Annotated in this window: 437 protein-coding genes, 9 tRNA genes and 1 other RNA gene (2 of these 447 cut by a window edge); 272 read left to right on the top strand and 175 right to left on the bottom strand. The window is 70.7% G+C overall.

Annotation, left to right across the window (positions count from 1 at the left end):
* The 5 genes in view from QNO21_RS13190 to QNO21_RS13170 are tightly spaced (at most 2 nt apart) and all read left to right on the top strand, a layout consistent with a single transcriptional unit that may run on beyond the window.
* A protein-coding gene (locus tag QNO21_RS13190) for a Gfo/Idh/MocA family protein (RefSeq protein WP_257518398.1) crosses the window boundary here: on the top strand, window positions 1–2 show a 2-nt sliver of it. Its footprint begins 1,126 nt before the window's first position; only 2 of the gene's 1,128 nt are visible here; its start codon lies off the left edge, out of view; the stop codon is cut by the window's left edge — 2 of its three bases fall inside, at window positions 1–2.
* Between the two features lie 2 nt (window positions 3–4).
* Window positions 5–1,204 carry a dihydrodipicolinate synthase family protein gene (locus QNO21_RS13185; protein ID WP_257518281.1) on the top strand — a complete coding sequence of 400 codons (1,200 nt, stop codon included), beginning with the start codon at window positions 5–7 and terminating at the stop codon, window positions 1,202–1,204.
* The gene (locus QNO21_RS13180; protein WP_257518280.1) at window positions 1,201–2,088 is read left to right on the top strand and encodes a sugar phosphate isomerase/epimerase family protein; all 888 of its coding nucleotides are present in this window, start codon (window positions 1,201–1,203) and stop codon (window positions 2,086–2,088) included. The genes QNO21_RS13185 and QNO21_RS13180 overlap by 4 nt, the downstream gene beginning before the upstream one ends.
* Complete coding sequence (locus QNO21_RS13175; protein WP_257518279.1) at window positions 2,085–3,116, top strand: LacI family DNA-binding transcriptional regulator; 1,032 nt, start codon at window positions 2,085–2,087, stop codon at window positions 3,114–3,116. The genes QNO21_RS13180 and QNO21_RS13175 overlap by 4 nt, the downstream gene beginning before the upstream one ends.
* Complete coding sequence (locus QNO21_RS13170; RefSeq protein ID WP_257518278.1) at window positions 3,113–4,264, top strand: glycerate kinase; 1,152 nt, start codon at window positions 3,113–3,115, stop codon at window positions 4,262–4,264. Before QNO21_RS13175 ends, QNO21_RS13170 begins: the two co-directional genes overlap by 4 nt.
* Window positions 4,265–4,304: 40 nt before the next feature.
* On the opposite strand, the gene QNO21_RS13165 is transcribed toward QNO21_RS13170, so the two are convergent.
* Together QNO21_RS13165 and pgm are read right to left on the bottom strand one after the other, a co-directional pair.
* Window positions 4,305–5,303 carry a magnesium and cobalt transport protein CorA gene (locus tag QNO21_RS13165; protein ID WP_257518277.1) on the bottom strand — a complete coding sequence of 333 codons (999 nt, stop codon included), beginning with the start codon at window positions 5,301–5,303 and terminating at the stop codon, window positions 4,305–4,307.
* A 204-nt stretch (window positions 5,304–5,507) separates the two neighbouring features.
* Window positions 5,508–7,148, bottom strand: a complete 1,641-nt coding sequence (pgm, locus tag QNO21_RS13160) for a phosphoglucomutase (alpha-D-glucose-1,6-bisphosphate-dependent) (protein ID WP_257518276.1) — start codon at window positions 7,146–7,148, stop codon at window positions 5,508–5,510.
* 119 nt (window positions 7,149–7,267) lie between these two features.
* Between pgm and pheA the strand changes: the two genes are divergently transcribed.
* The gene (gene pheA / locus QNO21_RS13155) at window positions 7,268–8,227 is read left to right on the top strand and encodes a prephenate dehydratase (protein WP_257518273.1); all 960 of its coding nucleotides are present in this window, start codon (window positions 7,268–7,270) and stop codon (window positions 8,225–8,227) included.
* Between the two features lie 21 nt (window positions 8,228–8,248).
* On the opposite strand, the gene QNO21_RS13150 is transcribed toward pheA, so the two are convergent.
* The 3 genes from QNO21_RS13150 to QNO21_RS13140 all read right to left on the bottom strand — a co-directional run bounded on the left by QNO21_RS13150 (window position 8,249) and on the right by QNO21_RS13140 (window position 13,024).
* Window positions 8,249–9,307 carry an LLM class flavin-dependent oxidoreductase gene (locus QNO21_RS13150; protein WP_257518272.1) on the bottom strand — a complete coding sequence of 353 codons (1,059 nt, stop codon included), beginning with the start codon at window positions 9,305–9,307 and terminating at the stop codon, window positions 8,249–8,251.
* 56 nt (window positions 9,308–9,363) lie between these two features.
* Window positions 9,364–11,865 carry an OmpL47-type beta-barrel domain-containing protein gene (locus QNO21_RS13145; RefSeq protein WP_257518271.1) on the bottom strand — a complete coding sequence of 834 codons (2,502 nt, stop codon included), beginning with the start codon at window positions 11,863–11,865 and terminating at the stop codon, window positions 9,364–9,366.
* A 142-nt stretch (window positions 11,866–12,007) separates the two neighbouring features.
* Entirely contained in the window at window positions 12,008–13,024 is a 1,017-nt protein-coding gene (locus QNO21_RS13140; RefSeq protein WP_257518270.1) for a LacI family DNA-binding transcriptional regulator, read from the bottom strand.
* A gap of 144 nt (window positions 13,025–13,168) precedes the next feature.
* Between QNO21_RS13140 and QNO21_RS13135 the strand changes: the two genes are divergently transcribed.
* The 4 genes from QNO21_RS13135 to QNO21_RS13120 are packed head-to-tail and all read left to right on the top strand — an operon-like array spanning window position 13,169 to window position 18,415.
* Window positions 13,169–15,187: a beta-galactosidase gene (locus QNO21_RS13135; RefSeq protein ID WP_257518269.1), complete on the top strand. Its 2,019-nt coding sequence runs from the start codon at window positions 13,169–13,171 to the stop codon at window positions 15,185–15,187.
* A complete protein-coding gene (locus QNO21_RS13130) occupies window positions 15,184–16,122 on the top strand; it encodes a carbohydrate ABC transporter permease (RefSeq protein ID WP_257518268.1) in 939 nt (312 codons plus the stop codon). Before QNO21_RS13135 ends, QNO21_RS13130 begins: the two co-directional genes overlap by 4 nt.
* The gene (locus QNO21_RS13125) at window positions 16,119–17,024 is read left to right on the top strand and encodes a carbohydrate ABC transporter permease (RefSeq protein WP_257518267.1); all 906 of its coding nucleotides are present in this window, start codon (window positions 16,119–16,121) and stop codon (window positions 17,022–17,024) included. The genes QNO21_RS13130 and QNO21_RS13125 overlap by 4 nt, the downstream gene beginning before the upstream one ends.
* 59 nt (window positions 17,025–17,083) lie before the next feature.
* The gene (locus QNO21_RS13120) at window positions 17,084–18,415 is read left to right on the top strand and encodes an ABC transporter substrate-binding protein (RefSeq protein ID WP_257518266.1); all 1,332 of its coding nucleotides are present in this window, start codon (window positions 17,084–17,086) and stop codon (window positions 18,413–18,415) included.
* A gap of 49 nt (window positions 18,416–18,464) precedes the next feature.
* Here the strand turns inward: QNO21_RS13120 and QNO21_RS13115 are convergent, their stop codons facing one another.
* Window positions 18,465–19,802 carry a cryptochrome/photolyase family protein gene (locus tag QNO21_RS13115; protein WP_257518265.1) on the bottom strand — a complete coding sequence of 446 codons (1,338 nt, stop codon included), beginning with the start codon at window positions 19,800–19,802 and terminating at the stop codon, window positions 18,465–18,467.
* 31 nt (window positions 19,803–19,833) lie between these two features.
* Complete coding sequence (locus QNO21_RS13110) at window positions 19,834–20,871, bottom strand: diacylglycerol/lipid kinase family protein (RefSeq protein ID WP_257518264.1); 1,038 nt, start codon at window positions 20,869–20,871, stop codon at window positions 19,834–19,836.
* Window positions 20,872–20,921: 50 nt separating this feature from the next.
* Here QNO21_RS13110 and serS point away from each other — a divergent pair, with 50 nt between their 5' ends.
* The 9 genes from serS (at window position 20,922) to QNO21_RS13065 (ending at window position 28,418) form a co-directional block, all read left to right on the top strand.
* Complete coding sequence (serS, locus tag QNO21_RS13105) at window positions 20,922–22,187, top strand: serine--tRNA ligase (protein WP_257518263.1); 1,266 nt, start codon at window positions 20,922–20,924, stop codon at window positions 22,185–22,187.
* Window positions 22,184–23,092, top strand: coding sequence for an HAD family hydrolase (locus QNO21_RS13100; RefSeq protein WP_257518262.1), 909 nt, complete (start codon window positions 22,184–22,186; stop codon window positions 23,090–23,092). Before serS ends, QNO21_RS13100 begins: the two co-directional genes overlap by 4 nt.
* A gap of 133 nt (window positions 23,093–23,225) precedes the next feature.
* A tRNA-Ser gene (locus QNO21_RS13095) sits at window positions 23,226–23,313 on the top strand.
* Between the two features lie 49 nt (window positions 23,314–23,362).
* Window positions 23,363–24,661: an LCP family protein gene (locus QNO21_RS13090; RefSeq protein ID WP_257518261.1), complete on the top strand. Its 1,299-nt coding sequence runs from the start codon at window positions 23,363–23,365 to the stop codon at window positions 24,659–24,661.
* Window positions 24,658–25,944 carry an LCP family protein gene (locus QNO21_RS13085; protein ID WP_257518260.1) on the top strand — a complete coding sequence of 429 codons (1,287 nt, stop codon included), beginning with the start codon at window positions 24,658–24,660 and terminating at the stop codon, window positions 25,942–25,944. Before QNO21_RS13090 ends, QNO21_RS13085 begins: the two co-directional genes overlap by 4 nt.
* A 71-nt stretch (window positions 25,945–26,015) precedes the next feature.
* Window positions 26,016–26,107: transfer RNA gene (locus tag QNO21_RS13080), tRNA-Ser, on the top strand.
* A 330-nt stretch (window positions 26,108–26,437) separates the two neighbouring features.
* Complete coding sequence (locus QNO21_RS13075; protein ID WP_257518259.1) at window positions 26,438–27,199, top strand: SDR family NAD(P)-dependent oxidoreductase; 762 nt, start codon at window positions 26,438–26,440, stop codon at window positions 27,197–27,199.
* A gap of 173 nt (window positions 27,200–27,372) precedes the next feature.
* The gene (locus QNO21_RS13070; protein ID WP_257518258.1) at window positions 27,373–28,215 is read left to right on the top strand and encodes an alpha/beta fold hydrolase; all 843 of its coding nucleotides are present in this window, start codon (window positions 27,373–27,375) and stop codon (window positions 28,213–28,215) included.
* Between the two features lie 35 nt (window positions 28,216–28,250).
* Window positions 28,251–28,418, top strand: coding sequence for a KOW domain-containing RNA-binding protein (locus QNO21_RS13065; protein ID WP_257518257.1), 168 nt, complete (start codon window positions 28,251–28,253; stop codon window positions 28,416–28,418).
* 111 nt (window positions 28,419–28,529) lie between these two features.
* Here the strand turns inward: QNO21_RS13065 and QNO21_RS13060 are convergent, their stop codons facing one another.
* The gene (locus QNO21_RS13060; RefSeq protein ID WP_257518256.1) at window positions 28,530–29,288 is read right to left on the bottom strand and encodes a hypothetical protein; all 759 of its coding nucleotides are present in this window, start codon (window positions 29,286–29,288) and stop codon (window positions 28,530–28,532) included.
* A 110-nt stretch (window positions 29,289–29,398) separates the two neighbouring features.
* Entirely contained in the window at window positions 29,399–30,157 is a 759-nt protein-coding gene (locus QNO21_RS13055; protein ID WP_257518255.1) for an EI24 domain-containing protein, read from the bottom strand.
* A 387-nt stretch (window positions 30,158–30,544) separates the two neighbouring features.
* Between QNO21_RS13055 and QNO21_RS13050 the strand changes: the two genes are divergently transcribed.
* Window positions 30,545–31,600 (top strand): helix-turn-helix domain-containing protein, encoded by a 1,056-nt coding sequence (locus tag QNO21_RS13050; RefSeq protein ID WP_257518254.1) that lies wholly within the window; start codon window positions 30,545–30,547, stop codon window positions 31,598–31,600.
* A gap of 8 nt (window positions 31,601–31,608) precedes the next feature.
* Here the strand turns inward: QNO21_RS13050 and QNO21_RS13045 are convergent, their stop codons facing one another.
* Window positions 31,609–32,814, bottom strand: a complete 1,206-nt coding sequence (locus QNO21_RS13045) for an NAD(P)/FAD-dependent oxidoreductase (RefSeq protein WP_257518253.1) — start codon at window positions 32,812–32,814, stop codon at window positions 31,609–31,611.
* A 232-nt stretch (window positions 32,815–33,046) separates the two neighbouring features.
* Here QNO21_RS13045 and QNO21_RS13040 point away from each other — a divergent pair, with 232 nt between their 5' ends.
* Window positions 33,047–34,096, top strand: a complete 1,050-nt coding sequence (locus tag QNO21_RS13040) for a YihY/virulence factor BrkB family protein (RefSeq protein WP_257515466.1) — start codon at window positions 33,047–33,049, stop codon at window positions 34,094–34,096.
* A 243-nt stretch (window positions 34,097–34,339) separates the two neighbouring features.
* Window positions 34,340–34,738, top strand: coding sequence for a DUF7882 family protein (locus QNO21_RS13035; RefSeq protein ID WP_257515465.1), 399 nt, complete (start codon window positions 34,340–34,342; stop codon window positions 34,736–34,738).
* On the opposite strand, the gene QNO21_RS13030 is transcribed toward QNO21_RS13035, so the two are convergent.
* Window positions 34,735–36,261, bottom strand: coding sequence for a beta-N-acetylhexosaminidase (locus tag QNO21_RS13030; protein WP_257518252.1), 1,527 nt, complete (start codon window positions 36,259–36,261; stop codon window positions 34,735–34,737). The two genes, QNO21_RS13035 and QNO21_RS13030, sit on opposite strands and share 4 nt — an antisense overlap.
* Window positions 36,262–36,468: 207 nt before the next feature.
* Between QNO21_RS13030 and QNO21_RS13025 the strand changes: the two genes are divergently transcribed.
* The 3 genes from QNO21_RS13025 to QNO21_RS13015 all read left to right on the top strand — a co-directional run bounded on the left by QNO21_RS13025 (window position 36,469) and on the right by QNO21_RS13015 (window position 39,759).
* Complete coding sequence (locus QNO21_RS13025) at window positions 36,469–37,791, top strand: ABC transporter substrate-binding protein (RefSeq protein WP_285178396.1); 1,323 nt, start codon at window positions 36,469–36,471, stop codon at window positions 37,789–37,791.
* A gap of 85 nt (window positions 37,792–37,876) precedes the next feature.
* Entirely contained in the window at window positions 37,877–38,863 is a 987-nt protein-coding gene (locus tag QNO21_RS13020) for a carbohydrate ABC transporter permease (protein WP_257518250.1), read from the top strand.
* Window positions 38,860–39,759: a carbohydrate ABC transporter permease gene (locus QNO21_RS13015; protein ID WP_257514446.1), complete on the top strand. Its 900-nt coding sequence runs from the start codon at window positions 38,860–38,862 to the stop codon at window positions 39,757–39,759. The genes QNO21_RS13020 and QNO21_RS13015 overlap by 4 nt, the downstream gene beginning before the upstream one ends.
* Window positions 39,760–39,822: 63 nt before the next feature.
* On the opposite strand, the gene QNO21_RS13010 is transcribed toward QNO21_RS13015, so the two are convergent.
* Complete coding sequence (locus QNO21_RS13010; protein ID WP_285178395.1) at window positions 39,823–41,559, bottom strand: glycoside hydrolase family 35 protein; 1,737 nt, start codon at window positions 41,557–41,559, stop codon at window positions 39,823–39,825.
* A 169-nt stretch (window positions 41,560–41,728) separates the two neighbouring features.
* Here QNO21_RS13010 and QNO21_RS13005 point away from each other — a divergent pair, with 169 nt between their 5' ends.
* The 6 genes from QNO21_RS13005 to QNO21_RS12980 all read left to right on the top strand — a co-directional run bounded on the left by QNO21_RS13005 (window position 41,729) and on the right by QNO21_RS12980 (window position 47,311).
* Window positions 41,729–42,754, top strand: a complete 1,026-nt coding sequence (locus QNO21_RS13005; RefSeq protein ID WP_257518248.1) for a LacI family DNA-binding transcriptional regulator — start codon at window positions 41,729–41,731, stop codon at window positions 42,752–42,754.
* A gap of 136 nt (window positions 42,755–42,890) precedes the next feature.
* A complete protein-coding gene (locus QNO21_RS13000; protein WP_257518247.1) occupies window positions 42,891–43,778 on the top strand; it encodes an SIS domain-containing protein in 888 nt (295 codons plus the stop codon).
* Window positions 43,775–44,719: an ROK family protein gene (locus QNO21_RS12995; RefSeq protein ID WP_257518246.1), complete on the top strand. Its 945-nt coding sequence runs from the start codon at window positions 43,775–43,777 to the stop codon at window positions 44,717–44,719. Before QNO21_RS13000 ends, QNO21_RS12995 begins: the two co-directional genes overlap by 4 nt.
* Window positions 44,716–45,678, top strand: coding sequence for a 1-phosphofructokinase family hexose kinase (locus QNO21_RS12990; RefSeq protein WP_257518245.1), 963 nt, complete (start codon window positions 44,716–44,718; stop codon window positions 45,676–45,678). Before QNO21_RS12995 ends, QNO21_RS12990 begins: the two co-directional genes overlap by 4 nt.
* Window positions 45,675–46,523, top strand: a complete 849-nt coding sequence (locus tag QNO21_RS12985) for a class II fructose-bisphosphate aldolase (protein ID WP_257514452.1) — start codon at window positions 45,675–45,677, stop codon at window positions 46,521–46,523. Before QNO21_RS12990 ends, QNO21_RS12985 begins: the two co-directional genes overlap by 4 nt.
* A complete protein-coding gene (locus QNO21_RS12980) occupies window positions 46,520–47,311 on the top strand; it encodes a DeoR/GlpR family DNA-binding transcription regulator (RefSeq protein ID WP_257518244.1) in 792 nt (263 codons plus the stop codon). The genes QNO21_RS12985 and QNO21_RS12980 overlap by 4 nt, the downstream gene beginning before the upstream one ends.
* A gap of 17 nt (window positions 47,312–47,328) precedes the next feature.
* Here the strand turns inward: QNO21_RS12980 and QNO21_RS12975 are convergent, their stop codons facing one another.
* Window positions 47,329–47,676 carry a DUF7882 family protein gene (locus tag QNO21_RS12975; protein ID WP_257518243.1) on the bottom strand — a complete coding sequence of 116 codons (348 nt, stop codon included), beginning with the start codon at window positions 47,674–47,676 and terminating at the stop codon, window positions 47,329–47,331.
* Between the two features lie 168 nt (window positions 47,677–47,844).
* On the opposite strand from QNO21_RS12975, the gene QNO21_RS12970 reads away from it, so the two are divergent.
* Both QNO21_RS12970 and QNO21_RS12965 read left to right on the top strand, forming a co-directional pair.
* Window positions 47,845–48,066, top strand: coding sequence for a hypothetical protein (locus QNO21_RS12970; protein ID WP_257518242.1), 222 nt, complete (start codon window positions 47,845–47,847; stop codon window positions 48,064–48,066).
* A gap of 19 nt (window positions 48,067–48,085) precedes the next feature.
* Window positions 48,086–48,619 carry a MarR family winged helix-turn-helix transcriptional regulator gene (locus QNO21_RS12965; protein ID WP_257518241.1) on the top strand — a complete coding sequence of 178 codons (534 nt, stop codon included), beginning with the start codon at window positions 48,086–48,088 and terminating at the stop codon, window positions 48,617–48,619.
* Between the two features lie 2 nt (window positions 48,620–48,621).
* Here QNO21_RS12965 and surE read toward each other — a convergent pair whose 3' ends face one another.
* From surE to QNO21_RS12945, 4 genes are all read right to left on the bottom strand, one after another.
* On the bottom strand, window positions 48,622–49,362 hold the full coding sequence (surE, locus tag QNO21_RS12960) for a 5'/3'-nucleotidase SurE (RefSeq protein ID WP_257518240.1): 741 nt from the start codon (window positions 49,360–49,362) through the stop codon (window positions 48,622–48,624).
* Window positions 49,359–50,366: a 1-phosphofructokinase family hexose kinase gene (locus QNO21_RS12955; RefSeq protein ID WP_257518239.1), complete on the bottom strand. Its 1,008-nt coding sequence runs from the start codon at window positions 50,364–50,366 to the stop codon at window positions 49,359–49,361. The genes surE and QNO21_RS12955 overlap by 4 nt, the downstream gene beginning before the upstream one ends.
* A gap of 58 nt (window positions 50,367–50,424) precedes the next feature.
* Entirely contained in the window at window positions 50,425–51,522 is a 1,098-nt protein-coding gene (locus tag QNO21_RS12950; protein ID WP_257518397.1) for a fatty acid desaturase family protein, read from the bottom strand.
* A 209-nt stretch (window positions 51,523–51,731) separates the two neighbouring features.
* Window positions 51,732–51,935 (bottom strand): cold-shock protein, encoded by a 204-nt coding sequence (locus QNO21_RS12945; RefSeq protein ID WP_191718937.1) that lies wholly within the window; start codon window positions 51,933–51,935, stop codon window positions 51,732–51,734.
* A 159-nt stretch (window positions 51,936–52,094) separates the two neighbouring features.
* Between QNO21_RS12945 and QNO21_RS12940 the strand changes: the two genes are divergently transcribed.
* Window positions 52,095–52,262: a hypothetical protein gene (locus tag QNO21_RS12940; RefSeq protein WP_257516773.1), complete on the top strand. Its 168-nt coding sequence runs from the start codon at window positions 52,095–52,097 to the stop codon at window positions 52,260–52,262.
* Window positions 52,263–52,381: 119 nt separating this feature from the next.
* On the opposite strand, the gene QNO21_RS12935 is transcribed toward QNO21_RS12940, so the two are convergent.
* The 4 genes from QNO21_RS12935 to QNO21_RS12920 all read right to left on the bottom strand — a co-directional run bounded on the left by QNO21_RS12935 (window position 52,382) and on the right by QNO21_RS12920 (window position 54,253).
* On the bottom strand, window positions 52,382–52,576 hold the full coding sequence (locus tag QNO21_RS12935) for a hypothetical protein (RefSeq protein ID WP_257518238.1): 195 nt from the start codon (window positions 52,574–52,576) through the stop codon (window positions 52,382–52,384).
* A gap of 87 nt (window positions 52,577–52,663) precedes the next feature.
* Window positions 52,664–52,984, bottom strand: coding sequence for a DUF7882 family protein (locus QNO21_RS12930; protein ID WP_257516771.1), 321 nt, complete (start codon window positions 52,982–52,984; stop codon window positions 52,664–52,666).
* 60 nt (window positions 52,985–53,044) lie between these two features.
* Window positions 53,045–53,338: a hypothetical protein gene (locus QNO21_RS12925; RefSeq protein WP_257516770.1), complete on the bottom strand. Its 294-nt coding sequence runs from the start codon at window positions 53,336–53,338 to the stop codon at window positions 53,045–53,047.
* A gap of 180 nt (window positions 53,339–53,518) precedes the next feature.
* The gene (locus QNO21_RS12920) at window positions 53,519–54,253 is read right to left on the bottom strand and encodes an L-ribulose-5-phosphate 4-epimerase (protein WP_374211397.1); all 735 of its coding nucleotides are present in this window, start codon (window positions 54,251–54,253) and stop codon (window positions 53,519–53,521) included.
* A 220-nt stretch (window positions 54,254–54,473) separates the two neighbouring features.
* On the opposite strand from QNO21_RS12920, the gene QNO21_RS12915 reads away from it, so the two are divergent.
* The 7 genes from QNO21_RS12915 to QNO21_RS12885 are packed head-to-tail and all read left to right on the top strand — an operon-like array spanning window position 54,474 to window position 61,880.
* On the top strand, window positions 54,474–56,129 hold the full coding sequence (locus QNO21_RS12915; RefSeq protein WP_257518237.1) for a TIGR04028 family ABC transporter substrate-binding protein: 1,656 nt from the start codon (window positions 54,474–54,476) through the stop codon (window positions 56,127–56,129).
* Window positions 56,129–57,076, top strand: coding sequence for an ABC transporter permease (locus QNO21_RS12910; protein WP_257518236.1), 948 nt, complete (start codon window positions 56,129–56,131; stop codon window positions 57,074–57,076). Before QNO21_RS12915 ends, QNO21_RS12910 begins: the two co-directional genes overlap by 1 nt.
* Entirely contained in the window at window positions 57,073–57,987 is a 915-nt protein-coding gene (locus tag QNO21_RS12905; protein WP_257518235.1) for an ABC transporter permease, read from the top strand. Before QNO21_RS12910 ends, QNO21_RS12905 begins: the two co-directional genes overlap by 4 nt.
* Window positions 57,987–59,654 (top strand): dipeptide ABC transporter ATP-binding protein, encoded by a 1,668-nt coding sequence (locus QNO21_RS12900; RefSeq protein ID WP_257518234.1) that lies wholly within the window; start codon window positions 57,987–57,989, stop codon window positions 59,652–59,654. Before QNO21_RS12905 ends, QNO21_RS12900 begins: the two co-directional genes overlap by 1 nt.
* Window positions 59,651–60,691 carry a putative FMN-dependent luciferase-like monooxygenase gene (locus QNO21_RS12895; protein ID WP_257518233.1) on the top strand — a complete coding sequence of 347 codons (1,041 nt, stop codon included), beginning with the start codon at window positions 59,651–59,653 and terminating at the stop codon, window positions 60,689–60,691. Before QNO21_RS12900 ends, QNO21_RS12895 begins: the two co-directional genes overlap by 4 nt.
* Window positions 60,688–61,290 (top strand): CMD domain protein, encoded by a 603-nt coding sequence (locus QNO21_RS12890; protein WP_257518232.1) that lies wholly within the window; start codon window positions 60,688–60,690, stop codon window positions 61,288–61,290. Before QNO21_RS12895 ends, QNO21_RS12890 begins: the two co-directional genes overlap by 4 nt.
* Entirely contained in the window at window positions 61,287–61,880 is a 594-nt protein-coding gene (locus QNO21_RS12885; protein WP_257518231.1) for an alkylhydroperoxidase domain protein, read from the top strand. The genes QNO21_RS12890 and QNO21_RS12885 overlap by 4 nt, the downstream gene beginning before the upstream one ends.
* A gap of 104 nt (window positions 61,881–61,984) precedes the next feature.
* On the opposite strand, the gene QNO21_RS12880 is transcribed toward QNO21_RS12885, so the two are convergent.
* Window positions 61,985–64,234, bottom strand: a complete 2,250-nt coding sequence (locus QNO21_RS12880; RefSeq protein ID WP_257518230.1) for an LLM class flavin-dependent oxidoreductase — start codon at window positions 64,232–64,234, stop codon at window positions 61,985–61,987.
* A 150-nt stretch (window positions 64,235–64,384) separates the two neighbouring features.
* Between QNO21_RS12880 and QNO21_RS12875 the strand changes: the two genes are divergently transcribed.
* The 3 genes from QNO21_RS12875 to msuE are packed head-to-tail and all read left to right on the top strand — an operon-like array spanning window position 64,385 to window position 66,812.
* A complete protein-coding gene (locus QNO21_RS12875) occupies window positions 64,385–65,233 on the top strand; it encodes a sulfurtransferase (RefSeq protein WP_257514669.1) in 849 nt (282 codons plus the stop codon).
* The gene (locus QNO21_RS12870) at window positions 65,230–66,225 is read left to right on the top strand and encodes a ketopantoate reductase family protein (RefSeq protein WP_257514670.1); all 996 of its coding nucleotides are present in this window, start codon (window positions 65,230–65,232) and stop codon (window positions 66,223–66,225) included. Before QNO21_RS12875 ends, QNO21_RS12870 begins: the two co-directional genes overlap by 4 nt.
* A complete protein-coding gene (gene msuE / locus QNO21_RS12865; RefSeq protein WP_257518229.1) occupies window positions 66,222–66,812 on the top strand; it encodes an FMN reductase in 591 nt (196 codons plus the stop codon). The genes QNO21_RS12870 and msuE overlap by 4 nt, the downstream gene beginning before the upstream one ends.
* A gap of 28 nt (window positions 66,813–66,840) precedes the next feature.
* On the opposite strand, the gene QNO21_RS12860 is transcribed toward msuE, so the two are convergent.
* Both QNO21_RS12860 and QNO21_RS12855 read right to left on the bottom strand, forming a co-directional pair.
* Window positions 66,841–67,383 carry a ribonuclease H family protein gene (locus QNO21_RS12860; protein ID WP_257514672.1) on the bottom strand — a complete coding sequence of 181 codons (543 nt, stop codon included), beginning with the start codon at window positions 67,381–67,383 and terminating at the stop codon, window positions 66,841–66,843.
* Window positions 67,384–67,549: 166 nt separating this feature from the next.
* The gene (locus QNO21_RS12855) at window positions 67,550–68,164 is read right to left on the bottom strand and encodes a DnaJ family domain-containing protein (RefSeq protein ID WP_257518228.1); all 615 of its coding nucleotides are present in this window, start codon (window positions 68,162–68,164) and stop codon (window positions 67,550–67,552) included.
* 109 nt (window positions 68,165–68,273) lie between these two features.
* Here QNO21_RS12855 and QNO21_RS12850 point away from each other — a divergent pair, with 109 nt between their 5' ends.
* From QNO21_RS12850 to QNO21_RS12840, 3 genes are read left to right on the top strand one after another with little or no spacing between them, the layout of a single operon-like run.
* Complete coding sequence (locus QNO21_RS12850; protein ID WP_257514674.1) at window positions 68,274–68,888, top strand: PadR family transcriptional regulator; 615 nt, start codon at window positions 68,274–68,276, stop codon at window positions 68,886–68,888.
* The gene (locus QNO21_RS12845; protein ID WP_257518227.1) at window positions 68,885–69,616 is read left to right on the top strand and encodes an ABC transporter ATP-binding protein; all 732 of its coding nucleotides are present in this window, start codon (window positions 68,885–68,887) and stop codon (window positions 69,614–69,616) included. The genes QNO21_RS12850 and QNO21_RS12845 overlap by 4 nt, the downstream gene beginning before the upstream one ends.
* Window positions 69,613–72,480 carry an ABC transporter permease gene (locus tag QNO21_RS12840; protein ID WP_257518226.1) on the top strand — a complete coding sequence of 956 codons (2,868 nt, stop codon included), beginning with the start codon at window positions 69,613–69,615 and terminating at the stop codon, window positions 72,478–72,480. Before QNO21_RS12845 ends, QNO21_RS12840 begins: the two co-directional genes overlap by 4 nt.
* Window positions 72,481–72,551: 71 nt before the next feature.
* On the opposite strand, the gene QNO21_RS12835 is transcribed toward QNO21_RS12840, so the two are convergent.
* Window positions 72,552–73,901, bottom strand: coding sequence for an HNH endonuclease signature motif containing protein (locus QNO21_RS12835; RefSeq protein WP_257518225.1), 1,350 nt, complete (start codon window positions 73,899–73,901; stop codon window positions 72,552–72,554).
* 152 nt (window positions 73,902–74,053) lie between these two features.
* Between QNO21_RS12835 and QNO21_RS12830 the strand changes: the two genes are divergently transcribed.
* From QNO21_RS12830 to QNO21_RS12795, 8 genes are all read left to right on the top strand, one after another.
* Entirely contained in the window at window positions 74,054–75,214 is a 1,161-nt protein-coding gene (locus QNO21_RS12830; protein ID WP_257518224.1) for a LacI family DNA-binding transcriptional regulator, read from the top strand.
* Between the two features lie 175 nt (window positions 75,215–75,389).
* Window positions 75,390–76,391: an ABC transporter substrate-binding protein gene (locus QNO21_RS12825; protein WP_257518223.1), complete on the top strand. Its 1,002-nt coding sequence runs from the start codon at window positions 75,390–75,392 to the stop codon at window positions 76,389–76,391.
* A gap of 120 nt (window positions 76,392–76,511) precedes the next feature.
* Window positions 76,512–78,131, top strand: a complete 1,620-nt coding sequence (locus tag QNO21_RS12820) for a sugar ABC transporter ATP-binding protein (RefSeq protein ID WP_257518222.1) — start codon at window positions 76,512–76,514, stop codon at window positions 78,129–78,131.
* Window positions 78,128–79,207, top strand: a complete 1,080-nt coding sequence (locus QNO21_RS12815) for an ABC transporter permease (protein ID WP_257518221.1) — start codon at window positions 78,128–78,130, stop codon at window positions 79,205–79,207. The genes QNO21_RS12820 and QNO21_RS12815 overlap by 4 nt, the downstream gene beginning before the upstream one ends.
* A complete protein-coding gene (locus QNO21_RS12810; protein ID WP_257518220.1) occupies window positions 79,204–80,256 on the top strand; it encodes an ABC transporter permease in 1,053 nt (350 codons plus the stop codon). The genes QNO21_RS12815 and QNO21_RS12810 overlap by 4 nt, the downstream gene beginning before the upstream one ends.
* Window positions 80,257–80,355: 99 nt before the next feature.
* Entirely contained in the window at window positions 80,356–81,939 is a 1,584-nt protein-coding gene (locus tag QNO21_RS12805) for a xylulokinase (RefSeq protein ID WP_257518395.1), read from the top strand.
* Between the two features lie 20 nt (window positions 81,940–81,959).
* Complete coding sequence (gene araA / locus QNO21_RS12800) at window positions 81,960–83,462, top strand: L-arabinose isomerase (protein ID WP_257518219.1); 1,503 nt, start codon at window positions 81,960–81,962, stop codon at window positions 83,460–83,462.
* A 2-nt stretch (window positions 83,463–83,464) separates the two neighbouring features.
* Window positions 83,465–84,403 carry an aldose 1-epimerase family protein gene (locus QNO21_RS12795; RefSeq protein ID WP_257518218.1) on the top strand — a complete coding sequence of 313 codons (939 nt, stop codon included), beginning with the start codon at window positions 83,465–83,467 and terminating at the stop codon, window positions 84,401–84,403.
* Window positions 84,404–84,468: 65 nt separating this feature from the next.
* On the opposite strand, the gene QNO21_RS12790 is transcribed toward QNO21_RS12795, so the two are convergent.
* Window positions 84,469–84,666 carry a hypothetical protein gene (locus QNO21_RS12790; protein WP_257518217.1) on the bottom strand — a complete coding sequence of 66 codons (198 nt, stop codon included), beginning with the start codon at window positions 84,664–84,666 and terminating at the stop codon, window positions 84,469–84,471.
* 241 nt (window positions 84,667–84,907) lie between these two features.
* Between QNO21_RS12790 and QNO21_RS12785 the strand changes: the two genes are divergently transcribed.
* Together QNO21_RS12785 and QNO21_RS12780 are read left to right on the top strand one after the other, a co-directional pair.
* Window positions 84,908–85,534: an asparagine synthase gene (locus QNO21_RS12785; RefSeq protein WP_257518216.1), complete on the top strand. Its 627-nt coding sequence runs from the start codon at window positions 84,908–84,910 to the stop codon at window positions 85,532–85,534.
* Window positions 85,535–85,613: 79 nt separating this feature from the next.
* Window positions 85,614–85,686, top strand: a tRNA-Arg gene (locus tag QNO21_RS12780).
* Window positions 85,687–85,838: 152 nt separating this feature from the next.
* Here the strand turns inward: QNO21_RS12780 and QNO21_RS12775 are convergent.
* Window positions 85,839–86,894 carry a putative endonuclease domain-containing protein gene (locus tag QNO21_RS12775; protein ID WP_257518215.1) on the bottom strand — a complete coding sequence of 352 codons (1,056 nt, stop codon included), beginning with the start codon at window positions 86,892–86,894 and terminating at the stop codon, window positions 85,839–85,841.
* Window positions 86,895–87,153: 259 nt separating this feature from the next.
* Between QNO21_RS12775 and QNO21_RS12770 the strand changes: the two genes are divergently transcribed.
* The 7 genes from QNO21_RS12770 to QNO21_RS12740 all read left to right on the top strand — a co-directional run bounded on the left by QNO21_RS12770 (window position 87,154) and on the right by QNO21_RS12740 (window position 94,957).
* Complete coding sequence (locus QNO21_RS12770) at window positions 87,154–87,597, top strand: Hsp20/alpha crystallin family protein (RefSeq protein ID WP_257514112.1); 444 nt, start codon at window positions 87,154–87,156, stop codon at window positions 87,595–87,597.
* A gap of 76 nt (window positions 87,598–87,673) precedes the next feature.
* On the top strand, window positions 87,674–89,173 hold the full coding sequence (locus QNO21_RS12765) for an L-serine ammonia-lyase, iron-sulfur-dependent, subunit alpha (RefSeq protein WP_257518214.1): 1,500 nt from the start codon (window positions 87,674–87,676) through the stop codon (window positions 89,171–89,173).
* Window positions 89,174–89,247: 74 nt separating this feature from the next.
* Entirely contained in the window at window positions 89,248–90,567 is a 1,320-nt protein-coding gene (locus QNO21_RS12760) for an MFS transporter (protein WP_257518213.1), read from the top strand.
* On the top strand, window positions 90,564–92,387 hold the full coding sequence (locus QNO21_RS12755; protein ID WP_257518212.1) for a glycoside hydrolase family 2 protein: 1,824 nt from the start codon (window positions 90,564–90,566) through the stop codon (window positions 92,385–92,387). The genes QNO21_RS12760 and QNO21_RS12755 overlap by 4 nt, the downstream gene beginning before the upstream one ends.
* Window positions 92,384–93,388 carry a DUF2804 domain-containing protein gene (locus QNO21_RS12750; RefSeq protein WP_257518211.1) on the top strand — a complete coding sequence of 335 codons (1,005 nt, stop codon included), beginning with the start codon at window positions 92,384–92,386 and terminating at the stop codon, window positions 93,386–93,388. Before QNO21_RS12755 ends, QNO21_RS12750 begins: the two co-directional genes overlap by 4 nt.
* 52 nt (window positions 93,389–93,440) lie before the next feature.
* A complete protein-coding gene (locus tag QNO21_RS12745) occupies window positions 93,441–94,226 on the top strand; it encodes an ABC transporter ATP-binding protein (RefSeq protein ID WP_257518210.1) in 786 nt (261 codons plus the stop codon).
* On the top strand, window positions 94,223–94,957 hold the full coding sequence (locus tag QNO21_RS12740; protein ID WP_257518209.1) for an ABC transporter permease: 735 nt from the start codon (window positions 94,223–94,225) through the stop codon (window positions 94,955–94,957). Before QNO21_RS12745 ends, QNO21_RS12740 begins: the two co-directional genes overlap by 4 nt.
* 14 nt (window positions 94,958–94,971) lie before the next feature.
* Here the strand turns inward: QNO21_RS12740 and QNO21_RS12735 are convergent, their stop codons facing one another.
* Window positions 94,972–95,397 (bottom strand): MarR family winged helix-turn-helix transcriptional regulator, encoded by a 426-nt coding sequence (locus tag QNO21_RS12735; RefSeq protein WP_257518208.1) that lies wholly within the window; start codon window positions 95,395–95,397, stop codon window positions 94,972–94,974.
* Window positions 95,398–95,477: 80 nt separating this feature from the next.
* Here QNO21_RS12735 and QNO21_RS12730 point away from each other — a divergent pair, with 80 nt between their 5' ends.
* Window positions 95,478–97,271, top strand: coding sequence for a DUF2207 domain-containing protein (locus QNO21_RS12730; protein ID WP_257518207.1), 1,794 nt, complete (start codon window positions 95,478–95,480; stop codon window positions 97,269–97,271).
* 19 nt (window positions 97,272–97,290) lie between these two features.
* On the opposite strand, the gene QNO21_RS12725 is transcribed toward QNO21_RS12730, so the two are convergent.
* Together QNO21_RS12725 and QNO21_RS12720 are read right to left on the bottom strand one after the other, a co-directional pair.
* The gene (locus tag QNO21_RS12725; RefSeq protein WP_257518206.1) at window positions 97,291–98,082 is read right to left on the bottom strand and encodes an ABC transporter permease; all 792 of its coding nucleotides are present in this window, start codon (window positions 98,080–98,082) and stop codon (window positions 97,291–97,293) included.
* A complete protein-coding gene (locus QNO21_RS12720; protein WP_257518205.1) occupies window positions 98,079–99,119 on the bottom strand; it encodes an ATP-binding cassette domain-containing protein in 1,041 nt (346 codons plus the stop codon). The genes QNO21_RS12725 and QNO21_RS12720 overlap by 4 nt, the downstream gene beginning before the upstream one ends.
* Before the next feature lie 62 nt (window positions 99,120–99,181).
* Between QNO21_RS12720 and QNO21_RS12715 the strand changes: the two genes are divergently transcribed.
* Complete coding sequence (locus QNO21_RS12715) at window positions 99,182–100,168, top strand: helix-turn-helix transcriptional regulator (protein ID WP_257514325.1); 987 nt, start codon at window positions 99,182–99,184, stop codon at window positions 100,166–100,168.
* 98 nt (window positions 100,169–100,266) lie between these two features.
* Here the strand turns inward: QNO21_RS12715 and QNO21_RS12710 are convergent, their stop codons facing one another.
* Complete coding sequence (locus tag QNO21_RS12710) at window positions 100,267–101,577, bottom strand: HNH endonuclease signature motif containing protein (RefSeq protein WP_257518204.1); 1,311 nt, start codon at window positions 101,575–101,577, stop codon at window positions 100,267–100,269.
* Between the two features lie 445 nt (window positions 101,578–102,022).
* On the opposite strand from QNO21_RS12710, the gene QNO21_RS12705 reads away from it, so the two are divergent.
* The gene (locus tag QNO21_RS12705; RefSeq protein WP_257518203.1) at window positions 102,023–102,412 is read left to right on the top strand and encodes a nuclear transport factor 2 family protein; all 390 of its coding nucleotides are present in this window, start codon (window positions 102,023–102,025) and stop codon (window positions 102,410–102,412) included.
* A gap of 109 nt (window positions 102,413–102,521) precedes the next feature.
* On the opposite strand, the gene QNO21_RS12700 is transcribed toward QNO21_RS12705, so the two are convergent.
* Window positions 102,522–103,742 carry an MFS transporter gene (locus QNO21_RS12700; RefSeq protein WP_257518202.1) on the bottom strand — a complete coding sequence of 407 codons (1,221 nt, stop codon included), beginning with the start codon at window positions 103,740–103,742 and terminating at the stop codon, window positions 102,522–102,524.
* A gap of 184 nt (window positions 103,743–103,926) precedes the next feature.
* On the opposite strand from QNO21_RS12700, the gene QNO21_RS12695 reads away from it, so the two are divergent.
* The 5 genes from QNO21_RS12695 (at window position 103,927) to QNO21_RS12675 (ending at window position 107,544) form a co-directional block, all read left to right on the top strand.
* Complete coding sequence (locus tag QNO21_RS12695) at window positions 103,927–104,730, top strand: MerR family transcriptional regulator (RefSeq protein WP_257518201.1); 804 nt, start codon at window positions 103,927–103,929, stop codon at window positions 104,728–104,730.
* Window positions 104,731–104,992: 262 nt separating this feature from the next.
* Window positions 104,993–105,685 carry a spermidine synthase gene (locus tag QNO21_RS12690; RefSeq protein ID WP_308211293.1) on the top strand — a complete coding sequence of 231 codons (693 nt, stop codon included), beginning with the start codon at window positions 104,993–104,995 and terminating at the stop codon, window positions 105,683–105,685.
* Window positions 105,686–105,929: 244 nt separating this feature from the next.
* Window positions 105,930–106,394, top strand: coding sequence for a MarR family winged helix-turn-helix transcriptional regulator (locus QNO21_RS12685; RefSeq protein WP_257514331.1), 465 nt, complete (start codon window positions 105,930–105,932; stop codon window positions 106,392–106,394).
* 56 nt (window positions 106,395–106,450) lie between these two features.
* Window positions 106,451–106,873 (top strand): organic hydroperoxide resistance protein, encoded by a 423-nt coding sequence (locus tag QNO21_RS12680; protein WP_257514332.1) that lies wholly within the window; start codon window positions 106,451–106,453, stop codon window positions 106,871–106,873.
* Window positions 106,874–106,953: 80 nt separating this feature from the next.
* Window positions 106,954–107,544 (top strand): P-loop NTPase family protein, encoded by a 591-nt coding sequence (locus QNO21_RS12675; protein WP_257518200.1) that lies wholly within the window; start codon window positions 106,954–106,956, stop codon window positions 107,542–107,544.
* Between the two features lie 12 nt (window positions 107,545–107,556).
* Here the strand turns inward: QNO21_RS12675 and QNO21_RS12670 are convergent, their stop codons facing one another.
* A complete protein-coding gene (locus QNO21_RS12670) occupies window positions 107,557–108,126 on the bottom strand; it encodes a dihydrofolate reductase family protein (RefSeq protein WP_257518199.1) in 570 nt (189 codons plus the stop codon).
* Window positions 108,127–108,277: 151 nt separating this feature from the next.
* On the opposite strand from QNO21_RS12670, the gene QNO21_RS12665 reads away from it, so the two are divergent.
* A complete protein-coding gene (locus QNO21_RS12665; RefSeq protein ID WP_257518198.1) occupies window positions 108,278–109,507 on the top strand; it encodes an MFS transporter in 1,230 nt (409 codons plus the stop codon).
* 12 nt (window positions 109,508–109,519) lie between these two features.
* On the opposite strand, the gene QNO21_RS12660 is transcribed toward QNO21_RS12665, so the two are convergent.
* Entirely contained in the window at window positions 109,520–111,241 is a 1,722-nt protein-coding gene (locus QNO21_RS12660; protein ID WP_257518197.1) for an acyl-CoA dehydrogenase family protein, read from the bottom strand.
* 74 nt (window positions 111,242–111,315) lie between these two features.
* Entirely contained in the window at window positions 111,316–111,987 is a 672-nt protein-coding gene (locus QNO21_RS12655) for a response regulator transcription factor (RefSeq protein WP_257518196.1), read from the bottom strand.
* A 141-nt stretch (window positions 111,988–112,128) separates the two neighbouring features.
* Here QNO21_RS12655 and QNO21_RS12650 point away from each other — a divergent pair, with 141 nt between their 5' ends.
* On the top strand, window positions 112,129–112,413 hold the full coding sequence (locus QNO21_RS12650; protein ID WP_257514339.1) for a GlsB/YeaQ/YmgE family stress response membrane protein: 285 nt from the start codon (window positions 112,129–112,131) through the stop codon (window positions 112,411–112,413).
* Window positions 112,414–112,536: 123 nt separating this feature from the next.
* Window positions 112,537–113,388, top strand: coding sequence for a DUF72 domain-containing protein (locus tag QNO21_RS12645; protein WP_257518394.1), 852 nt, complete (start codon window positions 112,537–112,539; stop codon window positions 113,386–113,388).
* A 187-nt stretch (window positions 113,389–113,575) separates the two neighbouring features.
* Here QNO21_RS12645 and QNO21_RS12640 read toward each other — a convergent pair whose 3' ends face one another.
* Window positions 113,576–115,060 (bottom strand): lipase maturation factor family protein, encoded by a 1,485-nt coding sequence (locus QNO21_RS12640; RefSeq protein WP_257518195.1) that lies wholly within the window; start codon window positions 115,058–115,060, stop codon window positions 113,576–113,578.
* A 179-nt stretch (window positions 115,061–115,239) separates the two neighbouring features.
* Here QNO21_RS12640 and QNO21_RS12635 point away from each other — a divergent pair, with 179 nt between their 5' ends.
* Window positions 115,240–115,587, top strand: a complete 348-nt coding sequence (locus QNO21_RS12635; RefSeq protein ID WP_257518194.1) for a hypothetical protein — start codon at window positions 115,240–115,242, stop codon at window positions 115,585–115,587.
* Window positions 115,588–115,654: 67 nt separating this feature from the next.
* On the opposite strand, the gene QNO21_RS12630 is transcribed toward QNO21_RS12635, so the two are convergent.
* The 3 genes from QNO21_RS12630 to QNO21_RS12620 are packed head-to-tail and all read right to left on the bottom strand — an operon-like array spanning window position 115,655 to window position 118,116.
* The gene (locus QNO21_RS12630; RefSeq protein ID WP_257518193.1) at window positions 115,655–115,966 is read right to left on the bottom strand and encodes a hypothetical protein; all 312 of its coding nucleotides are present in this window, start codon (window positions 115,964–115,966) and stop codon (window positions 115,655–115,657) included.
* A 30-nt stretch (window positions 115,967–115,996) separates the two neighbouring features.
* The gene (locus QNO21_RS12625) at window positions 115,997–117,379 is read right to left on the bottom strand and encodes an FtsX-like permease family protein (RefSeq protein ID WP_257518192.1); all 1,383 of its coding nucleotides are present in this window, start codon (window positions 117,377–117,379) and stop codon (window positions 115,997–115,999) included.
* On the bottom strand, window positions 117,376–118,116 hold the full coding sequence (locus QNO21_RS12620) for an ABC transporter ATP-binding protein (RefSeq protein ID WP_257518191.1): 741 nt from the start codon (window positions 118,114–118,116) through the stop codon (window positions 117,376–117,378). Before QNO21_RS12620 ends, QNO21_RS12625 begins: the two co-directional genes overlap by 4 nt.
* A gap of 190 nt (window positions 118,117–118,306) precedes the next feature.
* Here QNO21_RS12620 and QNO21_RS12615 point away from each other — a divergent pair, with 190 nt between their 5' ends.
* Window positions 118,307–120,325, top strand: coding sequence for a glucose PTS transporter subunit IIA (locus QNO21_RS12615; RefSeq protein ID WP_257518190.1), 2,019 nt, complete (start codon window positions 118,307–118,309; stop codon window positions 120,323–120,325).
* Between the two features lie 35 nt (window positions 120,326–120,360).
* On the opposite strand, the gene QNO21_RS12610 is transcribed toward QNO21_RS12615, so the two are convergent.
* Complete coding sequence (locus QNO21_RS12610; RefSeq protein ID WP_257518189.1) at window positions 120,361–121,683, bottom strand: MFS transporter; 1,323 nt, start codon at window positions 121,681–121,683, stop codon at window positions 120,361–120,363.
* Window positions 121,684–121,768: 85 nt separating this feature from the next.
* On the opposite strand from QNO21_RS12610, the gene QNO21_RS12605 reads away from it, so the two are divergent.
* Complete coding sequence (locus QNO21_RS12605) at window positions 121,769–122,350, top strand: winged helix-turn-helix domain-containing protein (protein WP_257516820.1); 582 nt, start codon at window positions 121,769–121,771, stop codon at window positions 122,348–122,350.
* Window positions 122,351–122,377: 27 nt separating this feature from the next.
* Here QNO21_RS12605 and QNO21_RS12600 read toward each other — a convergent pair whose 3' ends face one another.
* Window positions 122,378–123,076, bottom strand: a complete 699-nt coding sequence (locus QNO21_RS12600) for a DsbA family protein (protein WP_257518188.1) — start codon at window positions 123,074–123,076, stop codon at window positions 122,378–122,380.
* 149 nt (window positions 123,077–123,225) lie between these two features.
* Here QNO21_RS12600 and QNO21_RS12595 point away from each other — a divergent pair, with 149 nt between their 5' ends.
* Window positions 123,226–125,340, top strand: coding sequence for a S9 family peptidase (locus QNO21_RS12595; protein ID WP_257518187.1), 2,115 nt, complete (start codon window positions 123,226–123,228; stop codon window positions 125,338–125,340).
* Window positions 125,341–125,404: 64 nt separating this feature from the next.
* Here QNO21_RS12595 and pgi read toward each other — a convergent pair whose 3' ends face one another.
* The 4 genes from pgi to QNO21_RS12575 all read right to left on the bottom strand — a co-directional run bounded on the left by pgi (window position 125,405) and on the right by QNO21_RS12575 (window position 130,000).
* Entirely contained in the window at window positions 125,405–127,087 is a 1,683-nt protein-coding gene (pgi, locus tag QNO21_RS12590; protein WP_257518186.1) for a glucose-6-phosphate isomerase, read from the bottom strand.
* A 99-nt stretch (window positions 127,088–127,186) separates the two neighbouring features.
* Window positions 127,187–127,960: a DUF4097 family beta strand repeat-containing protein gene (locus QNO21_RS12585; RefSeq protein ID WP_257518185.1), complete on the bottom strand. Its 774-nt coding sequence runs from the start codon at window positions 127,958–127,960 to the stop codon at window positions 127,187–127,189.
* Window positions 127,961–128,054: 94 nt separating this feature from the next.
* Window positions 128,055–128,732, bottom strand: a complete 678-nt coding sequence (locus QNO21_RS12580) for a response regulator transcription factor (RefSeq protein WP_257515929.1) — start codon at window positions 128,730–128,732, stop codon at window positions 128,055–128,057.
* Window positions 128,720–130,000 carry a sensor histidine kinase gene (locus QNO21_RS12575; RefSeq protein WP_257515928.1) on the bottom strand — a complete coding sequence of 427 codons (1,281 nt, stop codon included), beginning with the start codon at window positions 129,998–130,000 and terminating at the stop codon, window positions 128,720–128,722. The genes QNO21_RS12580 and QNO21_RS12575 overlap by 13 nt, the downstream gene beginning before the upstream one ends.
* Window positions 130,001–130,110: 110 nt before the next feature.
* Here QNO21_RS12575 and QNO21_RS12570 point away from each other — a divergent pair, with 110 nt between their 5' ends.
* From QNO21_RS12570 to QNO21_RS12560, 3 genes are all read left to right on the top strand, one after another.
* Window positions 130,111–130,920: a Cof-type HAD-IIB family hydrolase gene (locus tag QNO21_RS12570; protein WP_257518184.1), complete on the top strand. Its 810-nt coding sequence runs from the start codon at window positions 130,111–130,113 to the stop codon at window positions 130,918–130,920.
* Window positions 130,921–130,963: 43 nt separating this feature from the next.
* Window positions 130,964–131,794, top strand: coding sequence for an aldo/keto reductase (locus QNO21_RS12565; protein ID WP_257518183.1), 831 nt, complete (start codon window positions 130,964–130,966; stop codon window positions 131,792–131,794).
* Between the two features lie 167 nt (window positions 131,795–131,961).
* Entirely contained in the window at window positions 131,962–132,825 is an 864-nt protein-coding gene (locus QNO21_RS12560) for an aggregation-promoting factor C-terminal-like domain-containing protein (protein ID WP_257518182.1), read from the top strand.
* Between the two features lie 7 nt (window positions 132,826–132,832).
* Here QNO21_RS12560 and QNO21_RS12555 read toward each other — a convergent pair whose 3' ends face one another.
* A complete protein-coding gene (locus QNO21_RS12555) occupies window positions 132,833–133,618 on the bottom strand; it encodes a siderophore-interacting protein (RefSeq protein WP_257518181.1) in 786 nt (261 codons plus the stop codon).
* A gap of 141 nt (window positions 133,619–133,759) precedes the next feature.
* Between QNO21_RS12555 and QNO21_RS12550 the strand changes: the two genes are divergently transcribed.
* The 4 genes from QNO21_RS12550 to QNO21_RS12535 are packed head-to-tail and all read left to right on the top strand — an operon-like array spanning window position 133,760 to window position 137,601.
* A complete protein-coding gene (locus QNO21_RS12550; RefSeq protein WP_257518180.1) occupies window positions 133,760–134,779 on the top strand; it encodes a siderophore ABC transporter substrate-binding protein in 1,020 nt (339 codons plus the stop codon).
* Window positions 134,780–134,805: 26 nt separating this feature from the next.
* Window positions 134,806–135,822 carry an ABC transporter permease gene (locus QNO21_RS12545; protein ID WP_257518179.1) on the top strand — a complete coding sequence of 339 codons (1,017 nt, stop codon included), beginning with the start codon at window positions 134,806–134,808 and terminating at the stop codon, window positions 135,820–135,822.
* Window positions 135,812–136,846, top strand: coding sequence for an iron chelate uptake ABC transporter family permease subunit (locus tag QNO21_RS12540; RefSeq protein ID WP_257518178.1), 1,035 nt, complete (start codon window positions 135,812–135,814; stop codon window positions 136,844–136,846). The genes QNO21_RS12545 and QNO21_RS12540 overlap by 11 nt, the downstream gene beginning before the upstream one ends.
* Window positions 136,843–137,601: an iron ABC transporter ATP-binding protein gene (locus QNO21_RS12535; protein ID WP_257518177.1), complete on the top strand. Its 759-nt coding sequence runs from the start codon at window positions 136,843–136,845 to the stop codon at window positions 137,599–137,601. Before QNO21_RS12540 ends, QNO21_RS12535 begins: the two co-directional genes overlap by 4 nt.
* A gap of 19 nt (window positions 137,602–137,620) precedes the next feature.
* Here QNO21_RS12535 and QNO21_RS12530 read toward each other — a convergent pair whose 3' ends face one another.
* The 6 genes from QNO21_RS12530 to QNO21_RS12505 form a co-directional block, all read right to left on the bottom strand.
* Window positions 137,621–137,851: a hypothetical protein gene (locus QNO21_RS12530; RefSeq protein WP_257518176.1), complete on the bottom strand. Its 231-nt coding sequence runs from the start codon at window positions 137,849–137,851 to the stop codon at window positions 137,621–137,623.
* 39 nt (window positions 137,852–137,890) lie between these two features.
* Window positions 137,891–138,304, bottom strand: coding sequence for a VOC family protein (locus QNO21_RS12525; RefSeq protein ID WP_257518175.1), 414 nt, complete (start codon window positions 138,302–138,304; stop codon window positions 137,891–137,893).
* A 90-nt stretch (window positions 138,305–138,394) separates the two neighbouring features.
* Window positions 138,395–139,411 carry a DNA-3-methyladenine glycosylase family protein gene (locus tag QNO21_RS12520; protein ID WP_306813162.1) on the bottom strand — a complete coding sequence of 339 codons (1,017 nt, stop codon included), beginning with the start codon at window positions 139,409–139,411 and terminating at the stop codon, window positions 138,395–138,397.
* 80 nt (window positions 139,412–139,491) lie between these two features.
* On the bottom strand, window positions 139,492–139,698 hold the full coding sequence (locus QNO21_RS12515; protein ID WP_257517532.1) for a helix-turn-helix transcriptional regulator: 207 nt from the start codon (window positions 139,696–139,698) through the stop codon (window positions 139,492–139,494).
* Window positions 139,698–140,162: a hypothetical protein gene (locus QNO21_RS12510; RefSeq protein WP_257518174.1), complete on the bottom strand. Its 465-nt coding sequence runs from the start codon at window positions 140,160–140,162 to the stop codon at window positions 139,698–139,700. Before QNO21_RS12510 ends, QNO21_RS12515 begins: the two co-directional genes overlap by 1 nt.
* Before the next feature lie 193 nt (window positions 140,163–140,355).
* Window positions 140,356–141,090 carry a winged helix-turn-helix domain-containing protein gene (locus QNO21_RS12505; RefSeq protein WP_257516620.1) on the bottom strand — a complete coding sequence of 245 codons (735 nt, stop codon included), beginning with the start codon at window positions 141,088–141,090 and terminating at the stop codon, window positions 140,356–140,358.
* Between the two features lie 488 nt (window positions 141,091–141,578).
* Between QNO21_RS12505 and QNO21_RS12500 the strand changes: the two genes are divergently transcribed.
* From QNO21_RS12500 to QNO21_RS12490, 3 genes are all read left to right on the top strand, one after another.
* A complete protein-coding gene (locus tag QNO21_RS12500; RefSeq protein WP_257516621.1) occupies window positions 141,579–141,878 on the top strand; it encodes a GNAT family N-acetyltransferase in 300 nt (99 codons plus the stop codon).
* 95 nt (window positions 141,879–141,973) lie between these two features.
* The gene (locus QNO21_RS12495; RefSeq protein ID WP_257516622.1) at window positions 141,974–142,189 is read left to right on the top strand and encodes a hypothetical protein; all 216 of its coding nucleotides are present in this window, start codon (window positions 141,974–141,976) and stop codon (window positions 142,187–142,189) included.
* Entirely contained in the window at window positions 142,186–142,701 is a 516-nt protein-coding gene (locus QNO21_RS12490) for a hypothetical protein (protein WP_257518173.1), read from the top strand. The genes QNO21_RS12495 and QNO21_RS12490 overlap by 4 nt, the downstream gene beginning before the upstream one ends.
* Here QNO21_RS12490 and QNO21_RS12485 read toward each other — a convergent pair.
* Window positions 142,683–143,459, bottom strand: coding sequence for an alpha/beta fold hydrolase (locus QNO21_RS12485; protein ID WP_257518172.1), 777 nt, complete (start codon window positions 143,457–143,459; stop codon window positions 142,683–142,685). The genes QNO21_RS12490 and QNO21_RS12485 overlap by 19 nt on opposite strands.
* A gap of 52 nt (window positions 143,460–143,511) precedes the next feature.
* Here QNO21_RS12485 and QNO21_RS12480 point away from each other — a divergent pair, with 52 nt between their 5' ends.
* Window positions 143,512–143,796 carry a DUF2277 domain-containing protein gene (locus tag QNO21_RS12480; RefSeq protein ID WP_257516388.1) on the top strand — a complete coding sequence of 95 codons (285 nt, stop codon included), beginning with the start codon at window positions 143,512–143,514 and terminating at the stop codon, window positions 143,794–143,796.
* Here the strand turns inward: QNO21_RS12480 and QNO21_RS12475 are convergent.
* Complete coding sequence (locus QNO21_RS12475; protein WP_257518171.1) at window positions 143,775–145,127, bottom strand: MFS transporter; 1,353 nt, start codon at window positions 145,125–145,127, stop codon at window positions 143,775–143,777. The genes QNO21_RS12480 and QNO21_RS12475 overlap by 22 nt on opposite strands.
* 65 nt (window positions 145,128–145,192) lie before the next feature.
* Here QNO21_RS12475 and QNO21_RS12470 point away from each other — a divergent pair, with 65 nt between their 5' ends.
* The 5 genes from QNO21_RS12470 to QNO21_RS12450 all read left to right on the top strand — a co-directional run bounded on the left by QNO21_RS12470 (window position 145,193) and on the right by QNO21_RS12450 (window position 150,355).
* Window positions 145,193–146,344, top strand: a complete 1,152-nt coding sequence (locus QNO21_RS12470; RefSeq protein WP_257518170.1) for an exonuclease SbcCD subunit D — start codon at window positions 145,193–145,195, stop codon at window positions 146,342–146,344.
* Window positions 146,341–149,334 carry an AAA family ATPase gene (locus tag QNO21_RS12465; protein ID WP_257518169.1) on the top strand — a complete coding sequence of 998 codons (2,994 nt, stop codon included), beginning with the start codon at window positions 146,341–146,343 and terminating at the stop codon, window positions 149,332–149,334. The genes QNO21_RS12470 and QNO21_RS12465 overlap by 4 nt, the downstream gene beginning before the upstream one ends.
* Before the next feature lie 9 nt (window positions 149,335–149,343).
* Entirely contained in the window at window positions 149,344–149,529 is a 186-nt protein-coding gene (locus tag QNO21_RS12460) for a hypothetical protein (protein ID WP_257517319.1), read from the top strand.
* Between the two features lie 10 nt (window positions 149,530–149,539).
* Entirely contained in the window at window positions 149,540–149,668 is a 129-nt protein-coding gene (locus QNO21_RS12455; protein ID WP_257517320.1) for a hypothetical protein, read from the top strand.
* Window positions 149,669–149,776: 108 nt separating this feature from the next.
* Window positions 149,777–150,355 carry a hypothetical protein gene (locus QNO21_RS12450; protein ID WP_257518168.1) on the top strand — a complete coding sequence of 193 codons (579 nt, stop codon included), beginning with the start codon at window positions 149,777–149,779 and terminating at the stop codon, window positions 150,353–150,355.
* Between the two features lie 567 nt (window positions 150,356–150,922).
* Here QNO21_RS12450 and QNO21_RS12445 read toward each other — a convergent pair.
* On the bottom strand, window positions 150,923–153,001 hold the full coding sequence (locus tag QNO21_RS12445) for an NAD(+) synthase (protein ID WP_257518167.1): 2,079 nt from the start codon (window positions 152,999–153,001) through the stop codon (window positions 150,923–150,925).
* A gap of 76 nt (window positions 153,002–153,077) precedes the next feature.
* Here QNO21_RS12445 and QNO21_RS12440 point away from each other — a divergent pair, with 76 nt between their 5' ends.
* The 3 genes from QNO21_RS12440 to QNO21_RS12430 all read left to right on the top strand — a co-directional run bounded on the left by QNO21_RS12440 (window position 153,078) and on the right by QNO21_RS12430 (window position 157,830).
* Window positions 153,078–153,920: a hypothetical protein gene (locus QNO21_RS12440; protein WP_257518166.1), complete on the top strand. Its 843-nt coding sequence runs from the start codon at window positions 153,078–153,080 to the stop codon at window positions 153,918–153,920.
* Window positions 153,920–154,222, top strand: coding sequence for a transcriptional regulator (locus QNO21_RS12435; RefSeq protein WP_257518165.1), 303 nt, complete (start codon window positions 153,920–153,922; stop codon window positions 154,220–154,222). The genes QNO21_RS12440 and QNO21_RS12435 overlap by 1 nt, the downstream gene beginning before the upstream one ends.
* Before the next feature lie 68 nt (window positions 154,223–154,290).
* On the top strand, window positions 154,291–157,830 hold the full coding sequence (locus tag QNO21_RS12430; RefSeq protein WP_257518164.1) for a TM0106 family RecB-like putative nuclease: 3,540 nt from the start codon (window positions 154,291–154,293) through the stop codon (window positions 157,828–157,830).
* Between the two features lie 254 nt (window positions 157,831–158,084).
* Here the strand turns inward: QNO21_RS12430 and upp are convergent, their stop codons facing one another.
* From upp to QNO21_RS12405, 5 genes are read right to left on the bottom strand one after another with little or no spacing between them, the layout of a single operon-like run.
* A complete protein-coding gene (gene upp, locus QNO21_RS12425; protein WP_257514392.1) occupies window positions 158,085–158,717 on the bottom strand; it encodes a uracil phosphoribosyltransferase in 633 nt (210 codons plus the stop codon).
* 9 nt (window positions 158,718–158,726) lie between these two features.
* The gene (locus tag QNO21_RS12420; RefSeq protein WP_257518163.1) at window positions 158,727–159,815 is read right to left on the bottom strand and encodes a hypothetical protein; all 1,089 of its coding nucleotides are present in this window, start codon (window positions 159,813–159,815) and stop codon (window positions 158,727–158,729) included.
* 22 nt (window positions 159,816–159,837) lie between these two features.
* Window positions 159,838–160,494: a hypothetical protein gene (locus QNO21_RS12415; protein ID WP_257518162.1), complete on the bottom strand. Its 657-nt coding sequence runs from the start codon at window positions 160,492–160,494 to the stop codon at window positions 159,838–159,840.
* Window positions 160,494–161,849: a putative T7SS-secreted protein gene (locus tag QNO21_RS12410; protein WP_257518161.1), complete on the bottom strand. Its 1,356-nt coding sequence runs from the start codon at window positions 161,847–161,849 to the stop codon at window positions 160,494–160,496. Before QNO21_RS12410 ends, QNO21_RS12415 begins: the two co-directional genes overlap by 1 nt.
* Window positions 161,846–162,184, bottom strand: a complete 339-nt coding sequence (locus tag QNO21_RS12405; RefSeq protein WP_257514396.1) for a hypothetical protein — start codon at window positions 162,182–162,184, stop codon at window positions 161,846–161,848. The genes QNO21_RS12410 and QNO21_RS12405 overlap by 4 nt, the downstream gene beginning before the upstream one ends.
* Before the next feature lie 137 nt (window positions 162,185–162,321).
* Between QNO21_RS12405 and QNO21_RS12400 the strand changes: the two genes are divergently transcribed.
* On the top strand, window positions 162,322–162,759 hold the full coding sequence (locus tag QNO21_RS12400) for a nucleoside deaminase (protein ID WP_257514406.1): 438 nt from the start codon (window positions 162,322–162,324) through the stop codon (window positions 162,757–162,759).
* A gap of 110 nt (window positions 162,760–162,869) precedes the next feature.
* Here the strand turns inward: QNO21_RS12400 and QNO21_RS12395 are convergent, their stop codons facing one another.
* The gene (locus QNO21_RS12395; protein WP_257518392.1) at window positions 162,870–163,985 is read right to left on the bottom strand and encodes an alpha/beta fold hydrolase; all 1,116 of its coding nucleotides are present in this window, start codon (window positions 163,983–163,985) and stop codon (window positions 162,870–162,872) included.
* Window positions 163,986–164,131: 146 nt separating this feature from the next.
* Between QNO21_RS12395 and proC the strand changes: the two genes are divergently transcribed.
* Window positions 164,132–164,965 (top strand): pyrroline-5-carboxylate reductase, encoded by an 834-nt coding sequence (proC, locus tag QNO21_RS12390; protein ID WP_257518160.1) that lies wholly within the window; start codon window positions 164,132–164,134, stop codon window positions 164,963–164,965.
* 18 nt (window positions 164,966–164,983) lie between these two features.
* Here proC and QNO21_RS12385 read toward each other — a convergent pair whose 3' ends face one another.
* Window positions 164,984–165,655 carry a potassium channel family protein gene (locus QNO21_RS12385; protein WP_257514398.1) on the bottom strand — a complete coding sequence of 224 codons (672 nt, stop codon included), beginning with the start codon at window positions 165,653–165,655 and terminating at the stop codon, window positions 164,984–164,986.
* Window positions 165,648–167,039, bottom strand: coding sequence for a TrkH family potassium uptake protein (locus QNO21_RS12380; RefSeq protein WP_257518391.1), 1,392 nt, complete (start codon window positions 167,037–167,039; stop codon window positions 165,648–165,650). The genes QNO21_RS12385 and QNO21_RS12380 overlap by 8 nt, the downstream gene beginning before the upstream one ends.
* Window positions 167,040–167,157: 118 nt before the next feature.
* Between QNO21_RS12380 and QNO21_RS12375 the strand changes: the two genes are divergently transcribed.
* From QNO21_RS12375 to QNO21_RS12350, 6 genes are all read left to right on the top strand, one after another.
* Window positions 167,158–167,559 (top strand): ArsR/SmtB family transcription factor, encoded by a 402-nt coding sequence (locus tag QNO21_RS12375; RefSeq protein ID WP_257514399.1) that lies wholly within the window; start codon window positions 167,158–167,160, stop codon window positions 167,557–167,559.
* 136 nt (window positions 167,560–167,695) lie between these two features.
* Complete coding sequence (locus QNO21_RS12370; RefSeq protein ID WP_257514400.1) at window positions 167,696–167,887, top strand: helix-turn-helix domain-containing protein; 192 nt, start codon at window positions 167,696–167,698, stop codon at window positions 167,885–167,887.
* 83 nt (window positions 167,888–167,970) lie between these two features.
* Window positions 167,971–168,069: a 30S ribosomal protein bS22 gene (locus tag QNO21_RS12365; protein WP_003792170.1), complete on the top strand. Its 99-nt coding sequence runs from the start codon at window positions 167,971–167,973 to the stop codon at window positions 168,067–168,069.
* Window positions 168,070–168,140: 71 nt separating this feature from the next.
* On the top strand, window positions 168,141–168,434 hold the full coding sequence (locus QNO21_RS12360) for a rhodanese-like domain-containing protein (protein ID WP_257518159.1): 294 nt from the start codon (window positions 168,141–168,143) through the stop codon (window positions 168,432–168,434).
* A 1-nt stretch (window position 168,435) separates the two neighbouring features.
* On the top strand, window positions 168,436–168,693 hold the full coding sequence (locus QNO21_RS12355) for a glutaredoxin family protein (RefSeq protein ID WP_257518158.1): 258 nt from the start codon (window positions 168,436–168,438) through the stop codon (window positions 168,691–168,693).
* Window positions 168,690–168,989, top strand: coding sequence for a Dabb family protein (locus tag QNO21_RS12350; protein WP_257514403.1), 300 nt, complete (start codon window positions 168,690–168,692; stop codon window positions 168,987–168,989). The genes QNO21_RS12355 and QNO21_RS12350 overlap by 4 nt, the downstream gene beginning before the upstream one ends.
* A gap of 6 nt (window positions 168,990–168,995) precedes the next feature.
* On the opposite strand, the gene QNO21_RS12345 is transcribed toward QNO21_RS12350, so the two are convergent.
* On the bottom strand, window positions 168,996–169,796 hold the full coding sequence (locus tag QNO21_RS12345) for a tyrosine-protein phosphatase (RefSeq protein WP_257518157.1): 801 nt from the start codon (window positions 169,794–169,796) through the stop codon (window positions 168,996–168,998).
* Window positions 169,797–169,869: 73 nt separating this feature from the next.
* Window positions 169,870–171,303, bottom strand: a complete 1,434-nt coding sequence (locus QNO21_RS12340; protein WP_257518156.1) for an MFS transporter — start codon at window positions 171,301–171,303, stop codon at window positions 169,870–169,872.
* Between the two features lie 183 nt (window positions 171,304–171,486).
* On the opposite strand from QNO21_RS12340, the gene QNO21_RS12335 reads away from it, so the two are divergent.
* The 4 genes from QNO21_RS12335 to QNO21_RS12320 are packed head-to-tail and all read left to right on the top strand — an operon-like array spanning window position 171,487 to window position 176,629.
* Window positions 171,487–171,966, top strand: coding sequence for a fluoride efflux transporter FluC (locus QNO21_RS12335; RefSeq protein WP_257517363.1), 480 nt, complete (start codon window positions 171,487–171,489; stop codon window positions 171,964–171,966).
* A complete protein-coding gene (locus QNO21_RS12330; RefSeq protein ID WP_257518155.1) occupies window positions 171,963–172,340 on the top strand; it encodes a fluoride efflux transporter FluC in 378 nt (125 codons plus the stop codon). The genes QNO21_RS12335 and QNO21_RS12330 overlap by 4 nt, the downstream gene beginning before the upstream one ends.
* 24 nt (window positions 172,341–172,364) lie before the next feature.
* Window positions 172,365–173,090, top strand: coding sequence for a YoaK family protein (locus QNO21_RS12325; protein ID WP_257518154.1), 726 nt, complete (start codon window positions 172,365–172,367; stop codon window positions 173,088–173,090).
* Window positions 173,090–176,629: an FUSC family protein gene (locus QNO21_RS12320; protein ID WP_257518153.1), complete on the top strand. Its 3,540-nt coding sequence runs from the start codon at window positions 173,090–173,092 to the stop codon at window positions 176,627–176,629. Before QNO21_RS12325 ends, QNO21_RS12320 begins: the two co-directional genes overlap by 1 nt.
* A 6-nt stretch (window positions 176,630–176,635) precedes the next feature.
* Here QNO21_RS12320 and QNO21_RS12315 read toward each other — a convergent pair whose 3' ends face one another.
* On the bottom strand, window positions 176,636–178,039 hold the full coding sequence (locus QNO21_RS12315) for an MFS transporter (RefSeq protein ID WP_257517080.1): 1,404 nt from the start codon (window positions 178,037–178,039) through the stop codon (window positions 176,636–176,638).
* 200 nt (window positions 178,040–178,239) lie between these two features.
* Here QNO21_RS12315 and QNO21_RS12310 point away from each other — a divergent pair, with 200 nt between their 5' ends.
* The 9 genes from QNO21_RS12310 to QNO21_RS12270 all read left to right on the top strand — a co-directional run bounded on the left by QNO21_RS12310 (window position 178,240) and on the right by QNO21_RS12270 (window position 185,617).
* The gene (locus tag QNO21_RS12310) at window positions 178,240–178,545 is read left to right on the top strand and encodes an urease subunit gamma (protein ID WP_257516827.1); all 306 of its coding nucleotides are present in this window, start codon (window positions 178,240–178,242) and stop codon (window positions 178,543–178,545) included.
* 4 nt (window positions 178,546–178,549) lie between these two features.
* Window positions 178,550–179,437, top strand: a complete 888-nt coding sequence (locus QNO21_RS12305) for a hypothetical protein (protein ID WP_257518152.1) — start codon at window positions 178,550–178,552, stop codon at window positions 179,435–179,437.
* Between the two features lie 21 nt (window positions 179,438–179,458).
* Window positions 179,459–179,935, top strand: a complete 477-nt coding sequence (locus QNO21_RS12300; protein ID WP_257518151.1) for an urease subunit beta — start codon at window positions 179,459–179,461, stop codon at window positions 179,933–179,935.
* A gap of 2 nt (window positions 179,936–179,937) precedes the next feature.
* Entirely contained in the window at window positions 179,938–181,662 is a 1,725-nt protein-coding gene (ureC, locus tag QNO21_RS12295) for an urease subunit alpha (RefSeq protein ID WP_257518150.1), read from the top strand.
* A gap of 10 nt (window positions 181,663–181,672) precedes the next feature.
* The gene (locus QNO21_RS12290; RefSeq protein WP_257518149.1) at window positions 181,673–182,398 is read left to right on the top strand and encodes an urease accessory protein UreF; all 726 of its coding nucleotides are present in this window, start codon (window positions 181,673–181,675) and stop codon (window positions 182,396–182,398) included.
* Between the two features lie 31 nt (window positions 182,399–182,429).
* Window positions 182,430–183,065: an urease accessory protein UreG gene (gene ureG / locus QNO21_RS12285; protein WP_257493787.1), complete on the top strand. Its 636-nt coding sequence runs from the start codon at window positions 182,430–182,432 to the stop codon at window positions 183,063–183,065.
* The gene (locus QNO21_RS12280) at window positions 183,062–184,102 is read left to right on the top strand and encodes an urease accessory protein UreD (RefSeq protein WP_285178394.1); all 1,041 of its coding nucleotides are present in this window, start codon (window positions 183,062–183,064) and stop codon (window positions 184,100–184,102) included. Before ureG ends, QNO21_RS12280 begins: the two co-directional genes overlap by 4 nt.
* A 22-nt stretch (window positions 184,103–184,124) precedes the next feature.
* Window positions 184,125–185,048 carry an urea transporter gene (locus tag QNO21_RS12275; RefSeq protein ID WP_257514849.1) on the top strand — a complete coding sequence of 308 codons (924 nt, stop codon included), beginning with the start codon at window positions 184,125–184,127 and terminating at the stop codon, window positions 185,046–185,048.
* Between the two features lie 68 nt (window positions 185,049–185,116).
* A complete protein-coding gene (locus QNO21_RS12270) occupies window positions 185,117–185,617 on the top strand; it encodes a Fur family transcriptional regulator (RefSeq protein WP_257518147.1) in 501 nt (166 codons plus the stop codon).
* Between the two features lie 10 nt (window positions 185,618–185,627).
* Here QNO21_RS12270 and aspS read toward each other — a convergent pair whose 3' ends face one another.
* Complete coding sequence (gene aspS / locus QNO21_RS12265; protein WP_257518146.1) at window positions 185,628–186,980, bottom strand: aspartate--tRNA(Asn) ligase; 1,353 nt, start codon at window positions 186,978–186,980, stop codon at window positions 185,628–185,630.
* A 95-nt stretch (window positions 186,981–187,075) separates the two neighbouring features.
* On the opposite strand from aspS, the gene QNO21_RS12260 reads away from it, so the two are divergent.
* The 5 genes from QNO21_RS12260 to resB are packed head-to-tail and all read left to right on the top strand — an operon-like array spanning window position 187,076 to window position 191,533.
* Window positions 187,076–187,771, top strand: coding sequence for a DedA family protein (locus tag QNO21_RS12260; RefSeq protein ID WP_257518145.1), 696 nt, complete (start codon window positions 187,076–187,078; stop codon window positions 187,769–187,771).
* 49 nt (window positions 187,772–187,820) lie between these two features.
* Window positions 187,821–188,453: a histidine phosphatase family protein gene (locus QNO21_RS12255; protein WP_257514845.1), complete on the top strand. Its 633-nt coding sequence runs from the start codon at window positions 187,821–187,823 to the stop codon at window positions 188,451–188,453.
* Entirely contained in the window at window positions 188,453–189,082 is a 630-nt protein-coding gene (locus tag QNO21_RS12250; RefSeq protein WP_257518144.1) for a TlpA family protein disulfide reductase, read from the top strand. Before QNO21_RS12255 ends, QNO21_RS12250 begins: the two co-directional genes overlap by 1 nt.
* Entirely contained in the window at window positions 189,079–189,828 is a 750-nt protein-coding gene (locus QNO21_RS12245; protein WP_257514842.1) for a cytochrome c biogenesis CcdA family protein, read from the top strand. The genes QNO21_RS12250 and QNO21_RS12245 overlap by 4 nt, the downstream gene beginning before the upstream one ends.
* Window positions 189,809–191,533 carry a cytochrome c biogenesis protein ResB gene (gene resB / locus QNO21_RS12240; RefSeq protein ID WP_257518143.1) on the top strand — a complete coding sequence of 575 codons (1,725 nt, stop codon included), beginning with the start codon at window positions 189,809–189,811 and terminating at the stop codon, window positions 191,531–191,533. Before QNO21_RS12245 ends, resB begins: the two co-directional genes overlap by 20 nt.
* Here the strand turns inward: resB and QNO21_RS12235 are convergent.
* The 4 genes from QNO21_RS12235 to QNO21_RS12220 form a co-directional block, all read right to left on the bottom strand.
* A complete protein-coding gene (locus QNO21_RS12235) occupies window positions 191,521–191,859 on the bottom strand; it encodes a hypothetical protein (protein ID WP_257514839.1) in 339 nt (112 codons plus the stop codon). The genes resB and QNO21_RS12235 overlap by 13 nt on opposite strands.
* Before the next feature lie 93 nt (window positions 191,860–191,952).
* Window positions 191,953–192,165, bottom strand: a complete 213-nt coding sequence (locus QNO21_RS12230) for a hypothetical protein (protein WP_257514838.1) — start codon at window positions 192,163–192,165, stop codon at window positions 191,953–191,955.
* Entirely contained in the window at window positions 192,162–192,491 is a 330-nt protein-coding gene (locus tag QNO21_RS12225; protein WP_257514837.1) for a DUF7882 family protein, read from the bottom strand. Before QNO21_RS12225 ends, QNO21_RS12230 begins: the two co-directional genes overlap by 4 nt.
* A 9-nt stretch (window positions 192,492–192,500) precedes the next feature.
* Window positions 192,501–192,815, bottom strand: a complete 315-nt coding sequence (locus QNO21_RS12220) for a DUF7882 family protein (RefSeq protein WP_257514836.1) — start codon at window positions 192,813–192,815, stop codon at window positions 192,501–192,503.
* A 162-nt stretch (window positions 192,816–192,977) separates the two neighbouring features.
* Here QNO21_RS12220 and ccsB point away from each other — a divergent pair, with 162 nt between their 5' ends.
* Window positions 192,978–194,027: a c-type cytochrome biogenesis protein CcsB gene (ccsB, locus tag QNO21_RS12215; RefSeq protein WP_257518142.1), complete on the top strand. Its 1,050-nt coding sequence runs from the start codon at window positions 192,978–192,980 to the stop codon at window positions 194,025–194,027.
* A gap of 36 nt (window positions 194,028–194,063) precedes the next feature.
* On the opposite strand, the gene QNO21_RS12210 is transcribed toward ccsB, so the two are convergent.
* On the bottom strand, window positions 194,064–196,115 hold the full coding sequence (locus QNO21_RS12210; RefSeq protein WP_257518141.1) for a YhgE/Pip domain-containing protein: 2,052 nt from the start codon (window positions 196,113–196,115) through the stop codon (window positions 194,064–194,066).
* On the bottom strand, window positions 196,112–198,970 hold the full coding sequence (locus tag QNO21_RS12205) for an MMPL family transporter (RefSeq protein WP_257518140.1): 2,859 nt from the start codon (window positions 198,968–198,970) through the stop codon (window positions 196,112–196,114). Before QNO21_RS12205 ends, QNO21_RS12210 begins: the two co-directional genes overlap by 4 nt.
* Window positions 198,971–199,086: 116 nt before the next feature.
* On the opposite strand from QNO21_RS12205, the gene QNO21_RS12200 reads away from it, so the two are divergent.
* Window positions 199,087–199,716 (top strand): TetR/AcrR family transcriptional regulator, encoded by a 630-nt coding sequence (locus QNO21_RS12200; protein WP_257515203.1) that lies wholly within the window; start codon window positions 199,087–199,089, stop codon window positions 199,714–199,716.
* On the opposite strand, the gene QNO21_RS12195 is transcribed toward QNO21_RS12200, so the two are convergent.
* A complete protein-coding gene (locus QNO21_RS12195) occupies window positions 199,709–200,701 on the bottom strand; it encodes an o-succinylbenzoate synthase (protein ID WP_257518139.1) in 993 nt (330 codons plus the stop codon). The genes QNO21_RS12200 and QNO21_RS12195 overlap by 8 nt on opposite strands.
* A gap of 252 nt (window positions 200,702–200,953) precedes the next feature.
* Here QNO21_RS12195 and QNO21_RS12190 point away from each other — a divergent pair, with 252 nt between their 5' ends.
* Genes QNO21_RS12190 through QNO21_RS12175 form a run of 4 tightly spaced genes read left to right on the top strand, consistent with a single transcriptional unit; the run spans window position 200,954 to window position 204,093 of the window.
* Window positions 200,954–201,289 (top strand): PadR family transcriptional regulator, encoded by a 336-nt coding sequence (locus tag QNO21_RS12190; protein ID WP_257518138.1) that lies wholly within the window; start codon window positions 200,954–200,956, stop codon window positions 201,287–201,289.
* Window position 201,290: 1 nt separating this feature from the next.
* Window positions 201,291–202,259, top strand: a complete 969-nt coding sequence (locus tag QNO21_RS12185; RefSeq protein ID WP_257518137.1) for a permease prefix domain 1-containing protein — start codon at window positions 201,291–201,293, stop codon at window positions 202,257–202,259.
* A 28-nt stretch (window positions 202,260–202,287) separates the two neighbouring features.
* The gene (locus QNO21_RS12180) at window positions 202,288–203,238 is read left to right on the top strand and encodes a hypothetical protein (RefSeq protein ID WP_257515207.1); all 951 of its coding nucleotides are present in this window, start codon (window positions 202,288–202,290) and stop codon (window positions 203,236–203,238) included.
* Window positions 203,239–203,295: 57 nt separating this feature from the next.
* The gene (locus QNO21_RS12175; RefSeq protein WP_257518136.1) at window positions 203,296–204,093 is read left to right on the top strand and encodes an LLM class F420-dependent oxidoreductase; all 798 of its coding nucleotides are present in this window, start codon (window positions 203,296–203,298) and stop codon (window positions 204,091–204,093) included.
* 36 nt (window positions 204,094–204,129) lie between these two features.
* On the opposite strand, the gene QNO21_RS12170 is transcribed toward QNO21_RS12175, so the two are convergent.
* Window positions 204,130–204,591 carry a hypothetical protein gene (locus QNO21_RS12170; protein WP_257518135.1) on the bottom strand — a complete coding sequence of 154 codons (462 nt, stop codon included), beginning with the start codon at window positions 204,589–204,591 and terminating at the stop codon, window positions 204,130–204,132.
* 115 nt (window positions 204,592–204,706) lie between these two features.
* Here QNO21_RS12170 and QNO21_RS12165 point away from each other — a divergent pair, with 115 nt between their 5' ends.
* Genes QNO21_RS12165 through QNO21_RS12155 form a run of 3 tightly spaced genes read left to right on the top strand, consistent with a single transcriptional unit; the run spans window position 204,707 to window position 207,794 of the window.
* Window positions 204,707–205,609: a 1,4-dihydroxy-2-naphthoyl-CoA synthase gene (locus QNO21_RS12165; protein ID WP_257518134.1), complete on the top strand. Its 903-nt coding sequence runs from the start codon at window positions 204,707–204,709 to the stop codon at window positions 205,607–205,609.
* Window positions 205,610–205,616: 7 nt separating this feature from the next.
* Window positions 205,617–206,810, top strand: coding sequence for an AMP-binding protein (locus QNO21_RS12160; RefSeq protein WP_257518133.1), 1,194 nt, complete (start codon window positions 205,617–205,619; stop codon window positions 206,808–206,810).
* Between the two features lie 6 nt (window positions 206,811–206,816).
* Window positions 206,817–207,794 carry a 1,4-dihydroxy-2-naphthoate polyprenyltransferase gene (locus QNO21_RS12155; RefSeq protein WP_257518132.1) on the top strand — a complete coding sequence of 326 codons (978 nt, stop codon included), beginning with the start codon at window positions 206,817–206,819 and terminating at the stop codon, window positions 207,792–207,794.
* Between the two features lie 30 nt (window positions 207,795–207,824).
* Here the strand turns inward: QNO21_RS12155 and QNO21_RS12150 are convergent, their stop codons facing one another.
* Complete coding sequence (locus tag QNO21_RS12150) at window positions 207,825–208,112, bottom strand: DUF4229 domain-containing protein (RefSeq protein WP_257515212.1); 288 nt, start codon at window positions 208,110–208,112, stop codon at window positions 207,825–207,827.
* An 85-nt stretch (window positions 208,113–208,197) separates the two neighbouring features.
* Between QNO21_RS12150 and QNO21_RS12145 the strand changes: the two genes are divergently transcribed.
* The 3 genes from QNO21_RS12145 to QNO21_RS12135 are packed head-to-tail and all read left to right on the top strand — an operon-like array spanning window position 208,198 to window position 211,299.
* Complete coding sequence (locus QNO21_RS12145; protein ID WP_257515213.1) at window positions 208,198–208,575, top strand: PLD nuclease N-terminal domain-containing protein; 378 nt, start codon at window positions 208,198–208,200, stop codon at window positions 208,573–208,575.
* A complete protein-coding gene (gene menD / locus QNO21_RS12140; RefSeq protein WP_257518131.1) occupies window positions 208,572–210,389 on the top strand; it encodes a 2-succinyl-5-enolpyruvyl-6-hydroxy-3-cyclohexene-1-carboxylic-acid synthase in 1,818 nt (605 codons plus the stop codon). Before QNO21_RS12145 ends, menD begins: the two co-directional genes overlap by 4 nt.
* A 46-nt stretch (window positions 210,390–210,435) precedes the next feature.
* Window positions 210,436–211,299 (top strand): PPK2 family polyphosphate kinase, encoded by an 864-nt coding sequence (locus QNO21_RS12135; protein WP_257518130.1) that lies wholly within the window; start codon window positions 210,436–210,438, stop codon window positions 211,297–211,299.
* 149 nt (window positions 211,300–211,448) lie between these two features.
* On the opposite strand, the gene QNO21_RS12130 is transcribed toward QNO21_RS12135, so the two are convergent.
* Window positions 211,449–212,735: an isochorismate synthase gene (locus tag QNO21_RS12130; protein ID WP_306813265.1), complete on the bottom strand. Its 1,287-nt coding sequence runs from the start codon at window positions 212,733–212,735 to the stop codon at window positions 211,449–211,451.
* A 28-nt stretch (window positions 212,736–212,763) separates the two neighbouring features.
* Here QNO21_RS12130 and QNO21_RS12125 point away from each other — a divergent pair, with 28 nt between their 5' ends.
* The 14 genes from QNO21_RS12125 to QNO21_RS12060 all read left to right on the top strand — a co-directional run bounded on the left by QNO21_RS12125 (window position 212,764) and on the right by QNO21_RS12060 (window position 226,675).
* Window positions 212,764–213,330, top strand: a complete 567-nt coding sequence (locus QNO21_RS12125; protein WP_257518128.1) for a DUF402 domain-containing protein — start codon at window positions 212,764–212,766, stop codon at window positions 213,328–213,330.
* 9 nt (window positions 213,331–213,339) lie between these two features.
* Window positions 213,340–214,065, top strand: coding sequence for a demethylmenaquinone methyltransferase (locus tag QNO21_RS12120; RefSeq protein ID WP_257518127.1), 726 nt, complete (start codon window positions 213,340–213,342; stop codon window positions 214,063–214,065).
* Between the two features lie 42 nt (window positions 214,066–214,107).
* Complete coding sequence (locus tag QNO21_RS12115) at window positions 214,108–215,169, top strand: polyprenyl synthetase family protein (RefSeq protein WP_257515524.1); 1,062 nt, start codon at window positions 214,108–214,110, stop codon at window positions 215,167–215,169.
* A 61-nt stretch (window positions 215,170–215,230) separates the two neighbouring features.
* Window positions 215,231–216,604: an FAD-dependent oxidoreductase gene (locus QNO21_RS12110; RefSeq protein ID WP_257515525.1), complete on the top strand. Its 1,374-nt coding sequence runs from the start codon at window positions 215,231–215,233 to the stop codon at window positions 216,602–216,604.
* Between the two features lie 159 nt (window positions 216,605–216,763).
* The gene (locus tag QNO21_RS12105; protein WP_257518126.1) at window positions 216,764–217,750 is read left to right on the top strand and encodes an alpha/beta hydrolase; all 987 of its coding nucleotides are present in this window, start codon (window positions 216,764–216,766) and stop codon (window positions 217,748–217,750) included.
* Window positions 217,751–217,815: 65 nt separating this feature from the next.
* Window positions 217,816–219,126, top strand: a complete 1,311-nt coding sequence (locus QNO21_RS12100) for a hemolysin family protein (protein ID WP_257518125.1) — start codon at window positions 217,816–217,818, stop codon at window positions 219,124–219,126.
* Window positions 219,127–219,176: 50 nt separating this feature from the next.
* Window positions 219,177–219,530, top strand: coding sequence for a hypothetical protein (locus QNO21_RS12095; RefSeq protein WP_257518124.1), 354 nt, complete (start codon window positions 219,177–219,179; stop codon window positions 219,528–219,530).
* A 189-nt stretch (window positions 219,531–219,719) separates the two neighbouring features.
* Window positions 219,720–220,862, top strand: a complete 1,143-nt coding sequence (locus QNO21_RS12090; RefSeq protein ID WP_257518123.1) for an ABC transporter permease — start codon at window positions 219,720–219,722, stop codon at window positions 220,860–220,862.
* A complete protein-coding gene (locus QNO21_RS12085) occupies window positions 220,859–221,545 on the top strand; it encodes an ABC transporter ATP-binding protein (RefSeq protein ID WP_257518122.1) in 687 nt (228 codons plus the stop codon). The genes QNO21_RS12090 and QNO21_RS12085 overlap by 4 nt, the downstream gene beginning before the upstream one ends.
* A 123-nt stretch (window positions 221,546–221,668) precedes the next feature.
* Complete coding sequence (locus tag QNO21_RS12080; protein WP_257518121.1) at window positions 221,669–222,247, top strand: TetR/AcrR family transcriptional regulator; 579 nt, start codon at window positions 221,669–221,671, stop codon at window positions 222,245–222,247.
* Window positions 222,248–222,321: 74 nt separating this feature from the next.
* Window positions 222,322–223,785: a protein adenylyltransferase SelO gene (locus QNO21_RS12075; RefSeq protein WP_257518120.1), complete on the top strand. Its 1,464-nt coding sequence runs from the start codon at window positions 222,322–222,324 to the stop codon at window positions 223,783–223,785.
* 35 nt (window positions 223,786–223,820) lie between these two features.
* On the top strand, window positions 223,821–224,423 hold the full coding sequence (locus QNO21_RS12070; RefSeq protein ID WP_257515896.1) for a dihydrofolate reductase family protein: 603 nt from the start codon (window positions 223,821–223,823) through the stop codon (window positions 224,421–224,423).
* A gap of 182 nt (window positions 224,424–224,605) precedes the next feature.
* Window positions 224,606–225,694, top strand: a complete 1,089-nt coding sequence (locus QNO21_RS12065; RefSeq protein WP_257518119.1) for an alpha/beta fold hydrolase — start codon at window positions 224,606–224,608, stop codon at window positions 225,692–225,694.
* A 75-nt stretch (window positions 225,695–225,769) separates the two neighbouring features.
* Window positions 225,770–226,675, top strand: a complete 906-nt coding sequence (locus QNO21_RS12060) for a class I SAM-dependent methyltransferase (RefSeq protein WP_306813160.1) — start codon at window positions 225,770–225,772, stop codon at window positions 226,673–226,675.
* Window positions 226,676–226,771: 96 nt separating this feature from the next.
* On the opposite strand, the gene QNO21_RS12055 is transcribed toward QNO21_RS12060, so the two are convergent.
* Entirely contained in the window at window positions 226,772–227,260 is a 489-nt protein-coding gene (locus QNO21_RS12055) for a YajQ family cyclic di-GMP-binding protein (RefSeq protein ID WP_257494105.1), read from the bottom strand.
* 42 nt (window positions 227,261–227,302) lie between these two features.
* Between QNO21_RS12055 and QNO21_RS12050 the strand changes: the two genes are divergently transcribed.
* The 4 genes from QNO21_RS12050 (at window position 227,303) to QNO21_RS12035 (ending at window position 229,410) form a co-directional block, all read left to right on the top strand.
* Entirely contained in the window at window positions 227,303–228,205 is a 903-nt protein-coding gene (locus tag QNO21_RS12050; RefSeq protein ID WP_257518118.1) for a bile acid:sodium symporter family protein, read from the top strand.
* A gap of 10 nt (window positions 228,206–228,215) precedes the next feature.
* Entirely contained in the window at window positions 228,216–228,707 is a 492-nt protein-coding gene (locus tag QNO21_RS12045) for an FBP domain-containing protein (RefSeq protein WP_257518117.1), read from the top strand.
* An 83-nt stretch (window positions 228,708–228,790) separates the two neighbouring features.
* A tRNA-Tyr gene (locus tag QNO21_RS12040) sits at window positions 228,791–228,872 on the top strand.
* A gap of 160 nt (window positions 228,873–229,032) precedes the next feature.
* A complete protein-coding gene (locus QNO21_RS12035) occupies window positions 229,033–229,410 on the top strand; it encodes a hypothetical protein (RefSeq protein WP_257518116.1) in 378 nt (125 codons plus the stop codon).
* Between the two features lie 19 nt (window positions 229,411–229,429).
* Here QNO21_RS12035 and QNO21_RS12030 read toward each other — a convergent pair whose 3' ends face one another.
* The 4 genes from QNO21_RS12030 to QNO21_RS12015 all read right to left on the bottom strand — a co-directional run bounded on the left by QNO21_RS12030 (window position 229,430) and on the right by QNO21_RS12015 (window position 233,035).
* Window positions 229,430–229,651: a hypothetical protein gene (locus QNO21_RS12030; RefSeq protein ID WP_257518115.1), complete on the bottom strand. Its 222-nt coding sequence runs from the start codon at window positions 229,649–229,651 to the stop codon at window positions 229,430–229,432.
* Window positions 229,652–229,845: 194 nt separating this feature from the next.
* Complete coding sequence (locus tag QNO21_RS12025; protein WP_257518114.1) at window positions 229,846–231,027, bottom strand: Dyp-type peroxidase; 1,182 nt, start codon at window positions 231,025–231,027, stop codon at window positions 229,846–229,848.
* Complete coding sequence (locus QNO21_RS12020) at window positions 231,024–231,737, bottom strand: hypothetical protein (protein WP_257518113.1); 714 nt, start codon at window positions 231,735–231,737, stop codon at window positions 231,024–231,026. Before QNO21_RS12020 ends, QNO21_RS12025 begins: the two co-directional genes overlap by 4 nt.
* Window positions 231,734–233,035 (bottom strand): right-handed parallel beta-helix repeat-containing protein, encoded by a 1,302-nt coding sequence (locus QNO21_RS12015; protein ID WP_257518112.1) that lies wholly within the window; start codon window positions 233,033–233,035, stop codon window positions 231,734–231,736. The genes QNO21_RS12020 and QNO21_RS12015 overlap by 4 nt, the downstream gene beginning before the upstream one ends.
* Window positions 233,036–233,274: 239 nt before the next feature.
* On the opposite strand from QNO21_RS12015, the gene QNO21_RS12010 reads away from it, so the two are divergent.
* The 3 genes from QNO21_RS12010 to QNO21_RS12000 are packed head-to-tail and all read left to right on the top strand — an operon-like array spanning window position 233,275 to window position 239,980.
* On the top strand, window positions 233,275–237,450 hold the full coding sequence (locus tag QNO21_RS12010; protein WP_257518111.1) for an SdrD B-like domain-containing protein: 4,176 nt from the start codon (window positions 233,275–233,277) through the stop codon (window positions 237,448–237,450).
* 55 nt (window positions 237,451–237,505) lie between these two features.
* Window positions 237,506–239,089: a SpaH/EbpB family LPXTG-anchored major pilin gene (locus tag QNO21_RS12005; protein ID WP_257518110.1), complete on the top strand. Its 1,584-nt coding sequence runs from the start codon at window positions 237,506–237,508 to the stop codon at window positions 239,087–239,089.
* Window positions 239,090–239,134: 45 nt separating this feature from the next.
* Window positions 239,135–239,980, top strand: coding sequence for a class C sortase (locus QNO21_RS12000; RefSeq protein WP_257518109.1), 846 nt, complete (start codon window positions 239,135–239,137; stop codon window positions 239,978–239,980).
* Between the two features lie 9 nt (window positions 239,981–239,989).
* On the opposite strand, the gene QNO21_RS11995 is transcribed toward QNO21_RS12000, so the two are convergent.
* On the bottom strand, window positions 239,990–241,441 hold the full coding sequence (locus tag QNO21_RS11995; protein ID WP_257518108.1) for a helix-turn-helix transcriptional regulator: 1,452 nt from the start codon (window positions 241,439–241,441) through the stop codon (window positions 239,990–239,992).
* Window positions 241,442–241,663: 222 nt separating this feature from the next.
* A complete protein-coding gene (locus tag QNO21_RS11990; protein ID WP_257518107.1) occupies window positions 241,664–242,656 on the bottom strand; it encodes an NAD-dependent epimerase/dehydratase family protein in 993 nt (330 codons plus the stop codon).
* Between the two features lie 234 nt (window positions 242,657–242,890).
* Between QNO21_RS11990 and QNO21_RS11985 the strand changes: the two genes are divergently transcribed.
* The 5 genes from QNO21_RS11985 to QNO21_RS11965 all read left to right on the top strand — a co-directional run bounded on the left by QNO21_RS11985 (window position 242,891) and on the right by QNO21_RS11965 (window position 246,637).
* Complete coding sequence (locus QNO21_RS11985) at window positions 242,891–244,009, top strand: chromosomal replication initiator protein DnaA (RefSeq protein WP_257518106.1); 1,119 nt, start codon at window positions 242,891–242,893, stop codon at window positions 244,007–244,009.
* 78 nt (window positions 244,010–244,087) lie between these two features.
* Window positions 244,088–244,912, top strand: coding sequence for an inositol monophosphatase family protein (locus QNO21_RS11980; protein ID WP_257518105.1), 825 nt, complete (start codon window positions 244,088–244,090; stop codon window positions 244,910–244,912).
* 150 nt (window positions 244,913–245,062) lie between these two features.
* Window positions 245,063–246,403 carry a M23 family metallopeptidase gene (locus QNO21_RS11975; protein WP_257518104.1) on the top strand — a complete coding sequence of 447 codons (1,341 nt, stop codon included), beginning with the start codon at window positions 245,063–245,065 and terminating at the stop codon, window positions 246,401–246,403.
* Between the two features lie 65 nt (window positions 246,404–246,468).
* Window positions 246,469–246,540, top strand: a tRNA-Thr gene (locus QNO21_RS11970).
* Window positions 246,541–246,563: 23 nt separating this feature from the next.
* Window positions 246,564–246,637, top strand: a tRNA-Met gene (locus tag QNO21_RS11965).
* Window positions 246,638–246,733: 96 nt separating this feature from the next.
* Here the strand turns inward: QNO21_RS11965 and QNO21_RS11960 are convergent.
* Window positions 246,734–247,789 carry a zinc-dependent alcohol dehydrogenase family protein gene (locus QNO21_RS11960; RefSeq protein ID WP_257518103.1) on the bottom strand — a complete coding sequence of 352 codons (1,056 nt, stop codon included), beginning with the start codon at window positions 247,787–247,789 and terminating at the stop codon, window positions 246,734–246,736.
* 193 nt (window positions 247,790–247,982) lie between these two features.
* Here QNO21_RS11960 and QNO21_RS11955 point away from each other — a divergent pair, with 193 nt between their 5' ends.
* The 7 genes from QNO21_RS11955 to QNO21_RS11925 all read left to right on the top strand — a co-directional run bounded on the left by QNO21_RS11955 (window position 247,983) and on the right by QNO21_RS11925 (window position 254,602).
* Window positions 247,983–248,510 (top strand): DUF1269 domain-containing protein, encoded by a 528-nt coding sequence (locus tag QNO21_RS11955; RefSeq protein ID WP_257514492.1) that lies wholly within the window; start codon window positions 247,983–247,985, stop codon window positions 248,508–248,510.
* Window positions 248,511–248,595: 85 nt separating this feature from the next.
* Entirely contained in the window at window positions 248,596–249,348 is a 753-nt protein-coding gene (locus tag QNO21_RS11950) for a histidine phosphatase family protein (RefSeq protein ID WP_257514491.1), read from the top strand.
* Window positions 249,345–250,205, top strand: coding sequence for an NAD(P)H-hydrate dehydratase (locus QNO21_RS11945; RefSeq protein WP_257514490.1), 861 nt, complete (start codon window positions 249,345–249,347; stop codon window positions 250,203–250,205). The genes QNO21_RS11950 and QNO21_RS11945 overlap by 4 nt, the downstream gene beginning before the upstream one ends.
* 53 nt (window positions 250,206–250,258) lie before the next feature.
* Window positions 250,259–251,788 carry a NosD domain-containing protein gene (locus tag QNO21_RS11940; protein ID WP_257518102.1) on the top strand — a complete coding sequence of 510 codons (1,530 nt, stop codon included), beginning with the start codon at window positions 250,259–250,261 and terminating at the stop codon, window positions 251,786–251,788.
* 121 nt (window positions 251,789–251,909) lie between these two features.
* Entirely contained in the window at window positions 251,910–253,142 is a 1,233-nt protein-coding gene (locus tag QNO21_RS11935) for a lipopolysaccharide biosynthesis protein (protein ID WP_257518101.1), read from the top strand.
* A gap of 43 nt (window positions 253,143–253,185) precedes the next feature.
* A complete protein-coding gene (locus tag QNO21_RS11930) occupies window positions 253,186–253,572 on the top strand; it encodes a MerR family transcriptional regulator (protein WP_257514487.1) in 387 nt (128 codons plus the stop codon).
* Between the two features lie 79 nt (window positions 253,573–253,651).
* Entirely contained in the window at window positions 253,652–254,602 is a 951-nt protein-coding gene (locus tag QNO21_RS11925; protein ID WP_257518100.1) for an acyltransferase family protein, read from the top strand.
* Window positions 254,603–254,678: 76 nt separating this feature from the next.
* Here the strand turns inward: QNO21_RS11925 and QNO21_RS11920 are convergent, their stop codons facing one another.
* Window positions 254,679–255,029: a DUF7882 family protein gene (locus QNO21_RS11920; protein WP_257514485.1), complete on the bottom strand. Its 351-nt coding sequence runs from the start codon at window positions 255,027–255,029 to the stop codon at window positions 254,679–254,681.
* A gap of 137 nt (window positions 255,030–255,166) precedes the next feature.
* On the opposite strand from QNO21_RS11920, the gene QNO21_RS11915 reads away from it, so the two are divergent.
* From QNO21_RS11915 to QNO21_RS11885, 7 genes are all read left to right on the top strand, one after another.
* A complete protein-coding gene (locus tag QNO21_RS11915) occupies window positions 255,167–255,328 on the top strand; it encodes a hypothetical protein (protein WP_257514484.1) in 162 nt (53 codons plus the stop codon).
* Window positions 255,329–255,377: 49 nt separating this feature from the next.
* On the top strand, window positions 255,378–256,208 hold the full coding sequence (locus tag QNO21_RS11910) for an aldo/keto reductase (RefSeq protein WP_257518099.1): 831 nt from the start codon (window positions 255,378–255,380) through the stop codon (window positions 256,206–256,208).
* Between the two features lie 79 nt (window positions 256,209–256,287).
* A complete protein-coding gene (locus tag QNO21_RS11905; protein ID WP_257518098.1) occupies window positions 256,288–257,145 on the top strand; it encodes a DUF2510 domain-containing protein in 858 nt (285 codons plus the stop codon).
* A 2-nt stretch (window positions 257,146–257,147) separates the two neighbouring features.
* Window positions 257,148–257,945, top strand: coding sequence for a sulfite exporter TauE/SafE family protein (locus tag QNO21_RS11900; RefSeq protein ID WP_257518097.1), 798 nt, complete (start codon window positions 257,148–257,150; stop codon window positions 257,943–257,945).
* Window positions 257,946–257,984: 39 nt separating this feature from the next.
* Complete coding sequence (locus tag QNO21_RS11895; RefSeq protein WP_257514480.1) at window positions 257,985–258,434, top strand: FAS1-like dehydratase domain-containing protein; 450 nt, start codon at window positions 257,985–257,987, stop codon at window positions 258,432–258,434.
* The gene (locus QNO21_RS11890) at window positions 258,431–258,832 is read left to right on the top strand and encodes a MaoC/PaaZ C-terminal domain-containing protein (protein WP_257518096.1); all 402 of its coding nucleotides are present in this window, start codon (window positions 258,431–258,433) and stop codon (window positions 258,830–258,832) included. The genes QNO21_RS11895 and QNO21_RS11890 overlap by 4 nt, the downstream gene beginning before the upstream one ends.
* Before the next feature lies 1 nt (window position 258,833).
* On the top strand, window positions 258,834–259,973 hold the full coding sequence (locus QNO21_RS11885; protein WP_257518095.1) for a UDP-N-acetylmuramate dehydrogenase: 1,140 nt from the start codon (window positions 258,834–258,836) through the stop codon (window positions 259,971–259,973).
* A gap of 48 nt (window positions 259,974–260,021) precedes the next feature.
* Here QNO21_RS11885 and QNO21_RS11880 read toward each other — a convergent pair whose 3' ends face one another.
* On the bottom strand, window positions 260,022–261,221 hold the full coding sequence (locus QNO21_RS11880; RefSeq protein ID WP_257518094.1) for a pyridoxal phosphate-dependent aminotransferase: 1,200 nt from the start codon (window positions 261,219–261,221) through the stop codon (window positions 260,022–260,024).
* A 130-nt stretch (window positions 261,222–261,351) separates the two neighbouring features.
* On the opposite strand from QNO21_RS11880, the gene QNO21_RS11875 reads away from it, so the two are divergent.
* The 9 genes from QNO21_RS11875 to QNO21_RS11835 all read left to right on the top strand — a co-directional run bounded on the left by QNO21_RS11875 (window position 261,352) and on the right by QNO21_RS11835 (window position 270,881).
* Window positions 261,352–262,260 carry an ABC transporter ATP-binding protein gene (locus tag QNO21_RS11875; protein ID WP_257517134.1) on the top strand — a complete coding sequence of 303 codons (909 nt, stop codon included), beginning with the start codon at window positions 261,352–261,354 and terminating at the stop codon, window positions 262,258–262,260.
* Window positions 262,257–263,066 (top strand): ABC transporter permease, encoded by an 810-nt coding sequence (locus QNO21_RS11870; RefSeq protein ID WP_257517131.1) that lies wholly within the window; start codon window positions 262,257–262,259, stop codon window positions 263,064–263,066. The genes QNO21_RS11875 and QNO21_RS11870 overlap by 4 nt, the downstream gene beginning before the upstream one ends.
* A 41-nt stretch (window positions 263,067–263,107) precedes the next feature.
* A complete protein-coding gene (gene pnuC, locus QNO21_RS11865) occupies window positions 263,108–263,725 on the top strand; it encodes a nicotinamide riboside transporter PnuC (protein ID WP_257518093.1) in 618 nt (205 codons plus the stop codon).
* Window positions 263,656–264,789 (top strand): AAA family ATPase, encoded by a 1,134-nt coding sequence (locus QNO21_RS11860; protein WP_257518092.1) that lies wholly within the window; start codon window positions 263,656–263,658, stop codon window positions 264,787–264,789. Before pnuC ends, QNO21_RS11860 begins: the two co-directional genes overlap by 70 nt.
* A 69-nt stretch (window positions 264,790–264,858) precedes the next feature.
* Entirely contained in the window at window positions 264,859–266,370 is a 1,512-nt protein-coding gene (locus tag QNO21_RS11855; RefSeq protein WP_257518091.1) for an AAA family ATPase, read from the top strand.
* Window positions 266,367–267,038, top strand: a complete 672-nt coding sequence (locus QNO21_RS11850) for a potassium transporter Kef (protein WP_257515822.1) — start codon at window positions 266,367–266,369, stop codon at window positions 267,036–267,038. Before QNO21_RS11855 ends, QNO21_RS11850 begins: the two co-directional genes overlap by 4 nt.
* On the top strand, window positions 267,035–268,909 hold the full coding sequence (locus QNO21_RS11845; RefSeq protein ID WP_257518090.1) for a vWA domain-containing protein: 1,875 nt from the start codon (window positions 267,035–267,037) through the stop codon (window positions 268,907–268,909). The genes QNO21_RS11850 and QNO21_RS11845 overlap by 4 nt, the downstream gene beginning before the upstream one ends.
* The gene (locus QNO21_RS11840) at window positions 268,902–269,510 is read left to right on the top strand and encodes a phosphohydrolase (protein ID WP_257518089.1); all 609 of its coding nucleotides are present in this window, start codon (window positions 268,902–268,904) and stop codon (window positions 269,508–269,510) included. The genes QNO21_RS11845 and QNO21_RS11840 overlap by 8 nt, the downstream gene beginning before the upstream one ends.
* A 9-nt stretch (window positions 269,511–269,519) precedes the next feature.
* A complete protein-coding gene (locus QNO21_RS11835) occupies window positions 269,520–270,881 on the top strand; it encodes a phenylacetate--CoA ligase family protein (protein ID WP_257518088.1) in 1,362 nt (453 codons plus the stop codon).
* A 12-nt stretch (window positions 270,882–270,893) separates the two neighbouring features.
* On the opposite strand, the gene QNO21_RS11830 is transcribed toward QNO21_RS11835, so the two are convergent.
* The 3 genes from QNO21_RS11830 to aceB form a co-directional block, all read right to left on the bottom strand.
* Window positions 270,894–271,229 (bottom strand): YciI family protein, encoded by a 336-nt coding sequence (locus tag QNO21_RS11830; RefSeq protein ID WP_257518087.1) that lies wholly within the window; start codon window positions 271,227–271,229, stop codon window positions 270,894–270,896.
* A gap of 137 nt (window positions 271,230–271,366) precedes the next feature.
* Window positions 271,367–272,962: an isocitrate lyase gene (locus QNO21_RS11825; protein ID WP_257518086.1), complete on the bottom strand. Its 1,596-nt coding sequence runs from the start codon at window positions 272,960–272,962 to the stop codon at window positions 271,367–271,369.
* A gap of 58 nt (window positions 272,963–273,020) precedes the next feature.
* Window positions 273,021–274,685, bottom strand: coding sequence for a malate synthase A (gene aceB, locus QNO21_RS11820; RefSeq protein ID WP_374211395.1), 1,665 nt, complete (start codon window positions 274,683–274,685; stop codon window positions 273,021–273,023).
* 205 nt (window positions 274,686–274,890) lie between these two features.
* Here aceB and QNO21_RS11815 point away from each other — a divergent pair, with 205 nt between their 5' ends.
* From QNO21_RS11815 to rplA, 9 genes are all read left to right on the top strand, one after another.
* A complete protein-coding gene (locus tag QNO21_RS11815; RefSeq protein WP_257518085.1) occupies window positions 274,891–276,369 on the top strand; it encodes a helix-turn-helix transcriptional regulator in 1,479 nt (492 codons plus the stop codon).
* A gap of 164 nt (window positions 276,370–276,533) precedes the next feature.
* Complete coding sequence (gene gabT / locus QNO21_RS11810; protein ID WP_257518084.1) at window positions 276,534–277,892, top strand: 4-aminobutyrate--2-oxoglutarate transaminase; 1,359 nt, start codon at window positions 276,534–276,536, stop codon at window positions 277,890–277,892.
* 128 nt (window positions 277,893–278,020) lie between these two features.
* Window positions 278,021–279,394 carry an NAD-dependent succinate-semialdehyde dehydrogenase gene (locus tag QNO21_RS11805; protein ID WP_257518083.1) on the top strand — a complete coding sequence of 458 codons (1,374 nt, stop codon included), beginning with the start codon at window positions 278,021–278,023 and terminating at the stop codon, window positions 279,392–279,394.
* A gap of 39 nt (window positions 279,395–279,433) precedes the next feature.
* Window positions 279,434–279,871 carry a pyridoxamine 5'-phosphate oxidase family protein gene (locus tag QNO21_RS11800; RefSeq protein ID WP_257518082.1) on the top strand — a complete coding sequence of 146 codons (438 nt, stop codon included), beginning with the start codon at window positions 279,434–279,436 and terminating at the stop codon, window positions 279,869–279,871.
* 173 nt (window positions 279,872–280,044) lie between these two features.
* Window positions 280,045–280,117: transfer RNA gene (locus QNO21_RS11795), tRNA-Trp, on the top strand.
* A 46-nt stretch (window positions 280,118–280,163) separates the two neighbouring features.
* Window positions 280,164–280,424: a preprotein translocase subunit SecE gene (secE, locus tag QNO21_RS11790; RefSeq protein WP_257494151.1), complete on the top strand. Its 261-nt coding sequence runs from the start codon at window positions 280,164–280,166 to the stop codon at window positions 280,422–280,424.
* 69 nt (window positions 280,425–280,493) lie between these two features.
* A complete protein-coding gene (gene nusG / locus QNO21_RS11785) occupies window positions 280,494–281,600 on the top strand; it encodes a transcription termination/antitermination protein NusG (RefSeq protein ID WP_257518081.1) in 1,107 nt (368 codons plus the stop codon).
* Between the two features lie 350 nt (window positions 281,601–281,950).
* On the top strand, window positions 281,951–282,382 hold the full coding sequence (rplK, locus tag QNO21_RS11780; RefSeq protein WP_257494154.1) for a 50S ribosomal protein L11: 432 nt from the start codon (window positions 281,951–281,953) through the stop codon (window positions 282,380–282,382).
* A 14-nt stretch (window positions 282,383–282,396) separates the two neighbouring features.
* Window positions 282,397–283,083, top strand: coding sequence for a 50S ribosomal protein L1 (rplA, locus tag QNO21_RS11775; RefSeq protein WP_257518080.1), 687 nt, complete (start codon window positions 282,397–282,399; stop codon window positions 283,081–283,083).
* Window positions 283,084–283,298: 215 nt separating this feature from the next.
* On the opposite strand, the gene QNO21_RS11770 is transcribed toward rplA, so the two are convergent.
* Together QNO21_RS11770 and QNO21_RS11765 are read right to left on the bottom strand one after the other, a co-directional pair.
* The gene (locus QNO21_RS11770) at window positions 283,299–283,574 is read right to left on the bottom strand and encodes an acylphosphatase (RefSeq protein ID WP_257514302.1); all 276 of its coding nucleotides are present in this window, start codon (window positions 283,572–283,574) and stop codon (window positions 283,299–283,301) included.
* A gap of 41 nt (window positions 283,575–283,615) precedes the next feature.
* Complete coding sequence (locus QNO21_RS11765; RefSeq protein ID WP_257518079.1) at window positions 283,616–284,278, bottom strand: LysE/ArgO family amino acid transporter; 663 nt, start codon at window positions 284,276–284,278, stop codon at window positions 283,616–283,618.
* Between the two features lie 68 nt (window positions 284,279–284,346).
* On the opposite strand from QNO21_RS11765, the gene QNO21_RS11760 reads away from it, so the two are divergent.
* Window positions 284,347–285,237, top strand: coding sequence for a LysR family transcriptional regulator ArgP (locus QNO21_RS11760; RefSeq protein ID WP_257518078.1), 891 nt, complete (start codon window positions 284,347–284,349; stop codon window positions 285,235–285,237).
* A 45-nt stretch (window positions 285,238–285,282) separates the two neighbouring features.
* Here QNO21_RS11760 and QNO21_RS11755 read toward each other — a convergent pair whose 3' ends face one another.
* Both QNO21_RS11755 and QNO21_RS11750 read right to left on the bottom strand, forming a co-directional pair.
* Window positions 285,283–285,777, bottom strand: a complete 495-nt coding sequence (locus QNO21_RS11755; protein ID WP_257518077.1) for a DUF222 domain-containing protein — start codon at window positions 285,775–285,777, stop codon at window positions 285,283–285,285.
* A gap of 248 nt (window positions 285,778–286,025) precedes the next feature.
* Window positions 286,026–286,610, bottom strand: coding sequence for a dihydrofolate reductase family protein (locus tag QNO21_RS11750; RefSeq protein WP_257518076.1), 585 nt, complete (start codon window positions 286,608–286,610; stop codon window positions 286,026–286,028).
* Between the two features lie 71 nt (window positions 286,611–286,681).
* Between QNO21_RS11750 and QNO21_RS11745 the strand changes: the two genes are divergently transcribed.
* Window positions 286,682–287,260, top strand: coding sequence for a TetR/AcrR family transcriptional regulator (locus tag QNO21_RS11745; protein WP_257518075.1), 579 nt, complete (start codon window positions 286,682–286,684; stop codon window positions 287,258–287,260).
* Window positions 287,261–287,272: 12 nt separating this feature from the next.
* Here the strand turns inward: QNO21_RS11745 and QNO21_RS11740 are convergent, their stop codons facing one another.
* Together QNO21_RS11740 and QNO21_RS11735 are read right to left on the bottom strand one after the other, a co-directional pair.
* Window positions 287,273–288,304 carry an NADP-dependent oxidoreductase gene (locus QNO21_RS11740; protein ID WP_257514298.1) on the bottom strand — a complete coding sequence of 344 codons (1,032 nt, stop codon included), beginning with the start codon at window positions 288,302–288,304 and terminating at the stop codon, window positions 287,273–287,275.
* 171 nt (window positions 288,305–288,475) lie between these two features.
* The gene (locus tag QNO21_RS11735) at window positions 288,476–289,666 is read right to left on the bottom strand and encodes an ROK family transcriptional regulator (protein ID WP_257514297.1); all 1,191 of its coding nucleotides are present in this window, start codon (window positions 289,664–289,666) and stop codon (window positions 288,476–288,478) included.
* 116 nt (window positions 289,667–289,782) lie between these two features.
* On the opposite strand from QNO21_RS11735, the gene QNO21_RS11730 reads away from it, so the two are divergent.
* The 7 genes from QNO21_RS11730 to QNO21_RS11700 are packed head-to-tail and all read left to right on the top strand — an operon-like array spanning window position 289,783 to window position 297,763.
* Window positions 289,783–290,889: a Gfo/Idh/MocA family protein gene (locus tag QNO21_RS11730; protein WP_257518074.1), complete on the top strand. Its 1,107-nt coding sequence runs from the start codon at window positions 289,783–289,785 to the stop codon at window positions 290,887–290,889.
* Entirely contained in the window at window positions 290,886–292,448 is a 1,563-nt protein-coding gene (locus QNO21_RS11725) for a sugar ABC transporter ATP-binding protein (protein WP_257518073.1), read from the top strand. The genes QNO21_RS11730 and QNO21_RS11725 overlap by 4 nt, the downstream gene beginning before the upstream one ends.
* Window positions 292,445–293,554, top strand: a complete 1,110-nt coding sequence (locus QNO21_RS11720) for an ABC transporter permease (RefSeq protein ID WP_257518072.1) — start codon at window positions 292,445–292,447, stop codon at window positions 293,552–293,554. The genes QNO21_RS11725 and QNO21_RS11720 overlap by 4 nt, the downstream gene beginning before the upstream one ends.
* Entirely contained in the window at window positions 293,551–294,630 is a 1,080-nt protein-coding gene (locus QNO21_RS11715; protein ID WP_257518071.1) for an ABC transporter permease, read from the top strand. The genes QNO21_RS11720 and QNO21_RS11715 overlap by 4 nt, the downstream gene beginning before the upstream one ends.
* A gap of 3 nt (window positions 294,631–294,633) precedes the next feature.
* Window positions 294,634–295,848: a substrate-binding domain-containing protein gene (locus QNO21_RS11710; RefSeq protein WP_257518070.1), complete on the top strand. Its 1,215-nt coding sequence runs from the start codon at window positions 294,634–294,636 to the stop codon at window positions 295,846–295,848.
* A gap of 4 nt (window positions 295,849–295,852) precedes the next feature.
* Entirely contained in the window at window positions 295,853–296,710 is an 858-nt protein-coding gene (locus tag QNO21_RS11705) for a sugar phosphate isomerase/epimerase family protein (protein WP_257518069.1), read from the top strand.
* A 45-nt stretch (window positions 296,711–296,755) separates the two neighbouring features.
* The gene (locus QNO21_RS11700; protein ID WP_257518068.1) at window positions 296,756–297,763 is read left to right on the top strand and encodes a sugar phosphate isomerase/epimerase family protein; all 1,008 of its coding nucleotides are present in this window, start codon (window positions 296,756–296,758) and stop codon (window positions 297,761–297,763) included.
* 172 nt (window positions 297,764–297,935) lie between these two features.
* On the opposite strand, the gene QNO21_RS11695 is transcribed toward QNO21_RS11700, so the two are convergent.
* From QNO21_RS11695 to QNO21_RS11665, 7 genes are all read right to left on the bottom strand, one after another.
* The gene (locus tag QNO21_RS11695; protein ID WP_257518067.1) at window positions 297,936–298,397 is read right to left on the bottom strand and encodes a MarR family winged helix-turn-helix transcriptional regulator; all 462 of its coding nucleotides are present in this window, start codon (window positions 298,395–298,397) and stop codon (window positions 297,936–297,938) included.
* A gap of 10 nt (window positions 298,398–298,407) precedes the next feature.
* Window positions 298,408–300,216 carry an MDR family MFS transporter gene (locus QNO21_RS11690; RefSeq protein ID WP_374211394.1) on the bottom strand — a complete coding sequence of 603 codons (1,809 nt, stop codon included), beginning with the start codon at window positions 300,214–300,216 and terminating at the stop codon, window positions 298,408–298,410.
* 149 nt (window positions 300,217–300,365) lie between these two features.
* On the bottom strand, window positions 300,366–301,016 hold the full coding sequence (locus tag QNO21_RS11685; protein WP_257514287.1) for a YqaJ viral recombinase family protein: 651 nt from the start codon (window positions 301,014–301,016) through the stop codon (window positions 300,366–300,368).
* Between the two features lie 92 nt (window positions 301,017–301,108).
* Window positions 301,109–301,816, bottom strand: a complete 708-nt coding sequence (locus QNO21_RS11680; RefSeq protein ID WP_257518065.1) for a hypothetical protein — start codon at window positions 301,814–301,816, stop codon at window positions 301,109–301,111.
* A 1-nt stretch (window position 301,817) separates the two neighbouring features.
* Window positions 301,818–302,462 (bottom strand): hypothetical protein, encoded by a 645-nt coding sequence (locus QNO21_RS11675; RefSeq protein ID WP_257518064.1) that lies wholly within the window; start codon window positions 302,460–302,462, stop codon window positions 301,818–301,820.
* Complete coding sequence (locus tag QNO21_RS11670) at window positions 302,449–303,645, bottom strand: putative T7SS-secreted protein (RefSeq protein WP_257518063.1); 1,197 nt, start codon at window positions 303,643–303,645, stop codon at window positions 302,449–302,451. Before QNO21_RS11670 ends, QNO21_RS11675 begins: the two co-directional genes overlap by 14 nt.
* Entirely contained in the window at window positions 303,642–303,968 is a 327-nt protein-coding gene (locus QNO21_RS11665) for a hypothetical protein (protein ID WP_257514283.1), read from the bottom strand. Before QNO21_RS11665 ends, QNO21_RS11670 begins: the two co-directional genes overlap by 4 nt.
* A 331-nt stretch (window positions 303,969–304,299) precedes the next feature.
* Between QNO21_RS11665 and rplJ the strand changes: the two genes are divergently transcribed.
* Window positions 304,300–304,788: a 50S ribosomal protein L10 gene (rplJ, locus tag QNO21_RS11660; RefSeq protein WP_257517444.1), complete on the top strand. Its 489-nt coding sequence runs from the start codon at window positions 304,300–304,302 to the stop codon at window positions 304,786–304,788.
* A 50-nt stretch (window positions 304,789–304,838) separates the two neighbouring features.
* Window positions 304,839–305,219: a 50S ribosomal protein L7/L12 gene (gene rplL / locus QNO21_RS11655; protein WP_257494172.1), complete on the top strand. Its 381-nt coding sequence runs from the start codon at window positions 304,839–304,841 to the stop codon at window positions 305,217–305,219.
* A 50-nt stretch (window positions 305,220–305,269) separates the two neighbouring features.
* On the opposite strand, the gene QNO21_RS11650 is transcribed toward rplL, so the two are convergent.
* A complete protein-coding gene (locus QNO21_RS11650; protein ID WP_257518062.1) occupies window positions 305,270–306,310 on the bottom strand; it encodes a LacI family DNA-binding transcriptional regulator in 1,041 nt (346 codons plus the stop codon).
* Between the two features lie 296 nt (window positions 306,311–306,606).
* Here QNO21_RS11650 and QNO21_RS11645 point away from each other — a divergent pair, with 296 nt between their 5' ends.
* From QNO21_RS11645 to QNO21_RS11635, 3 genes are all read left to right on the top strand, one after another.
* On the top strand, window positions 306,607–307,938 hold the full coding sequence (locus tag QNO21_RS11645; protein WP_257518061.1) for an ABC transporter substrate-binding protein: 1,332 nt from the start codon (window positions 306,607–306,609) through the stop codon (window positions 307,936–307,938).
* 86 nt (window positions 307,939–308,024) lie between these two features.
* On the top strand, window positions 308,025–309,158 hold the full coding sequence (locus QNO21_RS11640) for a carbohydrate ABC transporter permease (protein WP_257518060.1): 1,134 nt from the start codon (window positions 308,025–308,027) through the stop codon (window positions 309,156–309,158).
* Window positions 309,155–310,126 (top strand): carbohydrate ABC transporter permease, encoded by a 972-nt coding sequence (locus tag QNO21_RS11635; protein WP_257518059.1) that lies wholly within the window; start codon window positions 309,155–309,157, stop codon window positions 310,124–310,126. Before QNO21_RS11640 ends, QNO21_RS11635 begins: the two co-directional genes overlap by 4 nt.
* Window positions 310,127–310,259: 133 nt before the next feature.
* Here QNO21_RS11635 and QNO21_RS11630 read toward each other — a convergent pair whose 3' ends face one another.
* On the bottom strand, window positions 310,260–310,919 hold the full coding sequence (locus tag QNO21_RS11630; RefSeq protein ID WP_257518058.1) for a DUF305 domain-containing protein: 660 nt from the start codon (window positions 310,917–310,919) through the stop codon (window positions 310,260–310,262).
* Window positions 310,916–311,545 carry a thioredoxin-like domain-containing protein gene (locus tag QNO21_RS11625; protein ID WP_257518057.1) on the bottom strand — a complete coding sequence of 210 codons (630 nt, stop codon included), beginning with the start codon at window positions 311,543–311,545 and terminating at the stop codon, window positions 310,916–310,918. The genes QNO21_RS11630 and QNO21_RS11625 overlap by 4 nt, the downstream gene beginning before the upstream one ends.
* A 245-nt stretch (window positions 311,546–311,790) precedes the next feature.
* On the opposite strand from QNO21_RS11625, the gene QNO21_RS11620 reads away from it, so the two are divergent.
* Both QNO21_RS11620 and QNO21_RS11615 read left to right on the top strand, forming a co-directional pair.
* Window positions 311,791–313,170, top strand: a complete 1,380-nt coding sequence (locus QNO21_RS11620) for a multidrug effflux MFS transporter (protein ID WP_374113665.1) — start codon at window positions 311,791–311,793, stop codon at window positions 313,168–313,170.
* Between the two features lie 115 nt (window positions 313,171–313,285).
* Complete coding sequence (locus QNO21_RS11615) at window positions 313,286–313,954, top strand: phosphatase PAP2 family protein (RefSeq protein WP_257518056.1); 669 nt, start codon at window positions 313,286–313,288, stop codon at window positions 313,952–313,954.
* Window positions 313,955–313,958: 4 nt separating this feature from the next.
* Here the strand turns inward: QNO21_RS11615 and QNO21_RS11610 are convergent, their stop codons facing one another.
* A complete protein-coding gene (locus tag QNO21_RS11610; protein WP_257516144.1) occupies window positions 313,959–315,443 on the bottom strand; it encodes an MFS transporter in 1,485 nt (494 codons plus the stop codon).
* Between the two features lie 195 nt (window positions 315,444–315,638).
* Here QNO21_RS11610 and QNO21_RS11605 point away from each other — a divergent pair, with 195 nt between their 5' ends.
* Window positions 315,639–317,189 carry an SDR family oxidoreductase gene (locus tag QNO21_RS11605; RefSeq protein WP_257518055.1) on the top strand — a complete coding sequence of 517 codons (1,551 nt, stop codon included), beginning with the start codon at window positions 315,639–315,641 and terminating at the stop codon, window positions 317,187–317,189.
* Window positions 317,190–317,243: 54 nt separating this feature from the next.
* On the opposite strand, the gene QNO21_RS11600 is transcribed toward QNO21_RS11605, so the two are convergent.
* Window positions 317,244–317,519 (bottom strand): DUF6457 domain-containing protein, encoded by a 276-nt coding sequence (locus QNO21_RS11600; protein ID WP_257516311.1) that lies wholly within the window; start codon window positions 317,517–317,519, stop codon window positions 317,244–317,246.
* Window positions 317,520–317,627: 108 nt separating this feature from the next.
* Between QNO21_RS11600 and QNO21_RS11595 the strand changes: the two genes are divergently transcribed.
* Complete coding sequence (locus tag QNO21_RS11595; protein ID WP_257518054.1) at window positions 317,628–318,224, top strand: GNAT family N-acetyltransferase; 597 nt, start codon at window positions 317,628–317,630, stop codon at window positions 318,222–318,224.
* Between the two features lie 95 nt (window positions 318,225–318,319).
* Complete coding sequence (locus QNO21_RS11590) at window positions 318,320–319,174, top strand: DUF4190 domain-containing protein (protein ID WP_257518053.1); 855 nt, start codon at window positions 318,320–318,322, stop codon at window positions 319,172–319,174.
* Window positions 319,175–319,180: 6 nt separating this feature from the next.
* Here the strand turns inward: QNO21_RS11590 and cydC are convergent, their stop codons facing one another.
* From cydC to QNO21_RS11565, 5 genes are all read right to left on the bottom strand, one after another.
* Entirely contained in the window at window positions 319,181–320,869 is a 1,689-nt protein-coding gene (gene cydC, locus QNO21_RS11585) for a thiol reductant ABC exporter subunit CydC (protein WP_257518052.1), read from the bottom strand.
* Complete coding sequence (gene cydD, locus QNO21_RS11580) at window positions 320,866–322,569, bottom strand: thiol reductant ABC exporter subunit CydD (protein WP_257518051.1); 1,704 nt, start codon at window positions 322,567–322,569, stop codon at window positions 320,866–320,868. Before cydD ends, cydC begins: the two co-directional genes overlap by 4 nt.
* 105 nt (window positions 322,570–322,674) lie before the next feature.
* A complete protein-coding gene (gene cydB, locus QNO21_RS11575) occupies window positions 322,675–323,706 on the bottom strand; it encodes a cytochrome d ubiquinol oxidase subunit II (RefSeq protein WP_257518050.1) in 1,032 nt (343 codons plus the stop codon).
* A gap of 9 nt (window positions 323,707–323,715) precedes the next feature.
* The gene (locus QNO21_RS11570; RefSeq protein ID WP_257515785.1) at window positions 323,716–325,143 is read right to left on the bottom strand and encodes a cytochrome ubiquinol oxidase subunit I; all 1,428 of its coding nucleotides are present in this window, start codon (window positions 325,141–325,143) and stop codon (window positions 323,716–323,718) included.
* A 234-nt stretch (window positions 325,144–325,377) separates the two neighbouring features.
* Window positions 325,378–325,992, bottom strand: a complete 615-nt coding sequence (locus QNO21_RS11565; RefSeq protein WP_257515786.1) for a helix-turn-helix transcriptional regulator — start codon at window positions 325,990–325,992, stop codon at window positions 325,378–325,380.
* A 133-nt stretch (window positions 325,993–326,125) separates the two neighbouring features.
* On the opposite strand from QNO21_RS11565, the gene QNO21_RS11560 reads away from it, so the two are divergent.
* Both QNO21_RS11560 and QNO21_RS11555 read left to right on the top strand, forming a co-directional pair.
* Window positions 326,126–327,046, top strand: coding sequence for a diacylglycerol/lipid kinase family protein (locus tag QNO21_RS11560; RefSeq protein WP_257515787.1), 921 nt, complete (start codon window positions 326,126–326,128; stop codon window positions 327,044–327,046).
* A gap of 15 nt (window positions 327,047–327,061) precedes the next feature.
* On the top strand, window positions 327,062–327,523 hold the full coding sequence (locus QNO21_RS11555; protein WP_257515616.1) for an ASCH domain-containing protein: 462 nt from the start codon (window positions 327,062–327,064) through the stop codon (window positions 327,521–327,523).
* Window positions 327,524–327,633: 110 nt separating this feature from the next.
* On the opposite strand, the gene QNO21_RS11550 is transcribed toward QNO21_RS11555, so the two are convergent.
* The 6 genes from QNO21_RS11550 to QNO21_RS11525 form a co-directional block, all read right to left on the bottom strand.
* A complete protein-coding gene (locus tag QNO21_RS11550) occupies window positions 327,634–328,176 on the bottom strand; it encodes a GNAT family N-acetyltransferase (RefSeq protein ID WP_257518049.1) in 543 nt (180 codons plus the stop codon).
* Window positions 328,173–329,000: an alpha/beta fold hydrolase gene (locus tag QNO21_RS11545; RefSeq protein WP_257515789.1), complete on the bottom strand. Its 828-nt coding sequence runs from the start codon at window positions 328,998–329,000 to the stop codon at window positions 328,173–328,175. The genes QNO21_RS11550 and QNO21_RS11545 overlap by 4 nt, the downstream gene beginning before the upstream one ends.
* 6 nt (window positions 329,001–329,006) lie before the next feature.
* Entirely contained in the window at window positions 329,007–329,318 is a 312-nt protein-coding gene (locus QNO21_RS11540; protein WP_257518048.1) for a hypothetical protein, read from the bottom strand.
* Window positions 329,319–329,341: 23 nt separating this feature from the next.
* Window positions 329,342–330,394 carry an LLM class flavin-dependent oxidoreductase gene (locus tag QNO21_RS11535; RefSeq protein ID WP_257518388.1) on the bottom strand — a complete coding sequence of 351 codons (1,053 nt, stop codon included), beginning with the start codon at window positions 330,392–330,394 and terminating at the stop codon, window positions 329,342–329,344.
* Window positions 330,395–330,551: 157 nt separating this feature from the next.
* Window positions 330,552–330,971 carry a DUF3054 domain-containing protein gene (locus QNO21_RS11530; protein WP_257518047.1) on the bottom strand — a complete coding sequence of 140 codons (420 nt, stop codon included), beginning with the start codon at window positions 330,969–330,971 and terminating at the stop codon, window positions 330,552–330,554.
* Window positions 330,972–330,998: 27 nt separating this feature from the next.
* The gene (locus tag QNO21_RS11525; RefSeq protein ID WP_257518046.1) at window positions 330,999–331,424 is read right to left on the bottom strand and encodes an HNH endonuclease; all 426 of its coding nucleotides are present in this window, start codon (window positions 331,422–331,424) and stop codon (window positions 330,999–331,001) included.
* A 137-nt stretch (window positions 331,425–331,561) separates the two neighbouring features.
* Here QNO21_RS11525 and QNO21_RS11520 point away from each other — a divergent pair, with 137 nt between their 5' ends.
* From QNO21_RS11520 to QNO21_RS11505, 4 genes are all read left to right on the top strand, one after another.
* Window positions 331,562–332,341, top strand: coding sequence for an isocitrate lyase/PEP mutase family protein (locus tag QNO21_RS11520; protein ID WP_257518045.1), 780 nt, complete (start codon window positions 331,562–331,564; stop codon window positions 332,339–332,341).
* 77 nt (window positions 332,342–332,418) lie between these two features.
* Entirely contained in the window at window positions 332,419–332,973 is a 555-nt protein-coding gene (locus QNO21_RS11515) for an NYN domain-containing protein (RefSeq protein WP_257515903.1), read from the top strand.
* Window positions 332,974–333,091: 118 nt separating this feature from the next.
* Window positions 333,092–334,885 (top strand): glycoside hydrolase family 15 protein, encoded by a 1,794-nt coding sequence (locus tag QNO21_RS11510; protein WP_257515904.1) that lies wholly within the window; start codon window positions 333,092–333,094, stop codon window positions 334,883–334,885.
* Window positions 334,886–334,907: 22 nt separating this feature from the next.
* On the top strand, window positions 334,908–335,804 hold the full coding sequence (locus QNO21_RS11505; RefSeq protein ID WP_257515905.1) for an SDR family oxidoreductase: 897 nt from the start codon (window positions 334,908–334,910) through the stop codon (window positions 335,802–335,804).
* A gap of 69 nt (window positions 335,805–335,873) precedes the next feature.
* Here QNO21_RS11505 and QNO21_RS11500 read toward each other — a convergent pair whose 3' ends face one another.
* On the bottom strand, window positions 335,874–336,455 hold the full coding sequence (locus QNO21_RS11500; protein ID WP_257515906.1) for a Dps family protein: 582 nt from the start codon (window positions 336,453–336,455) through the stop codon (window positions 335,874–335,876).
* Window positions 336,456–336,575: 120 nt separating this feature from the next.
* On the opposite strand from QNO21_RS11500, the gene QNO21_RS11495 reads away from it, so the two are divergent.
* Window positions 336,576–337,469, top strand: coding sequence for a hypothetical protein (locus QNO21_RS11495; protein ID WP_257518044.1), 894 nt, complete (start codon window positions 336,576–336,578; stop codon window positions 337,467–337,469).
* On the opposite strand, the gene QNO21_RS11490 is transcribed toward QNO21_RS11495, so the two are convergent.
* On the bottom strand, window positions 337,441–338,928 hold the full coding sequence (locus QNO21_RS11490) for a SulP family inorganic anion transporter (protein ID WP_257518043.1): 1,488 nt from the start codon (window positions 338,926–338,928) through the stop codon (window positions 337,441–337,443). The genes QNO21_RS11495 and QNO21_RS11490 overlap by 29 nt on opposite strands.
* A gap of 41 nt (window positions 338,929–338,969) precedes the next feature.
* Window positions 338,970–339,989: a serine hydrolase domain-containing protein gene (locus QNO21_RS11485; protein WP_257518042.1), complete on the bottom strand. Its 1,020-nt coding sequence runs from the start codon at window positions 339,987–339,989 to the stop codon at window positions 338,970–338,972.
* A gap of 141 nt (window positions 339,990–340,130) precedes the next feature.
* Here QNO21_RS11485 and QNO21_RS11480 point away from each other — a divergent pair, with 141 nt between their 5' ends.
* The 4 genes from QNO21_RS11480 (at window position 340,131) to QNO21_RS11465 (ending at window position 343,101) form a co-directional block, all read left to right on the top strand.
* Entirely contained in the window at window positions 340,131–340,709 is a 579-nt protein-coding gene (locus tag QNO21_RS11480; protein WP_257518387.1) for a GNAT family N-acetyltransferase, read from the top strand.
* A gap of 90 nt (window positions 340,710–340,799) precedes the next feature.
* Entirely contained in the window at window positions 340,800–341,252 is a 453-nt protein-coding gene (locus QNO21_RS11475; protein WP_257518041.1) for an SRPBCC family protein, read from the top strand.
* A gap of 370 nt (window positions 341,253–341,622) precedes the next feature.
* Complete coding sequence (locus QNO21_RS11470) at window positions 341,623–342,351, top strand: sulfurtransferase (RefSeq protein WP_257518040.1); 729 nt, start codon at window positions 341,623–341,625, stop codon at window positions 342,349–342,351.
* 45 nt (window positions 342,352–342,396) lie between these two features.
* Complete coding sequence (locus QNO21_RS11465) at window positions 342,397–343,101, top strand: NAD-dependent deacylase (protein WP_257518039.1); 705 nt, start codon at window positions 342,397–342,399, stop codon at window positions 343,099–343,101.
* Window positions 343,102–343,137: 36 nt separating this feature from the next.
* Here QNO21_RS11465 and QNO21_RS11460 read toward each other — a convergent pair whose 3' ends face one another.
* The 5 genes from QNO21_RS11460 to QNO21_RS11440 form a co-directional block, all read right to left on the bottom strand.
* Complete coding sequence (locus tag QNO21_RS11460) at window positions 343,138–346,170, bottom strand: alpha-mannosidase (protein WP_257518038.1); 3,033 nt, start codon at window positions 346,168–346,170, stop codon at window positions 343,138–343,140.
* A 38-nt stretch (window positions 346,171–346,208) separates the two neighbouring features.
* Window positions 346,209–347,060: a carbohydrate ABC transporter permease gene (locus tag QNO21_RS11455; protein WP_257518037.1), complete on the bottom strand. Its 852-nt coding sequence runs from the start codon at window positions 347,058–347,060 to the stop codon at window positions 346,209–346,211.
* Window positions 347,057–347,986 carry a carbohydrate ABC transporter permease gene (locus tag QNO21_RS11450; protein ID WP_257515254.1) on the bottom strand — a complete coding sequence of 310 codons (930 nt, stop codon included), beginning with the start codon at window positions 347,984–347,986 and terminating at the stop codon, window positions 347,057–347,059. Before QNO21_RS11450 ends, QNO21_RS11455 begins: the two co-directional genes overlap by 4 nt.
* An 8-nt stretch (window positions 347,987–347,994) precedes the next feature.
* A complete protein-coding gene (locus QNO21_RS11445) occupies window positions 347,995–349,359 on the bottom strand; it encodes an extracellular solute-binding protein (protein WP_257518036.1) in 1,365 nt (454 codons plus the stop codon).
* A gap of 102 nt (window positions 349,360–349,461) precedes the next feature.
* Entirely contained in the window at window positions 349,462–350,691 is a 1,230-nt protein-coding gene (locus QNO21_RS11440; RefSeq protein ID WP_257518035.1) for an ROK family transcriptional regulator, read from the bottom strand.
* Window positions 350,692–350,860: 169 nt separating this feature from the next.
* On the opposite strand from QNO21_RS11440, the gene QNO21_RS11435 reads away from it, so the two are divergent.
* Entirely contained in the window at window positions 350,861–352,198 is a 1,338-nt protein-coding gene (locus QNO21_RS11435; protein WP_257518034.1) for an MFS transporter, read from the top strand.
* Between the two features lie 18 nt (window positions 352,199–352,216).
* On the opposite strand, the gene QNO21_RS11430 is transcribed toward QNO21_RS11435, so the two are convergent.
* The 6 genes from QNO21_RS11430 to QNO21_RS11405 form a co-directional block, all read right to left on the bottom strand.
* Window positions 352,217–352,825, bottom strand: coding sequence for a flavodoxin family protein (locus tag QNO21_RS11430; RefSeq protein WP_257518033.1), 609 nt, complete (start codon window positions 352,823–352,825; stop codon window positions 352,217–352,219).
* A gap of 84 nt (window positions 352,826–352,909) precedes the next feature.
* Entirely contained in the window at window positions 352,910–353,791 is an 882-nt protein-coding gene (locus tag QNO21_RS11425; protein ID WP_257518032.1) for a metallophosphoesterase, read from the bottom strand.
* 82 nt (window positions 353,792–353,873) lie between these two features.
* On the bottom strand, window positions 353,874–354,896 hold the full coding sequence (locus tag QNO21_RS11420) for a LacI family DNA-binding transcriptional regulator (RefSeq protein ID WP_257518031.1): 1,023 nt from the start codon (window positions 354,894–354,896) through the stop codon (window positions 353,874–353,876).
* Window positions 354,893–356,824, bottom strand: a complete 1,932-nt coding sequence (locus QNO21_RS11415; RefSeq protein ID WP_306813156.1) for an ABC transporter permease — start codon at window positions 356,822–356,824, stop codon at window positions 354,893–354,895. The genes QNO21_RS11420 and QNO21_RS11415 overlap by 4 nt, the downstream gene beginning before the upstream one ends.
* A 1-nt stretch (window position 356,825) precedes the next feature.
* Window positions 356,826–357,887: an ABC transporter ATP-binding protein gene (locus tag QNO21_RS11410; protein WP_257518030.1), complete on the bottom strand. Its 1,062-nt coding sequence runs from the start codon at window positions 357,885–357,887 to the stop codon at window positions 356,826–356,828.
* Window positions 357,888–357,907: 20 nt separating this feature from the next.
* Window positions 357,908–358,987 carry an extracellular solute-binding protein gene (locus QNO21_RS11405; protein ID WP_257518029.1) on the bottom strand — a complete coding sequence of 360 codons (1,080 nt, stop codon included), beginning with the start codon at window positions 358,985–358,987 and terminating at the stop codon, window positions 357,908–357,910.
* A 278-nt stretch (window positions 358,988–359,265) separates the two neighbouring features.
* Here QNO21_RS11405 and QNO21_RS11400 point away from each other — a divergent pair, with 278 nt between their 5' ends.
* The 3 genes from QNO21_RS11400 (at window position 359,266) to QNO21_RS11390 (ending at window position 361,603) form a co-directional block, all read left to right on the top strand.
* Window positions 359,266–359,760, top strand: a complete 495-nt coding sequence (locus QNO21_RS11400; RefSeq protein WP_257518028.1) for a metallophosphoesterase family protein — start codon at window positions 359,266–359,268, stop codon at window positions 359,758–359,760.
* Between the two features lie 95 nt (window positions 359,761–359,855).
* The gene (locus tag QNO21_RS11395) at window positions 359,856–360,998 is read left to right on the top strand and encodes a zinc-dependent alcohol dehydrogenase (RefSeq protein ID WP_257516038.1); all 1,143 of its coding nucleotides are present in this window, start codon (window positions 359,856–359,858) and stop codon (window positions 360,996–360,998) included.
* A 23-nt stretch (window positions 360,999–361,021) separates the two neighbouring features.
* Window positions 361,022–361,603 carry a hypothetical protein gene (locus QNO21_RS11390; RefSeq protein ID WP_257518027.1) on the top strand — a complete coding sequence of 194 codons (582 nt, stop codon included), beginning with the start codon at window positions 361,022–361,024 and terminating at the stop codon, window positions 361,601–361,603.
* Here the strand turns inward: QNO21_RS11390 and QNO21_RS11385 are convergent.
* From QNO21_RS11385 to QNO21_RS11345, 9 genes are all read right to left on the bottom strand, one after another.
* Complete coding sequence (locus tag QNO21_RS11385) at window positions 361,554–362,360, bottom strand: cytochrome c oxidase assembly protein (RefSeq protein WP_257518026.1); 807 nt, start codon at window positions 362,358–362,360, stop codon at window positions 361,554–361,556. The genes QNO21_RS11390 and QNO21_RS11385 overlap by 50 nt on opposite strands.
* 12 nt (window positions 362,361–362,372) lie before the next feature.
* The gene (locus QNO21_RS11380) at window positions 362,373–362,855 is read right to left on the bottom strand and encodes a DUF2243 domain-containing protein (protein ID WP_257518025.1); all 483 of its coding nucleotides are present in this window, start codon (window positions 362,853–362,855) and stop codon (window positions 362,373–362,375) included.
* Complete coding sequence (locus QNO21_RS11375; protein WP_257516042.1) at window positions 362,852–362,989, bottom strand: hypothetical protein; 138 nt, start codon at window positions 362,987–362,989, stop codon at window positions 362,852–362,854. The genes QNO21_RS11380 and QNO21_RS11375 overlap by 4 nt, the downstream gene beginning before the upstream one ends.
* A 112-nt stretch (window positions 362,990–363,101) precedes the next feature.
* Window positions 363,102–363,680, bottom strand: a complete 579-nt coding sequence (locus tag QNO21_RS11370; RefSeq protein WP_257518024.1) for a DUF2238 domain-containing protein — start codon at window positions 363,678–363,680, stop codon at window positions 363,102–363,104.
* Complete coding sequence (locus tag QNO21_RS11365) at window positions 363,677–364,522, bottom strand: endonuclease/exonuclease/phosphatase family protein (protein ID WP_257518023.1); 846 nt, start codon at window positions 364,520–364,522, stop codon at window positions 363,677–363,679. The genes QNO21_RS11370 and QNO21_RS11365 overlap by 4 nt, the downstream gene beginning before the upstream one ends.
* Window positions 364,519–365,319: a glycosyltransferase family 2 protein gene (locus QNO21_RS11360; RefSeq protein WP_257516045.1), complete on the bottom strand. Its 801-nt coding sequence runs from the start codon at window positions 365,317–365,319 to the stop codon at window positions 364,519–364,521. The genes QNO21_RS11365 and QNO21_RS11360 overlap by 4 nt, the downstream gene beginning before the upstream one ends.
* Before the next feature lie 179 nt (window positions 365,320–365,498).
* On the bottom strand, window positions 365,499–366,161 hold the full coding sequence (locus QNO21_RS11355; protein WP_257518022.1) for a hypothetical protein: 663 nt from the start codon (window positions 366,159–366,161) through the stop codon (window positions 365,499–365,501).
* Between the two features lie 84 nt (window positions 366,162–366,245).
* Window positions 366,246–367,262: a sensor histidine kinase gene (locus QNO21_RS11350; protein ID WP_257518021.1), complete on the bottom strand. Its 1,017-nt coding sequence runs from the start codon at window positions 367,260–367,262 to the stop codon at window positions 366,246–366,248.
* Window positions 367,259–367,960 (bottom strand): response regulator transcription factor, encoded by a 702-nt coding sequence (locus QNO21_RS11345; protein ID WP_257518020.1) that lies wholly within the window; start codon window positions 367,958–367,960, stop codon window positions 367,259–367,261. Before QNO21_RS11345 ends, QNO21_RS11350 begins: the two co-directional genes overlap by 4 nt.
* A 105-nt stretch (window positions 367,961–368,065) precedes the next feature.
* On the opposite strand from QNO21_RS11345, the gene QNO21_RS11340 reads away from it, so the two are divergent.
* The 3 genes from QNO21_RS11340 to QNO21_RS11330 all read left to right on the top strand — a co-directional run bounded on the left by QNO21_RS11340 (window position 368,066) and on the right by QNO21_RS11330 (window position 369,889).
* A complete protein-coding gene (locus QNO21_RS11340; RefSeq protein WP_257518019.1) occupies window positions 368,066–368,455 on the top strand; it encodes a nuclear transport factor 2 family protein in 390 nt (129 codons plus the stop codon).
* A 110-nt stretch (window positions 368,456–368,565) separates the two neighbouring features.
* Complete coding sequence (locus QNO21_RS11335) at window positions 368,566–369,045, top strand: pyridoxamine 5'-phosphate oxidase family protein (RefSeq protein ID WP_257518018.1); 480 nt, start codon at window positions 368,566–368,568, stop codon at window positions 369,043–369,045.
* Window positions 369,038–369,889: an SDR family NAD(P)-dependent oxidoreductase gene (locus tag QNO21_RS11330; protein WP_257518386.1), complete on the top strand. Its 852-nt coding sequence runs from the start codon at window positions 369,038–369,040 to the stop codon at window positions 369,887–369,889. The genes QNO21_RS11335 and QNO21_RS11330 overlap by 8 nt, the downstream gene beginning before the upstream one ends.
* 58 nt (window positions 369,890–369,947) lie before the next feature.
* Here QNO21_RS11330 and QNO21_RS11325 read toward each other — a convergent pair whose 3' ends face one another.
* Window positions 369,948–370,280 carry a hypothetical protein gene (locus tag QNO21_RS11325; protein WP_257518017.1) on the bottom strand — a complete coding sequence of 111 codons (333 nt, stop codon included), beginning with the start codon at window positions 370,278–370,280 and terminating at the stop codon, window positions 369,948–369,950.
* A 76-nt stretch (window positions 370,281–370,356) separates the two neighbouring features.
* Between QNO21_RS11325 and QNO21_RS11320 the strand changes: the two genes are divergently transcribed.
* A complete protein-coding gene (locus QNO21_RS11320) occupies window positions 370,357–370,674 on the top strand; it encodes a hypothetical protein (protein ID WP_257518016.1) in 318 nt (105 codons plus the stop codon).
* 33 nt (window positions 370,675–370,707) lie between these two features.
* On the opposite strand, the gene msrA is transcribed toward QNO21_RS11320, so the two are convergent.
* Window positions 370,708–371,262, bottom strand: a complete 555-nt coding sequence (gene msrA / locus QNO21_RS11315; protein WP_257518015.1) for a peptide-methionine (S)-S-oxide reductase MsrA — start codon at window positions 371,260–371,262, stop codon at window positions 370,708–370,710.
* Between the two features lie 35 nt (window positions 371,263–371,297).
* On the bottom strand, window positions 371,298–372,536 hold the full coding sequence (locus QNO21_RS11310) for a response regulator transcription factor (protein WP_257518014.1): 1,239 nt from the start codon (window positions 372,534–372,536) through the stop codon (window positions 371,298–371,300).
* Between the two features lie 143 nt (window positions 372,537–372,679).
* Between QNO21_RS11310 and QNO21_RS11305 the strand changes: the two genes are divergently transcribed.
* From QNO21_RS11305 to QNO21_RS11295, 3 genes are all read left to right on the top strand, one after another.
* Window positions 372,680–374,053, top strand: a complete 1,374-nt coding sequence (locus QNO21_RS11305) for an FAD-binding oxidoreductase (RefSeq protein WP_257518013.1) — start codon at window positions 372,680–372,682, stop codon at window positions 374,051–374,053.
* Window positions 374,054–374,152: 99 nt separating this feature from the next.
* Complete coding sequence (locus QNO21_RS11300) at window positions 374,153–374,536, top strand: PPOX class F420-dependent oxidoreductase (protein ID WP_257518012.1); 384 nt, start codon at window positions 374,153–374,155, stop codon at window positions 374,534–374,536.
* A 93-nt stretch (window positions 374,537–374,629) separates the two neighbouring features.
* Window positions 374,630–375,916, top strand: coding sequence for a M18 family aminopeptidase (locus QNO21_RS11295; protein WP_257518011.1), 1,287 nt, complete (start codon window positions 374,630–374,632; stop codon window positions 375,914–375,916).
* A 42-nt stretch (window positions 375,917–375,958) separates the two neighbouring features.
* Here QNO21_RS11295 and QNO21_RS11290 read toward each other — a convergent pair whose 3' ends face one another.
* From QNO21_RS11290 to QNO21_RS11280, 3 genes are read right to left on the bottom strand one after another with little or no spacing between them, the layout of a single operon-like run.
* Window positions 375,959–376,492, bottom strand: a complete 534-nt coding sequence (locus tag QNO21_RS11290; RefSeq protein WP_257518010.1) for a GNAT family N-acetyltransferase — start codon at window positions 376,490–376,492, stop codon at window positions 375,959–375,961.
* 30 nt (window positions 376,493–376,522) lie between these two features.
* Window positions 376,523–377,008, bottom strand: coding sequence for a tetratricopeptide repeat protein (locus tag QNO21_RS11285; protein WP_257518009.1), 486 nt, complete (start codon window positions 377,006–377,008; stop codon window positions 376,523–376,525).
* Window positions 377,009–377,049: 41 nt separating this feature from the next.
* On the bottom strand, window positions 377,050–377,658 hold the full coding sequence (locus tag QNO21_RS11280) for a putative glycolipid-binding domain-containing protein (protein WP_257518008.1): 609 nt from the start codon (window positions 377,656–377,658) through the stop codon (window positions 377,050–377,052).
* Window positions 377,659–377,825: 167 nt separating this feature from the next.
* Here QNO21_RS11280 and QNO21_RS11275 point away from each other — a divergent pair, with 167 nt between their 5' ends.
* Together QNO21_RS11275 and QNO21_RS11270 are read left to right on the top strand one after the other, a co-directional pair.
* Window positions 377,826–378,458, top strand: coding sequence for a PadR family transcriptional regulator (locus tag QNO21_RS11275; protein WP_257518007.1), 633 nt, complete (start codon window positions 377,826–377,828; stop codon window positions 378,456–378,458).
* A 26-nt stretch (window positions 378,459–378,484) separates the two neighbouring features.
* Window positions 378,485–380,218 carry an ABC1 kinase family protein gene (locus tag QNO21_RS11270; RefSeq protein WP_257518006.1) on the top strand — a complete coding sequence of 578 codons (1,734 nt, stop codon included), beginning with the start codon at window positions 378,485–378,487 and terminating at the stop codon, window positions 380,216–380,218.
* Between the two features lies 1 nt (window position 380,219).
* Here the strand turns inward: QNO21_RS11270 and QNO21_RS11265 are convergent, their stop codons facing one another.
* The 5 genes from QNO21_RS11265 to QNO21_RS11245 form a co-directional block, all read right to left on the bottom strand.
* Complete coding sequence (locus tag QNO21_RS11265) at window positions 380,220–380,579, bottom strand: nuclear transport factor 2 family protein (RefSeq protein WP_257518005.1); 360 nt, start codon at window positions 380,577–380,579, stop codon at window positions 380,220–380,222.
* Window positions 380,580–380,713: 134 nt separating this feature from the next.
* Entirely contained in the window at window positions 380,714–382,066 is a 1,353-nt protein-coding gene (locus tag QNO21_RS11260; RefSeq protein ID WP_257518004.1) for an HNH endonuclease, read from the bottom strand.
* A 114-nt stretch (window positions 382,067–382,180) separates the two neighbouring features.
* The gene (locus tag QNO21_RS11255) at window positions 382,181–383,107 is read right to left on the bottom strand and encodes a hypothetical protein (protein ID WP_257518003.1); all 927 of its coding nucleotides are present in this window, start codon (window positions 383,105–383,107) and stop codon (window positions 382,181–382,183) included.
* 63 nt (window positions 383,108–383,170) lie between these two features.
* Window positions 383,171–383,824 carry a GntR family transcriptional regulator gene (locus QNO21_RS11250; protein ID WP_257514784.1) on the bottom strand — a complete coding sequence of 218 codons (654 nt, stop codon included), beginning with the start codon at window positions 383,822–383,824 and terminating at the stop codon, window positions 383,171–383,173.
* Window positions 383,825–383,938: 114 nt separating this feature from the next.
* A complete protein-coding gene (locus QNO21_RS11245; RefSeq protein WP_257518002.1) occupies window positions 383,939–385,279 on the bottom strand; it encodes an MFS transporter in 1,341 nt (446 codons plus the stop codon).
* A gap of 159 nt (window positions 385,280–385,438) precedes the next feature.
* Here QNO21_RS11245 and QNO21_RS11240 point away from each other — a divergent pair, with 159 nt between their 5' ends.
* From QNO21_RS11240 to QNO21_RS11230, 3 genes are read left to right on the top strand one after another with little or no spacing between them, the layout of a single operon-like run.
* The gene (locus QNO21_RS11240) at window positions 385,439–386,209 is read left to right on the top strand and encodes an SDR family NAD(P)-dependent oxidoreductase (protein ID WP_257518001.1); all 771 of its coding nucleotides are present in this window, start codon (window positions 385,439–385,441) and stop codon (window positions 386,207–386,209) included.
* 31 nt (window positions 386,210–386,240) lie between these two features.
* Entirely contained in the window at window positions 386,241–387,116 is an 876-nt protein-coding gene (locus QNO21_RS11235; protein ID WP_257518000.1) for a transketolase, read from the top strand.
* Window positions 387,113–388,111: a transketolase family protein gene (locus tag QNO21_RS11230; RefSeq protein ID WP_257517999.1), complete on the top strand. Its 999-nt coding sequence runs from the start codon at window positions 387,113–387,115 to the stop codon at window positions 388,109–388,111. Before QNO21_RS11235 ends, QNO21_RS11230 begins: the two co-directional genes overlap by 4 nt.
* Before the next feature lie 21 nt (window positions 388,112–388,132).
* Here the strand turns inward: QNO21_RS11230 and QNO21_RS11225 are convergent, their stop codons facing one another.
* The 4 genes from QNO21_RS11225 to QNO21_RS11210 form a co-directional block, all read right to left on the bottom strand.
* On the bottom strand, window positions 388,133–389,053 hold the full coding sequence (locus tag QNO21_RS11225) for an aggregation-promoting factor C-terminal-like domain-containing protein (RefSeq protein WP_257517998.1): 921 nt from the start codon (window positions 389,051–389,053) through the stop codon (window positions 388,133–388,135).
* Between the two features lie 269 nt (window positions 389,054–389,322).
* On the bottom strand, window positions 389,323–390,369 hold the full coding sequence (locus QNO21_RS11220; protein WP_257517997.1) for a lactonase family protein: 1,047 nt from the start codon (window positions 390,367–390,369) through the stop codon (window positions 389,323–389,325).
* Between the two features lie 94 nt (window positions 390,370–390,463).
* Complete coding sequence (locus QNO21_RS11215) at window positions 390,464–391,345, bottom strand: MurR/RpiR family transcriptional regulator (RefSeq protein WP_257517996.1); 882 nt, start codon at window positions 391,343–391,345, stop codon at window positions 390,464–390,466.
* Window positions 391,342–392,409, bottom strand: a complete 1,068-nt coding sequence (locus QNO21_RS11210; RefSeq protein WP_257517995.1) for a serine hydrolase domain-containing protein — start codon at window positions 392,407–392,409, stop codon at window positions 391,342–391,344. The genes QNO21_RS11215 and QNO21_RS11210 overlap by 4 nt, the downstream gene beginning before the upstream one ends.
* A gap of 94 nt (window positions 392,410–392,503) precedes the next feature.
* Between QNO21_RS11210 and QNO21_RS11205 the strand changes: the two genes are divergently transcribed.
* From QNO21_RS11205 to QNO21_RS11175, 7 genes are all read left to right on the top strand, one after another.
* Complete coding sequence (locus QNO21_RS11205) at window positions 392,504–393,433, top strand: N-acetylmuramic acid 6-phosphate etherase (RefSeq protein ID WP_257517994.1); 930 nt, start codon at window positions 392,504–392,506, stop codon at window positions 393,431–393,433.
* Between the two features lie 24 nt (window positions 393,434–393,457).
* Window positions 393,458–394,750, top strand: a complete 1,293-nt coding sequence (locus tag QNO21_RS11200; protein ID WP_257517993.1) for an ABC transporter substrate-binding protein — start codon at window positions 393,458–393,460, stop codon at window positions 394,748–394,750.
* Between the two features lie 58 nt (window positions 394,751–394,808).
* On the top strand, window positions 394,809–395,762 hold the full coding sequence (locus QNO21_RS11195) for a carbohydrate ABC transporter permease (RefSeq protein ID WP_257517992.1): 954 nt from the start codon (window positions 394,809–394,811) through the stop codon (window positions 395,760–395,762).
* Window positions 395,762–396,658, top strand: a complete 897-nt coding sequence (locus tag QNO21_RS11190) for a carbohydrate ABC transporter permease (RefSeq protein WP_257517991.1) — start codon at window positions 395,762–395,764, stop codon at window positions 396,656–396,658. Before QNO21_RS11195 ends, QNO21_RS11190 begins: the two co-directional genes overlap by 1 nt.
* Window positions 396,655–397,632: a BadF/BadG/BcrA/BcrD ATPase family protein gene (locus tag QNO21_RS11185; RefSeq protein ID WP_257517990.1), complete on the top strand. Its 978-nt coding sequence runs from the start codon at window positions 396,655–396,657 to the stop codon at window positions 397,630–397,632. Before QNO21_RS11190 ends, QNO21_RS11185 begins: the two co-directional genes overlap by 4 nt.
* Before the next feature lie 130 nt (window positions 397,633–397,762).
* The gene (locus tag QNO21_RS11180; RefSeq protein WP_257517989.1) at window positions 397,763–398,503 is read left to right on the top strand and encodes an NUDIX hydrolase; all 741 of its coding nucleotides are present in this window, start codon (window positions 397,763–397,765) and stop codon (window positions 398,501–398,503) included.
* A gap of 105 nt (window positions 398,504–398,608) precedes the next feature.
* On the top strand, window positions 398,609–400,192 hold the full coding sequence (locus QNO21_RS11175; RefSeq protein WP_257517988.1) for an HNH endonuclease signature motif containing protein: 1,584 nt from the start codon (window positions 398,609–398,611) through the stop codon (window positions 400,190–400,192).
* On the opposite strand, the gene QNO21_RS11170 is transcribed toward QNO21_RS11175, so the two are convergent.
* A complete protein-coding gene (locus QNO21_RS11170) occupies window positions 400,097–400,720 on the bottom strand; it encodes an LON peptidase substrate-binding domain-containing protein (protein WP_257515832.1) in 624 nt (207 codons plus the stop codon). The genes QNO21_RS11175 and QNO21_RS11170 overlap by 96 nt on opposite strands.
* A 73-nt stretch (window positions 400,721–400,793) precedes the next feature.
* Here QNO21_RS11170 and QNO21_RS11165 point away from each other — a divergent pair, with 73 nt between their 5' ends.
* Both QNO21_RS11165 and QNO21_RS11160 read left to right on the top strand, forming a co-directional pair.
* Complete coding sequence (locus tag QNO21_RS11165; protein ID WP_257517987.1) at window positions 400,794–401,291, top strand: DUF427 domain-containing protein; 498 nt, start codon at window positions 400,794–400,796, stop codon at window positions 401,289–401,291.
* A gap of 137 nt (window positions 401,292–401,428) precedes the next feature.
* Complete coding sequence (locus tag QNO21_RS11160; RefSeq protein WP_257517986.1) at window positions 401,429–401,827, top strand: PIN domain-containing protein; 399 nt, start codon at window positions 401,429–401,431, stop codon at window positions 401,825–401,827.
* A 43-nt stretch (window positions 401,828–401,870) separates the two neighbouring features.
* On the opposite strand, the gene QNO21_RS11155 is transcribed toward QNO21_RS11160, so the two are convergent.
* The gene (locus QNO21_RS11155) at window positions 401,871–402,401 is read right to left on the bottom strand and encodes a DUF1697 domain-containing protein (protein ID WP_257517985.1); all 531 of its coding nucleotides are present in this window, start codon (window positions 402,399–402,401) and stop codon (window positions 401,871–401,873) included.
* A gap of 62 nt (window positions 402,402–402,463) precedes the next feature.
* Window positions 402,464–402,976 carry an O-acetyl-ADP-ribose deacetylase gene (locus tag QNO21_RS11150; RefSeq protein ID WP_257515915.1) on the bottom strand — a complete coding sequence of 171 codons (513 nt, stop codon included), beginning with the start codon at window positions 402,974–402,976 and terminating at the stop codon, window positions 402,464–402,466.
* A gap of 100 nt (window positions 402,977–403,076) precedes the next feature.
* Between QNO21_RS11150 and QNO21_RS11145 the strand changes: the two genes are divergently transcribed.
* Window positions 403,077–404,012 carry an SDR family oxidoreductase gene (locus QNO21_RS11145; RefSeq protein ID WP_257517984.1) on the top strand — a complete coding sequence of 312 codons (936 nt, stop codon included), beginning with the start codon at window positions 403,077–403,079 and terminating at the stop codon, window positions 404,010–404,012.
* Window positions 404,013–404,022: 10 nt separating this feature from the next.
* Complete coding sequence (locus tag QNO21_RS11140; protein WP_257517983.1) at window positions 404,023–405,105, top strand: DNA glycosylase AlkZ-like family protein; 1,083 nt, start codon at window positions 404,023–404,025, stop codon at window positions 405,103–405,105.
* Window positions 405,106–405,151: 46 nt separating this feature from the next.
* Here the strand turns inward: QNO21_RS11140 and ligD are convergent, their stop codons facing one another.
* The gene (gene ligD / locus QNO21_RS11135; RefSeq protein ID WP_257517982.1) at window positions 405,152–406,375 is read right to left on the bottom strand and encodes a non-homologous end-joining DNA ligase; all 1,224 of its coding nucleotides are present in this window, start codon (window positions 406,373–406,375) and stop codon (window positions 405,152–405,154) included.
* A 142-nt stretch (window positions 406,376–406,517) separates the two neighbouring features.
* Here ligD and QNO21_RS11130 point away from each other — a divergent pair, with 142 nt between their 5' ends.
* Both QNO21_RS11130 and QNO21_RS11125 read left to right on the top strand, forming a co-directional pair.
* Entirely contained in the window at window positions 406,518–407,009 is a 492-nt protein-coding gene (locus QNO21_RS11130; RefSeq protein WP_257516839.1) for a bifunctional nuclease family protein, read from the top strand.
* A 40-nt stretch (window positions 407,010–407,049) separates the two neighbouring features.
* Window positions 407,050–407,352, top strand: coding sequence for a putative quinol monooxygenase (locus tag QNO21_RS11125; protein ID WP_257516840.1), 303 nt, complete (start codon window positions 407,050–407,052; stop codon window positions 407,350–407,352).
* 18 nt (window positions 407,353–407,370) lie between these two features.
* On the opposite strand, the gene QNO21_RS11120 is transcribed toward QNO21_RS11125, so the two are convergent.
* The 4 genes from QNO21_RS11120 to QNO21_RS11105 form a co-directional block, all read right to left on the bottom strand.
* Window positions 407,371–407,458 (bottom strand) — tRNA-Ser (locus QNO21_RS11120).
* Between the two features lie 84 nt (window positions 407,459–407,542).
* Window positions 407,543–409,891: a transglutaminase TgpA family protein gene (locus QNO21_RS11115; RefSeq protein ID WP_257517981.1), complete on the bottom strand. Its 2,349-nt coding sequence runs from the start codon at window positions 409,889–409,891 to the stop codon at window positions 407,543–407,545.
* Window positions 409,878–411,170 (bottom strand): DUF58 domain-containing protein, encoded by a 1,293-nt coding sequence (locus tag QNO21_RS11110; protein WP_257517980.1) that lies wholly within the window; start codon window positions 411,168–411,170, stop codon window positions 409,878–409,880. The genes QNO21_RS11115 and QNO21_RS11110 overlap by 14 nt, the downstream gene beginning before the upstream one ends.
* 7 nt (window positions 411,171–411,177) lie before the next feature.
* Window positions 411,178–412,170, bottom strand: coding sequence for an AAA family ATPase (locus QNO21_RS11105; RefSeq protein ID WP_257517979.1), 993 nt, complete (start codon window positions 412,168–412,170; stop codon window positions 411,178–411,180).
* 101 nt (window positions 412,171–412,271) lie between these two features.
* Here QNO21_RS11105 and ffs point away from each other — a divergent pair.
* From ffs to QNO21_RS11080, 5 genes are all read left to right on the top strand, one after another.
* An RNA gene (gene ffs, locus QNO21_RS11100) (signal recognition particle sRNA small type) lies at window positions 412,272–412,368 on the top strand.
* A 97-nt stretch (window positions 412,369–412,465) separates the two neighbouring features.
* On the top strand, window positions 412,466–414,598 hold the full coding sequence (gene pta / locus QNO21_RS11095; RefSeq protein WP_257517978.1) for a phosphate acetyltransferase: 2,133 nt from the start codon (window positions 412,466–412,468) through the stop codon (window positions 414,596–414,598).
* Entirely contained in the window at window positions 414,595–415,824 is a 1,230-nt protein-coding gene (locus QNO21_RS11090) for an acetate/propionate family kinase (RefSeq protein ID WP_257517977.1), read from the top strand. Before pta ends, QNO21_RS11090 begins: the two co-directional genes overlap by 4 nt.
* Window positions 415,825–415,906: 82 nt before the next feature.
* Complete coding sequence (locus QNO21_RS11085; protein WP_257517976.1) at window positions 415,907–416,638, top strand: HAD family hydrolase; 732 nt, start codon at window positions 415,907–415,909, stop codon at window positions 416,636–416,638.
* 48 nt (window positions 416,639–416,686) lie between these two features.
* On the top strand, window positions 416,687–419,245 hold the full coding sequence (locus QNO21_RS11080; RefSeq protein ID WP_257517975.1) for a glycoside hydrolase family 65 protein: 2,559 nt from the start codon (window positions 416,687–416,689) through the stop codon (window positions 419,243–419,245).
* A 9-nt stretch (window positions 419,246–419,254) separates the two neighbouring features.
* Here QNO21_RS11080 and QNO21_RS11075 read toward each other — a convergent pair whose 3' ends face one another.
* Window positions 419,255–420,040 (bottom strand): hypothetical protein, encoded by a 786-nt coding sequence (locus QNO21_RS11075; RefSeq protein WP_257517974.1) that lies wholly within the window; start codon window positions 420,038–420,040, stop codon window positions 419,255–419,257.
* Window positions 420,041–420,149: 109 nt separating this feature from the next.
* On the opposite strand from QNO21_RS11075, the gene QNO21_RS11070 reads away from it, so the two are divergent.
* On the top strand, window positions 420,150–422,423 hold the full coding sequence (locus QNO21_RS11070; RefSeq protein ID WP_257517973.1) for a DNA polymerase III subunit gamma and tau: 2,274 nt from the start codon (window positions 420,150–420,152) through the stop codon (window positions 422,421–422,423).
* A gap of 3 nt (window positions 422,424–422,426) precedes the next feature.
* Entirely contained in the window at window positions 422,427–423,020 is a 594-nt protein-coding gene (gene recR / locus QNO21_RS11065) for a recombination mediator RecR (RefSeq protein ID WP_257517972.1), read from the top strand.
* 37 nt (window positions 423,021–423,057) lie between these two features.
* Here the strand turns inward: recR and QNO21_RS11060 are convergent, their stop codons facing one another.
* Window positions 423,058–424,455, bottom strand: a complete 1,398-nt coding sequence (locus tag QNO21_RS11060; protein ID WP_257517971.1) for a threonine/serine exporter family protein — start codon at window positions 424,453–424,455, stop codon at window positions 423,058–423,060.
* Window positions 424,456–424,597: 142 nt separating this feature from the next.
* Between QNO21_RS11060 and QNO21_RS11055 the strand changes: the two genes are divergently transcribed.
* The 4 genes from QNO21_RS11055 (at window position 424,598) to QNO21_RS11040 (ending at window position 429,283) form a co-directional block, all read left to right on the top strand.
* Complete coding sequence (locus tag QNO21_RS11055) at window positions 424,598–425,884, top strand: aspartate kinase (protein WP_257517970.1); 1,287 nt, start codon at window positions 424,598–424,600, stop codon at window positions 425,882–425,884.
* Window positions 425,885–426,204: 320 nt separating this feature from the next.
* Window positions 426,205–427,281 carry an aspartate-semialdehyde dehydrogenase gene (locus QNO21_RS11050; RefSeq protein ID WP_257517969.1) on the top strand — a complete coding sequence of 359 codons (1,077 nt, stop codon included), beginning with the start codon at window positions 426,205–426,207 and terminating at the stop codon, window positions 427,279–427,281.
* Window positions 427,282–427,363: 82 nt separating this feature from the next.
* Window positions 427,364–428,836 (top strand): malate:quinone oxidoreductase, encoded by a 1,473-nt coding sequence (locus QNO21_RS11045; protein ID WP_257517968.1) that lies wholly within the window; start codon window positions 427,364–427,366, stop codon window positions 428,834–428,836.
* A gap of 9 nt (window positions 428,837–428,845) precedes the next feature.
* The gene (locus QNO21_RS11040; RefSeq protein ID WP_257517967.1) at window positions 428,846–429,283 is read left to right on the top strand and encodes a pyrimidine dimer DNA glycosylase/endonuclease V; all 438 of its coding nucleotides are present in this window, start codon (window positions 428,846–428,848) and stop codon (window positions 429,281–429,283) included.
* A gap of 206 nt (window positions 429,284–429,489) precedes the next feature.
* Here the strand turns inward: QNO21_RS11040 and QNO21_RS11035 are convergent, their stop codons facing one another.
* Window positions 429,490–430,719 carry an RNA polymerase sigma factor gene (locus QNO21_RS11035; RefSeq protein WP_257517966.1) on the bottom strand — a complete coding sequence of 410 codons (1,230 nt, stop codon included), beginning with the start codon at window positions 430,717–430,719 and terminating at the stop codon, window positions 429,490–429,492.
* A gap of 20 nt (window positions 430,720–430,739) precedes the next feature.
* Window positions 430,740–431,180 (bottom strand): YciI family protein, encoded by a 441-nt coding sequence (locus tag QNO21_RS11030; RefSeq protein ID WP_257517965.1) that lies wholly within the window; start codon window positions 431,178–431,180, stop codon window positions 430,740–430,742.
* A gap of 89 nt (window positions 431,181–431,269) precedes the next feature.
* Here QNO21_RS11030 and QNO21_RS11025 point away from each other — a divergent pair, with 89 nt between their 5' ends.
* The 3 genes from QNO21_RS11025 (at window position 431,270) to QNO21_RS11015 (ending at window position 433,955) form a co-directional block, all read left to right on the top strand.
* Window positions 431,270–431,899, top strand: coding sequence for a thymidine kinase (locus QNO21_RS11025; protein ID WP_257517964.1), 630 nt, complete (start codon window positions 431,270–431,272; stop codon window positions 431,897–431,899).
* A gap of 65 nt (window positions 431,900–431,964) precedes the next feature.
* Window positions 431,965–432,663, top strand: a complete 699-nt coding sequence (locus tag QNO21_RS11020; protein WP_257517963.1) for a FadR/GntR family transcriptional regulator — start codon at window positions 431,965–431,967, stop codon at window positions 432,661–432,663.
* 14 nt (window positions 432,664–432,677) lie between these two features.
* Window positions 432,678–433,955, top strand: a complete 1,278-nt coding sequence (locus QNO21_RS11015) for an alpha-hydroxy acid oxidase (RefSeq protein WP_257517962.1) — start codon at window positions 432,678–432,680, stop codon at window positions 433,953–433,955.
* Between the two features lie 243 nt (window positions 433,956–434,198).
* On the opposite strand, the gene QNO21_RS11010 is transcribed toward QNO21_RS11015, so the two are convergent.
* The 4 genes from QNO21_RS11010 to QNO21_RS10995 form a co-directional block, all read right to left on the bottom strand.
* Window positions 434,199–434,966: an HAD-IIB family hydrolase gene (locus QNO21_RS11010; protein WP_257517961.1), complete on the bottom strand. Its 768-nt coding sequence runs from the start codon at window positions 434,964–434,966 to the stop codon at window positions 434,199–434,201.
* A gap of 68 nt (window positions 434,967–435,034) precedes the next feature.
* Window positions 435,035–435,111 (bottom strand) — tRNA-Pro (locus QNO21_RS11005).
* Between the two features lie 48 nt (window positions 435,112–435,159).
* Window positions 435,160–436,092: a metallophosphoesterase gene (locus QNO21_RS11000; protein ID WP_257514826.1), complete on the bottom strand. Its 933-nt coding sequence runs from the start codon at window positions 436,090–436,092 to the stop codon at window positions 435,160–435,162.
* A complete protein-coding gene (locus QNO21_RS10995; protein WP_257517960.1) occupies window positions 436,085–438,640 on the bottom strand; it encodes a transglycosylase domain-containing protein in 2,556 nt (851 codons plus the stop codon). Before QNO21_RS10995 ends, QNO21_RS11000 begins: the two co-directional genes overlap by 8 nt.
* 107 nt (window positions 438,641–438,747) lie before the next feature.
* Here QNO21_RS10995 and sp36 point away from each other — a divergent pair, with 107 nt between their 5' ends.
* Together sp36 and QNO21_RS10985 are read left to right on the top strand one after the other, a co-directional pair.
* Complete coding sequence (sp36, locus tag QNO21_RS10990) at window positions 438,748–438,963, top strand: Sp36 family protein (RefSeq protein WP_257514824.1); 216 nt, start codon at window positions 438,748–438,750, stop codon at window positions 438,961–438,963.
* A 2-nt stretch (window positions 438,964–438,965) separates the two neighbouring features.
* Window positions 438,966–439,433 (top strand): RidA family protein, encoded by a 468-nt coding sequence (locus tag QNO21_RS10985; RefSeq protein ID WP_257514823.1) that lies wholly within the window; start codon window positions 438,966–438,968, stop codon window positions 439,431–439,433.
* Between the two features lie 121 nt (window positions 439,434–439,554).
* Here the strand turns inward: QNO21_RS10985 and QNO21_RS10980 are convergent, their stop codons facing one another.
* Entirely contained in the window at window positions 439,555–441,318 is a 1,764-nt protein-coding gene (locus QNO21_RS10980) for a hypothetical protein (protein WP_257517959.1), read from the bottom strand.
* A 181-nt stretch (window positions 441,319–441,499) separates the two neighbouring features.
* On the opposite strand from QNO21_RS10980, the gene QNO21_RS10975 reads away from it, so the two are divergent.
* On the top strand, window positions 441,500–442,117 hold the full coding sequence (locus QNO21_RS10975) for a TetR/AcrR family transcriptional regulator (RefSeq protein WP_257517958.1): 618 nt from the start codon (window positions 441,500–441,502) through the stop codon (window positions 442,115–442,117).
* Window positions 442,118–442,132: 15 nt separating this feature from the next.
* Here the strand turns inward: QNO21_RS10975 and acs are convergent, their stop codons facing one another.
* The gene (gene acs / locus QNO21_RS10970) at window positions 442,133–444,103 is read right to left on the bottom strand and encodes an acetate--CoA ligase (protein WP_257517957.1); all 1,971 of its coding nucleotides are present in this window, start codon (window positions 444,101–444,103) and stop codon (window positions 442,133–442,135) included.
* 404 nt (window positions 444,104–444,507) lie between these two features.
* On the opposite strand from acs, the gene QNO21_RS10965 reads away from it, so the two are divergent.
* Together QNO21_RS10965 and QNO21_RS10960 are read left to right on the top strand one after the other, a co-directional pair.
* Window positions 444,508–445,767 carry a TadA family conjugal transfer-associated ATPase gene (locus QNO21_RS10965; protein WP_306813153.1) on the top strand — a complete coding sequence of 420 codons (1,260 nt, stop codon included), beginning with the start codon at window positions 444,508–444,510 and terminating at the stop codon, window positions 445,765–445,767.
* A protein-coding gene (locus tag QNO21_RS10960) for a type II secretion system F family protein (RefSeq protein ID WP_257517956.1) crosses the window boundary here: on the top strand, window positions 445,764–445,884 show its beginning. The gene runs 767 nt beyond the window's last position; the window shows 121 of its 888 coding nt (coding positions 1–121); its start codon is at window positions 445,764–445,766; its stop codon lies off the right edge, out of view. The genes QNO21_RS10965 and QNO21_RS10960 overlap by 4 nt, the downstream gene beginning before the upstream one ends.

Raw genomic sequence — 445,884 nt, 5'->3', positions numbered from 1 at the left:
GACGATGAACCTCACCCTCCTCGGCGCCGACGGCGCCGTGCACTCGGCGGACCTGCTCTCGGCCCCCGGCTACGCCAAGCCCACCGGCCCGCTGCAGAGCCGGGTCGCGTACGCCGCCGCGCATGTGATCCCGGTGACCTGGGGGGACAACACCCCGGGGCGTCCTGCCGAGATCGACTGGGATGCCACCCTCGACTTCCGCCGCAGCGTGTACTCGTGGGGGCTGGGCGTCGCCGACGCCATGGATACCGCGCAGCGCAACATGGGGCTGGATGCCGCAGCCACCCGTGAGCTCATCGCCCGCTCTGCCGAGGTCGCCCGCGAAGAGGGCGGGTCGGTCGTCGTCGGCGTCAACACCGACCACATCGACGCGGAGTCCTTGTCGATCGACGAGATCATCGCGGCCTACCTCGAGCAGCTGCACTTCACCGAGGAGCAGGGCGCCGGCCCCGTGCTCATGGCCAGCCGTCACCTCGCGCGTGCGGCCGAGTCCGCCGACGACTACCGCCGGGTGTACGGCGCGGTGCTGCGGGCGGCGTCGGCTCCGGTCGTGCTGCACTGGCTGGGGACGGCGTTCGACCCGCAGCTGGCCGGCTACTTCGGGTCGACCGACTGGCGCGCGGCATCCGATGTGCTGCTGCAGATCATCGGCGAGAACGTCGACAAGGTCGCGGGCGTCAAGATGAGCCTGCTGGATGCCGCGTCCGAGGTGTCGGTGCGCGAGCGCCTTCCAGAGGGCGTGCGCATGTTCACCGGTGACGACTTCAACTACGTCGGCCTCATCGGCGGGGCCGACGTGCCCGAGGCCCCCCAGCCGCAGCGCGACCCGGCGAGCCCGCGGCAGCACTCCGACGCCCTGCTCGGCGCCTTCGCCGCGCTCACCCCCGTGGCATCCGCCGCCATCCAGGCGCTCGACGCCGGGGACCCGGCGCGCTACCTCGAGATCCTGGCGCCCACCGAGGAGCTCAGCCGGCAGGTGTTCGCCGCGCCGACCTTCTATTACAAGACCGGCGTCGCCTTCCTGTCGTGGCTCAACGGCCACCAGAGCGCGTTCCAGATGGTCGGCGGCCTTCACTCCGCCCGCAGTCTGCCGCACCTGTCGCGCATCGTCGAGCTCGCCAACGCCGCGCACGCGCTCGAGCAGCCGGAGCTGGCCCAGGAGCGCTGGCACGGCATGCTGCGTATGAACGGGGTGTCGGCATGACCGCGCCCGACCCCCGCCTGTCGATCAACCAGGCGACGATCAAGCACGCCGATCTCGCGACCGCCCTGCGGGTCACGGCCGAAGCCGGGGTGCAGGCCATCGGGCTGTGGCGGGAGCCGGTGAACGAGGTGGGTCTCGCGACCGCCGCGCAGATGCTCGCCGATTCGGGGCTGCGCTTCACCACGCACTGCCGCGGCGGCTTCTTCACCATGCCCGAGGGTCCCGCGCGCCGCGCGTCGATCGATGACAACCGGGTCGCGATCGACGAGACCGCCGCCCTCGCCGCCGCCGGCGCCGAGGGCTCCACCGCGGTCCTCGTGCTCGTGGCCGGGGGCCTGCCGGACGGCTCGCGCGACATCGCCGGTGCGCGGGAGCGCGTGCGGGACGCGATAGGAGAGCTGGTGCCGCACGCGGCCGCCGCAGGGGTCACCCTCGCGATCGAGCCCCTGCACCCGATGTTCGCCAGCGACCGGTGCGTCGTGTCCACGCTCGGGCAGGCGCTCGACATCGCGCGGGACTTCGACCCCGCCGTCGTCGGGGCGACCGTCGACACGTTCCACATCTTCTGGGACCCCGACGTCGAGGCATCCATCGCCCGTGCCGGGGCCGAGGGACGCATCGCGACCTACCAGGTGTGCGACTGGAAGACGCCGCTGCCGGCGGACGTGCTGCTCGGCCGCCACTATCCCGGCGACGGGGTGATCGACTTCGCCGCGCTCACGCGCGCGGTGCTCGAGACCGGGTACGACCGGGACATCGAGGTGGAGATCTTCAACGCCGACGTCTGGGCGACCGATCCGCTCGTCGCGGTGCAGCGCACCGCTGCCGCATTCGGCGACGTGGTCTCGCCGCATCTGCGCGCCGCCATAGAATTTCGATCGTGACCGAAGCCACCGAACGTCTGCGGTCCGGCTCCGCCACGCTCCACGACGTGGCGCGTGAGGCGGGTGTGTCGCTGGCGACGGCGTCCCGTGTGCTCAACGGCTCCACCCGCAAGGTGGCCGACGCTTATCGCACGCGCGTGGAGGCGGCAGCGGAGCGGCTCGGATACAGCGCGAACCTGTCGGCGCAGGCGACGGCGCGGGGCACCTCGGCGATCATCGCCCTGCTCGTCGCCGACATCGCCGACCCCTACTTCGGCGAGATCGCCTCGGGGGTCGCGCAGGGCGCCGACGAGGCGGGGCTGGTCGTGACGGTCGCCATCACCGAGCGCGACGCCGAGCGGGAGGTGCGTCTCGTACGGACCCTGCGCGGTCAGCGCCCGCGCGGGCTGATCCTCGCCGCCTCTCGCACCTCGCCCGATATCGCCCCGGAGCTGCTCGCGGAACTCGACCACGTGGTGGCCGCGGGTGGCCGCGTCGTCTCTCTCGGAGCGGGCACCGACACCGTGCGTGCGGTCATGATCGACAACCGCGAAGGCGCCCGCGCGCTCGGTGCGGCGCTGGCCGAGCGCGGCTACCGCAGCGCCGTTGCTCTGGCCGCGGCGGAAGGCGTGCTCACCAGCGACAGCCGTGTCGCCGGTTTCAGCGAAGGCTTCACGGCGGCCGGCGGCCACACGCCCCGCGTGTACCGGGGCGCCTTCAGCAGGGCATCCGGCGCCGACCTCATGGCCCAGGTGCTCGCCGACGGCGTGGAGCCGGGGACCGTCGTCTTCGGCGTCAGCGACGTCGTCGCCATCGGTGCGATGTCGGCGGTGCGCGAAGCGGGCCGCGAGCCGGGGGCCGACATCGCGTTCGCCGGCTTCGACGACATCCCCACCGCCCGCGACGTGACCCCGGCCCTGTCGACCGTCGCGGTGCCGCTGGTCGAGGTCGGGCTCGAGACCTTCCGCGCCGCGACCGATCCCGATTGGACGCCCCAGCCGCTCCGCCTCGAGGTGAAGCTGCGCGACAGCACGCCACCGCGCCCATGACCGTCGTCGTCGCGATCGACAGCTTCAAGGGCTCGATCGCCGCCGCGGCCGCTGCCCGGGCCGTTGCCGACGGCTGGCTCGACATCCGCTCCGAGCCCGCGGTGCTGCGCCCCATGGCCGACGGCGGGGAGGGCACGCTCGACGCCTTCGCCGCCGCCGTGACCGGAGCGGAGAGGATGCCGGTGCGAGTGACCGGGCCCGACGGCGCTGCGGTCGACGCGTCGTGGCTGTTGCTGCCGCCCACCCCCGACGCCCCCGCGGGGACCGGGGTGGTCGAGCTGGCATCCACCTCGGGGATCGAGCTGCTCGGCGACCGCCGCCTGCCGTGGGATGCCGACACCACCGGCTTCGGCCAGGCCATCGCTGCGGCGCTCGATCACGGCGTCTCGCGGCTCGTGCTGGGCATCGGATCCAGCGCTTCCACCGACGGTGGGGTCGGGATGCTGCGGGCGCTCGGGGCGCAGTTCACCGACGCCGCCGGGCTGCCGATCGCGCCGGGAGCGCGGGGGCTCTCCGAGGTCGCGGCTGTCGACCTCTCCGAGCTGCGCCCACCGCCGCCGGCAGGTGCCCTCGTGCTGACCGACGTCACGAATCCGCTCCTGGGACCCGCCGGGGCGGCCGCCGTCTTCGGGCCGCAGAAGGGGCTGGATGCCGCCGGCGTCGCGACCGCCGACGCCGGGCTCGCGCGCCTCGCCGTGCTGGTCGGTGCCGGTGGCGGTGCCGATGGTGGTGCCGATGGTGGTGCCGATGCTGCTGCCGATCCCGCCGCGCCCGGCACCGGCGCTGCGGGCGGAACCGGGTTCGGTCTCGTCGTCTGGGGCGCCCGGCTCGTGCCGGGGGCGCCCGAGGTGGCGGAGCTGATCGGCCTGCGCGAAGCGGTCGCTTCCGCCGACCTCGTCGTCACGGGGGAGGGGGCGTTCGACGGGCAGTCCGCGGCCGGCAAGGTGCCCACGTTCGTCGCGGCCCTCGCCGCCGAGGCGGGCGTGCCGGTGGCGCTGGTCGCGGGCCGCATCGCCGCCGATGCCGACACGAGCGCGTACGCGGCATCCGTGTCGCTGACCGCCCTCGCCGGGAGCCCCGAGGCCTCGCTCGCCGAGCCCGCCCGTTGGCTGCGCGCCGCCGGCGCCGCGCTGGCCCGGCGCGCCTGACCGTCGCCGGCCCGCCTCACGGTTCAGGCGCGGCCGGCGCTCACATCCAGCGGCGGGACTTGAAGACGAGGTACAGCGCTACCGAGGTCGCCGCCATCGCGAGGAGCGCCAGCGGGTATCCCCACGGCGAATCCAGCTCGGGCATGTGTGTGAAGTTCATGCCGTAGATGGTTCCCACGAGCGTCGGACCGAAGAGGATCGCCGCCCATCCGGAGATCTTCTTGACCTGCTCGCTCTGCTCGAGCGCGGTGTCGGTCTGGCGGTGGGTGACGAGCGTGGCGTTGACCGTGAGCGCGTTCTCGAGGATGGCGCGCAGTGACGCCACCCGCTCGGTGACGCGGATGACGTGGTCCTGAACGTTGCGCAGCTCGCGCTGCAGCTCGATGTCGACACGGTACTTCTCGGCGCCCCGCAGCACCGCTTCGAGCATCTCGGTGAGGGGCTCCGTGGCGCGCTGGAAGAGGATGACCTCTCGCGACAGCTCGTAGATACGGCGGGACAGCTCGGAGCCGGTGTCGCTGAACAGCGAGTCCTCGATCTCGTCGACGTCGTTCTGCAGCCCCGCGGTGACCGGCGCGTACTCGTCGACGACCTCGTCGAGGATCGCAGCCAGCACGACCTGGGGGCCCTTCGCCAGCAGCGCCGGCTGCTGCTCCAGGCGGCGCCGCACGACCGCGAGGTCGGGGACCTCGGCGTGGCGGATGGTCACGACGAAGTCCGGGCCGACGAACACGTGCAGCTCGCCGAACTCCACGGTCTCGGTCGCGTCGTTGTATCGAGCCGGCCGCAGCACGGTGAACAGGATGTCGCCGTAGCGCTCGATCTTCGGGCGCTGGTGGCCGGTGAGGGCGTCTTCGACGGCGAGCGGATGCAGCGAGAACTCGGCGGCCACCTGCTGAAGCTCTTCCGGCGTCGGCCGCAGCAGTCCGATCCACGCCATCCCGTGGTTGTCCTTCATGTGCTCGAAGGTCTGCTCGAGGTTCTCGGGGTTTGGGATCCGCTGCCCCGCGACGTACACGGCGTTGTCGATGATCGGCATCCCGCCAGTCTGCCCCTCCCCGCCCCGGCCGTCCGCCACCGCCCCGCCCCGCCGGCGCGCCTTTTCCCGGTGAAACGACTACTGGCGGACGAGACAGTGGGTGACAACCGCCGTCTCGTCCGCGAGCATTCGTCTCACGGACAGGACAGACGCGGCCGCAGGCGCGGGCGCGGAAGCGGCAGGCCGCCGCGCGACCGCGCGGGGTCAGCCCCCGAGGGCGGCGGCGACCACGGCGCGGGCCTCGGCCTGCACCTCGGCGAGATGCTCCGGGCCGCGCAGCGACTCGGCGTACAGCTTGTAGACGTCCTCGGTGCCCGAGGGGCGGGCGGCGAACCATGCGTGCTCGGTCTGCACCTTGAGCCCGCCGATCGGCGCGCCGTTTCCGGGCGCGTGCGACAGCTTCGCGGTGATGGGCTCGCCGGCCAGCTCGGTGGCGGTCACGGCGTCGGGCGAGAGCTTCGCCAGCGTCGCCTTCTGTTCGGGCGTCGCGGGGGCGTCGACGCGCTCATAGGCGGAGGCGCCGAATTCCGCTTCGAGCTCGGCGTAGCGCTGCGACGGCGTCTTGCCGGTGACGGCGAGGATCTCCGCCGCCAGCAGGCAGAGCAGGATGCCGTCCTTGTCGGTGGTCCAGACGGTCCCGTCCTTGCGCAGGAACGACGCGCCCGCCGACTCCTCGCCGCCGAAGGCGACCGAGCCGTCCAGCAGACCGGGCACGAACCACTTGAAACCGACCGGCACTTCCAGCAGGGGGCGGCCGAGTGAGGCGGCGACGCGGTCGATGATCATCGACGACACCAGGGTCTTGCCGATCGCGGCATCCGCCGGCCAGCCCTCGCGGTGCCGGAACAGGTAGTCGATCGCGACGGCGAGGTAGTGGTTGGGGTTCATCAGGCCCGCGTCGGGCGTGACGATGCCGTGCCGGTCGGCGTCGGCGTCGTTGCCGGTGAGGATGTCGTACTCGTCGCGGCGGGCGAGGAGCGAGGCCATCGCCGAGGGCGACGACGGATCCATGCGGATCTTCTCGTCCCAGTCCAGCGTCATGAACCGCCACGTCGGGTCGACGTCGGGGTTGACCACGGTGAGGTCCAGGCCGTACATCTCGGCGATGAGGGCCCAGTACTCCACCGAGGCCCCGCCCAGCGGGTCGGCGCCGATGCGCACCCCTGCGGAGCGGATCGCATCGATGTCGATGATGGTCGCCAGCTCCCGCACATACTCCTCACGGAAGTCGTACGTTCCGAGAAGAGAGGTGTCGATGTCGGCGAACCGCGTGCGGGTGACGCCCTCGAGTCCCGCGGCGATCAGCGCGTTGGCACGGTCGGCGATCCAGCCGGTCGCGTCGGTGTCGGCGGGGCCGCCGTGGGGCGGGTTGTACTTGAAACCGCCGTCGCGGGGCGGGTTGTGCGAGGGGGTGACGACGATGCCGTCCGCACGGCCCGGGTCGGTGGCATCCAGCGCACGGTTGTGCGCGAGGATCGCGAGGCTCAGTGCCGGGGTCGGCACCCACGCATCGCGGGAGTCCACGCGCACGTCGACGCCGTTGCCCACGAGCACCTCGATGGCGCTGCGCTCGGCCGGCCGCGAGAGCCCGTGCGTGTCGCGCCCCAGGAACAGCGGGCCGGTGATGCCCTGCGCGCGGCGGTAGTCCACGATCGCCTGCGTCGTTGCGAGGATGTGGTCCTCGTTGAAGCTGGTCGACAGCGACGATCCGCGGTGGCCGCTGGTGCCGAACGCGACGCGCTGGGCGGCGATGGACGGGTCGGGCTTGCGGTCGTAATAGGCGGCGACGAGTTCGTCGATGTCGACGAGATCGGATGCTTCGGCGGGCTGTCCTGCTCGGCTCATCCTCCCAGTCTGCCCCCTGTGGGCGATGGGCGCACGCTGACTTGACAGACCGTGCCGGGGAGCAGGATGGATGCCGCGCCCCGCAGGCGTCGTACACGCCAGGACTAGGCTTGCTCCCCGTGACCCCCGAGCCCACCGTTCCCGCCCGTCGCACCTACAGCTATCTGGGTCCGGCAGGCACCTTCACCGAGGCCGCGCTCGCGCAGGTGCCCGAAGCCCGCGACCAGAACTGGCGTCCGGTGCGCAACGTCGGCGAGGCGCTCGCCGACGTGGTGTCTGGGCGGTCGGATGCCGCGATGATCGCGATCGAGAACTCGATCGACGGCGGTGTGTCCACCGCGCAGGACGCCCTGGCCACCATGCCGGGTCTGCGCATCGTCGGGGAGTACCTCGTCCCGGTGAACTTCGTCCTGGTCGCGCGCCCGGGAACGACGCTTGAGGACGTCTCGCTCATCGCGGCGCACCCCGTGGCCTACGCCCAGTGCCTCGGCTGGCTGTCCGAGACGCTCCCCGCCCACGCGCACCTGCCCGCCCCCAGCAACGTCGCCGCCGCCCTCGACATGATCGACGGGTCGAGCCAGGCCGACGCGGCCATCGCGCCCCCCGGCATCCTGGAGCACCACGACCTGCAGCTGCTGGCCCGTTCCATCGGCGACAACCCCAACGCCGTCACCCGCTTCGTGCTCGTCAGCCGGCCCGGCACACTCCCGAACCCGACAGGCGCCGACAAGACGTCCCTCATCGCGGAGCTGCCCGAGGACCACCCCGGCGCGCTTCTCGAGCTGCTCGAGCAGTTCTCCACCCGCGGCATCAACCTGTCGCTCATCGAGTCGCGCCCCATCGGCGACGCCCTCGGCCGCTACCGCTTCGTCATCGATGCCGACGGCCACATCGAGAACGAGCGCATGGCCGACGCGCTGATGGGGCTGCGTCGCTTCAGCCCCCGGGTGACGTTCCTCGGGTCCTACCCACGGGCCGACCGCGCCATCGTCCGCTACCCCGACCGCTACTCCGACGAGGTGTTCGTCGAAGCGCGCGATTGGCTGCGGGGGCTGCTGTCGGGCGAACCCGAGGGCTGACGCCCCCGCCGGCGCGGCCGGTCAGCCGGCGAGGGCCGCAGCGAGCAGCTCGAGCGTGCGGTCGCGACCGGTGGGGGCATCCATCGGCTCGTCCTCGCGCGCCGCGGCGATGGGCGAGACCATGATCTCGTCGACGCCGTGGGCGTGCGCGAGCGTGCGCAGGTCGGATGCCGCCTGCTCGCCGGTGCCGATGATCCAGCGTTCCCGCATCGCGTCGATGAGCGGAGTCATCGCATCATCGGGCGCGGCCGCCAGCGCCGCCTCCACCGTCTCCATCGGACCCATCGGGCGGTTCAGTCGCAGGCGGGCCATCGCCCGCAGCTGCGGCAGCGCGCGGGCATCGGCCTCTTCGGCCGTGTCGGCGGCGACGACGTTGGCGGTGAGGAACGTCACCGGCTCCGGGTGCGCCTCGCTCGGGCGGTACTGCCCGCGGTACAGCCCCAGCGCCCGCTCGAGCCCCTCGCCGGCGAAGTGGTTGGCGAAGACGTAGGGGAGCCCCATCGATGCGGCCAGCTGTGCGGAGTAGTCGCTCGACCCCAGAAGCCACACCTCGGGCGCGCTCACGGCGGCCGGTGTCGCGTGCACGTCGTACGTGCCGCCCGAGGTGAACGTCAGCGTCGCGCCCTCGGGCGACACCAGGGCGAGGATGTCCTCCACGTGCTGCGGGAAGCGCTCGACGTCGCTGGAGGTCCCCGACATGCGCAGCAGTTGGGTGATCACCGGGTCGCTCCCCGGGGCGCGGCCGATCCCCAGGTCGATGCGCCCGGGCGCGAGGGCCTCGAGCGCGGCGAACTGCTCCGCGACGATGAGGGGCGCGTGGTTGGGCAGCATCACCCCGCCGGAGCCGACGCGGATGCGGGAGGTGCGTGCCGCGGCGGCGGCGATGAGCACCGGCGGCGTCGTCGAGCCGACGGACGGCATGTTGTGGTGCTCGGCGAACCAGTAGCGCCGCAGCCCCAGCCGGTCGGCGGTCTCGGCCAGCGACAGGGCGGCGGCGACGGCTTGGGCGCTGGTCTGGCCGGTGCGGACCGGTACGAGATCGAGGACGGAGAGGGCAGGGGCGGGGGTGGGGGTGCTCATCACCTGATCCCAACCGCCGCCCCGGCCGCCTCATTCCCGGGGTGGCCGCCGACCGCTCACCTCAGCACCAGCAGCGCGGACAGCGACGCGGACGGTGCGAATCCTGTCCCGGTGAACTCGGCGCGCAGCAGATGGATGCCGCGGGGGAGCCGGGGGAGGGTGATCGCCGCACGGCCGTCGTCGGCGGCGGTGAGTTCGATCGTGGCGAGGGGCCGGCCGTTGTCGGTCACCGCGACCGTGCCGACCGGGGTGGAGCCGCCGACGGCGCTGACCGCGACGGTGTACGTCACGGGGGTGTCGCCGGAGACGAGCAGGCGGCTCGTGGCGGCCCGGGTGACGGTGGCCGCGGGGCGCAGCTGCGCCCTCGTCGTCGTTCCGACCTCGCTGGTGTTCCCCGCCGCGTCGGTCGCCCGGTACGACAGGGTGGAAGCCCCGTCGAGCCGCACCGGGGCGCGGTAGGGCGTCCAGTCCACGATGGTGCGGTCCTTCTTGGTGACGCGGTACTCGACCGTCGCCACCCCGGAGGTCTCGTCCGCCGCCGTCAGCGTGACCCGGCGCTGGTGGTCGAGGCCCGTCTGCACGCTCGGAGCAGTGGCATCGATGCGGCCCGACCAGGAGACGACCTCGCTGACGTTGCCCGCCGTGTCGGTGGCGCGCACCGACACGGCGTGGGCACCGTCGCCGTCGAAGCGGATGGGGCCGTCCACCGGCGCCCACGCGCCGCCATCGCGCTGCGCTTCGATGAGCGGCGCGTCGTCGCGGTCATCGGTCGCCGTGACGGTGAGGGCGACGGCGGTGCGGTACCAGCCATCCGTGCCGTCCGGGGATGCCGGCGCGGCGTCGAGGGCGACCGTCGGTGCGACGGTGTCCTCGACGAGCCCGGCCGCGCGGAAGTGGTCGGAGTGCACCGTGAACGAGTCGCCGAGATGCGGCATCCAGCAGGCGTCATTGTGCCGGCCCTCCGGATAGACGGCCCACGTGTGGGCGACGCCCTTGCCGGTGAGCAGGGTGCTCATCGATCGGGCGGCGTCGTCGAAGCGGTACTCGTCGAACTCGCAGGCATCGAAGTAGAGGTCGTACTGCGACAGCTGCTCGGCGGACATCGCCTGCGCCTGCGCCAGCGGCGTCGGCAGGCTCGAGCCTGAGAAGCTCAGCGAGCCGATGTGGGATGCCAGCGAGGAGAAGAGCTCCGGGTGCGACAACCCGAGCGAGAACGCTCCGAACCCACCCATGGAGACGCCGGTCAGTGCGCGGAACGGCGGGGTGTCGAGGGTGCGGTACTCGGCATCGACGAGCGGGACCATCTCGGTCAGGAACATGCTGCGCCACGGCGTGCCGCCGGGCTGATCGGCGTACCAGAGCGACTCGCCGTCGGGCATGATCACGATCGACTCGGCCAGGCCATCGGCCCAGAGCGCGTCGAGCACCGTGTCGATCTCGCGCGGCTCCCATTCCCGGCTGCCGCCGTTGATGCCGTGGAGCAGGTACACCACCGGGTACTCCCGCGCGGGCTCGGTGAGGTAGGACGGGGGCAGGTAGGTGACGAACTCCCGCGCCCGGCCCTCGAGCTGCGAATCGACCGCCTCGCGGAAGAAGCGCGAGCGGTTGCCGGTCTCGAGCAGTGTCGAGGCGGAGAATCGCAGGAACTGCTGCGCAGGGGGCTGGAAGACGTGCGGCTCGCCATCGCGGGTGCCCATGATGGCGCGGTTGGTGTCGACGATGAGGGATCCGTCGGGGCCCTGCACCACCTCGACCTCGCTGTCGGTGAGCGTGAGCCCGCCGGATTCCGCCGCCCAGGCGCGCAGTTCGCGCTCACGGCGCTCCTTCGTGCGCCCGTCGTGGAAGTATCCCTCCTCGAGGGTGGCGACGTAGGCGTCGACGTCGCCGGCGGCGAGAGCCGCGCGCTGCGTGTCGAGCGCCGCCATGACGGCGGAGATCTGCGCCGCGTCGGCCGGCGGGCCGGTGATGCCGTAGACGTTCTGCCTGACGGCATCCTTGGAGTAGATGCCGACGGGGCCTTCGTACCACCCGCCGCCGCCGTTCATGTCGTAGAGGCGCACCGCGAGCGTGTTCTCGCCTCCGAAGTTCGGTGCGGTGGCGGGCACCGGATACAGCCGTTTCTCGAACCACTGGCTGCTTGCAGCGGGCGGCATCGTCCCCGACCCGCCGATGCGCACGCCGTTGAGGAACGCCTCGTCGACGTCGTCGAGGAATCCGAGCGAGGCGACGAGGTTGTTCCCCTCGGCGTCGGCCGGCAGTGTGAAGTCCAGCCGGTACCACGCGAACCCGTCGTAGTCGTCGAAGGGCGACCCGTCGCCGGGCACCTGGATGCTCTGCCACGCGGAGTCGTCGAAGGCGGGATCCGCGTACGACGGGTCGTCGCCGCGGGTGAAGCTCCAGGCCCCCTCAAGGTCGATTGAGACGGTTCCGGCGGCGGGGGCGGGTGCCGCCAGGGCGGGACTCGGCGCCGAGGCGGTCGGCGCGAGCAGGAGGGAGGCGGCGGCCAGCGCGACCGTGCCGATGGCGGTGCGCCGCCGGATGGGGATGAGGGTGTTCACGAGCTCCTACTTCATCGTCGAGCCGTCCGCCCGGCCGCTGTGCCGACGGATTGTGTGCACGTTCACAGCGCCGCAGAGGGGTGTCCTGTGAACGTACACAGAGGGTGGCAGGCGTGCGGGGCGGTGTCAACAGCCCTGACGGCTACGCCGAGTCGCGCCAGACGATCGGGCATTCCAGCAGCTGCCGGCCGCCGCTGCCCTCGCCGCGGAGCTGGCGCAGCACGGCCTCGGCGGCGGCGCGGCCGAGCTCGGTGGCGGGCTGGTGCACGGTCGACAGCGGCGGGTCGCACCGCAGCGCCCATGAGCTGTCGTCGAAGCCGACGACACCCACATCGCCCGGCACCGTGCGCCCCGCGGCGTGCAGCACGTCCAGCGCCCCGGCGGCCACGGCGTCGCTCGAGGCGAAGACGCCGTCGATGTCGGGATGCCGCTCCAGCAGCGCCCGCATGCCGTCCTGTCCGCACGAGAACGAGTACAGCGGCACGCTCTGCACCAGCTGCGGATCGAAGCGGGCGCCGAGCGCGTCGACGAATCCGGCCAGGCGATCGGAACCGGAGTCCCGGTCCAGCGCGGCGGCGATCATTCCGATGCGACGACGACCGGTCCCCCTCAGCCGGGTGGTGATCTCGCGGGCAGCGGCCCGGTTGTCGATCGCGACGTAGGCGGCATCGCCGATGTCGCGCGGGTGCCCCACGAACGCCGCCGGCAGCTGCAATTGCGCCACCGCACGCGTGATCGGGTCTCCCACGCGGGCCGAGACGATGATGACGCCGTCGATGAGGCCGGCGCCGAGGTAGTGCGACAGGCGCTCCACGTCGCGCGGGGTGTCGGCGATGAGGCAGGCCATCTGGTAGTCGGCCTCCGACAGGGCGGCGTTGGCTCCCAGCAGGATCGACCCGATGTTTGGGTCCTCCACGAACTGCGAATGCGGCTCGTGCACGATGAGCCCGATCGCCTGGGAGCTCTGCATCACCAGGCTGCGCGCGGCCCGATTCGGCACGAAGCCCACCTTCGCGATCGCGGCGTCGATCGCGGCGCGCGCTTCGGTGGAGACGTAGGGCTGGCCGTTGAGCACGCGGCTGACCGTGCCGCGGGACACCCCCGCCTCGAGTGCCACATCCTTGACCGTCGCCCGGCGTCGTCGCCCCGTCGCATCCACGCTCACATCGTATGTGCACGCGCACACCCCGCAGTGCACGTGTTGACAGGGCTGGGTGCCGCTCATAATGTGTTCACGTTCACAGGTTCTCAATGCGGAGAAAAGTCGCATCGGGCTGTGCACGTTCACAGATCCGAGGAGACAATGACGCCCCCCGCCCGCCGACCCTTCGCGCACGACGGCATCGCGTTCGGCTGCGATTACAACCCCGAGCAGTGGACGCCCGACGTCTGGGACGAGGACATCGCCCTCATGGCCGAGGCGAAGGTCGACCTCGTCGCCATCAATATCTTCGGCTGGTCGCACATCGAGCCGCGTGCGGGGGAGTACGACTTCACCCGCCTCGACGACATCGTCGCGCGGCTGCACGCCGCGGGCATCCGCATCAACCTCGGCACCGGCACGGCGTCGCCGCCGGCCTGGCTCACCCGCAGCCACCCCGAAATGCTGCCGATGGCCGCGGACGGCACGCGGCGGTACCCGGGCGGCCGGCAGGCGTTCTGCCCGAGCTCCCCCGTCTTCCGCGAGGCCGCCGTGCGCCTGGCGACCGAGGTCGCGCGCCGCTACGGCAACCACCCCGCGGTGGCGCTGTGGCACGTGTCGAACGAGCTGGGATGCCACAACGCGCTGTGCTACTGCGACGTGAGCGCCGGTGCCTTCCGCCGCTGGCTGCGCGAGCGCTACGCCACGCTCGACGCGCTCAACACCGCGTGGGGCACCGCCTTCTGGAGCCAGAGCTACCGCGACTGGGAAGAGATCCTGCCGCCGCGCACGACCCTCTCGACGGGCAACCCGTCGCAGATGCTCGATTTCCACCGGTTCAGCTCCGACGAGCTGCGCGGGCTGTACCGGGCCGAGGCCGATGTCATCCGGGCCCTCAGCGACCGGCCCGTCACCACGAACTTCATGGTCACGGCTCACATCGAGAACATGGACTACTGGTCGTGGGCCGCCGACATGGACGTGATCGCGAACGACCACTACCTCGACGGACGGCTGGCCGACCCGGTCTCGGAGCTCGCCTTCGCCGCAGACCTCTCGCGGGGCCTCGGCGAAGGGGCGCCGTGGCTGCTGATGGAACACTCCACCGGCGCGGTCAACTGGCAGCCGCTGAACACCCCGAAGGCGCCCGGCCAGATCATCCGCAATTCGCTCACCCACGTCGCCCGCGGCGCCGACGGAGTGTGCTTCTTCCAGTGGCGCGCCTCGGTGCAGGGCAGCGAGAAGTTCCACTCCGCGATGTTGCCGCACGCGGGCACCGACTCGGCGCTGTGGCGCGAGGTGACCGAGCTGGGCGGGATCGTCGAGCGCCTCTCCGAGGTCGCCGGATCCCGCGTGGTCGCCGATGTCGCCGTGGTGTTCTCGTGGGAGGCGTGGTGGGCGACCCAGACCGAGTCCCGGCCCAGCCAGTCGCTCGGCTACCTCGATCAGGTGCACGCCGCATACGGGGCGGCCCATTCCCTCGGCCTCACCGTCGACGTCGTGCGGCCGGGGGCCGACCTGTCGGGGTACCGGCTGGTCATCGTGCCCGGACTGCACCTCGTGCGTGCCGACGAGGCCGCCGCGATCACCGACTGGGTGGCCGCGGGCGGCACTGCGCTGGTCACGTTCAACAGCGGCATCGTCGACGCCGAGGACCGGGTGTGGACGGGTGGCTACAGCGGACCGTTCCGTGAGGCGCTGGGCGTGCGCATCGAGGAGTTCGCTCCTGTCGCCGCCGACGCCGTCGTGCATCTCACCGACGGCACGACGGCACGGCTGTGGAGCGAGCGGGGACAAGCCGACACGGCAGAGGTGGTGGCATCCTTCGCCGACGGGCCCGCCGCCGGGCACCCCGCGCTCACCCGCAACGCCTGGGGCGACGGCGCCGCCTGGTATCTGGCGACGCTGCCCGACGAGGCCGCCTACCAGGATCTCATCGCCCGTCTCGCCGCCGACACGGGCGTGCGCCCGCCCGCGCACGTGCACGGCGACCTCGCCCAGCTGGAGCTGGTGCGCCGCCGGGGACCCCAGGCCTCGTATCTGTTCATCGTCAACCACGCGACGGATGCCGCGAGCGTCGAGGCCGACGGCGTCGAGCTCATCACGGGCGACCCGGTGCGCGGTCGCGTCGACGTTCCCGGCGGTGCGGTGCGCATCGTCAGAGAGGAGGCGGCAGCATGACCGCCACAGAAGCCATCACTCGCGCCCCCGACGCCGCACGCCGCTCCCGGCCGCGTCGCGGCGAGCGCCGCAAGGTGCAGCACAAGGGCGCGATCGCGATCTTCACCGGCCCGTTCGGGGTGCTGTTCCTGCTGTTCTATCTGATCCCCATCGGCTACGCGGTGTGGAAGTCGCTCCAGGTGGTCCAGCGCGAGGGCACCTACGGGGCGCCGCAGGAGGTATTCGGCGGGCTGACGCAGTATGCGCTGGTGTTCCAGAACGGCCCCTTCTGGGAGTCGGTCGGCCGCGTGCTGCTGTTCGGCGTCGTGCAGGTGCCGATCATGCTCGGGCTGGCGCTGCTGTTCGCGCTGCTGCTGGATTCGCCCGCGCTGAAGGGCAAGCGGTTCTTCCGCCTCGCCTTCTTCGCCCCCTACGCGGTCCCCGGTGTCATCGCCGCGATCATGTGGGGCTTCCTCTACTCCCCGAACCTGTCGCCGTTCACGGATGTGACGCGCGCCATCGACTTCCTCTCGCCGGAGATGGTGCTGTGGTCGATCGCGAACGTGGTGACGTGGGTGTTCGTCGGCTACAACATGCTCATCATCTACTCGGCCCTGCTGGCGATCCCGTCCGAGGTGTACGAGGCGGCGCGCCTGGACGGTGCCGGGCAGATCCGCATCGCGTGGTCGATCAAGATCCCGATGGTCGCCCCGGCGATCGTGCTCACGGCGGTCTTCTCCATCATCGGCACGCTGCAGCTGCTGGCAGAGCCGCAGGTGTTCCGCTCGTTCAGCTCGGCGGTCTCGTCCGGGTTCACCCCGAACATGCTCATCTACGCCACCAGCTCCGTCCCCAACACCCAGCTGGCGGCGGCGTTCTCGGTTGTGCTCGCGCTGGCGACGTTCGCCCTGTCGTTCACGTTCCTCAAGTCCACCCAGCGGAAGGCCGCGCAATGAGCATGCTCACCCGTACCCGCGGGGCCACCGCGGACGATCTCGCCCCCGCCCGTTCGCGGGGTGCGCGCGAGAGCATCTTCTCCCGCGGTGCGGCGCTGCTCGTGATGGGGGTGTTCACCCTCTACTTCGTGGTGCCCATCTGGTGGCTGTTCATCGCATCCACCAAGGACCGCGGCGACCTGCTCACCACCCCCGCCCTCTGGTTCGCGGAGTGGAACTTCTTCACCAACGTCGGGGACCTCATCTCCTACGGCGACGGGATCTACTTCCGCTGGCTGCTCAACAGCATCGGCTACGCCGTCGTCGGCGCGCTGCTGGCGACCGTGTTCGCGGCGATGTGCGGCTACGCGCTGGCGAAGTACCGGTTCCCGGGGCGGGAGCTGTTCTTCAACGTGGTGCTCGGCGGCGTGCTGGTGCCGGCGACCGCGCTCGCGCTGCCGCTGTTCCTGCTGTTCAGCCAGGTGAACCTGACGAACACCTACTGGGCGGTGCTGCTGCCGAGCATCGTCAGTCCGTTCGGCGTCTATCTGAGCCGCATCTACGCCGCATCGTCGGTGCCCGACGAGCTCATCGAGGCCGGGCGCATCGACGGGGCCGGCGAGGTGCGCACGTTCTTCACCGTGTCGGTGCGACTGATGACCCCGGCGCTGGTGACGGTGTTCCTGTTCCAATTCGTGTCGATCTGGAACAACTTCTTCCTGCCGCTGATCATGCTGCGCAGCGCGGAGCTGTTCCCGATCACGTACGGGCTCTACTCCTGGAACACCCAGCTCAATCAGATCCCCGAACTGCGCACCTACGTGCTCACCGGCTCGTTCCTGTCGATCGTGCCGCTCATCGTCGCTTTCCTGCTGCTCCAGCGGTTCTGGCGCAACGGACTGGGCAGCGGCTCGGTCAAATGACCTCCGGAGGGCTGCGGCCCGCCGGTTCCCTGTAACACCACCACCGAGTAAGGAAGATCATGCAGCACAACAAGAGGGCAGTCGCCACCGGCGTCGCACTGCTCAGCGCGATCGCGCTGGCCGGATGCTCCGCGGGAGGCACCACCGACAGCGGCACGGATGCCGCGGCCTGCGCGCCGTCGGAGGGTGACGTCACGCTGGAGTTCACGTCGTGGATCCCGGGCATCGAAGACGTCGTCGACATGTGGAACGAGGAGAACTCCGACATCCAGGTCGCGGTGCAGACCGGTCCCAACGGCAACTCCGGCACGTACAAGAGCTTCTTCAGCCAGCTCGAGGCGGGCAACGCCCCCGACCTCGGTCAGATCGAGTACGACGCGCTGTCGAGCTTCCGCGTGCAGGACGGCCTCGAGAACCTCGCCGCGTGCGAGGAAGTCGTCGCCGCCGAGGCTGACTTCATCCCGTGGACCTGGGGCCAGGTGACGCTGGGCACGTCAGACGGCGTCTTCGGCATTCCGCAGGACTCCGGGCCGATGGCGCTGTTCTATCGCTCCGATCTGTTCGAGCAGAACGGCATCGAGGTTCCGACCACGTGGGAGGAGTTCAAGGAGGCCGCGGTGAAGGTGCGCGAGGCCGGCGGCTACATCACCAACTTCTCCACCGGTGACATCAACCAGTTCGCGGGCTTCGTGTGGCAGGCCAACGGCGACTGGTTCACCAACGACGGCGACGCCTGGACGGTCGACCTCACCGGAGACGCGTCGACGCAGGTCGCCGACTACTGGCAGGAGCTGCTCGACGAGGATCTCGTGTCGACCTACCCGGCGTGGACCGAGGAGTGGAACAACGCCTACAACTCCGGCGCCGTGTGGGGATGGAACTCCGCGGTCTGGGGTGCCAACTCCATCTCGAGCGGCGCGCCCGACACGGCCGGCAAGTGGTCGGTCGCGCCCGCCCCGCAGTGGGAGGCCGGTGGGCAGAGCTCGGGCAACTGGGGCGGCTCGTCGATCGCGGTGTTCAAGGGCACCGACCACCTCTACGAGGCGACGAAGTTCGCCCTGTGGCTGAACACCTCGGAAGAGGCGCTGACGGCGCTGAACACGTCGGCGAACATCTACCCGGCTACGACCGAGGGGCTGTCGCTGCCGTCGCTGCAGGAGGGCGTGGAGTTCTACGGCGGGCAGAAGATCTACGACGTGTTCGCAGAGGCGGCCGAGCAGGTGAACCCCGACTTCGTGTGGGGGCCGACCATGACGCAGACCTACGCCGACGTCTCCGACGGCTTCCAGCGGGCCGTGACCGGTCAGGGCACCCTGCTCGAGGCGCTCGAGAAGGCGCAGGCCTCGACCATCTCGACGCTCGAGGCTCAGGGCATCCCCGTCGCGGAATGATGACCGCGGCGTGAGCCGCCGTGACCCCGTGCGCTTCGTGCGCGCGGGGTCACGCGCGTTTCACGGCCTCGTACGCGTCCAGCGCCGCCTGGCGCGACAGCCGCAGGTCCACCAGCGGCTCGCGGGTCTCGGCGCCGGGCGCCCACCTCCGCGTGTAGACCCCGTCGGGGTCGAACTTGTCGCGCTGCAGCTCGGGGTTGAAGATGCGGAAGTAGGGCGCAGCGTCCGCCCCGGAGCCGGCGACCCACTGCCAGTTGAACGGGTTGTTCGCCTCGTCGGCATCGACCAGGGTGTCCCAGAACCACTCCTCGCCCCGCCGCCAGTCGATGAGCAGGTTCTTCACGAGGAACGACGCCGTCACCATGCGCACCCGGTTGTGCATGTATCCGGTTCGCCACAGCTCCGCCATCCCCGCGTCGACGAGAGGGATGCCGGTTCGCCCCCGCTGCCAGGCATCGAGATGCGACGGATCCAGCGGCGGCCAGGGGAAGGCGTCGAACTCCGCGCGAAGGTTCTTCGTCGCCAGATCGGGGAAGCGATACAGCGTGTGCCAGGCGAACTCCCGCCACCCGAGCTCCGAGAGGAACCGGCCGGCACCCTCGGTGCCCGCCGCCTCGTGCCACACCGTGAACGGGCTGATCTCGCCCCAGCGAAGGCGCGGCGACAGCCGCGACGTCGCCCCCGCGGCCGGAGAGTCGCGAGCCTGGTCGTGGCGGCCGAGATCCTCGGCGAGGAACTCCCGCAGGCGGGCGCGGGCCGCCGGTTCCCCCGGCATCCACGTCTCGCGCAGACCTTCCGCCCAGTCCGGACGCGTCGGCAGCAGCGACCAGTCGTCGAGGGCGTCGGATGCCGGCACCCGCGCCGGCGCATCCACGGTCTGCGGCTCGGGCAGGGGAGGGCGCGGCGCCGGGAGCGACAGGCACGCCCGCCAGAACGGGGAGAACACCGAGAAGGGTGTGCCGCCGCCGGTCGTGACCGTCCAGGGCTCGTGCAGCAGCGATGCGGCGAAGGATGCCACCTCCACGCCGTCGGCGCGCAGGGACGCTTTCAGGTCCGCGTCGACCTGCCGGGCCGCGCCCCCGTATCGGCGGTTCCAGAAGACGGCGCCGGCGCCGAGCTCGGCCACCGTCTCGCGCACGACCCCGGCCGCGGCGCCCCGGCGGAGCAGCAGCGCGCCGCCCCGCTCGCGCAGCCGTTCGCCCAGCGAGGTGAGCGAATGGTGCAGCCACCATCTGGCCGCGCCGCCGAGCGGGCGGAAGCCGGGGGAGTGCTCGTCGAGCACGTACAGGCCGATGACGGGCTCCGCCCGGTCGACCGCCGCTCGCAGCGCAGGGTTGTCGGTCAGCCGCAGGTCATCGCGGAACCACACGATCGAGGGGGCGCCCATACGGTCATGCTGATCGACGCATCCCGCGCCGTCACGGGGTTGACAGCACCGCCGCGCCGACCCGCCGCGCCGACCGGCCTGCGGGGGCCAGTACGTGCCCCACCGGCACGGACACCACGAGCGCGCCGGGTTCGACGCGGGTGTGCACGTGCACCGCCTCGCCGAACTCGTCGCCGTCCAACTGCACCGGCTGAGGGCTGGCCGGGGCGACATCCAGCGCGGGTCCCCGCGCGTACCGCACGGCGGAGTCCTCGGTGCGCAGCGCCAGCACGCTGCGCCCGGCCCGGAAGCGGCGCAGCACGCTGTTGTCCCAGGCGACGCGACGCCAGACGAACAGCCAGCCGAACGGGCCCTTCGGCTGGAAGACGACCACATCCAGCAGCCCGTCGGACACCGAGGCCTCGGGGATGAGCTCGAGACCGGCCGGGAGCGAGCCGCAGTTGGCGAACAGCACGCTGTGCACGCGCGCCGAGTGCATGCGGCGTCCCTGCACCTGGAAGACGACATGGAACGGCTGCGCGCCGACGAGCGAGCGGGCAGCGCCCTCGACGTATGCGACCCATCCCACGCTGCGCTTCAGCTGAGGGCTCGTGTTGGCGATCATCGCGGCATCCAGCCCCATGCCGCCCATCACGACGAAGGCGTGCTCGTCGACCTCGCCACCCGGGCGCCGCAACGTGGCGAACCCGATGTCGATCGGGTGCCGCTCGCCTGAGAAGGTGGCGGCGATCATCGTCTCGGGGTTGCCCAGCGGCAGCCGCAGGTTGCGGGCCAGCAGGTTGCCCGTGCCGCTCGGCACGATCGTGAGCGGGACGCCCGAGCCGCTCACGGCCCCGGCGACTGCGCGCACGGTGCCGTCGCCGCCCGCGACGAGCACGGCGTCGACGCCCCGGTCCAGTGCCTCGCGCGTCGCGGTGTCGCCGAGGTCGTCGACGGTCGTGGCGAACAGCAGCGGCTCGTCCCACCCGGCCTCGCCCGACAGTCGCCGCACGCTCGCGACGAGCGCTGTGGAGTCGACCTTGATGGGGTTGTAGACCAGGGCGGCACGCGGAGCGGCGGGCGTGGTCATGCCCTCACGATAGCGGGACCCGTTGGCGGCGCCTGTGCGAGGATTGACGGATGATCGATCCCGCTCTTCTCCGCGACCGGCCTGACCTGGTCACGCGCTCGCAGCTGGCTCGCGGTGAGTCGGCTCAGACGGTCGACGACGCCGTCGCAGCCGACCGCGACCGTCGCGCGGCGATCACCGCGTTCGAAGAGCTGCGTGCGGCGCAGAACGCGCACGGCAAGCGCGTCGCACAGGCCCCCAAAGAGGAGAAGGCCGCGCTCGTGGCCGAGGCCAAGGAGCTGAGCGAGAAGGTCAAGGTCGCCCAGCGGCAGGTCGCCGAGACCGAAGCTGCCGCCGACGCCGCCTTCGCGAAGCTGGAGAACATCGTCCTGGACGGCGTTCCCGCGGGCGGCGAGGAGGACTTCGTCACGCTGCGCACGCACGGCGAGCAGCCGTCATTCGACTTCGAGCCGCTCGACCATCTCGCCCTGGGGGAGAAGCTCGGTGCGATCGACATGGAGCGCGGCACCAAGGTGTCCGGCGCCCGCTTCTACTTCCTCACCGGGATCGGCGCCCGCCTCGAGCTCGCTCTGATGAACTTGGGGCTGGACCGCGCGCTGCAGGCGGGCTTCACCCCGATGATCCCGCCCACCCTCGTGCGCCCCGAGGTCATGCGCGGCACCGGCTTCCTCGGCCAGCACGCCGACGAGGTCTACCACCTGGCCGACGAGGACCTGTATCTCGTCGGCACCAGCGAGGTGCCCCTCGCCGGTTATCACATGGACGAGATCATCGACCTGTCCCGGGGACCCAAGCGCTACGCAGGGTGGTCCACCTGCTACCGCAGCGAAGCGGGGTCGTATGGCAAGGACACCCGCGGCATCATTCGCGTGCACCAGTTCAACAAGCTCGAGATGTTCGTCTACACGACGCCCGACGACGCACAGGCGGAGCACGAGCGCCTCGTCGCGCTGCAGGAGCAGATGCTGCAGGACCTCGGTCTCAGCTACCGCGTGATCGACGTGGCGGCCGGTGACCTCGGCTCGTCTGCGGCGCGCAAGTACGACATCGAGGCCTGGGTCCCGACGCAGGGCGCCTACCGTGAGCTCACCAGCACGAGCAACTGCACGACCTACCAGGCGCGGCGGCTCGACATCCGGTACCGGCCCGACGGCGGCAAGACGTCGCACGTCGCCACGCTCAACGGCACGCTCGCCACCACCCGCTGGATCGTCGCGCTGCTCGAGACCCACCAGCGCGCCGACGGCTCGGTGTGGGTTCCCGAGGTGCTGCGCCCCTTCCTGGGAGGGCTCGAGGTCCTGGAGCCGGTCGCATGAACCAGGCGCACCTTCCCTCCACCGGCAGCATCGAGGTCACCGACCAGGCCGACGCCGCTGAGCTCGTCGAGGACATCGCCGAGGATGCCGAGAACCCCCGCGTCCCCACCGAGCGGCTGCTCATCGTGCTCGACATCGACGGCACGATCCTCCTGCAGGACGAGACCCTCAGCCCCGGCATCGTCGAGGCCGTCGCCCATGCGCACCGTGCCGGCCACGAGGTGATGCTGGCGACCGGACGCAGCTGGGAGAGCACCCGCGGCATCCTGCGCGTGCTCGAGATCGCCCCCGAGTACATCGTCTGCTCCAACGGCGCCGTGATCATGAAGCGCGTCGAGGCCGACGAGGTGCGCTACGAGCGGTTCCACACCGAGACGTTCGACCCCACCGAGGTGCTGACGCTGCTGCGCGAGCACCTGCCGGAGGCGCGGTACATGGTGGAGCTGCCCGACGGCAGTCGCCTGTATACCGAGCACCTCGATGACTGGAACCTGCAGGGGGCCACGCAGGTCCCGTTCGAGGAGCTCGCCGCTCAGCGCGCATCGCGCGTCGTCGTGGTCTCGCCCGACGAGACCGAGCAGGACTTCGTCGACCTCGTCGCCCGCATCGGCCTCAACGAGGTGTCGTACGCCGTGGGCTGGACGGCATGGCTCGACATCGCACCGCGCGGCGTCGACAAGTCCAGCGCCCTCGCCCTCGTCTGCGACTGGCTCGGGGTCGACCCGGCGCATGTGATCGTCATCGGCGACGGTCGCAACGACATCGGCATGTTCCGGTGGGCGCGGCGCAACGGTGGCCGCGCCGTGGCGATGGCCCAGGGCGTGGACGAGGTGCGCTCGGTAGCGGGTGAGACCACGGGCTCGGTCGAGGCCGGCGGCGTCGCCGAGATCCTCCGCGCGCTCTGACCGCGCGGGGCGGAGTGCCGACCGCGGGCTTCGGGCGCCGTACAGCGGCTGTCCAGCCGCCCCGGCGAGAATGGACCCCAGTGCCGTCGACTAGACTCGGGGCCTGTCGACGGATGCCCTAGGGCGTCCGCCGGGAGGGTTGTCCGAGCGGCCGATGGACCTGGTCTTGAAAACCAGTGGGCAGAAATGTCCCGTGGGTTCGAATCCCACACCCTCCGCCACGGCGCTCGGGTGTGGCGAGCACGGCCCGCCCCACCCGAGGAGACGTCCGTGATCGCCACATCCGACCCGAGCGGCGCGAGCGCGCCCTCATCCGGTCGGCGCCCGCTGGCCCGCCACGGCGTACAGCGCACGCCCGGTCCCTTCGCGCAGCTGATGAAGGTCCTCGCGGTGGCGCTGGCGGTGGTGTTGGTGTCGGGCGTGAGCGTGGCGGCCTACACGGCCTACGACCTCGCCTCGAACTTCGCCGACGGGTCGGTCGACCTCGAGGGTCAGAGTCCCGTGCCGCCGGACATCGGCGCGATCGAGGGCGGCGTCAACCTGCTGCTGGCGGGCACCGATGCCTGCGAGCCCGAGTATGCGGCGTATTTCGGGGATCGCTGCATGGGGGAGGATGCCGCAGGCGAGCTGAACGACGTCAACATGCTCGTGCACATCTCCGAGGCGCCCCGCCGCGTGACCGTGGTCTCATTCCCCCGCGACCTGATGGTCCCCATTCCCTCCTGCACGCACTCCGACGGCACCCAGACGCCGGCTTCGAGCAGGCAGCCCCTCAACTCGGCGTACACCAACGGCGGCGACAACGGCCTGGCATGCGTGGCCGCGGCGATCTCGGAGCTGACCGGCCTGGACATCCCGTTCGCCGCCAAGGTGACCTGGGGTGGGGTGATCGAGATCACCAACGCGATCGGCGGGGTGGAGGTCTGCATCGCCAACGGCATCCGCGACCACCACACCGGCATCGACTGGGAGGCGGGCAACCGCACGATCTCGGGATTGGAGGCGCTCCAGTTCCTGCGCACCCGGCACGGGGTGGGCAACGGGGGCGACCTCGGCCGCATCTCGAACCAGCAGCAGTACATGTCGCGCCTGGCGCGCAAGCTCGTCAGCGACGAGGTGCTCTCGAACCCGGCGACGCTGTACTCACTGGCATCCACTGCGGTCGAGAACGTCACCCCGAGCAAGAGCCTCACCAACCCGGTGACCCTCGTGCAGATCGCCCTCGCGGTGAAGAACGTGCCGTTCGAGGAGATCGTCTTCGTGCAGTACCCCGTCGTGGAAGACCCGTACGACCCCAACCGCGTCGCCCCCGACGAGGATGCCGCCGCAGCGCTGTGGGCGGCGCTCGAGGCGAACCAGCCGATCACGCTGAGCGGCGAGGCCAGCCAGGGTGACGGTGTCGTCGTGCTGGATCCGGAGGGCTCGGATGCCGCGCCGGTCGACCCCGGGGCCCCGAGCGACGCCGCGACGCCCGGCGAGACCGCCGCGCCCGGCGTGACGCTCCCCTCATCGATCCCGGGGCAGACCGCGGCGCAGGAGACCTGCTCGAACGGTAACGTGGGGGGATGACTGGGCGCGGCCTCCCGACCCGCGGTCGACGGCTACCCGTCGCCCGCCACGGCGTGCTGAAGCAACCCCACCCGTTGACGCAGCTGCTGACCGTGATCGGCGTGATCGCGGCGGTCGTCGCGGTCTCTGGCAGCACGGTCGCGGGCTATGCCGCCGTCGGCCTCGTCGCGGACCTCGCCGAGAACTCCGTCGCCCTCGACGACGCCCCGGGGCAGCCGCCCAGCCTGGGACCTCTCGAGGGCCCGATCACGATGGTGGTGACCGGCACCGATGAGTGCGAGGAGGAGATCGCCGAGCGGTTCGGAGACCGTTGCAAGGGTGCCGACGCCGGCGGTCAGCTCAACGACGTCAACATGCTGCTGCACATCTCCGATGCCCCGCGCAGGGTCACGGTCGTCTCGTTTCCGCGTGATCTGATGGTGCCCATCCCGTCGTGCACGGGCGAGGACGGTCGCCAGACCTCGGCGATGAGCAAGCAGCCGCTGAACTCGGCGTACTCCTACGGCGGCCTCGGCTGCGTCGTGAACACGCTGTCCGACCTCAGCGGAATGAGTGTGCCGTACGCCGCGAAGGTGAGCTTCGGCAACGTCATCAACATCACCGACGCGATCGGCGGCGTGGAGGTCTGCATCGCCGGCGGCATCCGCGACCCGCACACCGGCATCGACTGGCCGGCGGGCATGCGCACCGTCTCGGGCTACGACGCCCTGCAGTTCCTGCGCACGCGGCACGGCGTGGGCGACGGCTCCGACCTCGGTCGCATCAGCAACCAGCAGCAGTACATGTCGAGGCTCGTGAACAAGCTCGTCAGCGAGGAGGTGCTCACCGATATGGGGACCCTGGGGGCCTTGGCGGGCACCGCTGTCAAGAACGTGACCCCCAGCGAATCGCTGACCAACCCGATGCGGATGGTGCAGATCGCCCTCGCCGCCAAGGACATCGCGTTCGAGGACATCGCCTTTCTGCAGTACCCGACCCTCACCGATCCGTACGACCCCAACAAGGTCGTCCCCAACCACGCCGCCGCCGACCTCATGTGGGAGGCGCTGCGAGCGAACCAGCCGCTGCAGCTGAGCGGCGAGGCGGGCAAGAACGATGCGGTCGTCGTGGTCGAGCCGCCCGCGGGCGATGCCGCCCCGCCTGCCGACGGCGCGGACCCCGGTGCGGGGGAGACGCCGGCCGACCCGACCCCGCCCGCCGAGGGCGTCGTCGTGCTGCCCGAGTCGATCACCGGCTCCACCGCAGCGCAGGAGACCTGTTCGGTCGGCAACGTTCGCGGCTGAGCGTGTTCATCGCGGGGTGCGCGAGCGGGTTATGATGGCTGAGCGCGTCCGTCGCCTGTCGTCGGATGCCTGGAGACGTCGCATAGTCAGGCCTAGTGCACCACCCTGCTAAGGTGGAGTCCCCTTATGGGGACCGAGGGTTCAAATCCCTCCGTCTCCGCCACTTGATGGTCCGAGATCCCTCTGAGACGCGGGCCATCGCTTCGTCTCGGATCTTCACCGACATCCTCGAGGGAAAGCGCTCCGCGACCGAGGATCTGCACTGATTCCGGCCTCAGCCCGATCGCCCTGCGTCGCCGGGCTGCGGTGATCTGCCGGAATGCGGATGCCTGCGCGAGAAGCGCCCGCATGCCGGCAGATCTCCTCGTTTCGGCGCACGCGCCAGCTCGAAGCCGGTCGAGTAGCCTCGGATCGTGCGTTCGGACTGCGGGCGAGCTTGCCGGATGCGGATCACCGGTTTTCGGTCGTCGACACGAGTCGGAAGGGACGCGCCATGAGGACGGTCCTCATCACCGGAGCCTCCGGCGGCATCGGCGCCGCCGTGGCGCGACGGTTCGCCGACGCCGGCGATCGCGTGGCAGTGCACTATGCCACGAACCGCGCCGGGGCTGAGGAGACTCTTCGTTCCCTCGAGGGCACCGGCCATGCGGTCATCACCGGTGACGTCGGCGTGCCTGACGGCGGGCTGAACATCGTCGCCGCCGCGATCGAGGCCGTCGGCCCGCTCGACGTCCTCGTCTGCAATGCCGCCGTGGCTCCGGGACCCTCCAACCGTCACGTGATCGGCGAAACGCCCTACGCACAGTGGAATGCCGCTTTCCAGCAGATGGTGAACGTCAACCTTCTGGGGGCCGCGAACCTGGCGTGGGCGTTCGCGAATCACCTCATCGGTCGCTCCTCGCCCGGCGCCATCGTCAACGTCGGGTCGCGCGGCGCGTTCCGCGGCGAACCTGAGTTCCCGGCGTACGCGGCAAGCAAGGCCGGTCTTCATGCCCTCGGGCAGTCGCTCGCGGTCGCCCTCGCTCCGCAGGGGATCTCCGTGACATCGGTCGCGCCGGGTTTCGTGGCCACGCCGCGCCAGCTGGCGAAGCTCGACGGAGCCGAGGGCGACGCGCTCAGAGCGCAGAGTCCCTTCGGCCGGGTCGGCACCCCGGAGGAGATCGCCGAGGCGGTCTTCTGGCTCGCTTCGCCCGAGGCAGCGTGGTCATCGGGCGCGATCCTCGACGCCAACGGTGCGTCGTATCTTCGTCCGTAGGAGCGCTGGTCCATCCCGCTGATCTGCGCGGCCTTCGTTCTTCAACTGCGCGATGCCGGCGATGGCTGCGTCCCCGCCCTCGCCCGGGGCAGTTGACCCGGTTCTGGCAACACGGTGTTCGCTTGCGACTGGTGGCGGCACTGTGCCGTCCCGTAATCGAAAGGACCCGCATCATGGGCTACATCACCGTCGGAAACGAGAACAGCGCTCCGATCGAGCTGTACTACGAAGACCAGGGGGCCGGCCAGCCCGTCGTCCTCATCCACGGGTACCCGCTCGACGGGCACAGCTGGGAGCGTCAGACCCGGGAACTGCTCGCCCAGGGATACCGGGTCATCACCTATGATCGCCGGGGTTTCGGCCAGTCATCCAAGGTGAACGAGGGCTACGACTACGACACCTTCGCGGCCGACCTCAACACCGTGCTCGAGACTCTCGAGCTGCAGGATGTCGTGCTGGTCGGATTCTCGATGGGCACCGGCGAGCTCGCCCGCTACGTGGGTCGCTACGGGCACGACCGCGTCGCGAAGCTCGCTTTCCTCGCTTCCCTCCAGCCCTTCCTCGTGCAGCGCGACGACAACCCCGAAGGCGTTCCTCAGGGGGTGTTCGACGGTATCGAGGCCGCTGCCAAGGGCGACCGCTTCGCCTGGTTCACCGACTTCTACAAGAACTTCTACAACCTCGACGAGAACCTCGGATCCCGCATCAGCGAGCAGGCGGTGGCCGGCAGCTGGAACGTCGCGGCGGGCAGCGCACCCGTCGCCGCCTACGCGGTCGTCTCGTCCTGGATCGAGGACTTCCGCGGCGATGTCGAGGCCGTACGAGCGGCGGAGAAGCCCACGCTCATCCTGCACGGCACCAAGGACAACATCCTCCCGATCGACGCGACCGCCCGCCGCTTCCACCCAGCAGTCCCGGCTGCCGAATATGTCGAGATCGAGGGCGCCCCGCACGGACTGCTCTGGACGCACGCCGACGAGGTCAATCGCGCGCTGACCTCCTTGCTCGCGAAGTGACGTCGGTGGCTTCGAGAGGTCTGAGGGAGAAGCACATGCAGGACTTCAAGGTCGGTGACACCGTCCAGGCCACGGGATCCAGGATGACGGGCAACGTCGGAACCGTCATATGGATCGACCACAAGCGCGAGAGGTATCTGGTGCTGATCTCTCCGCAGACGCAGAACTACTTCACGGCGGACGAGCTGAGGCGGTACGCGTGACGGCGGACCCCAGCGGCTTGCGTCAGCCGGCGGTGACCACCCGCGCCCAGCTGCGCGATGCCCTATCCACCGAAGCGGATGCCGCTGAGCGCGGGTGATCGTGTCGGCGGGTTACTGCGGCGTCAGTGTCCATTCGGCCTTGGACGACACCTGCACGAGGGCGGGCCCCGTCATCTCGGCCGTCTCATCGGCGGACCCAATGCCGTTGAGGATGAGGGGATTGGTCATTCCGTTGCGGTAGGCCCAAACGGCGTGGTTGCCTCGCTGGTCGCCGTTGACGAAGGCCACCGACTCGAACTCGCCGGTCATCCAGAACGCCTGGTCGCCCGTGCCAGTCACGGCGCCGTCGAAGCTCGGTGCGTTCTCGACATCGTCCACGACGAGCTCCCAGGTGCCGTCGGCCTCGACGGTGATCTCCGTCACTGCGGATCCCTCCTCCATGTTCACCAGACGCGAGCCGGTGTAGGCGCCGATGTTGTTCACCAGCATCCCTTCCTCGGCGTCGGACGTCACGAGGACGTTGCTGGTGCAGTCCTCGCACGTGAACGACACGATGGCGGCGCCGGCGACGGCGACCGGGATCACCATGTCGCCGGTACCGGCGAACTCCTCACGCTCCACGGCGGAGTCGGCGGCATCCTCCTCCGGAGCCTCTTCCACGGCCGCCGGGGCAGGGCCGACGCCGGCATCGCCGGCATCGTCGGCATCGTCGTCGTCCTGGCTCACGAACCAGATGACGCCGATCACCAGCGCCAGGGCCACGAAGCCGATGAGTGCCCACACCCACCAGGGCACCTTCTTCTTCGGCGTGTTCGGCTGGCCGGTCGAGCCGGCAGCGGACTGAGCGGTCGCGGTTGTCTCGGTACTCATGTCGTCTTCCCCCGGGTTTCCGCCGCGGCATCCGTGTCGCGGGATCAGCGCCACCGTAGCGTGACCGGGCCGCAGGCCCCGATGGGGAGATCTGCCCTTGCGTGTGCCGCTCAGCGTGCGGTATCGGATGCCGGACGGCTCGCCGTGCCGCTGAGCAGGGACTGGGCGAGCATCGTGGAGCCCGCCACGGCCGCGGGCATGACCGCCACCGCCCCGAGCGGCACCAGGAAGCACAGCTGCGTGGCGATGCCGAATCCGAGCGCGCGACCTCGTTGCGTGCGCAGCAGGCGCCGCCGCGAGCGTCGGTCGATGCCGCGGGCCGCCAGCGCCCGCGCCGTCAGTTCGTCGGCGAGCAGCCACCCGGTGAGGACGATGCCGGTTGCGGCCCCCAGGGGTCCTCCGATCAGCGGGACGAGCCCGCCGAGCGCCGCGAGGACGGCGATCCCGAGACCGCGGGCGATGAGGGCCAGTGAATCGGCGGCGGACCGCCAGAATCCGTATGGCGCGTCCAGCCCCTCGCTGCCGGTCTCTGACTCGACAGCCCGCCAGATGCGGTCGTAGAACGGCTCGCCGACGATCAGGGTGAGGGCCGTGAACGACACCGCGACGACCACCAGCGCCGCCGCGAACACCGCCGTGCCCGCAGCGAAGCGCACAACCGTGGTCCACACCGCCGGCCACCCGTCGGCGAAGGGAGTGAGCGCCTCGGCGATCGACGGCAGGAAGAATGCCAGGGTCACCAGGCCCGCGAGGAACAGCGCCCCCACGATGGCGGCGGGCACGAGCCCCCACGCCATCAGGCCGGGCCGCCGACGCCACAGGCCGAAGCCGCGGGCCAGATCGCCCAGGCCCCGAGTCAGTTCGCGCATAGCCCTTCAGCGTAGAGGTCGTGGACTCCACACCGACGCCGAAGTGGGGTGGCCGGGGTGCCTGACCCTCGACTGAAGCCGGAACAGCGCCCCCCAGCGCCACAGCTTCGTCGGGGTGCACCCCGACCACCTGCTCCTCCCGCGAGACCGCCGGTCCCCCTGGGTGTCTCTTCTCCCTGTCGGTGCGCCGACGCTGTCGGGCCCCGTCGGGTGGCGGGTGAGTGAATGCCAATTTACCGCCGTGTGGTCAACCGGACGGCGCCGGCAGCGGTTCCCGGACGTTCCCGGACGGTCCCGGAACCACGATCTCCGCAGCCGAGGGTCCTGCGTCCGCGCGCTATGCTCCTCAGCAGCCGGCCGTCGCCCGCGAGCTCTGGGGAGGGGCGAGTGCACACGAACGACCAGCTCCCATCGGGGAGCCTCATGGACCGCTTCGTCGCGGACTTCCAGCTGCTCAGGCTCACGGCCGGCGACGTCAGCTACGCGCAGATCGCGGAGCGGGTGCGCCGGCTGCGGGAGGCCCGCGGAATGAGCGAGGCCGCCGCCTACGTCGGACGCTCCACCGTCTACGATGCCTTCCGTGCCGGCCGGCGCCGCATCAACGCACGGCTGGTGGCGGACATCGCGACCGTTCTGGGTGAGGATGCCGAGCGGGCGGCGTACTGGCGGGATTACTGCGTGCGTGCCCGTGCCGAAGAGGTCGGCCCAGCCACCCCAGCCGTCCCCACCAGTCCTCCCGAACCGGCCCCCGCCCCCGCCCAACCCGTCCCGGCCCCGAGAGACGAAGCCGCGATCCCGCCTGTCGCGTCCCGTCCCGTCGTCCGTTCGTTCCTGCTGGCCGGCACGATCATCGTCGCGCTGGGGGTCGCCGCCAACATGGCGGGATCGATCTTCGTCCGCACACTCGCGCTGCCGCTGTATCTCGACATGGTGGGCACCGCGATCGTCTCGGTCGCGCTGGGTCCCTGGTACGGCGTCGCCGTCGCGATTCTCACGCACGGGCTGTTCGCGCTCTTCGAATGGACCCTCGTGGGAATCCCGTTCACCGTCGTCAACATCGTCGGCGCTCTGGTCTGGGGATACGGCGTGCGGCAGTGGCGAATGGGGCGCTCCCCCTCGCGCGTCCTCGTGCTCAGCCTGCTCGTCGGCGTGTGCTGCACGCTCGTGGCGACGCTGCTGATCATGTTCGTTTACGGCGGGTTCTCGATCAACGCCGGCGCCCAAACGCTGTCGGGCAACCTCGTGGCCATCGGGCACCAGTTCTGGGGTGCGGTGTTCTCGTCGAACATCATCACGTCGCTGATGGACAAGCTGATCTCGGGGTTCATCGCGCTCGCCCTTCTGCCGCTTCTCGTGCGCCATCTGGCCGGGCGACCCGATCACGCGATCCAAGGCCTCGGACGCCTCGTCTCCGGGCGCCCCGACACCTCCGGCGCGAGCTGAGGTCCGCCTTACGCGCGACCCTTGACGATGAGGTTCCAGTAGACCCAGGGCAGCACGTAGCGGTCGAGGATCCACGTCAGGCGGCTTTCCCGCATCGACCCCTTCCACCAGGGCAGGGTCGGCTCCGGGTCACCGTCGCGGTCGAACTCCGCGAACACCACGGTGTCGCGCGAGACGGTGAAGGGGCACACCGAGTAGCCGTCGTACCGGGCAGGCAGCGGCCGTCCCTCGAGCGCGGCGAGCAGGTTGTCGACCAGCACGGTGCTCTGGGTGCGGATCGCTCCGCCCGAACGGGGCGTCTGCGTCTCGGCGGCATCGCCCAGTGACCACACGGTCGGCACTCGGCGCGAGCGTAGCGTCTCGGGATCGATGTCCACGTATCCGCGGGCGTCGGTGAGTCCCGAGGTCTGCAGCCAGGCCGGCGGCCCCTGCGGCGGCTCCGCGTGCAGCAGGTCGTAGCCCAGTACCTCTTCCCGGCCGCCGTGCGCGAGGGTCACGGTGCGTGCGGTGGCATCCACGCTCGAAAGATCGGTCGCCCGCCGCACCTCGATGCCGTACTCGGCGACCTTCCGCCGCAGCTCGGCGTCGACCTCGGCGACGTGGAAGAGCTCGGGCTCGGGGGTGGCGAAGACCACGCGGACATCGTCGAGCACTCCGCGAGCACGCCACCAGTCGCAGGCGAGGTACATGGGCTTTTGCGCCGCGGCGGCGCAGGATGCCGGGCTCGGAGACTGCACGAAGACCACCGTGCCGCCGGTCAGGTCCCGCAGCGCCGGCGACGCCTTGCGCGCGAGCTCCAGATCGTAGTTCGATACCCCGGCCTCGGTGCGCATGGCTTCGGCGAGCCCGGGGACGGCGTCCCAGAGCATGCGGATGCCGGGGCAGATCACGAGATCGTCGTAGGGCAGCTCCGCGCCGCCGGCGACCTGCACCGTCTGCCGCGCGGTGTCGATGGCGGTGGCGGCATCCTGCACCCACCGCACCCCCCGGGGCGTCACCTTCGCCTGCGGCCGCACCGCGTCGGCCACCCGCGCCCGACCACCGGCGATGTGCGACTGCAGCGGCGCGAAGATGTGCGTCTCCCGTGGTTCGATGACGGTGACGTCGCGCACGCCGGCTCGGCGCAGCCGCCCCGCGACGCTGAGGCCGGCATTGCCTCCGCCGATGACGACGACCCGATGACCTGCGCGGGCTTTGCGTGATGCTGAGGTCATGCCCCCCAGTAACCCCTGCCGGCTCCGACTGGACAACGGGCTTGCCCGGCGCGGCCCGATCGCCTAGACGGGCTGTCGGCATCGACGAATACGCGAGCGAGACGATGATGTGGCGCGCGGGCAAGCACACGCCTCCGGCCTTGGCAACCACCTGCCCGGCAGCGCCGCTCATGCCGATACTGCTGGTCGGGCCTCGCCCCCGGGCGCCCCGCACGATGGAAGGACGGCAACAGTGAGCCAGCACCAGAACACCCGCACCGACGCGCCACACCCCGACCAGGCGGACAAGCCCGACAAGCCGACCGAGATCAGCAAGCGCTCCTGGAAGTACGTGCTCGGCAAGACCATCCGCGAGTTCACCGCCGACGGCTGCGTGGATGCCGCGGCGGGACTGACCTACTACGCGGTGCTCGCGATCTTCCCGGCGCTCATCGCCATCTTCTCGCTGCTCGGCGTCGTCGGGCAGAGCGGTGCCGCGGCCGACGCTGTGCTGGGCATCGTCGAGGACGTGGCCCCTGGCGACACCGCCGACGCCTTGCGTGGCCCCGTCGAGCAGCTGTCCGAGGCACCGGGTGCCGGCCTGGCGCTGATCATCGGCATCCTGGTGGCGCTGTGGTCGGCGTCGGGGTACGTGGGAGCGTTCAGCCGGGCCATGAACCGCATCTACGAGATCGAAGAGGGGCGGCCCTTCTGGAAGCTCCGCCCCATGCAGCTCGTGGTGACCATCATCGCCGTCGTCTCGTTGGCGCTGGTCGCGATCGGGCTGGTGCTCTCCGGCGACGTCGCCGACGCGGTGGGCAGTGCGCTCGGCCTGGGTGAGGGCGTGCGCCTGGCATGGGACATCGCCAAGTGGCCGGTGCTGCTGCTGATCGTGGTCTTCCTCGTCGCGGTGCTGTACTACGCCACCCCGAACGCGAAGCAGCCCAAGTTCCGCTGGGTCAGCATGGGTGCGCTCCTGGCCATCGTCGTGCTGGCGCTGGGGACGCTCGGGTTCGGCCTCTACGTCTCGAACTTCTCCAACTACGACCGCACCTACGGGTCGCTGGCCGGAGTCATCGTCTTTCTGCTGTGGCTGTGGATCGCCAACCTCGCCCTTCTCTTCGGAGCGGAGTTCGACGCCGAGCTCGAACGCGGCCGACAGCTTCAGGGTGGCATCGCGGCGGAGGAGAACATCCAGCTGCCCGCGCGCGACACCCGTAAGAGCGACAAGCGTGCCGAGAAGGAGCGCGAAGACGTCGCCGAGGGGCGCCGTATCCGCCTGGAGCACGAGGGCGACGGGTAGGCGATAGGGGCAGACCTCCTGCGGTCCCTCCTGGGTCGCCGCGACCGGCGGTGCCTGGATGAGAGAGTCCTCACCTCGAGGTCAGCCCCAAACGGCCCCGGAGCGTCACCGCGGCCGTACTGTGAGAAGACAGGTCCCGCAGACGCCGCTCAGTCGCCGTCACACCAGCACCCCGAATCGCTTGTCGAATCGCCCTCTTTGAAGACTCTCCGCGACCTGGTGTGCAACGTTTAGGAGAGCGCCATGGGCATGTTGTTTTACGGATCCGCCGATTCGCCCGTCCACATCGAGGATGTGCTGCTGGCGCATCTAAAGGTCGTGATGACGACCAAGCTGCGCCGCAGCGAGAGCTTCACCGTCGCCTGGCGGCACGACGCGCAGAGTCCTGCCGGACGCACGACGCTGTGGATCTCGCCGAGCATCCCGCTGCGTTTCCTGTTCGATTCCGCGGAACCCTGCGCGCTCGACCCGCAGCGCATCCGCGACCTCGCCCACGAGGTCTCCCGCACGGGCGCCCTGACGCTGCCGCCGCTGCACACTCCGGGACCCGACGCCACGCAGCACCTCGTCCCCGGCCGTCGGCCGCGCCCGCGGCTGCGTGCCGGCGACCTGGTCTCCGACGGCGCCGGCGCAGCCCGCTAGGCCGGGTCCGCGCCGGGCCAGGGCACGGCGCCCAGTCGCGCGTACCGGACCCCGGCGGCATCCCATACCGGTCCGAGCATCGCGACGCGACCGGCGAACTCGACCGGATGGCGGTCGCCGGCAGCCGACCAGCCGATCTCGGCCAGCGCGGCGGCACGGGGGAACCCGAGGTGCTCGACGTCGGCGATGGTGAGCGCCGTCTCGGTCCACAGGGGCGACTCCACGCCGAGGATGTCGGATTCCGCGATGCCGTCCACGATGGCCGTGGGCTCCCACGCATACGCGGCGTCGAAGGACGTCGGCCCATCGGCCCAGTCCAGGCCGAGCGCGTAGCCGCCGGGAGTGGGGATGTCCTCGGGGTAGCGGATGTCGAGATACGCGACGTCGGCCGGCGACATGATCACCTGCCCGCCGCGGGCGACCACGGAACGCACCTGCTCCGCCGCCGGTGACACCGGCTGCAGGTAGCTCCAGTACTGCGCGATCGTGCCGGCGGGGAGGTCGTCGCACGACCCGATCTCGTGCCAGCCGATGACGCGCTTGCCCGTGCCCGCGGCGGCGGACGTGATGCGCCGGACGAGATCGCGATAGTCCTCGGGCGATGTCGACCAGGATTCGTCGCCTCCGACGTGCAACCACGGACCGGGCGTGAGCGCGGCGACTTCGCCGAGCACGTCCCGCAGGAACCGGTCGGTCGCCTCGGCGCGCTCGGGCGAGGCGGAGAGCGACGAGAACCCCACTTCGATGCCGTGGTACGCCTCGCGGGCGACGCCGTCGGCGTTGAGCTCCGCGTAGGCGTGGAGCGCGGCATTGGTGTGCCCGGGCAGGTCGATCTCGGGGACCACGGTGATGAAGCGCTCGGCCGCGTAGGCGATGATGCGGCGCAGGTCGTCCTGCGTGTAGAAGCCGCCCGGCGCGTCTCCCACGGCGCCGCGGGCGCCGACGGCGGTGAGATCCGGCCAGGAGTCGATGTGCAGGCGCCAGCCCTGGTCGTCGGTGAGGTGCAGGTGCAGCGCGTTGATCTTCAGCAGCGCGAGGGCGTCGATGAACCGCAGGACATCCGCCACGGGGAAGAAGTGGCGCACCACGTCGAGCATCACGCCCCGGTACCCGAAGCGGGGGGCATCGTCGACGTGCAGCACGGGCAGCTGAGCGGAGCCCGTCAGATCGACCGGCAGCAGCTGCAGCAGCGTCTGCGTGCCGCGGAAGAGTCCCGCCGGCTCGGGCGCCGAAACGGTGACCGCGTCGGAGGTGATGTCGAGGGTGTACGACTCGTCCGCGGTGTCGTCGCCCGAAGCGCCGCGGGAGCCATCGGGCCCGGTCAGCTCGAGCGTGATGATCGCCGCATCGTCCGCGTCCGCGACGGAGGGCACCGCGCCCCGGCTGCGGAGGGATGCCGCCAGCAGCTCGGCCACCGGTCGAGCCGCTCCCGCGGCCGCGATGCCCGGCGTCGTGCCGAGGGTGAGCGCCTCCTCGTCCGGCGACGTGCGCAGCGTGCGGGGGCGGGGGACGAGGGTGAGCATCTTCACTCCTGTAGCGGCCAGTGTTCGCGGTGAGCAACGGCTGTCGATGAAATCGACCCGTGACTTGATCATAGGCGGAGTGGGGGTAGTGTGAACGCAAACATCCATCTCATCGACGGAGATGGCGAATGCATGATCTCGCAGCTGCCGCCGATGGAAGCAACGCCGCTCGACATCGGTGCGGCATCCTCGAAGGGGAGCGATCACATGACATCGAAGTTCCGCGCCGGACGTCCCGTCGCCGTCACAGCACTGGCGGCTCTGTCCGCCGTCGCACTCGCCGCCTGCAGCAGCGGCGGCGCCGGCACCGGCACGACGGCGGGCTCGTCCGACGACGTGGTGGAGCTCAGCTACATCCATCGCCTCCCCGACGGTGAGGGCATGACCGCCGTCGCCGACATCGTCGAGCGCTGGAACGCCGAGAACCCCGGCATCCAGGTCAGCGCCACCAAGTTCGACGGTGCTGCCAGCGACCTGATCCTGAAGCTCGAGACCGACGTCAAGGCGGGCAACGGCCCCTGCCTGGCACAGGTCGGGTACTCCGAGGTGCCGCAGCTGTTCGTCAAGGGCCTGCTCGAAGACGTCGCAGAGCACGCGGGGGACTACAAGGACGACTTCGGCGCCGGTGCGTACGCGATGATGACCGTCGGCGACGCGGTCGTGGGTCTGCCGCAGGACACCGGCCCCCTCGTGTACTACTACAACCAGGCAGAGCTCGAGAACCTCGGCCTCACGGTCCCGACCACGATCGAGGAGCTCTCGGCCAGCGCTGCCGTCGCCGCCGACGTGGGCAAGTACCTCGCCGCCTTCACGCCCGACGAGGGTCTCAACTGGCTGTCGGCCCAGTCCGCCGCGGCCGGTGACGCCTGGTTCGACACCTCGGGCGACGCGTGGAGCGTCGACGTCGAGGGCGCCGGAAGCCAGAAGGTCGCGGCCTTCTGGCAGGGACTGATCGACGGGCAGGACGCCCTGGTCACCGAGCGCTGGGGCGAAGGCTTCACGCAGGCCGTCAACAACAGCACCCTGATCGGCCACATCGGCGCGGCGTGGGAGGCGGGCTTCATGCTCGACTCGCTCGACGGCACGCCGGCCGAGGGTCAGTGGCGCGTCGCCCAGCTGCCCGACTTCGGAGCAGGCGAGCTCTCGGGCCCCGACGGTGGCTCCGGCGTCGCCGTGCTCTCGGGCTGCGAGCACCCGGCCGAGGCCATGGCCTTCAACGGCTGGTTCAACACGCAGATCGACGACCTCGCGTCGCAGGGCCTCGTCGTCGCCGCCAACGGCACCCCGGAGACCAGCGAGAAGATGCTGCGTCAGTTCGGCGGCCAGGACGTGCTGGCCGAGCTCGCCACGGCATCCGCTCGCATGAACCCCGAGTTCGTCTACGCCCCCGGATTCGCCTCGCTCACCACCATGAACGAGACCGCCTCGGCCGTCGCGTCGGGCGGAGCCACCGTCGCGGACATCTTCACGACCGGCCAGACCGACGCGGTCGCGGCGCTGAAGGACCTGGGTCTGCCTGTCGCGGACTGACGCACCTCGCTGACAACCGCTGAGCCGGCGGAGCGCATGGACGCCCCGTGCACTCCGCCGGCTCCTGCACTGGAAAGACGATGAGATGACACTGACCACCCCGCCCACCGTGGCCGCAGCGGCAGCGAAGGTCCGCGCGACCCCGCCGACGCGAAAGGAGCGGGGCCGACGCGGCGGCAGCCGGCGCGAGGCCGTGACCGGGTGGCTGTTCCTCGCCCCCTTCGCGATCCTCTTCGTCGTCGTCTTCGTCGTGCCGATCGTCGTGTCGATCCGCGCATCGATGTTCTCCGAAGTCCCGTCGGGCGAGGGCCTGTACGGCGGCGGGGAGCTCGTAGAGACCTTCGTGGGCTTCGACAACTTCGCCATAGCCATCGCCAACCAGACGTTCTGGGCCGGCATGGGCCGCGTCGTGCTCTACGGCCTCGTCCAGATCCCGGTGATGACGATCGCCGCTCTGGGGCTCGCACTGCTCCTGGACTCGTTCATCGTCCGCCGCCCCGGCTTCTTCCGCCTCGCCTTCTTCCTCCCCTACGCCATCCCGGGTGTGATCGCCGCGATGATGTGGCTGTATCTCTACACGCCCGAGGTGTCGCCGTTCATGCCGTACCTCCCCGAGGGGACGGACTTCATGGCGCCGGAGACGATCCTGTTCTCGATGGGGAACATGACGACCTGGACCTACACCGGCTACAACATGCTCATCTTCCTCGCCGCACTGCAGGCCGCGCCGCGGGAGCTCTACGAGGCGGCGCGCATCGACGGCGCGAGCAGCTGGCAGATCGCGGTCAAGATCAAGGTGCCCCTGGTGCGCGGAGCCGCGCTGCTGGCGGTGCTGCTGTCGATCATCGGCACCATCCAGCTCTTCAACGAGCCCACCGTGATGGAGAGCCAGAACCCGTGGATGGGCAAGGGCTACACGCCGATGATGCTCACCTACAACTCGCTGCTCGGGGCGGCCTCGCCCTCGGGCACGGGGATCGCATCGGCCTACTCGCTGCTCATGGCCGTCATCGCCGGCGTGCTGGCCATCGTCTACGCGCTGCTGCAGCGCCGTAAGGGAGGAAACTCATGACCACCGCGATCCGCACCGGCAGACGGCGCGCCCGCGAGGTCGAGGTCGACCTTCCCCCCAAGAACGCGCTGCCCACGCTGCGCGGCAAGATCGCCGGCATCACCGTCCTGGTCGTCGCCGCGATCTACTTCCTCGGCCCGGTGTACTGGCTGCTCATCGCCGCCACGAAGAACAACCGCGACCTGACGTCGACCTTCGGATTCTGGTTCGCCGAATGGAACCTCGGCGCCAACTACGACAGCCTCATGTCCTGGACCCAGGGCATGTTCTGGCGGTGGGTCGGCAACTCGATCTTCTACTCGGTGACGGCAGGCGTCATCGGAACGCTCTTCGCGGTGATGGCGGGCTATGCCATCGCCAAGTTCTCCTTCCCGGGCAAGAAGATCGCGGTGGGTGCCATCATGGCGGGCCTGCTCATGCCGGTCGCGCTGCTGACGGTGCCGCTGTATCTGGAGTTCCACGCGCTGGGCCTGGTCGACACGGTGTGGGCGATCATCATCCCGTCCGCGGTGTCGCCCTTCGGCGTGTTCCTGGGCATGGTGTACGCCCAGTCGGTGCCGACGGAGCTGCTCGAGGCGGCGCGCATCGATGGAGCGGGGGAGATCCGCATCTTCTTCACCATCGTGATGCGCCTGCTCGCGCCTGCCATGGTGACCATCTTCCTGTTCGTGTTCGTCGCCACGTGGAACAACTTCCTGCTGCCCCTCCTGATGGTCTCGTCGCAGGAGCTCAAGCCGGTAACGCTGGGGCTGTTCGGCATGATGAGCTACTTCTCCCCGGACAAGGGCGCGGTCATGCTCGGCGCCCTGCTGGGTGTGGTGCCGCTGATCGTGCTGTTCTTCACGCTGCAGCGCTACCTGCGCTCGGGCCTGGCGGCCGGGGCCGTCAAGGGCTGATCACCGCACGAGAAAGGACCCCCGGCGCTGCGGCGCCGGGGGTCCTTTGCGGTGGGGCGGGGGTCAGGAGCCGATGAACTCCTCGGCCTCGCCCAGCGACGGCACGTCGCGGATCTCGAGGATCGTGGGCAGCTGCTCCAGGTCCACGACCCGCACCTCGTTGCGTCCGGACCGCCAGAGCGGCGCGGGGGCGTAGAAGGTCTCCTGCGGGCCGACGCTCCAGTAGCGGCCGATGAGGAAGCCGTTGACCCAGATGAGTCCCTTGCTGCCGCCGGGCACTGCGAGCCAGGCATCCGCCGGCGTCTCCACGTCCACGGATGCCACGGCGAAGCCGTCGGCGGGTGCGTCGCCGCCCCGACCCGTGAGCGAGCCGTCCAGCGGCACGACGCGGTGCGTCCAGCCGTGCACGTAACGGCGGCCGAGCAGCACGCCGCCGACGATGCCCTTGTGCTCGCCGATGTGCGGCCCGTAGTTGATGCGGCCGAGGCTCTCCACCACGAGGGTCAGCTCGTGGTCGCCGGCGCGGCCCTCGATGACGACGCTCGTGGTGCCGTCGCGCTCGAGCGTGGCGATGCGCTCGCCGTCCAGCAGCACCGCTGCGCGGTCGTGCAGGCCCCTGATCGACAGCGTCGTCTCGGCGCCGATGTGCACCCGGGTCTGGTAGGCGACGATGCCGTCCGCCACGCCCAGCTCCTCGAAGGTGGCCGGGTTGGACCGCACCTCGCCGGCGGGGAGGGAGCTCAGCGCGTCGGCGAGGCCGCCTTCGCCGGTGAAGGCCACCGTCTGGCGCGGCAGGAACACCGGCTCGGCGGGGACCTCGGGAAGCGGGCCGTCATGGAAGGGGGCGAAAGAAGCCCGGAGGGCGGCGAACTTGTCACCCAGCCGGCCGTCCTCGGCGATGGGGGCGTCGGAGTCGTAGCTCGTGATCGTCGGCTGCAGCGCGCCGTCCCAGTTCGCCCCGGCCCACAGGCCGAAGTTGGTGCCGCCGTGCGCCATGTACAGGCTCACCGAGCCGCCGGCATCCAGCAGGGCGTCGACGGTGCCGATCATGCTCGCCGCGCTGCGCACGTGGTGACGCTCGCCCCAATGGTCGAACCAGCCGCCCCACAGCTCGCTGCACAGCAGCGGTGTGGCGGCGGGGAGGAGGCTCTGGGCGGTGTCGACGCCGGTTCCGAAGGTGAAGCTCGGCATGGCGCCGTCCACGGAGCCGTGATGCTGCATGTCGGGCGTGATTCCGTCGGCGGTGGTGAGCAGCTCGACGATCCCGTGCGCCCGCAGCAGATCCCGCTGGTGCTCGAGGTACGCGCTGTCGGAGCCGAACGAGCCGTACTCGTTCTCAACCTGCACCGCGACGATGGGTCCGCCGTACGCCGCCTGCAGCGGGGCGAGGCGGGGGAGGAGATGGGAGTACCACTCCTCGACGGCCCGCAGGTATCCAGGGTCGCTGCTGCGGACGTGACGGATGCGTCCGGTGAGCCACGCGGGCAGGCCGCCGTTGGACCACTCGGCGCAGATGTACGGGCTCGGCCGCAGGTAGACGTCCAGGCCCACCTCCGCCGCGATGCGCAGATACCGTTCGATGTCGCGCCATCCGTCGAAGCGGGGCGAGCCCTCGATCTCCTCGTGGAAGTTCCACGGGATGTAGGTGTCGACGGTGTTCGCGCCCATCGCCGCGAGCCGTCGCAGGCGGTCCTCCCACTGCTGCGGGTGCACGCGGAAGTAATGCACGGCCCCGGCGAGCATGCGGTGCGGCCGGCCGTTGCGCAGCAGGGTGCTGTCCGAGTATGTGAGCGCCGCCACTGAGGTCTGCGACCTCGTCGTTGTCATCGGATCCATCCGCAGGCTTCCTCTCGGATTTCGGGGCCCGTCGATCCGAGCTGCCGTGATGTTTGCGTTCACATCACCTAACATCCTGCCCTATTTCGCGTCACGTTGGCTCGTTATCCTCGCTGCTCACTACGATGAGTGGATGCCGCGCCGATCCTCCGGGGACAGAGCCCCCAGTCAGGTCGACGTGGCGCGCGTCGCCGGGGTGTCCACGCAGACCGTGTCTCGGGTGATCGGCGGCCAGTCCAACGTCCGCCCCGAGACGGCGCAGCGCGTCATGGCCGCGGTCGACGCGACCGGATACCGGCTGCACGCCGCCGCGGCATCCCTCGCCTCCGGCCGTACGCGCATGCTCGGCGTCATCACCGTCTCCACCGCGCGCTACTCCACGAGCGCCATCCTGCTCGGCGTCGAGGCGGTCGCCGCCGAACAGGGCTACGCCGTGACCAGCGCGAGCGTGCCGCATCATTCCCGCCCCGGAGCCTTCGTCGAAGCCTTCGACCGGCTGGAGCGTCAGGGTGCCGAAGGCATCGTGCTGCTGGCTCCCGTCGGCTTCCTCGCCGACGCCCTCGGCAATCGCACCACCCGCACCCCCACCGTCGGGCATCGCCAGGACGAGGGCCTGGGCGACGACGCACTCATCGACCAGCGGGCGATCGCGCGCGCGGCCACGGAGCACCTGCTGGACCTGGGTCACGCGACGGTGTGGCACGTCTCCGGTGATGAGTTCTGGCAGGAGTCGGTGGCCCGCCGCGAGGAATGGGAGCAGGTGCTGCGCGAACGCGGAATCGCTGCGCCCCCGGTGATCCCCGGGGATTGGTCGCCCGAGTCGGGCTACCGCGCCGGTCGCACGATCGCCGCGATCCCCGACGTCACCGCGGTCTTCGTCTCTAGCGACGAGATGGCCTTCGGTCTCATGCGCGCCCTGCACGAGGCCGGCCGTGCGGTTCCCGGTGACGTCTCGGTGACCAGCGTGGACGACATCGCACTGGCCGCCTACGCGACCCCCGCCCTCACGACCGTCCGCCAGCCGTTCGAGCGGGTCGGGCGCACCGCCGCCGCCCGCGTGATCGCGCTCATCGAAGGCGGCGAGCCGCCGACCGTCGCCCGGCTCGAGCCCGAGCTCATCGTGCGGTCCTCCACCGCCGCGCCCGTCGCCGCCGGCTGACGTCTGACCCTTCGCGTCACCGGAGAGCGCACGTTCCGTGATGGCGCTTGCGCGCACTAGACTGACGAAAAGCCCGCACGAACAATCAGAATCGATCAAAGACTGATCAGTGTTCGCGGGGAGGAAGAGGCGCAGCATGATCACCACGTCCACCCACATGGAGAACGAGCTGCGCTCGCAGCCCGAGACCTGGGCGCGCGCTGCCGAACTGGCGCGCACCACCGATGTGCTTCCGCAGCGAGGAGCGCGTGTGGCAGTCGTCGGCTGCGGCACGTCCTGGTTCATCGCCCAGGCCTACGCCACGTTGCGCGAGCGCAGCGGCGCGGGGGTCACCGACGCGTTCGCGGCATCCGAGATGCCCGACCGCGACTACGACGCCATCGTCGCACTGACGCGCTCGGGGACCACGACCGAGGTGCTGCAGCTGGCCGAGCGGGTGAAGGGGCGCACCCCCGTCATCGGCGTCGTCGGCGATGAGACGTCTCCCCTGATCGGCCTGCTGGATGCCGCCGTCACGCTGCCCTTCGCCGACGAGGTCTCGGTCGTGCAGACGCGTTTCGCGACGACGGCCCTCGCCCTGTTCCGTGCCTCGCTCGGCGAAGACCTGGCGCCGGCGATCGCCGATGCCGAGCGGGCCATCGCGGAGGAGCTCGACCCCGACCTCGTCGCCGCCGAGCAGTACACCTTCGTTGCCGGCGGATGGGCCATCGGGCTCGCGCACGAGGCGGCGTTGAAGATGCGCGAGGCGTCGCAGTCGTGGACCGAGTCCTACCCGGCCATGGAATACCGCCACGGCCCGATCTCCATCGCGGCGCCGGGACGGGTCACGTGGGCTTTCGGCGACATGCCCGCCGGCCTCGCCGACGACGTCGCCCGCACCGGCGCTCGCTTCGAGCAGAGCGGGGTGGACCCCATGGCCGACCTCGTCCGTGCCCAGCGCGTCGCGCTCGCCCGTGCCCTGTCCCGCGGACTGAACCCCGACGAGCCGCGGAACCTGACGCGGTCGGTCATCCTCGACGCATGAACGAGGGCGTGCTCGGCGACGGCGCCGTCGTCCTGGCTTTCGATGTGGGGGGCACGACGACCAAGTCGGCCCTGGTGGACGCGGCGGGCCGCGTGCGCGATCTCCGCCGTACCCCGACTCCGCGCTCGGCTGCAGACCCGGCCGGCGCCATCGCCGCCCACCTCGCGACGCTGGCCGAGGCGCACCGCGGCGTCCATCCCGAGCTGGTCCCGCAGGCCGCGGGACTGAGCGTCCCCGGCCTCGTGGACGAGCAGACGGGAGTCGGCATCTTCTCGGGCAACCTCGGCTGGCGGGAGGCACCGTTGCGGGCGCTTGCAGAACAGGCCCTGTCGCTCCCCGTGGCCTTCGGGCACGATGTGCGCGCCGCCGGCGTCGCCGAGCAGATCTGGGGCGCCGCCCGTGGTCACCGCGACGCCGCCGTCATCGTCATCGGCACGGGCATCGCCTCGGCGCTCATCGTCGACGGCGCCCCCATCGTCGGCGGCGGCTACGCCGGCGAGATCGGCCACGTCGTCACTGACCCCGCGGGGGAGCGCTGCCCGTGCGGCGCGGTCGGCTGCCTCGAGACCGTGGCGTCGGCCGGCGCCATCGCCCGTCGATTCGGGCGGCTCGCCGGGCGGCCCGTGCAGGGCGCCCGGGACGTGCTCGCGGCGCTGCACGCCGGCGATGAGAACGCCCGTGCTGTCTGGACCGACGCGGTCGACGCGCTCGCGCGGGAGATCGCACGGCTGGTGACGCTGCTTGCTCCGGGCGTCGTCGTGGTGGGCGGCGGTCTGGCCGAGGCCGGCGACGACCTGTTCGCCCCGCTGCAGGCGCGACTGGACGAGCTGCTGACCTTCCAGCGTCGTCCGCTGCTCGTGCGCGCGACGCTCGGCGAGGATGCCGGCCTGATCGGCACCGCGCACCGTGCGCGGCAGCACGTGTCGGCGCCCGCGCCATGATCCTCACGGTCACCCCCAACCCGGCGCTGGACTGCACATGGCGGGTCCAACGACTCGTTCCCGGCGACTCCCATCGCGTACCGACGGGAGCGCAGCGCGCCGGCGGCAAGGGCATCAACGTCGCCCGTGTCCTCACCGGCGCCGGTCTCGACGCGTTCGCGCTGACCACGGCGGGCGGCCACAGCGGTGAGATCCTCGCCGCGGACCTGCGCGCCGCCGGCATCCCGCATCGGCTGATCCCCGTCGCCGCCGCCACGCGCCGCAGCATCGCGGCGGTGGACGACGCGACCGGGGAGACGACCCTGCTCAACGAGGTGGGAGCGGCGCTGGCCGCCGACGAGTCTGCCGCGCTGTTCGCCGGCGCCCGCACCCTCGCGACGCGCGCCGATGTCACGGTGATCTCCGGCAGCCTGCCGCCCGGGATCGACGCGGGCAACGTCCGCGCGCTCGTGGCGGACATCGCGGCATCCAGAGGGACGACCATCGCCGACGTCACGGGCCCGGCGCTGCTGGCGGCGGCAGAGGCGGGGGCGCACGTGGTCAAGCCGAACGCGGCGGAGCTGCGCGAGACGACCGGATCGACAGGAGTGGTGGCGGGCGCCCGGATGCTGCGGGACCGTGGCGCCGGGCTCGTCGTCGTGTCGCTCGGCGCCGACGGCATGCTGCTCGTCGGCGGCGCCGACCCGCAGGCGGTGCTGCGCGCCCGGCTGCCGCGCCGACTGCGCGGCAACGCCACGGGCGCCGGCGATGCCGCCGTCGCCGCGATCGCCGCCGTGCTCGCCGGGCGCGGCACCCGCCCAACCGACTTCTCTCACGCCGAGCTCGTCGAACTCGCGCGTGCGGCCGTCGCCTGGTCTGCTTCGGCGGTGCTCATGCCGCTGGCCGGCGAGCTCTCGCCCGAGCGCGATCAGCTGGCGACCGACGTGATCTTCGACACAGACATCAGGGACCTGACATGACGCTGACCTCCACCCGCACGATCCTCGACGAGGCGCGCGCCGCCGGCACCGGCAGCGGTGCCTTCAACGTCATCCACCTCGAGACGGCGGAGGCGCTGGTGCGCGCCGCAGAGGAGTCCGGCCTGCCTGTCATCTTGCAGCTGTCCGAGAACTGCCTGCGCTATCACGGCGCACTCGAACCCCTCGCGGCGGCCACGCTCGCCCTTGCCGCGGCGTCGAGCGCCCGCGTCGCGGTGCACCTGGACCATGCGGAGGATGCCGACCTGGCGCTGCGCGCCATCGGCCTCGGCTTCACCTCGGTGATGTACGACGGTGCGAAGCTCGAGTTCTCCGCCAACGTGGCGACCACACGACGGGTCGTCGCCGCCGGGGACGCCGCCGGGGTGCTGGTCGAGGCCGAGCTCGGCGAGATCGGCGGAAAGGACGGTGCGCACGCCCCCGGTGTGCGTACGGATCCCGCCGAGGCGGCGGCCTTCGTCGCCGAGACGGGGGTGGGGGCGCTGGCGGTGGCGGTGGGCTCTTCGCACGCGATGGCCGAGCGCACCGCCGTGCTGGACATCGACCTCATCTCGCGGCTGCGCGACGCCGTGCCGGTGCCGCTCGTGCTGCACGGATCGTCCGGCGTCCCCGACGACACGATCCTTGCGGGCATCGAAGCCGGGCTCACGAAGATCAACGTGTCCACGCACCTCAATGCGTTCTTCACCCGCGCCGTGCGCGCGCACCTCGACGAGTACCCCAGCGTCGTAGACTCGCGCCGGTACATCGATGCTGGGAGGTCCGCCGTGGTGGTCGAGGCGACACGCCTGCTGGAGCTGTTCGCCGCGCCACGGAGGGTCGGGTGAACAGAGCCGAGCGGCTGAGCGCGATCCTCGACCTGCTCGCGGAATCCGGGCGGCTTCAGGTCGAGGACATCGTCGAGCGGCTGGGCGTCTCTCCGGCCACCGCCCGCCGGGATCTCGACGCGCTCGCTGAGCAGCAGCTGCTCGGCCGCACGCGCGGCGGCGCCGTGTCGCACTCGGTCGCCTACGACCTGCCGGTGCGCTACAAGAACCAGCAGCGGCGCGACGCCAAGCGTGCCATCGCGCGCGCGGCCAGTGCGCTCGTTCCCCGTGGCGCGATCGTGGGGCTTTCCGGCGGCACGACCGCCACAGCGATCGCGGACGAGTTGATGTCCCGCGGCGATGTCATGGCGCATGCCGACGATCCCGGTCTCACCGTCGTCACCAACGCCGTCAACATCGCCATGCAGCTCGCGCTGCGCCCGCAGATCAAGACGGTCGTGGTCGGCGGCGTGCTGCACCCCCGGTCGTACGAGCTGGTCGGGCCCCACGCCGAAGAGACCCTCGCGCGGATCAATCTCGACCTCGCGTTCATCGGTGCGAACGCGCTGCATCCCGATCATGGAGCAACCACCCATGATGAGCGCGAGGCCGCCGTCAACGCGGCGATGGCCCGTCGCGCCGAGCGGGCCGTGCTGGTGGTGGACTCCGCCAAGCTCGACAAGCGCGTGTTCGCGGTGGTGGGGCCGGAGCGGCTCTTCGACACGGTCATCACCGACGGCGACGCGAGCGCGGAGCAGCGAGCCCGGCTCGCGGACCGGGGCTACGACGTCATCGTCGCCGCCGACTGATACTCACTCGGCGCGGGTCAGGCGGCGACAGGCTGTCGCAACGCCACCACGGCGGCCTCGGGCGCGGGTTCTTCCTCCCAGGACAGCGAGACGCCGGCCGAGGAGTTCGCTCTGTTGGCGAGGTCGCGCAGCAGCTCGGGGTCGAGCGTCTCGGGTTCCGGGTCCTCGAATACGAAGCGCAGCGGGATGGAGGGCTGCATCCACAGGGTTGTCCTGCCGCCGGCGGCGCTCTCGGGATGCCGCCAGGAGAGGGTGAAGCTCTCGTTGCGGCGCAGCTTTGTCGCGATGACCACCTTGACGTGAGCCAGCAGACGGTCAGGGATTTCGGTGGGCGTGGTGTCCGCACCGTAGTAAAGAAGTCCCACTTCTGCTCCTTCGCTCATTGGCCGCGCGGGGTGTGCGCGGCGCACTTTCGTGTCATACATCTATAGCGAAGTGAGACAGGTGATGTCAATTACAGTAGATATGTAATACAGATGGTGTGTAATCGACTGAGCCGCACACTCGCGGGGTTACACTGGAGGAGAGACGACATGTCCGTGATCATCGACGCAGCACCCTCGACGCAGGCGCGCGCCGCCTGGTTCCAGGTCGAGCCGGGGTTCTGGGTCGCGAACACGGATGGTCGTTACCTGGGTGCCGTCGAGCGGCTGCACTCGGGTGAATTCAGTGCCCGTGACGATACGGGGGCCGAGGTGGGACGGTTCGCCACCCTCCGCGACGCCCGTGATGCGGTCACCTCCGAAGCCTGGTAATCCGACCCCGGGAGATGACATGCCCCAGACCGTCGTGCGGCACGAGAACGAGCACCTCTACGCCGAACCGCCGGCGACGCCTGCAGGGAGCGTCCTGAGCAACGCCATCCTGCGGCTGCGGCGTGGCGAACGTGCGCAGGCGGAGCGCGCGCACCAGCGCTCGGGCCTGGGAGGCGTCGATCTCACCGCGCTGCGGTACCTCGTACAGGCGTACCGCGACGGGCGGGACATCAGCCCGAAGAGTCTGCTGGCCATGCTGCGGACTTCCAGCGCGACGATCACCAACGTCGTCGACCGACTGGTCGCCCGGGGCCTCGTCCAGCGCGTGCAGCATCCGCGTGACCGGCGCGCGCACTACCTGGTCCCCACGGATGAGGCGGTCCGTCTCGTCGACGCGGCGTACGCCGCGCATCACACCGCGGTCGTCGAGGTCATCGACTCGCTGACCGATGAGCAGGCTGAGATCGCCGCTCTTGTCATCGGCCGCCTGGCCGATCGTCTCGACGAACTCGACCGCTCCGAGATCCTGGCGGCCGTCGACGCGGCGCGCTGAGGTCAGCGCAGCCCTAGTGGCACGCCCGTCACAGACTCCAGCCCGGTGACCGTCACCCAGCCGTCTGCGAGGTGCGCGGCATCCGTGCCGGGTTCCGGCGCATGGGGGAGGTCCTCGACCGCGAGGCGGATGTGATGCTCTTCGCGCTCGCTCAGCGTCGTCTGCACGATGCCGAAGGGAGCGAGGGAGGATTCCCGGATGCCGCGATTCGACGCGCTGTTCGGGGCGTTGACGTTCAGCACAGTGCCGGGCGGTCGCTCGAGCAGGTCGGGAAGCAGGCTCAGCGCGGCCTCGGCGGCGACGTCCCAGTGGAACTCCACCGGGCGCATGCCGACGTCGAGTGAGACAGCGACGGCCCAGGCGCGGTTCAGCCCGCCGGTGAGAGCCGCTCCCACCGTGCCCGAGTGAATGACCGCCCGGCCGACGTTCGCACCGTGGTTCACGCCCGAGAGCACGACCTCTGGCGGCTCTCCGAAGGCGCCGTGCGCGGCGATCAGCGCGATGAGCCCGGGGCCGCCGTGCACGGCGAACGCGGGAAGGTCCTCCAGTCCCGCCAGCGTGCGCCGCTCGACCGCGATGCGCCCGTCGCGGTCTTCGGCCATGATCGACGCACTGGCGCCGCTGGATTGCCGGGCCGGCGCGGCGACCGTGACCTCCAGGCCGGCAGCGCGGGCACTGCGTGCCAGCGCGTGCAGGCCGGGAGCGTCGATGCCGTCGTCGTTGGTGATGAGCGCCCGGGTCATCTTCCATCCTCGGGCTCCGCCAGGGCTGCGAGACCATCCGGGCTCACCCGGCCCATGACGGGCTGCTCGGGGAGGGCCTCTTCGCTCCCGCTGGCATCCCGCACGACCACCGTCTCGAGCAGGGCCGCGATCGCGGCCGGGTCGCCGGTGCCGAGCCCATGCCGCGTGACGTTGAGCGCTCCGGCTGCCGCGCCCAGCCGCACCGCTTCGCGTGGGGGCTCGCCGCCGGCCATACCCGCAGCCAGCCCTGCCGTCAGGGAATCGCCCGCGCCGCGGTCGTCGGCCACCTGCAGCCGCGGCGTGCTCACCTCGAGAAAGCCTCGTTCGTCCAAGAGCAGCAAGGGCTCCTCGGCGCGGGAGACGACGACGGTGCGCGCTCCGCGCTCGCGCAGGAGGCGCATGGCCCTTCTGACAGCGCCTACAGACCTGTCCGAGATCAACCGGTCGGCCAGCAGTTCCTCGTCGCTCACCTTCAGCACGTCGACTCCGCCGGCGAGGGCGGCCGCGAGGCGTGGTCCGGCCAGGTCGACCACGACCGCGGCCCCGCTTTCGCGCAGGTCCGCAGCGAGCCGGCGGTAGGTGTCGGCGGGGAGGATGTCGTCGCGACCCGGTCCGCTGAGGATCACCAGGCGCGACTCGAGGCCCTCCGCCAGCGTGGCGCCGTACAGCTCGTCGAGCTCGTGGCGGCCGAGGGGGTCACCGCCTTCGTCGGCGATCACGACGCGCTGTCCGCCGCGGCGGTCGTGCACATAGGCCGAACCGCGCCCGTCGCGGCGCACCGGAACGACGACGATTCCCTCGTCCTCGAGCAGCCGCCGCAGCACGCGGCCGGTCTCACCCGTGAGGGTGCAGCACATGGAGACGGTGCGGCCGAGCCGCAGCAGCATCCGCGCCTGCCAGACGCCCTGGCCGCCGGCGTGGACGTGGATCTCGTCCCCCGACGGGTGGTCCTCCACCGTGACGGTGAGGATGGGGGAGGGGGAGAAGATCGTGACGTCGCTCATGTCGGCGACGTTACGACCCCGTGCGCTCGGGCGCACCCCCTCCGTCGGCGGTGTCGCCTCAGGCGGCCGGTCCGAGTCCCCGACGGGCGGTCGTCGCCATGGGGCAGTCGAACGGGTCGCGCGCTGCGAGGCCCACTCGGTTGAGGTAGTCGATGACGATGGCGTAGGACTTGATCAGGCTGGTCTCGGTGTAGGGCACGTTGAGGTCTTCACAGGCCTTCATGACGATCGGACGCGCCTTGGCGAGGTGCGGCCGCGGCATGTTCGGGAACAGGTGGTGCTCGATCTGATAGTTGAGGCCACCCATGAGCCACGTCGCCCACCAGCCGCCGCGGATGTTGCGCGAGGTGCGCACCTGCTTGCTGAAGAAGTCCAGCTTCGCGTCCTTGGCGATGACGGGCATGCCCTTGTGGTTCGGCGCGAACGAGGCGCCCATGTAGACGCCGAAGACAGCGACCTGCACGAAGAAGAAGGCGATCGCCATGCCGAGCGGCAGGAAGACGAAGATCGGCGTGAAGACCACGGCGTGCCGCACCAGCAGCAGTGCGATCTCGCGGAACCGACCCTTGATCGGCTCCCGGTTGAACAGCAGGTGGCGGAACGCCAGAGCGTAGAGGTTCAGGCCTTCGAACGTCAGCAGCGGGAAGAACAGCCAGCCCTGACGCTTGGTGATGAGGCGGCGCACGCCCCGCGCCGACGCGGCGTCTTCGTCGAGGAACGAGATCGTGTCGATCTCGATGTCGGGGTCCTTGCCCACGCGGTTCGGGTTGGCGTGGTGGCGGGTGTGCTTGGTTGCCCACCACGAGACGCTCATGCCGACGACGGCCGGGCCGAGAAAGCGTGCGAGGCGGTCATTGGCAGGTCCGGAAGCGAAGATCTGGCGATGCGCCGCTTCGTGGGAGAGGAAGGCCACCTGGGTGAAGAGGATGCCGGATGCCGCGGCGACCAGCAGCTGCCACCAGCTGTCACCCAGTGCGAAGAAAGCGACGATGCAGCCCGCGAAGCCGGCCAGGATGGCCAGGCCGACCAGCGCGTAGAAGCCGCGGGTGCGCTGCAACAGGCCCTTTTCCTTCACGGCCTGCGAGACCTCGGTGTACGCCCGCGTGATGGGCGGGAACTCCTTGGTGCCTGCGTAGGTCTGTCGGATGGGCCCCATGGTGGAGGCGGGGGCGGTGGCGGTGGTCGTGGCGGAGATGGGAGCACCTGCTTCCTCGGAGGTCTCGCGGACCTGGCGTGGGCTGACGGCGTGTGCCACCTGCTGGGCTTCACACTACGCGGTGGTCCATGCGGCTGGCGGAATGTGATAAGGGCAGTGGAATGCACGAAGGCCGGCACGCCATGGGCGTACCGGCCTTCGAGAGAAACTCAGAGTGCGCGGATGTTCGCAGCCTGCATGCCCTTGGGGCCCTGCTCGGCGTCGTATTCGACCTTCTGCGTCTCGCGGAGCTCCTTGAAGCCGTTGCCGGCGATCGCGCTGTAGTGCGCGAACAGGTCGGCAGAGCCGTCATCGGGTGCGATGAAGCCGTAGCCCTTCTCGGAGTTGAACCATTTCACGGTGCCAGTGGCCATCGTGTCTTTCCTTCTACTTTTCGGGCCGCTAGTGCGACCGATGGTGCCGTGCCGACGTATGCGACGCGGACGTGTGAGCCGCGGGTGTCCCGCGGAGATCGTGGGGGACGGGCTCTCTCGCCACTCTACGACGGCGCGCTGCGCGCTGTCGATGGTGGCGTGAAAACCGAGGTCCTGGCCGAGGGGGCCGTGAGCGGTGAAGCCGGATGCCACACGCGCGGCGAAACCGGCGTACTCGCCGCCGGAAGTGGCGACGTGCACATCGCGATCGGCTTGGCGCCAATCGAGCGGGTGCTGCGCGACAGTGTCGCAGCAAATGACAGATGACAAAAATAAAACTTTCATGTGTGGTGCCTGGCGTCTTCATGACGCGGACTTGGCACGCGGTTCCCGAACGGGGTTGATCTACCTTAGCACGGCTTCGAGGGTGCCTCGCGCCACGGGCGTCAGCGGGAGTCGATCTCCTCGTCGAGGTCCGGCCCACCGGGGCGCACTGCGGCGTCGTCGCGGATGTCGATGCGGGTGACCCCGTCTCGTCGAGTCACGTCGATGCGCGGATCGGCATCGGACTCGACGGAGTCGGGTGCGGCGAGCAGCTGATCGCGGCGCTTCTGTTCATCGGTCATGTCATCGGCGGTCATACCGCTCACCGTAAGCATCTTCGACGAGCGGCGCTCAGGGCTTTACATCGCGCAGCGGCTGCAGTATCCGCCCGAGGTGCGCGTGCGTCAGCCGGCCGATTCGGTGGGGATCAGCGAGCCGGGAGCGGGTTCCGGAACGATCCTCAGCCCATTGGCGCTGCTGGCCTCCTGCATGAGCGCTTCGACCCATTCGCGGTTGACCGCGGGCTGACGGCTGCCGTGGAAGTGGAAGACGATCGGAACGGCCGGGTGCATCCAGACGCTGCAGGTCACGTGCGGCTCGGTGTGGTGGAACATGAACGGCTCTCCGCGGCGGAGCTTGTTCATGACCACGACCCGCAGGTGGGCCAGCGTCCGGTCCTCGATGTCGAAGGACCGGTTGCCGCTGCCGTAGACGAGTTTTCCCACACGACAACCGTAGACGGGTCGTTACCCGCGCACCAATCGCGGGCCGCATGCGGCACGTGCTCAGTGGGCGGCGAAGGGGGAACGATGCGCGATGGGGATCGGCTTGGTGCGCCGCGACTCTGCGGCCGGCGCCAGCGACTCCAGCGCGGTGCGGATCACCTCGTCGAGGGTCGGATGCCGGCTGGCCGCAGCGCCCACGGCGACCCAGATCGCCTCGTAGTCGCCTTCGTATGTGTACTCGACGTAGGCCAGCAGAGCGAGGCCGGCATCCTCTTGGGCGCGGTCGCACAGTCGCCAGGCGCCGCGGCCCATCGGCTCCACCCGGATGCGCCCGGTAGCCGTCATGCGTTCCATGGCGTCACTCGAAACGGGCGGCGGGACGCACGCGGTCCCGCGGGGACGGATGCTGCTGGCGACGGTGAGATGGGAATGGGGAATCCATGGTCATGCCTCCACCCCCGAGGGTGCGCGGCGGGTCTCGGGATGGGGAGGGGATTGACAGGATGCCGGTGGTCGGTTAGCCCTCGACGCGGATTACCGGCGGTCGTCAGTGGTCTGTCCGTAGACGTTCTGGTACCGGTCGTAGAGCCGGTCGATCGCATCCTGCGCAATCGGGATGAGCTCCCCACCCTGCCGGGCCAGATGCACGGTGCGGGCGACGTCCTCCACCATCACCGCCGCCTTGACGGCATCCTTCGCACTGGAACCGATCGTGAACGGACCGTGGTTCTGCATCAGCACCGCCCGCGACCGATGCCCGGTGAGCGTGTCGACGATCCCACGGCCGATCGAATCGTCACCGATGATCGCGAACGGCCCCACCGGCACCTCGCCACCGAACTCATCCGCCATCGCCGTGATCACACACGGGATCGCCTCGCCACGCGCCGCCCACGCCGTCGCATACGGCGAATGCGTGTGCACCACCCCGCCCACCTGCGGCATGTTCCGGTACACATACGCATGCGCCGCGGTGTCACTCGACGGGGAACGCTCACTGCCCGGCGTTCCCGGGACGACGTTGCCGTCCAGGTCGCACAGGATCATGTTCTCCGGCGCCAGGGCGTCATACGACACCCCCGACGGCTTGATCACGAACAAGTCAGCACCCGGCACCCGCCCCGACACGTTGCCGCCGGTCCACACGACCAGGCCATAGCGCACCAGCTCGGCGTGCAGCGCCGCGACCTCGGCGCGCACACGCGCCACGGCGACCTCGATCTCGGGGGACGGAGCAAGCGGCGCAGAAGCAGGGGTTGAAGCGGTCACGGGGCGATGTTACCGGTGACAGAGTCCGCGGCACCGCGTCACATTTCGCCACACAACACCCGCTCGCGCCGCGCGGTGACGCGGAGTGCGGACCGCCACTGACACAGGCCGACATATTGGCGGGCACGCCGCCCGCGGCCCGCGCGGCCCTCCTTACGCTGACCTCCACCCCGCCGCGACGGCCAGACGCCGCCGGCGCACCGAGAGAAAGCGACACACCATGTCCGCCACCTTCCCGACCCGATCCGCGGCCGCCACAGCGGCGGCGCTGGCACTGCTCGCCCTCACCGCCTGCGCGCCGGCCGCGTCCGACCCCGCCGCGAGCGGGTCGGGGGAACCGGTCGAGGGCGGCACGCTGGTGTACCTCGAGCACCAGGCGCACACGACGCTCTATCCGCCGTCGGCGGGTTTCTATCCCAACGGCGGCATCGTCAACAACGTCTTCGATCGCCTCGTGTGGCAGGACCCCGAGTCCCTGGAGCTCAAGCCCTGGATCGCGACGGACTGGGAGGTGAACGCCGACGCGACCGAGTACACCTTCGACCTGCGCGACGACGTCACCTTCTCGGACGGCACCCCGCTCGACGCCGAGGTCGTCGCGAAGAACTTCGACCTGTTCGGCCTCGGTGACCCCGAGCGGGGCCTCACCGTCTCGGAGGCGATCAACAACTACGAACGCAGCGAGGTGGTGGACGCCGACACGGTCACCTTCCACTTCACCGCTCCGTCGCCGGGATTCCTTCAGGCCACCTCGACCAACAACTCCGGCCTGCTGTCGGCGGCCACCCTGGACTTCACGCTCGAGCAGTTCGCGCCCGGCAACTCCGCCGAGGTCATCGGGTCGGGCCCATTCACGATCACCGACGAGGAGATCGGCTCGGCCGTCACCCTCACCGCCCGCGACGACTACGACTGGGCGCCGCCGGACCGCGACCACCAGGGGCGTGCGCACCTGGACGCGGTGCAGATCCGGGTGACGCCCGAGGACAGCGTGCGGGTGGGCGCGCTCCTCTCGGGACAGGCCGACTACATCCGCTACGTCGAGGCGCAGGACGAGGCACAGGTGGATGCCGCAGGCTTCGCCGTCTACGCGCCGCAGACCGGCGGCGTGAACAACCACCTGAGCCTGCGCCCGGGAAGCGAGATCCTCTCCGACATCCGGGTGCGGCAGGCGCTCATCGCCGGCATCGATCGGCAGCAGGTGGTCGACACCATCTACACCGACCGCTACCCGCTGGCCACCTCGATCCTCAGCAGCAGCGCGCAGGGCTACGTCGACACCTCCGACGCGCTCGCCTACGACCCCGAGCGGGCCGAGACGCTCTTGGAAGAAGCGGGCTGGGTCGAGGGAGCACACGGCATCCGCGAGAAGGACGGCAAGCAGCTCACCCTCGTCGTGAACGAATCGGCACCCCAGCCGCGGTCGTTCGAGGCGCTGACCCTCATCAGCCAGCAGCTGAAGACGATCGGCGTGGACCTGCAGATCCTGAAGGCCGATGCCGGGTCCGCAGCCGAGGCCGTGCGGGATGTCGAGCAGGTGCAGGTCTACCACTCGATGGTCGCCCGCGCCGACCTCGACGTCATCAAGAGCCAGTTCTTCTCCCAGAACCGCAACGCCCTGCTCAACCTCGACTACGACGACGGCACGATCGCAGATGCGCAGCTGGAGGAGCTGCTGCAGGCCGTGGCATCCGAGGCCGACCCCGCCCAGCGCATCGCCGAGAGCCAGGAGGCTCAGCGCTACCTGGCCGACCAGGCCTACGTCGTGCCCCTGTTCGAGGAGCCCCAGGTGTACGGCGCGGCTCCCCGCGTGCACGGCGTCACCTTCGAGTCGGTCGCGCGGCCGAGCTTCTACGAGATCTGGCTCGCGGACTGATGCGCTACCTCGCCCGCCGTGCCGGCCAGGCGGCCATCGTGCTGCTGGCCGCGTTCACCGGGGCGTTCCTGCTTCTGCAGGCGCTCCCCGGCGACGCGCTCATGATCAAGTACGAAAACCCCGAGCTCGGCCTGTCGCCGCAGCAGATCGCCGAGGTGCGCGAGCGCTTCGGCGTCGACACCCCGCTGCCGGTGCAGTATGTGCACACCCTGCTCGGGTTCGCGGCGGGCGACTTCGGCTACTCGCTGCAGACCGGCACCCCGGTGCGGCAACTGCTGGCCGAGGCACTGCCGCACACCCTGGCCCTCGGCGGCATCGCTCTGGTCGCGGCGGTGCTGCTGGCGGCGGCGATCGCCTTCGGCTCGAGCCTGCCGCGCCTGCGGTGGCTGCGCGACCTGCTGCGGTCGGTGCCGCCGCTGGTCGTCTCCATCCCCACGTTCTGGCTCGGCATCATGCTCGTGCAGGTGGTGAGCTTCCAGCTCGGGTGGGTGTCGGTCATCGCGCCCGGCCCGGTCGAAGGACTCATCCTCCCCGTGATCACCCTCGCCGTGCCGCTGTCGGCCCCACTCGCGCAGATCCTGGTGCGCAGCATCGACGACGTGGCGGCGCAGCCGTTCGTCGCCGTGGTGCGCGCCCGCGGCGCGACGCCCGCGTGGATCCTCGGGCGCAACGTCGCCAAGAACGCGATCCTGCCGACCCTCACGATGGCGGGCCTGCTGCTGGGCGACCTCATCGGTGGCGCGGTGCTGACCGAGACGGTCTTCGGCCGCCCCGGCATCGGCCGCATCACGGAGCAGGCGGTGGGCCAGCAGGACATCCCCGTGCTCTTGGCGGTGGTGGTGCTGGCGGCAGCGTCCTTCGTCGTGGTGAACCTCGTCGTCGACCTGCTGTACCCGGTGCTGGACCCGCGGCTGGCCGCGCGCGCCCGAGAAGGAGTCCCCGCATGAGCACGCAGACCCTCGCCGGAGTCGGCGATCTCGTCGACGACGCGGCATCCGTCCACGCCCGTCCCGACGACCCGGCCTCGACGTCGCGCGGCATCCGCCGACGCGCGCGGCTGCGGCGCATCCGCCCCGGCGTCGTGCTGGCCTGGGGCGTGCTGGCGATCGTCGTGGCATGGGCCATCGCCCCAGGGCTGTTCACGCCCCTCGATCCGATCGCGGGGGATGCCGCAGCGGCGCTGCAGGCACCCAGTGCGCTGCATCCCTTCGGGACGGATGCCACTGGCCGCGACATGTTCGCCCGCGTCGTGCACGGCGCGGTGCAGTCCCTGTCGGGAGCGCTCGTGGCCGTCGCCGTCGGGCTGGTCGGGGGGACCCTGCTCGGGGTCGTTGCCGGGTCGCTGGGCGGGTTCGTCGACGACGTGCTCATGCGGGTGGTCGACGTGCTGCTGGCGATCCCGGGACTGCTGCTGGCTCTCAGCTTCATCATCATCCTCGGCTTCGGCACGGTGCAGGCCGCCATCGCGGTGGGGATCGGGTCGATCGCGAGCTTCGCGCGGCTCAGTCGCTCCGAGGTGCTGCGGGTGCGCGGCACCGACTACGTCGAGGCCGCGTACGCCAGCGGTGGCGGGTTCTGGACGGTGCTGCGCCGGCACATCCTGCCCAACTCCCTCACCCCGGTGCTCGCCCTGGCGGCGCTGAACTTCGGGGCGGCGATCCTGGCGATCTCGGCGCTGGGGTTCCTCGGCTACGGGGCGCCGCCCCCCATTCCGGAGTGGGGATTGATGATCGCCGAGGGGCGCGACTACATCGCCACCGCCTGGTGGCTGACGACCCTCCCCGGCCTCGTCGTGGTGGTGGTCGTCCTCAGCGCCAACCGCCTGAGCGCGGCTGCGGCCGAGCGGGGGAGGCGCTGATGGCCCGCGATGTGCTGCAGGTGTCGGGACTCGACGTCGCCTACGACGTGGCCGGCACCGCGGTGACCGCGCTGCGGGGAGTGGACCTCGCGCTCGGCCAGGGCGAGGTGCTGGCCGTCGTCGGGGAGTCCGGCTCGGGCAAGACGACGCTGGCGCAGGCGGCCACGGGGCTGCTCGCCGCCAACGGACGCATCACGGCCGGTCGGGTGACCCTCGGCGAGCTCGACGTCACCGGGTGGACCGACCGGCAGTTCCGCGCCGTCCGCGGCACGCGCATCGGCTGGATCCCGCAGGACCCGCACAGTTCGCTCAACCCGGTCGCCCGCATCGGGGACAGTGTCGCCGAGGTGCTGCGCGTGCACCGCTGGAAGGACGAGGCGGCCCGCCGCCGCCGGGTGGTGGAGCTGCTCGATCGCGTCGGCATTCCCGAGCCCGACCTGCGGGCGCGGCAGTACCCCCATGAACTGTCGGGCGGGATGAAGCAGCGAGCCCTCATCGCCGCGGCCATCGCCCTGCAACCGGCGCTGCTCATCGCCGACGAAGCCACCAGCGCCCTGGACGTGACGGTGCAGAAGACGATCCTCGACCTCATCGATGACCTCCGCCGCGAGCACGGCACCGCGGTGCTCATGGTCACCCACGACCTCGCCGTCGCGGCCGACCGGTCGCACCGCATCGCGGTGCTGCAGGGAGGCCGCCTGCAGGAGGCCGGGGACACCGCCCGCGTGCTGCAGGACCCGCAGAGCGCGTACACCCGTCGCCTGCTGGCCGACGCTCCGTCGTTCGACACAGCCGTTCGGTCGCCGCGGCAGCGGGTGGCACTGGCTGCGGGCGCAGCGGCCGAATCGCCGGCGATCACCGTCACTGGGCTGTCGCAGCACTTCCCGCGCGGGCGGCGGCGTGACCCGCTGCGGGCCGTCGACGACGTGTCGTTCACCGTGGCGCCGGGCACCACCCACGCGATCGTGGGGGAGTCAGGGTCGGGCAAGACCACCCTCGCCCGCATCGTCATGGGCTTCCAGCGGCCCACCGCCGGCAGCGCCGTCGTCGCCGGTCACGAGGTGGCACGGCTGCGCCGGGCGGATGCCGCGGCGTTCCGCCGCGACGTGCAGATGGTCTACCAGAACCCCTTCGCGTCGCTCGACCCGCGGCAGAGCGTCGGGGCGATCGTCGCCGAGCCGCTGGTCAACTACCGCCTGGGCGATCGCAGCGAGCGGCAGCGCCGCGTCGCCGAGATGCTCGAGCGCGTGGCACTGCCGGCCGACGTGGCCGCCCGACGCCCACGCGAGCTGTCGGGTGGACAGCGACAGCGCGTCGCGATCGCCCGCGCCCTCGTGCTGGAACCGCGGGTCGTCGTGCTCGACGAAGCGGTGTCGGCGCTGGATGTCACCGTGCAGGCGCAGATCCTGCGGCTTCTCGAAGAACTGCAACAGGGCCTCGGCGTCACCTATCTCTTCATCTCGCACGACCTCGCCGTCGTCCGCCGCATCAGCGACACCGTCTCGGTGCTGCGTGCCGGCCGGATCGTGGAGAGCGGCACCACCGAGCGGATCTTCACCGATCCGCAGACCGAAGACACCGCACGGCTGCTGGCCGCCATCCCCGGCGGCACCCGGCACCCTGCGCCGCCACCGGCGGCCGTGCCCACAGAAGGAGTACCCGCATGACCCAGCGACTGGCCCTGTTCACCCGACTGCTCGACGACGCGCCGCCCGCCGAGCGGTTCCGCCTCGCGCTGGAGCAGATCCAGCATGCGGAGCGGTTCGGCATCGGCCGCGCCTGGGTCGCGCAGCACCACTTCCGCGCCGAGGAGGGCGGGCTGCCGTCGCCGTTCGTCTTCCTCGCCGCCGCGGCCGCGCGCACCACCGGCATCCGTCTCGGAACCGGCGTGGTCACCCTCACCCTGGAGGACCCGGTGCGGGTGGCCGAGGACGCCGTGGTCGCCGACCTGCTCTCGGACGGCCGCGTGGACCTCGGACTCGGCAGCGGCGGAGCGCCCTCGTCGTTCGTGCCGTTCGGTATCGACCCGGCCGAGAAGACCCCGCAGTACGAGCGCAAGCTCGGCGTTCTCCACGCCGCGCTCGCCGGGGGCGACCTGGGCGGCGGTGCGCGACTGTACCCGTCTGCCGGCACGCTGCGCGACCGGCTCTGGCAGGCGACCTTCTCTGCCCCCGGCGGCACCCGGGCGGGCGTCGCCGGCGACGGTCTGCTGCTCTCGCGCACGCAGCCGCGCCCCGAGGCCCGCCCGGATGCGTCGCTGGCCGACCTGCAGCAGCCCATCGTCGATGCGTACCTCGAGGCTCTGCCGGCGGGGGCGACCCCGCGGATCACGGCGTCGCGCACCGTCTTCGTCGCCGACGACCGCGACGAGGCGCTGCGTCTGGCCGAGATCGGGCTCAGGCGGGCCGCGGTGGGCCTGCGCCGGGCGGGCCACGCCCTGCCCGACGACCTTCCCGGACTCATCCGCGCGACCGACACCCACGTGGGCAGGCCCGACGACGTCGCCGCATCGCTCGCCGCCGACCCGGTGCTCGCCCGTGCCGACGAGGTCGCCTTCCAAGTGCACTCCGTCGACGCGCCGCACGAGCTGGTGCTGCGCTCGATCGAGCTGTTCGCCACCGAGGTCGCGCCCGTGCTGGGCTGGACGACCCCGGCATCCGTCCCCGCCTCCGCCTCTGCCGCTCACGAATGGAGCACCGTATGACCGCCTTCCCGCCCGATGTCATCGACGAGCTCGCCGTCGTCACGCCTGGCTCCGCGCTCGACGCGCTGCGCCGGCAGCGTCCCGTCACCCGGGACCAGGCCCAGGAGAGCTTCGCCGCGCTGTTCGCCCCGCGGGGCGACACCGAGGTGTCGCTCGCGGACCGCCTGCTGATCGCCGCGTTCGCCACCCGTCTCACGGGCGACGACGCCACCGCCGCGTTCTACCGGGCCCACGCGACCGAGACCGACCCCGAGCGCGCCGCCGCCGTGATCGACGCCGCCGCAGGAGCCGCCGCGCCCGGGCCCTTCGGCCGGTACCGCGAACCCGGCCTGCAGGCCGAGAGCACCGAGGGCCTGCGCTGGCAGGCACCCGCCGAGCTGCGCGCGGCGGTCGGCGAACGGCTCGCCGCCGCCCTCGAGCACACCCACCTCCTGGTGGTGCGCCCGCGCGAGGCGGACGCCGCCGCGCTCGCCGCGCTGACGGATGCCGGGTGGTCGGTCGACGCCGTCGTCACCCTGTCGCAGCTGGTGGCGTTCCTGTCGTTCCAGCAGCGGGTCGTGATCGGCCTGCGCACCATCGCCGAGGAGGCCGCAGCATGACCATCGACACGCCCACCGCCACCGTCCCCGAACGGTTCACGCGCGACCACGTCGGCTGGACCCCGCACCTCGAGCCGAAGCCCATCGCCGACCTTGACGAGCGGGACCACGCCGGCCTCGTCGACCGGGGACGTGCGTCGAGCGACTACTTCCGCCTGCTGGTGCGCGACCCGGAGATCCTGGGCGCCCGCACCCGCGTCGACAAGGACATCTTCTACAACACCGACGGTGGGCTGCCCCGCGCCGAGCGGGAGCTCGCCGCCACGGCGGCATCCCGCCTCAACGGCTGCGTCTTCTGCGCGTCGGTGCACTCCCGGTTCGCCGCGCACCACTCCGGCAACCCCGACGACGTGCAGCGCCTGCTCGACGAGGGGGTCGATGCCGACCTCGGCGAGCGGTGGAACGCGATCGTCGCCGCGGCGGTCGCGCTGACCCGCACCCCCTCGGCGCTGACGGTGGACCACGTGCAACGGCTGCGGGAGGCGGGCCTGGATGACCTCGCGATCGCCGACGTCGTGCACGGCGCCGCGTTCTTCAACTGGGCGAACCGGCTGATGCTGTCGCTCGGCGACCCCGTCGCCCCCGCCTGAGCCCCCGCGCTCGCGAGCTGCTCGAGTGTCGCGTTCGCACCGTCTCGCGTGGCGGCACCCGCCATTCGTGACACCCGAGCAGCCCCGGGGCGGACGCGGACGCGTCAGGCGACGGGGAAGTTGTCGCGGAAGAGGCCCTCCGGGTCGTAGCGGCGCTTGATGTCCCGTAGCCGCGCGAGGGTGGCGGGCGGGAACGCCTCGCCGATCAGCGCGGGGTCGGTGCGCGACTCGAAACTGAGGTACAGCCCGTCGAAGTGCGTCGCGACGGCGTCCCAGAGCTGATCGAAGACGGGGCCGCGGCCGATCGCGGTGACCGAGAAGGCCGCGTCACGGTGCGCGTACGCGGTCGCATCGGCGGGGACGTCGGCCACCGCGCCGCCGACGGAGCGGATCTGGAACCACGGGCTCGACCCCGAGGCCACGAGGGCCGCGATGGCGTCGGCGGACTCATCGAGGTCGCGCAGCAGACCGGAGCGGAACCTGGGTTCGCCCTGCCCGTCGTGCGCGGTGTCGGCCGCATTGGCCATGACTGCGGCGTAGGTCGACAGCTGCACGGATTGCCCCACCAGCGGGGCGATCTGCGCGAAGGGCTGCAGCCGCTCGATGATCGTGTCCGGATCCGGGTTGTCCACCACGCCGTAAACCTGCGCGATGGGAGGCTGCCCGGCCCGGGCAGGGGCCAGGATCGCGAACAGCGTGACGTCGCGCGGCGCCGCCTGCATCGTCGCGCCGAACCCGCGGACGAAGCCGGCCGTGTCGGTCGCATCGAACGCGAGCTGCACCCAGCCGAGGTCGCCGACGGGGGATGCCTCGAACTCGAACGCGACGACGATGCCGACGTTGGCCCCGGCGCCACGCACGGCCCAGAACAGGTCGGGGTTCTCGTCCGCGCTGGCGCGCACCACCGTGCCGTCGGCGAGCAGCACGTCGGCCGCCACCATGCGGTCGATCGTCAGACCGTGCTCGCGGGCGAGGAAGCCGATGCCGCCCGCCGTGGCGAGTCCGCCAACGCCGACGCCGCCGTAGTCGCCGCTGGAGATGGCCCACCCGTGCGGTTCGAGCGCGCGGGCGACCTGCATCCACCGCGCTCCCGGGCCGATCCGCACCCGGCGGGTCTCGGGGTCGAGCACTTCGATCTGCGACAGCGCCCCGAGGTCCACGACGATGCCGCCGTCGTTGGTGCTGCGGCCGCTGACGCCGTGCCCGCCGCTGCGGATGCCGAAGGGGACGTGCCGATGCCGGCGGGCGAATGCGACGGCATCCGCCACCTCTCTGACGTCACGGGGCCGCAGCACGATGCCGGGCGAGCCGCCGCGCATATAGGTGGAGCGGACCGTGCGGTACGCGAAGTCGCCGGGTTCGATCGCCGTCTCACGCAGAGATGCCGGCAGGTCGTCGTAGGCGATGCCCTCCCGGCGCTGCGCGATCGCGCGGGCGCTGCGGCCCGGCGCGGCGCTGCCCGTGCGGGCACGTTCGGCGGCGACCGCCTCCCGCACGACGGGGATCGTCTCCGACGCGAACCGTTCCAGGAATGCGGGGTCGTCGCTGCTGACGATGAACGACGACATGCCCTCCTGCAGGGCGAACTCGATGAGCTGGTCGGCGCTCTCGCGGCCGGAGATGTTCAGCAGCCGCCGCACCTCGCCCGGGTGACGCCCGGCGTCGGCGGCCGCGTCGTCGATGCGCGCGTTGCCGGCGGCGAGGTCGCCGGGCTGCATGTACGACAGCGACGGCAGCCAGCCGTCGGCCTTGCGGCCGGTGAGGCGCAGCATGCGGGGCTTGTAGGCGCCCAGCCAGATGGGCACCTCGTGGGCGGGCGCGGGGCCCCGCTTGGCGCCGTGCACGGGATAGTGCTCGCCGCCGTGCACCGCCCCGCGCTCGCCGACCGCCCAGAGCTCCCGGATGAGATCGATCGCCTCGCTCAGGGCTTCGACGGACTCGCCGGGCGTGAGCCGTGGCACCCCCATCGCCTCGATCGCGTCCCAGAACGCCCCCGCTCCCAGGCCCAGATTGAACCGGCCGCCGGAGAGCAGGTCGAGCGATGCCGCGGCGCGCGCCAGCACCGGCGCCGGCCGCAGCGGCAGGTTCGCCACGTTGGGGGAGATCTGGATGGTCGAGGTCGCGGCGGCGGCGTACGACATCAGGGTCCAGGTGTCGAGGAACCGCGGCTGGTAGGGGTGGTCCTGGAAGGTGGCCAGGTCGTAGCCGAGCTGCTCGCTCAGCTGGGTCAGCTGCACCACGTGCTGCGGGTTCGCCGCGGCAGGGGTGAGGAAAGTGCCGAAGAGCAGGTCATGTCCGTAGTCCACACCCCCGGCAACACCCAGGGGGCGGGAATGCTTCCCCGAGGCATCCACGCGGCATTCCCCCGACACAGGGCGTCACACGGCGAAAGCCATCGACACACTTGCCCGCGACACGTGACGCGCACGCGGGCCGTTGCTTAGCCTGGGCGCACCGCCACGTCCGCTGCGCCTCGCCGCGGGCGACCGACACCCGGGAGAACCATGTCCCTTCTCATCAGTCCCGATGACCTCGCCGAGCTGCTCGAGCGTGAGGAGCCGGTGCGGGTCCTCGACGTGCGTTGGCGCCTGGACCGCCCCGACGGGCGGGTGGAGTACCGCGCCGGGCACATCCCCACGGCGGTCTACGTCGATCTCGACCGCGAGCTCGCCGGGCGTGGGGAGCCGACCGATGGCCGCCACCCGCTGCCGCCGACCGCGCAGCTGGGCGAGGCGGCGCGGCGGTGGGGCATCGACGACGGCGACACGGTCGTGGTCTACGACGACCTCTCGTCCTTCGCCGCCGCACGCGCGTGGTGGCTCTTGACCGACGCCGGCATCGCGGACGTCCGCATCCTCGATGGTGCGCTCTCGGGCTGGACGGCTGCCGGGTATCCGCTCGAGGGGGGCAGCGTCGTGCCGGTCCCCGGCAGCGTGACGCTTCGCCGCGGCATCCTGCCCCGACTGACGATGGCCGCCGCGGCCGCGTTCCCCGAGCGCGGGGTGCTGTTGGACGTGCGTTCCGAGGAGCGCTATCGCGGAGACGCGGAGCCGATCGACCCGCGCGCCGGGCACATTCCGGGAGCGCTCAACGCGCCCACGACCGGCAACGTCGATGCCGAGGGCCGCTTTCTCGATCACGCGGCGCTGCGCGAGCGCTTCGCGGAGTTCGGGGTGACCGATGACGCGCCGGTCGGGGTGTACTGCGGCTCGGGGGTCACCGCCGCGCACACCGCGTTCGCGCTCACCCTCGCGGGGTACGAGGCGCACCTGTATCCGGGCTCGTGGAGCCAGTGGTCCAACCATCCCGACCGCCCGGTGGCGGTCGGGTCCCAGCCGGGCGGGCGTTCATGAGCCGCTACATCGTCGTCGGCGCGGGCGCAGTCGGGGGGCTGCTCGCCGCGCAATGGACGCTCGCCCAGGTTCCCGTCGTGCTGGTGGCACGGGAGTCCGCCCGCGCCGCGATCGCCCGCGACGGAGTGCGCGTTCGCCGGCCCCACGGTGATGAGACGGTGCCGGTCGAGGTCGTCGGCTCCGTCGCCGTGGCCCGGCCGACGGCCGCCGACACCCTGGTGCTGGCCGTGCGGGCGCAGCACGTGGAAGAGACCCTCGCCGCGATCGCTTGGACCCCGCTCGTCGACGGCCGCGGGGTCGTCGCGGACCTTCCGATCCTCACCCTGCAAAACGGCCTGGCCGCGGAGCGCACCGCCCTTCGCCGGTTCGACACGGTCGTCGGGGTCTCGATCGGTGCCCCGGTTGCCCTCGCCGAGCCCGGCGTGGTGGTCGCCGCGGCGCACCCGATCGTCGGTGCGGCGTGGCTGGGTGGTTTTCCCCGGCCGCTGCCCTCGCAGGAGGAGCGGCACCGGCTGGCGCTCGCGGCGGCGGGCTTCGCGGCATCCGTCGAGCCTGACATCGCGGCGGCCAAGCGCCGAAAGCTGGTCGCGAGCCTCGGCATCGTGGTGGACGTCTTCGACGCGACGATCGAGCAGGCCGAGCATGCCGCCGCCGCCCTCGCCGCCGAGGCCCGCGCGGTCTTCGCCGCCGCAGGGCTGGCGATCGCACCGTCGTGGGACGGCGCGCGGCTACAGGTCGGCGAGGTGCCGGGGCACGATCCCCGGCACGGCGCGGTCTGGCAGAGCTTCGCCCAGGGTGCCTCGAGCGAGGTGGACCACCTGAGCGGGGAGGTCGCGTTGCTGGCGCGGCTCGCCGGCGTTGCGGCGCCGCTGAATGTGGCGGTCGCCCGGGCGCTCGGAGGGCTCGCGCAGCGCAGCGGCGGTCCGGGCGAACTGCCGCTGCCGGTGGAGTTCGGCTTCGATCTCGTCGGCGCGGAGCGGTCGCGCCGGTGAGCGCGCCGGACTCCATGTCGCCGCTGCGGGTGGTGGGCGTGTCCGGTGCCCTGCAGGCGCCGAGCAAGACGACGGTGCTGCTTTCGGCGATCATGGATGCCGTGTCGGCCCGGGTGCCGACGAGCTCCCGCATCATCGAGGTCGCCGACCTCGGCGGATCCTTCGCCGGCGCCCTCACCCGGGAGCAGCTGGGCGCCCCGGCGCAGCAGGCCCTCCGCGACATCGAGACGGCCGACCTGCTGGTGGTGGCATCGCCCGTCTACCGGGCGTCGTTCACCGGACTCTTCAAGCACCTGTTCGACTTCGTCGAGCAGTACGCGCTCGTGGGCGCCCCCGTGCTGCTCGCGGCCACCGGCGGCGGCGATCGGCACGCGCTCATCCTGGAACACCAGTTGCGGCCGCTGTTCGGCTTCTTCCAGGCGCTGACGCTGCCCGTCGGCGTCTACGCCAGCGCCGCCGACTTCGACGGGTACGCGCTGCGCTCGCCGCAGGTGCGCGCCCGCATCGGGCAGGCGGTCGAGACGGGTCTGCCGCTGGCGCGGAAGGCCGTCGACCAGGAGGTGTCGCTGTACGTATCGAACTGGTGAGGCGGATGCCGCGGCATCCGCTCGGGCGTCAGCGCTTCTTGGCCGGGGCGGCGGCGACGTCGAGCTTTTCCTTGCCGCCGAGTGAGGACCAGGCGCTCGCGATGCCCTTGGCCGCGTGCTCGGCCGCGCGCACGGCGCGCTCGTCGGCCCACTCGTTGAGCACGTGCCCGCGGTGACCGCGCACGTGCTCGAGCACGACGTCGGGAAGGCCGGCCGCGCGGCGGGCGTCGCGGGCGACGATCAGCTGCTCGAGCAGGTCGCGGTTCTTCGTGGGGGAGCCCGTGGAGGTCTTCCAGCCGCGGCGGCGGTGGCCGTCCATCCAGGACTGGTAGGTGTCGATCGCGTACTTCGAGTCGGCCTGGATGTGCAGATTCGCCACATCCGGGTGGTCGGTGATCGCCTTCAGCAGCCCCATCAGCTCGCCGACGTTGTTCGTGCCCTGCGGGATGGCCCCCGCGGCCCAATGCCCGTCGGCGGCGACCCACGCCCATCCTGTCGGTCCGGGGTTGCCTTTGCAGGCTCCGTCGGTGGCCACGATGTAGGGGGAGTCGGGAGAATCGGGGGAAGTCATCGCCCGCAAGGTTACCTTCCCCGGTGCTGGTCCCCGTGCCGGAGCGGGCGTCCGGGGCGCCGGGTGCGAGTGGCTTCGGTCGTCGCAAATGTGCCGTTGTGGCCCCGTGACCGGGCCTTTCGTGACGACCGAGGCGCGTGCGCGCCGGCGCGGGGTGCGCCGCGCGTCACGGGCGTGGGCGCCGCCACCAGCGCCGGCGCGGGCGCGCGGCGTCGGCGTCGGCAGGGGCGGATGCCGCGGCCTGCCGTGCCGCGCGGCGCTCGTGCCAGGCGGCCACCTCTTCCTCGACGTCGTGCAGCGGCGTGACGACCGGCGGCCCGCCCTGCAGCTGGCGTCGCGCTTCGATCACGCGGCGGTTGAAGTCCGCGACATAGTCGCGCACCTCTTGCTCCCGGAAGAACGCGTCGGCGCGCTCGCTGAACTCGGCGTGCTCGGTGCGGAGCATCAGGGACGGCGGCCCGAGACCGGTGAGCTTCTCGGTCTGGATCTTGCGGCGGATCCACCAGTCCGGGTCGTGCTGCGCACCGAGCCCTTCGAGCGGCTTGCCCGCCCCGGGCAGGTCGTCGAACTCGCCGCGTCGGATTGCCTGCTGGATCGACGTCTCGACGAAGGCCACGCGGTCGGTCGCCATCGAGCTGCCCGCGCTCGAGCGCACATGGTCGGCCTCCGGAGGTGCGGCTTCCGGCTCTGCGGGGGCATCGCCCTCCGTCTCGGCATCCATCTCGCGCTGGAGCTTGTCGACGCGGTATCGCGCGGCATCCAGCCGGGGATCCTCGCTCATCTCCACCTCCCGCCCCTCCCACGGTAATAGCGGTCTGGCTCGTCGTGAAGATACCGCGTATGTATATACTCAGAAATCACATACGCGGTATGCATTGATGGGAGAAACGATGTCGGTACGACAGAGCCTGCTGGCGATCCTCGACCAGGGCCCCTGCTACGGCTACCAGCTGCGAGCCGAGTTCGACCGGCGCACCGGCTCGACCTGGCCGCTCAACGTGGGCCAGATCTACAACACCCTCGACCGCCTCGAGCGCGACGGCCTCGTCGAGAAGGGCGACATCGACGAGCAGGGTCACGTGTATTGGCAGATCACGGATGCCGGCCGGGCCGAGGTGCGCGCCTGGCTCGGCTCCCCGGTGGAACGAGGCCAGGGCACGCGGGACGAGCTCGCGATCAAGCTCGCCGTCGCTGCGACCCTCCCGGGCGTGGACGTCGCGGAGGTGATCCAGACGCAGCGCCGCGCATCCCTCGCCCAGCTGCAGGAGCTGCAGCGCGCGAAGTATGCCGGCGCCGACCCGAACGGGCCGGAGGAGCTGGCCTGGTCGTTGGTCGTCGACGCGATGATCTTCACCGCCGAGGCCGAGGTGCGCTGGCTCGATCACACCGAGCAGCGTCTCGCGATGCATCCGCGCCACGCGATGGCGCTGGAGCTGTCGACCGACAAGCCCAAGCGGGGCCGCCCCGCCAAGGCCGCCGCAACCACGGCAGAGTCAGCGCGATGACCGCCGCGACGACCGGCCCGGTGCTGCGCCTGGTCGGAGTCACGCAGCAGTACGGCGTGGGCGAGACCGCCGTCAGCGCCCTCGTGGGCGTCGACCTCGACGTCGCCCGCGGCGAACTGGTCGCCGTGATGGGGGCATCCGGCTCGGGCAAGTCGACCCTGCTCTCGATCGCCGGCGGCCTGCAGCAGCCCACGACCGGAGAGGTCATCGTCGAGGGCACGCACCTCTCAACGGCATCCGCCCGCGAACTCGCCCGCCTGCGGCGGCAGTCGCTGGGCTTCGTCTTCCAGGACTTCAACCTCATCCCCACCCTCACGGCCATGGAGAACGTCACGCTGCCGCTCGAACTCGACGGCTTCCGGGCCCGGGTGGCGCGCCGGGCCGGCAAGGATGCGCTCGCCGCCGTCGGTCTCGAGGACAAGCTCGACGCCTACCCCGACGACCTCTCCGGCGGCCAGCAGCAGCGGGTCGCCATCGCCCGCGCCGTGGTCGGCGGACGCCGGCTGATCCTCGCCGACGAACCCACCGGTGCCCTCGACTCGGTGACGGGCGAGGCGGTCATGAAGATGCTGCGCTCCCGAGTGGATGCCGGAGCCGCCGGCATCCTCGTCACGCACGAGCCGCGTCACGCCGCGTGGGCCGATCGCATCGTGTTCCTGCGCGACGGCCGCGTCGTCGACGAATCCCGCCGCGCCGGCGCCGACTCGCTGCTGAGCGACGCGCGATGACCGTCACCGCCCCGGCCCCCGACCTCGCGGGGCCGCCGTCCGCCGCACCCTCCGTCCGTCCGCCCGTCGAGCGCCGCTCCCCCTGGCCCCGCCTGCGCGCCGACCTGCGCCTCGCGTCGCGGCAGGTGCGCCGCGCCTGGGCGTCGAGCCTGCTCGTGGTGACCCTCATCGCGCTGCCGATGGCGCTCGTTTCCGGCGGCATCGTCTTCGGCGTCAGCCACATCCCGACGACCGAAGAGACGCTCACCGCCGAGCTCGGCCAGGCTGATAGCTGGGTGGCGGTCGTGCACGGCCCCGACCCGTCGCTGCGGCAGTACCTCGACCGGCCCGCCTGGTGGGAGATCGACCGCGACGACATGACCGGCATCCCGGCGAACGCGGAGCAGCCGATGCCCGAGAGCGCCGCGCCGCTGCTGCCTCGCGGGCTCGACGCGATCGAGATCGGCGAGGGCGCCGTCACCGCCGAGACCGCGGGCGGTACCGGCGCGCTCGCGGCCGTCATCGGAGACGCGTGGGATCCCGTGCTCGCCGGCCGCTTCGACCTCCACGACGGGAGTGCCCCCGCGAATGCGCGCGAGGCGATGGTGTCTCCCGGCGCCCTCGAGCGCCTCGGCGCCGCCATCGGTGACGAACTGGTGCTCACCGAGCCGGCGGCATCCTTCACGATCACCGGCGTCATGACGCAGGCTGAAGACGCGGATGCCGCGGAGGTCGTCTTCCTCCCCGCCACCGCCGCGACGCGCGCGCTGCAGACCGACGTCATGGCCACGCGCTGGTTCCTTCCGGAGTGGAGTCCGACCGCCGATGATGTGGCAGACCTCAACCACGAGGGCCTCATCGTGCTGGACCGCCACCTGTACGCCAATCCGGGGGCCGGTGCGGCGCCGGGCCTGTCCGACGGCGCGGTCTGGTCGATCGCGGCCGTCGTCGCCGCCGCCGCAGCGTTCAGCGGCTACCTGGTCGTACTCCTGGCGGGGGCCGCGTTCTCCGTCAGTGCTCGCCGTCAGCAGCGCGCGCTCGCCGTGGCGGCGAGCGTCGGTGCGGCGCGGGGCGACGTGTTGCGCATCGTGCTGCTGCAGGGCACGGTGCTGGGGCTGGTGGGCGGTGTCATAGGCGCCGGGATGGGCATCGGTCTCGGCATCCTGTTCCTGCACCTGCTGGACGACGGTTCCGCCGCCGCCTTCTGGGGGTTGCACCTGCCGTGGCCTGCGCTCGCCGGAGTCGTGGTGTTCGCTGTCCTGGTGGGCACGCTCGCCGCCCTGATGCCGGCACGAGCCGCCACCCGCGGTGAGGTGATCGCGGCGCTGCGCGGCGCCCGGCGTCCGGTGCGGGTGCGCACCGATCGGCCATTGTGGGGCTCGCTGCTGCTGGTCGTCGGCGTCGGTCTCACGGCGGCGTCGGGCACGGTGCTCGCCACGGTCGATCCGGTCGTCGCCGACGGCACGCCGCATCCGCTGTGGGTCGCGGGCACCATCGGAATCATCGCCGGCCCGCTGCTGCTGCAGGTGGGCGTCATCCTCGCGGGGCATTGGCTGCTGACGCTGCTGGCCCGCGTGCTGTCGCGGCTGGGACTGGCCCCGCGCATCGCAAGCCGCGACGCCGCGGCGAACCCGGGCCGCATCGTGCCGGCCTTCGCCGCCATCGCCGCCGTCGCGTTCCTGTCGTCGGTCGCACTCGGCGGGGTCGCGGTGGCCCTCGGGGCCGCCGAGCGTGGCTGGTTCCACCAGGCGCCGCTGGGCAGCGTCGCCCTCATGGCGTCGTTCGGGGAGACGGACGACCCGGGCGCACAGCTCGCGGCCGCTGAGGAACGCGGGCGGGCGCTGCTCGCCCGCACCGGTCCCGCCGCGGTGTCGCTCGTGCGCACCCAGGGCTGGCCTGGTCAGTACGACGAAGCCGGGCGGCTGCGCAATCCCGACGCCACGGTGGTCGCCCCGGCGCTGCAGGACTACGTCGACTGCGCGGATGCTGCGGCGGCGAACGCGAACTGCGTCCCCGTCGGCGCTGCGGCCGCCGGATATCACCACGCCCTGGCCGTGGTCGACGACGCCGACCTCGACGCCGCGCTCGGGGTCGCCGTGCCCAGCGCCGCGCGCGCCGCCTTCCGCGACGGGGCGGCCATCGTCACCAACCCCGACTTCCTCATTGGCGATGGGCGGGTGGAGGTGGGCACCGTGACGGTCGAGCAGATCGACGGATCCTGGGACGCGGCCACGGTTCAGACGCGCGACGAGCGTTCGCTCGAGGTCGTCGATCTGCAGACGCCCGTGGCCTTGCCCTGGGCCGTGGTCGTCTCGTCGCAGACGGCCGACCGCCTCGGCATCGGCTACGGCGGCTTCACCCTCGTCGCCGCCTACGACGAGCCCCTGTCGGTCACGGCATTGGACCGGTTGCGCGCCGACGCCGAGGCCGCGTCGCGCATGAACCCCGACGTCTACCTGTGGCCTCAGCTCGAGAGCGGCCCGTCCGCCCCCGCCGGCTGGCTGTGGCTCATCCTCGGCGCGACGGGCGTGCTCGTGGTCGCCGCCAGTGCCGTCGCCCTCGGGCTTGCGCGCGTCGAGCGCCGCCCCGATGACGCGACGCTCGCCGCCGTCGGAGGCAGCCGGCGCCTGCGCCGCGGCATCGCGCTGTGGCAAGCGCTCGTGATCACGGGGCTCGGCACCGTGACGGGCGCGGTAGCCGGCATCCTGCCGGTGTGGGGCCTGGTGCTCGCCAGCCAGAACAGCTACAACCCGCCGCAGCTCGCCGACCTGCCGTGGTTGTGGCTCGCCCTCCTGGCCGTGGGCCTGCCGCTCGCGATCGCGATCGTGTCGTGGCTCGTGCCGCCGCGGCATCCGGACCTCACCCGTCGCACCGCCATCGCGTGAACGCCACGCGGCTCTTGAGCGCTGACAGTGAGCGCTGGCCTCTGGCGGGCGCCGGGCTGTGCGGCGATCGCTCAGAACGGTGCGGGTTCTTCCGCGGCGGCGAGGGCCATGAACTCCAGCACCCGGCGAGGGATGTCGACGTAGACGCGTCCGGTGGGGCTGGTCCATTCGAGGATGCCGTCGGGTTTCTGGACCACGCTCCATGCGGTGCCGTGTTTGACGGGGTGATGTCGTCCGGGGCAGAGGTTGGCGAGGTTGGTGACTCGGGTCGGTCCGCCGAGGGCGGCGTCGATGGTGTGGTCGCCGTCGCAGTGTCGGGCTGGTCGCCGGCAGCCGGGGAACCGGCAGTGCTCGTCCCTCGCGTCGAGGAGCCGGCGAATCTGCACGCTGGGTCGGTAGGTGTCGACCTGCAGCACCGCCCCGGTCGTGGGGGAGGTGAACAACCGTTCCCAGACGTCGGCAGCGGCGGCGAGGTGCCGGGCGGTGTCGGGGTCGATGGGCCCGTACCCCACGAGTTCGGCGGGTTCGGTGCCCTCGCCTGTCAAGGTCGCCGCGGGGATCGTGATCTGCACGTGCGCGGTGATCGCCGTGGTTCCGGGGATGCTCCCGGCGGACACCGGCGCGCTCGCGTGCCCGGTGAGGAGAAGGTCGGTGAGCACATCGGCGCGGACCTGGTCGGTGGTGCGGTGGTCGGTCGCGATGACGTCGGCGGTGCCCTCCGTGCCCTCGCCATCCGCGGCCGCCCGCGCGGCCCGTGCCGCCGCGACGATCTCTCGGGCATGCGCTGTGAGCCGGTCCTTAATCGCGTACGCCAGCGGCGCCGGCAGCACCGCCGCCAGTTCCGCCATGCCGTCGTCGAGGTCCCGCACCCACACCCGCCGCCCGGCCGCTGCTTCGGCGTGCCGTTCTTCCAGCGGCACCGGGTCGAGCTTCTGGGCGAGCATCAGGATGATCGGTTTCGCCCGACCCGGCGTCTCCCGCTCCGCCACCACCAGCGCGGCCTGTTCGAACCGGGCCCGCGCGTCAGGGTCGGTGATGCGCGCGCCGGCATCCTGAATCACCCGCACATGCGCCACGTCGATCCGCCCCGCCTCCAGCGCACCGAGCGTTGCCGGGAACCCGTCCACCAGCACCGCGGCGTCACGCATCCGTTCCTGCATGCCCCGATCCGACCGCCGCAGCACCGCCGCGAGCTCGGCCGCCATCGCCCGCCGCGGCATCTCCCGCTCCCGCCCCTCACTCGACGGCACCCGCGCGGTCTCCTCCGCGGCGAGCACCTCGGCCCGCGCCAGCCAATGCAGCTCTTCCGCCTGCAGTGCCGCGATCGCCTGGCGCGTGTCTTCCACACCGGTGATCACCGCGCCGCGCGAGGCAGTGGCGATCGAGATGGCGATCGAACCGGCGGCCAGGGAGGTGTTCATACCCCCGATTCTGGCGCCCCCCTCCGACATTGAAGGCCGAGAAACCCCAGGCCAACCCCCCCATTGTGTATAACCCCGTGGCCACGCCCAGCGGGGAGGGAACGGCCGCGGCCAGATCAGCCGTCGACGACCAGGGAGTGAAGGAGACAGTCATGTCGTTCCAGGCATATCTCGCCGCCGCTGAGACCAAGGCCGGGCTCACGCGCCGCGAGCGAGCGGCCCTCAGTCGCCGCTCGCCGCCCCCGAAGTGGCGGTCGACTCCGGCACCCACCATGCTTGTGCTGCCGGAGGTGAAAGTGAACGACCTGAATCGCGGCCGGCAGCGGCCGAGCATCTACGACGTGGCGAAGCAGGCGGGTGTCTCGCACATGACCGTCTCGCGCGTGCTCAACGGGCACCCGAACATCCGTGACTCCACGCGCGGTCGGGTGCTCAAGGCGATCGACGAGATGAAGTACACACGCAGCTCGATTGCGCGTGCGCTCGCGACGCGTCGAGCGATGCGCATCGGCGTGCTGGTGGATGCTCCGCTGCAGTACGGGCCCAACAGCACGCTGCGCGCGCTCGAGGGTGCGGCGCGACAGGTCGGGTATGCGATCAGCGCCTTCTCGATCTCCGACGACGAGCAGTCGCAGATCAACGACGGCGTCGTCGAACTGGTCACGCAGGGCGTGGATGCCCTGTGCGTCATCGCTCCGCGGGCGTCGTCGCTGGACATCCTCCGGCAGCAGAGCACCGGGCTTCCGACCATCGTCGTGAAGGCCGAGCAGGATGATGTCTGGCACTCGGTCGCTGTCGACCAGCGCGCCGGTGCGACGCTCGCCGTCACCCACCTCATCGAGCGAGGGCACCGGTCGATCCTTCATCTGTCGGGGCCGCTGGACTGGTACGACGCCCGCGAGCGAGAAGGCGGGTGGCGTGACGCGCTCGCGCTGGCCGGGCTGCCCATCCCGAAGTCGCTCTCGGGCGACTGGACGTCGGACTTCGGCTACGCGATCGGTCGGGACTTCGAACCCAACGGCGTGACCGCCGTGTTCGCCGCCAACGACCAGATGGCCCTGGGCTTCGTGCACGGCCTGTGGGAGCAGGGACTGCGCGTTCCGCAGGACATCAGTGTCGTCGGCTTCGACGATCTGCCGGACGCGCGCCACTTCCTGCCGCCCCTGACGACGGTGCGACAGGACTTCGCTGCGCTCGGCGAACTCGCCCTGCAGCAGATCATCGCCGCGATCGACGGCGACGCTCAGGTGCAGCACGACATGATCGAGCCCAAGCTGATCGTGCGGAGCTCGACGGCGCATCCGTCCGCGTGAGAACTGGCCTCGGGCGCGGGGCGGGCGCGCGGTAACGAGAGCGTAACGAATCGAAACGGGCCACTTGTGGTGGGCGATGTTAGCGCGCACAGTTGAGGCGCACACATACCCGAGCGTGCTTCCGGGCACGTCTTTTCACTTCGACGGGTGCACGCCGAAGTCTCAAGGAGGAGAAATGGCACACAAGAAGCGGATGCTCAATCTGCTGGGATTCGTCGGGGCGGGGGCCCTGGCTCTGGGGCTGGCCGGTTGCGCCGGGGGTGGCGACGGCGGTGACGCCGGTGCCGGCGGTGACGGCGATCTGATCACGGTCGGCTTCGTCGCGGTGGGCCCCGAGGGAGCCTGGCGCGAGGCCAACGAGGACAACATCCAGTCGACGTTCACAGAAGACGCCGGGTACGACCTCAGGTACGCGCCGGCGACGAACCTCGACCAGAAGTCGCAGATCGACGCTTTCACGTCGTTCGTGGACGAAGGCGTCGACGTCATCCTGCTTTCGGCGACGGAGGCGTCCGGCTGGGAGGACTCGCTCGCGCGTGCCCAGGAAGCCGAGATTCCGGTGGTGCTTCTGGACCGCGGTATCGAGCCCGACGACACGAGCCTGTACGTCACCCGCATCGCGCCGGACAACGTCGTCGTCGCCGAGGCGGTCGGCGAGTGGGCCGTCTCGCAGTTCCCCGATGGCGGCAACTACATCGTTCTCGAGGGCCCAGCAGGAGTCGGCGTCGTCAACGAGCGCAACGAGGGCTGGGATGCCGCAGTCGAAGGCTCCGGGCTGGTGAAGGTCGCGGCGCAGACGGCCAACTGGTCGGCCGAAGAGGGCAAGAGCGTCACCGAGACCCTCCTGAAGGCCAACGGCAACAACATCCAGCTGATCTTCGCCCAGAACGACGAGATGGGACTCGGTGCGGCTCAGGCCGTCGAGGAGGCAGGCCTCACGCCGGGCGTCGACGTGAAGATCGCCACCATCGACGGCACCCGCGCGGCGATGGAAGCACTCGCCGCCGGGCAGCTGAGCTTCGTGCACGAGTACAACCCGCTGTTCGGCGACACCGCGCTGGACGTCGTCGCGAAGGCGCTGGAAGGTGCCGACGTCGAGTCGTACATCATCGTCCCCAGCACAGCTTTCGACTCGCCCGAGTCAGCCGACAGCGTTCTGGCTGACCGCCAGTACTGAGCGTCGGGCGCGTTGTCGCCCACCTCAGAGTCATGGACATGCGGTGCGGGGCCGGATCAGGCCCCGCACCGCGGTCGACAGCCCTGGTCGTCACCGCGGCCGATCACAGGATGCGAAGCCATGAGTGAAGAACTGCCGGTCGTGCAGATGCGCGACATCTCCATCGAGTTCCCGGGGGTCAAAGCGCTGGACGGCGTGGACTTCCGTCTCTTCCCGGGCGAGGTCCATGCGCTGATGGGGGAGAACGGCGCCGGTAAGTCGACCCTGATCAAAGCGCTGACGGGTGTCTACCGGATCGACTCGGGGTCGATCGCCGTCAGCGGGGAGGAGCGTCAGCTCCACGGCACCAGCGACGCCCAGGCGGCCGGCATCTCCACGGTCTATCAAGAGGTCAACCTCGTGACCAACCTCTCGATCGGCGAGAACGTGATGCTCGGGCACGAAGTGCGCGGGCCGTTCGGAATCAACTGGCGCGCCACGCACAAGGCGGCGACCGAGGCGCTCGAGAAGCTGGGGCTCGGCGACCTCGACACCCGCAGGCCGCTGTCCACGCTCTCGATCGCGGTGCAGCAGCTCGTCGCGATCAGCCGCGCCATGGCCGTCAAGGCGAAGGTGCTCATCCTCGACGAACCGACGTCGAGCCTGGATGCCGCAGAAGTCGAGGGCCTCTTCCGGGTGATCCGGGCTCTTCGGGACCAGGGCGTGGCCATCCTGTTCGTCTCTCACTTCCTCGACCAGGTCTACGCGATCAGCGACCGCATGACGATCCTGCGCAACGGGCGCTACGAGGGAGAGTATGCAACCCAGGAGCTCGACCGCCGGTCGCTGATCTCGAAGATGATCGGCAAGGACCTCGACACGCTGAACTCCCTCGGCGGAAACCGCCGCGTCGAGCGACGCGACCATGCCGCCGAGGAACCCGTGCTGACCGCACAGGGTCTCGGCAGGCGCGGGGCGATCGAGCCGACCGATCTCACCGTTCACCGGGGCGAGGTCGTCGGCTTCGCGGGCCTGCTCGGGTCGGGGCGCACGGAGCTTGCGCGGCTGCTGTTCGGCGCCGACCGTGCCGACCAGGGTGAGATCACCGTGCACGGTCGCCGGGTCGATCTGAAGACCCCCGCCGACGGCCTGGCCCACCACATCGCCTTCTCTACGGAGAACCGTCGAGATGAGGGGATCATCGCGGACCTGACCGTGCGGGAGAACATCGTCCTCGCGGTGCAGGCGGAGCGGGGATGGGCCCGGCCGCTGTCGCGCCGGGAGAAGGACGAGATCGTCCGGAAGTACATCACCGCCCTCAACGTGCGCCCGGCGGACCCGAACCGGCTCATCCGGAACCTGTCGGGCGGCAACCAGCAGAAGGTGCTGCTCGGTCGCTGGCTGGCGACGAACCCCGAGGTGCTGATCCTCGACGAGCCCACGCGGGGCATCGACGTCGGCGCCAAGGCGGAGATCCAGGAAGCGGTCGCCGAGCTCGCCGAGACCGGCGTCTCGGTGGTCTTCATCTCCTCGGAACTGGAGGAAGTCGTGCGTCTCAGCGAGAGGATCGTGGTGCTGAAAGACCATCAGAAGATCGGTGAGATCGTCAACGGCCCGGAGGTGACCGCCGAGCGGGTCGTCGACATCATCGCCGCGCACGGCGTCGCGGCTGCCGCCGATCGTGGCCTGGTCGATGCCGAAGACGGGCTCCAAGCCGCCTCCCCGGCGGATCAGCCCGACGGGTCGGGGGACCGGTCATGAGCGCTGCCCGATCCGCTGCGCTGCGCGAACTCATGCGCAAGCCCTTCGTCTGGGGAATCGTCGCCATCCTCGTGCTGCTGCTGCTGAACGTCCTCAAGGACCCGGGGTACCTTGCCCTGTCGATCAACCCCACCAACGGCAACCTCGTGGGCAACGTCATCGACATCCTGCGCGCCGCCGCGCCGATCCTCATGATCGCCGTCGGGATGTCGCTGGTGATCGCCACCGGCGGCATCGACCTCTCCGTCGGCTCCGTCATGGCCGTCGCGGGTGCCGTCTCGATGGAGTTCATGAAGGCTGCCGGCGACTCCGAGTCGGTCGGCGTCGCACTGGCGGCCGTCGGCCTGGCGCTGATCGTGAGCGCCGTGCTGGGTGCGGTGAACGGTGTGCTCGTGGCGTACGTCGGGCTGCAGCCCTTCATCAGCACCCTCATCCTCATGCTCGCGGGGCGAGGACTGGCGAAGGTGATCACGTCGGGGCAGAACACATCGGCATCCAGCGCCCCCTTCCGGTGGATCGCCAACGGCTACCTCATCGGGCTGCCCGTGGTGTTCTTCCTCGCCATCGCCATCGTCGTCGTGGTCGGGCTGATCGTGCGTCGTAGCGCACTCGGGCTCATGATCGAGGCGATCGGGATCAACCCGAAGGCGAGCAGGATGGCGGGGATCAAGCCCCGCGGCCTGCTGCTCACGGTCTACATCTCCAGCGGCGTGCTGGCCGGCATCGCCGGGGTGATGTCGGTGGGCACGGTCATGACGGTGGACGTCAGCCGCACCGGCTATCAACTGGAGCTGGACGCCATCCTGGCGGTCGTGATCGGCGGCACGTCGCTGGCCGGCGGCAAGTTCTCGATCGGCGGCGCGGCGGTGGGCGCGCTTCTGATCGCGACGCTCGACAAGACGGTGCTGTTCCTCGGGATCTCGTCCTCGGCGACCCCCGCGTTCAAGGCCATCGTGATCGTGGTGCTCTGCCTGCTGCAGTCCGAGCGGGTGCGCGGCTGGTTCGTGCAGCGGAGGCGCCCCCCGAAGGCCCCGTCGCCGAGCCCGGCTCGCACCGAACAGGAGGTGGCGGTATGACCGCCGTCGACAGCCGCCCGACGGGCGCGCCGACCGGGCCCTCCAGCTTCGCCCGATTCGCCGGATCGGTTCGGCGCGTCGTCACCTCGAACCCCTCGGTGCTGCCGACCGTGGCCGCGATCACGATCTTCGTCGCCATGGTCGTCTTCGGAGAACTGTCGTACGGACGCATCGTGCAGTACAGCACGCTGTCGAACCTGCTGATCAACAACGCGCACCTGATCATCATCGCGGTCGGCATGACGTTCGTGATCCTCACCGGAGGCATCGACCTTTCGGTCGGCGCCGTCATCGCGCTCTCGAGCGTGGCCGGTGTGATGCTGTCCAACGCGGGCTGGAACCCCAGGATGGTCATCGTGCTGATGATCCTCATCGGCACCGTCTCGGGTCTGATCAGCGGCACCCTGGTGCAGTACTTCAACGTGCAGCCGTTCATCGCGACGCTGGCGATGATGTTCCTGGGCCGGGGCCTCGCGTCGCTGCTCAGCACTGTGCCCGAGCGGCTCGGCGACGATTCGCCGATCCGTGCGCTCGGGACCCAGATCAAGGTGATCGACGGGCCGAAGGTCAACGACCTCGTCGTCTCACCCGGGGTGATCATCGCGCTCGTCGTCGTACTCGCAGCGTTCTTCGTGCTGCACCGCACCCGCACCGGGCGCACCGTCTACGCGATCGGCGGCTCCGAGAACTCTTCGGCGCTCATGGGACTGCCGGTGCCGCGGACCAAGATGCTCGTGTACGTCATCAGCGGCTCCCTTTCCGGGGTCGCGGCGGTGGTCTACACCTCCCGCCTCGGCAGCGCGCAGAACATCACCGGCATCGGCTGGGAGCTCGACGCGATCGCGGCCACCGTGATCGGCGGCACGCTGCTGACCGGTGGCTTCGGGTACGTCCTCGGCTCGGTGGTGGGAGCCCTTGTGCTGGGGCTCATGAACGTGCTGATCACCCGCGACGGCGGCATCCGCCCCGAGATGACGACCATCATCACCGGTGGCATCCTGCTCATTTTCGTGCTGCTGCAGCGGGCGGTGAGCAAGAAGCGCGAGTAGCGCCCCGGCCAGGGGGCGACCCGCGGCTTTACCGGTAACATGATGGTGCTCAAGGGGGCGCACGCCCTCTTCCGTGAAGAGGGTGGAGACCAGACGCTCATGAACGAATCGACGACCGCCGAGGCCATCCGCGCCGGCCGCACGTCGCTCGGCATCGAGCTGGGGTCGACCCGCATCAAGGCCTGCCTCGTCGGCGAGAATCCCACCGATGTGCTCGCCGTCGGCAGCCATGAGTGGGAGAACCGCTTCGAGGAGCGCCTGTGGACCTACTCCCTCGAGGACGTCTGGTCGGGGCTGCAGGCGGCCTACGCCGACCTCGTCGCCGACGTGCAGGCCCGTTATGGCGTCGTGCCCGACACGTTCGGCGCGATCGGCGTCTCGGCGATGATGCACGGCTACCTGGCCTTCGACGCCGCCGGTGAGCTGCTGGTGCCGTTCCGCACCTGGCGCAACACGAACACGGGCCCCGCGGTGACCACGCTCACCGAGCTGTTCGAGGTCAACATCCCGCACCGCTGGTCGATCGCCCACCTCTATCAGGCCGTGCTCGATGACGAGCCGCACGTGCCGCAGATCGACTTCTTCACAACGCTCGCCGGCTACGTGCACTGGCGTCTCACCGGCCGCAGGGTGCTCGGCATCGGCGACGCGTCGGGCATGTTCCCCATCGACGCGGCGACGGGCGGATACGCCCCCGAACTGCTGGCGCGCTTCGCCGGCCTCGGCACGGGACTCGACCTCGCCGCCCTGCTCCCCGAGGTGCTCATGGCGGGGACGCCCGCCGGTGACCTCACCGCCGAGGGCGCGGCTCTGCTCGACCCCACCGGGGCCCTGCGCCCCGGCATCCCGCTCTGCCCGCCCGAGGGCGACGCCGGCACCGGCATGGTCGCGACCAACGCCGTCGCACCCCGCACCGGCAACGTCAGCGCCGGCACGAGCATCTTCGCGATGGTCGTGCTCGAGCGGCCGCTGGCCCGCACGCACCACGAGCTCGACCTCGTCACGACCCCCGCCGGCGACCCCGTCGCCATGGTGCACTGCAACAACGGCGCGAGCGAGCTGGCCGCATGGGCGGCGATGTTCGCGCGCTTCGCCGAGGCCGCTGGGCAGCCCCTCGACGCGGATGCCGTATACGAGACGCTGTTCCGCGAGGCCCTCGCCGGCGATGCCGACGCCGGCGGCCTCATCGCCTACAACCACCTCGCGGGCGAGCCGATCGCAGGCCTCGACGAGGGGCGGCCGCTGTTCGTGCGCACGCCCGACAGCTCGTTCACCCTGGCCAACGCCATGCGCGCCCAGCTGTACGGAGTCTTCGGCACCCTCGCCCTCGGCATGCGGGTGCTCGACGCCGAGGGCGTGGCGCTGGATCGCATGTTCGCCCACGGAGGCATGTTCCGCACCGCGGGCGTCGCCCAGCGCTTCCTCGCCGGCGCACTCGGGGCCCCCGTCGCCGTGGGCGACACCGCAGCCGAAGGCGGCGCCTGGGGCATCGCCGTGCTGGCGTCGTACCTCGCCCACGCCGAAGGCACCGACCTCGCGACCTACCTCGACAGCCACGTCTTCGCCGGAGCCGACGTCACCGTCGCCCAGCCCGACCGCGGCGACGTCGCGGGCTTCGCGACCTACCTCGACCGCTACCGCGCCGGCCTGGCCATCGAGGCCGCCGCCGTCGCCGCACTCTGAACCGCAACCGAAGGAACACCATGGCCCTCTCCACCTCCCTCGACGCCTACGAGGTCTGGTTCGTCACCGGCAGTCAGAACCTGTACGGCGAAGAGACCCTGCGCCAGGTCGCCGACCAGTCCCAGGCCGTCGTCGCCGGGCTGTCCGACCTGCCGGTGCGCGTGGTCTGGAAGCCCGTGCTGAAGGACTCCGACAGCATCCGTCGCCTCGCCCTCGAGGTGAACGCCCGCGACGACGTCATCGGCATCATCGCGTGGATGCACACCTTCAGCCCCGCCAAGATGTGGATCGCGGGCCTCGATGCGCTGCAGAAGCCCCTGCTGCACCTGCACACGCAGGCCAACGTCGAGCTGCCGTGGGCCGACATCGACTTCGACTTCATGAACCTCAACCAGGCCGCCCACGGCGACCGCGAGTTCGGGTACATCCAGACGCGGCTGAACGTCGCGCGCAAGACCGTCGTCGGCCACGTGTCGAACCCGGTCGTGCGCGAGCAGATCGAGCAGTGGCAGCGCGCCGCCGCCGGCTGGCAGGCCGCCCGCACCCTCAAGCTCGCCCGCTTCGGCGACAACATGCGCTACGTCGCGGTCACCGAGGGAGACAAGACCGAGGCCGAGCTGCGCTTCGGCGTGCAGGTCAACACGTGGGGTGTCAACGAGCTGGCGGATGCCGTCGCCGCAGCATCCGACGCCCAGATCGACGCCCTCGTGGCCGAGTACCTCGAGCTCTACGACGTCGCCGATGAGCTGCGTCCCGGGGCGGAACGCCACCAGTCGCTGCGCGACGGCGCCGCGATCGAGGTGGGCCTTCGCACCTTCCTCGAAGCCGGTGGCTTCGGCGCCTTCACGACGTCGTTCGAGGACCTGGGCGCACTGAAGCAGCTCCCCGGCCTCGCGGTGCAGCGCCTCATGGCCGAGGGCTACGGCTTCGGCGCCGAGGGCGACTGGAAGACCGCGATCCTGGTGCGGGTCGCGAATGTCATGGGCGCGGGCCTGCCTGGCGGCGCGAGCCTCATGGAGGACTACACCTACGATCTCGTCGAAGGCTCCGAGAAGATCCTCGGGGCGCACATGCTGGAGGTGTCGCCGTCGCTCACGACCGCCAAGCCGCGGCTCGAGGTGCATGCGCTGGGCATCGGAGGCAAGGAGGACCCGGTGCGCCTGGTCTTCACCGCCGACCCCGGCCCGGCCGTGGTCGTCGCGATGTCCGACATGCGCGACCGGTTCCGGCTGGTCGCCAACGTCGTCGAGAACGTCGAGGCGCCCGATCTGCCGAACCTCCCGGTGGGACGCGCGGTGTGGAAGCCCGCCCCCGACTTCGCCACGAGCGCCGGATGCTGGCTGGCCGCCGGTGCCGCCCATCACACCGTGATGACCACCGCGGTGGGCATCGAGGTGTTCCGGGACTTCGCCGAGATCGCGGGGACCGAGCTGCTCGTCATCGACGAGGACACCACCGTGCGCGGCTTCCAGAAAGAGCTGCGCTGGAACGCGGCGTACTACCGTCTGGCACAGGGGATCTGATCATGGCGCACATCCCGGCATCCGGCATCCAGCACACCCTCCGTCACGGCCGCTGCGAGGCGGTCATCGCCAGCGTCGGCGCATCGCTGCGGTCGTTCACGCACACCGGCCGGCACCTCGTGGTGCCCTTCGACGCCGACGAGGTGCGCCCGGCGTACCGCGGCGCGACCCTCGCCCCCTGGCCGAACCGGGTCGTCGACGGGAGGTACGCGTTCGGTGGTGAAGAGCGCCGGCTGCCCCTGACCGAACCCGACCGTGGGCATGCCCTGCACGGGCTGGCGGCCTGGCTCGAGTTCGACGCCGTCGACAAGGGCTCAGACCACGTCACGCTCGCCGCGACCATCGAGCCGCAGACGGGCTACCCCTGGCGGGTGCGGGTGACCACCACGTTCGCCCTCGGTGACGACGGGCTCACCCAGACGGTGCGGGCCCAGAACCTGTCGGCCGATGCCGCGCCGTTCGGCACGGGCCCCCACCCCTACCTCGTGGCGGGGGAGGGCACGGTCGACGACTGGACGCTCGAGCTTCCGGCATCCGAGGTGCTCTCGGTCACGCCCGACCGGTTGATCCCGACGGCGCTCGGACCCGTGGACGAGGCGTTCGACTTCCGCACGCCGCGGCAGATCGGCGCGACCGAGATCGACCACGCGTTCACCGCTCTTGCGGCGGAAGCCGACGGCATCACCGCCGTGCGGGTGACCGATGCGGCCGGGCAGGGTGTCGGCATCGCGTGGGACGCCGCCTGCCCGTGGGTGCAGGTGCACACCGCCGATCTGCCCGGCGGGCCCGCGCAGCCGGGGCACCGCGGCGGCCTCGCGGTCGAGCCCATGACGTGCGCCCCCGACGCCTTCAACGCCCCCCGCTACGACTTCGACACGGGCCTGCTGGTGATCGAGCCGGGGGCCACGGCCGAGGCGAGCTGGCGCATCTTCGCGATCTGAGCCGACGCGGTTCCCAGACATGAGGAAGGGCACCGGGGTCTCCACCGGTGCCCTTCCGCGTGAGGTCAGTCGCCGCGCAGCTGTTCCTTGACTTCGTTGCGCGTCTTGACGGAGTCCCGCTCGGCCTCGGCCTTCTTCACGTCGGACTCGGCCTTGTGCTCGTCGACCCTGTCCTCGACGCGGTCCTTGGTGTCCTCGAACGCGTCCTTGGCCTTGCGGCCGGCCGTCTCAGCGGCGTCCTTCGCGTCGTCCATGAAACCCATGTCTCGCTCCTTTCGTGAAGGTCGGCCGGGGGGGGGGGGCACTCGTCCGACCAGCGTCCTCAGAAGCTATCGGGGCTGGGGGTGGGGATCATCCGGTTGAGAAGGGCGGGGCGTCGATGGTAGGGATGCCGCTCAGCCGAGGGGACCGGCGGTGCGAGTTCGCGCCCATCGCTGTGCGCTTCCTCCTGCGCGAATGGATGCCGTCGCACCCGCCGCCCTAGGATCGATGAAAGGGGGTGCCGTGGCGCTGCGAAAGAAGCCGAAGCAGGACGACATCGTCGCCGAGGGTCTGTACATCGCCTCTGCGGCGACGCGGCTGGCGTTGAAGAACCGCATCCTCGTCGACATCCTCACCGGGGCCGAAGGGTTCGAGGCCTCCCGGTTCATCCCCGATGCCCGTGAGACGCTGCTGAGCCTCGCCGCCGAGGCGGAAGCCGACGCCGATCGCGCGGAGAAGGAGCGCAAAGCGGCCAAGGGGCGCCACACCGACTCGGACGGCACGCACGACTACCGCAGCCGCGACGTGCGCAACCTGCGCAAGCGGCGCAACCAGTCGCTGCACATCGCACAGGCCCTGCGCGAGCGCGCCGAAGACCCCGAAGAGCTGGTCAAGCTCGTCGACGACGCCCGGGATGCCGCCTGGTCGGAAGTGGCCAAGAACATCGACCGGTCGCTGCGGATCGAGGCGGCCAGGCCGGACCTGGAGCCGGACTACGACAAGATGCGCCTCGCGCGTATGCAGGCGCTGCGCATGGTGGATCTCCCCAAGCTCCGCGCGCACCGCCGGGCGGCGAGCCACGCCGCTGCAGAGCGTGCCGGCGCCGAGCCCGACTCCGACCCCGACGGGAGAGCCGCGGCGGGCGGCTGACGCGCCGAAGCGGCCCCGATTCGCGCGACGCCCTCTCGTCGGGTAGGCTTTACGAGGCCCGCGCGACAGTGCAGGCCACGCGCCCGTAGCTCAATGGATAGAGCATCTGACTACGGATCAGAAGGTTGGGAGTTCGAGTCTCTTCGGGCGCACACTGTGTTGAGACAGTAACGAAAGGCCCCGGTTCGCCGGGGCCTTTCGTGTTTCCCGGGACCGGTCCGCCTGCACGCCTTCACGTGACTCCTCTTGCGGCTTCCAGGCCCCCAAAGCGGCATTGCGGGTCAGGTGAGCGCCGCGAGAGCGGCTACGGGCGCCACCCCGCGCGTGCGAGGGCCTGTCGCACCCGCGCGACGGCGGCGTGCGGCCGCGGGTATAGGTCTGCCGACGTGACCCGGACGACGTCCCATCCGAGGTCGCGGCATCGTGCGTGCTTCGCGATGTCGCGATGCCACTGCGCGCGGTCGGTGCGGTGGTGGTCGCCCTCGTACTCGACGAGCACGCGCCATCGCGGGTAGGCGATCTCGGTCCAGCCGAACCGGCGTCCGGCGGCATCCACCAGGTCGAAGTCCAGCGCAGGCTCGGGCAGCCCGCCTGCGGTGAGTGCGAGGCGCAGGTCCGTTTCGCCGGGCGACATGCTCCCCACTCGGATGTGCGGCAACGCCTGTCTCAGTCGGACCACGCCGACGCGACGCCCCGCCGCTGCTGCTGCAGCGAGATCGTCGAGTGTCGCAAGTGCTGCGGTGACGCCGCCGGGGTCACCGTTACGGCGGCGGTGCTGATGCACCATTGCGTCGCCCACCACCACGAGCTGCGAGACGCTGAACACACGGCCGAGCGACGCCCAGGTCGAGGCCGGGCACGCGACCGGCAGTCCGCGGTGCCGCACCACCGCCGTGAGCGACGGTGTGGTCTGGTAGCCGCGCACGCCGGATGTGCGGAGGGGACGGTCCGGGGCGAAGACGGCCACATCGAGTGGTTCGCACCCCGGGTTGCGCGCGGACGACCGTGGCAGGGGTGCGCCCCAGATCGCCGCCGCGGTGATGCCCGTGAAGAATGCGTAGGGCGGCATGACCGTGACGAAGGCTCGCGCCCGTGCGAGCAGAAGTTCTCGTCGCGCCTGTTCCCGCTCCGCGGTGCCGGACGCAGGGTGATCGGCATCGCCGGTGGCATCCGGGGCACGCACGACGCGCGCCCCGCGGAAGGGGGACTCGAGGTCCGCCGCGCGCAATCGACCCGGGCTCGCTCCGAGTGCGCGTGCCTCGGCGGCGCTGAAGAACTGCCCGAGGTCCGGTGGCAGGGGAGCGGGCTGTTGCGGCATCCGCTGACCATGCCACTCTCGGGCCCGGCTCGCGTCGGCCATCCCGCGATTGTGGGATGCTGCCGCGGCAATCGCCGCTGTGCAGGAAGCGTCGTTGCGCTCACCTGACGCGTGATGCGGCCTCGCTGGCACTGAAGCCGCAACAAGCGTCAGGCGAGTCCGCGCGAAGCGCGAGGAGCGCCCGCCGCCCCCCTTGCACTCCCGTCGCCGAGTGCTAATCTGTTGCTACTTGAGTCGAGGCGACTCAAGTTTGCGACCTGATGGGTGCCGGCATCCGGCACAGCTCGATAAGGAGACACGAATGGCGAATTATGACCCGCTCCGTGACCTGGAGCGTTTCGCGAGCAACCTGATGGACCCCGCCCGCCGCGGTCCGCGACAGATGCCGATGGACCTTTACCGCGAGGGTGACCACTACGTGCTCGAGGCCGACCTGCCGGGCATCGACCCGGGCTCGGTCGACATCGACGTCGACGGCCAGCTGCTGACCATCCGTGCCGAGCGCACGATCAACGTCGGCGAGGGCGTCAAGTGGATCACCCGCGAGCGCGAGGCCGGCAGCTTCCTGCGCCAGCTGAGCCTCGGGCAGGGGCTCGACACCGAGCGCATCGCCGCGACCTACCGCAACGGCGTTCTCAGCGTGAAGATCCCCGTCAGCGAGAAGGCAAAGCCCCGCAAGGTCGAGGTGACCACCGAGGACTCCGGTCCCTCGCTCAAGGTGAGCGAGTCCGGCCAGGGTCAGTAGACGCCACAGTCCTGACGCAGTTCTGACAGAAGCCCCGGATGCCCCCGTCCGGGGCTTCTGCGCGTAGGGTCGAAGGGTGAGCGCGTACGTCTCGGCGTTCGAGTTGTTCTCCATCGGTGTAGGACCCTCGAGCTCCCATACAGTCGGTCCCATGCGGGCGGGCCGTGATTTCGCTGCCCGCCTGCGCGAGGCGGGTGCCCTGTCGAGCGTCGCGCGCGTGACCTGCACCCTCTTCGGGTCGCTCGGCGCCACCGGCATCGGCCACGGCACTCCCGACGCGGTCGTCGCGGGGCTGCAGGGCCACACCCCCGAGAGCGTCCACCCCGACACGGTGCGCCGCGCCTGGACCGAGTGGCCCCCGGATGCCGCGCTGCGGCTGGACGGCACGCACCCGGTGCCGTTCGCCAAGGAGCACGTCACGTTCCTCCCGCGCACCCGCCTGCCGGGGCACCCGAACGCCATGACCCTGACGGCGATGGATGCCGCCGGTGCCACGGTGGCGGAGGAGACGTACTACTCCGTCGGCGGCGGCTTCATCCGCCGCGAGGGTGAGCAAGCTCGGGTCGCCACGCGCCCGTTCCCCCTCGACTACTCCAGTGCCGCAGAGCTGCTGGCGCTGTGCGACGAGCGCGGCATCACGATCGCCGAGGCCGCGCGGCTCAACGAGCAGGCGCTGCGCGACGAGGCCGACGTCGCGGCCGGGCTCGACGCGATCTGGGACGCGATGGCGGCGTGCGTCGAGGCGGGGCTGCGGGCCGACGGCGTGCTGCCGGGCATGCTCAAGGTCAAGCGTCGCGCCGGCATGATCCGCGCCCAGCTCGACGACGCCGAAGCCGAGGGTCGCCGCGAGCTCCCGGGGGAGTGGCTGGGGGCGTTCGCGCTCGCCGTCAACGAGGAGAACGCCTCGGGCGGTCGAGTCGTCACCGCCCCGACCAACGGCGCGGCCGGCATCCTCCCCGCCGTCGGCATGTACTGGTGGCGGTTCCTCGCCGACTCGGGCCTGGGCTCGGGTAACGCCGTCACCCCCTACGGCGAACTGGTCGGCAGCGCCCTGCTCGGCTACCACGCGCCGACAGGAGCGATCGCCGCGGCCGCCCCGGCGGACGACGGCCCGGCGATGGCCGACGCGAACCGTCGCCGTGGCATCCGCCGGTTCCTCCTCACCGCCACCGCCCTCGGGTCCCTCTTCAAGGCGAACGCGTCGATCTCGGGCGCCGAAGGCGGATGCCAAGCCGAAGTGGGGTCGGCGTGCGCCATGGCCGCCGCCGGACTCACGGCCGTCATGGGCGGCACCAATCGGCAGATCGAGAACGCCGCCGAGATCGCGATGGAACACCACCTGGGCCTCACCTGCGACCCCGTCGGCGGGCTCGTGCAGATCCCCTGCATCGAGCGCAACGCCATCGCCGCCTCGACCGCCGTCACCGCCTCGCGGCTGGCGCTGCGCGGCGACGGAACGCACTACGTCTCGCTCGACGCGGTGGTTGAGACGATGCGGCAGACCGGCATCGACATGTCGACGAAGTACAAGGAGACCAGCGAAGGCGGGCTCGCCGTCAACGTCATCGAGTGCTGACCTTCGCGCCGCCGCGCTGTGCGTCGCGCGTAGGATCGAGGCACCCGAACCCCGGTCCGTCAGCAAGGATGCCGATGTCCGCCACCCCCACCGCTCCCGCTCCTGCCCGCGCTCGCCTCCCGCGCGTGGCCGGCCGTACCTGGTGGGTCGTCGTGCTCGTCGGGTTCGTCGGCCAGCTCGCCTGGACGGTCGAGAACATGTACCTCAACGTGTTCGTCTACGACACGATCACGACCGACCCCACCGTCATCGCCGTGCTCGTCGCCGCATCGGCGGTGGCTGCGACCCTGTCGACCATGCTCGTCGGCGCCTGGTCCGACCGAGTGCGCCGCCGCCGCCCGTTCATCGCGATCGGCTACATCCTGTGGGGCCTGACGACGGCGACCTTCGGCTTCGTGCAGCCCTCGGCGGGGGCCCAGGCGGCTCTTGTGGTCGGCACCGCCGTGGTCGCGATCATCCTGCTCGACTGCGTGATGTCGGTGTTCGGCTCGGGGGCGAACGACGCGGCGTTCAACGCCTGGGTGACCGATGCCACGACCCCCGCCGACCGGGGCCGTGTCGATGCGGTGTTGTCGGTGCTCCCGCTCATGGCGATGCTGCTGGTGTTCGGGCTGCTCGACCCGCTCACCCAGGCCGGCGAATGGAAGCTGTTCTTCGCGATCATCGGCATCGCCACGGCCGTCGTCGGCGTCGTCGCGTGGTTCCTGGTGCGCGATGCACCCGGCATCCAGTCGTCCTCCGATGGATACCTGCGTGCCCTGGTGCACGGGCTCCGGCCCTCGACCGTGCGGTGTCACCCGCGGCTGTACACGCTGCTGGTGGCGTGGGCGATCATCGGCACCAGCACGCAGGTGTACTTCCCGTACCTGATCATCTACATCCAGCGGTACCTGCGCATCGACGGCTACCCGATCGTGCTCGCGAGCGTGCTGACCCTCGCCGCCGTCATCAGCGTCGTCGGCGGCCGGGTGGTGGACCGGGTCGGCAAGACCCGGGCCATCCTTCCCGCCGTGATCTTCATGGTCGTGGGGCTTGCCGGCATGTTCGTCGTCCGCGACATGCTGAGCGTGATCGTCTTCGGCACGATCATGATGGGCGGGTTCATGCTCTCCACCGCGTCGCTCTCGGCCAGCGTCCGCGATGCGACGCCGGGCGACCGCGTGGGCATGGTGCAGGGGCTGCGCATGATCTTCGTGGTGCTGATCCCGATGGTGATCGGACCCTTCATCGGCTCGGCGGTCATCATCGGCGCGAACGAGACCTACGTCGACCTCGGCGTCGTGAAGCAGGTGCCGACCCCGTGGATCTTCCCGGCGGCGGCGGTCGTCGCCCTGCTCGTCGTCGTGCCGATGCTGGCGCTGCGGCGCCTGCCGGAGAGGGTGGATGCCGCATGAGCGAGCCGATGCTGACCCCGTGGGGCGAACGCCTCGACCGCGATGCTCCCCTGCCGGAGTACCCGCGCCCCCAGCTCGTGCGCGAGGGGTGGACGAACCTCAACGGGATCTGGTCGTACGCGGTGACGCCGTTCGCGGCATCCGACCCCCTCGCCGTCGCCGACCCGACCGTGGCGCCACCGGCTTGGGAGGGCGAGATCGTCGTGCCGTTCTCGCCCGAGACGCCGCTGTCGGGCGTCGGGCGGTCGCTCGGCGCCGACGAGACGCTCTGGTACCGCCGCACGTTCGCCTTGCCGCGGCCCGTCGGCGACGACGAGCGCGTGCTGCTGCACTTCGGCGGGGTGGACCAATCCTGCCGCGTCGCCGTCGACGGGGTCGAGGTCGGCGGTCACACCGGCGGGTATCTGCCGTTCACGCTCGATGCCACGGCGGCTCTCGCCGACGGCGACGCGCACGAGATCACCGTCGCGGTGCGCGACGTGACGGATGCCGCGTGGCTCGCGCGCGGCAAGCAGTCCAGCCGGCGCGGGGGCATCTGGTACACGCCGCAGTCGGGTATCTGGCAGACGGTGTGGCTCGAGATCGTGCCCCGCGTCGCTGTCGACGCGCTGGTGCTCACCCCGGATCTGCCCGGGGCGGCCGTGGAGGTGACGGTCGAGAGTGTGCACGGTGCCGGTGTCGAGGCCGTCGTCTCGGTGTCGGCTGCGGGCGCGGTCGTGGCCACCGCGACCGTGCCGGTGGGCGAGCCGACGCGCATCGCCCTGCCGGCGCCGGTGCGGGCCTGGTCGCCCGACGATCCGTTCCTGTACGACATCGAGGTGACCCTCGGCGAGGACCGGGTGCAGAGCTATGTCGGCATGCGCTCGTTCGGCGTCGGCGTCGACGACCGCGGCCACGCGCGGCTGCTGCTGAACGGGCGTCCGCATCTGCCGGTGGGACTGCTCGACCAGGGTTACTGGCCCGACGGCGGCTACACCGCCCCGAGCGACGCGGCGCTGGAGTACGACATCCGCCTCGCGAAGCGCCTCGGCTACACCATGCTGCGAAAGCACATCAAGGTCGAGCCGCTGCGCTGGTACCACCACTGCGACCGGCTCGGCATGCTGGTGTGGCAGGACGCGGTCAACGGCGGCGGGCGCTATCGGCCGGCCGTCATCACCGCACCGGTGTTCGGCGCCCCCGCGCTCGACGACACCCGCTATGCGCGGTTCGCGCGCGCCGACGCGAGGGGCCGGGAGCGCTTCGAGGCGGAGCTCGTCGAGATGATCGAGCACCTGCGGAGCGTGCCTTCGCTGTCGCTCTGGGTGCCGTTCAACGAGGGGTGGGGCCAGTTCGACGCCGCCCGCATCGCCGCACTGGTGCGCGACCTCGACCCCACCCGTCCGATCGACCATGCGAGCGGCTGGCACGACCAACGCGCGGGCGACCTGCACAGCCGGCACGTGTACTTTCGCCCGGTGCGCATGCCGCGTCGGCGCGACGGGCGGGTCGAGGCCGTCACGGAGTACGGCGGTTACAGCCTCGCGGTGCCCGGCCGCACCTGGACGGACAAGGTGTTCGGCTACCGGCGCTACCGCTCCCGGAAGACGCTGCAGCGGGCGCTCGAGCGCCTGCACGACGCGGAGATCGTCCCCGCGATCGGCCGCGGGCTGGCGGCGACCGTGTACACGCAGCTCTCGGACGTCGAGGACGAGGTCAACGGCATGGTCACCTACGACCGCCGGTATGTGAAGGTCGACGAGGCGGCGCTACGCGCGATGAACGTGCGGCTGCAGGCCGCGGCATCCTCACGCACTGCCGCAGAAGAGGAGCCCGTGTGACGCTGCGCGAACTGACCGAACCCGTCTCGCTCACCGCGGGCGACGGCCGGGTGCTCAACCGCGATGCCGTCGGGTGGGCACGCCAGCCGATCGTCGACGCCTCGCGCGTGCACACCCGCTCGTGGGGGCGCAACAAGCGGTGGGAGTACTGGAACGTCACGACCCCCACGCACATCCTCGCCTTCACCGTGTCGTCGATCGACTACGCCGCAGTTCTCGGCGTCTGGATCTTCGACCGGGCGACCGAGCGCACCTGGCAGGCCGACGCGACCGTGATCCCGCCGCGGGGGGTGACTCTCGCGCCACGGCTCGAGCAGGGATCGTCCCGGGCACGGGCGAAGGGACTCGAGATCGACATCGACGAGGTCCCCGGTGGCGCGCGCCTGCGCGCGCGCATCGAGGATGCCTCGTTCGACGTCGTCGCCCAGCTCCCCGACGGGCACGAGCGCCTCGCGGTGGTGGTGCCCTGGAGCTCTCGTCGGTTCCAGTACACGGTGAAGGACGTCGCGCGGCCCGCCGTGGGCACGGTCGTGGTCGACGGCGTGACCTATGACGTGCCCGAGGGGCAGTCCTGGGCGGTGCTCGACCACGGCCGCGGTCGCTGGCCGTACGACGTGCAGTGGAACTGGGGTGCCGGGTCGGGGCGTGATGCAGCCGGCCGCGTCATCGGCATCCAGGTCGGGGCCAAATGGACCGACGGCACCGGCTCGACCGAGAATGCGATGCTCGTCGACGGCCGCCTGCACAAGATCCACGAAGAGCTCACCTGGGACTACGACATCGCCACCTGGCGGCGCCCGTGGCGCATCACCGGCGGTGGCCTGGATGCCACGTTCACCCCGTTCTACGACAAGGTCAGCAAGACGAACCTGCTCGTGCTGTCGTCGCGCACCGACCAGTGCTTCGGCCACTGGTCGGGCACCTTCACCACCGACGACGGCGACACGATCGCGTTCGACGGGATCCTGGGCTTCGCCGAGGAGGTGCACAACCGCTGGTGACTCGCCCCTCGCACCTCTCGCGCCTGGGCGGGGGCCGGGCCACGATAGGGGTATGGGGACGGACCCGGATGCCGCAGTGCAGGTGCAGGGCCTGGTCGTGAAGCGCGGCCGCACCACGGTGTTCGACGGTCTCGACATGCGCATCCCGCGCGGGCGCATCACGGGCCTTCTCGGGCCGAGCGGTGGCGGCAAGACGACGCTCATGCGGGCGATCGTGGGGGTTCAGATCGTGGCCGCAGGCAGCGTCACCGTTCTGGGCGAGCCGGCAGGCTCCGTCGCCCTGCGGCGCCGGGTGTCGTACGCGACGCAGGGTGCCTCGGTGTACGACGACCTCACCGTGGAGCAGAACCTGCGCTACGCCGCGCGGCTGCTCGGCGCGACGGCATCCGATGTCTCACGCGTGATGGCCGATGTCGACCTCACCGCCCAGCGCACGCAGCCGGCAGGTCGCTTGTCAGGCGGGCAGCGCAGCCGGGTCTCGCTCGCCGTGGCCATGCTCGGCTCGCCCGATGTGCTGGTGCTGGACGAGCCCACCGTGGGACTCGACCCGGTGCTGCGGCAGAGTCTGTGGGCGATCTTCCGGCGCCTGGCCGATGCCGGTGCGACGCTCATCGTGTCGAGTCATGTGATGGACGAGGCGATGCGGTGCGACGACGTCGCGCTGATCCACGACGGAAGCGTGCTGACGCAGACGACGCCGCAGGGGCTCCTCCAGGCCACTGGCGCGACCGACCCCGATGCGGCCTTCTTGACGCTCATCGAGCGCGGCCCGGCACGGGCGGGCGGGCATCTGCGGCGCGAGCATCGCCGTCGCGGCCGCCACGGGGGCGCGGTGTGAACCCGGGGCGCACGCTGGCCACCGCGGCGCGGGTGCTGCGTCAGCTCAGTCACGACCCCCGTTCGATCGCGCTGATGCTGGTGGCGCCGAGTCTGCTGGTCGGGCTGTTCTCCTGGCTCTTCGCCGACAGGGAAGGGGTGTTCGACACCTTCGGCGGCCCGATCCTGGCGCTCTTCCCGTTCGTGGTGATGTTCCTGGTCACCTCGGTGACGACGCTGCGGGAGCGTCGGTCGGGAACGCTGGAGCGGCTCATGGCGACCCCGCTGGGCAAGGGGGATTTCATCCTGGGCTACGCCCTGGCATTCGGCGCGATGGCGGCGCTGCAGGCCGTGGTCACGGTGGGGTTCGCGGTCGGGGTGTGCGGACTGAGCGTGGAAGGTCCGCTCTGGCAGCTGGGCCTTGTCGCCGTGGTCGACGCCGTCCTCGGCACCGCGCTGGGGCTGCTCGCCAGCGCGTTCGCCCGAACCGAGTTCCAAGCCGTGCAGTTCATGCCGCTGCTCGTCTTTCCGCAGATCATCCTGGGTGGGCTGCTGATGCCCCGCGATGAGATGCCCGACGTGCTGTACGCGATCAGCGACTGGCTTCCCCTCAGTTACGCAGTCGATGCGATCAACGCGGTGACCGCAGGCGAGGAGGGCAGCGACCTGTGGGGTCCGCTGCTGGTCGTCGTGGCCTTCGCTGTCGGCTTCCTCGTGCTCGCCCCGCTGACCCTGCGGCGCCGGACGCCCTGAGCGCGGCGTCTGCGTCAGACCCCGCGCAGCTTCGTCGCGAGGTCCCGTAGCTGCCGCAGCTCGTCGTCGTCGAGCACCGACATGCGGGCGGCGATCGACTGTCCGTGGCGGGTGGCCAGACGGCGGAACATCGCGGTGCCCTCTGGTGTCGCCTGGAGCACGGCCCCGCGCCCATCGGTGGGGTCGGCGCATTTGGTCAGGAGTCCCCGTGACACCATGCGGTCGACCAGGCGCGAGACGCTCGGCTGGCTGATGAGCATGTTGGCGGTGACTTCGCGCAGCCGCGCGCCCGATTCGCACCGGGTCACCGTCAGCATCACGTCGTACTCCGCCTGGGTCAGCCCCGATCCGTCGAAGTCGTTGCTGATCTCCTGGAACACCTCGTACTGAGCCCGGAACAGCGCCTCCCAGGCATCCACGGCGAGGCGTCGGTCGGTCATGGGGACCACTGTAGCCCCGACGGTGCGAGCGACCGGGCGCAGCGGCGGACAGGCCCGCAGCGCGCCCATAGGCTGAACGCATGGTGCACGTTTCCAGAAGGATCGCGCTGACGTTCGCCCTGCTCCTGGTCGGGCTCGCAGCGTCCGCCGGAGCGCTCGGCCCGGTGGCGGCTGACGTCGACGACTTCACCTTCGACAGCCTCGACGTCGACTACACCCTCACCCGCGCCGAGGACGGCACGAGCCGGCTGCGCGTGGTGGAGACGTTCGTCGCGGTCTTCCCCGACGCCGACCAGAACCGCGGAGTGCGGCGCGCGATCCCGACGTCGTACAACGGGCAGCCGCTCAACCCGAGGCTCATCTCGATCACCGACGAGGCCGGCGTCGAGCGGCCGGCCGAGAGCGACAGTGACGACGGCGTCTTCGAGATGGTCTCGCGCGCCGACGACTACCTGCGTGGCGAGCAGACCTTCGTTTTCACCTACGACCTCGAAAACGTCACCTGGACCTTCGACGACGGTGGCCAGGAATTCTACTGGGACGTCAACGGCGTCGATTGGCTGCAGCCGTTCGGCGAGGTGACGGCGACCCTCCACATGGATGCCGATCTCGCCGGAGCGCTCACGGGCCGCCAATCCTGCTATGTCGGCGACCAGGGCGTCACGCAACAGTGCGAGATTCAAGCGGTGACTGCTGAGGACGGCTCTGTGACCGTAACGGCGGATGCCGTAGACCTTGCTCCCTACGAGACGATGACCATCGCGGTCGGATTCGACCCCGACACCTTCGTGCTGTTCGACTCGTCGTACTTCGCGTCGGGGTGGGGCTGGGCGCAGGCAGCGTCTGCGCTCGGGATGGCCGGGGCGTTCGGTTTCGCGGTCTGGACGCGGCGGCGCTGGTTGCGCGACGCTCCCGGACGCCCGACGGTCATCGCGGAGTTCACGCCCCCGCCGGGGGTGGATGCCCTGGAGAGCGCCGTCATGCTCGGCAAGACGTCGAAGGCCATTCCGGCGGAGGTGCTCGAGCAGGCCATCGTGGGGTCCCTCCGCATCGTGGAGGGATCGAAACGCGCATTCGGCGGGTCGAAGCTGCAGGTGGAGCTGGTCGATCGCTCTCGGGCGGACCGCGACGGCCGCATGTTGCTCGACGGGCTGTTCGGCAAGGGCGCGCGGCCCGGTGCGACCTTCGAGTTCGGCAAGCAGGACACGCGGCTGTCGGGCGTGGCCTCGAAGATCCTCAAGGCGGCGGGAGTCGAGCTCAAGAAGCGAGGGGTGTATCGGTCGGTTCCCGGGCGCGTGCGCACGTGGCCCGCGGCGGCGCTGTTCGCCGGGACGGTGCTCGTGATCCTCTTCGGGATGCTGGCAATCGCGGCATCCGTCAACGTGTTGGTGCCGCTGGTGCTCATGGTGGTGGCGGGGATCGTGCTGGCCTTCGGAATGGGGTTGGTCTTCCACCGGCCGTTGACGGATGCCGGTGCGGAGCTGCGTGACCACCTGGCGGGCCTGAAGATCTTCATCGACTGGGCGGAGGCGGACCGCATCCGCATGCTGCAATCGCCGATGGGTGCCGAGCGGCGCCCCGTCGACGTCGGCGACCCACGGCAGATGATCCACCTGTACGAGACGCTGCTGCCCTATGCCGTCGTCTTCGGGCAGGAGAAGAAGTGGGCTGATGAGCTGATGGTCTACTACGGAGACGCCGGGGTGACCCCATCGTGGTACTACGGCTCCGCGGCGTTCAACGCCGCCGCGTTCTCGTCGAGCATCGCCTCGCTGTCGAGCGCCGCGATGTCGTCGTCGTCGACGTCGGGCGGCTCGTCCGGCGGTGGCTCCGCAGGCGGGGGCGGCGGAGGCGGCGGAGGCGGCGGCGTCTGACGCACCCTGCCCCCGGCGGTCAGCTGCTGCGGCGCATCGCGCGGATGCCGACGGCGAGCCCGACCGCCGCAAGTGCCAAGGCGGCGACCCAACCCCAGAGAACCGGGCCGCTGCCGACATCCCCGGCGAACAGTGCGCGCTCGGCCTGCACGACCCAGTTGATCGGATTCACGGTGGCGACCGCCCGCATCCATCCCGGCGCGGCGTCGAGGGGCAGCAGCATGCCCGACAGGATCAGCAACGGGAAGATCAGCGTCTGCTGCACGCCCCAGAAGAGCCACTCCCTGTCGCGGGTCGCGAGGGCCAGCGCATACGACAGCGACCCCAGCCCGACGCCGAACACCGCGAGCAGAGCAAGGCCGACCACGACGCCGATCGGGTGGATCGAGAAGCCGAACGGCCACGCGATCAGCACGATGAGCAGGGCCTGCACGAGGATCGGCACGATCTCCTTGAGAGCGCGGCCGACAAGCAGCGACGAGCGCACCAGCGGCGCCACCAGCGTGCGTTCGTGCGAGCCGGTCATCATCTCGTACTGCAGGTTCGAGCCCGTCGCGCCGGTGCCGAAGAGGACGATCATCACCAGCACCCCAGGCACGAACCACTGCAGGGTCTCGGATGCCGGCGCGCCGGAGGTGCCGATCAGCAGCGGCGCGAACAGCCCGAGGAAGACCAGTGGCTGCACGAGGCTGAAGATGAGCGTGAACGGGTCGCGCACCACCGGGCGGAGCTCCCGGGTGAGCACGTGCCACGTGTCGCGCGCGGCGTGGGGGCGCACGGCGGTGTCAGGTCGGGCGGTGGTGGCGGTCATCGTGCGGCTCCTGTCGGCTGGGCGGCGGTGGCCGCCTGCGGTGTCTCGGTCTCGCCGGTTGCCGCGCCCTCTCCCGCGTCGCGCAGGGTGCGTCCGGTCAGCGCGAGGAAGACGTCGTCGAGGGTGGGCGGCACGCCCGTGGCGCGGGTGACGGCGATGCCCGCTTCGTCCAGCGCGCGGATCGCCGCCGGCAGCAGCCGGTCGCCGTCGGGCACGGTGAGGGTGAGGGATGCCGCGTCCTGACGCTGCACGTCGCGGTCAGTGAGGCGTCCGACCACGGGCAGCGCGGCATCCGCGTCTGCACGCCCCTCGAAGCCGAGGGTGAGCAGGTCACCGGCCAGTTCCGCCTTCATGCGGGCGGCGGTGTCGTCGGCGATCACGCGCCCGCTGTCCATGACCATGACCCGCTCGGCGTACCGGTCGGCCTCCTCCAGATAGTGCGTCGTGAGGAACACCGTCGTGCCGTGCGTGGTGCGCAGGTCGAGGATGTGCTGCCAGAGGTTCGCCCGGCTCTGCGGGTCGAGCCCTGTGGAGGGTTCGTCGAGGAACAGCAGGGGCGGCGCGTGCATGAGCCCGAGCGCGATGTCGAGGCGCCGCTTCTGGCCGCCCGAGAGCTGCTGGACAGACTGCGACGCGAAGGGTGCGAGGTCGAGCGACTCGATGAGCTCGTCGGCGCGCGTGACCGAGGCGGTGCGCGAGAGCCCGTAGAACGCGCCCTGGCTGAGCAGCTCGTCGCGCACCCGCTGTGCGAAGCTGCCGCTGGTGAGCTGTCCGACGTAGCCGATGCGGGCGCGCACACCGGCGGGGTCTCGCAGGATGTCGCGCCCGACGACGCGCGCGGTGCCTTCGGTCGGGGCGAGCAGCGTCGTCAGCATGCGCAGGCTCGTGGACTTTCCGGCACCGTTGGGGCCGAGAAAGGCGACCAGTTCGCCGGCGGCGACCTGGAACGTGAGGTCGGTGACCGCCGCGACGGTCTTCTTCTTGACTGTGAAGCGCTTGGTGAGTCCCCGCGCTTCGAGGATGGGTTCGTTCGACATGCGCCGACCGTACGCGCCGTTGCGGACACATCCGGTCCGCATTGTCGGGCAGACTTCGGGACATGTCCGACACCACCTCTCGTGCGCTGGAGCTGCTGAACCTGCTGCAGACGCACCGGCACTGGCCGGGGTCCGAGCTCGCCCAGCGCCTCGGCGTGACCGAGCGGACAGTGCGCCGCGATGTCGAGCGGCTGCGGGAGCTCGGCTACCGCATCGAGTCCTCGCCGGGCGCGGCCGGCGGCTATCGGCTCGAGGCGGGGAGTGCGGTGCCGCCGCTGCTGCTCAACGACGATGAGGCCGTCGCGATGGCGATCGGCCTGCGCATCGCGGCGACGCAGCGCCTGATCGGTGGCGCCGACACGGCGCTGACGGCGCTGGCCAAGCTCGAGCAGGTGCTCCCTGCGGCGTTGCGCCGACGGGTCATGGCGCTCGCCGACACCGTGCATCCCGTCCGCATCGGCGGGGGAGAGGCGGCTTCGACGGCGGTGCTCGGCGAGCTGGCGCTCGCGTGCCGGGATTGCGAACGGGTGCGCTTCACCTACACATCGGCGGCGGGCGAGACGACGCACCGCCGGGTCGAGCCGCACTACCTGGCTCCCGCCGACCGGCACTGGTACCTGCTGTGCTGGGATATCGAGCGCGACGACTGGCGGACATTCCGTGTGGACCGGCTCTCGGACGTCGAGCACACGCGCGTGCTCTTCGAGCCGCGCCCGCTCACCCCGGAGGAGGTCGACGAGTTCATCACGGTCGCCCGGTCGTGGGTGCGTCAGCCGGTGGAGACGGACGTGGTGATGGAGCTGCCGATCGACACCATGCGCGCGTCGTTCGGACAGTGGGGTCAGGGGGCGACGGCGGAGGATGTCGACCGCACGCGGTGGCCCGTCGGCGGCGCGGACTGGCGCGAGACGATGTACGGGATGTCGTGGATACCCGCCGGCGTGCCGTTCACGACGGATCTCGCCGAGCCCCACCGTGCCGAGATGCGTGAGGCGCTGGTGCGGATTCTGGGCGCCCTCGATGCGCCGCCTCCACCGCCGCGCGTCTGACTGGTCTCGCCGGAGTCGGGCGGCGCGGCGATCGCCACGCGACTGCGCGCCGGGTCGAGCGGTCCGCGTCGTGACGCGGGCAAGGGAAAGGCCACGGTCTAGAACGGTGGCGGTGCGCCGCTGCGGGTCGCGGCGCTGAACTCGAGAACGCGCTGCGGGATGTCGGAATACACGCGGCCGCCCGGGCTGGTCCACACCAACACCCCGTCCGGCCGCTGTTCGACTGACCACGCGGTGTGGTGTTTGAGCGTGTGGTGTCGTTTGCACAGGTGCGCGAGGTTGCACGGCCGGGTGGGTCCGCCGCGGGCGAAGTCGATCGTGTGGTCGATGTCGCACGCCCACACCGCCGCCCGGCAGCCGGGGAATCGGCAGTGCTCATCGCGTCCGCGCAGCAATCGGCGCTGGGCGCGGGATGGCCGGTAGCGGTCGGCATCCTCCACGTTCCCGGTCGCGGCGTCGACGAACAGGCGATCCCACGACGTGGCGGTGGACGCGTAATGGCGGGCGGAGGCTGCATCGATGGGGCCGTGCCCCTGGAGGCTGGCCGGCACCTCGCGCCCCGCAAGGGTCGCGGACGGCACGGTCAGCTGGATGCGCGCCACAATCGCGTCGGTTTCACAGATCGTGTCGTCGGATGCCGCCGCGCTGGCGTGGCCAGTGAGAAGCAGGTCGGTGAAGACGTCGGCGCGGAGTTGGTCCATCGTGCGGGTGTCTGCCGGAGCGGAGTCGTGGCCGCCGGCCGGGTCGCCGCTGTTCGCCTGCTCGAGGAGCGTGCGCGCGTACTGGGTGACGCGGTCCCGGATGCCGTGCGCGAGGGGCGCCGGCAGCAGCGCGACCACTTCTGCCATGCCGTCATCGAGGTCCCGTACCCAGACGCGGCGGCCGGCCGCCGCGGTCGCGTGCCGGCCTGCCGACGGTACGGGGTCGATTCGATGGGCGAGCATCGTGATGATCGGCTTCGCGCGCGCCGCGGTCTCTCGCTCCGCGACGGCCAGCGCCGCCTGCTCGAAGACCGCCCGTGCCTCCGGATCGGTGAGCCGCGATCCCGCCTCGCCGATCACCCGCAGGTGGGCGATGTCGATCCGGCCCTCCCGCAACGATTGCACGGTGCTCGGGAACTGCGCGAGCATGGTGGTCGCCTCGTGGATGCGGTTCTGCATTCCACGGTCGGACCGCCGCAGCGCGGCACCGATCTCGGCCGCGATGGATCGCAACGGCATCTCCCGCTCGCGCTGCGCGCCGATCGGGATGCGTGCGGTTTGTTCTGCCGCGATCGCGCCGGCTCGACCGAGCAGCGCCAGCTGCCGGGCCTGCAGCGCGGCGATCTGCCGGTCGGTGTCGAGCATCTCCACCACGACGTCGGATGTCGCGAGCGCGGCATCCGAGAAGGTGGCGGGGGAGCTGTTCATGCGCCTATTCTCGCGCCACCCTCCGACATTGCGGGCGGTTAAACCCCAGGTCTCATCGACATTGTGGACAAGTTCCGACGGGAGCGGCCTGTGGAGGAATAGGCGTCCGCTCATGGGGTGCGAGGCAGCCTCAGGCGGGCAAGAGTAAGGGCCGGTCGGAGAGGCTTCCGACCGGCCCTTGTCCCTGCACCAAGAGTGTCCTGCAATCACATGCCGGTAGCTGCCACAGCAAAACAACTACCGTGCGAGCACTCTATAACGGAAAGATAACGGCACACAAGAGTTCGTCGTTACCTTTTTGTGATCACTTCCGCAGCCCCGGGTAGCTGTCCGATGACAAGCCATCTGTAGTTCCTGCCCCTGATTCTGTGGTCGTGACAACCGACCTGTGGTTTTCGCCAGCCGATCTGCAGCACATGAGTGCGGAAGGGGTTAGCGTGAGCGGGTGACGAGCCCGGACGAGGGCGCAGCCGACATCGGAGTGATCGCCGCGCGGTTTGCCGAGGCGATCGTGTCGAACGACGCCGACCGCATCGCCTCCTGCCTGCACCCCGAATGGAGGCTGATCGACGGTGACGGTGTCACCACGAGGCAGGTGTTCCTCGACCTGGTGCGCTCGGGTGCGCTCACCCATTCCGTCATGCGCGCGACAGGTCCCGTGGACGTCCGGTTGCACGACGACGTCGCGATCGTCGTTGCTCGGGTAGTCAACACCGCGCACTTCGGCGGGGCTACCTTCCACGCGGACGAATGGACTACGGACGTATTCGTCCGCGACGACACTCGCTGGCTGTGCGCGCACAGTCACGTCACGCCCGCCGCCGGGACCGGGTAGGCCGCGACGCCGGCGAGACACTTTTTATCGTGCCGCATTTCCGGGAGGGGACCGCCCCTGCAACAGGCGCCGGACTGGCGACTGGCCCGTGACACCCGACAGCAGCGGATCACGCGCGAGCGGAGCGCAGCGGTGAGAGGACTGCGATGAGGGCGGCGAAGGCGAATACACCGGCGACAACCCAGATCGACTGGGTCACCCCGATGGCTGAGGCGAGCACCCCGCCCAGCACCGCTCCGACCGCTCCTGCGGTGCGGTTGACCGATCGCCCGGTGGCGTTGATGCGGCCAAGCAGCCCGTCAGGCACGGCTCGCTGGCGATAGCTCATCTCGTTCGCGTTCTCGACGCCGCCCGCAAGACCTCCGGCTGCCAGAGCGGCGAACAGCAGAACGATTTCGCCCGGCCCGCCAACCAGAGGGACGAGGCCGACAGCGATCCACGCCAGGGGATAGATCAGTCGGGCGCCCGTGATCGTCGCGCCCTCTCCGAAGCGGATGCCGAGCCGTTCGGCGAATGACGCCCCGATGAGCGTCGCGGCGCCGACGGTCGAGAGGAGGAGACCGAAGAGCGCTGCGTCGAGCTCGAGGGTGCGCAGGGCGAACAACGACAGAACCGTCAGTGAGGCTGCGTTCGCGACGAACCACACGTGGGTGGAAATCGAGAGCGGCAGCAAGACAGGATGCCGATAGGTTGCAGACAGGCCCTCGCGCATGTCTCGGAACACGCGCCCCCGTATGCGAGAGGGCTTCTCCTCGATCCGGATGCTTGCGACGAGAATGGCGTCAACGACGTAGGTCACCGCGTCGATCAGCAAAGCCATCGGCGCTCCGAGCCACCGCACGAGCAGGCCGGCGAGCGTCGGACCGAGCGTCTGCGCGGCAGCCTCGCCCTGATCGAGTTGCGCGTTGGCGCGCAGCAGACGGTCTCGGGCGACCAGGCGAGGCGGCAGCGATTGCGACGCCGCGAAGCCGAACACGGAGAAGGTGCCGAAGAGCAGCAGCAGCGCCACGAGGGTCGAGATCGAAAGCCACCCGAGCGCCCACAAGAGGGGGATCATGGCCAAGGCGAGTGCGCGTCCAAGGCTGGCCACCACCAAGGTGCGACGTCGACGCCACCTGTCGACGTAGACGCCCGCGATCAGTCCGAAGAGCGCATAGGGAACGAACTGCGCCGCATTGACGATGCCGACCTCGATGGGGTCGGCGTGGAGCCCTTGGACGACGAGCACAGGCAAGGCCACGGCGGTGGCGGTGGACCCGAACGCGCTGAGGGTGTTGGCGGCCCAGAATCGCCGGAACCCCCCGCTTCGTCGCCCTCGCTCGTCTGACATCGCCCCCAGTATCGCGCCTGTCGCGCCATGCAACGGGACGCCATGAGTTCGCACGACAGCTCGCTGGCCCGGCCCCTCTTTCGAGCCCTAGAGTCACAGGATGAGCGGACTGGTTCGGCTGGCTTGCTGCGGATTCGAGGCCGAAACTTGACTCTGACACTGTGGAAGGCGGGAGAACTGAGACATGTTGTCCATCGGAGCCTTCGCGCAGATCGGCCAGGTGACCCATCGGATGCTGCGGCATTGGGACACCGCCGGTCTGCTCGAACCCGCTCACGTGGATGAGTCCAGCGGCTACCGCTCTTACGACCCCTCACAACTCGCGCGTCTGCACCGAATCGTCGCGCTGCGCCAACTCGGCTTCGGTCTTGACGACATCTCGTCGATCCTGGACCGCGGAGTCGATGCGGAACGCATCGCGGCTCTGTTGCGAATTCGTCGAGCTGAGGTGGAGCAGGAACGCCGCATCGCTGCCGGCCGACTCATCGACGTGGAACGGCGCCTCCGACTCATCGAGAAAGAGAACCACATGTCCCATATCGAGATCATCGAAAAGTCCCTGCCCGCTGTGCGCCTCGCGGCCCGCCGTGCGGTCGTCGCAGATCAAACCGAGGTAGCGAGTGCCGTGGGCCCCGCCTTCGATGCCGTCGCCGAGATCATCGGTGATGAGTGCGGAGCGCTGGCTGAGCCGATCGCGCAGTACGACACGGTCGAAGACGGCATGCAGATCATCGCCGGCTACGGATGCGATGGCCCCGCGCGCGATAGCTTCGAGATCGTCGAGTTGCCCGCTGCTGAAGCTGCCGTCTGCGGCATCCATCTCGGCTCGATGGACCGCATCGCCGAGAGCTGGCATGCGATCCACACGGAAATCCTCGCTCGCGGGCTCGTTCAATCCGGGCCGTGTCGGGAACTTTACGTCCGGGCGGAATCGGAGAACCAAGCCGATTGGGTGACCGGGCTGCAGCAGCCTGTTCGTCGCGGCTGAGGCGCATGAGCCTAGACGTGCTTCAGATCACCACTCACGCGGTCAGGAAGGCGGCAGGGGAGTGATCTCGAGATCAACGGATCCGAACGGGAAGGGGTAGAAGATGCGCCCGTACCATCCCAGTCGGTGAGAGGGATCATCGAAACCAGACCTGGCTGATGACGATGACGGTCACCCGCCCCGGGTCGGTCGCGCAACAGGATGCCGGTTACGCTCGACCGATGACCGAATTCAGTGGGCGACGTATCGCGGGAGTGCCGTGGTGAACGCACGATTCGAAGAGCTGGATTGGCAGCGGACGCCCCTCGGCGAGGTGACCCTCCGGCGTCGTTTCGATCCCGTGCTGAACGAGGACGTGTACGAGGCGATCCTGAACGACGAGCACCTGATGTCGACGCACTTCACGGTCGCCGAGATCGAGCTCGCGCATCTCGGCCTCGACCCCGTCCGGGGCGACGACCTGGATGTGCTCGTCGGCGGGCTCGGCCTCGGGTACACCGCGCAGGCCGTACTCACGCACGACCGCGTGCGCTCGCTCACCGTCGTCGAGGCGATCGATGCCGTCGTCGACTGGCACCGCCGGGCGCTCCTGCCGATCTCGCGCGAGCTCACCGCGGACCCGCGGCTCAGAATGGAACTCGCCGACTTCTTCGCTCTCATGCGATCCGACGAGGTCCCCCGTCGTTACGACGCGATCCTCGTCGACATCGATCACTCGCCGGTGCACCACCTCAATCCGGCCCACGCCGATTTCTACACGCCCGATGGCATCCATCGGATGCGTCGACACCTCGCGCCGGGCGGCGTGTTCGCGCTGTGGTCCGACGATCCCCCGGACCCGGCGTTCATCACCGTCCTCGAGAGCGCGTTCGAGAACGTGCGGGGCGAGGTGGTCTCGTTCGACAACGCCCTGACCGGCGGCCGGTCGGCGAACTCCATCTACGTCGCGAGCTGAGCCGTTTCCCCGGCCCGCGCGGGGCGTCCTGCCCCGAGCGATCGTTTCGCGGTGCGCCCTCAGCGCAGCGGGGTCCAACTTCGACATAGCGGTCCAACGAGTCTTGTGTCTCGGACAGCATTCTTTCGACCAAGGGCGGGACTTCTTCGAGGCGCTGCGGGCGATGGCGGGTGACTAGACGGCGACTGGCGGAGCGAGGCGCAAATGCATTGTGCACAACTCAATTGCGTGCAATGCTTCACCCATGACTGATGCGCAGCACGCGGGGGAGCGGGCGATCGACGGGATGCTGTGCTTCTCGCTGTATGCGGCGAGCCGTGCGACTACCCAGGTGTACCGCCGGCTGCTGAAGCCCTGGGGTCTGACGTACCCGCAGTACCTCGTGCTGCTCGAGCTGTGGGAGCGCGAGCCGCTCACGGTGAGCGACCTGGGCCGCGACCTGGCCTTGGATTCGGGCACGCTGTCGCCCCTGCTCTCGCGCCTCGAAAAGCTGGGGCACGTCGCCCGCACCCGATCGAGCGAGGATGCCCGAGTCGTCACGATCGGCCTCACCGAATCCGGCCGCGCACTGCGCACCGAACTCGCACACGTGCCGGGCGAGGTCTTTCGCTGCATGTCGGTCTCGCCCGCGACTGCGCAGGCCCTGGTCGTGAATCTTCGCGCCTACACCGACGCGGTGGAGGCCTCGAACACCGCGGCATCCGCCTGACGCCCGCCGCACATTCTCATCCGACCCTGAAACGCCACATCGAAGAAAGGTTCATCATGGAAACGATCTACACCGCGGAGGCCCTCGCCACCGGAGACGGCCGCAACGGCCACGTGGCAACTGCCGACGGAATGCTCGATGTCGACGTTCGCGTGCCGAAGGAGATGGGTGGTCCGGGAGGCGCCCTCAACCCCGAGCTGCTGTTCGCGGCGGGCTACGCGGCGTGCTTCCACAGCGCACTGCTGAGCGTCGCCCGCCACGAGAAGGTCGCGCTGCACGACACGAGCGTGGGTGCGCGCGTGGGCATCGGCTCGAACGGCGAGGGCGGCTTCGGCCTGGCCGTCGAGCTCGAGGTCGTCATCCCCGACCTGCCCGCGGACCAGGCGCAGGCGCTGGCGGATGCCGCGCATCTGGTCTGCCCGTACTCCAACGCGACGCGCGGCAACATCGAGGTCATCGTGCGAGTCGTCGAGGACTGAGCCGGCGCTCGCGTCATGATCGCGGGGGCGCACCAGGTTCACCCCCGCGATCCGAACAGAAGGCGCCATAGCATCGTTGCGTGCTGACCTCCGTCGACCAGCTCCCGCGGTGCCCTCGCCGCATCCTGATCGCGGGCGTCGCGGGTGTCGGCAAGACCACACTCGCGCGCCGGATCGCCGATATCGCCGAGGTGACGCACACCGAGATCGACTCGCTCTTCCACGGGCCGAATTGGATGCCGCGGGCCGAGTTCCTCGACGATGTGCGGGACCTCGTGGCTCAGGACTCCTGGGTGACGGAGTGGCAGTATCGCACCGTCCGCCCGTTGCTGGCAGCCCGCGCCGACCTGCTGGTGTGGCTCGATCTGCCGTTCTGGACGACGGCCTTCCCGCGAGTGGTTCGTCGCACCGCCCGCCGCAGACTGAGCCGCGAGGAGCTCTGGAACGGCAACATCGAGCCGCCGTTCCGGCAGATCTTGGCCGACCCTCAGCACATCGTGCGTTGGTCGATCTCGACGCGACACAAGTACCGCGACAATGTTCCCCAGGTCGCCGCCGACTTTCCCGGCCTCACGGTCGTGCGGTTGGGCTCGCAACGCGAGGTCGAGCGCTGGATGCAGGGTCCCCTCGCGCATGCTGTCGATCGACGAGGGGCGCCGGGCGCGACGTAAGGCGCCGCGCCGTCACGCTGCAGTCCGCGTGGGTCGGTACCGCAACGCGACCGCCCCTGACCGGAAATCATGACGACCGATGAGCTCGAGCCGCACGCTCTCGCGCAGACCGGCGAGCAGCGTCGGCCCGTGCCCGGCGATGACCGGCTGCACGAGGAACTCGTACTCGTCGATCAGCCCCAGATCTGCCAACGCCCGGGGGAGCGTCACCCCACCCACCCAGAGGCCCTCGCCCGGCTGCTGCTTGAGGCGCTGGACCTCCTGCGCCAGGTCGCCTCGCACCAGCTCGGCATTCCAGTCGACTCCGCTCAGGGCGCTCGACACGACGTACTTCTTCGCCCGGTCGATGCTCTCGGCGAAGGCGACGTCCGCCGAGCCCATCCAGTCGGGCCACGTGCCGGTGGCCGGCTTGCGCCACGCGGACTCCATCATCTCGTAGGTGATCCGGCCGAAGAGCAGAGCGTCGGCCCGCTCCATCTCCGCGGTCCAGTAGCGCATCGACTCCTCGTCCGGCGCGATCCCCGCCTCGTGATCGCAGCAAGCGTCGATCGTGATGTTGATCGAGTATCGAAGGGGTCTCATCTCGTCGCTCTCCCTTGATGCGCGCGGCAGGTCCGCCTGACGGCGGCCAGACTAGTACCGGCGCGTCCTCTGGCGTAGAGGGCTGCCGTGCCGCTCGTCGGTCATCCGATCCGCCGAGCCCGATGCTCCGTGAAAGGCCAACCGGCAACCCGTGTACTCCCTCCTCCTCACGATCATCTACGTCGCGTTCGTCAGCCTGGGATTGCCCGACTCCCTCGTGGGCGCCGGCTGGCCGGTCATGCACCAGGACCTCGGCGTCCCCCTCGCCTTCGCCGGCATCATCACGATGGTGATCGCGGGCGGCACGATCCTGTCGAGCCTCGCCTCGGAGCGCCTCACGCGCCGATTCGGTGCGGGCGTGGTCACCGCCGTGAGCGTGGGGATGACGGCTGCCGCCCTCGTGGGCTTCTCGTTCTCCGGCTCTTTCTGGATGCTGTGCCTCTGGGCCATCCCCTACGGGCTGGGAGCCGGCGCGGTCGACGCGGCGCTCAACAACTACGTCGCGCTGCACTACGCGGCGCGGCATATGAACTGGCTGCACAGCTTCTGGGGTGTGGGGGCATCGATCAGCCCATTCATCATGAGCTACGCCCTCACCTCGGGTATGGGCTGGTCGAGCGCCTACCTCATCGTCGGCGTGATCCAGGCGGCGCTCACCTTCGTGCTGCTGGTGAGCCTCCCGCTGTGGGGCAAGGTCAACCCGGTGGCCCCGGCCCACCACGGTGCCGAACCCGACGACGAGGGTTCGGATCCCGCCGAGGCATCAGGGCGGGGGAGCACCCACGTGCCGCTCGGCCAGGCCCTGCGCATCCCCGGGGTCGCGCTGATCCTCACGGCGTTCTTCGCCTACTGCGCGCTGGAGACCACGGCGATGCTGTGGGCGTCGACCTGGCTCGTCACCGACCGCGCCGTGGAGCCGGCGACCGCTGCCGCGTTCGCCTCGCTCTTCCTCCTCGGCGTCACCGCAGGACGCTTTCTCGCGGGCTTCTTCGCCGACAGGATCGGCGACCGGTTTCTCATCCGCGGCGGGTTCGTCACGATCGGCCTCGGCGTGGTGCTGCTCGCGCTGCCGCTCGAGACCGACGTGCTCGCCCTCGCCGGTCTCGTGCTCACCGGACTCGGCGCCGCGCCGATCTACCCCGCGATCATCCACTCCACGCCCGTGAACTTCGGCCGGCGCAATTCGCAGGCCATCATCGGCATCCAGATGGCGGCGGCCTACACCGGCTCGACCTTCGCGCCCCCGCTGTTCGGTGTGCTCTCGGCGTGGATCGGGATGTGGCTGTTCCCGCTCTTCCTCGGCATCCTCGTCATCCTGGGCCTCGTGATGTCGGAGCGCCTCAACCGGCTTGTCGCCCGGCGCGAGCCGGTCGGGCGGTGACCCGCGCCGCCGTCACCCGATCTCGCCGCCGGCGACCGTCTCGGCCAGCGCGTGCACGCGGGGGAGGTGGTGGGCGCCGTAGAAGTCCGCGGACGTCAGGCGTTCGGCATCCGTCTCGGACGGGCGCGCCAACACGGCGGTTGCGGCGAGGGCGTGCATCCAGCCGCCCGCGAGCGTGCCCAGCAGCATCAGGTACGGCACGCTGACGGCGTAGGCGTCGCGCGGCGATGAGGCGAAGCCGAGCAGGTCGGCGGTCGCGCGCCGGGATGCCGCGAGCGCCCGCTCCAATCGCTCGGCGGTGCGCACCGCGACGGGGTGGTCGAACGCGCGCAAGCCTGCCACGGTCTCGTCGATCCGCTCGAACAGCTCCGACACGGTGGCGCCGCCGTCGCGCAGCACCTTGCGGCCGACGAGGTCGTTCGACTGGATCGCCGTCGTGCCCTCGTAGATCGTGGTGATGCGCACATCGCGGTAGTGCTGGGCGGCGCCGGTCTCTTCGATGAAGCCCATGCCGCCCTGCACCTGGATGGCATCGCTCGTGACGGTGATGGCATCCTCTGTGGTCCATCCCTTGAGGATGGGCACGAAGAACTCCGCCAGCTTCACCACGGCGTCGTCGGTGTCGGCCCGGTCGAGCAGGTCGCCGACGTACACGCCGAGGGCGCGCATCGCGAAGATCTTGCTCGACATCGACAGCAGCAGGCGGCGGACATCGGGGTGCTCCGCGATCGGCGTGCCGGCAGGGCGCTCCAGCACCCGGCCCTGCAGGCGGTCCGCCGCGTAGGCCGCGGCCTGCTGGTAGGCGCGATCGGCGATGCCCGTCGCCTGGAACCCCATGCCCGCGCGAGCGGAGTTCATCATGACGAACATCCCCGCGAGGCCGCCGCCGACCTCGCCGACGAGGTAGCCGGTGGCGTCCTCGTAGGCCAGCACGCAGGTGGGGCTGCCGTGGATGCCGAGCTTGTGCTCGATCGCGACGGTGGTGATGGCGTTGCGCCCGCCGAGCGACCCGTCGTCGTTCACGAGCACCTTGGGCGCGACGAACAGCGAGAGCCCCTTCGCACCGTCCGGGGCACCGGGGGTGCGAGCCAGCACCAGGTGCACGATGTTCTCGGCGATGTCGTGGTCGCCCCACGTGATGAAGATCTTCTGGCCGCGGATCGCCCAGCTGCCGTCTTCCCGCGGCGTCGCGGTCGTGCGGATCGCGCCGAGGTCCGTGCCGGCATCCGGCTCGGTGAGGTTCATCGTGCCGGTCCACTCGCCCGAGACGAGCTTGGACAGGTACGTTTCGCGGATGCGGTCGGATGCCGCGGCATCCAGCGCGTGGATCTGACCGGAAGTGAGCAGCCAGCAGAGCGCGAAGGCCGCGTTCGAGGCGTTCCAGATCTCGCCGAGTCCCGCGCGTACGGCGCCGGGCAGACCGTCGCCTCCGGCGGAGACGGGAGCCTCGGCGGTGACCCAGCCCGCTTCGACGAATGCGCGGTACGCCGCGCCGAAACCGGCGGGCAGGCGCACCTGACCGTCTTCGAGGCGTGCGCCGACGCGGTCGCCCGGCACTTCGAGCGGCGCGATGACGGAGGCGGCGAACTCGCCCGCGCCCGCGATGATGTCCGTCGCGTCTTCGGCGGTGAGCTCTCCGCCGGTGGCGCGCGCGACGAGGTCCTGACCGAAGGCGTCGGTGAAGAGGAACGCGTAGTCCTCGACGGGCGGCGTGTATGCGGACGCGTCAGCCATGACGGACTCCTGTGCTCGAGTAAGTGGTACTGAGGGTCAGTCTACGCGGCACTGGGTTTCACGGGGCGCCGCCGTCACGGCCCGCCCATCCAGTGCTCGATCCGGTGCGTGTCGGGTGCGAATCCATGGCGCACGCCGTAGAGCACGGCCTGGGTGCGGCTCGTCGCGCCGATCTTTCGGTACACGGAGCGGATGTAGGACTTCACCGTGTTCGGACTGAGGTAGGTGAGGCGTGCGACTTCGGCGTTGCTCTTGCCCTGGGTGATGAGGGCGAGGATCTCGGACTCGCGATCGGTGATGCCCTCCAGGCGTCCCGGCCAGTCGAGACCTGGCGCGCTGGGAGCCCGCCGACCCTGGTCGCTGATCACCAGCTCGCCCGAGTGGACCGCCTCGATCGCTGCGACCAGCTGGGCAGCCGTCAACGTCTTCGAGAGGTAGCCGTGCACGCCTTGCCGGCGCGCTGACTCGATGAGCTCGGGATGGAAGTTCCAGGTGTAGACGACCACGCGTCGGGCCTGCGGGTTCTTGATGAGCTCGGCGATCTCGTGGTGGTCGGACTCGGGCTGGGCGAAAGAGTCGTACAGGACGATGTCCACGGCATCGCTCACACCCCTGTTCGCGTCGATCTCTGCGATCAGAACACGGTCGCGGTAGTCATCGAAGAGATGCGCCAGTCCCTTGAGCACCACGTCGTAGTCGTCGACGAGGGCGACGGTGATGGGCCGCGAGTTCGGGGGCGATGCCATGCTCCAGCTTTTCACCCCCAGGGGTGTGCCGCCACACCCCGAGGGGTGGTCGGATGAGGGTGTTGTCGCGGACTGCGGCATCCCGAGCACCCAACGGTGCCCGACCGACACGCCATTGGGCGTTCACAAGGAGGAGCAATCATGCTCGGTCTCATCATCAGCATCATCGTCATCGGCCTGATCGCCGGATTCATCGCCCGCGCAGTCGTCCCGGGCAAGCAGGACATGAGCCTGCTCATGACCATCGTCCTCGGAATCGTCGGCTCGTTCGTCGGCGGTTTCCTCGGCTTCCTGCTCTTCGGACAGGACGCAGCAGACGGCTTCTTCCAGCCCGCCGGAATCATCGGCTCCATCATCGGTGCGATCATCGCGCTGCTCGTCTACGGGCTGGTCAAGGGACGCAGCACCACTTCGCGCCGCCGCTGACCTGACGGTCGGCGCGCACGAGCCGCGCCGCAGCAGCGTCGAAGCGCCCCGCGTCCGTGCAGACGCGGGGCGCTTCAGGTCGTTCCTAGGATGATCGTGCAGCGACGGAGGGAGGGCGGCGGCATGGCGGGACGCGTTCGCGTGGGAATCTCGGGGTGGCGTTACCCGAGCTGGCGGGGGGATTTCTACCCGAAGGGGCTAGCCCAGGCCCGTGAGCTGCAGTACGTCGGCGAGCAGATGTCGACGCTCGAGCTCAACGGGTCCTTCTACTCGCTGCAGCGCCCCACCAGCTACCAGCGGTGGCGTCAGGCGGTCCCCGACGACTTCGTCTTCGCGGTGAAGGGTTCCCGCTACATCACCCACATGCTGCGGCTGCGGGGCATCGACGTGGCGCTGGCGAACTTCTTCGCCTCGGGCGTGCTGGCGCTGGGGGAGCAGCTCGGTCCCATCCTCTGGCAGCTGCCGGAGCGGGAGCAGTTCGATGCCGAGACGCTCGAGCAGTTCCTCACTGCGCTGCCGCGCACGACGGGCGCGGCACGGGAGCTCGCGCGGCGGCACGACGAGCGGCTCGACGGACGGGACTGGCTCGAGATCGAGAACGACACCCCGATCCGGTACGCGTTCGAGCCCCGGTCGACCAGCTTCGAGGATGCCGCGGTCGCCCCCATCCTGCGCGACCACGACGTCGCGCTGGTCGTGGCCGACACGGCGGGCCGCTTCCCCGATTTCGGCGAGATCACGGCTTCCTTCGTCTACGTTCGCCTGCACGGCGCGGAGGACCTCTACACCAGCGGATACACCGACCCGCAGCTGGATGCCTGGGCGGCGCGCATCGCCGGCTGGACCAGCGGTGAGGCGACCCCAGACGGTGAACCCCGGGACGTGTACGTCTACTTCGACAACGACGCCCGCGGCCACGCCCCGCACGACGCGGTCGCCCTGGCCCGCCGTGTGGGCGACGCCCCGGAGGGGTAGCGCGCCGCCGCGGCATCCGCCGTTCCCGATGCAGGAGATCTCACCGCAACAGGACGGTTCGGCCGAATTCGTCCTGTTCAGGGGAGTCCACCTGTTCCGGGGAGCCGCCCGCGCGCCCGGCAACGGCCCCCGCCGACCCCGCCACCCTCACCCCTGCAGGCCCGCCCCGACAGAGACCGCCGAGGCGTCAGCGCGACAGCGCCGACAGTGACAGTGGACGCACGAGCACCTGGCGGCGATCGCGCACCCAGCGCACCCGATCGCGGCGGTACTCGGCGTGCGTGGCGAACCGGTAGCGGTACGACACCACGCGCACCCACGTCGGGCGCTCGCTGCCGAACGGCGCACGCCGCAGCATCTTGAGCGTTGCGGCATCCGCTTCGAGCAGTCGCACCAGCAGCACCGTGAACCAGTCCTCGAGCGACCTGCCGAGAGGGAGGAACCACATCAGCCAGTCGAGCCGCAGGTGATAGGGCGCGTACTGGCGGGGGATGCGCCGCACGTTGCCGGGCTTGCCCTTGAACTCGTACTCGTGCCAGGTGGCCTCGCCCGGATCGGCATCCATCGTCGCTTCGATGACGTACTCGACGCGCGTCTTGGTCACGGTGCCGAACGCCCCGTATGCATTGGCGAGCTGCCATCGGTTGAAGCTCGCGTTCATCAGCTGCCGGTGGGCGAGGAGGTTGCGCAGCGCCGGCCAGCTGATCACGACGTAGAGCACGCCCACGGCGCACGTGACCACCAGCCAGTACAGGGGCAGCCCGTCGATGATCCAGGGCGGGTCGGATGCCACGTCCGCGCCCCAGCCCGGCAGGGACACCGCCGAGAACCCCAGCACGATCGTCGCCCAGTTGAGCCATGCGAAGTTGCCGGTGAGGACGAGCCACAGCTGCGTCGCGATGACGACGGCGCCGGCGACCGTGCCGATGACGGCCGGCACCGGACCCGGAATCCATAGTCCCAGGAGCGGAGCGAAGAGGAACCACGGCACCACCAGCTGTGAGAAGTGGTTCCCCACCACCTCGAGCTTGTGGAACCACCGGGGGAGCAGGTGCGCCTGCCGGCTGAGCGGCCCCGGCATCGGCTGCGTCTCGTGGTGGTACATCAGGGCAGTGAGGTCGCGCCACTCGCGCCCGCCGCGGATCTTGATCATGCCGGCACCGAACTCCAGCCGGAACAGCAACCACCAGAAGAGCACGATCACCACCGTCGGCGGGGGCTGGTCGTTCGAACCGAGGAACGCCGCGAGGAACCCGGCCTCGAGCAGCAGCATCTCCCACCCGAACCCGTAGAACGTCTGGCCGATGCTCACCACCGACATATAGCCGAGCCACAGCAGCAGGAAGCACGCCATCGGCACCCAGGGAGGTGCGAGCTGGGGGATCCCGGCCACGAGCGCTGCGCTCACGATCAGGCCCGCGACGCACAGGACGGCGAGGCGGCGGTCGGTGTAGGGCACGCGCCGGAAGAGCGTCGGTCCCACCATGCGTGCGCGCCGGGGCGAGGCGGCCACCCAGCGCAGCAGGTCGGGCGCCGGCAGCAGCCCCCGCTCGCCGAGCAGCGCGCGGAACTGGTTGAGCGACGACAGGAAGGCGACGAAGTACATGGCGGCGATGCCCCGTTGCAGCACCTGCCGGGCGAGTTCGAAATCCACCGCCGCGAAACCCTGCATGACCCGACGCTACGACCGGGTGGATCGCGGTCGGAAGGGGTTGCGGGGCGGGCGGGCCCGCGTGAGGATAGCGCGCCGTCGCCGAAGAGGGAACCGCAGGAAACCGGCGCGCCGCATGCGGCACCATCGCAGGGCGGGGCGCAGCGGCATCCCGCACCCGCACGAGGAGAGGAGTCACCATGGACAACCGTGACGAGGAGAAGGTGCAGGGCGGCAGCACGAGCACCGAAGAGACCGACACGCTCTCCGGCGGCGAATACTCCCAGCAGCTCGACGACGCGACGCAGTCCGCCGACGAGGTGGTCTCGGAGCCCGACGACCGCTTCGACGGAGGCGTGGGCGACGGCGAGGGCACGGCCGCCGAGGCCGACGAGCGCTTTGGCGACCCCGGTCCGGGGGCGGCAGCTGCCGTGGGCGGCCAGATGGGCTCGGCCAGCGGGCTGCAGCCCGAGACGCAGGGCGAGGACCCGGTGATCGCCGAGCTCGGCGAGGACGGCGAGGGCGACCTCGCACCCGAGGACGTTTAGTCCTCACGCGACAAACGGCGCCGGTTCCCCCGCAGGGGACCGGCGCCGTCGTTCGTGTGGTCTTCGGTCAGGCTTCGCCGAGGATGCTCTGCATCACCTCGAGCGAGATCTCGGTGCGCTCGCCGTCGGCCAGCTCATGCACCCGGAAGGGCACGCCGTGCTCGAGCAGGAACGCGGCCGTCTTCTCCAGTCGCGGTGCGACGTGGATGTGGTCGCTGCCGAACAGTTTGCAGGTGTAGAGGGGTTCTGCGGATGCCGCGGCCCGCCGCATCTCGACCGTTGACCGACCGTTGATCCGGTACAGGGCCTGCAGGGTCTGCGACGACAGCTCGGTGACGCCGTCGAGCGTGAGCGAGATCGACACGGGGGATTCGGTCATGCTCTCATCGAACCACGTCGGCCCGGCGCCTCACGCCGCGCTGCGGCGCACCGCGCGTGAGAGCGGCTCGGTGGCGGCCATCGCGAGGCTCACCGCGGCGAAGCCCGCGACGAAGGTGAGGACCACCACGAGGATCGGAACCGGCGCGACGATGCCGGTCATTCCCACGATCGGCAGGCAGAGCGCCGTCCCCACGGCCGCGCCTCCCAGCGCCGCCCAGCGCAGGGGCACCGAGACGGTGAGGGTGCGCGAGCGGCGCAGCTGCTGCTCGGGCATGCCCAGCCGGTCGAGTCCCACGATGAGCTCGCGGTCCTCGAGCACGGATGCCGCCTGGGTCACCCCCACCGAGCAGGCGAGCAGCACGAACGCGGCCCCGAGGGTCACCAGCACGCCGACGCGGATGTCGGACAGCAACGTGCCCTGCTCGTTCTCACCGACGGTCTCGAGCAGCCCCATCCCGCCGCCGGCGACGACGGCGATGAACGCGATCATCGCGATGCCCGAGACCCGACGCCATGCCTGCGGTGCGTGGGCGGCCAGCTCGCGACCGGCGATGAGGCTCGCCGCCGAGGTGGCGCGCCTTGCCATGATGCGTCCGGTCAGGGCCACCAGCGGCGCACCGATGAGGTTCACCAGACCCATGGCACCGGCGAACATTCCGATGAGGATCATGATGCCGAGGGTGTCGGCGAGCGAGCCCATGCTCCCCGCCACGGCGATGAGCGCCACGAGCATGACCAGCCCCACCACCAGCAAGACGGTGCGCCGCGGTGCGGCATTCGTCCTGCGCCGCACCCCGAGGGGGCCCAGGCGCACGGCGCGAAGGCTCAGCGCCGCGCTCGTGGTCGCCAGCGCGGTCACTGCGACGACGGCCCAGAAGATCGCGGGCAGACCCGCCCACACCGCGGCGATGCCCACGGGGCCGCCGAAGAACGGCAGGAGCCCCACCAGTGGCAGCAGCACGAGGTAGAGCACCACGCCCCCGAGCGCACCGGCCAGTGCCGTGAGCGCGGCCTCGGCCACGGTCATCGCCGAGACCTCGGCGCTGGTCGCCCCCAGCAGCCGCAGGGTGGCCAGGCGGTCGTTTCGCCGACGGCTCGACAGGCGCGCAGCGGCGGCGCCGAGCGTGAACACCGGCACGGCCAGCAGCACGAGGGCCAACATGCTCAGCATCGGATAGACGGGGTCGCCGGCCACGCGCGGGTCGGTGTGGAACATGACCGTGCCGCCGACGACGACCAGCAGCAGAGCGGTCGTCACGGCGAAGGCGACCACCGGCAGCAGCAGGGCTGCGCGCCCCTGGCGGGACGGTCGCGAGAGCAGCGTGGTGAGGGTGACGATGCGGCGGGCGGAGCCTGCCGTAGCGCGTGGCAGGGCCGCGAGTACGTTCGGCGCGGTGGTGCCGGCGGTCATCGCGCTGCTCCGTTCGAGGCGGGCCGAGCCGCGGCGCCGGCGGTCTCGCCGACGACGCGGCCGTCGCGCATGTGCAGCACGCGGTCGCAGCGCGCTGCGACATCGGCATCGTGTGTGACCACCACGAGGCTCCGTCCCTGCCCGGTGGTGGCGTGCAGAAGGGCGCTCATCACCTCGGTCGAGGTGGCGGAGTCCAGTGCGCCGGTGGGCTCGTCAGCGAAGACGATGGGCGCGCCGGTCACCTGGGCGCGCGCGATCGCGACGCGCTGGGCCTGGCCACCGGAGAGCTGGCCGATGCGGCGGTCCTCCATGCCGGCGAGCCCCAACGATGCCAGCCACCCGGCGGCGTGCGTCTCGGCCGCCCGGCGCCCCACGCCGGTGACGAGCAGCGGCAGAGCGGCGTTCTCGAGTGCGGTGAGCTCGGGCAGCAGCAGGTGCTCCTGGAAGACGAACCCCACGCGCGTGCGACGCACCTCCGAGCGCTGGTCCTCGCTCATCCCGACCAGCTCGACCGGCGCGCCGTCGGTGGTGGCGAGCCGCACCGAACCGGCGTCGGGGGCGAGGATGGCGGCGAGGCAGTGCAGCAGGGTGGTCTTGCCGGAACCGGAGGCGCCCATCACGGCGACGGACTGGCCGCGTCCGATGGTGACGTCGACGCCGGCGAGCGCGGTGAGATCGCCGTAGCGCTTGATGAGACCGGTGGCGGCCAGGGCAAAGTCGTGGGAAGTGTTGTTCACGATGCCAGTCTTCGCGGCGGCGGGCGCCCCGTCGTCGGCCCTGCGAGGTATGCGGCTCCTTCGCTGGGATGATCCTCGGAACCCCTCGACCGCTCCGAATGGCAGGCGTAGAGTCGCCCGCGACGGCCCCGGGTGCCGCGCAGATCGTTCCGGATCAGCGCGAACATCCGGCGAGAAGGGAGCGGTTCCCATGTCCGACAGCCCCGCAGCCGAGATCGTCGAGTTGGTCGGCGGTCCCGGGAACATCGAGAGCCTCACCCACTGCGCGACGCGCCTACGGTTCCAACTGCGCGACGGTGACCTCGTCGACAAGTCGGCGGTCGAGGCGGTTCCCGGCGTCATGGGTGCCGTGCCGCAGGCGGGCGACCGCTTCCAGGTCGTCATCGGCGGCGGCGTGCAGACGGTCTACAACGACATCATGGCGCTGCCCACCATGAAGGGCGACGCGGAAGGCGACGTCGACGACGCCGCCGCCATCAAGGCGCGGGAGCGCGCGAAGGGTCCGCGCGGCAAGGTCGCCTGGCTCGACTCGCTGTTCGAATTCCTGTCGGACTCGTTCCGACCGATCCTCGGCGCCTTGCTCGGCGCCTCGCTGTTCATCACCTTCATGGCGCTGATGGCCACCCTCGGAGTGATCCCGTCGTGGAACGCGCCGGGCGTCGTGCTGGAGCCCTCGTGGGCGTTCATCAACCTGATGTGGCAGTGCGTGTTCGTCTTCCTGCCGCTCATGGTGGCCTACAACGCCTCGCAGAAGATCGGCGCCGACCCCTGGGTCGGCTTCGCGATCATGGCGGTGGTGATGCTGCCGGGATTCCTGGCGCTCGGGCAGGATGCCACCGCGCAGCAGATCGTCTTCCTCGGCTCGGAGATCACCACGGTGCCGGTCTTCGGCATCCCGCTGACCATCTTCGACTACAACTCGCAGGTGTTCCCGCCGCTGCTGATGGCCGCCGTTCTCGGGCCGTTGTGGAAGGGGCTGAAGAAGATCATCCCCGACAACCTGCACCTCATCTTCGTGCCGTTCCTGGCGATGCTGGTGATGATCCCGCTGACGGCCTTCCTGATCGGACCCATCGGCGTCTACGCCGGTGCGGGGCTGGCGAACCTGCTCAGCTCGATCAACAACTTCTCGCCGCTGATCTTCGCCATCGTCATTCCGCTGGCCTACCCGTTCATGGTGCCGCTGGGACTTCACTGGCCGGTCAACGCGATCATGCTGCTGAACATCCAGACGCTCGGATACGACTTCATCCAGGGCCCGATGGGCGCCTGGAACTTCGCCTGCTTCGGGGCGACGGCGGCCGTGCTGGTGCTGGCGTGGCGCGAGCGCGACCAGGTGATGAAGCAGACCGCGACCGGTGCCCTCGCCGCCGGCCTTCTCGGCGGCATCTCGGAACCGTCGCTGTATGGCATCCATCTGCGCTTCAAGCGGATCTATCCGCGCATGCTCGTGGGCTGCTTCGTGGGTGGACTCATCATCGGCATCGGCGGGGGGGTGCGCACCGAGGCGTTCGTCTTCACCTCGCTGCTGACCATCCCCGCCTTCCAGCCGCTGGCGCTGTACGGCATCGCGGTGGCGGCCGCGTTCATCACCTCGATGACCCTCGTGATGCTCTCCGGCTACAAGCCGAAGGAGCCGGCCGGGACGCAGGCGACGCAGGCGGCGACCGCTCCCGCCGGCACTGCGCCGGTCGGTCCAGTGGTGATCGACGCCGGGAACGCGCCCGAGGTGGCGGCGGCGCTGGAGATCATGTCGCCGATGGATGGGACGGTGGTGGCGCTGTCGCAGGTGCCCGATCCGGTCTTCGCAGGCGGGACCATGGGCCCCGGTGTCGCGATCGAACCCACCGGCGACACCGTGTATGCCCCCGGCGAGGGCGTGGTCGCCGTCGCGCAGACCACCGGGCATGCCTTCGGGCTGGTGCTCGACGGCGGCATCGAATTGCTCATCCACGTCGGCATCGACACCGTGAACCTCAAGGGCGAGGGGTTCGACGTGAAGGTCTCGAACGGCCAGCGCATCGAGCTCGGCACACCGCTGGTGACGTTCGACCGGTCCGTGATCGAGAAGGCCGGCTACCCGCTCATCACCCCGGTGATCGTTCTCAACGCAGATCAGTTCGAAACGGTCGACCCCATGGCGCTCGGTCCGACGACGGCGGGCGCGCCGCTGCTCGTCATCGAGACGAAGGCGAACGCCACGACCTAGGCGCCTGTCGGGTCGGGCGGGCCGCCCCGCACTCTTCACCGCGCGCGAGGCGTTTCGAACAGTGCGGCGTGTCCAGCCCAGCCCGACTCGGTGGGCAGCGCCCGCAGGCCGCGGCTCGCGAGCGCCATGGCCGTCGCCACCGCGCACAGTGCGGCGCAGAAGAGCAGCGTGCCCTCGCGGCCGGCCCAGGTGAGGCCGAATCCCGCGATCAGGGGTGCCAGTGGCATCGCGCCGATCGCCAGCACCGTGCTCGCGCTGTTCACCCGGCCCAGCAGCTCGCTCGGTACCGCGACCATGGAGTAGCCCATCAGCGCGGCGTTGAGCGCCGGCAGCAACAGGACAGACGCGGCGAGGACGCCGACGATCGCCCACACCGATTCCAGCTGAGACAGCACCGCCACGCCGGCGGTCGCGACGGTGAGCCCGGCGATCGCGAGCACGCCGGCCCGCACGCGGGGAACGAGGGTGGGCGCGGCCACCGCCCCCACCAGCATCGCCACGCCGGCCCCGGCGGACAGCCAGCCGATGACGGCAGGGGAGTGTCCAGCCTGCTGCATCGCATACAGCACGGTCGTGAGGCCCGCGTTGAATCCGAGGTTGATGATCGTGGAGATGAAGAGGACCGCGCGCAGATCCTCGCGGGCGAAGAGCCACGCGAAGGCGGTGCGCATCTCGCCGACGGCGCTCGTCTTCTTCTGTGCCGTGGTGGCGGGCGCGGCCTCCACAACGGCGTCGGTGGCCGCCGCGGGGGAGGGATGCGCGACGGGCCGCGTGTGGCGCAGCATCCAGGCCGTGATCGCGGCGATCAGGTGGGCGAGCATCATGACGGCGCCGATCAGCCATCCGCCGACGGCCAGCAGTGCTCCGCCGAGCGGCCCGCCGGCCAGTTGCAGTGCGGCATCCCGAGCCTGATTCGCCGCCTGCGCGCGCCCCATGGCGGTGTCCGGGACGATCTGCTTGATCGCGCTCTCGCCGGCCACGTCGAAGAGGCCCCCGCGGGCGCCGAGCAGAAGCGTGAGCACCAGCAGGGTGGCGAACGTGAGCGACCCGCCGAACGCGAGCACGGTGAACGCCAGCGACAGCACCACGCCGAGCGTGGCGCCGAGGATCATCAGTGCGATGCGCGGATGCCGGTCGGCGAGCACCCCGCCGTACAGCGTCGTGACCGCGAGCACTGTGCCGCCGACCGCGCCGACGATCCCGGCCTGGGCGGGGTCGTCGGTGACGATCAGGGTGAGCAGCGGCAGCGCGAAGGCGAACAGCGCGTCGGCCAACCCCTTGCTCGTGTCGCTGGCGAGCCAGATCAGGTAGCGGCGGTTGCGCCAGAGGCTGTGGCGGGCTGCGGACGTCGTGGTCATGCGGCCAGAATAGATGCGCAACGAACATTGCGCAACATTACATGCGCAATAACTCGTGCCCAACTGGCCTGGATACACTCGATCCATGGTCGACGACGGCGGGACAGCGCGCGGCGCGGTGATGACCTCCGCGATGCTCAAGGCGATGTCGCATCCGCTGCGGCGGCGCATCATGAAGGTTCTCGCGGCGCGCGACTACGCGCGGGCCGCCGATATCGCCGCCGACTTGGACGAGCCGGCGAACAGCGTCAGCTTCCACCTGCGGTCGCTCGCCGATGCGGGGCTCGTCGTAGAGGCGCCCGAGCAGGCGCGCGACCGTCGCGATCGTGTCTGGACGGCCGTGAAGGGCAGTTTCGACCTCGGCAGCCCCGATCATCCCGTCGAGGACGAAGCGCTCGGCGGCACCCTGCTCGCCGCGCTGGCCCAGGAGCACACCGACATGCTGCGCCGCGTGGTCGGCTGGGCGCCGGAGTACACCGCCGGCCGCAGCGCCGGGGTGCATGGTACGTTCGCGCGCACCATGCTCCGCCTGAGCGAGCAGGAGTTCGTCGACCTGCTGGAGCGGATCAGCACGGCGATCGAGCAGGCGCGCGAGGCGCACGACACGACCGCCGCCGATGCGCGCGTCTGGGAACTCGACATCATCGCGGCAGACGACACGATCTGAGTCGCCCCGCCGCGACAGGTGTGGTGGTCAGCCCGCGGCGGCTTCCACCGCGTCGCGCAGGCGCGCGGCATCCGATCCGTCGCCACGGATCTCGAACGTCTTCCCGTCGACGACGAGGAGCGGGACGTGGTCGACGGGGGTGTCGGAGCCGACGACCTCGCCGATCCAGTGGTCGTTGCTCGCCTGCACCCAGTCGGCCATGGTCAGGCCCTCGACGCCGCCGGTGAGGTCCGCCGCAATCCCCGCTTCGGTGGCGTAGGCCAGCAGGTCGGCGTCGCTCGGGGCGCCGTCGGCATCCACCTGGTTCTCCTGCAGCAGCGCGTACAGCGGCAGCACGGCATCGCTCTCGCCCGCCTCTGCGGCGAGCGCGAGGATGTTCGCCCCGCGGGTGGAGTAGTCGGTGGTGTCTCCGCGCTTCTCGCTGACGTAGTTCATCGGGTGCAGCGACAGCGTGATCGTGCCGTCGGCCACCCAGGCCTCGAGGTCGTCACCCGTGGTCTCTTCGAGCACGGCGCAGTACGGGCAGGAGAGGTCGGTCCACAGCTCCACCGTGACCGGGCCGTCGCCGACGACGATGCCCTCGGCGGGGTCTGTCAGCGACGATGCTGCCGGGATCGGTGCGGTGCTCGCGTCGACGGTGGTGTCGGGGTCTGCTGCAGTGCATCCCGTGAGTGCGACCAGCGCGGCCGCGACCACGGTGACGGGAAGGAGTCGCTCACGGTTCATCCTTCTTTGGTACCTCGTCGTCGGGGCTCGTGCACATCGGTCGTGGATCGTCTACGACCACCCCACCCACTGTGGTCAGACCACATGTGGGGAATCTACGAAGGGTGGTCGCGGCCGGTGTTCGGCCGGGCGACGATAGCGTGGAGGGCATGCCGACGACGCCGTTCCTCTCCCTTGACGACTACATCGCCCTCGCCCGCACCGAGGGTCTGACGCTCTCGCCCGACGGCGGGCGTGCCGTGCTGACCGTCGCGACGCCGACGAAGGATGCCACGGGCTACGAGCGCTCGCTCTGGCAGGTTCCGACGCGCGGCGAGGGTGCCCCGCGTCGACTCACGCGTTCGGCCAAGGGCGAGGCGGGCGCGGCGTTCCTGCCCAGTGGCGACCTGCTGTTCGTCTCCGCGCGACCTGACACCGAGGCCGCCGACCCGGAGGAGGCGGGTCAGCTGTGGCTGCTTCCCGCAGAGGGCGGGGAGGCCCGCCCGGTGACCCGGCTGTCAGGCGGCGTCTCCGGCATCGCCGCGGTGGCCGAAGCCGCCGAGCGGCTGGTGCTCGCCGCAGATCTGATGCCCTCGGCCGACACGCTCGAAGATGACGCGAGACTGCGCGCCGAGCGCACGAAGCGCAAGGTGTCGGCGATCCTGCACGACACCTACCCGGTGCGGCACTGGGACCACGACCTCGGTCCAGCCGAGCCGCACCTGCTCTCGCTCGACCTCGACGGCCTCGTCGACACCGTGGCCGCCGTGATCGACGAAGAGTCGGCGGGCGCGGATGCCGCCGGCGCCGGCGCTTCCGCCGCGGATGCCGACCGGCCTGAGCCCTACCCGGCGACCCTGCCGCGCCCGCGCGACCTCACCCCGCGCCCGGGCCGCACCGGTGAGAACGCCGGCGCAGCGCTCACGCCCGACGGCACGACGCTCGTCGCCGCGCTGCTCGTGCCCACGGGCCTCGACGGCCGCTACCGCCTGGTGTCGATCGACGTCGCCACCGGCGAGCACACGGTGCTGCGCGACGAGCCCGGCGTGGACATCAGCGGGCCCGCGATCAGCCACGACGGACGCACGCTCGCCTACGTGCGCGCGGTGAAGTCGACGCCCGCCGGCCCCACCGAGCAGGAGCTGTGGCTCAGCGGTGTCGACGGCTCCTCGCCGCGCCGCATCGCCGCCGAGTGGGACCGGTGGCCCAGCGGCATCCAGTTCGATCACGACGACCGGGCGCTGATCGTCACCGCCGACTCCGACGGGCGCGGGCCGATCTTCCGCATCGGCCTGGACGACGGCGACGTGCAGCAGCTCACCCACGACGACTTCACGTACACCCACGTGCACGTCGACCGCGGCACCGGTGACCTCGTCGGCCTGCGCTCGTCGTGGGTCACCGCGCCTCACCCGGTGCGCATCGCGCGCGACGGCGCCGTCACCGAGCTCGCCACCCCTGCGGCGGTGCCCGAGGTGCCCGGCACGATCACCGAGGTCGACACGATCGCGGCCGACGGCGCGCGCGTGCGCGGCTGGCTGCTGCTGCCCGAGGGTGCGTCAGCCGAGAAGCCGGCGCCACTGCTGCTGTGGATCCACGGCGGACCGCTGAACAGCTGGAACGCGTGGAGCTGGCGCTGGAACCCGAACCTCGCCGTCGCCCGGGGTTACGCCGTACTGCTGCCCGACCCGGCGCTGTCGACCGGCTACGGGCTGGACTTCATCGCCCGCGGCTGGAACAGCTGGGGTGCGGCGCCCTTCACCGACCTGATGGCGATCACGGATGCCGCCGAGGCGCGACCCGACATCGACGAGACCCGCACGGCCGCCATGGGCGGGTCGTTCGGCGGGTACATGGCCAACTGGGTCGCGGGGCACACCGACCGGTTCCGGGCGATCGTGACGCACGCGAGCCTGTGGGCGCTGGACCAGTTCGCCGGCACGACCGACCACGCCGGCTACTGGCAGAGCATCTTCACCCCGGAGGCGATGCTCGAGAACTCGCCGCACCGCGCCGTCGCCGACATCCGCACGCCGCTGCTGGTCATCCACGGCGACCGCGACTACCGCGTGCCGATCGGGGAGAGCCTGCGGCTGTGGGCCGAGCTCATGGAGCACCACGGCGGTCCGGACGGTTCCACGGTGCACCGGTTCCTGTACTTCCCCGACGAGAACCACTGGGTGCTCAAGCCCCAGCACGCGGTGGTCTGGTACGAGACGGTGTTCGCGTTCCTCGGCGAGCACCTGCTCGGGGAGGAGCCGACCCGGCCCGCCGGGCTCGGCTGACCCGCGGGGTGCACCGCCCGCGGTCCGGCGGTGACGTTCGGTCGTCGCAGAGGACCCGGTGGCCTCAGAACTCGCGGTGGGCCCGGTAGTACTCCAGGAGGCCGCGGGTCGAGGCATCCTGCGCCGCGAGCGCGTCGGCGTCTCCCTCGATAGCCGGTGCGATCTGGGTGGCCAGCTGCTTGCCGAGCTCCACACCCCACTGGTCGAACGAGTTGATGCCCCAGATCACGCCCTGGGTGAACGTGATGTGCTCGTACAGGGCGATGAGCTGACCCAGCACACGCGGGGTGAGCGCGGGCGCGAAGATCGACGTGGTCGGCCGGTTGCCGGGGAAGGTGCGCGCCGCCACGAGCGGCCCCGTGGTCCCCTCGGCCTCGACCTCGGCGGCCGTCTTGCCGAACGCGAGCGCCTTCGTCTGCGCCAGGAAGTTCGCCAGGAAGAGCCCGTGCACGTCACGGCCGTCGTCGGTGAGCGGGTAGGCGGGGTTGACGAAGGCGATGAAGTCCGCCGGGATCAGGCGCGTCCCCTGGTGGATCAGCTGGTAGAACGCGTGCTGCCCGTTCGTCCCGGGCTCGCCCCAGAACACCTCGCCGGTGTCGGTGGTGACGGGCGTTCCGTCCCAGCGCACCGACTTGCCGTTCGATTCCATCGTGAGCTGCTGCAGGTACGCCGCGAACCGGTGCAGCTGCTGCGCGTAGGGCAGTACCGCGTGGGACTGCGAGCCGAGGAAGTTCGAATACCAGACGTTCAGCAGCCCCATGAGCACCGGCACGTTGCGCTCGAGCGGCGTCGTGCGCACGTGTTCGTCGACGTCGTGGAAGCCCGCGAGCATCTCCCGGAAGACGTCGGGTCCCAGCTCGATCGCCAGCGACAGCCCGATCGCGGAGTCGACGGAGTACCGGCCGCCCACCCAGTCCCAGAACCCGAAGGCGTTCGTGGGGTCGATGCCGAACGCAGCCACCTTGTCGAGCGCTGTCGAGACGGCAACGAAGTGGTGGGCCACGGCATCGTTGCGGGCGGCATCCGAGCCGTCGATCGCGCCCGCCTGTTCCAGGCTCCGCCACAGCCACTCCCGCGCGAGGCGGGCGTTGGTGAGGGTCTCGAGCGTCGTGAACGTCTTGGATGCCACGATGAACAGCGTCGTCTCGGGATCGAGATCGGCGGTCTTCTGGGCGATGTCGGTGGGGTCGATGTTCGACACGAACCGGGCGCGGATGCCGGCGTCGGCGTAGGGTGCCAGGGCTTCGGACACCATGACCGGGCCGAGATCCGAGCCGCCGATGCCGATGTTGACGATCGTCTTCACCTTCTTGCCGGTCACTCCCAGCCAGTCGCCCGAGCGCACCCGGTCGGCGAAGGCGCTCACGGCATCCAGCACCTCGTGCACGTCGTGGTCGACGTTCTGCCCGTCGACGATGAGTGCGGGGGAGGCGCCGGCGGGACGGCGCAGCGCCGTGTGCAGCACGGCGCGGTCCTCGGTGGTGTTGATGTGCTCGCCGGCCAGCATCGCGGCGTAGCGCTCGGCGACGCCGGTCTGCTGGGCCAGTCGCACGAGGGCGGCGAGGATCTCGTCGGTGACGAGGTTCTTCGACAAGTCGACGTGCAGGTCCGCCAGCGGCAGGCTCAGCCGCTCGGCTCGGCGCGGATCGTCGGCGAACCACCCGCGCAGATCGGGGGCGAAGTCCTCGCTCAGGGCGGTGAGTTCGTTCCAGGCGGGTGTGGAGGTGGCATCGATCGGGGCAGTCACACCTCAACGCTAGACCTGCCCGCGGGCACCCGTCCACGCGGTGGCCCGCGCGCAGCGTGAAGGGCCGGTCGGAGGGGGTCCGGCCGGCCCTTCGGGGGATCAGCGCCCCGAGCGCAGGGTGACGTCGCCGGCCGACACGGTGACCGTGATGAGCCGCGAGGCCTGCGTCGACGTCTCGAGACGGTTGTCGAGGCCCCCCGCCGACACGTCGGAGGCGACGCGGTAGGCACCGCTCGGCACCGCGAGGTCGAGCGACCCGGCGCTGACGTCGATCGCGACGTCGTCGGGCGCGTCGCCGGTGAACACCGCCTTCAGTCCACCGGCGCTGACATCGAGGTCGGCCGTGGCCACATCGGCGATCTCCAGGTCGGCGCGGCCGGCGTTGACGCTCACGTCGACCTCGGCAGCGGCACCTGCCAGGGTGAGTTCCCCGGCATTGACCTCGAGTTCGAGCGCGCCGAACTCGCCGTCGACGTCGAGCGATCCCGCCGACAGGGTGAGCGTCGCATCGAGCGCGGCGCCCTGCAGGCTCTCGGGCAGCTCCAGCACGACCCGCGTGGGACCGTCGTAGAACCACCAGCCGCCGAACCAGCGGTCCGGTGAGCGCACGACCAGCTCATCGCCGTCACGGTCGAGGGTCCACTGCCCACCGCCGGCCGCCGCGGTCACATCGAGCACCGCCTCGTCGGTGTCGGTGAAGAGCACCCGCACATCGCCCGCGGCCACGTCGACATCGAGAGAGTCGACCCCTGTGGCATCCACGACGATGCGATCGTCGGTGGTGCCGGCCGCCCGCACGATCGAGCCGATGACGCCGGTGGCGACCGCGCCGATGATGATGACCGCACCCACGACGATGGCGATGATGGCCACGACGCGGCCCGCCGAGCTGCGCGGGGGTACCGGCGGTGGGATGACGGGGGAGGGCTGCGGCCCCGTGGGGGGGTGGGGGGAGTGAGTGTCGTGCTCATCGTGATGCTCCTGTCTGCGGCAGGTCGCCGCCGTGCTCGAGATGTGCGAGCGCTGCCAGCACCCGTCGGTTGCCGGATTCGTCCTGCTCGAGGTCGAGTTTCTGGAAGAGGGAGGTGATGTACTTCTCCACGCTCGCCTCACTGACGTGCAGCGTGCGCGCGATCGCCTGGTTGGACTTTCCTTCGGCGATGAGGGCGAGCACGGTGCGCTCCCGGTCGGTCAGGCGGGCCATGCGGTCGTCGCGGGCGCGGCGCGCCAGCAGCTGCGAGACCACCTCGGGATCGAAGACGGTGGCGCCTGCGCCGATTTGGGCGACGGTCTCGACGAAGTCGCCGACATCGGCGACCCGGTCCTTGAGCAGGTAGCCCAGAGCCCCGCCGCGCCCGGCGATCAGCTCCGACGCGTACCGCTCCTCGACGTACTGGCTGAGCACCAGCACCGGGAGGTGCGGGTGCTCCGCCCGCAGCACGAGGGCCGCGCGGATGCCCTCGTCGGTGAACGTGGGAGGCAGCCGCACATCGAGGATGCACAGGTCCGGAGCGGTCTGGGCGACCACGGCCTGCAGGTCGTGGGCGTCGGGGAGGGCGGCGACCACGCTGTGGCCGGCGTCTTCGAGCAGGCGCACGAGCCCTTCGCGCAGCAGCGCGGAGTCTTCGCAGATCAGGATGCGCACGGCACGCTCACTTCCAGAGAGGTCGGTCCCCCGACGGGGCTGTCCAGGCGCACGGTCCCGCGGGCGGCGATGATGCGGTTGTGGATGCCGTCGAGGCCTCCGCCGGGGATCACGCGGGCCCCGCCGGTGCCGTTGTCCTCGACGCGGGCCCACAACGTCCCGTCGTCGCGGCGGCGCACCACGACGCGGCATTCGCCCGCGTGGGAGTGTTTGGCCGCGTTGGTGAGCGACTCGGCGATGGCGAAGTACACGGCCGCCTCGGCCTCGCGGGTGCAGCGGCCCTCGACTCGCACGTCCAGGTGCACGGGAACGTGCGACCGGGCGGCGAGGGCCGAGAGCGCGGCGTCGAGCCCGCGGTCGTCGAGCACGGAGGCATGGATGCCGCGCGCCAGCTGGCGCAACTCGGTGATCGCGGCCTTCGTGGAGGTGTGCGCCTCGGCGATGAGCTCGCGCGCGGCATCCGGGTCGCTGTCGATCTTCTGCTGGGCGAGGCCCAGCGTCATGCCGACCGAGACGAGCCGCGGCTGCACGCCGTCGTGGAGGTCGCGTTCGATGCGGGTGCGCTCCACTTCGCTGGCGCGCACGGCGCCGGCGCGCTGCACATCGGAGGTGGCGGCCTGCTGGGCGAGCACGGCCTCGCGGGAGGGCACGAGGATGGCTCGGGTGAGTACGCCGTCCAGCAGGGCGATGCCGAACAGCAGCGCGGCGCTGACCAGCACGGCGGCCCCGCCCAGGACCGCCGCCCAGCCCGGCTCGAGCACGAGCCCGAACCAGGGGGAGGGGATCTCCTCGGCGCCGAACAGCGGGGAGAGCAGCAGCCCCACGCCGGTGGCGACCGTCGAGGCCAGCCAGATGACGGCCGAGCCGAGCAGCGTCGCGATCGCGGCCCCGGCGACGCCGCGCCACATGGGACCGTCGGTGAACTGCTGCCACAGCATGCGCAGCCAGCCGCCGAAGCCGGGGCGGGTCATGCGCCGGGTGCGCAGCGCCGGCAGGCCGTAGTCGTAGAGCCCGTCGGCGCGGGCGTACTCCAGCCACGCGGTGGCGTAGAGGACGTACACGAAGGCGATGAGGAAGAGCGCGCCGATGCCCAGCACGAGCAGCAGCCCGAGTCCCAGGCTCAGCAGCACAGCGAGCATCGTGAACAGTGCTGTGCCGGCGAGGGACATGGCGGCCAGCTGGGCGAGGGCGCCGAGCAGGCGCAGCGCCGTGGGGCGGGGCGCCGCCTGCGTCGGGGCCGGGGCGAGGAGGGCGGCGGAAGAGGTCATGGCTCCAAGGTAGGACGAGGCTGCGGCCGCCGCCGCCCCGGCATCCGGAGTCTTTCCTTCGGGGTATCCCGAAGAACCGGCGCGTGCCCGGCGCCTGAGAACATGGAGGCGTGACCGTCCCCGATATCCGCCTCATCGCCGTCGACATGGACGGCACCCTGCTCGACCCCGCCGGCCACGTGCCCGCAGGACTCTGGCCGTTGCTTGACCGTCTGCGCGAGCGCGGCATCGCGTTCGCGCCGGCCAGCGGCAGACAGCTGGCGACCCTGCAGCGGTCGTTCGGTGAGGCGGGGCGCGACCTCGACTACATCGCCGAGAACGGCGCCTACGTCGTGCGCGACGGCGTCGAGGTGAGCTCGGACGCGCTGGACCCGCAGTTCGTGCGCGGCGTGATCGAGCGACTGCGCCGACTCGTCGCCGAGGGGGCGCTTCACGCCGGCGTGGTCGTGTGCGGCAAGGAGTCGGCGTACATCGAGGACACCGACCGGCGTTTCCTCGCCGAGGTGGACAAGTACTACGCCCGGCTGAGCGTCGTCGACGACGTGCTCGCGCAGCAGGACCAGGTGCTGAAGCTCGCGATCTACGACCACGACGGCGGCGAGGCCCACACCGCGCCCGCGTTCGACGACCTGCGCCGCACCCACCAGGTGGTCGTCTCCGGCCAGCACTGGGTCGACATCATGAACGCCGGGGTGAACAAGGGCGTCGCGCTGCGGAACCTGCAGCGGGCTCTGGGGATCACCCCCGCCCAGACGGCCGCGTTCGGCGACTACCTCAACGACATCGAGCTGCTGCAGGCGGCGGACTGGTCCTACGCCATGGCCGACGCGCACCCCGACGTCGTCGCCGTGGCACGCCACCGCGCGCCCTCCAACGCCGAGTACGGCGTCATCACGACGATCGAGGCGCTGCTGGGCTGACCACGCCGGCCCCGTGACGGATGCCGGGGCGTAGCGTGGGCGCATGATCACGATTCCCACGGTCTCCCTCAACGACGGCACGGACTTTCCCGAGCTCGGGCTCGGCACCTACAACCTGCGCGGCGACGACGGCGTCGAGGCGATGGTCGCGGCGATCGACAGCGGCTACCGGCTGCTCGACTCGGCGGTGAACTACCAGAACGAGGCCGAGGTCGGTGAGGCGGTGCGGCGCAGCGGCATCCGCGACGAGCTCATCGTGACCACCAAGCTCCCTGGCCGTGACCACGGCTACGAGAAGACCCTCGTCAGCGCCGCCGGTTCGCTGGACCGCCTGGGCCTGGACCGCATCGACCTCTACCTGATCCACTGGCCCAACCCCTCGGTCGACGAGTACGTCGACAGCTGGCGGGCGATGATCGAGCTGCGGGAGCGGGGGACGGTGCGCAGCATCGGGGTGTCGAACTTCACCCGGGCGATGCTCGAGCGGCTCGTCGAGGAGACGGGCGTCGTGCCGGCTGTCAACCAGGTCGAGCTTCACCCCTACTTCCCGCAGTCCGAGCTGCGGGCGTTCCACGAATCACGCGGCATCCGCACCGAGAGCTGGAGTCCCCTGGCACGGCGCAGCGAGCTGCTGGCCGAGCCGGTGCTCGCCGAGATCGCCGCGGCTCACGGGGTCACCCCGACGCAGGCGGTGCTGCGGTGGCACACCCAGCTGGGCTCGACCCCGATCCCCAAGTCCGCGAGCGCCGAGCGTCAGCGCGAGAACGCGGACGTCTTCGGATTCGCGCTGACCGACGACGAGATCGCACTCCTCAGCGGGCTGGAGCGCGGGCGGCTCTGGGACGGCGACCCCGACACGCACGAGGAGATGTGACGCGCCAGCCCCCTCGGTCGTTCGGACTGATCACACTGCGGGTTCCCACGTCGCTCTGAGGCGCAGTCGGGGCGACGTCCAGACGGAGGGGCGAGGGTGGAACACGCGCCCAACCCGAGGGCGCCCGTCGCCGCCGCGCCGGCGGACCCGAACTCCCGCGCGTTCTCATGCACTCTGATCACGTCGTCCCGTCCTCCCGCCGCGCCCTGCGCGCACAGTCCACCCGCCGCCACCGCGGCCGGGTCACCGCAACTCTGGCGGTGGGCGCCGGAGTGCTGCTCGGGGGATTCCTCACCTCCGGCGCTGCCGCCGTCGCGGCCGAGCTGCCGTTCGCCTCGGACACCGCGGTCGCCCCCGCCCTGCAGGAGGTGGCCGACGACGCGCAGGCGACGGTGGATGCCGCGCACGCGGCGCTGGCCGCCGGCGAGGCGCTCACCGCGGAGGTGGCGCAGTCGGGGCTGGACGTCGGCGGTGATGCCGAGGTCGACACGGTCGACCTGCAGGACACTCTTGAGGAGCTCGCGGGCGCCGAGGGTGTGGAGCTGCTGCGCGAGATCGACGTCGTCGACGATGTCGAGGCGCACACCGACGATGTAGAGGCTGAAACCGCCGATCTGCGCGCCCGATTCGACCTCGCTCTGCAGCAGAAGGCCGAGGCCGAGGCCGCCGCAGCGGCGGCACAGGCTGAGGCCGAAGCGGCGGCGGCGCTCGCCGCGGCGAACACGCCCGAAGGGGCCAGGGCGACCGCCGCACACCTGGCGGCGACGCAGTACGGCTGGGGTGCCGACCAGTTCCAGTGCCTGAACTCGCTCTGGCAGAAGGAGTCGGACTGGAACTACCAGGCGGTGAACCCGTCCAGTGGCGCCACCGGCATTCCGCAGTCCCTCCCCGCAGACAAGATGGCCGCGGCCGGCCCGGATTGGCAGACGAATGCCACCACCCAGATCCGGTGGGGGCTGGATTACATCTCCCGTGCGTACGGCACGCCCTGTGCGGCGTGGGCGCACTCGCAGGCGACCGACTGGTACTGATGCGCGCTCAGTGGGGCGCGTGGTACTCGCTCTCGCCGCGCTTCCAGTAGCCCTTCGCCACGAAGGTGTCGGCGGGCAGCGCCCAACGTTCCTGCAGCAACGCGCGAGCGGGCTTGACGATCGCCTGCTCCGCCGCGACGAACGCGAACACGTCGCCCGCCGGGCGGTCGTCGGCGCCGAGCGCGTCGAGGCGCCCGGCCAGCGCGCTGCCGGGGACGTCTGTGCCACGGTGCAGTTGCTCCACGACGACACCCGGGGGAGCGTCGATCGGCAGCTCGTGGTCGGCGTCGACGACCTCGACCAGGATGCGGCCAACGGCGGCGGCATCCATGGTGCTCGCGAACCGGCGCATCGCGGGCACCGACGTCTCGTCTCCGGCGAGGAACCAGGCGCCCGGTGTGCCCTCGATCAGCATCGAGCCGCGCGGACCGCCGACGCCGGCGACGGAACCGAGGGGGGCCCGTGCCGCCCACTGCGCCGCGACGCCGCCGTCGTGCACGGCGAACTCGATCTCGAGCCACCCACCGTCGCCGTCCCACGCCAGCGGCGTGTACTCGCGGTTCGGGGCTGCGCGCAGCTCCTCCACAGAGGTGGGAGCAGCGTCGGGGAAGAACACCCTGATGTGGTCGTCCGATCCCGGCGAGTCGAATCCGATCAGGTCTGGGCCCTCCAGCCGGATCCGGACGTAGGTGGAGGTGAGCCACGTCCGGGCGACCAGTCTCGCCGTGCGGAACCGCAGGTCGAGGCGCTGGCGTCCAATGCGGAAAGAGCTCACCGGAGTCGACGTCGTCATGAGGTTAGGCTAGCCTATCCAAGGTCCCGAACGAGAGATCGCGCCGGGACGCCATCCGCCCCCCATCGACGTCGACGTCGGGAGCGCCGCCGTCTGCTGCGTCGCGCCCGGTGCCCGTCGCTCCCAGGAGATGACACACGCATGAGCACGACCCGCCCCCTGATCGCGGCATCCCTCGCCCTCGTCACAGCCGTGGCTCTCACAGGCTGCGCCAACGGATCGGACGAGGCCGCGGCCGACGCCCCGGCGGCCGACGAAGCGGGGACGGTGACGTTCTCGTGGGACCGCAACACCGCCGGTGAGGACGAGGAACCCGCGTACGAGCCGACGACCGTCGAGGTTCCGAAGAACCCCGAGACCATCGTCGTGTTCGACATGGCGAGCCTCGACACGATCGGCGCGCTCGGCGGCGAGGTTGCGGGTGCTCCGCTGGACTCGGTGCCCGACTACCTGCAGGGCCACCTCGCCGACGACGCGTTCAACGCCGGCACCCTCTTCGAGGCGGACCTGGTCGCGATCGAGGCGCAGCAGCCCGACCTGATCGTCATCGGTGGCCGCTCCGCCGGACTGTTCGAAGACCTCAACGAGATCGCGCCGACGGTCGATCTCAGCATCGCGGGGTCGTTCCAGGAGACCCTCGAGCGCAACACCACGTTCCTCGGCGAGGTGCTGGGTGCCGAGGACGAGGCAGCCGAGGCGCTTGCGCAGCTCGAGGACGGCATCGCCGAGGCCCGGGCGATCACGGCCGAGGCCGGCACCGGCCTGGGGCTGATGGTCTCCGGCGGCCGCCTCAACGCGATGGCGCCCTCCGAGGGTGACGCCACCGGCCGCAACGCCCGCGGCGGACTCATCTACGACGTCTTCGGCGTCGAGCCGGCGGTCGAGGACGTCAAGGGTGCCACGCACGGCGAGCCGGTGTCGTTCGAGTTCCTGCTCGAGCACGACCCCGACTTCCTGTGGGTCGTCGACCGCGACGCCGCGACCAGCGCCGAGGGTGCCCAGGCGGCAGCGACGGTGCTCGACAACGACATCGTCAAGCAGACCACGGCCTTCCAGAACGACCAGATCGTCTACCTCGACCCCACCGCCTGGTACATCGTCTTCGGTGGAATCCAGACCACGCAGATCATGATCGACGACGTGCTGCAGATCGCCGACTGAGGATCTGACCCAAAGGATCCCGTGCGGTGACCGCAACACTGTCCGCGACGAGCGCCCCCGCCCCCACCCGCCCCCGGCGGACGTGGGTGGGGGCGCTCATCGGCGTCGCCCTCGTCGTGCTGACCGTCGCGAGCCTGTTCATCGGCGTCTCCGACGTGTCGCCGGCGACCGTGCTCGAGGGGGGCGCCGACGGCACGGCGGCGTTCCTGCTGGCCGCCAGTCGCATCCCGCGGACTGTCGCGGTGCTGCTCGTGGGCGCGTCCCTCGGCATCGCCGGGCTCATCCTGCAGATGCTGGTGCGCAACAAGTTCGTCGAGCCAGGGACGACCGGGGTCACCGAGTTCGCAACGCTCGGCATGCTCTTCGCGATCGTCTTGTGGCCCGGCATGGCGATGATGGGAAAGATGGGCATCGCCGCGCTCTTCGGGCTCTTCGGCACCTGGGTGTTCATGCGCGTGATCCGCGCCGTGCCCGTGCGTCAGCTCGTGCTGGTGCCGCTCGTGGGCATCATGCTCGGCGGCATCGTCGGCGCCGTGACGACCTTCTTCGCCTACCGCCTGGATCTTCTGCAGTCGCTGTCGCAGTGGGCGCAGGGCAGCTTCGCCACCATCATGGCGGGGCGCTACGAGTACGTCTGGGTCGCCGGTGTCATGGTGGTCGTGGCCTGGATCGCCGCCGACCGGTTCAGCGTCATCGGCCTGGGCGAGGACTTCGCCACGAACCTGGGGCTCGACTACCGGCGCGTGATCGGCATCGGCATGGTCGTCGTCGCCGTCATCACCGCGGCGGTGCTCGTCACAGCCGGCATGATCCCGTTCCTGGGGCTCGTCGTCCCCAACATCGTCAGCCTCATCATCGGCGACAACGTCCGCCGCTCGATCCCGTGGGTCGCAGGCCTCGGCGCCCTGTTCGTGATCGCATGCGACATCCTCGCCCGGGTCATCCGCTTCCCCTACGAGATCCCGCTGTCGGTCATCGTCGGCGTCATCGGGGCGGCTCTCTTCCTCTGGCTTCTCCTGCGGAAGGGCAGCCGTGCGCACTGATCTCGCTCCGCGGCACCGTGACGCGACCTCCGCGCACAGCGGTCGCGGCATCCTCACCCGCGCCGCGTCGGCGTGCGCACGCCCCGGCGTGCGCCTGGCCGCGCTCGTCGTCGTCGTCGTCGTGCTCACCGCCCTGTACCTCTTCACCGGGGTCCCCGGCTCTCTCGCCTTCGCGCTGAAGATCCGCAGCGCCAGCGTCGTGGCGATGGTCGTCGTCGCAGTAGCGGTGGGCGTATCCACGGTCGTCTTCCACACCATCACCCAGAACCGCATCCTGACGCCCTCGATCATGGGCTTCGACGCGTTCTACATGCTGATCTCCACGGTCATCGTCTTCACGCTCGGGTCCACCGCGTTCCTGCGGACCGATCCCGTCGTGCTGTGGCTCGTGCAGGTCGCCGTCATGGTCGCCTTCAGCGTGTTCCTCTTCACCTGGCTCTTCGGCGGCAAGCGCCGCTCGATCCACCTGATGCTGCTGGTCGGCATCGTGCTGGGCACGTTCTTCCGCAGCTTCACCGAGTGGATGCAGCGGATGCTGGACCCGCTCGACTTCCAGGTGCTCACCGACACCGCCTTCGCGTCGCTGACGCGGCCCGACGAGACGCTGCTGCTGCTCACCGGCATCCTCGTCGCGCTCGGGTGCCTCGCCGTCGTCCCTCTCCTGAACACCCTCGACGTGCTCACCCTGGGGGAGCCTGCCGCCGTCGGACTGGGCGTCAACCACAAGCGGGTCATCATGGCTCTCTTCGCGATCGTCTCGGTGATGGTCGCGGCATCCACCGCCCTCGTCGGCCCGATCCTGTTCTTCGGACTCATCGTCGCGAACCTCGCGTACTCGTACGCCGGGACGTTCCGTCACCGGTGGACCCTCCCGGTCGCCTCTCTGCTGGGCGTGCTGTGCCTCGTGGGCGGGCAGCTGCTGCTCGAGCGCGTCTTCGCCTTCGGCGCGAGCCTGTCGATCGTGATCGAGTTCGCCGGCGGACTCTTCTTCCTCTACCTCGTGCTGCGAAAGGGGGCGCGATGATCGTGCTCGACGGCGTCACCAAGCGCTACAACCGGCAGACCGTGCTCGACGACGTGTCGATCACCCTCGGCGCGGAGGGCGTCACGGCGCTCATCGGCCCCAACGGCGCCGGCAAGTCGACGCTGTTCGGGCTGGTCGGGCGGCTCATCGCTGCGGATGCCGGCACCGTCACCGTCGACGGGATGGATGTGCGCACCGCCTCGTCGGCGGAATTGGCGAAGACCCTCGCGGTGCTGCGGCAGGACAACCACATCGCCGCGCGCCTGACCGTGCAGGATCTCGTGGAGTTCGGGCGCTTCCCCCACTCCAAGGGGCGCCTGACGGTAGAGGACCGCGAGCACATCGACCGCGCGATCGCGTACCTCGATCTCGACGCCTTTCGCACCAGGTTCCTCGACGAGCTGTCAGGCGGGCAGCGCCAGCGCGCCTTCATCGCGATGGTGCTCGCGCAGGACACCAAGTACGTGCTGCTGGACGAACCCCTCAACAACCTCGACGTGCGGCATATGACCGAGATCATGAAGCTCGTGCGCCGCATGGCCGACGAACTCGGCAAGGTCGTGGTGGTCGTGCTGCACGACATCAACTTCGCCGCGACCTACTCCGACCGCATCGTGGCGATGCGCGACGGTCGGGTCGTCGCCGACGCCCCGGTCGCCGAGATCATGCGGCCCGAGGTGCTGGGCGAGGTGTACGAGACGCCGGTGGACGTGCGCGAGATCGACGGCCGTCCAGTCGCGCTGTATTACAGCTGACCGGTGCCGAGGGCGTCGCTCACAGCTGCGCGCCGTCGTCGTCGCGGTCGTAGATGCCGGTGCTGCGGCCGCGCCACGACTCGTACGCGATGAGCCAGCCGATCGAGACGGCACCGGCCAGCACCACTCCGAGCCAGACGTTGCTCATCACCATGCCGAACAGCACGCCGAGCACGAGCAGCATCGCGCTGCCCGCGATCCATCCGGTGCGGCCGCGGGGCCAGCCGGACTCACTGCGAGGGTCGGTCATGCCGACAGCCTACGGGGGTCGTGGGGCGGCGGCACCGGATCAGGACGGCGCGTTCAGGGCCAGCATCCAGGGCACGCCGAACCGGTCGGCCAGCATGCCGAACCGGCCGCCCCACGGCGGCGTCTCGAACGGCAGGGTGACTTTGCCGCCGTCCGCCAGGGCATCCCAGAACCGCTGCAGCTGCGCCTCGTCATCTCCACTGATCGACACGGCGATGCCCGCGGGTGGAGCGTACGGCAGGGCGCGGGGCGTGTCCGACCCCATGACCACGAAGCCGTCGGGCGTGGTCAGCTGCGCGTGCATGACGAGGTCCCGCTCGGCGGGGTCCTGCCCCATCCCTTCGTGCTCGCCGAACGTGGACATCTGCAGGTCGCCGCCGAAGACGCCCTGGTAGAAGGTCATGGCCGAGCGGGCCTGGTCGCGAAACGAAAGATACGGGTTGAGAGTGGCCATCTCGCTCCCTCTCGTCGAGGTGTGGATGCGCGCCGCGCGCGCCACGGCTCCAGTGTGGTCTGGGCACGGTGCCGTCACAAGAGCGCGGGTTCAGCGGTCGCGGTGGTCCTCGGGGTGAAGGCGCGGCCCGCGACGCTGCTCGCGCACGCCGCTGGCGTAGATCAGCCGGATCACGCGCTGCCGGTGACCGGCCCAGGGTTCCAGCAGCTCCAGCATCCCGTCGTCGTCGACACGATGGCCGGTCAGGGCGTTGCCCACCTCGTGAGCCAGGTGGTAATCGGCGACGCTGACGGCGTCGGGGTCGCCGAGGGCGCGGATGCGGGTCTCGGCGGAGGTCCAGATGCCGATGCCCCGCAGGCTCATCAGCACGCGGTCGACGGCTTCGCCGCCACCGGCGTCCATCACCGCGGCGATCAGCGAATCGCCGCGCCGGGCGGTTTCGACCACCGTGCGCGCCTGTGGCGGCTCGACCCCGGCGCGGTGCCACGCCCAGCTCGGGATGTGCCGCCAGCCGTCGATGGAGGGCGGGGCGAACAGAGGCTTCGGGGTGGGGCCGGGTGCGCGCTGCCCGAAGCGACTCACCAGCACCCGCCACGCCCCGAACGCCTGCATGCCGGTGACCTTCTGCTCGATCACGGCGCTCGCGAGGGCCTCGAAGACGAGGTCCGTGCGACCGATGCGCAGGCCCGGGTTGCGGCGGTGCACCTCGGCGATGAGCGGATGCCGCTCGGCCTCGAAGCCGCTCGGGTCGTCCAGCCCGCCGCAGAGCGCCGGCAGCTGGTGCAGGGCCCACTCGGCACCCGGTCCCCACGCCGCCGCCCGGATGCGGTCTCGTTCGGCGCGGATCGCGAGCGTCGCGACGCCTTCGGGGGTGAGGCTCGCACGCCAGAGCACCGGGCCGTCGACGGCGAACGTCGGGTCGCCGGCGCCGTGGCGCTGGTAGCGGATGGCCCGCGCCGCGTCGATCGGCACCCGCGGGCGGTACTCGGTCTCAAGTGGGCGGGCGTGCGTCGGTGCCACGGTGGCCACTGCGGTGGGGCCGGTGCCGGTGGCGGCGCTGGTGGGGACGGCGGCGCGCGGCATCCGTCTCCGCTCTGCCGTCTCCATGCCGTCGAGACTACGCGCACCCCGCCGACATCCCGCTGGGCGGGGTGCATCGAGGGGGCGGACGATGGGCCCGAGCCGCCTCAGGGGGCGGCGTCCTCCTCGAAGAGGAAAAGGTCTTCGATGCTGCAGTGAAAAGCGGCTGCGAGCCGGAACGCCACGGGGAGCGACGGGTCGTACCGGCCTTTCTCGATCGAGATGATCGTCTGGCGCGACACTCCCAGCTCGTCTGCCAGTCGTTGCTGGGACCATCCGAGATCTTGGCGGCGCTGCGAGAGGGTGTTCCGCATCAGGTGGCTGACCTCTTCACCCAGAGGTAGCGCGCTGCGCAGTCGAGCATCGCGAAGAGGACCACGGCAGCAAGGACCACGCCGACGGATGCCTCGATCCGTGCGAATGAGAATGCCGCTGCGCCGAGCCCGCCGACGAGGAGGACATCATGGAAGGCGCCGCCGGCCGCCTTCTGATACCAATCGGATTCGATGGAATCGTCCGGTTTCGCGACTGCTCCCGCAATCGTCGAGCGGTCCACGAGCAATCCCCAGCCCAGTGCGGCCGCGGCGGGCAGGGTCCCCGCCATGACGACCGCGAAAGCGAGCCCGGCTCGTTCATCGGGATTCAGCGCCACGAAGAGCCCGCCCCCGCAGGCCGAGACGACCACGCCGATCATCAGCGACGTGCCCCACAGCGTCGCGGAACCTCCGCCGAAACGCGCGCGCCCCCAACGGCTCTTCGTCGTCGTGCTGCCATCCATGTCATCCACCTCTCCACCGGACGAAGCGTCCCGTGTCGTCGCTTCTATGTAAAGGGTACTTTACAGACAAGTACCCTTTACATCAAGGCGATCGTGAGGCTGGCATCTTCTCGCCTGACGCGTGCTGCGGGTTCCACGTCGCCGAAGCGACAACACGCGACAGGTGAAGCGAGCGCGATGCCGCGCGCTGCGGTCAGAAGCGGTCGGGGGAGGGGCTGCCGTGGCCGTAGCGGATCACGACGTCGGCGTGCCGGTCGAACCGGTACCCGACTCCCCGCACCGTGCGGACGATGTCCTCGTAGCGGCCGAGCTTCGCGCGCAGGCGTCGGACGTGCACGTCGATGGTGCGCTCGCCGGGTGTCTCGTCTTCACCCGTGCCCTGCCAGAGCGACGAGACGAGCTCGGCGCGCTCGATCGTGCGGCCCTCCCGCAGCACCAGGTACTGCAGCAGCTCGAACTCTTTGAAGGTGAACGCCGCCGACGCGCCGTCGATCAGCACGCGCTTGCGAGAGATGTCGACGGTCACGCCGCCGGGGGCCGCGTCTTCGTCGGGCTCGTCCTGCTGGGTGCGGGCGACTGCGCTGGGTTCGTGAAGCGCCAGCCGCACGACGTCGACGTCGCGGCCACCCGCACCGGCGGGGGCGAGGGCGACGGTGGCGTAGGTCTCGGCGTGCGGTGCCAGCTCGCCGAGCGTGCGCCGTAGGGCCGCCACGAGGGCAGACAGCGATACGCCGTCCTGTGCCGCCTTGACCTCGTCGATGCCGACGTAGAGGGCGAATCCGCGCGGCGCGGTGCCGGCGGGGACGGGCCGGGCCGCGGGCGGCGCAGCGGTCACGGCGGCCGGGGGAGCGGTCGCCGGGGCGACGTCCTCGACGGCGCGAAGGTGGCGGGAGGTGGTCGGGCGGTCCAGCAGGGCGATGTTCGACATGGGAGTGAGGTCCTAGCGGGTGGAACCCGGGCGGTGCGCCTGGAGCGGGTTCGGGTGTGCGTTGCGGAGCCCGGAGGCGGGCCGTGTGTCGAAGCAGCGAGTGGCGCGGGGGTGGGCGCTCAGCGCGGTGCTCGGGGGCTCGGTCGCGTCGCTCAGATCAGAGGTGCGACAGAAACCCGGCGGGGGTCATCGTGTCAGCGACACATTCGGCAACACATGACAGCGCGGCCGGGCATAATCATGCCGGCAGTCCCGTTCGCCTCCCAGGCGGACAGAGAGCGTGCGTTGTCAGTCATGTGGCCGATTATGACCTACGTAGTCGGAATGCGTCAAACCGCTCAGTGATCCCGGCCGCCGGATGACGAAATATGACAGAGTGCTCAGCCGTCGGGGCGAACATCGACGACTCCGATGGCACCGTCGGCGGTCCGTGCACCGCGCCGCGGTTCTGCGGCCCCGCTGTCCCACGCGAGGCGTAGCCTGGCGGCATGAAGGACCTGCGCTTCGAGAAACAGGTGGATGCCTCCCGTTGGGCGCTGCTGCGCGGCGATGACCTCGTCAGCGTGCTGGATTACCGCGACGACGGGCGCACGGTCGCGATGACCCGCGCCTACACGGTGCCCACCCACCGCGGCCACGGCTATGCGGCAGAGGTGGTGTCGCGCGCCGTCGCCGAGCTCGAGTCCCGCGGTGACCGCACCGTGATCCCCACCTGCTGGTACGTCGCCGACTGGTTCGAGGGGCATCCCGAGCACCGCGGCATCCTGCGCACCGCCCGCACGGTCTGACGCCGCCGCCCTACGCGGGGCGCGTGCATCCGTCAACCCCGTGCGCCCGGGCCGGGTGGAGGTCAGAGTGGGGACAGCGACGAGAGGAGCGCACCATGACCGACCACGCGGACCAGGAGCTGCCCGAGGGAGTGATCAACGCCGACCCGCCGGGGGGCTGGGAAGGCATCGATGACATCGAGGCGCGGGAACGCAACGCCGATTCGGTGGGATCGCCCGATCTGTCCGATGCGCCCGTGGACGTCGGCGACGTGGAGTCGCCCGCACCGTCCCGAGGAGCCGACCCCGACCTGGGAATTGAGGAATCATGACCGAGCGCGAGAACGAGTTCGACAGCACCGGTGACAATCTGCCCGACAAGGGCGGCGTCGACGAGGCATCCCTCCGTGACACGGCGGCGGACAGCCCCGACGCGGTGGACCCCGCCACGCAGGCCGGCGACGGGCCGGACGGCGTGCCCGCTCCTGTCGACGGCTCCGCGGCCCCCGCGCCCGAGCCGACCCACGCGGCGGTCGGCATCGGCGTGACCGACGACGGCAGCGAGCACTACGGGCAGGACGAGAACCGCGGCACGCTCACCGTCAGCGAGACGCAGCAGGCCGACCTTTCCGGCGAGCAGGAGCAGCGACTCCCGGCGATGGCGCAGAACAACGCGCCCGAGGTCGACAAGGTCGCGGGGATCGTCGCGCAGACGCGCTCGGATGTGTCCATCGAACCGCACGAGCGCATCGTCGAGGTGCTGCGCCAGCGTCTCGAGCAGTCCGGCATCCACCTGCCCGACGAAGAGATCTCAGAGCTGGCGCGTCAGGTCTCGACGGGCTGAACTCCGAGCTCGGCGAGGATCGCACGGGCGGCCGGGGCGGCGTCGCGGATCATCGTCTCGTGTCCGTGCCCGGGGATCTCCACCACGCGCGTGCGCAGGGCGGCCGCGACCCGCGCGCACCACGCGCGGGGGCACACGACATCGTTCTCGCCGCGGATGACGAGCGCCGGGACCGTGACTTTGGGGTAGGACAGCTCCGGGCGGTGCGCGAGCATCGCCCGGGTCTTGCGCCGCAGGCGCGGTCCCGCTCGCACGTACTCGCGGGCGCCGAGAAAGACCACTTTGGGGCTCTCGATGAAGAGATCCAGAGCCAGGCGGCCGAGCTGGGGCAAGGCGCCCCGGGCGGCGGCATCCACCGTCGGGGCGACCAGCACGATGCGGTCGACCAGCGCAGGATGCCGCACGGCGAGCTCCGTGACGACCTGCGTGCCCATCGAGTGTCCGACGGCGACGAGTTCCCGCTCGGCCGGCTCGTGCTGACGCAGGTACGCCGCGACGAGGTCGGCCAGCCGCTCGATCGACGGCACGCGGGGCGGCTCCTCGGCCGCACCGAATCCCGGCAGGTCCAGTGCCAGCACCCGTCCGTGCGGCTCGAGGTGCTCGATGAGATCGCCGAAGGCGCCGCGGCCCATGCCGATGCCGTGCACGAGCAGGAACGTCCGCGCGCCCGCGCCGGTGGCCTCGACCACCAGCTGCGCGCCGTCGTGGGTGAACACGGTCACAGTGCCGTCGGGTTCGTTCGGTGCCGGTTCTTCCACGTTCCGACAGTAGGGGCTGGAAGCACCGGCATCCTGAGCGTACGGTGACCGCATGTGTCGCAACATCCACACCCTGCACAACTTCGAACCAGCCGCCACCGACGACGAGGTTCATGCCGCCGCGCTGCAGTACGTGCGCAAGATCGCCGGCACCACCAACCCGTCCAAGGCGAATCAGCAGGCCTTCGAGCGTGCCGTCGCCGACGTGGAGCACGCGACGCGGCATCTGCTGGCAGACCTGGTCGCGGTGGCGCCGCCGAAGAATCGTGAGGACGAAGCGGCCAAGGCCCGCGCCCGTGCGGAGAAGTCCGGTCGCTATGCGCCGCGCGTGGCCTGACGCCCGCGCCGGCGCGGGGCGCGCGGGCTGTCCAGCCCGATGTGGATGCGGGTGCGCTTTCGCTCCACGGCGATGAAGATCGACCCGACCACCCACAGCGGCACCTGCGTGAGGAAGGCGAGCCGGAAGGCATCCAGCGTGTAGGTCTCGGGAGTGCCCGCTCCCTGCAGGTCCAGGGCGACCCCGATCAGGAACACCGCGATGAGGCCCGCGAGGAACCCGCCGGAGTTGGTGATTCCGGTCGCCGTGCTGAGGCGGTGCGACGGGTTGTGGGTGCGGGCGTGGTCGAAGGCCACCATCGACGCAGGCCCGCCCATCGCCAGGGCGACGGCGAGACCGAGCAGCATCCACAGCGGAGCGGGTCCGGGCTGGGCGATGACGATCAGCCAGGCCACGGCTTGCACCGCGATGGAGGGCAGCACCAGCGCCCGGGAGCGGAGCGTCGGCACCCGGCTCGACAGCGACCCCATGACCGGCCCGATCAGGATGCCGGCCAGCACGTACACGGTCGTCACGAGCGCCGCCTGTCCCTGTGACAGGCCTTCCCCCGCGGTGAGGAAGGGGAAGCCCCACAGCATGACGAACGCAGACCCGGCGAAGGGCGTCGTGAAATGCGACCAGAAGGCGAGGCGCGTGCCCGGATGCGACCAGGCGGCGCGGATGCCGACGCGGTTGTCGACGGCCGACATGACGACCCGGATCGCGCCGGTGTCGGTGTCGACGGTGACGTCGCGGTCGCGGTCGGGCGGGTGGTTGCGGATGACGGCGAACACGAGCACGGCGAACAGCACGCCCAGCCCGGCGACGCTGCCGAAGGCGACGGACCAGGTCGTCGCGTGCAGCAGTGCAGCCAGCGGCACGACGGCCACGATCTGCCCGAGCTGGCCGACGATGCCGGTCACCTGCACCATGACGGGCCCGCGCTGCGAGGGGAACCATGTCGCGATGAGCCGGAGCACGCTGGGGAAGATCGCCGCGTCGCCCGCGCCCAGAAGCATGCGGGCCGCGATCGCGATGCCGACGTTCGGTGAGAACGCCATGACGAGCTGCCCGATGGCCATGAGCAGCATGCCGGCGGTGATGAGGGGACGCGCGCCGTACCGGTCGAGCAGCATGCCCACGGGAATCTGCATGGCCCCGTACACGCCGAGCTGGATGACGGCGAACATCGACAGCGTCGAGGCGTCGACGTCGAAGCGGTGCGCGGTGTCGATCCCCACCGCCGACAGGGACGTGCGGTTGACCACCGAAAGGATGTAGGCGGCGACGCCGACTCCCCAGACCGTCCAGCTGCGCCAGCTGGGGGCGGAGGAGGGGAAGACGGCGGTCACGGCGGAACCAGCCTACGCGGGCGATCCTCCAGGGTGATGTCGGAGGGGCCGATTACCGTGAAGACATGCGAATCCTGCACACCTCCGACTGGCACATCGGGCGGACCTTCCACGGTCACTCCACGCTCGATGCCCTCCGCGGCGTGCTCGACGCGCTGGTGTCGCAGGTGCGGGCGAACGACGTCGACGTGGTGATCGTGGCGGGCGACGTGTTCGACTCGGCCACGCCCGCGGCCGGCTGCTACGCGCTGCTCAGCGACACCCTCGCCGCCCTCGCCGACACCGGGGCAGAGGTCGTCGTCACCAGCGGAAACCACGATTCCGCCGCCCGCCTCGGCTTCCAGTCCGCACTGCTGCGGCCCGGTGTGCACGTCGTCACCGATCCGCAGACCGTGGGAACGCCGATCACGGTGACCGATGAGCACGGGCCGGTGCATATCTACGGCATCCCGTTCCTCGAGCCCGCGCTGCTGCGTCATGCGTGGCCAGGCGTGCGGTGCCAGGCCGACGTGCTCGCACACGCGATGGACCTCGTCCGTGCCGACTTGGCCCACCGCGACGGCGCGCGGTCGGTCGCCGTCGCGCACTGCTTCGCTGCGGGGGTCGAGCCGACGCCCCACCTCGAGCGAGACATCCAGCAGGGCGGGCTCGACGTGGTGCCGCTGTCGACGTTCGACGGGGTGGACTACATGGCCCTGGGCCACATCCACGGGCGGCAGCAGCTGTCGCAGCGCGTGCGGTACGCGGGGGCTCCGCTGCACTACAGCTTCGGCGAGGGTGACAAGCCGCGCGGGTCGTGGCTGGTGGAGCTCGATGCCGGGGGCCTCGCGGCCGTGAGCTGGCTCGACCTGCCCGTGCCTCGGCGCCTGGTCACGCTGGTCGCACCTCTGGAAGAGCTGCTGACCGACGAGCGCTTCGCCGCGTACGAGGGCGACTGGGTGTCTGTGGAGTACACCGACACCCTGCCGCAGCGCGATCCGATGCGCCGGCTGCAGGAGCGCTTCTCCCACTGCGCGTGCGTCGCGCACCGCCCTGCGGACGCGTCGGCCGACGACGGACGCAGCTACGCCCAGCGGGTGCGGTCGGCCCGCAGCGACCGCGAGTTGCTCGACGCCTTCCTCCGCCACGTGCGCGAGGGCGACGGGGCGAGCGACCGCGAGACGGCGCTGATCGACGAACTGCTCGACGACCGCACGCTCGCCGAGGCGGCCACGTGAAGCTGCACCGCCTCGACCTCACCGGGTTCGGTCCTTTCCTCACGACCCAGACGGTCGACTTCGACGCCTTCGAAGGCGACGGCATCTTCCTCATCTCGGGGCGCACCGGCGCGGGCAAGTCGAGCATCCTCGACGGGGTCAGCTTCGCGCTCTACGGCAGCGTGCCGCGCTACGAGTCCGGCGACAAACGCCTGCGCAGCGACCATTGCGCGCCCGAGGACCCGACCCGGGTGCGCCTGGAGTTCACCGTCGGCGACCGCCGGTGGCGGGTCACGCGCGCGCCGGAATACCAGCGGCCGGCACGCCGCGGCGGGGGACTGACGACCGAGCCCACCAGCGCCGAGCTCGAAGAGCAGGTCGACGGGGTATGGATCGGCCGGGCCGCCAAGCCGCGCGATGTGGGGCTCGCGCTCGACGAGATCCTCGGTCTCAACGCCCAGCAGTTCCAGCAGGTCATCCTGCTCGCGCAGAACAAGTTCTCCCGATTTCTCCTCGCCTCCGGCAGCGAGCGTCAGCCGCTGCTGCGCACCCTGTTCGGAACGCGCCGTTACGAGGACTACGTGCGCGCGCTCGGGGAGCGCAGCAAGGCCGCCCAAGCCGCACTCGACACCCTCGGCGAGCATGCCCGCACGCTGCTCGACCTCGCCGAGCGTCTCATCGACGAGCACGGGCTCGGGGGCGAGGGCGACGCTGCGTCCGACCTGGCTGCGCGACGCGACGCGGCGGTGCTCGCCGTGCAGCGCGCCGAGTACCGACTCGACACGCTGACCCGCGCTCGCACCGACGCCGACGCTGCGTTCGTCGACGCCACGACCGCCCATGCCGCCGCCACAGCAATCGCTCGGGCGCACACCGACCTCGCCCAGACGAGGCAGCGGCTCAGTGCTCTCGAGGCGGACGCGGCCGCCGTCGCGGCCGATCGGGCCACGCTGGACCGGGCGCGCGCCGCGGAGGCGGTGCGTTCGACGCTCGAGGCCGCCGACCGGGCCCAGCGGGCGGCGACCGAGGCGGCGGCGTCCGCGGCCACGGCGGAGCATGACTGGCATGCCGCCGTGCCTGACGCCGACGAAGACATCGATCTCGCGGCGTTCGACGAACAACTCACCGGCGACCTCGCGGTGTGGGCCGTCGCCGCCCAGCAGGAGGCGCAGCTGCCGCTGCGCGAGGCCGAACTCGCCGCAGCAGGGGAGCGGGTGACGGAGCTGGTCCAGGAGCTCGCCACACTCGACGCGAACCGCGCGCTGATCCCCGCCGAGCGCACGCGGCTCGAGGACCTTCTCACCGCCGCCCGCGCCGGCGCGGCCGTCGCCGAGGGGGCGCGCCTCCAGCGCGATGACCTCGCCGCCCGCGCCACCGCTGCCGCCGAAGCCGAGACCCTCGCCGTCGCCCTGCGTGAGCGGGAGACCGCCCACGCTGCGGCATCCAAAGCGTCCGCCCAGGCCGGCGCCGCGGTGGCCGAGCTGCTGCAACGGCGGCTCGACGGATACGCCGGCGAGCTCGCCGCCGCCCTCGTCGAGGGCGAAGCCTGCGCGGTCTGCGGCTCGACGTCGCATCCTCATCCTGCCGAACGCGGCGCGCAGCCGGTGACCGACGAGCTGGTCGCGGCGGCCGAGGCCGATCGCGACGCCGCCCTCGCCGAAGAGCGCGCGGCCGCAGACGCCGTCCACGCAGCGCGCACGGCGCACGCCGATGCCGCCGCCCGCGCCGGTGGCGAGAGCGGAGAAGAGCTGCAGTCCCGGCTGACCGCCGCGGAAGAGGCGGTCAGCGCGGCGACCGCGGCCGAGCAGCTCGCGCAGCAGCTCGAGGCCCAGCACCGAGAGCTTGTGGAGCTCGAGGCCGCGACGCAGGCGGCGCGCGACGAGCTCGCCGCCGACCTGAACGCCGCACGAGAGGCGGTCGCCGCCCTCGAGGCGACCCTGGTCGACCTCCGCGCGGCGGTGGCCGACGCGCGGGGCACCTATGCCACCGTGACCGAGCGGGTGTCCGCTGCCCGTCTGCAACGCGACGCCGCGCGCGCCTGCCACGCCGCGCGAGCCGCGGCAGAGCGGGCCGAGCAGCACTGCGCCGCAGCCGTCCTTGAGCGGGACACGCGCCTCGCGGCATCCGCCTTCGCCGACGCGGCCGAGGCGACGGCGGCCCTCCGCGACGAGCGCGCGGTGACGGCGCTGGCCGAACGGGTCGCAACGCACGACACCGATCTCGCCGCCACGCGTCAGCGCACCCTCGAGCTCGAGCTCGAACTCGCCGGAACGCCTGACGAGCCCGTGGACCTCGATGCGGCGGCATCCGTCGTCGCGACGGCAGACGCCGCCCGCTCGGCGGCGATCGCGGCCCAGCGCGACGCCCAGAACGTCGCCGACCGCCTGCGCGAGCTCGTCATCCAGACCGACGAGGCCTACGCGGCGGTCGCGGATCATGCCCACGAGGCCGAAGCCGTGCGCAGGCTGGCAGACACCGTCGCCGGCCGGGCACCGAACACCATGAAGATGGACCTCGAGACGTTCGTCCTCGCAGCCGAGCTCGAGGAGATCGTCGCGGCGGCGAACGTGCGGCTGGCCGAGATGTCGGCCGGCCGCTACACGCTGCACCACTCCGACGCGCGCGCGGCCCGTGGGGCCGCCTCGGGCCTCGGCATCGAGGTGCTCGACGCCCACACCGGGCAGTCGCGGCCGCCGCAGTCGCTGTCCGGCGGCGAGACCTTCCTCGCGTCGCTGGCGCTCGCGCTGGGCCTGGCCGAGGTGGTGACCGCGCGGGCGGGCGGCATGCGTCTGGACACCCTGTTCATCGACGAGGGATTCGGCTCCCTCGACGCCGACACGCTCGAACTGGCCATGCGCACGCTCGACGAGCTGCGCGCCGGTGGCCGAACCGTCGGCGTCATCAGCCACGTCGAGGCGATGAAAGAACAGCTGCCCGCACAGCTGCTCGTCGAGGCCACGCCGCGGGGGCCGAGCATCATCCGGCAAGACGTGGTCTCTCACGCCTCGTAAGCTGGCCTCATGGACAAGAGCAGCACGATCTGGACAGTCATCGGCATCATCGTCGCGGTGGTGATCGCCTGGGTGCTGGTGAGCGTGCTCGGCAGCGTGCTGATGTTCGCGATCAAGCTGGCCATCGTCGCCGTGGTCGCCATCATCGTGTTCTTCGCGATGCGGGCGATGTTCGCCCGCTCCCGCCGGCACTGAGAACCCGCTCGTGACCGGCTCCGTCGATCCCGAGAAGAACCGGCCGTCGCCGGCGCGCGTCGGCGTCTGGCTCGTGGTCAGCGCCGTCGGGCTGTACATGCTGGCATCCGGAATCATCGGCATCGTCTCCGGCGGCTGAGGCGGCACCAGCCGCGCAGGCGCGGGGTATTCACGGCTGAGGCCGTGGCCCCGATGCACGGCGTGGGCGAAGATGGGGAGACCGGCTTCTGCCGGGGAGAGGTGCGACATGGAATCCGTCCCACTCGAAACGCCTGAAGGCATCACCGCTCGACTCGGGTGGGACCCGAGCACGAGCGTGCACGACCGCCGACGCATCCTCACCCGCGAGATCGTCGCGGGCCTCGAGAAATGCGAACCGTATGAGATCCGCGTCGAGCGCGAGCCGCCTCGCGGCTACGGCTATCACACGCGGCTCATCGCCTCACGCGACGGCGAGAGCCTGCCGTACGCGGTGAAGACGGCGAGTTACCGGTCGGCGACGGTCGTCGCGGTGACCGATCCCGACATGCCCCTGGGCCTCGACGTGCGCGACATGCACCCCGACGCCACCGACGTCCACATGATGCAGAAGCACTCGCACCTGCTAGACGAGAACAACATCCCCGACCTCCTCGACCACTGGACCCGCGTGCAGGCGGTGCTCGAGGCCGACGGGCGCGGGGTGCGCGTGGCCGCAGAGCGCGTGCGCCTGGACTCGACCCGCCGCAGGGGCTGGCTCCCCGATCGCAAGCTGGGCTACCACCTGGTCGACCTATCGCGCGACGGCTGGATCATCACCATCGCCTACGGGTCCCTGCGCGTCTGAGCGCCTGCCCGGGTCCGTGGCGGGCGGGTAGCGCCCGTCGGGCGGTGCGCCTGGCGGTGGTCGCCTCGCCCTGGTCGCCTGGCGGTGGTCGCCTGGCGGTGGTCGCCTGGCCCTGCGCGCGGCCGTGTTCGCCTGGCCGTGTTCGCCGGGCCGTGCGCGCCTGGCGGTGTTCGCCGTTGCGCTGGCGGGCGTCGGCGGCGCTCGCACGGCGGGTGCACTCGCGTGCCCGAACGCTCGCCCGTCCCAGATGACGGTTTCCCGCCCCGTGAAGCGACGATTCGCGACAGGTGAGCGGATGCCGGGCGGTCGGGGCCGAGTGGTGCGCACGCCCTGTGGTCCCGCCCTGTGGGCGCGCGTCCGCCCCGGCATCCCGACCCGAGTGCTCGCCTGTCGCGGATGACGGTTTCCTGCCCAGTGGAGCGACGATTCGCGACAGGTGAGTGCGCGGCGGCGGTCGGCACCGTGTGTGATGCCGGTTTCCCGCCCTGGTAAGCGGCAATCTGCGACAGGGGAGCGGATGCTGCGCGGCAGCGACACGCCAGCGGATCAGCCGGCGCACCCCGGGACCTATGCGTCCGAGAGCGCCGCGTCGAGCTCGGCCAGCCAGGCGCGGGCGTTGCCGTCGCTGGGAGCCCGCCAGTCGCCGCGCGGCGACAGCGATCCGGCTGCTGCGACCTTCGGGCCGTTCGGGATCGCGGAGCGCTTGAACTGCGCGAACCCGAAGTAGCGCTGCAGGAACACCCGCAGCCACCGCACGATCGTCTCTCGGTCGTAGCCGTACCGCTCGTCGTCGGGGAACCCGGCCGGCCAGGTGCCGGCATCCGGATCCGCCCACGCGTGCTCTGCGAGGAAGGCGATCTTCGACGGCCGGAACCCGTAGCGCAGCACGTACGCCAGCGTGAAGTCGTGCAGGGCGTAAGGCCCGATGGTGTCCTCTGTGGACTGCACCTTGCCGTCTTCGCCCGCGGGCACGAGTTCGGGACTGATCTCGGTGTCGAGCACCGAGATCAGGACCGACACCGCCTCGTCGGACAGGCGGGTGGCGGCATCGTCGGCGGCCCCGCCACTGCCGGGCCGGTGGGCGATCACCCAGCGGATGATGTGCTGGATCAGGGTCTTCGGAACTCCGACGTTGACCGCGTAATGGCTCATGTGGTCGCCGACCCCGTAGGTCGCCCAGCCCAGCGCCAGCTCGGACAGGTCGGACGTGCCGATCACGATGCCGTTCTCGCGGTTGGCGATGCGGAAGAGGAAGTCGGTGCGGATGCCGGCCTGCACGTTCTCGAACGTCACGTCGTACACCGGCTCGCCCGAGGCATACGGGTGCCCGATCCCCTTGAGCAGCTCGTTGGCGGCCGGGCGGATGTCGATCGTCTGGATGCTGGCGCCGATCGCCTCTGCCAGCGCGATCGCGTTGGACTTCGTGTGCTCGCTCGTGGCGAAGCCGGGCATCGTGTAAGCCAGGATGTCGCTGCGCGGGCGGCCCATGCGGTCCATGGCCCGCGCGACGACCAGCAGGGCGTGGGTGGAGTCAAGGCCTCCGCTCACGCCGATCACCGGCCGCGGCCCGCCGATCGCGCGCATGCGCTGCTCGAGTCCCGAGACCTGGATGTTGAACGCCTCGTAGCAGTCCTGGTCGAGCCGGGCCGGGTCATCCGGCACGAAGGGGAAGCGGTCCAGCGGCCGGCGCAGCCCGACGTCGGTCGCCGGCGGGTCGAGGAAGAGCTCGACCGTGAGGAACTCGCCGCCGTCGGCGATGCGGTTGTCGTCGAAGGTGCCCTGCCGCAGGCGCTCCTGTCGCAGACGGTCGAGGTCGACGTCGACAACAGTCCGCCGAGGGCCTTCGGGGAAGCGCTCGGTCTCGCCGAGCAGCGCCCCCGCCTCGTAGATCATGGTCTGCCCATCCCACGACACGTCGTTGGTGGACTCGCCCATGCCGGCGGCCGCGTAGGCGTACGCGGCGAGGCACCGCAGTGACTGCGACTGGCAGAGGATCTTGCGGTCATCGGCACGGCCGATCGTGATGGGACTTCCCGAGAGGTTGGCCAGCACCGTGGCGCCGGCCAGGGCCGCCCGTGACGACGGCGGGATGGGGACCCAGACGTCCTCGCACACCTCGGCGTGCAGTACGAGGCCCGGCACGTCGCGCACGTCGAACAGCAGGTTGTTGCCGAACACGGTCTCGAGCTGACCGACCCGGATGGAATCTCCCGCCCACGGCTCACCCGGCGCGTACCAGCGCCGCTCGTAGAACTCCCGATAGGTCGGCAGGTAGGACTTCGGCGCGACGCCCACCAACTCGCCGCGGTGGATCACGACCGCGCAGTTGTAGAGCCGATTGCGGTGCCGCAGCGGGGCACCGACGACGAGCACGGGGAAGAGGTCGACGGATGCCGCGACGAGGCGCTCGATCGCCTGCTCGACGGCATCCAGCACGGCGTCCTGCATCACGAGGTCCTCGATCGAGTACCCGGTGAGGCACAGCTCCGGGAAGAGCGCGACGGCCACGGATTCGTCATGGCATTCGCGCCACGACTGAAGCACCGCCTCGGCGTTGGTGGCCGGGTCGGCGACGGCCAGCGGGACCGTGCACGCAGCGATGCGCGCGAAGCCGTGCCGGTAGATGCTCTCGAAGGGGAGGCTCATGGTTCCAGTCTGGCAGTGGACCGGGGCGCCCGAGGGAGGGGTTGCATCTGCTTTCCGAGGCGCACATACTTTCCAGATGGAAACCGAAGGTGCCCTCCACCCGCCGACTCCTGACCAGGCGGCGGACCAGCTTGCGCGCGTCGCCGACACCCGGCGGCGGATGCAGGCCGACCCGAGCCGGCGTGCACTGGCGCTGTACGCGGCCTGGAGCTCCGTGGCCTTCGCGGCGTACCTGCTCGTCTTCCTTCTGGCATGGCCGCCGTCCGACGGGGTCTTCTCTCCAGGGCTCGCCCTCATGCCCCTGTTGCTGTTCACCGCCCTCGCGCAGGGCGCCGTCGCGGGGCGGGGAGCCCGGTTCCGCCCCGGCCGCACCGAATGGCTGATCATGACCGCGGCGGTCGTGATCGTCTTCGCCTCGATCACGATGGGTCTGGTCATCGATCTTCCGCTGTATGCGCGGGTCGGCCTTCCGCTGCTGATCCTGGTCGTGCAGGGGGCGCCCGCACTCGCGGTGCTGCGGCGCACCGCGTCCGCGACCGCCGAGGAGTCGCGCGCGCCGCTGACCGCGGGAGCGCGCGTGACGACCACGGTGATCGCGTTGCTCTCGGCAGCGACGATCATTGCGTCGCCGTGGCCCGTCGTCTCCGGGATTGCGGCGCTGGTCGCGTTTCTGCTGCTGCTGGTCGCCTTGTGGGCGGAAAGCCTGCCCTGGGGCCTTGCGCCCACCGGCGCGCAGTGGGGGCCGTGGCAGTGGGGGGCCTTCGCCGTCGTCGCCGCCCTTCAATCGGCGACGTTGCTGCTGATAGCCCACACGGTGTGGTTCGGCGTCGCCGCGTCTGTGCCGATGGGAGTCGCGGCGGCGGTCGTCATGGCCGTCGCAGTGTGGCGGCCCGGCGCCGCCGGACAGTCCGCCCGCTGATGCCGCACCCCCGTCACGGACTGGATGCCGCCTTCCAGACACCGCTCCGACTGTCGCTCATGGCGGCGCTCGGCCGTGAGGAGCTGGACTTCGGCGCGCTGCGGGAGGCACTGGAGACGTCGGACTCGCAGCTGAGCAAGGCGATCGCCGCGCTCGAACAGGCCGGGTACGTCGCCGTGCGCAAAGGACACCTGGGCAGCCGTCCGCGCACCTGGGTCGCCGCGACGCTGCGAGGACGTCGCGCTTTCGAGCGGCATCTTGCGGCGCTGGCGGAGATCGGGCGGGGCTACTCCGCTTCCTGACGGGTGTTCCCGACCCCTCGACGGCCGCTGTCAGACCCCGCGGCTAGGGTCGAAGGCGGAAGGGAAACATGCGATACATCGAGGACGAAGCCCGAATCGTCTGGAGCGCGAGCGACCTGAAAGCGGCCGCGGAGTGCGAGTTCGCGTGGCTGCGCGCCATCGACGCCAAGCTCGGCCGCGTGCCGGCGGTCGAGGACCCGGACGACCCCACGCTCGAACGCGCAGGGCGCCTGGGCATGGCCCACGAGCACCGCGTCCTCGACGAGTACCGGGCGGCCCACCCAGGCCGTGTCGTGGAGATCCCCGAGGCGCGGTCGACCGATGCCGCCGCGCTCGCGGAGGCGGTGGCCCAAACGCAGGCGGCGCTGCGGTCCGACGCCGCCGTCATCTACCAGGCAGCCTTCGCCACATCCGACTTCGTGGGCTTCGCCGACTTCCTGGTGCGCGACGCGTCGGGCCCCGGAAAAACCGGCGGCTGGGTGGTGCAGGACACCAAGCTCGCCCGGCACGCGCGGGTGACGGCGCTCATGCAGCTGGCCGCGTACGTCGTGCAGCTCGACGCACTCGGCGTCGCGCGCGCCGATCACGTCGAGCTGCTGCTCGGCGACGGAACGACCTCGCGGCACGCGGTGAGGGACCTCCTGCCGACCTTCCGCCTGCGCCGAGCGCGGCTGCTGGCGCTGATCGCCGACCGCGACGTCGCGTCCGGGGCAGCCGGCTCCCCGATCGCGTGGGGAGACCCACGGGGCGAGCTCGGCGTCATCGCGTGCGGCCGGTGCGCGACGTGCGACCTCGAGGTCATCGCCCAGCGTGACCTGCTGCTCGTCGCGGGCATGCGCCCCGTGCAGCGGGACCGGCTGCGTGCCGCCGGCATCCTGACGATCGACGACCTCGCGGCCGCGCACGAGGCCCCGCCGCGCATGGCGTGGGACACCTTCGCAGGGCTCCGCACGCAGGCGCGACTTCAGCTCGACAGCCCGGCCGGGGTTCCGGCGTCCGCTGCGGTCGCTGCGGCGGCGGAAACCCCCGTCGCCGAGGGGGAGGTTGCCCAGGTTGGCGAGGTGCCCGTCCCCGTGCCCACCTACGAGGTGGTGTTCCCACAGGCGCTCGGCGCCCTGCCGCTGCCTGACGCCGGCGACCTGTTCTTCGACTTCGAAGGCGACCCGCTGTACACCGAAGGCCCCGCGACGACCTGGGGCATCGACTACCTGTTCGGCTGGGTCGACGTGCGCGAGCAGTACAGCGCGCTGTGGGCGCACAGCTTCGCCGAGGAGCGGGTGGCGTTCGAGCGGTTCCTCGATCTCATCGCGCTGCGCCGCCAGGAGCGCCCCGGCATGCACATCTACCACTACGCCCCCTACGAGCCGACGCATCTGCTGCAGATGGCAGCGCGCTACGGCGTGCGCGAGGGTGATGTCGACCGACTCCTGCGCGACGGCGTCTTCGTCGACCTCTACCCGATCGTGCGGCGCGCGCTGCGCGTCGGATCCCGTTCCTACTCCATCAAGAAGCTGGAGCCGCTGTACATGGGCGGCGAGGTGCGCACCAGCGACGTCCAGCGCGGCGACGACTCCATCGTGAAGTACGTGCAGGCCCGTGCCCACGCCGCCGACGGCGACGCCGCGGCATCCGAAGCCATCTTCGCCGACCTCGCCGACTACAACCGTTACGACTGCGTCTCGACGCGGCGCCTGCGTGACTGGCTCGTCGAGCGGGCCAAAGATGCCGGCATGCGCCCATCCGTCGAGCCCGATCCTGTCGACGCCGGCTACGAGCCGTCGCCGCGCGCCGAGGCGCTCGGCCGGCTCGCCGATGGCGAGTCCGAGGTCGACGCGCAGGCGCTGCGGCTGGCGGCCGCGGCCATCGACTACTACCCGCGTGAGCGCAAGACGTTCTGGGCCACGCACTTTTTGCGGCTGCGCGAGCCGGTGTCGACGTGGGCCGACAGCCGCGACGTCGTTGTGTTCGACGCCGCGCGCTCCCGCGTCGTGCAGGACTGGCACCGGCCCGAGGGCGGCAGGGTCGACCGGCGGCTGGTCGAGCTGCGCGGAGAACTCGCCCCCGGCACCCGCCTCAAGGAGGGCGGCCGTCCCTTCGTGATCTACGAGCGCCCCGCACCGTTCCCAGTCGACGCAGGGCCGCGCGCCCTGCATGCGGCACGATCGGCCCAGATCGTCGAGGTGCTCGACGACGGCGTCGTGGTCAGCGAGACACCGGTCGACGGCTTCATGTGGTCCGAGCTGCCCGTCGCGCTGACCCCCGAAGGTCCGCCCGCAGCGGGCAGTCAGCAGGGGGCCATCGACGAGTGGGCGGATGCCGTCATCGCCGCGCATCCGTCGCTGCCGGCGGACCCTGCCACCGATCTGCTCCGCAGGGTTCCGCCGCGCACCCGTTCGGGCGCCCTCGCGCGGGGGACGGGCGACCGCGTCTCGGACATCACCGCATCGATTGCGGACCTCGACCACAGCTACCTGGCCGTGCAGGGTCCTCCCGGAACGGGAAAGACCTACGTCGGGTCCCACGTCATCGCCCGGCTCGTTGCGGAGCGCGGCTTCCGGGTCGGAGTCGTCGCCCAGTCGCACGCGGTCGTGGAGAACATGCTTGACAAGGTGGTGGCAGCGGGAGTGCCGAAGGCTCAGGTCGCCAAGGCGCTGAAGGACGCGCCCACCGGCGAGGAATCCTTCACCGTCATCGCGAAGAACGGCGTCGCAGCCTTCACGGGCGACCAGGCGGCGGGCTACGTCATCGGCGGGACGGCGTGGGACTTCTGCCACCCGACCCGCGTCCCGCGCCACAGCCTCGACCTGCTGGTCATCGACGAGGCGGGTCAGTTCTCGCTGGCATCCACGATCGCCGTCTCGGTCGCAGCCACCCGGTTGCTGCTGCTGGGCGACCCGCAGCAGCTGCCGCAGGTGAGTCAGGGGACCCATCCGGAACCCGTGGACACGTCCGCGCTCGGCTGGGTGATGGACGGTACCGAGGTGATCGACGAGACGCACGGATACTTCCTCGCGCAGACCTGGCGCATGCACCCTGCCGTCGCCGAGCCGGTGTCGCAGCTGGCGTACGCCGGCGAGCTGGCCTCCCACCCGTCGGCGGCGCAGCGCCTGGTGACCGGCATCGAGCCGGGCGTGCATCCGGTGGCCGTGCGCCACCACGGCAACGCCACGCAGTCGCCTGAGGAGGCGGCCGAAGTCGTGCGGATCGTCCGCGATGTGGTCGGGCGGTCGTGGACCGACGGAGCAGGTGCGCCGCCGCGTGCCCTCACCGCGCGCGACATCATCGTCGTGACGCCCTACAACGCCCAGCAGGTGGTGGTGGAAGAGGCGCTCGCCGCGGCCGGCTTCGCCGAAGTGCCGGTGGGCACGGTCGACCGGTTCCAGGGGCAGGAGGCGGCGATCGCGATCGTGTCGCTGGCGGCATCCAGTGGACGGGACGCGCCCCGGGGGCTCGAGTTCCTGCTGCTGCAGAACCGGCTGAACGTCGCGATCTCGCGTGCGAAGTACGCCGCGTACGTGGTCTATGCGCCCGGTGTGCTCGACGACCTGCCCCGCACGCCCGAGGGCGTCGCGCGGCTGAGCGCGTTCGCCCGGCTCGTCGGGGCCTGACCCGGCAGCGTCGCCCGCGCCGTCGCGCTGCCGCGCACCCGCGGGGCGCACCCCACCGCGCCCGCTCCGGCGCCGCTGTGTGGCCTGGCCGTCGCGCTAACTCCTCAAGAATCGCGTCCCCGCGGTGTTCCGCGCCAGCAGGGCCCGGATTCGGTGCGGGTTTGAGGAGTTACGGCACCCGCCGCCGCCGACCGCCCACCGGGAGTTGGCGCACGCCGCGGGCGCGCGAAGAACAGCGCCCCGAAGCGCAGCGGTCAGACGGTGCCGTACAGGCGGTCGCCGGCATCGCCGAGTCCGGGCACGATGTACCCCTTCTCGTCGAGTCGCTCGTCGAGGGCACCCAGCACCAGCGTCACGTCGCGATCGCCGACCTGCCGCTCGATGGCGGCGACACCCTCGGGGGCGCCGAGAATGCAGATGGCAGTCACGTCCTGCGCGCCGCGGGCGAAGAGGAAGTCGATCGCTGCGCCCAGCGAGCCGCCGGTGGCGAGCATCGGGTCCAGCACGAAGCACTGCCGATCGCTGAGGTCGTCGGGCAGACGCTCGGCGTAGGTTGCGGGCTGCAGGGTCACCTCGTCGCGCAGCATGCCGAGAAAGCCAACCTCGGCCGTCGGCATGAGCTTGACCATGCCCTCGAGCATGCCGAGGCCGGCTCGCAGGATCGGCACGACGAGCGGGCGCGGCTCGCTGAGCTTCACGCCGGTCGTCTCGGTGACAGGCGTGCGGATGGAGACGGGCTCGACGTGCACGTTGCGGGTCGCCTCGTAGGCGAGCAGGGTGACGAGTTCTTCCACCAACTGCCGGAACATCGGCGACGGTGTGCGCTCATCCCGCAACACCGTGAGCTTGTGAGTGATGAGGGGGTGGTTGGCCACATGGACACGCATGGGACCAGCCTACGCGGTGGACTCCGTCGGCACCGGCGCCACCGCCCAGGCGGCGTTCAGGATGATGTTGTCGGCCAGCAGACGCACCTGCTCGAGCTGCTCGATGTGCGGGGTCGAGAAGCTCACGAGGCACAACCCGCGGCCGTCGGGGAAGGCGAGCCAGTAGTCAACGACGCCCAGCGGCCGCCCGGCGAGTTCGGCAGGGCCCATGCGCCGTGTGGTGTGTCGCAGGAAGTGCGTGCCGGCCGTCTCCGCTGCGTGCAGCTGGTCGTGCTCGCCCAGGCCCGCCTGCAGACGCGCGCCCACGGCATCCAGGTGCTCCTGCGCCGTCGAAGGTCCCAGCGGCTGCCAGTACTGCGTGACAGACAGCGCCGCCGCCGCGTCGTGGGTGCGGCGGGTCAAGAAGGCGAGCAGTCGGCCGCCTCCGGCCGCCGCCGTCCTCGCCGTCTGCTGGAGCCAGGCGGTGATCTGCCCCCGCAGCACGGGCGCCGACGGCAAGCCCTGCAGCTGCGCCGTGACGAGTCCGCCGACGTCGCGCTGGATGTGCTCCGGGGCGGTGAGGTCGATCTGCGCCCAGTCCTCGCCGAGGAACAGGTCGAAGCCGGTGACGGTCTCACCGGGGCGCAGGCCATGCTCGGTCGCCTCGCCTGTTATCCACTGGACCTCGTCGTCGTCGGGACGAGGTTCCAGCGACGCCCGGACGTCCTCGGGTGTGGCCTGCACCGGGTGGGGTCCTGCGGCATCGAACACGACGCGCCGCAGCAGCGGCAGGTAGGCGTCGAGCAGCGGAAGCAGCGCTGTGCCGGCCTGCAGGGCGAACTCCCGCTCGGAGGCGTCGCCGAGGAACGCGGCATACGTCCGCGTCGACGAGAACAGGTGCAGTTCCCACTTGCGCTCTCCCTCGGGGTCGGATGCCGCGATGACACGGGTCTGCGTCTGGCCGTCGGGTCCGCGTGTGAGCGGCACGACGACATAGTCCGCGCGCAGCGCGCGGCCGATGCCGGCGACGTCGACGGCCGCGAGAGCCTGGGCTAGCCGCTCGGATCCGACGTCGTCGGCTGCGGCGATCGGCATGGTCTCCGGCTGCTCGTCGCTCACGGCATCCTCCTCATGGTCGCGCTCAGCCTACCGAGGGCGGTTCGGCGACGAGGGTGAGCTGCGCGGGGATGCTGCGCAGCACCCGAGCCGGCACCCCGGCCGTGGGCAGGGCGGTGGCGGTCGTCACGGGAGCGGCCCCTTCGCGCAGCCGCGCCGCCAGCTGCGGATCGACCTGCAGTGCGAGCCCCGACGGCACCCCGCCGCCGGACAGCACCGTGACGGTCGCCGGGTCGCCGTGGCCGACGCCGTCCTGAACCATCACGCTCATCGCATCGCCGGGGGAGCCCGGTGTGATGCCAGCCCACGCGGTCGCGCGCGTGCGGGCAGGCCGCGACGGCGTGCGCCCCGGGGTGAGCATGCGCCGTCCGGCTTCGAGGTCGTCCGTGACGGTGAGCTCTCCGCCGCCGCTGAGTCGGGGGTCGCGCGAGCCGTCGGGCAGGTCGGCCGTGGCATCGCCATCGATGTGGAAGCGCCGCACCAGCGCCCACGGGTGGTCGTCTCTGCCCCACGTCGCCGTGCTCGCCAGCCACGCGAATCGTCCGTCCGGGAACGCCGCGAACGCATGGAACGCGGGATCGCCCCCGAGGGGAGCGGTCGTGGCCACGACGAGTCCACCGGGGTGCCGCGGATCGTCGAACGTCGTCACCGAGAACGGGAACGGCAGATCGCGAACGCGCATCAGCGCACCGTGAAGACGAGGTTGTCGACGATGTCGACGCCCTTGCCGGGGTCGCCGAAGCGTCCGGGGAAGATGTACTCGGCTGCGCCGCCGGGGTTGCCGTCGAGGGGAAGAGCGTGGCGCACGAGCCGGTTGGCGTCGGGGTCGGTGACGCGGGCGATGAGCAGGTTGTCGGCGGCGTTGACCGAGGGGAGCCCGAGCGATTCACGCACGTGCGTGAACTGCCAGGGGGGCGTGGGTGAGTACGATGCCCCCCACGCGTGCGCGGCGTCGTCGAACGCCACACCCGGCGGTCGTCCATAGACGCGGTAGACGTCGTCGCCGACCGACGGGGTGGGCAGGGGCGCGCGCCACAGCCGCTCCGACTCCGACATCGCCGACGGGCGCAGTCGCATGGCGTCGCGTACGGTGAGCAGGTTGTCGGCGCCGGCGAAACCGGGCTGCAGCCGAGCGGCGGCGTTGATGCGGTTGGCCGATGCCAGGTTGCCCAGCAGCCGCGCCGCAGCCCCCAGTCCCACCACAGACAGGGCCGCGCCGATGATGCTGACGACCGCCTCGCCCCAGCCCCGCTCCCCGGTGGATGCCAGCACGATGTTGCCGATCGCATTGACGACCGCCGCGATGCCGGCCACGAGCAGCAGGGCGGCGGCGAGGGCCTGGCCGACGACGGGGATCCACGACACGGCCAGTGCGAGGATGCCGGCCACGGCCGAGACCCAGCCGGCGACGTCGGTGATGACGGCGAGCATGTCGGCTCCCCAGTTGTCCCACCACGAGTCTTTGAGACCATCCCCGCTGGTGGTGTCCTCGATCCGGTCGCGGGCCTCCTGCGCTGCGGCGTCGCGGAACCGTCGCGCGTCCAGCACGTCGTCGCGGGCGCCGGCGATGCGCGCCCGCGCGCCTTCACCTTCCGCGCCTTGACCCTCCGCGAGCCGCGTGTAACGCAGCGCCTCCTGCTGGTCCTCCGCCGCGTCGGCCAGCCGCAGGTAACGGCTGCGGTCGCCCCTCGCGGCGTCGGCCTCCGACTGCGCGACATCAGCGCGCGCGAGCGCTTGGTCCGCTTGTGACTGCGCCTGCTCGAGCGCGCCTGCGTAGGCGATGAGGGCGTTGCCCGTCGCGCGGTAGCGCGCCTCGGCCTTGGCGATGTCATCGGAGACGGTGCGGGCCGAGTCGGCGAGGGCGGAGACAGCCTGCGATTCGGTGCCGTCCAGCTGCAGGGAGCGAAGGCCCTGCACGGTGCGGTCGATCGCGCGTGCGACGTCGAGGTACTGCTCGCCCCCGTAGCGGACGTACGCGGGGTCGCCCGGTACCGGATCCTCACCGAGGCCTACGGGCGACCAGTCGCGGGGTCTCATGCCGGCCCTCCCGCAAGCGCGGGGGTGAGCGGCGTGGCGGGCGTCGCCGCTGCCGCGTCCTCGATGGCCGACGCCAGTTCGACGTCGGTCTCGGCGAAGACATCGGCGATGGCGGTGGTGGCTTCCCCGAGCCCGCGGACCGATTCGAGCATGTCCTCGCGGGTGTCGTCCCAGGAATGCGCGAAGGAGCGCACCGCGTCGGCGAGGCCGTCGTGTCCTGTCGCCTCGGCGATGCGGTCGCTGCGCACGTTGGCCGATTCGAATTCCCGGGCTATGCGCCCGAGGTCTGTTCCCACCGCTCGCACCTGTTCGAGGTCGATCTTCAGATCCGGCATCCGTTCCCCTCCCGCCGTGAGCGAGTCTAGGGCGGCGGCCGGTGGTGAGCCGATGGGGAGAAGTCCCCAGTCTGCGCGGGCCGGGCAATAGCCTGTTGCGTGTGAACCTGCCTGCTCGAGCCACCGACCTGGCGGCGATGGATCGCGCCCTCGCTCTGGCCGCCGAGGCCGCCGAGCACGGCGACATCCCGGTCGGGGCGGTCGTGACGGATGCCGCCGGCAACATCATCGGCGAGGGACGCAACCTGCGTGAGGCCACGCTCGACCCGTTCGCACATGCCGAGGTCGTCGCCCTGCGGGCCGCGGCGGCGTCGCTCGGCGCGTGGAACCTGTCGCGCTGCACGCTGGTGGTCACGCTGGAGCCGTGTCTGATGTGCGCGGGCGCCATTGTCCAGTCGCACCTGGACCGGCTGGTGTTCGGCGCGTGGGACGACAAAGCGGGGGCGGCCGGTTCGATGTACGACGTCGTCCGCGACCGGCGGCTGCCGCACCGGGCGGAGGTGGTGGCCGGCGTGCGTGAGCACGAGGCATCCGCCTTGCTGCGAGCCTTTTTCAACGCGCGCCGCGAGCCTTGATCCAGCGCTGATCCCGGCCGCCGAATACTCACTCGGCACGGCGAGTACTCACTCGGCCCAGCGAATACTCACTCGGCGCCGCGAGTACTCACTCGGCACCGCGGGGAGGGTCAGTCCGACGAGGCGATGACGATCGCCTCGGTCGGCGGGGCGGGGTCGGCACGCCGACCGATGTATCCGATCGCGGCCAGCAGCGCCTGGCGGAACTCCGCCGGACGCTCGAGGTGAGGACTGTGGCCCACTCCTTCGAGGGCGACCTCGACGACATCGCCTCCTGCATCGGCGTACGCGCCGAGCACGTCACGGGTCTGGGTCACCATCTCCTGCGGCGGGGCGACGTCGGCGCCGGGCCAGCCCGGAACGATGCCCAGCTGCCCGAGGTTGTTGTAGTCCGCGAACGAGGCATCCGACACGATCGCATCGGCGGTGCCGTGCACCCACAGGATCGGCGGCTTGCGGTCGAGGCGGACGATGCCGGAGACGTCGAAGTAGCGCGGGGCCAAGGCGTTGAGCACCCCCGTCGTTCCGGGAGCGAAGCCCGGCCAGTTGTCGCTGTGCGCGCTGTCGCCCGGGTAGTTCCCCGACGCGGTGGAGGTGGTCAGCATCGACTCGACCCAGAGATCCTCGTGCGTGGTGCGGTAGCCGGGGGCGACGTACGACGCCCGGAAGACACTGCGCGGCGAGGTCGATGCCTCGTCGCTGCTGTCGCGGTCGTTCAGACGCTGCACGAAGTCGGGGTTGGCGGCGCCCGCGCCGCACCCCGCGTCGTCGTCGGTCAGCCGGCTCCCGTCGCGGCGCGTGCCGCCGAAGCCGTAGGGCGAGATCGGCGCCTCCAGCGTCAGCGAGAGCGCGCGGTGGTCCAGCGCGTACTGCATGACCACCCCTGCGCCGAGCGACCAGCCGACCAGGTGGGTCGGTCCGAGCCCCAGGGCTTCGAGCGTGGCGTGCAGGTCGTCGCTGAAGTCCCGCACGCCCCGGGTCGCGTCGACGGGCGCGTGGTCGGTGCCGCCGAAGCCGCGCAGGTCCACGGCGATGGGCCGCAGCTCGCGCGGGAGGTCCTGCATGATCTCCTGCCAGAACAGGCTGGATGCCACGTTGCCGTGCACGAACACGATGGTGCGGTCGGCCGGTGTGTCGGGGCTGTCGCCGGTGCGTTCGAGAATGTTGACGGACAGCCGCGGCGTCTCGATGAGCCGCGCCGAGATGCCGTCGAGGAGGGTCTGCATGGTGCGTCCTGCGTCCTTCGTCTGCTCGGTGGCAGCGGCCTGCGGGGCCGCGCCCGTCTTCGTCACTATAGCCGCGCCGCGGTCGTCCGCCGACGGGGCTGGCGGCGTCACGGTGTGGTCGACACGGGGTCTGGAAAGATGGGGTGATGACCACTGCGCTGCCTCCGATCGCGATCCTCGGTGCCGGTTCCATGGGCGGCGCCGTGCTGCACGGTCTCGTGCGCTCGGGGCTCGCCCCCGTCGTCACGGTGACCAACCGCACGGGAGCGAAAGCCGCTGCCCTCGAGGGCCTCCCCGGCGTGACGAGCGTGGCCCTCGAACAGGCGCCGCACGGCAACGCCGAGGCCGCGGCATCTGCCGATATCGTGCTCATCGGCGTCAAGCCCGCAATGGTCCCCGACCTGCTGCGCGAGGTCGCCCCGCACCTGCGGCCCGGCACCATCGTGGTGAGCCTCGCGGCCGGGGTGACCCTTGCGACCTTCGAGTCGATCCTGGGGGAGGGGATGCCGGTGCTGCGCTCCATGCCCAACACCCCGGCTCTCGTCGGCAAAGCCGTCACCGGGCTCGCGGCCGGCACGAGTGCCGGACCCGCGGAGGTCGAGGTGGTGCGCCGGCTCTTCGAGACCGTCGGCGTCGTCATCGAAGTGCCCGAGGAGCAGATCGACCCGCTCTCGACGATCTCGGGCTCGGGGCCCGCGTACGTCTTCCTGCTCATCGAAGAGCTCACCCGGGCGGCCCAGGGCAAGGGCTTCGACGAGGCGTCGGCGCGGCTCATGGCCGAGCAGACCTTCATCGGCGCCACGGCCCTGCTCGAGGCGTCCGGCGAGGATCCGGCGGAGCTGCGGCGGCAGGTCACCAGTCCGAAGGGAACGACGGAGCGGGCGGTCGCCGTGCTGCAGGGCGCGGGGCTGGCCGCGCTCTTCGCCGAGGCGACCGATGCCGCCCTGGCGCGCGCCCGGGAGCTCGCCGCCGGATCCTAGCCGTCGACGCAGGCCCGCTCAGCGGGCGAGGGAGGCGAAGCGCTCGATGTCGGAGTTCGTCCCCGAGACGATGATGAGGTCGTGGTTCGTGACGACCGTGTTGGCCTCGGCGTAGCGGAACGGCTTTCCGGGACTCTTCACCCCGACCACGGTCACGCGGTACTTCGTCCGCACGCCCGACTCGTTCAGGCCAACGCCCCGGATGAATTTCGGCGGGTACATCTTGGCGAGCGCGAAGTCGTCGTCGAAGCGGATGAAGTCGAGCATGCGGCCGCTGACGAGGTGAGCCGTGCGCTCGCCGGCCTCGCGCTCGGGATAGACCACGTGGTTCGCGCCGACGCGGGCGAGGATCTTGCCGTGGGACTGCGATACGGCCTTCGCCCAGATCTGCGGGACCTTCAGATCGACGAGGTTCGCGGTGATCAGCACGGATGCCTCGATCGACGAGCCCGTCGCCACGATGGCCACCTGGAAGTCCTGCGCGCCGACCTGCTTCAGCGCGTCGATGTTGCGGGCGTCGGCCTGCACGGTGTGGGTGACCCGCTCGGACCACTTCTGCACGAGCTCGAGGTTCGCGTCGATCGCGAGGACCTCGCGGTCCAGGCGATCGAGCTCTCCCGCGCACGCGGCGCCGAATCGGCCGAGGCCGATGACGAGGACGGGGGCGTCGCCCCGGATCTGCTCAACCAACGATCGGCCTTTCCACGGGCATCGAGTACAGCTGTGAACGCGCCGTCGCGGCGACCGCCGCGGCGAGAGTCACTGTACCAATGCGGCCCATGAACATCGTGGCCGCCAGGACGTACGACGCCGAGTCCGGAAGCTCCGCGGTGAGACCGGTCGACAGCCCCACGGTGGCGAACCCCGAGATGACGTCGAAGAGCACCAGCTCGACCGGCGCCTTCGTGATCTGGGTGATGACGATGGTCGACAGCGCCACGATCGTCGCGCCCCACGCCACGACCGACAGCGCCACCCGCTGCACGTCGCTGGGGATGCGCCGCCCGAACGCCTCGACCTGCTGCCGCCCCTGGGCCTCGGACCACACCGCCAGGGCGAGCACCGCCAGCGTGGTGACCTTGATGCCGCCGGCGGTGGAGGCGGAGCCGCCGCCCACGAACATCAGCATCGAGCCTGCAATGAGCGATGAGCCGTTGAGCTCGCCGATGTCGATCAGCGAAAACCCGCCGGAGCGGGTCATCGCCGAGAGGAAGAGCGACTGGAAGGCCGTGTCCCAGGCATCCATCGACCCGAACGTCTTCGGGTTGAGATACTCCAGGATCACGAACACGACGGCGCCGGCGAAGAAGAGGGCCGTGGTCGTGATGAGCGTGAGCTTGGTGTGCAGCGACCAGCGACGGACGTGCCACGTGTGGCGCCACAGCGTGAAGATCACCGGGAAGCCGATCGATCCGAGGAAGACCCCCGCCATCAGCACCGAGAGCAGGAAGTAGTCGTTGGCGAAGGGCGTCAGGCCCTCGGGATTGGGCACGAAGCCGGTGTTGGTGAAGGACATCGCCGCGTAGTAGGGCGCCTCCCACAGCGCGGTGAGCGGATCGATGCCCGCGGCGATCAACGCCGGGTAGAGCAAAATGCTGAGGCCCGCTTCGATGATCAAGGTCGACAGGGCGACGGTCCTCAGCAGCTGACCGACTTCGCCAAGTCGCACCGTCTGTCCCTCGTTGACCGGCCCGCCGTGGGCCCGCAGCGGGTTCGAATCGCCGGCGGCGATGAGCTTGGCGCGTAGGCCCAGCCGCTTCGAGATCACGAGTCCCAGGATCGATGCCAGCGTCAGCACGCCGAGGGCGCCGACGTTCACTCCGATGTAGGTGATCACGTGGCCCAGCGGCGACCAGTGCGTCGCCATGTCCACCGTGGACAGTCCCGTCACGCAGATGGTGGAGACCGCGGTGAACAGCGCATCGGCGAGCGCGGTGCGCCTTCCATCCGCCGCTGCGGCGGGCAAGGAGAACAGGGCGGTGAAGATGAGGATGAGGACGGCGAAGATCAGCACGGCGAAGCGTGCCGGCGAGGAGGTGGTGAGGTCGCGAATCTCATCGCGCAGCCACCGCATTCCTGCGAGGGTGCGGAGCCGCGAAGGGCCGCCGACGTCGTGCCGCGCCATGCGGCGCCCTCCTCGCTCTCGGATCCGTGTCATGGTACTCCCCGAGACCCGCGGCTAACCTAGCTTCATGGCGGATATCTTCGACGTGATCGCCGACGGCACCCGTCGCGACATCCTGCAACTGCTGCTCTCGCGCTCGGCGAACGGGGAGCGAGGCGGCACGAGCGTCTCACGCATCGTGCAGGACCTCGGAGTCAGCCAGCCCACCGTGTCGAAGCACCTCAAGGTACTGCGCGAGGCGGGGCTCGTGTCGGTGCGCGAAGAGGGACAGCACCGCTACTACAGCCTGTCGACCGCTCCGCTGGACGCCGTCGACGACTGGCTCATGCCGTTCCTGCTCGAAGAGGAGACGGACGAGGCGCCCGTGCTCAACGACTCCGCTGCTCAGGCAGCCGACGCCGTCGGACGTGCGGCGGCCTCTGCCCGGCACGCGTTCGCCAGCGTGTTCAGCAAGATACCCGGCCGCTGATCCGCGGCATGGCCGGTGGTGCGCGGGAGCGGGGCCCGTAGCCGCCCACCGTGCGCAACGGCAACAGCAGGCACAACCGTTTACAGCCGTCCCAGCGGCGCCCTAGAGTGTGGGGGTCCAGCCTGAGGGGGAAACGATGGTGGAACTGTCCGACGTGCGATTCTTGACGGTCGCCGAGGTGGCCGAGCTGATGCGCGTCTCGAAGATGACGGTCTACCGCCTCGTCCACGCCGGGGAGCTGCCGGCTGTGCGCTTCGGCCGCAGCTACCGCGTGCCCGAAAGCGCCGTGCTCGACGCCCTGCAACGGCCCATCGCCGACGTCGGCTAGACTGATCCGAGGCATTTTCAACTTTTGCCCGATCCCGGGTTCGGTACCTCCGCACCCAGACCCCTGACATAGCGAGGTTTTCCGTGGGTTCAGTCATCAAGAAGCGCCGCAAGCGCATGGCGAAGAAGAAGCACCGCAAGCTGCTGCGTAAGACTCGCCACCAGCGCCGCAACAAGAAGTAAGCGGCATCCCGCACAAGCGCCCCCGACCGTTCTGCGCGTCGCAGGGGCGCTTCGTGTTCGAAAGGACCGTCATGAAGTCGATAACCGTCCAGCAGCTGCGCGACCGGCAGGATACGCCGCTGATCGACGTGCGCGAAGAGGACGAGTTCGCTGCGGGCCACGTGCCCGGCGCGGTGAACCTGCCCATGTCCCAGCTCGGCGGCCTGCTCGACCGTCTGCCGGACGAGCCCTTCGACGTCATCTGCCAGGCCGGCGGCCGTTCGGCGCAGGTGGTTTCCGCGCTCACCCAGCGCGGCTACGACGCCACCAACGTCGAGGGCGGCACCGGCGAGTGGATCGTGGCGGGCTTTCCCGTCGAGCGTTGACGTGACCACCGTCACGCTGCTCACGAAACCGGGATGCCACCTCTGCGACGTCGCCCGCGAGGTCATCGAGACGGTCGTCGCGGAGTTTCCCGAAGGGGATGTCGACGTGCAGGAGCACTCGATCCTCGACGACCCCGCCCTGCACGAGCTGTGGTGGGAGAAGATCCCGGTCGTGCTGGTCGATGACCGTCTGCACGCCCATTGGCGCGTCTCCCCGGAACGACTGCGCGCCGCGTTGACCGGGGAGGTCCCCAGATGATCCGTCACGTCGTGGCGTTCAAGCTCGCCGACACCGACCCCGCCGTCCGCGCGGTCCAAGCCGCCGAGGCGGCGCGCCGGCTCACCGCGCTCGTGGGCGTCGTCCCGTCGCTGCGGGCGATGAGCGCCGGGGCGAACGCGCTGGATCTACCCGGCAACTGGGAGCTCGTGCTGGTGGCGGACTTCGACGACGCTGCGGGACTCGACGCCTACCAGGTGCACCCCGCGCACGAGGAGGTCGCCGCTTTCATCGGCGGCATCCGCTCCGACCGCGTCGCGGTGGACTTCGAGGTCTGAGCGACTTCAGCCGTGCAGCCGGGCCGTGAGTCCGGCGAGCTCATCGTCGCTGAAGCCGCCTGAGCGCAGGTACGCGGCCGACCCGCCGCGACCGTCGACCCAGGCCAGTGCGGCTTCGATGGCCGATGCCGGCGCGCCCGCGATCAGTGCCGTCAGCGCAGGCGTCAGCGGAACGCCCATGCTCGTCACCGTGGCGAACATGCGATCCGCCCACGCCCCGGCCAGGCTCTGCTCGGACAGGGTGTAGTCGGCGACGATCGCGTCTCGCTGCACCCCGACGGCGTCGAGAATGAGGGCGACGGCGACGCCGGTGCGGTCCTTGCCCGCCGTGCAGTGCATCAGAACGCCCTGCGCGCGGTCCGTCGGCGCGGCGACCGCGCGTGCGGCCTCCGCGAAGGCCGTCGCGCCGTGCTCGAGCATGCTGACGTAGACCTCATCCAGCGTGGGCAGATGCTCCAGCGCGTCGGCGATCGCCTGCGCCGCGGCATCCGGGTCTCCCGACTGCCGACCCATCTGCATCGCCTGCTGGGCGAGTCCCGTGAGGGCGCCCTCCAGCAGCGGCAATTGGACGGTTCGGAACGACCGGCTGGCGGGCAGCCGGTTCGGAGCCATCTGCTGCTCGAACTGCGTGCGGAAGTCGACGAGCACCTCGATGTCGCTGCCGGCGAGCTGCTCGAGCCCGTCAGAAGTGAGACCGCTCAGCGCGTCGGAGCGGAACAGCACGTCCGGCGCGGTGGAGCCGCCTGTCGTCAACGGCATGCCGCCCACATCGCGGAAGTTGACTGTGCCGTCGAGGGTCTGGGTCATGCGGCGATCCTACTGGCGCCGTCGGGCGCCGGGTCGGGCCGCACCCATGACGGAGTGGCCCGACCCTCGCGGCTCAGTCGCGCGCGGTCGCCGTCGCCTCGACGGGCACCAGGTCCGGGCGGCGGTTGCGCACGAAGACGATCGCGATGACCGCGGCGACGGCCATCCCGACGGCGGCGGCGACGAACGTCGCGCTGTAGCCGTCGATGAGGGCGCTGGTGGCAGGGATGCCGGAGCCGTGCGGGCCCACCACGGCGGCGTACACCGCGGTGAAGACCGACAGTCCGATCGAGCCGCCGATCTGCATCGCCGAGTTCGCGGTCGCCGAGGCGACGCCGGCGTCGTGGGCCGGGACTCCGGCGAGGGCGAGGTTCTGCAGCGGCACGAAGATGAACGCCATGCCGAAGCCCATCACGATCAGAGCGGGCAGCACCTCCACGGCATAGGCGCCGCCGGTGATGCCCGAGAGCAGCAGCAGGCTCGCCGCCACCACGAGGGGGCCGGTGATCATGAGCGGGCGCGGCCCGATGCGGCCCAGCAACGTGGTGACGATCGGCGCCGTCAGCATGGTTGCCAGCGGCAGCGGGAGGCTCGCCAGACCCGCCGCCAGAGCCGACATGCCCAGCACGATCTGCAGGTGGAAGGTCAGGTACAGCGTCGCACCGATCATGACGCTGCCGGCGACTGCCTGGATGAGGAACGCTCCAGCGCGCACGCGGTCGGTGACGACGTGCAGGGGCAGCAGCGGGTTGCGCACGCGCGTCTCGATCCACACGAATAGCCCCAGAAGCACCACACCGGCGGCGAGGAACGCGATGGTCGACACATTGCCCCACCCGAACTCCGCGAGGCTGAAGCCGTAGACGAGCGCCCCGAGGCCCAGGGTCACCGTTACCGCGCCCCACACGTCGTAGCGGTTGTCGCCTTCGGCCCTGGACTCGCGCAGGAACAGCAGCGCGCCGACGATGCCGATCACAACGAACACCAGGTTCACCAGCAGGCACCACCGCCAGCTGAAGAACTCCGTCAGCACCCCGCCCAGAGCCAGCCCCACCGCGGCGCCCGCACCGGCCACGGTGCCGAACACGGCGAAGGCGGTGTTGCGTTCGCGGCCTGACGGGAACGTGACAGTCAGCAGCGCCAGGGCGGCGGGGGCGAGGAGAGCGGCGAAGACGCCCTGCAGCCCGCGCGCGAGGATCAGCTCGGTGCCCGTCTGCGCGAGACCGCCCCAGAGCGACGCGATGCCGAAACCCACCATGCCCACCATGTAGGTGCGCTTGCGGCCCCAATAGTCGGCGACGCGGCCACCGAGCAGCAGCAGCGCCCCGAAGGCGAGGGCGTACGCGGTGACGACCCACTGGCGGGCGCTGTCGGTGAGGTCGAGAGCCGCCTGCGCCTGGGGCAGCGCGATGTTGACGATGGTGCCGTCCAGCACGACCACGAGCTGGGTCATCGACAGTACCGCCAGAGCCCACCAGCGGGTGCGCCCGGACATGGATGAAGACATGGAAAAACCTCCGGAGGTCTGGGTGAGAGATGCCGGAGGTTTCGAGCCTCGGACCGCAGGCGAGAGCCGTGCGACCACCTCGCGCAGGGGGCGAGCGAACCCCCAGTTTACCCTCCGCCGGCTCCGGGACGCCGCCATCGGCCCCCCTAGTCGCGCTCCCTGGTCGTCACTATGCTCACCGCCATGACGGTCACAGAACATGCCACAGACAGCAGACCGCACCACCCCACCCCCGCGTTCGCGCAACCCAAACTGATCCTGTTCGTCTTCCTCGGCGGCATGGTCGGCGTCGCAGCGCGACTCGGCCTGACCGTCGCGATCCCCGAGCAGCGGGGGGACGAATGGGCTGTGCTCACGGCCAACCTGCTCGGTCCCTTCCTCCTGGGATTCCTTCTCACCGCGCTCGCCTCGCGCACGCCGGAGACCCCCGGCCGGCGTGACTTCCGGCTCTTCGCCGGCACCGGCATCATGGGCGGGTTCACCACCTACAGCTCGCTCGCCACCAACAGCGCGCTGCTGGTGGAGACCGACGGTTTCATCGGCGTCGCGTACGCCCTCGGCACGCTCATCGGCGGCATCCTCACCGCCTTCATCGGCATCTGGCTGGCAGGCGTGCTCTTTCCGCCGCGACCCGCCCCCGCGAAGAAGGGCGGTGCGTCATGACCTTCGGCGTCTTCCTCTTGGCCGTCGTCGGCGGCGGCTTGGGAGCTGCGATCCGCTTCGTCACCGACGGCCTCATCATGCGCCGTGTGACCTCGGGCTACCCGTGGGGCACGTTCGTCATCAACTCCGTCGGCTCCCTCTTGCTGGGATTTCTCACCGGACTGTCGGATTCCTCTGTGCTGGATGCCGCATGGCTCACGATCCTCGGCGGTGGAGTGATGGGTGGGTTCACCACCTTCAGCACCGCCATGGTCGACACCGTGCACATGCTGCAGAAGCGCACGTACGGACGCTTCCTCGCCAACTCGCTGGGGATGCTGATCCTCACGGTGCTGCTGGCCGTCGTAGGGCTGGCGATCGGCCGAGCCCTGTGACACGCCGGGGGCGGTGACGCGCCGATGCCCACCGCACCGCCGCCGCCGCCCCCGCCGTCCCGACAGCGTCAGCGGGCGCGGGCGCAGCCGGAGCGGACGGTCATCGCCTGCCTGCTGATCGTCACCTTCGGCACCGGTGTGGTGGATGCGCTCAGCTGGATCTCCCTCAGCGGCGTCTTCACGGCGAACCAGACCGGCAACGTGCTGATCATCGGAATGGGGATCGTCGGTGCCGGCGGCAGCCACTGGTTCCCCTCCCTGTTCGCGCTCTGCTGGTTCTTGGTCGGCGCCGGGATCGTCGGTCGTCTGACCCGGCACGCCCCGCCCGGCTGGAGCGGGAGCGCGACCGCGGTGTTCGCCGCCGTCACCGTCACGCTGACCCTTGTGGCGGTCGTCGCCATGGTGTGGCCGCCTGAGCGGCAGGACGCCGCGGCCTTCGCCGCCGAGGCGGCTCTCGCCGCCGCGATGGGGGCGCAGGGAGCGACGGCGATGCGCCTTGCAGTGCCTGGGCTGGTGACCGTCGCCGTCACGAGCGCCACCGTCGGGGTGGGCATGAGCATCTTCCTCGGCCTGGCGGCGCGCGGCACAGGCGTGCTCCACCGGGTGGGCGCGATTGTGCTGCTGTGCGCCGGCGCCTTCGTCGGGGCGCTGCTGTCGCGCCATGGGCTCGCGCCCGGTCTGTTCGTCGCCGCCGCCGCCTGCTGCGTCGCCACAGTCCTCGGCCACCGCCGTGTGAGAGGAGCCGTCTGATGGAAGCGTTCTGGATCGTTCTGGGCATCGTGGTGCTGGCGGCGACGCTGCTCGACGTCTTCCTCAGCGTGCTCAACTACGACGAGGCGGGGCTGTTCGTCCACCGCATCGTGCGGTGGGAGTGGCTGCTCATCCGCGCCGTCACGCGGCGGATCCGCCGGCGCTGGCGTCCGGTGGCGCTGCGGCAGGTGACCGGTCTGCTCATCGTGGCGTCGATCCTCTGGTGGGTCACGGGCATCATCCTCGGGTTCTCCTTCATCTACTACGGGGCGATGCAGACCGGAGCCCTGCAGATCTCCACGGGCGTGCCGAAGGACTACTGGGGGGCGCTGTACCTGAGCGTCGGGCAGTTCTCCACGGTCGGCGTCGACAACATCTCGCCCGGCGGGCCAGTCCTGGACCTGCTGACGGTGAGCGAGGCGATGGTCAACGTGCTGCTGCTGTCGTTCATCATCGCCTTCCTCAGCAACGTCTACGGCGTCGTCCAGTCGCTGCGGGCACTGTCGTCGAACTTCTTCCACGCCGGGCATGGGGTCGTCGCACCCGTGGACACCCTCGCCCCGTTCTTCCCCGATGGCCAGGCGCGCGGCCTGGACGGCCAGCTGGGTGCCATCGCCGACTCGCTCGGCGCCTACTCCGACGGCCTGTCGCAGAATCCCGTCGCCTACTACTTCCAGAGCGGGCGCGATCAGTTCTCGCTGCCCTTCGCGCTGTACATGACCTCCGGGGTGATCGGCGCTCTCCGGTGGGGGCTGCCGACGGGCAGCGACCCCGCGAAGGAGCCGGGGCTCGCCCGCTTGACCGAGCAGTTCTACGACCTGCGGGCCGCGCTGCTGCGCATGCTGGGACGCGTCGCGCCGCAGAACCCCGAGCCGGTCTCGGCAGAGGACTTCGCCGCGGCCATGGCCGTTCTGCACCGTGGCGGCCGTGCCGCCAAGCTCGACCCGTGGGTGGTGCGGTTCTTCACGGTGCAGCAGCGCATCGGTGCGCTCGTTGCCCCCGCTGCCGACGCGGCGCCGACGGATGACGACGGTGCCGACGCGGCTCCGTCGGATGCGGATGCGGGTGCGGCGGCGCAGCGCTCTGCCGACCTCGGGACGGCCGACGCCTACCGGCGGTACGTGCAGTGGCTGCCGTTCGAGCTGCAGTCGCAGTGGCTGCTGGCGCTGGTGTCGAGGGACCTCGACTACCAGCCCGTGTACCGGGGCACGGCGGCAACGCCCGACGGCATCCCTCTGGACGAGGCGACCCCGGCCGAGCTGTTCGCCGCCCCGGACGTCGGCGCGCGGGTCCCGGTTCTGGCGGCGCCGGTCGAGGGCGATCCTGGTCGCCGGCCGTCGCGGCTGACTCGCTGGCTGCGCCGTCGACACCTGTTCATCGACCCCGGCTGGGCGCGTCTGGTCGATGCGCTCCGCACCCTGGCGGCGGTGGTCGTCGCGCTGGCGGTGGTGATCCCGTTGTCGCAGGTACTCGGGCCGGGCGACCAGAGCGGTGCAGTGTTCGCCGCGATGGTGGCGCTTTTCACGACGCCCGCGGCCGCGGCGCAGGCCGCGCCCGCCGCGCGCACGGTGCGTGCCCTCGTCTCGATCATCCCGGTGTCGCTCGCCGTCGTGCTCGGGGCACTGCTGTCGGCGGACCAACCCGTCATCGTGGTGTCGATGGCGCTCGCCGCGGGACTCGCCGTCTGGCTGCAGCGCTTCGGCCCGCGGGTGGGAGCGATGGGAAAGCTGTTCTTCCTGATCTTCTACTTCAGCCTGCTCGTGCACCTGTCGTCGCAGGACGTCCTCTTCTCGCTGCTCGCGGCGATCATCGGCCTCGCGGCGAGCTGGCTGGTGCAGGCGATCCCCGGCGCGCCGCCGTCTCGGCAGGTGCACGGCGGCATCGCGGCAGTGTACGAGCGCATCGAGGACCTGCTCGACACGCTCGTCGACCTCGTGTCCAGCGGTCGAGCCGACAGACGCCTGGTGCGTGAACTGCGCTCAGCCCGCACCGCGCTGGAGCACACGGTCGATGACATCAACGGGCCGCTCGAGCGGATGTCGGGGGATCAGATGAATCCGATGCGGATGCGCGTGCTGCGCATGCGCATCTTCGACGTGCAGCTGGCGGCGGAGAATCTGCTGACGCTGCTGCCGGTCGTCCCCAGCATCACGATCACGGTCGACGAGCGCGCGCGCCTCGCCGGCGACCTCGTCGCCACGAGCGCCGAGATCTCGGCCTTCCGCGGCTCGGCCGCGCCGCCGGAGCGTTCGCGCAAGGACTCGGAGCTGCCCCCAGGGCTCACCGGCGAGGTGCGGCGGGTGCTGTTCGCGATCATGCAGCTGCGATACGCCGCCGAGCGCCTGCGCCGCGTGCAGCTGGCCGATGACAAGGCGCTGGAGTCCTTCGCAGAAGTCGAGGCGGACCGGGCCCCCACCCCCGATGCCGCGCAGAAGCCGGGCGTCCCAGCCCACCCGTCCGCGGCGCCGCATGGGACGGGTGGGCTGCGGCCGACCGACCGGCAGGCCGCCCAGGCGACGGTCGCGACGGGGCTCGCGCTGCTCCTCGGGTCGCTGGTCTCGTCGACGCATCAGTACTGGGCGGCCATGCCGGCCTTCCAGACGATCAGCGGCTCCGACGGGGAGACCCGGGTCAAGAGCATCCAGCGGATCATCGCGACCGTCGCCGCCTCGGCTATCGCGTTCGGGCTGGCGATCGTCGCGGGGCACGATCCGGTCTGGGCCTACCCGCTGCTGATCGTGAGCGTCTTCTTCGTGGCGTTCACCCGCGCCATCTCGCCGGCGGCGATGGTGTTCTGGGTCACGCTGGGCCTGGCGACCATGTACGACGTGATGGGAACGCTGAGCGTGGAGACCGTGCAGGCGCGCATGCTCGAGACGCTCGTCGGGGGCGTGGTCGCCATCGTGATCTCGGCGTTATTGCTGCCCACCCGTACCGGGTCGCAGGTCGTGGCGGGCATGACGTCGGCGGTGGGTCGGGCGCGGGCGCTGCTGTCGGATCTGCTCGCCCCGCGGCTGGGGGAGGAGGCGCTGACCCGACAGCAGGTCGCCGAGCGTGAGCGCGAGCTGGGCGACCTGCTGCGAGCGCTGGAGACGCGGGCGGCTCCGTTGCGCCGTGACCCCGGCTCGCTGCGCGCCGACGGCATCGAAGCGCAGCTGACGGCACTGTGGTCGGTGCTCGACTACGAGCGGCGGCTGGGGCGCACTCTCGTGCGTCTACCGCGGGCGGACGGCGCCGCCGACACCGCGCAGTGGTCGCGGCTCGCGCAGATGTCCGACGAGAACTTCGCGGCCGTCCAGGAGGTGCTGCGGGGTGCGCTGCCCAGCAGACTGCATCCTCTCGCCGATCTCGCGCTCGACCCCGGAAAGGGTGAGGGTCCCGAGGCGGACGCACACGTCCAGCTGACGCGCCTGAACCAGTCGGTGCTCGCACTGATCGAGTCGATCCGTCCGGGCACAGTGGACCCTCCCGACGGGCCGGGCACGCAGGTTCCCGCCGATCCCGACCGCCGCCACCGCCGCGGCCGCGCGTCGCGCTGACCCGGCTCAGTGCACGGCCGCGGGCTTGGGCGGCACGGGAATGTGCGTGCGCGGCGTGCTGACGGCGAGCCCGGCGATGAGCACGCCGGCCGCCACCAGCACCGCCCACACCCACCCGCCCATGTCGTCGAACGCGGTCGCGTCCGATGATGTGCCTGCGACGGCGAGGATCGATCCGGCGCCGGCGATGCCCAGCAGCTGACCGGCCTGCTTGGACGTGGAGATGAAGCTCGACGCCAGTCCGGACTCCTCGGTGGGCAGCTCCGAGAGCGCGGTTACGCTGACGGGATCGGCGATGAGGCCGAACCCGAACCCGAACACGAAGTACGGCAGGAACACCGTCCACAGCGGGGCGCTCTCGGTCAGCCACAGCCCAGCAGAGCCGACGGCGAGGAGCGTTCCGCTGATGATGAGTGCGGCGCGCGAATGCTGGTGTGCGACGAATCGGGCGGCCAGGAGGGCGGATGCGGTGGCGCCGGCGGCCAGGGGGATCGTCATGAGGCCCGCCTGCGTGGCGTTCAGCCCGCGCTCGGACTGCAGATAGAAGGTGTTGACGAACAGCAGCGCTGCGAGTGCCAGGTACCCGGCCACCGCCATCGTCAGCGCGGTGACGAACGGCCGGTCGGTCAGCAGATGCAGGGGCAGCAGCGGATCCTGCCGACGGCGCTCGTACGGCACGAGCGCGACCAGCGACAGCAGGGCGACGGCGATCGCCGCGAGCACGGGCACGGAGGTCCATCCCAGGTGCACGCCCTCGATCAGGGTGAACGCGAGGGCGGCGAGGAAGAGGGTCAGCAGGATCTGGCCGACGCCGTCCAGGCGCGCAGGGTGCTGCGCGCGGGATTCGCGCAGGAGGACGAGCGCGAGTACCGACGCCACCACCCCCAGAGGCACGCCGGCCCAGAACACCGAGGTCCAGCCGAGATCCTTCACGAGCAGTCCGCCGAGGATCGGGCCCGCCGCCAGCGACGCCGTGCCGATGGTGGTCCACCACATCACCGCGACGGCGCGCTGCGCGCGCTGCGGAAACGCCGCTGCCAGAAGCGACAGGCCGGCGGGTGCGATGAGCGCACTGCCGGCGCCCTGGATGACCCGTCCGACGACGAGCAGGCCCACCGACGTGCTCAGGGCGCAGACGACCGAGCCCACGATCATCACCACGTTGCCCATCACGAGCACGCGTCGTCGACCGATGCGATCTGCCAGGTTTCCGGCGAAGATCAGCAGGCTCGCGAGCGTCAGCACGTAGGCGCTCACGACCCACTGCAGCGAGTCGATTCCGGCGCCCAGATCCCGCGAGATATCGGGCAGCGCGATATTGGCGACGCTGCCGTAGACGGTGTGCAGGAACTGCGAAAGGCAGCAGACGACGATCAGCCAGCCGCCCGCGACACTCCCTGATTTCACCATGCCGCCCCCGTTCGAGGCCTCGACTATAGCCCCGCCGACGGGGCCTGCCCAGTGGTCCTGCGACACGGTCGCAGGTGGTGCGGATCGTGCAGGAGGGGGCCTGTTCAGGTCTTCCCGGGCGTGTAAGGCTGACGCCCTATCGACGCCCCACGCACACACGTCGGAGCGCGTCCTCTCTCAATCGGATGTCAGGAGCTGCAATGGACCTCACGCCACGCGAGATCGACAAGCTGTACGTCTACCAGGTCGCGGAACTCGCGCGACGCCGCCGAGATCGCGGCACGAAGCTCAACGTCAGTGAGGCGATCGCCCTCGTGACGGAGGGGGTTCTCGAAGCCGCCCGTGACGGCAAGACCGTCTCGGACTGCATGGAGCTGGGAAAGAAAATCGTCACGGTCGACCAGTGCATGCCCGGCGTCCGTGAACGAGTCACGCTTCTGCAGGTCGAAGCGACATTCCCCGACGGCACGAAACTGGTCTCCTGCCACGACCCCATCGGCGGCTGAGGAGATGACGGGCGCCACCGGAGTGCAGATCGTCCTCGTCGGCGGGCACGAGAGCGACGACGCGCGCGACCTCGAGCGGTTCGAGCCGCTCGTGGACGGCGCGCGCACCACGGTCGCGGGCCGGGCGCTGCACAACATCGTCAGCGCCGCGCTCGACCACGGCGACCCCGTCGTGGTGCTCCCGATGACCTTCGGGCGGGACCCCGCCATGGTCGCCGACGCGGCCAAGACGCTCCGCTGGCTGAACCGTACGCACGCTGGGCGGATCGCGCTGACCGCCCCCTTCGGGCAGATCGACCATCTCACAGCCTGGCTGCGCACCGCGGCCAATCGGGCGAGTCTCGTCGATCCGGCATCCGCTCTGCTCATCGTCGCGCCGCACTCCAACCCGTTCGACGAAGCGGAGCTGCACCGCGTGGGCTATCTCGTCGCCACGCACGGAGCGCTCGACGAGGTGGCGGTGGCGATCGCCGACGACGGCGCACAGCTCTCCGCGGCAGCGGCGCGGCTGCGCCGGCTCGGCGCGACGCGCGTCGTGGCGGTTCCTGCGGGATTCGCCGCCTCGCTGCCCGCCGCAGACGTCGAATTCGGCGGCCCGGTGATGAGCGACGCGTCGATCGTGCGGGTGATCGGCACCCGGGTGCGCGACGCGCTCGCCGCCCTCGATGCCGGCGACGACGGCATCGACACGGGGCTCCTCGCCGACCACGGCCACGGGTACGCCCACTCGCACGCGTTCGAGGAGGAGGCTCACACCCACCCGCATCCGCACGACCACGCCGACGGAACGCGGCACTCCCACACGCACGGGGGCCTGCACGCCCACGTGCTGCACCATCACGACAGCGACGCGTTGGCGCTCTCCGACGCGCACCACGACCACGACCACTGAGTCGTAACCGGAGGGAACATCATGCTCAGCAGACGCCCCAGCTACCACCACGGTGCCGACACCATCGAGATCAACGAGGGCCGGCCCTCGGCGACGATGAATGTCACGAACACCGGCGACCGGCCGGTGCAGATCGGCTCGCACTTCCACTTCTTCGAAGTCAACTCCGCCATGCTCTTTCCGCGTGAGCAGGCATGGGGCATGCACCTGGACATCCCCGCCGGCAGCGGGGTGCGTTTCGAACCAGGAGAGACCAAGCAGGTCACCCTGGTCGCCTTCGCCGGTGCCCGCCGCGTCGTGGGGTTCAACGGGTTCGTCAACGGCGGCCTCGATGCGGCGCAGACCAAGGCCGACGCTATGAGGATGCTCGCCGAGCGCGGGTACCAGAACGGCGAGGCCGACAGCGGCGGGAATGCGAGCCCGGCGACGGCGAAAAAGTCGTCTGGTAACGCAAAAGCAGACAACAAGGCATCCGGAAGCAAGAAGGGGAGCAAGTAGCCATGGCCATCATCTCCAAGAAGCAGTACACCGACCTCTTCGGTCCGACCGTCGGCGACCGCGTGCCTCTGGCAGACACGAACCTCGTCATCGAGATCGAGAAGGACTACGCCGCTGACAGCTACGGCGACGAGGTCGTGTACGGCGGCGGCAAGTCCGCCCGCGACGGCATGGGATCAGACCCCCAAGCCAGCTCCTCGCAGGGATCGCTCGACCTCGTGATCACGAACGTGATCGTGATGGATGCCATCCTCGGCATCGTCAAAGCAGACATCGGCGTGCGGGACGGCAAGATCGCCGGCATCGGCAAGTCCGGCAACCCGCAGACGCAGAAGGGCGTCGATCCGCACCTCGTCGTCGGCCCCGGCACCGAGGTGATCGCCGGTGAGCACCTCATCGCGACCGCCGGAGCGATGGACCCGCACGTGCACTTCATCTCCCCGCAGCAGGTGTACAACGCGCTGTCCAACGGCATCACCACGCTCTTCGGCGGTGGGACCGGCCCGACCGACGGCACCAACGGCACGACCTGCACACCGGGCACGTGGAACATCCACCGCATGCTGCAGGCATGGGACGACCTCCCCATCAATGTGGGCATCCACGGCAAGGGCAACAGCTCGCTGCCGCAGGCGCTCATCGACCAGGTGGAAGCCGGCGCGGGTGGGCTGAAGGTGCACGAGGACTGGGGAACGACTCCGGCCGCCATCGACATGGCGTTGCAGATCGCCGACGAGTACGACATCCAGGTCGCCATCCACACCGACAGCCTGAACGAGTCGGGATTCGTGGAGAACACCATCTCGGCGATCAATGGCCGGACGATCCACACGTACCACACCGAGGGTGCCGGCGGTGGACACGCCCCGGACATCATGAAGATCGCGGGGCAGTCCAACGTGCTGCCGTCCTCGACGAATCCCACCCTGCCCTACACGGTCAACTCCGTCGACGAGCTGCTGGACATGGTGATGGTGTGCCACCACCTCTCGTACGACGCCCCGGAGGACGTCGCGTTCGCCGACTCCCGGGTGCGCGCCGAGACGATCTCGGCAGAGACCGTGCTGCAGGACATGGGCGTCATCTCCATGTTCTCGTCGGACTCGCAGGCCATGGGCCGTATCGGCGAGTCGGTGACGAGGGCGTTCCAGACGGCGCACCACTGCAAGGACAAGCGCGGCAAGCTGCCGGAGGATGCCGAGGACAACGACAACTTCCGGGTGCTGCGGTACCTCGCGAAGGTGACGATCAACCCCGCGATCACCCACGGCATCTCGGACTACGTCGGCTCGCTCGAGCCGGGCAAGATGGCCGACATCGTGCTGTGGCCGGTGGACACGTTCGCGGCGAAGCCGAAGGTGGTCATCAAGGGCGGCCTGATCAACTGGGGTCTGATGGGCGACCCCAACGCCTCGCTGCCCACGCCCCAGCCGGTGTACTTCCGGCCGGCGTTCGGTGCCCTGCCGCAGCCGCTGCACGCGACGCGGGCGACGTTCGTGTCGAAGGTGTCGATCGAGAAGGGGGTGCCGGAGATGCTCGGGCTGAAGAGCCAGATCCTCCCGGTGCGCAACACCCGATCGATCGGCAAGAGCAGCATGGTGCGCAACAGCGAGACCCCGGAGGTCACGGTCGATCCGGAGACCTACCGGGTGTCGCTGGATGGGGTCCCGGCAGAGATCGAACCGGCCCAGGCGCTGCCGCTGACCCAGCTGTTCTTCCTCGCATGATCGCCCCGATATGACGATCACGACCACGAGTGCGGGGTCGGCGGTGGCACCGCTGCTGGTCGGCCTGCAACTGACCGACTCCGCATTCCCCAGTGGCTTCTACACGATGTCGCACGGCCTGGAGGGATTCCACCAGGCCGGGCTCGTGGATGCCGGCACGGTGGGCGACCTGCTCGAGGACCTGTTGATCTCCTCTGTGGGGCCGGGGGACGCCACGGCGCTCGCTCGGGCGCACGGATGTGCGTCCCGCGGCGAGTGGGATGCCGTGGCCGAGGTCGACCGGGTGCTGTACGCGTCGAAGCTGAACGCGGAGCTGCGCACGTCCAGCGTGCGCAGCGGAAGGCAGCTGGCCGACATCACCGCGGAGATCTTCGAGGGGACGCCTGGTGCCGACGACATCGCGGCCTGGGCCGCCCGGGTGAAGCAGCGCCGCACGCCGGGCTGCCAGCCCGTCGTGACGGCGGTCTGCTACGCGGCGGAACGGGTGCCCATCGCCGCGGCGGTGGCGGCGGACCTCTTCGCCTTCGCGGCGAGCTACGCGTTCGCCGCTCTGCGCCTGCGCCTGGCCGACCACCGGTCGGCGCAGGTGATGATCCGGCGGGTGCACCCGGTCATCGAGGCGGTGACCGAAGACGCGCTGGTGCGCCCGGTCGCCGACATCGGCGGCTTCGTGCCGATGGGCGACATCATGTCGGCCGGCCACGAGCGTGCCGAAGCGCGACTGTTCACCAACTGAGATCCCACGAATGCAAAGAAAGAGGAACCCCATGAGCGACAACGTTCTGCGCGTCGGAATCGGCGGCCCCGTCGGGTCGGGGAAGACGGCGCTCACCGAGGCGCTGGTGCCCATCTTCATCGCCGCCGGCCGCACCCCGGGCGTCATCACCAACGACATCTACACCCAGGAGGACGCCCACCACGTGCGGCGGGAACTCGCCGGCATCCTCGACCCTGAGCGCGTCGTGGGCGTCGAGACGGGCGCGTGCCCTCACACCGCGGTGCGCGACGACCCCACGATGAACCTCGCCGCGGGTGAGGAGATGCTCGAGCGCTTCCCCGACATCGACACCCTGATCTACGAGTCCGGGGGCGACAATCTGACGCTGACCTTCTCGCCGTCGCTGGCGGACGTGTTCGTGTTCGTGCTGGACACCTCGGAGGGGGAGAAGATGCCGCGCAAGCGCGGTCCCGGCATCACCGAGAGCGACATCCTGGTGATCAACAAGATCGACATCGCGCAGTATGTGCGCACCGATCTGTCGGTCATGGAACGCGACGCCCACGCGGTGCGAAACGGCAAGCCGGTGGTGCTCACCAACTCGCTCGACGGCACCGGGGTGCAGGAGCTCTTCGACACCATCATGTCGGTGTGGCACGCGAAGACGGGCGAACTGGTCTCGTGACCGATCTCGAGGTGGGCGAGGTGGATGCCGAGTCGTCGTCGCCGACGCCGGAGGCGGCGCCGCTGTACGGCGGGCCGCGGCTGCAGCCCGCCCACTTCGAGCCGGCGCACGTGCCGATCGAGGTGGCCCGCTACGGCACCGAGAGCTACACGCTGCCCGTGGGGAGCCCCGGCAAAGTCGGCATCCTCGAACTCGGATTCGAGCTGCGCGGACAGGGCGACTCCCAGCGCACGGAGCTGGTGCATCACTACCAGAAGGCTCCGCTGCAGATCATGAAGCCGCTGTATTACAACACCTTGCGGCCCGACATGCCGTACACGTACCTCATCACGACCGGCGGCGGCGTGCTGCACAACGACCGGCAGCGCATGGACCTCACTTTCGGCGAGGGAACCTCAGCCTTCATCACGACCCAGGCGCACACGAAGGTGTACCGCATGGTCTCGGGCTACGCCACGTCGATCATCAACATCGACGTCGCCGAGGGTGCGTATGTCGAGTACCTCCCCGACCCGCTCATCCCCTACGCGAACTCGCGCTTCTACCAGCACCTGACGGCGCGCGTTCATCCGGATGCCACCCTGCTGGTCGGCGAGACGGTGTACGCCGGCCGCCTGACGCGAGGTGAGCGCTACGCCTTCGATGCATACGCGAGCGACCTCGAGGTTCGCCGTCCCGACGACCACGGCGGCGAGCCCGTCGCCATCGACCGCGTGCGGCTGGTGCCGCGCGACGGTCGCGTCGGCGGCGACGCGGTGCTCGGCGGCCGCGACATCGTGTCGTCGCTGTACGTCGTGACCCCGCTCCAGCCCGCCGCGCGGGTGGCGGCGGCACTGCACGATGCCGTGGCGAAGGTGGTCGCGGCATCCTCCGACGACAGTGTCCGCTTCGGGGTCAGCGTCTTGCCGGCGGATGCCGGCGCGTGGCTGCGCTACGCAGGCGATGACACCGTCACGTCGCTCGCCGCGCAGACGGGCGCAGCGGCTGCGGTGCACGAACTGCTCACCGGGCGGCCGGCGCCGCTCGTCAGGAAATGATAAATCGGCAGGGAGGATCGTCATGACCGATACGCAGACCGAGAAGCGCGGTTCCGCGAGCCAGTGGGGCCTCGGGTTTCTCCACGGCCCGTCACAGATCTACTTCCAGCAGAACGTCATCACCGGCATCCTCGTGCTCGCCGCCTTCGTCATCGCGGACTGGCGCATGGGGGTGCTCGCAGCGATCGGTGCCGTCGGGGGGATGCTCGGTGGGCGCGCCGTGGGCTTCCCCCCCAGCAGCGTCGCGTCGGGTATGCAGTCCTTCTGCGGCACCCTTGTGGGTGCCGCCGTCTTCGCCGCGCTGGGTGGCGACGCGTGGTGGTCGTACGTGCTCGCCTTCGTCGGCGCTCTCGTGACCGGGCCGGTCACATGGCTGGTCAACGCGCTTTTCACCAAGACGCCGCTGAAGGTCTACAACCTGCCGTACACGACGGCGCCGTTCGTCATCGTCGCCACGATCATCGCTCTGTCGACGCTGAGCCTCGCGGTCGATTCGCCGGCATCCGACCTGCCCGACGAGCCCGTGCCGGCATTCTTCCTGTCCCTGTTGACGAACGTGTCGCAGGTCGTGCTGGTGGACAACCCCATCAGCGGCGCGCTGATTCTCGTCGGACTGTTCATCGCGAGCTGGAAGGTGGGGCTGGCAGCGATCATGGGATCGGTCGTCGGCACGCTCACCGCCATCGCCATGGGCGAGTCGTGGAGCGAGATCGCAAACGGCCTGGCCAACTACTCGGGAGTGCTGACCGCCATCGCCCTTGCGGTGACGTTCCTGAAGAGCTCCACCGCGTCGTGGCTGTACTCGCTGCCGTGGATCGTGGTGACGGCTGTGGTGACCCTCCTCATGCACCGCGCGGGGCTGGACACCTACACCTGGCCGTACATCCTGACCACCTGGGTGGCACTGATCGTTGCGCACTACATGTCGGGGTTGAAGCGCACCTGACCGGTGTCACCGCCCTCCGTGTTCTCTTGGGGGTAGAGGATCCCGTGGGGCGGTGACACCATGTGGGCATGGCAGAGGCGGGCGTGGGTCTCGAGCACGGTGAGTTGCACGCGGCCGCCCGTGGCGACGACGTTCTGGCCGCCATCAGCGCGCTGCGCATGCGCGGGGAGCGGGTCACCGCACCCCGGCGCGCGGTGCTGACCGTGCTGGCCGCGCGCGCCGACCACCTGACCGCCGATGAGGTCGCGAACCTTCTCGGTGAGGGGGACGTGCACCGCGCCACGGTGTACCGCACGCTCGACCTGCTGGCGGCATCCGGTGTCGTCTCACGCCAGCACGCGGCGAGCGGCGCCGCGCGGTATCACCTCGCCACGACCGCTGCCGGGCGCCGGCACCTTCACGGCCAGTGCGCCGAATGCGGCGCCGTGGTCGTGCTGCCGCCCGAGGCCATGCGCACTGCCGCCCGCATGCTGCGCACCATGGTCGGCTTCAGCCTGGCGCTCGATCAGAGCACGCTCGTCGGCCGGTGCGCGGCCTGTGCGGCGACCCGCCGTGGTCCCTCGGTGTGAGTGAGCGGGCTCAGGGAGCCAGGCGCGTGGGTCCGCGGAAGAGGTAGGTGACCTCGCGGATCGAGTCCTGCCCGAGCAGCAGCATCAGCACGCGGGCCAGGCCCATGCCGAAGCCACCGTGCGGCGGGGCACCGTAGCGGAAGAAGTCGAAGTAGAACTCGAGGTGCTCGGGCTCCAGGCCCTTCTCGCGGGCCTGCTCGATCAGCACGTCGACGCGGTGCTCGCGCTGTGCGCCGGTGGTGATCTCCACGCCCTTGAACAGCAGGTCGTAGGACTTCGTCAGCCCTGTCTGCTCGTCGCGCATGTGGTAGAAAGCGCGGATCTCGGGGTGGTAGTCGGTGATGAAGACGAACTGGTGACCGTAGGTCTCCTCGACGTACGCCGAGATCTGGCGCTCGCCCTCGGGGTCGAGGTCGCCGTCTGTGCGGGGGATCTCGTAGCCGCGGCTCTTCACGATCTCGCGGGCCTCGGCCAGCGGAATGCGGGGGAACGGGATCGCAGGCACCTGCACCTCGATGCCGAACAGCTCCTCGATCTCGGCGCCGTGCTTGTCCTTGACCGCCTGGATCGCCGTCTGCAGCAGCTCCTCCTGCATCGCGGCGACGTCCTCGTGCGAGTCGATCCAGCTGATCTCGGCGTCGATCGAAGTGAACTCGGTCGCGTGGCGGCTGGTGAAGGACGGGTCGGCGCGGAAGGCGGGGGCGATCTCGAAGATCTTGCCGAAGCCGGCGACCTGGGCCATCTGCTTGAAGAACTGCGGCGACTGCGCGAGGTACGCGGTCTTGTCCTCGAAGTACGGCACCTCGAACAGCTCGGCGTTGGACTCCGACGCCGACGCCATGAGCTTGGGGGAGTGCACCTCGATGTAGTCCCGCTCGATCCAGTACGAGCGCATCGCGTGCTCGAGGGTCGTCTGCACGCGGAAGATGAGGTTGTTGCGGCGCTGGCGCAGGTCGAGGAAGCGCCAGTCCATGCGCTTGTCCATGCCGCTGTCGGCGGCGATGGGGGTCTCGGGGAGAGCTGCGGATGCCACCTCGAGCGAGCCGATCTTGATCTCGACGCCGCCGAGCTTGACGCGCTCGTCGTGCTTCAGCTCGCCGGTCACGGTCAGGAAGGTGCCCGTGGTCAGCTCCGAGATGAGCGAGGTCAGTGCCAGCTTGTCGGCATCCGGCTCTGGCGCGTCGACCGCGTCGGCGGCGGGCGGACGGGTGGCCGGGTTGACCAGCTGCACCGCCCCCGTCTCGTCGCGCAGGATGACGAACTGCACCTTCTTCTGATCGCGGACCGTCTCGACCCATCCGGATACCGAGACGGGTCCATCGGGGAGACCCTGCAGCTGCTGGACGAGAACGCGTTCACTCACAAAGAGTCAGTCTACGTGGGCCGGGCCCGAGTCCAATCGCGGCATTCGGGGCCTTCCTCCAGGTTTTGCAGGCGGCTGTTCCCTACCGTGGGGGTATGACGACTGCCGCCATGACGACCGCCGCCTCCGCCGCCGACCCCTCGGACGGCTCCTGGCTGACCGCGCTGGCCGACTGGACGGTGTCGCTCATGGACACCATCGGGCCGATCGGCGCCGGCGCGGCGATCGCTCTCGAGAACCTCTTCCCGCCGCTCCCGAGCGAGGTCATCCTGCCGATGGCGGGACTCGCAGCAAGCCGCGGTGGCTTCACGCTCTTCGAGGCCCTGTTCTGGACGACCGCGGGCTCCGTGGTGGGAGCGTTCGTGCTCTACGGCATCGGGGCGTGGCTCGGCGCCCGCCGGCTGAAGTACATCGCCGACAAGATGCCGCTGCTGCACCCTGAAGACATCGACCGCACGATCGCCTGGTTCCACAAGCACGGCGGCAAGGCGGTCTTCTTCGGCCGCATGCTGCCGATCTTCCGCAGTCTGATCTCGATCCCCGCCGGCATCGCGCGCATGCCGCTGTGGCGATTCGGTCTGCTGACCCTCGCCGGAAGCCTCATCTGGAACAGCATCTTCGTGCTCGCGGGGTTCTTCCTGGGGGAGTCGTGGCACGTCGTGGAGGCCTACGCGGACGTTCTGCAGTACATCGTGATCATCGCCGCCGTCGTCGGTGTGGCCTGGTTCATCTACATGCGGGTGCGTGCGTTGCTGGCCGCCCGCGACGCTTCTGGCACCGACGTCGTGTAGCGGCCGACGTCCAGCGCGTGCACAGTCCGCGTCGACGTAGACTTGGCGGGTGCCTGCCGACCGCCTTCATCTCGTGCGCCACGGAGAGGTTTTCAACCCCGGGCGTGTGCTCTATGGTCGGCTTCCGGGCTTCGGACTGAGCTCTGACGGGCGGCGCATGGCCCGTCAGGCAGCCGAGTACGTGCAGGCTCAGCAGCGCCCCGTGGGCCATCTCGTGTGTTCTCCCCTGCAGCGTGCGCGTGAATCGGCCGAGCCGTTCGCGGAGTTCTTCGAAATCGACCCGCGCATCGACGAGCGGGTGATCGAGCCGACCAACGTCTTCGAGGGCCGGCGCATGAAGCGCGCCATGGCCAACCCCGCCAACTGGCTGCATCTGCGCAACCCCGACCTGCCGAGCTGGGGCGAGCCGTATGCGCAGGTCGTCGCGCGCATGGATGCCGCGATGCGCGATGCCTGGGACGAGACCGAATCGGGCGACGCCGTGATCGTGTCGCACCAGCTGCCGATCTGGATCACCCACCTCGCGATCACCGGAACGCCGCTGCGCCACAACCCCACGCAGCGTCGATGTGCGCTGTCGAGCATCACGAGCGTCGAGCTCGGCGATGACGGCACGTGGTCGGAGGTCGCCTATGTGGAGCCGGCGAGTCTGTCCGGTGCCGTGGATGTGGGAGCAGTGTGATGGCCCTTCGTGATTCCTCCCGGCCGCGCCGCACGCGCCGTCTGCTGGCCGCTGCGGCCGCCGTGGCACTGACTGCGGGCATCGCGGGGTGCACCGGCGGCAACGACGACCTCGTCGACGCCTACCGCGAGGGCGACACGGCCGGCTTCGTCTCGCGTGATTTCGCCGCGACCGAGATCGCGCCCGCCGACCGCGAGGACCCGATCGTCTTCTCGGGCACCGGCGTCGACGGCAGCACCATCACCAGTGAGGACGTGCTCGGTGACGTCGTGGTCGTGAACTTCTGGTACGCCGGGTGCGGGCCCTGCCGCGCGGAGGCGCCGTACCTGCAGCAGGCGAACGAGGAGTTCGCCGATGCCGACGTCTCCTTCCTCGGCGTCAACATCTACGACGAGGCCGCCACCGCGGCATCGTTCGACCGCACCTACGGCATCACCTACCCGTCGATGCTCGCTCACCGTGACCCCGACCTGAAGCTCGCCTTCGCCGAGGTCACCTCGCTGCAGGCGGTGCCGACCACGCTCGTGCTCGACGCCGAAGGGCGCCTCGCCGCCCGTGTGATCGGCCAGCTGCCGGATGCCTCGATCCTTGAGACCCTCGTGCGCGACACGCTCGCGGAGACCCCGTGAGCCCTCTCGGGATCGTCTTCGACGGCGCTTTGTGGCTGGCGATCCCGATCGCGATGCTCGCTGGACTGGTGTCGTTCCTCTCGCCCTGCGTGCTGCCGCTGGTGCCGGGGTACCTGGGCTTCCTGGGTGGCGCGGCCCCCGCCCGCACCGGCGGCACGCGCACCAAGACCCGGTCACGGCTGCTGGCCGGCGTGCTGCTGTTCATCGCCGGTTTCACCGCGGTGTTCGTCGCGATCTTCGTGCTCGGGGGATCGCTCGGGCAGCTCTTCATCCGCTACCAGGACCCGATCACCCGGGTGCTGGGGGTCGTGGTGATCCTGCTCGGTCTCGTCTTCATCGGGGTCTTCGGCGTCGCGCAGCGCACCTTCCGGCCCCGCATGCGGGAGAACCTCGGCCTTGTGGGCGCGCCGCTCCTCGGCGTGGCGATGGGCATCGGCTGGGCTCCCTGCATCGGTCCGACGATGACGGCGATCCTCGCCATTTCGATCAACCAGGGCGACCCGGTGCGCGCCGGCATCCTGGGCGTTGCCTATTCACTGGGCCTCGGCGTGCCGTTCATCCTGCTGGCGATCGGCTTCGGGTGGGCCACCCGTTCGGTCGCGTTCGTCAAGCGCTACATCCGCGCGATCAACATCACGGGAGGAGTGCTTCTCATCGCACTCGGACTGCTCATGGTCACCGGCGTCTGGACGGACCTCATGTCACGGCTCGGGGCGGTGATCGGCAGTGTCCAGCTCCCGCTCTGACGACGGCACCCTCGTCGACGAGGTGGACGGACCGCTGCGCCCCGGCGACCATGCCGACGGCGACGCTCCCCGCGGCATCCAGCAGCCTGCCCTCGGCGTCGTCGGCTGGGCGCGGTGGGGCTGGCGGCAGCTGACGAGCATGCGCACGGCCGTCGTGCTGCTGCTGCTGCTGGCGATCGCCGCGATCCCCGGATCGATCGTCCCGCAGCGCAGCGCCGACCCGAACGGCGTGGCGCAGTTCGAGTCCGACAACCCCGACCTCTACCCGGTGCTCGACGGGCTGAGCCTGTTCGACGTGTACTCGTCGCCGTGGTTCTCGTCGATCTACATCCTGCTGTTCATCTCGCTGATCGGGTGCGTCATCCCGCGCACCAAGCACCACTGGAAGGCGCTGCGCGCGCGGCCGCCTCGGACGCCCGCGCGGCTGTCCCGCCTCGACGACCACACCGAGGCGGTCGTGCAGGTGCCAGAAGGGTCGGATGCCGCAGCCACCGCAGCCGAGGCGATCGACCTGGCCGGGGAGCAGCTGCGCAAGGCCGGCTATCGCGTCGAGCGGTACGACAGCAGGGGTGTCTCCTCGGTGTCGGCCGAGCGCGGCTACCTGCGCGAGACGGGCAACCTCGTCTTCCACGCGTCGCTGGTCGGCGTGCTCATCTCGGTGGGTGTGGGCGGCGGCTTCACCTACACCGGACAGGACGTGCTGGTCGAAGGTGGCCAGAGCTTCGTCAACACCCTCGCCGACTACTCGTCCTTCAACCCGGGACGCTTCGTCGACACCGAGGCTCTGCCGCCGTACTCGATGACCCTGGAGGAGTTCCAGGTCAGCTACATCCCCGCCGGTGAGCAGGGAGCCGGCCAGGCGGGCGATTTCGCGGCCGTGCTGACGACGAAGGTGCCTGGCGAGGAAGAGAAGCCCGCCGAGGTGCGGGTGAACCACCCCATCGACATCGAGGGCGACCGCATCTATCTCATGGGCAACGGCTACGCCCCCGTTCTGACGGTGCGCGACGCCGAGGGCGCTGTCGTCTACAGCGAATCCGTGCCGTTCCTGCCGCAGGATGCCGCGATGACCTCGCTCGGTGTCGTCAAGGTGCCCGACGGCATGCCCGAGCAGCTGGGCATGGTCGGGTTCTTCTATCCGACCGCGGCGGCCCTGGGCACCGGAGCACTGACCTCGGTGTATCCCGACCTCATCAACCCGGTGCTCACTCTGGACGTCTACGCAGGTGACCTCGGCATCGATGACGGCACGCCCCGCTCGGTGTACACCCTCGACCCGGAGGGGATGGAGCAGCTGACCGGGCGCGCCGTCGACGTCGACTCGATCGAGCTGGCCCCGGGCGAGACGGCGGACCTCCCGAACGGGTGGGGCACCATCACGTTCGAGAACGCCTCACCCGAGGGCGTCACGGGCTACGCCGAGTCGGTGCCGCGGTTCGCGTCGCTGTCGATCCACCGCGACGTGGGTGCCCCGTGGGTGCTGTTCTTCGCCGTCCTTGCGACGCTGGGCCTCATGGTCGCGCTGTTCGTTCCGCGGCGTCGCATGTGGGTGAAGGCGGTGCCTGACGGCAGCACGGTGCGCCTGGAGTACGCCGGCCTCGCCCGGGGTGAGGACCCGACGCTGAGCGCGGCTGTCGACGACGTCGCCCGGCGTCACGCAGACGCCCTCGACGCGCGTCTGCGTCGGGACCATCAGCCGGTATAGGCGTCGTCCTCGTCGCCCGCCGGTGGGCCGTCGACCATCCGTGCGCTGGGGGGATCCAGCCGCAGCCGGATCTCTCCGAGGATCATGTCCAGGGCGAGGCCGTTGTCCGGCTCGGGAAAGTCGGTGCCCGTGGTCTCCACCATGACCGGCGCCCCGGCACCCAAGAGGAGTGTGGCCGTGACCTTCTCGCCGGACGCGCCGTACGCGCTCAACTCGACCGGCCTCGCGTCGCCGGCATTGGCGAGCAGAGCCGCGTACTCGAGCACGGCATCCGCCATGGCGTCGCCGGTGAGCAGGCTCTTGTCGGCAAAAGTGAGGCGCTTCATGCCGAGAGGCTACGACGAGGTCCGCACACCTCGTACAGGGGTTGCGCAGACGGTGCCGACCGGTGTGCGTTCCGTCGCTTCGGGCGGAACCGGCTACTGCTCGCCTTCCAGCGGGATCAGCGAAATCGACGTGCCGGGCGTGATGAGCAGGTAGGCGTCCCGTCGGATGCCCTCGCCCTCGTTGACCCGGAGCCACACGCTCCCGCCGGTATGAAGGCCGGTCTCGATCTCCTTCTGCAGGTCGGCGAGTTCCCGGCCGCCGACGCTGAACGAGTGTCCGCCGTATCGGATGTCGATCCGCTTCATACGACGACCTCTTCCGTGACCCGGCTGGTTTCGGTCGGCTCGGACAGGATGTAGAGCCCCCGCGTGGAGTTGGCCGTCAACATCATCTGCTCGACCCACGCCCGGTTGATGATCGGCTTGCGGCCACCGTAGAACTTGTACGCCAGGGTGCACCGCGGATGGATCCACACCGACGTGGTGCCGTCTCCCACGCTGATGTCGTCCTTCCAGGTGAACGAGAAGGACTCTCCCCGCCGCTGTTTCGCGCCGATCACCACTTGCAGGTGCGCCAGCAGCCGATCCTCGAAATCGGCTTTGACGAGGTTCTCGTACATGAACTTGCCCATGACTCCTCCTCAGCGTCTCTCCGGCCCCGACGCGGGGGGCTCGGGGACCAGATGCAGGCCCTCGACGCTGTTAGCCGCGACCGACAACGCCGCCAGCCACGCCGGATTCAGCTCGCCCACCGGACGACCCAGTTTGCAGACGATGGATGTGTCGGGATGGACCCACACGGTCATACGGCCGTCGCCGATGGAGATGTCATCCTTCCAGGAGAGGTGGAACGCCTCGCCCTTGTGGAGCTTTCCCCGCATGGCCCGGTACAGGTGGGCGAGGGCGCGGTCTTCGAAGTCCACCCGGATCCCCTCACCGAACGTCAGTCGTCCCACCGGGACCTCCTTCCGTCGCCCGCCACGTCGGAGCGACACCGCACGGCCAGTCTGCGACCTGCGCCCCGGTCGGGGCAAGCACGTGGGAAGCGGGAGTGACCGGCGTCGGCCGCCCCCGCCGTCCCGCCGAGGTGCGGGATGCGCCAACGTAGACTGGATTCCATGCCTGTGACCGAAGCGCTCTCGCTCGACGACGTGTCCGTGCTGCTGGTGTGGACCGCCATCGCGATCTACGCACTGGCGTTCATCGCCTACGCCGTCGACCTCGCGCGTCGCTCGGACCAGGCCGTGAAGGCGCAGGACACCCGCCAGCGGGCCCTCGTCGGCGCCACCGCCGGGGCTGCCGGCGCGGCATCGTCGGGCAGCGCGCAGGCCGCGGCATCCGGCCCGGACGTCGACGCCCCCGGCAGCGAGCGCCGCCGGCACCTGTGGGCGCGCATCGGCACGGCCCTGATGTGGCTGGGCTTCGTATTCCACGTCGTCGCCGATGTGCTGCGCGGGATCGCCGCCGAGCGCGTGCCGTGGGCCAACATGTACGAGTTCGCCCTGACCGGCACCATGCTGATCGTCGCGGTGTACCTGGGCGTGCTCTTCCGGCACGACCTGCGCTTCCTCGGCGCTTTCATCAGCGGGCTCGTCGTGGTGCTGCTGGGTGGCGCGACCCTGGCGTACTACGTCGAGGTGCAGCCGCTCATGGACCCCCTCAAGAGCGTGTGGCTCGTCATCCACGTCTTCGTCGCGTCGCTGTCGACGGCCTTCTTCGCGCTGGCGTTCGCGCTGTCGGTGGTGCAGCTGTTCCAAGCGCACCGCGAGGCGAAGCTCCTGCGGGTCGCCGACCGCGATCCGCAGGAGGTCTCCGCGCCCGGCGGCGGGTCGCGCCTGCTGCGCACGCTTCCCAACGCCGACACGCTGGAGTCGCTCGCCTACCGCTTCGCGATCATCGGGTTCATCTTCTGGACCTTCACCCTCATCGCCGGATCCATCTGGGCCAACGACGCGTGGGGCCGCTACTGGGGCTTCGACACGAAGGAAGTCTGGACCTTCGTGATCTGGGTGCTCTACGCCGGCTACATCCACGCCCGGGCCACGCGCGGGTGGCGCGGCGTGCGCTCGGCGTGGCTGTCGATCATCGGCTTCGCCACGGTCATCTTCAACTTCACGATCGTGAACCAGTTCTTCAAGGGCCTGCACGCCTACAGCGGCCTGAACTGACGCGCAGGCCCGCACCGCTGCGACGGCGCGCGGGCCTTACGCCGCGGCGGCTCCCAGCACGGCCTTGGCTGAGGTCGACCGACGGCGGGTGACCGCGAGCGTCGAGGCGACGAGGGCCAGGACTCCCCAGATCACCAGGCCCGCAGCGCCCGCTCCCACGCCGCCGGCGTCGGTGAGCACGCCGAGCATGGCCTGGTAGGCGGGGGTCGTGGGCATGAGGCCTGCGATCGAGGCGAGCACGCCGGGCACGGTCGACACGACGCCGGTGGCGACCGCCAGCACGCCGACCAGCGCGGACACCCAGCGGCCGGCGCCGCCGAGCACGGCCACCAGCGCCTGGTTCACCGCGGCGAACGCGACACCGGCGAGCATGCACAGCAGGGCGAACAGCGACCAGGTGCCGCCGTCGTAGGCTGCGGCCAGCTGCACCACCCCGGCGACCAGCAGACCCTGCAGGGCGCCGATCGCCGCTGCCGGCGCGAGCGAGCGCAGCGCGAGCAGCGCCGAGGGCCGACGCGACGTGAGGGCCCGGCCCGAGACCGCACGCAGCGCCACGAACGAGCCCAGCCCGCCGAACCACAGCGCGATCGTCACGAGGAGGGGAACGGCGGATGCCCCGAACAGGTTCGTGCCCAGCCCTTCGGCGGCCACCGGGTCGGCCACGACCGAGGCGAGGTCGGCGGCCTCCTGGTCGGTGTACGACGGGAGCGCCTCGGTGGCGGTGGTGAGGCCGTCCGACAGGGTGTCCGCTCCACCGGCGAGTTCGCCGACACCGTCGGCCAGGGCATCGGCGCCGTTGGCGGCGTCCGTAGCCCCGGAGGTCAGCTGATCGGCGCCGGTCGCGAGCTGTGAGGCGCCGGATGCCAGAGCGTCGGCGCCGACGGCGAGCTCACGGACCCCGCCCGCCGCCTGCTGCGCGCCGCCGGCGAGCCCCGCGACGCCGTCGGCGATCTGGTTGGCCTGTGCGGCGATCTCGGTGAGGCCGGCGCCGAGCGCCGGCATCTGCCCCATGCCCTCGAGGGCCGACCCGATGGCACCGGCCTGACCCACGAGGGTCGCGGCGGTGGGCAGCACCTGCTGCGCGCGCTGGGCCGCGTCGTTCAGCTGCGTGCACAGCGCCGGGGTGGCGGTCGGATCGCACGAGGCGGCGAGCTCTGCCAGTCGCTGCGCCGATGCCGTCAGCTGCTCGTTGATCGCGGTGCTGTTGGCGGCGATGCCGGCGATGGCGTCGGTGAGCTGCTGCGGCATCTGGGGCATGTCCGCGGGGATCTGCGATGCGATCCCGCCGATCGCGCCCGCGAGCTGCCGCTGACCGTCGGCGAGGGCCGTCGCGCCGTCGGCGAGCGAGTCGAGTCCATCGGCGGCCTCGGTCGCTCCGCCGGCGAGCGCTCCCGCGCCCGAGGACAGCTCCCGTGCGCCGTCGGCGATCGCGCCGGCGCCGGTGCCCAGTGCCCGCACGCCGTCGGCGAGGCTCGTCACGCCGTCGCCGATGGTGCGGGCGCCGTCGCCGAGCTCCGCGGCACCGTCGGCCGCCGTACCCAGCTGGTCGCCGAGCGTGGTGAATCCGAGGAAGACGTTCTCGAGGTACACCTGCGAGAGCTGGCTTCCCAGCAACCCCGCTGCGGCCTGCGTGACCTGCGCGGTGATGGCTTCGTCGACGACGAGGCTGTCGGGGGCGGTCTCCACGACGATGGTGGCCTGCTCCGGGATGCTGCCGGGAGCGGTGGAGGTGGCGGCGGCGGAGAAGTTCTCCGGAATGGTCACGATGGCGTCGTAGCCGCCGTCGGCCAGTCCGTCACGGGCATCCTCGTCGTTGGAGATCGTCCAGGTGAGGTTGCTCGGCAGGTCGTCGGAGCCTTCGACGAGGCCTGCTGTCAGCTGCCGGCCCAGCGGCACCAGCTGGTCGTCGATCGTGACGGGCTCGTCGTCGTTGACGACGGCGACGTTCATGGCGTCGAGGCGCTCCGTGGGGTTGTACAGCGCGGCGACGAGCACCCCGCCGATGATCACCGGGAGCAGCAGCACCCCGATGAGGGTGAGCCACGTGACGGGGCGGCGCGAGCGCGCGCGCTCGAGGAGGAGGGTCATGCGAAGGCCTTGCTTTCCGCGGTTCGGTCAGACGCGGCATCCGTGTCGGGCGTGGGGGATGCCGGTCGGTCGTTGAGGATCAGGAGGGTGGGCTCGGGCCGCCCGGCCGCCGTGAGCACCGCACGGGCACCGCCGTCGGAGTGGCCGGATGCGACGACTGTGAGGGCAGACCGCGGGTCGCCGGAGCGCTCGCGCAGGCTCGCGGCGGCCGTGCGCAGCATCCGCGCGGCTTCGTCCCGGTGCTCCGACGGCAGAGCGTCGAGGCCGTCGACGACGACGAGGCGCGGCGAGCCCGACAGGGCGTGCCGGAGTGCCCGAACGGGGTCGTCGGCGGCGTCGAGGAGCGCGACGGAGACGTGTGCCCTCACCCAGGCCGCGCGTCCGGGCAGCAGGTGGCCGGCCACGCGCAGCAGCCCGTCGTCGGGGGTGAGGCGCCCGGCGACCATGAGCGCGAAGGCGCGTGCGGCGCGCCGCTCGCCGTCGACGAGCAGCGTGCCGCCGTCGTCGACGCGGAAGGTGCAGTCCCGGAACAGGGTGACCTCGCCGCGGCGACCGGCATCGGCCGTCAGCGTCACGCCCTCGCCGGCGACGGCCGCGGGCCGCTCGGGCCAGTGCGCGGTGCTGAGCTCGCGCTCCACCGCCTCGCCTTCGATGTCGAAGTGCGGCAGCCGGCGCTCGAGCCAGCGCGGCATCCACCAGGCCTTCTCTCCCAGCAGGGCCATGACGGCAGGCACGAGCGTCATGCGCACGAGGAACGCGTCGATCGCGATGCCGGCGGCAAGGCCCAGCGCGATGGGCTTGATGGACGAGTCGCCCTCGGGTACGAACGCGGCGAAGACGGCGAACATGATGACGGCGGCCGCGGTCACGACGCGGGCCGACGCCGTGAAGCCCGACCGCACGGCGCCGACGGCGGTATGACGGTCGGCGCGTCCGGCGCGGTCACGACGGGCGTGCACGTAGTCCTCGCGCATGCGCGAGACGAGGAACACCTGATAGTCCATGGCGAGGCCGAAGAGCACGCCCATGAGGATGATCGGCATGAAGCTGATGACCGGTCCGGTGCGGGCGACGTGCAGCAGATCCGCGAACCAGCCCCATTCGAACACCGCCGCCACGACGCCGAACGAGGCGGCGACCGACAGCAGGTATCCCGCGGCGGCGGTCACCGGCACCCAGATCGAACGGAAGACGATCGTGAGCAGGATGAGCGACAGCCCGACGACGAAGAGGCCGAAGGGCACCAGCGCCGCGCCGAGGCGGTCGGAGATGTCGATGCCGACGGCGGTGAAGCCGGTGACCTTGAGATCGACGCCGTATTCGTCGAGCAGTCGGTCGTGCTGGGCGCGGAGCTCCCGCACCAGGTCGGCGGTGGCCGGGTCGTCGGGTGCGGTCTCGGGGACGATCTGCACCAGACCGGTGTCGGCCGTCTCGTTCGGTGTGGCGAGGGCCACCTCGGCGACGCCGGGGATCTTCGCGACCTCGTCGCCGATGTCGGTCATCAGGGTGAGCGGATCGGTCGACGTGACGATCGTCCCCGTCATGATCAGGGGGCCGTTGCTGCCGGGTCCGAAGTGCTCGGCGGTCAGGTCATACGCCTGCCGAGCCTCGCTGGCCGGCGACTGCACGCCGGCGTTGGGAAGGGCGAGCGTGAGGGATGCCGCGGGGACCGCGACCACCCCGAGGCCCGCCACGACGGCGATGGTCGTCACGACCGGGTGACGCGTGACGAGCATCACCCACCGCTGCGCGAAGCCCCGGCGAGCGCGGCGGGGCGCCGGCGCCGCGGCATCCGTCTCGTCGGACTTCGACGTGCGGCGTGCGCGGCGTGGCCACCCGACCACGCGGCCCTTCGAGAACCCGAGGAGGGCGGGGGTGAGCGTGACGGCGACCGCCACCGCGATGGCGACGGCGGCCGCGGCGGCGATGCCCATGACGGTGAGGAACGGGATGCCGGCGAACGAGAGCCCGACGAGTGCGATCAGCACCGTCATGCCGGCGAAGACCACGGCGGAGCCGGCGGTGCCGGTGGCGCGGGCGGCGGACTCCTCGGGCTCCACCCCGGCACGCACCTGGTCTTGGTGGCGCGCGACGATGAAGAGGGCGTAGTCGATGCCGACCGCGAGCCCGAGCATGATCGCCAGCATGGGAGCCGTCGACGAGATCAGGGTGAAGGCCGTCGCCGCGTAGATGAGGGCTATCGCCAGTCCCACCCCGATGAGGGCGCTCACCAGCGGGAACCAGGCCACGGCGAGGGAGCGGAACGTCACGATGAGGACGAACAGCGCGAGGAGCACGCCGACCGCCTCGATGATCGACAGCGTCGGAATGGACGTGCCGAACAGGTCCCCGCCGAGGGCGACCTGGGCCCCGGCGGGGAGTTCGTCGCGCACGTCTGCGGAGATGTTGCGGAGGGCCTGTGTCGTCTCCTCGCTGACGTCGATGGCCTGCCCGTCGAACTGCAGGCGCACGATCGCGGCGCGTTCATCGTCCGAGACGAGCCCCGAGACCATGTCGTCGAACGGGTCTGTGACGGCCAGCACGCCGTCGAGGTCGGTGAATGCGGCGACGGTGTCGGCGATGGCCGCGGTGTAGGGCTCCTCGGTCACGACGTCGCCGTCATCGGCGACGATGACGATCTGGGCGCTCGTGCCGCTCGCCTGCGGAAAAGTGCGCTCCAGCAGCTGGATGCCTTCCTGGGCTTCGGTGCCCGGGATCGAAAAGGCGTTGTCGGTGCCCTTCATGAAGGCCAGGGCGCCGCCTCCCGCGAGGCTCAGCAGCAGCACCCAGGCGACGAGAACGCGCCAGGGGTGACGGTACGACCAGCGGCCCAGGGAGAACAGGAGAGTGGACACGGCGTCCTTCGATCGACAGTCTTGGGGTGGATACAGAAATGTATCGGATACGTAGGTGTATCGTAATTCGCGCCGGCCCCGCCGGGCTGGGTGATTCATGTGAAGGAGGTGGCGCGATGGCGGATCCGCGCCCGCTCACGCGCAGTCGAGAGAACACCCGCGGCCGCCTGCTGGACGCCGCGCTGGAGGTGTTCGCGGAGGTCGGGCTCGATGGGGCCTCCGTCGAGAAGGTGTGCGAGCGCGCCGGCTTCACCCGGGGCGCCTTCTACTCGAACTTCGCCTCCAAGGGCGAGCTGTTCCTCGCCCTCATCGCTCGGGTCGCCGAGGTGAAGATCGAGGAGGCCGAGACGCGCGTGCGCGGCCTCGACGCCGACAGTGTCTCGACCGACCCGGCCGATCTACTGCGCCGCCTGGTCGGGCTGTCGGTGGGTCCCGGCATCGATCCCGCGCTCGGCAGCGAGATCCGCGCGCAGGCGCTGCGGGATCCCCAGATGGCGCAGGCGTACCTCGCCTGGCAGGACGGCATGATCGCCCGCATCTCGCAGATCGTCTCGCGGCTGGTCGACGCCTACGGCTTCCGTCTGCGGCTGCCCGCCGACGAGGTGGCGCGTCTGTTCGTCGCGATCGCCGACGACACCTCCGTGCGCGCCGCGCTGCAGGGCCTGAACGAGGAGCGCGCCGGCGAGCTGCTCAACGCCCGAGCCGAGCGACTGGCCGCAGCGCTCGTGGACCCGCCGGTCAGCTGACCGAATCCAGCACGGCGTAGCAGCGCGCGATCCGGTCGAGCCACCACGCCCGGCGGTCTGCCGGCGCCGCGCGGGCGGCGAGTGCTGCGGCATCCGGCTGCATGCGGCCGACCGCAAGCGCCCCGCCCTGGGGCGCGAGCGCCGGGGCGGCGACATCGTCGACGAACAGCGCTGAGGTGCCGAGGCCGCAGTCGAAGTCCAATGTCGGCAGAGCGGCCGCCAGAGCGACCCCCATCGACAGGCCGATCGACGTGTCCAGGGCGCTGGAGACGACGGCGGGGAGCCCTGCCTCGGCGACGAGCTGCAGCGCGCGGTGGACGCCGCCCAGCGGCTGGGCCTTGACCACGAGGATGTCTGCGGCGCCCGCGCGGGCGACCGCCAGCGGGTCGGCGGCTTTGCGGACGCTCTCGTCCGCGGCCACCGGGATGTCCATGTACCGGATGCGGGCTCGCAGCTCGGCCATCTCCGGGATGCTCGCGCACGGCTGCTCGACGTACTCGAGGTCGAATTCGGCGAGGGCGTGCAGGGCGTGCTCGGCCTCGTCGACGTTCCAGGCGCCGTTGGCGTCGATGCGCACGCGGCCCTCGGGCCCCATCGCTGCGCGCACGGCGCGGACGCGGGCGACGTCGTCGGCGAGCACCTGGCCGCGCTCGGCCACCTTCACCTTGGCCGTGCGGCATCCGTCGAAGCGAGCGAGCACGTCGCCGACGCGGTCGGCTGCGACGGCGGGAACGGTGGCGTTGACGAGCACGCGGTCGCGCAGCGGCTGCGGCGCCTCGTTCCAGCCGAAGTCGATCGCGCCCGCCAGCCAGGCGGAGGCCTCCGCATCGTCGTACTCGAGGAAGGGGGAGAACTCCGTCCAGCCGGCAGGGCCGCGCAGCAGCATCGCCTCGCGCGTGTCCACGCCGCGGAACCGGGTGGCGAGGGGGAGGGACACGACGACGGCGTCGCGGATCAGTTCGTCGAGCGGAGGGATCGATGGCACACCCCCATCCTGGCCCGCCGGCGCGCGGGCCGCGCGGGTCCCGCGCCGTGCATACCCGGCGCCGGTGCGTCCGATGGCCGGTCCGAACTCCTCAAGAACCGGGTGCCGGGTGCGCGCGGGGGCCGTATTGCCGCCGCCGCGCGCGTTATTTGAGGAGTCGGCGCGGGCGCGCCCCGCTGCACGGCCCCGCCACGGCGCTGACCATCAATGTGCCGTTGACGATAGTGTGCGTCGCACAGTACAGTGTGATCCATGAGCGAGACCGAAGCCCTCGACACCCACCTGCAGGAGCTGCGGCGCGGCACGACGGTGCTCGCGTGCCTGCGGCTGCTGCAGCAGCCCGGGTACGGCTACGGACTGCTCGAGGAGCTGAGCCGGCGTGGGTTCGACACCGACGCCAACACGCTGTACCCCCTGCTGCGCCGTCTGGAGAAGCAGGGACACCTCACGAGCGAGTGGAACACCGACGAGGCCCGGCCCCGCAAGTTCTACCGCACGAGCGAAGCCGGGCAGCGCCTGGCCCGCGCCCTCACCGACGACTTCACCGCGATCGCCGACGCGATCGCCGGGCTCCCCGAGGAGAGCTGACATGACCACCACCGCCACCCTCACCGACCGCTATGTCGAGACCGCCATGCGCTCGGTCCCGGAGAAGCAGCGCCCCGACCTCGCCGCCGAGCTGCGTGCGTCGATCGAGGACCAGATCGATGCGCGCGTCGCCGCGGGCGACCCTCAGGATGCCGCCGAGCGCACCGTGCTCACGGAGCTCGGCGACCCCGACGCGCTCGCCGCGGGATACATCGACCGTCCCCTCTGGCTCATCGGACCGCGCTACTACCTCACCTGGTGGCGCCTGACGAAGCTGCTGTGGGCGATCGTGCCGGCCTGCGTCGCGTTCGCCGTCGCCCTCGGCCAGGTGCTGGCGGGGGAGAGCATCGGCACCGTCATCGGCGCGGTCGTCCCCGCGGTGATCTCGGTCATCGTCAACATCGGCTTCTGGACGGCGCTGGTGTTCTTCATCATCGAGCGCTCCACCGGAGACAAGGATGCCGGCGTCGTCTCCGTGTGGACCCTCGACCGCCTCCCGGAGAAGAAGGAGCGCGGCGCCGGACTCAGCGACCTCGTGGCCTCCCTCGTCTTCCTCGCCCTCGCCGCCGGCGCCGTCATCTGGGACCAGCTGTTCGGGCTGGCCTACCTGGTCGAGGCCGGCGGCTGGCTGCCGGCTCTGTCGCCGGCGCTCTGGCCGGGGTGGATCCTCGGACTCGTCGTCCTCATCGCGCTGGAAGCGGCGCTCGCCGTCACCGTCTATCTGCGGGGTCGCTGGACGCTGGCGACGGCGACCGTGAACGCCGCCCTCAATGTGCTGTTCGTGGTGCCGCTGCTGTGGCTGCTGACACGGCAGGAGCTGCTGAATCCGGGGCTGTTCCGCGGCCTCATCCCCGCAGACTCGGCCGAGACGGTGGAGACCGTCGTGGTGACGCTGATCGGCTTCGGCGCTGTCGCGGCCGCAGCCTGGGACACGCTCGACGGCTACCTCAAGGCCCGGCGCGTCCGGTGACACCGGACGCCAGAAGAAAGGCACGGACATGGAACCGCTCACCGCCGGCGACTACACCAGCCGCTACATCGCGGCCGCCACGCGCCCCCTGCCGGTGCGCGAGCGTGCCGACCACGCCGCCGAGCTGCGCGCGTCGATCCGCGACCAGATCGACGGTCGCATCGAGCAGGGGGAGGATGCCGCCGCCGCCGAGATCGCGGTGCTCACGGACCTCGGCGACCCGGCCGTCCTCGCCGCCGACTACGCCGACCGGCCGCTGCACCTCCTCGGCCCTCGCTGGTACCCGACATGGCGGCGCGTGCTGCGGATCGTGCTGTGGAGCGCGCTGCCGCCCGTCGCATTCGCCGTCGCCCTGGCGATGGCCCTCGAGGACCGGGCGTTCTGGGGGATCGTGGGACCGACGATCGGCGTGACCCTCGCCGTCGGCGCAGGCATCTTCACGGGCATGACGCTCGTCTACGCCGCTCTCGAACGCGCGGGGGAGCAGGCGGAGCCGTGGAACGTCGAGCAGCTGCCGGGCGGCGATGTCGACCAGGCGCTGCCCGTCGGCCGCGGCGAGTGGATCGCGTGGATCATCGCGGTGGGCTTCGCGATCGCCGGGATCGTCTTCCTCGCCGTCCCGTGGGACATCGACGGCGCCGGGCGCCTGTCCGTGCTCGATCCGGCGCTCTGGCCGTGGAACCTCGTCGTCGGAGTGCTGCTGGTCCTCGCCGGCGCCTTCGTGACGCTGCGGGCGCGGATCGCCCGGCGGTGGGGGATGGGCAGTGCGATCGCCAGCGCCCTGCTCGCGCTCGCGTGGACGGTGCCGGTCGTGGTGCTCGCGCTCACCGGTGACCTGTTCGATCCCGCGTTCGTGGCGTACATCGACATCGACGCAGACGCGCGCACGGTCGTCACGGTGTGCGTCGTCGCCGGTGCGATCACGATCGCGGGGACAAGCATCGTCGCCGCCCTGCGGCGTGCGCGCCGCGCGCGCTGAGATCGATCGGGTGGATGCCGACCCTCGCGGCATCCCACCCGCTCTAGGCTGAGCCGCATGCCTCTTCTCGACACGCCGGTACGTCTCGGCATCCAGCTGCAGCCCCAGCACGCCCTGTACCCCGCCTTCCGCGAGGCCGTGATGCGGCTGGAGGAGATGGGGGTGGACATCCTGTTCAACTGGGACCACTTCTTCCCGCTCTCGGGCGACCCCGAGGGTCTGCACTTCGAGTCGTGGACGATGCTCGCCGCGTGGGCCGAGCAGACCGAGCGGGTCGAGTTCGGTGCCCTGGTCAACTGCAACAGCTACCGCAACCCCGACCTGCAGGCCGACATGGCCCGCACGATCGACCACATCTCGGCCAAGGGCGGGACGGGCCGGTTCATCTTCGGCACCGGCGCCGGTTGGTTCGAGCGGGACTACGACGAGTACGGCTACGAGTTCGGCACTCCGGGCTCGCGCCTGCGCGACCTCGAGCAGGGCCTGGCCCGCATCGAGAAGCGGTGGGAGAAGCTCAACCCGGCGCCCACGCGCCGCATCCCCGTCATGATCGGAGGCCAGGGCGAGCAGAAGACGCTGCGCCTGGTCGCCCGTCACGCCGACATCTGGCACAGCTTCGTGGGACCCGACAACCTGCCCCACAAGCTCTCGGTGGTCGAGAAGTGGGCCGAGGTCGAACAGCGCCCGACGGATGGGCTGATCATCTCGAACGAGCTCAAGGACCGCGACGAGGACGTCGCCGACGCCCTCTACGACAGCGGCGTTCGCCTGTACACGCTCGGCTTCCAGGGCCCGGACTGGGACTACGCGCTCGTCGAGCGCTGGCTGCGCTGGCGCGACGGCAAGAACGCCTGACGCCCTCGGGCACCCGCGCGACCGCCGCGCGGGTGTTCACGGCGCGTCGGGGTCGTACCGCTCCACGAGGACATTCACCCAGGGGGAGTCTTCCGCCAGCGCCACGGCGTCGAGCGGCATCGCCGTGAACCACCAGAAGGTGAGTGCCCCCGCGACCAGCGGGATGAGCGGCATGGCCCACGACGTCCAGAGCACGATGCGCCGCGTCGCGAGGACGTCCTCGGTTCTGCGCAGGCGGCCGAGCGCCCACACGAAGACGGCCGCCGTCGCGAGCCATACCAGCGGCGAGGGGCCGAGCGTCGCGGTGACGCACGCACCTTCACCGAGAGAGTCGGCCGCGGCATCCGATGGCGGTCCGGGGCACGCCGAACGTACGGCGCGGGAGAACACGCCGTAGAAGAGTGCCCAGACGAGTCCGCTGCGGGCCATGCGGTGGAGCTCGAGGAGCAGAGCTGCGGTCAGCGGCGTCCGTTCTGACGTGGTGATGTCGGTGGACATGCCGCGCCTCCCCGGGATTTCCCGCAACTATAAGGGCGCTGCAGTGCGTGCGTCCACGCTTTCGTCCTCTCACCGGGCGATCCCGCGCCCGCCCCTGCCGCCGTAGGCTGGTCGGGTGAGTGTTTCCGAGCTGTTCGATCCGACGGCGTGGCAGCTGGCCCCCGGCGCCGATGCCTACACCGACATCACCGCGCACGTCTCCACAGACGGCCGCATCGCGCGCATCGCGTTCGATCGGCCCGAGGTGCGCAACGCCTTCCGCCCGCACACGGTCGACGAGCTCTACCGGGCGCTCGACATCGCGCGGCAGGACTCGCGCATCGGCGTGGTGCTGCTCACCGGCAACGGCCCCAGCGCCAAGGACGGCGGCTGGGCGTTCTGCTCCGGCGGCGACCAGCGCATCCGGGGTCGCGACGGCTACAAGTACGAGGGCGACCAGGCGCAGGTCCCCGACCCGGCGCGCTCCGGGCGCCTGCACATCCTGGAGGTGCAGCGACTCATCCGCTTCATGCCGAAGGTCGTCATCGCGGTGATCCCGGGGTGGGCTGCCGGCGGTGGCCACTCGCTGCACGTCGTCTGCGACCTGTCGATCGCCTCGCGCGAGCACGGGCGGTTCAAGCAGACGGATGCCGACGTGGGCTCGTTCGACGCCGGCTACGGCTCGGCGTACATGGCGCGCCAGGTGGGCCAGAAGATCGCGCGCGAGGTCTTCTTCCTCGCCGAGGAGTACTCCGCCGACCGCGCGTACGAGATGGGGGCGGTGAACCGGGTGGTGCCGCACGCCGAGCTCGAGCGCGAGGCGATCGCGATGGCGCGCACGATCCTCACGAAGTCCCCGACGGCGATCCGCATGCTGAAGTTCGCGTTCAACGCCGTCGACGATGGCTTGGTCGGCCAGCAGGTGTTCGCGGGCGAGGCGACACGGCTCGCCTACGGCACCGACGAGGCGGTCGAGGGCCGCGACTCGTTCCTCGAGAAGCGCGACCCCGACTGGTCGCCGTATCCCTGGCACTACTGAGGCGACGGTGGAACTGCAGGCGGTGGACGGCGCCGACCCGCGCGACGTGATGCGGGCGCTGCGGGCCGCGCTGCACGGCGCGGGCCCCGCGCTCGGCCTGGGAATGGTCGACCCCGCCGCGCGCGCCGTGCCCGCCGGCACCGCGGTGGTCGTCACCACTTCGGGCTCCACCGGCATCCCGAAGTCCGTCGTGCTCAGCCGCGGCGCTCTGACCTCGGGAGCCCTCGCCACAGCAGCGCGCATCGGCGAGGGCGCGTGGCTGCTGGCGCTGCCGGCGTCGTACGTCGCGGGGCTGCAGGTGCTCGTGCGGGCCATCGTCTCGGACCGCGAGCCCGCCCTGCTTTCGGGGGCGTTCACGCCGCAGGCCTTCGCCGCCGCCTCGCTCATGATGACCTCCACCCGCAACGGCGAGCGGGTGCCCACCTTCACGTCGCTCGTGCCCGCTCAGCTGCAGAAGCTGCTGGATGCCGCGGAGCACGACACCGTGGTGGCGTCGGCACTGCGCTCGTACGAGGCCATCCTCGTGGGCGGTCAGGCGCTGCCCGCCGCGGTGCTCGAGCGCGCCCAGTCGGCCGGGGCCCGGATCGTGCGCACCTACGGCTCCACCGAGACCAGCGGCGGGTGCGTCTACGACGGCGTGCCTCTGGACGGCGTGGCGCTGCGCATCGTCGACGGCGAGGTGCAGGTGGCAGGCCCCACGCTCGCCGACGGCTACCTCGACGACCCTGAGCGAACCGCCGCCACCTTCCCCGTGGATGACGACGGCACCCGCTGGTATCGCACCGGCGACGCCGGCATGCTGACCGACGGCGTGCTGCAGGTGCGCGGGCGCCTGGACAACGTGATCGTCTCGGGCGGCATCAATGTGTCGCTGGACCGCGTCGAGCAGATCGTGCGGGGGATCCCGGGGTTCGCCGGCGCCGTGGTCGTCGGCGTTCCCGACGAGCGGTGGGGGGAGGCTTCGGTCATCGTCTGCCCGCGCGGCGACGTGCTGCGCCGCAGCGACGCCGATCACCTGGTCTCGGCGCGCGATGCGGTGGCGGCGGAGATCGGCGCGCACGCACGGCCGGCTCGGCTGGTGCTCGTGGACGAGCTGTCGACGCTTCCGAGCGGCAAGCCCGACCGGGAGGCGATTCGCCGGGCCGTCGTCGACGATGCGCCGCCCCCGGGCGAGGCACCAGGCCGACGCGGCCTAAACTGACTGCTCGTGGCAGCACCCTCGCGTAAGAAGCGTTCATCGTCGGCAGCAGGCCGAAAGGCTCGCGGCAACCCGCAGAAGCCCAAGGCCTCGGGCTCGCCGGTCGTGCCCTCCCGCGCCACGGTCGGCGACTGGATCGGCGCCGCGCGACTGCGCACCCTGCCGCTGGCCGTCTCCCCGGTGCTGATCGGCACCGGCGCCGCCCTCGTGGTCGACCGCGAGCTGCACTGGGTGATCGCGCTGACCTGCCTCGTCGTGGCGGTGTCGCTGCAGATCGGCGTCAACTACGCCAATGACTACAGCGACGGCATCCGCGGCACCGACGACCACCGGGTGGGCCCCGCCCGCCTCACCGCCTCGCGCAAGGCCCGGCCGCGCACGGTGCTGACCGTCGCGCTGGCGTTCTTCGCCCTCGCCGCGCTCGCCGGCCTGGCCATCGTCATCCGCACCCAGGAGTGGTGGATGCTGGCAGCCGGCGCCGCCTGCATCGTCGCTGCCTGGTTCTACACCGGCGGGAAGAGGCCCTACGGATACGCGGGACTGGGGGAGCTCTTCGTCTTCGTCTTCTTCGGCCTGGTGGCCACGGCCGGCACGGCCTACGCGCAGGTAGGCGTGGTGCCGCAGGAGGCGTGGTTCGGCGCAGTGGCAGCGGGACTGCTAGCCTGCGCGGTGCTGCTGGCGAACAACCTGCGCGACATCGACCAGGATCGCGCGGCCGGCAAGCGCACCCTGACGGTGCGGATCGGCAAGCGCGCCACTCAGGCGCTGTTCACGCTGTTCCTGCTGGTGCCGTTCGGCATCTCCGCGTACCTCGCGCTGTTCTTCCCCATCGCGTGGCTGACGCTGCTGGCGCTGATTCCGGCGGCCGCGGCGATCCTCATCGTCTGGACGTACCGCGCGCCGCGCGAGCTCGTGGTGGCGCTGGGGGTGACGTCCCTGACGTCGCTGGTCTACGGGGCGCTGCTGCTCTGGGCGTTCGCCGCCTAGTCAGCGCGGCCCCAGTCAGCGCGGCCGGAGTCAGCGCAGCGGTGCGTCGTCGCCGAGGGAGCCGGCTGCGGCATCCTCCGCGTCGGCATCCTGCTGCTCGGTCGTGCGCCGCTGCCGCCGCGCGGCCAGGTCGGATGTGACCTCGTCCAGCGGGGCCCGCAGGAACAGCAGCGACAGGCTGAGCCCGATGAGGGCCGCGAAGATCGCCGACAGCCAGTAGTACTCCCGCATGATCGGGAAGAGCATCATCACGCCCAGCGGAACCAGGAACGCCAGCAGACGCAGCACCGAGTAGACGATCGCGGAGCGTGCTTTCACGATTCCATCCTACGGTCCGCTGAGTGTCCGCTTCGGTTCGGTCACGGTCGGCGCTTGCCCAGGTGAGCACGCCTAGGATGAGAGTGTGGCGCGTATCCTGCTCATCGTTGCGCTGCTGTTGGCCGTCTTCTGGGTCTACAGCATCGTCGACTGTGCCGTGCAAGACCCGCGCCGCCACCGCGGCGTGAGCAAGCCCATGTGGCTGCTGATCACGATCGCGCTGCCGGTTCTCGGCGGCATCCTCTGGTTCGCCGTCGGCCGCACCAAGCGCGCCGACATCCCGCGCCCGAAGGCGCCGGACGACGACCCCGAGTTCCTCGGGCGCATCGGCGACATCCGCGACACGGACGAGCGCATCCGCCGCATCGAAGAGGAGCTCAAGGCCCTCGACGCCGATGACGACGACCCGCGCTGGAACAACCCGCCGCAGCCTCCCCAGCCCCCGCGCCCGTCCGACGCATGACCACGGCGGAGCAGGCTCCGGCGACGGATGCCGCCTCGGCGCTGCTGGGCCGGCTCGTCGAGCGCGGCGTGCGCGATTTCGTGCTGAGCCCGGGATCCCGGTCGCAGGCCCTTGCCCTGGTGGCCGCTGAGCTCGAGACGCGCGGCCTCGTTCGCCTGCACGTGCGCATAGACGAGCGGGTCGCCGGGTTCACGGCGCTGGGCCTGGCCCGTGAGTCGGGGGTGCCCGCCGCCGTCATCTGCACGTCGGGAACCGCCGCCGCCAATCTGCTGCCGGCGGCGCTGGAGTCCCACCATGCGGGCGTGCCCCTGCTGCTGCTGACCGCGGACCGGCCGCCCGAGCTGCGTGGGGTCGGCGCCAACCAGACCACCCGTCAGCCCGGCATGTTCGCCGTGAGCGCGCGGCGCGAGTACGACCTGCCCGTGCCCGATGAGATCGACCGCGACGGCGACGCGGACCAGACCGCCATGCTGCGGGACGTCGCCGACGATGCGTACGCCGCGAGCCTCGGGTGGGGGAGCCTTCCGAGCGGTCCGGTGCACCTGAACGTGCCCTGCCGCGAGCCGCTGGGGGGCGTGCTGCCCACCTGGCTGCTGGGCGATGCCGCACCGGCCGGGGGCGCGGGCGACGGCGCTGCTGCGGATGGGGGCGACGCAGCCGACGAGCGTCACGCCGAGGATGACGGCGAGGTGTCGGGCGCGCTCTACCAGGGTGGTGGCGGCATCGGTCTGTCCGACCTCCCCGCTGGCGGAGACGAAGAGCCGGTGACACTTCACCAGGGACTGCGCACGGTCGTTGTGGCCGGAGCGGATGCCGGTGCGGCAGCAGAGGACCTCGCCCACCGCGGGTCGTGGCCGCTCATCGCCGAGATCGTCAGCGGCGCCCGGTTCGGTCGCAACCTCGTCCACGGGTACCGCGCGCTGCTGCGCGAGCCGGCGCTCGGTGGACGCGTGCAGCGCGCCGTGGTCTTCGGCCACCCCACGCTCAGCCGCGAGGTCGTCGCCCTCCTGTCGCGGCCCGACGTCGAGGTCATCGCGGTCCGCGGACCGGGGGAGCCACTGAACCTCAACGGCGCGACGACGGCGGTCGGCGGCGTCGACGTCGCTCCCGGCGACGCGGACCGCGAATGGCTCGGGGAGTGGATGCTGGCCTCTCGAGCGGCAGCGGTCGATCTCGCTCCCGCCGCGCCCGACGCGGACGGGCTGGCGTCGGCGGAACCGGCGCAGCGCCTCGGCGCGATCGCCGCCGAGCTGCAGGCCATTCGCGCGCCGCTGGACCGTGAGGCCCTCGTCGACGCCGTGTGGCGGGCGACATGGCCGCACGATCGGCTGATGTTCGGGTCGTCTCGCCTGGTGCGCGTGGCCGATGCCGTGCTGCCGGGCAAGAAGGTGACCGTCCACGCCAACCGGGGACTCGCCGGCATCGACGGCACGGTCGCCACCGCGACGGGCATCGCGCTGGCCTCGCAGGCCGGCGGCGCTCCCGGCGTCACGAGATTGCTGCTGGGTGACCTCGCCTTCCTCCACGATGTGGGCGCGCTGCTGCTGCCCCCGCACGAGCACGAGCCGCGTATTCAGGTGATCGTCGGCAACGACGGCGGCGGCACGATCTTCGACGGTCTCGAGGTCGCGGCTGTGGCGGGGTCCTCGGCGATGGACCGCGTGCTGTACACGCCGCAGACCGCACGGCTCGAGCCGCTGGCCACCGCGTACGGCTGGGAGTACCAGCGGGTGACCACGCGCGCCGCGCTCGATCAGGCGCTCACCTCGCCCGTCGGCGGCCGCCAGCTCATCGAGGTTCCGCTGCCGCGCTGAGCAAGAAGCAGGTGCCGCGGAGCTCGGCATCCGCCATGATGACTGCATGACCGCGATACGTCAGTCCAATGTCAACGTCGACCTGGTCGAGGCGCTGCGGGTGCGGGAGGGATTCCGCCTCGCCGACGTCGACACCCGTGCGACGCCGGGGTACGGGAAGGACAAGGCCAAGGCCGCCGAGGATCTCGTCGTCGGGGCGCACGAGTTCGACGAACTGCAGGAGCGGCTCTACGCCCAGAGCCGGGAGGACCACTCCAAGCCCTCGGTGCTGCTGGTGCTGCAGGCGATGGACACCGCCGGAAAGGGCGGCATCGTGCGCCACGTGATCGGTGCGACCGACCCTCAGGGCATCCATCTGAAGGCGTTCAAGAAGCCCACCAAGGAGGAACTCGCGCACGACTTCCTCTGGCGCATCGAGAAGAACGTCCCCCACCCCGGTTACATCGGCGTCTTCGACCGCTCGCATTACGAGGACGTGCTGATCGGACGGGTGCGTGAGCTCGCACCGCCGGAGGAGATCGAGCGCCGCTACGGAGCCATCAACGACTTCGAGAGGCGCATCACGGACGAGGGCACCTCCATCGTGAAGGTGATGCTGCACATCTCGCCGGCCGAGCAGAAGGAGCGGCTGATGCAGCGCCTGGAGCGGCCCGAGAAGTACTGGAAGTACAACCCCGGCGACATCGACGAACGGCTCCTCTGGCCGCAGTACATGGATGCCTACCAGACCGTGTTCGACCGGACCTCCACCGACGTCGCCCCCTGGTACGTCGTCCCCGCCGGTCGCAAGTGGTACGCACGCCTCGCGGTGCAGCACCTGCTGCTGGCGACCTTGGAGCGCCTCGACCCGCAGTGGCCGACGGCCACCTTCGACGTCGAGGCGGAGAAGAAGCGCCTCGCGGCGACCTAGCCGGCGGGTGCTTCGGGGCCGGAACGTCCCGTCGCACGGGTTCGCCTGTCGCGCTCTGTTGCTTGTGTGGGCGGGAAACCGTCATCCGTGACGGGGGAGCACGGGGAGGGTGGGCGCCGGCGGGCGTCGGCCGCAGACGCGCCGGAGAGTCAGGCCAGCGCGTCGACGATCGGCCGGAACTTCACGCGCGTCTCGATGAGCTCGGTCTCGGGGTCGCTGCCCGCGACGATGCCGGCGCCCGCGTACGCGGTCGCGGCGATCGGCGCGCCCGGCGCCGCGGCGGCGTCGAACTGGGCGCACCGCAGCGCGATGGCCCACTCGCCGTCGCCGTGGGCGTCGATCCACCCGACCGGGCCTGCGTAGCGACCGCGGTCGAACGGCTCGATGCGGTGGATGAGCTCCACGGCGGCAGCCGTCGGCGTGCCGGCGACGGCGGCGGTGGGGTGCAGCGCGCTCACGAGGTCGAGAGCGGATGCCGCGCCGTGCAGTTCCCCCTCGACGTCGGTGGCGAGGTGCCAGACGTTGGGGAGCTTCAGCGTGAACGGCGCATCGCTCGCCGCGAGCGCGCGGGTGTGGGGGCGGAGCGACGCGAGCACGCTCTGCACGGCGAACTCGTGCTCGTCGGTGTCCTTGGGGCTCGAGGCCAGGGCCGACGCCGCGGCGGTGTCGGCGTCGGCATCCGCCCCGCGCGGTGTGGTGCCGGCGAGCACGCGTGCCGTGACGGTGCCGCCGTGCACGGTGACGAGGGTCTCGGGGCTCGCGCCGATGAGGCCGTCGACGGCGAACACCCAGGTGTCGGGATAGTCGGATGCCAGGGCGCGCGCGAGTCGCCGCAGATCCGAGCCCACGGGTACGCTGCCGCGCAGGTCGCGGGCCAGCACCACCTTGCCGACCTCGCCCGCGGCGATGGCGTCGAGGCCCGCCTGCACGGCGGCCATGTATCCGGCCGGGGACTGCTCGCCGGGGCCGAGGGTGCCCGACCAGTGCGGTCCGTACGGCGTCTCGATGGGCTCGAGCGGACCGTCGCCGTCCCCGAGCAGGTCGCGCGCCTCGTCGCCCGCCCCTGCGTCGGCGTGCGTGATCGTGGTGACCCACGACCGGCCGCCGCGACGGCCGACGATCACGCGGGGAACGCTCAGCACGCTGTCGCGGTGCGAGCGGGCGTCGAACGCCAGTGCGCCGAAGGCGACGAGGCCGGTGCCTGGCAGGCCCAGCGGGTCGTCGATGTCCGCCGCCGCGGACAGCTGCTTCCAGCCATCGGCGAGCGAGCCGTAGGTCTCGGCGCCGTTACCGCTGAACGCGTATGCCGTGCCGTATCCGACCATGCCGTCGCCGCGGCGGATCCACGCCTTCGGGTGCGACGGGGACGTGAACGGCAGCAGGTCCTCGACGTGGTCGATCTCCCGCGTCCGCACGACGAGGCGCGGAGGAGTCAAAGTCACCCCTCAAGCCTAGACTCGCCAGATGGACGCGACCTCCGCGGCATCCGACCGCCCCGCCCCCGGTACGCCGCTGCTGTTCCGCTGGCGAAAGTGGGACGGCGGCACCCACTGGGTGCACGAGTGCGTGTACCTCGGGAGCGACCAGTGGGGGGACTGGGTGGGGCAGCGCGTCGGCGACCGCAGCGTGCGCCCGGGGCGCGACATCGTCACCGAGTACCCCGATGTCACGCTGATCCCGCCGGACGGCACCTGGGTCCTCACCCGCAACTCGCCGCCGCACCGCACCCGCATCTACATCGACATCGCGTGGGACGTCGGCTGGCAGGACGGCGAGCCTGTCGGCATCGACATGGACCTGGATGTCGTGAAGCGCGTCGGCACCGAGGTCTACATCGAGGACCGCGACGAGTGGGAGGAGCACCGGGTGTTCTATGGCTACCCGCTCGATCTCGTCGACCGGCTGGAGCAGGTCGCCGTCGACCTCGAGGCGCGGGTGCGTGCCGGTGAGGCGCCCTTCGACGACGCAACCGCCGAGCGCTGGTTCGCCCGCCTGGCGGAGTTCAGCGAGGCCGACGGCGCCGCGCCGTAGGATCGAGGGGTGACCTCCGAACCTCTGCGCGCCGATCTCGGCAAGGACCCTGCCCGTGTGAGCGGCATGTTCGACGAGGTCGCTCCCGCCTATGACCGCACGAATACCGTGCTGAGCCTCGGCAACGACCGGCTGTGGCGCGTGGCCACCACCCGCGCGGTCGCGCCGCGTCCAGGACAGCGCATCCTCGACCTCGCCGCCGGCACCGGGGCGAGCTCGGTCGCGCTCGCCGCGAGCGGCGCCGAAGTAGTCGCCGCCGACTTCTCGCCCGGCATGATCGCCGAGGGGCGGCGCCGGCACGGTTCCGTGCCCAACCTGTCGTTCGTCGAAGCGGATGCCACGGCTCTGCCCTTCGAAGACGACTCCTTCGACGCGGTGACCATCTCGTTCGGCCTGCGCAACGTCAACGACCCCAAGAAGGCCCTCGCCGAGATGCTGCGGGTCACCGCTCCCGGCGGGCGCCTGGTGATCTGCGAGTTCTCGCACCCCCGCTCGCCCGCGTTCGCCGGCCTGTACCGCTTCTACAACGACCGGGTGCTGCCGGTGGTCGCCCGTGCCGTCAGCTCGAACGCCGCGGCCTACGACTACCTCAACGAGTCGATCCGCGACTGGCCCGACCAGCCCACGCTCAGTGCCTGGATGCGCGAGGCGGGGTGGGCGGACGTCGCCTACCGCGACCTCACCTTCGGCATCGTCGCCTTGCACCGCGCTCGCAAGCCGCTGACTGGTCGCTGAGCAGTCAGCTCGGGCCGACGCGACCCCGGTAGGCTGGATAGCGTGACTGCGAGCCCTTCCACGCCGGGTACCCGCCTGGCGAGCCGCCTCGGCCTGACCGAGCGCGTGTTCGCCGGTCCCCGCGCGCGCAAGCTGATCGCGCGGATCGAAGCCGGTCTCGACAGTGTCGAGGCGAACATGGCCGCCGAGCTGAAGACCACCGACGCCCTGGCGGATGCCACGGGCCGCTACCTCTACGAGGCAGGCGGCAAGCGCGTGCGCCCGATGCTGGCGATGCTGACCGCGCAGCTGGGCGACGGAGCCACCGACGAGGTCATCGCGGCGGCCACCGCCCTCGAGCTCACGCACCTGGGCTCGCTCTACCACGACGACGTCATGGACGGCGCGGACGTGCGCCGCGGCGTGCCGAGCGCCCACGCGGTGTGGGGCAACAACGTCGCCATTCTCACCGGTGACCTGCTGTTCTCCCGGGCCAGCCAGATCATGGCGCGGCTCGGCGAGCAGGCGATCCATCTGCAGGCCGACACCTTCGAGCGCCTCGTGCTCGGCCAGATGCACGAGACCGTCGGCCCGCAGGCATCCGACGATCCCGTCGCCTTCTACCTGCAGGTGCTCGCCGACAAGACCGGCTCGCTGATTGCGGCATCCGCTCAGGCGGGAGTCATCTTCGGCAATGCGCCGCGTGAATTCGAGCAGCCGATGGTCGCCTTCGGCGAGAAGGCCGGCGTTGCGTTCCAGCTGCTGGACGACGTCATCGACCTGTCCGCCGACCCCGACGAGACCGGCAAGGTTCCCGGCACCGACCTGCGCGCCGGTGTGCCGACCATGCCGTACCTGCTGCTGGGGCAGCGGACGGATGCGGCATCCGTCGCCCTTCGCGCCGAGATCGACGAAGGGGTCGCGCTCATCGCCGACGGCGCCGATCCGGCCATCCTCGACGAGCCCCTCGCGCGGCTGCGCGATCACGAGGCGACGGCCGCGACCCAGGCCCTCGCCGGGGAATGGTCGGACGCCGCGATCGCCGCCCTCGAGCCCCTTCCCGACGGCGCCGTGCGCGAAGCGCTCACCCGGTTCGCGCGCGCCGTCGCCGACCGATCCAGCTGACCGGCGCCGGACCCGGCTCTCAAGAGCCCCCGCGACGCCGACCACGAAAGGACCACCACCCATGACCAAGCTGCGACTCGCGATCGTCGGCGCCGGGCCGGCAGGCATCTACGCCGCCGACCTCCTCCTCAAAGCCGAGCGTCGCTTCGACGTGTCGATCGACCTGTTCGAGCAGCTTCCCGCGCCATATGGTCTGGTCCGCTACGGCGTCGCCCCTGATCACCCGCGCATCAAGGGCATCATCAACGCGCTGCGCGAGGTGCTCGACCGTGGTGACATCCGCCTGTTCGGCAACGTGCGGTACGGCGAGGACATCACCCTCGAGGACCTCAAGCGGCACTACAACGCGGTGATCTTCGCCACCGGCGCCATCCGCGACACCTCTCTGGACATCCCCGGCATCGACGCCGAAGGGTCATACGGCGCCGCTGACTTCGTCAGCTGGTTCGACGGCCACCCCGACGTGCCCCGCACCTGGCCGCTGGAGGCAGAGTCGATCGCCGTCATCGGCAACGGCAACGTGGCCCTCGACGTCACGCGCATGCTGGTCAAGCACCCCGAAGATCTGCTTCCCACCGAGATCCCCGACAACGTGTACGAGGGCCTCAAGGCCTCGCCCGTCACCGACGTGCACGTGTTCGGTCGTCGCGGACCGGCGCAGGTGAAGTTCACCCCGCTCGAGTTGCGTGAGCTCGGTGAGCTGCGCGACGTCGACATGGTCGTCTACGACGAGGACTTCGACTACGACGAGGCATCCCGTGCGGCCGTCGCCAGCAACAAGCAGGTCATGGTGATCGACCGGGTGCTGCAGTCGTGGCGCCAGCGACCCTCGGTCAACAACGCCGGCGGCGAGGCGTCGCGCCGGCTGCACCTGCACTTCTGGGCAAAGCCCGTCGAGGTGAAGACGGATGCCGAGGGCCGCGTGACCGCCTTCGTGTACGAGCGCACCCGTCCCGACGGCCAGGGCGGCGTCGAGGGCACCGGCGAACTGCGGGAGGTGGCCGTTCAGGCGCTCTACCGTGCCGTCGGATACTTCGGATCCCCCCTTCCCGGAGTGCCGTTCGACAAGCGGCACGGCGTCATCCCGAACCAGGAGGGCCAGGTGATCCACAAGGACTCCAACGAGCGGGTCCCCGGCGTCTACGCGACGGGCTGGATCAAGCGCGGACCGGTCGGCCTCATCGGCCACACCAAGTCGGATGCCATGGAGACGGTCGGGCACATCATCAACGACCAGGGCTCGTGGTGGACGCCCGAGGACCCCTCGGAAGAGGCGATCCCCGAGCTGCTGGCATCCCGCGGCGTGCGGTGGACCGACCTCGAGGGCTGGCACCGTCTCGACGAGTACGAGGTCGCGCTCGGCGCCGCGCGCGAGCGCGCCCGCATCAAGGTCGTCTCCCGCGAGGAGATGATCACGGTCTCACGCGGCGAGTAGCGCGCGCTCAGCCGGGCGGTGCGGCAGTCGCGGAGTCCCTCGGGGCGCTTCACCTGTCGCGGATCGCGGTTTCCCGTGCCCGGAAGCGACGACATGCGACAGGCGAGCGGGTGCCTCCGAGCCCGGCGGCGCGCGCGTGAGCATCGTAGGCTGACCCCCATGGCCGAGCAGTGGACCACCGACATCCTGGGGGCGCCGTTCGAGAGCCTCACCCTGCCCCTCGGCAACGACGACGAAGGTCCGGTGGTGGCAACGCTCGTCCGGAGCCTCCCGTCGCTCACGGCGCGCATGACCCAGCCCTTGCGCGACGTCGACGTGCTCTATGTGCACGGCTGGTCGGACTACTTCTTCCAGACCGAGCTCGCCCGGTTCTGGAATCACCTCGGCGCCCGGTTCCACGCGCTGGACCTGCGCAAGTACGGACGCAGCCTGCGCGAGGGGCAGACACCCGGCTACATCAACAGCCTCGATGAATACGGCGCCGACATCGGCGCGGCGCTCGCGGTGATGGGGCACGCGCCGAATGCCGCGTCGGGTCGTCGGCTGGTGCTGTTGGGGCACTCCACCGGCGGGTTGACATTGACGCTCTGGGCCGCCCGGCACCCGGGTCGCGCATCGGCACTCGTGCTCAACAGCCCGTGGCTGGAGCTGCAGCTGGGCGCGATCGGACGCCAGGCGATCGCGCCCCTGGTCCAAGTGCGGGCGCGGGTGGATCCGCTCGGCACCCACCCGGCGGTCGACCTCGGGTTCTACACGCGTGCGCAGACCGAGCTGGGGTCGCTGCCGGCCGACCCGCCGCGCGCCCAGTGGCGACCGGACCGGGGCTTCGCGACGCACCCTGGATGGCTCGCGGCGATCCTCGAAGGGCATCGCCGGGTGTCAGCGGGGCTGGATGTCGGGTGTCCCGCTCTGGTGATGCTGGCGGAGCGGTCGTCCAATCCCATGGTGTGGTCGCAGGACATGACCTCCACCGACTCGGTGCTGGTCGTCGACGACATCGCCAAGGCGGCCACCCGCATCGGGAAGCGCGTCAGTGTGGAGCGGATCAACGGCGGCATCCACGACCTCTTCCTCTCCAGCGCCGACCCTCGGGCTGAGGCCTATGCCGCCCTGCAGCGGTGGCTCACGCGCGGTGCAGTGCGCTGAGCGGTTTCATACGCTGGAGGCATGAACGCATCTGATCGGATGCCGCGGCGGCGGGGAGCCCGACGATGAGCGGGGACCTGCTGCTCAACATCGCGCTCGTCATCGTCTTCGTGCTGATCGGCGGGGTGTTCGCCGCCACCGAGATGGCGCTGGTGACGCTGCGGGAAAGTCAGGTGAACGCCATCGCCCTGCGCGGCCCCCGTGGCCAGAAGGTCGCCGAGCTGGCACGCAACCCGAACACCTTCCTCTCCGCCGTGCAGATCGGGGTGACGGTCGCCGGGTTCGCCTCGGCGGCCTTCGGTGCTTCGTCGATCGCGCCATCCCTGGCCCCGCTGTTCGTCTCGTGGGGATGGTCGCAGTCGACGGCGACGCTCGTCGCGACCATTCTGCTCACCCTGGTGATCGCCTACCTTTCGCTGGTGCTGGGCGAGCTCGTGCCCAAGCGGCTGGCCATTCAGCGCAACGCGCAGTTCGCCTATGGCGTCGCCCCGCTCGTGAACGGGTTCGCGCGGCTCATGCGTCCGGTGATCTGGCTGCTGTCGGTCTCGACGAACTCCATGGTGCGACTGCTGGGCGGCGACCCGAACAAGACGGCGGAGGGCCTGAGCGACGAGGAGCTGCGCGACATCGTCTCGAGCCACGAAGGGCTCCCCGAAGATGAGCGGCGCATCCTCGACGACGTGCTGTCGATCCGGCACCGGCACCTGAGCGAGGTCATGCGGCCACGGCCCGAGGTGGTCACGCTGGACCTCGACAACACCGTCTCGTCGGCGGCGGGCCGGGTGCGCGACCTGCCGTTCTCGCGATACCCGATCGTCGACCAGTCGATCGACGACATCACCGGGTTCGTGCACGTGCGTGACGTCCTCGAGGCGGCCGCGGCCGACCCTGAAGCGCCGCTCGCCGGCATCGTCCGCCCCATCCGCTACCTGCCGGCCACGGCACGGGTGCTCCCGACCCTCACCGGCATGCGCGCCGAGAACGACCAGATCGCCGTCGTGGTGGACGAGTACGGCGGCACCGACGGCATCGTCACCCTCGAGGACCTCGTCGAGGAGGTCGTGGGGGAGATCTTCGACGAGTACGACACCGAGGTGGCACCGGCGGCGCTCGCCGCCCACGGGGGTCTCGTCGACGGGCGCCTGAACCTGCAGGACTTCGAAGAGGCCACCGGCATCAGCCTGCCGCGGGGCGCCTCGGACACGGTGGCCGGGTTCGTGGTGGAGCAGCTGGGGCGTCTGGCGGTCATCGGCGACAAGGTGGAAGTCGGCGGGGCCACGATCCAAGTCGCCGAGATCGACCGGCGGCGCATCTCGCGCCTGCTCGTGACCCCGCATGACGCGGGGGAGACGGTGACTGCCGCAGACCGCAGCTGACCCCCGCCGACTGGTAAGTGTTCCGACACTGTGTCGGTAAGCTTGGGGGTATGGAGATTCTGAAGAACGTCATCCTCGCCCTTCACATCATCGGTGTGGCCGCGCTGCTCGGAGGCGTGCTCTACCAGATGGGATCCGCCCGTCGCGGCACCCCCCGCGTGCTGCCCGCCATGATGCACGGCGCATGGACCATGCTCGTCACCGGCATCGCGCTCGTCGGCCTGCAGTACCCCCTCGGCAACGAGGTCAACAACGTCAAGATCAGCGTCAAGCTCGCCGTTCTGATCGCGATCATCGTCATCGCGCTGGTCAACCGCAAAAAGGAGCAGGTCGCCTCGTGGGTGCTGCCCTCGATCGGTCTGCTCACCGTCGTGAACGTCCTGCTCGCAACGGTCTGGAAGTAGTCACCGGCCGGATCCGTCCGGCCGCTCGAGCGATGCCCGCCCCGGCCTCCGGCGGCGGGCGTCGTCGTCTGCGGCGCAGGCGCGAGGCGCGTCCACAGGCCCTGCCTGAGCGCCGCTCCCAGTTTTTGCTGACATACTGTCGGCATCATGTCGACGAGTGTCGACAAACTCACGATCAGAAAGACCTTCATGTTCCTTGCCTTGCGCGAACTGAAATTCGCCCGCGGCCGCTTCGCGTTGATGGGCGTGGTCATCGCCCTCATCTCGCTGCTGGTCGTGCTCTTGTCGGGCCTGTCCTCCGGACTGGTCAATGACGGGGTCTCCGGCCTCAAATCCATGCCCGCCAGCGCCTTCGCCTTCGACGGCGGCACCAAAGCGGACAATGCGTTCAGCCGCTCCGTCGTCGACGAAGATCAGCTCGCGGCCTGGGACGGTGTCGAGGGCATCGCCGAGGCCGAGCCGATGGGCGTCAACATCGTCAACGGCGTCACCGACGACGGCACCCAGATCGACCTCACGCTCTTCGGCGTGGAGACGGACGGCTTCCTCACGCCGCCGGTGTCCTCCGGTGAGGGCCTCGGGGCCGCCAACGGCATCGTGGTCTCGGAGCCGATGAAGGACGAGGGTGTCGAGATCGGCACCGTCGTCAGGCTCGAGCGCTCCGACGTGGAACTGACCGTCGTCGGCTTCACCGAGGGCCAGGCCACCTTCGGCCATGTCGACGTCGCGTACCTGCCGCTGGACACCTGGAAGCTCATGGCCGCCGGCGCGACCCAGCCGGGTGCACCGACGGAGGCCCAGATCGCCGCGGTCGACTTCCCGTTCGCCAGCGTCGTCGCGCTGCAGGCCGAGAAGGACGCCACGCCCGACTACGAGGCCATCGACGCCACAGCCGACACGACCACGATGACCCTGACCGAGGCCTTCAACGCCTCCCCGGGCTACGAGGCCGAGACGCTGACGCTCAGCATGATCCAGTTCTTCCTGTACGCCATCTCCGCTCTCGTCGTCGGTGCGTTCTTCACGGTCTGGACCATCCAGCGCAGCCACGACCTCGCGGTCCTGCGCGCCGTCGGAGCGTCGAGCCGGTATCTGCTGCGCGACAGCCTGCTGCAGGCCGCCATCCTCCTGGTCGGCTTCACCGCCCTCGGCGTGGCCGCCGGCGTCGGCCTGGGCGCGCTCATGCCGGATGCCATGCCCTTCGCGCTCGAGGCGGCTCCGATCGCCGTGGCATCCGCTCTGACGATCACGCTCGGTCTCTTGGGCGCCGCCGTCGCGGTGCTGCGCATCGTCCGAATCGACCCGCTCCGAGCCCTGGGAGGCCAGCGATGAGCACCGACACCACCCCCGCCCTCCAGATCAGCAACGCCGTCCTCGAACTCGGCGATGGGGACTCCCGCGTCCGGGCCCTGGACGACGTGTCGCTGACGGTCATGCCCGGCGAGCTCCTCGCCATCGTCGGCCCGTCCGGCTCGGGCAAGTCTTCGCTGCTGGCGATCGCCGGCGCGCTGGCGAACCCCGACAGCGGCACCGTGCGCGTGCACGGCGCCGACCTGTCGACCCTGTCCAAGCGCACGCGGGCGCGGTTCCGCCTGCGCAACATCGGGTTCGTGTTCCAGTCGGGCAACCTGCTGCCCGCGCTCACCGCTGCCGACCAGCTGCGTCTGGCCGGGCGGCTGGCGGGCAACCGCCACGTCGCCCCCGCCCCCGTGCTGGAGTCGGTGGGCATGGGCCACCGCGCCGGTCACCGCCCCGGGGAGCTCTCCGGCGGCGAACGTCAGCGCGTGGGCATCGCGCGCGCTCTGGTGAACCAGCCGAGCCTGCTTCTGGTGGACGAGCCGACGGCAGCGCTGGACCGTCGCCGCAGCCACGAGGTGGTTGAGCTTCTCGCCGACCGGGCGCATGACGCCGGCGTCGCCGTGGTCATGGTCACCCACGACCGCGACGTGCTGGAGCACTGCGACCGCGTGCTCGAGATGGTCGACGGGCGGCTGGGCGCGCCCGTCACGGTCTGACACCTCGCGTCCCTTCGTCGCCCGCGGCAGCTCCAGCTGTCGCGGGCGACGCGCTCCCTTCAGGACGTTTCATCCGCCGCGCCGCTGCATGCGGCCGGCCCAGATCAGGACGATAATTACCGGATGCCCAAGATCACCGCTCCGACGGTCGCCGAGCACCGCGCCTCTCAGCGCGCCGCACTCGTGCGCGCAGGCGAGGAGCTGCTGCAAGAGTCGGGGCTGGCCGGGGTGAACCCGGGAAGCGTGTCCGAGCGCGCGGGCATGAAGCGATCGAGCTTCTACGACTACTTCCCGTCGAAGGACGATCTGCTCGTCGCGATCGCGATCGATGCGATCGAGCGATGGGATGCCGACATCGAGCAGATCCTGGAGGGCGCAGAGCGTGGCCTTCCCGAACTGCGCGCGTTCGTGGATGCGACGATGCGGATGACCGCCGACGGGCGGCACACCATCGCCGGGTCGCTGCGTGACGCGAACCTCAGTCCCAGCCGCATGGAAGACCTCATGACGCTGCACGACGCGCTCATGCGGCCCCTCACCCGCGTGCTGGAGGATCTGGGCCTGCCGGCATCCCGGTCGACTGTCACGCTCGTGCAAGGGGTGCTCGGTGCCGGAGTGCAGCTGGTGACGCACGGCATCGAGCCGCAGGCCGCGGCCGACGAGGTCTACGGGCTGCTCACCCGCGGCATCGTCACCGCCTGACGCGCGCCGGGCGCCCGCGCCCCTACGCCGCGCAAACCGGCCCTCACCTGCCGCACCGGTCGTAGCCTGGAAACATGAGCCTCGCGCCGCAGACCGCCGTCGACCTCGGCTCGCGGTTCGCCCGCGAGTTCCCGGATCTGGCCGTGCCATGGGCTGCCGCCGACTTCCCGGACGCGCGACTGCTGGTGCTGAACGAGCCGCTGGCGGCGGAACTGGGTTTCGACCAGGCAGGACTCCGCACGCGCGAGGGAGTAGGGCTGCTCACCGGCAATCTCGTCCCCGAGACCGCGGCCCCCGTCGCGCAGGCCTATGCCGGTCACCAGTTCGGCGGATACTCGCCGCGCCTGGGTGACGGGCGCGCGCTGCTGCTCGGCGAGGTCACCGACGCCGACGGCGGCCTGCGCGACCTGCATCTCAAGGGATCCGGCCCCACGCCGTTCGCTCGCGGCGGCGATGGCTTCGCTGCGGTCGGCCCCATGCTGCGCGAGTACGTGATCAGTGAAGCGATGCATGCCCTCGGGGTGCCGACGACGCGAGCACTCGCCGTGACCGCGACGGGGTTGGGCGTGCAGCGCGACACGGTGCTCCCGGGGGCGGTGCTCACCCGCGTCGCGGCGAGCCACCTGCGTGTGGGAACGTTCCAGTACGCCGCTGCGACCGGAGACGATGACCTCGCGCGCCGCCTGGTCGCCCACGCGATCGACCGGCACTACCCGCACCTGACCGATGCCGAGAACCCGTCGCTGGCACTCCTGGGCGCTGTGATCGACGCGCAGGCGGCACTCATCGCCCGCTGGATGCTGCTCGGATTCGTCCACGGCGTGATGAACACCGACAACGTGACGATCTCGGGCGAAACGATCGACTACGGCCCCTGCGCCTTCATGGATGCCTTCGACCCGGCATCCGTCTACAGCTCGATCGATCGGCAGGGGCGCTACGCGTTCGGTCGGCAGCCGCTGATCGGCGAGTGGAACCTCGCCCGCTTCGCCGAAGCCCTGCTGACGACGATCGACCCCGACACCGACCGGGCGATCGAGCTGGCCCAGGATGAGCTCGGGCGGTTCCGCGACGCGTACAACGCGGCCTGGTTCAGCGGGATGCTCGACAAGCTCGGCATCCCGGCTGACGCCGACCAGGAGTTGACCACGCCGCTTCTCACCGACTTGATCGACCTGCTGCAGATCAGCCGCGTCGACTACACGGGCTTCTTCCGCCGGTTGAGCGCCGTCGCGCGCGGAGACGCCGCGGGCACCCGCGCGCTCTTCGCCGACCCCGGTCCGTTCGACCTGTGGTCAGAACGCTGGCTCGCGCTCGCTCCCGACGCCGACAAGATGGATGCCGCGAACCCCGTCTACATCCCGCGCAACCATCTCGTGGAAGAGGCGCTGGATGCCGCAACGGCAGGCGACCTGCAGCCGTTCGAGCAGCTGCTCGAGGCCGTGACCTCGCCGTTCACCGAGCGCCCCGGCCTGGAGCGCTACGCCGAGCCGGCGCCCGACTCCTTCGGCCCGTACCGCACCTTCTGCGGCACCTGACCGGATCGACGCGCGCACGTCGAGAGGGGCGGCCCATGCCGGAGACCACTTGCCACATCTCGATGTCCCTCGACGGCTTCGTCGCGGGGCCGGACCAGAGCCTCGACGATCCGCTCGGAAGGCGCGGCCTCGAGCTGCACCGCTGGCACCTGGGACATCCGCGCGCCACCGACGCCGATGCCCTCGCTTCCAAATGGCTGGGACGCCCCCGGGGCGCGTACGTAATGGGCCGCAACATGTTCGGCCCGATCCGCGGCGAGTGGGATGGGGACTGGCGCGGCTGGTGGGGGCCGGAGCCGCCGTACCACGCAGCCGTGTTCGTGCTCACCCACTACGCCCGCGACCCGATCGAGATGGAAGGCGGAACGACCTTCCACTTCGTCACCGGGGGCTTCGACGACGCCTACGGGCGAGCGGTCGAGACCGCCGCCGACGACGGCATCCACATCGCGGGCGGGGCCTCGACCGTCCGTCAGGCGCTCGCCGCCGACGTGGTCGACGAGATCACGCTCGACATCGCGCCCGTGCTGCTGGGCTCGGGGGAGCGCATCTTCGACGGCGCGAAGTCGTTCGGCTACGAGCCCGTGGAGGTGCTGCACTCGCCGCTGGCGACGCACATCCGCTACCGCCGCGCCTGAGCGCGCACGGGATGCCGGCCCTGCCGGCGGCTGATCTGTTGCGATCGAGGACCGGTTGGCAACCGCCCTGACGTGCACACTTGGCAGCCCGCAGGCGCGGGCTGCCCGTGTTCGAGGCGACGGCTCTTTGCTCGGCGATGACGGGGGTGTGCTGAGCGCTCAGGGCTTCTAGCATGAGTCGCGTGGGGACTCGCGAAACGGGTGCTGTGCAGGATATTCGTTTCGCGCGCTCCGCAGACGGTGTCGGGATCGCGTACGCCGTACATGGTGCCGGTCCGCCGTTGCTGATCGACGCGTGCTGGCTGAGTCATCTGCAGTTCGACTGGCAGAGCCCTGTCTGGCGCCATTTCCTGGTCGAGCTCGGGCGCATCGCGACGGTGATCCGGTACGACGAGCGCGGACACGGGTTGTCAGATCGTGATGTGACCGACCACAGCCTGCAGGCCCGCGTCGCGGACCTCGAGGCCGTCGCTGACGGCGCCGGGTTCGACCACTTCGCTCTCCTTGCGATGGCGCAGGGCGGCCCGGTGGCGATCGAGTATGCAGCGCGCCATCCGGAGCGCCTGACCCGACTGATCTTCTACGGGAGCGACGCCGGAGCACGCGGCGTTCCGTCGGCGAATGAGCTGGAATTGGGTCGCGCGTTCGAGGCGATGATCAAAGTCGGGTGGGGGCGCCCGACGCCGGAGTTCCGGCGGGTCTTCACGAGCATGATGATCCCCGGCGGAACCGAGGAGCAGATGTGTTGGATCGACGAGCTGCAGAAGATGGCCGTCGACGCGGACACGGCGGTGCTCGCGCGGTCCCAGCGCCAGATGATCGACTCCAGCGGCCGTTTAGGCGAACTGCACCTGCCGACATTGATACTGCACAGCCTTGGGGACCAGATCAAGAGTTTCGAGCAGGCCCGATATCTCGCAGCGCACATTCAGGGCGCTCGGTTTGTCGCGCTGGACAGCAATAACCACATCGTCCTGTCCGATGAACCGGCTTGGCCGGTCCTGCGCCGCGAGATCACGGACTTCATCGCTCCCGACAGGGACGCCGCGCCCGTCGCATCCGCGGAGGACGTGGCCTCGGCGCTTTCTCCCCGGGAGCTCGAGATCCTCCGCGCGGCTGCAGGGGGATATGACAACGAGGCGATTGCGGCAGAGCTGACGCTCTCCGTGCGTACCGTTGAGCGGCATCTGCAGAACGTGTACGCGAAGCTCGGGCTGCACGGACGCACTGCGCGTACGGCGGCCGTCGCGCGGCTGCTCTCCGGCGTCTGACCGGCTACGCGTCAGCCGCCACTCGACGGTCGACGCCGAGACCTCGTTGCGCGTCGGCCCCGATGTGCGACCCGGATGATCATCCCTACGGTTGCGGCAACAACCAATTCCGGAGGAACCATGTCCATGCAATACAGCACTCGACCGACTTCCACGAGTACACCCTTGACGTCAACGCCAGAAGACCGGGCCCTGAAGGCGAAGCATGCCGCGATGTGGGCAAGCGGGAACTACCCCGCCGTCGCCGACGAGGTCGTCGGCTCCCTTGGCCGCATCCTTGTCGATACCCTCGACGTGCAATCCGGACAGCGCGTCCTCGACGTCGCGGCCGGTACCGGGACTGCGGCCCTGCCCGCCGCGCGTCGGGGCGCTCACGTCACTGCTACCGATCTGACGCCCGAGCTCCTCGACGTGGGCAGAACTGAGGCGATGGCCGAGGGACTCGAACTGACTTGGCAGCCCGCGGACGCCGAGGCATTGCCGCACGGCGACGCGACCTTCGACGTCGCCCTATCGTGCATCGGCGTGATGTTCGCCCCACACCATCAGCAAGCCGCCGACGAGCTGCTGCGCGTCTGCCGCCCCGGAGGCACCGTCGGCGTGCTGAGCTGGACCCCCGAAGGCTTCATCGGCCAGATGTTCGCCACAATGAAGCCCTACGCGCCACCGCCGCCCGCCGGAGCGTCCCCGGCCCCGCTGTGGGGACGCGCCGATCACGTTCGGTCGCTTTTCGGCGACCGCGTCAAGAACCTGGTTGCGCGACAGCAGACATTGCGCGTAGGCCGATTCTCCGATGGCATCGAGTTCCGCGACTTCTTCAAGGCCAATTACGGTCCCACGATCGCCGTGTACCGATTCCTCGGCGAGGATGCCGCCCAAGTGGCCGCACTGGACACCGAGCTGGCGGCGCTGGGCGATCGGTCCCTTCACGAGGGCGCGATGAACTGGGAGTACCTTTTGGTCACCGCTTCCCGCATCTGACGCGCGCATGCCTGCGCCCGCCGCCCACCGGGTCGTCAGCTCGCACGAAGATCCATCACCGCGACAGAACGGAAGGTGGGCTCACGGCGAGGTGGGCTACCGGTAGTTGATGAACTGCAGGTCGACGTCGAGGTCGGCGGCCTTGAGCAGTCGCTGCACTTCCTGCAGATCGTCGCGGCTCTTGGACTGCACGCGCAGCTCGTCGCCCTGGATCTGCGACTTCACCGACTTGGGGCCTTCGTCGCGGATGAGCTTGCCGATCTTCTTGGCGTTCTCCTGCGAGATGCCCTCTTTCAGGGTGGAGACGATGCGGTACTCACGACCGCTGGGGGTCGGGTCGCCCGTCTCGAGGCTCTTCAGTGAGATGCCGCGCTTGATCAGCTTCGACTGGAACACGTCGAGCACGGCCTTCGCGCGGTCCTCGCTGTTGGCCTTGATGAGGATCGACTCTCCGCTCCACTCGATCGACGCGTCGGTGCCCTTGAAGTCGTAGCGCTGCTCGACCTCTTTGCGCGCCTGGTTGAGGGCGTTGTCCGCCTCCTGGCGGTCGATCTTCGAGACGATGTCAAAGGAGGAATCAGCCATGTCGTGAGTCTACCGAGCCTCGCGTCGGGCACTATGTGTCCCATGGGATCAGCGTTGACCACCATTGGATTGCCCGTTGCCCTCGGCATCATCATGTTCGGCCTGGGCCTGAGCCTCACTCTGCGCGACTTCGCGCGGGTCGCGAAGCAGCCGAAGGCGGTGATCGTCGCGCTGGCCTGCCAGCTGGTGCTGCTGCCGGTGATCTGCTTCGGCCTCGTACTGCTGTTCCGGCTGCCGCCCGTGCTGGCCGTCGGCATGATGATGCTGGCCGCATCACCCGGCGGAACCACCGCCAACCTCTACAGCCACCTGTTCCGTGGCGACATTGCGCTGAACATCTCGCTGACGGCGATCAACTCCGTCATCGCGGTGGTGACCCTGCCGATCATCACGAACCTCGCGATCGCCTATTTCGATCCGTTCGACGGCGAGCTGGGAATGCAGTGGGCCAAGACAGTCGAGGTCTTCGCGATCGTGCTGCTTCCGGTCGCCGCCGGCATGCTGGTGCGTCGCGTGTGGCCGCGGTTCGCCGACGGCATGGACAAGCCGGTGCGCATCGTCTCGGTGGTGGTGCTGATCGTGGTGATCGCGGGGGCGGTGGCCTCGAACTGGGACCTTCTGGTGGAGAACATCGCCAGCCTCGCGCTCATCACGGTGCTCTTCTGCCTGCTGAGTCTCGCCGTGGGATACGTGGTGCCGCGCCTGCTCAAGGTCGGCACGCGCCAGGCGATCGCATCGTCGTTCGAGATCGGCATCCACAACGCCACGCTCGCGATCGTCATCGCCCAGACGGTGCTCGGATCGATGGAGCTGAGCCTGCCTGCGGCGGTGTACGGCGTTCTGATGTTCTTCATCGCGTTCGGGTTCGGCTTCGTGATCCGCGATCGGCGCTCGGCGGCATCCGCTCGGCCCAGGGAGGGTGTTGCAACGGACGCGCGTTCGTAGACTGGCACCCATGCGTGCCCTCACCGAGGACGAACTGCGCACGTCGTTCGTCAACGCCGGCTCCGACGACCTTCGCCTCGTCGCCGTGCCCGCCGACTTCCTGTTCGCCGACTGGGACCACCTCGACTTCTATGCGTGGCGTGATCCCCGCACCCGCAGCCGGGGATACGTGGTGGCGGAGGTCGAGGGTCAGCTGACCGGCGTGGTGCTGCGTGCGGCGGACGGGTCGAGTCGGGCGCGGTCGGCCATGTGCAACCTGTGCCACACGATGCAGCCCGCCAACCAGGTGACGCTGTTCACCGCCCGAAAGGCGGGGGATGCCGGCGCGCACGGCGACAGCATCGGCACCTACATCTGCGCCGATCTGTCGTGCCACGAGAACGTGCGGCTGGCCGCTCCGCTGGCTCCCAGCGAGGTTCGTGCGAGCGTCGACCGCCGCATCGACGGCACCAGGCAGCGCACCGAAGCGTTCGTGGCGCGGGTGCTCGACGCCGCCGACTGACTCGATTTCGGCCACTCGCCTTGACCGAGTACGATAGACAATCGCGCCTCCGATCGACTGACTAAGCCGGTCGGATGCGCCCTGGCGAGTTACCCAAGCGGCCAAAGGGATCTGACTGTAAATCAGCCGGCGTAGCCTTCGGGGGTTCGAATCCCTCACTCGCCACGGATGTGATGTCCCGCGACATGTGTCTCATGTGTCGCGGGACATCTGTCTTTCCGGCGGGCAACCGGGACGCCTTTCGCACGGGACCAGCGGTGCCGGTTTTGCCCCCCGATCAGCCGATGCCGTACGGTCGACGTACCGGCCAGGAGGGTGCTGAGCGATGGACCGAAGACGAACCGTCCGTGCTGCGGTCCTGCCCGTCCTCATATTCTGGTGGCTGTTCACGGGACTCTTCATCGCGAGCTTCTATGGGGGTCCGGCCGCCGTTGGCGAGGAGCGGGCGTGCATTGAACGGCACGTGGAGCTCGGCCTCGATCGCACGCTCACCGTCGAGGGAAGCTGGCAGCTGTTCCCGCTCGGACTCACGTGCTCGTTCACGATGCCTTCAGGTGAGCAGATCGTCTACGGCGCCGACTTGGTGCCGACGGTGCTTCTGGTGACGGGTGTCGTCCTGACTGTCGTGGGTGCCGTCGCCCTGTTCGTCTCGCACCGTGACCCCGAACGGCGGCAGCAGCGAGTGGGCGATCGCTCCCCGTAGGTCGCCGTTCGGCGCAGGATCAGAGCGGCGCTTCGACCTCTGCCCAGGGCGGGTCGCTGTTCGGGCGGCAGTTCGTGTTGCTCGGGAGCGCAGCGCGCCGCAGAACCTGCCACGGCTCGACGTACGCGAACCGCTCCTGCACGCGTGCGGCATCCGCCTGGTGCATGCCGTGCTCGATGCCGCGGGCGGGATCCATGCCCGCCTCCTCCGCGATCATGCGGTGGAAGTCGGCGTGGGCCATATTGATGCCACCGAGCGCGTAGGTCTTGCCGTGCTCGCCTTGTGGAAGTGTTTCGCTCGGCGCGATGCCTCGACAGTCCTCGCGCAAATCGCGCGGTGAAGGCCAAGCCGCGCCGACAATAGTGTCGTCAGAGCCCGGTTCGTCGGCGAAGCGGGTCGATGCCGAGCGGTCGTGACCGGACGGGCGTGCGCGGGTCAGGAGGGACGGAAGAGGGCGGCGCCGAAGGGTTCGTCGCCGGTGCGGCCCGGTGGAATCAAGAACGTCGCGGACGCCGTCGGACGCGCGAAACGCATCAGGTCATCGGATTCGTCCAGCCGCACCTGCGTGCGGACGAAGACATCCACGTCGTGCTGGAAGCACATGAAGAGGATGCCGTCGTCCGGGGCGCCGGTCGCGTCCACACCGTTGGCATAGCCGTAGCTGCGCCGCAGCATCAGCGCGCTCCCCGTGAACGACGGGTGGGCCGCACGCACGTGCGCGCGGGCCGGGACCACGTACTCGCCTTCAGGGGTCTTCGCGGTCAGATCCACGCCGTCGTGCACGTCACCGCCCGAGAGGGGTGCGCCCGAGGTGCGCTCCCGTCCGATCACCCGGTCGCGCTCGCGCCGAGACAGATCGTGGAACGCTTCCACGTTCAGGCGCAGGCGGCGGATCACCGCGATCGTCCCGGCCGCGGCCGGACCGTCCGCGATCCAAACGGCGTCGTCGAGCTCGGCGCCCTCGGGCACCATCACGCCATCGTGGTAGCCGAGGGGGTTGCGCGCCACCGTGCCCTCGCCCGGCCCGCGCACCCCGGACTGCTGCCACCGGATTCGAGATCCCGGCAGCGCATCCCGCAGCCGTCCCGCCACGATCGGCAGCGCGTTCGGATCCGAGGCGTAGATCGCCAGCAGCACGTCTCCGCCCCGCGCCTCGCGTGCGATCGCGTCGTCGCCTGCGAAGTCGGGGAGGTCCTGCGCGCCGGGCAGCGCGGGGTCGATCAGCCGCACGAGGCGCGGACCGAGTCCGATCGTCACGGCCAGGTCACCCGGCCCGTCCGGCATCAGTGTGGGGTCTGCGCCGTCCGTGCAGCCCTCGACAGCATCACCCAGCGCGGCCACCGCGGTGCGCACGTCGTTGCGCGCGCTCGCCGCTGGAAGGTCCAGCACGACCACGAGCGCCGACCGCTGCGGAGTCGCGGGGCGGTCCACCCCGGCCTGGTGGCGCCCGCGCGCCGGAACGGCGGATGTCGGCCCACCGCCGTCCGGCCCGGCGAGCGGCGCCGCGGGAGGCCGCATCATCGCCGCGCCGGCCGCCCCCGCGACGACGCCCAGGCCGACACCGGCGCCGCCCAGCAGCAGGCCGCGCCGGCTGACGCGGCCGTGCCCCGTGCTCATCCTGCTGCTCCGGCGCCGAGGTCGACGTTCTGCGCAGCAGCGAAGTCCAGGCGCACCCAGTCGCCGCCGACACGGATATCGGCGCGGTGCAGCACCCCGCCGGCATCCACCCAGTAGCGGGTGCCGGACGCATCCGGGTCCACCTCGGCGCCGGTGTGCAGCGGCTCGTCGGACGGCGGGCCGGCGAACACCGTGACGGGCTCCCCGTCGACCGTCTCCTCCGCGACCCACAAGGCGCCGGACTGCTGCAGCAGCAGCGGATTGTCGGGGCGGTCGGAGCCCAGACCCGCGATGACCGCGAGGAGGGCGTGCAGACGCGAAGACGTCGGGTCCAGCGGCGTGGTGGACCACTCCGCGTCCTCCGGCATCGGCAGCGGGGCCGCGCCGTCCTCGGGTGCGCCCGCGCTCATCCCGACCGTGTCGCCGGACCAGGCGAGAAGCGCTCGCCCGTCGCCGGTGTCGAGCAGCCCGTATCCGCGGTGTCCCGCGAAGTCGTACCAGCCCGCGATGGCGAGCGTCAGATCGCCCTCCTCCAGCGCGAACGACAGGGCACGCGTGCCCGCGTCGAAGTTGCGGAAACGCATCGATGCGAGCACCTGCGACTCCTCCGTCGTCACCGGCCGCACGCCGTCGGCGGGCGCGCAGGCGACCAGAGAAAGCGCGACGGCGACGACGGCCACTGCGGCCGCGAGCCGGTGGCGGGTGCTCATCGGCGCGACCGATCCGCGAGCAGTGTGCTGTCAGGCAGCGGGTGGGCAGCGGCATCCGGTGCCCCGATTTCGGCAGGCAGGATGCGTGCGGGTGCCGTGACGTCGGGCATGTTGGGCTGCGCCGGCGGGGGAGGGACGCGCAGGAAACTCATCCCCGGAGGCACGGCCACGGCCGGCAGTGCCGAGGGGAGGACGGCCGGCTGGGCGCCCGTGCACGCGGCGAACAGGTCGAGCGGCGCGGCGACGACGGGGCCGTCGAGGCAGTTGCCCCGCGCGGGGGCGCGGTCGGTCGACGTGTTCGCGATATCGATCCCGTTGCCGGCGAACGCCGTGTCACGGAACCTGTTGCCGGTCGCGGCCAGGTCCTCGGTGCTCGTGAGCACGACGCCGGCGACGGGATTGCGTTCGATGCGGTTGCGTTCGAAGACGTTCTCGGTGCCGCCGCTGACCCCCACGCCCACGCCGAAGCCGCCGTCGGCATGCGCGGGCGACTCCGCCTCGGCGTTGTCGGCGATGAGGTTGCCGGCGACGAGGTTGCCGCGTTGCGGCACGAACGCCTCGCGGTAGTTCGAGATCAGCGTCATCCCGATCCGGTTGCCGCTGAAGCGGTTGCCGACGATCCATACACTGTCGGATGCGTTCGCGTTCTCGAACCCGACCGCGTTGTTCTCGGCGACGTTTCCGGTGACGAGGACGTCGCACTGGCGGCATTGGCCGACATAGATGCCGCTGTCGGCCGACCCGGACGCGTACGAGTCCCGAATGACGCCGTGCTGCGCGTCGAACGCGTACAGACCGTACAGTCCGTTGTCGTAGGCGGTGACATGGTCGATCGCGAAGCGCTGGATCGGGGGGAACCGCTCAGGATCGAGCAGGTCGTATCCGTCGCCCCCGTGCGCTGTCGGTCCGTCCTCATCGTGCAGGCCGGTCACGAGCACACCGTAGAAGGTGGCCCCCGTGACGGTGAGATTCTCGACACTCACGCCGTCGGCGACCGCGACGACACCGTATGGGCGGATGCCTTCGCCGTCGATGACGGTCTCGTTGCGGTCGACGCCCCGGACGGTGACCCCCGGCTTGTCGACGAGGATCTGCTCCCGGTAAACGCCGGGGTCCACCAGCACGAGACCGTTCTCCGCGACGAGTCCGATGGCCTCGCCCACCGTGGCCGCGTCGGCGGGCACCCGCACCAGGGCGGGAGCGTCCTGATCGCTGCGCGCGCAGCCGCCGAGAAGCAGCAGCGCGCCGACGAGCGCAGAGACGAGGGCGCGCCGAATCACGGACGGTCGGGCGGGCATGCTGGCAGTCTACGGAGCGCGCGTGAGCGCCCCTCCGGGGGCGCGAGGGTGAAGGGGGTGAACCAGCGGGTGAGATCCCGCCGAGGTGTCGGAAGCGGCCCTCACTGGCTCCCTAGCCTGGGGCTCGCGGGGGAGACCCATTCTTGGCAGGAGTCGATGACGGCCCTGGTCGGGTCCCGCGTTTCCGGATCCTCTGAGGAGTCACGTTGCAGCGCCGTGCCCGATTTCATGACGCAACCATGACCGCGCGACGCGGGCGGTGGCTGGCGACGCTCACCGCCGTGCTCATCGCCGCGGGCGGGATCATCGTGCCTCCGCTGTCGGCGACTGCCGCAGGCACGACCATCAGCGGACAGGCCTTCCGGGACTACAACGGCAACGGCACCTTCGAACGGGTCGCGGTGGGCAACGGGCCGCGCGAGATGGGGCTGGAGAACGTCGTGGTGCGGGCCTACGACGCACGCGGCACCGTCGTCGGTGAGACCCTGTCGGCGCTCGGTTCGACGACCGACGCCGGTGGCGCCTGGTACAGCCGGGGCTCGTACTCGCTGACGCTCGACGCGTCCGTCGCTCCGGGCGACCCGCTCCGCCTGGAGTTCACGGCGCACGGCTTCCACGACACCTTCAGCGCCACCGGCCAGGCGCCCTCGCTGTACAGCAACGCATCGGTCCGCTTCATCCAGGCGCCCGCCTCGTCGGTGACCGGCGTCGACTACGGCGTGAGCACCCCCGAGGACTACTCGACCACCGCCCCACCCATCGTCTCGACGATCCAGTCCGCCGGTGACCCGCTGCTGAGCGCCAACGCGGCGCGCAGCGAGGCGGCGATCGTCGGCCAGTACTGGAAGTCGTTCTACGCGGCCGACGACGGGCAGAACAGCACCGCGAACGGCAGTGCGAGCAAGCGCAACGGCGCCGGCGTCATCACCACCGCGCAGTACCCGGTTCGCAACACCTTCGCGACCTTCGGCGAGGTCGGCTCGGTGTGGGGGACCGCATTCCAGACCTCACGCAACACCCTCTTCGCCTCGGCGTCGTACAAGCGTCTGGCGGGCCTCGGCCCCCTGGGCATCGGCGGCATCTATCGCATCCCGGTGACCTTTGCCACCGTCGACGGGCAGCGGTCGGCCTCGAAAGCAGCAGCCGCCGAGCCGTGGCTCGACGTCCAGGGCAAGCCGGTGGCGAACGTGCCGGGCGCGACGGTGGACCTCGGCCCCGCCCTCACCAACGCGCAGCGCGGCCTTGGCGTTCCGAGCGACTGGACGAAGGACGAGCACGCGTTCGCGAACGCGGGAAGGATCGGCATCGGCGCGATCACGGTGAGCGCCGATGACCGGTGGCTCTACTTCGTCAACCTGCATGACCGCGAGGTCTACCGCATCGACGTGAGCGGCCCGGCCGTCGTGACCGCCGCGACCCCGCACATCGAGCGCGTCGTCCTGAACCTTCCCGCAGGCAAGCGCGCCTGGGCCGTCAGTGAGCACCACGGCCGCGTGTACGTCGGCTACGTCGACGAGGGCACCGCCTGGCAGGCGAACACGGCCCTCGCAGCGACCGTCGTCTCCGCCACGACCGACGAGATCTCTGCGGCCGTTGCCGCCGGCGCGGTCGTCGGGTGGAAGACCGAGCTCACGGTCGATCTCGGCTACACGAAAGGCCCGTCGTACGTCTCAGGTACCAACACCACCAGGGCCAACGCGCCCTGGCTGTGGCGCTGGAACTCGTGGGTGGACACGTGGAGCAATCCCAACCCGGGTGCCAAGGGCATCGGACAGCAGCAGCCGACGGGCGTGGGATACGACGCCGGTGCGAGCGCGTGGAACTCCGTGCAGACTTACCCGCAGGCGATCCTCAGCGACATCGAGTTCAGCGACACCAACGACCTCGTGCTCGGGCTCATGGACCGCACGAGCCTGCAGGCGGGCAACCGCAACCGGGCCGCCGACGACAACACCTCCGTCAACGGCGGCGTGACCGGCGTCAACAACAGGGGATACGAGGCGATCTCCAGCGGCGACATCCTCATCGCGGCCCCCAATGCGGAGGGGGAGTACGTCCTCGAACGCGACGGACGCCTCATCGACGGCCGTACCTCTGCCAAGGGCAACTCAGGGCAGGGCATCGGGGGTAGGGAGTTCTTCTTCGACTCCAACAAGGTCAACGGCGGGGCGAACGAGTACCACCCGGAGAGCACGCTCGGCGGCATCGCGGCCAAGACGGGCTACAACGGCATCATCGCGGCGGTCATCGACCCCCTCAGCACGGTGAACGTCACCGGCTTGAAGTGGTTCAACACCGACAACGGCAACCCCGTGGGCGGGTACCAGCACACGTCCCAGCAGACGAATCCCGGGTCGCACTCGTTCCAGAAGGGCGGCGGCCTTGGAAACGTGCAGACGCTCGCCGAGCAGGCGCCGCTGCAGATCGGCGATCGTGTCTGGTTCGACGCCAACCGCAACGGCGTGCAGGATCCGGGCGAGCCCCCGCTGGGCGGCATCGTCGTCACCGCGACGCACGCCGACGGGACGGGCACGCCGCTGGTGACCACCACGAACGCCGACGGCGCCTACCTGTTCAGCAGCACGGACGCGAACCCGCTCGAGTTCGGCACCGACTACGTCATCAGCTTCGGCCTTCCGCCCGGCGTGGACCCGACCTCGCGCGTGTTCCCGGGTGATCCGCTCTACGGTGCGGTCACGTGGGGCGACTTCCAGCTGACGCTCCAGCGCGCCGGCGATGGATCCCGCGGAGAGGCCGACTCCAACCCCGACCCCGCGACCGGCTCGTTCGCGTACACGACGGGTTCCGGCGGGCAGAACGACCACTCGCTGGATGCCGGCTACTTCGCCGATCTGACGCCCACCGCGACGATCGAGAAGTTCGACGGCGACGTCGACGGCACCGGTGTCGTCACCGGGGAGGGCGTCGACGCCGACACGTTCGACACGGGCGCGGTCTACGAGTCGGGCGAGAGCCGCAGAATCGTCATCCGCCTCACCAACACCGGGCCCGAGCCGCTGAAGAACGTCGTCCTCACGGATGCCGCCATCAGCGGCGCCGCGATCACCTCGCTGCGGTGGTGGCTGCCCGGAGCGAGCGCGCCGCGCGACGCGACATGGGATGCCGGTGCGGCGACGTGGTCGTATACGTGGGCCGAGACGGTGGACCTCGACGCCGAGGGTCGCCCGACCGGTTACCCGGCCACGACCTGGGCCGTGGGTGACGTGATCGTCGGCGAGGCGACGCTGACGGTCTCCGCCGGCGACGGTGCTGCGCACCGCGACGAGGCCTCATTCCGGGCGGACGGCGCGATCTCGGGCAACCCCGTCGACGGCGCGAACCCGTACTCGGCCTACACCGGCGCCATCCAGGTGATCAAGTACGACGGGGCGCCCGACGCCGACGCTCCCGCGTACGCGCGCGGAACCGACTGGGTCGCGCCGGACAAGGACGCCTACGGCACGGCCTCGCCTCAGGCGGATGCCGACACCGCAGCGGACGCCGTCGTGTACGGGCCGGGTGAGACGAACACCGTCCGCTACGTCGTCACCAACACCGGCAACACATGGCTGACCGCCGTTCGTCTCGTCGACGACACGGTCGCCGGCCCCGCCGTCACCGACTGGGTCGCCGACCCGTCGCCGCTCGAGGGCCCCGACGGAGCGCTGCTCGGCTACCCGGCGTCCGTTCCCGTCGACGCGGAACTCGATATCCTCTTCGGCCCCGGTCAGTCGTTCGTCGTGACGGGCTCCCTCGCCCTTGACGTGCAGCAGAGTCATCACGATGAGGTCACCGCGACGGCGAGCGTCGTCGTGCCCGAGAGCGACCGAGACGGCGCGCCCACCGGTGCCCCGCGCACCGATCCGGCGGGAGAGGCTGTCATCGCGCCCGACCCGGCCGATCCGACGCGGCCGTTCGATGTCTCGGACGACGACCCGTTCCACGCCCGCGCCTCCGCCTTCTACATCCAGAAGGCCGACGCCGACGGCGCTGCGCTCGAGGGCGCAGTGTTCCGGATCCTCCGCGACGATGCGACAGACGGCTCGCGCCCCGGCGCCGCCGATCCCGTCGCCGTGACCCCGGTCCCCGACGCCGACGGCCGCTTCATCGTCGCCAATCTGCCCGCCGGCACCTACTGGGTCGAGGAGACCCGGTCCCCGACCGGGCATGCGCTGCTCCCGCAGCCGGTGAAGATCGCCGTTGCCGTCGACGGCACCGTCACGGTTCCCGACGGCTCGCGCCTGGTCTCCGCGGCGACCGACGCGGGCGTCTCGACCGTCACGGTCGCCGACGTCGCCGCGCGCGCGCTGCCGCTCACCGGCTCGACCGGCAACCTGCCCTACCTGCTCGCCGGTGCGCTGCTCGCCTTGGCCGGCCTCGGTGTCGGCATCCGTCAGTGGCGTCGGCGCGCTTGACATGCACCCCCTTCCGCCCATGAGACCCGCAATCCGAAAGACAGAGGACAACCCCATGCGAGAGCACACCCACGTCCGCCGATGGGCCGTCGCAGCGACGGCCGCCGTCGCCGCGCTGCTCGGCGCCACCGTCGCCGCACCGGCCCTGGCCGCACCCACGATCGACCCGGCTCAGACGGGCAGCATCACGGTCCACAAGTACGAGCAGCCGCTGCTGCGTGGTGACGCGGGCGACGGTCTCGAGCTGCCCGCAGCCGACACCGCCGGATGGGACGCGCTGGCCGACATCCGCTTCACCGCCGCCCGCGTGCCCGGCATCGACCTCGGCACGGACGCGGGGTGGAGCGCCGCCGCGGCGATGACGGTGGCCGACGCGGCTGCCGCCGTGGCCGGCGCGACACCGGATGCCGACGGTATCACCGCGTCCGACGGCGTCGTCGTCTTCGACGACCTCGACCTCGGGGCCTACTACGTGCAGGAGCACCTGACGGCGGCGCAGCTCGCCTCGGGTCTCACCCCCGGTGCACCGTTCGTCGTGACCGTGCCGATCACACACCCGGCCGACCTCGACGCCTGGCTGTACGACGTGCACGTCTATCCCAAGAACAACAACGACGCGATCGTCAAGCGCGTGGAGGACTCCGACACGATCGGCACGACCGCGCCCGACAACGGCAACAACAATGCCGTCGTCTGGACGATCGACGCCAGCATCCCCGAGGGCGGCCAGACCGACCGCTGGCTCGTCGTCGACGACCTCGACCCGCGTCTCGAGTTCGTCGCCGCGGAGACGGCCGTGACCATCGACGGGCTCACCGCCCCCGCCCTCGACCTGATCGCCGCCGACTACACCGTCACCGCGACCCGGCAGACCACCCTCATCGGCTCCGCGGCCACGGTCGACGAGCACACCCGCGTCACCATCGAGCTGACCGCGACCGGTCTCGCCAAGATCGAGGAGGCGAAGAAGGCCAACCCCGCCGCGCAGGTGCGGATCAGCATCACGACCCTCTCCACCGCGATCGGCGACGGCGTGATCCCTAACGACGCCGTGCTGTTCCCCAACCAGTACCAGGTCGACCACAACCCGAGCGGCATCCCGTCCAACGAGGTCGAGACGCGCCTGGGCAGCATCCGCATCGCCAAGACGGCGATGGACGGCACCACCGCCCTCGCCGGGGCCCAGTTCGCCGTGTTCCTCGACGAGGCCGCCGCCCGCGCGGGCGACCTCACCCAGGCGGTCGACATCCCCGGCCAGCCGGCCGGCACAAAGGTCGTCACGACCGACGCACGCGGTGAAGCCGCGATCGGGGGCCTGCGCCTGAGCAACTTCGTCGACGGTGCCCGCATCGCCGACACCGACCCGGAGTACCGCATTTACTATCTCGTCGAGGTCGTGGCGCCAGAGGGCTATGGGCTGCTCGCCGACCCGATCGAGGTCGAGCTCGTCGACGCGGGCGCCGTGACCGGTCCGTTCACCTACCAGGCTGCGGTGCGCAACGCACCGCACAACGCGGGGTTCGAGCTGCCGCTCACCGGCGGCACCGGAACCGTCGTGTTCTGGGGTACCGGCGCCGGACTGCTCCTGCTGGCGGCCGGCATCGCCATCCGCGCGCGCCGCAGCCGGGCCGTCGCCTGACGTCCTGATCGGAACCACCGAGCCGGATCGATCATCATCACGGACATGCACGAGCCCCGGTCGGCGCACCCGCGTCGGCCGGGGCTTCTGCGCGCCCGCGTGCTCGTGGTGGCCCTCGTCGTCGCGGGGGTAGCGATCATGATCTACCCCTCGGCGGCGAGCTGGTTCTCAGACCTCTCGCAGCGCGATCGCTTGCAAGGCTACGCAGAGACGATCGACGCCGTCGGTCCCGCCGAACTCGACCGCAGACTCGCGGCATCCCGCGCCTACAACGCCGCCCTCGGCGCGGGGATCGCGCGCGACCCGTTCGGGGCAGGCGAGGAGGACACGGCGGAGGTCGTCGAGGCGCGGGAGCTGGTCACCGACGAACCCGACGGCGTCCTCGCGCAGCTGCGCATACCGGCGATCGACGCTGCGCTGCCGGTGTACTCCGGAACGTCCGACGCAACGCTCGAGCGCGGCATCGGTCACCTGACCGGCTCGTCCCTCCCCGTCGGCGGCGCCGGCACCCACGCGGTCCTCACGGGGCACCGCGGCTACCCGCAGTCCGCCCTCTTCACCCACCTCGACCGGCTTACGGAGGGGGACACCTTCACTCTGACGGTGCTGGGGCAGACCCTCGCCTACCGCGTGACCGAGACACAGGTCGTCGAGCCCGACGACGTCGACTCGCTGCGCATCGTCCCCGGTCGCGACCTCGTCACCCTCGTCACCTGCACGCCCATCGGCATCAACTCGCACCGCATCCTCGTGCACGCCGAGCGGACCAGCCTGCCCGCGGAGGTTGCGCGGTTCGTCCCTGAGGTTCCGGTGCCTTTCCCCTGGTGGGCGCTCGCGCTCGCCGTCACCGTCGCGGGTGGCACGGGTGCGCTCGTCTGGCGTCGTCGCTGACCCGAACCGTCAGAGCAGGCCGCGACGCTCGGCGATCGCGGCGGCCTCGGCCCGTGTCGAGACGCCCAACTTGCGGAACAGTGACCGCTGGTGCGTCTTGATCGTGTTCAAGGACACGAACAGCCGCTCGGCGATCTCCGTGCGGGTCAGACCCGCGTGCAGGGCAGCGAGCAGTTCGCGTTCACGCACGGTGAGCGCGATGGTGTCTTCGGGCCAGAGCGCCTTGGTGGGAATCGACTCCCAACCGGCAACCTCCGCGCGGGCGAGGTCGTGCAGGTCCGCAGTGAGCAGGCGGGCGCCCAGCCGTCCGGCGCCGTCGGGCAGATCGCGGACCTCGGACAGAGCGACAAGGGCATCGACGCGCTGCCCCCGTGCGAACAGGGCCTGCGCCCGAAGCGCGAGGCGCTGTCCCTCCAGCTGATCGAGGCCGTCCGTTGACGGACGCAGTTCCGCCAGGATGCGCAGGGCCTCGTCGGGACGCCCGGCGACGATGTCGAGCATGGCTTGCATCATCGCCCCGCGGAAGAACGTCGGCGGCACGGTCGCGTTCAGTCGACGGGCCATCGTCGCGTCGCCGCGGAAGAAGGCTACGAGGGCGAGGATGCAGTCGAAGACGTTGCCCGGCATCCCATCGCCCGGCCTCGCGGGGGGTGCGGCGTCGCGCAGGCGCTCGAAGCGCAGTGCGGCTGCCTCACCGCGCCCGGCGCGCGAATGGGCGCGGTACATGGCCTCCACAAGGAACGGCCACAGTTCGCCGACCGCGTCCAGCGGGATCGATTCCAGCCGTGAGACGGCGGCGTGCGCGTCCTCCTCAAGCACTGCGGCGGCCATCTCGAGGTGCGCGTCCAGCCCTTCCTCGACCCAGCTCGCGGTGCGAGGGATCGAGCGGGCAGCCTGGATGCTGCGGTGGGCGTCCGCCGGTCGCCCGTACAGGGCGTGCACCAGGGCGGACTTCACGTGCGCGTCGCGCATCAGGAAAGGGAGCGAGGGGGTCGGCGACCAGCGGACGGCCGTGAAATCGGTGAGCGCGCCGACCAGGTCCCCGGCCAGCATGCGGGTGATGCCCATCTGCATCGCCTCGAACGCGGCGAGTCCATCGGTCGTGTCGAACAGCGTGCTCGCCGAGCGCACCCGCTGCGTGCGCGCCGTCAGCTGGAGTCGGAGCGCCGCACTCGGAGCGCCCCGCAGCCGCTCTTGCATACCGCGCATCGCCAGGGGCATGGCCTGCAGTCGCGCCGGGAGGGTGATGGATATCTCTTCGCCGCGCAGGACCTGCAGCAGACCGCGGCAGATCTGCTTGTCGTCGGAAGAATCCGAGACACCGGCCATGGCCTCTGCGATCGTCTCCGCGAGCTCGGGCAATGGCATGGCGTACCAGGCGACGAGGGGGTTCTCGGCGACGATCCGGAACACGCCGACGGCGTCGCCTGACGTGCGGGCGGCGTGCAGGCGCGCCGCCATCGCGCTCGGCTGGGGAGTCTGAGTTCCTTGCAGGGCTCGGGTCCCTTCGGGAGTCGCGCCGCGCGGGTGGGGCCCGCGGCGCAAAGCGAGAACGACAGGGCACCTTCAGTCTCCCACGCGGCGTAGCCAGCGACGGGACACCGCGGCCGCCGTCGAGCGGGTACGTGAGCAATATGAAGAGGGAGCCACCCGAAGGCGCGGGTGGCTCCCTCTCTCGCTGGCTCAGGCGACCGGGGTGCGCGAAGCGACGCAGACCCGCAGGCTCTCGCGGATCGCCGCCTCGACGTCTTCCGGTCCGTAGCCGAGCGCGGCCTGCACGGGCTCCGGCTCGACGTACGCGAACCGCTCCTGCACGCGTGCGGCATCCGCCTGGTGCATGCCGTGCTCGATGCCGCGGCCGGCTTCGGCCTCGTCGTACGCCTTCATCGCGGCCGCGAACGCCTCGGCGGGGAGGGGCATCACGCGGGCGGGATCCAGGCCCGCCTCCTCCGCGATCATGCGGTGGAAGTCGGCGTAGGTCATATTGATGCCACCGAGCGCGTAGGTCTTGCCGTGCTCGCCCCGTTCGATCGCGCCGCGCGCGGCCTTGGCCACCTGGCTGGTGGTGACCATGACGGTGCCGCCCGCGGGGACGGCGATGGGGGAGTCCTCGGGGACGGCGGCATCCATCGCCACGAACATGCTCCACAGCGGCACGGCGCCCGGCATGGTGCCGAAGATCCAGGGGAGACGCAGCGAGGTCACGGTCATCGCGCCTTCGCCCTCGAGGAAGGCGACCTGCTCCTGCAGCAGACGGGTGCGGACGTACCCGGCGTTCTCGCGCAGGCCCAGCTCGGGCCAGCGCTCGGCGAACTCGGCGAAGTACGAGCCGTAGACGACGAATGAGGTCACACCGGCCTGGCGGGCGAGGCGCGCCATGCGCTGGGTGGGCAGAACGTTGGCGCGGTAGAAGAAGCCCGCCGCGGGCGCCTGCGGCGCGATGCGCTCGTCGGCGCCGGCGGCGTAGGCGACGGCATCCACACCGTCGAGCAACGCGAGCAGCTCATCGTCGGATGCCGTGGCGACGTCGCAGTACACGTACTGCACGCCGTCGAGCGGGTGGGCGGTCTCGGGCGGCAGCGAGATGGAGAGCACCTCATAGCCGTGCGCGAGGAGTTCCTGCGCCGTGGCGCGTCCGAGGAGGCCGGTGCCGCCGATGATCGCAACTGTGGACATGTTGTATCCCTTCGTGATGGGTCAGTTCGCAGTTGTCATCTACGCAGCTGGCCTGTGGTCTGACCACAGCCTATAGGTTTCCTATGACCAGTGCACGACCACTCGCGCCGGAAATATCCCTCCGTTGTCGGCCTCTTCGGCGGGGCGCGAATTGTACGCGAAGTGGTTCGAGCGTTCCCGGCGTGTCAGGATGGGGGGATTGCCGCGGTGTCGCGCCGCGGGAGAGGACCGACGATGACCCAGCCCATCACCAGCCCCGCTTCCGCAAAGCTGCTGCGCGCCGCAATCTGGGTCGCGATAGGCGCCCTGATCGCCGCAGCGTTCGTCTGTGTCGTCTGGGTGCTGTTCGGGCCCGAAGAGCGACTCGTCGCCCGTGCATTCCTCACCATCCTGCTGCTGGCAGGCTTTGCCGGCGTTGCGATCCTCGAGGCCCGACTGGCACCCGGCCGTCCGGCCTGGTTCGCGCTGGCGAGCATGGCCACCTGGGTCCTGACGCTGCTGATCGGCGCGTTCATGATCTGGATGCCGGAGCCCGACCGTTACTTCGGAGTCGGTGTCGATCGGTTCTTCCGGTTCCTCCTGATCGTGCTGATCCTGCAGCTGGCCCTGCTGCACGTGCGCCTGTTCACCAAGGCGCACGCCCGCTACGCGACGACCTTCACAACCACCGTGACCTATGTGACCATCGGACTCGTCGTCATCCTGGCGGTCATGCTGGTGCTGCCGCTGTTGCTGTCGGACTACCTCGAGTTCGAGGCGATCTACTGGCGGATCGTGGTCGCGCTGGCCATTCTAGCGGCCGTCGGCACCGCACTGGTCCCGCTCGTGAACGTGCTGTTCGCGCCCAAGCGCGAGCGCCCCAAGGCCGCCGCCTACGCCGGCGGACCCGCTCAGCCCCAGGCCGCACAGTGGCCCACGTACGCCGACGGTTTCACGCCGCTCCCCGTCATGCCTGACGGATCGCCGGACTGGAACGCGTACTACACCGGTTACCCGACCTACCCGCAGAACTACGCCGCCGCCGCGCCGGCCCCGCAGGCCATCGCGCAGCCCCCGGCCTACGACCCCCACGCCGCCCAGGCTGCGCCCGCGCAGACCGCAGACTGGCCTTCGCCGCAGGGCGAGGCGCCGCAGCCGCAGGCGTATGCGCAGCCCGAGGGCCAGGAGTCCGAAGGTGCGATCGCGCGGGAACAGTACGAGGGCGACCAGCCGTCCGAAGAGACGCGGCCGTCGACGCGCGCACCCGGTCAGCAGCCCTCGCTCGAGGGACAGACGGATGCTGCCGCTCCGGCGCCCGGCACCGACGACTTCCCGCCGGTGCCCCCGCGCCCGCCGCTGCCCCCGCGCCCCTGAGGCGTCACGCCCTGGCGGCGACAGGTGCACCGGCCCGAAGTGACGGGCCATGGCCGGCGTGCGCGTAGCGTGGTGCGCATGAGCCTGCAGCAGGAACTGGGAGCACTCGCCGTCGACATCGCCCACGAGGCGGGCGCGCTGGCACGGCGACGCCGCGAAGAGGGAGTGTCGATCGCCGCGAGCAAGTCCGCGCTGGCCGACATCGTCACCGAGGCCGACCGCGAGGTGGAGAACCTCATCCGCGAGCGGATCGCCGCGGCCCGGCCGGGGGATGGCTTCCTCGGTGAGGAATCTGCCGCGGAGAGGGGCACCACCGGGATCACGTGGGTCGTGGACCCGATCGACGGCACCGTGAACTACGCCTACGGCATCCCCTCCTATGCCGTCAGCATCGCGGCGGTCTCGGGTGAGCCCGACCCCCGTGAGTGGCAGGCGCTCGCCGGGGTGATCCATGCGCCGGCGTTGGGCGAGCTTTTCCACGTCGTGCGCGGGGAGGGCGCGTGGCTGGGAGGGCAACGGCTCAAGGTGAACGCCGAAGTGAATCCGGCGGGATCTCTGCTGGCCACCGGGTTCGGCTATGACCCGGCCACCCACGCCGCACAGCTGGAGATGCTCGGGCGGGTCATGCCGCTCGCGCGCGACATCCGCCGCATCGGCGCGGCGTCGCTCGATCTGGCCTATGTCGCCGCGGGGCGCCTCGACGGATACTTCGAGCGCGGCCTTCACCCGTGGGACCACGCCGCCGGCGTGCTGCTGGTCGAAGAGGCCGGTGGCGTCGCCGCAGGCGTTCCGGGTTCCGCGCCCACGCGGGAGATGACCATCGTGGGAAGCGCTGAGCTTGTCGCCAGGCTTTCAGCCATCGTGTTCGCCGGCGCCGCCGGGAACAATGCGACGACTCCGTAAGCGAGCTGAGCGCGACGTGGCATTCCGCGTCCGCGCGGGGTAGTGTTTACCTGATCGTTACTTTTCTCGCCCGAACGAAAACAGTGACGTCACCCCCCACCCGAAGACGTCCCTCGTCCCCGCGAGCGGCCGACCCGAGAGCCCCCTGATTTGACCCTCGACGCCCCGTCGGCCGTTGCCGCGCCTCTGCGCCGCTCCAGCCGTATCGTCACCACGCCTGCACCGCAGCCGGAGCGCGTGCTGACCCGCGCGGAGCTGCGCCGCCGGGCCGCTCGGCAAGCCGAAGTCCACGACCCGCGTATCGACGCAGACCCGGCGAAGCCCGCTGCCCCGCGCGAGCAGGCGCAGTCCGATGTCGCAGCGGCCGATGCCGCGCAGACACACGCCGCAGAGCTGGCCGTCTTCCTGGTCGCTGCGGCCACGGTGGAGCTTCCGGCCGCGCTGGAGAACAGCGCCGCGGTTCTCCCTGAGGTTCGGGATGACGCTCACGACGACGCCGGTGCCATGCCGGTGGCATCCACCGTCCCGATCGCCTGCGCCGTACCGCCGGCCGCCGTCCCCACTTCGCGACGAGCGCGCCGCGCGGCCGGTGCGTCTGCGCCGGAGAAGCTCGCCTCGGATGAGTTCGAGCGTGCGGCGCGCCTGTTCTGCTTCGAGGGTGGGGCGTCCGCCCCGGCGCCTGCTGCGGCGCCGCGGCTGGCTCGACCCGAGGCCATCGCCCACACAGCCGGCGACGCGGCGCGCCCGCCGCGCATGGCGCTGGCACGTCGGCGGCTCGCCGCGGCATCCGCCTCGCTCGGCGCCATGAGCGTGGTGGGTCTGCTCGCCATCGGTCTGACGACGCCCGCCGGCGCGATGGCGTCGGTAGCCGGCAGCAAGCCCGCCGGCGCCGCCTCGACGTCGCTGACGACCGCGGTGTCGTCCTCTCAGGACCACGAGGAGATCCAGGCGTTCGTGTCGTCGGCCTCGAATGAGAGCGTCGACCTGGCGCGGGACGAGACGTACTCGACTGCCACGATGGCCGACCTGGCGGCAGGCTCCGGGGTTCGCAACTTCGACAACTCGTTTCTGAACAACCCGAACTCGCCCGTGCAGTGGCCGTTCCCGGTCGGGGTGCCTTACACGTGGGGCTTCCAGATGCGCGACGGCAGCATGCACCACGGCATCGACTTCGTTCCTGGTCAGGGCGCCGAGATCCACGCGATCGCCGACGGCACCGTGCGCGTCGCGACAGAGGCCGGTGGCCTGTACGGCGTCCATGTCGTCGTCGATCACGTCGTCGATGGCGAACTCGTCTCGAGCCACTACGCACACATGGAATACGGCTCGCTGCGGGTGAAGGCGGGCGACACCGTCAAGGTCGGCGACGTGCTCGGCACCGTCGGTGACACGGGGTACTCCTTCGGCGCGCACTTGCACTTCGAGATCTGGCAGAACGGGACGACGAGGATCGACCCGCTGGAATGGATGCGCGATCACACCGCCGGGTGAGCTCGCGTTTCAGAGCAGGCCGCGGCTCTGATATCCTCTTCTAGTTGCCTGCTTGCGGGCAGCACGCCCCGATAGCTCAGTGGCAGAGCACTTCCATGGTAAGGAAGGGGTCGTCAGTTCAATCCTGACTCGGGGCTCGCAGCATCCACCGGATGCACGCGGCAGGGTAGCTCAGTTGGTGAGAGCGCACGACTCATAATCGTGAGGTCGCGGGTTCGAACCCCGCTCCTGCTACCGAAGAGAAAGCCCCGGATCCCCGGGGCTTTCTTCGTAGGTTCGCGGATCACGGTCCTCTCGTCGTGGTCGCGCAGGATACTCCTGAGACCCGGGTCACGCCGTGATCAGCACCTTCAGCGCCTTCGTCTCCGCTGCGCGGCCGAACACGTCGTACGCCTCTTCGATCCTGTCGAGCGTGAAGTCGTGGGTGACGAACATCGACGCCGCGAGCTTGTGCTGCTCGACGAGCTTGAGCAGGGTGTCGGTGGTGTTCGCGTTGACCAGCCCCATGGTGATCGCGATGTTCGCGATCCACAGCCGGTCGATGGGCAGCTCGACCGGCTTGCCGTGCACACCGACGTTGGCCACGACGCCGCCGGGGCGCACGATGTCCAGCGCAGCGGCGAAGGTGGCGGGGATGCCGACCGCCTCGATGGCGACATCGACGCCGAGCCCGTCGGTCATCGCCATGACCTGGTCGCGCCAGTCGGCATCCGACGACAACACGCCGTCGGTGGCGCCGAACTGCTTCGCCTGCTCGATGCGGTTTGCGTCGAGGTCCATCGCGATGACGCGCGACGGGCCGTACAGGCCCGCCGTCGCGATGGTCGCGAGCCCCACCGGCCCCGCGCCGATGACGGCCACGACGTCGCCGGCCTTGACCTTGCCGGCCTGCACGCCGATCTCGTGCCCGGTGGGCAGGATGTCCGACAGCAGGATCGCCTCGGCGTCGGTCACGGTCTCCGGAACCTTGTAGAGCGAGTTCTCGGCGTACGGGATGCGCACGTACTCGGCCTGCGTTCCGTCGATGAGGTGTCCGAGGATCCAGCCGATGCCGGACTGCCCCTCCGGGGCCAGGCAGTGCGAGTACACCTGCTTGCGGCAGTAGGCGCAGTGCCCGCAGGCGCTGATGCACGAGATGATCACGCGGTCGCCGATGGCGAGACCTTCCACCGCCGCACCGATCTCGGTGACCGTCCCCACCCCCTCGTGGCCGAGGATGCGGCCCTCGGTGACCGCCGGGACGTCGCCCTTGAGGATGTGCAGGTCGGTGCCGCAGATCGTCGTCGCGTCGATCTTGACGATGGCATCCGTCGCGTTCGTGATGACCGGATCCGGCACCTCCTCCCACGCCTTCTCGCCTGCACCGCGGTATACGAGAGCCTTCATGAGGGTCCTCCTGTCATCGTCGTGGGGCCATGCTCCTCCCCTCGCGGCCCGCGCGACAGGCCCCCTTGTCGCACCCTGATCGCGGCAGTAGCGTCAGCGGCACAGTGTGCATCATGCGAGTCCCGGTGGTGCATCCCGAACGCTGCCCGTCACGGTGCGTTGCGGGCAGCCTGATCGTAAAGTGGGCAATTCCATGGCTGATCTGATCGTCATCGCCTTCGACTCCGAGCCCGACGCCGAAGCGGCGTACAACACGGTGCAGCAGTTGCAGGACGACATGGTGGTGCAACTGGCCGGCCTGGCGCTGGTCAAGGTGAACAGCGAGGGCAAGACGAGCGTCGAGTATCCGGGCGGCCTCGCGAACATCGGGTTCGGGGCTCTCGGCGGGGCGTTGTTCGGCACCCTCATCGGCATCCTCTTCTTCGTTCCGGTCGGCGGACTCGTCCTCGGCGGGCTCGTCGGAGCCTTGTTCGCAGGTCTCGACAAGGCCGGCATGGACTCGGAGTTCCGTCGCCGCGTGCAATCGGCGGTCTCGTCCGGCAAGTCGGCCGTCGTGATCTACGCGACGAAGCTGACGGCCGACAAGTTCGCCGCCGCGCTGGCCCCCTTCCACGGCACCCTCATGCAGACCTCGCTGTCGGAGGCGGACGAGCGTGAGCTTGTGCACGACCTGAGCGGTGGCGCGCAGGCCCAGGCGCCTGCCCCCACGGCCGCCGAGTAGTCGCGCGGGGTTGCGCCGACTTGCCCACAAGTGAGGTCGGCGCAACCCCGATGTGCACCCCGGCCGGTGCTCCTAGTGTGGGCGGATGCCAGTGAAGACTCTGTGGCTCGTCCGACACGGCGAGAGCGTGGGAAACGTCGCGGCGACGCGCGCTGAGCGCGAGGGCCTCGAGCGCATACCGATCGACATCCGCGACTCCGACGTGCCGCTGTCGCCGACCGGTGAGCAGCAGGCGGAGGCGCTGGGCGAATGGCTGATGGAGCACCGCGCTGCGATCGAGACGTTCTGGGTCTCGCCGTACCTGCGCGCCCGTCAGACGCTGGCGATCGCGCTCGGCGACGATCCGGCGCCCGTCGTCGTCGATGAGAGGCTGCGGGATCGGGAGCTCGGCATCCTGGACCTGCTCACCACCCGCGGGGTGGCCAGGCTGCACCCCGAAGAGGCAGAGCGCCGACGCCACCTCGGCAAGTTCTACCACCGCCCCCCGGGCGGCGAATCGTGGGCCGACGTCGCCCTTCGGCTTCGGTCCCTCCTCGGCGACCTGCTGGTCACGCCGCAGGAGTCCGCGCTCATCGTCGCCCACGATGCGGTGGTCACCCTCATCACGTCATTGCTGCGCCGCATGCAGGAGCAGGAGATCCTGGAATTCGCGTCGGGCAACCCGGTGCTCAACGCCTCGGTGACCCGGCTGGAATTCGCAGTCGATGACTGGCAGATGCCGCTCTTCTCCGACGTCAGCCACCTGCGCGAAGAGGGCGCGACGGTCACCGTGCATCCCGGAACGCCCGACATCGGCGATCCCGAACCCGCAGACGCTCCAGGGGGCGAGCGAGCATGACCGAAACGCGCGACACCACCCCGGAGCCGGTCACCCGCGAACTGCTGTCGGCGTGGGGACTTCCCGACCCGGGCGCCGACAAGAAGTCCCGCGGCGACGTCATCGTGGTCGGGGGCTCTCGTCGCACCCCCGGGGGCATCATGCTGGCGGGTGAAGCCGCGCTGCGTGTCGGAGCAGGCAGGCTCAGCGTCTTCGTGCCGGGCTCCATCGACGCCCAAGTCGGCACGGTGCTGCCCGAGGCCGGCATCTACGCCCTGCCCGAAAAGGCATCCGAGCCCTTCGACGGTCCGGCGCGGCAGAAGATCGCCGCGGCGGATGCCGTGCTGGTCGGCCCCGGCTTCGACGACGCCGACGAGACGCGCGACACGCTCCTTGCCATCGGTGACGCGGAGCCGGCGCGTCTCGTGCTGGACGCCTACGCACTCGGGGTGCTGCCCGACGTCGACCGCGCGCGGCTGCCGGAAGAGCTGCTGCTCACTCCCAATCGCGAGGAGCTGGCGATTCTGCTCGGCGAGGACGCCGACGACTTCGGCGACGATCTGGCTGCTGCGGTCGCACACGTCGCCCGCCGCTACCTCGCCGTGGTGACGTGCTACGACGTCGTCGCCGCGCCCGACGGCGCGTCCTGGCGGATCGAGGGCGGGGGGCCGGGCCTGGCGACGTCGGGCAGCGGCGACGTGCTGGCCGGTGCGGTCACCGGCTTCGTCGCGCGCGGGACGGGGTTGGAGAGGGCGGCGGTCTGGGGATCGGCCGCACACGCGCGCGCCGGCGATCGGCTGACCGAGCGCCTGGGACTCGGGTTCCTCGCCCGCGAGCTGGCTGCCGAGTTGCCGCTCGGGCTCAACGACCTGCTGTAGCAACCGGAGCGTTCCATCCGAGGGGGCTTGCGGTGGCCCTCTAGCATGGCGGTGTGGACTCGATTGGGGAATCAGACGCCCGCACTTCCGCCCGCGACCGGCGCAAACCGCCTCGGCGGCTGAGCCGGGCGGGGATCGCAGGGGTGGTGCTGGCCGCGCTCGCCGCGGTGGCTGCGCTGATCTGGGTGGTCGCGCCTCTCGCGGTCACGGTTCAGAGCGGTCCGGCTCCGACGCAGACGACGCTCGTCCCGCTCATCACCTCGACGGTGCCCGCGGGCACGTCGGCGGTCATGGCGGGACCGGGCATCGACCCGACGGGCCAGACCGTCTCGACCGACGGGGTGCGCGCTTTCATCGCGAGCCTGCCCGCCGAGGGGGTGCGGGTGATCGAAGTGCCCGCCGGCAGCGTGATCCAGTTGGACGGCACGATCGAGATCCCGGAGCGCACGATCGTGCGTGGCGGGGGAGAGCTGCGGTGGACCGGGGGCATCGCCCAGTCGGCCGCCCTGAGCGTCGTGGGTGACAACGTGCAGATCACCGGGGTGACCCTCACGAACCCCAACGAACTGGGCACGGCCGACGGTGACCGCAACTACGGCATCGAGATCAAGGCATCCGATGTGCGCATCATCGGCAACCATCTGGAGTCCTTCCAGAACGGCATCGCCGTGCGCTATGGCGGCGAATACCACGACATCATCATCGCCGACAACCGTGTCAAGGACATCGTGGGCGTGGGGGGAGGGCCCGACTCGGGGGAGAACATCGGGGAGGACCGCGGCGACGGCATCGTCGTGTGGGGTGCACAGGCGACGGTCACCGGCAACATCGTCAACGCCAAGCCGGGGACGGACGCCCGCGTCGGCATCCACACCGAGAGCATCACGCTCGAAAACGCCACCGACGCCCCGCACTCCGCGTCGATGGTCACCATTTCGGACAACGTGGTCTACGGCACCTTCCGACGGTCGATCGTCAGCGAGAACGTCGCGCACACCACCATCACCGGCAACACCGTGGCGGATGCCACGTGGTGGGGGATCGCCGTCATTCTGCAGTCGGACGACAGCGTCGTCAGCGGCAACACCGTCATCTTCACCCGCACCGATTCTGATCGCCAAGGTCAGAACTACGACCCCCAGCGGGGTCCGATCATGATCTATGGAGGAGTGCAGCGCGCACTGGTCACGGGTAACTCCCTCGTGGTCGCCGAGGGGGCGTCGGCCCGTGCCTTCGTCACCGTCCAGGGCGCCGGCGACCAGATCCCCACCGACATCACGGTGGACGGAAACACCGGCGCGATCGAGGGCGGCGCAGTCGAGAACGGAGTCGCCACAGCGGGCGCGGTGCGCGGGTTGCGCGTCACCGACAACCGTCTGTCGGGTTTCACCGGGGCGGGGGTGGCGATCGGCGGCGCGTCGGACTATGTCGTGGACCGCAACGAGCTGCGCGGCGCCGATGCGCGAGCCGGTGTCACGGCGGAGAAGGCCTCCGGCCGGATCACCGACAACGTCATCCGCGGAGTGGTGACCGAGGTGGAAGCGCCGGCAGGCGCCGTCGTGGACGGCAACGGCGCGCGGTAGCCCGGCTCGGAGCGGCGATTGGACAGCACGCCCGCATCTGCCAGACTGGCCCGACCGAACTGCCGGGGGTGGCGGGCTCGGTTCTGGGGACACGGCGCGATCGCGTCAAGGGGGGACTCTCGTGCGACGCCTGCTGTATCTGTCGGCATTTCTGCTCGTACCGGCACTGAGCGCGGTCACGCCGCTGGTGGCGGTGCCCGCGATCACCGCCTCTGCAGGTGCCGGTGGGTGGGAAGCGTATGCACTGGGCATCTCCATCGGGTCGCTCGTGTGCGTGATCGTGGAACTCGGCTGGCCGCTGACCGGCCCGCAGCGCGTCGCCGCTGAGGCGCCGGGCGTCCGGTGGGCGACGCTGCTGCAGTCACTGCGCACGCGAGCGATGGCGTTGATCGTGCTGGCGCCCGTGGCCATCGTGCTGGCCGTCGCGCTGACGCAGGCGACGGGGTCGGAGCACGAGACCACTACCGTGCTCATGGCCTTCGCCAGCGCCGCCGCGGGGCTGTCCTGCAGCTGGTATTTCACCGGCGTCGGGCGGCCGCTGCGGATCCTGACCTCCGATGCCATCCCGCGGGCCCTGATGGTCACGGTGGCCGCCATCGCCGTGGCGAACGGGGCGCCCATCTGGGTGGTGCCGGTCGGCTATCTCTTGGCCGTGCTGTACGGCCCGGTTGCGGCCCTCTCGCTGGCACGGGATGAGCGGGAGGGGCGGGTGACCTTCACCCTTCGTGAGGACCTTCGCTCCATCCGGTCGCAGTGGGCAGCCATGGGCGGGCGATCCGTCGCGGCCCTGTACATGGCCTTGCCGGTCACCCTCGTCGCCGCTTTCGCGCCGTCGGCCCTTGCGGTCTTCGCCGCAGCCGACCGACTCATGCGCATGGCGCTGACCGTGCTTCTCGCGCTGCCCAATGCCATGCAGAACTGGGTGGGGTCGGCGTCGTCCGCGGCCGAGCGCCGGCACCGGATCCAGCGCGCGATCCTCGTCAACACCGGCATGGGTGTGGTCGCCGGGGCCGGCTTCGCCCTGCTCGCACCCTGGGTGAGCACCGTGCTCTTCAGCGGCACCGTCGACATCGACCCCCTGCTCGCGGTGGTCTCCGGCGGCGTGCTCGCGCTGGTCTGCGTCTCGCGGGCCACCGGACCGCTCGGCCTGGTCCGATACGGCCGCATCCACACGCTGACCGTCTCGGCGACCGCAGCGGCCGTCGTCGGGGTGCCGGCCATCTGCGTCTTCGCGGCGCTCGGAGGCGCGATCGGGGCTGTCCTCGGTGAAGTCGTCGCCGAGATCACGGCCATCTCGATCCAAGCGGCCGCGCTGGGCGCTGCGATCCGGCGCGATCGCGGATCCGGCACCTGACGCGGCGACGCGGCGTGTCGGCGTGCTGTGGGAGAGTGAACCCATGTCAATCCCCGCGCGCGACGGCCGGCCCATGATGCGGATCGGCGAACTCGCGGAGCGCACCGAGATGTCCCACCGCACCATCCGTCATTACGACGAGGTCGGCCTGTTCCGTCCCACGGGGCGGACCGAGGGGGGCTTCCGCCTGTACACGGCCGCTGACGAGGCGAGGCTGCTGCTCATCCGCAGGATGAAGCCGCTGGGTTACACCCTCGAGGAAATGGCAGACCTTCTCAGCGTGGTCGACGCGCTCGCGGCCGACCCTGCGGATGCCACCATGAGGGCGAGGCTGGAGAAGATCCGCGAGGGCGCGATGGAGCGTCGCGAAAGACTCAGCCGCCATCTTGCCGCGGCGCACGAGTTCGTCGAGCGGCTCAAGGCCTTGTAAAGACGGGCTGAATAACTCTTACGTTACGGAAGAGTTGCGCTAACGTGACCCCATGGGGGCACAGGGTCGATTGCGGTGGATGGACCTCACGCGGGGCACCGCGATCCTGCTGGTCGTGCTTCATCACAGCATCGAGATCCCCGAGACCCTCGGCGTGGGTGCCCCGCGCGCTCTCGCCGCCGTCGACGCGGTCTTCGCGCCGTTTCGCATGCCGCTGCTCATGTTCCTTTCCGGCATGCTCCTGCCGCGATCGTTCCGTCGCCCGGCGCGCGACTACTTCGTCGGCAAGGCCCGCGGCATCCTCTGGCCCTACCTCGTCTGGTCGCTCATCGTCTTGGCCATCGCGGGGGAGCTCTCGGCGAGGATACTGCTCAATGTCGTGGTGTATCCGCCGACGTACCTCTGGTATCTCTGGTTCCTCTTCGCCTTCTACGTCATCGCGTGGGTGTTGCACCGGTTCTCGGTGCCTCCGCTGGGGGCATCCGCCGTCATCCTCGTCGCCTCCATGTTCCTTCCCGACGACTATCGCCTCGCCCGTTTCGCATTCCTGATGGCGTTCTTCTTCGCCGGTTGGTGGTGGGCGCAGGCGGAGGAGAGGCTGCGCATCGGGCTGCGGACGCGAGTGGCGATCGTTGCCGTCGGGTTGTTGCTGGCGGCCGCGACGGCGGTGCTGTCGGCCACCGGCACGGTGGAGCGGTACGAGGCGTTGTTCGCCTGGGGCACGGTCGGGCTGATCGCGGCGATCGCGCTCGGGCTTCCCTCGACGGCAACCCGGCGCTGGGCGCGCCCGCTGGAATTCGTAGGCCGCAATTCCATCGTCTTCTACGTCTCTCACTACCCCGTGATCCTGGCGCTGGACTCGTGGCTGCTCGCCGCCACTGACGACGGCTCGCTGTGGATCTCGGCCACGCTCACGATGGTCGCCGCGTTGGCGGTCGGGGTCGTCCTCACCGTCGCTCGGGACCGCATCCCGGTGGTGCGGTGGCTGTTCGAGTGGCCGATGCGCCGTGCCGTGCGGACCGCGTCCTGAGCACGCCGAGGTGACGCCTTCCGGGCAGCCGTCGTGCCGTCGGCAGGTCCCGGCGGAGCAGGGCCCTGACGTCAGGTCAGCGAGCGGGTGACTCCTGGCCGTCGGCGACCACATCCAGCGCCTCGGTGTCGAAGTGCTCGGAGATCAGCAGGATGCCCCCTGACGAGTTTGCGCTGCTGGCCAGCTCTTCGACCCACGTGCGGCTCAGCTGCGCCGGCTCCGGGTCATCGAAGACGAACCGCAACGGAATCGAGGGGTGGATCCAGACGGTGCTTCGCCCGCGGGGCTGATCGTCGGGGTGCCGCCACGAGACCGTGAAGCTCTCGCCGCGGCGGAGCTTGGTCGCGATGACGACCTTGAGGTGGGCCAGAGCCCGATCCTCGATGTGCACAGGCGTCGATTCGCCGCCGTAATAAAGCGTACCCAAAACGCCACTTCCTCAGTTCCGGCCAGTACTGGCATTCGACCCGACCAGCGGGGAGCTGTTCCAGCTTACCCTTACGTCGCGCCGGGGCCATGCGCAACCTCTCGCTCGCATCCGCTTGTCCGGCTTACGGTGCCTGCATGGTGTTCCTCCTGGTGGGCGGTCCGAGAGATGGGCAGCTCGTCGACGACCTCCCCCGTGGGTATGCCGTCAGGTCGTCCGGATCGCGCGGTCCGGCCATGACGCTCTTCGACGACCTCGTCGTGGAGGAAGCCGTCTGGCGGGGACCGTGGGGGCTGTGACCGCGATGTCCACGCGCCTGTCGGCTCCGGCCGTGCGAGGGTTGGATTCATGACTGTTCCCACCCTCTCCCTCAATGACGGCCACACCATCCCGCAGCTGGGCTTCGGCGTGTTCAAGGTCGACCCGGCCGAGACCGAGCGCATCGTCAGCGATGCGCTCGAGATCGGCTACCGGCACATCGACACAGCCGCTGTCTACGGGAACGAAGAGGGCGTCGGCCGCGCGATCGCCGCCTCCGGCATCCCGCGTGACGAGCTGTTCGTCACCACGAAGCTGTGGAACGCGGACCAGGGCACGCAGTCGGCGTTCGACGCGATGGATCTCAGCCTGCAGAAGCTCGGTCTGGACTTCGTCGACCTGTACCTCATTCACTGGCCGTGCCCCGACCTGGATCGGTACGCGGAATCCTGGCGCGCCCTCGAACAGCTGCGCGAGCGGGGACTGACCCGCTCCATCGGCGTCTCCAACTTCCACCGGTCGCACATCGAGCGCATCATCGCGGAATCCGACACCGTGCCCGCGGTCGACCAGATCGAGCTGCATCCCGCCTTCGCTCAGCGGGAGCTGCGCGCCTTCATCGAGCCGCTCGGGATCCGCACCGAGGCGTGGGGGCCGCTCGGGCAGGGCAAGTACGACCTCTTCGGCGAGCAGCCGATCGTGGATGCCGCGGCCGCTCACGGAGTGACCCCCGCCCAGGTGGTGCTGCGCTGGCACCTGCAGCAGGGGATCATCGTGTTCCCCAAATCCAACTCGCGTGAGCGCATGGCGGAGAACTTCGACGTGTTCGGGTTCGAGCTGTCCGCGTCCGAAATGGCTGCGATCGACGACCTCGACCGCGGGCAGCGGGTCGGATCCGACCCCGACCTGCCGCAGAACTGAGCGCCAGGACGGCGCTGCGGCGCCGGATAGGCTGACGGGCGCGGCGCGGCACGGTCGCCGCACGAGCGAGGGGAACGTCATGAGCACAACGCCTCCCGGCTGGTACGACGACGGCAGCGGGACGCAGCGGTGGTGGGACGGTGTGGCGTGGACGCAGCACGTGCAGCCCGCGCCGCAGGCGACTGCTTCGGCGGTCGAGGCAAGCGTCTCGGGGCCGCCTGCTGTTCCTTCGGCGGCTGAGGCGTTGGCCGGCCTCGACCCCGCCGCAGCGGCGGCCGCGGGTATCGCGCCCGCCGGCACCATGCCGACCACCCCCGGCTACCCCGGCGGCGGCGCGACGGACGCAGCCGTCGGCGGGTACCCCGGCGGATTCCCCGCAGGCCCGGCGTCCGGCGCCAGTGGCGCCCCTGCTGGCTATCCCGGGCACACGCCGGCTGCAGAGCCTCCCCGGAGGTCGCGGCTGTGGATCGTCTTCGTCGTGGTGGGGGTCGTCGTTATCGGCCTCATCGTGCTCGCCGCGGTCTTCATCCCGCGGGTGATCGGTGCGCTCACCGCCGGCGGCGCGAGCAGCGGCGGCGAAGCGGAGCGCGTGGCGGTCGAGGTCGTGGAGGCGTACGACGAAGCGTGGAGCGACGCGGACTGCGAGCTGTACTTCCGCACCACGACCGAATCGTTCCGCGAGGCGCTCGAGCTTCCCGACTGCGCCGCGTTCGAGGCCGAGGCCGAGCGGTTCGGCGCCGCGACCGATGAGTACGAGATCCAGGTGGACTCGGTCGAACAGGCGGACGGGGTCATCACCGTGTACACGACGGAGAGCTTCCTCACCCTGACCGATGAGACCGGCGAGCCGCTGGCCGATCCGGAACCTGTGGCGTCGCCCTACGAGTACACCCTGGTGCGGGCGGACGGTGGCTGGGCCATCGACGACGTGTATTGACGATGACCGATTCTGCAGCGCCCGTTCGGCGCACCCCCCGCTTCATCCTCAGCTGCCTCGGCGTCGGCCTCGCGGCCGGGCTGCTCTCGGGCCTCTTCGGCGTGGGCGGCGGCACAGTCATCGTGCCGCTGCTGGTGCTGCTGCTGCACTTCGACCAGCGGCTCGCGGCCGGCACGTCGCTGGCCGCGATCGTTCCGACGGCGACGGTGGGGGTCATCTCCTACGCGGTGAACGGCTCGGTGGCCTGGGTCCCGGCGTTGATCCTGGCGGGCGCCGCCGTCATCGGCGCACAGCTGGGTTCGTGGCTGCTGGCCCGTGTCAACCAGAACGCCCTCCGCTGGGGTTTCGTCGTGTTCCTCGTCGCCGTCATCGTGTCGCTGTTCATCGTGGTGCCCTCCCGCGATGCCGAGCTGGTGCTGACCTGGGCGTCCGGCCTCGGACTCGTGGCGCTCGGCTTCATCACCGGCATCCTGGCCGGCCTTCTGGGTGTCGGCGGGGGAGTCGTGGTCGTCCCGGCGCTCATGCTGCTCTTCGGCACCAGCGACCTGATCGCCAAGGGCACGTCGCTGCTGATGATGATCCCCACCGCGCTGTCGGGAACGATCGGCAACGTCCGCCGAGGCAATGTCGACCTCGTCGCCGCGGCGCTGGTGGGGGTCGCCGCCTGCACGACGACGGCGCTCGGAGCATGGATCGCGACCCTGCTGGATCCCTTCACCGCGAACATCCTGTTCGCCGTCTTCCTCGCCTTCATCGCCGTTCAGATGGCGCTGCGGGCGCTGCGCTCCCGGCGCTCCTAGACCGCTGCCGGTCGTCACGGCTGTGGGAGGATGGAACGCGTGTCCGTGAATCCCGAGCTCGTCGGCCGAGTCTTCCCGCCGACCCCGCCGTACCTCGTGGGGCGGGAGAAGGTGCGTGAATTCGCCCGCGCCGTCTTCGCCACCGACCCGCAGCACACCGACCCGACCGCAGCTGCGGCCCTGGGATATGCCGACGTCGTGGCGCCGCCCACGTTCGCCATGGTGGTGCAGGACCTCGCGCTGCAACAGCTGCTCTCCGAGCCCGATTCGGGCATCGCCCTGGAGCGCACGATCCACGCCGAGCAGCGGTTCCGCTATTCCCGGCCGATCGTGGCCGGCGACGAGATCACGGCGACGCTGACGGTGAGCACGGTGCGCCCGTTCGGCAAGGGCGCGATGGTCACGAGCGAGACCGAGATGACGGATGCCGCCGGCAGTCACGTCGTGACGGCCGTGTCCGTGCTGCTGGTGGGAGGAGAGGACGCATGAGCGAGCTCACCGTAGGAGACGTCGTCGCCCAGCGCACCGTGCACCTCACCCGCGAGTCGCTGGTGCGTTACGCCGGCGCGTCGGGGGATTACAACCCCATCCACTACCGCGACGACGTGGCCACCCGTGTCGGGCTGCCCGGCGTGCTGGCCCACGGCATGCTGACGATGGGCTTGGCCGTCGAGACGATCGTGCCGTGGCTCGGTGACTCCGGTCGCATCCTCGAGTACGGCGTGCGCTTCACGCGCCCTGTCGTCGTCGACGCCGAGGCGGGCGCCGACGTCGAGGTCGTGGCCACCGTGGGCGCGATCCTCGACGACACCCTGCGCATCGACCTCACCGTCTCCAGCGCGGCGACGACGGTGCTCGGCAAGGCTCAGGTCCGGGTGCGCCTCTGACATGCCGGAGATCACTCCCGCTCCTTCGCTGGCCCAGCTGACCACGCTGCGCGTCGGCGGCACCCCGCAGCGCGTCGTCGAAGCGCAGACGCGCGACGAGCTCGTCGAGACGGTGCGACAGATCTGGGCCGAGGGCGAGCCGTGGCTGGTCGTGGGCGGCGGGTCGAACCTGCTGGTGTCCGACGATCCGTTCAAGGGCACGGTCGTGCTGGTCCGCAGCCGCGGCATCGAGCGTCTCGCATCGCCCCGCGACGGGTTCGTGCGCCTGCGGGTGCAGGCCGGTCACGACTGGGATGAGCTCGTGGCGTACACCGTCGCCGAGGGACTCGCCGGGATCGAGGCGATGTCCGGCATTCCGGGCACCACGGGGGCCGCGCCCATCCAGAACGTCGGCGCCTACGGCCAGGAGATCGTGCAGACGCTCGTCGAGATCGAGCTGCTCGACGAGGCCACCGGCGAGGTGGAGACCGTCCCGGCCGCCGAGCTCGGCCTCGGCTTTCGCACCTCGGTCCTGAAGGACCACTACGGCGTGGGTGCCCGGCGGCGCGGGGTCATCGTCTCCGTGACGCTGGAGCTGGCCGAGGTCGGGCACGGCGAGTTCCCGGTGCGGGGAGCGCAGCTGCGGCAGGCGCTGCGGCTCGAGCCGGATGCCGCGGTGACCCTGGACTGGGTGCGCGAGACCGTGCTGGCGACGCGCCGAGCGAAGGGGATGGTGCTCGACGACGCCGACCCCGACACCTACAGCGCGGGTTCGTTCTTCCAGAACGCGGTCGTCTCGGCCGGTTTCGCCCGCACGCTTCCCCCGGAATGCCCCCGCTGGCCGATGACCCCCGAGGTCTCCGCGGAGACCGTCATCCCGCTCTCGCAGTTCGACGGCAGCGTGCCGCCGCCGGTGGCGCAGGAATCGGAAGTCAAGGTGAGCGCGGCGTGGCTCATCGAGCACGCGGGGCTGCGCAAGGGCTTCAGGCTGCCGCGCTCGCGCGCCGGACTGTCGACCAAGCACGCCCTGGCACTCACCAACCGCGGCTCGGCCACGGCTGCCGAGCTCGCCGAGCTCGCCCGATTCATCCAGCAACGGGTGCAGGCCGATTTCGGCCTCATCCTGCAGCCGGAGCCGGTGCTGGTGGGCGTGGAGCTCTAGGAACCTCGGCAGGGCGCGGTTCGGCCGGCGATACCGGCCGCCGGGGCGTCAGGCGAAGAGGTCCTGCAGCCGGCGCACGCCCTCGAGCAGCTGGTCGTCGCCGAGCGCGTACGACAGGCGCAGGTAACCCGAGGGGCCGAAGGCCTCGCCCGGGACCACGGCAACCTCGGCCTGGTCGAGGATGAGGTCGGCCAGCTCCAGCGAGGTGGTGGGCGTGACACCGCCCCACGTGCGGCCGAGAAGCCCGCTGACGTCCGGATACACGTAGAACGCGCCGAGCGGCTTGGGCACGGTGACGCCCTCGATCTTCGACAGCTCCTCGACGATCAGCCGACGGCGGCGGTCGAACGCCAGGCGCATCTGCTCGACGTCCTCCTGCGGGCCGGTCAGTGCTGCGAGGGCCGCGCGCTGGGCGATGTTGTTGACGTTGGAGGTGAGGTGGGACTGCAGGTTGCCGGCGATCTTGATGGCGTCGGCCGGCCCGACCATCCAGCCCACCCGCCAGCCGGTCATCGCGTAGGTCTTCGCGACGCCGTTGACCAGCAGGGTCTGTCCCGCGAGGTCCGGCACGGCCTCGACGATCGAGACGGCGCGGACGCCCTCGTAGACCAGGTTCTGGTAGATCTCGTCGGTGATCACCCAGATGCCGTGCTCGAGTGCCCACTCGCCGATCGCCTTGGTCTCCTCGGCGGTGTAGACCGAGCCCGTCGGGTTGGACGGCGAGACGAACACGAGCGCCGTCGTCTTGTCGGTGCGGGCCGCCTCGAGCTGCTCCACGGTCACCTTGTAGTCCTGGTCGGCACCGGCGAACACCTCGACGGGCACGCCGTCGGCGAGGGCGATCGCCTCGGGGTAGGTGGTCCAATACGGTGCGGGCAGCAGCACCTCGTCGCCGGGGTTCACCACCGTCTGGAACGCCTGGTAGACGGCGTGCTTTCCGCCGTTGGTCACGATGACCTGCGAGGGCGAGACCTCGAGCCCGGAGTCGCGCAGCGTCTTGGCGACGATCGCGTCGCGCAGCACGGGCAGCCCGACCGCAGGCGTGTAGCGGTAGTTCGCGGGGTCCTTCAGCGCCTCTGCGGCCGCATCCACGATGAACTGCGGCGTGGCGAAATCGGGCTCGCCGGCGGCGTACGAGATGACGGGGCGACCGGCAGCCTGCAGCGATTTCGCCTTGGCATCCACCTTGAGCGTCGCGGACTCGGCGATGGCGGACAGCTTGCGGGAGAGTGGGGCGCGTTCGGTCACGTTACGAGCGTAGCCCGCGGCGGTCTCGGGCTCACCCCAGACCGTCATTCGCGGGGCGTGCCGCCCCTCCCGCCTGGGGAGCAGCCCTACGTGGCTGGGTAATCAGGCCGCGAACCCCCAAGCTGGTCATATGGACAGTGATGCCGTTCGGGTGCGCAACCTGCGAAAGACGTACGGCGGCAACGCCGTCGTCGACGACGTGAGCTTCGACATCGCCCGCGGCGAGACCTTCGCCCTGCTGGGCCCGAACGGCGCGGGCAAGTCCACCACGGTCGAGATCCTCGAGGGGTACCGGCGTCGCACCGGCGGCGACGTCTCGGTGCTGGGCGCCGACCCCGGCACGGCGAGCCTGGAATGGAAGGCGCGGATCGGCATCGTGCTGCAGTCCGCCGGACAGGCCGGTGTCTACACCGTGCGAGAGCAGCTGCGGCAGTTCTCGGCCTACTACCCGCGGCCGCGCGACGTGGACGAGGTCATCGCCGCCGTCGGGCTCGAGCGCCAGGCCGGCACCCGCATCGCGAAGCTCTCCGGCGGTCAGCAGCGGCGGGTCGACGTGGCCCTCGGCATCATCGGCCGTCCCGAGCTGCTCTTCCTCGACGAGCCCACCACCGGATTCGACCCACAGGCGCGTCGCGAGTTCTGGCAGCTCATCCGACGGCTGCAGGGGGAGGGGACCACCATCCTGCTCACGACCCACTACCTCGACGAGGCCGCACAGCTGGCCGACCGGGTCGCGGTGATCACGCGGGGCCGGCTGCGCGCGATCGGCCCGGTGGCGACCTTCGGCGGGGAGGAGGCCCGCACGCCCCGCGTCGTATGGCGCGAGGGCGGTGTCATGCGCGAGGCTCGCACCGCCACTCCGTGGGAGTTCACGGCGGCGCTCGCCGCGCGCCTGGGCGGTGAGCCCGAGGCGCTCGAGATCCGGCGGCCCGCCCTCGAGGAGATCTACCTCGATATGGTCGACGAGCCGCCCTCCGGAGAGGAATCGGACAGCGCGCCGCGCACGCCCACGACGACGCAGGAGGAGGTGGGACGATGAACGTCATCACCCTCGGCGCCCACCGGGCCGCCTACGAAGTGCGGGGCTACTTCCGCTCCGGCGACACCCTCTTCTTCACGTTCCTCTTCCCGGTGTTCATGCTGGCCCTGTTCAGCACGATCTTCGGCGACGACGGCGACATCACCGGCGGCCCCGGGGTCCCGGCGCTGTCGGCGGCCGAGCTGTACCTGCCGGCCATGCTCGCCGCGGGGCTGCTGCTCTCGGGCTTCCAGAACCTCGCCGTCGACATCGCGATGGAACGATCCGACGGCACACTCAAACGCCTCGGCGGCACCCCGCTGTCACCGGTGAGCTACTTCGCCGGCAAGATCGGGCAGGTGCTGATCACCGGCATCCTGCAGGCGTTCATCCTCATCGTCGTGGCCGCCCTGGTGTTCGATGTGGCCCTGCCGTCGGACGCCGACTCGTGGATCACCTTCGCGTGGGTGTTCCTGCTCGGGCTCATCGCCTCGGCGCTCCTGGGCATCGCCGTGTCTGCGCTGCCGCGTTCCGGGCGCAGCGCCACGGCCGTGGTGGTCCCCATCGCGCTGGTGCTGCAGTTCGTCTCCGGCGTCTACATCTTCTTCTGGCAGCTGCCGGACTGGTTGCAGTACGTCGCCAGCGCCTTCCCCCTGGTGTGGATGGCGCGGGGGATGCGGGCGGCGTTCCTGCCCCCGGAGTACGCGACCCTCGAGCCGGGGGACGGCTGGGAGCTCGGCTGGGTGGCTTTGGCGCTCGGCATCTGGCTGCTGGTGGGACTCATCCTCAGCAGGGCGACGTTCCGCTGGATCCGCCGCGACGCCTGACGCCGTCGGGAGGGGCGCGCGCGGACCCGTAGGCTCGTCGCGTGATCGAGTGGCTTCTGGCGGAGTGGATGCAGGTTCTAGGGTTCGCAACAGGCGCCGCGTGCGTCGTGCTGGCCGGGCGGCGGAACGTGTGGACCTACCCCGTCGGCATCGCGAACAACGTCGTCTTCCTCGCCGTCTTCCTCCCCGCCGGCCTCTACGCCTCGGCCGCGCTGCAGCTGGTGTACCTGGGGCTGGGAATCCACGGCTGGCTGCGCTGGACGCGCGCGGTCGAGCAGGACAAGAGCTACATCGCCCGCACGCCGCGGCGCGCGGTGCTCTGGCTCATCGCCGCCGGCATCGGGCTCGCCGCCGTCATCGCCTGGATGCTGATCTCCTTCACCGACTCGCAGGTCGCGGTCGCGGACGCCGCCACCACCTCGGCGAGCCTCGTGGCGCAGTACATGCTCAACCGCAAGTGGATCGAGAGCTGGTACGTGTGGATCGGCGTCGACATCGCCTTCGTCGCGCTGTCGATCGCGACCGGCCTGTGGATCGTCGCCGCGCTGTATGCCCTCTTCATCGTGCTGTGCGTGTTCAGCCTGCGCGCGTGGCGACGCGTGCAGCGGGCGGCCGAGGCCACGGCGCCGGCGGATGCCGCCGCGGCGGCGCGCGCGTGAGTGCGCTCTACCGCCACGCACTCGTGATCGGCAAGTTCTACCCGCTGCACGTCGGCCATGGGCACCTCATCCGCACGGCGGAGCGTTCCAGCGCGCGTGTCACCGTCGAGGTGATCGGATCGTCCGTGGAGTCGATCCCGGTCGAGGTGAGGGCGCAATGGGTCGCTGAGGAGCACCCCCGGGTGCGGGTGGTCTCGAAGCTGGACGACACCCCCATCGACTTCGAGTCCTCCACCGCGTGGGATGCGCACACCGCCATCATCGCGGGGCTGCTCGACGCACCGGTGGATGCCGTCTTCACCTCCGATGAGTACGGGGACGAGCTCGCCCGACGGCTCGGGGCCGCGTGGGTGCAGGTCGACCCGCAGCGCCGGCTCAATCCCGTGTCGGGCACCGCAGTGCGCGCCGACCCGGCGGGGCAGTGGGGCGAGCTCGCGCCGGCCGTGCGGGCGTCGCTCGCCGGGCGGGTGGTGGTGCTCGGCGCGGAATCGACCGGCTCGACCACCCTCGCCGAGGCGCTCGCCGCAGAGCTGGGCACGCTCTGGGTTCCCGAGTACGGACGCGAGCACTCCCTGACGCGGGACGGGGGGCTCATCGCCCCGTGGCGCACCGACGAGTTCGACCTCATCGCCGACCGCCAGATGGCGCTGGAGCGCGACGCCCTGCGCCGCGTCCCGGCGCCCGTGCTGGTGTGCGATACCGACGTCCTCGCCACGGCGCTCTGGCACGAGCGGTACGTCGGGGTCGACGCGCCGCGGCTGCGGGAGCGCGCAGCCGCCCACGCGCCCGACCTCTATCTCCTGACAGGGGACGAGATCCCCTTCGTGCAGGACGGCATGCGCGACGGCGAGCACATCCGTCATGCGATGCAGGACCGCTTCCGAGAGACGCTCACCGGGCAGGGCACCCCCTGGGCGGAGGTGCGGGGCACCGTCGCCGAGCGCGTCGCGGCATCCGTCCCCCTCATCCGCGACGTCGTCGCCCGCCGGCTGGCATTCGCGCGCCCGCTGGGGGATCGGCCGCACGAGGAGCAGCGCGCGCTGGCGCGGCAGACCGGCCGGTAGGCTGGCGCGATGTCCGACCGCTGGCACAGAGTCTCGGCTTCGCCCACCTCTCCCGCGCACGCTGCGGGCGTGGCGCAGCTCACTGCGGACGATCTGTTCCGCGCGCCCGACGAGGAACGCCACGCCGCGCTCGATGAGAAGCTGCGCCAGACGTACTACTGGATCGTCAACAGGGCCGTCATCTCGCCGTACTACGACGTCGAGTTCTCTTCTGGCGCGCCGCTGACCTACGCGCTGGGCGACGCCGGCGCCGTCATGACCCTCCCCACCGATGCGTCGTTCTCGTCTAACGTCCTGCTGCCGCTGCTGACCTTCGCGGTCGGGGGGAAGTGCCTCATGATCGGGGGGCCGGGCCGGGGCAAGACCACAGTGGCGGTGCTCATGGGCGTGCTGGCGGGAGCATCCGCAGACGACGTCCGCCGCGGCGTGCAGCAGGGGCAGCCGCAACTCACCATCAGCGACCTCGTCGGCATCCCGCTGCCGCGCGACCTCATCAACGCGTCGAGCCTGGCGGAGATCGGGATCGCCTGGCGCGAGTGGCTGACGCGCCCGGTGAAGATCATCGACGAGTACAACCGCATCCCCACCAAGACGCAGTCCGCCCTGCTGACGATGGTCGCGGAGGGCTATGTCGAGAGCCACGACCAGATGCACCGGACCAACCCCCACCGGGGCGTGGAGAGCTGGTTCTTCACGGCGAACGACGACGCGGGGGGCGGCACGTTCCCGGTCATCCAGGCGCTGCGCGACCGCATGGACGTGACCGTGCAGTCGGCGAGCTTCAACAGCCGCTTCCTCGACGAGCTCATCACGCGCGTCGAGGCGGGAGAGAAGCCCGAGGAGCACGTGCCGGAGGAGCTGGTGTTCTCGCCCGAGGAGCACGCGCGGATGCGCGCCGCGATCCGTGCCGTGCCGCTGCCCTCCGCGGTGCGCCGGCGGCTGGAGTTCTTCCTCAGCCACTTCGAGTTCGTGCAGCACGGCGGTCGCCGCTTCGAGTACCGCACCAAGGACACCGTCACGACGGCCGGCGGACGGGTCGCCGAGATCATCGACGTCAACACCGGAGCGGACCTCGCCGCCGACGTCGGGGCCCAGACGATCAACGGACTGTCGGTGCGGGCGATGCAGACCCTCATCCTCTACGCCAAGGCCATGGCGTGGTTCCGCGGTGCCGACGTGGTCGGCGTGGAAGACGTCACCGCGATGCTGCCGTTCGTGCTGCGGGGCAAGCTGCTTCCCAACACCACGCATCCGCGGTTCGACATCGGCGCGGAACGCGAACTCGCCACCGATCCGGTGAGCTGGCTCGCCGACCTGTTCGCCGAATCCTGCCGTCAGTTCGACGCGCTCGGCCGTGAAAGCGACGACCCCGTGCGCGACCTGCTGACACAGCTCGACGCCGGCCTGGACGGCGTCTCGGGCGTCGAGGCCTCCCGCCGCCTCACCGAGATCGAGGCGCGCATACGGTCCATCGCGGCGACGGGCAAGCTGTACGGGCGTGACTTCGACGATCTGACGACGCTCAAGTACCTGCACCAGCGCTACACCGCGTATGTGAAGTGGGTGGTGACCCAATCGTGAATCGGCCCGGCCATCTCGCGAACGCCGAGGCGCCGCTGGGCGGTCCGCCTCAGCTGGCCGGATTCGATGTCGCCCTCGCCGCCGAGAACGTCCGCCGCGCCGGTGGCGACCCCGCGCTCTTCGGCGCCGGCCTGGCGGCTGCGCTGGAGGAGAGGCCCGCCCCCGATCGCGATGAGCTGCTGAGTTACGCGGCCGTTGCGGCATGGCGCGCCGGAGCGCTCGCCTACCGCGATGACGCACTGACCAGGCTCGACGCGCTGGTGGCCGGCGGCGCCGGTCTCGCCGCCGGCCGCACGCTCGGGCTGGACGGCGTGGAATCGGTGGCGGCGTTCGCCGCGGCGCAGCGCACCGACCGCTTCTGGTGGCCGCGGCGACCCGCCGCGCGCGGGTATGTCTGCGCCGTCGGCGGCTTCGCCGGTCTCGGCGGCGCCTGGATCATGCCGCCCGAGCTGGGCGTGCCGCTGTCGGAACCGGGCGCCTTCGCGATCCGCGCAGGCGACGAGTGGTGGCGGCTGGACGCCGACGTGTGGGGTCACCGTCTGGTGAGGATGGACGACACGGACGGCGACCCGATCGCGCAGGCCCCGCCGGCATCCGATTCGGCCGCGTCGATCGTCTGCACGCCCAGCTCGTACCTCGCGTGGGTCCACGTGTGGGATGCCGCGTGAGCTCGGAGGCGGCCCCCACCTCGCCGGCACCGGCGACGGTGCCGCTGGACGGCGCGACGCGTGATGCCTGGACCCGGGCTCTCGCCCTCTGGGGAGTGCGCATGCACGACGCCGAGCTGCGGCCCGGCGCAGGAGCCGAACGCGGCGCGCCGGCGTGGTTCTCCTTTCCGCCGTCGGTCTTCGTCGACCCCGCCATGGTCGGTGAGATGGGCGGTGCGGCCGAGATGGAGAGCGTGTTCGCCCACGAGATCGGCCACCACGTGCTCGCGCCGAGCACGCGCATCGACGCGCTGAAGATCCGCCACCAGCTGGGACGTGCCCTCGTGGCATCCGGAGCGGACGCCATTCGCAAGGACGACCTGGCGCTGCTGTCCAACCTCTGGACCGATCTGCTCGTGAACGCGCGCGTCGCCATGCTGCAGCGCCGCCGCGACGGAGAGCCCGAGCCCGGGATCATCCGACTGTCCCGCGCGCTGTACCGCGACTCCTATGACACCCCGCACCGGCTGTGGTGGGTGTACCTGCGCACCTACGAGCTGGTGTGGAATCTGCCGGCCGCGACCCTGTGTGCTGCGCAGCCGCCGGCGCCGCCGGCGCCGCGGGCGGTGGATGCCTTCGACGAGGTGCCCCTGGATCAGATCCCGGCGCACCGTCGGATGAGTGAGGAGATGCTGCGCAATGCGCGCCGGGAGGCGGCGCGCATCGCGGCGGAGCTGGACAGCGTCATCACGACGCGCCCCGCGCTCGACGCCGACCTGCTCGCGGGACTCGTGCGCACCTTCGCCGTCGACCCCGTCGGCGGCGCGTTGCGCTTCGGCGTGCTCGCTGCGCCCTATCTCGTGGAGGGGCAGCGCCGGGGTGGACCCGGCATCGCGGGGGCACCCGGCGGGTGCGCGGCGGATGAGGCAGCGCCCACGCCGCACGAACTCGGCCGGGTGCTGGCCGATCGCCGGCTCTCGGGTGCTCTTCCCGACCGTTCCGGGCGCGAGCCCGCACGCGGGACGGGGCGCAGCACGGTCCGCGCGGGCGACGCCCCGGGTCAGAGCCTGGATCTGGCCCGCACCCTCGAGCTCTACTCCACCGTCGACGCCGAGGCGGTCACGGCCGCGTGGTACCGCCTCGAGGCCACGCCCTGGGTCAGGCCCCTCCGCCAGCGTCGCCCCGCGCGGCCGGTCCCCGAACTGCCCGGTCCGCTCGAAGCGTGGGAGCTGGGCGACGATCTCGCCGACATCGACTGGTCGGCGACGCTGCAGGCCGGCGCGGACATCGTCCCAGGGGTGACGACTCGGCGCCGCTCGTTCCTCGACGATGAGCCGGAGCCGCAGGAGTCGAGCATCGCCCTGGACCTGTACGTCGACTCGTCCGGCTCCATGCCCGACCCTCGGGACGGTTCCCCCGCGGTGCTCGCCGGAACGATCCTCGCCCTCTCGGTCCTGCGCGGCGGCGGGCGGGTGCGCGTGACGAGCTTCTCGGGCTCCGGCCAGGTGGCCGGCGACGAAGCGTTCTCGCGCGACCCCGCGCGGATCGTGGGCGACCTCGCGTGGTTCTTCGCCGGGGGCACGACCTTTCCGCTCGACCTGCTCGAGCGGAGGTACGCCCCGCTGCCGCCACCGGCGGAGGAGGTGCGCCGGCACCTCGTCGTGCTCTCGGATGACGGCCTCGAGTCGATGTTCGGGGTGCGCAACGAGATCTACGCGCACGTGGCGGCGGCCACGCGCACGAAGCTCACCTCGGGAACGCTCATTCTGATGGACCGCGCCCGACGTATCGAACACGTGGCGGCGGGCGTGGGCTACGACACCTTGTTCCTGAAGACGATGGACGACGCGCCCGCGGTGTGCGCGCGTCTGGCGGAGGCACTGCATGGCTGAGATCGACGATCTGCTCGCGGCGTGGGCGGAGCGCGCGCCGGCGGAGGACGACGCCTGGCGGTCCGCCCGCCCCGGCCCGTCGCTTGCGGCCGTCGCCTCCCGGCTGTCCAGCGTGCCGCGCCCGTTCCTCGACGAACGGATCTCGTTGCCTGCGCTCGCCGGCGACATCCTCGGCGAATCGCTGCGGTGCCTCTCCGTCACGCAGAATGCGCGCGTGCAGCTCGGAGCGTCGGTGGCGCTGTGGCTGATCGCGAGCGAGGACGTCGTCGAGCCGTTCACGCCCACCCTCGTCGGCGGCGACCGCGCCATGGCGGTGGATGCCCTCGCGCTGCGACTGGCCCCGATCGTCGATCCGCTCGACTGGATCAGCGACGACGAGCGCCGCGAGGAGGCGGCGCGCACGTTTCTGCTGTGGTGCGGATTCCTTCCGGCGGGCGAGAGCATCGACACCGCGCGGTCGCTGCTGGACGCACGCGACTCGCTGCGCCGCAACGCCGCGCTCGCCGAGGCCTACGCCGAGCACCGTCACCGGTCCGAGATCGCCCGCCGCCTGTCCGAGGCCCGCGCGCGCGAGGCGGCGGCCAGGTACACCAGTGAGTGAGCGGTCCAGGTGACCGCTGCGCACCGCGACGAGCGCGATCCGCTGGTCCTCGACGAATACACGCCCGGTGCCGCAGCGGTGCTCACCGATGCGGAGCGGTGGCCGACCATGGACGCCGACGGCGCCGCCCGGCTGGCGCGGTGGCGGCGGCATCCGAGCGCCCCGGCGTGGACGCACGCGACGGGGGACCGCCTGACCGCCGAGATGACCGATCGGGCACGAAGGCCGCTGCCCACCGCGGGGTGGCTCGACGAGCACCTGGCAACGGCGCGGCGGCTGCTCTACTACCGGCGGATGCCGGGGCTGGATGCCTTCGAGGACTTCCCCCCGATCACGCGGCGCCACCTCGTCGACGACCTCGCGTCGTTCGTGCCGCTCGACGCGGACCTCGACCGCATGGTGCACGGCACCAGCTCGGGCTCCACGGGAGCGGCGCTGCTCATTCCCGACGACGTCGAGGAGGTCGCCCGCGGGTTCCACGATCTCGTCGCGCTGGTGCACGATGCCGGTGTCGGCTGGGCGCCCGACGGCGAGCGCCTCGCCCTGGCCCATCTCGTGCACCAGCGGGATGCGTTCACGTACGTCTCGCTCGTGAGCGGCTTCGGCCAGCGGGCGATGGCGCGCATCAACCTGCACGAGCGGGCGTGGACGGATGCCGGTGCCCGGGCGCGGTTCCTCGCCGACGCCGACCCGCAGGTGCTCACCGGCAACCCGACGAGCCTGGCGGAGCTGCTCGCCGACGACCTGCGCGCCGTCGTGCGTCCGCTCGCGCTGTTCTCCAGCGCGATGGCGCTGTCCGCACCCCTCCGCGCGGAGCTCGAGGCGGCGTTCGCCTGCCCGGTGTTCGACGTGTACAGCCTGCACGAGACGCGACCGATCGCGGTGCGCACCGATGACGGCCCCTTCCGGGTGCTGGATCGGCGGGTCGTGGTCGAGACGCTCGATGCGGACGGGCAGCCGGTGCGCGACGGCGAGGTCGGCGAGATCGTGGTGACGGCGGGGGAGAACCCGCTGCTTCCCCTCGTGCGCTACCGCACCGGCGACTTCGGGCGGCTGGTGCGCCTCGCCGACGGGGCGCGCGGGATCGCCGACCTGGAGGGGCGCGAGCACACCCGCTTCGCCGCCGCCGACGGTCGACTGGTGCCATGCGTCGACGTCACGCAGCAGCTGCAGGCCCACGGCGTGCTGGGCTGGAGCGTCGAGCAGGCGGCCGACGGGAGCGTCTCGGCCCGCATCGCCGGTGGCGACGCGGATGCCGTGACGCGGGCGCTGCACGCCCTCCTCGGTCGGCCGCTCACGCTCGAGCGCGTCGAGCGACCGGCCGACCTCGGCGAGGGAAAGCCCCGCCGCTATCGCAGCGCCCTCGGCTGACCTGCGGCGACGTCAGAGGTCCAGTGGCCAGGCGGGGTGCAGTTGGATGACCCCCGCGGTGGCCATCGGATGCCGCGACGCGAGCTCGACCGCCTCATCGAGGTTGTCGCACTCCAGCACGTCGAAGCCCCCGATGAGTTCGTAGGCCTCGGCGAACGGGCCGTCGCTGACGATCACCTCGCGCCGACGCCGTCGGATGGTCTTCGCCTCGGACGCGGGCCGCAGCCGGTCGCCCTCGACGGCCCGGTCGGTGCCGTAGGCCTCGTCGACCCACTGCTCGATCGACACGGGCGGCTCTTCGGGGGTCTCGAGCTCCGGATCGGTGAGCACCAGCATGAGGTATCGCATCGCGTCGCCTTTCGTTGGGAGTGACGTTACGACAACGCGTCGGTTCGGCGGCAGGGGAAATCGACATTTCGAGGAACGGAAACGGCGGATGCCCCGGACCGGCTGGTCCGAGGCATCCGCCGATGTCGTTCTGGCGCTCAGCTGAACTGGTTCATCGTGTTGTGTGCGCCGCCTGCCTTGAGGGCCGCCGCGCCGGCGAAGTACTCCTTGTGGTTGTCGCCGATGTCGCTCCCGGCCATGTTCTGGTGCTTGACCGTTGCGATGCCCTCGCGGATCTCACGGCGCTGAACTCCGCGGACGTAGGCGAGCATGCCCTCGTCGCCGAAGTACCCCTTGGCGAGGTCATCGGTCGACAGCGCGGCCGTGTGGTAGGTCGGCAGCGTGATGAGGTGGTGGAAGATGCCGGCCCGAGCCGACCCGTCGCGCTGGAACGTGCGGATCTTCTCATCGGCCAGCCGGCCGAGCTCCGTGTCGTCGTACGCGACGTTCATGAGATCGCCGCGGTCGTAGGCCGAGACGTCCTCGCCCTGCTCGGCGAGCAGGTCGTAGGCCTGCTGGCGGAAGCTGAGCGTCCAGTTGAAGGACGGGCTGTTGTTGTAGACGAGCTTCGCGTCCGGGATCTCCGCGCGGACCGCGTCGACCATGGCGGCGATCTGCTCCACGTGCGGCTTCTCGGTCTCGATCCACAGCAGGTCGGCGCCGCTGCGCAGCGACGTGATGCAGTCGAGCACGACCCGCTCCTCACCGGTACCCGCGCGGAACTGGTAGAGGTTGCTCGCGAGACGCTTGGGTCGCAGCAGCTGGCCCTCGCGCTTGATGACGACGTCGCCGTTGCCGAGGTCGCTCTCCGAGATCTCCTCGACATCGAGGAACGAGTTGTACTGGTCGCCCAGGTCGCCGGGCTCGTTCGTGACGGCGAGCTTCTGCGTCAGGCCGGCGCCGAGCGAGTCGGTGCGGGCGACGATGATCCCGTTGTCGATGCCCAGCTCGAGAAACGCGTAGCGCACGGCGTTGATCTTGGCGACGAAGTCCTCGTGGGGCACCGTGACCTTGCCGTCCTGGTGGCCGCACTGCTTCTCGTCCGACACCTGGTTCTCGATCTGGATGGCGCAGGCGCCCGCCTCGATCATCTTCTTGGCCAGCAGGTACGTGGCCTCGGGGTTGCCGAACCCGGCGTCGATGTCGGCGATGATCGGCACGACGTGGGTCTCGTAGCTGTCGATCTGCGTCTGGATGAACTCGGCCCCCGTCTCGTCGCCGGCCAGGCGGGCCGTGTCGAGCTGGGTGAAGAGCAGGTCGAGCTCGCGGGCGTCGGCCTGGCGCAAGAACGTGTAGAGCTCCTCGATGAGGGCGGGCACGGACGTCTTCTCGTGCATCGACTGGTCGGGGAGCGGCCCGAACTCCGAGCGGAGCGCGGCGACCATCCACCCCGAGAGGTAGAGGTAGCGCTTGTTCGTCGTCTTGAGGTGCTTCTTGATCGAGATCAGCTTCTGCTGGCCGATGAAGCCATGCCAGACACCGAGCGACTGGGTGTACACCGATGAGTCCTGGTCGTATTCGGCCATGTCGCGCCGCATGATGTCGGCCGTGTACTGAGCGATCTCGAGCCCGGTCTTGAAGCGGTTCTGCGCCCGCATGCGGGCGACGGACTCGGGGTTGATGGCATCCCAGGCGGAGCCGTGCTCCGCCTTGAGCGATTGGATGGCTTCGATGTCGTCCTGGTAGGTGGTCATTTCTGGTCCCTTCGTTGGGGTGTGACGGTGGAGTCGCGCGCGCGGCGACGGGTGCGGGCTACTGCGCCTCGGCGAGGAAGCGCGAGTAGGCCGACAGGGTGAGGAAGGCCGGGAAGTCCACGCCGAGGGCGACGTCGCGGAAGACCTCCGCGGCGTCGTCGAACCGATCGCCGCTCTGCCGCTGGACATCGCCGAGCATCTCGGTGATGAGCCCTTCGATGTAGTCGCGGGTGATGCGGTCTCCCTCGGCGGTGGAGAGGTCCTGGTGGATCCACTGCCACACCTGCGAGCGGCTGATCTCGGCCGTCGCGGCATCCTCCATGAGGTTGTCGATCGCCACCGCGCCCTGGCCGCGCAGCCAGGCTTCGATGTAGCGGATCGCGACCGACACGTTGCCGCGCACGCCGGCTGCCGTCACCGGCAGGCCGATGCGCACGTCGAGCAGGTCCGCCGGCGTCACCGACACGTCGGGGCGCTGGCGGTCGACCTGGTTCGGGCGGTCGCCCAGCACCGCGTCGAACTCGGCCTGCGCGATCGGGATGAGGTCGGGGTGTGCCACCCAGGTGCCGTCGAAGCCGTCGCCGGCCTCACGCTTCTTGTCGGCGGCGACCTTCTCGAACGCCCGCTCGGTCACCTCGGGGTCGCGGCGGTTGGGGATGAAGGCGCTCATACCGCCGATCGCGAAGGCGCCGCGCTTGTGGCACGTCTGCACCAGCAGCTCCGTGTAGGAGCGCATGAACGGCACAGTCATCGTGACCTCGCTGCGGTCGGGAAGCACGAACCGTGCACCGCGACCGCGGTAGTTCTTGATGATCGAGAAGATGTAGTCCCAGCGGCCGGCGTTCAACCCCGCGCAGTGATCGCGCAGCTCGTAGAGGATCTCTTCCATCTCGAACGCCGCCGGCAGCGTCTCGATCAGCACCGTGGCGCGGATCGTGCCGTGCGCGATGCCGATGTACCGCTCACTGAACGTGAAGACGTCGTCCCACAGCTTCGCCTCCTCGCTCGATTCGAGCTTCGGGAGGTAGAAGTAGGGTCCGTGTCCGTTGGCGATCAGCTGCGCGGCGTTGTGGAAGAAGTACAGGCCGAAGTCCACGAGCGACCCGGATGCCGGCATGGTGCGGCCCGCACGGTCGGTGAACTGCAGGTGCTTCTCGACGAGGTGCCAGCCGCGCGGACGCATCACGATCGTCGGGGTCTGCTCGGCGGTGACCTCGTAGCGCTTGCCCTCGGGGCTCGTGAACGACAGCTCGCCGCGGATCGCGTCGCGCAGGTTCAGCTGCCCCTCGATGACGTTCTGCCAGGTGGGGCTCGTGGCGTCCTCCTGGTCGGCGAGCCACACCTTGGCGCCCGAGTTGAGCGCGTTGATGGTCATCTTGGGGTCGGTGGGGCCGGTGATCTCGACCCGGCGGTCCTCGAGCCCGGGACCTGCACCGGCGACCTGCCACGAGGCGTCTTCGCGGATGTAGGCGGTGTCGGAGCGGAAATGCGGGTCACGGCCGTTGCCGATCTCGTAGCGCCGGCGCAGCCGGTCGGCGAGCCGGTCGTGCCGGCGGCCGCCGAAGCGGTGGTGCAGTTCGATGAGGAACGCGAGGGCGTCGGGGGTGAGGATCTCGTCGTAGCGGGGGCCGAGGCGGCCGGCGATCTCGATCGCAGGCTCGGAGGTCTGGACGGCGATCGAGCGCGGGCGGGTGCGCATCGGGGTGGCGGTTGCAGGTGTCATGTCCCTGTTCTCCTGTGAGCGAGTGCGGGTGAGTGTTCCGAGGTGCGTCGCCCGGCGTGTGCGCCGGTCCGGCACCCCGTGATCCGCGGTTCGGATCCCTGGGCGGTGCGTCGTGTGTCCACTATCCGGTGAAGTTTCACGCCCTTGATGACCGAAACCGGTGTGAACTTTCCCGATAGTTCTGCGTTCGTGACAGAATCGCGGAATGAGCATCGAGTTCGCGGGACCCGCGTCGACCGTCACGGCAGACGATCAAGGTGTGGACGCACTCACGATGGGCCGTCGAATCCGGCAGCTGCGCACGGCGCGGGGGATGACCCTCGACGAGCTCGCCGCCGCGGTGGACCGCGCCCCCAGTCAGCTCTCGATGATCGAGAACGGTCGGCGGGAGCCGAAGCTGACCCTGCTGCGGGCGATCGCACGGGCGCTGGGGTCGACGCTGGACGCGCTGCTCGAAACCGAGCCGCTGGATGAGCGCTCGACGCTCGAGATCCAGATGGAGCGAGCGATGCACGGCCAGACGTTCCAGGCGCTCGGCATCGCGCCCTTCCGAGTGGGCAAGACGGTGCCCACCGAGGCGATCAAGGCGATGCTCGCCCTGCAGAGCGAGATCGAGCGGCTGAGCGACGAGCGATCGGCGACGCCGGAAGAGGCACGGCGTGCGAACGTGGCGCTGCGGCGCCTGATGCGCACGCAGAACAACTACTTCCCCGACCTGGAGCAGCACGCCCGGGACCTCCTCGACGCCGTGGGGCACCCGGGAGGCCCGCTGACGCAGCGCACGGCATCCGACATCGCCGCGCACCTCGGCTTCACGCTGCACTACGTGCCCGACCTGCCGCAGACCACCCGCAGTGTCGCGGACATCAAGAACGGGCGGCTGTACCTGTCGAGTCGGGTGCGGGCGCAGTCCGACCCGCGCACCGCCGTGCTGCAGGCGCTGTCGAGCCGCATCCTCGGGCACTCCGAGCCGCACAGCTACGCGGAGTTCCTGCGCCAGCGGGTGGAGACGAACTACCTCACCGGGGCGCTGCTCATCCCCGAGGGGCACGTGGTGCCGGCTCTCACCGACGCCAAGGAGCGCCGCGCCCTGTCGATCGAGGATCTGCGTGACACCTACTCGGTGTCGTACGAGACCGCCGCCCACCGATTCACCAATCTGGCGACGGTGCATCTCGGCATCCGCGTGCACTTCCTGAAGGTCCACGAGTCGGGCACGATCACCAAGGCGTACGAGAACGACGACGTGAACTTTCCGACCGACCGGCTGGGGTCGATCGAGGGCCAGATGTGCTGCCGCAAGTGGACGAGCCGGGTCGTCTTCGACGTCGACGACCACTTCAACCCGTACTACCAGTACACGGACACCGGCAACGGCACCTACTGGTGCACGGCGCGGGTGGAGGCATCGAGCGAGGGGGCGCACTCGGTGAGCGTGGGCGTGCGGTTCGACGACACGAAGTGGTTCCTCGGCCGGGACACCCCGAACCGGGGCGTATCGAAGCACTCCGTGGAGGCCTGCTGCCGGCGCGCGCCGGTGGAGCTCGAGTCGGCGTGGCGCGAGCACTCGTGGCCCAACGTGCGCACGCCCCGCACGCTCCTGGCGACCCTGCCGACGGGTTCGTTCCCCGGTGTGGACTCGACCGAGGTGTACGAATTCCTCGAGGCCCACGCCCCGCGCTGAGTTCGCGGGGCGCTATTGCCGCAGGGTGCTGCTGCCGTGGGCTTCGGTCGTCGCGAATGCGCCCTTCCAGGCGCTCGCCGGGGCCGGATGGGACGACCGAACGCCCGCCTGGGCTCGCAGCGCGCGCGACGCCCGAGATAGCGGCCGGGCGCTACGCTCGCGCCATGACACTCAGCGACGCGGGCCCGATCATGCCGACGGGCGGGCCAGACCTGCCCCAGCGGCGGCACCTCGTGACCGCCCTTCCCGGACCCCGTTCCCAGGAGATCCTCGCGCGCAAGGCCGCTGCCGTGCCCCAGGGCGTGGGGCACACCGTGCCGGTGGCCGCGATCGCCGCCGGCGGCGGGGTCGTCGTCGACGCCGACGGCAACTCCCTCATCGACCTCGGCTCGGGGATCGCCGTCACCACGGTCGGCTCGTCGCACCCCAAGGTGGTCGCGGCGATCCAGTACCAGGCGGCGCAGTTCACCCACACCTGCTTCATGATCTCGCCGTACGAGTCGTACATCGCCGTCGCCGAGGCGCTGAACCGCCTGACCCCGGGCGACCACGACAAGAAGAGCGCGCTGTTCAACTCCGGCGCCGAGGCCGTAGAGAACGCCGTGAAGATCGCGCGCAAGTACACCGGCAAGCAGGCCATCGTCGCGTTCGACCACGGCTATCACGGCCGCACCAACCTCACGATGGCGCTGACGGCGAAGTCGATGCCCTACAAGAGCGGGTTCGGACCGTTCGCCCCGGAGGTCTACCGCGCCCCGGGGTCGTACCCGTTGCGTGACGGTCTCTCCGGCCCGGATGCCGCCGCTCGCGCGATCGCCCTCATCGACAAGCAGGTGGGCGCCGACAACCTCGCCGCCGTCATCATCGAGCCCATCCAGGGGGAGGGCGGGTTCATCGTCCCGGCCGACGGATTCCTGCCCGCCGTCGCGGATTGGTGTCGCGCCAACGGCGTCGTCTTCATCGCCGACGAGGTGCAGTCGGGCTTCGCGCGCACGGGCGCGATGTTCGCCAGCGACCTGTTCGGCATCGTGCCGGACCTGGTCACGACGGCGAAGGGCATGGCAGCGGGGATGCCGCTGGCCGCGGTGACCGGCCGCGCCGAGATCATGGATGCGGCCCACGTCGGCGGACTGGGGGGCACCTACGGCGGCAACCCGGTGGCGTGCGCCGCCGCGCTCGCCGCGATCGAGGCCTTCGAGAACGACGGCCTCATCGAGCGGGCGCAGCAGATCGAGCAGCTCCTGCGGGGCCGTCTGGAGCCGCTCGCCGCCGCCGACGCGCGCATCGGCGAGGTGCGCGGCCGCGGCGCGATGATGGCGATGGAGTTCGTCGATCCCGAGACGGGTGCGCCGGATGCGACGCTGACGGCCGCGGTCGCGAAGTCGGCCATCGCCGAGGGCGTCATCGTGCTCACCTGCGGCACCCACGGCAACGTCATCCGCTTCCTCCCGCCTCTGTCGATCACCGACGACCTGCTCCAAGAAGGGCTCGACGTCGTCGCGTCCGCCCTGGCCTCGCACTGAGCCGTCCGCGCCGCCCCACCGCGGCGCACCCCGGGGCGTGCGGCGTGCGTGCCGAGCCTCGGGGGCGGCATGATGGGCGTCAAGCACACGCCGATCCCCGCCGATGGGGCGGGGGGAACGGAGCACCCATGAGCACGTACGCCGTCGTGAACCCCGCCACGGGGGAGACCCTCGCCACCTATCCCACCGCCACCGCCGCCGAGGTCGAGCAGGCCATCGCCGTCGCAGACGAGGCCGCGCGCGGCTGGCTGCGCGAGTCGTCGGCCGACGAGCGGGCGCGGCTGCTGCGCCGGGTCGCCGAGCTCCACCGCGAGCGCCGGGACGACCTCGCCGCGATCATCGTGCGGGAGATGGGCAAGCCCTTGGCCGCCGCCGAGGGCGAGGTGGACTTCGCCGCAGACATCACCGAGTACTACGCCGACCACATCGGCGAGATCACCGGCGACACCCCCGTGGACATCCTGGGGGAGGGGACCGCGGTCATCCGCCGTGCGCCGCTCGGAGTGCTGCTGGGGATCATGCCGTGGAACTTCCCCTACTACCAGGTGGCGCGCTTCGCGGCCCCGAACATCGCGATCGGCAACGCGATCCTGCTCAAGCACGCATCACAGTGCCCGCAGTCGGCCGAGGCGATCGAGAAGATCTACGCCGACGCCGGCTTCCCGGCAGGGGTGTACACCGACCTGCGCCTGACCAACGAGCAGGCCGCCGAGGTCATCGCCGACCGCCGCGTGCAGGGCGTGTCGGTGACCGGTTCCGAGCGCGCGGGCGCGGCCGTGGCCGAGGTGGTCGGACGCAACCTGAAGAAGGCCGTGCTGGAGTTGGGTGGTTCCGACCCGTTCCTGCTGCTTTCCACCGACGACCTCGACCAGGCGGTGCAGGCCGCCGTCGACGCGCGGCTGGACAACGTCGGACAGTCCTGCAACGGTGCCAAGCGCTTCCTCGTGGTCGATGACCTCTACGACGCCTTCCTCGAGAAGTTCACGGCCGCGATGGCCGCCGCCACCGTGGGCGACCCGTTCGCAGAAGACACCGTGCTCGGCCCGCTGTCATCGGTGACTGCCGCGGAGCGCCTGGCCGAGCAGGTCGACCGCGCCGTGGCGCAGGGCGCGACGCTGGTCACAGGGGGCACCCGCGACGGCGCGTTCTACCCCGGCACCGTGCTGACGGGGGTCACGCGCGACATGGACGCCTACCGCGAGGAGTTCTTCGGTCCCGTGGGCGTCGTGTACCGGGTCGCCGACGAGGACGAGGCGATCGAGATCGCCAACGACACCGGGTTCGGCCTGGGCTCGTACGTCTTCACCACCGACCCGGAGCAGGCGCAGCGCGTGGCCGATCGTATCGATGCCGGGATGGTCTACGTCAACGTCGTGCTGGCGGATTCGCCGGAGCTGCCCTTCGGGGGAGTCAAGCGCAGCGGCACGGGGCGGGAGCTCGGACTGCTCGCGGCCGACGAGTTCGTCAACAAGAAGCTGATCCGCGTCGCGCCGACTGCCTGACCCCTGGCATCCGCCGGCCATCGGCGGTTGGATGGTGGTATGGACCAGCTGCAGGAGTTCGTCGACGCCCTGTCGGATGAGGAGTGCTGGGAAAGGCTCGCCGGGCAGAAGCTCGGACGCCTCGTCACGCACGTCAAGGACGTGCTGGACATCTTCCCCGTGAACTTCGTCGTCGACGACGGCACCATCGTCTTCCGCACCGCGCCGGGCAGCAAGCTGTTCGAGCTGACTGTCAACGACGAGGTGCTCTTCGAAGCGGACGACCACGATGACGACGACGCGTGGAGCGTGGTGGTGCGCGGGCACGCCCGGGTGCTTGACACGACCGAAGAGGTGCGCGCGGCCGACGCGCTGCCGCTTCATTCGTGGATCCCCACCCTCAAGTACCACTACGTGCGGATCGAGCCCGTTGCACTTTCGGGGCGCGCTTTCGCCCGTAAGCCCGAGCCCGACCGCTACGGGATCGCGGAATACTGACGGCGCCGAGCGGCCGGCCGGCCCTCCGTCCGCCGGGGGATTCGCCGGGCGCAGAGGCCATGCCGTACACTGGGTCATGCAGTCGAAATCTGCACTCTTTCGCCATGCCCGGAGCGGAATTTCCGCTTTGTCATGACTGGAATGCGATTTCATCCCGAGGCCCCCGGGCCTTTAGGGCGGTAGCTCAATTGGCAGAGCAGCGGTCTCCAAAACCGCAGGTTGCAGGTTCGATTCCTGTCCGCCCTGCGCGTCAGCACACGCTGACACACCAGGTCACACACAGGTGGGGTTGATGGTCCAGGACGAGTCGAAGGGCGAGGTCGTCGCCAACGACGCGCCGCGCGAGAAGAAGCCCAACTTCTTCCAGCGCATCGCCATCTTCATCCGCCAGGTCTTTGCGGAACTCCGCAAGGTCGTGACACCGACCCGCCAGGAACTCCTGAAGTTCACGGGGGTCGTGCTCGGTTTCGTCGTCGTGATGATGGCGATCGTCTACGGTCTCGACTGGGTGTTCACCTGGTTGGCGCAGATCGTCTTCGGCGTCCCGCTCTGAGCGCACACGCCGGATCCACTCCGGTGACCCGGGACATGGCGCCGGATCCAAGAACGGAAGAGAACCCAAGTGTCTGAAAAGTATGTCGACGACGCCGATTGGGCGACCGCTGCCGAGCAGTCCAGCGAGGACGACGAGGCCCAGGAGGGCAACGTGCTCGCCGAAGAAGAGCGCGCATCCGAGCCGGCTGAGCGTGCCGCCGTGCACATCGTCGAGGACGGCGACGGCGAGCAGGACGACGCCACTGAGATGGACGACATCGAGATCGACGACCCCGAGGCTGACGCCATCGTGAACGACGCTCTGGAGATCGACCAGGCTGCCGAGGCTGAGGCCGCCGCCGAGGTGCTCAACGACTCGCTCGCCGAAGAGCAGGCCGAGCGCGTCGCCGAGCAGGCCGACGAGGTCACCCCGTACGACGGCCCCGATGTCAACGGCGAGCCGGACGCACCCGTCGAGGACGAGGGCTTCCTGGCGGACTTCGCCGCCGCCGGCCGCATCGTCGACGACGCCGAGGCTGCGGAAGAGTCCGGGGACGAGGACGAAGACGCCGAAGAGGACCCCTACGAGGCGTTCCGCTCCGAGCTGCGCAGCCTTCCGGGCAAGTGGTACGTCATCCACTCCTACGCCGGTTTCGAGCGCAAGGTGAAGGCCAACATCGAGCAGCGCAAGTCGACGCTCGAGGTCGAAGAGGACATCTATCAGGTCGAGGTCCCCATGGAGGACGTCGTCGAGATCAAGAACGGTCAGCGCAAGATGGTCACGCGCGTCCGGATCCCCGGCTACGTGCTCGTGCGCATGGAGCTCAACGAGGACACCTGGTCGGTCGTGCGTCACACGCCCGGCGTCACCGGCTTCGTCGGCAACGCCCACAACCCGACCCCGCTCCGCTTCGAAGAGGCCTTCAACATGCTGAAGTCCCTCGTCGAGGTCAAGGAGGTCGCCTCCGCCAAGGGTGGCGGCGCCAAGGGATCGGCCACGCAGGCGCGCAGCATTCCCGCCGAGGTCGACTTCGAGGTGGGCGAGACCATCACGATCAAGGAGGGCTCGTTCGCCGGCCTTCCCGGTTCGATCAGCGAGATCAAGCCCGAGAGCGGCAAGCTCACGGTGCTCGTCTCCCTGTTCGAGCGCGAGACCCCTGTCGAGCTGTCGTTCGACCAGGTCACGAAGCTCTGACCGCATTCGGTCACGACGAACGCCCCGCCAGGCCTTTGCCTGCGGGGCGTTCTCGCGTTCACGGGCGTGCGTGCCCGCCCAGTGCGGGCTGTGGATGAGACCGATGAGGTTGCCGAAGGGGTCGGCGATGGTCGCTGACCACCAGCCCTCGCCACGCTGCGTCACCGGCTCGAAGGTGGCGCAGTGGCCGATGCGCGGGAGGGGCCGGGGATCGGGTAAGATTGTGGGGTTTGCACGTGCGTTCAGCGCGCGGGCAGACCAACCGCCGTCCGGAACCGCCGGACACGCGGGAGATGGACACGGTCCCGAGCCTGGCGAGGGATCGGTCCTTCGAAGAGAGGAAGCTACACATGGCACCCAAGAAAAAGGTGACCGGCCTGATCAAGCTCCAGATCAAGGCCGGCGCCGCGAACCCCGCGCCGCCGATCGGTCCGGCGCTCGGTCAGCACGGCGTCAACATCATGGAGTTCTGCAAGGCGTACAACGCCGCGACCGAGTCGCAGCGCGGCAACGTCATCCCCGTGGAGATCACCGTCTACGAGGACCGCAGCTTCACGTTCGTCCTGAAGACGCCGCCGGCCGCGGAGCTCATCAAGAAGGCCGCCGGAGTGGCCAAGGGCTCGCAGACGCCGCACACCACCAAGGTGGGCAAGCTCACCAAGGAGCAGGTGCGTCAGATCGCCGAGACCAAGCAGCCTGACCTGAACGCGAACGACATCGAGGCCGCCTCGAAGATCATCGCCGGCACCGCCCGCTCCATGGGCATCACGGTTGAGGACTGAGGGGGATAACGAACATGGCTAAGTCCAAGGTTTACAACGCAGCGGCCGAGAAGCTCGAGCCCGGCAAGTTCTACTCGTCCACCGAGGCCGTTCAGCTGGCCAAGGAGACCGGGTCGAAGAAGTTCGACTCGACCGTCGAGGTCGCGCTCAAGCTCGCCGTCGACCCGCGCAAGGCGGACCAGATGGTCCGTGGCACGGTCATCCTGCCGCACGGCACGGGCAAGACCGCCCGCGTCATCGTGTTCGCGACGGGCCCGGCGGCCGAGGCCGCCATCGCCGCGGGCGCGGATGAGGTCGGCGGCGCCGAGCTCATCGAGAAGGTCGCCGGTGGCTGGACCAACTTCGACGCCGCGGTCTCCACGCCCGAGCTCATGGGCCAGGTCGGTCGCCTCGGTAAGGTGCTGGGTCCCCGTGGCCTCATGCCCAACCCGAAGACCGGCACCGTGACCCCCAACCCGGCCAAGGCCGTGGAGGAGATCAAGGGCGGAAAGATCGAGTTCCGTGTCGACAAGCACGCCAACGTGCACTTCGTCATCGGCAAGGCGTCGTTCTCGGCCGAGCAGCTGGACGAGAACTTCAAGGCCGCGCTCGAAGAGATCGTGCGTCTGAAGCCGTCGAGCTCCAAGGGCCGTTACATCCAGAAGGGTGCCATGTCGACCACGTTCGGCCCCGGCATCCCGCTGGACGTCAACGTCTTCTGAGCCGACCCGCTCACACGCAGGGACCTCGCCTCCGGGCGGGGTCCCTGCGTCGTTTCCGGGCGGTCTGCCGGGCGAGGGCGCTCACGAGAGGGTGCTCGCCTGTCGCGAATGGTCGCTGCAGGCGCCGGGAAAGCGTCGTCCGCGTCAGGTGAGGGGTGGGCGGGAGGAGCGGGAGCGCGAACGGGAGTGGCGGGGACAGTGGAGCGTGAGGCTGGTCAAGCGGTGGGCAGGACGTCGAACCCGGCGCCGCCGCCGGCCTCGCGCTCGGTCACCGCTGCGGCATCGACGCGAGAGCCCGGCGGGCCGTCGGCCATCCACGCGAGCACGGCGTCGACCTGGTCCGCGGTGCCCTCGATCTCGGCCTCGACCGAGCCGTCTCGGCGGTTGCGGACCCAGCCCGATGCGCCGGCATCCGTCGCCACCATCCGCAGGGTGTACCGGTAGCCGACGCCCTGCACCTCGCCGCGGACGATCACGTGCACACGCCTCATGGCACCATCCTGCCGCGCGCGGCGTCGGCGCGCGACCTGGGTCAGTGCGGCAGCACGAGACTGACCGCGAGCACCGCCATCACGACGGCGATGACGGCGTCGAGCACGCGCCACGCGCGGGGAGTCGCCAGCCACCGCCCGAGGAATCGTGCACCGTAGGCGAGCGAGAAGAACCACACGACGCTCGCGGCCATCGCGCCGAAGGCGAACACCCAGCGCAGGTCGCCGTGGGTGGTGGCGACGCCGCCGAGCAGGAAGACCGTGTCGAGGTAGACGTGCGGGTTCAGCCAGGTGAGTGCGAGGCAGGTCAGCAGCACCGGCGCGAGTCGAGTCCGCGCCATGGTCGCGCCGGGTGGGGCGGATGCCGTCTCGCCGCGGGCCGGCTGCGCCTGCGACGTGCCGGCGGTGAGCGCCGCGCCGCTGGGTCGCCACGCCCGCCGAGCGGCCAGCACGGCATAGCCGAGCAGGAATGCCGCGCCCGCCCACCGCACGACGTCGACGAGCCACGGCACGGCCTCGAGCGCGATGCCGAGTCCCGCCACTCCGGCCGCGATCAGCGCGGCATCCGACAGCGCGCACACGATCGCGACAGCCGCGACGTGCTCGCGGCGCACCCCCTGGCGCAGCACGAAGAGGTTCTGCGCGCCGATCGCGACGATGAGCGAGAGACCGAGCGCGAAGCCGGCGACGAGGGAGGGGAGCACATGTCGACGTTACGTCCCCCGGGCGGATCAGTACAGCTCATGATTCTTCAGTCCCGTTAGCATGGCTTATGCCTCGAATCCCCGTGGACCTGGCCGAGACCCTGACGACCGTCATCGATGAGGGCACGCTGGATGCCGCGGCGCGGCGCCTGCACGTGACGCCCTCGGCGGTCAGCCAGCGCATCAAGACGCTGGAGCAGCACATGGGCCGTGTACTTCTGGTGCGGTCGAAACCCGTGCGCGCCACGGATGCCGGCCGAGCGGTCGTGCGCCTGGCGCGCCAGTTCGCGCTGCTCGAGCACGATGCGGTGCGTGCGCTCGGCGGCGAGCAGGCGGCGGTGACCTCGGTGCCGCTGGCCGTCAACGCGGATTCGCTGGCGACGTGGTTCCTGCCGCCGCTGGCGCGGCTGTCGCGCCGGCATCCGGTCGTGTTCGATCTGCACCGCGACGACCAGGACTTCACCGCGGGGCTGCTGGAGAGCGGCACGGTGATGGCGGCCGTGACCTCGCAGGGCGCGCCGGTCGCCGGGTGCGCCGTGACCGCGCTCGGCACGCTGCGCTACGAGCCGGTGGCCACGCCCGGCTTCGTGGCGCGGTGGTTCCCCGACGGAGCCGACGTCGGTGCCCTCGCCGAGGCGCCGCGCGTGGACTTCGACCGTCGCGACGACATCCAGCGCGCGTGGCTCGGCCGTCGCGGCGTCGACCCGGGGGCGCCGCCGCGGCACTATGTGCCGGCATCCCACGACTTCGCCTCCGCCGTCGCGCTGGGGCTCGGCTGGGCGATGCTGCCCCGTTTGCAGTCGCAGCGCGCCCTGGATGCCGGAGAGCTCGTGCTGCTGGGCGACGACGCGGTCGACGTGCCGCTGTACTGGCAGCAGTGGAATCTGCGGTCCCCGCTGCTGGATGCGATCGCCGACGAGCTCGTCGGCGAAGCGCGGCGGGTGCTCGTGTCGGAGTGAGCGGAGGGGTCGTCCTGCGTGCGACGCATTGCCTGTGTGGCGCGCTCAGCATCGCAGGCGCGGTGCGGCACCCACGAGTATCGCCTTGATCTCCTCGGTCCGGTCGGCGGCGTGCTGCTTGGCGATCGCGAGCGCAGCATGTTCGAACCGGGCGCGGGTCGTGCGGTCGGTCATGCCGACACCGCCCCGCTGAATTCGACGAACGTGATCTATCTCGATCTCGCCTGCCCTGAGCGCCGCGAACGTCGCCGGGTAGTCGCGTATCAGGCTGGCGGCGTCGCTCATGCGTTCCTGCGCCTCGGCGGCAGGGCAGCCCAGCGCCGCGCCCAGTTGCTCCGCGATCGCGCACGCCGCAGCTGCTCGGCGCGGGGCGGATTGGACCGCTGCGGCCTCTCTCATCACGATCGCGTTCAGCTCCGCCAGGCTTTGCAATACGTCCGCGTGACACGCTGCGAGCAGCCGCCGGTTCTCCGTGAACTCCTGTCTCAGGGCGAAGAGCGACAGGGGTCCGATGGGTAGATGGTTTGTCGAATCGGTCATGCGCTCACCCTGCGGACCATCGCCGACACTCGCAGCCCCAGAAGACCCCGCCCACGTTCGAATCGCGGACATCTCCGACTGTGGAGGAGGCGCCGCTTAGGGGGCGGGTCCACGTCCACCGGCGGCGGGTGCTCGTCACGCCCGGCGCATGACTCAGTCAGAACGGCCCGCAACCGGGCTGCAGACAGCCCATGCCCCCAACCTTCCTGAGTTGTGGCACGGTCGGCACCTTCTGGTCGGCCGCAGGCTCAGCCGGCGCGAACGTATTCCGACACCACGACGCCCGAGCGGTAAGCCGTGGTGGCGACCTCGTCGAAACGCTGCGGGGCATAGCCGCTCGGCGCGAACAGGGGGATGCCGTCGCCGAAGCGGACTGGATGCCGCTTGAGCACGAGGCGATCGATGTCGTCGACCAGAGCACTGGCGAGAGTCGCGCCACCGCACAGCCAGATGTCGGCGCCCTGCTCGCGCTTGAGGTCGCGCACCACCGCGACGGGGTCCTCGGCGGTGACCGTGAGGTTGACCCGGTCGCCGGTCAGATCCGCGGCCGTGCGGGTGCGGGAGAACAGGAACTGCCGCAGGTGGCGGTACGGGCTCGGCGATTCTGGCAGGCCAACCGCGTAGGTGTTCCACCCCATGAGAACCGTGTCGAACGTGGTGCGCGGCTGTTCGATGCCGAGCGCTTGTGCCAGGTGCGTCGGGATGGTGTCGGCGAACCGGTCGTTGATGGCGTCCATGTGGTCGCCGTCGAACACGAAGGAGCCGAACTCGCCGCCCGGGCCGGCGATGTATCCGTCGAGGGTTACGGCGACGTAGTAGGTGAGTTCGCGCATGACGTTCCAATCACAACTGCTGTAGTGGTCCGAACCTACAGCAGGTGTAGTGGTTCGCGCTACCATGGGCTGTGGCCAGAAACGATGAACGCCGACGACTGCTGGCCGATGCCGGACTCACCGTGCTGGCCGAGGAAGGCTCCCGGGGGCTCACGCACCGCGCGGTGGACGAGGCCGCGGGTGTACCCATCGGCACAGCGTCGAACTACTTCCGTAGTCGTGAGGCGCTCATCACCGGCCTGGTCGACCGTATCGGTGAGCGGCTCGCGCCCGATCCAGCGGCTTTGCAGGAGCGCGCCGCACGACCGCCGAGTCGTGCCCTGTTCACCGAATACCTCCGGGACATCGTGCATCGGCTGTCCGAGAACCGTGACGTCACGATCGCCCTGTTCGAGTTGCGATTGGAGAGCATGCGCCGCCCGGAGGTCGCGCAGTTGCTGGGATCGTGGCGGCGCGGCGGCTTCGAAGGCGATGTCGCGTTCAATCAACAGGCAGGGCTCCCCGGCGGGCGCAGGGAGATCGCGCTGTTCCACTATGCGATCGACGGGTTGTTGTTCGATCGCCTCGGGACCCCTATCGACCCGGAGACGCCGACGGACGCTGTTGTCGACGCCCTCGTCGCGGGACTGCTTCCCGCTGCTGCGGACTGACGTTGCGCCCGGTCAGTCGTCGCTGACGCGCAGCACCGACTTGCCGCGGGTGTGTCCACGCTCCAGCTCGGTGTGCGCCGCGGCGGCCTCATCCAGGTCGAACACGCGATCGAGGAAGACCCGGATCGACCCGGACTCCAGCAGCCGCGAGAGCGTCGCCAGCACCCCGCCGTCGGGGATCACCTTGTACGACGTCGCGCGCACGCCCGCCGCGGCGGCCGCCTCGGCATAGCCCGGCCAGCCGCCCGTCGGCACCAGGATGTACAGGCCGCCGGGGCGCAGCACCGAGAGGGAGCGGCTGCCGGTATCGTCGTGCACATTGCCGACGAGGTCGATGACGACGTCGACGTCGCCGGCGACGTCCTCGAACCGCGTGGTCGCGTAGTCGATGACCACCGACGCCCCCAGCTCGCGCAGCCACGGTAGGTTGCGCTCGGAGCCGGTGGCGGTGACATGGGCACCGAAGTAGGCGGCCAGCTGCACGGCGAAGTGGCCGACGCCGCCGCTGCCGGCGTGGATCAGGATGCGCTGCCCCTCATGCGCGTGCGCGGTCTCGACCACGAGGCCCCAGGCGGTGAGGGCGGCCAGGGGCACGCCGGCCGCTTCGGCATGGGACAGGGATGCCGGCTTGCGCGCGACCGACAGCGTGGGCACGACCGCGTACTCCGCGTACGTGCCGCCCGAGCGGGGGAACGGCACCATGCCGTAGACCTCGGTGCCCGGCGGGAGCGGGTGCGACTCGTACGGGGACTTCACCACGACGCCACTGAAGTCGAAGCCCAGGGTGCTCGGATACGACGTGATGCCCGCGGTCGCCCCGGCGCCGCCGCGGGTCTTCGCATCGATCGGGTTCACGCCGGCGGCGACGACGCGCACCAGCACCTCACTGAGGACGGGGCTCGGCACCGGCACGTCGTCGACCCGCAGGACCTCGGCCCCGCCGGGGTGGTCGAAGACGACGGCGCGCATCGTGGGTGGGGGATCGGAGACGACGACGGCCCCGGCGTCGGGGACGGTGGTCGATCTCAGCGGCCGGAATCGCATCGGTCGCTCCTTCCGCGCCCCGCGGGTAGGCGGCGGCGCTGCTCGGTTCGGCCCGGGATGGGGTGTCGTCCCAGTCAACCCGCAATTTGTCTCGCCCGTGTTACGCGGGTGCAACGACTCGCCCCCGCGGCATCCGCCCCCGGCGTCCTCGCGGTTGGGGTGGGTGGGCGGTCAGGCGCGGGCGGCCAGGGCGTCGACGTTGGCGGGAGACAGCACGTGCTGAGTCACCATGATCGCCGCCCCCCGCACACCGGCGGTCTCGCCCGCCTGCGACTGCACTATTCCGAGGTGCTGCGTCGCCAGCGGGATGGACCGGCGGTACACCACCTCGCGCACCCCGGCCAGCAGGTGCTCGCCGGCGTGGGCGATGCTTCCCCCGATCACGATGATCGATGGATTCAGCATGTTCACCACGGTCGCGAGCACCTCGCCGACCTCGCGCCCCGCCTGGCGGGTCGCCGCGATCGCCGCCGGGTCGCCCAGGCGCACCAGGGCCACGACGTCCGCGCTCGTGCGCGCGTCGATGCCCTGGGTGCGCAGCTCCGCGGCGATCGCGGTGCCGCTCGCGATGGCCTCGAGGTCGCGTTCGTCGCCCGGCGGCCGGGGGGAGTCACGGCTGTACGGCACCTGCACGTGGCCCATGTCGCCCGCCGAGCCCTGGGCGCCGCGCTGGAGCCGGCCGCCCGAGATGATCCCCGCGCCGATGCCGGTGGACACCTTCACGAAGACGAGGTCGTTCACCCCCGGCCAGCTGACGGCCTGCTCGCCGAGGGCCAGGATGTTCACGTCGTTGTCGACGAGCACGGGGACGGCAAAGGTGCGCTGCACATAGCCCGGCACGTCGAACCGGTCCCAACCGGGCATGATGGGCGGGTTGGTGGGGCGGCCGGTGGAGTGCTCCACCGGGCCCGGCACGCCGATGCCTACGCCGACGAGGCGCGCGGGCGCGGCGTCGATCTCGTCAAGGAGTGTGTGGGCGTCGGCGAGGGCGCTGTCGAGGACCGCCTCGGGGCCCTCTGCGATGTCCTGCGGGCGCGTGCGCGAGGCGAGGATGTGCCCCGCGAGGTCCGCGACCGCGACGGTGACGTGGGTGGCACCGAGGTCGACGGCGAGGGTGAGCCCGGCGAGCGGGTTGAAGGCGATGCGGGCGGGCGGCCGTCCGCCGGTCGAGACCGCCTCTCCCGCCGGCCGCACGAGCCCTGCCGCCAGCAGCGCGTCGACGCGGGATGAGACCGTCGACCGTGCCAGTCCGGTGAGCGTGGCCAGCTCCGCCTTCGTGCGCGCGCGCCCGTCCCGCAGGATCTGGAAGATCTCGCCGGCCTCGGGGTTTCCCATTCCCGTGCCCCGTGCGACGTCGACCATGCGGACAGTAAAGCACACGACTTGTGCGCGCCTTTGCGACGGCATTCGCATCTGTACGCGAGAACTTTTGACGGGGTACTAGCAAAAGCTGTCGTCCGCGTGTCAGAATCACCGGCATGACCACGGACGTTCTCGACACCGGTGTCGACACGATCCGCACGGGGTTGCTCGGCGGCGGTTTCATGGCCCGCGTGCACGCCGCAGCGGCGCGGGCGGCCGGATCGCGGCTGATCGCCCTGGCGTCCTCCACGCCCGCCCGCGCTGCTGAGGCGGCGCGTCGGCTCGGCGCGGAGCGCAGCGAAGCGGACGCGGGGGCGTTGGTGGCGGCATCCGACATCGACATCGTGCACGTCTGCACGCCGAACGCCACGCACGCGGCGTACGCGCTGGCCGCACTCACCGCGGGGCGGCACGTGGTGTGCGAGAAGCCGCTCGCCACGAGCGCCGCCGACGCGCGCCGCCTGGTCGAGGCCGCAGCGGATGCCGGTGTCGTCGCGGCCGTCCCGTTCGTCTACCGCTACCACCCCATGGTGCGCGAAGCGCGCGCCAGAGTGGCGCGGGGAGAGGTGGGCACCCTGCTGAGCCTGCAGGGGGCCTACCTGCAGGACTGGCTGCTCGCGGCATCCGACGACGACTGGCGGGCCGACACCGCGGCGGGCGGGCCGTCACGGGCGTTCGCCGACATCGGCTCGCACCTGTGCGACCTGCTCGAGTTCGTCGCGGGAGAGCCGATCGTGCGCCTCACCGCCGTCACCCGCCGCGTCTTCGACCGGCGGGGCGGTCACGCGGTCGGCAACGAGGACATCGCCGCGCTGACGGTCGAGCTCCGCTCGGGCGCAGTCGGCAGCCTGCTGGTGTCGCAGATGGCACCCGGGCGCAAGAACGGGCTCGTCCTGGAGCTGCACGGCAGCTCGGAGAGCCTCCGATTCGCGCAGGAGCAGCCGGAGGAGCTGTGGGTCGGGGGGCGCCGCGGCTCCCAGCTGCTCCTGCGCGATCCTGCCACGGCCGACCCGTCATCGGCCCGCCTGCAGCGGATGCCGGCGGGGCACCCGATGGGATATCAGGACGCCTTCGACGGCTTCGTCGCCGACGTGCACGCCGCCGTCCGGGGCGAAGCGCCCGACGGCCTTCCGACGTTCGCCGACGGGCTGCGGGCGGCGGTGCTCGCCGAGGCGGTGCTGGCGTCGGCCGCGCGGCGCGAATGGATCGAGGTGGCGCCGTGACCGACACCGCGCTGGCAGACGCCCCGGTCCCCGCCGGGCCGGGGGACGTCGTGCTGCGCGCACACGGCATCGGCAAGAGCTTCTTCGGCGTGCCCGTGCTGCAGGACGTGGCGATCGAACTGCGTCGCGGCGAGGTGCACGGCCTGGTCGGCGAGAACGGTGCCGGCAAGTCCACCCTCATGAAGATCCTCGCCGGCGTGCATCAGCCCGACGCCGGAACCGTGGAGTACGAAGGGGAGCGCGTTTCGTTCAGCCACCCCCGCCAGGCGATGGATGCCGGACTCGTCACCGTGTTCCAGGAGTTCACCCTGCTGCCCGAGCGGTCGGTCGCCCAGAACGTCTTCCTCGGGCGGGAGCCGCGTCGCGGCGGCCTCGTCGACAAGCGCGGCATGGTGGCGCGCACCCGCGCACTGCTGAACGACCTGGGCGTCTCGTTCATCGACCCCGCCGGCCGCGTCGGCTCGCTCACGGTCGCCGAGCAGCAGATCGTGGAGATCGTCAAGGCGCTGTCGTTCGACGCGCGGGTGATCTCCATGGACGAGCCCACCGCCGCCCTCAGTGACCACGAGGTGGAGCTGCTGTACGCGATCGTGCGCAAGCTGACCGCGCGGGGCGTCGCCGTGCTCTACGTCTCCCATCGGCTGAAGGAGATCTTCGACCTCTGCGACCGCATCACCGTGCTGAAGGACGGGATGCTGGTGTCGACCGACCGCGCGGCGGACCTGACGACCGGCGAGCTGGTGCGTCGCATGGTCGGCCGGCCGATCCAGTCGTACTTCCCCGGGCCGGTGGCCGGCACCGTGCGCGGCGACGCGCGCGTGGAGCTGGAGGCGTGCGGCAACGAGTTCGTCGACGGGGTGACCCTGGTCGCGCACGCCGGCGAGATCGTCGGCATTGCGGGGCTGCAGGGGTCGGGACGCACCGAACTGGTCGAGGGGATCTTCGGCGTGCACGGGTTCACCCGCGGCACCATGCGTCTGGACGGGCGCCCCGTGCGACTGCACACAGCGCGCGCCGCCGTCCGGGCGGGGCTGGCGCTGATCACCGAGGACCGCAAGGCTCAGGGGCTCGCACTCAGCCAGTCCGTACGGGACAACACCCTGCTGGTCGTCCGCAGCGTCTTCGCAGGGCGCACCCGCGCGGCGCGCCGCGAGGCACCCGGCATCCTCAGCTCGCTCGAAGTGACCGCCGGCCGGCTCGACCAGGAGGTGCGTTACCTCTCCGGCGGCAACCAGCAGAAGGTGGTGCTGGCGAAGTGGCTCGTGACCGGTCCGCACGTGGTGCTGTTCGACGAACCCACCCGAGGCATCGACGTCGGCGCGAAGATCGCCGTCTACCAGCTCATGCGGCAGCTGGCCGCAGACGGCAAAGCGGTGCTCATGGTCTCGAGCGAACTGCCCGAGGTCATCGGCATGAGCGACCGCATCCTCGTCATGCGCGACGGCGAGCTGGTCGCCGAGCTGCCCGCCGGCGCGGGCGAGCACGAGGTGTTGGCCGCCGCGACGGGATCAGGGGCCGTCACGGAGCCGCATCGTGGCACGGGGGAGGCGGGGCGATGAAGCGCCTGCGGATCGACGCCAGCCTCATCGTGCTCGGCATTCTCATCCTCGTCATCGCAGTGGGCGCGATCCTCGTCGCCACCACCGGACGCAGCTTCTTCAGCCCGGGCAACATCCGCGACATCCTCACCGGCATGAGCGTGCTCGGGCTGGTCGCCATCGGGCAGACGCTGGTGATCCTGGGGTCATCGCTGGACCTGTCCGTGACGTACGTGATGAGTCTGGCCAGTCTCATCGCGGCGACGACCATGGCGGGGAACGCGGGCAACGTGCCCTGGGCGGTGACCCTGACGCTGCTGGTCTGCGCCGGCATCGGCCTGGCCAACGGTCTCATCGTGACCGCGCTGAAGGTGAACGGCTTCATCGCGACGCTGGGCGTGGGGCTCATCCTGCAGGGTGTGCTCAACACCGGGTACCAGGGGAGCGCCGGGTCGGTGCCGTGGTCTTTCCAGCTGGTCGGCGCGACGGGCATCGGCCCCATCCCGGTCTCGACGGTGATCATGCTCGCCCTCGCAGCCGCCGTGTGGTTCCTGCTCGATCGCACCCGCACCGGTGCGCACCTGTACGCCGTCGGCGGCGACCCCGACGTCTCACGGCTGTCGGGTCTGCGCACGCAGCCGCCGCTCATCGTCGCCCACGTGCTCTGCTCGGTGTTCGCCGGTCTCGCCGGGCTGCTGCTGGCGAGCAGGCTGGGGGTGGGAAGTCCCACGGTCGGACAGCAGGGCGGCTACGCGCTGCTGTCGATCGCGGCGGTGGTGCTGGGCGGCACCCTGCTCATGGGCGGCCGCGGCTCGGTGTGGGGAACCATCGGCGGCGTGGCGATCTTCGCCGTCGTCGACAACGTGATGAGCGTGATGCAGGTGAACCCGTTCCTCAAGGACGTCGTCCGCGGTGTCGTGATCGTCGCGGCGGTCGCCGTCTACAGCCGTCGCGCCATCGTGCGCCGGCGGGCACGGTTCGGCCCCGGCGGCACGCGGACGGGTGGGGATGCCAGGGCGGCGGCGGCCGCGCCGGCGATGGTGGCGGCATCGGCCGACCTGCTCGCGGACGCCGACCACGTGGGCAGCCGGCCGGCGGCGGCGACCGGAGGAGGTGACGGCAGATGAACGCGGTGCGCACGCTGCTGAGCCCTCGGGGTGCGGTGTTCCTGCTGCTGGTCGTTCTTCTCGTGGCGGTGACGGTGCTCAACCCCGGCTTCGCCGAGCCCGCACAGCTCATGCGGTTCATCCAGCGCGTGGCGCCCATCGCCATCGTCGCCATCGGGCAGTACTTCGTCATCATCGCCGGCGAGTTCGACCTGTCGCAGGGGTCGCTCATCACCGCGCAGGTGATCATCGCGGGCAACCTCGTTGGCCAGGATGACTCGCGGACCGTGCCGGTGCTGGCGCTCATGGCCGTCTTCGGGGTCGCCGTGGGGCTCGTCAACGGGCTGCTCACGACCCTGCTGAAAGTGCCGTCGTTCATCGTGACCCTCGGCATGATGCTTGCGCTGCTGGGAGCGGTCATGTGGTGGACCGGAGGAGCGGCCACAGGCAACCCGGCCGACAGCTTCCGGCAGATCGGGCGCGGCGGCATCCGCGACATCCCGCTCATCGAGTTCCTGCCGTGGGCGGTGCCGATTCTCGGGGCCTGGCTGGCTTTCGCGATCTGGCTCACCCGCCGCCCACTGGGCAAGATGCTCATCGCGATCGGCGACAACCCGCGTGCCGTCCGGTACTCCGGCGCGCGGGACTGGTGGATCGTCACGCGCGCGTTCGTGCTCTCGTCGCTGTCGGCCACCCTCACCGCCGTGCTGCTGGTCGGCTACGCCGGTGTGCACCCCGCGGTCGGTCGCGGCTACGAGTTCATCGCCATCACCGCCGTCGTGCTCGGCGGCGTCGTGCTCGGCGGGGGCCGCGGCTGGATCGTCTCCGCGGTGGCCGGGGCGTTCGTGCTCGAGGCACTGTTCCTGCTGATGAACTTCGCCGAGATCCCCACGTCGCTGCGCGATTCCGTGCAGGGCGTCATCATCATCGCCGCCGTGGCGTACTCGGGTGTCGCGTTCCGCGCCCGCCGCCGCGCGACACCACCGGCCACCCCCGCACCCGAGGCGGACTCCGAGACGCCTCCGGGCGGGTCGGATGCCACGCCCGCACCATCCGTCCTGGCCGCCGACGGCGGCACGGCAACCAGAGGAGAATAAGCAATGCGACGATCAATGAAGATCGCCACCACATCGGTGGCCTTCGTCGGCCTCTTCGCCCTCGCGGCGTGCACGACCGACCCCGCGGTGGCGCCGCCGGACGCCACCGAATCCGGTGACGCGGCGGCGCCGGCCGGCAACGAGTGGTTCGACCAGGAGCTCTTCGACGCCCAGTTCGCCCAGCGCGAGGTGGAACCCGCCGGCCCCGAGGACGAGCCGTACCTGCAGCACATCGACGCGGAGATGGTCGACACCGCGCAGTACGCCAGCGACGGTGCGAAGAAGGCGTGCTTCGCCAACGCGTCGATCTCCAACCCGTGGCGTCAGACCGGCTGGATCACGATGAACCAGCAGCTGAAGGCGCTGCAGGACGCGGGCGTCATCAGTGAGATGGAGACCCGCGACGCGCAGGACTCCGACGACACCCAGATCGCGGACATCGACTACTTCATCGCCGAGGGTGACTGCGACGTGTTCGTCATCTCGCCCAACTCCACGGCGGCCATGACGCCCGCCGTCGAACGCGCCTGCGAGACCGGCAAGCCGGTGATCGTGTTCGACCGGGGCGTGAACACGGATTGCCCGGTGACCTTCATCCACCCGATCGGCGGGTTCGCGTGGGGCATCGACACCGCCCAGTTCCTCATCGACAACCTGCAGGAGGGCGACAAGGTCGTGGCGCTGCGGATCCTCCCGGGCGTCGACGTGCTCGAGCATCGCTGGGCGGCGGCGGAGAAGCTCTTCGACGAGGCCGGCATCGAGGCGGTCGACTACTTCTCCGGCGGCGACCCGGCCGAGATCAAGAACATCCTCAGCGACGAGCTCGCGAAGGGTGACGTGGCAGGTGTCTGGATGGATGCCGGCGACGGCGCCGTGGCCGCCATCGAGGCGTTCGAGGACGCCGGTGCGGATTACCCCGTCATGACGGGGGAGGACGAGATGAGTTTCCTGCGCAAGTGGCAGGACACGGGCCTCACGGGCCTGGCGCCGGTGTACTCCAACTTCCAGTGGCGCACGCCCCTGCTGGCGATCCAGAGCATCTTCGCCGGGGAGGAGATCCCCAAGGAGTGGGTGCTGCCGCAGAGCCCCGTCACCGAGGACGAGCTCGACCGCTACCTCACCGAGAACGAGGGCATGCCCGACGGTCACTACGCCAAGTTCGGCGGTGAGAACCTCCCGGGCTACCCGGAGGTCTGGCAGCAGCGTCAGATGCCCTGACGACATGCGTCGGATCATCGGCGTCAACACCTGGGTGTGGACCTCGCCGCTGACGGATGAGTCGCTCGACCGCCTCGCTCCCCGAATCGCTGCGATGGGGTTCGGGGCGGTCGAGCTGCCGCTCGAAAGCGTCGGCGACTGGTCGGCATCGCGAGCGCGGGACCTGCTCGACGCGCTCGGGTTGCGCGGTGTCGTCGTCGGGGCGATGGGACCAGGGCGCTCCCTGCTCGAGCGGGCGGGAAACGTCGCGGCCACCCAGCAGTACCTCCGCGTCTGCATCGAGGCGGCCCGCGTGCTCGGGAGCCCCGTCGTGGCCGGGCCCCTCTACGCCCCCACGGGGGTCACCTGGCGGATGAGCGCGGCGGAGCGGGAGGATGCCGCCGCGCAGCTTCGCCGCAACCTCGCGCCCCTGGCCGAGCTCGCCGTCGACAGCGGGGTCACGCTCGCGATCGAGCCCCTCAACCGCTACGAGACGAGCGTGGTGAACACCGTGGGGCAGGCGCTGGAGGTGTTCGGGCCGCTGCTGGGGTCGGGCGTGGGCCTGGCGCTGGACACTTACCACCTCAACATCGAGGAGAAGCGCCCCACCGACGCCATCCGTGCCGCCGGAGGCGCCATCGCCCACGTGCAGGTGTGCGGCAACGACCGGGGCCCGGTCGGAGACGACCACACCGACTGGCCGGCGGTGCTCGACGCACTCGACGACGCGGGATACGACGGGATCCTGGGCGTGGAGAGCTTCACGGGGGACAATGCCACCATCGCCGTCGCGGCATCTGTGTGGCGTCCGCTTGCGGCATCCCAGGATGCGCTGGCGGAGAGATCGCTGGCCTATCTCACCGCGCTGGACGAACAGCGCTGACCCCGCATCGCCGACGATGCGGGCACCACTTGCGAAGGAGCACACATGGCACACCACCCCGTCACCCTCTTCACCGGCCAGTGGGCCGACCTGCCCTTCGAGGAGGTCGCGCGCCTGGCCGCGGGATGGGGCTACGACGGCCTCGAGGTCGCGGCATCCGGGGACCACCTCGACCTCCGCCGCGCCGACGAGGACGACGCGTACCTGAGGTCGCGGCTCGAGATCCTCGACCGCCACGGGCTGTCGCTCTTCGCGATCTCGCACCACCTGGGCGGGCAGGCGGTGTGCGACGCGCCGATCGACTTCCGTCACAAGGCGATCCTGCGCGACTACGTGTGGGGCGACGGCGAGCCCGAGGGGGTGCGCCGGCGCGCGGCCGAGGACATGAAGCGCGCCGCGCGGGTGGCCCGCAAGCTCGGCGTCGACACCGTCGTCGGCTTCACGGGGTCATCGATCTGGCCGTACGTGGCGATGTTCCCGCCGGTGCCGGCATCCGTCATCGAGGCGGGCTTCGAGGATTTCGCCGCCCGCTGGAACCCGATCCTCGACGTCTTCGACGGGGAGGGGGTGCGGTTCGCGCACGAGGTGCACCCGAGCGAGATCGCGTACGACTACTGGAGCTCGGTGCGGGCGCTGGAGGCGATCGACCATCGCGGCGCGTTCGGGTTCAACTGGGACCCCAGCCACATGATGTGGCAGAACATCGACCCCGTCGGGTTCATCCTCGATTTTCCCGACCGCATCTACCACGTGGACTGCAAGGACACCCGGCTGCGCCCGCGCAACGGCCGCGCCGGCGTGCTGGGTTCGCACCTGCCGTGGGGTGATCCGCGCCGCGGCTGGGACTTCGTCTCGACCGGGCGGGGCGACGTGCCGTGGGAGGATGCCTTCCGCGCCCTCGATGCGATCGGCTACGTCGGGCCGATCTCGGTCGAGTGGGAGGATGCCGGCATGGACCGGCTGCACGGGGCCGCGGAGGCCTTGGGGTTCGTGCGCTCGCTGCTGTGGGAGGCTCCGACAGCGTCGTTCGACGCCGCTTTCCAGAACCAGTAGGCGGGGGGAGTACCGGGCCGCGCCGCGCCCGCTGCCGCGCAGCCGCCCGCCCGCCCGCCCCCGCCCCCGCAATCGCTGAAACGACATCTGGCGGCCGAGACCGTGGGAAACAACCATGGTCTCGGCCGCCAGATCGGGTCTCACGGTTCAGAAGCCGGGAAAGCGGGTCCCGTCAGGCCGGGGGCGTGCCGGTCGTCAGGGCGCGCAGCAGTTCGGTGAGGTTGCGGATGTCGCCCAGATCCCAGTCCTCGAGCGCGGCGTGCAGCGTGCCTTGTTGCGGCGCACGGGCCGCGGCCAGGCGCGCCAGCCCCTCGGGGGTCGGGGACAACAGGCTCGATCGGCCGTCCGCGGGATCCGGCGTGCGCGTGACCAGCCCCAGATCCTCGAGCTCGCGCACGGTGCGGCTCAGCTGTCCCTTGTCGACCGCGAGGGTCTCGGCCAGGGCAGCCTGCGTCACCGGCTCGCAGCGCACGATGCTGGTGAACACCTTGTAGGCGCCGGGCAGCATGCCGGGACTCACCCGGTCGGCGTTCTCGGTGATGATCTTGCGGAAGCGGACGATCAGCTCGCTGAACTCCCCTTCCAGGGCCCGCACCGCCTCGGCGCGTTCCTCGGAGGTCTCCTCGCTCGTCATCGTGACCACCCTACCGGCGCGCATCGCGGGGGCCGGAGGCCTCGTCTGCGGCATCCGTCGGGTCTGCGGCATCCGTCGGGTCCACGACATCCGTCGCGTCCATGACGCGGTTGGAGGCCGTGAGGGAGCTCATCCCCTCGGGAACCGAGACCGTCGCGAAGTCGGCCTCCGCGGCGTGCAGGCGTTCGGTGGTGGTCATCGAGGTCAGCGGGGTGCGCGGGAGGAAGACGATCGCGACGAGGCTGACCACGGCGAACGGCACCGCGATGAGGAAGGCGCGCGAGATGCCGTTGGCGTACATCTGCTCGAAGATCACCCGCAGCGCGGGGGGCATGGTCGCGACGGAGGGGAGGGCGCCGGTCTGCAGCTGGGCGGCCCAGACCGGGCCCTGCTCGCCGAGGCTCGCCAGGGCGGCGGCGATGTCGTCGGCGCGCTCGGCGACGAGCTCGGTGACGCGCGAGGCGAGGGCGGCGCCCATCACCGACACGCCGATCGTGCCGCCGAGGCTGCGGAAGAACGTCACTCCCGAGCTCGCGACGCCGATCTGGGAGGGCTTGGCGGTGTTCTGCACCACCAGCACGAGGTTCTGCATTGTCATGCCCACACCCGCACCGAGCAGGAACATGTAGATCGACACGAGCGTGAAGTCGGTGTCGTACTCGATCGTCGACAGCAGCGTCGAGCCGGCGGTCAGCAGGACGGCACCGATCACCAGGAACGCCTTCCAGCGGCCCGTCTTGGTGATCAGCGCGCCGATGCCCATCGACGAGACCAGCAGGCCGGCGATCATCGGGATGGTCATGATGCCGGCTTCGGTGGGCGTCGCGCCGCGGGCGAGCTGCATGTACTGGCTGAGGTAGACCGACGCACCGAACATCGCGATGCCGGTGGCGATCGAGGCGATGACCGACAGCGTGAAGGTGCGGTCGCGGAAGAGCGTCAGCGGGATCAGCGGCTCGCGCGAGCGCAGCTCCACCAGCACGAACAGGGCGGCGCCGACGATTGCGCCGCCGAGCATGAGCGCCGACTCGACGCTCCACCACTGGAACGAGTCACCCGCGAGCGACACCCAGATCAGCAGCAGCGACACCGAGACCGACAGCAGCACGATGCCGAGGTAGTCGATGCGGGCCTTCTGCTTCGGCCGCGGCGGCACGTGCAGGTTGCGCTGCACGATGAGCAGGGCCGCGACCGCGACGGGGAGGGCGACGAAGAAGTTCCAGCGCCAGCCCCAGGCATCCGTGATGAGGCCGCCCAGGAGCGGACCGCCTACGGTTGCGACGGCCATGACGGCGCCGAACAGGCCCATGTAGCGGCCGCGTTCGCGTGGGCTGATGATGTCGGCCATGAGCACCTGGCTGAGGGCGGCGAGGCCGCCGGCGCCGATGCCCTGAAGCGCCCGGAAGGCGATGAGGGTCTCGGGGTTCTGCGAGAACCCGGCAGCCGCCGTGGCGAGCACGAAGATCACGATCGCAAGCTGGTACAGCACCTTGCGGTTGGTGAGGTCGGCGAGCTTTCCCCAGATAGGCGTGGAGATCGCGGTCGTCAGCAGCGTCGCGGTGACGACCCACGTGAATGCGGACTGGCCGCCGCCGAGGTCGTGCAGGATGACCGGCAGTGACGTCGAGACCACCGTCGAGGCGAGCATCGACACGAACATGCCGAGGATCAGGCCGGAGAGGGCTTCGAGCACGCGGCGGTGGGCGAGCTTCTCCGCAGTGGTGGCGGGATCGTTCGGGCGGGGGGACTTCGGCACGGGTCTCCTTGGGATGGATGCGAGACGGTGCGACCACGCTGGCGACCGGAAGTTGATGGACATCAACGGTTGAGATAGGTCAACTGTATCTCCGGGGTTGACGTGAGTCAACCATTTCGGCGGAGAGGGTCGCCACCGCCGTAGGTGAATACTCACTCGGGAACGCGAGTACTCACTGGGGAAGGCGAGTACTCACTGGGGAACGCGAGTACTCACTCGGCGAGGGCGAGGGCGCGGAAGGGCTCGCGCGGGGCGGTCGGCGGGGCGACGAGGGTGCGGCGCTGCATCGTGCGGTGGTACAGCTCGTCGATGAGGGCGGTGGCGAGCTTCACCAGCTTGCCGATCTCGTACTCGTCGCGGTCCACCCATGCGCACCGCGGTTCGTCGCCGACGGGCACGAAGTCCACGTGCTGCTCCCAGGTCACGAGGGTGCGCTCGGCGCCGAGCACGTGCTGCTGCCACCACACCTGACGCAGGTAGGAGCGCGGAATCGACCGCCAGTGCTTGTTGGTCGTCTTGATCTCGGCCAGGATCACCCGGCCGTTCTTATCGAGTCCGACGCCGTCGGGCGTGGCCAGGTGCCGTTTCTCGACCACGGCGTGGAACAGTGCCGACGACGGCTGGATGCCGTGGGTCGCGGCGACCCAGCGGGCGATCTCCGGTTCGCGGCGGCGTCCGTGATCGGTGTAGGCGTTGCCCGAGAATCCTGATCCGAGCAGCTTGGCGTCGGCGGCGCGGGCGATCGCCTTCTCGGATGTCAGCGCCGCGACATCCGTTGCCGTGATGCCGCGCGAGCGCGCCCGCACCCACGCCACGCGGTCGCGGGAATCCGCGACGATGCGAGCGGAGAGTTCGGGGGTCACACATCGACCCTAAACCCGGCCGCCGACGGCATCCGCCCTCCACGCCGCTCGGCGGCGGGTCGGATCTCGTCGGCCGGGCGCGCCGCAGCCGGTCAGGTGCGGGCGCGGCGCATCCGCCGTTCGTAGCCCAGTGGATCGCGATGGCTGTAGCCCACCTGAATGCGCTGGATGCCACCGAACTGCCCGATCGTCACCGCAACGAACAGCACCGACCACAGCACCGCGATGACCGCGAGAGTCGGGTCGGGGTCGACGGCGGTGGCGTAGAAGATCATCGACAGCGAGAACACCGCCGCCAGAAATGCGCCCACCGATGAGATCACCCGGATGAGCAGGTCGGGGGAGTAGGCAAGGAAGCGCACCGCGAAATAATCACCCGGGACGGGACGGCGCGCGCCCGACAGGTACGGCAGCGCTGCCCAGAAGGCCGTGGCCCGGGCAAGGCGTCGTCCTGACAGATGCAGTCGCCACAGCAGCAGAGTCGAGGGCAGTGCGAGCGCAAGGGCGATCACGACGCCGACGGCGCCGGAGAGTGCAGCCGTCGCTGGATCTGTGCCCGCCACCGACAACCCGAAGCCGGCGAAGATCGCGGCCAGCCCGGCGGCGGCATCCCCCGTCGTGCCCAGCAGCCCGAGCAGCCACCGTGACGTTCGGCCGTAATCCGCCCGCACGGCCTCGGTGGCCGCGTCCACGCCGGCGATGTTCATGCCCTGCGGCACGGTGGCGACCTCGCCCGCGGCCCGCGCGCGCTCCGCCGTTTCCACAAGGGCGAGCGTCGCCGGCTGGATCATTGCGAACACGTCAGTCTCCTGGGGGGACGGAAGCGGCCAGAATATCGGGCCCGGGGTAGGCCGGCGCCTCCTGGTCGGGATCGAGCAAGGTCGTGGAATCCAGTGCGAGCGCAGCGTAGGGCGCAAGGGCGTCGAGGTGCTCGGGGTCAGGGGTCAGCGCCACCACGAACACATGGCCGCTCGCGTCGGGGAGCGGCACATCGGCGAGGATGACCCCGACCTCGTCCCCGTTCGGCAGAAGGTAACGGCTGGTGGTCGACCACCCGTTACGGCCGTCGAGGGCGACGAACGATTCCGTCTGCACGTCGTCGCCGATGCGGACGAGGCCCGACAGGCTCCCCGCCATTCGCGCCGCCCGTGCGTCTTCGGGGGAGGGGAGGATCGTCGTGCCGATGAAGAACACCGTGGGCGTCTCCGAGATCCAGGGGAAGATTCCGGCGAAGGTGAACGCGAAAGGCGCTGCGCGCAGCACATCGCGGCCCGCGCGGAAGCCTTGCGTCAGTCCGGCACGCGTCTCGTCGTCCACCGCGTCGCCCGCGGCGGCCAGATACTGCTGCCACCAGCCCTCGGCGACGGTGTCGTCACGGAAAGCCGCCAGCTCGATCCAGCCCTGCGGCACCCGCTGCCACGGTATCCGCGGCTCAGTCGCGGCCACGCTCGGCCAGTTCCGCATCGGTGCGCGGGCCGTCGCCGGAGGCGAGGTTGCGCACGCGCTCGCCGAGGTTGACCGCGGGCTGGGTCATCGCGCCGACCATGTCGGTGCCGGACATATGCGCCTCCGTGAGCTTGGTCGACATCCACAGGGTGTTGGCCTGCAGGGCGATCGGGTTGAAACGCAAGGCGAGCGTGAGGCTGCCGGCTGCGGCGGCCGAACCGCCGCCCGCGAGAGCCAGGCCTCCGCCGCCCTGGATCACCGGGATCAGCACCTGGCGGGTGCCGTTGCCCAGCGCGGTGCCGAGTTTACCCAGCGCACCGCCGAGTGCGAGCCCGGCGAGCCCCATGACGAAGTCGCCGGCCGCGCCCTCCTCCCCGCGCAGCGCCTGCAGGCCGTCGATCGCGACCGAGGCGATCGCGAGCCCCAGTGCGATGGCGCCGATGGCCTGGCCCACCCCCGGGATGAACGCGGCGAACAGGGCGACGACCGCCATGATCGGACCGATGGTGTCGATGATGTCCTCGAGGATGGGCATCACGTTGTCCATGAACCAGTCCGCGGCATCGGCGATCGAGTCGCCCACGCCGCTGACGAAGTCCTTGAACTTGTCCCAGTTGCTGCCCGAGTACTTGGAGATGATCTCCGAGCTGCCCTGAAGCGCCTGGGCGCAGACCGTGGCGCACCCCTCGACCTCGGACTGCAGCGTCCGCGCGCGACGGCGGATGCCGTCGAGATCGCCTTGCGCGCTCTCGGCGAGCCGCAGGGCGAGGGCCAGGTCGTCGCCGGCGCCTTCCGCCAGCGGGTCGGCGCGGTACTGCGAGGTCGTGGTCGCCAGCGAGCTCTGGCGGCTGGCGAGCGTGGCCTGCGCCACGCGGGCCTGTTCTTCCAGGCGGGCTGCGCGCGCCTGGAAGTCGGCGAGCCGGTCGGCCCACTCCGTCAGCGCCCCCCGGGAATCCTCGAAGGCGGTGCGGATGTCGCGCAGGTGGGGGCGGAACTCCGAATCCAACGACGAGCGGAAGGCGTCGGCGGTCATGCCCTGCCACTCCGCGGAATCCCCGCCTCTCATGAGGTCCAGTGCATCGTCGGCGCTCCGACGGCCCGTCTCCAACTGCTCGGCGAAGGAACGCACCGCCGCGACATCGCCCGGCGCCGGGTCGAACCCGAGCGCGGCGAATGCGCTCACCGCGCACCACCGGGTCGGTGCGACGCGGCCTGCGACGGCGGCGTGCTGAGCGCGTCGGCGAGCGCGTCGTCGGTGCCCTCGAACGCGTCGGCGACGCCGTTGAGCGCGGTCGCCGCACCGCCGGCGTATTCGCCGAGCTTCTTCAGCCCGATACCCCACGAGCTCCCGAGCTCGTCCAATCGGCTGCGAAGGTCTGCGTGGGCCACGCTCGCCCCCGAAATCGACGCGAATCCGCTTGTCGCAGCCTCCAGGCGTTGACCGATGTCCGAAAGCGTCGCCTGCGTCCGCCGCAGCGCCTCGGTGTCCACTCTGAGATCCGGCATCAGCTCTCCTCCCTGCTCGCACTCAGCGTAGGAACGGTGCGGGGGAGAGGGGGATGGGGAGAAGTCCCCAATTCTGGGGCCAGGGCGGATTTTGCCGCATGGAGCGTACGACGTATGCTGGGACACAAGCCAAAGACCGTCGGTCATCGGTGTGCGCGCAAGCGCATCACGATCGAAGCTCTGCACAGCAGGGGCCCACGCAGGTGTACAGAACGATTCTCAGGAATTCAGCTCCGTGCGCTTGCGCCGGAGCTTTTTTGTTGTGAGGGAGCGACGGGCTGAGGTCGACGCCCGCCACCGCGGAGCGTCTCGTACACATCAAGGAGTGACCATGGCGCAGAAGGATGCATCGGTCGCCGAGCTCACGAAGAACTTCGAGAACTCGAACGCCGTCCTGCTGACCGAGTACCGCGGTCTGACGGTTGCCCAGCTCAAGCAGCTGCGCAACGACATCCGTCAGGACGCGCAGTACGCCGTGGTGAAGAACACGCTGACCAAGATCGCCGCGAACAACGCGGGGATCACCGCGCTGGACGAGGACCTCAAGGGTCCGTCGGCCGTCGCGTTCGTGCACGGCGACTTCGTCGCCACCGCGAAGGCTCTGCGTGACTTCGCCAAGGCCAACCCGCTTCTCGTGATCAAGGGCGGCATCTTCGAGGGCAACACCCTCACTGCCGACGAGGTCAACAAGTACGCCTCGCTCGAGAGCCGTGAGGTTCTGCTGGCGAAGGCGGCGGGCATGATGAAGGCGACGATGGGCAAGGCTGCGGCCACCATCGACGCGCTTCGCGAAAAGCTGGAGACCGCTGAGGCCGCGTAAGCGACCCGCGGCATTTTTCCCACAAACCCCATCTATCTAGGAGATACATCATGGCGAAGCTCACCACTGAGGAGCTGCTCGAGCAGTTTGCCGGCCTGACCCTCGTCGAGCTCAGCGAGTTCGTGAAGGCGTTCGAGGAGAAGTTCGACGTCACCGCTGCTGCTCCCGTCGCCGTTGCCGGCGCCGGTGGCGGCGCTGCTGCTGAAGAGGTTGAGGAGAAGGACTCCTTCGACGTCATCCTCGAGGCTGCTGGCGACAAGAAGATCCAGGTCATCAAGACGGTCCGCGAGCTCACCTCGCTGGGCCTCGGCGAGGCCAAGGCCGTCGTCGACGGTGCCCCCAAGGCCGTCCTGGAGGGCGCCAACAAGGAGGCCGCCGAGAAGGCCAAGGCCGCTCTCGAAGAGGCCGGCGCGACGGTTACCCTCAAGTAATCACGCTTCTGCGATGAAGGCCCCGGATGCCACGGCATCCGGGGCCTTCATCATGCGTGGTCCAGCAATCCGGTGTCGGTCACGACGACCCCCGGCGTGCCGCTGGGTGCGGCGGTGGAATTGCGCACGATGAGCCGCGCCTGAAGCAGGTGGGCGGCCGGCGTCGCCGTCGGCGACTGCAGTTCGCCCACGAGCATGCGGGCCGCTGCCACGCCCTGCTGGCGTGGGTTCTGCGCGAGGGTCGTCAGTGAGAACATCTCGGCGTATTCGTGGTCGTCGATGCCGACGACGCTGAGGCCGCCGGGAACGGGGATGGCCAGCCGCCGAGCCGCGATGATGGCTCCCACCGCCGCCTCGTCGCAGACGGCGACCAGAGCCGTAGGACGAGCGCGGGCGTCGCTCAGCGCGTCGACGGCCGCGGCATACCCTCCGGGCAGCGAGGCCGGCGCGGCGATGTGACGAGGCGGAAGACCCGCCGCAGCCATCGCCCGCTCGTACCCCTCGTAGCGCCGCCGGTCCACGCACGCCCACGGCTGCGCGTCGCCGCCGCCGAGGAAGGCGATGTCGGTGTGCTGCAGGGCGAGCAGGTGCTCGGTGGCCCGCTCCGCAGCGTGCGCGTCGTCCAGCGTCACCACGCCGGTGCCGGCGTCGCCGACGACGCTGACCACCGGTCTGCCCAACCGCAGCAGGCGGTCCAGCTCGTGATCGTCCGGGTCGAGGGCGACGGCGATGAGCCCGTCGAACCGCTTGCGGGCCAGGAAGTCGTCGAAGATGCGGCGGCGCCCCGCCGTTCCGGGCCGGGCGTCGTAGAGGGTCAGGTCCAAGCCGTGGGAGAGAAGCTCGGATTGGATGCCCTCGAGCACCTCGGCGAAGAACCAGCGGTTCAGCCGGGGCATGATCACCCCGATGTTGCGGGTGCGTCCGGTCGCGAGGCTGACCGCGCTCGTCGACGGGACGTAGCCCAGCGCCTCCGCCGCCTCTTGCACGCGTCGGCGCGTCTGATCCGAGACCTGGCTGCTGCCCGTGAGGGCGCGACTGGCCGTCGCCTTCGAGACGCCGGCGCGCCGCGCGACGTCGGCAATTCCGCTCATGAGAGATCTCCTTCGATTCACCGTCGCCGCATCATTGTGGCGCGAAACTCGGAACCGGTTCCAGCGGCATCCTGCCACGAACACCGAGAACCCCGCCACTGCGCCGTCGCCGAGCGGGGCCAGGGTGGGAGCGCACCCATGGTTGCCTTTACCGACTTGTTATCAACCGTGGTTGAGTCCTGTGTCAGCGTCCCCTAGCGTGGGAGCCGGAAGCGGTTCCAGAACCCGCACCGCTTCCCGCACGATTTGTGTAGCGACGACGCGCCGCGCGCGTCGGCTCGATGAGGAGGACACGCATGAAGACCATCCCGCGCAGAATGCTTGCAACCGGATCGCTCCTGACGGTCGGAGCGCTCGCGCTCGCCGGCTGCAGCGGCGGCCCGGGATCAGGCGGTGGGGGCGGCGAGAGCGGCGCCGACGACGGCAACGTCGTCACCATCTACGGAACGATCTCGGACACCGAGGCCGACCTGCTCGAGGAGTCGTGGGCAGAGTGGGAAGAAGAGAACGACATCGACATCGAGTACGAGGCGTCGAAGGAGTTCGAAGCGCAGATCGCGGTGCGTGCGCAGGGCGGCAACGCCCCCGACCTCGCGATCTTCCCGCAGCCCGGTCTGATGAAGGACATGGCGGAGCTCGGGTTCCTCAAGCCCGCTCCGGAATCGGTGGTCGAGAACGTCGAGGAGTACTGGTCCGAGGACTGGGCCGAGTACGCCACGTATGACGGCACCCTCTACGGCGCACCGCTCATGGCGAGCGTCAAGGGCTGGGTCTGGTACTCGCCGACGTTCTTCGAGGAGAACGGGTACGAAGTGCCCACCGACTGGCAGGGTCTGCTGGACCTGACCGCTCAGATCCAGGCCGACACCGGCGGCGCCCCCTGGTGTGCGGGCTTCGGCTCGGATGCCGCAACCGGCTGGCCGGGAACGGACTGGGTCGAGGACATCGTGCTGCGTCAAGCCGGCCCCGAGGTCTACGACCAGTGGGTCGCCAACGAGGTGCCCTTCACCGACCCGCAGATCGCTTCGGCGTTCGAAGAGGTCGGCAAGATCCTCAAGAACCCGGATTACGTCAACGCCGGCTTCGGTGGCACGGACACGATCGTGACGACCCCGTTCGGCGACACGGCATCCGCACTCGTCTCGGGTGAGTGCGCCCTTCACCACCAGGCATCCTTCTTCGACGGCTTCATCGTCGACGCGGGCGGCACGGTGGCCGAGGACGGCGACCTGTGGGCCTTCCAGACCCCGAGCTTCGGCGGCGCGGCCGCTGAGGGCGCGGTCGTCACCGGCGGTGGCGAGATCGTCGGCGCGTTCAGCGACGACGAGGCCACCCAGAAGGTGCAGACCTACCTCTCCAGCCCTGAGTGGGCGAACTCGCGTGTCTCGCTGGGCGGCGTCATCAGCGCCAACACCGGCCTCGACCCCGAGAACGCCTCGAGCGAGATCCTGAAGGAGGCCATCTCTATCCTCCAGGACCCGACCACCACGTTCCGGTTCGACGCGTCGGATCTGATGCCTTCGGGAGTCGGCACCAACACGTTCTTCAAGGGCATGAACGACTGGGTCAACGGTTCGGACACCGCCACGGTGCTCGAGCAGATCGAGTCGGGGTGGCCGTCCAGCTGACGGTTCCACGCATGGCGGGGCCGACCGCGACAAGCGGCCGGCCCCGCTTTTTTCCCAGAGTGCGCTGACGAACTCGAAAGGAACCCATGTCCGCCTTCTTCCAGTGGCTGAGCAACCTCACGCCGCTGCTGCAGATCCCGATCATCATCGGCGTGTTCGTCGTCGTGGTCGGGCTCATCCTGTTCCTCGTGGAGATCGCGCCCCGTCGCGGGCGCATCTACACGGTCATCCGCCTGGCGGTGTGCGTCGCCGCACCTGCGCTGGTGCTGCTCGTCCTGGAATCGTGGACCGAAGCGGTCATCGCCGCGGCGGTGCTGGGCCTGCTGTTCTTCTTCCTCGACATGCGCTCGAAGGAGGGCGCCGGGTCGCTGTTCGTGCTCGTGGCGTTCCTGGCGCCGGCGCTGCTGCTCGTCGTCGTCGGCCTGATCATTCCGGCCATCCAGACCACCGGCCAGGCGTTCATGAACCGCAACACCACCGAGTTCGTCGGGCTCGAGAACTTCGCCTGGATCTTCACCCAGCCGCAGGGCATCCGCGTCGTGGCGAACACGATCGTGTGGGTCGTCATCGCGCCGGTCGTCTCGACCATCGCCGGCCTGGCGTACGCATACTTCATCGACAAGACGCGCGGCGAGAAGTACTACAAGATCCTCGTCTTCCTGCCGATGGCGATCTCGTTCGTGGGCGCCTCGATCATCTGGCGCTTCGTCTACACCGCCCGCCCGGCCGGCCAGGAGCAGATCGGCTTGGCCAACCAGGTCATCGTGTGGCTCGGCGGCGAGCCGCTGAACTTCCTCGCGGTGCAGCCGTGGAACACGCTGTTCCTCATCGTCGTGCTCATCTGGGTGCAGACCGGTTTCGCGATGGTCATCCTCTCCGCCGCCATCAAGGGTGTGCCCACCGAGCAGATCGAGGCGGCCCAGCTCGACGGCACGAACGGGTGGCAGCGGTTCATCAACGTGATCGTCCCCGGCATCCGCGGATCTCTCATCGTGGTGCTGACGACCATCTCGATCGCCTCGCTGAAGGTCTTCGACATCGTCCGCACGATGACGGCCGGCGCGAACAACACCTCCGTCATCGCCAACGAGATGTACACGCAGTTGCGCAGCTTCGAAGGCGGACGCTCGGCTGCGTTCGCCGTCGTGCTGTTCGTGCTCGTGCTGCCGCTCGTGATCTACAACGCCAGGCAGCTGAAGAAGCAGAGGGAGATCCGATGAGCAACGTGGCGCCGATCGACCTCCCGGTCGACGAAGAGACCCGGCAGGACCTCCGACGCGGTGAGCGCAAGATCGAGCGCTCGGTCGCCGGACGCACGAAGAACCGCCTCACCTCGCGCGGGGCAACCCTGGCCGCGCTGGTCATCGCCGTGCTGTGGACGCTGCCCACCTTCGGCCTGTTCATCTCGTCGTTCCGACCGCGGGAGCTCATCCAGACCACCGGATGGTGGACCGCGTTCTCCAACTGGGGATGGACGTTCGAGAACTACACCGAGGCTCTGCAGGCCGGCAACAGCCAGCTGAATATGGCGGGCGCGTTCGTCAACTCCATCGCCATCACCCTTCCGGCGACGATCATCCCGATCTCCATCGCCCTGCTCGCGGCCTACGCCTTCGCGTGGATGGACTTCCGCGGCAAGAACATGCTGTTCATCATGGTGTTCGCCCTCCAGATCGTGCCGATCCAGATGGCGCTCATTCCGCTGCTGCAGCTGTTCTCCAACGGCACCCTGTTCGGGTTCCCGGTGATCGAGGGGATCGGCCAGGCCGGCTACGCGCAGGTGTGGATCGCGCACACGATCTTCGCGATGCCGCTGACGATATTCCTGCTGCACAACTTCGTCTCGGAGATCCCGGGCGAGGTCATCGAAGCGGCGCGTGTGGACGGTGCCGGGCACGGGCAGATCTTCTTCCGCATCATCCTGCCGCTGACGATGCCCGCCATCGCGTCGGTGGCGATCTTCCAATTCCTCTGGGTGTGGAACGACCTGCTCGTGGCGCTGATCTTCGCGGACGGCAACGTCGGGCCGATCACGAAGCTGCTGGCGGAGATGACCGGAAGCCGTGGCCAGGACTGGCACCTGCTGACGGCGGGAGCGTTCATCGCGATCATCGTCCCGTTGATCGTGTTCCTCGCGCTGCAGCGGTACTTCGTGCGCGGCCTGCTGGCCGGCTCGACGAAGGGGTGACCGGCCGCAACGGCCCCTGAGACGAACACTGACGGCCGAGACGGTGGGTGATTCCCACGGTCTCGGCCGTCAGTGTTCGTTTCACCGCTCGGTGGGCGGTGGGGCCGCGACCGGCGGGCGGTGGGGGTGGGGGTCAGGGGGAGCAGGCCAGGCGCTGCTGGGCGGCGGTCATCGCGTCGATCTCGAACCGCTGGGAGTCCCTCATGCTCGCGGCCACGGCGAGGGTGCGCGGTTCCGAGCCGAGCTCCAGCACGGCTTCGGCCATCGGGATCGCGCCCTGATGGTGGCGGATCATCAGCGACAGGAACAGGCAGTCGCCGGCGGTGCCCTGCGCCTCGGCGAGAGCGGTGAGCTCAGCGGGGGATGCCATGCCCATGGCCTCGCGCTCCTGCTCGGGGGAGAGGGTCGCCGTGCCCGTGACGCCGTGATCGTGACCGGCATCCGACGCCGCCATCCACGCCATGGGTGCGCCGCCGGCCTGCGGGAGCCCCCACTTGACCAGCCAGTCGAACATCTCGCCCCGCTGGCCGGCCTGCCCCGTGGCGATGTCGTAAGAAAGCACGCGCAGCTGTTCGTCGTCGGTCTTGCGATAGGCCGTCATCGCCATCTCGATCGCCTGCGCGTGGTGCGCCTGCATGTCGCGGGCGAACCCCGCTTCGGCGGAGTCGTTCGCGGGAAGGGCCGGACCGGATGCCGTGAAGGTAGAGAACCGGCCGGCGGCGAAGGCCACCGCGGCGACCGCGACCGCAATCAGCACGACCGCGATCCACCGACGCCGCGGGGCCTCGGTCATGACTGCTTGCCCGGACCGTCGATGGCGCCGGTGCAGGCGGCGTTGGGCTCGGGGACGCTCTGGCTGCGCCAGTAGGCGTCCAGGAAGTCCTCGATGCGCTCGTCGTCGGGTCCGTCGAGCTTCAGCTGGGCGTTCCATGCGCTCATCACCACGGGCGCGTCGAGGCCCTCGTGGGGGGAGAGGAGCACGTAGCTCGACGGCAGCTTGGCCTTGATGGCATCCAGGCCCGCCTCGTCGACGGCATCCGCGTCGTAGGTGATCCACACGGCGCCGTGCTCGAGCGAGTGCACCGCGTTCTCGTTCGGGACCGGCTCGGAGTAGATGCCGCAGTTCAGCCAGGCGGCGTTGTGGTCGCCGCCGGCCGGCGGGGTCTGCGGGTAGGCGACGGTGCCTTCGACGTGGGTGGCGGTGTTCTCGAACGTCTCGACGCCCGGGATCGCCGTCCCGTCGCCGTCACCGCGGTCGTATGCGACGGGCTTGGGCGTGAAGACGATGGATGCCACGACGAGCGCGATGACCGCGATGGCCGCAGCGACGCCCACGGCCCACCACACGAGCTTGCTGCGGCGACGCTTGGCGAGCTCCCCGCTGGTACTGCGCGAGCTTCTCCTGCTTCTGCCGCTCACGCTGCTGCTTGACGGTGAGGGCGATGTCGGCCTGGGTGGCGGGGTTGCCGCTCACACGCTTGGTGGGGCGGTCGGAGGGTGTCGGGGTCATGTGTGATCTCGGTTCGGAGGGGCGCACGGGGCGCGCGGGGGCGCGACGGTCGCCTCAGCCTATTCGCACGCATAGGTCAACGGCTGGGAAGGAGCTAGACTCGTCCGGTTCTCGAATCGTTTCGACGATTCCGCCCTGCGACTCCCTGGATACCGTGCTCGATACTTCGCCCGTCCCCACCGTCTCCGCCGCCGACTCCTCAGGCACCGACCGCCCCGCTACGACCGGTGCCATCCGCACCGCAGGCCGCACGGCGACCGGTGCCATCCGCACCATGGGCGCCAACCCCACGACCGCTCCGATCGTGCTGCACCCCGGTGACGCGCTGTCGACCCGCCGCCGCGTGCTCTACGTCATCCTGCTCGGTGCGCTCACCGCGCTCGGGCCCTTCACGGTGGACCTCTATCTGCCGGCCTTCCCGGCGCTCGAAGAGGACTTCCGCACCTCAGCAGCGTCGATCCAGCTGACCCTCACGGGCACGATGATCGGCTTCGCCCTGGGTCAGCTCGTCGTCGGTCCGCTCAGCGACAAGGTGGGCCGCCGCGTGCCGCTCATCGTCGTGACCGCGCTGCACGTGGTCGCCAGCGCGGCGGCCGCGATCGCGCCGAACCTCGAGCTCCTCATGCTCGCGCGGGTGCTCATGGGCGCGGGCGCCGCCGCCGGCGGTGTCGTCGCGGCCGCCATCGTGCGCGACCTGTTCGGCGGTCGCCGGCTCGTGGTCATGCTGAGCCGGTTGGCGCTGGTGTCCGGTGTCGCCCCGGTCGTCGCACCGCTCATCGGCTCGGCGCTGCTGACCGTCGTGCCTTGGCGCGGCATCTTCGTGGCCCTGGCGATCTACGGCGTCGTCATGCTCACCTGCGCGGTGGCGTTCCTCCCCGAGACCCTGCCCGCGGCCCGCCGCGCTGAGCGGGGATCGACGACCGTGCTGCAGCGGTATCGCTCCGTGCTCAGCGACCGCGTCTTCATCGGCGTGCTCATCATCGGCGGCATGACCTTCAGTGGGCTGTTCTCGTACCTCTCGGCATCCTCGTTCCTCTTCCAGCAGACCTACGGCTTCGACCCCCAGCAGTACGGACTGCTGTTCGCCATCAACTCCGTCGGCGTCGTCATCGGCGTGCAGACCGCATCGCGGCTGGCCGCCCGCTTCGGCCCGCAGTGGGTGATGGCCTTCTCGACCGCGGTGCTCGTGGTCGCCGGATCGGCCATCCTGGTCTGCGACGCCCTCGACGTGGGCATCTGGGGTGTGATGGTGCCGCTGTTCATCTTCATGACCGGATGCGGGTTCACGTTCCCGTGCGTGCAGGTGCTGGCGCTGGACCGCCACGGTAAGGCCGCCGGCACTGCGCAGTCGCTCGTCGGCGCCGTCAACTTCGGTGTGGCGGGCCTCGTCTCGCCGCTCGTGGGGTTGATCGCGGGCGATGGCGGCATCACCCCGACGACGATGGCCTCGGTCATGGTCGGTTGTGGCGTGATCGGGGTGCTGGCGCTGTGGCTGGTCGTGCGTCCGCAGACGGTCGAGCGCCTCGCGCCGTAGCGCCTCGCGCCGTAGTGCCCGTTTGCGCGGGCGGCTGGCGGCGGCGCGATAGCCTTTGCGGCAAGTCGTCCGCAAGCCCCCTCCGCCGGGCTGCCTGACGTCGCACAATGAGGTGATGGAAGCCCTCAACCGTCCGATTGCGCGCCTGCTCGTGCCCGGGATCGTGCTCGTCGCCCTCGCCTGCGCGCTGGGCGCGTGGATCCTGCAGCGCGGGCCCGAGCCCTTCGTGCTCGACCACTGGTGGAACCAGGCCCTCGTGGGGTGGCAGGTCGAGGCGGTGGCGGTGTTCTCACTGGCCATGAACTGGCTCGGCGGGGGAGTGTTCGGCGTCTTCGTTGTGCCGATCGGGGGAGCGCTGGCGCTGCTGATCATGCGGCGGTACATGGGTGCTCTGTACTTCGTGGCGGCGTCGATCTTCAGCGCCGCGGCGGTGCAGGTGCTCAAGCACCTCTTCGGCCGGGCGCGCCCCGAGGAGATCCTGGTGATCAGCGACTACGGCTCGTTCCCTTCTGGGCACGCCGCCAACGCCGCGACCCTCGCGGTGGTGGCCGCCGTGCTCTTCCCGCGGTTGTCGGTCGTGATCGCAGGGGCGGTGTGGGTGATGCTGATGGCCTTCAGTCGCACGTACCTGCACGCGCACTGGCTGAGCGACACCGTGGGTGGGGCGATGATCGGCGCCGGGATGGCGCTGCTGATGGCATCCGCCTTCGCCGTGCCGCTGCGGGCCGAAGCGACCCGCCGATCCCGAATTCCGCTCCGCGTCGCACCCGTTGCTGCCGAGTGAGTACTCACTCGGCGGGGCGGTGGATGGGGAGCGGCATGGTCGAGGTGTCGATCAGCGGGTCCTCGTCCTGGCGCTCCACCACGGCCTCGGCTTCGGCGGGCGTCTCCACCGTGGGCACCGAGCCGAGCAGCGGCCGCTGCGCGGTCTCCTTCATCGCCAGCATGGCGACGCTGCCCAGCAGCGCGAAGAACATGATGTAGAACGCCGGCATGTACGTGTTGCCGGTGAGTTCGATGAGGCCCTGGCTGAACAGCGGGGTCGTGCCGCCGAAGAGCGACGATGCCACGTTGTACGCGATCGCCATGGCGCCGAAGCGCGATGCCGTGGGGAAGAGCGCCGGCAGCGTCGATGCCGCCACGGCGACGTAGAAGGCCACCGGCACCGCGACCATCGTCAGCGCCACGAAGACGGCCCACAGTTCGCCGATCTGCATGACGGCGAAGGCGGGAACCATGAGCACGAGGGTCGAGCCCGCCGCGATGAGGTACACCGGGCGCCGCCCGATGCGGTCGCTCAGCAGGCCGATGAGCGGCAGGCACGCCGACATGACGAGCAGCACCGGCACCGTCGCCACGGCGGCGGTGAGGTTGGAGACGCCGACCTCGTTCTCGAGGTAGGTGGGCATGTAACTGGTGAGCGCGTAGCCGGCCGTGTTGGTGGCGGCGGCGATGGCCACGCAGATGAGGACGGGGCGCCAGTGGTGGCGCAGGATGCCGACCACGCCGTGACGCGCCAGCGGGTCATCGGCGGCGACGGTCGACTCATGCTCAACCGTCGTCTCGTAGGCCGGGGTCTCGGGGATGCGCAGGCGGAACCAGATCGCCACCACGCCGAGCGGGATCGCCAGCAGGAAGGGGATGCGCCAGCCGAAGTCGACCATCGCCGTGGGTCCCCAGACGCTCTCGGTGATGAGGGTCGTGAGTGCCACCACCGAGGCTCCCGCAGCGAACCCGACGTACGACGCGACGTCGAGCCACGACGACCAGAACCCGCGACGGCGGTCGGGGGAGAACTCGGCGACGTACGTCGTCGCACCGGCATACTCGCCGCCGGTGGAGAAGCCCTGCGCCATCTTCAGCAGGTACAGCGGCACGATGGCCCACAGTCCGATCTGATCGGAAGTCGGCAGCACCCCGATGAGGGCGGTGGCGACCGCCATGAGCGCCATGGTGAAGAACAGCACCCGCTGGCGGCCGATTCGGTCACCCAGCGGACCCAGGACGAGACCGCCGATCGGGCGCACCAGGAACGACACCGCGAACCCGAAGAGGGTCACCAGCAGCCCCCAGGGCTCCGGCAGGTCTGCGGTGAACACCATGGCGAGGGTGACGGCGAGGTAGCCGTAGATGCCGAAGTCGAACCACTCCATGAAGTTGCCCACGGCGGTCCCGCCGATCGCGGTGCGTACCCGCTTCTTGTCGACGACGATCACGTCGTCCACTTCCAGCCTGGGGGTCTCGGCCTCGGTCGTCTCTGCCTGTCGGGTCATGGGTCCTCCGCGTTCTCTCGCGCCGCGCGGGCGCGACGGACGTGTCCGTTCGGTCCGTCCCGGGTACCTTACGAGGCTGGGCGGACGACCTGCAGGCAGTTGGCACCGGGCGCAGCGGTGCGCTATCGCGCGCGGGCAACGGCAGCCCACAGGGGGCGTGTGGCGCGCGGGGATGCCGCGACGTAACGTCGCGGCATGAGCGAACTCACTGCGGCCGACGCGGCCCTGCGCGCGGTGCCGCGCCCCGACGGCTCGGCTCCCCTGGCGCTGGTGCTCGGGGCCACCGGCTACATCGGCGGGCGCCTGGTGCCGCGCCTGCGCCAGGCCGGATACCGCGTGCGCGTGCTCGCCCGCGACGCCGGCCGGGTGGCGGCCTTCCCCTGGGGTGACTCCGTCGAGGTGGTCACCGGCTCCGCCGAGGACCCCGACGCGGTGCGCGAAGCCGTACGCGACGTCGACGTGCTGTACTACCTCGTCCATTCCATGGCCGCCGGTCCCGGCTTCGACCGCACGGACCTGCGCGCGGCCGAGACGGTCGCGGCGGCCGCCGCCGCGGCATCGGTGGGGCGCATCGTTTACCTGGGTGGCCTGCACCCCTCGGGCGGCGAGCTGTCACCCCACCTGCGCTCCCGCGTCGCGGTGGGTGATGTCTTCCTCTCCTCCGGCGTCCCCACCCTGGTGCTGCAGGCGGGCGTGGTCATCGGCTCGGGCTCGGCCTCGTTCGAGATGGTGCGCCACCTCACCGAGGTGCTGCCGTACATGCCGGCGCCGCGCTGGGTGCGCAACCGCATCCAGCCGATCGCCGTGCGCGACGTGCTGCACTACCTGCTCGGGGCGGCGCGGGTGGATGCCGACGTCAACAGGGCCGTCGACATCGGCGGTCCCGACGTGCTGCGGTACGGACAGATGATGAACGGGTACGCCGCCGAGGCGGGTCTGCCGCAGCGGGCGATCGCGTCACTGCCGGTGTTCACGCCGGGGCTCGCCTCGCACTGGGTCAACCTCGTCACGCCCATCCCGCGGGCCATCGCCCGGCCGCTGGTCGCGTCGCTGCAGAACGAGTGCGTCATGGACGACCACGCGGTCGACGACCTCATCCCGCCGCCCGAGGGAGGCCTCACCCCCTACCGTCGTGCCGTGCGCCTCGCACTCGGGCGGGTCGCGGCCGACGAGGTCGAGACCAGCTGGCAGGATTCCGAGGTGCTCGGCGCTCCCTCGGACCCGCTGCCGTCGGATCCCGACTGGGCCGGGCGCACCGCGTACACCGACGAGCGTTCCACCCTCACCTCGGCCGACCCGCAGCGGCTGTGGGGCGTGATCACCGGGATCGGCGGCGACAACGGCTGGTACTCGACGCCGCTGCTGTGGGCGGTGCGCGGGTGGATGGACAAGCTCGCCGGCGGTGTGGGCCTGGCCAGGGGGCGGCGCAGTCGTTCGCGGGTCGCGCCGGGCGACGTCATCGACTTCTGGCGGGTGGAGACGGTCGAGGAGGGCAGCATGCTGCGCCTTCGCGCCGAGATGAAGGTGCCGGGAAGGGCGTGGCTCGAGCTGCGGGCGACCGAGGCCGATGGCGGTTCGCGCTACGACCAGCGCGCAGTGTTCTTTCCGCGGGGGCTGGCGGGACGGCTGTACTGGCTCGCGGTGCTGCCCTTCCACGGCTTCGTCTTCCGGGGCATGGCCAACCGCATCACGGCCACTGCCGAGGCCGAGTCGGCGGGGCGGGGACAGGTTGCGGGCGCCCTCTGACGGCCTTGGCGCCCCGGGCGATCGCCTGGCGCCGGGGCCGGCGGACCCGCCCGGTCAGGACGCCGTGCGATGGGCGCACGCCTCGGCGAACGCCGTGATCGCCTCGACCGCCCCCCGCGTGTCCGCGGGTGTGCCGCCCGCCCGTCCGGCCACCAAGCCCGCCACGAAGGCGCTGAGCGGCGCGGCCTGAGCCGAGGCCGCGGCGGTCGTGTCGTCGGCGAGGTCGAGCAGCAGCGCGACGGGTATGTCGTCCGCGACGAGGTCGAAGCGCTCGCAGAGAGCTTTCGCCCACTCGTTCGCAGCGTCGGTCGGAAGGATGCGATCGCTCACGACGTGACCTCCTCGGCGGCTCGGCGGCGAGCCATGGGTGTGATCCTCGCACGCGTCGGCGCGCGTGTGGCGCCCATCGTCGAATCCATGCCGTGCCAGGATGATCCCGTGACCACGATCCGCCCCTACCGCCGCGGCGACGAGGCTGCGCTCGCCGAGATCTGCCTGCGCACGGCGGATGCCGGCGCGGATGCCACCGGCGTCTTCGCCGACGACGACCTCTGGGCCGAGGTGTTCGTGCTGCCGTACGTCGCGCGGCATCCGGAGTTCGCCTTCGTCGTCGAGACCGACGACGGACGCGTCGCCGGATACGCCGTCGCGACCCCTGACACGCGCCGGTTCGAGGACTGGTTCGCCACCGAGTGGTGGCCGCAGTTCGCCGAGCGGTGGCCGCGACCCCAGGCCGAGCTGACCCGGCAGGATGGCACGCTCCTCTACGCCTATGGCCGTCGGGCGGGGGCGGAGCCGTATGGCGACACCCACCCCGCCCACCTGCACATCGATCTGCACCCCGAGGTGCAGGGGCAGGGGTGGGGGCGCCGATTGATCGACACGGTCGTCGCGGCGCTGCAGGCCGAGGGAGTACGCGGGCTGCATCTGGTCGCCTCTGCCGACAACGCCGGGGCGCTGGCGTTCTACGACCGCCTCGGGTTCACCCGCATGCCGTCGCACGAGGGAGTGCAGGCGTTCAGCCGCGACCTCTGACGATCGAGGCGATGCCGGCGATGCCGGCGATGGGGAGAAGTCCCCATCGCGCCCCCCGGCTAGACGATGATGCACTGGATGCCAGGAGGAATGCGATGACCGCCGCCACTGTGCGCCCCACTGAAGAGTGGAACTCCGCGGATGCCTGGGCGGCACTGCACCACGCCGAGACCTCGCCTCACGACCTCGCGTCGATCGCGGGTGCCTTTCCGCACTATGCCGAGCAGATAGCCCGACATCCCCGGGCCTATCCGGCCCTCATCGAATGGGCCGGGGTCGTCGCCGTGGGGCGGCGCACGACGCCGGGCGGACGCGATTCGACCAGTGCCGCGACCACCGACGTTCTGGCGGCGGGACGCCGCGAGTCCGGCGCGCATCCGCTGGCCTTCTCGGGCGACGCCGACGCGTGGCGCGCGGCGGTGGCCGCGGGTGCCGCACTCACGCAGGGCGCAGAGCGGCCGGTGGGGGTGCGGGCCGATCGCGCCTCCGAACGCGTCCGGTGGACGCCCGGCGCCCCGGCCGAGTCCTTCGCGCCCGTCGCGGCCGTCGCCGACCCGGCCGCGTCGCCCTGGTGGGCCGACGTCACACCGCGGGCGGCGCCCGCGCTCCCCGCCTCCATCGCCCTTGTTTCCCCATCTGCGATGTCCTCATCGCACGATGAGCCCGCATCGGCGGCGGACGCCGCGGTGGGGCCCGCCACGGCATCCCCGGCCGTGGGCGGCGATCAGCCAACGGGCGCGGTCAACGGCAAGGCGCTGCTCGGGTTCGTGTTCGCCTTCGTGCTGGCGCCGCTGGGCATTGTGTTCGCCCACCTGGCGCTGCGAGAGATAGGCCGCACCGGCGAGGCCGGGCGTGGCTACGCGCGCGCGGGCCTCGCAATCGGGTACACGGTCGTCACGCTGATCGCGGTCGCCGCCGGCATCGCGCTGTCGGTCGTGCTGTCCGGCTGAGGCCCGTCACCACGCCCGGCCCGCGTCGAGCCGCACCGTGCGGTCGACGAGCCCTTCGGGCACCTCCACGTGCGAGATCAGCACCACGGCCTGGTCGGGAGAAACCGCCTGCAGCAGGTCGGTGAGAAGCGCGTCGGATGCCGCGGGGTCCACGCCCGCGGTGGGTTCGTCGAGCACGAGCACCGGGAAGCCGTGAAGCAGGGCGCGCGCCAGTGCGATGCGCTGTGCCTGGCCCCCGGAGACGAGCGCGCCGCGCTCGCCGACGCGGGCGTCGAGGCCGCCGCGCTCTGCCAACCACGGGCCGAGGCCCACGCGGGAGAGCACCGCGGTCAGCTCATCGTCGGTCGCGGTGTCGCGGGCGAAGAGCAGGTTCTGCCGGATGTCCTCGTCGAAGAGCATCGGCTGCTGCTCGCACAGGCCAACGGTCAGGCGCACGTCGTCCGGCGACAGATCGCGCACCGAGCGGCCCCCGATGTCGTAGGTGCCGGTGCAATCGAGGAAGCGCACGAGCACGTGGGCAAGGGTCGTCTTGCCGGCGCCGCTGGATCCGACGACCAGGACGCGCTCGCCGGGGCGCACGTCGAGGTCGACGCCGCTGAGGGACGGCGTCGCCGCGTCCGGCCACGTGGCCGAGACGTCGCGCAGCCGCAGCCCCTCGCCGAGGGCGGGCGCCTCGCCGGTCGCGGGCGGCGCATCGCGGACGAGTCCGGCGGGAATGTCGGCGGGCACGGATTCGGCGATGCGCTCCGCCGAGGCGTGTACCTGCCGCCAGGCAGCCGCGGCCAGCGGCACGGCGCCGAACACCTCGAACACGGCCATCGGCACGAGCACTGCCACCGCCAGCGCGGGGCCGCCGAGGGTGGCGGCATCCGGAGCCGTCACGGCGACCGCCAGGAGCGACGCCGCCCCCGCGAGCAGCGAGACGATGGCGGTCGTCGCCGCCTGGGCGCCGGCGCGGCGGACCACCGCGCGGCGGACGGCCGCGTCGGCCTCGGCGATGCGGGCGCGGCTCTCGGCCTCGGCGCCGTAGGCCAGCAGCACGTCGAGGCTTCCCAGGTGGTCGGTCACGGCGTCGGCCAGCCGGGCGCGCAGCGGGGCGATGGCGCGTTCGGCGCGCCCGCCCGCGGCCCATCCCCAGAGCGTCGCGACCAGTGCGGCCACGATGAGGCAGGCCAGCAGGGTGAGGGCGGCGGGCCAGGACACGAATGCCACGAAGACGACGGCCGAGAGGGCCACGACAGCCGAGGCGACGAGTGGCTCCACCACGCGCAGCGGCAGGTTCTGCAACTCGTCGACGTCGTCGACGAGCGCTCCCAGCACCGAGCCGCGCCGCGTGCGGGTGAGCCCATCGGGGGCGAGGGGGATGAGGCGACGCACCAGCGCGGTGCGGGTGGTGGCGAGCTGGCGCAGCGCCGCGTCGTGCGAAGTGAGCCGTTCCAGATAGCGGAAGGCCGCGCGCGAGAGCGCGAAGGCGCGCACCCCCACGACAGCGGCGGTGAGGTACATCACTGCGGGCTGCTCGCTGGCGCGGACGATGAGCCAGGCGCTGACGGCGAGGAGGGCCACCGCCGACGCCTCGGTGGCGAATCCCGATGCGGCCGCGCGCCAGAAGCGGCGGGCGGGCGGCATCGCGCCACGCAGCACGTCTGCGGCGGTCGCCCGAGGGGCGGCGGTCGTGTTCGTCGTCGTGGTCATGCCGGCACCTCCGCCGTCTGCAGGCGCACGACGCGGTCGGCGTAGGCCCGGGCGGTGGTGCGGTGCGAGATGAGCAGCACGGTGGCCCCGGCATCGGCGAGCCCCCGCAGGTTCTGCCACAGCACATCCTCGGTCTGCGCGTCGAGGGCCGCGCTCGGCTCGTCGAGGGCGAGCACGGATGCCGCGCCGGCGAGGTACCGGTGAATCGCGCGCGCCACGGCGACCCGCTGCGCCTGCCCACCCGACAGTCCCGCTCCCTGCACGCCGAGCTCCCGCGCCGGATCGATGTCGACGGCGCCGGCCAGCGTGAGTGCCCGCGCCACCGTCGCGGGGTCGGGGGAGGGGGCGCCCAGTGCGACGTTGTCGGCGACCGTCCCCGAGATGAGGCCGGGGTGCTGGCCAGCCCACGCCATCCAGCGGTCAGGGCGCAGGCGGGTGAGGGCGACACCGCCGAGCGTCGCCTCGCCGTCGAATTCGGCCGCGCCGCGGAGCGCCGCGAAGACGCTGGATTTTCCGGCGCCGCTCGGTCCTTCCAGCAGCACGAGCTCGCCGGCATCCGCCCGCAGATCCACGGGTGCAAGCGAGCGGTCGCCGTACCGCACGCGCAGGTCGCGCAGCACGAGTGGACCGGATGCCGCACCGCCGGCCTCTGCAGCGGGTTCGGCTCCCGTCGGGCCCGCTGCGCCCGGCCGGTCAGCGCGGCGGGCGGCAGCCTCATCGAGCACCGCGAAGACGTCGTCGGTGGCGGAAACACCCTCGGCGGCGGCGTGGAACTGCACGCCCACCTGGCGCAGCGGCAGGTATGCCTCCGGCGCGAGCAGCAGCACGAAGAGGCCCACGAGCAGCGCCAGTTCGCCCTCGAGCAGGCGGAACCCGATCGACACCGCGATGATCGCCACCGACAGGCTGGCCAGCAGCTCCAGGGCGAACCCGGAGAGGAACGACACGCGAAGCACCCGCATGGTCTGGTCGCGGTAGCGCTCGGTGATGCGCTGGATCGACGCCACGGCGCGGTGCTGCCGGCCGAACACGGTGAGCGTCGACAGTCCCCGCACTGTGTCGGCGAAGCGGGCGGCCAGCTGCCGCAGGGTCTGCCACTGCTTGTCCTGCACCGCGCGGGTGGCCAGGCCGATGAGGATCATGAAGAAGGGGATGAGCGGAATGGTCAGCACCACCGTGAGGCCGGAGATCCAGTCCATCCACCACATCACGGCGATGATGAGCGGCGTCGCGATGGCCGTCTGCGCCAGCTGCGGAAGGTAGCGGGCGAAGTAGGCGTCGAGGGCGTCGAGGCCGCGCCCGGCGGTCAGGGCGAGGTGCGCCGAGTTGTGGCGGGCGAGCCAGCCGGGGCCGAGTTCGCCGACCGCCTCGACGAGGTTCGCGCGCAGCTGCGCCTGCACGCGCGCCGAGGCGCGGGCGGCGACCGTCTCACGCACCCACAGCAGCGCGGCGCGCAGGACGATGACCCCCGCGAGCGAGGTGAGGATGCCGGAGAGCTCGCCCCATGGCATCCCCTCGATCGCCCCGACGATCGCGCAGGTGAGCAGCCACGCGAAGGCGACGATGACGAGGGTCTGCGCGAGTCCGATCGCCGCGATCGCCGCGAAGAACGATCGCGACGCGCGCGTGTACTTCAGCAGCCGGGGGTCGAGGGGGCGGCCGCCGACGCGCGGTGGTGCGTCCGCGTCCTGCGAAGCCATGTATCGATCCTCCCACGCATGCCGCGCTCGGGCGGCGTGCCGATGACAACGGTCCGCCCCGGTCCGGCGCGCGAATCGCGCGGCGTGGGACCGGGGCGGCCGGGTTCAGTGGACTGCTGTGGCAGCCTTCTCGATCTCGGAGCGGGTGATCCGCTTGCGGAACACCCAGTAGGTCCACCCCTGGTACAGCAGCACCAGCGGCAGGAAGATGACCGCGGCCCACGTCATGATCGTGAGCGTGTAGTCCGTGCTCGAAGCGTTCTCGATCGTCAGGTTGAACGCCGGGTCGATCGTCGACGGCATGACGTTGGGGAAGAGCGCGAGCCACAGCGTCAGCACGGCGAACATCACGGTGCCGGCGCCGAAGCCGAATGCCCAGCCCTCGCTGTTGCGTCGGTTCGCGGCGATCGAGCCGATCAGCAGCAGCGCCGCGATGACGGCACAGGCGAGCGAGAGCATCAGCAGCGGAGCGTCGTTCGCCACGGCCTGCATGATGGTCCACACCAGGAACACCGCGGCAACGACGACCGTGACGATGCCGGACTTGGCCGCGAGGGCGCGGGCGTCGCTGCGCACCTTGCCGTCGGTCTTCAGTGCGACGAAGTACAGGCCGTGGGTGAAGAACAGCAGCAGCGTGGTGAGTCCGCCGAGCAGGCCGTACGGGTTCAGAAGCGTCAGGAGCGAGCCGACGAACTCGTGGTCTGCGTCCAGCGGCACGCCCTGCACGATGTTGGCCACCGCGACACCCCAGAGGAACGCCGGCACGGCCGAGCCGATGACGATCATGCGGTCGAAGTTGCGGCGCCAGCGCACGCTGTCGCGCTGGTGACGGTACTCGAACGACACGCCACGGGCGATGAGGGCGAGCAGGATCAGCAGCAGCGCCAGATAGAAGCCGCTGAACAGAGTGGCGTACCACTCCGGGAAAGCGGCGAACAGGCAGGCGCCGGCCACGATGACCCAGGTCTCGTTGAGGTCCCAGACCGGCCCGATGGTGTTGATGACCTGGCGGCGCGAGACGTCGTCCTTTCCGAGGAAGGGGAGGGACATGCCCACGCCGAAGTCGAAGCCGTCGAGCACGAAGTAGCCGACGAACAGCACTCCGACGATGAAGAACCAGATGTACGCGAGATCCATGACGTGCTCCTAGTAGACCGTCGTCGGGGTGTCTTCGAGGGAGGTGGGCCCGGCGTCCTCGGCATCGGGGTCCGGAAGCGGATCCGGGCCCTTCTGTGCTGCCTTGAGGATCAGCCCGAACTCCACCACCGCCAGCGCGGCGTAGATCAGGGTGAACGCGACGAGCGAGATCAGCACCGTCCAGCCGGGGACGTTCGGCGATACGCCGTCCTCGGTGAGCATGAGACTGAAGACGATCCAGGGCTGGCGCCCCATCTCGGTGAACACCCAGCCGACGAGGCTGCCCAGCAGCGGCAGCGGGGCCGACCAGATCGCGACCTTCCACATCCAGCTCTTGACGGGGCGCGTGGCCTTCTTGCGGGTGACCCAGAGACCCGCGACCGAGATCAGAGTGGCGACGCCGCCCAGGGCGATCATCCAGCGGAAGGACCAGTAGGTGACCCAGACGATGGGCATGTAGTCGATGCCGGCGCCGAACTGCTCGGTGTACAGCGCCTGCAGGTCGTTGAGGCCCTCGACGCAGCCGTCGAACGAGTGCGTGGACAGCAGGGACAGCAAGTACGGGATGCGCAGCGACCAGATCTCCTCCGAGCCGTCCGGTGTGCCGATGGAGAACAGCGAGAACGAGGCGTCCGCCCCGCATGCCGTATTCCAGATGGCTTCGGCGGCGGCCATCTTCATCGGCTGCGTTGCCACCATCACCAGGCTCAGCTGGTCGCCCGAGATGGCGACACCGGCGAACGAGACGATCATGAACCACATGCCGAACCGCAGCGAGCGGCGCATCGTCTCGATGTGCTGCGCGCGGGACAGGTGCCAGGCGCTTACGGCGATGACGACCGCGGCGGCGAACATCCACGCCGAGAAGATGGTGTGCGGGAAGGCGGCGAGCACGACGGGGTTGGTCAGCACCGCGCCGATGTCGACCAGCTCGGCCCGGCCGCCGTCGGCGGCCATCTCGTAGCCGACCGGGTTCTGCATGAACGCGTTGGCGGCCAGGATGAAGTACCCCGACAGGGTGGAGCCGAAGACGACCGCCCAGATCGATGCCAAGTGCAGCCCCTTGGGCAGCTTGTTCCACCCGAAGATCCACACGCCGATGAAGGTTGCCTCGAAGAAGAAGGCCATGAGGCCCTCGAAGGCGAGCGGGGCGCCGAAGACGTCGCCGACGAAACGCGAGTAGGCCGACCAGTTCATGCCGAACTGGAACTCCTGCACGATGCCGGTGACGACGCCCATGGCGAAGTTGATCAGGAAGATCTTGCCGAACAGTCGCGTCAGGTGCAGCCACGCCACGTTCGCGGTGCGGTGCCAGACGGTCTGGAAGATCGCCACGACCAGAACCAGGCCCAGGGTGAGTGGGACGAAGAGGTAGTGGTAGAGCGTCGTGAGTCCGAACTGCCAGCGGGCAAGCAGCAGCGGGTCGAGCAGATCCATCGGGATCCTTCCTCAGAAGGGGGTTTTCTTATCGCTGAAGGTAGTGAGCCGATGCTCACCTTTCCCGGCATGGAGCCGTGAATAAGCCCCTGCTGTGGTCAGACCACGCAGGCCTGGTATGAGAATACCTCAGGTTCGGCAAAAAAACCGGCGCCTCGGCAGGTTCTCAGTCGGAATCTGGGCGCGCGAAACCGCCTCGCCTGGGCGCGAGATGAGGGTGGCGTGGGTCGGGGCTCAGCCCCGGGCGGAAAGCTGCACGATGCACTCGCGCGGATCGCACGACGAGCGCATGCCGTCGACCGTGAGCGGGCCGCCGGCCTGGGCGATCACGCCCTGCATGAGCCCCAGGTGCACGGAGCACAGCACCTGACGGTGTCCGGCCTGAACCTCCGCGTGTGCGCACGGGCTGAGGTCGATGGTCAGCTCAGACTCGTCGACGATGGGGTCGAAGCCGGCGTCGACGAGGTTCTCCACCAGGGCGTCGACCTGGTGCAGCGCCTCCGTGGTCAGCTCCGGCGGCAGTTCGCTGGGGAGCACCCGGCGCATGAGGTCGCCGCGCTGTGCGGCTTCGCGCACCTTGCGCTGCTGCACCGGGCTGAAGGACTGGCCGCCGTCTGCCGCGCTGTAGAGCACCCGTGGCCGCCCACGGGTGGTGCGGTGCTCGATCTCGGAAACGATGTACCCGTCGTCGATGAGTCGCTGTAGGTGCTCGCGCACCGTGTTGGCGTGCAGTTTGGTCGCCTCCACCAGCTCCGCGACGGTGCGCTGGGGCCGCTCCTGGATGAGGTGGAGGATCTCCACGCGGGAGTAGCTGGAGATGGCGCTGTAGCCGGCGGGGCGTGTGGTCACACCACCATTATTCACGGTGGCCAGACCACAGCGCCACCCGACCTTTTGCCGGGGGTGCGGCAGGCCCGTCGCCGTGTGTCAAGCCCCCCGCGCCGTGCTGGCGGCTGCACCCGCTGTCAGCCAGAGTGGGGGGATGATCGGCATCGTCTTCAATCCCACCCGTGTGGAGCGTTCCGCTCTCGAGCGTGCACTCGCCACACGTGAGCAGCCCGTCGAGGTGCAGTGGTACGAGACGACGGTCGAGGATGCCGGTGAGGGCGTGACACGGCAGGCGCTGTCCGACGGCTGCGAGTCGGTCGTCGCCGTCGGCGGCGACGGCACGCTGCGCGATGTGGCTGCGGCGCTGGCGGGGACCGACGTGCCGCTGGGCATCGTGCCGCAGGGCACCGGCAACCTGCTCGCGCGCAATCTCGGCATCACGCTCGGCGACATTCGCCGCGCGCTCGCTCGCGCGATCGACGGCGACGACTCGCCGCTGGACATCGGTCGGATCAACCTGCACGACCGGGGCGAGGAGTTCATCTTCCTCGTGATGGCCGGCTTCGGCATCGATGCGCAGATGCTCGCCGAGACCGATGAAGAGGCGAAGGAGAAGGCCGGCTGGCTGGCCTACGTCGGAGCGCTGGGTCGGGCGATGGCGGCCACCGACGTCGTCGAGACGACCGTGGTGTTCGACGCCGACCCGCCGGCGACCGAGCCGGCGCACACCATCCTCATCGGCAACTGCGGCACCGTGCAGGGCGGTCTGCGCATCCTGCCCGATGCCGAGCCCGATGACGGGCTGCTCGACGTGGTGCTCGTCGGTGGCGAAGGCCCCGAGGGCCTGCAGTGGCTGGACGCGCTGAAATCCGTGGTCTGGGACAACGGCATCCGTCGCGCCGTCACCCGCGACGACAGCGCGGTCGACACCGCCACCACGCGTCACCGTCAGGCCGTCTCGGTGCGGGTCACGCTGCCACGCCCGCTGCCGTTCGAGATCGATGGTGAAGAGGTCGGCGAGACCACGGACATCCTCGCCACCATCCAGCCCGGCGCGCTGATCGTGCGCCGCTGATCCAGAATTGAGGGCATGACCGAACCTCTTTCCGTCGCCGACTTCTGGAGCCTCCGCCGCGCCGAGATGCCGCATCTTCCCGATGAACCCGCCGAGGCGTGGGCATTCGGGGCGACCCCGGAGCACGCCGACGGGCTGCTGGCCCTCGTGCTCGCCGGGGTGAAGACGGGTACTGCATCGTCGCTCTGGGATTACGAGGCGACGGGCGACCGGATGCCGCAGGTCGGAGACCTCAGCGTCATCCTCGACGGTGCCGGAGCGCCGCGCGCAGTCATCGAGACCACCGACCTGCGGGTCGTCCCCTTCGACGAGGTGGATGCCGAGCACGCGCACGCCGAGGGCGAGGGCGACCGCACGCTGGCCGACTGGCGCGCGGTGCACGAGCGGTTCTGGCGCGAGCACTCCGAGAACCCACGCGGGTACGAGCCGGACATGCCGGTGTTGTGCGAGCGGTTCCGGCTCGTGTATCCGCGGTGATCCGCGGCCGCGCCGTCGGAATTCCCGCTCTCGGCGCGAATCCGGCCCGCTGAGACGCGGTCGTCGACGCTCAGCAGGAATTCCGACGGCTCGCGTCGTTTTCCCGCGGGCTAGCCCTGCGCGTCCCAGACCACCGGCGTGGTGGTGCCGGTCTCCCAGTCGCGGCGCAGCACGCTGTAGGCCACCGAGGCCAGGGGGGAGCCATCGCGAACCGGCCAGGCCTCGCGGTAGTAGGCCTCCTGCACCCAGCCGCAGCGGCGGAACGTGCGGCGCATCGCTGCGTTGTCCTCGCGGGTCTGTCCCTCGAAGCGGGTCACCTCCGGCATGGTGGTGAAGACGCGCTCGGTCGCCGCCTGCAGGATCGGCGCGGCCAGTCCCCGCCCCCGCCACGCGGCGTCGAGGCGCAGGTCGAACAGCGGGGCGTCCTCGCTGAGGTCCTCGAAGCGGAAGAATCCGACGCGGTCGTGTTCGGCATGATCGATCCAGAAGGAGTCGTTGTCCTCGTCGCGGAACCGGCCGTCGTCGACCCACGACTCGACGTCTGCGCGGGTGGGCTGCGCCGCCACGTGGTGCGGGAAGCGGTTGCCCGTGAGGAAGGCGACGAGCGCCTCCCGCTCGGCTGCGGGGTCGATGCGGGTGAAGGTGATGCTCACCGAGCCAGCGTAGTTTCTCCCGATCCGTGCTCGAGGAGGAAGGCCCGCAGGACCTCGATCCAGCTGTCGAATGCATCCAGGTGTGCGTCATGGGTCGCGCCCGGGATGTCGGCGCGCATCGTGTGAGGGCGACGCGCGATCAATTCCGCCTTCTGTTCCGCGCTGAACAGGCCGTTCTCCGCGAAGACCGCGAGCGTCGGAACGGTCAGCTCTTGCCACTCCGTCCAGCGCGGCTTGTGGACCGCCGCTATGGTGCGCTCCATCACGTCCGCATCGAAGCGCCGTCGCAAGCCATCCGGTGTCGGCTCAAGATCGGCGATCCACGCTTGGGCCAAGGCGGATTCGCCGAGGAACGCACGAGCGTCGTCGGCGCTGGCGAAGACTGCGGGCCACGATCCGAAGAACGCGCGGAGGTGCGCCGCCTCATCAGGCTCGTCCGTGCCGAAGGCATGCCCCTCCAGCATGACGAGCCGCTCTACGAGATCCGGCCTGGCCGCGGCCGTGAGGAAGGCGGTGTGCGCGCCCATCGACTGACCAACCAGCGTCGCGGGTCGACCGGGAGACAACTGCGTGATGACTTCCACGATGTCGTCGACGAAGGCCTGGCGAGAGAGGTCCTCCGGTCTTCTGGAGCTCTGTCCGTGCCCTCGCTGATCGACGAGGACGACGCGGAATGCATCGGTCAATGCGTCGGCCGTAGCCAGCAGTTCGCGCGCGCTTCCCGCCAATCCATGGAGAAGCACGAGCAGCGCGCCGTCTCCACCACGATCCACGACGGATATCTGCACACTGCCGCGGTCGATCAGCACTCGGTTCTCGCTCATGCCGTCCTAGGGGTACGAGAGGTATCCGGTTGCAGGGTCGATTCCCGCGAGGAAGTCGCGAATGTCCGCAACCTGCTGTTCCCGACTGATCTGTCCGGAGATGCCGACCGTGCTGAACCCGTAGCCATCGTTGGGGCCAGAGATCCAGTCGTAGTGAATCGAATCCAAGTGAGTCGAACCGCCATCGCGCCTGCGCGCGGCGAACGTCTCACCGTCGACGGTGACGTTCCCGAGGTCGGTATAGCTGTGCGTGTCCGGGAGAGCGGACGTCGGGACGTACACCCAGCTCTCGTCGGTGGGCTCGGGGTCGCTCGGCATGCGTTCGACCCTATCGAGGGGCGTCAGAGCGCGTGCGCGTCGACTCGATCTTCCGTGCTCGGCTTCCATCCCAGCGCCGGTGCGACATGCTTCGCGAACGACTCGATGATGCGCAGGTTGAACGCAACACCCAGCTGGCTCGGAATCGTGAGCATGAGGGTGTCGGCACTGGCGATCGCGGCATCCTGCTTCAGCTGCTCGACGAGCGCATCGGGGGATGCCGCGTAGGTCTTGCCGAACGTCGAGCGGATGCCGTCGATGTACCCGACGCCCTCGCCCTCGGACGCATGGCCGAAGTACAGCTCGTCCTCGGCCGTGGTGATCGGGAAGATCGACCGGCTCACCGACACCCGCGGCTCGCGGGGGTGACCGGCCTCGCGCCACGCGGCGCGGAAGGCGTCGATCTGCTGCGCCTGCAGCACGTCGAAGGGCACGCCCCGGTCCTCGGTGAGGAGGGTCGAGGACATGAGGTTCACCCCCATCGTTCCCGCCCAGGCGGCGCTGTCGCGGTTTCCGGCGCCCCACCAGACGCGGGAGCGCAGGCCGGGGGAGTACGGCTCCACCCTCTGCATGCCGGTGTCCCCGCCGAACGGGCTCTGCGGGTCGCGCTCGGCCAGTCCCTCGCCGTCGATGGCCCGCAGGAACAGGTCGAAGTGGCTGCGGGCGATGTCGGCACCGCGCGGGTCTGTGGAACCGGTGTAGCCGAATGCCTCGTAGCCGCGCACGACGGTCTCGGGTGAGCCGCGGCTGACGCCGAGGGCGAGCCGGCCGTCGCTGATCAGGTCGACCGCGGCGGCCTCTTCGGCGAGGTGCAGCGGGTTCTCGTACCGCATGTCGATGACGCCGGTGCCGACCTCGATGTTCTTGGTCGTCGCGGCGATCGCCGAGAGCAGTGGCATGGGCGAGGCCTGCTGGCGCGCGAAGTGGTGGACGCGGAAGTACGTGCCATTTACCCCGAGGTCGTCCATGCCCTGCGCGAGGTCGATGGCCTGGCGCATCGAGTCGCCGGCGGTCAGCTCCCGCCCTCCGCCGAGGGGTCCATAGTGGCCGAACGAGAGCGTTCCGAAGCGTTGCATATCGAGTGCAACCGATGCCACGCGGCATCCATTCCGGTCCCGCCCGGTCGTCGCGAACGGTCGTTCAAGCGCCTGGGAACGGGCCCCTCGCGTCCACCGAAGCGTGGGGGCCGGGGAGCGTGGGGGCGCGGCGGCGGCGGGCGTACCGGTTGGGTCGTCAGGAACGTCCCGCGTGGGGCGCGGAAGGGGCCCGGTGGGACGACCGACCGTCCTGGGCGCGCCGCCGCGCCTGCATGAGGGTCGCGACCACGCGCCAGCCCACGAGGAGCAGCAGCAGCGTGAGCGTCGCCACGATGATGAAGGGGAGCGCCGTGCCCTGGCCGGTCACGGCGCGCAGCACCATGCCACCGGCGACCGTGACCGCCCAGACGCCGAGGCCGGTGCGCACCGGCGCGGCCGGTCGGCGCCAGGCGAGCGTCACCACCCAGCCGACCACGAGCGCGGCCAGGAACGGCCACGCGGTGGTCACCAGCCCGAGTCCGAAGGGCGCGGAGTCGTGGCTCGCCCGGCCTATGGCGGCGAAGAGCGCGACGAGCACGATGTCGAGGGCGAAGGCGGTGACGGCGGAGCGGGTCATGCCTCCATTGTCCCTGCCCGGGGTTGCTCACCTGTCGCGGATAGCGCCTTCCACAGGCGGGAAATCGTCATCCGCGACGGGTGAGGCGGTGGGCGGGGGAGCGGACGCGGTCTCGGCGGCGAGGGCCAGCACGATCTGGCGCCACCGCAGCAGGAAAGCCGGCTCGTCCAGGCGCCGGCGCCGCATCCAGGTGGTGACCTCCTCGTTGCACTTGCTGGCGTTGCACGACCGGCACGCGGGCACGACGTTGTCCAGGGTGTAGCGGCCGCCCCGGGAGATCGGCAGCACGCAGTCCCGCTGCAGCGCCGCCCCATCGGCCCCGCAGTACGCGCACGCCGCCCACGCGTCGAGGATGGCGAACCACTCGAGTTCGGTCAGGTCACTGCCCGACGCCGCGACGCGCTTCACGCGGCGGCGCTGCGCCCGCGCGCGGCGGGTCTGCGGTGCGGGCATGGCGACCAGGGTATCGGCGCGGCGATGAGGGATGCCGGCGGCGCGCGGCGCCGGCGCCGGCCCGGGCGCACGCCTCGGCCCCTGCCTGCGGCGCGCGACCCTGGCCCGGGCACGCCCGAGCCCGCTACCGTGGGGCGATGACGACCCAGGCGCAGCGCGCGCAGACCCTGTCCGACCTGCACGCCGCACCGGAGATCCTCCGCGTGGTGAACGTGTGGGATGTCGTCTCGGCGAAGGCGATCATCGACCTGCCCGAGACCCGCGCCCTCGCGACCGCCGGGCACTCCATCGCCGCGACCTTCGGGTACGCCGACGGGGAGAACATCCCGCTGGACCTCATGCTCGACATGGTGGGCCGCATCGTCGCGGTCGCCGGGGACCTGCCGGTCTCGGCAGACCTGGATGCCGGGTTCGGCGACCCGGGCGAGACCACCCGCCGCGCGATCGGCGTGGGCGTGGTCGGCGCGAACGTCGAGGACCGGCTGAAGCCGCTGGCAGACTCCGTCGCCGCCGTCGAGGCGATCGTCGCCGCCGGCCAGGCCGAAGGCGTGCCCTTCTCCCTCAACGCCCGCACCGACGCGTTCGTGCGAGCCGGCGACCGGCCCGTGCAGGATTCCATCGCCGACGCGATCGAGCGCGGCCGGGCCTACCTCGACGCCGGTGCCGACGTCGTCTTCGTCCCGGGTCCCCTCGACGCCGACATCACGCGGCAGCTCGTCGACGGGATCGGTGAGCGCAAGGTGAGCGTGATCGGGCTTCCCGGCGCGCTGTCGGCCGCCGAGTACGAGGCGCTCGGCGTCGCCCGCATTTCGTACGGGCCGATGACCCAGCGGGTGGCGCTGACGGCGCTGCAGGATGTGGCGAAGAGCCTGTACGGCGACGGAGTCATCCCGGCATCCACCCGCGCCCTGAACTGACGCCCCGAACGAGGGCTGCGCCGGCGCGCGCATAGGATCGAAGGCGACGCCCTGTGCGGCGTCGCAGGGAGGTCGCAGTGGGCGACGCGCAGGGCGCATGGGTGCTGGTCGACGGCGAGAACATCGACGCGACCCTCGGTGGATCGATTCTGGGGCGTCGGCCGCAGCCCGATGAGCGGCCGCGCTGGGACCGCATCCTCTCGTTCGTGGAGCACACCTGGCGCCGGCCCACGCGGGGCCTGTTCTTCCTCAACGCCACGACCAACCTGCCGATGACGTTCGTGCAGGCGCTCAAGGCGCTGGGCTACGAGCCGGTGCCGCTGTCGGGTCCCTCCGACGCGAAGATCGTCGACATCGCCATCCAGCGCACGCTCCAGGCGCTGCGGGACCGCAATGACGACGTCATGCTCGTCAGCCACGACGGCGACTTCGTCGACGACCTCGCCGCGCTCGCCGACGGCCGGCGGCTCGGTGTGCTGGGCTTCACCGAGTTCCGCAACAACGGATTCGCGGCGATCCCTGGCCTGGAGTTCTTCGACCTCGAGTACGACGCGCAGGCGTTCGACGCCCCGCTGCCGCGCATCCGCGTGATCCCGATCGAGGAGTTCGACCCCGCGCAGTTCCTGCGCTGACCTCGGTATCGCCGGCGCCCCGCGCGCCCGCGATTTCACGGTGGGGCGGTGTTGTCAACCCTTCCGCACCTCCGCGCGACCTCACGAAGACTGGACCCACCCACCGGGAGGAGCCAGCGTGACGTGTCAGCCGATCGAGTCGTACGCACCGATCGGCGATGGCCGCACCGTGGCGCTCGTCGGAGCGGACGGCAGCATCGACTGGATGCCGCTGCCCGAGCTCACTTCGGATGCCGTGTTCGCCCGCATCCTCGACGACGACACCGGTGGGTTCTTCGCCCTCGCCCCGGTCGCGGACTTCACGATGCGCCGCCGGTACGTTCCCCGCACGAACGTGCTGGAGACGACATTCACCACCGCCGACGGCGTGGTGAAGGTGACCGACGCGCTGGTGTCGGGCATCGCCGGGCGGCTGCCGTGGGCCGAGCTCGCGCGCCGCGTCGACGGGGTGTCCGGGCGGGTGGAGATGGCGTGGGCGGTGCGCCCCGGCACGTCGCTGCAGACCGCCTCGCCGTGGATCGAGTCAACGGCTCACGGTGCCACCCTCCGCTGCGGCACGACCGCGATCGCGATCGTCGGCTTCGAGCACGGTCCCGCCGAGCCCGACCCCGACGGACCGGACGGCCCCGTGCTGGCGGGCGCCTTCACCACGTCGCCCGACTCCCGCCACCTCGTCGTCCTGGCGGCGACCCACGACGAGCCACTGCACTTCCCCGACCCGCGCAACGTCGACGCCGGCATCGACCGCACGATCGGCAACTGGCGCAACTGGTCGAAGGCGTTCTCCTACGAAGGCCCGTGGGCCGCGCACGTGCAGCGCAGCGCCCTCGCGCTGAAGCTGCTCATCTACAGCCCCACCGGCGCGATCGCCGCAGCCGCGACCACGTCGCTGCCCGAGAGCCCCCGCGGCGGCAAGAACTGGGATTACCGGTTCGCCTGGGTGCGCGACCTCGCCTACACCGCCAACGCCCTGGTGCGCTTCGGCCTGCGTGAAGAGACCCATGCCGCCCTGTCATGGATGCTGCGGACGATCCGCGCCCACGGCCCCGACGTGCACGTGATGTACACGCTCGACGGGGAGCTCGTGCCTGCACCCGTCGTCGCAGACGTTCCCGGTTGGCGCGGCATCGGCCCCGTCGTCACCGGCAACCCCGCCCACGATCAGCTGCAGCTGGGGGTCTACGGCGACCTGATCGCGATCTGCCGCACCTACGTCGAAGCGGGCAACATCCTCGACATCGACACGGCGCGGCTGCTGGCCGCCGTGGCCGACCGCACCTGCGATCTGTGGCGCAACCCCGACTCGGGCATGTGGGAGCTTCCCGAGCTGCGGCACTACACGTCGTCGAAGATGGGGTGCTGGAAGGCGCTGGAGGACGCCGTCTGGCTGGCGGACGCCGGCATCATCCCGGGAGGCGCCGAGCGCTGGCGCGCCGAGCGCCGCCGCATCCGCGAATGGATCGACACCCACGGCTGGTCCGAGGAGCGCGGCGCCTACGTCTGGTACGCCGGGTCGGACGACCTCGACGCGTCGGTGCTGCTGCACGCGCCGAGCGGGTTCGACCGCGGGGAGCGCATGTCGCGCACGATCGACGCCCTCACCGCGCAGCTGGGCGCCGGCGCCCTGCTGTACCGCTACAGCGGAGTGGACCAGGAGGAGAAGACCTTCGTCGCCTGCGGGTTCTGGCGAGCCCACGCCCTGGCGTGCGTGGGCCGGCACGACGAGGCGCTGGAGGCGATGGACGCCCTCGTCGCCGCCGCGAACGACGTCGGCATCTACGCCGAGATGATCGACGAGGACGACGGGTCGGCGTGGGGCAACACCCCGCAGGCCCTCAGCCACCTGGCGTTCATCAGCGCGGCCCTCACGATCCGAGAAATCGTCCCGGAGCACAAGCTCCGCGGCCGTTGACCATCACGAGAGAGAGAACACCATGTCACGGGACCAGTACACGTTCACCGACCCGGCAAAGCTCTACGCCGACATCGAGCCCGGGGACCAGGAGATGTCGGAGCCCGGCCTGGATGCCGAGCTCACAGACAAGGCCGACCTCGGCGAGGACAGCTACCGCGGCTCCGGCCGCCTGACCGGCCGCAAGGCGCTCATCACCGGCGGCGACTCCGGCATCGGCGCCGCCACCGCGATCGCGTTCGCGCGCGAGGGCGCCGACGTCGCCCTGTCGTACCTGCCGGAGGAGGAGAAGGACGCCGAGCGCATCGCCGGCATCCTGCGCGACGCGGGCGCGACCGTGCTGACGCTGCCGGGCGACCTCAAGGACCCGGCATACTGCCGCGACCTCGTCGCCCAGACGGTCGAAGGGCTCGGGGGCCTGGACATCCTCGTCAACAACGCCGGCAAGCAGGTCTACAACGAGGACCTGACGACGCTGACCGATGAGCAGTTCGATCACACGTTCAAGACGAACGTGTACGCGATGTTCTGGATCACCAAGGCGGCGCTGCCGCACCTGACCCCGGGATCGACGATCATCAACACCACGTCGATCCAGGCGTACTCGCCGTCCGGCATCCTGGTGGACTACGCCTCGACGAAGGCCACCATCAACGCTTTCACGAAGGGCCTGGCCGAGCAGCTCGCGCCCAAGGGCATCCGGGTGAACGCCGTGGCCCCGGGACCGATCTGGACGCCGCTCCAGCCCACCGACGGCCAGCCGCCGGAGAAGCTCGAGGAGTTCGGTGAGCAGACGCCCCTCGGGCGTATGGGACAGCCCGCCGAGCTCGCGCCTGCGTACGTCTTCCTCGCTTCGGCGGAGTCCAGCTACGTCATCGGCGAGACGCTGAACGTCAACGGCGGCATGCCGACTCCCTGAGTCCGCCCGCAACGGCGAAAGCCCGTCCGGTCACCCGGGCGGGCTTTCGTTCTCTCCTGCGCGAGAGGATCAGCGCTTCGGTGTGCGATTCTCCGCGCTCACCATCCACGAGAGCTGCTCGAGCCGCTCCAGGATCGCGTGCAGCAGGTCGGCGCTCGTGGGGTCCTCGTCGTCGACGTCGTCGTGCACCTCGCGGCACGTGCCGCAGACGTCGTCGAGACGTTCGGTCATCAGGTCGATCACCTCGGTGGTGGCGATCTCGCCCTGCGGGAATTCCGCGAGGGTCGTGGTCTCGGCCACCACGTCGCTGCGCCCGTCGGGCAGGGCGTGCAGCGCGCGCATGCGCTCGGCGATGGTGTCGGCGAACGTGCGGGCAGCCTCGATGATCTCGTCCAGCTGCAGGTGGGTGTCGCGGAAGTTCGTGCCCACCACGTTCCAGTGGGCCTGCTTGCCCTGCAGCGACAGCTCGATGAGGTCGACGAGAACCTTCTGCAGGTTGTCGCTGAGGTCCTGCGAGGCGGTGAAGCCCTTCTCGGCGTTCTCCTCGGTGGTGAGCTTCGCGCCCTTGCCGCCCGAGGCGCTCTTGCGCCGGTTGGCTTTCTGAACGGTCTCGGCGCTCTTGCTCGTCTTGCTCGTCTTGGTCGTCGCCATGTGTAGCGCTCCTGTTCGATCGGGGTGTCTTCGACCGTAGGCCGGGGCTGGAGCGGGCGACCTTCCCCTTGCCCTGGCGCCGCCGGAGTGCTACGCCGGGGCAGGCGCTACGCTCGCGACATGGTCGACGACGGCGCGGGTGGCGGAGGCACGGCCGACACGGCGCTCCGCCGCACGTACCGCTACCTGCGACTGGGCGTCGCGGGCACGGTGGTCGCCATCGCCGTGGCGGTGACCCTCGAGAGCTTCCGCGGCGGGCTGCTCGAATCGATCAGCGCGTACTACTACACGCCGGCTCGCGACGTGCTCGTGGGGGCGCTCATCGCGGCATCCCTGGGCCTCCTCGCCCTGTCGGGGCGCGGCGTGCAGCGGGCGCTGCTGGATGCCGCGGCGCTGCTGGCTCCGCTCGTCGCGTTCGTGCCCACGCCCACGCTGGCCGCGGGATGCGGCGCGGCGCCGTGCGTTCCGGCATCCGCGCACCCGTCAGTCGAAACCGGGGTGGCCACCTACCTGGTGGTGGGGGCGCTCGCGGTGGTCGTCGCGGTCGTCATCGGCACGCGCGCCGACGCCGGCCGGGCGGCGCTGGCGCTGACATGGCCCTCGATCGTCCTCGCGGTCGCCGTGCTCACCGCGACCTGGGCCTGGTGGGGGCTCGCGCGCGCGTCGTTCCTCGGCTTCGGCCACGTCGTCGCCGCGACGGGGTTCTTCGCGCTGCTCGCAGTCGTCGCACTCATCGACGCAGGGCGCAGCGACTGGTCGCCGGAGCAGCCGCCGCCGCGCGGCGTGCGCATGGCCTACGCGGTCGTCGGGGTGCTGCTGGCGGTCGACCTCACCGTGGTGATCGCGGTCGTGGCGATCATGGGCGACGACGCCATGCGCACACCGATCGTCTTCGTCGGCGAGGTCATCGCGCTGGGCCTGTTCGGCCTGTACTGGGCGCTGCAGAGCGCGCGCACCTGGAACAGCGCCGACCCGCGGCTGGCGCTCAGCTCCCCGCGTCGACCCCGCCGCTGAGCCGGCCGTGCAGGGCGGTGGTGGCCGCGTTCATGCCGACCAGCTCCACTGCCGTGCCGCGCTGGGCGTACTTGGTGACGATGGCGTCGATGGCGGCGACCGTGGAGGCGTCCCACACGTGCGAGCGCGTCATGTCGATGACGACGCGCTGGGGGTCGTGGGCGTACTCGAACTGCGTGGTCAGGTCGTTGCTGGAGGCGAAGAAGAGCTCGCCGTCGACGGTGTAGCGGGCCACGTCGCCGTCGGAGCTCACGGTGCGCGTGACGGTGGTGAAGTGCGCGACGCGGCGGGCGAACGTGATCATCGCGGCCAGCACCCCGGCCACGACGCCGAGGGCGAGGTTCTGCGTCCACACGGTGACGACCACGGTGACGAGCATGACGATCGTCTCGCCCAGCGGCATCCGCTTCAGGGTCGCCGGGCGGATGCTGTGCCAGTCGAACGTCGACACCGACACCAGGATCATCACGGCGACGAGCGCGGCCATCGGGATGATCGCCACGACATCGCCCAGCGCCACGACGAGGATCAGCAGGAAGACACCGGCCAGGAACGTCGAGAGGCGGGTGCGGGCGCCGGAGGCCTTCACGTTGATCATCGTCTGGCCGATCATGGCGCAGCCGCCCATCCCACCGAACAGTCCCGATGCGAGGTTGGCCGCGCCCAGGCCCCAGGCCTCGCGGGTCTTGCTGGAGCGGGTGTCGGTGATGTCGTCCACGAGCTTCGCGGTCATCAGCGACTCCAAGAGCCCCACCATCGCCATGGCGAGGGCGTAGGGCGCGATGATCTGCAGCGTCTCCCATTGCAGCGGCACGTCGGGGAGGAACAGCGACGGCAGACTATGGGGCAGCTCGCCCTGGTCGCCCACCGTGGGCACGGCGATGCCGAACACCACGACCACGCCGGTGAGCACGACGATCGCGATGAGGGGCGCGGGCACGGCCTTGGTCACGCGGGGCCAGATGTACAGGATGGCCAGGCCCGCCGCGACGAGCGGGTACACCGCCCAGGGAACGTCGATCAGCTGCGGCATCTGCGCCAGGAACACCAGGATCGCGAGCGCGTTGACGAAGCCGACCATGACGCTGCGGGGGATGAACCGCATGAGTTTGGCCACACCGAGCACCGCCAGCAGAATCTGCAGGACGCCGGCCAGGAGCACGGTGGCGACGAGGTAGTCGAGGCCGTACTCGCGGGCGACCGGCGCGACCACGAGCGCGACGGCTCCCGTGGCCGCGGTGATCATCGCCGGGCGGCCGCCGGTGAAGGCGATGACCACGGCCATCACGAAGGAGGAGAAGAGCCCGACGCGGGGATCCACCCCCGCGATGAGGGAGAAGGCGATGGCCTCGGGGATCAGCGCGATGGCGACGACCATGCCCGCCAGCGCCTCGCGCGTCAGCAGCCGGGGACTGCGCAGCGCCTGCAGCACGGTCGGTTCTATGCGGGGGCGGGCCACGTAATGATTTTACGACCGCGCCGCCGCACGCCCGCCGAGGGTCACTGCAGGGCGGCATCCACCGCCTGCGCCAGCACCGAGGCGACCGGCCATGCGCCGTCGGCGGTGTTGCCGATGACGGTGACCGTGGTGTCCGTGGCCGGCAGGTGCGCCGACCAGAAGGCCGCGCCGGTGTCGTACCCCTCGGCGATGAGGGCGTCGCCGGTGGCGTGCAGCCAGGTGCCGAGGCCCGCGCGCTTGTCCTCGTCTTCGACGTGATGGCGCGGTCGGGTCATCTCGGCGTAGGTCTCGCGCGAGACGATGCGCCCCTCGCGCAGGGCGCGCCAGAAGGTGTGCACGTCTGCCGCGGTCGTGAACGCCCCGCCGTCGCCGTTGCCGAGCACCGGCAGGTGCAGGGTGTTCGCCCGGTCGTCCTCGTCGTAGACGTAGCCGACCGCGGTGTCGGCGGGCAATTCGTCCAGGCGCAGGAAGTCGGTGCGGGCGAGGCCGGCCGGCTCGAACACGAGGCGGCGAACAGCGTCGTGGTAGCTCTCACCGGTGACGCGCTCGATGACGATCGCGAGCACGACATACCCGCCGTTGCTGTACGCGAAGCGCTCGCCGGGGGTGAACGTCTGAGGGAGGTCGGCGAGGAGCGGGAGGAACGCCTCGGCGGTGGTCAGCGTGTGCACCGGGATGCTGAGGACGTAGTCGTCCACCTCGCCCTCGGCATCCTCGTCGAGGTAGTCGCCGATTCCGGAGGTGTGACCGAGAAGGTGCTCGATGGTGACGGCGTCGTCGATGAGCGGGAGGTCGTCGCCCAGGATGCTGCGCACCGGCTGGTCCAGCGCGAGCTCGCCCGATTCGATGAGACGCCAGATCGCGAGCGCGGTGAAGATCTTGCTGCCGCTGGCGATGGCGAACCGGGTGTCGGGCGTGGTCGGCACGGCGAATGCCCGGTGGGCGAGGCCGTAGGCGCGCTCGAACGTGCGGGTGTCGCCGACGTCGACGGTGACGATGCCGGAGAACGACTCGGCGTCGGCTGCGGCGTCGAGGGCGTCGGGGTCGATGGCGAGTGACATGGTGGTGCTCCTTCCGGGTCCTTCCACGCTACGGGATGGCCTGCGGGCGCCGCCAGCGACGGCGGCGCAGGTCGGGAGGGCGGGGGACGACTCTCCCTCTAGGCTCGGGGCGTGATCTTCCGCACCTTCGACGACGGCGCGGTGCTGCGCGCCGCCCGGCCGGGCGACGAGCCCGGCATCCTCGCCCGCATCCGCGATCTCGCCGTCTACGAACGCGAGCCGGATGCCGTCGAGAACACCGAGTCCGCACTGCAGGAGTCCCTCTTCGGCGCCCAGCCGCGGGTGTTCGCCCACGTGGTCGAGCGCGACGGCGCGATCGCCGGCATCGCGATCTGGTTCCTGACCTACTCGACGTGGACGGGCCGGCCCGGCATCTGGCTCGAGGACCTCTACGTGTCCGACGAGCACCGCGGTCGCGGCTACGGCAAGGCGCTCATCGCGTCGCTCGCCGTCCTGTGCGTGGAGCGCGGGTATTCGCGGTTGGAGTGGACGGTGCTCGACTGGAACGAGCCGTCGATCGCGTTCTATCGCGCGCTGGGCGCGCAGCCGCAGGATGAGTGGACGACGCAGCGGATGACCGGTGAGGCGCTGCGCGCGCTCGGCGGGTCCGGCCCGTCTGGCGGGTCCGGCCGGTCTGGCGCGCCCGGCCGGTCTGGCGCGCCCGGCCGGTCTGGCGCGCCCGGCCGGTCTGGCGCGCCCGGCCGGTCCGCGCGGGGATAACAGACGATCCGGCACGGGGCAAGCCCTTCAGCGCCGGGCTGGCGCGGGGGACGATGGCAGCGCATTGTCCGTTTCAGGAAAGGAATGCCCATGGCTCGCATCACCGAGAGCGTCGACGTCAATGTCCCCGTGTCGACCGCCTACAACCAGTGGACGCAGTTCGAATCGTTCCCGCAGTTCCTGAGTTTCGTGGAGTCGGTCACCCAGGGCGATGACGAGACGACCCTCTGGAAGGTGAGCGTGGCCGGGGTCGAGCACGAGTTCTCCGCCAAGATCACCGAACAGCACCCCGACGAGCGCGTCGCGTGGAACAGCATCACGGGCGATGTGAACCACGCTGGAGTCGTGACCTTCCACCGTCTGGACGACAACACCACCCGGGTGACGGTGCAGCTGGATTGGGAGCCCGAGGGCTTCCGCGAGAAGATCGGCGCGGCCGTCGGCTGGGACGACCACATGGTCAAGAAGGACCTGAAGAAGTTCAAGGAGTTCATCGAGTCGCGCGGCACCGAGACCGGCGCGTGGCGCGGCGACATCAGCTGAGCCCTGGCTTTTCGGTACCCCGTCGTCCCGTTTCCTTCGGGGCGGCGGGGTTCTTGTCTGCGCTTTCTGCCGACAGTCCCTCGTTTTCGCATGTGAGTTCCGGTTCACACAGGGCCGGCGGCGCGGCGGGTGGTATGGCCAGATGCCCGGGCCTGCGGCGGCGGCTGGCAGTGCCACCCCGCACGCGCGCGTGTGAGTGGGAACTCACATGCGCGAGGCGGTGGGTCTCGCGATCGCAACTCCGACGCGGGGGCGCCATGCCATCCGTTGAGACCGAAGGGCCGTCGGCGACATGTGTGAGCGGGAACTCACATGGCGAAACGGATGTATCGGAAGTCCGCGTTCGGCCGCGCTCCGTAAGCTGGAGACCGTGCCCGCCGTGCTCAACGTCTCCGCCTACCTCTTCACGCGGCTCGACGATGCGCCCGAGCTCGGTCCGCTCCTGCGCGCGCGTGCGCTCGCCGCGGGGCTGAAGGGCACGATTCTGCTCGCCGAAGAGGGGATCAACCTCTTCCTCGCCGGCGATCCCGACGCGGTGCGAGGCTTCATCGACGACCTGCGCGTCGACCCGCGCTTCGCGGCGCTCATCACCAAGGAGAGCTGGTCCGACGATCAGCCCTTCGGCAAGATGCTCGTCAAGGTCAAGCGGGAGATCATCCGCATGGACCGTCCGACGATTCGCCCCGAGTCCGGACGCGCGCCCGCCGTCGCGCCGGCGACGCTGCGCCGCTGGCTGGACCAAGGCCACGACGACGACGGCCGCGAGGTCGTGATGCTGGACACCCGTAACGCCTTCGAGGTCGACTACGGCACCTTCCGCGGTGCCGTGGACTGGCGCATCGAACGGTTCACGCAGTTTCCGGATGCCGCGGCCTCCCACCGCGACGACCTGGCCGGCAAGACGGTCGTCAGTTTCTGCACCGGTGGCATCCGCTGTGAGAAAGCCGCGATCCACCTGCGCGAGGTGGGCGTTCACGCGCTCCAACTGGACGGCGGCATCCTCGGCTACTTCGAACAGGTCGGCGGTGATCACTGGGCGGGGGAGTGCTTCGTCTTCGACGAGCGGGAGGCCCTCTCGCCGGACCTCGCGCCGCGCTGATACCGGCGCTGTCGGGGCCCACCCCGCGCGGGTAGCGTCGGAACCATGAGCGCGCGCATCGTGGTCCTCACCGGTGCCGGAGTCTCGGCGGAATCCGGCATCCCGACCTTCCGCGCCGTCGACGGGCTGTGGGAGGAGCACCGCATCGAGGACGTCGCGACTCCGGAGGGTTTCGCGCGCAACCCCGCCCTCGTGCAGGAGTTCTACGACCAGCGGCGCCGCGCCGCGCGGGCGGCTGAGCCCAACCCCGCGCACCGCGCCCTGGCCGAACTCGAGGAGGCCACGGGCGGCGACGTGCTCATCGTCACGCAGAACGTCGACGACCTGCACGAGCGGGCGGGCTCCCGGCGGGTGATCCACATGCACGGCGAGCTGGCGAGTGCGCTCTGCACCCGGTGCGGGGCGCACGTGCCGTGGGCCGAAGATCTGGCCGACGGGCCGCCGTGTCCGCGCTGCGGGGCCAGCGCGCTGCGACCTGACATCGTCTGGTTCGGTGAGATGGTCTACGGGCTCGATGAGATCTACGAAGCGGTGGAGACCTGCGAACAGCTGTGGGTCATCGGCACGTCCGGCAACGTGTCGCCGGCATCAACTCTGCACGCGCTCGCCCGCGCGGTCGGTGCAAAGACCGCGCTGCTGAATCTCGAGACCCACGAAGACACGTCGCTGTTCGACGAGGTGGTGCTGGGTCCTGCATCCGTCGTCGTGCCCGCGTACGTGCGCCGTGAGCTGGAGCGCGCCTCCGGCTGAGCGGCGGGGCGAATACTCACTCGGCGACACGAATACTCACTCGGCGGGGCGGCTCAGGCGCAGGGTCGCGAGCTGGAAGGGCTGCAGGCACAGGTCGATCGCGTCATCGGACGCCGCGGCGAGGGCGGTTGCGGCGACCGGGCGCTCGAGCAAGTCCGTCTGCTCGACGGCCGTCCAGGCGAAGCCGGGGCGCAGTGTCGCGCTGCGCTGGCTGCCGAGGGCCTCGTACAGGCGCACGATGACGTCCCCCGAGCCGTCGTCGGCGAGCTTCACCGCCTCGATCACGACACCGGCGTCGTCCAGCGTCAGGGCGGGCTCGATCGGGCGCGCGCCGGTCAGGGCGACCGTCGGCAGGTTCAGCCGGAACCCCTCCGCGACGGCATCGGCGACGTCGGCGCCCGGGAGCAGCGACACCGTGAACTCGTGCGATCCCTGGTCGGCCTCGGGGTCGGGGAAGAGCGGTGCGCGCACCAGCGTCACGCGCGCCACGGTGTGCGCGCCCCCGCTCGCACCGTCGCCGCGGCGGACGTCGTGACCGTAGCTCGCGTTGTTCGCGACGCTGACGCCGTAGCCGCCCTCCACCACACGGATCCAGCGGTGCGCCACGGTCTCGAACTTCGCGGCATCCCAGGTCGTGTTGCTGTGCACCGAGCGTGACACGTGCCCGAACTGGATCTCGGACTGCGTGCGCTCGGCGCGCAGCTGCAGCGGGAAGGCCAGCTTGAGCATCTTCTGCCGCTCCCGCCAGTCCAGTCGCACCGTGATGTCCAGCGCCCCGCTGCCCGGATCGACGCGATACTCCTGCTCCACCCGTGAGCCTCCGAACGACCGCGTGACGACGAGACCGCCGCCGTCGGCGGTCGGCTCGATCGACTCGACCTCGAGCAGGTCGCGGTACAGCGCCGCATCCTCGACGTCGATGTTCCAGGCATCCCAGTCCCGGGGCGTGTCACGGAAGAGCTGCAGCACACCGGCGGGCCGCTGCGGATCGATCAGCTCCCGGTCGGCGACGAGGTCGCGGGCCCCCACGACCACGCCGCGCGCGTCGATCGCCCACCGCATCCGGTCGTGCGCGAACACCCACCCGTCGCCCGCGGCGCGCACGCGCACCACCGCCGCGTCCACCGCCGCCGCCGGCACCTCCGCCTCGACGGCGGCGCCGAGCGCCGGCACGCCGCCGACGGCGACCGGCGCCGCGTTCGCGCGAAGGCGCAGGTCCCCGTCTCCGGCGAGGGCGCGCAGCGCGGCGTCGATGATCTCCGCCAGCTCCACCGCGACGGCGGCGTAGTTGCGCTCAGCTTCCTGGTGCACCCAGGCGATCGACGTGCCGGGGAGGATGTCGTGGAACTGCTGCAGCAGCACGAGCCGCCACAGGCGCCGCAACCGGTCGGCGGGGTAGGCGGCACCGGTGCGCACGGTCGCGAGCGTCGCCCACAGCTCCGCGGCGCGCAGCAGGTGCTCACTGCGGCGGTTGCCGCGCTTGGTGCGGGCCTGGGCACTGTAGCTGCCGCGGTGGTACTCCAGGTACAGCTCGCCCGACCACACCGGAGGGTCGGCGTACTCGGCCTCGGCGTCGGCGAAGAACTGCGACGGGGTAGCCATGCGCACCTTCGGCGACCCCTCCAGGTCGGCCGTGCGCCTGGCCGCGGCGACCATCTCGCGCGTCGGTCCGCCGCCGCCATCGCCCCAGCCGAACGGCACCAGCGAGGAGCGCGCCCCGCCCTTCTCGGCGAACTGCCGCTCGGCGCGCGCGAGGTCGGCGGCGGAGAGGTCGGAGTTGTACGTGTCGACCGGCGGGAAGTGCGTGAACACCCGGGTGCCGTCGATGCCCTCCCACAGGAACGTGTGATGCGGCATCCGGTTGGTCTCGTTCCACGAGATCTTCTGGGTGAGGAACCACCGCGACCCCGCCTGCGCGATGATCTGCGGCAGGGCGGCGGAGTAGCCGAACGAGTCCGGCAGCCACACCTCCAAGGGCTCCACCGCGAACTTCTCCAGGAAGAACCGCTTGCCCTCGACGAACTGACGCGCGAGCGCCTCGGACCCCGGCATGTTCGTGTCGGATTCCACCCACATGCCGCCCACGGGAACGAAGCGGCCGGCCTTGACAGCCTCGGCGACCCGGGCGAACAGGTCGGGGTAGTGCTCCTCGAGCCAGGCGTACTGCTGCGCAGACGACGCCGCGAAGACGAAGTCCTCGTCGCGGTCGATGAGATCCAGCACGTTCGAGAAGGTGCGGGCGACTTTGCGCACCGTCTCGCGGGTGGGCCACAGCCACGCCGAGTCGATGTGGGCGTGCCCCACCGCGGTGATGTGGTGGGAGGATGCCGCAGCCGGCGACGCCAGCACGTCGGCCAGCTGCGTGCGCGAGGCGGTGGCCGTGCCGGCCACGTCGTCCGGGTCCAGGGCGTCGACGGCGCGGCCGAGCGCGGCGAGCACGCGGGCGTGCCGGGTGCGATCGGGATCGAGCTGGTCGACGAGACCCCGCAGCGCCGTGATGTCCTGCGCGAGCTCCCACACCTCGCGGTCCCGCAGTGCCAGCTCGAGACCTGCGAGGCGGTAGATCGGCTCGTCGCCCGCGGTGGCGGGGTCGCCGAGCGGCGTGGGTGCGAAGGTGAAGGTGCCCGCGACGCTGGGGTTGCCGGCCGCCTCGATGTAGAGGTCCACCTCGTCACCTTCGATCGGCACCGTGGCGTTCAGCGGCTCGATCGCCTTGACGATCGTGCCGTCGGGGCGGAAGACCAGTGCCTCGGCTTGGAAACCGGGCGCCGAGACGTCGAACCCGAGATCGACCACCAGCTCCACGCTGGTGCCGGGGGCGTCCGACCAGCCCGCCGGAACGGTGCCGGTGACGTGGAACCACACCGTGCCCCACGGCTTTCCCCAGCGGCCGCCGACCTCGAACGGCCTGTACTCGGCGCGCACGGCCTCGGCGAAGGGCACCGGCTCACCGGGCACCTCCCACGCGGTGATCGTCAGCGGCGTGGTCTCCCGGTACAGCGCACCGGCGAGCCGGTCGCGGCTGAGCCGGTCGATGCGCTGGAGGGCGAGACGGTCGTTGCGGTGCATGGCGGAAACTCCGATCGGGAGTGCAGGGCAGGGGGCGGTCAGCCCTTGACGGCGCCGGCGAGGGCGAACGAGCCGCCCAGCCCGCGGGTGACGAGCAGGTACAGCCCGAGTACGGGCAGGGAGTACACGAGCGAATAGGCAGCCAGGCGCCCGTAGGCGACGGTGCCGTATTGGCCGAAGAACGCGTAGATCGACACGGCTGCGGGTTGCCAGTCGGGGGAGTAGAGCAGTACGAACGGCACGAAGAAGTTTCCCCACGCCTGCAGGAAGACGAAGACGAAGACGACGCTGATCGCCGGCCGCATGAGCGGCACGACGATGCGCCGCAGCGCCGTCATGGCGCTCGCGCCGTCGACCCACGCCGCCTCTTCGAGGCTCACCGGCACCGAATCCATGAAGTTCTTCGTCATCCACAGGGCCATCGGCAGCGAGCTGGCGGCCAGGAAGAGCACGACCGCCCACGGCTGGTTGATGAGGCGCAGCTGCACGAAGAGGCTGTAGACGGGCACCATGATCGCCGTGATCGGCAGGCAGCTGGCGAAGAGCACGCCGTAGAGGAAGGGTCCGTTGAAGCGCGAGCGGTACCGCGACAGCGGATACGCCGCGAGGACCGCCACGACCACGGTCACCACGGCCGCGCCCGTCGACAGCAGCAGGCTGCTCAGCAGTGGCCTGAGCGTCAGCTGCGGGGTGAGCACGTCGGCGAAGTTCTGCAGGGTCGGCGCCGTGGGGATCTTCACCTGGTAGCTCGCCGCCGAGTCGAAGGCGGCGAGCACCACCCACGCCAGCGGAAGCGCGAAGACGAGGCCGATGACGAGCAGCACCAGGTTCGCCCACAGCCGCGTCGCGGCACGCGTGGGGGCGGCGACGCTGGGAGCGCGGACGCTCACGTGCGGCTCCCGCCGGCGCGCAGCGACAGCACGTACCCGATCGAGAAGACGGCGCCGAGCACCAGCATGACCACGGCGATGGCGTTGCCGTAGCCGATGTCGCCGAACTGGAAGGCCTCGGTGTACGCCAGCACCGGCAGGGTACTCGAGAGGTTCCCCGGCCCGCCCTTGGTCATCACCCAGATCAGGGTGAACACCGACAGGGTCTGCAGGGTCGTCAGCATGAGGTTCGTGAAGATCGTCGGGCGGATCATCGGCAGAGTGATCAGCCTCAGCCGCTGCCACGCGCCTGCGCCGTCGATCATCGACGACTCGATCACTTCCAGCGGCACGTCGTCGAGCGCGGCGCGGTAGATCATCATCGAGAACGCGGTGCCCCGCCACGTGTTGGCGATGATGATCGCCACGAGGGGAAAGGCGTAGAGCCAGTTGGGCCCGGCGATGCCGACGCCCGCCAGCATCGCGTTGAGGGTGCCGTCGGCCGAGAGGAAGGCGTACCCGATGAAGGCGGCGACGATCTCGGGCAGCACCCAGGCCGTCACCACGAGCACGCCGACGATGCCGGTGACGGCGCGGCTTCCCACGCGGAAGAGCACGGCGAGGACCAGCCCCAGCACGTTCTGCCCGATGATCGCCGACCCCACGACGAAGGCCACCGTGATGCCGATCGACAGCGGCAGCACGGGGTCGGCGAAGAGGCGCGCGAAGTTGTCGAGCCCGATGAACTGCGGGTCGGCGGCCCGCGCTCCGCTGAGGGCGCGGTCGGTGAGTGAGCCGTAGAGGGCCCACACGATCGGACCGGCGAGGAACACCAGGAGCAGCCCCCCGGCTGGCACCAGCGGCAACGCCCTGGCGGGTGTCGTCCCCCTGCTGATGCCGCTCCTGCGCGTGACGCGCGTGTCCTGCGCCGGTCCGATCGTGGTCATCGTCATCGCTACTGTGCGATGACCTTCTCATCGCCCACGATCTGCCGCACGGCGTCGTCGTAGGCGGCCGCAGCTTCTGCGGCGGTCTGCTGGCCCGTGATCACGGCCTCGGTCGCCTGCTGCACGGCGACGGAGATCTGCGGGTAGTCGCTGTTGGCGGGGCGGAAGTTGGTCACCGCCACCGCCTCGGAGACCGGACCCACGAACGGGTTCGCCTCGAGGTACGTCGGGTCGGCCGCGACATCGGTGCGCACCGCGATCTGGGCGTTGTTGATGGCGTACCAGAGCGAGTTCTCCTCGTTGAGCACGGTGGTCATGAACTCGAAGGCGAGGTCGGGTACGTCGGTCTGGGCGGATGCCGCGAGGGTCCAGCCGCCCGACATGCTGACGCCGGCGGGGCCTTGTCCGTCCTGAGTGGGAAACAGCGCCACGCCCATGACGTCGCCGTACTCCGGCCACGGGTAAGCGCCGCCCTCTTCCCAGAACGACGGGGTGTAGGAGCCCTCGACGGTGCCGCCGAGTCCGTCCTGCGGGAACATCTCACCGAACACCGCCTGCCAGACGTTGGGGTCGAGCGCGCGGTCGGGGGAAACGGCGTAGCCCTCGGAGTACAGCGTCTCGAGGAACGTCAGCGCGTCGACGAACCCCTGCGACTCCACGACCCACTTGCCCTCTTCGTCGTCGTAGAGGCCGGTGCCGTCGCCGGTGCCGTAGAGCAGCTGGTAGAAGCTCTGCATCACGGTGCCCTCGCCCGTGCCGGTGCCCGCGTACATGTTGAAGGGCACCACGTCGGGCTGGCTTGCCTTGATCTTCGCGGCTGCGTCGAGGATGTCGTCCCAGCTTTCGGGCTGCCAGGGCACCTCGACGCCGGCGGCATCCAGAACGTTCTTGTTGTACCAGATCACCCGAGTGTCGGTGCCGAGCGGCAGGGCGTAGACGCTGCCGTCCTCGCCTTGACCGGCCGTCTTGGCCGCCTCGTCGAACATCTCCCACTCGTCCCAGCCCGCGAGGTACTCGTCGAGGTTGAGCAGATAGCCCGCTTCGACGTCGCTGCGCACGTTGAAGGTGTCCTCGTAGAACACGTCGGGGGCGGTGTCGGGGGAGCCGAGCGACAGCTGCAGGCGGGTCTTGTACTCGTCGTCGGTCGCGGTGATGGGCTGCAGCTCGACGGTGACCCCTTCGTTCTCGGCTTCGAACTGCTCCTTCGCCTGGGTGAGGAGGGTGTCCAGCGCCGTGAACGAATCGGTCTTCGAGTAGACGACGGTGACGGTGTCGCCGTCGGTGGAATCCCCGCCGTCGGCGGAGCACCCGCCGAGCACGAGGGCGAGTGCGACGCAGGCGGTGGCGGCGGTGACGGTCGGCAATGCCCTCATGGTGCTGCTCCTTTGCTGGGCCCCGGGGTAGGCAGAGGCGGCTGGCGCCTCGCGGCATTAAGTCAATCGAATGGACTTAAAGGATGTCAAGCGGGGAAGGTGTCAATTGCGCAACAGTGAGGTCGGCCGCGGCGTCAGCACCTCATCGAGGATGAGGCATGCCGCTCCGATCGCGCCCACGTCGTCGCCCAGCGCCGTCCCGACCACCGTGACGTCGTGAAGGCCCCGGGCGACCCGCAGGCCTTCCAGCGCCTCCGCCACCTGGGGATCGAACCAGGGGGCCAGCCGCGACCACAGTGGACCCCCGAGCACGACGCGGTCGACATCCAGCAGGTTGCAGACCACCGACAGTGCGCGGGCGACCCGGTGCGCGGCGCGGTCGAGCAGCAGACCGGCGAGGGGATCGCCGGCGCCTGCGCGGCCGACGAGCGCCGAGAAGGCGTGGTCGATGGTGACCGGGTCATCAGACGTGCGGCCGGCGGGGAGGATGCCGAGCTCCTCGGCCTCGGCCACGAGGGCCGCCGGCGTGCAGCTCACGGCCACGCAGCCGCGCAGGCCGCACGCGCAGGGTGCACCGGTCGGGTCGGTGACGATGTGGCCGATCTCGCCGGCGTTGCCCGAGCCGCCGCGCACCACGTCATCGGGGAGCATCAACCCCACGCCGAGACCAGTGCCGAGGTAGAGGAACGCGAAGCTGCCGGTGGTGTCGGTCGAGACCCAGCGCTCGGCGACGGCCGCGGCGGTGACGTCCTTGTCGAGCACGACCGCAAAGCCGGTCGCCCGCGCGATCGCGTCACGCAGCGTCACCCGGTGCCAGCCGCCGAGGTTCGGCGGGTCGACCACGACTCCCCGCCCGGCGTCGATGGGTCCGGGGGCGGCGATCCCGACCCCCACGATGCGGGTGCGGTCCACGCCGGTGGCATCCACCAGTCGCTCGAGCTCCCTGGTGATCAGCCGCACGGTGTGCTCGGGGTCGTTGGCGTCGGGGGTGGGGTGATGGTGACGGGCGACGACTTCGCCGTCGATCCCCAGCATCACGAAGCTCAGCACGCTGGGATCCACGTGAACCCCCAGTGCGAACCGGCTGCCCGGTGCGAGGCGCAGCGTGGTGCGGGGCTTGCCCGGTCCCGGGGTCACCGAGGTGCGGCCGGCTTCTGCGACGATGCCGGCATCCATCAGTCGTTGCGTGATGTTCGACACGGTCTGGGCGGACAGGCCGGTGAGCGCGGCGAGCTCCACCCGGCTGAGGCCGCCGGATCGGCGGATCTGGTCGAGGATCACCGCCTGGTTGAAGCCGCCGACGCTCGGTTGGTTGGCGCCGCGACGGGCCATTGCGCACCTGCTCTGTCGGATCTTCCGACGAGCGTAGCGCCCGCTCAGGTAAGGGCCGGTATCCTTGATGCGGTGCGTCTGGGTTCTCCGGCGCACGACACGGTGCATCTACCTGCTGGAAAGGCAAGGCGGCACGTCTGAACCTGCCCGCCGAACCGAGGTCTTCGCCATGTCTGCTCCCGCCGTTGATGATCGCCCGCTGATCGTCCACACCGGTCCCTGGTACTTCCCGATCGCGTTCCTCGCGCGTCTGCCGTTCGCCATGATGGTCGTCGGCGTGCTGACGCTCGTCGTCTCCTCCACCGGCTCGGTGGCGCTCGGCGGCCTCACCTCGGCCGCAGTCGGCATCGGCACGGTCATCGCCGGTCCGATCGTCGGCGACGCGGTGGACCGCCACGGCCAGCGCCGGGTGCTCGTGCCACTGGGGCTGGTCAACAGCGCCCTGCTGGCGGCGTTCCCATTCGTCGTGGCAGCGGCGACGGCGGATTGGATGCTGCTTCTCGCAGCCCTGCTGATCGGCCTGACCGCCCCGCAGGCGGCGGCGATGTCGCGCAGCCGGCTGATGGCGATCATCCGCGAGCGCCTCACGGTGTCGCGCCGCGAGCGAACGTTCTCGCGCACCATGGCGTACGAGTCGGCCGCCGACGAGACGGCGTTCGTCATCGGGCCCGTCGTCGTCGGCGTGCTCGCCTCGTTCATCGCGCCGTGGGCGCCTGTGGCCGGCGCCGCTGTGCTGAGCTTCGTCTTCGTCACCGCGTTCGCGCTGCATCCGACCGCACGCGCGGCCTCGCCCGTCGCGGGGGACGAGCCGGCCGTGATCGCGCCCGCGCGCGAGCTGCTGCGCATGCCGGTGCTGGTCATCGTCGCGGCGACGTTCGCCGTCGGCGCGTTCTTCGGCACGACGCTGACGTCGCTCACCGCCTTCATGAAGGCACAGGGCGACGTGGACTCGGCGGCGCTGCTGTACGGCGTGATGGGGATCGGGTCGGCGGTGCTGGCCCTTGCGGTCGCGCTGCTGCCGACCCGGTTCGCGCTGCGGTGGCGCTGGATGCTGTTCGCCGCCGTGCTGGTGGGGGCGACGGCCGCCTTCACGCTGAGCGGCACGGTCACCGCCGTCACCGTGGCGCTGGCGATCATGGGGCTGGGCGTCGGTCCGACGCTCGTGACCCTCTTCAGCCTCGCCGGCAACCGCAGCCCCATCGGGCGCACGGCGACCGTGATGACGGTGCTCGGGTCGTCGGTCGCCCTCGCACAGTCGCTGGCTTCGGCCGTGACCGGAGCGGTCGCGGAGGACTTCGGCGTCGAGACGGCGATGGCGTTCCCGCTTGTCGCGGCGGGGGTCGTCCTGCTGCTCGCGGTGATCAACCTCGCGGTGGAGCGGCGCGGGCGGCGGGTTGCGGTGGGTTCGGGCGTGCCCGTCGCGCCGGTTGCGTCCGTTGCTTCCGTGGCTTCGGTGGACGCAGATGGCCCTGTCGAGGCGGGCGCCGGGGCCGTTCGCGACGACTGAACCGGCCCCGCCCGCCGTTCAGGAGGCCGGAGCCGGGAAAGGGCGCTCCTTGAGGAGCGCCGCAAGGTGCGCGGCGTGGCGGGCCACTGTCTCGGTGGTGGTCGCGACGGCTTCCGGCATTTCGTCGAGGTCCTTGTAGTCGGTGGTCTGCATGGCCTCGCCGTTCCAGTAGACGCCGCCCTGCGACGGGATCGTGAATCCGACGTCGTTGAGGCCCTGGAAGGCATCCGCGATGACGGCGTGCGCGCCATCCTCGTTGCCCACGACGGCGACGACGGCGACCTTTCCGGCGAGCAGCGGGCGGCCCTCGTCGTCGGTCTCGGAGATCTCGGCATCCAGTCGCTCGATCACGCGCTGGGCGACGCTCGACATGTGGCCGACCCAGGTGGGGGTGGCGAAGACGAGGATGTCGGATGCCAGCACGCGCCCGCGGATCAGCGGCCATTCGTCGCCGTCGCCCATGTCGGCTTCGACTCCGGGCTTGACGTCGTGGTCGACCACGCGCACGGTCTCGCCCGTGACGTCGTGGGCGGCGAGGGCGTCGAGCACCTGCTGGGCGAGCAGGTCGGTGCTGGACTCGGCGGGCGAGGGCTTCAGAGTGCAGTTGAGGACGAGGGCACGGAGCATGGAGAGTCCTTTCGGTTTCTCCTCAGGCTACGAATCGTCGCGAGCCCGTCCCAGTGGTTGACAGCTCCTTCCACCGCCGAATACTCACTCGCGCCAGGCGATGCCGGCGGCGGCGATGCGGCGGGCGGCCTCGTCGGCGGGCACGTGCTCGCCGACGGTCGAACCGCGCCCCAGCGCGACGGGGGAGTGCACGATCGTGTCGGCATAGACGTGCACCAGGTTGTAGCCCTGCGCGGCATCCTGCCCCCGCGTCGAACCCACGGCGGTCGCGAGATCCTGTCCGTACGCGCTCGACGACGCGACGGCGACGGGAATGCCGGCGAACGCGCCGAACGACGGGTGGTGCACGTGCCCCGACAGGATCGCCCGCACATCCGATCCGCGCAGCACGTTCGCGAGCGCCTCCTGCCCGCGCAGCTCCACCGTCACCGCAAGATCGAGCACGGTCGGAAGCGGCGGGTGGTGCACCACCAGCAGGCTGCCCTCGGGTGCAGACGTCGAGAGCTCGTCGCGCAGCCAGGACTGCTGCTCGGGACCGATCTCTCCCCAGTGCTCGCCAGGCACGGTCGAATCCAGCACCAGCACGCGGAGCCCTCCGAACCAGCGGGTGAAGCAGACGGGCGATGCCGGGTCGGCCGCGTCCGGCAGCGGCAGCTCCGCGCGCATCGCGGCGCGGTCGTCGTGGTTGCCCGCGGCCCACACCACCTCGGCGCCGATCCGCTCGGCGACGGGCTCGACGAGGGCGAGCAGCCGACGGTACGCCGACCGGTCGCCCCGGTCGACGAGGTCCCCCGCCAACAGCAGCGCGTCGGGGCGCAGGCCGCTGGTCTCGATCCGCTCGAGCAAGGCGGCCAGGTGCCCGTCGGCGTCGGCGGCGCCGTACAGGAGCGTGTGCTCGCCGGGCAGATGGGTGTCGGCCAGGTGCACGAAGGTCTTCGCGGGCCGGGGGTGTTCACTGACGATCATCGGGTCGTTCCTTCGGGGGTCTCGGGAAGAGCTCGGATGCGGCGCCGGGTGCGGGGCAGGGCGCGACCCGGCGGCTGCGGGGTCAAGACGGCGCGGCCGCCGTCGACCCGGGGACGAGGGGACCGGCGTGGGAGCGACGGACCACGCCGTCGTCACCGGAGGCGAGAAGGTGCTGCATCGCCTCGACGGTCTCCCGCGCCACCTGCTCGACGGGTATGCGCACAGTGGTGAGGCCCAGCAGATCCGCGCCGGGAAGGATGCCGTCGCACCCGGTGACGCTGAGGTCGCGGGGAACGTCGAGGTCTGCCGCCCGCGCGGCGCGCAGCACCGCCAGCTGACGGTAGTCCGAGGGGCACAGCACGGCGGTGATCCGTCGGGAAGAGGCCAGCGCGACAACCGCGTCCACGCCGTCGTCCGGCGCGGCCGTCACGTGCACCGTCTCGACCTCGACGCCGATGGCCTCCAGCCGCTCACGCATGGCGCTGGCTCGCACATGCTCGGGGAAGGATGCCGCGGGGTCGGTCGCCAGCACCGCGACCCGGCGGTGCCCGAGGGAGTGGACGTGGTCGGCGAGCAGAGTGCCGTGGGCGTGCTCGTCGTAGGCGACCGAATGCACGCGGTCGCCGACGGCGTCGCGGCCTGCGCGGATGATCGGCACCTGGTCGGCGAAGGGGTCCAGCTGGCTGCTGGTCACGCCGCCGGTGGCGACGATGAGGCCGGCGACCCGCATACCCAGCAGCCGCTGCAGGGCGGTGACCTGCTTCGTGCCGCCGGTATCGGCGCCGATCGTCACGGTCACAAGGTCCAGCCCGCACCGATTCGCTTCGTCCTGCAGGCACGAGAACAGCAGGCCGTAGGCAGGGTTGCTGGCGTCGCGCAGCAGCAGCCCGACGGTGCCGGTGCGTCCGGCGGCGAGTTCTGCCGCCATGGTGTTCGGCACGTAGCCCAGGCGCTCGCAGATCTCGAGAATGCGCGCACGGGTCTCCTCGGCGAAGCGTCCCTCGCCCTTGAGCGCACGGGTCGCGGTGGCCCGCGAGACCCCCGCCGCCGCGGCGACGTCGCTGATCGTCACCCGCAGAGGCGGGCGGTCGGGCACGTCACTCACGCGCGCGCTCCCCGGCCTCCGGGGTCGCCGTCGCCGTCCACCGCACCGGCGGCGGCCGCGCGGGCAGTCGGAGCCGCTGCGGCCGACTGCGCCGCCCGGCGTCGCGCGGCCCGCCCGGGGCGGCGCGGCGATCCGGCGCTCGCCCCGCGGCCGTACACGAAGTACATGACGAGACCCATGATGATCATGAGCAGCACGGTGTAGACGAACGTGATCGGCATCGCGTCGAGGTTGTTCTCGCCACGCGTGCTCTCCTGGATCGCGACGCCGAGTGGCTTGTACAGCGGGTGGTAGAGGAAGATGGCCGCGTCGTAGTCGTCGAGCAGGCTGTTGAAGTTCAGCGCGGTGATCGCCGCCGCGGTGGGGAGCACCAGCGGGATGATCACGCGGCGGAACGCCGTCAGCGACTTCGCGCCGAGGATGCGGGAGGCATCCTCCAGCGAATCCGGCACCGACGCGAACGCGGCCTTCAGCAGGCGCAGCGTGAACGGGATCTTGATGACGATGTAGGCCACCAGCAGCAGCACCGGGGTGCCGGTGAGCACGGCGCCTGCGACCCAGCCGTTGGGGCGGTCGAAGGTCATGACGAGCCCGAGGGCGATGAGCACCGTCGGCAGGATCCACGGGATGTGCAGCACGTACTCGATGAGCGACGTGACCGGGTTGCGGTAGCGCTGCAGCACACGGGCGACGAACAGCAGCCCGACCACGACGATCACCGAGGCCACCGCGCTGTAGACGACGCTGACGATGAACGGCCGGATCGCTCCCGGCGTGGTGAACACCGTGATGTAGTTCTGCAGCGTGAAGCTGTCGAGGGTGATGCTGCCGGCGAGGATGCTTCTGGCATCGACGAAGGAGAACAGCACGATCAGCACGACCGGGATCAGGTAGATCAGCCACACGAGGTACGCCAGCACATGCACGACGGCGTTGGCGACCGGGTTGGGGATCGGCTGCTTCTGGATGGGTGTGGCGACCTTGGCCACAGAGAAGTAGACGCCCGACTTCTCGGCGCGGTTCATGATCGCCAGCAGCACGATCGTCGCGAGACCCAGCACGATCGCCAGGAGCGCCGCGATGTCGCGTGTCACCGGGCTGCGGGAGAGATCGACGATGAGGGGCGCGACGGTTTGGAAGTCCGGTCCGCCGAGCACGAGCGGCGCCGTCAGCGCACCCAGTCCGATGAGGAAGGTCAGCACGGTCACTGCGAAGAGCATCGGCCGCATGACCGGCAGCACGATGCGCCGAAGGATGCTCCACGTCGACGCGCCCATGAGCTTGGCGGCCTCGATCGAGGCGAAGTCGATCTTCGCCAGCGACGAAGACAAGAACAGCATGTGGTTCGTCGTCGTCGCGAAGGTCATCACGAACACGACGGCGAAGTAGCCCGAGAACCAGTCACGGTCCAGGTCCGGCCAGATGTTCAGCGCCAGGTTGGTGACGAACCCGAATCGGCCGTAGATGAAGTTGTAGCCGGCGGCCAGCACGATGCCGCCGTAGATGAGGGTCGTGGCGTACCCGAGCCACAGCAGCCGCGATCCGCGGACGCGGAAGTACTGTGTGACCAGCACGATGAACACGCCCACGATGTTGACCGTGATCGACAGCGTCACCGCCAGCAGAAAGCTGTTGCCGAGCGTGCGCATCGCCCGCTCGCTGCCGAGCAGCTTCTCCACCGCGCGCACACTGAACTGCCCCTCGGGGAAGAAGGTCGTCCCCAGCAGCGACAGGTTGGGAAGCACCAGGAACGCCGCGGCGAACCACAGCACGGCCACGCCGGTGACCCACACGAGGGGCGAGCGCACCATGGCGCGCGCCTGGCCGGAGCCGCGCCGGCCTCGCCGGCCGGCGCGAACCGGCGGCACCGGGGCAGCCGCGGCCGGAAGCTCGTCCGCCTCCGGCGGCGGGGGAGCGGTGAAGGCCATGTCAGGCTCCCGGGTACTGCAGGACCCAGCGCGGATCGATGCCGAGGGTGACCTGCGTCCCCGGCTCCCACCGCTTCGCAGCGGCGGAGCCGGGCACACTCACGCGCAGCTTCGCGTCGTCGACCGCGACGGTGTAGACGCTGTGGCTGCCGTGGTACGTGCGCCCTTCGACGGTGCCGTCCACGGGCAGGACGCCATCGGTGGCCCCCCACGCCGGAGCCCCCACCGCGACGGCGACCTTCTCGGGGCGCACGTAGCTCTCGGCGTTCTCGTCGAGAACGGGCAGATCGGATGCCGCGTCGCTCGCGGCAGCGCTTTCGCGCAGTCGCCGCAGCACGGCGGGGGTGAGGCGATTGCTCTCCCCGATGAACCGGCAGACGAACGAGGTGGCGCTGCGGTCGTAGATCTCCTCGGGGGTGCCGACCTGCTGCAGCTCACCGGCATCCAGCACCGCGATGCGGTCGCTGAGGGTCAGCGCCTCCTCCTGGTCGTGCGTGACGTAGACCGTCGTGACGCCGACCTCGCTCTGCAGCTGCTTCAGCTGCTCGCGCAGCTGCACCCGCAGCTTGGCGTCGAGGTTCGACAGCGGCTCGTCGAGCAGAAGGATCTTGGGGGTCAGCACCAGCGCGCGGGCGATGGCCACTCGCTGCTGCTGACCCCCCGACAGCTCCGAGACGTTCTTGTCCAGCTGCGCCGACGCCAGACCTGTGCGGTCGGCGATCTCGTCGACGAGTCGGCGCTGCTCAGCCTTGGGGGCCTTTCGCACCGCCAGCCCGAACGCGATGTTGTCGCGCACGTTCATGCTCGGGAACAGGGCGTAGTTCTGGAACACCATCCCCACGCCGCGCTTCTCGCTGGGCACGTTCGTGACGTCGCGATCGCCGATGACGATGCGTCCCGCCGTCGGCTGGATGAAGCCGGCGAGCGAGCGCAGCGCGGTGGTCTTGCCGCAGCCCGAGGGCCCCAGCAGGGTGAAGAACTCGCCCTCGCGGATTTCGAGGTTGAGCCCTCGCACGGCGCGGTGGTCGCCGAAGGAGACGTCGACGTCGTCGAAGCGGATCACTGCCTGTGCCTGTCGCCTTCTCAGCCGATGTACTCGAGGGTGACCTTCTCGACCCAGTCGCCGAGGTGCTCGCTGACGAGGCCGAAGTCGATCTCCTGGCGGGGGATTTCAGCCAGCTGGGCCACCACGTCGGGGTTGGCCTGCTCGACCGCGCCCTCGTTGACCGGCATCGCGTTGAACTCGGCGGCGAAGGCGCCCTGCACCTCGGCGCTGCCGAACCAGTCGATGAACTCCTGGGCGCGCGTCTCGTTGGCGGCGCCGTTGATGACGGCGATCTGCTCGGTCACGTAGGGCACGCCGTACTCGGGCACGACGAGGCCCGTGGCCGTGCCGTACTCCGCGTCACGGGCGGCGATGCCACTGGAGGGCAGCACGCCGAAGTCGACCTCGTCGCGGGTGATGCGGGCATAGAGGTCCGTGCCCTCGACGACGGGGGAGCCGTTGGCGTAGTACGACTCGACGATCTCCCAGCCTTCGTCGCTGACGCCCAGGTCGCCGTCCTCGTCGAGGTGGCGGGTGAGGATGCCGGCGAGCACGAGCTGCGGCGTCGCCTGCCCCAGCGCGGGGTTGACCTCGTACCGGCCCTGGTAGGCCTCGTCGGTTGCGAGCTCTTCGATGTCCTCGGGAGCGTCCGAGACGGCGTTCTCGTCGTAGACGGTGACGATGGCCTGCTGCACGAGCGGCCAGTATGCGCCGTCGGCGGGATCGCCGGCGTCGGCGGGCACCTCACCGCTCCAGCTCGGCTCGTAGGCGACGATGGCGTCTTCGGCCTTCAGCTGCTCGAAGAACATGTTGTTGAGACCGAACACCACGTCGCCGACGGGGTTGTTCTTCTCGGCGATGATGCGGTTGGTGAGATCGGCGCCGCCGAGGCCCACGATCTCGATGTCGAAGCCGGCCTCTTCGGCCTGCGCCTGGATCCACTCGCCGCGGCCATCGGAGTTGGAGTTGGTGTAGACGATGAGCGTCCCGTCCGACGAGCCGGTGTCGCCGGCGTCGGTCTCGGTGTCGGCGTCCCCGCCGGCGCACCCGCTGAGAGCGAGCACGGCGACAGCCGCCGCCCCGATGACCGCCAGGTGCCTCTTGCCTGATCCAAACATGCTGTGCCTCTCGCTCTTCATTGAGGTGGGTCCCACCAAGGGGAGACTACCCCAACCGTTTGTTCCGATCCAACAACCATGCGCCGTTTCCGTGGTTGCGGTCGCGCGTTCGCACTCACCCTACGCCTACCTGGTGAACGGCGCGCCAGCACGCGGTGAACACCTGTGCGCGATCGCGCGGCTTTGCGCCGCTGTCAAGCCCGCGATCGCGGTCCGCGACGTCGGCGAGGGTGGAGTGCGACGAAGGAGGGTGAGATGACCGACGAACGTCCCCGCCCGTGAGCACCCGGCTGCTGCTCGTGTCCGACACCCACATCCCCGGGAGGGCGCGACGACTCCCCGACGCGGTGCTGCGTGCTGCGGATGCCGCGGACCTCGTGATCCATGCGGGTGACTGGGTCGCGGCATCCGTCGTCGACGAGCTCGAGCGGCACGCTCCCGTGCTCGGTGTGTGGGGCAACAACGACGGCGCCGACCTGCGTGAGCGGCTGCCCGAGATCGCGCGCCGCGACATCGAGGGCGTGCGGGTGGCAGTGATCCACGAGACCGGTGACGCCCGCCGCCGCGAGGCGCGAATGGATGCCGCCTTCGCCGACACCGACCTGCTGGTGTTCGGTCACAGCCACATTCCGTGGGACACGACGACCCCCGGCGGGCTGCGGCTGCTGAACCCCGGATCGCCGACGGACCGCAGGCGACAGCCGCATCACACGATGATGACCGCCGAGATCGACGCAGGACGGCTGCACGAGGTGCGGTTGATCACGCTCTGACGGTCGCCCCTGTGCCATGCCCGCGCGGGCTTGGCAACCCCCACGTGTCGGGGCCGGTGGCCGCGCAACACTGAACCACCGACAAGGAGGCGTGAATGAAAGCGATGACCTACCGCGGGCCTTACAAGCTCCGCGTGGAAGAGAAGCCCGACCCGAAGATCCAGCACCCCAACGACGCGATCGTGCGGGTGGAGCTGGCCGCCATCTGCGGATCGGACCTTCACCTGTACCACGGCATGCTCCCGGACACCCGGGTGGGCCACACGTTCGGACACGAGTTCATCGGCCGGGTGGAGCAGGTGGGCTCCTCGGTGCAGCACCTGAAGGTCGGCGACCGCGTCATGGTGCCCTTCAACATCTACTGCGGCAGCTGCTTCTTCTGCGCACGCGGCCTCTTCTCCAACTGCCACAACGTCAACGCCAACGCCACCGCCGTGGGCGGCATCTACGGCTACTCGCACACGGCCGGCGGATACGACGGCGGTCAGGCCGAGCTCGTGCGCGTGCCCTTCGCCGACGTCGGGCCGGCCGTGATCCCCGACGGCGTCGACCCCGAAGACGCCCTGCTGCTGACCGATGCGTTCTCGACGGGCTACTTCGGCGCGCAGCTGGCCGACATCGTCGAGGGCGACACCGCGGTGGTGTTCGGCGCCGGTCCCATCGGGCTGGCCGCCGCCCGCTCGTGCTGGCTGATGGGCGCCGGCCGCGTCATCGTCGTGGACTACCTGGACTATCGCCTGCGCAAGGCCGAGGAATTCGCCTACGCCGAGACGATCAACTTCGGCCAGGTGAACGACATCGTGCTGGAGCTGAAGAAGCAGACCGGCGGACTCGGCGCCGACGTCGTGGTCGAGGCGGTGGGTGCAGAAGCCGACGGGCACATCATGCAGCACGTCACCTCCGCCAAGCTCAAGCTGCAGGGCGGCTCCCCGGTGGCGCTGAACTGGGCGATCGACTCGGTGCGCAAGGGCGGCACGATCTCGGTGATGGGCGCCTACGGGCCGCTGTTCAGTGCCGTCAAGTTCGGCGACGCCATGAACAAGGGCGTCACGATGCGCATGAACCAGGCCCCGGTCAAGCGGCAGTGGCCGCGGCTGCTCGAGCACATCGCCGCCGGGCACATCAAGCCCAGCGAGATGATCACCCACCGCATCCCGCTCGAGCACATCGCCGAGGGGTACCACATCTTCTCGTCGAAGCTCGACGACATCATCAAGCCCGTCATCACGGTGGCCTGAGCGCCGTTTCGAAGGAGACCGACATGCCTTACACCGCAGACAAGCCCGGTTCCACCCCCGATCCCGAGGCGCTGCGCGCCCGCATCCCCGGCTGGGGCGCCGACCTCGACCCGTCAGACCGCCCCGCGTTCCCCCGGGAGCAGCCCGGCATCGAGACCGGCGCGCATTGGGAGCTGCCCGCGCAGCAGTCCGGCGCGTCCGGCCGCGAACGGTCGATCGAGCACGAGCGCATCACGCCCGTCTTCGGCACCGCGCAGCCGCTGCACGGGATCTCCGGACGCATCCGCCGCTTCGCGTACGAGCGCTTCAGCGAGGGTCAGACCGCGCACTGGCTGCTGCTCGTGGCGGGCGACAGGGTGGACGCCGTCACGGCCCACGTCACCTCGCTCTTCAGCAAGCGTCCCGATGACCCGATCACCGAATCCGGCGTGGCCGGCGAGATCGCCCACCGCCCGATCGCGTCGCGCGTCGGACGAGGACGCATCGACCTCAAGCACGCCTGGATGGACCCGATCCTCGTGATCGGACCGTGGGTGGTGGCATCCGTCCTCGCGATCAAGCTCGTTCGAGCCGTGTTCCTGCCGGCCTCGAAGCGCGGGAAGTGACACCGGCCGCCCGGTACCACTGCGCGCAGAAGATCACGATGGTGATCGCTTCGACCCACGCGCCGGTGTAATACATCAGCTGCGCCCCCGCCCGCACGTCGAGCACGTCAAGACCTGCGGGCGGGTTGGCGTAGAGGAACTTCGCGAGGATGCCGTGCGAGGCCATCGTCGCCACGAGCACGATCGCCGTCAGCACGCGCCCCGGCGGGTGTGGGCGGGGGTCGAGCCCGATCACGGCGGCGAGGAAGAGGTACCCGGCCGCGACGAGATGCGCATGCACCAGCACGTGCACGAGCGGCTGCGTGCGCATCGCCTCGAAGACGGGCGTCAGGTAGATGAGCCAGAGGCCGCCGGCGCTGAGCACGGCGGCGGTGATCGGATGGGCCACGAACCGTGCCGGGGCGCTGCGCAGCAGCCGGCTGAGCCGTCGGGCGGGGGTGACGTCGAGGGTCCGCAGCGCGAGGGTGACGGGGGCGCCCAGCACCATGAGGAGCGGGGCGACCATGCCCCCGAGCAGGTGCGCCCACATGTGGCCGGTGAAGCTCTCGTGGGCGGCCGCGGCCAGCGGACCCGCCGCAGCGACGGCACCGGCCGCGATACCCGCGCACCACAGCACCGTGCGCGACAGCGGCCATTCCCGGCCGCGCCGACGCGAGCCGGCGACGCCGCCGAGGTAGCAGGCCACCGCCACGACGGCGACGAACAGCACGAGCGCATCCAGCGACGCGCCGCCGCTGTGGGCGTGAGTGGCATCCATCTGCAGGGCCCGCTATCGCGCGGGGGACTCGGCCCGCACGGGGGCCGCGCTGCGGGTGAGGTAGACCAGCACGGCTCCGGCGACGATCATCGCTGCGGCCGTGAGGTTCCAGACCAGGTCGTAGACGAAGACGTCTTCGACGTAGCGGATCTGGTGGATGCCGAACACCTTGTGGTGCACCGTGCCGTCGTACAGCTGGAACACTCCCGCGCCGAGCAGAACCCCGCCGCTCCATCGCTGCCAGTTCAGGGCCTCGTGCCGACGGAGGTCTGCCAGCAGGAACAGGCCCGCGATGGTGGCGAACCAGCTGACGGCATGGAAGACACCGTCCGACACCAGGCCGATCGCCGGCGTGGACAGGTCGTAGAAGTGGTGCCAGTGCAGCAGCTGGTGGAAGACGGCCTCATCGATGAACGCGATGAGGCCGACCCCGAACAGCACGCCGGACCAGAGGTTCTGCGCGGGGCGCGTGCCCCGCAGCGGTGCGGCGCTCATCCTCCCGACGGGTTGTCGACCGGACGATCGTCGTCGTCGGTGGTGTCGGGCTGCTCGGGCGCGCCGCCCGAGGCGGTGTCGGCCTCGAGGTCGCCGTCGGGCGTTCCCTGCGTGTTCTGCTTGTCGTCGGTCATGATGCCTCCGTCTGCGAGATGCGTCCTGCCAGTAGACCACCGCCGATCACCGCAAGGCCCGGGCCTTGCGCGCCGCGGGGGGATGTGTCAGGGCGGCGGTGGCCCCACCTGGTCAGGCGTCGGAGCGGTCGAGACGCACGAAGGCCAGCACGATGCCGGCGACGAGGGAGCCGAGCCCGCCGACGGCCATGTCGCCGATGGTGTCGGGATAGGTCACGAAGATCTCGTCGGTGATGAACGCGTAGCCGACCCACTCGATCATCTCCCAGACGGCGCTCGCCGCCAGTCCCAGCACGGTGACCAGCACGATCGCCGTGCGTCGCGCAAACCCCTCGGTGCGGGGGTCGGGGGTGATCGAGAACCGGACGAGCACCAGGTACGCCATCGCCGCGAGCACCGCCGTGCACGAGAAGTGCAGGATGAGGTCCCAGTTGTCGACGGTGCGGTAGAAGTCCAGCACGTTGCTCCACGCCGCGGCCAGCACGATCACCTGGTAGACGATGTCGAACGACGAGCGGACGCCGACGAAGCGGGGGACCAGCAGCGCCGGCAGGGCGAGCGCCAGGATGCCTGCGTCGGTCGCGGTGCTCCAGATCGACGCCGCGATGACGCTGAGCAGTCCGACGAGTCGCAGCGTGTCGGCGATGACCTCGCTCACCGTCTGCGGGCGCCGGAGGAAGTTCTCGATCATGGGCTGTTCTCCGATCGCGGCATCCGCAGGACGGCTTGGACGGGGAAGTGGTCCGACGCCCAGCCACCGTCGACCGGGTCGGCGTTGACGGCGGCGGTGACGACGGCGGCGGAGGGCGAGACCGCGATCCAGTCGATGCGGTCACCGGCGGTGCGGGGCCGTCGGTAGCCGCCGTAGGTGCCCCATTCCGGGGTGAGATGCTCGGCCGCCGCCGTCCACGCGTCGACGAGCGTATCGCCGGCGAGGAGGTTTCCGACGGCGGGGGAGGACGGCCCCGCGTTGAGGTCGCCCATCACGACGGCCGGCCGTGGCTGCCCGGCGACGAGGCGACGGATGTACTGGGCCCCGCGCAGCCGGGCGCGCGAGGAGAGCACGTCGAGGTGGGTGTTCACCACCAGAAACTCGGCGGAGGTGGCGCGGTCGCGGAAATCGGCCTGCACGAGGATGCGAGGAATGACGTTGCCCCAGGTGGTCGAGCCGGGCTGCTCGGGGCGGTCCGACAGCGCGCTCTGCCTCCAGTCGAGCAGCTCGAGCCGCTCGGCGTCGTAGAACAGTGGACAGGCCTCGCCTTCGCGGCGGGGGTGGCGCCCGTGGCCGACGAAGCGGTGAGTCGGGCCGAGGGCGGCGGCGATCGCGGCGGCCTGGTCGGGCAGCGCTTCCTGCACGCCGAGAACCGTCGGCCGCTCCGCGCGCAGCACGCCGCGAAGCCGCGGCGCCCGCCGCGCCCAACGGTCGGCGGGTCGGGTGAGCAGAGCCGGCATCCGCCGCCGGATGTTGAACGTCATGACGTGCAGGTCGGGGGCGGCCACGGGGCCGATGAGAGGCCGCAAGGGGTCGGTCATCGCCCGACGCGGCTTCGCGCGTCGGGCACGTCGCGGCGGTGCAGGGCCCGTTGCATCCACAGCTTCTGCCAGCGCACCGGCGGGAAATCCTCGGGCCAGTGCGCGACGACGGTGTGGTAGCCGCGCCAGACGCGCCGTCGAAAGCCCACACGGTCGCCGAACGGGCGCATCGAGATGCCCATCGCCGCGTTGCGCAGATAGCGGATGCGGTGGCGCAGCCCCAGATGGAATGCCAGGTCGAGGTCGTCGTGCACCTCGGGGTCGTGGCGGTGCACCTCGTCGTGCACGTCTCGCCAGGCCGACCTGCGCATGGCGAGGTTGGACCCGAACAGCGGCAGATGGCCGAGCGCCGAGAAGGTGACGGCGGCGTAGGCGCCGAGGTAGAGGGCGGCCAGCGGTCGCCGCAGGCGCCGCGGTCCGTCGACGAAGCGGGCGCCGCCGGTGAAGGCCGCGACGTCGGGATGCCGCTCCAGCGCCTCTGACATCGTCTGCACCCACGTGTGCGCGGGCAGGCTGTCGGCATCGAGGCGCAGGATGATGTCGCCGCGCGCGGCGTCGTACCCGCAAGAGCTGGCAGCAGGGATGCCGGGCTCGTCGCAGCGCACCACGCGCGCCCCCGCGGCGCGGGCGACCTCGGCCGAGGAATCGGTGGAGCCGTTGTCGACCACGACGATCTCGTCGGGCAGGCGTGTCTGCAGGGCCAGGGCGCGCAGGCACCGGCGCAGCTCGGTGTCGTCGTCCTTCACCGGGATCACCACCGAGACGGCGGTCCTCGTCCCGGTCTCTGCGGCGGTCACGTCATCCTCTCGGTGGCACGTTCTGCCACGGTACCCACCGGGTGGCCTCGTCCCGGGTCGTTGACGCGGCGCGTCTGCTCAGGTAAGCCCGCGCAACGGCCGGGCGACGGCCTCGCTCCGCCGGCGAGACGCGAACGGCCACGCCCGGGTGAGGGGGCGTGGCCGTTGTGGCGGATGGGTCAGAAGCGGAACGTGCTGCTCTGGGTGGCGTCGTCTCCCGACTGCTCGTCGGAGTGACGGTCCCCGGGGCCGCGGCGCTCGGGACGGGTGTCGTCGCCGCGGGAGTCGTCTTCGGACTCGGTGTCGGGCGTCACCTCGGCTCCGCCGTCCTCGGGAGCGACGTCGGACTCGCTGTCCTGGGGCGCGCTGGGGCGGTCCATGTCCCGGTTCATGTCCTGGTCCATGCCGCCGAGGGGCCCGCCGCGGCCGAAACGACCGGAGTCGTCGTGGTCGTCGTCGTCATCCCAGCGCATGTCGTCGTGGTGCCACAGCTCGCTGTCGCCCGCGTTGCCCGCGAGCGTCGGTTCGACGGCGTTCGAGACGCCCCAGCCGGCACCGAACCCGATGCCCAGCAGCACGACACCGGCGGCGACGCCGCCGGTCACCTTCACCCAGGTGCGCTGGGCGAACGGCTTCTCGTTGGCGGCGGCCTTGGCGGCGGCCTTGGACGCCTTCGCGTCGGCCTTCGCGTCGGCGGCAGCGGCCTGCGCGTCGGCCTGCGGCGCCGCGGGCTGCTCGGGCATGGGTGGGCGCGGCGGCAGCGGCGTCGCCGCGGCGGTCGGCGTGCTGTCGGGGGTCGGGGTGGTTTCCTCGTTCTCGTTGGGGGTGGTGTTCTCAGGCATGCCCACACTCTCGCGCGCGCGTTCAAAGACAAGACCAAGAGTCGCCCTGTCCGGGCGAGTCCATAGGTTCGTCAGTGCCAGCCCTCAGCCCACGGGGCCACCGCCGGCCGAGCTGCGTGCAGGGAGGGCGAGCAGAAAGGTCGTGCCCGCCGGGGAGGTGCTCTCGACGTGCACCCCGCCGCCGAACCGTGTCGCGATGTCGCGGACGAGCGCGAGCCCGAGTCCGAATCCGCGTCGTTCGCCGGGTGCAGCAGAGCGGGCGAAGCGCTCGAACAGCCGGTCGGTGTCGATGCCGGAGATCCCGGTCCCCTGATCCGCCACGCGGATCTCGACGCGCCGGCCCGCCGCACGCGCCGTCACCTGCACCGCGCCGCCGTGTGGGGAGTGCCGCACCGCGTTGTCGAGCAGCGCGATGAGCGCGCGGGTCAGGGCGGCACCCTCCGCGCCGACCTCGAGCGTCGCGGGGACATCGACGTAGATCGTCACCCCTGCCTCGGTCGCCTGAGGGGCGACGACCGATGCCGCGTCGTGCGCGGCCGCTGCCACCGATGCGACCGCGCGGCGGTCGTCATCGCGCGCGCCGGCCGCCTCGGCGGTTTCGAGCAGATCGGTGAGCGCCGCATTCATCACCTCGGCGTCCCGGCGCAGATCGGCGAGCACCGCCGAGACGTCGCCGCCGCGTTCGGCGCGGTGCTGTGCGAGCTGGATGCGGCTGGTCAGCGTGGTCAGCGGGGTGCGCAGCTCATGGCTCGCGTCGGCCACGAACGCCCGCTGCACGCGGAGCGCCTCGGCCAGGGGCAGGGCCGCGCGCTGGGCGGCGTACCAGGCGATGACGGCGAGGGCGACGACGCCGAGCACCCCGAGCACGATGGCGACCGGCGCCACCTCGTCGAGGTCGATGACGCGCGCCCCCGGTCCGCCGCCCTCGCGGGGCGGCCGGCGGTCGGGGCGCGAAGCGGCGATCATCACCGCGACGGTCGCCACCGTGATGATCGCGACGACGGCCGCCGAGGCCAGCCCCACCCACAGGCCCGCCCGCAGCGCGGCCTGGTTCACCCGGCGGCGGTCGGCGGCGGTCGCGGCCTCCCTCCGCCTGCTCATCGGGGGGCTCCCGCACGGTAGCCGCGGGCGCGGACGGTCTCGATGATCTCGGCGGTGGATTTGCGGCGGATGTAGTGCACGTACGTGTCGACGGTGGCAGCGGAACCGCCGGGGAAGACGGCGTCGACGATCTCCTCGCGGGTGAAGACATGCTCGGGGCTGGAGGTGAGCAGCTCCAGCAGCGCCGTCTCGGCCTGGGTGAGGGCGACCCGCCCCGTGGCGGGGGAGTACAGTGCCTGGGCTCCCGGCGTGAAGACCCAGTCGCCCAGCTCCCGGCGGTCGGCCGGCCCGCGTCCGCGGCGGACGGCCCGCAGGCGCGCGCGCAGCTCGGCGAAGTCGAACGGCTTCACGAGGTAGTCGTCCGCCCCGGCATCCAGCCCGCTCACGCGGTCGTCGACGGCGCCGAGCGCGGTGAGCATGATCACGGGGGTGGCGATACGGGCGGTGCGCACCGCGTGCAGCAGGTCCACGCCCGACATGCCGGGGAGGCGTCGGTCGATGATCATCACGTCGTAGCGTCGCCCGAGGGCGAGGCTGCGCCCTTGCTCACCGGTGGCGGCGTGGTCGATGTCGTACTCGTCGGAGAGCACCTCGATCACCATCGCCGCCGTCTCGGGTTCGTCCTCGACGTAGAGCAGGCGCGGCTTCGCGGCGCGCGGGTCGGATGCCGGTGCGTCGGCCGCTTCGCCCGCCCTCATTCCCGCGCGCTCCGGTGGTTCATCCGCCCAGGCTAGGAGCGGGAGCAGGTGGCGGAAAGGGTGTCGACCGTTGAGTCCCGGCGGCGGGATGCGCACACTGGCGGCATGGATGTCAACGTCTCGGAACTGCTCCGTCTCGAAAACGCCGGTTGGCAGTCGCTGTGCGACGGCAGCGGCGGCGACTTCTATGGGACGGTGATGACCGACGACGGCCTGATGGTGCTCGCCGACGGCTCGGTGCTCGACCGCGGGCAGGTCATCGCCTCCCTCGCCGACGCGCCGGCATGGTCCGCATACGAGATCACCGACGAACGGCTGATCGAGATCGGTCGGGATGCGGCGGCCTTCGTGTACCGGGGACGCGCCTTCCGCGCCTCGGGCGGGCCGCCGTTCCAAGCCGAGATGTCCAGCGTCTACGTGCGCCAGGACGGGAAGTGGCGGCTCGCGCTGTACCAGCAGACGCCGGTGCCGAGTGAGGACAGCGTCGAGCTGTGAGTCGGCCATGAAGCACGCGCTTCCGGTTGTCAACCGGTTCCGTGGCGGCCTCTGGCGCGATGTGATGGCCGCTTACCGCTTCTTATCGCCAAGACGAAAGGACCGCCCCCATGGCTGACACGAGCGAACTGCAGAAGCTCAATGAGCTGCTCAAGAAGTTCCGCTTCGCGATGGTGACCACCCGCGCCGAGGACGGCACGCTCACCGCGCACCCGCTGACGGTGCAGGAGACCGAGTCCGACGGTGACCTGTGGTTCGTGATCGGCCGTCACGCGTCGGCCGCGCAGCACGTGCTGCGCGACCCGCACGTCGGGGTCTCGTTCAGCTCGAACGACGCATGGTTGTCGCTGGCCGGCACCGCCGAGATCGTCGATGACAACGCCAAGCTCAAGGAACAGTGGAACCCCGCGCTGGAGGCCTGGTTCCCGCAGGGACCCGAAGACCCCGAGATCGTGATGCTGAAGGTCAACGCCGAGAGCGGCGAGTACTGGGACAGCCCGGGCGGCCGGGTCGCGAGCGTGCTGGCCTTCGTCAAGCACAAGGTCACGGGTGAGCGCCTCGAGGGCGAGAACGAGAAGTTCGATCTCTGAATCGGCGCGCGCGGCGGATGGCGGGCCGCGCACAATCGTCATCACCGGTGCCAGCGACGGCATCGGCGCAGCCGCGGCCCGGCAGCTGCAGGCAGCGGGGGAGCGGGTCGTCGTGGTCGGGCGCAACCCCGACAAGACGCGCAAGGTCGCCGAGGAGATCGGGGCCCCCTTCCACCTGGCGGATTTCGCGCACCTCGACCAGGTGCGCGATCTCGCCGCTGCGCTGCGGGAGTCCTACGAGCGCATCGACGTGCTCGCCAACAATGCCGGCGGCATCTTCGGCCCGCGCCAGCTGACCGACGACGGGTTCGAGGTGACGTTCCAGGTGAACCACCTGGCCGGGTTTCTGCTGACGAACCTGCTGCGGGACCGGCTCATCGACTCGGGTGCTGCGGTCATCCAGACCTCCAGCGTGGCCGCGCAGCGGTTCGCGCGGTTCGACATCGACGATCTGCAGGGGCTGCGGCGCTACTCCGCCGGGGCCGCCTACGGCAACGCCAAGCTCGCGAACGTGCTGTTCACGAAGGAGCTGCACCGCCGGTTCTCGGGAGAGGGCTTGCACGCCGTCGCCTTTCACCCCGGTGCCGTGGCGACGAGCTTCGCGGGGGCCTCGGACGGGCCGTGGCGGTTCATGTACACCAACCCGATCACGACGCGGCTGCTCACCACGCCCGACGAGGGCGGGTCGCGGCTGACGTTCCTCGCGGCAGGCGTGCCCGGCATCGACTGGCGACCGGGCGGCTACTACGCGCGCAACAAGCCCGCGCGCACGAACCCGCTCGCTGCGGATCCCGCCCTGGCGCGGATGCTGTGGGAGCGCAGCGCCGAGATGGTCGGGCTCTGACGCAGTGACGGCGGGGCTGAGCGCTCGCCGTGACCGGTCACCTGCGGCGGCGCGGCGCTCAGCGCTCCCCGTCGCGGGCCGGCCGCACCGTCCACCCCACCCGCACGAGGGCGGCGGCCAGCCGGTCGGACTGCACGCGCGCGGCATCCACCGACACGTCCGAGCACACGTCGATCGCCAGGGGCGGCGGGTCGGCGAACTTCGGGATCTGCACCTCTGCCCAGGCGCCGGGCGCGAGGCCTACGCGGGGGAACGCGGTGCCGGCGTGCTCGATCTCGGCGTCGGCGACGTAGGCGATGACCTCGAGCGCCTCGAGTTTGGTGACCGGCATGTCGACCACGAGCGTCACGGCGAACGGGCCGCCGGGGGTGTCGCGGGGCGGGATGGTCACCGTGACATCCTCGTCACCTCGCACCGGGGGCGCCAGCCCCGATGTCGCCGTTGCCGGCGACCCTAGGCTGGCGCGCATGTCCGCACTGAATCTGCTGCGCTCCGCCGCCGGAGCCGCCCTACTCGTCAACGCTGTCCCGCACGGTGTCGCCGGGGTGCAGGGCACGCCCTTCCCCTCGCCGTTCTCCGACCCGCCGGGCGTCGGTCTGTCCTCACCCCCGGTGAACGTCGCCTGGAGTGCCGCGAACCTCTTCGCCGGCCGGCTGCTCATGGCGCGCAGCGGCGGTACCACCGGCGAGCGCGCCGTCGCTGCGCTGACGGCCACCGGGATGGCGCTGATGCTCGCCTCGCACTTCGGGAGGGTGCTGGGAGGGTCCCGCCGCGTGCGCCGGTAGCCGACGCGCGCGGACGGGCTTGGGGGTTGCGGCTCAGCTCACCGCATCCGCGCGCTTGGGTAGCACCCAGCCGGGACGCACGAAGTGGCAGGTGTAGCCGTGGGGGATGCGCACCAGGTAGTCCTGGTGCTCGGGCTCGGCCTCCCAGAACGGACCGGCCGGCTCGATGGTCGTGACGACCTTGGCGGGCCAGATGCCCGAGGCATCCACGTCGGCGATCGTCTCGCGGGCGACGTGCTCCTGCTCGGGGGTGAGCGGGAAGATCGCCGAGCGGTAGCTCGTGCCGATGTCGTTGCCCTGACGGTTGAGGGTCGACGGGTCGTGGATCTGGAAGAAGAACGCCAGGACGTCGCGGTACGTCGTCTGGGTGGGGTCGAAGACGATCTCGACCGCCTCGGCGTGGCCGGGGTGGTTGCGGTACGTGGGGTGGTCGTTCTCGCCGCCGGTGTAGCCGACGCGCGTGCTGATGACGCCGGGCTGGCGGCGGATGAGGTCCTCGACGCCCCAGAAGCAGCCGCCGGCGAGCACGGCGGTCTCGGTGCCGGGCGTGCGGGTGATGGCTCCGGTGTCGGTGGGTCCGCTGGTCATGTGCGTGCTCCTCGTTCGTGTCGGTCTGAAGTATCTCAGCCCGGCGTGTGGTCGCGGGTGGCGCCATCGGTCACGGCGTCATAAGGGGCAACGGATGCCGGGGGCGTTTTGGTCCCGTGAAACTGGGAGCGGGCCGTGAATCGGTCACCCGTCGCGAGCGGGACGGGCGGGGACGCCGGCGGATCCATCGGGCGCGGCAGATGCTGGTCGAACGACACCCGGGAGGCGAGCTCGCCGCGACTCGCCACGCCCACCTTCGCGAAGATCGACTTCAGGTGATCCTGCACCGTGTAGGGCGACACCCGCATCGTCCCCGCGATCGCACGGGTGTCCGCGCCCTGCAGCACCAGCCGGAGCACCTCGCCTTCGCGCGCCGTCAGCCCGTAGGCGGCGCCGACCAGGTCGATGACGTCCTGCGGGTGGGCGTGCTCGATCGTGACGACCACGTCGCCGCTTCGACCCTCGCCCGCCAACGGTGCCGCCTGGAGCAGCAGCCACACCCCGTCGCCACGACGCATCCGAAGGCGTGGCATCCGTTCCGCGTCGCCGCGGGCCACCCGGCGCACCGCCGTCACCAGCGCCTGCACCGATATGCGCGGGTCGCCCAATGCGCTGTCGGCAGCGAGGCGCTGCAGCGCCGCTGCGGCAGCATCGCTGCACTGCACGATGCGGTCGCGTGCGTCGACGACGATGACGGCAGGGCCGACCGATGCGGCCTCGTCGTGCCGTGCGGTGCCGGCGAGAAGCCCCGTGCGGATGCCTCGGGTGAGCGCGGGCGCGAGAGCGGCGAGAAATCCCGTCTCGGCGAGGGTGAAAGGGCGGTCATCGGCGCTGCGGAACAGCGCCAGCCCGCCCCAGGGGCCGGCGCGGTCCGCCAGCACCACGCGTGCCTCGTCGTGGAACCCGAACAGCGGGGTCATCAGCTCGCTCATCCGCGGGGAGCGCTCGATCACCCCTGAGGTCGCCGCGTGCGCGGTCGCCACCACCTCCCCTCGGGCCAGCAGGGCCCGGTAGGCGGTGGGGTCGTCGCGGCCGTACTCGATCTGCGCCCAGTCCCTGTCGCCGTCGTCGCGACCCGCCAGGGCTCCCGTCTTGAGCGCGCCGGCGACCATCGCGGTGGTGGGGTCGATGGTCGACAGGCAGGATGCCGCGAACCCCACCGCCCTGCCGAGCGCGTCGATGGCCTGCGCGGCGAAGGCGGGCAGCGCGAAACCCGCGCGGGACAAGACATCGATCTCGTCGCGGGCACGACGGTACGCAGGCGCAGAGGCCATGCCCCTCAGTGTTCCGCCGCCGCCCGGCCGCCGCCAGACCCCCCACCCTTCTGGGAGTGACAGGCGCGGGCGGGCTCTGCGAGGGTTGCCTTGTTCCCACCGGGCGCGTCGGCGTCCACCCGATCGATCCGAATGCACCCGATATGACTCTTCCCGCCCCTCCCATCGACGGACCCGCCGCAGCCCTGCGCGCTGCGCTCGCGGAGCGTGTCGTGCTCGCCGACGATGTCGAGTACGACACCGCCCGCCTGCCCTGGAACCGCTCGGTCGACCGGCGGCCGCTCGCCGTCGCCCGTCCCGAGAGCGCCGAAGACGTCGTCGGCATCGTGCGCGCCGCCGGGTCGGCGGGACTACGCGTCATGGCACAGTCCACGGGGCATGCGGCGGGGGCGCTGCGTGGGGCCGACCTATCGGACACCGTCATCGTCGATCTCTCCCGGCTGCGCGGGGTGAGCGTCGACCCCGACGCACGGTCGGCCCGCGTGCTCGGCGGCTCGACGTGGGACGACGCGCTGGCCGCCGCTGCGCCGCACGGGCTGACGGCGCTGCACGGCAGCGCCGGTGACGTGTCGGTGGTGGGCTATGCGCTCAACGGCGGGGTGTCCTTCTATGCCCGCGCCCACGGATTGGCCGTGGGAAGTGTGACGGAGGCGCAGGTGGTGACCGCCGACGGTGCGCTCGTGCGAGCAGCCGCCGACGAGAACCCCGATCTGTTCTGGGCGCTGCGCGGCGGTGCCGGGGCGATCGGCATCGTCGTGTCGGTGCGTCTGTCGCTGCTGCCGTACGCCGACGTGTTCGCCGGAATGCTGCTGTGGGACGCCACGCGCACGGCCGAGGTCGCCCACGCGTGGGCGCGATGGACGGCGACGGCACCGGAATCCGCGACGACGGCGCTGCGGGTGCTGCACCTGCCGCCCCTGCCCGAGTTGCCTCCGTTCCTCAGCGGGCGCTCGGTGGTCGTGATCGACGGGGCGATCCTCGAGACGGATGCCGCGGCATCCGCGCTGCTGGACCCGCTGCGGGCGCTCGCTCCCGAGATCGACACGTTCGCGCGCATCCCGGCGCCGGCGCTCATCGGCGTGCACATGGACCCGCCCGAGCCCACCCCGTCGGTGTCGGCCGCGACGATGCTGGCGGACCTGCCTGGCGAGGCCGTCGACGCGTTCGTCGCGGCGAGCGGGACGCCGGGGATCTTCATCATGGAGCTGCGCCATCTGGGGGGAGCGGCAGCGCGGCCGGCCGACGGGGGCGGTGCCGTCTCGGCAGTGGCGGGGGAGTATGTGGCCCATGCCATCGCCGTGGCGCCGGTGCCCGAGGCGGTGCCGGGGGCGGAGGACGCCGTCCGCGCCGGCATGGCGCAGCTGGAGCCCTGGCGGTCGACGGGCGTGGCGCTCACCTTCGTGGATGAGCCGGGGACCGACCGGGCGCCGGCCTTCGGCGACGGACTCGTCCGACTGCGGGAACTGAAGCGGGCCTTCGACCCGAAGGGGATGCTGCTGGGGGCGCATCCGATCTGATCGCCCTGCTGGTTCTCGTGGGGGCGGGCTGGGGGACGGGCGGAGGTGCGGGCCGGAGGGTGGCCCCGGCTCCGTCCGGCGTCGGGGGACAATGGACCCATGTCCCCTGCGCTGAGCGAGATCGCCGACTCCGAGTACGTGCTGCTGACGACCTTCCGCAAGACCGGGGTCGCCGTGAGCACGCCGGTGTGGGCGGCACCCGACGGGGACGAGCTGCTTGTGACGACGGGTGGCGCATCGGGCAAGGTCAAGCGACTTCGTCACACCGAGCGCGTCACGCTGACGCCCTGCGACGTGCGCGGCAATGTAACCGACGGCGCGGCGACCATCGAGGCCACCGCGACCGTGCACGACGACGAGGCGACCATGGCGCGCCTCGACCGGGCGCTCAACGCCAAGTACGGCATCAAGTACAAGATGATCCGCGCCGGTCAGAAGCTGCGCCGCGGTCAAAGCGATTCCGTCGCGCTCGTCATCCGCTGACAGTCCCGCCGGCGCCGCCGCCGACCGCCACCACGCCGGCGATATCCCGCGAACTACGATCGAAGCACCGCCCGCCATCTGAGGAGTCCCGCCGTGCCCGCAGCCGCTGACGCACTCGCCCACGCCGACGACCTCGCCGCGTTCGTCGCGGCGTCGCCGTCGAGCTTCCATGCCGCGACGGAAGTGGTCGAGCGCCTCGTGGATGCCGGCTTCACCCGGCTCGATGAAACCGAGGCGTGGCCGGATGCCGCCGGCGGTCGCTTCCTGGTCGTGCGCGACGGTGCCGTGATCGCGTGGGTCGTCCCCACGAGCGCGACGGCGCAGACGCCGGTGCGCGTCTTCGGGGCGCACAGCGATTCCCCCGCGTTCAAGCTCAAGCCGCAGCCGACGACCGGGTCGCTCGGCTGGCTGCAGGCGGGCGTTGAGGTCTACGGTGGCCCGCTGCTGAACTCGTGGCTCGACCGCGAGCTGCGCCTGGCCGGCCGGCTCGTGCTCGACGACGGCACGTCGGTGCTGACGGCGACGGGTGCGCTCCTGCGCCTGCCGCAGCTGGCGATCCACCTCGACCGCGAGGCCAACGACCACCTGGCGCTGGACAAGCAGACGCAGACACAGCCGGTGTGGGGCCTGGGCGAGGCGGACTCGGCCGACCTGCTGGGTGAACTCGCGCGCGAGGCGGGGGTGGATGCCGCCCGCATCCGCGGCTACGACATCGTCACCGCCGACGCCGCCCGCGGCCAGGTGTTCGGCCGCGACGACGTGTTCTTCGCCTCCGGGCGGCTGGACGATCTGGCATCCGTCCACGCCGGCGTCGTCGCGTTGGAGCGCGCGGCAGACGGCTTCGACGCCGACCACATCGCGATGCTCGCCGTGTTCGACCACGAGGAGGTCGGGTCGGGCACGCGGTCGGGTGCGGCAGGACCCTTCCTCTCCGACGTGCTGGAGCGGGTGTGGCTCGGGCTCGGCGCCGACCGCGAGGCCCAGCTGCGTGCGATGGCCGCCAGCTGGTGCGTCTCGAGCGATGTGGGGCACGCCGTGCACCCGAACTACCCGCAGAAGCACGACCCGGTGGTGCGTCCCAAGTTGGGACAGGGCCCCATCCTCAAGATCAACGCGAACCAGCGGTACGCGACGGATGCCGTGGGAGCCGCGGCCTGGAACGGCTGGTGCGCCGACGCCGGGGTGGCGTCGCAGGAGTTCGTCTCGAACAACGCGGTGCCGTGCGGCTCGACGATCGGTCCCATCACCGCGACCCGGCTCGGGATGCGCACGGTGGATGTCGGCATCCCCATTTTGTCGATGCACTCCGCGCGGGAGCTCGCGGGCGTCAGCGACCTGTGGGATCTGCAGCGCGTGGCCGAGGTCTTCTTCCGCGGCTGACGCGATGCGCCGGGCGCCGGTGCCGCGTGTGTCAGAGCGGCCTCAGGCGCGGGGGAGCGGGGCGACGTCGGGAGTCGGATCGGTCGCGAGACGGGCGTGCAGCTCGACGTCGAAGCGTTCCTCGCCGTAGCGGAGCTTGGCTCGCTCGAGGCCTTCGCGTGCGAATCCCGCGCGCGTGGCGACCCTGCACGAGGCGGGGTTGTTGACGCGGTGGCCGAGCTCGAGCCGGAAGAGCCCGGCGTCTGCGAACGCCCAATCCGACGCGGCCGCGAGCGCGCGGGTGGCAAGGCCGCGGCCGCGGGCGGCGGATGCCAGCCAGTACGACACCCACGCGGTGTCATGGCGCCGGTCGATGTGGGTCAGGGCGACGCTGCCGACCGGGACACCTTCGTCGACGATCACCCAGACACGCTGGGCGGAGTCCGAATGCAGCGATCGGGCGATGAACGCACGTGCATCGTCGGGGGATGCCAGCTCCTCCACCGGCAGCTGGGTGACGAGGTCGGGCGTCGAGGCCACCGCGTCGACCAGCGCGGGCGCGTCGACCGCGGTCCAGGCGCGCAGCAGGGTGGTCATGCGATCAGCGTAGGGGTGTGCGACGCCGGGTCAGGAGCCGGTGAGGGCGGCCGCGTAGGCGCGGATCGACCGGTTGTAGCGGGGGAGTGTCGGCTCGACCGCTTCGATCGCGACGCGGAGGGCTTCGTCGTGGCGGCCCGCACTGTGCAGGGCGAGGGCGAGGAACACCGCAGGCGCCGACCCCACCGACGCGTGCGACGGGGCATCTTGCAGCATCGTGATGGCCTCGTCGATGCGGCCGAGGTTGCGCAGCGTCGAGGCGTGCTGCACCGCGAGCCGTGCGGCGCGGGCGGGATCGGCGTCGGCCAGGGCCGCCGCTGTGGCGGCGGCGTACTGCTCGTCGGCATCCGCTTCCTCACCGGCGGAATCCAGCGCGCCGCCGAGCTCGAAAGCTCCCAGCGACGGATGAGGTGCGGCGGATGCCAGCACGCGCATGCGGTCCACGCGCTCGCGGTCGTCGATCGTGTCGTCCGCCCACAGAGCGGCGACCTGCTCTTCCCATTCGGCGGGGTCCATCCCGCCAGCGTATTCCGCGGTGGAGTGACGCTCGAAACCCGTTACGCGTCGGTGTAGAAGCGCCAGGCCAGCCCGGGGTAGTCGACGACCATGCCGTTGTGGTCCACCGAGAGGTCGGAAGAGAAACTGCGGTCGCTGTTGGCATACGTGACCGTGCGGCGGCCGTCGGTCTCGCGGGAACTGTAGGTCTGCTCGCTGCGGCTGACCTGCAGCGAGGGTACGTCGACCATCGCCATCGAGAGGGCGGTTTCGTCGCGGTCCCTGCGGTGCAGGTCGAGGCGCCGGATGGGCATGGCGTTGGTCACGGGGCAGAGGCCCAGGTCGCAATCCACTGCGCCGCTCAAATCGACGTCGTCAGCCATCCCCGGGTCGGGCAGGTCCACGGTGCCGGTGTGGGTCCCCGTTGCGCGCCAGTCGCCGTCGCGGCTGCGGCGAAGGTCCAAGGAGCGCGACCAGCCCTTGCCGAGCGAGCGGACCCGCAGGTGGTCGGTGAGCCAGCCGTCGCCGACGTCGAGCGTCCAGGACATCGTGTATCCCCGGGTCACCGAAGACCCGTGGGCCTGCATCCCCTGATCCCGGAACCGCACGTAAGCGGTGTCGACCCTCGACGGGTCGTCTTCGCCCCGCCACTGGTATCGCTCGCTCTTCATTCTTCGTGTCTACCCCTGCCCCTCGGCGGAGGCAATGGGCTTGACCGAGCACGCCGCCCACCAGGCATCCTGCCCCGCGCGGGCGACACGGATCCCCCTGTTGCAATCCCTCTGAGCGATATATCGTCAAGTATCGGTGAGACTCACCGACTTTTGAGGGGGACACCATGAGCGGTTCATTCGGCACAGGCGGATTCGGCGGCGGCCCGAGCAGCGGCGGTCGCGGCGGCGGCTTCGGTGCAGGGCCGGGCGGCTTCGGCGCGGGCTCGCACGGCTTCGGCATCGGTGACCTCGGTCAGGGGATGTGGGATGCCGTCGATCAGCTGCGTCGCGCCTTCGAGCCTCGACCCAGCGGCGGCAGCCGGATGGGACGCGGCGACGTGCGCGTGGCGGTGTTGACGCTTCTCGCGGAGCGGCCCATGCACGGCTACCAGATCATCCAGGAGATCGAGGACCGCAGCGGCGGGTCGTGGAAGCCGAGCGCCGGCAGCGTCTACCCGACGCTGCAGCTGCTCGCCGACGAGGGTCTGATCACCGCTGAAGAGGCCAACGGTCGCAAGACCTACGCCCTCACCGAGGCGGGCCACATCGAGGCGGATGCCGTCGCCGGCAAGTCCGCGCCCTGGGAGGGGCAGTCCAAGGAGAATGCCCGCATGACGGCGCTGCCGAAGGCGGGCATGGAGCTGGCGCAGGCAGCGACGCAGGTGGGTCGCTCGGGCACGCCCGAGCAGGTGCAGGAGGCCGTCGAGATCCTCAACGACGCACGGCGTCGCCTGTACGCCCTTCTCGCGCAGAGCTGACCCGCGTGACGGGGGAGCGTCGGGGCTTGCGTGGGAGCATCCCCGGCGTCGGCGACACCCGCGCCCGGTACCGGCGCATTCTGCGCTTCGCCGCGCGCTACCTCGTGCAGTCGTGGTGGTTCGAACTCTTCCTGCCGCGCTTCGGCCTCGGGCGTTTCGTCGCCCGGGGTCGTGCGGCGCGCATGACGCGCATCGCCCAGCGCTTCCACGTGCTGGCGGTCGACCTCGGCGGGCTCATGATCAAGGTGGGGCAGTTCATGTCGTCGCGCCTGGACGTGCTGCCACCGGAGATCACGAAGGAGCTCGAGGGTCTGCAGGACGAGGTGCCGCCGGTGCCGTTTCCCGCCATTCGGGCGGCCGCCGAGGCCGAGCTCGGGATGCCGCTGGATCTCGCCTACGCCTGGTTCGACGAGGTGCCTGTCGCTGCGGCATCGCTCGGTCAGGCCCATCGCGCGCGCCTTGCGGCTCTGGACGAGGAGATCAGCGGGTTCGACGAGGTCGTGGTGAAGGTGCAGCGGCCCGGCATCCAGGAGATCGTCGACGTCGACCTCGCGGCGCTTCGTCGGGTGGGGCGCTGGCTCAGCCGGGTGCAGGTCGTGGCGCAGCGCGTGGACATGCCCGCGCTCGTCGAGGAGTTCGCCACCACGAGCATGGCCGAGATCGACTACCTGCTCGAGGCGGGGAACGCCGAGCGGTTCGCCGAGAACGCGGCGGGCGACGCGCGCGTGTCGGTGCCCGAGGTGGTGTGGGAACGGACGACCCGACGCGTGCTGACCCTCTCGGATGTCACCGCGATCAAGATCAACGACGTCGACGCGCTGCGGGCGGCGGGCATCGACCCGTCGGAGGTGGCGCGCACCTTCGCGTCGGTGATGTTCGAGCAGCTGTTCGGTGACGGGTTCTTCCACGCGGATCCTCACCCGGGCAACATCTTCGTCACGCCGCTGGGTTCCGCTGGGGTTGGGCCGGGCGGCGGGCCGAACGCCGCTCCCGCGCCATCATGGCAGCTGACGTTCATCGACTTCGGGATGATGGGCGAGGTCACTCCCAAGCTGCGGCGAGGGCTGCGAAAGCTCGTGATCGCGGTGGCGTCGCAGGACGGCAAGGGGCTCGTCGACAGCATCGGCGACGTGGGCGTGCTGCTGCCGTCGGCCGACACCCGGGAGCTGGAGCGGGCGATGACGCAGCTCTTCGCCCGGTTCGGGGGGATGGGGTTCGCCGAGCTGCAGCAGGTGGACCCGAAGGAGTTCCGCGACTTCGCGGTGGAGTTCGGCGACGTCGTTCGCGACATGCCGTTCCAGCTGCCGGAGAACTTTCTGCTCATCATCCGAGCGATGTCGCTCGTGTCGGGGGTGTGCAGCGCGCTCGAGCCCGGGTTCAACATGTGGGAGGCCATCGAGCCGTATGCCGGGCAGTTGATGCGCGACGAGCGGGGCAACGTCGTGCAGGATGCCGCGCGGCAGGCGCTGAGCAACGCGGCCGTCGCGGCGGCGCTGCCACGACGGCTGGACGGCTTCCTCGATCGCATCGAGGACGGCCGCATCGCCGTGCAGACGCCGCGGCTGGATCGCCGGCTGGCCCGGCTGGAGCGGGCCGCGCGCCGGATCGTGTCGGCGATCCTCTTCGGGGGCCTCTTGGTGGGTGGCGCGCTGCTGCGCTCGACCGACGAGGTGTTCGGCGCGGTGCTGATGGCGGTCTCGGTGCTGCCGCTGCTTCACGCGGTGTTCGCGGGGATGGTGGGTCCGCGCGGACCCGCGTGAGTCAGGCCGAGTCGGGCTCGGAACGCGCGCTGCACCATTCGACGAACTTCTTCGCCCGTCCGTCAGGGGCGAAGTGCACCTCCCAGAGGTTCACGTAGTCGGTGCCGCCTGGGTAGTCGATCGTGCCGGTGACGATGCCGACATCGTCGTTCTCGACCAGCACGTCGAGTTGATGCTGTGGGTCAGCGCCTTCGGACTCCGGCCAGGCCGCGAGGATCGCGTCGATCCCGCGCGCCGGGTCGGGGTCGTCGGGGCGGAACCAGTACTCGGCGTCATCGGTGAAGATGGCGCGGACATCGTCGGGGTTCTCGGTCTGCCAGGCGGTGATGTATCCGTCCAGCCATTCGCGTGTTCTGCTCATGCGGATGGTCTACTCCGGGGTGCGGACAGCGTGCGGCGGGGTTGACGGGCCGTCGGGGCTGTGCGCCTCCCAACGGGGTGGGTAATCCACCACGGAGCTCAGGGAGGAGGGATGACACCAGTGCGGCTGCGACCTCAGAACGGCGGGGAGTCGAACTCGTCGGGTTCGGTCGCGAACGCGACTTCGCTCACCGGGCGGTCGATGTAGACCCGGCCCGTGGGCGAGGTCCATTTCAGCACCCCGCCACCGAGCTGTTCCACGCGCCAGGTCGAGTGGTGTTTTGCGGTGTGATGTCGCTCGCAGAAGTGAGCGAGGTTGCAGACGGCGGTCGGCCCGCCCCGCGCGTGGTCGATCGTGTGATCGATGTCGCACAGCCGAGCCGGCACCCGGCAGGCGATGAATCGGCAGTGCTGATCGCGGGTGCGCAGGTAGCGGCGCATCTCTTCGGAGGGGCGGTAGCGGTCAACGGCGAGGACCGCCCCCGAGATCGGGTGGGTGAGGATGCGGTCCCACCCGGGTGCGCCGGCCGCGAGGGTGCGTGCCGTCGCGGCGTCGATGGGGCCGTGCCCGACGAGGGTGGTGGATTCGAAGGGATCGGCCACGTGGTCGCCGATGAGCGTGAGGACCGGCACCGTGACCTGCACGTTCGCGCGGATCGAATCCAGCCCGCCGGGGATCGCGACCGACGACGGCGCGCCGGTGAGTAGCAGGTCGCTCAGCGCGTCGGCGCGCAGTTCGTTCAGCGTGCGGGTGTCGGGGGTGGCATCCGCCTGTACCGCATCGGCCGGGATGAGAGCGTCGTCATCGCCGCCCGAAGCGCGTGTCGTCTGGGCGATGCGCGCGATCTGCGAGATGCGGTCGTACGCGCCGTGAGCGAGCGCAGCGGGCAAGACCGCGACGAGTTCGGACATGCCGTCGTCGAGGTCGGTGATGGAGACGCTGCGCCGCAACCGCGCCTGGTTGTGGCGCTCGTCGACGGTGGTCTCGGAGAACCAGTGGGCGCGGAGCCGCGCGATCGGCGCCACCCGCGTCGCCGCTTCGGATTCGGCGTAGGGCAGGATGGCGGCTTCGTATTCGGCGCGCAGTTCAGGACGTGTGATGATCGCGCCGTTGCTGACGATGACGCGCACGTGGGCGCTGGAGATTCGGCCCGTTTCGAGTGAGGCGAGGGTGGCCGGGTAGTCGTTGACGAGGGTGGAGGCGTCGCCCATCTGCCGCTGCACGGTGCGGTCGCTGACCCGCCAGGCGGCGGCGATCTCGGATGCCGCGATGCGGTGCGGCATCTCGGCTTCGGAGCGGTGCTGCAGTCCGGCATCCGTCACCCAGTCGTCGACGATGGCGTCGGTCTCGGCGAGCAGCCGAGCCTCATGAGCCTGCAGGCGCGCCATCTGCTCGCGCACCCCGATCAGGTCGGGAAGCACCTCGCCGAGCCGGTCGACAGCGCGCGCCGCGGCCTCGTCGGCGGGGAGGTAGCTGGTCTTCGGCATGCACCCATTTTCGCGCGAACCTCGGACATTTGTTCGAGTATCCGGGCGGTTGTGGATAACTTCCGGGCGACGGGGGTCGCGGCAACCCACGCTCGCCGCCCGCCTGGGAGAGGGTCAGGCGACGGCGGCGCGCCGGCGGCCCAGGAGAGCGCGGACGGCCAGACCGATCGCGGCCACGACGATTGCGGTGAGGATCGGCGGCAACGCCAGCGCTGGCTCGAACAGGGCCATGCGGAACACGCCGAGCCCGTAGTCGAGCATGTCGGCGGGGCTCTCGGCCAGTACGCGTGAGCCGACCGCGTTGGTCAGACCCGTGATGAAAGCCGGCGTCATCCAGACGGCGACAACGGCCGCGATGGCCGCGATGACCCTCCCCGCCGTGTCGACGCCCGTCCACGCGATCGCCGCGCCCACCAGCACCGGAGGCACCCACTGCACCAGCCACATGGCGGCGGGCAGCGTCGCGGGAGGCGAGCCGAAAGGCACGATGATCGAGGACAGCCATCCGCTGGTGACGGCCGAGCCGACCGCGAGACCGAGCAGTGCGCCGGCGCGCGGCGCGGTCGCGATGAGGGTCGTGACGGCCAGCCCGAGGGCGACCGTGAGCACGCAGCCGAGGCTCAGGCCGACCACGTAGATCGTCGACTCGGTGCGCTCCTGCAAGGTGTCGGCGACCGTGACGGCGGTCTGCGCAACGGCAGCCAGCTGGAGAAGGCCGACGGCGGCGAGCAGCAGGGCCGTTCCCGACCGTCTCGAGCGGGCGCCGAGCGCGCGGCCTGCGATGCCGGCGAGAGCAGCGCCGACGACGATCACCGACAAGATCAGGCCCACCGAGTACTGGCTGAACGGCAGCAGCACGATCGGCGGGACCGTCGGTGTGAACGCCCACAGGTTCTGGATCGGCATGCGGGCGCCGGTGAGGAGCCACGGGAGCAGTCCGACCAGCACGGCAGTCGCCCCGGTCACAGGGAAGAGCCAGAGCGGGCGGGTGCGCGGCAACATCCGATCCACCGGCGCGGACGTGACAGCCTCGGCACTCATGGCTCCCCCTCGGCCGGGCTCGACGTGGACCGGCGGCGCCAGCCTAGGGGCGGGGCGGCGGGATCAGGAGATCAACACGTGCGCCGCGGCGTCCATGTGCTCGCGCACGGCAGCGGCAGCGGCATCCGGGTCGCCGGTCGCGATGGCGTCGACGAGCGCCAGGTGGCGTGCGACGTTCATGTTCTCGATCGCCCGATCGAGACCGGAGTGAGTGATCGACATCTGGATGGAGCCTTCGAGAGCCGTCCAGGCGCGCACGAGCGTTTCGTTGCCCGTGAGTCGGCACATCTCCAGGTGGAAGTCGAGGTCGGCGCGCATGCGGTGCTCGAGGGATTCGGGGACCCCCGCCATTCTGTTCGCCATCTCCGTCAGACGGGCGACGGGTTCTTCTCGGTCCGCCCGGACGGCGAGGGTGCGGGCGGCGAGCGCTTCGAGCGCCGCACGCACCTGGAACAGGTCGCGCAGTTCCTGCTCGCTCATCTGCCGCACCATCAGGCGGCCCCGGCCGCCTTCGGTCAGCAGGCCTTCGAGCTGCAGGGTACGCATCGCCTCGCGCAGCGTGCCGCGGCTGATCTGCAGCCGGCCGGCCATCTCGATCTCGGAGACGTGGGAGCCCTGCGCAAGCTCGCCCGACGCGATCGCGTGCCGCAGCGCTTCGACGGCTTGCATCCGCAGCGTGGTGCGCTGCAGGCCGAGGAGGGAGGGGCTCTCCGCCACGTGATGACCTACAATCCGATTGTCGACAATGTCCGATATCAGCAGTCTATGGGCTGCCCGCGCCTCGCCGGCGAGGCCGTCGCCCCGGGCTGGTGCCCGGCGCGACGGGCACGGCTATCGTGCGGCCACCGCCGGCGCGGTCTCTCGGCTCGCCCGCTCTGCGAACGCCCGCTGCTGCGGTGTCCACGTCTCCTTCGTGAGGAGTGCTGAGATGAGGCCGATCAGCGCGTAGAAGGAGAAGAGGGATGCCGGGCCGATCCAGCCGAAGGACGTGAACAGCAGCGTGGTCACGAACGGGGTGAACCCCGAGACCATCGCGGAGATCTGATAGGCCAGGGACGCGCCCGATGTGCGGGTGTTCGCCGTGAAGAGCTCCGGGAACCAGGCGCCCTGGGCACCCGCCAGCGCGTTTTGGAACACCGTGTACGACAGCACGATCACGATGACCACCATCGGGTAGACGGCGGTGTTGACGCCCAGGAACATCAGGTAGCCCCAGACCACGCCCAGTGCGCAGACGACGATGTAGAGGGGTCGGCGCCCGATGCGGTCGGTGAGCTTCGCCCAGCCCCACATGGCGAAGATGCCGATGCCTGCGGCGATGCACAGCGCGGTGAGCGTCTGCCAGCTTTCGGTGATCTGGTTGGCGTTGAGGTAGGAGATGAGGTAGGTCACCGACACCGCGTAGCCCGCGGTCTCGGCAACGCGCAGGCCGATTCCTCGGAGGATGTTCGCCCAGTCGTTCCTGATCACGGTCAGGAGCGGGAACTTCAGCACCTCTCCGGTCTTCTTCACGTCTTCGAAAACCGGGGACTCCGGCACCTTCGACCGGATGACGAGGCCGACGGCGACGAGCACGATGCTCGCCAGGAAGGGCACGCGCCAGGCCCAGTCGCCCGGCAGGTGCACCGTCACCAGGAAGACGAGGTTCGCCAGCAGCAGCCCGACGGGGAACCCCGATTGCACGATCCCGGTGAACGATCCCTTCTTCCTCCACGGCGCATGCTCGTAGGTCATGAGGATGGCCCCGCCCCACTCGGCGCCGAAGGCGAGTCCCTGGATGACACGCACGATCACGAGCAGGATCGGCGCGACGATTCCGGCCGTGGCGTACGTGGGCAGCAGGCCGATGACGAACGTCGCGACACCCATGAGGATGAGCGAGGCGACCAGCACGGGCTTGCGCCCGACCCGATCGCCCAGGTGTCCGCCGATGATGCCGCCCAGGGGCCGCGCGGCGAAGCCGACGCCGAGGGTGGCGAAGGACAGCAGCGTGCCGGTCACCGGGTCGTTTCCCGGGAAGAACGCCGTGCCGAAGTAGAGCGCAGCGGCCGTGCCGAACCCGATGAAGTCGTAGGTCTCGATGACCGCGCCCACGCCGGATCCGACGGCGACCTTCTTGACTGATTCCGTGCCGTTCACGGGCCCGCGCATGCGGGTGACGTCGTCGGTCATCTCGATCCCTCTCTCACGCCATTGTGTGTACCGCGGTGATGCGGTGCACGGCCAGTATGCGAGCACCTTCCCGTCATTGTCAACAGTCGGACAGTTGTACTGTCGGCGGTACTGTGTTTCCATGGACCCACCGCGATGTCGCGGGAAAGGACGGGGAACATGACCAGCAGACGTACTGCGGTGATCACGGGGGCCGCAGCGGATCGGGGGATCGGTCGGGCCGTGGCCCGGGCATATGCGGATGCCGGCTGGGCGGTCGCCCTGCTCGACCTCAACGGCGAACTTGCCGCAGAGGTCGCCGAGTCGATCGGCATCGACATCGGGGTGCCGGCATTCGGTGGGACCATCGACGTCGCCGACGAGGCATCGGTCGCCCGCGCCCACGCCGCCGTCTCCGGGCAGGTCGCAGCGGGGGTGCTGCCTCCGGTAGGCGCTCTGGCGAACATCGCCGGCATCACTTCGCCGGTGCCCTTCCTCGAGACGACGCTTCAGCTGTGGAACACCGTCATGGCGGTCAACGCCACCGGCACCTACCTCGTGACCAAGGCGTTTCTGCCCGGCATGCTCGAGCAGGGCTTCGGACGGATCGTCAACATGTCGTCGGTATCGGCCCAGCGTGGTGGCGGTGTCTTCGGCAAAGTGCCGTACTCGGCGGCCAAGGCCGCGATCCTCGGCTTCACCAAGGCACTCGCCCGCGAGATCGGGCCAAGCGGCGTGACGGTCAACGCGGTGGCCCCGGGCGCCGTCGACACCAACATCCGCGTCGGCAGCTCGTCGGAGCAGGAAGCGGCGATCGCGCGGGGCATCCCGGTCGGTCGCACCGCGACCCCTGAGGAGGTCGCCGCCATCTTCGTCTTCCTCTCCAGCGACGCCGCCGGATACCTGCAGGGAACCACCATCGACATCAACGGCGGCTCGCACCTTCACTGAGCCGCTGCCGCACGACACGAAGGAGTGGAACGTGACCACGACCACCGCAGCATCCGCAGACGTGGCCCAGCGCACGCAGCGTGTGCGCGAAGCCGCACAACGCATCAGGCTCAACGCCCTGCACATGGGGGAGGTGCAGGGGCAGGGGTATGTCGGGCAGGCGCTCGGTGCCGCCGACATCTTCGCCGCGGTCTACATCGACCAGCTGCGCCATCGCCCCGGCGACCCCCGCTGGGCGGGGCGGGACCGCCTGCTGCTGTCCACCGGGCATTACGCCATCGGGTTGTACGCCGCGCTCGCCGAAGCCGGCATCGTGCCCGTGGAGGAGCTGGACACCTACGGATCGGATGATTCCCGGCTGCCGATGTCGGGCATGGCCAGCTACACCCCTGGCATGGAGATCTCCGGGGGCTCCCTGGGGCACGGCCTCACCGTCGCCGTGGGAATGACCCTGGGGCTGCGGCACCAGGGCAGTGACGCGCGCGTCATCAACTTCCTCTCCGACGGGGAACTCAACGAGGGCTCGACGTGGGAGGCCGCGATGGCGGCGGCATCCCATCAGCTGGGCAACCTCGTCGCGCTCGTCGATATGAACGCGCTGCAGGCCGACGGGCCGACGGCATCCGTCTTGAGTATCGAGCCCGTCGAGGCGAAGTGGGGGTCGTTCGGCTGGCACACCCAGCGGGTGGACGGCAACGACCCCCAGGCGCTCCTCGACGCCTTCGACGCCATCGGTGGGCGGCAGGCCACCGGGGCGCCCCACGTGATCGTGTGCGACACGACGGTCGGGCGCGGCGTACCGCTGCTGGAGCAGCGCGAGAAGAACCACTTCATGCGGATCGACGAGCACGAATGGCCGATCTGCCGCGAACAGCTGATCACCGGATTCAAGGGAGCATCACGATGAGCACCACAGCACCCAGGCTGAAGACGTCGGCGATGATCGCCTCGTTCGCCGATGCGGGTCAGAAGACCGCCCCGACTCCGTTCGGGCACGCGCTCGCACGGCTCGGCGACAGCGACGAGCGTGTCGTCGGACTCAGCGCGGATCTGGCCAAGTACACCGACATGCACATCTTCCGCCAGGCTCACCCCGAGCGCTTCTTCCAGATGGGGATGGCCGAGCAGCTGCTCTTCGGGGCGGCGGCGGGCATGGCCGAGGTGGGCCTCGTGCCCTTCGCCTCCACCTACTCGGTCTTCGCGAGCCGACGGGCGTACGACTTCATCTGCCTCGACATCGCCGAGCCGAACCTCAACGTCAACGTCGTCGGCGGGCTCCCTGGCCTCACGACCGGGTACGGGCCCAGTCACCAGGCGACCGAGGACATGGCGATCTTCCGGGGCATGCCGAACCTCACGATCGTCGACCCGTGCGACTCCGTCGACATCGAGCAGGCCGTGCCGCAGCTGGCGGCCGCGCCCGGTCCCACTTATCTGCGGCTGCTGCGAGGCAGCGTGCCCACGGTGCTCGATGAGTACGACTACACGTTCGAGCTGGGTAAGGCCAAGGTCCTGCGCCCCGGAGCCGACGTCGTCTTCGTCTCGAGCGGGCTCATGACCATGCGCGCGCTGCAGGCCGCCGAGCGGCTCGCGGCCGACAGGATCGATGTCGCGGTCGTGCACGCGCCCACCATCAAGCCCTTCGACGAGGACACCGTCGTGCGCGAGCTCGACACGCCCCGTCTCGCGGTGACCCTGGAGAACCACACGGTCGTCGGCGGCCTGTTCGAGACGGTGGCGTCCGCGTTGGTGCGTCGTGGCGTCGTGCGCCGGGTGGTGCCCGTGGCGCTGCCCGACCGGTTCCTCGATGCCGGCGCCCTGCCGACCCTGCACGAGCGCTACGGACTGTCGACGGATGCCATCGTCGCGCGGGTGCGCGGGGAGCTGCGCGCGGCGGGGTAGGGGCGGGGTGTCAGGCCTCGCTCAGTACCAGCCGACCGACTGCGAGTGACCCCACGCGCCGCACGGCGAGCCGTAGCGACCCGAGATGTAGCCGAGGCCCCAGGCGATCTGCGTGGCGGGGTTGGTCTGCCAGTCGGCGCCGGCGCTGGCCATCTTGCTGCCGGGAAGGGCCTGAGGAATGCCGAAGGCGCCGCTCGAGCGGTTGTGCGCCTGGTAGTTCCAGCCCGACTCCTTGTTCCACAGCGACACGAGGCATCCGAACTGGTCCTCGCCCCAGCCGTAGCCGGCGAGCATTCCGCGCGCCGTCGCCTGCGCGTCAGCGGGGCTCGTGCCGCCCACGGCGCCGCCGGTCGCATAGTTCGGGGTGGGGGCGGCGGCGGTCGAACCCGACGAAGTCGGCCGGGCCGACTGCGCTTCCGCGGCGGCGGCTGCTGCAGCGGCGGCCGCGGCCGCTTCGGCCTCGAGGCGGGCCTTCTCTGCGGCGACGCGCTCGGCCTCGGCGGCGATGGCCGCGTCGAGCCGCCCGCGCAGGCCGGCGGCCGCCTCGGTGACCTCGGCTGCCTCGGCATGCACGTCGTCGATGGCATCCTCGAGGTCGGCGAACTCGAGCGCCTGTGCGCGCTGCAGCTCTTCGACCTCGGACTGCAGTGCTGCGGTGTCGACAGAGGTGACGGGCGAGCCGATGTCGAGTCCCGATGCCGCGATGTCCGCGGCCACGGTCTGCGAGTGCGTCATGGCGACCTGGGCGACCGCGATGGCCTCATCGGCGGCCGAGACGACGTCGCTGGGCGTCGACGCCTCGGGGGCGTCGGGGTGCAGCGGCGTGATCGACGATGCGAGGACGAAGGTCGGCGCGGTGGCGCTCAGCGCCTGGGCGGTGGATACGGGCGTTCCCGTGGAACACGCGGCGGCTGCGAGGCCGACCACAAGCGTCGCCGCCACCAGAATTGGGCGACGTCGCGAGCGGCGTTCGGTCTGGCGGTTGGTGCGGCGGGAGTGCTGGACAGTCGGGTCTGAAAGCAAGAGAAAACCGGTTCCGTATGTCGAGGGCGCGCCGGTTGTGGCGCATCGCAATCCGTTCGGGCGGATACAAGTGCCCGAGTTTGGTTGCCTTTTCTGGACGGTTCCGGTGCGTTACCTGAACGTTACCTGGGAGTCGAGCGGCGAAAACGCGTGGTCAGACCCCGCTTTCGCCGGTCGCTCACAGCGATCTAGGCGAACCGCACCCAGTTGGCGCCGATGCCGGTTTCTGCGCGGTGTCGCAGGTTGAGATCGTCGCCGTCGATCGTGTACAGGGACACGGTCGTCGAGCGCTCGCCCGCCGCCACGAGGTACGCGCCGTCGGGGCTGACGTCGAATCCGCGCGGCTGCGGCTCGGTCACGGTGAACCGCTCAGGCGCCGACACCGACCCGTCGGCGGCGACGGAAACCGCGCCCAGCGTGCTCTCGGTGCGCTCCGAGCACCATAGCCGCCGCCCGCCGTCGGAGAAGTGCAGATCGGCGCCCCAGATGTAGTGGTTCGCCATCGGGTCGGCGCCGAACTCGCTGTGGCCGAGGCCCTTGGTGGTGTCGTACGCGGTCGTGGCATCCTGCAGCGTCAGCGCGCCCGTCTCGGTGTCGCGCGCGTAGTGCAACACCTCGCCGGAGAACTCGGTGAGGACGTACACGGCATCCTGCGCGTCGTTGAGCACCAGGTGACGCGGCCCGCTGCCGGCGGGAGCGGGCACCGTCTCGGGCTCGAGCGGCACGAGGGCCAGGTCGTCGGCCAGCGCGTACTGCGCGACGAGATCTGCGCCGAGCGAGACGAAGTACGCGAAGCGGCCGTCGGCGCTGGGGAGCACCGAGTGCAGGTTCGGGAACGCGATGCGCGACACCGGTTCACCCACCACACCGTCAGCGATCGTGCAGGTGATGCCGAGCCCGCCGCTGTATGACGCGGCGAGCAGGCCGGTGCCGCCGCGGGTGAGCGCGACGTAGTTCATGCTGCCCGGCACGTCGCGGCGCGAGCGCGGGGCGAGCTGACCGGTTTCGCGGTCGAGCGAGAGAGTCAGGATGCCGGCGGATTCGCCCTCGGCATCGCCCTTGACCGCCGCATAGACGAGGTCGCGCTCGGCGTCGACGGCGAAGGTGGAGCAGCCCGTCAGCCCGCCGGTGACGGCGAGGCGCTCGAGCTCGCCGTCGGCGAGCCGGAACGTGCTGATGGAGCCGTCACCGGCGTTGGCGACGAGGACGAGGCGCGTGTCGGTCGAGTCGGTCATGTGTCGATCGTAGGAGGCCGGGTGGATTGCGGTGGAGAGGTTGCGCGGGGCTGCGCGGGCGTTTCGTCTCGCTTCGCCCGCTCAACGACCGGGCTCAGTGACCGGGCGTGCCGCCGTCGAGCCGATGCCCCTGCACGGCGTCGTACGTGCGGCGCAGCAGCTCGCCGGCGCGGTCGATCTCGCCCTGCAGCAGCCGCACCACCACGAAGTCGACGATCGCCATCTGCGCCAGCCGGCTCGACATCGCCCCGGTGCGGTAGCGCGATTCCCGCGCGCTCGTCACCAGCAGATGGTCGGCGACGTCGGCGATGGGGGAGTCGGGGTAGTTCGTGATCGCCACCGTCGTGGCGCCGCGCTCGCGCGCGAGCGCCAGCACCTGGTTGGCTTCGAGCGTCTGCCCGGAGTGCGAGATCGCCACCGCCACCCCGCCCGGCCCGGTCAGGGCGAACGACGTCAGGGCGAGGTGCGCGTCGGACCAGCAGAACGTCGGCACGCCGATGCGGTGCAGCTTCAGCTGCAGGTCTTGTGCCGTCAGCCCGCTCGACCCGGCCCCGAATGCGTCGATGCGGTGCGCGCCCCTGATTGCGGCGACGACGGCATCCAGCGCCTCGAGGTCGAGGCTGCGCGCGGTCTCCTCGATCGCGCGCGCCTCTTCGTAGGCCACCTTCGTCACCACGTCGAGCGCCGAATCGGTCGCGTCGATGTCGGCGTCGTCGACGCGGAACAGCTCGCGCGCGGCCTGCTCGCGACTGTGGGCCGCCGCGATCGCGATGCGGAAGTCCTTGTACCCGCCGAATCCGACCGCCCGGCAGAACCGCGCCACCGACGCGGGCGACGTGTCGGCGAGCTCGGCCAGCCGCGTGATCGACGACTCGACCACCACCGACGGCTGGTCGAGCACGACGTCGGCGATGCGCCGTTCGGCCTTGGACAGCGACGGCATGTGCTGACGCAGTGAGACGAAGACGTCGGTCATCGGTGGTCTCCCCAGGCCGCCGCGGCGGCATCGGTGACCCGGCGACGCATCGCCTGGATCGGCTCGGCCGAGGTGCGCTGCGGATGCACCCGGTTGGTCAAGAACACTACCGACCGCCGCCCCCGCGGCTCGGTCGCGACGGCGGTGCCCGTGAAGCCGGTGTGGCTCACGGTGGGCCGCCGCAGTCCACCCGTCCACGTCTCGTCGATGCGCGGCCCGAGCGCCTGCCCGTACCCGTCGTCGGCGACGGCGACCGGTGTGGTCATCGCCCGCGCGACGGATGCCGGCAGCGCACTGTCACCGGGCGGCAGGCGCAGCGCCTCGGCGAGGCGCAGCAGGTCGCGCGCGGTGCCGAAGAGGCCCGCGTTGCCGGCCACCCCGCCGAGCGCCCAGGCGGTCTCGTCGTGCACCTCGCCCTGCACCATGCCGCGCGCCGGGTCGGTCTGGAACTCGGTCGCCGCGACGCGGTCGCGCAGCACCGCGGGCGGCCGGAATCCCGATTCGCGCATCCCCAGCGGCGCGAGCACGCACCGCTCGGCCAGCACGTCGAGCGAGGCGCCCCCCAGCGCCTCGGCGGCCAACCCCGCCCAGATGTACCCGACGCACGAGTACCGGTGCGCGCCCGGGGCGTCGACGCGCCGCGCCCCGGTCCGGAACCGCGCCGCGCCGGGGTCGGGGGAGCGGTCGTGCCATTCGGGCGGGAACCCCGCGGTGTGACTGAGCAGGTGCGCCACGGTGACGTTCTGCAGCGAAGGCTCTGCGAATTCCGGCAGCACCTGAGCCACGGGCAGCGACGCGTCGCCGCCGCGCTCGTGCAGCAGCGTCAGCAGCGTCGCCGCGGTCACGAGCTTGGTGATCGAAGCGAGGTCGAAACGGGTCGCGGCATCCGCTTCTGGCCACGCCTCGGCGGCCGGGGCGCCCTCCGCGTCCCACGCGCGGGTGCGGCCGACGGCGTGCTCGGCCACCACCTCGCCGTCGATGGCGATGAGCAGTGCGGCGGCAGGGAAGACGCCGTCGTCGAGGCCCGCCCGGAGGACCGCATCGATGTCGTTCTCGTTACGCACATGAAAAAAATAACCGAGAACCTTTGCAAGGGCGACAGTTTTGTCCATACTGGGTTCTCGACCACCCGATGACGTGTTAGGACGAGTCCGGCCGATGCCTGTGCACCCCCTTCCGCTGCCTCCCACCGAGCTGCGCCTCGACGCGTCGACCCACCTCGACGCCCTGGCCAGTCTCGAGGTGCTGCGCCTGCTCAACGCGCAGGACCGGGTGGCTGTCGACGCGGTCGAGGCGATCCTGCCGCAGCTGGCCGAGGTGGTCGACGTCGCCGCCGAGCGGTTCCGCCGCGGCGGCACAGTGCACTACTTCGGCGCGGGCACGTCGGGGCGCCTGGGCGTGCTGGATGCCGCGGAACTGCTGCCCACGTTCAACCTCGAGCCGGAACGGGTCATCGGCCACATCGCCGGGGGACCGGCGGCGCTCGTGAAGGCGGTGGAGGATGCCGAGGACTCCGAGGCCGCCGGCCGTGCCGACGCCGCGGGCCTCGGCCCCGACGACGTCGCCATCGGCCTGGCCGCGAGCGGCAACACCCCTTACGTCGGCGGCGCACTCGCCGCCGCGCGCGACGGCGGCGCCTACACCGTGCTCGTCTCCAGCAACCCGCAGGCCGCCCTGGCGCCGCTCGCCGACGCGAACATCGTCGTCGACACCGGACCGGAGGTGCTCACCGGCTCCACGCGACTGAAGGCCGCCACGGCCGAGAAGCTCGTGCTCAACGGCTTCTCCACCGCGCTCATGGTCGCCGTCGGGCGGACGTGGTCGAACCTCATGGTGTCGGTCGTGGCCACCAACGCCAAGCTGCGACTTCGGACCGTGCGCATTCTGCAGCAGGCAGCCGGTCTCGACGAGCAGGCCGCGCGCGACGTGCTCGCCGCCGCCGACGGCGAGCTGAAGACCGCGATCGTCGCCGCGCTCGCCGACGTGGCGCCCACCGATGCCCGTGCCCTGCTCACCGGCAACGACGGGTCCGTGCGCGCCGCGCTCGCCGACGCAGCCCCGCGCACCACCGAGTCGTACCCGACCTGATCACCCACACCGAAGGAGAACCCCATGAGGACACGCTTCCTCACCACCGCCGCGCTCGTGGCGGGGTCCGCGCTCGTGCTCAGCGCCTGCGCGCCAAGCGCGAACAGCGGCGACGACGACACCGCGGCGACCGAAGAGGACGTCACGCTCACCGTCTGGTCGTGGCGCACCGAGGACGTCGAGGCCTACAACACCATCTTCGACGTGTTCGAGGAGCAGAATCCCGGCATCACCGTGGAGTTCGAGGCGTTCCAGAACACCGAGTACAACCAGATCCTCACCACCGGGCTCGCCGGCAGCGACGGACCTGACGTGCCGATGGTGCGCGCCTACGGGCAGTTGCAGCCGAACATCGAGGCCGGCCAGCTCGAGCCCATCGACGGCGAGGTCGAGGGACTCGACGCCATCGCCGAGAGCGTCATCGCCGGCGCGAAGGGCAAGGACGACGGAAAGATCTACGCCGTGCCGCTGGCGACGCAGACGCTGCAGATGTTCTACAACAAGCAGATCTTCGACGACAACGGGCTCGAGGTGCCCACGACGTGGGATGAGTTCATCGAGGTCAACGAGGCGCTGAAGTCCGCAGGCATCACGCCGATGGCCCTGGGCGCCAAGGACGACTGGGTGCTGCCGATGTTCGCCGATGTCATGGGAAGCGCCCGCTACGGCGGGTCGGACTTCGAGCAGAAGGTGCTCGCCGGCGAGACCGACTTCACCGACCCCGACTACGTCGCGTCGCTCGAGATCATCTCGGAGGTGCAGCCGTACCTCACGCCCGACGTCGTGGGTGTCGGCTACACCGACAGCCAGATCCAGTTCACCTCGGGTCAGGCTGCGCAGTTCCCCGGCGGCTCGTTCGAGATCGCGACGTTCCGCAACCAGGCGCCCGACCTCGAGTTCGGCTCGTACCAGGTGCCGCTCCCCGAGGACGCCGTGCTCGACCAGCCCGTCTCGCCCGGTTACGCCGACGGCAACTTCGCGATCAACGCCAAGTCGAAGAACAAGGACGCCGCGTTCACGCTGCTCAACTGGCTGGCAACCCCCGAGTTCGGCCAGCTCGTCGCCGACGAGCTGAACCAGTTCTCGGCGATCCCCGGAGTCACCTATTCCGACGAGGTCATGCAGGAGGCGTGGGACAACTACGAAGCCAGCCAGGCCCCGTACCTGCTGCTGGTGAACTTCCGTTATGGCGAGCCGCTCGGAACCGCCGTGCTCGGCACCGAGATCCAGCGGATGTTCCTCGGCGAGGTGGATGCCGCGGGTGCGGCGGCCAACCTGCAGGCAGGCATCTCGCAGTGGTTCACGCCCGGGCAGTGACCCGCGCCCCCGACGTCGTCAGCTGACGGCATCCATTCAACGAGGAGTGACGAAGACCATGTCCGCCATCGCCCTGCCGAAGGCGCGCCGCAAGCGCGTCACCACCGGCGTGACCCTGTCCCGCCGGGCGGGCATGGTCTTCGTCCTCCCCGCGCTCGTGCTGTTCGCGGTGTTCATCGCCTATCCGCTGTTCACCGCGCTCAGCTACTCGTTCTTCTCGTGGACGGGCATCGTCCGCGGCGACTTCGCCGGGGTCGACAACTACGTCACGCTGTTCACCAAGCTGCCTTACAGCACCGACATCCCCAACGCCTTCGTCCACAACCTGATGCTGTTCTTCGGGGCGATGGTGTTCCAGAACACCGTCGGGCTGGGTCTCGCGGTGCTGCTGCACCGGATGGGCCGGCTCAAGCGGTTCTTCCAGACGATGTACACGCTGCCCTACCTGGTCTCGCCGCTGGTGATCGGCTACCTCTGGTCGCTCATGCTGTCGCCGCTGTTCGGTCCGGTCAACGCGGTGCTGCGCGCGGTGGGGCTCGAGCAGTTCGCACAGCCGTGGCTGGGCAACCCGCAGACGGCGATCTGGGTGGTCGTGTTCGTGACCGCTTGGCAGTGGATCGGGTTCCCGGTGCTGCTGTACGGCGCAGCGCTCGGCGGAATCCCGCAGGAGCTCGATGAGGCCGCGTCGCTCGACGGCGCGACGTCGTGGCAGCGGTTCCGCTCCGTCACGCTGCCGCTGATGATCCCCGCGATCGGCACCGTGAGCGTGCTGACCTTCATCGGCGCGATGGAGGCCTTCCCGATCCCGTACGCCCTGGGCGGTTCGCAGGGCAACCCCGCCGGCGCCACCGACGTGCTGAGCCTGCTGTTCTACCGCACCGCCTTCGAGTCGGGGTCGTCGAACGCGATCGGCACGAGTTCGGCGATCGCGACCCTGCTGTTCCTCTTCATCTTCGGCATCGCGGTGGCCTTCACCGTCATGCTGCGCCGGGCAGAACGGAAGCTCTTCTGATGACCGCCACGCTCACCCCCACGACACGCTCGCGGCGCGCGGCATCCGCCGCCGGGGAGGCGCCCCGCAACCGCCCCCGCGCCACGGCGGGCGGGTTCGCCGCCAGCACGTTCCTGTGGCTGTACGCCGCGATCTCGATCGCGCCGCTGCTGCTCATGGTGTCCAACTCCCTGCGTACGACGCAGGACATGGCCCAGCACCCCCTCGGCCTGCCGCTGCCGCCGAACTTCACCAGCTACCAGAAGGCGTGGGTGACGGCGTCGTTCGACACCTACTTCTTCAACTCCATCTTCGTCACCGTGGCATCGGTCGTCCTGTCCACCGCCGTGTCCCTGCTGGCCGCGTACGCCTTCGCGCGCACGCGGTCGCGCATCTTCACCACGCTCGAGGGACTGTTCCTCTCGGGCCTCATGCTGCCGGTGTACCTGGCGATCCTGCCGCTGTTCTTCCTGCTCGACTCGGTCGGCATGATCTCCAACCTGTGGGGCCTCATCCTGGTGTATGCCGCTCTCGGCATCCCTTTTTCGACCTTCGTGCTGGCGGCGTTCTTCCGGCAGCTGCCGATCGAGCTCGACGAGGCTGCCCGGTTGGACGGGGCCGGACCCTTCGCAACCTTCTGGCGGGTCCACCTGCCGCTGGTCAAACCCGCGATCGCCACGGTCATCGTCTTCCGATTCGTGCCGGTATGGAACGACTTCTTCTACCCGCTGATCCTCATCCGCGACCGTGACGCGTACACGCTGCCGGTAGGCATCACCCGGTTCTTCGGTGAGTACCAGACCGACTGGGCGACCCTCTTCGCGGGGCTGACGCTGGCGACGATTCCGCTCGTCGTGCTCTTCCTCTTCGCCACCAAGCAGATCGTGTCGGGCCTGACCGCGGGCATGAGCAAGTGACGTCGTTGCTCGGGCTCGACATCGGCGGTTCGGGGAGCCGGGTCGGGTTGCGCCTCGAGGGTGCGCCCTCGGGGGAGCGTCTCGAGTTCTCGGGAGAGCGCATCGGCGTGACGGATGGGGGCAGCACGGTGCCGGGCGCCGTGACGTCGCTGGTGGCGCGGGCTGCGCAGGAGTGGCCGGAGGTCGTCGCGGAACTCGGCGGCGTCGGGGTGGGCGCGACGGGTCTGGCGACCCTGGTCGCCGAGCCGGAGCGGTTCGCCGCAGCCCTGTCGGCCCAGCTTCGTGAGCTGACCGGGCGGCCGGTGGCGGTGGCCGTGGCCGTGGATGCCGTGACCGCGCATCTGGGCGCGCTGGGCGGCGAAGCCGGGGCGATCGTGGCGCTCGGGACCGGTGCGATCGCCTTCGGCACGGACGGCCGCGACGTCTGGCGGCGGGTGGACGGGTGGGGGCACCTGCTGGGCGACCGCGGCGCCGGCGCCTGGGTCGGCCTGCAGGGACTCATCGCGGCGATGCGCGCCTATGACGGAGTGGATGCCGCAGGCTCCGAACTGCTGCGGGCGGCCCGGGAGCGACTCGGTGATCCGGTCACCTGGCCGTCGCAGCTGTACACCCGGCCGGATCGCGCCGGCGTGCTGGCATCCTTCGCTGCCGATGTGCTGGCACTGGCAGCCGCCGGTGACGCTTCGGCAGCGGCGATCGCGGCAGAGGCGGGGCGGGAGGCCGCGCGCAGCGGCGTCGCCGCGCTCGAGGGGTCGCTGCCTGCGGTGATCGCGACCACCGGGGGAGTGTTCCGTGCCGGGGGCCTGCTGGCGCAGGCGTTCGAGCAGACGGTCGCGGAGCTGCGTCCCGACGCTCGGGTGCAGCCGGCTGTCGGAGACCCGCTGGACGGCGCGCTGTTGTTGGCTCAGCGCGCGCGGGCGGGTGCGATCGCTACGCACGCGCCGTATGTCTGGGTCGGGGGCGGGACGGACTAGGGGGCTCCGTCCCGCCCTCGGCCCGGTCGGTGGGGGCGCTTCGTCTCGCTTCGCTCGCTCGCTCAGCGACCGGGGGTGGGGGGAGGGGCTGCTGACGCGCCGGCATCCGTCGGCGGCGTAGCCTGAAGCGATGCCTGTTCCGGACGCCCCTCACACCGCGCGCGCACAGCTGGCCGCGCTCGCCGCTGACGTGGAGCGTCGTCGGCGCAGCGAGCCGACCGTCGTGCCGTCGTTCGGGCCGCTCATCGATCTCCCCGTCGCACCCGGATCACGGCCCGCGGCGGTGCTCATCCTCTTCGGTGTGCTGGATGCCACGCCCAGCGAGCGCGCCGCCGCCGACACCGCGGTCTCGCGCGACCTCGACGTGCTGCTGCTCGCTCGGGCGGCGACCCTGCGGTCACACCCCGGGCAGGTCGCGTTCCCCGGCGGCCGGGTCGATCCTGAGGACGACGGGCCTGTCGCCGCGGCCCTGCGCGAGGCACAGGAGGAGACGGGCGTCGACCCGGCCGGGGTCGAGGTGCTCGGCGCGCTCGAGACCATTCCGCTGGCATTCTCGCGACACCTCGTCACCCCGGTGCTCGGGTGGTGGCGGCATCCGTCGCCCGTGCACGTCGTCGACGAAGGCGAGTCCGCAGCTGTCTTCCGCGCGCCCGTGGCCGACCTGCTGAGCCCGGCCAACCGCGGCGTCACGGTGCTGCGCGACGGCGCGCGCACGATGCGCGGGCCCGCCTTCCACGTCGGTCAGGGTCCCGAGGCGCACCTCGTGTGGGGGTTCACGGCGATGGTGCTCGACGTGCTGTTCGACCGCCTCGGATGGACCGAGCCGTGGGATGCCACGCGCGAGTTGCCGCTGGAGCGCCCGCCGCGGTGAGGCAGTAGGGGCGGGTTCCCTCCCCGGCTCGGGGGTCGCCCGACCCATGCACAGCTTACCGGCCACTATCGAACAAATGTCCGACGGTGGCGGCATGATGAGGGCATGACCTTCCTCACCGAGTTTGCGACGAGAGCGCAGGCTGTCAGCGGCCACCGCGACCTCGACGTCGTGCCCGGTGAGCTGTTGGCGGCGGTGCGCGCTCTGTCCGATGACGACGTGCTGGCCGTGTTCGAAGAGGCCGCCGCCGTCATGGGCTGCCTCGAGCGGCTGACGGTCGTCACGGCCGCGGTCATCGCCGAGCGGTCCGCCGCGCCGCACGGCGGGCTGGCCGGCACACGCGGCCATCGGTCGCCGGTCGCCCTCATCCAGGAGATCACGGGCGGGTCGCGCGCGGATGCGACGCGGGCGGTGCGCGTGGGCGCGTCGCTGCTCGACGACGCGTGCGGTGCGGGCTCCACCGGTGACGGCGGCGAGGACGAGCGGACGCCGCACGCCGCGATCGCACCGTGGCATGCCGACCTGCGCCAGGCCATGCTCGCGGGGGTGGTGACCACCGCGCAGCACGACGCGATCCGCCGAGGGCTCGGCGAACCGCCGGACTCGGACGACGCGAAAGCGGTCTGGGCCGTCGCCGCAGAGCAGCTCATGGGCGAGGTGCCGGGGCTCCCGGTGGAAGAGGTGGTCAAGCGGGCGCGAGCAGTGCGGGACGCGCTGGACCCCGCCGGTGCCGAGGACCGGTTCGCGCGGCGGTTCCAGGGACGGTCTTGGCGCATGTGGACGGACGGCGAAGGCGTACACCACGCCCGCATCGACTTCGACGACGAGATGTTCGCGTGGGTCGACTCGATCATCGGTGCGGCACTGCGTCCGCGCCGAGGCGGTCCGCGGTTCATGACCGAGGCCGAGCGGGCCGACGCCGATTCACTCGTGCGCGATGGGCGCACGAACGAGCAGCTGACCTACGACCTCATGATGGACGTCGTTCGAGCGGGGGCTCTGGCCTCGGCCGAGGACGTGTTCGGGGCGCGTCAGCCCGGTGTGCGGCTGGTAGCGGTGCGGGATGCCGTCGGCGCGCGTGACGCGTTCGGGCGTCTCCTGGGCGTCGCGCGCGTCGAGGACGGGGGTGCGGCACTGCCGGGTTCGGTGCTCGACAAGGCGCTGTGCGAGACCGCCAGGGTGCTCGTGAGCGTCGACGGCGCCGGGAACCCGCTCGATGTCGGGCGCGAGCAGCGACTGTCCACGGCGAAGCAGCGGCTCGCCCTCGCCGCCCGTGACGGCGGATGCATGTGGCCCGGCTGCGACCGCCCACCCTCGTACTGCGAAGCGCACCACAGCGACCACTGGTGCGCGGAGCAGGGCCGCACCGACGTCGACCGCGGAATCCTGCTGTGCCGGTTCCATCATCTGCTCCTGCACAACCAGGGGTGGAAGATCACGCGCGACGGGCGGGGACCGTTCCTTCTTCATCCGCCCGGCGGCGAACCCATCGTGCTGCGGTCGAAGTCGCCGGTGCGGTGGGCGTGGGACCCACCCCCCGATCGCGCGGGCTGGCGCGCCGCGTTGACCGAGGCGCATCCGCGACCGGACAGATCAGCCGAGGTCGTCGGCGGGTGGGCGTGTCAGCAGGGGCTCGATGTCGAGGGTCAGGTCGATGATCTGCCGCAGCAGCCCGCCGAGCGTCGTTGAATGCAGCAGCGTGAAGCGGTCCAGCTCACCCAGCGGGGCGATCGCGGCGAGCTGCCACGAGGACTCGACGGGGTCGGGGGAGAGCTCGGTCTCGGCATCCCACCGCACGTTCTCATCGTCGGCGGCGCGCGCGAGCACCCGCCGCACGATGCTCTCGGCCTCGTCGCGCAGCGGCGTCAGCGCGTCGGACCACTCCAGCGGCGGCACGGGCGACACCTCCGCCACCGGGTACGGGTCATCGGGCAGCCACCGGTCGACGGTGATGCGCTCGGCGCCGACGGCCACCACCTGCAGGTCGGTCGCGGTGGGGGCCACGCGCACGAGGCGCGCGATCGTGCCGATGCCGCTGCGCTGCTCGCCGCCGCCGGCCTCGGGACCGCGCTCGATGAGCACGACGCCGAACTGGGGCTCCTCCTCGTCGAGCAGGCGCCCGATCATCGTGAGGTAGCGCGGCTCGAAGATGCGCAGCGGCAGCGGCGTGTAGGGGAGCAGCACGCTGCCCAGCGGGAACATCGGCACGCCGGTCATGGCGACAGTCAACCACCGGTGCGCGCCGCGGGAGCCCTAGCGGCGCATCTCACCGCATTCATACAGTGAGGCCATGACCCACCCCCGCCCCGATCCCGTCGACCCCGGCCAGGAATCGGTCTGGGACTACCCGCGCCCGCCGCGCATCGAGCGCGTCGACACCCCCGTGACGATCGACTTCGGCGGCGTACGCATCGTCGACACGACCGACGTCGTTCGGGTGCTGGAGACGAGCCACCCGCCGGTGTACTACCTGCCGATCGCGGCGTTCGCGCCGGGCTCCCTCGTCCCCACGGACGGCAGCTCGTACTGCGAGTTCAAGGGCGCGGCGGGGTACTTCGACGTGCGCGGCGGAGACCGCGTCGCCCCGCGCGCGGCGTGGAACTACCCTGACCCGTCGCCGGGCTACGAGCTGCTCACCGACCGGGTCGCGGTGTACGCCGGCCCGATGGACCGGTGCACGGTCGACGGCGAGACGGCGGTGCCGCAGCCGGGCAGCTTTTACGGAGGCTGGGTGACCTCGTGGGTGCGTGGGCCGTTCAAGGGCGTGCCCGGCTCGATGGGCTGGTGATCCGGGGGTGTGGGTGCCGGCTCCCCGGGCCGGCACCCGTGCCGATCCCCCCGAACCGGCACCGCACACGCTACGGCGACCCTCCGACATCGGCCCGCACCGTCGCGCCCGACGAAGCCCGGTGGCATCATCGGGCCATGACCCGCTACGCGATCGACGCGCCGACGGTCCTGCGGCTGATCGAGGAGGACGCGGTACTCGGGGCCGGGCACTCCCTGGTCGCGCCGAGCGTCCTGCGCACCCACGCCCTCTCGCTGCTCTACCAGCAGGTCCGCGCCGGCGCGCTGGACGAGCGGGTCGCCCTCGCGCGGCTGGAGCGTCTGGCCGAGCTGAAGATCCGGCTGCTCGGCGACCGCGTCTCCCGCGCCACGGCGTGGAAGCTCGCCACGCGCCTCGGCTGGCCCGACACACCGCCGGCGGAGTACCTCGCCGTCGCCGTGCTGCAGGCGGACCTTCTGGTCACGGAAGATCCGCACCTGCGCAGCGGCGCCGAGGACCGCGTGGCGCTGGCCCCCTACGAGGCGCTGCTGCGCTGAGGCGCCTCCGAGTCGGTGCGGGCCGAGTTCGGCGGACCCGTGCTCAGTCGGGGGCACCGAAGCGGGCGAGCAGGCGCACGAGCGTCGGCAGCCCGCGGGAGGTCGCGGGTTCGCCGGTCGCCTCCTCGATCGTGGGGGTGGCATTGCCATCGCCCTCCCGCTCGTTGACGGAAACGACCCAGCCTTCCCCGGCATCCACCACCCGGCACCGGCGGTGCGCGGCGACGCGCGCCAGCTCCGCATCGTCGGGATCGATGCGGCCGCCGGCGTGGAAGGACACCTCCCGCCGGCTGGCGTCGGGCTGCTCGGCGTGCGCGTCGACGATGCGCGCGATCTCCGACAGCGGCAGCGCGCAGCCCGCGCGGCGTAGGCCCGTGCGGGCCTCGAGCGCCCGCACCGCGTAGGCCACGACTGCGGCGGGGTCGTCGGCCCGGAAGACCACGGTGCCGTTGCTCTGGAACGTCACCGCGTCGGGCACGCCCGCATCGGCGAACGCGGCGAGGATGTCGGCCGTGGACGGATGCCCGCGCTGCCCCTGATTGACGTTGCGCAGCAAGCCGACCCACTCGTCCACGATCTGGATGCTACGACCGACCGCCGCCGCCGGCCAGGCCGAGAAGGGTCGGAACGGGAGGGTCAGCGCGCGGCGGCAGCCGCCACCGCCGCGGCCACCTGGTCGTAGGTCGCCGAATCGAACGCCACGATCCGCACTTCTTCGACCGCGGTGTCGGCGCCGGCGATCGTCTCGACGGCGGCGGCGATGGCATCCGCCTTCGGCCACCCGTAGATGCCGGCGCTCACGAGCGGAAAGGCCACGGACCGGGCGCCCAGCTCGTCGGCCACCTGCAGCGACCGGCGATAGCACGACACCAGCAGCGCCCGGTCCCGCTCGCCCGCGGCGTAGTTCGGGCCGACGGTGTGGATCACCCACCGCGCCGGAAGGTCGCCTGCGGTCGTCCAGCCCGCGTCGCCGGTCGCCAGCCCGTGGGGGAACCGGGCGATGCAGTCGCGCAGGATCTCGGCGCCGCCGGCACGGTGGATCGCGCCGTCGACGCCACCGCCCCCGCGCATCGCGTTGTTCGCGGCGTTCACGATCGCGTCCACCCGCTGCTCGGTGATGTCGCCGCGCACCGCGATGATCCTGGTCATGAGGCCAGTGTCACCCACGACGGCGCCGCTCGGCGAGCCCCAGAGCGACCTGCGCGGCGCGAGCCCGCCGTGGTATCCGTTGAGGGACGGAAGGGGCACCATGCCCGCAACGCCCAGCGCCGACCTCCCCGACCTCGCCGGCCGCACCGCCCTCGTCACCGGCGCGAGCGACGGAGTCGGTCTCGAGGTCGCCCGCGCGCTCGCCGCCGCCGGTGCCCACGTCATCATGCCGGTGCGCAACCGCGATAAGGGAAGCCATGCGATCGCCCGCATCCGGGGCAGCGTCCCCGACGCGAGCCTCGAGCTGCGCGACCTCGACCTCGCCCGCCTCGACTCAGTCTCGGCGCTTGTCGCCACGCTGTCCGCCGAGCGCACCCCGATCCACCTCTTGCTGGCGAACGCCGGCGTCGTGCTCTTGGGCGACCGCCGGCGCCACCTCACCGCCGATGGCTTCGAACTGCACTTCCAGACCAACTTCCTCGGACAATTCGCACTCATCGTGGGGCTGCTCCCCGTTCTGCAGCCGGCGCGAGCGCGCATCGTCCTGCAGACCAGCCTCGCAGCGGCGTTCAGCCGCATCGACTGGTCCGACCTGCAGCTGGAGCGCCGTTATGGCGCATTCCGCGCCTACGGCAGGTCCAAGCTCGCGCTCTCCCTCTTCGGCACCGAGCTCGCACGTCGCAGCGCGGCGGGAGGGGGAGCCGTCACCGTCGCCCAGTCCCACCCTGGGGTCGTCCCCGCGACCGCGATCGCTCCGGACATCCGCCGCCGCGTCCCGCCCCAGCTCGTGCGGCTCGCGACCGCCCACCTCGGCAACCCGCTGCCGCTCGCGCCGCTCCCAGCCCTGCAAGCTCTGACGGCGGATGCCGCACAGGGCGACTTCTTCGCACCCTGCGGGCTCCTGCAGATGGCGGGTGCGCCGCGACCGCGGCATCCGTTCCCCCGCGCCCGAAAGAGAGAGGATGCCGAGCGCCTCTGGCGGGTGGCCGAGGAGCTGCTGCAGAAACCCGCCCGCGACGGGGTGCCCCTGCACTAGCGTCGAGCCCGTGACCACCCGGCTCACGCTCGACCAGGCCCGCCGCATCGCTGTGCGCGCGCAGCTTCTCGACGCGCAGCGACCGGGTGACGTGGTCGAGGTCGCCGAGCAGATCGGCGAGATCAAGATCGACCCGACCGCCACGATCGCCCCCTGCGAGCACACCGTGCTGTGGTCGCGCATCGGCTGGTCGTACGAGGCGGGACAGCTGCGCAAGGCCGTCGAGGGCGACCGCCTGCTGTTCGAGCTCGGGGGAGCGTTCCGACCCATGAGCATGCTGCCGCTGCTGCTTCCCGAGATGAGCCGGTGGCCGCGGCGCGCGAGCTCCCGCCAGTGGCTGGCCGCGAACGACCGGTTCCGATCCGATGTCATCGCGCGCCTGCGCGCCGAGGGCCCGCTGCTCACCGCACGGATTCCCGACACCGCGCAGGTGGTACGGGCGCCGGACGGTTGGTCCGGAGCCAACCCGGTGCCGCACATGCTCGAATTCCTCACGTGGCAGGGCATCGTCGCCGTCGCAGGCCGCGAGGGGCGCCAGCGCGTGTGGGACCTCGCCGAGCGCGTCTACCCGAGCGACCTCCCGGTATACGACGAAGACGAGGCCACGCACCTGCGCCACGAGCGGAAGCTGCAGGCGGCCGGCATCGCGAAGCAGAGCTCCCCGTGGACGCCCGTTGGCGACGCGGGGGAGCCGGTGATGATCGAGGGCAGTACGCGCAAGTATCGGGTGGACCCGGCCGCGCTCGCCGCCGTGGACGAAGACGACGGCGGACGCGTCGCCTTTCTCAATCCCTACGACGTGATGCTGTTCGACCGGCCGCGGCTGAGCGAGATCTTCGGCTTCGACTACGTGCTGGAGCAGTTCAAGCCCAAACCACAGCGTCGGTACGGGTACTTCGCGCACCCCATCCTGATGGGCGACCGCTTCGTCGGCATGCTCGACGCTGCTCTCGACAAGACGCGCGACGTGCTGCGCGTGAACGCCGTGCACGAGCTGGCGCCGTTCGAGCCCGAGGAGCACGAGATGGTGCGCGCCGAGCTCGCCGAGCTGGCCGAGTGGCTGGGTGTCGCCGTCGAGTACGACCAGGAGTGAGGTGCGGCGTTTCGCCTCGCTGCGCTCGCTCAACGACCGGTGAGGATCAACGACCGGGGCGCCACGGGTCGTAATCGACCTCGAGCGGCCCCTGCGCCGGACGCTCGCCCTCGGGCACGTGCTGCAGGTTCACCCGGATCCGGTACCAGAGCGAACTCGACCCCCGCATGCCGTCGACGAGCACGTCGGCGGGGGAGAGCTTCTCGACGACCGTGGGATGCCGCGCCTTCCAGGCATCCAGCCCCGCGAGCGCCTCGTCCTTCGTCGCCGCCCGCGCGATCTCGATGAGCGGCATCGTCGAAACGCGCCGCCCGGCCCCGTCGGCGCCCCGCGGCGCGCGCTCCGCCGGACCCAGCCGCTCGGCCAGCGCCAGCAGCCCCTCGAGCGACCCCGCCGCGTCGTCGATCCCCGCGTGCGGGTCGCCGATCTCGGCGAACCGGGCGCGCACGGTCGGCACGGTGAACTCCTCGGGCCGGCGCACCCGCAGCTCGTCCCACGCCAGCGGCGTCGAGACCCGGGCATCGGGCAACGCCCGCACCGAGTACGCCGACGCGACGGTGCGGTCCTTGGCGTTCTGGTTGAAGTCGACGAAGACGCTCTCGCCGCGCTCCTCCTTCCACCACTGGGCGCTCGCGAGCCCCGGCGCCCGGTCGGCGACCTCGCGCGCCAGGGCCTGCGCAGCCAGCCTCACCGCGGCGAAGTCCTCCGTCGGCTCGAGTCGCACCAGGATGTGGATGCCGCGTGAGCCCGACGTCTTCGGCCACCCGATGAGTCCCATGTCGCCGAGCACGTCCCGCACGACGAACGCGACATCGACGATCTGCTGCCAGTCGACCCCCGGCATCGGGTCGAGGTCGATGCGCAGCTCGTCTGGGTGGTCGAGGTCGCCGGCCCGCACCGCGTGCGGGTTGAGATCGAGGCACCCGAGGTTGACGATCCAGGCCAGCCCCGCGGCATCGCGGATCACCGCCTCTTCGGCGCTCGTCCCCGACGCGTACCGCAGCGTCGCGGTGCCGATCCAGTCGGGGTGGTTCTCGGGCACCCGCTTCTGGAAGAACGGCTCCTTGTCGATGCCCTTCACGAAGCGCTTCAGCACCATCGGCCGGTCGCCGGCGCCGCGCAGCGCCCCCTCGGCGACGGCGACGTAGTACTCGACGAGATCGAGCTTCGTCAGGCCCGGCTCTGCGAACACCACCTTGTCGGGGTGGCTCACGCGCACCTCGTGCCCGTCGACCTCGAGCGTGACCGCGTCGTCTTTCGCTGCCGGCATGCGGTCACGATACGCCCCGCCCGCGTCCGGCGGCCAGACCGAGGAGGGGCGTCGCACCACCCCCGGTGCCATAGGAGCCGCACATGCCTACGATGGGCCTTCTAGGGATTCCGATCCCCAAGCCGAGGCGAAGGGGGCGCACATGGTCCAGGTCCGTGTGGCCGGCGTCGCCCTCGACCCCGACGGGCAGCGGGTCGTGCTGCTGAAGCCGGTCGACGCCCTTCCCGGCGAAGGATCGATCCTGCCCATCTGGATCGGCGCGCAGGAGGCGACGTCGATCCTCATCGCCGTCGAGGGCGCCGTCACCCCCCGCCCGCTTGCGCACGATCTGATGCGCTCGATGGTGACCGCCCTGGGCGCCGAGGTCGACCGCGTCGAGGTCGCCCGCATCGACGACGGCACCTTCTACGCCGAGGTGACCCTCAGCTCGCCCCGGGGCACGCAGGCCATCGACGCCCGGCCGTCGGATGCCATCGCGCTGGCCTCTCGCACCGCGGCGCCCATCTTCGTCGCCGACGACGTGCTCGTCGAAGCCGGCATCCCGGACGTCCTGGCCGTCGACGACGCCGAGGAGAACATCGAGGAGTTCAAGCACTTCATCGACGACGTCGAGCCGGAGGATTTCCGGGAATGACGCCGGTGCGCGCGCCGACCACGGCCCCTACACTCGGCACATGATGTTCGCGAACGTGGGCACGATCGGTGTGGTTCCCGGCAGACGCGCGCAGCTCGTCGATCTGCTCACCCGGCGCAGCGAAGAGCTGCGCCACGTCGGGTGCCTCGCCTACGAGGTCGGCATCAACGATGAAGAGCCCGACACCGTCTTCGTCATGGAGCTGTGGACCAGCGCCGACGCGCACCGGGCATCGCTGGTACTGCCCGAGGTGCAGGCATCCATCGCCGCCGCCGGGCCGCTGATGACGGGCGAGTTCGATGGCTTCCACTTCGACGTCATCGGGTCGCCCCTGCGGGACTGACGGCGTGCGGGCGGCGGTTGGCGGAGGATAGGGGATTCGAACCCCTGAGAGCTTTCACTCAACACGCTTTCCAAGCGTGCGCCATAGGCCACTAGGCGAATCCTCCGTGGCCCCGAAGGGCCGCGGGACAGTCTACCGGGTGCGGAGCAGTCCTTTTGCCGCGCGTGGGCACCCTGCGCCGTCTGCGGGGTCAGATGGGCACGCGCTCGGCGGCGTAGGCGCTCCCCGGGCGCACGACGAGCGACCTCGGCATGAGCAGGGAGCGCACCCTCGTGCCGCGCGGCGTGGCCGCCGCCAAACCTGCGTGCACGGATGCCGCGGCATCCGCCAGAGACTCCCGCCCGACGTCGCCGGGCCCGCCCGCGCCGGTCGACCCGCGTGCAGGCGCCGCATACGACGCGCGTTCGATCGCCGCCACGAGCCGCGCCACCGCGTCGGCGGGTGCGCCGTGGTCGGCGACCAGCCGCGCGCCGAACGCACGTGGCGACTCCGCTGCGGGCACGGCGATTCCGAGGTCGACTGCGGCCTCCCGCACGCTGAGCCACGCCGCAGCGGCATCACCCGCCGCTGCGGCCGCGAGGCGACGCCGTCGCAGCAGCTCCCGCACCAGCGCCGGCAGCATGAGGGCGATCAGTACGCCCAGCGCCGTCAGTGCGCTGGGCAGCGTCAGGAGCGGTGGCGCAACGGCGTCGGGCACCGCCTGGTCGCCCACGTCGGGCGCGATGCTCGGCTCGGGCGCCACGAGGTCGGGTTCGGCGCCGGCCGCCGGATCCAGACCCTCGTTCACGTCTTCGCCGGCGTCGTCGGCCGCAGCCACGCGCTCGGGCAGGAACGAGGTGGGGGTGCCGAGGCTCTTGGTCGGTTCGAACGGCACCCACCCGATGCCGGCGAAATGCACCTCCGGCCAGGCGTGCAGCTGATCGCTCGTCACCTGATACTCGGTCTCTCCGTCGACGACCTCGCCATTGCCGGTGCCGGGGAGGTAGCCCACCACGATGCGTGCGGGCATGTCGAGCGTCCGCGCCATCACCGCGAACGCCGACGCGAAGTGCACGCAGTACCCCTCTCTGGAGACGAGGAACTGCTCGATCGCGTCGATGCCCGATCCGTCGAAACCCTGCTGCACCGGCGCGCGCAGCGAGTAGGTGAAATCGCCGCCGCGGAACCAGCTCTGCAGCGCCACGAGCTTGTCGTAGTCGGTCTCGGCGCCGGCCGTGACCTCCAGCGTGGTCTGGGTGATGATGTCCATCGGCACGTCGGGAAGCTCGTAGCTCGCGTCCCGCAGCAAGGTGCCGCCGGCGGCCGTCGCCCGGATCTGCTCACGGGTGGGGCGGGGGAGGTGCGTCAGCACCTCGTACACCTGACCCTGGCTCGTGGCGGAGTCGCTCACGACCGTGCGGTTGTACGGCATCGCCTCCCAGCCCTCGTCAAGACCGGTGACACCCACGGCGGGGTAGGCGACCGGCAGCCAGGACGAGGAGAGGTTCGTGACCTCGACGGTCGTGCGGTACGCCGTCACCCGCAGCGACTCATCGACCTCCACCTCACCGAAGGGACCAGAGCCTTCGCCCTCGGCATCGTCCTCGACCACGCCCTCGAGGGGAAGGGTGCGCACGCGGTCGGGCCGCCACTGCGCGCCGTCGAAGCTCGACAGCGTCGCCACGCGCAGATACGGCGGCACCGGGGTGTTCGAGCGCACGTTCAGCACCGGCACGCTGATGGGCTGGCGCAGATCGGCGCCCAGGTTCAGAGACGGGTCGATCGTCGTGGTCGCACCGAGTCCACCTGCGGCGGGACGTGCCGTCGGCGTCGGCAGCAACGGGGTCACGGTGATCGCCACGACGACGGCGATGGCGCCGATGCCGACGGCGGTCGCACCCACTCCCGCCCGACGTGCCGACGACCCGGGGCGCGGGACCGCGGGTGCGTCGCCGGCCGTCTCGCGCGCCCGCGTCTCGGTGCGAAGCAGGAACAGCACGGCCACGGCCAGCACGGCGAACGAGAAGACGTCCATGTCCGACGGCACGGCGAGCGCCGGGACCAGCCAGACGGTGACGACGCCGACGGCCGCCAGCAGCGGCATCCGGGCGGTCACCACGACGTGGTCGAGCACGATGGTGAACAGCCCCACCGCCGCCACCAGCAGGAAGCTCAGGGGCGTTCCAGCGTCGAGGGGCGCCGAGCCGACGAGGATCTCGGTCATGCCCTCGGTGTAGAGGGGCGGCACGGCGCGCACGGTCTCGGGGGTGGGGAAGATCCACAGCAGTGCCGTGTCCGACAGGAACAGGCCGGTGAGCAACAGCGCCCACACCGCGAGCTGGATGCCGGTGGCTGCAAGGGCAGGCAGGCGCCGGGCGTGGGCGAGGTGGCCGGCCGTCAGCAGCGCCGCCGTCAGCGCCACCGAGGCCACCAGCCAGCCGCCCGGAGCGATCACGTCCACGAGCGGCAGCGCGGATGCCACGATGACCGCCGCCACCGCGAGGGTGAGCCGCAGGTGCGCGCGGCTGCGGCGGGGGCGTGCACCGTCAAGCGACGACATGGCCCGCCTCCCGTTCGACGGCTTGCTGCCATGCCGGCACGAGGTCCGCACCCGCTGGGATCGACGCGACCCGCCAGCCGTGGGCCGCGGCGCGCGGCAGCGCGTCGTCGACCGGTGACACCGCGAACAGCAGCGGCAGCGACGAGTGGTGGGCGACCGGGGCCAGGGCCGCGGCATCCGCCGCATCGAACCTGCCGACGATGACGACCACGGGGCCGCTCGTTCCGCCCGTGAACAGCGGCGCGAGGTCGGCAAGATGGTCGTCGCGGCGGGTGACGAGGGTGGCGAACGAGGTGCCGAGCATCTCCACGGCGGCGAGGTCGCCGCCCTCGAGCGGGTCGGCCAGTGCCCGGCCGTCGGAGTCGGTCACCGTGACGGTGTAGCCCTCCCGCACGAGCCGCGCGACGATCGAGATGCAGGCGCTCAGCGCCGACTCGAAGCCGTCGTCCAGACCCGCCCCGCGCATCGCGTGGGGGCTGAACCTGCCGGTGGCCAGGTCGAGCACGACCGTGGCCGCCGGCGTCGACTCCTGCTCCTCCTGGCGCACCATCAGCTCGTCGCGATGGGCGCTCGCGCGCCAGTGGATGCGGCGCATCGAGTCGCCGGGCGCGTAGGCGCGGGGGATGAGGTTGTCGGTGCCCTGACCGAGCTCGTTGGACGACGTGTGCCGGCTGCCGCCCGCTTCGCCGGGGAGGTTGGTCAGAGGCGGCAGATCGACGACCTCGGGCGCCACGATCACCCGGGTCCGCTCGCTCAGCACGTGGGTGCGGCGCACGAGTCCGAAGGGATCGGTCGACGACACCGTGAGCGGGCCGAGGGTGTGCACCCCTCGGCGGGCGCCGACGATGCGGTAGTCGACGTCGACGGTGTGGGCTTCACCCCGCAGGCCGGAACCGAGCGCCGGGAACACCCCGCGTGCCGCGCCGCCGCCGCGCCCGCCGTCACCCGCCACGTCCGCGGGGGAGCGCCAGGCGAGCCCCGGCGACAGCGTGTCGCGCCACATGCCCTGACCCGACGCGATCGCGGCCCGCAGCGACACCCGCACCGTCACCTGGCCTTCCTGCCCGACCGTCAGCACGTCGGGTTCGACCGTGCGGGTGATGCCGTCGGCGCGTCGGACGGCGTACAGGCTCACCACTGCAGCGGCGACGACGGCGAACAGCAGCATCGCCACGTACAGCAGCTCGACGACCCCCCGGTCGGCGGCGACGACCAGGCACACCAGCCCCAGCAGCATGGCACCCGTGCCCCGGATCGTCAGCGGCCACAGGCGTCCCATGGTCACCTCACGCGCGCGCGGTGAGCGGTACGCGCACCGATGCCGCGATCTGCGTCAGCACCGACGTGACCGCATCGGTGGTCGAGCGCGCCCTGGCCGTGCCGGCGCTGCGGGTGGGGATGAGGCGGTGCGCGAACACCGGCACGAGGAGGGCTGCGATGTCGTCGGGAATGACGAACGGGCGGCCGTCGAGCGCCGCACGCACCTTCGCGGCGCGCACGAGCTGCAGGGTGGCCCGGGGACTCGCACCCAGCCGCAGGTCGGCGTGGGTGCGCGTGGCCTGCGCGAGCGCGACGGCGTACTCCTCCACCGCGGGGGAGAGGTGCACGCTGCGCGCCCACCCGATCAGCTCGCGCACGATGTGCGAATCGACGACCGGAGTGATCGCGTCGAGGGGGTTCACCGTGTCGCGCCGCCGCAGCATGAGCCCCTCGCTGGCGGCATCGGGATAGCCCATCGAGACGCGCATCATGAATCGGTCGCGCTGCGCCTCGGGAAGGGCGTACGTCCCCTCCATCTCGAGCGGATTCTGGGTGGCGACGACGAGGAAGGGCTCCGGCAGAGCGTGGGATTCGCCGTCCACGGTGACCTGGTGCTCCTCCATCGCCTCGAGCAGCGCCGACTGGGTCTTGGGGGAGGAGCGGTTGATCTCGTCGGCGATGACGATGTGCGCGAAGATCGCTCCCCGCTTGAACTCGAACTCCCGGTCGACGGGGTTGAACACCGACACGCCCGTGACGTCGCCGGGAAGCAGATCGGGGGTGAACTGGATGCGCCGCACCGTGGCGTCGACGGATGCCGCGAGAGCGCGCGCCAGCATGGTCTTGCCGACGCCGGGCACGTCTTCGATGAGCAGGTGTCCCTCGGCGAGCAGGCAGGTGAGTGCGGAGCGCACCGCATCGGGTTTGCCGTCGATCACGCGGGAGACAGAAGCCGCGATCGCCTCGGTCAGGCGGGCGAACGATTCCGCGGTGATCTCGTCCCCAGACTGCTCACTCATGCATTCCCCTCAATGGGTGGGCGGTGCGGCGCGCCGTCGCGTCGCTGCCCCGATCGTAACCCCGTGCGTCAGGGCGGTGGGCCGAGTCGGGCTACACTGGTGTCAGCTCTCCGCGAGGCGGCATCCAGGCCAACTCCCCCAGGACGGAAACGTAGCAAGGGTAACCAGGCTCTGCCGGGTTCGCGGAGAGTCTTACTTTTCCCGCGCGGCAGCGTCGCCCCCTCGCGGATCACCACCGGTGTTATTCACGGAGCACCATCTGACGGGCCGCGACAGTCCCGCCTAGGCTGTGCAGGTGGCACAGAGCATCTACATCACCTCGGCCGAAGGCCATTCCGGTAAGTCGACGATCGCGCTGGGCGTGCTCGATGCGCTCAGCCGTGCGACGCCGCGGGTGGGGGTGTTCCGCCCCATCGCCCGCTCCACGGCCGAGCGCGACTACGTTCTCGAGATGCTGCTGGACCACGACGGCGTCGACCTCGACTACGACGAGTGCGTGGGGGTCACCTACGACGACGTGCGCGCCGACCCCGAGGCGTCACTCGCGCGCATCGTGGAGCGCTTCAAGGCCGTCGAGCGTCAGTGCGATGCCGTCGTGGTGGTCGGCAGCGACTACACCGACGTCGGCAGCCCCGCCGAGCTCGGCTACAACGCCCGCATCGCCGCCAACCTCGGCACCCCCGTGCTGCTGGTGATCGGCGGCCGGGCGCTGCAGGGCCAGAGCGAGCAGCTGGGCACCACGACCGCGCGCACACCGTCGGAGATGGGTCAGATCGCCGCGCTCGCCGTGGCTGAGCTCGAGCACGGACGCGCCGACCTGTTCGCCGTCGTGGCCAACCGGGCCGACCCCGAAAGGCTCGACGAGATCATCGCCGCCGTGACCGAGGCCACGGCGGCCGCCCAGCCCGGCCGCGAGATTCCGGTGCGCGCGATCCCTGAAGACCGCTATCTCGTGGCCCCGTCGGTGCGCGGCATCCTGCGGGCCGTCGAGGGGACCCTCGTCAAGGGCGATTCCGAGCTCATGACTCGCGAGGTGCTGAGCATCGTCGTGGCCGGCATGTCGATGGTCAACGTCCTTCCCCGGCTCACCGAGTCGGCCGTGGTGGTCATCCCCGCCGACCGCACCGAGGTGCTGCTGGCCACGCTGCTGGCGCACACCTCCGGCACGTTCCCGTCGGTGGCGGCCGTCGTGCTCAACGGGCCGTTCCCGCTCCCCGAATCGATCGACAAGCTGATCGACGGGCTCGGCTCGACCGTGCCGATCATCGCGACCGACCTCGGCACCTACGACACCGCCGTGCGGGTCATGAACGCCCGCGGCCGGCTGGCGGCCGACTCGCAGCGGCGCTACGACACGGCGCTGGCCCTCTTCGAGAAGCACGTCGACACCGAGGCGCTGACGAAGGCGCTCGGAGTGGCGGGGACCACCGTGGTGACGCCCCTGATGTTCCAGTACGCCCTCATGGAGCGTGCGCGCAGCGATCGCCGCCGCATCGTGCTGCCCGAGGGCGACGACGACCGCGTGCTGCGCGCCGCGGCCACCGTGCTCTCGCGCGGCATCGCCGACCTCACGATCCTCGGTGAAGAGACCGAGGTGCGAAGCCGCGCCCTGGAGCTCGGCATCGACCTGTCGGGCGCCCAGATCACGAGTCCCTTCGACAGCGCGCTGGTGGACCGGTTCGCCCAGGAGTACACCCGCCTGCGCGCCCATAAGGGCATGACGTACGAGCGCGCGTCGGACACCGTCACCGACGTGTCGTACTTCGGCACGCTCATGGTGCACATGGGTCTCGCGGACGGCATGGTCTCGGGCGCGGCGCACACCACCGCCCACACCATCCGCCCCGCCTTCGAGATCATCAAGACCCGCCCGGGCGTCTCGGTCGTCTCGAGCGTCTTCCTCATGGCGCTCGCCGACCGTGTGCTCGTCTACGGCGACTGCGCCGTCATCCCCGACCCCACGAGCGAGCAGCTCGCCGACATCGCGATCTCGTCGGCGGCAACGGCCGCCCAGTTCGGCATCGACCCGCGCGTGGCGATGCTGTCGTACTCGACGGGGGAGTCCGGCACAGGCGCCGACGTCGAGAAGGTGAGGGCGGCCACCGCCCTCGTGCGCGAGCGCGCGCCGCAGCTTCCGGTCGAAGGACCGATCCAGTACGACGCGGCGGCCGATGCGGCGGTGGCATCCAAAAAGATGCCCGGCTCCGACGTCGCCGGACGCGCGACGGTGTTCGTCTTCCCCGACCTCAACACCGGCAACAACACCTACAAGGCCGTGCAGCGCTCGGCCGGCGCCATCGCCATCGGGCCGGTGCTGCAAGGGCTCAACAAGCCCATCAACGACCTGTCGCGCGGCGCCCTCGTCGACGACATCGTCAACACGATCGCGATCACCGCGATCCAGGCTCAGGGAGAGGCAAGCGCATGAGCGTGGTGCTGGTGGTCAACAGTGGGTCGTCGTCGTTCAAGTACCAGCTGGTCGAGCCGGAGGACGGCCGCGTGCTCGCCTCAGGCATCGTCGAGCGCATCGGCGAGGCGATGGGCGCGGCCCGGCACACGGTGTACTTCGGCCCCTCGGAAGGCGTGGCCGTGACGGCGACGGATGCCACGTACACCCGTGAACTGCCGATCCCCGACCACACCACGGGGTTCCGGGTCATGCTCGACGCGTTCGCCGAGTCGGGGCCGTCGCTCGACGACTTCCCGCCGGTGGCGGTCGGTCACCGCGTCGTGCACGGCGGGGCGCGATTCTTCGAGCCCACCCTGATCACGAACCTCGTGGAGATCAACATCGACGAGCTGTCGGTGCTCGCACCTCTCCACAACCCCGGTGCGCTGCAGGGCGTCCGGGCAGCGAAGGCCGCTTTCCCCGATCTCGCGCACGTGGCTGTCTTCGACACCGCGTTTCACCAGACGCTTCCCGCCGCCGCCTACACATACGCGATCGACAAGGATCTGGCAGAGGCCCACCGCATCCGCCGCTACGGCTTCCACGGCACCTCCCACAAGTACGTCAGCCGTGCCGCCGCGCAGTTCCTGGGCCGGCCGATCGAAGAGCTCAAGCAGGTCGTGTTCCACCTCGGCAACGGCGCATCGGTGGCCGCCGTCGATCGCGGTCGGTCCGTGGAGACCTCGATGGGTCTCACGCCGCTGGAGGGGCTCGTCATGGGCACCCGCTCGGGTGACATCGACCCCGCCGTGCTGTTTCACCTCGCCCGTCGCGCGAGGATGTCGATCGACGACCTCGATGACCTCCTCAACAAGCGCAGCGGCGTGCTCGGTCTCGCCGGTGTCAACGACATGCGCGACCTCGAAGAGCGCGTGGCAGCGGGCGACGAAGACGCCCGGCTCGCGATGGACGTGTACATCCACCGCCTGCGCGCCTATGCCGGTTCTTACATCGCGCAGCTCGGCGGCGTGGACGTGATCGTCTTCACCGCCGGTGTGGGCGAGAACTCGCCCATCGTCCGCGCGGGGGCGCTGGAGACGCTCGGCTTCGCCGGAGTGCAGCTGGACCCCGCCCGCAACGAGGAGCGCGCCCGTGGCATCCGTGTGATCTCCGCCGACGGGTCGCCGGTGACGGTGCTGATCGTGCCCACGAACGAGGAGCTGGAGATCGCGCGACAGGCCCTAGAGGTGGCCGCGGCGCTGTGACGGCAGATCGAGTGCGACGGGATGCCCCACCCCCCTCGGTGCCGTGGTGACCGGGCGCAGTCTGCGCGACTACGCTGGCCACGTGAACACCCGAACTCTGCCTGACCTGACGGCCTACGACGGCGTGCTCTTCGACCTCGACGGCGTGCTCACCCCCACCGCCGAAGTGCACATGCACGCGTGGCAGACGATGTTCACCGAGCTGTTCACGGCGTGGGGCATCACGCCGCCGTACACCGAGCAGGACTACTTCCTCCACCTCGACGGCAAGAAGCGCTACGACGGTGTCGCGAGCCTGCTGCGCAGCCGCGACGTCGAGGTGCCGTGGGGCGACCCGAGCGACGATCCGGCCCTCGACACCGTCTGCGGGATCGGCAACCGCAAGAACCTCGTCTTCGAACGGGTGCTGCGCAGCGAAGGCATCGCGCCGTACCCCGGGTCGCTGCGCCTGCTCGAGAAGCTGCAAGCGGCCGGCACGCCCGTCGGCGTGGTGTCGAGCTCCAAGAACGCCCGCGAAGTGCTCACCGTCGCCGGTCTCATCGACCGGTTCCCTGTGATCATGGACGGCGTCGTCGCCGAGCGCCAGCACCTTCCGAGCAAGCCCGCCCCCGACGTCTTCCTCGCCGGCGCGCGCATGCTGGGGGTCGATCCCGCCCGCTCCGTCGCGGTCGAAGACGCGCACAGCGGAGTGCAGTCAGCCGCCGCGGCCGGATTCGGCCTCGTCGTCGGCGTCGACCGCGGCGTCGGCGCGCAGGTGCTGCGCGATGCCGGCGCCGACCTCGTCGTCGACGATCTCGAAGAATTCCTCGACTGACCAGCCACCCGACCGGCACCCCCCCGAACACCCTTGGAAGGCCCCCGCATGATCGACCGTGATCGCTTCCCCGTCGACCCTTGGCGGCTCGTGGAGAAGAACTTCACGCTGGAGGACGTCGGCGTGACCGAGACGCTCTTCGCGCTCGGCAACGGCTACCTCGGCATGCGGGGGAATCAGCCCGAGGGCCTGCACGGGCACGAGCACGGCACGTTCATCAACGGCTTCCACGAGACGTTCCCGATCCGCCACGCCGAGCAGGCCTACGGCTTCGCCGAGGTCGGGCAGACGATCATCAACGCCCCTGACGCGAAGGTCATGCGCGTCTACGTCGAGGACGAGCCGCTGTCGCTGGACATCGCCGAGGTGCGGGACTACGAGCGGGTGCTCGACATGCGCGACGGCGTGCTGCGCCGTCACCTGCTGTGGGTGACCCCCAGCGGCAAGGAGGTGCAGATCGACTTCGAGCGCATGGTGTCGTTCGAGGAGAAGCACCTCTCGGTCATGCGCCTCACCGTCACGGTGCTCAACTCCGACGCGCCCGTGACGATCAACTGCCAGCTGGTGAACCGCCAGGACGGCGAGGACGTCTACGGCGGAACCGCGGTGGCATCCCGCCGCTCGCGCGCCACGTTCGACCCGCGCAAGGCGGAGCGCATGCACGAGCGCGTGCTGCAGCCGCAGGACTATTGGCAGGACGGGTCGCGCGCCGCGCTGTCGTACCGCGTCGCCGAGTCGGGCATGACGCTGGCCGTCGTCGCCGACCACTTCATCGAGACCGACAACGAGTACGACATGCGCGGGCTCATCGAGCCCGACATCGCCAAGAACCTGTACCGGGTGCAGGCCAAGGCCGGCGTGCCGATCACCGTCACCAAGGTCGTGGCGTACCACACGTCGCGGGGCGTACCCGCGCGGGAGCTCGTCGACCGCTGCCGTCGCACACTCGACCGCGCACAGAGCGGGGGCGTCGACGTGCTGTTCGAGCGCCAGCGCGCCTGGCTCGACGGATTCTGGGATCGCTCCGACGTGCGGATCGGCGGCCACGACGACCTGCAGCAGGCGACCCGCTGGTGCCTGTACCAGCTGGCCCAGGCTGCGGCCCGTGCCGACGGCCGGGGCGTTCCCGCCAAGGGCGTGACCGGCTCCGGGTACAGCGGCCACTATTTCTGGGACACCGAGATCTACGTGCTGCCGTTCCTGGCGTACACGACGCCGCTGTGGGCCCGGAACACCCTGCGCATGCGGTACCTCATGCTGCCCGCCGCCCGCAAGCGCGCAGCTCAGCTCAACGAGGCGGGCGCGCTCTACCCGTGGCGCACGATCAACGGCGAAGAGGCCTCGGCCTACTACGCCGCCGGCACCGCGCAGTACCACATCAACGCCGACGTCTGCTTCGCCCTGGCGAAGTACGTGCGTGCCACCGGCGACGTGGACTTCCTCTACACCGAGGGCATCGACATCGCCGTGGAGACCGCGCGACTGTGGGCGACGCTCGGATTCTGGCGCACGAGCGACGGCATCCACGACGACGACGATGACGGAGACGGCGACTCGTTCCACATCCACGGCGTCACCGGTCCCGACGAGTACACCACCGTCGTCAACGACAACCTGTTCACCAACGTGATGGCGCGGTTCAACCTGCGCTTCGCCGCGCGAACCGTGCGGGAGATGGAACAGGACGCGCCGGAGGAGTACCGCCGCGCGATGGACCGGCTCGGCATCGAGCCCGGCGAGGCGGAGTCGTGGGACCGTGCTGCGGATGCCATGCACATCCCGTTCAGCGAGGCCCTCGGCATCCACCCGCAGGACCACGTCTTCCTCGAGAAGGAAGTGTGGGACCTGGAGAACACCCCGCCGGAGCGGCGGCCGCTGCTGCTGCACTTCCACCCGCTGGTGATCTACCGCTACCAGGTGCTCAAGCAGGCCGACGTGGTGCTGGCGCTCTTCCTGCAGGGCAACCACTTCACCGACGAGGAGAAGCTCGCCGACTTCAACTACTACGACCCGCTCACGACGGGCGATTCGACGCTGTCGGCGGTCGTGCAGGCGATCCTCGCAGCGGAGGTGGGGTACCAGGACCTCGCCCTGGAGTACTTCCACGAGTCGATCTACGTGGATCTCGGAGACCTGCACCACAACGCATCCGACGGCGTGCATGTGGCGTCCGCCGGCGGGGTGTGGACGGCTCTCGTCTCGGGCTTCGGCGGTATGCGCGACCACTTCGGCGACCTGTCGTTCGACCCGCGTCTGCCGGCCGACTGGCCGTCGCTGTCGTACTCGCTGCAGTGGCACGGGACGCGGCTGGACATCACCGTCACCGCGGATTCGATCACGTTCGAGTCGGGGCCGGGCGGTCCCATCGTGCTGTCGGTGCGCGGGACCGGCTACGTCATCGCCGGCGAAGAGACCCTCGTCGTGCCGCTGCGGGGCCAGGGGCCGCGGCGACCCGGTCGGCCCTCGCTCAGCGAGATCGAGGATGCGCGGCGCGACGACGGCACGTATCTCTCGGCGTCGATCCCGACCCTCACGAGCTCGATCCCGGTCATCTCGGACGAAGACCTGCTGCAGGGCGAGGACGCACAGGTGGGCGTCGACAGCTGAGCGCGGACGTCAGTCGAGTTCGGCGAAGGTGACGACGCCGACCGCGACGACCACCTGCCCGGGCTCGGCACCGACCCGGCTCACGGTCGCGTCCGCGCCCCAGGTCTGCACGACCGCCTGATCGAGCACCGCCGGACCCACCCCGCGCAGCAGATGCGTGAGGGGGTCGCTGCCACCGCGACGGTCCAAGACGGTGTAGCCGGCCGCCGTCAGAAGGGCGAGGGCAGCGTCGGCGTGCCCGGCCGCCGTCGCGGCATCGGTGAACACCCACACCCGCACGTCGGAAGTGGCCTGCACCTCTTGGACGTCGGTGAACGTGCGGGTCGTGCCGGCGAACGCGCAGCCCGGTGCGCTGAGCCCGCCGAAGTCGACGGAGGGATCGCTGGGCGCCGGCGTGGCGATGTGGGCGTCGGCTACGAGCGCCGACTCGTCGACGATCCACGCGGTCAGGTCGTCGGGGCACGCCTGGCTGGGCGCGGCCCCGGCTGGTGGCTCGCCGTCGCCGTCGCCGGGTCCGTCGCTCGGGCCGCGCTCGGTTGCGTCGGCGTCTTCGGGGCGCTCGGGGATGGTCGCGTCGGGCGCCGGCGCTGGGCCGGTGGGAGTGGGGGAGCCGGACGGGCTCGGGGAGGGGCTCGAACTCGGCGCCGGTGTGGCCGTCGACGACGGGGGCGGGGGCGGGGTGAGGGGATCGCCCATGCGCGGGCCGCATCCGCCGAGCACGGATGCCGCCACCGCCGCCGCGACGACCACGGTCGCGATGCGCCGCAGGGTGGCGGCTGCCGGGCTGGTGGCCATACGGGCAGTCTCCCGCACAGTGCCGACACGCGACAGGCCTGGTCTCCCGCGGAGCCGCGCCTGCGAACCCGCCCGACGGGATGTCTCAGGCACGCCGTAGGCTAGTGGTGTGACCACCGCTCTCTACCGCCGCTACCGTCCCGAGGCGTTCGGCGAGATGATCGGCCAGTCCCAAGTCACCGACCCGCTCATGACGGCGCTGCGCGGTGACCGTGTAGGGCACGCCTATCTGTTCTCCGGTCCGCGCGGGTGCGGCAAGACGACCTCTGCGCGCATCCTGGCCCGCTGCCTGAACTGCGCCCAGGGTCCCACCGACACCCCCTGCGGCACCTGCCCCAGCTGCGTCGAATTGGGGCGCAACGGCGGCGGATCGCTCGACGTGGTCGAGATCGACGCGGCATCCCACAACGGCGTCGACGACGCCCGCGACCTGCGCGAGCGGGCGATCTTCGCTCCTGCCCGCGACCGGTTCAAGATCTTCATCCTCGACGAGGCGCACATGGTCAGCTCGCAGGGCTTCAACGCCCTGCTGAAGCTCGTCGAAGAGCCGCCCGACCACGTCAAGTTCATCTTCGCCACCACCGAGCCCGAGAAGGTCATCGGCACCATCCGCTCGCGCACGCACCACTATCCGTTCCGGCTCGTGCCGCCGGCGGCGATGCTCGAGTACGTGCAGGAGCTGTGCACGCAAGAGGGCGTCGAGGTCGAGACCGGTGTGCTGCCGCTCGTGGTCCGCGCCGGCGGCGGATCGCCGCGCGACACGCTGTCGCTGCTCGACCAGCTGATCGCCGGCTCCGACGTCGCAGAGGGTGGCGCGGTGCGCGTGAAGTACGAGCGCGCGGTTTCGCTCCTCGGCTACACCCACGCCGAGCTGCTCGACGAGGTCGTCGAGGCCTTCGGCTCGGGGGATGCCGCGGGCGCCTTCGCCGCGGTCGACCGGGTCGTGCAGACCGGTCAGGACCCGCGCCGCTTCGTCGACGACCTGCTCGAACGGCTGCGTGACCTCATCATCGTCGCCGCCACCGGCGACGGTGCCGCGGCGGTGCTCCGGGGCGTTCCAGAGGACGAACTCGAGCGCATGGGCCGCCAAGCGGTGGTCTTCGGCACCGAGCGCCTCTCGCGCACGGCCGACCTGGTCGTGACGGCCCTCGACGACATGACCGGCGCGACCTCCCCGCGCCTGCAGCTGGAACTCATGGTGGCGCGCGTGCTCGCGCAGACCTCGCCCGCGACGCAGCCGGCTGTGCAGGCCGGTGCCGCACCCGCAGCGCCGGCCGCGATGCCGTCCGCGGCGACCCCGATCGTTCCGTCTGCGACGAGGGATGCCGCTCCGGCACCCGCGCCCGTCGCCGCGCCCGCACCCGCGCCCGTCGCCGCGCCCGCCGCCCAGCCCGGCGCCGCCGTTTCCGCGCCGGCTCCCGCGGCCACGACCGACGCGCGCCCGAGCGCTCCCAGCGACACGGCTGCTCCTGGCACCGACCCCGCGGACGCGGGACAGGGGGCGATGGCATCCGCTCCGGCCGCCTCGGCACCGGCCGCGCCGGAGCCTGCGGCGGAGCCGATCGTGCCGGACGGCCCCATCACCTTCGCCCATGTGCGCGACGCCTGGCCTGAGATCCTCAAGCGGCTCGAAGGCGTCAGCCGCACCTCGTGGCTCCTCGCGACGGTCGCCCGCGTGGCCGCGTTCGACGACGACGTGCTGACGCTGGTTTTCCAGAGCCAGGCAGACGTCGCCGCGTTCAAGAAGCTGCAGGCCGGGCAAGGCCCGAGCGAAGACCTCCGCGGCGTGATCCAGCAGGTGCTCGGCATCCGCGTGAAGTACATCGCCCGCCACGACACCGACCCCACGCCGCCGCCCGCCGGTGCGGCCCCGGCCGGGCCTGCGCCCGTGACCCCACCGCCGACGGGTCCGGCGCCCGGCGGTGCGCCCGCAGGCGGCGGTCAGCCATCGGGCCCCGGCGTGCGTACACCGGCACCGGCAGGCTCATCGCCCGCCGCGGCAGCCCCCGTCACCCAGTGGGCGGTCGCGCCGATCCCGTCCGACGACCCCACGATGGCTGCGCCGCCGGCACAGCTGGCCGTCGACGACGAGCCCGAAGACGTCGCCGGTGCGCGCATGCGTGTGGCGACGCTCGCTCCGGCGCGCGAGGGAGACGTACTGCCGGCGGACGCCGTCGCGCCCTCGGCGCAGACCGACGAGAGCGAGGCCGACGAGGTGCCGGACGTCCCCGTCGACGTGCGTGTGCCGCCGGTCGTGGTCACGAGCCGGCCCATCGCAACGCGCGGGGGAGTGGAGCGCTACGGCGAGCCCGTCGTCCGCCAGATGCTCGGCGCCACCTTCGTGCGCGAAGAGCCCTACACCCCGCCGACGAGGTTCAACTAAGCCATGTACGACGGCATCGTCCAGGATCTGATCGACGAGTTCGGGCGCCTTCCGGGCATCGGCCCCAAGTCGGCGCAGCGCATCACGTTCCACATCCTGCAGACCCCGAACTTCGACGTCGCCCGCCTCGCCGTGCTGCTGACCGACATCCGCGACAAGGTGCGCTTCTGCGAGATCTGCGGCAACGTCTCGGAGCAGGACCGCTGCGGCATCTGCCGCGACCCGCGGCGCGACCCGGCCTTCATCTGCGTCGTCGAAGATGCCAAGGACGTCTCGGCCATCGAGCGCACCCGCGAGTTCCGGGGGCTGTACCACGTGCTCGGCGGGGCGATCAGCCCCATCGCCGGCGTCGGCCCCGACGACCTGCGCATCACGCAGCTCATGCAGCGCCTGGCCGACGGCACCGTGCAGGAAGTGATCCTCGCCACGAACCCCAACCTCGAGGGTGAGGCGACGGCCACCTACCTGAGCCGGCTGCTGCGTTCGCTGGAGATCAGCGTGACCCGGCTGGCATCGGGTCTTCCGGTCGGCGGCGACCTGGAGTACGCCGACGAGGTCACCCTCGGCCGGGCGTTCGAGGGGCGCCGTTCGGTCTGAGCGCGCCCGCTCGCGCCGCGGTTGCTGAAACGCGAGGTCAGCGGCGCAGTCGCGCCCGCGCACGGGCGACGCCGGTCAGCGACGCGCGCAGCGGCTGCCCGAGGTAGATGCCCAGTGACGCGCCGACGGCGAGGCTGATGCCGACTGTTGCGGCCGCGGCGAGCGTGCCGAAGCCGGTAAGGAGTACCGCGGGGTCGGACCCCGACTCCACGACCGACAGCAGCCCGCGGAACACCGCCGCACCGGGCACGAGGGGCAGGATCGCTGCGGTCGTGATCGCCACCGAGGGCACGTGCAGCCGGTAGGCCACGACGACGCCCAAGAGGCTCCCGCCGAACGCGCCGACGCCGCTGGCCGCCGCCGCATCGAAGCCGACGGCCGAGGCCGCGAGAAAGCCGAACCAGGCCACCGTGCTCAGCAGCGTGCTGATGACGATGATGCGGGCGCCGGCCCCGTTGAACACCGCCACGGCGACGGCGATGAGCGCCGCGCCGAGGAACTGCAGGGGGACGGGGCCGAGGGGCACCGCATCGCTCGGGGGCTCCATGCCCAGCCCGACCACCCGCGCCGTCTCGAGCCCGGCGAGGATGCCGAGCACCACGCCCAGCGTCTGCGTCGTCAGTTCGAGGATGCGCCCCGTCGCCGTGAGGGCGAAGCCGTCGATGGCATCCTGCGCCGCCCCGACGACGGTGAGCCCGGCGAGCATCAGCACGATGCCGGACGCGACGATCACCGAGGGGCGGATCGATTCCGCCTCCTCCCACCCCGTCGCTGCCAGGAGCGGGCTGAGAGCGGCGACCATCGTCAGCACGAATGCGCCGGCGATCTGGCTGAAGAAGAACGGCACCTGCGCCTTGGCCAGGCCGAACTGGGTGAACGCGGCCAGAGCGGCGGCGATGAAGGCGAGTGCGATCACCAGCCAGTTGCCGCCGAACATCACCGCCACGCCCACGGCGAGGAGGGCCTGAGCTGCGATCACGATGGCAGGCCGATACCGGAACGGAGCGCGCCGGATGGCGCGGAACTCCGTCGCAGCGGCATCCAGCGTCATTCCCGCGCAGATGTCGGCGACGAGCCCCTGCAGACGCTGCAGCCTCTCGTGATCGGGCGCGGGTCCCCGCACGACCCGCAGCAGCGTGATGGGGCGCGCGGCGTCGCTGCGGTGGTGGGCGACGGTGATGGAGTTGTACGTGATGTCCACGTGCACCGGCTTGAGACCGTAGGCGCCGGAGACCCGCACGATCGTCAGTGCCACCTCGCTCGCGCCGGCACCGGCGACGAGCATGGTCTCGCCGATGCGCACCGCGAGGTCGAGCATGCGCGCAGCGATCGCGTCATCGATGATCGGGAGCGCCTCGGTCAGAGCGGGGGAGGACTCGGTCCCGCGCATGAGGGTGCCCAGAGACCTGGCCAGGCGCTGACGCCGTTGCTGCATCGTCCGCCTGCCTTCGTGCCTGTGCTGCCCTTCGATCGTACCCACCGCAGGAGGTGGCCTCGTCACATGGCAGAGGCGCAATGCCGCGCTTTGTAGAATGGGCGGTTGGGTGCGGCATCCGCCCACGATCCTGGGAGTACCTATGGCGTTGATCGTGCAGAAGTACGGCGGCTCGTCGGTCGCCGACGCTGAGAGCATCAAGCGCGTCGCCAAGCGCATCGTCGACGCCCGCCGTGCCGGACACGAAGTCGTCGTGGCGGTCAGTGCGATGGGTGACACCACCGACGAGCTCCTCGACCTCGCCCACGAAGTCGCCCCCATCCCCGCGCCGCGCGAACTCGACATGCTGCTTTCCAGCGGTGAGCGCATCTCGATGGCGCTGCTGGCGATGGCGATCCACTCCATGGGATTCGAGGCGCGCTCCTTCACGGGCAGCCAGGCCGGCATGATCACCGACGCCACCCACGGCGCGGCGCGCATCGTCGATGTCACCCCGGTGCGTCTGCGCGAGGCGCTCGACGAGGGCGCCATCGTCATCGTCGCCGGGTTCCAGGGCTTCAACCGCGACACCCGCGACATCACCACCCTCGGTCGCGGCGGCTCGGACACCACCGCCGTCGCCCTGGCCGCCGCCCTCGACGCCGACGTGTGCGAGATCTACAGCGACGTCGACGGCGTCTTCACCGCTGACCCCCGCGTCGTCCCCAAGGCCCGCAAGCTCGCCGTCGTCAGCAGCGAAGAGATGCTCGAGATGGCCGCCAACGGCGCCAAGGTGCTCTACATCCGCGCGGTCGAATACGCCCGCCGTCACGGTGTCATGATCCACGCCCGGTCGACGTTCTCGTCGGGAGTCGGCACGTACGTGCTGGCCCCCGGCATGAGCGCGCCCGACAGCGAAGAAGGAGCAGAGATGGAAGAGCCGATCGTCGCGGGAGTCGCGACCGACCTGGGTCAGGCCAAGGTCACCGTCACGGGCGTCCCCGATGTGCCAGGCAAGGCGGCGGAGATCTTCACCGTCATCGCGCAGTCCGGCGCCAACGTCGACATGATCGTGCAGAACGTCTCTGCGGCCACGACCGGCCGCACCGACATCTCCTTCACCCTTCCCAAGAGCGACGCCGCCACCGCGCTGCGCGCGCTCTCGGCGCGCCAGGGCGACATCGGGTTCGAGGGTCTCGTGCACGACGACCAGATCGGAAAGCTCTCGGTCGTCGGCGCCGGCATGCGCACCCACTCGGGTGTCTCGGCGACGCTCTTCGAGGCGCTCAGCACGGCGGGAATCAACATCGAGATGATCTCGACCTCGGAGATCCGCATCTCCGTCGTGGTGCGCGGCGACGACCTCGCCGCGGCGGCGCGCGTCGTGCACACCGCATACGGTCTCGACGGCGACGCCGAAGCCGTCGTGCACGCCGGCACCGGGCGCTGACGGGCGGGTCGCGCTGCTGCGCTGACCGCTTCGGCATCCGCTTCGGCATCCGCTTTGCCGGCAACCGGCAAGCGGCGTCCCGGCGTCCCGGCGTCCCGGCGTCCCGCCGCAGGAGAACTGACGGGGACAGGACGTTTCGCGGCGGTTCCTCCTGTCGCGGGGAGTTCGCCTGTCCTCGTGACACCCCGGCCCCGTGACACCCGACCGCCCCCCGCACCGCGCCCACGGTCGTCACACGGCCCCGGCGCGGGGGAGGGCGCCGGTAGAATCGCGGCATCCGCCCGCTCGGGCACCCTCCGCTCCGCCGCAAGGATCTCGCCATGACTCGCATCTCCGATACCGGACTCTCCGTCGCCGTCGTGGGCGCCACCGGCCAGGTCGGCACGGTCATGCTCGACATCCTGGCCGAGCGCTCCTTTCCGATCCGCGAGCTGCGCCTGCTGGCAACCGCCCGCTCGGCCGGCACCGCCGTGGAGTTCGGCGGTCACACCGTCATCGTCGAGGACGTCGCGACGGCGAACCCGGCCGGCATCGACATCGCCCTCTTCTCTGCCGGCGCCACCGGCAGTCGCGCGCACGCCCCGCGATTCGCCGAGGCGGGCGCCGTGGTCATCGACAACTCCAGCGCCTGGCGCATGGACCCCGAGGTGCCGCTCGTGGTCAGCGAGGTCAACCCGCACGCCGTCGTCGATCCGCCCAAGGGCATCATCGCCAACCCCAACTGCACCACGATGGCGGCCATGCCGGTGCTGAAGGTGCTGCACGAGGATGCCGGACTCGAGCGACTCATCGTCAGCACCTACCAGGCCGTCTCGGGCTCGGGCATCGCCGGCGCCGAAGAGCTGCTGGGCCAGGTCGAAGGTGTGCTGGCCCAGGGCGACACCCTGCGCCTGGTGCACGACGGCTCGGCTGTGGACTTCCCCCAGCCGGAGAAGTACATCGCGCCGATCGCGTTCGACGTCATCCCGCTGGCCGGCTCCATCGTCGACGATGGCGAAGGCGAGACCGACGAGGAGAAGAAGCTCCGCAACGAGAGCCGAAAGATCCTCGAGCTGCCCGACCTGCGCGTCGCGGGCACCTGCGTGCGCGTGCCGGTGTTCACGGGGCACTCGCTGTCGATCCACGCCGAGTTCGCCCGCGACATCACGCCCGAGCGGGCGCGCGAGCTGCTGGCATCCGCCCCGGGAGTGCAGCTCGACGAGGTGCCGACCCCGCTGCAGGCGGCGGGCAAGGATCCGGCGTTCGTCGGACGCATCCGCGCCGACCAGTCCGCGCCCGAGGGCAAGGGTCTCGTGCTCTTCATCAGCAACGACAACCTGCGCAAGGGTGCGGCCCTCAATGCCGTGCAGATCGCCGAGCTCGTTGCGGGTCGCCTCGGCGCCATCGTCGGACGCTGACGCTGACGCCGATTACGACTCCGCGCGTCGGGCGACGTGGCGCGGTCGGGACGCATGGCTGCGCTGACTAGACTGGATCATCGTGACTGAGACGTACGATGCCGTGCTCATCGGTGGCGGAATCATGAGCGCCACCCTGGGTACCCTCCTGAAAGAACTCCAGCCGGACTGGAAGATCGTCGTCTGCGAGCGCCTGGGGGATGTCGCCCTCGAGAGCTCCAACGCGTGGAACAACGCCGGCACCGGCCACGCGGCGCTGTGCGAGCTGAACTACATGCCCGAGGGCAAGGACGGCTCGGTCGACCCCGCGAAGGCAGTCGGCATCAACGAGCAGTTCCAGCAGAGCCGCCAGCTGTGGGCCACCCTCGTCGAGCGCGGCGTGCTCGATGAGCCGTCGACGTTCATCAACCCGACCCCGCACATGACGTTCGTGCGCGGCGAGAAGGACGTGGCGTACCTCAAGAAGCGCTACGAAGTGCTGAAGGGTCAGCCGCTGTTCGAGGGCATCGAGTACAGCGAGGACTCCCGCGTCATCAACCAGTGGGCGCCCCTGCTCATGCAGCGCCGCCGCAAAGGTGAGCCGTTCGCCGCCACCCGGGTGCCCGCAGGCACCGACATCGATTTCGGCGCTCTCACGCGCCAGCTGTTCGCCCACCTGCAGACACAGGACGTCGACGTCGTCACCAACTGCGAGGTCCGAAAGCTCAAGAAGCAGAAGGACGGCACGTGGAACGTGTCGTACCGCAACACCGTGGGGCGCACCCCCGGCACCGTCAACGCCCGCTTCGTCTTCGTCGGCGCCGGCGGCTGGGCGCTGAAGCTGCTGCAGCGCTCCGGCATTCCCGAGATCAAGGGCTACGGCGTCTTCCCGATCGGCGGGCAGTTCCTCAAGACCACCAACCCCGCCGTAGTGTCCCAGCACAAGGCGAAGGTGTACTCGCAGGCATCCGTCGGCGCTCCGCCCATGTCGGTGCCGCACCTGGACACCCGCGTCGTCGACGGCGAGGCGTCGCTGCTCTTCGGCCCGTTCGCGACCTTCAGCCCCAAGTTCCTCAAGAACGGGTCGCTGCTCGACATCGTCACCCAGGTGCGGCCGGGCAACCTGCTCCCCATGCTCAAGGTCGCCGTCGACAACCCGTCGCTCATCACCTACCTCGTCGGCGAGCTCGCGAAGAACCACGCGAAGAAGGTCGACAGCCTGCGGGAGTTCGTCCCGACTGCCAAGGACGAGGACTGGGAGCTCATCCAGGCCGGCCAGCGCGCCCAGGTCATGAAGAAGGACCCCGAGAAGGGCGGCGTGCTGCAGTTCGGCACGGAGGTGATCGCCGCCGAGGACGGCACGATCGCCGGGCTCCTCGGCGCTTCGCCGGGTGCGTCGACCGCGGCCTCGATCATGCTCGGCCTGCTGAAGAGGTGCTTCCCCGACCGGATCTCCGAGTGGGAGCCGCGTCTGCGGGAGCTCATCCCCAGCTACGGCGAGACCCTCAACCCCCGACCGGATGTCGCGCGCGCCTCGATGGAGGCCACGGCCGAGGTCCTCGGCATCCACCCGTAAGGGCCCGGCGTGCGCCTGTGGTCATTGCACCCCGCGGTGCTCGACCATGCGGCGCTCGTGGCCTGCTGGCGCGAGGGACTGCTCGCACAGGCCGTGCTCGGTGGCGCCACGCGGGGCTACACCCGGCATCCGCAGCTCGAGCGCTTCCGCGCCTGCGCTGACCCGGTGGACGCCATCGGGCACTTCCTCGCCGGGGTGCAGACGGAGGCGACCGCGCGAGGGTACCGGTTCGACGCGTCGCGCATCACGCGGCCGGATGCCGTGAACCCCGAGATCCCGGTGACCGACGGGCAGCTGGCCTTCGAACTGACGCACCTGCGGCGCAAGGTCGCCGAGCGGGCCCCGGCGTGGCTCGAGCGCCTGCCGGACGCCGCCGGCCAGGCCGCGCCGGCCGCGCCCTCGTTCGTCGTGGTGCCGGGTCCCATCGCCGGCTGGGAACGCCCGTAACCCGGGCCGCGTCGGCTTCGGGGACGTTTTCGCGCCCCAAACGGGGGTGGCGCGGGTTTCGGGGACGTTTTCGCGCCCCGAAACGGTGGTGGGGCGGGTTTCGGGGACGTTTTCGCGCCCCAAACGGGGGCGGGGCGGGGTTCGGGGACGTTTTCGCGCCCCGAACGGGGGTGGGGCCGGTTCGGGGACCGGCGCGAGCGCCCGGATCAGAGCGCGGCGGCCTTGTCCCGCAGCACCTGCGCCTCGCGCTCGTTCGCGGCGAGAGCCGCGGCCGTCAGCAGCTCGGACCGCGCCTCGTCCAGCCGTCCGAGCCGGCTGAGCAGCTCGCCCCGCACGCTCGGCAGCAGGTGTGATCCCTGCAGCGCACCCTCGGACTGCAGGCGGTCGACGATCCGCAGCGCGGTGGCCGGGCCGGTGGCCATCGAGACCGCGACGGCGCGGTTGAGGTCGACCACGGGACTGGGGGAGAGACGCCCGAGCGCCTCATACAACACCACGATGCGGTCCCAGTCGGTGGCGGCGACGCTGGGCGCCACGGCGTGACAGAGCGCGATCGCCGCCTGCAGCGCGTAGGGTCCGCGGCCGTGGCCGGCGGCATCCGCTCGCGCCAGCGCCGCCTTCCCACGGACGATCTGCGCCCGGTCCCACCGGGTGCGGTCCTGGTCGGCCAGCAGCACGGGGGCGCCGTCGGGGGCCGTGCGGGCGGCGAACCGGGAGGACTGCAGCTCCATGAGCGCCACCAGGGCGTGCGCCTCGGGCTCCCGGGGCACCAGGCCGGCCAGCACGCGGGCCAGGCGCAGAGCCTCGCCGGCCAGCTCCTCGCGGATCCAGCGGTCGCCGCTCGTGGCGGCGTACCCTTCGGTGAAGACGAGGTAAAGCGTGCCCAGCACGCCGCCCAGCCGCTGCCGCCACTCGGTGGGCTCGGGGGTCTCGAAGGGCACGCGCGCGGCGGCGAGCGTCTTCTTCGCGCGCGTGATGCGCGCCTGCACCGTGGGCACCGGCACCAGCAGCATGCGCGCGATCTCCTGTGTCGACAGCCCGCCGACCACACGCAGGGTCAGCGCCACCTGCGACTCGCGCGACAGCACCGGGTGGCACGCGATGAACACCAGGCGCAGCATGTCGTCGTCGATGGGCTCGCCGGCGTAGGGCCCGGCCTCGGTGAGATCCTGCGCGAGGGCGCGGTACCGCTCGTCCAGCGCACCGCGGCGCCGCCACGCATCGATCGCCCGCCGCTTTGCGACGGCGGTGAGCCACGCCCCGGGGTTGCGGGGGACGCCGGCATCCGGCCACCGCTGCAGCGCCTCGAGCAGGGCCTCCTGGGTGACGTCCTCCGCCAGCCCCACGTCGCCGGTGACCTTCGCCAGCGTCGCCACGATGCGCGCGCTCTCGATGCGCCAGACGGCATCGACGGTGCGGCGGATGTGGTCGCTCATGTCCCCGGTGCCGGCGCCGGTCAGGAGGCGTCGGCGGTCCGGCGCGCATCCAGCTCGTCGCGCCAGACCTTCTCCTTCTTCACGTACTCGTTGTCCTGATAGTCCGCGAAGTCGGAGTCGTCGGTAAGGCGACGCACCTCGATCTTGTCGCCCGGGCCCAGCGGCGCGCGCTTGGCCCATTCGACCGCCTCCTCCTGCGTGGCGGCCTGGATCGTCCAGAACCCGTTGAACAGTTCGTGCGTCTCCCCGTAGGGGCCGTCGGAGACCACCGGCGCGTCAGCGGTGAACTCCACGACGGCGCCCTGCGCGGCATCCGTCAGGCCGTCGCCGCCGAGCAGCACCCCGGCCTTCATCATCGATTCGTTGTACGCGCCCATCGCGTTCATGACCTGCTCGAAATCCATGTCCCGGAAGTCATCGAAAGTTCCGCTGTTGCGCATGATCAGCATGTATTTGGCCATCGCCGTTCCCTTCATCGGTGGGCGCTTGCGCCCTCTACTATCGCGTCGAGCGGGCCGGAGCGGAATCGACATCCCCGTAGAATCCATGGGTGGCCAAACTGTACTTCCGCTATGGAGCGATGAACTCCGGCAAGTCGACGGCACTGCTGCAGGCGGCCTACAACTACGAGGAGCGCGGGCAGCGGGTGCTGCTGGCCAAGCCCGAGATCGACACCAAGGGTGCCGGTGAGATCGCCAGTCGCCTGGGAATGGCCCGTCCCGTCGACTTCCTGATCGCTCCGGATGCCGATCTGCTGACGCTGTTCCGCGCGCATCGCGCGCAGGTGGGCGCCGCACCGGCCGACGGGGTGTCGGGAGATGTGGCGTGCCTGCTCATCGACGAGGCCCAGTTCCTCACCCGGGAGCAGGTCGACGACCTGCTGCGCATCGTCGTGCTCGAGGGGGTGCCGGTGCTCGCCTACGGCATCCGCACCGACTTCCGCACCCACGCCTTTCCCGGCTCGGCGCGGCTCATGGAGCTCGCGCATTCGCTCGAGGAACTCAAGACCATCTGCCGCTGCGGACGCAAGGCGCTGTTCAACGCGCGCCTGGTCGGTGGACGCTTCGTGTTCGACGGTGACCAGGTGGCCATCGACGAACTGACGAGGGAGCGCGTGACCTACGAGTCGATGTGCGCGGAGTGCTACCTGCGCGAGTCGGGCGGGCGCCTCGACGGCTGACCCGGGTTGCTTGGTCAGACCACGCAGCGTATTGTGGTCAGGCCACGACGAAGGGGACCGCGCCGATGACGGACAGCACCGCTCCACCCGCACGTGCCTGGAAGGTCGTGCTGGACAAGATCGAGACCGACCTTCTGGAGGGGCGCCTCGGCCCCGGTGATCGCCTGCCCTCGGAGCGCGATCTGGTCTCGCAGCTGGGCGTCGGGCGGTCGAGCGTCCGCGAGGCACTGCGCGTTCTCGAGGTGATGGGGCTCATCCGCACCGGGACCGGCTCCGGCCCGTCTGCCGGCGCCATCGTCATCTCGTCGCCCACCGGGGGCATGTCGGCCTTCCTGCGTCTGCAGGTCGCCGCGCAGGGCTTCCCGATCGACGATGTCGTCGCGACGCGTCTGTTCGTGGAGGAGTGGGTCGTGGCGACCCTCGCCGAAGCCCCCGACCCAGATCTGTCCGCAGTGCGCGAGACCGTCGAGGCGATGGATGCCGCCCCGCTGCCGCCGGACGAGTTCTTGGCCCTGGACGCCCAGTTCCACTACGCGCTGGCCGCGGCATCGGGAAACAGCGTCGTCGCGGCGACCATGGCGGGCCTGCGCTCGGCGATCGAGTCGTACACCGCAGAGATCGCCGGCCGTGTCGCCGACTGGGACGCCGCCTCCGCGCGGCTGCGACACCAGCACCACGAGATCCTCGCAGCCATCGACGCGGGCGACGCCGAACGCGCCCGCGCCCTCATCCCACAGCACATCTCCGGCTACTACGCCCCCTGATCGAGAGGCCCCGCATGGTCAAGCGCCAACTCCCCAAGCCCACCGAACTGCTCGAGCTGATGCAGTTCAAAAAGCCCGAACTCAACGGCACCAAGCGTCGCCTCGGCGCGGCGCTGACGATCGGCGACCTGCAGAAGATCGCCAAGCGTCGTACGCCGAAGGCGGCGTTCGACTACACCGACGGCGCGGCCGAGGGCGAGCTGTCGCTCGCGCGCGCCCGGCAGGCGTTCGAGGACATCGAGTTCCACCCCGACGTGCTGCGCCCGGCGGAGCACGTCGACACGTCGGTGGAGATCCTCGGAGGCCGCTCGGCGCTGCCTTTCGGCATCGCGCCCACCGGCTTCACGCGCCTCATGCAGACCGAGGGCGAGACCGCAGGCGCCGGTGCCGCGGCCGCCGCCGGCATCCCGTTCACCCTTTCGACCCTCGGGACGACCTCGATCGAAGACGTCAAGGCGACCAACCCCCACGGGCGCAACTGGTTCCAGCTGTACGTCATGCGCGACCGCGACATCTCGTACGGGCTGGTCGCCCGGGCCGCCGCGGCCGGGTTCGACACCCTCATGTTCACCGTCGACACCCCCATCGCCGGCGCGCGCCTGCGCGACAAGCGCAACGGGTTCTCGATCCCGCCGCAGCTGACGGTCGGCACCATCATCAACGCGATCCCGCGGCCGTGGTGGTGGATCGACTTCCTCACCACGCCGAAGCTCGAGTTCGCGTCGCTGTCGACCACCGGGGGTACCGTTGGCGAGCTGCTCAACGCGGCGATGGACCCGACGATCAGCTACGACGACCTCGAGTACATCCGCAGCATCTGGCCCGGCAAGATCGTCGTCAAGGGCGTGCAGAACGTCGCCGACAGCAAGCGGCTGATCGACCTGGGCGTCGACGGCATCATCCTGTCCAACCACGGCGGCCGTCAGCTGGACCGTGCCCCGATCCCGTTCCACCTGCTGCCGCAGGTCGTGCGCGAGGTCGGCAACGACGCCACCGTGATGATCGACACCGGCATCATGAACGGCGCCGACATCGTGGCCTCGATGGCGCTGGGGGCGAAGTTCACCCTCATCGGCCGTGCCTACCTGTACGGCCTCATGGCCGGTGGCAGGGCAGGCGTCGACCGCACGATCGAGATCCTCCGCACCGAGATCGAACGCACGATGGCCCTCCTCGGCGTGTCGAGCATCGAGGAGCTCGAGCCGCGGCACGTCACGCAGCTGCAGCGGCTGACGCCGATCGGGCAGCAGTCCCGCTCGGTGCGGCCGCAGCGGGTGGCGGCCCAGGGCTGAGCCTGCCCCGGTCGTAACTCCTCAAGAACGGCCCCCACGGGGGCCGTTCTTGCGTTCCGGCAGCGCCTCGCGCCGGTTCTGAGGAGTTACGGCGGGCTGCAGCTGGCTTCGGACCGCTCAGGGCCGGCTTTGGGCGGCCTGGACCGGTGCGAGCCTCGAGGCGTCCGCGACCAGTCCGGAGGCGTCCGGGCCGGTCCGCCCCCGCAACTCCTCAAGAACGACCACTGCGGGAGGCGATACGAACTACACCCGAACGGGGAGCGTCGGGATGAGGGACTCCAGGAACGTTGCGGTGTCCTCCCACCCCTCGACAGCGTGGCAGGTGACGCCCATGGCGAGCACGGGGTAGTCGTTGCCGTCGGGGTCGAGGCGGTCGCCCACGAACAGCATGTCGTCCAGCGCGATGCCGGTCTGGTCTGACAGCTGACGCATGCCGTAGGCCTTGTCGATGCCGCGGTGGGTGATGTCCACCGACGTCGACCCGCCCGAGCGCACCTCGAGGTCGGGGATGCGCGCGGCGACCGCCTCGCGCAGGGCGTACTTCTTCGAACCGGTGGGGTCCCACGCGACCTTGGCGTGCAGGGGAGCGGACTGTCCGAGTGCCGAGAAGGTGATCTGCGAGCCGCGGTCCTCGAGGATGTCGCCCCAGGTCTCGCTCTCCCACAGCCCGAGGCGGCGGGCCTCCTGCTCGACGGCGGCCAGCGCTCGGGCCTTCTCGTCGTCGGTGAGCCGGTGCGCGTAGACCGTCTCGATGCCGGCGTCGGACAGCCGGTAGTACTGAGTGCCGCAGGTCGGCATGAGGTGCAGGGATGTCAGCACCTCCGGGGATGCCGCCGGGAGGTTCTCCACGACCTGCACCTGGAACTGCTGCAGCTGCCCGCCCGAGATGATGGCCACCTCGACCCGCTCGGCCAAGGCCACCAGCAGCTCGCCCATGCGCGGTGCGATCGCGCTCTTGGAGGGGGCCAGGGTGTCGTCGAGGTCGAAGGCGATCAGGCGGGGGATGGGCATGGGCGGGCTCCTGGCTGTCTCGCGGTCGTTCTACACGAAGGGCTCCACCTGGTGGTGGAGCCCTTCTGTGGTCGGGGTGACAGGATTTGAACCTGCGGCCTCGTCGTCCCGAACGACGCGCGCTACCAAGCTGCGCCACACCCCGGAGCAACCCCCCTAGCTTACCCGATGCGAGGCCATGCTCCGAACCGGGTCACTCTCTCGGCACCAGGGTCAGAAGCGTCGCCTCCGGACGGCACCCGAAACGCACGGGGGCGTAGATCGAGTGGCCGATGCCCGCGCTGACGTTCAGCGGCACCCGCCGCCCGCCGCTGGTCCACGCGCTCAGCCCTCGCGCTTGGCGGAGGGGGATGTCGCAATTGGCCACGAGCGCCGCGGGCGATCCGGGGATGCGCACCTGGCCGCCGTGGGTGTGGCCCGCCAGCAGCAGATCGGCCCCGCGCGCGGTGAAGTCGTCCAGGACGCGGCGATACGGGGCGTGGGTGACTCCGAGGTCGAGGTCGGCCTTGGGCATGCCGACGAGCGCGGCATCCACGGCGTCGAGGTCGTCCCAGTCCCGGTGCGCGTCGCTCACGCCGTAGGCGCGCACGCGCAGTGCGCCGACCTGCAGCTGCGCGGCGGCGTTGTTGAGGTCGGCCCACCCCAGCTCCTCGCCGAGGAAGCGGTCCAGGGCGTCGGTGTCGATGCGCGTCGCCTTCGGAGTGCGCGAGGACGGCCCGCTGAAGTAGCGCAGCGGGTTTCGAGGGGCGGGTGCGAAGCGATCGTTCGATCCGTGCACGTAGACGCCCGGGACGCCCGCAAAAGGGGCGAGGGCTTCGCGGATGCCGCGCAGACCCTCACCGTGCCCGAGGTTGTCGCCGGTGTTGACGACCAGGTCAGGTTCCAGCGCTGCCAGCGACGCGATCCAGCGCTGCTTGCGCCGCTGCCAGGGGGCCATGTGGGCGTCGGAGATGTGCAGGATGCGCACTGGCCTCGCTCCCGGGGGGAGCACTGCCAGATCGTGCCGACGGACGGTGTACAGGTGCCGCTCGATGCCGAAGCCCCAAACGGCCGCGGCCGCGCCCGCCGCCCCTACCGCCGCGAGCGCGGTGAGGGCGGGGCGGGGCGATCGGTGCCGGTCAGCCACAGCTGAGGGTGATCGGTGTGCTGCGCGCGGCCACGGTGCCCGCGGCGGGATCGGTGCCCGTCACAGTGGGCGGATCGTCTTCGTCCTCAACGGCCGGGCACATCGTGATCGCGGTGAAGCCGGCGCTGCGCAACGCGTCGCGCGCCTTCTCCATCGTCATGCCGGCGACGGTCGGGACCGTGACGCCCTGGCCGTTGCTGGGGGTGAGGACCACCGTCGTCCCCCCCGGTACGCGCCCGGCACCCGGATCCTGACTGGTGATCGTGCCGGCGGGCTCGGCGCCGTCCACCGGGTCGTTGACGCGCACCGCGAAGCCGGCGTCTTCGATCACCGATGTGGCCTCTTCGACCGTCATGCCGACCACATTCGGCAGATCCGCGTAGACACGCCGCGTCAGGTTGGAGTCGGGTCCGGGGAACTGGTCGCCGCCGTACTTGGCGTTCGCGGCACGCTGCAGGTCGGGCCAGATCGCGTGGCGCATGCGCCACAGCGGGTAGCCGTTCGCCCAGAGACGGTTCAGCTGCGACTCGCCGATGACGTTGCCCACCCAGGTGGCGCTGGCGACCTTCGTCGAGCTTCCGATCATCCACGTCTGGAACTGCTGGTGGATGCCGGTCTTGCCGATGAGCGGGGTGCCGTCGAACGTGCGGGACGGCGTCGCCGAGCCGGACGCCAGCACGTTCTGCAGGACGTGGGCGGCGGTGTTCGCCACCGATTCGTCGAGCACGCGCGAGCAGGTGGTCTCGGGCAGCGGCAGCGGATTGCCCGCGGAGTCGGTGATCTCATCGATGGCCCTCGGCTGGCAGTAGATGCCGCCGGAGGCGATCGTGGCGTAGACGTTCGCCATGTCGATCGGCGCGATGTTCATCGACCCGAGGATCGAGTAGGGGGCGTTGAGATCGGGGTACGCGGCATCCGCCTCGTACGTCTTGTGACCATCGGCGAGGGTCACGCCCAGCCGGTCGGCCACCTTGTTGACGTCGCACACGGTGAGCTTCTCGGCCATGGCGAAGAACCCGGTGTTCAGTGAATCGGCGGTGAACTGGTACGGCGTGCTGGTGTAACCGCGCGAGTTCTCGAAGTTGCCGATGTCGGCACCGACGACAGTTTGCATGCCTTCATCGCAGCCGCGGTCGATCTTGAAGTTGCGCACGGTGCCGTTGAGCACCTCGTTGATCGAGTGGCCCTTCTCCAGCCAATCGAGCAGTGTGAAGACCTTGTAGGTCGATCCGACGTTGAATCCATTCGACCCGCCGTTGGCTTTGCGCGTGTTGAAGTTGATCGAGGAGTACGAGCGGTCGGATTCGAGCTGCGCCGCCGACTGCGAGTACAGGGTGTTCTGCGCCATCGAAAGCACGCGTCCGGTGCCGACCTCGATCTGCACGGCGGTCGAGCCGAGTTCGATGCCCTCCATGTGCGCCGGAACGATCGACAGCGCCTGCTCGGCGGCGATCTGCAGGTTGAGGTCCAGGGTCGTGTGGATGCGGTAACCGCCGCGCCGCAGGTTCGCCTTGCGCTCGTCAGGTGTCTCGCCGAAGATCGGGTCGTTCTCGACGATCGTGCGCACGTAGTCGCAGAAATACGCCGAGCCGCCGGCCATCTGGCATCCCTGATCGGTCGGGGTGATCTGCGGGGTGATCGGCTCGGCCTTGGCCGCGTCGTACTCCTCCTGCGTGATCTTGCCGTCGGTGAGCATGCGCCACAGCACATAATCGCGCCGGTCGAGCGTCTTGGCGTAGCCGTTGGCCGCGCCGTTCGTCTCGCTCTCGGGCCGGTCGATGCGGTACCCGTTGGGCTCTTGCACCATGCCGGCAAGGGTCGCCGCCTGGCTGAGCGTGAGGTTGGCGGCATCCACTCCGAAGTAGTACTTCGCGGCGGCGCCGATGCCGTAGTTCTGCCCGCCGAAGTTGACGATGTTCAGGTAACCGAGAAGGATTTCGTCCTTCGTATACGTCTTCTCGAGCTGGATGGCGAAGCGCATCTCCTGCAGCTTGCGCTGCAGGCCGCCCTCGCCGATGTCGGAGTTCGTAGCCTCCCAGTAGCAGGCCTGCTTCTCTTCTTCGGTGGTGGCATCCTCTTCGCAGCGCTGCACGAGGATGTTCTTGACGTACTGCTGGCTGATCGACGAGCCGCCGCGGCTGGACGTGCCGCTCACGTTCGCGAGCACCGCGCTCATCGTGCCGGCGAGGTCCACGCCGCCGTGCTTGTAGAAGTTCTTGTCCTCGCTGGAGAGCACGGCGTCGTAGACGAGCGGGCTGATCTGGTCGAACTCCAGCGGCACACGGTTCTGGTCGTAGAAACGCGCGAGCAGCTGCGGAGACCCGTCCATGCCCTTCGCGTAGATCTCGGTGGCCTCCATGAGGGGGTCGATCTCGAGGTAGCTCGGCATGTTGTCGAACATCGAGATCGCGTTGCTCGCGGCGTAGCCCGAGACGGCGATCGCGGGGGTGACCGTGGCGGTCACCAGGATGCCGGCGACGGTGCTGAGCCCGACCAGGCCCAGGAGTCCCCCGAGCACGCCGCTGGTCGTCCGTTTCTTGTGGGGCATAGGGTGATCGTAAGCCAAAACCCTGGGGGAAGCCTCGACAGGACGTCGTGCGTCGCGCCACGGGCGAGAGGCGCAAGGCCCCCCGCAATCCGAGACTGGGAGCCGTCATGACCACGTGGGAATACCTCACCACCCCCTTGCTGATCCACAACACGGCAGCGATCCTGAACAACTGGGGCAAGCAGGGCTGGGAGCTCGTGCAGGTGGTGACCGGTCCGGAAGGCGGCCTCGTCGCTTACTTCAAGCGGCCGACCGGCGGCGGTTCCGACAACGCGGGACTGAGCGCCGCGGCGCAGGCCGCCCGTCAGTTCGAACAGGAGTGATCATGACCGTCTCCGAGCGTCTGGCCCAGCTGGGGATCGAACTTCCCGCCGTCGTTCCCCCTGTCGCCGCGTACATCCCGGCCAAGGTGCACGGCGATCTCGTCTACACCTCCGGGCAGCTGCCGATGGTCGCGGGGTCCATGCCCGCAACAGGCAAGGTCGGTGACGGGCACGGACTGGTCCCCGCCGCCGACGCCGCCGACTACGCGCGGCAGTGCGCGCTCAACGCCCTCGCCGCCGCCGCGGCGGCCGTCGGGGGAGTGGACCGCATCGCCGGGGTGCTCAAGGTGACCGGCTTCGTGGCATCCGTCCCGGAGTTCACGGGGCAGCCCGGGGTCGTCAACGGTGCCAGCGAGGTGCTCGGCGAGATCTTCGGCGATGACGGACGCCACGCCCGCTCGGCCGTCGGGGTGACGGCGCTGCCGCTGGACAGCCCGGTCGAAGTGGAAGTCATCTTCACGCTCGTCTGAGCGAGGGCACCCGCCGAGCCGCCACCTGGTGCTTCGACAACAGGCAGAATCCCCGGGACAGGACAATTCCTCGCGAACCGTCCTATCCCGGGGATTTCTCCTGTGTGCGGACGGCTGCTGCTCAGCCCGTCATCGGAGTGCGACGGCGCAGCACGGATGCCGCGACGAACAGGACCGCGCCGCCGACCAGCAGGCCGAGGCCGGCCGCCGCCGGCGGAGCGACGGCACCCCCGGTCACCGCGAGCTCGCCGCGCTGCACGGTGACGTCAGAGATGAGCACGATGCCCAGGTCGCGGTAGTCGAGGATCAGGTGGTGCGCGCCGTTCGGCACGGGCCCCAGGTCGAACGCGCCGGTCACCGTGCCGCGGTTCCACTGCACCGTGCCGATCGCCACCGGTGTGGAGCGCATGTTCCCGATGATGCTCGATCGGGAGTCCTGTATCTTTCGGAGGAAATTCGTCATGACGTCGAACGCCTCGTTGCGCTTGTTGCTGAGGCTCTGCAGCCGGAGCATGTCCATCTGCTGGCTGTTGCCCACGGAGTCCATCTCGGTCTTCAGCAGCTCGCGGAGGCGCTCAGCGTGAGGTCGTCCGTCCGCGGCGGTCGCATCGAGGAACGGATGCACGGTGCCGGTTGCTCTGACCGCGGCGACGGCTGTGGCGAAGGTGTCGTCCGTCGGTGCGGCCAGATATGCGTTCAGGGCGGTGCGGGCGTCGTTGAGCAGCCCGAGCCGCACGTTGCGCGCCTGCACGTCTGCGATCTGTGCGGCCAGCTGCTGTTCGAGCAGTGAGCCGCGGCCCGACTGCACCATCTGCAGCGCCGTCGCTAGATCGAGCGCCGCGATGCCGCCCCCGGCCGGCGAGACGCCGGGCATCCCGGCCAGCACGGGAGCCTGCGCCTGGCGGAGCGGGGGTGCCTGCGACGGCGGTACCTGCCAGGCGAGGCCGAGGATCTGGCCCACATCGTTCACCAGCGGGACGGTGTCGTTCGGTGTGGCCGTCAGGCCGAGGAGCGCGCCCAGGTCGCCTTCGGTGATGTCGCTGAGCGCCGCCCCCAGACCAGAGGCGCCGCCAAGAGCCAGCGGTGCCGGGGCGGACGGCGGATCGGGCGTGGGGGTCGGAACCGGGGTGGGCGCGGGGGTCGGAACCGGGGTGGGCGTCGGAGCCGGGGTCGGGTCCGGCGTCGGCGTGGGACTCGGGTCGGGAGCCGGTGTGGGCACAGGGGTCGGCGTCGGCGTCGGCGTCGGGGTCTGCGCTGCCAGCGCGAAGGTACGGTCGATGGTCAGTGCGGTGGGGCCGGAGTCGCCGCGCGGCAGTGCGAACGACGGGTTCGCCGCAGGCTGCTCCGACGCGAGGTCGTAGCCCGGCGGGGGGATCAGTGAGACGCTGTAGTCGGCGGCCGAGGACGTCGGCAGCGCGCCGCCGGCGAACGATCCGTCAGCTGCGACCGGGATCCGCTGCACCGTGCTGCCGCCGCTGGAGACGACGAGCACCGCGCCGCTGAGATCGCTCACCGCGTCGCCGTCAGCCGTGGCGGCGGCCCTCCCGGCGATCGTTCCGTAGTCGCCCCAGAAGGTGACGCCCACGGGATCCGGCCCGGCCAGCACGAATTCCGTCCGCACCTCCGGCGACTCGAGGTCGCCGGAGGCTCCAGGCCAGACGGCATCCACCACGGCCTGCGTCGCATCGCTCTCGACCTCGAGCAGCACCGTGCCGTCGGCGCCGGTCGTGCCCGCGGCGAGCGCGCGCCCGTCGCCGTACGGGTCCCGGACGGCGACTTCCACCCCGGCGAGCGGAGCGGGGGACGTGCCGTCGTCGATCCGGACGACAACCCTGACGGGATGGGTGGCGCTGCTGTCAGCGTGGGCCGCTGCGGGGACGGTCATCAGGACCAGTCCGGCGACGGCGACGATGGCTCCAGCGAGCCGAGCTCGGGTGGCAAGGGGATGGGGGTGCGTCCGCGGGGTCATGCACGGCCTTTCATTGGTTGCAGCCCAAGTATGGACTGTGTCCAAAGTTGAGCACAAGTCAACGCGGCGTACAGTGGGTGTTGGACGAGGGGGCACCATGGCCGAGGGTCTGCGAGAGCGCAAGAGGCGCGCGGCGAAGCGTGCGATGGAGCGCGCTGCGGTCGATATCGCCTATGACGAGGGCGTGAGCGCCGTGACCGTCGACCGCGTGTGCGAGGCGGCGATGGTCTCCCGCAGCACGTTCTTCAATTACTTCTCATCGCTGGAGCAGGCGATCTTCGGCTCCCCCCTCTCCTACGACCCGGAACTGACTGAGGAGATCCTCAGCCAGCACCCCGACGACCTGGTCCTCGCGGCCAGCCTGATCGTCATGGAGTCGGTCCGCGGCCAGGCGGACGACGAGGTCACGCGGCGCCGGTTCGCGCTGTTCGCGCGCGAACCCGGCACGACCAGCAGGGTCTCGTGGGCCAGCCATCAGAGCCGGGAAGGGCTCATCGCCGTCGTCGCGGCCTGGCTCGACCGGCATCCTGAACGTGCGCGCCTCACCGACGCTGACCATCAGACCGAGGCCCGACTCACCGTGGCGTTCTCCATCATGCTCGGCGACGAGGTGCAGCGGTTCGCCCGGGAGGTCGACGGGGTCGTGCTGATCGAGCCCGAGACCTTCCGCACGGCACGGCGCCGGATGGCGGCGATCAGCGCCCCGGTCGACTGATCGCCGCCACCCGGTTCACTTCACCTGCGCGGAGATGACGCTCATGACCATGGTGTCGGCGAGCGTCGTGGTGTCTCCGACTTCGCGTCCTTCGGCGACGTCACGCAGCAGGCGACGCATGATCTTGCCCGAGCGGGTCTTCGGCAGCTCGCCCACGATGTAGACGTCGCGAGGGCGGGCGATGGGGCCGATCTGCTCGCCGACCCAGGCTCGCAGGCTGTCAGCCAGGCCCTCGGGCGCGTGAGCGGACAGATAGCTCTGCTTGATGATGACGAAGGCCACCACCGCCTGCCCGGTGGTCTCATCGGACGCTCCCACGACCGCCGATTCGGCGACCGCCTCGTTGGCCACCAGGGCCGACTCGATCTCGGTGGTCGACAGGCGGTGCCCCGAGATGTTCATGACGTCGTCGACGCGTCCCATGAGCCACACGTCGCCGTCCTCGTCCAAGCGCGCCCCGTCGCCGGCGAAGTAGTATCCCTGCTTCTTGAATTTGTCCCAGTACGTCTCCACGAACCGGTCGGGGTCGCCCCAGATGCCGCGCAGCATGCTCGGCCAGGGCTCGGTCACCACGAGCAGACCGCCGTTGCCGTTGCCGACGTGGGTGCCGTCCTCATCGACGACGTCGATCGAGATGCCCGGGACCGCCACCTGAGCCGAGCCGGGCTTGGTCTCGGTCACGCCGGGGAGGGCGGAGATCATGATCGCCCCGGTCTCGGTCTGCCACCACGTGTCGACGATCGGGGCGGTCTTGCCGCCGATGATCTTGCGGTACCACATCCATGCCTCGGGGTTGATGGGCTCGCCCACCGAGCCCAGCAGCCGAAGCGAGGACAGGTCGAAGCGCTGCGGCACCTCGCGCCCGATCTTCATGAACGAGCGGATCGCGGTGGGCGCGGTGTAGAGGGTCGTGACCTTGTACTTCTCCACCAGTTCCCACCAGCGACCGGGGTGCGGCGTGTCGGGCGTGCCCTCGTAGAGCACCTGGGTGGCGCCGTTGGAGAGTGGACCGTAGGTCACGTAGCTGTGGCCGGTGACCCAGCCGATGTCGGCCGTGCACCAGAAGATGTCCGTCTCGGGGTGGATGTCGTGGACGATCCGGTTGGTGAAGGTCGTCTGGGTGAGGTATCCGCCCGAGGTGTGCAGAATCCCCTTGGGTTTTCCGGTGGTTCCCGAGGTGTAGAGGATGAAGAGTGGGTTCTCGGCGGGGAAGGGCTGCGCTTCGTGCTCGGGGGAGGCGTCGGCGACGACGTCGTGCCACCACAGGTCGCGGCCCTCGGTCCACTCCACGGCGTTGCCCCCGCGGCGCACGACCAGCACGTGCTCCACGGTCTCTTGCGGGCCGGAGCCGTTGCGGTCGGCCAGCGCCATGTCGACGGCGGGCTTGAGGGCCGACACCTTGCCCTTGCGGTAGCCGCCGTCGGCGGTGATCACGAGCTTCGCCCCGGCGTCGTCGATGCGCGTGCGCAGGCTGTCGGCCGAGAAGCCGCCGAAGACGACGGAGTGCACCGCCCCGACGCGGGCGACGGCGAGCATGGCGGCGATCGCCTCGGGGATCATCGGCATGTAGATGGCCACCCGGTCTCCGGCGACGATGCCGAGGTCACCCAGCACGTTCGCGACGCGCTTGACCTCGTCGGTCAGCTCGGCGTAGGTGACGCGGCGCTCATCGCCGGGCTCGCCCTCCCACAGCAGCGCGACGCGGTCGCCGTTGCCGGCTTCGACGTGACGGTCGAGGCAGTTGTACGCGACATTCAGCTCGCCGTCGGCGAACCAGGTCGCGAACGGGGGGTTGGAGCAGTCCAGCACCTGTGTGAAGGGCTTGTGCCAGTGCAGCAACTCCCGGGCCTGGTCGGCCCAGAATCCCTCGCGGTCGGCAGCGGCGCGTTCGTACAGCTCGCCGGTGGCCACGGCGTTCGCGGCGAAGTCGGCGGGCGGGGCGAATCGGCGGGTCTCGTTCAGCAGGTGGTCGATCTGGCTGCTCATGTCGGCGCGCTCCTTTGCGGGTCGGCGTGACGGGCTGACCGTCATCGCGGGTCACTCTATTGAGCGCCCCGAGGCGGTCACTACTGCCGATAGTGGGGGATGCCGGCTCCCACGGCTCGGATCCGACGGCGCGCCGGGCGCCGGTTTTGCCCGCTCGACCGCGGTTGCGTAAGCTCAATCCCAGTCGAATTCGGTTCTGGCTCAGCCGAACAGGGTTCTGGCGTATGCAACGCCCGTCCTCCCCCCAGGACGGTGTTCGTTGTCTGGCGGCATCCCATCCCCCCCATGGGATGCCGCCATCTCCTTCTCCGCCCGCTCTCCCCAGATCGCCGTGATGGGCGTGTCCTCCACGGATCAGGGTCGAGGCACCGCGCAGGGTCTGCCTGTCGGCCTACCGTCGGCTCATGACCAGCGCCTTCGTCGTCCTGCCCCGCCGTGCCGGCGCGGCTCCCGACGTGCCGAGCGCGCCCGGCGCCGAGACGCCGCGGCGCGCGCTGCCGCTCACGGTGCCGCCGGTGGTGGTTCCGGGGCCGGCAGCGCGCGCGGTTGCGGAGACGGTGGAGTCGTCGGGGGCCGTCCGGCTGCAGCGGTGGTCGCCGAGCGCGTTTCCGGTGCCGCGGCAGGGCAGCGTGGAGCACGCGGCTGCACCTCGGGAGCCATCGCAGGCGGTGGGCGCGGCGGCTCAGTGGGCCCGCCCTGACTCGGCGCGACCCCCGACCCCACTCCGCGTCGTGCCGGCTGACGCCGCCCTCGCGCCGCTCGCGACGCTGCTGACCGATCCCCATGTCACCGACCTCTTCGTCAACGGCTGTGACGGACTCTTCGTCGACCGCGGTCGCGGCGCGGAGCGCGTGAGCGGATGGCGCATGTCCGAGGGCGAGGTGCGCACCTTGGCGGTCGAGCTCATCGCGCTCGGTGGCCGCCACCTCGACGACGCCACTCCGTGCGTCGACGTGCGTATCGAAGGCGGATTCCGCGTGCACGCGGTGCTGCCGCCGGTCTCGCGCGGCGGCACCATGATCTCGCTGCGCGCGCCGGCGCCGATCGTCCCCGACCTCGACGCGCTGGGGGTCCTCGGCATGTTCGGCCCCCGCACGCGCGAGCTTCTCGACGCCGTCGTCGACGAGCGCGTGAACGTGCTGGTCACCGGCGCCACCGGGTCGGGAAAGACGACGCTGCTGGCGGCCCTGCTCGACCGGGTGCCGCACTCGCAGCGAGTGGTGACGATCGAGGATGTCGCCGAGCTACGGCTGCGGCATCCGCATCACGTGCGGCTCGAGGCGCGACAGCCGAACCTCGAGGGCGCCGGAGCGGTGTCGCTTGCGCGGCTGGTGCGAGAGGCGCTGCGCATGCGGCCCGATCGGCTCGTGGTGGGGGAGTGCCGGGGCGAGGAGGTGCGCGAGCTGCTCACCGCCTTGAACACCGGGCACCACGGCGGCGCGGGAACGCTGCACGCCGGTGCCATGGGCGACGTGCCCGCCCGGCTGGAGGCGCTGGGCGCCCTGGCCGGCATGGACGAGCGTGCCGTCGCCCGCCAGGTCGTCAGCGCGATCGGGTGCGTCGTGCACGTCGCGCGCGGGGCGGGTGGTGCGCGCAAGGTCACGGGGATGGCGCGGCCCGTGCTGTCGGGCGGGGCCTTGTCGCTCGAGGCGGTGCCGCGGTGATCGGCCGGCGCCCCCGCGCGCAACCCCCCGACGCGGATGCCGCGGCGACCACGGTGCTGCAGCTCGCGGTGCTGCTGCAGGCCGGGATCACACCGCACCGGGCCTGGGAGCACCTCG

Origin of the sequence: Microbacterium sp. zg-Y818, from assembly GCF_030246905.1 — a bacterium.
In the GTDB taxonomy this organism is placed as follows: Bacteria; Actinomycetota; Actinomycetes; order Actinomycetales; family Microbacteriaceae; genus Microbacterium.
Note: the sequence above shows the minus strand (reverse complement) of the source record. Positions and strands in the feature narration are given on the sequence as shown.

Bases quoted from the DNA above. Each gene is read 5' to 3' on its own strand.
- QNO21_RS12890 (WP_257518232.1), top strand. From the start codon at position 60,688: ATGACCGCCTTCCCGCCCGATGTCATCGACGAGCTCGCCGTCGTCACG.
- QNO21_RS12045 (WP_257518117.1), top strand. From the start codon at position 228,216: ATGCGTGCCCTCACCGAGGACGAACTGCGCACGTCGTTCGTCAACGCC.
- QNO21_RS11980 (WP_257518105.1), top strand. From the start codon at position 244,088: ATGAGCCTGCAGCAGGAACTGGGAGCACTCGCCGTCGACATCGCCCAC.
- QNO21_RS12945 (WP_191718937.1), bottom strand. From the start codon at position 51,935: ATGGCCACTGGCACCGTGAAATGGTTCAACTCCGAGAAGGGCTACGGC.
- QNO21_RS11020 (WP_257517963.1), top strand. From the start codon at position 431,965: ATGACGGACAGCACCGCTCCACCCGCACGTGCCTGGAAGGTCGTGCTG.
- QNO21_RS12510 (WP_257518174.1), bottom strand. From the start codon at position 140,162: ATGGATGGCAGCACGACGACGAAGAGCCGTTGGGGGCGCGCGCGTTTC.
- ureG (WP_257493787.1), top strand. From the start codon at position 182,430: ATGAGCGACAACGTTCTGCGCGTCGGAATCGGCGGCCCCGTCGGGTCG.
- QNO21_RS12375 (WP_257514399.1), top strand. From the start codon at position 167,158: ATGGCGGATATCTTCGACGTGATCGCCGACGGCACCCGTCGCGACATC.
- QNO21_RS11435 (WP_257518034.1), top strand. From the start codon at position 350,861: ATGTCTGCTCCCGCCGTTGATGATCGCCCGCTGATCGTCCACACCGGT.
- cydB (WP_257518050.1), bottom strand. From the start codon at position 323,706: ATGGATCTCGCGTACATCTGGTTCTTCATCGTCGGAGTGCTGTTCGTC.
- QNO21_RS12910 (WP_257518236.1), top strand. From the start codon at position 56,129: ATGCGCTACCTCGCCCGCCGTGCCGGCCAGGCGGCCATCGTGCTGCTG.
- acs (WP_257517957.1), bottom strand. From the start codon at position 444,103: ATGAGCAGCCAGATCGACCACCTGCTGAACGAGACCCGCCGATTCGCC.
- QNO21_RS12000 (WP_257518109.1), top strand. From the start codon at position 239,135: ATGCACGAGCCCCGGTCGGCGCACCCGCGTCGGCCGGGGCTTCTGCGC.
- QNO21_RS12950 (WP_257518397.1), bottom strand. From the start codon at position 51,522: ATGGGGCCCATCCGACAGACCTACGCAGGCACCAAGGAGTTCCCGCCC.
- QNO21_RS11200 (WP_257517993.1), top strand. From the start codon at position 393,458: ATGAGGACACGCTTCCTCACCACCGCCGCGCTCGTGGCGGGGTCCGCG.
- QNO21_RS13005 (WP_257518248.1), top strand. From the start codon at position 41,729: ATGCCGCGCCGATCCTCCGGGGACAGAGCCCCCAGTCAGGTCGACGTG.
- QNO21_RS11570 (WP_257515785.1), bottom strand. From the start codon at position 325,143: ATGGATCTGCTCGACCCGCTGCTGCTTGCCCGCTGGCAGTTCGGACTC.
- QNO21_RS12105 (WP_257518126.1), top strand. From the start codon at position 216,764: ATGGCCGAGCAGTGGACCACCGACATCCTGGGGGCGCCGTTCGAGAGC.
- QNO21_RS13025 (WP_285178396.1), top strand. From the start codon at position 36,469: ATGACATCGAAGTTCCGCGCCGGACGTCCCGTCGCCGTCACAGCACTG.
- QNO21_RS13185 (WP_257518281.1), top strand. From the start codon at position 5: ATGAACCTCACCCTCCTCGGCGCCGACGGCGCCGTGCACTCGGCGGAC.
- QNO21_RS13000 (WP_257518247.1), top strand. From the start codon at position 42,891: ATGATCACCACGTCCACCCACATGGAGAACGAGCTGCGCTCGCAGCCC.
- araA (WP_257518219.1), top strand. From the start codon at position 81,960: ATGGCCCTCTCCACCTCCCTCGACGCCTACGAGGTCTGGTTCGTCACC.
- QNO21_RS11555 (WP_257515616.1), top strand. From the start codon at position 327,062: ATGACCGAACCTCTTTCCGTCGCCGACTTCTGGAGCCTCCGCCGCGCC.
- QNO21_RS12525 (WP_257518175.1), bottom strand. From the start codon at position 138,304: ATGGCCACTCTCAACCCGTATCTTTCGTTTCGCGACCAGGCCCGCTCG.
- proC (WP_257518160.1), top strand. From the start codon at position 164,132: ATGACCACTGCGCTGCCTCCGATCGCGATCCTCGGTGCCGGTTCCATG.
- QNO21_RS12380 (WP_257518391.1), bottom strand. From the start codon at position 167,039: ATGCGGTGGCTGCGCGATGAGATTCGCGACCTCACCACCTCCTCGCCG.
- QNO21_RS13135 (WP_257518269.1), top strand. From the start codon at position 13,169: ATGACGCCCCCCGCCCGCCGACCCTTCGCGCACGACGGCATCGCGTTC.
- QNO21_RS13120 (WP_257518266.1), top strand. From the start codon at position 17,084: ATGCAGCACAACAAGAGGGCAGTCGCCACCGGCGTCGCACTGCTCAGC.
- QNO21_RS11255 (WP_257518003.1), bottom strand. From the start codon at position 383,107: ATGAGTGCCGAGGCTGTCACGTCCGCGCCGGTGGATCGGATGTTGCCG.
- QNO21_RS12625 (WP_257518192.1), bottom strand. From the start codon at position 117,379: ATGACCGCCGGCACCACCGCGCCGAACGTACTCGCGGCCCTGCCACGC.
- QNO21_RS12450 (WP_257518168.1), top strand. From the start codon at position 149,777: ATGGAATCCGTCCCACTCGAAACGCCTGAAGGCATCACCGCTCGACTC.
- QNO21_RS12445 (WP_257518167.1), bottom strand. From the start codon at position 153,001: ATGAGCCTCCCCTTCGAGAGCATCTACCGGCACGGCTTCGCGCGCATC.
- QNO21_RS12560 (WP_257518182.1), top strand. From the start codon at position 131,962: ATGCACTCTGATCACGTCGTCCCGTCCTCCCGCCGCGCCCTGCGCGCA.
- QNO21_RS12340 (WP_257518156.1), bottom strand. From the start codon at position 171,303: ATGTCTTCATCCATGTCCGGGCGCACCCGCTGGTGGGCTCTGGCGGTA.
- QNO21_RS13060 (WP_257518256.1), bottom strand. From the start codon at position 29,288: ATGAGTACCGAGACAACCGCGACCGCTCAGTCCGCTGCCGGCTCGACC.
- QNO21_RS11115 (WP_257517981.1), bottom strand. From the start codon at position 409,891: ATGTCGTCGCTTGACGGTGCACGCCCCCGCCGCAGCCGCGCGCACCTG.
- QNO21_RS13100 (WP_257518262.1), top strand. From the start codon at position 22,184: ATGAACCAGGCGCACCTTCCCTCCACCGGCAGCATCGAGGTCACCGAC.
- ccsB (WP_257518142.1), top strand. From the start codon at position 192,978: ATGCCTGTGACCGAAGCGCTCTCGCTCGACGACGTGTCCGTGCTGCTG.
- QNO21_RS11220 (WP_257517997.1), bottom strand. From the start codon at position 390,369: ATGACCGACTCGACCGACACGCGCCTCGTCCTCGTCGCCAACGCCGGT.
- QNO21_RS11640 (WP_257518060.1), top strand. From the start codon at position 308,025: ATGTCCGCCTTCTTCCAGTGGCTGAGCAACCTCACGCCGCTGCTGCAG.
- QNO21_RS12555 (WP_257518181.1), bottom strand. From the start codon at position 133,618: ATGACGACGTCGACTCCGGTGAGCTCTTTCCGCATTGGACGCCAGCGC.
- QNO21_RS11075 (WP_257517974.1), bottom strand. From the start codon at position 420,040: ATGGCCACCAGCCCGGCAGCCGCCACCCTGCGGCGCATCGCGACCGTG.
- QNO21_RS12470 (WP_257518170.1), top strand. From the start codon at position 145,193: ATGCGAATCCTGCACACCTCCGACTGGCACATCGGGCGGACCTTCCAC.
- QNO21_RS11340 (WP_257518019.1), top strand. From the start codon at position 368,066: ATGGATGTCAACGTCTCGGAACTGCTCCGTCTCGAAAACGCCGGTTGG.
- QNO21_RS11990 (WP_257518107.1), bottom strand. From the start codon at position 242,656: ATGTCCACAGTTGCGATCATCGGCGGCACCGGCCTCCTCGGACGCGCC.
- QNO21_RS12095 (WP_257518124.1), top strand. From the start codon at position 219,177: ATGGAGATTCTGAAGAACGTCATCCTCGCCCTTCACATCATCGGTGTG.
- QNO21_RS12825 (WP_257518223.1), top strand. From the start codon at position 75,390: ATGGCACACAAGAAGCGGATGCTCAATCTGCTGGGATTCGTCGGGGCG.
- QNO21_RS11345 (WP_257518020.1), bottom strand. From the start codon at position 367,960: ATGAGGGCGGGCGAAGCGGCCGACGCACCGGCATCCGACCCGCGCGCC.
- QNO21_RS11355 (WP_257518022.1), bottom strand. From the start codon at position 366,161: ATGCCTGAGAACACCACCCCCAACGAGAACGAGGAAACCACCCCGACC.
- QNO21_RS12820 (WP_257518222.1), top strand. From the start codon at position 76,512: ATGAGTGAAGAACTGCCGGTCGTGCAGATGCGCGACATCTCCATCGAG.
- QNO21_RS11720 (WP_257518072.1), top strand. From the start codon at position 292,445: ATGAAGCGCCTGCGGATCGACGCCAGCCTCATCGTGCTCGGCATTCTC.
- QNO21_RS11925 (WP_257518100.1), top strand. From the start codon at position 253,652: ATGGACCTCACGCGGGGCACCGCGATCCTGCTGGTCGTGCTTCATCAC.
- QNO21_RS12730 (WP_257518207.1), top strand. From the start codon at position 95,478: ATGGTGCACGTTTCCAGAAGGATCGCGCTGACGTTCGCCCTGCTCCTG.
- QNO21_RS13070 (WP_257518258.1), top strand. From the start codon at position 27,373: ATGGGCTACATCACCGTCGGAAACGAGAACAGCGCTCCGATCGAGCTG.
- sp36 (WP_257514824.1), top strand. From the start codon at position 438,748: ATGACCACGTGGGAATACCTCACCACCCCCTTGCTGATCCACAACACG.
- QNO21_RS12505 (WP_257516620.1), bottom strand. From the start codon at position 141,090: ATGTCGAACATCGCCCTGCTGGACCGCCCGACCACCTCCCGCCACCTT.
- QNO21_RS11610 (WP_257516144.1), bottom strand. From the start codon at position 315,443: ATGACCCGACAGGCAGAGACGACCGAGGCCGAGACCCCCAGGCTGGAA.
- QNO21_RS11060 (WP_257517971.1), bottom strand. From the start codon at position 424,455: ATGCAGCAACGGCGTCAGCGCCTGGCCAGGTCTCTGGGCACCCTCATG.
- QNO21_RS12605 (WP_257516820.1), top strand. From the start codon at position 121,769: ATGGTCGACGACGGCGGGACAGCGCGCGGCGCGGTGATGACCTCCGCG.
- QNO21_RS11665 (WP_257514283.1), bottom strand. From the start codon at position 303,968: ATGCCGGATCTCAGAGTGGACACCGAGGCGCTGCGGCGGACGCAGGCG.
- QNO21_RS12845 (WP_257518227.1), top strand. From the start codon at position 68,885: ATGACCGCCGCGACGACCGGCCCGGTGCTGCGCCTGGTCGGAGTCACG.
- QNO21_RS11215 (WP_257517996.1), bottom strand. From the start codon at position 391,345: ATGACCGACGTCTTCGTCTCACTGCGTCAGCACATGCCGTCGCTGTCC.
- QNO21_RS11530 (WP_257518047.1), bottom strand. From the start codon at position 330,971: ATGACCCGCTCCGCCGTCACCGCCTTCGCCCTCGACATCGTGCTCGTC.
- QNO21_RS12640 (WP_257518195.1), bottom strand. From the start codon at position 115,060: ATGCAGGGTTTCGCGGCGGTGGATTTCGAACTCGCCCGGCAGGTGCTG.
- QNO21_RS11380 (WP_257518025.1), bottom strand. From the start codon at position 362,855: ATGAGCGCCGCACCGCTGCGGGGCACGCGCCCCGCGCAGAACCTCTGG.
- QNO21_RS11485 (WP_257518042.1), bottom strand. From the start codon at position 339,989: ATGTCACTCGCCATCGACCCCGACGCCCTCGACGCCGCAGCCGACGCC.
- QNO21_RS11650 (WP_257518062.1), bottom strand. From the start codon at position 306,310: ATGAGCGGAATTGCCGACGTCGCGCGGCGCGCCGGCGTCTCGAAGGCG.
- QNO21_RS11900 (WP_257518097.1), top strand. From the start codon at position 257,148: ATGACCGATTCTGCAGCGCCCGTTCGGCGCACCCCCCGCTTCATCCTC.
- QNO21_RS12085 (WP_257518122.1), top strand. From the start codon at position 220,859: ATGAGCACCGACACCACCCCCGCCCTCCAGATCAGCAACGCCGTCCTC.
- QNO21_RS11955 (WP_257514492.1), top strand. From the start codon at position 247,983: ATGGCTGATCTGATCGTCATCGCCTTCGACTCCGAGCCCGACGCCGAA.
- QNO21_RS11615 (WP_257518056.1), top strand. From the start codon at position 313,286: ATGGAAGCCCTCAACCGTCCGATTGCGCGCCTGCTCGTGCCCGGGATC.
- QNO21_RS12025 (WP_257518114.1), bottom strand. From the start codon at position 231,027: ATGAGCACGGGGCACGGCCGCGTCAGCCGGCGCGGCCTGCTGCTGGGC.
- QNO21_RS11630 (WP_257518058.1), bottom strand. From the start codon at position 310,919: ATGACCGAGGCCCCGCGGCGTCGGTGGATCGCGGTCGTGCTGATTGCG.
- QNO21_RS12320 (WP_257518153.1), top strand. From the start codon at position 173,090: ATGGAAGCGTTCTGGATCGTTCTGGGCATCGTGGTGCTGGCGGCGACG.
- surE (WP_257518240.1), bottom strand. From the start codon at position 49,362: ATGACCCGGGCGCTCATCACCAACGACGACGGCATCGACGCTCCCGGC.
- QNO21_RS13110 (WP_257518264.1), bottom strand. From the start codon at position 20,871: ATGACCACGCCCGCCGCTCCGCGTGCCGCCCTGGTCTACAACCCCATC.
- QNO21_RS12310 (WP_257516827.1), top strand. From the start codon at position 178,240: ATGGACCTCACGCCACGCGAGATCGACAAGCTGTACGTCTACCAGGTC.
- QNO21_RS11390 (WP_257518027.1), top strand. From the start codon at position 361,022: ATGCCTTACACCGCAGACAAGCCCGGTTCCACCCCCGATCCCGAGGCG.
- QNO21_RS12985 (WP_257514452.1), top strand. From the start codon at position 45,675: ATGACGCTGACCTCCACCCGCACGATCCTCGACGAGGCGCGCGCCGCC.
- QNO21_RS11750 (WP_257518076.1), bottom strand. From the start codon at position 286,610: ATGCGCGAACTCACCTACTACGTCGCCGTAACCCTCGACGGATACATC.
- QNO21_RS11385 (WP_257518026.1), bottom strand. From the start codon at position 362,360: ATGGATGCCACTCACGCCCACAGCGGCGGCGCGTCGCTGGATGCGCTC.
- QNO21_RS12710 (WP_257518204.1), bottom strand. From the start codon at position 101,577: ATGAACAGCTCCCCCGCCACCTTCTCGGATGCCGCGCTCGCGACATCC.
- QNO21_RS12170 (WP_257518135.1), bottom strand. From the start codon at position 204,591: ATGTCCACCGACATCACCACGTCAGAACGGACGCCGCTGACCGCAGCT.
- QNO21_RS12060 (WP_306813160.1), top strand. From the start codon at position 225,770: ATGATCATCCCTACGGTTGCGGCAACAACCAATTCCGGAGGAACCATG.
- QNO21_RS12870 (WP_257514670.1), top strand. From the start codon at position 65,230: ATGAGCCGCTACATCGTCGTCGGCGCGGGCGCAGTCGGGGGGCTGCTC.
- QNO21_RS13035 (WP_257515465.1), top strand. From the start codon at position 34,340: ATGGGCATGTTGTTTTACGGATCCGCCGATTCGCCCGTCCACATCGAG.
- QNO21_RS11130 (WP_257516839.1), top strand. From the start codon at position 406,518: ATGGTCCAGGTCCGTGTGGCCGGCGTCGCCCTCGACCCCGACGGGCAG.
- QNO21_RS12335 (WP_257517363.1), top strand. From the start codon at position 171,487: ATGACGGTCACAGAACATGCCACAGACAGCAGACCGCACCACCCCACC.
- QNO21_RS12600 (WP_257518188.1), bottom strand. From the start codon at position 123,076: ATGAACCGTGAGCGACTCCTTCCCGTCACCGTGGTCGCGGCCGCGCTG.
- QNO21_RS11010 (WP_257517961.1), bottom strand. From the start codon at position 434,966: ATGCCCATCCCCCGCCTGATCGCCTTCGACCTCGACGACACCCTGGCC.
- QNO21_RS12070 (WP_257515896.1), top strand. From the start codon at position 223,821: ATGCCGGAGACCACTTGCCACATCTCGATGTCCCTCGACGGCTTCGTC.
- QNO21_RS12515 (WP_257517532.1), bottom strand. From the start codon at position 139,698: ATGCGGAACACCCTCTCGCAGCGCCGCCAAGATCTCGGATGGTCCCAG.
- QNO21_RS12495 (WP_257516622.1), top strand. From the start codon at position 141,974: ATGACCGACCACGCGGACCAGGAGCTGCCCGAGGGAGTGATCAACGCC.
- QNO21_RS11540 (WP_257518048.1), bottom strand. From the start codon at position 329,318: ATGCCGAGCGACCCCGAGCCCACCGACGAGAGCTGGGTGTACGTCCCG.
- QNO21_RS11690 (WP_374211394.1), bottom strand. From the start codon at position 300,216: ATGTCCATCAACTTCCGGTCGCCAGCGTGGTCGCACCGTCTCGCATCC.
- QNO21_RS12770 (WP_257514112.1), top strand. From the start codon at position 87,154: ATGGCGAATTATGACCCGCTCCGTGACCTGGAGCGTTTCGCGAGCAAC.
- QNO21_RS12745 (WP_257518210.1), top strand. From the start codon at position 93,441: ATGGGGACGGACCCGGATGCCGCAGTGCAGGTGCAGGGCCTGGTCGTG.
- QNO21_RS12010 (WP_257518111.1), top strand. From the start codon at position 233,275: ATGACCGCGCGACGCGGGCGGTGGCTGGCGACGCTCACCGCCGTGCTC.
- QNO21_RS12290 (WP_257518149.1), top strand. From the start codon at position 181,673: ATGACGATCACGACCACGAGTGCGGGGTCGGCGGTGGCACCGCTGCTG.
- QNO21_RS12735 (WP_257518208.1), bottom strand. From the start codon at position 95,397: ATGACCGACCGACGCCTCGCCGTGGATGCCTGGGAGGCGCTGTTCCGG.
- QNO21_RS13045 (WP_257518253.1), bottom strand. From the start codon at position 32,814: ATGACCTCAGCATCACGCAAAGCCCGCGCAGGTCATCGGGTCGTCGTC.
- QNO21_RS12550 (WP_257518180.1), top strand. From the start codon at position 133,760: ATGAGCACGACCCGCCCCCTGATCGCGGCATCCCTCGCCCTCGTCACA.
- QNO21_RS11815 (WP_257518085.1), top strand. From the start codon at position 274,891: ATGAGCATCGAGTTCGCGGGACCCGCGTCGACCGTCACGGCAGACGAT.
- QNO21_RS11240 (WP_257518001.1), top strand. From the start codon at position 385,439: ATGACCAGCAGACGTACTGCGGTGATCACGGGGGCCGCAGCGGATCGG.
- QNO21_RS12100 (WP_257518125.1), top strand. From the start codon at position 217,816: ATGAGCGGGGACCTGCTGCTCAACATCGCGCTCGTCATCGTCTTCGTG.
- QNO21_RS11165 (WP_257517987.1), top strand. From the start codon at position 400,794: ATGACCCACCCCCGCCCCGATCCCGTCGACCCCGGCCAGGAATCGGTC.
- QNO21_RS11770 (WP_257514302.1), bottom strand. From the start codon at position 283,574: ATGAGGCGTGTGCACGTGATCGTCCGCGGCGAGGTGCAGGGCGTCGGC.
- QNO21_RS12175 (WP_257518136.1), top strand. From the start codon at position 203,296: ATGCCTCTTCTCGACACGCCGGTACGTCTCGGCATCCAGCTGCAGCCC.
- QNO21_RS13170 (WP_257518278.1), top strand. From the start codon at position 3,113: ATGACCGTCGTCGTCGCGATCGACAGCTTCAAGGGCTCGATCGCCGCC.
- QNO21_RS11885 (WP_257518095.1), top strand. From the start codon at position 258,834: ATGCCGGAGATCACTCCCGCTCCTTCGCTGGCCCAGCTGACCACGCTG.
- QNO21_RS11450 (WP_257515254.1), bottom strand. From the start codon at position 347,986: ATGACCACGATCGGACCGGCGCAGGACACGCGCGTCACGCGCAGGAGC.
- QNO21_RS12860 (WP_257514672.1), bottom strand. From the start codon at position 67,383: ATGACTTCCCCCGATTCTCCCGACTCCCCCTACATCGTGGCCACCGAC.
- QNO21_RS12955 (WP_257518239.1), bottom strand. From the start codon at position 50,366: ATGAGCGACGTCACGATCTTCTCCCCCTCCCCCATCCTCACCGTCACG.
- QNO21_RS11335 (WP_257518018.1), top strand. From the start codon at position 368,566: ATGGCTGACACGAGCGAACTGCAGAAGCTCAATGAGCTGCTCAAGAAG.
- QNO21_RS11280 (WP_257518008.1), bottom strand. From the start codon at position 377,658: ATGAAGAGCGAGCGATACCAGTGGCGGGGCGAAGACGACCCGTCGAGG.
- QNO21_RS11560 (WP_257515787.1), top strand. From the start codon at position 326,126: ATGATCGGCATCGTCTTCAATCCCACCCGTGTGGAGCGTTCCGCTCTC.
- QNO21_RS12660 (WP_257518197.1), bottom strand. From the start codon at position 111,241: ATGGCTGACGCGTCCGCATACACGCCGCCCGTCGAGGACTACGCGTTC.
- QNO21_RS12565 (WP_257518183.1), top strand. From the start codon at position 130,964: ATGATCACGATTCCCACGGTCTCCCTCAACGACGGCACGGACTTTCCC.
- QNO21_RS11445 (WP_257518036.1), bottom strand. From the start codon at position 349,359: ATGAGGGCATTGCCGACCGTCACCGCCGCCACCGCCTGCGTCGCACTC.
- QNO21_RS11320 (WP_257518016.1), top strand. From the start codon at position 370,357: ATGTCCGCACTGAATCTGCTGCGCTCCGCCGCCGGAGCCGCCCTACTC.
- QNO21_RS11700 (WP_257518068.1), top strand. From the start codon at position 296,756: ATGGCACACCACCCCGTCACCCTCTTCACCGGCCAGTGGGCCGACCTG.
- QNO21_RS13180 (WP_257518280.1), top strand. From the start codon at position 1,201: ATGACCGCGCCCGACCCCCGCCTGTCGATCAACCAGGCGACGATCAAG.
- QNO21_RS11110 (WP_257517980.1), bottom strand. From the start codon at position 411,170: ATGGGACGCCTGTGGCCGCTGACGATCCGGGGCACGGGTGCCATGCTG.
- QNO21_RS12900 (WP_257518234.1), top strand. From the start codon at position 57,987: ATGGCCCGCGATGTGCTGCAGGTGTCGGGACTCGACGTCGCCTACGAC.
- QNO21_RS11015 (WP_257517962.1), top strand. From the start codon at position 432,678: ATGGTCAAGCGCCAACTCCCCAAGCCCACCGAACTGCTCGAGCTGATG.
- QNO21_RS11755 (WP_257518077.1), bottom strand. From the start codon at position 285,777: ATGACCGATTCGACAAACCATCTACCCATCGGACCCCTGTCGCTCTTC.
- QNO21_RS12020 (WP_257518113.1), bottom strand. From the start codon at position 231,737: ATGAGCACCCGCCACCGGCTCGCGGCCGCAGTGGCCGTCGTCGCCGTC.
- QNO21_RS12655 (WP_257518196.1), bottom strand. From the start codon at position 111,987: ATGGCATCGCCCCCGAACTCGCGGCCCATCACCGTCGCCCTCGTCGAC.
- rplL (WP_257494172.1), top strand. From the start codon at position 304,839: ATGGCGAAGCTCACCACTGAGGAGCTGCTCGAGCAGTTTGCCGGCCTG.
- QNO21_RS11495 (WP_257518044.1), top strand. From the start codon at position 336,576: ATGGTCGACGACGGCGCGGGTGGCGGAGGCACGGCCGACACGGCGCTC.
- QNO21_RS11310 (WP_257518014.1), bottom strand. From the start codon at position 372,536: ATGGCCTCTGCGCCTGCGTACCGTCGTGCCCGCGACGAGATCGATGTC.
- QNO21_RS13130 (WP_257518268.1), top strand. From the start codon at position 15,184: ATGACCGCCACAGAAGCCATCACTCGCGCCCCCGACGCCGCACGCCGC.
- QNO21_RS12055 (WP_257494105.1), bottom strand. From the start codon at position 227,260: ATGGCTGATTCCTCCTTTGACATCGTCTCGAAGATCGACCGCCAGGAG.
- QNO21_RS12595 (WP_257518187.1), top strand. From the start codon at position 123,226: ATGCCGACGACGCCGTTCCTCTCCCTTGACGACTACATCGCCCTCGCC.
- QNO21_RS12225 (WP_257514837.1), bottom strand. From the start codon at position 192,491: ATGGGCAAGTTCATGTACGAGAACCTCGTCAAAGCCGATTTCGAGGAT.
- QNO21_RS12835 (WP_257518225.1), bottom strand. From the start codon at position 73,901: ATGAACACCTCCCTGGCCGCCGGTTCGATCGCCATCTCGATCGCCACT.
- QNO21_RS12460 (WP_257517319.1), top strand. From the start codon at position 149,344: ATGGACAAGAGCAGCACGATCTGGACAGTCATCGGCATCATCGTCGCG.
- QNO21_RS12695 (WP_257518201.1), top strand. From the start codon at position 103,927: ATGTTGTCCATCGGAGCCTTCGCGCAGATCGGCCAGGTGACCCATCGG.
- QNO21_RS11825 (WP_257518086.1), bottom strand. From the start codon at position 272,962: ATGACCACCTACCAGGACGACATCGAAGCCATCCAATCGCTCAAGGCG.
- QNO21_RS11415 (WP_306813156.1), bottom strand. From the start codon at position 356,824: ATGGCCTTCACCGCTCCCCCGCCGCCGGAGGCGGACGAGCTTCCGGCC.
- QNO21_RS12895 (WP_257518233.1), top strand. From the start codon at position 59,651: ATGACCCAGCGACTGGCCCTGTTCACCCGACTGCTCGACGACGCGCCG.
- QNO21_RS11035 (WP_257517966.1), bottom strand. From the start codon at position 430,719: ATGAGCGACCACATCCGCCGCACCGTCGATGCCGTCTGGCGCATCGAG.
- QNO21_RS12850 (WP_257514674.1), top strand. From the start codon at position 68,274: ATGTCGGTACGACAGAGCCTGCTGGCGATCCTCGACCAGGGCCCCTGC.
- QNO21_RS11160 (WP_257517986.1), top strand. From the start codon at position 401,429: ATGACCCGCTACGCGATCGACGCGCCGACGGTCCTGCGGCTGATCGAG.
- QNO21_RS12790 (WP_257518217.1), bottom strand. From the start codon at position 84,666: ATGGGTTTCATGGACGACGCGAAGGACGCCGCTGAGACGGCCGGCCGC.
- QNO21_RS11945 (WP_257514490.1), top strand. From the start codon at position 249,345: ATGACCGAAACGCGCGACACCACCCCGGAGCCGGTCACCCGCGAACTG.
- QNO21_RS12490 (WP_257518173.1), top strand. From the start codon at position 142,186: ATGACCGAGCGCGAGAACGAGTTCGACAGCACCGGTGACAATCTGCCC.
- QNO21_RS11590 (WP_257518053.1), top strand. From the start codon at position 318,320: ATGACCGCCGCCACTGTGCGCCCCACTGAAGAGTGGAACTCCGCGGAT.
- QNO21_RS11465 (WP_257518039.1), top strand. From the start codon at position 342,397: ATGAGCGCGCGCATCGTGGTCCTCACCGGTGCCGGAGTCTCGGCGGAA.
- QNO21_RS12680 (WP_257514332.1), top strand. From the start codon at position 106,451: ATGGAAACGATCTACACCGCGGAGGCCCTCGCCACCGGAGACGGCCGC.
- QNO21_RS11730 (WP_257518074.1), top strand. From the start codon at position 289,783: ATGACCACGGACGTTCTCGACACCGGTGTCGACACGATCCGCACGGGG.
- QNO21_RS12830 (WP_257518224.1), top strand. From the start codon at position 74,054: ATGTCGTTCCAGGCATATCTCGCCGCCGCTGAGACCAAGGCCGGGCTC.
- QNO21_RS11525 (WP_257518046.1), bottom strand. From the start codon at position 331,424: ATGCCCGCACCGCAGACCCGCCGCGCGCGGGCGCAGCGCCGCCGCGTG.
- QNO21_RS11505 (WP_257515905.1), top strand. From the start codon at position 334,908: ATGTCACGGGACCAGTACACGTTCACCGACCCGGCAAAGCTCTACGCC.
- QNO21_RS11275 (WP_257518007.1), top strand. From the start codon at position 377,826: ATGAGCGGTTCATTCGGCACAGGCGGATTCGGCGGCGGCCCGAGCAGC.
- QNO21_RS11635 (WP_257518059.1), top strand. From the start codon at position 309,155: ATGAGCAACGTGGCGCCGATCGACCTCCCGGTCGACGAAGAGACCCGG.
- QNO21_RS11520 (WP_257518045.1), top strand. From the start codon at position 331,562: ATGACGACCCAGGCGCAGCGCGCGCAGACCCTGTCCGACCTGCACGCC.
- QNO21_RS11305 (WP_257518013.1), top strand. From the start codon at position 372,680: ATGACTCTTCCCGCCCCTCCCATCGACGGACCCGCCGCAGCCCTGCGC.
- QNO21_RS12915 (WP_257518237.1), top strand. From the start codon at position 54,474: ATGTCCGCCACCTTCCCGACCCGATCCGCGGCCGCCACAGCGGCGGCG.
- QNO21_RS12670 (WP_257518199.1), bottom strand. From the start codon at position 108,126: ATGAGACCCCTTCGATACTCGATCAACATCACGATCGACGCTTGCTGC.
- QNO21_RS12615 (WP_257518190.1), top strand. From the start codon at position 118,307: ATGTCCGACAGCCCCGCAGCCGAGATCGTCGAGTTGGTCGGCGGTCCC.
- QNO21_RS12305 (WP_257518152.1), top strand. From the start codon at position 178,550: ATGACGGGCGCCACCGGAGTGCAGATCGTCCTCGTCGGCGGGCACGAG.
- QNO21_RS12400 (WP_257514406.1), top strand. From the start codon at position 162,322: ATGGATCGCGCCCTCGCTCTGGCCGCCGAGGCCGCCGAGCACGGCGAC.
- QNO21_RS12775 (WP_257518215.1), bottom strand. From the start codon at position 86,894: ATGGCCGACGCGAGCCGGGCCCGAGAGTGGCATGGTCAGCGGATGCCG.
- QNO21_RS11290 (WP_257518010.1), bottom strand. From the start codon at position 376,492: ATGACCACCCTGCTGCGCGCCTGGACCGCGGTCGACGCGCCCGCGCTG.
- QNO21_RS11430 (WP_257518033.1), bottom strand. From the start codon at position 352,825: ATGCTCCGTGCCCTCGTCCTCAACTGCACTCTGAAGCCCTCGCCCGCC.
- QNO21_RS12075 (WP_257518120.1), top strand. From the start codon at position 222,322: ATGAGCCTCGCGCCGCAGACCGCCGTCGACCTCGGCTCGCGGTTCGCC.
- QNO21_RS11180 (WP_257517989.1), top strand. From the start codon at position 397,763: ATGCCTGTTCCGGACGCCCCTCACACCGCGCGCGCACAGCTGGCCGCG.
- QNO21_RS11350 (WP_257518021.1), bottom strand. From the start codon at position 367,262: ATGAGCAGGCGGAGGGAGGCCGCGACCGCCGCCGACCGCCGCCGGGTG.
- QNO21_RS11090 (WP_257517977.1), top strand. From the start codon at position 414,595: ATGAGCGTGGTGCTGGTGGTCAACAGTGGGTCGTCGTCGTTCAAGTAC.
- QNO21_RS13030 (WP_257518252.1), bottom strand. From the start codon at position 36,261: ATGCTCACCCTCGTCCCCCGCCCCCGCACGCTGCGCACGTCGCCGGAC.
- QNO21_RS12795 (WP_257518218.1), top strand. From the start codon at position 83,465: ATGGCGCACATCCCGGCATCCGGCATCCAGCACACCCTCCGTCACGGC.
- QNO21_RS10980 (WP_257517959.1), bottom strand. From the start codon at position 441,318: ATGACCGTCCCCGCAGCGGCCCACGCTGACAGCAGCGCCACCCATCCC.
- QNO21_RS12970 (WP_257518242.1), top strand. From the start codon at position 47,845: ATGTCCGTGATCATCGACGCAGCACCCTCGACGCAGGCGCGCGCCGCC.
- QNO21_RS12370 (WP_257514400.1), top strand. From the start codon at position 167,696: ATGGTGGAACTGTCCGACGTGCGATTCTTGACGGTCGCCGAGGTGGCC.
- QNO21_RS11760 (WP_257518078.1), top strand. From the start codon at position 284,347: ATGCCTCGAATCCCCGTGGACCTGGCCGAGACCCTGACGACCGTCATC.
- QNO21_RS11905 (WP_257518098.1), top strand. From the start codon at position 256,288: ATGAGCACAACGCCTCCCGGCTGGTACGACGACGGCAGCGGGACGCAG.
- QNO21_RS12270 (WP_257518147.1), top strand. From the start codon at position 185,117: ATGGCAGAGGCGGGCGTGGGTCTCGAGCACGGTGAGTTGCACGCGGCC.
- QNO21_RS11475 (WP_257518041.1), top strand. From the start codon at position 340,800: ATGGCTCGCATCACCGAGAGCGTCGACGTCAATGTCCCCGTGTCGACC.
- QNO21_RS11145 (WP_257517984.1), top strand. From the start codon at position 403,077: ATGCCCGCAACGCCCAGCGCCGACCTCCCCGACCTCGCCGGCCGCACC.
- QNO21_RS11740 (WP_257514298.1), bottom strand. From the start codon at position 288,304: ATGCGATTCCGGCCGCTGAGATCGACCACCGTCCCCGACGCCGGGGCC.
- QNO21_RS11930 (WP_257514487.1), top strand. From the start codon at position 253,186: ATGTCAATCCCCGCGCGCGACGGCCGGCCCATGATGCGGATCGGCGAA.
- QNO21_RS12925 (WP_257516770.1), bottom strand. From the start codon at position 53,338: ATGGAACGCATGACGGCTACCGGGCGCATCCGGGTGGAGCCGATGGGC.
- QNO21_RS11830 (WP_257518087.1), bottom strand. From the start codon at position 271,229: ATGCGATACCTCATGCTGGTGCTCACCGATCCGGAGCTCGAGACCCCC.
- recR (WP_257517972.1), top strand. From the start codon at position 422,427: ATGTACGACGGCATCGTCCAGGATCTGATCGACGAGTTCGGGCGCCTT.
- QNO21_RS12855 (WP_257518228.1), bottom strand. From the start codon at position 68,164: ATGAGCGAGGATCCCCGGCTGGATGCCGCGCGATACCGCGTCGACAAG.
- rplA (WP_257518080.1), top strand. From the start codon at position 282,397: ATGGCTAAGTCCAAGGTTTACAACGCAGCGGCCGAGAAGCTCGAGCCC.
- QNO21_RS12990 (WP_257518245.1), top strand. From the start codon at position 44,716: ATGATCCTCACGGTCACCCCCAACCCGGCGCTGGACTGCACATGGCGG.
- QNO21_RS12125 (WP_257518128.1), top strand. From the start codon at position 212,764: ATGGACGCGACCTCCGCGGCATCCGACCGCCCCGCCCCCGGTACGCCG.
- QNO21_RS13055 (WP_257518255.1), bottom strand. From the start codon at position 30,157: ATGCGCGAACTGACTCGGGGCCTGGGCGATCTGGCCCGCGGCTTCGGC.
- QNO21_RS12635 (WP_257518194.1), top strand. From the start codon at position 115,240: ATGGACAACCGTGACGAGGAGAAGGTGCAGGGCGGCAGCACGAGCACC.
- QNO21_RS11190 (WP_257517991.1), top strand. From the start codon at position 395,762: ATGACCGCCACGCTCACCCCCACGACACGCTCGCGGCGCGCGGCATCC.
- QNO21_RS11205 (WP_257517994.1), top strand. From the start codon at position 392,504: ATGCCTGTGCACCCCCTTCCGCTGCCTCCCACCGAGCTGCGCCTCGAC.
- QNO21_RS11195 (WP_257517992.1), top strand. From the start codon at position 394,809: ATGTCCGCCATCGCCCTGCCGAAGGCGCGCCGCAAGCGCGTCACCACC.
- QNO21_RS12440 (WP_257518166.1), top strand. From the start codon at position 153,078: ATGGAAACCGAAGGTGCCCTCCACCCGCCGACTCCTGACCAGGCGGCG.
- cydC (WP_257518052.1), bottom strand. From the start codon at position 320,869: ATGACCACGACGACGAACACGACCGCCGCCCCTCGGGCGACCGCCGCA.
- QNO21_RS11705 (WP_257518069.1), top strand. From the start codon at position 295,853: ATGCGTCGGATCATCGGCGTCAACACCTGGGTGTGGACCTCGCCGCTG.
- QNO21_RS11950 (WP_257514491.1), top strand. From the start codon at position 248,596: ATGCCAGTGAAGACTCTGTGGCTCGTCCGACACGGCGAGAGCGTGGGA.
- QNO21_RS11285 (WP_257518009.1), bottom strand. From the start codon at position 377,008: ATGGACCCCGCCGAATGGGAAGAGCAGGTCGCCGCTCTGTGGGCGGAC.
- QNO21_RS12500 (WP_257516621.1), top strand. From the start codon at position 141,579: ATGAAGGACCTGCGCTTCGAGAAACAGGTGGATGCCTCCCGTTGGGCG.
- QNO21_RS12885 (WP_257518231.1), top strand. From the start codon at position 61,287: ATGACCATCGACACGCCCACCGCCACCGTCCCCGAACGGTTCACGCGC.
- QNO21_RS13085 (WP_257518260.1), top strand. From the start codon at position 24,658: ATGACTGGGCGCGGCCTCCCGACCCGCGGTCGACGGCTACCCGTCGCC.
- QNO21_RS11055 (WP_257517970.1), top strand. From the start codon at position 424,598: ATGGCGTTGATCGTGCAGAAGTACGGCGGCTCGTCGGTCGCCGACGCT.
- msrA (WP_257518015.1), bottom strand. From the start codon at position 371,262: ATGACCAGCGGACCCACCGACACCGGAGCCATCACCCGCACGCCCGGC.
- QNO21_RS12630 (WP_257518193.1), bottom strand. From the start codon at position 115,966: ATGACCGAATCCCCCGTGTCGATCTCGCTCACGCTCGACGGCGTCACC.
- QNO21_RS11500 (WP_257515906.1), bottom strand. From the start codon at position 336,455: ATGGCGACGACCAAGACGAGCAAGACGAGCAAGAGCGCCGAGACCGTT.
- QNO21_RS12180 (WP_257515207.1), top strand. From the start codon at position 202,288: ATGGAACCGCTCACCGCCGGCGACTACACCAGCCGCTACATCGCGGCC.
- QNO21_RS12235 (WP_257514839.1), bottom strand. From the start codon at position 191,859: ATGAAGCGCCTCACTTTTGCCGACAAGAGCCTGCTCACCGGCGACGCC.
- QNO21_RS10965 (WP_306813153.1), top strand. From the start codon at position 444,508: ATGACCAGCGCCTTCGTCGTCCTGCCCCGCCGTGCCGGCGCGGCTCCC.
- QNO21_RS12810 (WP_257518220.1), top strand. From the start codon at position 79,204: ATGACCGCCGTCGACAGCCGCCCGACGGGCGCGCCGACCGGGCCCTCC.
- rplJ (WP_257517444.1), top strand. From the start codon at position 304,300: ATGGCGCAGAAGGATGCATCGGTCGCCGAGCTCACGAAGAACTTCGAG.
- QNO21_RS10975 (WP_257517958.1), top strand. From the start codon at position 441,500: ATGGCCGAGGGTCTGCGAGAGCGCAAGAGGCGCGCGGCGAAGCGTGCG.
- QNO21_RS11105 (WP_257517979.1), bottom strand. From the start codon at position 412,170: ATGAGTGAGCAGTCTGGGGACGAGATCACCGCGGAATCGTTCGCCCGC.
- QNO21_RS12260 (WP_257518145.1), top strand. From the start codon at position 187,076: ATGACGACTGCCGCCATGACGACCGCCGCCTCCGCCGCCGACCCCTCG.
- QNO21_RS12535 (WP_257518177.1), top strand. From the start codon at position 136,843: ATGATCGTGCTCGACGGCGTCACCAAGCGCTACAACCGGCAGACCGTG.
- QNO21_RS12725 (WP_257518206.1), bottom strand. From the start codon at position 98,082: ATGACCGCCACCACCGCCCGACCTGACACCGCCGTGCGCCCCCACGCC.
- QNO21_RS12520 (WP_306813162.1), bottom strand. From the start codon at position 139,411: ATGGAGACGGCAGAGCGGAGACGGATGCCGCGCGCCGCCGTCCCCACC.
- QNO21_RS11370 (WP_257518024.1), bottom strand. From the start codon at position 363,680: ATGATCGAGAACTTCCTCCGGCGCCCGCAGACGGTGAGCGAGGTCATC.
- QNO21_RS11695 (WP_257518067.1), bottom strand. From the start codon at position 298,397: ATGACGAGCGAGGAGACCTCCGAGGAACGCGCCGAGGCGGTGCGGGCC.
- QNO21_RS13125 (WP_257518267.1), top strand. From the start codon at position 16,119: ATGAGCATGCTCACCCGTACCCGCGGGGCCACCGCGGACGATCTCGCC.
- QNO21_RS12760 (WP_257518213.1), top strand. From the start codon at position 89,248: ATGTCCGCCACCCCCACCGCTCCCGCTCCTGCCCGCGCTCGCCTCCCG.
- QNO21_RS12030 (WP_257518115.1), bottom strand. From the start codon at position 229,651: ATGGCCCACGCCGACTTCCACCGCATGATCGCGGAGGAGGCGGGCATG.
- QNO21_RS12755 (WP_257518212.1), top strand. From the start codon at position 90,564: ATGAGCGAGCCGATGCTGACCCCGTGGGGCGAACGCCTCGACCGCGAT.
- QNO21_RS11395 (WP_257516038.1), top strand. From the start codon at position 359,856: ATGAAAGCGATGACCTACCGCGGGCCTTACAAGCTCCGCGTGGAAGAG.
- QNO21_RS11715 (WP_257518071.1), top strand. From the start codon at position 293,551: ATGAACGCGGTGCGCACGCTGCTGAGCCCTCGGGGTGCGGTGTTCCTG.
- QNO21_RS11545 (WP_257515789.1), bottom strand. From the start codon at position 329,000: ATGAGCGAGAACCGAGTGCTGATCGACCGCGGCAGTGTGCAGATATCC.
- QNO21_RS13020 (WP_257518250.1), top strand. From the start codon at position 37,877: ATGACACTGACCACCCCGCCCACCGTGGCCGCAGCGGCAGCGAAGGTC.
- QNO21_RS12815 (WP_257518221.1), top strand. From the start codon at position 78,128: ATGAGCGCTGCCCGATCCGCTGCGCTGCGCGAACTCATGCGCAAGCCC.
- QNO21_RS11840 (WP_257518089.1), top strand. From the start codon at position 268,902: ATGGCTGAGATCGACGATCTGCTCGCGGCGTGGGCGGAGCGCGCGCCG.
- QNO21_RS12575 (WP_257515928.1), bottom strand. From the start codon at position 130,000: ATGACCTCTTCCGCCGCCCTCCTCGCCCCGGCCCCGACGCAGGCGGCG.
- QNO21_RS10995 (WP_257517960.1), bottom strand. From the start codon at position 438,640: ATGCCCCACAAGAAACGGACGACCAGCGGCGTGCTCGGGGGACTCCTG.
- QNO21_RS12645 (WP_257518394.1), top strand. From the start codon at position 112,537: ATGGCGGGACGCGTTCGCGTGGGAATCTCGGGGTGGCGTTACCCGAGC.
- QNO21_RS12805 (WP_257518395.1), top strand. From the start codon at position 80,356: ATGAACGAATCGACGACCGCCGAGGCCATCCGCGCCGGCCGCACGTCG.
- QNO21_RS12700 (WP_257518202.1), bottom strand. From the start codon at position 103,742: ATGTCAGACGAGCGAGGGCGACGAAGCGGGGGGTTCCGGCGATTCTGG.
- QNO21_RS12720 (WP_257518205.1), bottom strand. From the start codon at position 99,119: ATGTCGAACGAACCCATCCTCGAAGCGCGGGGACTCACCAAGCGCTTC.
- QNO21_RS13075 (WP_257518259.1), top strand. From the start codon at position 26,438: ATGAGGACGGTCCTCATCACCGGAGCCTCCGGCGGCATCGGCGCCGCC.
- QNO21_RS11710 (WP_257518070.1), top strand. From the start codon at position 294,634: ATGCGACGATCAATGAAGATCGCCACCACATCGGTGGCCTTCGTCGGC.
- QNO21_RS11875 (WP_257517134.1), top strand. From the start codon at position 261,352: ATGGACAGTGATGCCGTTCGGGTGCGCAACCTGCGAAAGACGTACGGC.
- QNO21_RS11080 (WP_257517975.1), top strand. From the start codon at position 416,687: ATGATCGACCGTGATCGCTTCCCCGTCGACCCTTGGCGGCTCGTGGAG.
- QNO21_RS12330 (WP_257518155.1), top strand. From the start codon at position 171,963: ATGACCTTCGGCGTCTTCCTCTTGGCCGTCGTCGGCGGCGGCTTGGGA.
- QNO21_RS12430 (WP_257518164.1), top strand. From the start codon at position 154,291: ATGCGATACATCGAGGACGAAGCCCGAATCGTCTGGAGCGCGAGCGAC.
- QNO21_RS11985 (WP_257518106.1), top strand. From the start codon at position 242,891: ATGACCCAGCCCATCACCAGCCCCGCTTCCGCAAAGCTGCTGCGCGCC.
- QNO21_RS11260 (WP_257518004.1), bottom strand. From the start codon at position 382,066: ATGCCGAAGACCAGCTACCTCCCCGCCGACGAGGCCGCGGCGCGCGCT.
- QNO21_RS12685 (WP_257514331.1), top strand. From the start codon at position 105,930: ATGACTGATGCGCAGCACGCGGGGGAGCGGGCGATCGACGGGATGCTG.
- QNO21_RS12035 (WP_257518116.1), top strand. From the start codon at position 229,033: ATGGACCGAAGACGAACCGTCCGTGCTGCGGTCCTGCCCGTCCTCATA.
- QNO21_RS12480 (WP_257516388.1), top strand. From the start codon at position 143,512: ATGTGTCGCAACATCCACACCCTGCACAACTTCGAACCAGCCGCCACC.
- QNO21_RS12935 (WP_257518238.1), bottom strand. From the start codon at position 52,576: ATGACCGCCGATGACATGACCGATGAACAGAAGCGCCGCGATCAGCTG.
- QNO21_RS12050 (WP_257518118.1), top strand. From the start codon at position 227,303: ATGGGATCAGCGTTGACCACCATTGGATTGCCCGTTGCCCTCGGCATC.
- QNO21_RS12005 (WP_257518110.1), top strand. From the start codon at position 237,506: ATGCGAGAGCACACCCACGTCCGCCGATGGGCCGTCGCAGCGACGGCC.
- QNO21_RS11995 (WP_257518108.1), bottom strand. From the start codon at position 241,441: ATGGCGGCGCGCCTGCACGCCGCCCGCACGTCAGGCGACGCCGTCGGC.
- QNO21_RS11870 (WP_257517131.1), top strand. From the start codon at position 262,257: ATGAACGTCATCACCCTCGGCGCCCACCGGGCCGCCTACGAAGTGCGG.
- QNO21_RS12110 (WP_257515525.1), top strand. From the start codon at position 215,231: ATGACCAAGCTGCGACTCGCGATCGTCGGCGCCGGGCCGGCAGGCATC.
- QNO21_RS12315 (WP_257517080.1), bottom strand. From the start codon at position 178,039: ATGGTGAAATCAGGGAGTGTCGCGGGCGGCTGGCTGATCGTCGTCTGC.
- QNO21_RS12650 (WP_257514339.1), top strand. From the start codon at position 112,129: ATGCTCGGTCTCATCATCAGCATCATCGTCATCGGCCTGATCGCCGGA.
- QNO21_RS12415 (WP_257518162.1), bottom strand. From the start codon at position 160,494: ATGCGCGTTCGCGATCTGCCGTTCCCGTTCTCGGTGACGACGTTCGAC.
- QNO21_RS11245 (WP_257518002.1), bottom strand. From the start codon at position 385,279: ATGACCGACGACGTCACCCGCATGCGCGGGCCCGTGAACGGCACGGAA.
- QNO21_RS12345 (WP_257518157.1), bottom strand. From the start codon at position 169,796: ATGACCCAGACCCTCGACGGCACAGTCAACTTCCGCGATGTGGGCGGC.
- QNO21_RS11605 (WP_257518055.1), top strand. From the start codon at position 315,639: ATGAGCGAACTCACTGCGGCCGACGCGGCCCTGCGCGCGGTGCCGCGC.
- QNO21_RS12185 (WP_257518137.1), top strand. From the start codon at position 201,291: ATGACCACCACCGCCACCCTCACCGACCGCTATGTCGAGACCGCCATG.
- cydD (WP_257518051.1), bottom strand. From the start codon at position 322,569: ATGGCTTCGCAGGACGCGGACGCACCACCGCGCGTCGGCGGCCGCCCC.
- rplK (WP_257494154.1), top strand. From the start codon at position 281,951: ATGGCACCCAAGAAAAAGGTGACCGGCCTGATCAAGCTCCAGATCAAG.
- QNO21_RS13165 (WP_257518277.1), bottom strand. From the start codon at position 5,303: ATGCCGATCATCGACAACGCCGTGTACGTCGCGGGGCAGCGGATCCCA.
- QNO21_RS12230 (WP_257514838.1), bottom strand. From the start codon at position 192,165: ATGAAGCGGATCGACATCCGATACGGCGGACACTCGTTCAGCGTCGGC.
- QNO21_RS12135 (WP_257518130.1), top strand. From the start codon at position 210,436: ATGACCGCGATACGTCAGTCCAATGTCAACGTCGACCTGGTCGAGGCG.
- aceB (WP_374211395.1), bottom strand. From the start codon at position 274,685: ATGACACCTGCAACCGCCACCCCGATGCGCACCCGCCCGCGCTCGATC.
- QNO21_RS12995 (WP_257518246.1), top strand. From the start codon at position 43,775: ATGAACGAGGGCGTGCTCGGCGACGGCGCCGTCGTCCTGGCTTTCGAT.
- QNO21_RS12360 (WP_257518159.1), top strand. From the start codon at position 168,141: ATGAAGTCGATAACCGTCCAGCAGCTGCGCGACCGGCAGGATACGCCG.
- QNO21_RS12190 (WP_257518138.1), top strand. From the start codon at position 200,954: ATGAGCGAGACCGAAGCCCTCGACACCCACCTGCAGGAGCTGCGGCGC.
- QNO21_RS13015 (WP_257514446.1), top strand. From the start codon at position 38,860: ATGACCACCGCGATCCGCACCGGCAGACGGCGCGCCCGCGAGGTCGAG.
- QNO21_RS11125 (WP_257516840.1), top strand. From the start codon at position 407,050: ATGATGTTCGCGAACGTGGGCACGATCGGTGTGGTTCCCGGCAGACGC.
- upp (WP_257514392.1), bottom strand. From the start codon at position 158,717: ATGCGTGTCCATGTGGCCAACCACCCCCTCATCACTCACAAGCTCACG.
- QNO21_RS11265 (WP_257518005.1), bottom strand. From the start codon at position 380,579: ATGAGCAGAACACGCGAATGGCTGGACGGATACATCACCGCCTGGCAG.
- QNO21_RS13065 (WP_257518257.1), top strand. From the start codon at position 28,251: ATGCAGGACTTCAAGGTCGGTGACACCGTCCAGGCCACGGGATCCAGG.
- QNO21_RS12090 (WP_257518123.1), top strand. From the start codon at position 219,720: ATGTTCCTTGCCTTGCGCGAACTGAAATTCGCCCGCGGCCGCTTCGCG.
- QNO21_RS11440 (WP_257518035.1), bottom strand. From the start codon at position 350,691: ATGGCCCGTCGCGGCGCCAACCAACCGAGCGTCGGCGGCTTCAACCAG.
- QNO21_RS12875 (WP_257514669.1), top strand. From the start codon at position 64,385: ATGTCCCTTCTCATCAGTCCCGATGACCTCGCCGAGCTGCTCGAGCGT.
- QNO21_RS12015 (WP_257518112.1), bottom strand. From the start codon at position 233,035: ATGCCCGCCCGACCGTCCGTGATTCGGCGCGCCCTCGTCTCTGCGCTC.
- QNO21_RS12410 (WP_257518161.1), bottom strand. From the start codon at position 161,849: ATGAGACCCCGCGACTGGTCGCCCGTAGGCCTCGGTGAGGATCCGGTA.
- QNO21_RS12350 (WP_257514403.1), top strand. From the start codon at position 168,690: ATGATCCGTCACGTCGTGGCGTTCAAGCTCGCCGACACCGACCCCGCC.
- gabT (WP_257518084.1), top strand. From the start codon at position 276,534: ATGACACTCAGCGACGCGGGCCCGATCATGCCGACGGGCGGGCCAGAC.
- QNO21_RS11175 (WP_257517988.1), top strand. From the start codon at position 398,609: ATGACCTTCCTCACCGAGTTTGCGACGAGAGCGCAGGCTGTCAGCGGC.
- QNO21_RS12080 (WP_257518121.1), top strand. From the start codon at position 221,669: ATGCCCAAGATCACCGCTCCGACGGTCGCCGAGCACCGCGCCTCTCAG.
- QNO21_RS11910 (WP_257518099.1), top strand. From the start codon at position 255,378: ATGACTGTTCCCACCCTCTCCCTCAATGACGGCCACACCATCCCGCAG.
- QNO21_RS12300 (WP_257518151.1), top strand. From the start codon at position 179,459: ATGCTCAGCAGACGCCCCAGCTACCACCACGGTGCCGACACCATCGAG.
- ureC (WP_257518150.1), top strand. From the start codon at position 179,938: ATGGCCATCATCTCCAAGAAGCAGTACACCGACCTCTTCGGTCCGACC.
- QNO21_RS11405 (WP_257518029.1), bottom strand. From the start codon at position 358,987: ATGTTTGGATCAGGCAAGAGGCACCTGGCGGTCATCGGGGCGGCGGCT.
- QNO21_RS12405 (WP_257514396.1), bottom strand. From the start codon at position 162,184: ATGCCGGATCTGAAGATCGACCTCGAACAGGTGCGAGCGGTGGGAACA.
- QNO21_RS11535 (WP_257518388.1), bottom strand. From the start codon at position 330,394: ATGCAACGCTTCGGAACGCTCTCGTTCGGCCACTATGGACCCCTCGGC.
- QNO21_RS13150 (WP_257518272.1), bottom strand. From the start codon at position 9,307: ATGAGCACCCCCACCCCCGCCCCTGCCCTCTCCGTCCTCGATCTCGTA.
- QNO21_RS11365 (WP_257518023.1), bottom strand. From the start codon at position 364,522: ATGACCGACCCCTTGCGGCCTCTCATCGGCCCCGTGGCCGCCCCCGAC.
- QNO21_RS12965 (WP_257518241.1), top strand. From the start codon at position 48,086: ATGCCCCAGACCGTCGTGCGGCACGAGAACGAGCACCTCTACGCCGAA.
- QNO21_RS12905 (WP_257518235.1), top strand. From the start codon at position 57,073: ATGAGCACGCAGACCCTCGCCGGAGTCGGCGATCTCGTCGACGACGCG.
- QNO21_RS12610 (WP_257518189.1), bottom strand. From the start codon at position 121,683: ATGACCACGACGTCCGCAGCCCGCCACAGCCTCTGGCGCAACCGCCGC.
- serS (WP_257518263.1), top strand. From the start codon at position 20,922: ATGATCGATCCCGCTCTTCTCCGCGACCGGCCTGACCTGGTCACGCGC.
- QNO21_RS11300 (WP_257518012.1), top strand. From the start codon at position 374,153: ATGTCCCCTGCGCTGAGCGAGATCGCCGACTCCGAGTACGTGCTGCTG.
- QNO21_RS11230 (WP_257517999.1), top strand. From the start codon at position 387,113: ATGAGCACCACAGCACCCAGGCTGAAGACGTCGGCGATGATCGCCTCG.
- QNO21_RS11170 (WP_257515832.1), bottom strand. From the start codon at position 400,720: ATGACCGGCGTGCCGATGTTCCCGCTGGGCAGCGTGCTGCTCCCCTAC.
- QNO21_RS11375 (WP_257516042.1), bottom strand. From the start codon at position 362,989: ATGACCGACGACAAGCAGAACACGCAGGGAACGCCCGACGGCGACCTC.
- QNO21_RS11645 (WP_257518061.1), top strand. From the start codon at position 306,607: ATGAAGACCATCCCGCGCAGAATGCTTGCAACCGGATCGCTCCTGACG.
- QNO21_RS11030 (WP_257517965.1), bottom strand. From the start codon at position 431,180: ATGGCCAAATACATGCTGATCATGCGCAACAGCGGAACTTTCGATGAC.
- QNO21_RS11050 (WP_257517969.1), top strand. From the start codon at position 426,205: ATGACTCGCATCTCCGATACCGGACTCTCCGTCGCCGTCGTGGGCGCC.
- QNO21_RS12325 (WP_257518154.1), top strand. From the start codon at position 172,365: ATGCCCACCGCACCGCCGCCGCCGCCCCCGCCGTCCCGACAGCGTCAG.
- QNO21_RS11915 (WP_257514484.1), top strand. From the start codon at position 255,167: ATGGTGTTCCTCCTGGTGGGCGGTCCGAGAGATGGGCAGCTCGTCGAC.
- QNO21_RS11805 (WP_257518083.1), top strand. From the start codon at position 278,021: ATGAGCACGTACGCCGTCGTGAACCCCGCCACGGGGGAGACCCTCGCC.
- QNO21_RS12530 (WP_257518176.1), bottom strand. From the start codon at position 137,851: ATGACCGACCCTCGCAGTGAGTCCGGCTGGCCCCGCGGCCGCACCGGA.
- secE (WP_257494151.1), top strand. From the start codon at position 280,164: ATGGTCCAGGACGAGTCGAAGGGCGAGGTCGTCGCCAACGACGCGCCG.
- QNO21_RS10985 (WP_257514823.1), top strand. From the start codon at position 438,966: ATGACCGTCTCCGAGCGTCTGGCCCAGCTGGGGATCGAACTTCCCGCC.
- pgm (WP_257518276.1), bottom strand. From the start codon at position 7,148: ATGAGCCGAGCAGGACAGCCCGCCGAAGCATCCGATCTCGTCGACATC.
- QNO21_RS11960 (WP_257518103.1), bottom strand. From the start codon at position 247,789: ATGAAGGCTCTCGTATACCGCGGTGCAGGCGAGAAGGCGTGGGAGGAG.
- menD (WP_257518131.1), top strand. From the start codon at position 208,572: ATGACCACGGCGGAGCAGGCTCCGGCGACGGATGCCGCCTCGGCGCTG.
- QNO21_RS12840 (WP_257518226.1), top strand. From the start codon at position 69,613: ATGACCGTCACCGCCCCGGCCCCCGACCTCGCGGGGCCGCCGTCCGCC.
- QNO21_RS11800 (WP_257518082.1), top strand. From the start codon at position 279,434: ATGGACCAGCTGCAGGAGTTCGTCGACGCCCTGTCGGATGAGGAGTGC.
- QNO21_RS11460 (WP_257518038.1), bottom strand. From the start codon at position 346,170: ATGCACCGCAACGACCGTCTCGCCCTCCAGCGCATCGACCGGCTCAGC.
- QNO21_RS12435 (WP_257518165.1), top strand. From the start codon at position 153,920: ATGCCGCACCCCCGTCACGGACTGGATGCCGCCTTCCAGACACCGCTC.
- QNO21_RS11890 (WP_257518096.1), top strand. From the start codon at position 258,431: ATGAGCGAGCTCACCGTAGGAGACGTCGTCGCCCAGCGCACCGTGCAC.
- QNO21_RS11425 (WP_257518032.1), bottom strand. From the start codon at position 353,791: ATGATCGTCAGTGAACACCCCCGGCCCGCGAAGACCTTCGTGCACCTG.
- QNO21_RS12275 (WP_257514849.1), top strand. From the start codon at position 184,125: ATGACCGATACGCAGACCGAGAAGCGCGGTTCCGCGAGCCAGTGGGGC.
- QNO21_RS11735 (WP_257514297.1), bottom strand. From the start codon at position 289,666: ATGGTCGACGTCGCACGGGGCACGGGAATGGGAAACCCCGAGGCCGGC.
- QNO21_RS12210 (WP_257518141.1), bottom strand. From the start codon at position 196,115: ATGACCCTCCTCCTCGAGCGCGCGCGCTCGCGCCGCCCCGTCACGTGG.
- QNO21_RS12200 (WP_257515203.1), top strand. From the start codon at position 199,087: ATGGCGGATCCGCGCCCGCTCACGCGCAGTCGAGAGAACACCCGCGGC.
- QNO21_RS12250 (WP_257518144.1), top strand. From the start codon at position 188,453: ATGGCCCTTCGTGATTCCTCCCGGCCGCGCCGCACGCGCCGTCTGCTG.
- QNO21_RS12715 (WP_257514325.1), top strand. From the start codon at position 99,182: ATGTCCGACACCACCTCTCGTGCGCTGGAGCTGCTGAACCTGCTGCAG.
- QNO21_RS12395 (WP_257518392.1), bottom strand. From the start codon at position 163,985: ATGCAGACCCTCCTCGACGGCATCTCGGCGCGGCTCATCGAGACGCCG.
- QNO21_RS13115 (WP_257518265.1), bottom strand. From the start codon at position 19,802: ATGGGCGCCCCCTCGATCGTGTGGTTCCGCGATGACCTGCGGCTGACC.
- ligD (WP_257517982.1), bottom strand. From the start codon at position 406,375: ATGCCGGCAGCGAAAGACGACGCGGTCACGCTCGAGGTCGACGGGCAC.
- QNO21_RS11150 (WP_257515915.1), bottom strand. From the start codon at position 402,976: ATGACCAGGATCATCGCGGTGCGCGGCGACATCACCGAGCAGCGGGTG.